The 455244-nt window shown below is 60.7% G+C and carries 445 protein-coding genes, 8 tRNA genes, 1 other RNA gene and 2 pseudogenes (2 of these 456 only partly in view); 226 read left to right on the top strand and 230 right to left on the bottom strand.

Features of this window, described 5'->3' with window-relative positions:
* Positions 1-416, bottom strand: the 5' portion of a protein-coding gene (locus ACR0NY_RS02560) for a phosphotransferase (RefSeq protein ID WP_170368438.1). Its footprint begins 610 nt before the window's first position; only the first 416 of its 1026 coding nucleotides appear in the window; the start codon lies at positions 414-416; the stop codon falls past the left edge of the window.
* A gap of 32 nt (positions 417-448) precedes the next feature.
* Complete coding sequence (locus tag ACR0NY_RS02555) at positions 449-1267, bottom strand: SDR family NAD(P)-dependent oxidoreductase (protein WP_170338621.1); 819 nt, start codon at positions 1265-1267, stop codon at positions 449-451.
* 154 nt (positions 1268-1421) lie between these two features.
* On the opposite strand from ACR0NY_RS02555, the gene ACR0NY_RS02550 reads away from it, so the two are divergent.
* From ACR0NY_RS02550 to ACR0NY_RS02540, 3 genes are all read left to right on the top strand, one after another.
* Positions 1422-2417, top strand: coding sequence for an NADPH:quinone oxidoreductase family protein (locus ACR0NY_RS02550; protein ID WP_170338623.1), 996 nt, complete (start codon positions 1422-1424; stop codon positions 2415-2417).
* A 130-nt stretch (positions 2418-2547) separates the two neighbouring features.
* Entirely contained in the window at positions 2548-2997 is a 450-nt protein-coding gene (gene aroQ / locus ACR0NY_RS02545) for a type II 3-dehydroquinate dehydratase (RefSeq protein WP_170338624.1), read from the top strand.
* Entirely contained in the window at positions 2997-3749 is a 753-nt protein-coding gene (locus ACR0NY_RS02540) for a LuxR family transcriptional regulator (protein ID WP_170368529.1), read from the top strand. The genes aroQ and ACR0NY_RS02540 overlap by 1 nt, the downstream gene beginning before the upstream one ends.
* A 346-nt stretch (positions 3750-4095) precedes the next feature.
* On the opposite strand, the gene tsf is transcribed toward ACR0NY_RS02540, so the two are convergent.
* The 5 genes from tsf to ACR0NY_RS02515 form a co-directional block, all read right to left on the bottom strand.
* The gene (gene tsf, locus ACR0NY_RS02535; protein WP_170338626.1) at positions 4096-4971 is read right to left on the bottom strand and encodes a translation elongation factor Ts; all 876 of its coding nucleotides are present in this window, start codon (positions 4969-4971) and stop codon (positions 4096-4098) included.
* Positions 4972-5047: 76 nt separating this feature from the next.
* Entirely contained in the window at positions 5048-5827 is a 780-nt protein-coding gene (gene rpsB / locus ACR0NY_RS02530; RefSeq protein WP_093962056.1) for a 30S ribosomal protein S2, read from the bottom strand.
* Between the two features lie 168 nt (positions 5828-5995).
* Positions 5996-6850 carry a lyso-ornithine lipid O-acyltransferase gene (gene olsA / locus ACR0NY_RS02525; protein ID WP_170338628.1) on the bottom strand — a complete coding sequence of 285 codons (855 nt, stop codon included), beginning with the start codon at positions 6848-6850 and terminating at the stop codon, positions 5996-5998.
* Positions 6837-7592, bottom strand: a complete 756-nt coding sequence (gene olsB, locus ACR0NY_RS02520) for an L-ornithine N(alpha)-acyltransferase (protein ID WP_170338630.1) — start codon at positions 7590-7592, stop codon at positions 6837-6839. The genes olsA and olsB overlap by 14 nt, the downstream gene beginning before the upstream one ends.
* A 108-nt stretch (positions 7593-7700) precedes the next feature.
* Entirely contained in the window at positions 7701-7883 is a 183-nt protein-coding gene (locus ACR0NY_RS02515; protein ID WP_093962053.1) for a DUF3553 domain-containing protein, read from the bottom strand.
* A gap of 46 nt (positions 7884-7929) precedes the next feature.
* Here ACR0NY_RS02515 and ACR0NY_RS02510 point away from each other — a divergent pair, with 46 nt between their 5' ends.
* Positions 7930-8526, top strand: a complete 597-nt coding sequence (locus ACR0NY_RS02510; protein ID WP_093962052.1) for a histidine phosphotransferase family protein — start codon at positions 7930-7932, stop codon at positions 8524-8526.
* A gap of 9 nt (positions 8527-8535) precedes the next feature.
* Here the strand turns inward: ACR0NY_RS02510 and ACR0NY_RS02505 are convergent, their stop codons facing one another.
* The 9 genes from ACR0NY_RS02505 to ACR0NY_RS02465 form a co-directional block, all read right to left on the bottom strand.
* The gene (locus ACR0NY_RS02505; protein ID WP_170368437.1) at positions 8536-9798 is read right to left on the bottom strand and encodes a glutamate-5-semialdehyde dehydrogenase; all 1263 of its coding nucleotides are present in this window, start codon (positions 9796-9798) and stop codon (positions 8536-8538) included.
* 51 nt (positions 9799-9849) lie between these two features.
* On the bottom strand, positions 9850-10956 hold the full coding sequence (proB, locus tag ACR0NY_RS02500) for a glutamate 5-kinase (protein WP_170368436.1): 1107 nt from the start codon (positions 10954-10956) through the stop codon (positions 9850-9852).
* Positions 10944-11978 (bottom strand): GTPase ObgE, encoded by a 1035-nt coding sequence (obgE, locus tag ACR0NY_RS02495; protein WP_005983058.1) that lies wholly within the window; start codon positions 11976-11978, stop codon positions 10944-10946. Before obgE ends, proB begins: the two co-directional genes overlap by 13 nt.
* Before the next feature lie 37 nt (positions 11979-12015).
* Positions 12016-12552, bottom strand: coding sequence for a GNAT family N-acetyltransferase (locus ACR0NY_RS02490; protein WP_170338635.1), 537 nt, complete (start codon positions 12550-12552; stop codon positions 12016-12018).
* Positions 12549-13157, bottom strand: a complete 609-nt coding sequence (locus ACR0NY_RS02485) for a LysE family translocator (RefSeq protein ID WP_170368435.1) — start codon at positions 13155-13157, stop codon at positions 12549-12551. The genes ACR0NY_RS02490 and ACR0NY_RS02485 overlap by 4 nt, the downstream gene beginning before the upstream one ends.
* 96 nt (positions 13158-13253) lie before the next feature.
* Positions 13254-13523, bottom strand: a complete 270-nt coding sequence (rpmA, locus tag ACR0NY_RS02480; RefSeq protein ID WP_005983052.1) for a 50S ribosomal protein L27 — start codon at positions 13521-13523, stop codon at positions 13254-13256.
* An 11-nt stretch (positions 13524-13534) separates the two neighbouring features.
* Positions 13535-14149, bottom strand: a complete 615-nt coding sequence (locus ACR0NY_RS02475) for a 50S ribosomal protein L21 (protein ID WP_170338638.1) — start codon at positions 14147-14149, stop codon at positions 13535-13537.
* A gap of 208 nt (positions 14150-14357) precedes the next feature.
* Complete coding sequence (locus ACR0NY_RS02470; protein WP_170338639.1) at positions 14358-15164, bottom strand: DUF2059 domain-containing protein; 807 nt, start codon at positions 15162-15164, stop codon at positions 14358-14360.
* Positions 15164-16006 (bottom strand): DUF2059 domain-containing protein, encoded by an 843-nt coding sequence (locus tag ACR0NY_RS02465; RefSeq protein ID WP_170338641.1) that lies wholly within the window; start codon positions 16004-16006, stop codon positions 15164-15166. The genes ACR0NY_RS02470 and ACR0NY_RS02465 overlap by 1 nt, the downstream gene beginning before the upstream one ends.
* Positions 16007-16129: 123 nt before the next feature.
* Between ACR0NY_RS02465 and ACR0NY_RS02460 the strand changes: the two genes are divergently transcribed.
* From ACR0NY_RS02460 to ACR0NY_RS02420, 9 genes are all read left to right on the top strand, one after another.
* Positions 16130-16219 (top strand) — tRNA-Ser (locus tag ACR0NY_RS02460).
* A gap of 208 nt (positions 16220-16427) precedes the next feature.
* Positions 16428-16979 (top strand): hypothetical protein, encoded by a 552-nt coding sequence (locus ACR0NY_RS02455; RefSeq protein ID WP_170338643.1) that lies wholly within the window; start codon positions 16428-16430, stop codon positions 16977-16979.
* Between the two features lie 231 nt (positions 16980-17210).
* Positions 17211-18239, top strand: coding sequence for a zinc-binding dehydrogenase (locus ACR0NY_RS02450; protein ID WP_170368434.1), 1029 nt, complete (start codon positions 17211-17213; stop codon positions 18237-18239).
* Positions 18240-18315: 76 nt separating this feature from the next.
* Entirely contained in the window at positions 18316-19191 is an 876-nt protein-coding gene (locus tag ACR0NY_RS02445) for a branched-chain amino acid ABC transporter permease (RefSeq protein WP_170368433.1), read from the top strand.
* 4 nt (positions 19192-19195) lie between these two features.
* Positions 19196-20293: a branched-chain amino acid ABC transporter permease gene (locus tag ACR0NY_RS02440; protein WP_170368432.1), complete on the top strand. Its 1098-nt coding sequence runs from the start codon at positions 19196-19198 to the stop codon at positions 20291-20293.
* Entirely contained in the window at positions 20290-21054 is a 765-nt protein-coding gene (locus tag ACR0NY_RS02435) for an ABC transporter ATP-binding protein (protein ID WP_170368431.1), read from the top strand. Before ACR0NY_RS02440 ends, ACR0NY_RS02435 begins: the two co-directional genes overlap by 4 nt.
* Complete coding sequence (locus ACR0NY_RS02430; RefSeq protein ID WP_170357796.1) at positions 21051-21824, top strand: ABC transporter ATP-binding protein; 774 nt, start codon at positions 21051-21053, stop codon at positions 21822-21824. The genes ACR0NY_RS02435 and ACR0NY_RS02430 overlap by 4 nt, the downstream gene beginning before the upstream one ends.
* 5 nt (positions 21825-21829) lie before the next feature.
* A complete protein-coding gene (locus ACR0NY_RS02425) occupies positions 21830-23716 on the top strand; it encodes an AMP-dependent synthetase/ligase (protein WP_170338653.1) in 1887 nt (628 codons plus the stop codon).
* A gap of 31 nt (positions 23717-23747) precedes the next feature.
* On the top strand, positions 23748-24908 hold the full coding sequence (locus tag ACR0NY_RS02420; RefSeq protein ID WP_170338655.1) for an ABC transporter substrate-binding protein: 1161 nt from the start codon (positions 23748-23750) through the stop codon (positions 24906-24908).
* A 70-nt stretch (positions 24909-24978) separates the two neighbouring features.
* Here ACR0NY_RS02420 and rpsI read toward each other — a convergent pair whose 3' ends face one another.
* The 3 genes from rpsI to ACR0NY_RS02405 form a co-directional block, all read right to left on the bottom strand.
* Positions 24979-25464 carry a 30S ribosomal protein S9 gene (gene rpsI, locus ACR0NY_RS02415; protein ID WP_005983014.1) on the bottom strand — a complete coding sequence of 162 codons (486 nt, stop codon included), beginning with the start codon at positions 25462-25464 and terminating at the stop codon, positions 24979-24981.
* 6 nt (positions 25465-25470) lie between these two features.
* Entirely contained in the window at positions 25471-25929 is a 459-nt protein-coding gene (gene rplM / locus ACR0NY_RS02410) for a 50S ribosomal protein L13 (RefSeq protein ID WP_093962031.1), read from the bottom strand.
* Between the two features lie 164 nt (positions 25930-26093).
* Positions 26094-27497 carry an aminotransferase-like domain-containing protein gene (locus ACR0NY_RS02405; RefSeq protein WP_170338657.1) on the bottom strand — a complete coding sequence of 468 codons (1404 nt, stop codon included), beginning with the start codon at positions 27495-27497 and terminating at the stop codon, positions 26094-26096.
* A gap of 99 nt (positions 27498-27596) precedes the next feature.
* On the opposite strand from ACR0NY_RS02405, the gene ACR0NY_RS02400 reads away from it, so the two are divergent.
* The gene (locus tag ACR0NY_RS02400; RefSeq protein ID WP_093962029.1) at positions 27597-27824 is read left to right on the top strand and encodes a DUF1127 domain-containing protein; all 228 of its coding nucleotides are present in this window, start codon (positions 27597-27599) and stop codon (positions 27822-27824) included.
* Positions 27825-27885: 61 nt separating this feature from the next.
* On the opposite strand, the gene ACR0NY_RS02395 is transcribed toward ACR0NY_RS02400, so the two are convergent.
* A complete protein-coding gene (locus tag ACR0NY_RS02395; RefSeq protein ID WP_093962028.1) occupies positions 27886-28329 on the bottom strand; it encodes a PaaI family thioesterase in 444 nt (147 codons plus the stop codon).
* Positions 28330-28387: 58 nt separating this feature from the next.
* Between ACR0NY_RS02395 and ACR0NY_RS02390 the strand changes: the two genes are divergently transcribed.
* The 4 genes from ACR0NY_RS02390 to gluQRS all read left to right on the top strand — a co-directional run bounded on the left by ACR0NY_RS02390 (position 28388) and on the right by gluQRS (position 32315).
* On the top strand, positions 28388-29173 hold the full coding sequence (locus ACR0NY_RS02390) for an enoyl-CoA hydratase (protein ID WP_170338659.1): 786 nt from the start codon (positions 28388-28390) through the stop codon (positions 29171-29173).
* 274 nt (positions 29174-29447) lie between these two features.
* Positions 29448-30788: a methylenetetrahydrofolate--tRNA-(uracil(54)-C(5))-methyltransferase (FADH(2)-oxidizing) TrmFO gene (gene trmFO, locus ACR0NY_RS02385; protein WP_170368430.1), complete on the top strand. Its 1341-nt coding sequence runs from the start codon at positions 29448-29450 to the stop codon at positions 30786-30788.
* A gap of 37 nt (positions 30789-30825) precedes the next feature.
* Complete coding sequence (locus ACR0NY_RS02380) at positions 30826-31440, top strand: class I SAM-dependent DNA methyltransferase (RefSeq protein WP_170368429.1); 615 nt, start codon at positions 30826-30828, stop codon at positions 31438-31440.
* Complete coding sequence (gene gluQRS, locus ACR0NY_RS02375; RefSeq protein WP_170368428.1) at positions 31437-32315, top strand: tRNA glutamyl-Q(34) synthetase GluQRS; 879 nt, start codon at positions 31437-31439, stop codon at positions 32313-32315. Before ACR0NY_RS02380 ends, gluQRS begins: the two co-directional genes overlap by 4 nt.
* A gap of 15 nt (positions 32316-32330) precedes the next feature.
* Here the strand turns inward: gluQRS and hisI are convergent, their stop codons facing one another.
* Positions 32331-32720, bottom strand: coding sequence for a phosphoribosyl-AMP cyclohydrolase (hisI, locus tag ACR0NY_RS02370; protein WP_093962023.1), 390 nt, complete (start codon positions 32718-32720; stop codon positions 32331-32333).
* Between the two features lie 48 nt (positions 32721-32768).
* Here hisI and ACR0NY_RS02365 point away from each other — a divergent pair, with 48 nt between their 5' ends.
* Together ACR0NY_RS02365 and ACR0NY_RS02360 are read left to right on the top strand one after the other, a co-directional pair.
* Positions 32769-33221: an iron-sulfur cluster assembly scaffold protein gene (locus ACR0NY_RS02365; protein ID WP_170368427.1), complete on the top strand. Its 453-nt coding sequence runs from the start codon at positions 32769-32771 to the stop codon at positions 33219-33221.
* A gap of 58 nt (positions 33222-33279) precedes the next feature.
* The gene (locus ACR0NY_RS02360; protein ID WP_093962021.1) at positions 33280-33918 is read left to right on the top strand and encodes a MarC family protein; all 639 of its coding nucleotides are present in this window, start codon (positions 33280-33282) and stop codon (positions 33916-33918) included.
* A 187-nt stretch (positions 33919-34105) separates the two neighbouring features.
* Here ACR0NY_RS02360 and ACR0NY_RS02355 read toward each other — a convergent pair whose 3' ends face one another.
* The 5 genes from ACR0NY_RS02355 to sciP form a co-directional block, all read right to left on the bottom strand.
* Positions 34106-34228 carry a hypothetical protein gene (locus ACR0NY_RS02355; RefSeq protein WP_254920125.1) on the bottom strand — a complete coding sequence of 41 codons (123 nt, stop codon included), beginning with the start codon at positions 34226-34228 and terminating at the stop codon, positions 34106-34108.
* A gap of 110 nt (positions 34229-34338) precedes the next feature.
* Entirely contained in the window at positions 34339-36429 is a 2091-nt protein-coding gene (gene recG, locus ACR0NY_RS02350) for an ATP-dependent DNA helicase RecG (RefSeq protein ID WP_170368426.1), read from the bottom strand.
* Positions 36426-38552 (bottom strand): NAD-dependent DNA ligase LigA, encoded by a 2127-nt coding sequence (gene ligA / locus ACR0NY_RS02345; RefSeq protein WP_170368425.1) that lies wholly within the window; start codon positions 38550-38552, stop codon positions 36426-36428. The genes recG and ligA overlap by 4 nt, the downstream gene beginning before the upstream one ends.
* A gap of 122 nt (positions 38553-38674) precedes the next feature.
* Entirely contained in the window at positions 38675-39391 is a 717-nt protein-coding gene (gene ctrA / locus ACR0NY_RS02340; protein ID WP_170368424.1) for a response regulator transcription factor CtrA, read from the bottom strand.
* An 84-nt stretch (positions 39392-39475) separates the two neighbouring features.
* Positions 39476-39769, bottom strand: coding sequence for a CtrA inhibitor SciP (gene sciP / locus ACR0NY_RS02335; protein ID WP_170368423.1), 294 nt, complete (start codon positions 39767-39769; stop codon positions 39476-39478).
* Positions 39770-39899: 130 nt separating this feature from the next.
* Here sciP and mnmA point away from each other — a divergent pair, with 130 nt between their 5' ends.
* Positions 39900-41045, top strand: a complete 1146-nt coding sequence (gene mnmA, locus ACR0NY_RS02330; protein ID WP_170368422.1) for a tRNA 2-thiouridine(34) synthase MnmA — start codon at positions 39900-39902, stop codon at positions 41043-41045.
* Here mnmA and ACR0NY_RS02325 read toward each other — a convergent pair.
* The 18 genes from ACR0NY_RS02325 to ACR0NY_RS02240 form a co-directional block, all read right to left on the bottom strand.
* The gene (locus ACR0NY_RS02325) at positions 41039-41623 is read right to left on the bottom strand and encodes a hypothetical protein (RefSeq protein ID WP_217354843.1); all 585 of its coding nucleotides are present in this window, start codon (positions 41621-41623) and stop codon (positions 41039-41041) included. The genes mnmA and ACR0NY_RS02325 overlap by 7 nt on opposite strands.
* The gene (gene lpxB, locus ACR0NY_RS02320; RefSeq protein ID WP_170368420.1) at positions 41623-42780 is read right to left on the bottom strand and encodes a lipid-A-disaccharide synthase; all 1158 of its coding nucleotides are present in this window, start codon (positions 42778-42780) and stop codon (positions 41623-41625) included. The genes ACR0NY_RS02325 and lpxB overlap by 1 nt, the downstream gene beginning before the upstream one ends.
* A complete protein-coding gene (locus ACR0NY_RS02315; protein WP_170368419.1) occupies positions 42780-43574 on the bottom strand; it encodes an LpxI family protein in 795 nt (264 codons plus the stop codon). Before ACR0NY_RS02315 ends, lpxB begins: the two co-directional genes overlap by 1 nt.
* A 4-nt stretch (positions 43575-43578) precedes the next feature.
* Complete coding sequence (gene lpxA / locus ACR0NY_RS02310; RefSeq protein WP_170363500.1) at positions 43579-44364, bottom strand: acyl-ACP--UDP-N-acetylglucosamine O-acyltransferase; 786 nt, start codon at positions 44362-44364, stop codon at positions 43579-43581.
* Positions 44361-44834: a 3-hydroxyacyl-ACP dehydratase FabZ gene (fabZ, locus tag ACR0NY_RS02305; RefSeq protein ID WP_170339263.1), complete on the bottom strand. Its 474-nt coding sequence runs from the start codon at positions 44832-44834 to the stop codon at positions 44361-44363. The genes lpxA and fabZ overlap by 4 nt, the downstream gene beginning before the upstream one ends.
* A gap of 72 nt (positions 44835-44906) precedes the next feature.
* Positions 44907-45491 (bottom strand): OmpH/Skp family outer membrane protein, encoded by a 585-nt coding sequence (locus ACR0NY_RS02300; RefSeq protein ID WP_170338686.1) that lies wholly within the window; start codon positions 45489-45491, stop codon positions 44907-44909.
* Between the two features lie 5 nt (positions 45492-45496).
* Positions 45497-47857: an outer membrane protein assembly factor BamA gene (gene bamA, locus ACR0NY_RS02295; protein ID WP_170338688.1), complete on the bottom strand. Its 2361-nt coding sequence runs from the start codon at positions 47855-47857 to the stop codon at positions 45497-45499.
* Between the two features lie 127 nt (positions 47858-47984).
* Positions 47985-48113 (bottom strand): hypothetical protein, encoded by a 129-nt coding sequence (locus ACR0NY_RS02290; RefSeq protein ID WP_254920122.1) that lies wholly within the window; start codon positions 48111-48113, stop codon positions 47985-47987.
* A gap of 103 nt (positions 48114-48216) precedes the next feature.
* Positions 48217-49569, bottom strand: a complete 1353-nt coding sequence (gene rseP, locus ACR0NY_RS02285; RefSeq protein ID WP_093962009.1) for an RIP metalloprotease RseP — start codon at positions 49567-49569, stop codon at positions 48217-48219.
* A 4-nt stretch (positions 49570-49573) separates the two neighbouring features.
* Positions 49574-50746 (bottom strand): 1-deoxy-D-xylulose-5-phosphate reductoisomerase, encoded by a 1173-nt coding sequence (gene dxr / locus ACR0NY_RS02280; protein WP_170368418.1) that lies wholly within the window; start codon positions 50744-50746, stop codon positions 49574-49576.
* Positions 50746-51528: a phosphatidate cytidylyltransferase gene (locus tag ACR0NY_RS02275; protein WP_170338692.1), complete on the bottom strand. Its 783-nt coding sequence runs from the start codon at positions 51526-51528 to the stop codon at positions 50746-50748. Before ACR0NY_RS02275 ends, dxr begins: the two co-directional genes overlap by 1 nt.
* Entirely contained in the window at positions 51525-52256 is a 732-nt protein-coding gene (locus ACR0NY_RS02270; RefSeq protein ID WP_170368417.1) for an isoprenyl transferase, read from the bottom strand. The genes ACR0NY_RS02275 and ACR0NY_RS02270 overlap by 4 nt, the downstream gene beginning before the upstream one ends.
* Positions 52257-52265: 9 nt before the next feature.
* The gene (gene frr, locus ACR0NY_RS02265; protein WP_093962005.1) at positions 52266-52829 is read right to left on the bottom strand and encodes a ribosome recycling factor; all 564 of its coding nucleotides are present in this window, start codon (positions 52827-52829) and stop codon (positions 52266-52268) included.
* A 183-nt stretch (positions 52830-53012) separates the two neighbouring features.
* Positions 53013-54008, bottom strand: coding sequence for an acryloyl-CoA reductase (gene acuI, locus ACR0NY_RS02260; RefSeq protein ID WP_170338698.1), 996 nt, complete (start codon positions 54006-54008; stop codon positions 53013-53015).
* 88 nt (positions 54009-54096) lie between these two features.
* On the bottom strand, positions 54097-55200 hold the full coding sequence (locus ACR0NY_RS02255; RefSeq protein WP_170368416.1) for a dimethylsulfoniopropionate demethylase: 1104 nt from the start codon (positions 55198-55200) through the stop codon (positions 54097-54099).
* Positions 55201-55728, bottom strand: a complete 528-nt coding sequence (locus ACR0NY_RS02250; protein WP_170339281.1) for a DinB family protein — start codon at positions 55726-55728, stop codon at positions 55201-55203.
* On the bottom strand, positions 55728-56432 hold the full coding sequence (locus tag ACR0NY_RS02245; RefSeq protein WP_093962001.1) for a DUF1326 domain-containing protein: 705 nt from the start codon (positions 56430-56432) through the stop codon (positions 55728-55730). Before ACR0NY_RS02245 ends, ACR0NY_RS02250 begins: the two co-directional genes overlap by 1 nt.
* Before the next feature lie 4 nt (positions 56433-56436).
* Positions 56437-57228, bottom strand: a complete 792-nt coding sequence (locus tag ACR0NY_RS02240; RefSeq protein ID WP_170338706.1) for a DUF2182 domain-containing protein — start codon at positions 57226-57228, stop codon at positions 56437-56439.
* A gap of 85 nt (positions 57229-57313) precedes the next feature.
* On the opposite strand from ACR0NY_RS02240, the gene ACR0NY_RS02235 reads away from it, so the two are divergent.
* The 8 genes from ACR0NY_RS02235 to ACR0NY_RS02200 all read left to right on the top strand — a co-directional run bounded on the left by ACR0NY_RS02235 (position 57314) and on the right by ACR0NY_RS02200 (position 63611).
* The gene (locus ACR0NY_RS02235) at positions 57314-58045 is read left to right on the top strand and encodes a FadR/GntR family transcriptional regulator (protein ID WP_170368415.1); all 732 of its coding nucleotides are present in this window, start codon (positions 57314-57316) and stop codon (positions 58043-58045) included.
* Between the two features lie 127 nt (positions 58046-58172).
* A complete protein-coding gene (locus ACR0NY_RS02230) occupies positions 58173-59573 on the top strand; it encodes a selenium-binding protein SBP56-related protein (RefSeq protein WP_170338710.1) in 1401 nt (466 codons plus the stop codon).
* Positions 59574-59586: 13 nt separating this feature from the next.
* Entirely contained in the window at positions 59587-60237 is a 651-nt protein-coding gene (locus ACR0NY_RS02225; protein WP_170338712.1) for a hypothetical protein, read from the top strand.
* 63 nt (positions 60238-60300) lie between these two features.
* Positions 60301-60663: a DUF4345 family protein gene (locus tag ACR0NY_RS02220; protein ID WP_093961997.1), complete on the top strand. Its 363-nt coding sequence runs from the start codon at positions 60301-60303 to the stop codon at positions 60661-60663.
* A gap of 34 nt (positions 60664-60697) precedes the next feature.
* Positions 60698-61045: a transfer-messenger RNA gene (ssrA, locus tag ACR0NY_RS02215) on the top strand.
* Positions 61046-61146: 101 nt separating this feature from the next.
* Entirely contained in the window at positions 61147-61578 is a 432-nt protein-coding gene (locus tag ACR0NY_RS02210) for an ester cyclase (protein WP_093961996.1), read from the top strand.
* A gap of 217 nt (positions 61579-61795) precedes the next feature.
* Positions 61796-63070 carry a chromate efflux transporter gene (gene chrA / locus ACR0NY_RS02205; protein WP_170368528.1) on the top strand — a complete coding sequence of 425 codons (1275 nt, stop codon included), beginning with the start codon at positions 61796-61798 and terminating at the stop codon, positions 63068-63070.
* A gap of 76 nt (positions 63071-63146) precedes the next feature.
* Positions 63147-63611, top strand: a complete 465-nt coding sequence (locus ACR0NY_RS02200) for an SspB family protein (RefSeq protein WP_170368414.1) — start codon at positions 63147-63149, stop codon at positions 63609-63611.
* A 40-nt stretch (positions 63612-63651) separates the two neighbouring features.
* Here ACR0NY_RS02200 and ACR0NY_RS02195 read toward each other — a convergent pair whose 3' ends face one another.
* Positions 63652-64215 carry a hypothetical protein gene (locus tag ACR0NY_RS02195; protein ID WP_170368413.1) on the bottom strand — a complete coding sequence of 188 codons (564 nt, stop codon included), beginning with the start codon at positions 64213-64215 and terminating at the stop codon, positions 63652-63654.
* Positions 64216-64423: 208 nt separating this feature from the next.
* Between ACR0NY_RS02195 and fumC the strand changes: the two genes are divergently transcribed.
* The 4 genes from fumC to ACR0NY_RS02175 are packed head-to-tail and all read left to right on the top strand — an operon-like array spanning position 64424 to position 66875.
* Entirely contained in the window at positions 64424-65818 is a 1395-nt protein-coding gene (gene fumC / locus ACR0NY_RS02190; RefSeq protein WP_170368412.1) for a class II fumarate hydratase, read from the top strand.
* Positions 65818-65994 (top strand): DUF4169 family protein, encoded by a 177-nt coding sequence (locus tag ACR0NY_RS02185; RefSeq protein WP_170368411.1) that lies wholly within the window; start codon positions 65818-65820, stop codon positions 65992-65994. Before fumC ends, ACR0NY_RS02185 begins: the two co-directional genes overlap by 1 nt.
* Positions 65991-66221, top strand: a complete 231-nt coding sequence (locus ACR0NY_RS02180) for a ribbon-helix-helix domain-containing protein (protein WP_170338719.1) — start codon at positions 65991-65993, stop codon at positions 66219-66221. The genes ACR0NY_RS02185 and ACR0NY_RS02180 overlap by 4 nt, the downstream gene beginning before the upstream one ends.
* Before the next feature lie 51 nt (positions 66222-66272).
* Entirely contained in the window at positions 66273-66875 is a 603-nt protein-coding gene (locus ACR0NY_RS02175) for a DNA-3-methyladenine glycosylase I (RefSeq protein WP_170368410.1), read from the top strand.
* A 2-nt stretch (positions 66876-66877) separates the two neighbouring features.
* On the opposite strand, the gene ACR0NY_RS02170 is transcribed toward ACR0NY_RS02175, so the two are convergent.
* From ACR0NY_RS02170 to ACR0NY_RS02155, 4 genes are all read right to left on the bottom strand, one after another.
* Complete coding sequence (locus tag ACR0NY_RS02170) at positions 66878-67759, bottom strand: fructose bisphosphate aldolase (RefSeq protein ID WP_170368409.1); 882 nt, start codon at positions 67757-67759, stop codon at positions 66878-66880.
* A gap of 72 nt (positions 67760-67831) precedes the next feature.
* The gene (locus tag ACR0NY_RS02165; RefSeq protein ID WP_170338726.1) at positions 67832-69181 is read right to left on the bottom strand and encodes a cytochrome P450; all 1350 of its coding nucleotides are present in this window, start codon (positions 69179-69181) and stop codon (positions 67832-67834) included.
* The gene (locus ACR0NY_RS02160; RefSeq protein ID WP_170338727.1) at positions 69178-70452 is read right to left on the bottom strand and encodes a hypothetical protein; all 1275 of its coding nucleotides are present in this window, start codon (positions 70450-70452) and stop codon (positions 69178-69180) included. The genes ACR0NY_RS02165 and ACR0NY_RS02160 overlap by 4 nt, the downstream gene beginning before the upstream one ends.
* Before the next feature lie 78 nt (positions 70453-70530).
* Positions 70531-71283, bottom strand: a complete 753-nt coding sequence (locus tag ACR0NY_RS02155; protein ID WP_170338729.1) for a cytochrome c biogenesis CcdA family protein — start codon at positions 71281-71283, stop codon at positions 70531-70533.
* A 105-nt stretch (positions 71284-71388) separates the two neighbouring features.
* On the opposite strand from ACR0NY_RS02155, the gene ACR0NY_RS02150 reads away from it, so the two are divergent.
* Positions 71389-71628, top strand: a complete 240-nt coding sequence (locus ACR0NY_RS02150; RefSeq protein ID WP_170338731.1) for a sulfurtransferase TusA family protein — start codon at positions 71389-71391, stop codon at positions 71626-71628.
* 38 nt (positions 71629-71666) lie between these two features.
* Here ACR0NY_RS02150 and ACR0NY_RS02145 read toward each other — a convergent pair whose 3' ends face one another.
* The 7 genes from ACR0NY_RS02145 to purC form a co-directional block, all read right to left on the bottom strand.
* Positions 71667-74369: a ribonuclease E/G gene (locus tag ACR0NY_RS02145; RefSeq protein WP_170368408.1), complete on the bottom strand. Its 2703-nt coding sequence runs from the start codon at positions 74367-74369 to the stop codon at positions 71667-71669.
* Positions 74370-74872: 503 nt separating this feature from the next.
* Positions 74873-76207, bottom strand: coding sequence for a sigma-54-dependent transcriptional regulator (locus tag ACR0NY_RS02140; protein WP_093961984.1), 1335 nt, complete (start codon positions 76205-76207; stop codon positions 74873-74875).
* 13 nt (positions 76208-76220) lie between these two features.
* Complete coding sequence (locus ACR0NY_RS02135) at positions 76221-77993, bottom strand: sensor histidine kinase (RefSeq protein ID WP_093961983.1); 1773 nt, start codon at positions 77991-77993, stop codon at positions 76221-76223.
* Positions 77994-78029: 36 nt separating this feature from the next.
* Positions 78030-78698, bottom strand: coding sequence for a phosphoribosylformylglycinamidine synthase subunit PurQ (gene purQ, locus ACR0NY_RS02130; protein ID WP_170368407.1), 669 nt, complete (start codon positions 78696-78698; stop codon positions 78030-78032).
* Between the two features lie 34 nt (positions 78699-78732).
* Entirely contained in the window at positions 78733-78963 is a 231-nt protein-coding gene (gene purS, locus ACR0NY_RS02125) for a phosphoribosylformylglycinamidine synthase subunit PurS (protein ID WP_093961981.1), read from the bottom strand.
* A 127-nt stretch (positions 78964-79090) separates the two neighbouring features.
* The gene (locus tag ACR0NY_RS02120; RefSeq protein WP_170338737.1) at positions 79091-79759 is read right to left on the bottom strand and encodes a MarC family protein; all 669 of its coding nucleotides are present in this window, start codon (positions 79757-79759) and stop codon (positions 79091-79093) included.
* Between the two features lie 147 nt (positions 79760-79906).
* Complete coding sequence (purC, locus tag ACR0NY_RS02115) at positions 79907-80662, bottom strand: phosphoribosylaminoimidazolesuccinocarboxamide synthase (protein WP_170338739.1); 756 nt, start codon at positions 80660-80662, stop codon at positions 79907-79909.
* Positions 80663-80850: 188 nt separating this feature from the next.
* On the opposite strand from purC, the gene ACR0NY_RS02110 reads away from it, so the two are divergent.
* Entirely contained in the window at positions 80851-81168 is a 318-nt protein-coding gene (locus ACR0NY_RS02110; RefSeq protein ID WP_170368406.1) for a DUF1476 domain-containing protein, read from the top strand.
* A gap of 118 nt (positions 81169-81286) precedes the next feature.
* Entirely contained in the window at positions 81287-82300 is a 1014-nt protein-coding gene (gene bmt / locus ACR0NY_RS02105) for a betaine--homocysteine S-methyltransferase (protein ID WP_170368405.1), read from the top strand.
* A 3-nt stretch (positions 82301-82303) separates the two neighbouring features.
* On the opposite strand, the gene ACR0NY_RS02100 is transcribed toward bmt, so the two are convergent.
* The 10 genes from ACR0NY_RS02100 to ACR0NY_RS02055 form a co-directional block, all read right to left on the bottom strand.
* Positions 82304-83080, bottom strand: coding sequence for an enoyl-CoA hydratase-related protein (locus ACR0NY_RS02100; RefSeq protein WP_170368404.1), 777 nt, complete (start codon positions 83078-83080; stop codon positions 82304-82306).
* Positions 83081-83151: 71 nt separating this feature from the next.
* Positions 83152-83607: a cytochrome c-type biogenesis protein gene (locus ACR0NY_RS02095; RefSeq protein WP_170368403.1), complete on the bottom strand. Its 456-nt coding sequence runs from the start codon at positions 83605-83607 to the stop codon at positions 83152-83154.
* Positions 83604-85568 (bottom strand): heme lyase CcmF/NrfE family subunit, encoded by a 1965-nt coding sequence (locus ACR0NY_RS02090; RefSeq protein WP_170368527.1) that lies wholly within the window; start codon positions 85566-85568, stop codon positions 83604-83606. Before ACR0NY_RS02090 ends, ACR0NY_RS02095 begins: the two co-directional genes overlap by 4 nt.
* Before the next feature lie 75 nt (positions 85569-85643).
* Positions 85644-86222 (bottom strand): holin family protein, encoded by a 579-nt coding sequence (locus ACR0NY_RS02085; protein ID WP_170338747.1) that lies wholly within the window; start codon positions 86220-86222, stop codon positions 85644-85646.
* Positions 86213-86824 (bottom strand): holin-associated N-acetylmuramidase, encoded by a 612-nt coding sequence (locus ACR0NY_RS02080; protein ID WP_170368402.1) that lies wholly within the window; start codon positions 86822-86824, stop codon positions 86213-86215. The genes ACR0NY_RS02085 and ACR0NY_RS02080 overlap by 10 nt, the downstream gene beginning before the upstream one ends.
* 138 nt (positions 86825-86962) lie before the next feature.
* Positions 86963-87409 carry a cytochrome c maturation protein CcmE gene (gene ccmE / locus ACR0NY_RS02075; protein WP_170368401.1) on the bottom strand — a complete coding sequence of 149 codons (447 nt, stop codon included), beginning with the start codon at positions 87407-87409 and terminating at the stop codon, positions 86963-86965.
* A gap of 7 nt (positions 87410-87416) precedes the next feature.
* Positions 87417-88445 carry an N-acetyl-gamma-glutamyl-phosphate reductase gene (argC, locus tag ACR0NY_RS02070; RefSeq protein WP_170338753.1) on the bottom strand — a complete coding sequence of 343 codons (1029 nt, stop codon included), beginning with the start codon at positions 88443-88445 and terminating at the stop codon, positions 87417-87419.
* Between the two features lie 93 nt (positions 88446-88538).
* A complete protein-coding gene (locus ACR0NY_RS02065; protein ID WP_170338755.1) occupies positions 88539-89348 on the bottom strand; it encodes a glutamate racemase in 810 nt (269 codons plus the stop codon).
* Positions 89349-89356: 8 nt separating this feature from the next.
* Positions 89357-90235 carry a lysophospholipid acyltransferase family protein gene (locus tag ACR0NY_RS02060; RefSeq protein ID WP_093961968.1) on the bottom strand — a complete coding sequence of 293 codons (879 nt, stop codon included), beginning with the start codon at positions 90233-90235 and terminating at the stop codon, positions 89357-89359.
* Positions 90236-90311: 76 nt separating this feature from the next.
* On the bottom strand, positions 90312-93731 hold the full coding sequence (locus ACR0NY_RS02055; RefSeq protein WP_170368400.1) for an indolepyruvate ferredoxin oxidoreductase family protein: 3420 nt from the start codon (positions 93729-93731) through the stop codon (positions 90312-90314).
* 169 nt (positions 93732-93900) lie between these two features.
* Here ACR0NY_RS02055 and ACR0NY_RS02050 point away from each other — a divergent pair, with 169 nt between their 5' ends.
* From ACR0NY_RS02050 to grxD, 5 genes are all read left to right on the top strand, one after another.
* A complete protein-coding gene (locus tag ACR0NY_RS02050) occupies positions 93901-94809 on the top strand; it encodes a LysR family transcriptional regulator (protein WP_170368399.1) in 909 nt (302 codons plus the stop codon).
* Positions 94810-95078: 269 nt separating this feature from the next.
* Positions 95079-97331, top strand: a complete 2253-nt coding sequence (locus ACR0NY_RS02045; RefSeq protein WP_170368398.1) for a mechanosensitive ion channel family protein — start codon at positions 95079-95081, stop codon at positions 97329-97331.
* 197 nt (positions 97332-97528) lie between these two features.
* A complete protein-coding gene (purL, locus tag ACR0NY_RS02040) occupies positions 97529-99688 on the top strand; it encodes a phosphoribosylformylglycinamidine synthase subunit PurL (protein WP_170368397.1) in 2160 nt (719 codons plus the stop codon).
* A 139-nt stretch (positions 99689-99827) separates the two neighbouring features.
* Entirely contained in the window at positions 99828-100064 is a 237-nt protein-coding gene (locus tag ACR0NY_RS02035) for a BolA/IbaG family iron-sulfur metabolism protein (protein WP_170338764.1), read from the top strand.
* A gap of 382 nt (positions 100065-100446) precedes the next feature.
* Complete coding sequence (gene grxD / locus ACR0NY_RS02030; RefSeq protein ID WP_170338767.1) at positions 100447-100809, top strand: Grx4 family monothiol glutaredoxin; 363 nt, start codon at positions 100447-100449, stop codon at positions 100807-100809.
* 8 nt (positions 100810-100817) lie between these two features.
* On the opposite strand, the gene ACR0NY_RS02025 is transcribed toward grxD, so the two are convergent.
* The 3 genes from ACR0NY_RS02025 to ACR0NY_RS02015 are packed head-to-tail and all read right to left on the bottom strand — an operon-like array spanning position 100818 to position 102243.
* Entirely contained in the window at positions 100818-101165 is a 348-nt protein-coding gene (locus tag ACR0NY_RS02025; RefSeq protein WP_170338769.1) for an MliC family protein, read from the bottom strand.
* Positions 101162-101557 carry a cell division protein ZapA gene (locus tag ACR0NY_RS02020; RefSeq protein WP_170339348.1) on the bottom strand — a complete coding sequence of 132 codons (396 nt, stop codon included), beginning with the start codon at positions 101555-101557 and terminating at the stop codon, positions 101162-101164. The genes ACR0NY_RS02025 and ACR0NY_RS02020 overlap by 4 nt, the downstream gene beginning before the upstream one ends.
* Positions 101557-102243 (bottom strand): hypothetical protein, encoded by a 687-nt coding sequence (locus tag ACR0NY_RS02015; RefSeq protein ID WP_170368396.1) that lies wholly within the window; start codon positions 102241-102243, stop codon positions 101557-101559. Before ACR0NY_RS02015 ends, ACR0NY_RS02020 begins: the two co-directional genes overlap by 1 nt.
* A gap of 235 nt (positions 102244-102478) precedes the next feature.
* On the opposite strand from ACR0NY_RS02015, the gene tkt reads away from it, so the two are divergent.
* Positions 102479-104500, top strand: coding sequence for a transketolase (gene tkt, locus ACR0NY_RS02010; protein WP_170368395.1), 2022 nt, complete (start codon positions 102479-102481; stop codon positions 104498-104500).
* 57 nt (positions 104501-104557) lie between these two features.
* On the opposite strand, the gene ACR0NY_RS02005 is transcribed toward tkt, so the two are convergent.
* Positions 104558-105529 (bottom strand): DUF808 domain-containing protein, encoded by a 972-nt coding sequence (locus ACR0NY_RS02005; RefSeq protein WP_170357679.1) that lies wholly within the window; start codon positions 105527-105529, stop codon positions 104558-104560.
* Positions 105530-105711: 182 nt separating this feature from the next.
* On the opposite strand from ACR0NY_RS02005, the gene gap (ACR0NY_RS02000) reads away from it, so the two are divergent.
* The 3 genes from gap (ACR0NY_RS02000) to gap (ACR0NY_RS01990) all read left to right on the top strand — a co-directional run bounded on the left by gap (ACR0NY_RS02000) (position 105712) and on the right by gap (ACR0NY_RS01990) (position 108025).
* Positions 105712-106713 carry a type I glyceraldehyde-3-phosphate dehydrogenase gene (gap, locus tag ACR0NY_RS02000; protein ID WP_170339356.1) on the top strand — a complete coding sequence of 334 codons (1002 nt, stop codon included), beginning with the start codon at positions 105712-105714 and terminating at the stop codon, positions 106711-106713.
* A 71-nt stretch (positions 106714-106784) separates the two neighbouring features.
* Complete coding sequence (locus ACR0NY_RS01995) at positions 106785-106928, top strand: hypothetical protein (RefSeq protein ID WP_170338780.1); 144 nt, start codon at positions 106785-106787, stop codon at positions 106926-106928.
* 92 nt (positions 106929-107020) lie between these two features.
* A complete protein-coding gene (gap, locus tag ACR0NY_RS01990; protein WP_170368394.1) occupies positions 107021-108025 on the top strand; it encodes a type I glyceraldehyde-3-phosphate dehydrogenase in 1005 nt (334 codons plus the stop codon).
* On the opposite strand, the gene coaD is transcribed toward gap (ACR0NY_RS01990), so the two are convergent.
* The 3 genes from coaD to ACR0NY_RS01975 form a co-directional block, all read right to left on the bottom strand.
* Entirely contained in the window at positions 108017-108508 is a 492-nt protein-coding gene (gene coaD / locus ACR0NY_RS01985; RefSeq protein ID WP_093961954.1) for a pantetheine-phosphate adenylyltransferase, read from the bottom strand. The two genes, gap (ACR0NY_RS01990) and coaD, sit on opposite strands and share 9 nt — an antisense overlap.
* A gap of 85 nt (positions 108509-108593) precedes the next feature.
* A complete protein-coding gene (locus tag ACR0NY_RS01980) occupies positions 108594-109031 on the bottom strand; it encodes a CBS domain-containing protein (protein WP_093961953.1) in 438 nt (145 codons plus the stop codon).
* 61 nt (positions 109032-109092) lie between these two features.
* A complete protein-coding gene (locus ACR0NY_RS01975; protein WP_170368393.1) occupies positions 109093-109995 on the bottom strand; it encodes a LysR family transcriptional regulator in 903 nt (300 codons plus the stop codon).
* A gap of 101 nt (positions 109996-110096) precedes the next feature.
* Here ACR0NY_RS01975 and ACR0NY_RS01970 point away from each other — a divergent pair, with 101 nt between their 5' ends.
* Both ACR0NY_RS01970 and ACR0NY_RS01965 read left to right on the top strand, forming a co-directional pair.
* Positions 110097-111596: a CoA-acylating methylmalonate-semialdehyde dehydrogenase gene (locus ACR0NY_RS01970; protein ID WP_170368392.1), complete on the top strand. Its 1500-nt coding sequence runs from the start codon at positions 110097-110099 to the stop codon at positions 111594-111596.
* A 220-nt stretch (positions 111597-111816) separates the two neighbouring features.
* Positions 111817-112413 (top strand): L,D-transpeptidase, encoded by a 597-nt coding sequence (locus tag ACR0NY_RS01965; RefSeq protein WP_437342527.1) that lies wholly within the window; start codon positions 111817-111819, stop codon positions 112411-112413.
* A gap of 56 nt (positions 112414-112469) precedes the next feature.
* Here ACR0NY_RS01965 and ACR0NY_RS01960 read toward each other — a convergent pair whose 3' ends face one another.
* Positions 112470-112946 carry a fasciclin domain-containing protein gene (locus tag ACR0NY_RS01960; protein WP_170338788.1) on the bottom strand — a complete coding sequence of 159 codons (477 nt, stop codon included), beginning with the start codon at positions 112944-112946 and terminating at the stop codon, positions 112470-112472.
* A 75-nt stretch (positions 112947-113021) separates the two neighbouring features.
* A complete protein-coding gene (locus ACR0NY_RS01955; protein ID WP_170368391.1) occupies positions 113022-113867 on the bottom strand; it encodes a class I SAM-dependent methyltransferase in 846 nt (281 codons plus the stop codon).
* A 144-nt stretch (positions 113868-114011) separates the two neighbouring features.
* Between ACR0NY_RS01955 and ACR0NY_RS01950 the strand changes: the two genes are divergently transcribed.
* Complete coding sequence (locus ACR0NY_RS01950; RefSeq protein WP_093961949.1) at positions 114012-115127, top strand: carboxylate-amine ligase; 1116 nt, start codon at positions 114012-114014, stop codon at positions 115125-115127.
* A gap of 3 nt (positions 115128-115130) precedes the next feature.
* On the opposite strand, the gene ACR0NY_RS01945 is transcribed toward ACR0NY_RS01950, so the two are convergent.
* Positions 115131-115988, bottom strand: coding sequence for a hypothetical protein (locus ACR0NY_RS01945; protein WP_170368390.1), 858 nt, complete (start codon positions 115986-115988; stop codon positions 115131-115133).
* 174 nt (positions 115989-116162) lie between these two features.
* On the opposite strand from ACR0NY_RS01945, the gene ACR0NY_RS01940 reads away from it, so the two are divergent.
* The 4 genes from ACR0NY_RS01940 (at position 116163) to ACR0NY_RS01925 (ending at position 119715) form a co-directional block, all read left to right on the top strand.
* On the top strand, positions 116163-117305 hold the full coding sequence (locus ACR0NY_RS01940; RefSeq protein WP_170368389.1) for an acyl-CoA dehydrogenase family protein: 1143 nt from the start codon (positions 116163-116165) through the stop codon (positions 117303-117305).
* Positions 117306-117312: 7 nt separating this feature from the next.
* The gene (locus ACR0NY_RS01935; RefSeq protein ID WP_254432873.1) at positions 117313-118347 is read left to right on the top strand and encodes an enoyl-CoA hydratase/isomerase family protein; all 1035 of its coding nucleotides are present in this window, start codon (positions 117313-117315) and stop codon (positions 118345-118347) included.
* A gap of 3 nt (positions 118348-118350) precedes the next feature.
* Positions 118351-119223: a 3-hydroxyisobutyrate dehydrogenase gene (gene mmsB, locus ACR0NY_RS01930; RefSeq protein WP_170338801.1), complete on the top strand. Its 873-nt coding sequence runs from the start codon at positions 118351-118353 to the stop codon at positions 119221-119223.
* Between the two features lie 102 nt (positions 119224-119325).
* Positions 119326-119715 (top strand): hypothetical protein, encoded by a 390-nt coding sequence (locus ACR0NY_RS01925; protein WP_170338803.1) that lies wholly within the window; start codon positions 119326-119328, stop codon positions 119713-119715.
* Between the two features lie 12 nt (positions 119716-119727).
* Here the strand turns inward: ACR0NY_RS01925 and uvrA are convergent, their stop codons facing one another.
* The 5 genes from uvrA to ACR0NY_RS01900 all read right to left on the bottom strand — a co-directional run bounded on the left by uvrA (position 119728) and on the right by ACR0NY_RS01900 (position 123901).
* Complete coding sequence (gene uvrA, locus ACR0NY_RS01920) at positions 119728-122586, bottom strand: excinuclease ABC subunit UvrA (protein ID WP_170368388.1); 2859 nt, start codon at positions 122584-122586, stop codon at positions 119728-119730.
* A gap of 104 nt (positions 122587-122690) precedes the next feature.
* Positions 122691-123260: a methyltransferase domain-containing protein gene (locus ACR0NY_RS01915; protein WP_170368387.1), complete on the bottom strand. Its 570-nt coding sequence runs from the start codon at positions 123258-123260 to the stop codon at positions 122691-122693.
* Between the two features lie 92 nt (positions 123261-123352).
* Positions 123353-123429 (bottom strand) — tRNA-Asp (locus ACR0NY_RS01910).
* A 50-nt stretch (positions 123430-123479) separates the two neighbouring features.
* Positions 123480-123556: transfer RNA gene (locus ACR0NY_RS01905), tRNA-Asp, on the bottom strand.
* Between the two features lie 210 nt (positions 123557-123766).
* Complete coding sequence (locus tag ACR0NY_RS01900) at positions 123767-123901, bottom strand: hypothetical protein (RefSeq protein ID WP_260065949.1); 135 nt, start codon at positions 123899-123901, stop codon at positions 123767-123769.
* Positions 123902-124112: 211 nt separating this feature from the next.
* Between ACR0NY_RS01900 and ACR0NY_RS01895 the strand changes: the two genes are divergently transcribed.
* Together ACR0NY_RS01895 and ACR0NY_RS01890 are read left to right on the top strand one after the other, a co-directional pair.
* Positions 124113-124187 (top strand) — tRNA-Val (locus ACR0NY_RS01895).
* 93 nt (positions 124188-124280) lie between these two features.
* Complete coding sequence (locus ACR0NY_RS01890; protein ID WP_170368386.1) at positions 124281-125864, top strand: APC family permease; 1584 nt, start codon at positions 124281-124283, stop codon at positions 125862-125864.
* A 47-nt stretch (positions 125865-125911) separates the two neighbouring features.
* Here the strand turns inward: ACR0NY_RS01890 and lon are convergent, their stop codons facing one another.
* From lon to ACR0NY_RS01875, 3 genes are all read right to left on the bottom strand, one after another.
* Positions 125912-128320 carry an endopeptidase La gene (gene lon, locus ACR0NY_RS01885; RefSeq protein WP_170368385.1) on the bottom strand — a complete coding sequence of 803 codons (2409 nt, stop codon included), beginning with the start codon at positions 128318-128320 and terminating at the stop codon, positions 125912-125914.
* A 214-nt stretch (positions 128321-128534) separates the two neighbouring features.
* Positions 128535-129665, bottom strand: coding sequence for a tRNA guanosine(34) transglycosylase Tgt (gene tgt / locus ACR0NY_RS01880; protein ID WP_170363557.1), 1131 nt, complete (start codon positions 129663-129665; stop codon positions 128535-128537).
* A gap of 63 nt (positions 129666-129728) precedes the next feature.
* The gene (locus tag ACR0NY_RS01875; RefSeq protein ID WP_170338814.1) at positions 129729-130640 is read right to left on the bottom strand and encodes a nucleoside hydrolase; all 912 of its coding nucleotides are present in this window, start codon (positions 130638-130640) and stop codon (positions 129729-129731) included.
* Positions 130641-130815: 175 nt separating this feature from the next.
* On the opposite strand from ACR0NY_RS01875, the gene ACR0NY_RS01870 reads away from it, so the two are divergent.
* From ACR0NY_RS01870 to ACR0NY_RS01860, 3 genes are all read left to right on the top strand, one after another.
* Positions 130816-131706: an SPFH domain-containing protein gene (locus tag ACR0NY_RS01870; protein WP_170338815.1), complete on the top strand. Its 891-nt coding sequence runs from the start codon at positions 130816-130818 to the stop codon at positions 131704-131706.
* The gene (locus ACR0NY_RS01865; protein ID WP_093962948.1) at positions 131706-131984 is read left to right on the top strand and encodes an NfeD family protein; all 279 of its coding nucleotides are present in this window, start codon (positions 131706-131708) and stop codon (positions 131982-131984) included. Before ACR0NY_RS01870 ends, ACR0NY_RS01865 begins: the two co-directional genes overlap by 1 nt.
* Before the next feature lie 95 nt (positions 131985-132079).
* On the top strand, positions 132080-132442 hold the full coding sequence (locus ACR0NY_RS01860) for an SUF system Fe-S cluster assembly protein (RefSeq protein WP_093961939.1): 363 nt from the start codon (positions 132080-132082) through the stop codon (positions 132440-132442).
* Between the two features lie 263 nt (positions 132443-132705).
* On the opposite strand, the gene ACR0NY_RS01855 is transcribed toward ACR0NY_RS01860, so the two are convergent.
* Positions 132706-133038, bottom strand: a complete 333-nt coding sequence (locus tag ACR0NY_RS01855; RefSeq protein ID WP_254432872.1) for a hypothetical protein — start codon at positions 133036-133038, stop codon at positions 132706-132708.
* 171 nt (positions 133039-133209) lie between these two features.
* On the opposite strand from ACR0NY_RS01855, the gene ACR0NY_RS01850 reads away from it, so the two are divergent.
* Positions 133210-133575: a HesB/IscA family protein gene (locus tag ACR0NY_RS01850; RefSeq protein WP_170338817.1), complete on the top strand. Its 366-nt coding sequence runs from the start codon at positions 133210-133212 to the stop codon at positions 133573-133575.
* 180 nt (positions 133576-133755) lie between these two features.
* Entirely contained in the window at positions 133756-134505 is a 750-nt protein-coding gene (tpiA, locus tag ACR0NY_RS01845) for a triose-phosphate isomerase (protein WP_170368384.1), read from the top strand.
* 15 nt (positions 134506-134520) lie between these two features.
* Here the strand turns inward: tpiA and ACR0NY_RS01840 are convergent, their stop codons facing one another.
* The 7 genes from ACR0NY_RS01840 to ACR0NY_RS01810 form a co-directional block, all read right to left on the bottom strand.
* Entirely contained in the window at positions 134521-135054 is a 534-nt protein-coding gene (locus ACR0NY_RS01840) for a nucleoside deaminase (RefSeq protein WP_254432871.1), read from the bottom strand.
* Positions 135047-135358: a DMT family transporter gene (locus tag ACR0NY_RS01835; RefSeq protein ID WP_170338823.1), complete on the bottom strand. Its 312-nt coding sequence runs from the start codon at positions 135356-135358 to the stop codon at positions 135047-135049. The genes ACR0NY_RS01840 and ACR0NY_RS01835 overlap by 8 nt, the downstream gene beginning before the upstream one ends.
* Before the next feature lie 192 nt (positions 135359-135550).
* Positions 135551-136927: a TRAP transporter large permease gene (locus tag ACR0NY_RS01830; protein ID WP_170338824.1), complete on the bottom strand. Its 1377-nt coding sequence runs from the start codon at positions 136925-136927 to the stop codon at positions 135551-135553.
* A complete protein-coding gene (locus tag ACR0NY_RS01825; protein WP_170338826.1) occupies positions 136927-137604 on the bottom strand; it encodes a TRAP transporter small permease in 678 nt (225 codons plus the stop codon). Before ACR0NY_RS01825 ends, ACR0NY_RS01830 begins: the two co-directional genes overlap by 1 nt.
* Positions 137605-137712: 108 nt before the next feature.
* Complete coding sequence (locus tag ACR0NY_RS01820; RefSeq protein WP_170368383.1) at positions 137713-138714, bottom strand: DctP family TRAP transporter solute-binding subunit; 1002 nt, start codon at positions 138712-138714, stop codon at positions 137713-137715.
* A gap of 273 nt (positions 138715-138987) precedes the next feature.
* Positions 138988-140217, bottom strand: coding sequence for a sigma-54-dependent transcriptional regulator (locus tag ACR0NY_RS01815; RefSeq protein WP_170368382.1), 1230 nt, complete (start codon positions 140215-140217; stop codon positions 138988-138990).
* Positions 140214-141947: a sensor histidine kinase gene (locus ACR0NY_RS01810; protein ID WP_170368381.1), complete on the bottom strand. Its 1734-nt coding sequence runs from the start codon at positions 141945-141947 to the stop codon at positions 140214-140216. Before ACR0NY_RS01810 ends, ACR0NY_RS01815 begins: the two co-directional genes overlap by 4 nt.
* 47 nt (positions 141948-141994) lie before the next feature.
* Here ACR0NY_RS01810 and ACR0NY_RS01805 point away from each other — a divergent pair, with 47 nt between their 5' ends.
* Entirely contained in the window at positions 141995-143176 is a 1182-nt protein-coding gene (locus ACR0NY_RS01805) for a cytochrome P450 (RefSeq protein WP_170368525.1), read from the top strand.
* A gap of 7 nt (positions 143177-143183) precedes the next feature.
* Here ACR0NY_RS01805 and ACR0NY_RS01800 read toward each other — a convergent pair whose 3' ends face one another.
* Positions 143184-143663 (bottom strand): Lrp/AsnC family transcriptional regulator, encoded by a 480-nt coding sequence (locus tag ACR0NY_RS01800; protein WP_093961931.1) that lies wholly within the window; start codon positions 143661-143663, stop codon positions 143184-143186.
* A gap of 144 nt (positions 143664-143807) precedes the next feature.
* Here ACR0NY_RS01800 and cobA point away from each other — a divergent pair, with 144 nt between their 5' ends.
* The 7 genes from cobA to infC all read left to right on the top strand — a co-directional run bounded on the left by cobA (position 143808) and on the right by infC (position 149412).
* Positions 143808-144584 (top strand): uroporphyrinogen-III C-methyltransferase, encoded by a 777-nt coding sequence (gene cobA, locus ACR0NY_RS01795; protein WP_170368380.1) that lies wholly within the window; start codon positions 143808-143810, stop codon positions 144582-144584.
* Positions 144584-144898: a DUF2849 domain-containing protein gene (locus tag ACR0NY_RS01790; RefSeq protein WP_170368379.1), complete on the top strand. Its 315-nt coding sequence runs from the start codon at positions 144584-144586 to the stop codon at positions 144896-144898. Before cobA ends, ACR0NY_RS01790 begins: the two co-directional genes overlap by 1 nt.
* A 65-nt stretch (positions 144899-144963) precedes the next feature.
* Entirely contained in the window at positions 144964-146628 is a 1665-nt protein-coding gene (locus tag ACR0NY_RS01785) for a nitrite/sulfite reductase (protein WP_170368378.1), read from the top strand.
* Positions 146618-147379 carry a phosphoadenylyl-sulfate reductase gene (locus ACR0NY_RS01780; protein WP_093961927.1) on the top strand — a complete coding sequence of 254 codons (762 nt, stop codon included), beginning with the start codon at positions 146618-146620 and terminating at the stop codon, positions 147377-147379. Before ACR0NY_RS01785 ends, ACR0NY_RS01780 begins: the two co-directional genes overlap by 11 nt.
* On the top strand, positions 147376-147783 hold the full coding sequence (locus ACR0NY_RS01775) for a DUF934 domain-containing protein (protein WP_170339405.1): 408 nt from the start codon (positions 147376-147378) through the stop codon (positions 147781-147783). The genes ACR0NY_RS01780 and ACR0NY_RS01775 overlap by 4 nt, the downstream gene beginning before the upstream one ends.
* A gap of 88 nt (positions 147784-147871) precedes the next feature.
* A complete protein-coding gene (locus ACR0NY_RS01770) occupies positions 147872-148705 on the top strand; it encodes a ferredoxin--NADP reductase (protein WP_170339407.1) in 834 nt (277 codons plus the stop codon).
* A 131-nt stretch (positions 148706-148836) separates the two neighbouring features.
* On the top strand, positions 148837-149412 hold the full coding sequence (infC, locus tag ACR0NY_RS01765; protein WP_311201685.1) for a translation initiation factor IF-3: 576 nt from the start codon (positions 148837-148839) through the stop codon (positions 149410-149412).
* A gap of 79 nt (positions 149413-149491) precedes the next feature.
* Here infC and ACR0NY_RS01760 read toward each other — a convergent pair whose 3' ends face one another.
* Both ACR0NY_RS01760 and ACR0NY_RS01755 read right to left on the bottom strand, forming a co-directional pair.
* Positions 149492-150808 carry an aspartate aminotransferase family protein gene (locus ACR0NY_RS01760; RefSeq protein WP_170368377.1) on the bottom strand — a complete coding sequence of 439 codons (1317 nt, stop codon included), beginning with the start codon at positions 150806-150808 and terminating at the stop codon, positions 149492-149494.
* Position 150809: 1 nt separating this feature from the next.
* Positions 150810-151571 carry a beta-keto acid cleavage family enzyme gene (locus ACR0NY_RS01755; RefSeq protein WP_170368376.1) on the bottom strand — a complete coding sequence of 254 codons (762 nt, stop codon included), beginning with the start codon at positions 151569-151571 and terminating at the stop codon, positions 150810-150812.
* Positions 151572-151659: 88 nt separating this feature from the next.
* Between ACR0NY_RS01755 and ACR0NY_RS01750 the strand changes: the two genes are divergently transcribed.
* Positions 151660-152562, top strand: coding sequence for a MurR/RpiR family transcriptional regulator (locus ACR0NY_RS01750; protein ID WP_170368375.1), 903 nt, complete (start codon positions 151660-151662; stop codon positions 152560-152562).
* Between the two features lie 45 nt (positions 152563-152607).
* Here the strand turns inward: ACR0NY_RS01750 and ACR0NY_RS01745 are convergent, their stop codons facing one another.
* The 5 genes from ACR0NY_RS01745 to ACR0NY_RS01725 all read right to left on the bottom strand — a co-directional run bounded on the left by ACR0NY_RS01745 (position 152608) and on the right by ACR0NY_RS01725 (position 158545).
* Entirely contained in the window at positions 152608-153399 is a 792-nt protein-coding gene (locus ACR0NY_RS01745; protein ID WP_170368374.1) for an FAD binding domain-containing protein, read from the bottom strand.
* A gap of 100 nt (positions 153400-153499) precedes the next feature.
* Positions 153500-155860: a xanthine dehydrogenase family protein molybdopterin-binding subunit gene (locus ACR0NY_RS01740; RefSeq protein ID WP_170368373.1), complete on the bottom strand. Its 2361-nt coding sequence runs from the start codon at positions 155858-155860 to the stop codon at positions 153500-153502.
* An 81-nt stretch (positions 155861-155941) separates the two neighbouring features.
* On the bottom strand, positions 155942-156427 hold the full coding sequence (locus tag ACR0NY_RS01735; protein ID WP_170338854.1) for a (2Fe-2S)-binding protein: 486 nt from the start codon (positions 156425-156427) through the stop codon (positions 155942-155944).
* A 148-nt stretch (positions 156428-156575) separates the two neighbouring features.
* On the bottom strand, positions 156576-157580 hold the full coding sequence (locus ACR0NY_RS01730; RefSeq protein ID WP_170338855.1) for a molybdopterin-binding protein: 1005 nt from the start codon (positions 157578-157580) through the stop codon (positions 156576-156578).
* The gene (locus ACR0NY_RS01725) at positions 157577-158545 is read right to left on the bottom strand and encodes an XdhC family protein (protein WP_170368372.1); all 969 of its coding nucleotides are present in this window, start codon (positions 158543-158545) and stop codon (positions 157577-157579) included. The genes ACR0NY_RS01730 and ACR0NY_RS01725 overlap by 4 nt, the downstream gene beginning before the upstream one ends.
* A 256-nt stretch (positions 158546-158801) precedes the next feature.
* On the opposite strand from ACR0NY_RS01725, the gene ACR0NY_RS01720 reads away from it, so the two are divergent.
* Positions 158802-159302, top strand: a complete 501-nt coding sequence (locus ACR0NY_RS01720; RefSeq protein WP_093961916.1) for a hypothetical protein — start codon at positions 158802-158804, stop codon at positions 159300-159302.
* A 2-nt stretch (positions 159303-159304) separates the two neighbouring features.
* Here ACR0NY_RS01720 and ACR0NY_RS01715 read toward each other — a convergent pair whose 3' ends face one another.
* Together ACR0NY_RS01715 and ACR0NY_RS01710 are read right to left on the bottom strand one after the other, a co-directional pair.
* Positions 159305-160561, bottom strand: a complete 1257-nt coding sequence (locus ACR0NY_RS01715; protein ID WP_170368371.1) for a vWA domain-containing protein — start codon at positions 160559-160561, stop codon at positions 159305-159307.
* 37 nt (positions 160562-160598) lie between these two features.
* Positions 160599-161507 (bottom strand): AAA family ATPase, encoded by a 909-nt coding sequence (locus ACR0NY_RS01710; RefSeq protein ID WP_170363577.1) that lies wholly within the window; start codon positions 161505-161507, stop codon positions 160599-160601.
* A gap of 144 nt (positions 161508-161651) precedes the next feature.
* Between ACR0NY_RS01710 and pyrC the strand changes: the two genes are divergently transcribed.
* Positions 161652-162689 (top strand): dihydroorotase, encoded by a 1038-nt coding sequence (pyrC, locus tag ACR0NY_RS01705; RefSeq protein WP_170338865.1) that lies wholly within the window; start codon positions 161652-161654, stop codon positions 162687-162689.
* On the opposite strand, the gene ACR0NY_RS01700 is transcribed toward pyrC, so the two are convergent.
* Both ACR0NY_RS01700 and ACR0NY_RS01695 read right to left on the bottom strand, forming a co-directional pair.
* Complete coding sequence (locus ACR0NY_RS01700) at positions 162686-163981, bottom strand: MmgE/PrpD family protein (protein ID WP_170368370.1); 1296 nt, start codon at positions 163979-163981, stop codon at positions 162686-162688. The genes pyrC and ACR0NY_RS01700 overlap by 4 nt on opposite strands.
* Positions 163982-164019: 38 nt before the next feature.
* The gene (locus tag ACR0NY_RS01695; RefSeq protein WP_170368369.1) at positions 164020-164466 is read right to left on the bottom strand and encodes a type II toxin-antitoxin system RatA family toxin; all 447 of its coding nucleotides are present in this window, start codon (positions 164464-164466) and stop codon (positions 164020-164022) included.
* Positions 164467-164541: 75 nt separating this feature from the next.
* Here ACR0NY_RS01695 and hpt point away from each other — a divergent pair, with 75 nt between their 5' ends.
* Both hpt and ACR0NY_RS01685 read left to right on the top strand, forming a co-directional pair.
* Entirely contained in the window at positions 164542-165084 is a 543-nt protein-coding gene (gene hpt / locus ACR0NY_RS01690) for a hypoxanthine phosphoribosyltransferase (protein ID WP_093962943.1), read from the top strand.
* Between the two features lie 23 nt (positions 165085-165107).
* The gene (locus ACR0NY_RS01685; protein ID WP_005983545.1) at positions 165108-165281 is read left to right on the top strand and encodes a hypothetical protein; all 174 of its coding nucleotides are present in this window, start codon (positions 165108-165110) and stop codon (positions 165279-165281) included.
* On the opposite strand, the gene ACR0NY_RS01680 is transcribed toward ACR0NY_RS01685, so the two are convergent.
* Both ACR0NY_RS01680 and lipA read right to left on the bottom strand, forming a co-directional pair.
* Positions 165271-166425 (bottom strand): amidohydrolase, encoded by a 1155-nt coding sequence (locus ACR0NY_RS01680; protein WP_170338869.1) that lies wholly within the window; start codon positions 166423-166425, stop codon positions 165271-165273. The genes ACR0NY_RS01685 and ACR0NY_RS01680 overlap by 11 nt on opposite strands.
* The gene (lipA, locus tag ACR0NY_RS01675; RefSeq protein ID WP_170338871.1) at positions 166422-167372 is read right to left on the bottom strand and encodes a lipoyl synthase; all 951 of its coding nucleotides are present in this window, start codon (positions 167370-167372) and stop codon (positions 166422-166424) included. The genes ACR0NY_RS01680 and lipA overlap by 4 nt, the downstream gene beginning before the upstream one ends.
* Positions 167373-167637: 265 nt before the next feature.
* Between lipA and ACR0NY_RS01670 the strand changes: the two genes are divergently transcribed.
* A complete protein-coding gene (locus ACR0NY_RS01670) occupies positions 167638-168186 on the top strand; it encodes a peroxiredoxin (protein WP_170338873.1) in 549 nt (182 codons plus the stop codon).
* Positions 168187-168234: 48 nt separating this feature from the next.
* Here ACR0NY_RS01670 and ACR0NY_RS01665 read toward each other — a convergent pair whose 3' ends face one another.
* Entirely contained in the window at positions 168235-169158 is a 924-nt protein-coding gene (locus ACR0NY_RS01665; RefSeq protein ID WP_170368368.1) for a LysR substrate-binding domain-containing protein, read from the bottom strand.
* A 60-nt stretch (positions 169159-169218) separates the two neighbouring features.
* Positions 169219-170322, bottom strand: a complete 1104-nt coding sequence (locus ACR0NY_RS01660) for a DUF6456 domain-containing protein (RefSeq protein ID WP_170368367.1) — start codon at positions 170320-170322, stop codon at positions 169219-169221.
* A gap of 238 nt (positions 170323-170560) precedes the next feature.
* Between ACR0NY_RS01660 and ACR0NY_RS01655 the strand changes: the two genes are divergently transcribed.
* Positions 170561-170869, top strand: coding sequence for a DUF6477 family protein (locus tag ACR0NY_RS01655; protein WP_093961906.1), 309 nt, complete (start codon positions 170561-170563; stop codon positions 170867-170869).
* Here the strand turns inward: ACR0NY_RS01655 and ACR0NY_RS01650 are convergent.
* The gene (locus ACR0NY_RS01650) at positions 170862-172406 is read right to left on the bottom strand and encodes a trimethylamine methyltransferase family protein (RefSeq protein WP_170338881.1); all 1545 of its coding nucleotides are present in this window, start codon (positions 172404-172406) and stop codon (positions 170862-170864) included. The genes ACR0NY_RS01655 and ACR0NY_RS01650 overlap by 8 nt on opposite strands.
* A gap of 140 nt (positions 172407-172546) precedes the next feature.
* A complete protein-coding gene (locus ACR0NY_RS01645; protein WP_170338883.1) occupies positions 172547-172984 on the bottom strand; it encodes a GNAT family N-acetyltransferase in 438 nt (145 codons plus the stop codon).
* 82 nt (positions 172985-173066) lie between these two features.
* Between ACR0NY_RS01645 and guaA the strand changes: the two genes are divergently transcribed.
* The 9 genes from guaA to ACR0NY_RS01600 all read left to right on the top strand — a co-directional run bounded on the left by guaA (position 173067) and on the right by ACR0NY_RS01600 (position 182417).
* Positions 173067-174626, top strand: a complete 1560-nt coding sequence (gene guaA / locus ACR0NY_RS01640) for a glutamine-hydrolyzing GMP synthase (RefSeq protein ID WP_170338885.1) — start codon at positions 173067-173069, stop codon at positions 174624-174626.
* Between the two features lie 98 nt (positions 174627-174724).
* Positions 174725-175630: a DMT family transporter gene (locus tag ACR0NY_RS01635; protein ID WP_170338887.1), complete on the top strand. Its 906-nt coding sequence runs from the start codon at positions 174725-174727 to the stop codon at positions 175628-175630.
* Between the two features lie 146 nt (positions 175631-175776).
* Positions 175777-176913: an OmpP1/FadL family transporter gene (locus ACR0NY_RS01630; RefSeq protein ID WP_170338889.1), complete on the top strand. Its 1137-nt coding sequence runs from the start codon at positions 175777-175779 to the stop codon at positions 176911-176913.
* A gap of 130 nt (positions 176914-177043) precedes the next feature.
* On the top strand, positions 177044-177940 hold the full coding sequence (locus ACR0NY_RS01625) for a DMT family transporter (protein WP_170338891.1): 897 nt from the start codon (positions 177044-177046) through the stop codon (positions 177938-177940).
* A 49-nt stretch (positions 177941-177989) separates the two neighbouring features.
* Positions 177990-178862: an ATPase gene (locus tag ACR0NY_RS01620; RefSeq protein ID WP_170368366.1), complete on the top strand. Its 873-nt coding sequence runs from the start codon at positions 177990-177992 to the stop codon at positions 178860-178862.
* Between the two features lie 37 nt (positions 178863-178899).
* The gene (gene metA / locus ACR0NY_RS01615) at positions 178900-179817 is read left to right on the top strand and encodes a homoserine O-acetyltransferase MetA (RefSeq protein ID WP_170338894.1); all 918 of its coding nucleotides are present in this window, start codon (positions 178900-178902) and stop codon (positions 179815-179817) included.
* Positions 179813-180760, top strand: coding sequence for an alpha/beta fold hydrolase (locus ACR0NY_RS01610; RefSeq protein WP_437342581.1), 948 nt, complete (start codon positions 179813-179815; stop codon positions 180758-180760). Before metA ends, ACR0NY_RS01610 begins: the two co-directional genes overlap by 5 nt.
* 49 nt (positions 180761-180809) lie before the next feature.
* Positions 180810-181679 (top strand): polyphosphate kinase 2, encoded by an 870-nt coding sequence (ppk2, locus tag ACR0NY_RS01605; RefSeq protein WP_170338898.1) that lies wholly within the window; start codon positions 180810-180812, stop codon positions 181677-181679.
* A gap of 123 nt (positions 181680-181802) precedes the next feature.
* Positions 181803-182417 (top strand): TetR/AcrR family transcriptional regulator, encoded by a 615-nt coding sequence (locus tag ACR0NY_RS01600; protein ID WP_093961897.1) that lies wholly within the window; start codon positions 181803-181805, stop codon positions 182415-182417.
* A gap of 3 nt (positions 182418-182420) precedes the next feature.
* On the opposite strand, the gene ACR0NY_RS01595 is transcribed toward ACR0NY_RS01600, so the two are convergent.
* The 6 genes from ACR0NY_RS01595 to ACR0NY_RS01570 form a co-directional block, all read right to left on the bottom strand.
* A complete protein-coding gene (locus tag ACR0NY_RS01595; RefSeq protein ID WP_093961896.1) occupies positions 182421-183479 on the bottom strand; it encodes an adenylate/guanylate cyclase domain-containing protein in 1059 nt (352 codons plus the stop codon).
* Complete coding sequence (locus ACR0NY_RS01590) at positions 183476-183844, bottom strand: group I truncated hemoglobin (protein WP_170338900.1); 369 nt, start codon at positions 183842-183844, stop codon at positions 183476-183478. The genes ACR0NY_RS01595 and ACR0NY_RS01590 overlap by 4 nt, the downstream gene beginning before the upstream one ends.
* Before the next feature lie 133 nt (positions 183845-183977).
* Positions 183978-184832 carry a glycosyltransferase family 25 protein gene (locus ACR0NY_RS01585; protein WP_170368365.1) on the bottom strand — a complete coding sequence of 285 codons (855 nt, stop codon included), beginning with the start codon at positions 184830-184832 and terminating at the stop codon, positions 183978-183980.
* Between the two features lie 112 nt (positions 184833-184944).
* Positions 184945-185622 (bottom strand): GntR family transcriptional regulator, encoded by a 678-nt coding sequence (locus ACR0NY_RS01580; RefSeq protein WP_170338904.1) that lies wholly within the window; start codon positions 185620-185622, stop codon positions 184945-184947.
* Positions 185619-186650, bottom strand: a complete 1032-nt coding sequence (locus tag ACR0NY_RS01575) for a Gfo/Idh/MocA family protein (protein WP_170338906.1) — start codon at positions 186648-186650, stop codon at positions 185619-185621. The genes ACR0NY_RS01580 and ACR0NY_RS01575 overlap by 4 nt, the downstream gene beginning before the upstream one ends.
* Positions 186647-187738 (bottom strand): isocitrate/isopropylmalate dehydrogenase family protein, encoded by a 1092-nt coding sequence (locus ACR0NY_RS01570; protein ID WP_170368364.1) that lies wholly within the window; start codon positions 187736-187738, stop codon positions 186647-186649. The genes ACR0NY_RS01575 and ACR0NY_RS01570 overlap by 4 nt, the downstream gene beginning before the upstream one ends.
* 131 nt (positions 187739-187869) lie before the next feature.
* On the opposite strand from ACR0NY_RS01570, the gene ACR0NY_RS01565 reads away from it, so the two are divergent.
* The 13 genes from ACR0NY_RS01565 (at position 187870) to ACR0NY_RS01505 (ending at position 199247) form a co-directional block, all read left to right on the top strand.
* A complete protein-coding gene (locus tag ACR0NY_RS01565) occupies positions 187870-188877 on the top strand; it encodes a Bug family tripartite tricarboxylate transporter substrate binding protein (RefSeq protein ID WP_093962939.1) in 1008 nt (335 codons plus the stop codon).
* Positions 188878-188938: 61 nt separating this feature from the next.
* Complete coding sequence (locus tag ACR0NY_RS01560) at positions 188939-189688, top strand: hypothetical protein (protein ID WP_170368363.1); 750 nt, start codon at positions 188939-188941, stop codon at positions 189686-189688.
* Between the two features lie 4 nt (positions 189689-189692).
* On the top strand, positions 189693-191204 hold the full coding sequence (locus ACR0NY_RS01555) for a tripartite tricarboxylate transporter permease (protein WP_170339470.1): 1512 nt from the start codon (positions 189693-189695) through the stop codon (positions 191202-191204).
* Positions 191204-191491 carry a putative quinol monooxygenase gene (locus ACR0NY_RS01550; protein ID WP_170368362.1) on the top strand — a complete coding sequence of 96 codons (288 nt, stop codon included), beginning with the start codon at positions 191204-191206 and terminating at the stop codon, positions 191489-191491. The genes ACR0NY_RS01555 and ACR0NY_RS01550 overlap by 1 nt, the downstream gene beginning before the upstream one ends.
* A complete protein-coding gene (locus ACR0NY_RS01545) occupies positions 191488-192285 on the top strand; it encodes an N-acyl homoserine lactonase family protein (RefSeq protein ID WP_170368361.1) in 798 nt (265 codons plus the stop codon). The genes ACR0NY_RS01550 and ACR0NY_RS01545 overlap by 4 nt, the downstream gene beginning before the upstream one ends.
* Positions 192282-193511, top strand: a complete 1230-nt coding sequence (gene otnK / locus ACR0NY_RS01540) for a 3-oxo-tetronate kinase (protein WP_170368360.1) — start codon at positions 192282-192284, stop codon at positions 193509-193511. The genes ACR0NY_RS01545 and otnK overlap by 4 nt, the downstream gene beginning before the upstream one ends.
* Positions 193508-194152: a 3-oxo-tetronate 4-phosphate decarboxylase gene (gene otnC, locus ACR0NY_RS01535; protein WP_170368359.1), complete on the top strand. Its 645-nt coding sequence runs from the start codon at positions 193508-193510 to the stop codon at positions 194150-194152. Before otnK ends, otnC begins: the two co-directional genes overlap by 4 nt.
* Positions 194153-194311: 159 nt before the next feature.
* Positions 194312-195400, top strand: coding sequence for a glycosyltransferase family 4 protein (locus ACR0NY_RS01530; RefSeq protein ID WP_170338924.1), 1089 nt, complete (start codon positions 194312-194314; stop codon positions 195398-195400).
* Between the two features lie 152 nt (positions 195401-195552).
* The gene (locus ACR0NY_RS01525; protein WP_170366994.1) at positions 195553-196143 is read left to right on the top strand and encodes a TetR/AcrR family transcriptional regulator; all 591 of its coding nucleotides are present in this window, start codon (positions 195553-195555) and stop codon (positions 196141-196143) included.
* Positions 196140-196400, top strand: a complete 261-nt coding sequence (locus tag ACR0NY_RS01520; protein ID WP_170368358.1) for a hypothetical protein — start codon at positions 196140-196142, stop codon at positions 196398-196400. The genes ACR0NY_RS01525 and ACR0NY_RS01520 overlap by 4 nt, the downstream gene beginning before the upstream one ends.
* An 18-nt stretch (positions 196401-196418) precedes the next feature.
* Positions 196419-197582 (top strand): aromatic ring-hydroxylating oxygenase subunit alpha, encoded by a 1164-nt coding sequence (locus ACR0NY_RS01515; protein ID WP_170368357.1) that lies wholly within the window; start codon positions 196419-196421, stop codon positions 197580-197582.
* A gap of 112 nt (positions 197583-197694) precedes the next feature.
* Positions 197695-198147 carry a hypothetical protein gene (locus ACR0NY_RS01510; protein WP_217354840.1) on the top strand — a complete coding sequence of 151 codons (453 nt, stop codon included), beginning with the start codon at positions 197695-197697 and terminating at the stop codon, positions 198145-198147.
* 38 nt (positions 198148-198185) lie between these two features.
* Positions 198186-199247 (top strand): 2Fe-2S iron-sulfur cluster-binding protein, encoded by a 1062-nt coding sequence (locus ACR0NY_RS01505; protein ID WP_170368355.1) that lies wholly within the window; start codon positions 198186-198188, stop codon positions 199245-199247.
* A gap of 131 nt (positions 199248-199378) precedes the next feature.
* Here the strand turns inward: ACR0NY_RS01505 and ACR0NY_RS01500 are convergent.
* The 8 genes from ACR0NY_RS01500 to ACR0NY_RS01465 form a co-directional block, all read right to left on the bottom strand.
* Positions 199379-199468, bottom strand: a tRNA-Ser gene (locus ACR0NY_RS01500).
* Between the two features lie 159 nt (positions 199469-199627).
* Positions 199628-202072 (bottom strand): DUF3772 domain-containing protein, encoded by a 2445-nt coding sequence (locus ACR0NY_RS01495; RefSeq protein WP_170338933.1) that lies wholly within the window; start codon positions 202070-202072, stop codon positions 199628-199630.
* Positions 202072-203106 (bottom strand): cysteine synthase A, encoded by a 1035-nt coding sequence (locus tag ACR0NY_RS01490; RefSeq protein WP_170338935.1) that lies wholly within the window; start codon positions 203104-203106, stop codon positions 202072-202074. The genes ACR0NY_RS01495 and ACR0NY_RS01490 overlap by 1 nt, the downstream gene beginning before the upstream one ends.
* Positions 203107-203175: 69 nt before the next feature.
* Positions 203176-204291 (bottom strand): NUDIX domain-containing protein, encoded by a 1116-nt coding sequence (locus tag ACR0NY_RS01485; RefSeq protein ID WP_170338937.1) that lies wholly within the window; start codon positions 204289-204291, stop codon positions 203176-203178.
* A gap of 21 nt (positions 204292-204312) precedes the next feature.
* Entirely contained in the window at positions 204313-204753 is a 441-nt protein-coding gene (locus ACR0NY_RS01480; protein WP_093961876.1) for a TrgA family protein, read from the bottom strand.
* 17 nt (positions 204754-204770) lie between these two features.
* Positions 204771-205979 (bottom strand): SAM-dependent methyltransferase, encoded by a 1209-nt coding sequence (locus tag ACR0NY_RS01475; RefSeq protein WP_170368354.1) that lies wholly within the window; start codon positions 205977-205979, stop codon positions 204771-204773.
* A gap of 69 nt (positions 205980-206048) precedes the next feature.
* The gene (locus ACR0NY_RS01470; RefSeq protein ID WP_170368353.1) at positions 206049-207473 is read right to left on the bottom strand and encodes a cryptochrome/photolyase family protein; all 1425 of its coding nucleotides are present in this window, start codon (positions 207471-207473) and stop codon (positions 206049-206051) included.
* 45 nt (positions 207474-207518) lie between these two features.
* Positions 207519-208745, bottom strand: coding sequence for an aminotransferase class V-fold PLP-dependent enzyme (locus tag ACR0NY_RS01465; protein ID WP_170368352.1), 1227 nt, complete (start codon positions 208743-208745; stop codon positions 207519-207521).
* Between the two features lie 257 nt (positions 208746-209002).
* On the opposite strand from ACR0NY_RS01465, the gene ACR0NY_RS01460 reads away from it, so the two are divergent.
* A complete protein-coding gene (locus ACR0NY_RS01460; RefSeq protein WP_170368351.1) occupies positions 209003-209386 on the top strand; it encodes a VOC family protein in 384 nt (127 codons plus the stop codon).
* A gap of 51 nt (positions 209387-209437) precedes the next feature.
* Here the strand turns inward: ACR0NY_RS01460 and ACR0NY_RS01455 are convergent, their stop codons facing one another.
* Entirely contained in the window at positions 209438-211024 is a 1587-nt protein-coding gene (locus tag ACR0NY_RS01455; protein ID WP_170368350.1) for a BCCT family transporter, read from the bottom strand.
* Between the two features lie 206 nt (positions 211025-211230).
* Positions 211231-211983, bottom strand: coding sequence for a UMP kinase (gene pyrH / locus ACR0NY_RS01450; RefSeq protein ID WP_170368349.1), 753 nt, complete (start codon positions 211981-211983; stop codon positions 211231-211233).
* Between the two features lie 98 nt (positions 211984-212081).
* Here pyrH and miaA point away from each other — a divergent pair, with 98 nt between their 5' ends.
* From miaA to ACR0NY_RS01425, 5 genes are all read left to right on the top strand, one after another.
* On the top strand, positions 212082-212978 hold the full coding sequence (gene miaA, locus ACR0NY_RS01445) for a tRNA (adenosine(37)-N6)-dimethylallyltransferase MiaA (protein WP_254432868.1): 897 nt from the start codon (positions 212082-212084) through the stop codon (positions 212976-212978).
* 340 nt (positions 212979-213318) lie between these two features.
* Positions 213319-214989: an ABC transporter substrate-binding protein gene (locus ACR0NY_RS01440; RefSeq protein WP_170338949.1), complete on the top strand. Its 1671-nt coding sequence runs from the start codon at positions 213319-213321 to the stop codon at positions 214987-214989.
* A gap of 137 nt (positions 214990-215126) precedes the next feature.
* Positions 215127-216173: an ABC transporter permease gene (locus ACR0NY_RS01435; protein WP_170338951.1), complete on the top strand. Its 1047-nt coding sequence runs from the start codon at positions 215127-215129 to the stop codon at positions 216171-216173.
* 13 nt (positions 216174-216186) lie between these two features.
* Entirely contained in the window at positions 216187-217650 is a 1464-nt protein-coding gene (locus ACR0NY_RS01430) for an ABC transporter permease (RefSeq protein WP_170363621.1), read from the top strand.
* Positions 217651-217744: 94 nt separating this feature from the next.
* Positions 217745-219832 carry a dipeptide ABC transporter ATP-binding protein gene (locus tag ACR0NY_RS01425; protein WP_170368347.1) on the top strand — a complete coding sequence of 696 codons (2088 nt, stop codon included), beginning with the start codon at positions 217745-217747 and terminating at the stop codon, positions 219830-219832.
* 50 nt (positions 219833-219882) lie between these two features.
* On the opposite strand, the gene ACR0NY_RS01420 is transcribed toward ACR0NY_RS01425, so the two are convergent.
* Positions 219883-220461, bottom strand: coding sequence for a lytic transglycosylase domain-containing protein (locus ACR0NY_RS01420; protein WP_093961864.1), 579 nt, complete (start codon positions 220459-220461; stop codon positions 219883-219885).
* A gap of 204 nt (positions 220462-220665) precedes the next feature.
* Here ACR0NY_RS01420 and ssb point away from each other — a divergent pair, with 204 nt between their 5' ends.
* Together ssb and ACR0NY_RS01410 are read left to right on the top strand one after the other, a co-directional pair.
* Complete coding sequence (ssb, locus tag ACR0NY_RS01415; RefSeq protein ID WP_170338954.1) at positions 220666-221163, top strand: single-stranded DNA-binding protein; 498 nt, start codon at positions 220666-220668, stop codon at positions 221161-221163.
* Between the two features lie 18 nt (positions 221164-221181).
* Positions 221182-222252, top strand: coding sequence for a site-2 protease family protein (locus tag ACR0NY_RS01410; protein ID WP_170368346.1), 1071 nt, complete (start codon positions 221182-221184; stop codon positions 222250-222252).
* A gap of 9 nt (positions 222253-222261) precedes the next feature.
* Here ACR0NY_RS01410 and aroB read toward each other — a convergent pair whose 3' ends face one another.
* Together aroB and ACR0NY_RS01400 are read right to left on the bottom strand one after the other, a co-directional pair.
* A complete protein-coding gene (gene aroB / locus ACR0NY_RS01405; RefSeq protein ID WP_170368345.1) occupies positions 222262-223374 on the bottom strand; it encodes a 3-dehydroquinate synthase in 1113 nt (370 codons plus the stop codon).
* Entirely contained in the window at positions 223375-223962 is a 588-nt protein-coding gene (locus ACR0NY_RS01400) for a shikimate kinase (protein WP_170368344.1), read from the bottom strand.
* A gap of 79 nt (positions 223963-224041) precedes the next feature.
* Between ACR0NY_RS01400 and ACR0NY_RS01395 the strand changes: the two genes are divergently transcribed.
* From ACR0NY_RS01395 to ACR0NY_RS01355, 9 genes are all read left to right on the top strand, one after another.
* On the top strand, positions 224042-224191 hold the full coding sequence (locus ACR0NY_RS01395; RefSeq protein ID WP_170338962.1) for a hypothetical protein: 150 nt from the start codon (positions 224042-224044) through the stop codon (positions 224189-224191).
* Entirely contained in the window at positions 224181-225707 is a 1527-nt protein-coding gene (locus ACR0NY_RS01390; RefSeq protein WP_170368343.1) for a hypothetical protein, read from the top strand. Before ACR0NY_RS01395 ends, ACR0NY_RS01390 begins: the two co-directional genes overlap by 11 nt.
* A 2-nt stretch (positions 225708-225709) precedes the next feature.
* Complete coding sequence (locus ACR0NY_RS01385) at positions 225710-226660, top strand: site-specific tyrosine recombinase XerD (RefSeq protein ID WP_170338966.1); 951 nt, start codon at positions 225710-225712, stop codon at positions 226658-226660.
* Positions 226661-226729: 69 nt separating this feature from the next.
* On the top strand, positions 226730-228037 hold the full coding sequence (locus tag ACR0NY_RS01380; protein WP_170338968.1) for an HlyC/CorC family transporter: 1308 nt from the start codon (positions 226730-226732) through the stop codon (positions 228035-228037).
* A 94-nt stretch (positions 228038-228131) separates the two neighbouring features.
* The gene (locus ACR0NY_RS01375) at positions 228132-230549 is read left to right on the top strand and encodes a GcvT family protein (RefSeq protein ID WP_170338970.1); all 2418 of its coding nucleotides are present in this window, start codon (positions 228132-228134) and stop codon (positions 230547-230549) included.
* 32 nt (positions 230550-230581) lie between these two features.
* Positions 230582-231187 (top strand): nucleotidyltransferase family protein, encoded by a 606-nt coding sequence (locus tag ACR0NY_RS01370; RefSeq protein WP_170368342.1) that lies wholly within the window; start codon positions 230582-230584, stop codon positions 231185-231187.
* Between the two features lie 744 nt (positions 231188-231931).
* Complete coding sequence (locus ACR0NY_RS01365) at positions 231932-233368, top strand: DegQ family serine endoprotease (RefSeq protein ID WP_170368341.1); 1437 nt, start codon at positions 231932-231934, stop codon at positions 233366-233368.
* Between the two features lie 165 nt (positions 233369-233533).
* Positions 233534-234214, top strand: a complete 681-nt coding sequence (locus ACR0NY_RS01360; RefSeq protein WP_093961855.1) for a response regulator transcription factor — start codon at positions 233534-233536, stop codon at positions 234212-234214.
* Positions 234207-235577 (top strand): sensor histidine kinase, encoded by a 1371-nt coding sequence (locus ACR0NY_RS01355; RefSeq protein ID WP_170338977.1) that lies wholly within the window; start codon positions 234207-234209, stop codon positions 235575-235577. The genes ACR0NY_RS01360 and ACR0NY_RS01355 overlap by 8 nt, the downstream gene beginning before the upstream one ends.
* 25 nt (positions 235578-235602) lie before the next feature.
* On the opposite strand, the gene ACR0NY_RS01350 is transcribed toward ACR0NY_RS01355, so the two are convergent.
* A complete protein-coding gene (locus ACR0NY_RS01350; protein ID WP_170368524.1) occupies positions 235603-236781 on the bottom strand; it encodes a cytochrome P450 in 1179 nt (392 codons plus the stop codon).
* Positions 236782-236923: 142 nt separating this feature from the next.
* Between ACR0NY_RS01350 and ACR0NY_RS01345 the strand changes: the two genes are divergently transcribed.
* Positions 236924-237271 carry a TfoX/Sxy family protein gene (locus ACR0NY_RS01345; RefSeq protein WP_170339541.1) on the top strand — a complete coding sequence of 116 codons (348 nt, stop codon included), beginning with the start codon at positions 236924-236926 and terminating at the stop codon, positions 237269-237271.
* Between the two features lie 60 nt (positions 237272-237331).
* Here the strand turns inward: ACR0NY_RS01345 and ndk are convergent, their stop codons facing one another.
* Together ndk and ACR0NY_RS01335 are read right to left on the bottom strand one after the other, a co-directional pair.
* A complete protein-coding gene (gene ndk / locus ACR0NY_RS01340; protein WP_027237357.1) occupies positions 237332-237754 on the bottom strand; it encodes a nucleoside-diphosphate kinase in 423 nt (140 codons plus the stop codon).
* Between the two features lie 119 nt (positions 237755-237873).
* Positions 237874-239076, bottom strand: coding sequence for a multidrug effflux MFS transporter (locus ACR0NY_RS01335; protein WP_170368340.1), 1203 nt, complete (start codon positions 239074-239076; stop codon positions 237874-237876).
* 55 nt (positions 239077-239131) lie between these two features.
* On the opposite strand from ACR0NY_RS01335, the gene ACR0NY_RS01330 reads away from it, so the two are divergent.
* The 11 genes from ACR0NY_RS01330 to ACR0NY_RS01280 all read left to right on the top strand — a co-directional run bounded on the left by ACR0NY_RS01330 (position 239132) and on the right by ACR0NY_RS01280 (position 252895).
* On the top strand, positions 239132-239545 hold the full coding sequence (locus ACR0NY_RS01330; protein ID WP_254432867.1) for a hypothetical protein: 414 nt from the start codon (positions 239132-239134) through the stop codon (positions 239543-239545).
* A gap of 60 nt (positions 239546-239605) precedes the next feature.
* Complete coding sequence (locus ACR0NY_RS01325) at positions 239606-241459, top strand: ABC-F family ATP-binding cassette domain-containing protein (RefSeq protein ID WP_170338982.1); 1854 nt, start codon at positions 239606-239608, stop codon at positions 241457-241459.
* Positions 241456-242076: a MarC family protein gene (locus ACR0NY_RS01320; RefSeq protein WP_093961850.1), complete on the top strand. Its 621-nt coding sequence runs from the start codon at positions 241456-241458 to the stop codon at positions 242074-242076. Before ACR0NY_RS01325 ends, ACR0NY_RS01320 begins: the two co-directional genes overlap by 4 nt.
* A gap of 42 nt (positions 242077-242118) precedes the next feature.
* Entirely contained in the window at positions 242119-242700 is a 582-nt protein-coding gene (locus ACR0NY_RS01315; RefSeq protein ID WP_170338984.1) for a retropepsin-like aspartic protease family protein, read from the top strand.
* Between the two features lie 51 nt (positions 242701-242751).
* Positions 242752-243372 carry an ImuA family protein gene (locus ACR0NY_RS01310; protein ID WP_170338986.1) on the top strand — a complete coding sequence of 207 codons (621 nt, stop codon included), beginning with the start codon at positions 242752-242754 and terminating at the stop codon, positions 243370-243372.
* A gap of 66 nt (positions 243373-243438) precedes the next feature.
* The gene (locus ACR0NY_RS01305; protein ID WP_170338988.1) at positions 243439-244653 is read left to right on the top strand and encodes an MFS transporter; all 1215 of its coding nucleotides are present in this window, start codon (positions 243439-243441) and stop codon (positions 244651-244653) included.
* Positions 244650-245249: a YceI family protein gene (locus tag ACR0NY_RS01300; protein WP_170338990.1), complete on the top strand. Its 600-nt coding sequence runs from the start codon at positions 244650-244652 to the stop codon at positions 245247-245249. The genes ACR0NY_RS01305 and ACR0NY_RS01300 overlap by 4 nt, the downstream gene beginning before the upstream one ends.
* Before the next feature lie 76 nt (positions 245250-245325).
* A complete protein-coding gene (locus ACR0NY_RS01295; protein ID WP_170368339.1) occupies positions 245326-246549 on the top strand; it encodes an MFS transporter in 1224 nt (407 codons plus the stop codon).
* Between the two features lie 69 nt (positions 246550-246618).
* Positions 246619-248337, top strand: a complete 1719-nt coding sequence (metG, locus tag ACR0NY_RS01290; RefSeq protein ID WP_170368338.1) for a methionine--tRNA ligase — start codon at positions 246619-246621, stop codon at positions 248335-248337.
* A 238-nt stretch (positions 248338-248575) separates the two neighbouring features.
* Complete coding sequence (locus ACR0NY_RS01285) at positions 248576-249754, top strand: efflux RND transporter periplasmic adaptor subunit (protein WP_170368337.1); 1179 nt, start codon at positions 248576-248578, stop codon at positions 249752-249754.
* A 3-nt stretch (positions 249755-249757) separates the two neighbouring features.
* Positions 249758-252895 carry an efflux RND transporter permease subunit gene (locus tag ACR0NY_RS01280; RefSeq protein ID WP_170368336.1) on the top strand — a complete coding sequence of 1046 codons (3138 nt, stop codon included), beginning with the start codon at positions 249758-249760 and terminating at the stop codon, positions 252893-252895.
* A 58-nt stretch (positions 252896-252953) separates the two neighbouring features.
* Here the strand turns inward: ACR0NY_RS01280 and glpD are convergent, their stop codons facing one another.
* The gene (gene glpD, locus ACR0NY_RS01275) at positions 252954-254546 is read right to left on the bottom strand and encodes a glycerol-3-phosphate dehydrogenase (protein ID WP_170368335.1); all 1593 of its coding nucleotides are present in this window, start codon (positions 254544-254546) and stop codon (positions 252954-252956) included.
* A gap of 218 nt (positions 254547-254764) precedes the next feature.
* Between glpD and ACR0NY_RS01270 the strand changes: the two genes are divergently transcribed.
* The 6 genes from ACR0NY_RS01270 to ACR0NY_RS01245 all read left to right on the top strand — a co-directional run bounded on the left by ACR0NY_RS01270 (position 254765) and on the right by ACR0NY_RS01245 (position 259530).
* The gene (locus tag ACR0NY_RS01270) at positions 254765-255526 is read left to right on the top strand and encodes a DeoR/GlpR family DNA-binding transcription regulator (RefSeq protein WP_170368334.1); all 762 of its coding nucleotides are present in this window, start codon (positions 254765-254767) and stop codon (positions 255524-255526) included.
* Positions 255527-255636: 110 nt separating this feature from the next.
* Positions 255637-255792: a DUF5993 family protein gene (locus ACR0NY_RS01265; RefSeq protein ID WP_170339565.1), complete on the top strand. Its 156-nt coding sequence runs from the start codon at positions 255637-255639 to the stop codon at positions 255790-255792.
* 12 nt (positions 255793-255804) lie between these two features.
* Positions 255805-256374 carry a disulfide bond formation protein B gene (locus ACR0NY_RS01260; RefSeq protein WP_170363640.1) on the top strand — a complete coding sequence of 190 codons (570 nt, stop codon included), beginning with the start codon at positions 255805-255807 and terminating at the stop codon, positions 256372-256374.
* 34 nt (positions 256375-256408) lie between these two features.
* Complete coding sequence (locus tag ACR0NY_RS01255) at positions 256409-256768, top strand: DUF3302 domain-containing protein (RefSeq protein WP_093961840.1); 360 nt, start codon at positions 256409-256411, stop codon at positions 256766-256768.
* Between the two features lie 21 nt (positions 256769-256789).
* Positions 256790-257935, top strand: coding sequence for an HlyD family secretion protein (locus tag ACR0NY_RS01250; protein WP_170339005.1), 1146 nt, complete (start codon positions 256790-256792; stop codon positions 257933-257935).
* Positions 257936-257937: 2 nt separating this feature from the next.
* Entirely contained in the window at positions 257938-259530 is a 1593-nt protein-coding gene (locus ACR0NY_RS01245; RefSeq protein ID WP_170368333.1) for an efflux transporter outer membrane subunit, read from the top strand.
* 3 nt (positions 259531-259533) lie between these two features.
* On the opposite strand, the gene mprF is transcribed toward ACR0NY_RS01245, so the two are convergent.
* Entirely contained in the window at positions 259534-262143 is a 2610-nt protein-coding gene (gene mprF / locus ACR0NY_RS01240) for a bifunctional lysylphosphatidylglycerol flippase/synthetase MprF (RefSeq protein WP_170368332.1), read from the bottom strand.
* Between the two features lie 101 nt (positions 262144-262244).
* Positions 262245-262673, bottom strand: a complete 429-nt coding sequence (locus tag ACR0NY_RS01235; RefSeq protein ID WP_093961837.1) for an Lrp/AsnC family transcriptional regulator — start codon at positions 262671-262673, stop codon at positions 262245-262247.
* 86 nt (positions 262674-262759) lie between these two features.
* Here ACR0NY_RS01235 and rocF point away from each other — a divergent pair, with 86 nt between their 5' ends.
* From rocF to ACR0NY_RS01220, 3 genes are read left to right on the top strand one after another with little or no spacing between them, the layout of a single operon-like run.
* Complete coding sequence (rocF, locus tag ACR0NY_RS01230; protein ID WP_170339011.1) at positions 262760-263680, top strand: arginase; 921 nt, start codon at positions 262760-262762, stop codon at positions 263678-263680.
* Positions 263680-264600, top strand: a complete 921-nt coding sequence (gene ctlX / locus ACR0NY_RS01225; protein WP_170339013.1) for a citrulline utilization hydrolase CtlX — start codon at positions 263680-263682, stop codon at positions 264598-264600. The genes rocF and ctlX overlap by 1 nt, the downstream gene beginning before the upstream one ends.
* A 10-nt stretch (positions 264601-264610) precedes the next feature.
* On the top strand, positions 264611-265651 hold the full coding sequence (locus tag ACR0NY_RS01220; RefSeq protein WP_170339014.1) for an ornithine cyclodeaminase: 1041 nt from the start codon (positions 264611-264613) through the stop codon (positions 265649-265651).
* Between the two features lie 170 nt (positions 265652-265821).
* Here ACR0NY_RS01220 and ACR0NY_RS01215 read toward each other — a convergent pair whose 3' ends face one another.
* The 3 genes from ACR0NY_RS01215 to ACR0NY_RS01205 are packed head-to-tail and all read right to left on the bottom strand — an operon-like array spanning position 265822 to position 268932.
* Positions 265822-267225, bottom strand: a complete 1404-nt coding sequence (locus ACR0NY_RS01215; RefSeq protein ID WP_170339016.1) for a TRAP transporter large permease — start codon at positions 267223-267225, stop codon at positions 265822-265824.
* A 3-nt stretch (positions 267226-267228) separates the two neighbouring features.
* The gene (locus tag ACR0NY_RS01210) at positions 267229-267858 is read right to left on the bottom strand and encodes a TRAP transporter small permease subunit (protein WP_093961832.1); all 630 of its coding nucleotides are present in this window, start codon (positions 267856-267858) and stop codon (positions 267229-267231) included.
* A 57-nt stretch (positions 267859-267915) separates the two neighbouring features.
* Complete coding sequence (locus ACR0NY_RS01205; RefSeq protein ID WP_170339465.1) at positions 267916-268932, bottom strand: C4-dicarboxylate TRAP transporter substrate-binding protein; 1017 nt, start codon at positions 268930-268932, stop codon at positions 267916-267918.
* 429 nt (positions 268933-269361) lie between these two features.
* Here ACR0NY_RS01205 and acs point away from each other — a divergent pair, with 429 nt between their 5' ends.
* The 8 genes from acs (at position 269362) to ACR0NY_RS01165 (ending at position 278767) form a co-directional block, all read left to right on the top strand.
* The gene (acs, locus tag ACR0NY_RS01200; protein WP_170368331.1) at positions 269362-271326 is read left to right on the top strand and encodes an acetate--CoA ligase; all 1965 of its coding nucleotides are present in this window, start codon (positions 269362-269364) and stop codon (positions 271324-271326) included.
* A 7-nt stretch (positions 271327-271333) separates the two neighbouring features.
* Complete coding sequence (locus ACR0NY_RS01195) at positions 271334-272017, top strand: adenylate kinase (protein ID WP_170368330.1); 684 nt, start codon at positions 271334-271336, stop codon at positions 272015-272017.
* A 182-nt stretch (positions 272018-272199) separates the two neighbouring features.
* Entirely contained in the window at positions 272200-272484 is a 285-nt protein-coding gene (locus tag ACR0NY_RS01190; protein ID WP_093962930.1) for a DUF4212 domain-containing protein, read from the top strand.
* Between the two features lie 15 nt (positions 272485-272499).
* A complete protein-coding gene (locus ACR0NY_RS01185; protein ID WP_170339025.1) occupies positions 272500-274284 on the top strand; it encodes a sodium:solute symporter family protein in 1785 nt (594 codons plus the stop codon).
* Positions 274285-274392: 108 nt separating this feature from the next.
* Positions 274393-276216 (top strand): DUF294 nucleotidyltransferase-like domain-containing protein, encoded by a 1824-nt coding sequence (locus ACR0NY_RS01180; protein ID WP_170339028.1) that lies wholly within the window; start codon positions 274393-274395, stop codon positions 276214-276216.
* 30 nt (positions 276217-276246) lie between these two features.
* The gene (locus ACR0NY_RS01175) at positions 276247-276765 is read left to right on the top strand and encodes a hypothetical protein (protein ID WP_170339029.1); all 519 of its coding nucleotides are present in this window, start codon (positions 276247-276249) and stop codon (positions 276763-276765) included.
* 2 nt (positions 276766-276767) lie between these two features.
* Entirely contained in the window at positions 276768-278180 is a 1413-nt protein-coding gene (locus tag ACR0NY_RS01170; RefSeq protein ID WP_170368329.1) for a 3'-5' exonuclease, read from the top strand.
* Between the two features lie 86 nt (positions 278181-278266).
* Entirely contained in the window at positions 278267-278767 is a 501-nt protein-coding gene (locus ACR0NY_RS01165; protein WP_093961825.1) for a flavin reductase family protein, read from the top strand.
* On the opposite strand, the gene ACR0NY_RS01160 is transcribed toward ACR0NY_RS01165, so the two are convergent.
* The 4 genes from ACR0NY_RS01160 to ACR0NY_RS01145 are packed head-to-tail and all read right to left on the bottom strand — an operon-like array spanning position 278768 to position 281194.
* Positions 278768-279247, bottom strand: coding sequence for a DUF6505 family protein (locus ACR0NY_RS01160; RefSeq protein WP_170339033.1), 480 nt, complete (start codon positions 279245-279247; stop codon positions 278768-278770).
* A complete protein-coding gene (locus ACR0NY_RS01155; protein WP_170368328.1) occupies positions 279244-279942 on the bottom strand; it encodes a biotin/lipoate--protein ligase family protein in 699 nt (232 codons plus the stop codon). The genes ACR0NY_RS01160 and ACR0NY_RS01155 overlap by 4 nt, the downstream gene beginning before the upstream one ends.
* On the bottom strand, positions 279939-281000 hold the full coding sequence (locus ACR0NY_RS01150) for an Mrp/NBP35 family ATP-binding protein (RefSeq protein ID WP_170368327.1): 1062 nt from the start codon (positions 280998-281000) through the stop codon (positions 279939-279941). Before ACR0NY_RS01150 ends, ACR0NY_RS01155 begins: the two co-directional genes overlap by 4 nt.
* Positions 280997-281194 (bottom strand): DUF6494 family protein, encoded by a 198-nt coding sequence (locus tag ACR0NY_RS01145; protein WP_170368326.1) that lies wholly within the window; start codon positions 281192-281194, stop codon positions 280997-280999. The genes ACR0NY_RS01150 and ACR0NY_RS01145 overlap by 4 nt, the downstream gene beginning before the upstream one ends.
* A gap of 63 nt (positions 281195-281257) precedes the next feature.
* On the opposite strand from ACR0NY_RS01145, the gene ACR0NY_RS01140 reads away from it, so the two are divergent.
* On the top strand, positions 281258-281986 hold the full coding sequence (locus tag ACR0NY_RS01140; protein ID WP_170368325.1) for a c-type cytochrome: 729 nt from the start codon (positions 281258-281260) through the stop codon (positions 281984-281986).
* On the opposite strand, the gene ACR0NY_RS01135 is transcribed toward ACR0NY_RS01140, so the two are convergent.
* Positions 281980-283935, bottom strand: a complete 1956-nt coding sequence (locus ACR0NY_RS01135; protein WP_170368324.1) for a 4Fe-4S binding protein — start codon at positions 283933-283935, stop codon at positions 281980-281982. The genes ACR0NY_RS01140 and ACR0NY_RS01135 overlap by 7 nt on opposite strands.
* 252 nt (positions 283936-284187) lie before the next feature.
* Here ACR0NY_RS01135 and ACR0NY_RS01130 point away from each other — a divergent pair, with 252 nt between their 5' ends.
* The 10 genes from ACR0NY_RS01130 (at position 284188) to ACR0NY_RS01085 (ending at position 293358) form a co-directional block, all read left to right on the top strand.
* Positions 284188-284742, top strand: a complete 555-nt coding sequence (locus ACR0NY_RS01130; protein ID WP_170368323.1) for a DUF3305 domain-containing protein — start codon at positions 284188-284190, stop codon at positions 284740-284742.
* Positions 284739-285308 (top strand): DUF3306 domain-containing protein, encoded by a 570-nt coding sequence (locus ACR0NY_RS01125; protein ID WP_170368322.1) that lies wholly within the window; start codon positions 284739-284741, stop codon positions 285306-285308. Before ACR0NY_RS01130 ends, ACR0NY_RS01125 begins: the two co-directional genes overlap by 4 nt.
* A gap of 4 nt (positions 285309-285312) precedes the next feature.
* On the top strand, positions 285313-285924 hold the full coding sequence (locus ACR0NY_RS01120) for a TorD/DmsD family molecular chaperone (protein WP_170339048.1): 612 nt from the start codon (positions 285313-285315) through the stop codon (positions 285922-285924).
* 61 nt (positions 285925-285985) lie between these two features.
* Positions 285986-286174: a twin-arginine translocation signal domain-containing protein gene (locus ACR0NY_RS01115; RefSeq protein WP_005983760.1), complete on the top strand. Its 189-nt coding sequence runs from the start codon at positions 285986-285988 to the stop codon at positions 286172-286174.
* A gap of 129 nt (positions 286175-286303) precedes the next feature.
* Positions 286304-289198 carry a formate dehydrogenase subunit alpha gene (locus ACR0NY_RS01110; RefSeq protein ID WP_170339050.1) on the top strand — a complete coding sequence of 965 codons (2895 nt, stop codon included), beginning with the start codon at positions 286304-286306 and terminating at the stop codon, positions 289196-289198.
* An 11-nt stretch (positions 289199-289209) separates the two neighbouring features.
* The gene (gene fdh3B, locus ACR0NY_RS01105; RefSeq protein ID WP_005983764.1) at positions 289210-289803 is read left to right on the top strand and encodes a formate dehydrogenase FDH3 subunit beta; all 594 of its coding nucleotides are present in this window, start codon (positions 289210-289212) and stop codon (positions 289801-289803) included.
* Positions 289804-289874: 71 nt separating this feature from the next.
* On the top strand, positions 289875-291083 hold the full coding sequence (locus ACR0NY_RS01100; RefSeq protein ID WP_170368321.1) for a formate dehydrogenase subunit gamma: 1209 nt from the start codon (positions 289875-289877) through the stop codon (positions 291081-291083).
* Positions 291084-292346, top strand: a complete 1263-nt coding sequence (locus tag ACR0NY_RS01095; RefSeq protein ID WP_170339055.1) for a c-type cytochrome — start codon at positions 291084-291086, stop codon at positions 292344-292346. It abuts the gene before it with no gap.
* Between the two features lie 13 nt (positions 292347-292359).
* Positions 292360-292485: a hypothetical protein gene (locus tag ACR0NY_RS01090; RefSeq protein ID WP_302476838.1), complete on the top strand. Its 126-nt coding sequence runs from the start codon at positions 292360-292362 to the stop codon at positions 292483-292485.
* Complete coding sequence (locus tag ACR0NY_RS01085; RefSeq protein ID WP_170339057.1) at positions 292486-293358, top strand: helix-turn-helix transcriptional regulator; 873 nt, start codon at positions 292486-292488, stop codon at positions 293356-293358.
* A 6-nt stretch (positions 293359-293364) separates the two neighbouring features.
* Here the strand turns inward: ACR0NY_RS01085 and ACR0NY_RS01080 are convergent, their stop codons facing one another.
* From ACR0NY_RS01080 to ACR0NY_RS01035, 10 genes are all read right to left on the bottom strand, one after another.
* Positions 293365-294183 carry an ABC transporter substrate-binding protein gene (locus tag ACR0NY_RS01080; RefSeq protein WP_170368320.1) on the bottom strand — a complete coding sequence of 273 codons (819 nt, stop codon included), beginning with the start codon at positions 294181-294183 and terminating at the stop codon, positions 293365-293367.
* A 19-nt stretch (positions 294184-294202) separates the two neighbouring features.
* Positions 294203-294937, bottom strand: a complete 735-nt coding sequence (locus ACR0NY_RS01075) for an ATP-binding cassette domain-containing protein (protein ID WP_170368319.1) — start codon at positions 294935-294937, stop codon at positions 294203-294205.
* Positions 294930-295643, bottom strand: a complete 714-nt coding sequence (locus ACR0NY_RS01070) for an ABC transporter permease (protein ID WP_093961810.1) — start codon at positions 295641-295643, stop codon at positions 294930-294932. The genes ACR0NY_RS01075 and ACR0NY_RS01070 overlap by 8 nt, the downstream gene beginning before the upstream one ends.
* A gap of 153 nt (positions 295644-295796) precedes the next feature.
* Entirely contained in the window at positions 295797-296786 is a 990-nt protein-coding gene (locus ACR0NY_RS01065) for an ABC transporter substrate-binding protein (protein WP_170368318.1), read from the bottom strand.
* A gap of 63 nt (positions 296787-296849) precedes the next feature.
* Positions 296850-297695, bottom strand: a complete 846-nt coding sequence (locus tag ACR0NY_RS01060) for an ABC transporter permease (RefSeq protein WP_170339063.1) — start codon at positions 297693-297695, stop codon at positions 296850-296852.
* Entirely contained in the window at positions 297692-298609 is a 918-nt protein-coding gene (locus tag ACR0NY_RS01055; RefSeq protein WP_170339065.1) for an ABC transporter permease, read from the bottom strand. Before ACR0NY_RS01055 ends, ACR0NY_RS01060 begins: the two co-directional genes overlap by 4 nt.
* Positions 298606-299037, bottom strand: coding sequence for a GNAT family N-acetyltransferase (locus ACR0NY_RS01050; RefSeq protein WP_170339067.1), 432 nt, complete (start codon positions 299035-299037; stop codon positions 298606-298608). The genes ACR0NY_RS01055 and ACR0NY_RS01050 overlap by 4 nt, the downstream gene beginning before the upstream one ends.
* On the bottom strand, positions 299037-299834 hold the full coding sequence (locus ACR0NY_RS01045) for an ABC transporter ATP-binding protein (protein WP_170339068.1): 798 nt from the start codon (positions 299832-299834) through the stop codon (positions 299037-299039). Before ACR0NY_RS01045 ends, ACR0NY_RS01050 begins: the two co-directional genes overlap by 1 nt.
* 51 nt (positions 299835-299885) lie before the next feature.
* Positions 299886-301340 (bottom strand): dihydropyrimidinase, encoded by a 1455-nt coding sequence (hydA, locus tag ACR0NY_RS01040; RefSeq protein ID WP_170339070.1) that lies wholly within the window; start codon positions 301338-301340, stop codon positions 299886-299888.
* A gap of 72 nt (positions 301341-301412) precedes the next feature.
* On the bottom strand, positions 301413-302663 hold the full coding sequence (locus tag ACR0NY_RS01035) for a Zn-dependent hydrolase (protein ID WP_170339071.1): 1251 nt from the start codon (positions 302661-302663) through the stop codon (positions 301413-301415).
* Positions 302664-302834: 171 nt separating this feature from the next.
* On the opposite strand from ACR0NY_RS01035, the gene ACR0NY_RS01030 reads away from it, so the two are divergent.
* Complete coding sequence (locus tag ACR0NY_RS01030; RefSeq protein WP_093961802.1) at positions 302835-303443, top strand: TetR family transcriptional regulator C-terminal domain-containing protein; 609 nt, start codon at positions 302835-302837, stop codon at positions 303441-303443.
* Between the two features lie 44 nt (positions 303444-303487).
* On the opposite strand, the gene preA is transcribed toward ACR0NY_RS01030, so the two are convergent.
* From preA to ACR0NY_RS01015, 3 genes are all read right to left on the bottom strand, one after another.
* Positions 303488-304792, bottom strand: a complete 1305-nt coding sequence (gene preA / locus ACR0NY_RS01025; RefSeq protein ID WP_170368317.1) for an NAD-dependent dihydropyrimidine dehydrogenase subunit PreA — start codon at positions 304790-304792, stop codon at positions 303488-303490.
* A 69-nt stretch (positions 304793-304861) separates the two neighbouring features.
* Positions 304862-306196, bottom strand: coding sequence for an NAD(P)-dependent oxidoreductase (locus tag ACR0NY_RS01020; RefSeq protein ID WP_170357545.1), 1335 nt, complete (start codon positions 306194-306196; stop codon positions 304862-304864).
* Between the two features lie 160 nt (positions 306197-306356).
* Positions 306357-306989: a cupin domain-containing protein gene (locus ACR0NY_RS01015; RefSeq protein WP_170368316.1), complete on the bottom strand. Its 633-nt coding sequence runs from the start codon at positions 306987-306989 to the stop codon at positions 306357-306359.
* Positions 306990-307140: 151 nt separating this feature from the next.
* Here ACR0NY_RS01015 and ACR0NY_RS01010 point away from each other — a divergent pair, with 151 nt between their 5' ends.
* The 3 genes from ACR0NY_RS01010 to ACR0NY_RS01000 all read left to right on the top strand — a co-directional run bounded on the left by ACR0NY_RS01010 (position 307141) and on the right by ACR0NY_RS01000 (position 310212).
* On the top strand, positions 307141-308136 hold the full coding sequence (locus tag ACR0NY_RS01010; protein ID WP_170368315.1) for a hypothetical protein: 996 nt from the start codon (positions 307141-307143) through the stop codon (positions 308134-308136).
* A 72-nt stretch (positions 308137-308208) separates the two neighbouring features.
* Positions 308209-309501, top strand: a complete 1293-nt coding sequence (locus tag ACR0NY_RS01005; RefSeq protein WP_170368314.1) for an O-acetylhomoserine aminocarboxypropyltransferase/cysteine synthase family protein — start codon at positions 308209-308211, stop codon at positions 309499-309501.
* A 6-nt stretch (positions 309502-309507) separates the two neighbouring features.
* Positions 309508-310212: a GNAT family N-acetyltransferase gene (locus ACR0NY_RS01000; protein WP_170368313.1), complete on the top strand. Its 705-nt coding sequence runs from the start codon at positions 309508-309510 to the stop codon at positions 310210-310212.
* Between the two features lie 8 nt (positions 310213-310220).
* On the opposite strand, the gene ACR0NY_RS00995 is transcribed toward ACR0NY_RS01000, so the two are convergent.
* Positions 310221-310916 carry an SIMPL domain-containing protein gene (locus ACR0NY_RS00995; RefSeq protein ID WP_170368312.1) on the bottom strand — a complete coding sequence of 232 codons (696 nt, stop codon included), beginning with the start codon at positions 310914-310916 and terminating at the stop codon, positions 310221-310223.
* A 164-nt stretch (positions 310917-311080) separates the two neighbouring features.
* Here ACR0NY_RS00995 and ACR0NY_RS00990 point away from each other — a divergent pair, with 164 nt between their 5' ends.
* Positions 311081-313111 carry a hypothetical protein gene (locus ACR0NY_RS00990; protein ID WP_170339084.1) on the top strand — a complete coding sequence of 677 codons (2031 nt, stop codon included), beginning with the start codon at positions 311081-311083 and terminating at the stop codon, positions 313109-313111.
* Between the two features lie 60 nt (positions 313112-313171).
* Here ACR0NY_RS00990 and hppD read toward each other — a convergent pair whose 3' ends face one another.
* Positions 313172-314269, bottom strand: a complete 1098-nt coding sequence (gene hppD, locus ACR0NY_RS00985) for a 4-hydroxyphenylpyruvate dioxygenase (protein ID WP_170368311.1) — start codon at positions 314267-314269, stop codon at positions 313172-313174.
* A gap of 145 nt (positions 314270-314414) precedes the next feature.
* Here hppD and ACR0NY_RS00980 point away from each other — a divergent pair, with 145 nt between their 5' ends.
* The gene (locus tag ACR0NY_RS00980) at positions 314415-314870 is read left to right on the top strand and encodes an Lrp/AsnC family transcriptional regulator (RefSeq protein ID WP_170368310.1); all 456 of its coding nucleotides are present in this window, start codon (positions 314415-314417) and stop codon (positions 314868-314870) included.
* A gap of 19 nt (positions 314871-314889) precedes the next feature.
* Positions 314890-316767: a cation:proton antiporter domain-containing protein gene (locus ACR0NY_RS00975; protein ID WP_170368309.1), complete on the top strand. Its 1878-nt coding sequence runs from the start codon at positions 314890-314892 to the stop codon at positions 316765-316767.
* Positions 316768-316794: 27 nt separating this feature from the next.
* On the opposite strand, the gene cobT is transcribed toward ACR0NY_RS00975, so the two are convergent.
* Positions 316795-317808, bottom strand: a complete 1014-nt coding sequence (cobT, locus tag ACR0NY_RS00970; RefSeq protein ID WP_170368308.1) for a nicotinate-nucleotide--dimethylbenzimidazole phosphoribosyltransferase — start codon at positions 317806-317808, stop codon at positions 316795-316797.
* A 79-nt stretch (positions 317809-317887) separates the two neighbouring features.
* Between cobT and cobS the strand changes: the two genes are divergently transcribed.
* Positions 317888-318652, top strand: a complete 765-nt coding sequence (gene cobS, locus ACR0NY_RS00965) for an adenosylcobinamide-GDP ribazoletransferase (RefSeq protein WP_170368307.1) — start codon at positions 317888-317890, stop codon at positions 318650-318652.
* On the opposite strand, the gene ACR0NY_RS00960 is transcribed toward cobS, so the two are convergent.
* The 6 genes from ACR0NY_RS00960 to ACR0NY_RS00935 form a co-directional block, all read right to left on the bottom strand.
* Complete coding sequence (locus ACR0NY_RS00960) at positions 318649-319410, bottom strand: ion channel (protein WP_170357534.1); 762 nt, start codon at positions 319408-319410, stop codon at positions 318649-318651. The two genes, cobS and ACR0NY_RS00960, sit on opposite strands and share 4 nt — an antisense overlap.
* Positions 319411-319536: 126 nt before the next feature.
* Entirely contained in the window at positions 319537-320046 is a 510-nt protein-coding gene (locus tag ACR0NY_RS00955; protein ID WP_093961789.1) for a CarD family transcriptional regulator, read from the bottom strand.
* A 282-nt stretch (positions 320047-320328) separates the two neighbouring features.
* A complete protein-coding gene (gene fdxA, locus ACR0NY_RS00950) occupies positions 320329-320667 on the bottom strand; it encodes a ferredoxin FdxA (protein ID WP_093961788.1) in 339 nt (112 codons plus the stop codon).
* 66 nt (positions 320668-320733) lie between these two features.
* The gene (locus ACR0NY_RS00945; RefSeq protein ID WP_170339096.1) at positions 320734-321105 is read right to left on the bottom strand and encodes an RNA-binding S4 domain-containing protein; all 372 of its coding nucleotides are present in this window, start codon (positions 321103-321105) and stop codon (positions 320734-320736) included.
* Positions 321106-321111: 6 nt separating this feature from the next.
* Positions 321112-323892 (bottom strand): helicase-related protein, encoded by a 2781-nt coding sequence (locus tag ACR0NY_RS00940; RefSeq protein ID WP_170368306.1) that lies wholly within the window; start codon positions 323890-323892, stop codon positions 321112-321114.
* Between the two features lie 20 nt (positions 323893-323912).
* Positions 323913-324482, bottom strand: coding sequence for a tetratricopeptide repeat protein (locus ACR0NY_RS00935; protein WP_254432866.1), 570 nt, complete (start codon positions 324480-324482; stop codon positions 323913-323915).
* A 68-nt stretch (positions 324483-324550) separates the two neighbouring features.
* Here ACR0NY_RS00935 and ACR0NY_RS00930 point away from each other — a divergent pair, with 68 nt between their 5' ends.
* The 4 genes from ACR0NY_RS00930 (at position 324551) to ACR0NY_RS00915 (ending at position 327942) form a co-directional block, all read left to right on the top strand.
* Positions 324551-324841: an SCP2 sterol-binding domain-containing protein gene (locus ACR0NY_RS00930; protein ID WP_093961784.1), complete on the top strand. Its 291-nt coding sequence runs from the start codon at positions 324551-324553 to the stop codon at positions 324839-324841.
* Positions 324841-325818 (top strand): alpha/beta hydrolase, encoded by a 978-nt coding sequence (locus ACR0NY_RS00925; RefSeq protein WP_170368304.1) that lies wholly within the window; start codon positions 324841-324843, stop codon positions 325816-325818. The genes ACR0NY_RS00930 and ACR0NY_RS00925 overlap by 1 nt, the downstream gene beginning before the upstream one ends.
* Positions 325819-325888: 70 nt before the next feature.
* Positions 325889-327709, top strand: a complete 1821-nt coding sequence (locus tag ACR0NY_RS00920; protein ID WP_170368303.1) for a M3 family oligoendopeptidase — start codon at positions 325889-325891, stop codon at positions 327707-327709.
* The gene (locus ACR0NY_RS00915) at positions 327706-327942 is read left to right on the top strand and encodes a hypothetical protein (protein WP_170368302.1); all 237 of its coding nucleotides are present in this window, start codon (positions 327706-327708) and stop codon (positions 327940-327942) included. Before ACR0NY_RS00920 ends, ACR0NY_RS00915 begins: the two co-directional genes overlap by 4 nt.
* Positions 327943-327960: 18 nt before the next feature.
* On the opposite strand, the gene ACR0NY_RS00910 is transcribed toward ACR0NY_RS00915, so the two are convergent.
* From ACR0NY_RS00910 to ACR0NY_RS00900, 3 genes are read right to left on the bottom strand one after another with little or no spacing between them, the layout of a single operon-like run.
* Positions 327961-328848, bottom strand: coding sequence for a DMT family transporter (locus tag ACR0NY_RS00910; protein ID WP_170368301.1), 888 nt, complete (start codon positions 328846-328848; stop codon positions 327961-327963).
* Positions 328845-329114 carry a DksA/TraR family C4-type zinc finger protein gene (locus tag ACR0NY_RS00905; protein WP_170368300.1) on the bottom strand — a complete coding sequence of 90 codons (270 nt, stop codon included), beginning with the start codon at positions 329112-329114 and terminating at the stop codon, positions 328845-328847. The genes ACR0NY_RS00910 and ACR0NY_RS00905 overlap by 4 nt, the downstream gene beginning before the upstream one ends.
* Positions 329115-329171: 57 nt before the next feature.
* Positions 329172-330146, bottom strand: a complete 975-nt coding sequence (locus ACR0NY_RS00900) for a Gfo/Idh/MocA family protein (RefSeq protein ID WP_170368299.1) — start codon at positions 330144-330146, stop codon at positions 329172-329174.
* 147 nt (positions 330147-330293) lie between these two features.
* Here ACR0NY_RS00900 and ACR0NY_RS00895 point away from each other — a divergent pair, with 147 nt between their 5' ends.
* Entirely contained in the window at positions 330294-331472 is a 1179-nt protein-coding gene (locus ACR0NY_RS00895) for a dipeptidase (protein ID WP_170368298.1), read from the top strand.
* A gap of 60 nt (positions 331473-331532) precedes the next feature.
* Here ACR0NY_RS00895 and rpoH read toward each other — a convergent pair whose 3' ends face one another.
* Both rpoH and ACR0NY_RS00885 read right to left on the bottom strand, forming a co-directional pair.
* Positions 331533-332429, bottom strand: coding sequence for an RNA polymerase sigma factor RpoH (gene rpoH / locus ACR0NY_RS00890; RefSeq protein WP_170339116.1), 897 nt, complete (start codon positions 332427-332429; stop codon positions 331533-331535).
* Between the two features lie 124 nt (positions 332430-332553).
* Entirely contained in the window at positions 332554-333597 is a 1044-nt protein-coding gene (locus tag ACR0NY_RS00885) for an RluA family pseudouridine synthase (RefSeq protein ID WP_170368297.1), read from the bottom strand.
* Here ACR0NY_RS00885 and ACR0NY_RS00880 point away from each other — a divergent pair.
* On the top strand, positions 333596-333898 hold the full coding sequence (locus ACR0NY_RS00880; RefSeq protein WP_170368296.1) for a DUF6476 family protein: 303 nt from the start codon (positions 333596-333598) through the stop codon (positions 333896-333898). The genes ACR0NY_RS00885 and ACR0NY_RS00880 overlap by 2 nt on opposite strands.
* 18 nt (positions 333899-333916) lie before the next feature.
* On the opposite strand, the gene ACR0NY_RS00875 is transcribed toward ACR0NY_RS00880, so the two are convergent.
* From ACR0NY_RS00875 to ACR0NY_RS00845, 7 genes are all read right to left on the bottom strand, one after another.
* Positions 333917-334900 (bottom strand): hypothetical protein, encoded by a 984-nt coding sequence (locus tag ACR0NY_RS00875; RefSeq protein ID WP_170368295.1) that lies wholly within the window; start codon positions 334898-334900, stop codon positions 333917-333919.
* The gene (locus tag ACR0NY_RS00870) at positions 334900-335904 is read right to left on the bottom strand and encodes a glycosyltransferase family 2 protein (protein WP_170368294.1); all 1005 of its coding nucleotides are present in this window, start codon (positions 335902-335904) and stop codon (positions 334900-334902) included. The genes ACR0NY_RS00875 and ACR0NY_RS00870 overlap by 1 nt, the downstream gene beginning before the upstream one ends.
* 164 nt (positions 335905-336068) lie before the next feature.
* Positions 336069-338063 (bottom strand): hypothetical protein, encoded by a 1995-nt coding sequence (locus ACR0NY_RS00865; protein WP_170368293.1) that lies wholly within the window; start codon positions 338061-338063, stop codon positions 336069-336071.
* Positions 338060-338995 (bottom strand): hypothetical protein, encoded by a 936-nt coding sequence (locus tag ACR0NY_RS00860; protein ID WP_170368292.1) that lies wholly within the window; start codon positions 338993-338995, stop codon positions 338060-338062. The genes ACR0NY_RS00865 and ACR0NY_RS00860 overlap by 4 nt, the downstream gene beginning before the upstream one ends.
* A gap of 5 nt (positions 338996-339000) precedes the next feature.
* Complete coding sequence (locus ACR0NY_RS00855) at positions 339001-339984, bottom strand: glycosyltransferase family 2 protein (RefSeq protein WP_170368291.1); 984 nt, start codon at positions 339982-339984, stop codon at positions 339001-339003.
* A 365-nt stretch (positions 339985-340349) separates the two neighbouring features.
* A tRNA-His gene (locus tag ACR0NY_RS00850) sits at positions 340350-340426 on the bottom strand.
* Between the two features lie 47 nt (positions 340427-340473).
* A complete protein-coding gene (locus ACR0NY_RS00845; RefSeq protein ID WP_170368290.1) occupies positions 340474-340965 on the bottom strand; it encodes a GNAT family N-acetyltransferase in 492 nt (163 codons plus the stop codon).
* Positions 340966-341035: 70 nt separating this feature from the next.
* Between ACR0NY_RS00845 and ACR0NY_RS00840 the strand changes: the two genes are divergently transcribed.
* Positions 341036-341224, top strand: coding sequence for a DUF6324 family protein (locus ACR0NY_RS00840; RefSeq protein WP_170368289.1), 189 nt, complete (start codon positions 341036-341038; stop codon positions 341222-341224).
* A 2-nt stretch (positions 341225-341226) separates the two neighbouring features.
* Here ACR0NY_RS00840 and ACR0NY_RS00835 read toward each other — a convergent pair whose 3' ends face one another.
* From ACR0NY_RS00835 to ACR0NY_RS00805, 7 genes are all read right to left on the bottom strand, one after another.
* The gene (locus tag ACR0NY_RS00835; protein WP_170368288.1) at positions 341227-341658 is read right to left on the bottom strand and encodes an MmcB family DNA repair protein; all 432 of its coding nucleotides are present in this window, start codon (positions 341656-341658) and stop codon (positions 341227-341229) included.
* Positions 341659-342007: 349 nt separating this feature from the next.
* Positions 342008-343120, bottom strand: coding sequence for a PIG-L deacetylase family protein (locus tag ACR0NY_RS00830; RefSeq protein ID WP_170368287.1), 1113 nt, complete (start codon positions 343118-343120; stop codon positions 342008-342010).
* Between the two features lie 354 nt (positions 343121-343474).
* On the bottom strand, positions 343475-343771 hold the full coding sequence (locus ACR0NY_RS00825) for a hypothetical protein (RefSeq protein ID WP_170339134.1): 297 nt from the start codon (positions 343769-343771) through the stop codon (positions 343475-343477).
* A gap of 67 nt (positions 343772-343838) precedes the next feature.
* Entirely contained in the window at positions 343839-344321 is a 483-nt protein-coding gene (gene nusB / locus ACR0NY_RS00820; RefSeq protein WP_093961764.1) for a transcription antitermination factor NusB, read from the bottom strand.
* Positions 344318-344869, bottom strand: a complete 552-nt coding sequence (locus ACR0NY_RS00815) for a 6,7-dimethyl-8-ribityllumazine synthase (protein ID WP_093961763.1) — start codon at positions 344867-344869, stop codon at positions 344318-344320. The genes nusB and ACR0NY_RS00815 overlap by 4 nt, the downstream gene beginning before the upstream one ends.
* Before the next feature lie 2 nt (positions 344870-344871).
* Entirely contained in the window at positions 344872-345993 is a 1122-nt protein-coding gene (gene ribB, locus ACR0NY_RS00810; protein WP_170339136.1) for a 3,4-dihydroxy-2-butanone-4-phosphate synthase, read from the bottom strand.
* Between the two features lie 116 nt (positions 345994-346109).
* Positions 346110-346697, bottom strand: a complete 588-nt coding sequence (locus tag ACR0NY_RS00805) for a riboflavin synthase (protein WP_170339138.1) — start codon at positions 346695-346697, stop codon at positions 346110-346112.
* A gap of 152 nt (positions 346698-346849) precedes the next feature.
* On the opposite strand from ACR0NY_RS00805, the gene ACR0NY_RS00800 reads away from it, so the two are divergent.
* The 3 genes from ACR0NY_RS00800 (at position 346850) to ACR0NY_RS00790 (ending at position 351378) form a co-directional block, all read left to right on the top strand.
* A complete protein-coding gene (locus ACR0NY_RS00800) occupies positions 346850-348148 on the top strand; it encodes a capsule biosynthesis protein (RefSeq protein WP_170339140.1) in 1299 nt (432 codons plus the stop codon).
* 92 nt (positions 348149-348240) lie between these two features.
* Positions 348241-349374 (top strand): polysaccharide biosynthesis/export family protein, encoded by a 1134-nt coding sequence (locus tag ACR0NY_RS00795; RefSeq protein WP_367646340.1) that lies wholly within the window; start codon positions 348241-348243, stop codon positions 349372-349374.
* Positions 349375-349377: 3 nt separating this feature from the next.
* Complete coding sequence (locus tag ACR0NY_RS00790; RefSeq protein WP_170368286.1) at positions 349378-351378, top strand: capsular polysaccharide biosynthesis protein; 2001 nt, start codon at positions 349378-349380, stop codon at positions 351376-351378.
* Positions 351379-351387: 9 nt separating this feature from the next.
* Here ACR0NY_RS00790 and ribD read toward each other — a convergent pair whose 3' ends face one another.
* From ribD to ACR0NY_RS00770, 4 genes are all read right to left on the bottom strand, one after another.
* Positions 351388-352488, bottom strand: a complete 1101-nt coding sequence (gene ribD / locus ACR0NY_RS00785) for a bifunctional diaminohydroxyphosphoribosylaminopyrimidine deaminase/5-amino-6-(5-phosphoribosylamino)uracil reductase RibD (protein ID WP_170339145.1) — start codon at positions 352486-352488, stop codon at positions 351388-351390.
* Positions 352485-352955 carry a transcriptional regulator NrdR gene (gene nrdR, locus ACR0NY_RS00780; RefSeq protein WP_039534475.1) on the bottom strand — a complete coding sequence of 157 codons (471 nt, stop codon included), beginning with the start codon at positions 352953-352955 and terminating at the stop codon, positions 352485-352487. The genes ribD and nrdR overlap by 4 nt, the downstream gene beginning before the upstream one ends.
* A gap of 120 nt (positions 352956-353075) precedes the next feature.
* On the bottom strand, positions 353076-353489 hold the full coding sequence (locus ACR0NY_RS00775; RefSeq protein WP_170368285.1) for a secondary thiamine-phosphate synthase enzyme YjbQ: 414 nt from the start codon (positions 353487-353489) through the stop codon (positions 353076-353078).
* Positions 353490-353511: 22 nt separating this feature from the next.
* Positions 353512-353913 carry a hypothetical protein gene (locus tag ACR0NY_RS00770; protein ID WP_093961755.1) on the bottom strand — a complete coding sequence of 134 codons (402 nt, stop codon included), beginning with the start codon at positions 353911-353913 and terminating at the stop codon, positions 353512-353514.
* Between the two features lie 412 nt (positions 353914-354325).
* Between ACR0NY_RS00770 and ACR0NY_RS00765 the strand changes: the two genes are divergently transcribed.
* Positions 354326-355345 carry a helix-turn-helix domain-containing protein gene (locus tag ACR0NY_RS00765; protein WP_170339149.1) on the top strand — a complete coding sequence of 340 codons (1020 nt, stop codon included), beginning with the start codon at positions 354326-354328 and terminating at the stop codon, positions 355343-355345.
* A gap of 187 nt (positions 355346-355532) precedes the next feature.
* On the opposite strand, the gene rpoD is transcribed toward ACR0NY_RS00765, so the two are convergent.
* The 9 genes from rpoD to ACR0NY_RS00720 form a co-directional block, all read right to left on the bottom strand.
* The gene (gene rpoD, locus ACR0NY_RS00760) at positions 355533-357521 is read right to left on the bottom strand and encodes an RNA polymerase sigma factor RpoD (protein WP_170339150.1); all 1989 of its coding nucleotides are present in this window, start codon (positions 357519-357521) and stop codon (positions 355533-355535) included.
* Positions 357522-357635: 114 nt separating this feature from the next.
* Positions 357636-359588 (bottom strand): DNA primase, encoded by a 1953-nt coding sequence (dnaG, locus tag ACR0NY_RS00755; RefSeq protein ID WP_170339152.1) that lies wholly within the window; start codon positions 359586-359588, stop codon positions 357636-357638.
* Between the two features lie 80 nt (positions 359589-359668).
* A complete protein-coding gene (locus ACR0NY_RS00750) occupies positions 359669-359965 on the bottom strand; it encodes a hypothetical protein (protein ID WP_170357503.1) in 297 nt (98 codons plus the stop codon).
* A 33-nt stretch (positions 359966-359998) separates the two neighbouring features.
* Entirely contained in the window at positions 359999-360544 is a 546-nt protein-coding gene (locus tag ACR0NY_RS00745; protein ID WP_170339156.1) for a sarcosine oxidase subunit gamma, read from the bottom strand.
* A complete protein-coding gene (locus ACR0NY_RS00740; protein WP_170368284.1) occupies positions 360537-363470 on the bottom strand; it encodes a sarcosine oxidase subunit alpha family protein in 2934 nt (977 codons plus the stop codon). The genes ACR0NY_RS00745 and ACR0NY_RS00740 overlap by 8 nt, the downstream gene beginning before the upstream one ends.
* Positions 363467-363730 (bottom strand): sarcosine oxidase subunit delta, encoded by a 264-nt coding sequence (locus tag ACR0NY_RS00735; RefSeq protein ID WP_170363714.1) that lies wholly within the window; start codon positions 363728-363730, stop codon positions 363467-363469. Before ACR0NY_RS00735 ends, ACR0NY_RS00740 begins: the two co-directional genes overlap by 4 nt.
* A 52-nt stretch (positions 363731-363782) precedes the next feature.
* Entirely contained in the window at positions 363783-365036 is a 1254-nt protein-coding gene (locus ACR0NY_RS00730; protein WP_170363715.1) for a sarcosine oxidase subunit beta family protein, read from the bottom strand.
* A gap of 134 nt (positions 365037-365170) precedes the next feature.
* Complete coding sequence (locus tag ACR0NY_RS00725; RefSeq protein ID WP_254432864.1) at positions 365171-366076, bottom strand: hypothetical protein; 906 nt, start codon at positions 366074-366076, stop codon at positions 365171-365173.
* A gap of 93 nt (positions 366077-366169) precedes the next feature.
* Entirely contained in the window at positions 366170-367600 is a 1431-nt protein-coding gene (locus ACR0NY_RS00720) for a Glu/Leu/Phe/Val family dehydrogenase (RefSeq protein ID WP_170368283.1), read from the bottom strand.
* A gap of 430 nt (positions 367601-368030) precedes the next feature.
* Here ACR0NY_RS00720 and ACR0NY_RS00715 point away from each other — a divergent pair, with 430 nt between their 5' ends.
* Genes ACR0NY_RS00715 through ACR0NY_RS00705 form a run of 3 tightly spaced genes read left to right on the top strand, consistent with a single transcriptional unit; the run spans position 368031 to position 370826 of the window.
* Positions 368031-369698 (top strand): pilus assembly protein TadG-related protein, encoded by a 1668-nt coding sequence (locus ACR0NY_RS00715; protein WP_254429305.1) that lies wholly within the window; start codon positions 368031-368033, stop codon positions 369696-369698.
* 50 nt (positions 369699-369748) lie between these two features.
* Positions 369749-370255 carry a TadE/TadG family type IV pilus assembly protein gene (locus ACR0NY_RS00710; protein ID WP_254429306.1) on the top strand — a complete coding sequence of 169 codons (507 nt, stop codon included), beginning with the start codon at positions 369749-369751 and terminating at the stop codon, positions 370253-370255.
* Entirely contained in the window at positions 370242-370826 is a 585-nt protein-coding gene (locus ACR0NY_RS00705) for a TadE/TadG family type IV pilus assembly protein (protein WP_170357497.1), read from the top strand. Before ACR0NY_RS00710 ends, ACR0NY_RS00705 begins: the two co-directional genes overlap by 14 nt.
* Positions 370827-370829: 3 nt before the next feature.
* On the opposite strand, the gene ACR0NY_RS00700 is transcribed toward ACR0NY_RS00705, so the two are convergent.
* The gene (locus tag ACR0NY_RS00700) at positions 370830-371300 is read right to left on the bottom strand and encodes a hypothetical protein (protein WP_170339740.1); all 471 of its coding nucleotides are present in this window, start codon (positions 371298-371300) and stop codon (positions 370830-370832) included.
* 158 nt (positions 371301-371458) lie between these two features.
* On the opposite strand from ACR0NY_RS00700, the gene ACR0NY_RS00695 reads away from it, so the two are divergent.
* A complete protein-coding gene (locus ACR0NY_RS00695; RefSeq protein ID WP_170368282.1) occupies positions 371459-372370 on the top strand; it encodes a pirin family protein in 912 nt (303 codons plus the stop codon).
* A gap of 31 nt (positions 372371-372401) precedes the next feature.
* Here ACR0NY_RS00695 and ACR0NY_RS00690 read toward each other — a convergent pair whose 3' ends face one another.
* A complete protein-coding gene (locus tag ACR0NY_RS00690; RefSeq protein WP_170339745.1) occupies positions 372402-372989 on the bottom strand; it encodes a TetR/AcrR family transcriptional regulator in 588 nt (195 codons plus the stop codon).
* A gap of 100 nt (positions 372990-373089) precedes the next feature.
* On the opposite strand from ACR0NY_RS00690, the gene ACR0NY_RS00685 reads away from it, so the two are divergent.
* The 14 genes from ACR0NY_RS00685 to ACR0NY_RS00620 all read left to right on the top strand — a co-directional run bounded on the left by ACR0NY_RS00685 (position 373090) and on the right by ACR0NY_RS00620 (position 385814).
* On the top strand, positions 373090-373338 hold the full coding sequence (locus ACR0NY_RS00685) for a hypothetical protein (protein ID WP_170368281.1): 249 nt from the start codon (positions 373090-373092) through the stop codon (positions 373336-373338).
* Between the two features lie 131 nt (positions 373339-373469).
* Positions 373470-374756: a homoserine dehydrogenase gene (locus ACR0NY_RS00680; RefSeq protein ID WP_170368280.1), complete on the top strand. Its 1287-nt coding sequence runs from the start codon at positions 373470-373472 to the stop codon at positions 374754-374756.
* A gap of 72 nt (positions 374757-374828) precedes the next feature.
* The gene (gene glpX, locus ACR0NY_RS00675) at positions 374829-375812 is read left to right on the top strand and encodes a class II fructose-bisphosphatase (protein WP_170339170.1); all 984 of its coding nucleotides are present in this window, start codon (positions 374829-374831) and stop codon (positions 375810-375812) included.
* A gap of 69 nt (positions 375813-375881) precedes the next feature.
* Positions 375882-377624 (top strand): single-stranded-DNA-specific exonuclease RecJ, encoded by a 1743-nt coding sequence (recJ, locus tag ACR0NY_RS00670; RefSeq protein ID WP_170368279.1) that lies wholly within the window; start codon positions 375882-375884, stop codon positions 377622-377624.
* A gap of 109 nt (positions 377625-377733) precedes the next feature.
* Positions 377734-377808, top strand: a tRNA-Glu gene (locus ACR0NY_RS00665).
* 24 nt (positions 377809-377832) lie between these two features.
* Positions 377833-377907: transfer RNA gene (locus ACR0NY_RS00660), tRNA-Glu, on the top strand.
* Between the two features lie 319 nt (positions 377908-378226).
* Positions 378227-379966, top strand: coding sequence for an ABC transporter substrate-binding protein (locus tag ACR0NY_RS00655; protein WP_170368278.1), 1740 nt, complete (start codon positions 378227-378229; stop codon positions 379964-379966).
* A 93-nt stretch (positions 379967-380059) separates the two neighbouring features.
* Complete coding sequence (locus tag ACR0NY_RS00650; RefSeq protein ID WP_170368277.1) at positions 380060-381118, top strand: ABC transporter ATP-binding protein; 1059 nt, start codon at positions 380060-380062, stop codon at positions 381116-381118.
* A gap of 1 nt (position 381119) precedes the next feature.
* The gene (locus ACR0NY_RS00645) at positions 381120-382196 is read left to right on the top strand and encodes an ABC transporter ATP-binding protein (RefSeq protein ID WP_170368276.1); all 1077 of its coding nucleotides are present in this window, start codon (positions 381120-381122) and stop codon (positions 382194-382196) included.
* Positions 382193-383056 carry a carbohydrate ABC transporter permease gene (locus ACR0NY_RS00640; RefSeq protein ID WP_005983941.1) on the top strand — a complete coding sequence of 288 codons (864 nt, stop codon included), beginning with the start codon at positions 382193-382195 and terminating at the stop codon, positions 383054-383056. The genes ACR0NY_RS00645 and ACR0NY_RS00640 overlap by 4 nt, the downstream gene beginning before the upstream one ends.
* Positions 383053-383850: a carbohydrate ABC transporter permease gene (locus ACR0NY_RS00635; RefSeq protein WP_170339760.1), complete on the top strand. Its 798-nt coding sequence runs from the start codon at positions 383053-383055 to the stop codon at positions 383848-383850. Before ACR0NY_RS00640 ends, ACR0NY_RS00635 begins: the two co-directional genes overlap by 4 nt.
* Before the next feature lie 146 nt (positions 383851-383996).
* Positions 383997-384266, top strand: a complete 270-nt coding sequence (locus ACR0NY_RS00630; protein ID WP_370797609.1) for a DUF2160 domain-containing protein — start codon at positions 383997-383999, stop codon at positions 384264-384266.
* Positions 384267-384334: 68 nt separating this feature from the next.
* Positions 384335-384730, top strand: coding sequence for a BlaI/MecI/CopY family transcriptional regulator (locus ACR0NY_RS00625; RefSeq protein ID WP_005983946.1), 396 nt, complete (start codon positions 384335-384337; stop codon positions 384728-384730).
* Positions 384717-385814, top strand: coding sequence for a M56 family metallopeptidase (locus ACR0NY_RS00620; protein WP_170368275.1), 1098 nt, complete (start codon positions 384717-384719; stop codon positions 385812-385814). The genes ACR0NY_RS00625 and ACR0NY_RS00620 overlap by 14 nt, the downstream gene beginning before the upstream one ends.
* Here ACR0NY_RS00620 and ACR0NY_RS00615 read toward each other — a convergent pair.
* Genes ACR0NY_RS00615 through ACR0NY_RS00590 form a run of 6 tightly spaced genes read right to left on the bottom strand, consistent with a single transcriptional unit; the run spans position 385802 to position 390484 of the window.
* Positions 385802-386962 (bottom strand): NnrS family protein, encoded by a 1161-nt coding sequence (locus ACR0NY_RS00615; RefSeq protein ID WP_170368274.1) that lies wholly within the window; start codon positions 386960-386962, stop codon positions 385802-385804. The genes ACR0NY_RS00620 and ACR0NY_RS00615 overlap by 13 nt on opposite strands.
* Before the next feature lie 9 nt (positions 386963-386971).
* The gene (gene ubiV / locus ACR0NY_RS00610; RefSeq protein ID WP_170368273.1) at positions 386972-387883 is read right to left on the bottom strand and encodes a ubiquinone anaerobic biosynthesis protein UbiV; all 912 of its coding nucleotides are present in this window, start codon (positions 387881-387883) and stop codon (positions 386972-386974) included.
* 4 nt (positions 387884-387887) lie between these two features.
* On the bottom strand, positions 387888-388886 hold the full coding sequence (gene ubiU, locus ACR0NY_RS00605) for a ubiquinone anaerobic biosynthesis protein UbiU (RefSeq protein WP_170339771.1): 999 nt from the start codon (positions 388884-388886) through the stop codon (positions 387888-387890).
* Positions 388883-389419 carry a ubiquinone anaerobic biosynthesis accessory factor UbiT gene (ubiT, locus tag ACR0NY_RS00600; RefSeq protein ID WP_254432863.1) on the bottom strand — a complete coding sequence of 179 codons (537 nt, stop codon included), beginning with the start codon at positions 389417-389419 and terminating at the stop codon, positions 388883-388885. Before ubiT ends, ubiU begins: the two co-directional genes overlap by 4 nt.
* Before the next feature lie 39 nt (positions 389420-389458).
* Complete coding sequence (locus ACR0NY_RS00595) at positions 389459-389992, bottom strand: DUF2478 domain-containing protein (RefSeq protein ID WP_170368272.1); 534 nt, start codon at positions 389990-389992, stop codon at positions 389459-389461.
* Between the two features lie 12 nt (positions 389993-390004).
* A complete protein-coding gene (locus tag ACR0NY_RS00590; RefSeq protein ID WP_254432862.1) occupies positions 390005-390484 on the bottom strand; it encodes a hemerythrin domain-containing protein in 480 nt (159 codons plus the stop codon).
* A 105-nt stretch (positions 390485-390589) separates the two neighbouring features.
* Here ACR0NY_RS00590 and ACR0NY_RS00585 point away from each other — a divergent pair, with 105 nt between their 5' ends.
* From ACR0NY_RS00585 to ACR0NY_RS00570, 4 genes and pseudogenes are all read left to right on the top strand, one after another.
* Positions 390590-391018 carry an RrF2 family transcriptional regulator gene (locus tag ACR0NY_RS00585; protein WP_170368271.1) on the top strand — a complete coding sequence of 143 codons (429 nt, stop codon included), beginning with the start codon at positions 390590-390592 and terminating at the stop codon, positions 391016-391018.
* 256 nt (positions 391019-391274) lie between these two features.
* The gene (locus ACR0NY_RS00580) at positions 391275-392027 is read left to right on the top strand and encodes an AraC family transcriptional regulator (protein WP_170368270.1); all 753 of its coding nucleotides are present in this window, start codon (positions 391275-391277) and stop codon (positions 392025-392027) included.
* Positions 392028-392039: 12 nt separating this feature from the next.
* A pseudogene (locus ACR0NY_RS00575) lies at positions 392040-392156 on the top strand (hypothetical protein); the annotation flags it as partial.
* Between the two features lie 139 nt (positions 392157-392295).
* Positions 392296-393273 (top strand): oxidoreductase, encoded by a 978-nt coding sequence (locus tag ACR0NY_RS00570; protein ID WP_170368269.1) that lies wholly within the window; start codon positions 392296-392298, stop codon positions 393271-393273.
* A 138-nt stretch (positions 393274-393411) separates the two neighbouring features.
* On the opposite strand, the gene ACR0NY_RS00565 is transcribed toward ACR0NY_RS00570, so the two are convergent.
* On the bottom strand, positions 393412-394245 hold the full coding sequence (locus ACR0NY_RS00565; RefSeq protein ID WP_093961727.1) for a DeoR/GlpR family DNA-binding transcription regulator: 834 nt from the start codon (positions 394243-394245) through the stop codon (positions 393412-393414).
* Between the two features lie 169 nt (positions 394246-394414).
* Between ACR0NY_RS00565 and ACR0NY_RS00560 the strand changes: the two genes are divergently transcribed.
* From ACR0NY_RS00560 to ACR0NY_RS00545, 4 genes are all read left to right on the top strand, one after another.
* Positions 394415-396076 carry a Na/Pi cotransporter family protein gene (locus ACR0NY_RS00560; protein ID WP_170368268.1) on the top strand — a complete coding sequence of 554 codons (1662 nt, stop codon included), beginning with the start codon at positions 394415-394417 and terminating at the stop codon, positions 396074-396076.
* 194 nt (positions 396077-396270) lie between these two features.
* Positions 396271-398196: a DUF3604 domain-containing protein gene (locus ACR0NY_RS00555; RefSeq protein WP_170368267.1), complete on the top strand. Its 1926-nt coding sequence runs from the start codon at positions 396271-396273 to the stop codon at positions 398194-398196.
* 150 nt (positions 398197-398346) lie between these two features.
* On the top strand, positions 398347-399177 hold the full coding sequence (locus ACR0NY_RS00550) for a peptidyl-prolyl cis-trans isomerase (protein WP_170368266.1): 831 nt from the start codon (positions 398347-398349) through the stop codon (positions 399175-399177).
* A complete protein-coding gene (locus tag ACR0NY_RS00545; RefSeq protein ID WP_367646339.1) occupies positions 399174-400175 on the top strand; it encodes a HupE/UreJ family protein in 1002 nt (333 codons plus the stop codon). Before ACR0NY_RS00550 ends, ACR0NY_RS00545 begins: the two co-directional genes overlap by 4 nt.
* 17 nt (positions 400176-400192) lie before the next feature.
* Here ACR0NY_RS00545 and ACR0NY_RS00540 read toward each other — a convergent pair whose 3' ends face one another.
* Genes ACR0NY_RS00540 through ACR0NY_RS00525 form a run of 4 tightly spaced genes read right to left on the bottom strand, consistent with a single transcriptional unit; the run spans position 400193 to position 404520 of the window.
* Positions 400193-401116: a 2-hydroxyacid dehydrogenase gene (locus ACR0NY_RS00540; RefSeq protein WP_170368265.1), complete on the bottom strand. Its 924-nt coding sequence runs from the start codon at positions 401114-401116 to the stop codon at positions 400193-400195.
* On the bottom strand, positions 401109-401957 hold the full coding sequence (locus ACR0NY_RS00535; RefSeq protein WP_093961722.1) for a fumarylacetoacetate hydrolase family protein: 849 nt from the start codon (positions 401955-401957) through the stop codon (positions 401109-401111). The genes ACR0NY_RS00540 and ACR0NY_RS00535 overlap by 8 nt, the downstream gene beginning before the upstream one ends.
* An 11-nt stretch (positions 401958-401968) precedes the next feature.
* The gene (locus tag ACR0NY_RS00530; protein ID WP_170368264.1) at positions 401969-403765 is read right to left on the bottom strand and encodes an IlvD/Edd family dehydratase; all 1797 of its coding nucleotides are present in this window, start codon (positions 403763-403765) and stop codon (positions 401969-401971) included.
* Entirely contained in the window at positions 403762-404520 is a 759-nt protein-coding gene (locus ACR0NY_RS00525; protein ID WP_093961720.1) for an SDR family oxidoreductase, read from the bottom strand. The genes ACR0NY_RS00530 and ACR0NY_RS00525 overlap by 4 nt, the downstream gene beginning before the upstream one ends.
* Positions 404521-404714: 194 nt before the next feature.
* Between ACR0NY_RS00525 and ACR0NY_RS00520 the strand changes: the two genes are divergently transcribed.
* Together ACR0NY_RS00520 and denD are read left to right on the top strand one after the other, a co-directional pair.
* Positions 404715-405596 carry an NAD(P)-dependent oxidoreductase gene (locus ACR0NY_RS00520; protein ID WP_093961719.1) on the top strand — a complete coding sequence of 294 codons (882 nt, stop codon included), beginning with the start codon at positions 404715-404717 and terminating at the stop codon, positions 405594-405596.
* A complete protein-coding gene (gene denD, locus ACR0NY_RS00515; protein ID WP_170368263.1) occupies positions 405596-406564 on the top strand; it encodes a D-erythronate dehydrogenase in 969 nt (322 codons plus the stop codon). Before ACR0NY_RS00520 ends, denD begins: the two co-directional genes overlap by 1 nt.
* Here denD and ACR0NY_RS00510 read toward each other — a convergent pair.
* Positions 406561-407211 carry a GntR family transcriptional regulator gene (locus ACR0NY_RS00510; protein ID WP_170368262.1) on the bottom strand — a complete coding sequence of 217 codons (651 nt, stop codon included), beginning with the start codon at positions 407209-407211 and terminating at the stop codon, positions 406561-406563. The genes denD and ACR0NY_RS00510 overlap by 4 nt on opposite strands.
* A 198-nt stretch (positions 407212-407409) precedes the next feature.
* On the opposite strand from ACR0NY_RS00510, the gene ACR0NY_RS00505 reads away from it, so the two are divergent.
* From ACR0NY_RS00505 to ACR0NY_RS00460, 10 genes and pseudogenes are all read left to right on the top strand, one after another.
* Positions 407410-408423 carry a TRAP transporter substrate-binding protein gene (locus ACR0NY_RS00505; protein WP_093961716.1) on the top strand — a complete coding sequence of 338 codons (1014 nt, stop codon included), beginning with the start codon at positions 407410-407412 and terminating at the stop codon, positions 408421-408423.
* Between the two features lie 78 nt (positions 408424-408501).
* Positions 408502-409671 (top strand): mandelate racemase/muconate lactonizing enzyme family protein, encoded by a 1170-nt coding sequence (locus ACR0NY_RS00500; RefSeq protein WP_170368261.1) that lies wholly within the window; start codon positions 408502-408504, stop codon positions 409669-409671.
* Between the two features lie 16 nt (positions 409672-409687).
* Positions 409688-410530 (top strand): TRAP transporter small permease subunit, encoded by an 843-nt coding sequence (locus tag ACR0NY_RS00495; protein ID WP_254432860.1) that lies wholly within the window; start codon positions 409688-409690, stop codon positions 410528-410530.
* Positions 410530-412152: a TRAP transporter large permease gene (locus ACR0NY_RS00490; protein WP_170368260.1), complete on the top strand. Its 1623-nt coding sequence runs from the start codon at positions 410530-410532 to the stop codon at positions 412150-412152. The genes ACR0NY_RS00495 and ACR0NY_RS00490 overlap by 1 nt, the downstream gene beginning before the upstream one ends.
* A 10-nt stretch (positions 412153-412162) precedes the next feature.
* Positions 412163-413113 (top strand): phytanoyl-CoA dioxygenase family protein, encoded by a 951-nt coding sequence (locus ACR0NY_RS00485; RefSeq protein WP_170368259.1) that lies wholly within the window; start codon positions 412163-412165, stop codon positions 413111-413113.
* Between the two features lie 24 nt (positions 413114-413137).
* Positions 413138-414640, top strand: a complete 1503-nt coding sequence (locus ACR0NY_RS00480; protein ID WP_170368258.1) for a UxaA family hydrolase — start codon at positions 413138-413140, stop codon at positions 414638-414640.
* Positions 414637-415641, top strand: coding sequence for a Gfo/Idh/MocA family protein (locus ACR0NY_RS00475; protein WP_170368257.1), 1005 nt, complete (start codon positions 414637-414639; stop codon positions 415639-415641). Before ACR0NY_RS00480 ends, ACR0NY_RS00475 begins: the two co-directional genes overlap by 4 nt.
* A 125-nt stretch (positions 415642-415766) precedes the next feature.
* A pseudogene (locus ACR0NY_RS00470) lies at positions 415767-416669 on the top strand (NAD(P)-dependent oxidoreductase); the annotation flags it as partial.
* 3 nt (positions 416670-416672) lie between these two features.
* Positions 416673-417554 carry a DMT family transporter gene (locus tag ACR0NY_RS00465; RefSeq protein WP_170368255.1) on the top strand — a complete coding sequence of 294 codons (882 nt, stop codon included), beginning with the start codon at positions 416673-416675 and terminating at the stop codon, positions 417552-417554.
* Positions 417551-418414: a sugar kinase gene (locus ACR0NY_RS00460; protein WP_170368254.1), complete on the top strand. Its 864-nt coding sequence runs from the start codon at positions 417551-417553 to the stop codon at positions 418412-418414. The genes ACR0NY_RS00465 and ACR0NY_RS00460 overlap by 4 nt, the downstream gene beginning before the upstream one ends.
* On the opposite strand, the gene ACR0NY_RS00455 is transcribed toward ACR0NY_RS00460, so the two are convergent.
* Entirely contained in the window at positions 418401-419597 is a 1197-nt protein-coding gene (locus ACR0NY_RS00455; RefSeq protein WP_170368253.1) for a mannitol dehydrogenase family protein, read from the bottom strand. The two genes, ACR0NY_RS00460 and ACR0NY_RS00455, sit on opposite strands and share 14 nt — an antisense overlap.
* Positions 419598-420941 (bottom strand): glucuronate isomerase, encoded by a 1344-nt coding sequence (gene uxaC, locus ACR0NY_RS00450; protein WP_170368519.1) that lies wholly within the window; start codon positions 420939-420941, stop codon positions 419598-419600. It abuts the gene before it with no gap.
* A 123-nt stretch (positions 420942-421064) separates the two neighbouring features.
* Between uxaC and ACR0NY_RS00445 the strand changes: the two genes are divergently transcribed.
* The 7 genes from ACR0NY_RS00445 (at position 421065) to ACR0NY_RS00415 (ending at position 427828) form a co-directional block, all read left to right on the top strand.
* The gene (locus tag ACR0NY_RS00445; RefSeq protein WP_170368252.1) at positions 421065-422081 is read left to right on the top strand and encodes a Gfo/Idh/MocA family protein; all 1017 of its coding nucleotides are present in this window, start codon (positions 421065-421067) and stop codon (positions 422079-422081) included.
* A complete protein-coding gene (locus ACR0NY_RS00440; RefSeq protein ID WP_170368251.1) occupies positions 422078-423079 on the top strand; it encodes a Gfo/Idh/MocA family protein in 1002 nt (333 codons plus the stop codon). Before ACR0NY_RS00445 ends, ACR0NY_RS00440 begins: the two co-directional genes overlap by 4 nt.
* Positions 423076-424128 (top strand): Gfo/Idh/MocA family protein, encoded by a 1053-nt coding sequence (locus tag ACR0NY_RS00435; protein WP_170368250.1) that lies wholly within the window; start codon positions 423076-423078, stop codon positions 424126-424128. Before ACR0NY_RS00440 ends, ACR0NY_RS00435 begins: the two co-directional genes overlap by 4 nt.
* Positions 424125-425306 (top strand): mannonate dehydratase, encoded by a 1182-nt coding sequence (gene uxuA, locus ACR0NY_RS00430; RefSeq protein ID WP_170339239.1) that lies wholly within the window; start codon positions 424125-424127, stop codon positions 425304-425306. Before ACR0NY_RS00435 ends, uxuA begins: the two co-directional genes overlap by 4 nt.
* A 224-nt stretch (positions 425307-425530) precedes the next feature.
* Positions 425531-426421: an NAD(P)-dependent oxidoreductase gene (locus tag ACR0NY_RS00425; protein WP_170339241.1), complete on the top strand. Its 891-nt coding sequence runs from the start codon at positions 425531-425533 to the stop codon at positions 426419-426421.
* Between the two features lie 11 nt (positions 426422-426432).
* On the top strand, positions 426433-427296 hold the full coding sequence (locus ACR0NY_RS00420) for a sugar phosphate isomerase/epimerase family protein (RefSeq protein WP_170339243.1): 864 nt from the start codon (positions 426433-426435) through the stop codon (positions 427294-427296).
* Between the two features lie 112 nt (positions 427297-427408).
* On the top strand, positions 427409-427828 hold the full coding sequence (locus tag ACR0NY_RS00415) for a secondary thiamine-phosphate synthase enzyme YjbQ (protein ID WP_058277404.1): 420 nt from the start codon (positions 427409-427411) through the stop codon (positions 427826-427828).
* Positions 427829-427858: 30 nt separating this feature from the next.
* Here the strand turns inward: ACR0NY_RS00415 and ACR0NY_RS00410 are convergent, their stop codons facing one another.
* From ACR0NY_RS00410 to ACR0NY_RS00375, 8 genes are all read right to left on the bottom strand, one after another.
* Positions 427859-428629: an SDR family oxidoreductase gene (locus tag ACR0NY_RS00410; RefSeq protein ID WP_170368249.1), complete on the bottom strand. Its 771-nt coding sequence runs from the start codon at positions 428627-428629 to the stop codon at positions 427859-427861.
* A complete protein-coding gene (locus ACR0NY_RS00405; protein ID WP_170368248.1) occupies positions 428626-429666 on the bottom strand; it encodes a zinc-dependent alcohol dehydrogenase in 1041 nt (346 codons plus the stop codon). Before ACR0NY_RS00405 ends, ACR0NY_RS00410 begins: the two co-directional genes overlap by 4 nt.
* Entirely contained in the window at positions 429663-430763 is a 1101-nt protein-coding gene (locus ACR0NY_RS00400) for a mandelate racemase/muconate lactonizing enzyme family protein (protein WP_170368247.1), read from the bottom strand. Before ACR0NY_RS00400 ends, ACR0NY_RS00405 begins: the two co-directional genes overlap by 4 nt.
* Positions 430760-431758 carry an ABC transporter permease gene (locus ACR0NY_RS00395; protein ID WP_142634806.1) on the bottom strand — a complete coding sequence of 333 codons (999 nt, stop codon included), beginning with the start codon at positions 431756-431758 and terminating at the stop codon, positions 430760-430762. The genes ACR0NY_RS00400 and ACR0NY_RS00395 overlap by 4 nt, the downstream gene beginning before the upstream one ends.
* A 3-nt stretch (positions 431759-431761) precedes the next feature.
* Positions 431762-432739 (bottom strand): ABC transporter permease, encoded by a 978-nt coding sequence (locus ACR0NY_RS00390; RefSeq protein ID WP_170339251.1) that lies wholly within the window; start codon positions 432737-432739, stop codon positions 431762-431764.
* Positions 432724-434259, bottom strand: coding sequence for a sugar ABC transporter ATP-binding protein (locus ACR0NY_RS00385; protein ID WP_254432858.1), 1536 nt, complete (start codon positions 434257-434259; stop codon positions 432724-432726). Before ACR0NY_RS00385 ends, ACR0NY_RS00390 begins: the two co-directional genes overlap by 16 nt.
* 67 nt (positions 434260-434326) lie before the next feature.
* Positions 434327-435301 carry an ABC transporter substrate-binding protein gene (locus ACR0NY_RS00380; protein ID WP_170363761.1) on the bottom strand — a complete coding sequence of 325 codons (975 nt, stop codon included), beginning with the start codon at positions 435299-435301 and terminating at the stop codon, positions 434327-434329.
* Between the two features lie 55 nt (positions 435302-435356).
* The gene (locus ACR0NY_RS00375; RefSeq protein WP_217354837.1) at positions 435357-436823 is read right to left on the bottom strand and encodes an aldehyde dehydrogenase family protein; all 1467 of its coding nucleotides are present in this window, start codon (positions 436821-436823) and stop codon (positions 435357-435359) included.
* Positions 436824-436989: 166 nt separating this feature from the next.
* Here ACR0NY_RS00375 and ACR0NY_RS00370 point away from each other — a divergent pair, with 166 nt between their 5' ends.
* Together ACR0NY_RS00370 and ACR0NY_RS00365 are read left to right on the top strand one after the other, a co-directional pair.
* Complete coding sequence (locus ACR0NY_RS00370; RefSeq protein WP_254432857.1) at positions 436990-438090, top strand: LacI family DNA-binding transcriptional regulator; 1101 nt, start codon at positions 436990-436992, stop codon at positions 438088-438090.
* 10 nt (positions 438091-438100) lie between these two features.
* The gene (locus ACR0NY_RS00365) at positions 438101-439738 is read left to right on the top strand and encodes a GMC family oxidoreductase (RefSeq protein ID WP_170368246.1); all 1638 of its coding nucleotides are present in this window, start codon (positions 438101-438103) and stop codon (positions 439736-439738) included.
* A 148-nt stretch (positions 439739-439886) separates the two neighbouring features.
* Here ACR0NY_RS00365 and ACR0NY_RS00360 read toward each other — a convergent pair whose 3' ends face one another.
* Positions 439887-440198, bottom strand: coding sequence for a cupin domain-containing protein (locus ACR0NY_RS00360; protein ID WP_170368245.1), 312 nt, complete (start codon positions 440196-440198; stop codon positions 439887-439889).
* A 35-nt stretch (positions 440199-440233) separates the two neighbouring features.
* Positions 440234-440914 carry a GntR family transcriptional regulator gene (locus ACR0NY_RS00355; RefSeq protein WP_170368244.1) on the bottom strand — a complete coding sequence of 227 codons (681 nt, stop codon included), beginning with the start codon at positions 440912-440914 and terminating at the stop codon, positions 440234-440236.
* Between the two features lie 259 nt (positions 440915-441173).
* Between ACR0NY_RS00355 and ACR0NY_RS00350 the strand changes: the two genes are divergently transcribed.
* The 4 genes from ACR0NY_RS00350 (at position 441174) to ACR0NY_RS00335 (ending at position 444887) form a co-directional block, all read left to right on the top strand.
* Complete coding sequence (locus ACR0NY_RS00350) at positions 441174-441959, top strand: SDR family NAD(P)-dependent oxidoreductase (protein WP_170368243.1); 786 nt, start codon at positions 441174-441176, stop codon at positions 441957-441959.
* A gap of 51 nt (positions 441960-442010) precedes the next feature.
* Complete coding sequence (locus ACR0NY_RS00345; protein ID WP_170339260.1) at positions 442011-442994, top strand: TRAP transporter substrate-binding protein; 984 nt, start codon at positions 442011-442013, stop codon at positions 442992-442994.
* A 75-nt stretch (positions 442995-443069) separates the two neighbouring features.
* Positions 443070-443597, top strand: coding sequence for a TRAP transporter small permease (locus ACR0NY_RS00340; protein ID WP_170339262.1), 528 nt, complete (start codon positions 443070-443072; stop codon positions 443595-443597).
* A gap of 9 nt (positions 443598-443606) precedes the next feature.
* Entirely contained in the window at positions 443607-444887 is a 1281-nt protein-coding gene (locus ACR0NY_RS00335; protein WP_170339264.1) for a TRAP transporter large permease, read from the top strand.
* Positions 444888-445067: 180 nt separating this feature from the next.
* Here ACR0NY_RS00335 and ACR0NY_RS00330 read toward each other — a convergent pair whose 3' ends face one another.
* Entirely contained in the window at positions 445068-446324 is a 1257-nt protein-coding gene (locus ACR0NY_RS00330) for an NADH:flavin oxidoreductase/NADH oxidase family protein (protein WP_170368242.1), read from the bottom strand.
* 66 nt (positions 446325-446390) lie between these two features.
* Here ACR0NY_RS00330 and ACR0NY_RS00325 point away from each other — a divergent pair, with 66 nt between their 5' ends.
* Positions 446391-446753 carry a MerR family transcriptional regulator gene (locus tag ACR0NY_RS00325; protein ID WP_170368241.1) on the top strand — a complete coding sequence of 121 codons (363 nt, stop codon included), beginning with the start codon at positions 446391-446393 and terminating at the stop codon, positions 446751-446753.
* 51 nt (positions 446754-446804) lie between these two features.
* On the opposite strand, the gene ACR0NY_RS00320 is transcribed toward ACR0NY_RS00325, so the two are convergent.
* The 5 genes from ACR0NY_RS00320 to ACR0NY_RS00300 form a co-directional block, all read right to left on the bottom strand.
* Positions 446805-447536: a proteasome-type protease gene (locus tag ACR0NY_RS00320; RefSeq protein WP_170339269.1), complete on the bottom strand. Its 732-nt coding sequence runs from the start codon at positions 447534-447536 to the stop codon at positions 446805-446807.
* Between the two features lie 11 nt (positions 447537-447547).
* Positions 447548-448345 carry a transglutaminase family protein gene (locus ACR0NY_RS00315; RefSeq protein WP_170363772.1) on the bottom strand — a complete coding sequence of 266 codons (798 nt, stop codon included), beginning with the start codon at positions 448343-448345 and terminating at the stop codon, positions 447548-447550.
* A gap of 3 nt (positions 448346-448348) precedes the next feature.
* A complete protein-coding gene (locus ACR0NY_RS00310) occupies positions 448349-449290 on the bottom strand; it encodes an alpha-E domain-containing protein (RefSeq protein ID WP_170363773.1) in 942 nt (313 codons plus the stop codon).
* 2 nt (positions 449291-449292) lie between these two features.
* Positions 449293-450711, bottom strand: a complete 1419-nt coding sequence (locus tag ACR0NY_RS00305) for a circularly permuted type 2 ATP-grasp protein (protein WP_170339274.1) — start codon at positions 450709-450711, stop codon at positions 449293-449295.
* Between the two features lie 238 nt (positions 450712-450949).
* Positions 450950-451822: a LysR family transcriptional regulator gene (locus tag ACR0NY_RS00300; RefSeq protein WP_170368239.1), complete on the bottom strand. Its 873-nt coding sequence runs from the start codon at positions 451820-451822 to the stop codon at positions 450950-450952.
* Between the two features lie 120 nt (positions 451823-451942).
* On the opposite strand from ACR0NY_RS00300, the gene ACR0NY_RS00295 reads away from it, so the two are divergent.
* Together ACR0NY_RS00295 and ACR0NY_RS00290 are read left to right on the top strand one after the other, a co-directional pair.
* On the top strand, positions 451943-452815 hold the full coding sequence (locus tag ACR0NY_RS00295) for a TauD/TfdA dioxygenase family protein (protein ID WP_217354836.1): 873 nt from the start codon (positions 451943-451945) through the stop codon (positions 452813-452815).
* A 51-nt stretch (positions 452816-452866) separates the two neighbouring features.
* The gene (locus ACR0NY_RS00290) at positions 452867-453901 is read left to right on the top strand and encodes a zinc-binding dehydrogenase (protein WP_170368238.1); all 1035 of its coding nucleotides are present in this window, start codon (positions 452867-452869) and stop codon (positions 453899-453901) included.
* A 201-nt stretch (positions 453902-454102) separates the two neighbouring features.
* On the opposite strand, the gene ACR0NY_RS00285 is transcribed toward ACR0NY_RS00290, so the two are convergent.
* A protein-coding gene (locus ACR0NY_RS00285; protein ID WP_170368237.1) for a fasciclin domain-containing protein crosses the window boundary here: on the bottom strand, positions 454103-455244 show its 3' portion. It continues 418 nt past the right edge of the window; the window shows 1142 of its 1560 coding nt (coding positions 419-1560); its start codon lies beyond the right edge, outside the window — the gene reads right to left on this strand; the stop codon is at positions 454103-454105.

Genomic DNA, 455244 nt, shown 5'->3' with positions numbered 1-455244 from the left:
TCGGCCAGAACCTGGTTCATCTCATCCAGAACGGCTCTGCGGGTTTCGTTGGTTTCGGCCTTCATGGTCGGTTCCAGAAAATTCCGACCGTCGAGACGCTCCATGACATAGAAGGCAGAGCCGATGATGCTGTCATCCTCGCACAGCACGTACATGCGCGGCACCGGTACATTGCTGTGCGCCAACGCGGTCTGAACACGGAATTCGCGGTCGACCGCGTGGGCGGATTTCAGCAGAACTCCGGGCGGTTTACGCCGCAGAACATAGGATTTGCCCGGCGTGCACAGTTCGTAGGTCGGATTGGACTGACCAACCGTGAACTTCGTCGCCTCAAGCGGACCGGCATAGCCTTGCAGGTTGGCGCGCAGATAGGAATCTACGGCGACAAGGTCGAGGGTGTTCGGGTCATCGCTCATGCGATCGGCCTCGCTTGATACTGGACCGGGTTTCACAGGGCATCGGCAAAGATGTTTCCTCCGGTCAGAACGTTGATTCCACCCGAAACCGGGATCACGGCGCCGGTCACGTAACTGCCACCGCGCCCGCTGAGGAACAGCATACAGCCCGCGATGTCCTCGTCGCGCCCGACACGACCCAGCGGGACCGACTTGCCCACTTTCTCGCGTTTTTCCTCGTCAGCCGTGGCAAAGGCGGTCATGCGCGAAACGAACGGTCCCGGCGCCAAGGCATTCACGGTTACGCGGTAGGGCGACAGCTCTTTTGCCATGATCTTGGTCAGATGGATGACGGCCGCCTTGGACGCGGAATAGCTGTAGGCGCCATCTCCCATGGGAACCTCTCCCATCACCGATGCGACGTTGATCACCCGTGCAGGATCATCGTCCGAGCCTGATTGCATCAGCAGGGGCAGCAGCTTCTGGGTCAGGTGAAAGATGCCGGCGACATTCACGGACATGACTTTGTCCCAGGCGTCATAGGGAAACTGTCCCATAGGCGCACCCCATGACACGCCGGCATTGTTCATAAGAATATCAAGCCTTTGGGTGCGGGTGTTCACCTCTTCGACCAGCGCATCAATACCGGCCTCGCTGCTGACGTCACCGGCAAACCCTTCGGCGGTTCCGGGAGCATCCAGCGCGTTCAGTTCGGCGGCTACAGCTTCGCAAGCTTCGCCCTTGCGCGAGGCGATCAGCACCCTCGCACCCGCGCGCAGCAAAGCCTCGGCTGCCATGCGGCCAATGCCGGTCGCACCGCCCGTGACCAAAGCAGTCTTGCCCGCTAGCGAAAATAATTTCTCCGGTGTCATCGGCCTCTCCCCATAATTCGTTTTTGTTGCGTCCTGAGTTCTATTTCAGGTCGGGTCAGTTTCACTGTGCAGAATTGCATTTCACATCTGCCTTGACAACATGGTGTCAGGACCCGACCTTCGGGCCGACAAATGGCGAGGATCGGAATACGAAATGCAAGCATTACTCAGCGTCGCCCCGGGTGGTCCGGAAACACTGGAACTTACCACCCTGCCCGATCCAACGCCCAAAAAGGGTCAGGTGCTGATCCGGGTACGTGCGGCAGGTGTGAATTTTCCTGACACGCTGATCATCCGCGATTTGTACCAGATGAAACCACCGCGCCCGTTCGCGCCCGGAGGGGAAGTGTCAGGCGATGTGATCGCCGTCGGAGATGGTGTTTCCGATCTGAAGATCGGTGACCGCGTTCTGGCCCTGACAGGCTACGGAGGTTTCGCCGAGCAGCTGTGCATTCCGGCCGCCAGCGCCGTTCCGATCCCGGAGTCCATGCCGTACGAGGATGCGGCTTGTTTCATCTTCACCTACGGAACGTCCTACCATGCGCTGAAGGATCGCGCCGGGCTCAAGGGCGGTGAGACCTTGTTGGTTCTTGGGGCCGCCGGTGGTGTCGGCTCGGCCGCGGTTGAGTTGGGCAAAGCGATGGGCGCGCGTGTAATTGCCGCGGTGTCCACGGAAGACAAAGCTCAGTTCTGCAAGGATTTGGGCGCTGATGAGGCGATCGTCTACTCCAAAGAGATGACGCGAGAGGCGCAAAAGGCGTTTTCTGCCGAAATCAAGAAGTTGGCGGGCGGTGATGGCGTTGACGTGGTCTATGATGCGGTTGGCGGCGACTATGCCGAACCGGCATTGCGCGCGATGGCCTGGAAGGGGCGGTTTCTGGTCGTTGGTTTTCCGGCCGGAATCCCCAATATCCCGTTGAATCTGCCTTTGCTTAAGGGCTGTGAGATCGTCGGCGTGTTCTGGGGCGCGTCCGTATTCCGCGATCCGGCCGGACATGCCGAAAACTTGCGGGAACTGTTTGCCATGTATCATGGCAGCAAGATCAAGCCGCGTATCAGCGCCCGCTTTTCCTTGCCCCGCGCCGCCGAAGCTTTGGAGATGTTGGGCGATCGGTCGGTTCTCGGCAAAGTTGTCGTGTCCATCGACTAGGAACGACATTCACGGTCGTTTCACAGCATGACCCCATGACCTGACCTGCACCCGCTCGCCTCATGAGAGCAAAGCCGGTAGACGCGTTTTCAATTCGCGGCTATGAAACAGGTATGGGGACAGAAAAATAATGCGTACTATTCTTGTATTGAACGGACCGAACCTGAACCTTTTGGGCACACGGCAGCCCGAGGTTTACGGTCATACCACCTTGAAGATGATCGAAGACTTGTGCGTTTCGCATGGCGCATCGATCGGGTTGCGTGTCGAGTGCGCTCAATCAAACCATGAAGGTGTGTTGATCGATGCCATCCACGGCGCGCGCGGGACCCATGACGGGATCGTCCTGAACGCCGGCGCGTATACCCACACGTCAATAGCGTTGATGGATGCCATTTCGTCGGCTGAACTGCCGGTAGTCGAGGTTCACCTGTCCAATATCCACGCCCGCGAGGCATTTCGGCACAAGTCCTACATCTCGGCCGTGGCCATCGGGCAGATCTGCGGCTTTGGCGCTCAAAGCTATGTTCTGGCGCTGGAAGCGCTGGCCGCGCATCTTCAGGAGGGTGGCGGCGCATGATGACGCTCAAGGAATACCTCAACTTTCTGAGCTATGTGAAAACCCTCGAGGAGCTTTGGGCCGCGCACACCGAACAGATGGCCAAGTATGGTTTTGACCGCCTGTTGTACGGACACACACAGTACCGCACCCAAACGTCTTTGGGCGACCCCGAAGATTTCGTGATCCTGACCAATCACTGCAAGGAATACATGGACGGTTTCCTTCGGGATGGTCTGTATTTCCATGCGCCCATGCTGAAATGGGCATTGGATCACGAAGGGGCCGCAAGCTGGAGCATGATCCGTGAGATGATGTCCAGCGGCACGATGACCAACGAAGAACGCAAGGTGTACGAGTTCAACCGCTCGAAAGGTATCACTGTCGGTTACACGATCAGTTTCACTTCGGTGTCCATGCGGTCGAAGGGGGCAATTTCGCTGGCCGCTCTGAACCGCAGCCAGGACGAGATGGACGAGATGTGGGCCAAGCATGGTGATGACATCCTGCTGATGAACAACATCGCCCATCTCAAGATCCTGACCCTGCCCTACAATCCCCCGAACCGCGCCTTGACCAAGCGGCAGCGTGAGGCTCTGGAATGGGTGGGTGACGGCAAAACGACCCAGGACATTGCCCTGCTGATGGGACTGACTTCGGCAACTGTTGAAAAACACCTCAGGCTGGCGCGCGAGGCTCTTTCCGTCGAAACGACCGCACAGGCGGTTTTGAAGGCTTCGCTGCAGAATCAGATGTTCGTAATGGAGGTCTGAAGCCGCTGTCGCACGACGGTTGACCTTAGGTAAGGAATACATGACTTCCTAAAACCGCGCAGAAATTGCACATTGATCCCGTTCCGTGAGTGGTGGCTTTAGCCAAGGAACATTTGGACGGATCTTTGTATTCCCAAGGCTCTCCGTTCGCTCTGACAAAGGGCGCTTATTCGTCCGCGTGCCGATGTCGGAAATTTTGGGGGGCCTCGACCATCCCCATCTTGCGGGGCCCTCCAATTACTACTCTGATCAATCGGAAAATTCGCCAAGAAAAAACCGGTCGCGCGTTGCGCAACCGGTTTCGGGTGTTTTTGGATCAGCCCGGAAAACCCGGGCTGAATAGGCGTCAGCCCTGAGCCGCTTTGGCGACTTCGGCAGCAAAGTCTTCTTTTTCGACCACGATGCCTTCGCCAACTTCCAGACGAACAAAACCGGTGATGGTTGCGCCGGCTTCCTTGGCCGCTGCTTCCACGGTCAGGTCGGGGTTCACAACGAACTGCTGGCTCAGCAGGGTCGATTCCGCAACGAATTTCTTCATGCGGCCCTCGATCATCTTTTCGATGACCTGCTCGGGCTTGCCAGACTCGCGCGCGATGTCCATCTGGACCTGCTTTTCTTTTTCGACAACGGCCGGATCCAGGTCGGCTTCGGACAGAGCGGCCGGGTTCACGGCTGCGATGTGCATCGCGACCTGCTTGCCGATGGCTTCATCGCCGCCCGAAAGAGCAACCAGAACACCGATCTTGCCCATGCCGTTGGTCGCGGCGTTGTGGACATACGAGACTAAGGTGTCGCCCGACAGTTTGGCCATGCGGCGGACCGACATGTTTTCGCCGATGGTGGCGATCTTGTCGGTCAGCGTGTCGGCAACCGACTTGCCGCCGAGATCAGCAGCCAGCAGTTCCTCAACCGAGTCAACGCCCTGGGCTGCATAGGTGATCTTGGCGACCATTTCCTGGAACTCGGCGTTCTTCGCGACAAAGTCGGTTTCCGAGTTCACTTCGACAGCAACACCGTTGCCGCCTTCGACGTGAACGGCAACCAAGCCTTCTGCTGCGGTACGGCCGGATTTCTTTGCGGCCTTTGCCAGACCTTTGGTGCGCAGCCAGTCAACGGCCTCGTCCATGTTGCCGCCGGTTTCGGTCAGCGCTTTTTTCGCGTCCATCATACCTGCGCCGGTCGAGTCGCGCAGTTCTTTCACCATTGCTGCAGTGATTGCCATCTCTTGGCTCTCCTCAATTCAAACGGAATTGGGGCAGGTCTACCCTGCCCCATATGTCATTTACGTGACGGGCAGCTTACGCTTCGGCCGACGCTTCGGCTTCTTCTGCAACGGCTTCTTCAACCGGTGCTTCTTCGAACTCGCCCAGGTCGACGCCGGCGGCGCCCAGCTGTGCGGTCATGCCGTCCAGCGCAGCACGTGCGGCCAGGTCGCAATACAGTGCGATTGCACGGGCAGCATCGTCGTTGCCGGGGATGATGTAGTCCACACCATCCGGCGAGCAGTTGGTGTCGACGACAGCCACAACCGGGATACCCAGCTTGTTGGCTTCGGCGATGGCCAGGGCTTCTTTCTTGACGTCGATGACGAACAGCAGGTCAGGAACGCCGCCCATCTCGCGGATGCCGCCCAGCGAAGCCTGCAGCTTGGCCTGGTCACGCTCCATGCCCAGACGCTCTTTCTTCGTCAGGCCTTCAGCGCCCGATTCCATGGCTTCGTCGATCTGGTTCAGACGGTTGATCGACTGGGAAACGGTTTTCCAGTTGGTCAGCGTGCCGCCCAGCCAGCGGTGGTTCATGTAATACTGAGCCGACTTTTCAGCGGCTTCGGCGATCGGCTGTGCTGCCTGACGCTTGGTGCCGACAAACAGAACGCGGCCACCTTTGGCGACGGTGTCACGCACCGCCTGCAGCGCCTGGTCCAGCATCGGAACGGTCTGGGTCAGGTCCATGATGTGGATGCCGTTGCGCGCGCCATAGATGAACGGCGCCATGCGGGGGTTCCAACGCTGTGTTTGGTGACCAAAGTGAACGCCAGCTTCCAGCAGCTGACGCATGGTGAACTCGGGAAGAGCCATGCTATTTTTTCCTTTTCCGGTTTTCGCCTCGGCGGGGGTGAAAGAAGCGTTTGCTCCAACCGGCGGCCTTGATGAGGATGTCTCCCTCAAAACGACCAAACCCCGCCTGCGGATTTGAATGCCGCGCGTATACGGCAGGTTGACTGATGGTGCAAGGGGCTTTTACCCCTATTTTTCTGGCCGCGCCAAGGCATGCCCGTGGCGAACGGCCTGCTCGCAATGCGCGGCCAAAGCCTTGCGGTTGTCGAAATCGCTGACCCGCGCCGGAGAATGATAAATCAATTCGACCCGCCCCTGCCGCCGCGCGCCCAGCGTCTTCAGAAGATGCGGGGCAAAATCCATGTCCCCCCACCAGCCATAGAACCGGTCCGGCTGCCCGTCGGGCGCGTGGTAGACAACCGAAACCGGCTGAACATACATGAAATCACGCAGCTCATCTGCAAAGAATGCCGCAAAAAGCGTTGTTTTGAATGGCAAAACCCGAAGGCCATCTGTCGATGTGCCCTCTGGAAAAAACAACAGCTTGTGCCCGGCCTTCAGACGGTCTTCGAACAATCTGGTCTGCTCGCGCGCTTTTTTGGGATTACGTTCGATGAACACGGTTCCGGTGGCCCGGGCCAGCCAACCGATGCCGGGCCAATTCGCCACCTCGGCCTTGGACACGAAGTATACACGCTTGCGGGCGTTGAGCGCGAAGATATCCAGCCAGGACGTGTGATTGGCCACAACTGCCCCGCGCTGCTGCATCAACTCACCCGAGCTGGAAAATCCGATCCCAAGAATTCGAAACGCATTGCGACATACGAATTGGGCAATGAACGGCGTTACCGGCCGACGCAGGCCAAAGATGGGTCTTTCGACCAGGCGCACAAGCAACAGAACGATCAGACCACCGAACACCAGCACAGCCAGAGGAAGCCCCCGCAGGATCACCAAAATCCAACCCGACACGCCCAACTCAACCGGGTCCGGGTCGTCCGAGCTGTGCCAGACAGCGCCGTTTGGCACGTCACGCTCCGCCATAGATGCGTCTCTGTCTTTCGTTCATCCGAGTGGTGTCGAGGATCAGGCAAACGTCGGTGGTGTTGAATGCATGATCGATGAATGCCCCCTCGCCCACAAACCCACCCAATCGAAGATAGGCCTTGATCAAGGCCGGAACTTGCAACATCGCACCCCGTCGATCCAGCGCATCTTTCGGAACCAGGTTCATGTTCTGAAAAACATCCGGCTGCGCCCGCACCCGCAGCTCGGGTGGCGCCAAGTGGTTGTGATGCAGCATCGACAGAGGCTGGGCAAGGTGCTTGACGTCTGTGCCGTGAAAACTGGCAACGCCGAACAGAACCTCGATCTCCCGTTCGGACACATATTTCGCGAGGCCATTCCACAAATGATACATTGCGGTTCCGCCGCGATAGTCCGGATGCAGGCAGGACCGGCCGAGTTCCAGCAATTTGCGGCCGCTGTTTTTCAGAACGGTAAGGTCGTATTCATCCTCAGAGTAGAACCGTCCGACTTCAGCTACGCGGTCACCCGGCAACAGGCGGTAGACTCCGACCACTTGTCCGTTGGCGTCGTCATAGGCCAGCATGTGATCAAAATACGGGTCGAACTGGTCGCGCTCCAGACCTTCGGCGTGATCGACCATCTCTCCCCCACCGCCCAGTTCACGCACGAAGACATCATAACGCAGCCGCTGCGCCGCGCGCAGTTCCTCGTCGGTTTCGGCAAGTTTGACAGTGAAAGAAGGGCCCGTATCCGGCATTTGGAATGGTCGTCGTCTTGTTGCGATCCCAGCGCTGATACCGCAGCTGCGCGGCGAATGGCAACACGAACCGGGTGGCGGACACCGTTAACCTTTCCTAAACCAGTTTCAGGGATCAAGAACCGGCATCAAGGCGATGCGTGTTCCGTCAATCACCACTTTGCCCTGGTCGCGAAAGTTCACGGTGATCTTGCCCGCGATGTTGGACTGGACCTGTCCGACGCCCCAGTCGGGGAAATCGGGATGGCGGACATACATGCCCGGTGCAAGAATGGCATTCAGATCTGTCATGCGGCGGCTCCGGGTCGGGCATGGGCGGATACCACAGGAGGTACGCATGGGCGACACCAACGTCAACCTGGCCGAGTTGATCGGCTCTCGGATCTGCCACGATCTGATCAGCCCGATCGGCGCGATCACGAACGGTCTGGAACTGTTGGAGATGGTTGGCGGCACCCAGGGCCCCGAGATGGAGCTGATTACCGGCAGCGTCGGCAGCGCCGGGGCGCGGATCCGGTTTTTCCGCGTGGCCTTTGGCGCGGCCAGCGATCAGCCGCTGGGCCGCAGCGAAGTGACGGATCTGCTGCGCGATGTCGAGCGTGCGGGCCGAGTCCGGGTGCATTGGAACGTCACCGAGGCGATGCCGCGCAATCAGATCAAACTGGCCTTTCTGGCCATCATGTGCTGCGAAAGCGCCATGCCCATGGGCGGCGAGGTCAAAATTGACAGCGTGGGCGACAAATGGACGGTCACCGGTACGGCCGACCGCATGAATGTCGATCCGGACCTGTGGAAAGGTCTCCCGACCGGCACATTCGCCAACAAGGTGACACCGGCGCAGGTCCAGTTCGCCCTGCTGCCGCAGACGGCGGCAGCGCAGGGCCGTCGAGTTTCGGCCGAGACGGGCGCGACCCGCGTGGTGCTGCGGTTCTGACCCGGCGCCTCAGGCGCGCGTCGTGCCGTTGCCGCGAACCAGATATTTGAAACTGGTCAGTTGCGCTGCCCCCACCGGGCCGCGCGCGTGCATTTTGCCCGTGGCGATCCCGATCTCGGCGCCCATGCCGAACTCACCACCGTCCGCAAATTGGGTCGAGGCGTTGTGCATCAGGATCGCACTGTCGAGCCGTTCAAAGAAACGGTCGGCGGCGGACTGATCCTCGGTCATGATGCAATCGGTGTGGTTCGATCCGTATTGGCGGATATGCGCGATTGCCTCGTCGATATCGGCCACCGGTTTTGCGGCGATGATGCTGTCCAGAAACTCCGTGCCCCAATCGACATCGCTGGCCGAAACGGTGCCGTCGATGGCCAGCGCACCTGCGGCATGAACCTCGACGCCCGCGGCCAGCAGCGCGGCGATCACGTCACGCCCCAGCGTTTCCGCGATATCCTGATGCACCAGCAGGCATTCGGCCGCCCCGCAGATGCCGGTGCGGCGGGTCTTGGCGTTCAACACCACGTCCAGCGTTTTCTGCGGATCCGCTGCCTTGTCGATGTAGATGTGCACGATCCCTTCAAGATGGGCAAAGACCGGAACCCGCGCCTCGCGCTGGACCAGCCCAACCAGTCCCTTGCCGCCGCGCGGCACGATGACGTCGACATAGTCGGTCATGGTCAGCAATTCCTGCACCGCCGCCCGGTCACGGGTCGGCACCAGCTGGATCGCATCCTCGGGCAGGTTGGCGGCCTTCAGACCATCGACCAGACAGGCGTGGATCGCGGTCGAAGAATGAAAGCTTTCCGACCCGCCGCGCAGGATCACGGCGTTGCCCGACTTCAGGCACAGCGCCCCGGCATCCGCGGTCACGTTCGGGCGGCTTTCATAGATCACGCCGATCACGCCCAGCGGGGTGCGCACCCGGCGGATGTTCAGCCCCGAAGGCATGTCCCATTCGGCCAGAACTTCACCCACCGGATCGGTCTGTTCGGCCACGGTGCGCAACCCGTCGACCATGCCCTGAATGCGCGCCTCGTCCAGCATCAGACGGTCCATCATGGCCGGGCTCAGACCCTTTTCGCGGCCATAGTCCAGGTCTTTCCTGTTGGCCTCGATGATCTGCGCGCGGTTCTTCCACACGGCTTCGGCGGCGGCGATCAACGCTGCGTGTTTGCGCTCGGCTGAGGCAAAGGTCAGATCCCGAGACGCATCCTTGGCGCGCTTGCCAAGATCGGCCATCAGGGCGGGAATGCTGTCAAAGTCCTTCATGTCATTTGCCTTTCCGGTCGTCGGACCAGCCAAATCTATCAGTTTTCGCGGCTACAAAGCCAGATCATCACGGTGGATCATCACCGCACGGCCGGGATAGCCGAGTGCGTCCTCGATCTCGGAGGATTTCCGCCCCTTGATGGCGTCTGCCTCATGCGCGGTATAGCGGCTGAGGCCCAATCCCAGACGCCGGCCCTCGTGATCCTTGATGGCCACCGGGTCGCCCCGTCCGAAATCGCCCGTCACTTCGACGATGCCGGCCGGCAGCAGGCTCTTGCCATTCTCCAGCGCCCGCACAGCCCCTGCATCGACCGTGATCTCGCCCCGCGGCTTCATCGCCGAGATCCAGCGTTTGCGCGCCGCATGCGGGTCCAGCTTGGCCTTGAACCAGGTGCTGTTCGCGCCATTATTCAGCAGTTTCAGCGGGTTCAATGGCGATCCTTCCGTAATCGCCATGTCACAGCCCGCCGCCGTCGCCATCTGCGCGGCCATCAGCTTGGTCTTCATGCCGCCCTTGGACAGCCCCGAACCGGCGTCACCGGCCATTGCCTCGATCTCGGGCGTGATCGCGTCGATCACATCAAACCGGGTGGCGGACGGGTCTTCGGCAGGGTTGCCAGTGTAGAACCCATCGACATCGGACAGCAGAATCAATTGGTCCGCACCGACGGTCACGGCGATCTGCGCGGCCAGGCGATCATTGTCGCCGTAACGGATTTCATCCGTGGCCACCGTATCGTTCTCGTTCACGATGGGCACCACTCCCAACGCCAACAGGGTTTCCAGCGTCGCGCGCGAGTTTAGGTACCGGCGGCGGTTCTCGCTGTCCTCAAGCGTCACCAGAACCTGCGCCGTGGTGATGTCGTGGGGGGCCAACGCCTCTTCATAGGCCCGCGCCAGCCTGATCTGCCCGACGGCGGCGGCGGCCTGGGACTGCTCCAACGAAAGGGTGGTTGCGGGCAGGCCCAGAACACCGCGCCCCAGGGCGATCGACCCGGAGGAGACCAGAACCACATCCGTCCCCTGCCCCTTGAGCCAGGCCACGTCCTGCGCGAGCGAATGCAACCAGTCCGACCGCAGCTTGCCGGTCGAACGATCGACCAGCAACGCCGAGCCAATCTTGACCACCAGGCGCTTTGCGTCGGTCAGGGCTGCCACGTCTCGCGCTCCTCGGTGGGTTTCTGGCGCAGACGGTTTTCGTCGATCTGGGCGCGCAGGGCCCGCAGAACCTCGGTCACGCCCTGTCGGGCGACGCCCGACATGGTCATGACAGGGCCGCCCACGGCCTCTTCCAATTCGGCCTTGGCCAGTTCGAGCTGTTCTTCGTCCAACGCGTCGATCTTGTTCAGCACGGTGATCCGGGGCTTGTCGGCCAGCGCGCCGCCATAGGCTTCAAGCTCGTGGATGATGGTGTGATAGTCCTGCGCGATGGTCTCAGACGTGCCATCGACCAGATGCAGCAACACCGCGCAGCGTTCGACATGGCCCAGAAAACGGTCGCCGATGCCGCGGCCTTCATGCGCGCCTTCGATCAGGCCGGGAATGTCGGCCACCACGAATTCCACGTTGTCCACGCCGACGACGCCCAGATTTGGGTGCAGCGTGGTAAAGGGATAGTCGGCGATCTTGGGCCGGGCATTCGAGGTGGCGGCCAGAAAGGTTGACTTGCCCGCATTCGGCAGGCCCAGCAGGCCCACATCGGCGATCAGCTTCAGGCGCAGCCAAATCGTACGGTCCACGCCCGGCTGCCCCGGATTGGCACGGCGCGGCGCCTGGTTGGTGGCCGATTTGAAATGCAGGTTGCCGAAACCGCCATTGCCGCCCCGCGCCAGAAGGACACGTTGCCCCACTTCGGTCAGGTCGGCGATCACCGTCTCCTGATCCTCGTCCAGGATCTCGGTTCCGACCGGCACGCGCAGGATAATGTCGTCGCCGTCCTTGCCAGTGCGCTGCTGGCCCCGGCCGGGCTGTCCGTTTTTGGCAAAGAAATGCTGCTGATAGCGGAAGTCGATCAGGGTGTTCAGCCCGTCCACGACCTCAGCCCAGACGGACCCGCCTTTGCCGCCGTCCCCGCCATCGGGGCCGCCGTATTCGATGTACTTTTCGCGTCGAAAGCTGACGCACCCGCTACCGCCGGCCCCGGACCGGATGTAGACCTTTGCAAGATCGAGAAATTTCATGTCAGTCCCCTACTGCAAAGGCCCCATCGGCCACAAGTCAGAGTTTTTTGCTGTACGTCCAGGTGGGCACATTTGCGTTGCGCGCCACCGAGAAGCTTTCGGCATCGCCAAGGTACTGGAACCCGCAATGAGTCAGGACCCGGGCCGAGGCGGGATTGTCCTGAAACACGCTGGCAAACATCGTGGCGTTTTCCAGCGGGTTCGAATGAACCAGCGTTTCCACCGCCAGCGAGGCGATGCCCGTGTTCCAGTACAGGGGCGCGACCCAATAGCCCACTTCGGACTGGTTGCGATCCAGCCGCTTGAGCGAGATCACTCCGATCAACTCGGGCCCGCCATCCTTGGTGGCGTCCATCGCCCAGACGTCCTCGTCCCGGTCCTCGGCCATGGCGCGGGTCACGAAAGCTTCGATCGAACCGGGCGGCAAAGGGTGCGGGATCGACGTGGTCATGCGCGCCACGCGCTCGTCCCCTGCGTAGTGCTCGATCAGGCCCATGTCCGACCGGCGCAGCGGGCGCAGGTCGAACCGCTCGGTTTCAATGACCGGCTGATTTATGATTGCCTCAAGTTTCATTGGTGTGTTCCTCCTCCGAACAACACGAAAAGTACGGATGCAACAGTCAGACCCGCGAGAGTCCACATCAGATATTTTTCCGCCGGCCGTCCCGCAACCACGCGGGCAATTCTATCGCCCGCAAAAGTCCAGATCGGGTGCAGGACCACCTGGCAGGTCAACAAAACGAGCGCGATCGTGAGCGTCGCACTCAGCACCGATGTTCCCGCCGCGACGAACCCGGTGAATCCCGCGATGATCATCGCCCAGGCCTTGGGGTTCAGCGGATGGACCACCAACCCGGCCCAGAATCCGGGAACCGCCTCGCCCGCGTCCTGATGCGACAGGCGCAGGTTGGCGATTTTCCACGCAAGCCAGCAAATATAGGCCGCCGAAGCATATTTCAGAACCGCGAACGCTGTCGGAGCCTGTTCTGCCAGTTGCAGAAGGCCAAAGCCCAGCGGCCAGATGATCAGCTGCTTGCCCAGAATCACGCCTGCCACGAAAGGCAGCGCCGCGCGGAACCCAAAGCGCGCACCCGTTCCCAACAGGACCATGTTGGCCGGTCCCGGCGTGCCGACCTGGCTGGCGGCAAAGATCAGGAAACTGGTGGTTGCAACGGGCATCGGGGCTTTCGATCAAATCTGTGTCAAAACGAGAAAGGGGACCGGCACTTTGTGCCGGTCCCCCATGAATTTTTCTTAAACCTTCTGGGTTTCGGCTTACTCTGCGGCCTCCGCCACTGGCAGGACCGAAATGAAGGTGCGGTTTTTCAGTCCCTTGTGGAACTTCACGGCGCCATCGACAGTTGCAAAGATGGTGTGATCCTTGCCCATGCCCACGCCTTCGCCCGGCCAGAACTTGGTGCCGCGCTGACGCACGATAATGTTGCCTGCAACGGCGGCCTGGCCACCATACAGTTTCACGCCAAGGCGACGACCCGCTGAGTCGCGGCCGTTACGGGAGGAACCGCCAGCTTTTTTATGTGCCATTCTCTCTCTCCTTAGCCTTTGGCCAGCTCTTTGGCCTGCTCAACCCATTCGGGTTTCACTTTGACCGTCTCGATAGCAGCAATCTGCTCGTCCGACAAGGCGGCCAGAGCGGCAAAGCTCTCGATACCGGCTTCGGCCAGTTTCTTGGCAGCTGCGGGACCAACACCGGTGATCTGGGTCAGATCGTCAGCGGCAGCAGCAGCGACCGGAGCCTCTGCCTTGGCAGCGGCTTTCTTGGCGGGTTTCGCTGCTTTCGCAACTTCACCTGCCGGAGCCGAACCGGTAGCGGCCTTGACGCCCGACTTGTCCGCGCCCGAGGGCAGGATGTCGGTGATCTTGACCAGGGTCAGCTTCTGACGGTGACCAACGGTGCGCTTCGAGCTGTGCTTGCGGCGGCGCTTGACGAATTTGATGACCTTGTCACCTTTGATCTGTTCGATCACTTCCGCCTGAACGCCCGCGCCATCGATGAACGGCGCACCGACAACAGGAGCATCGCCACCCAGCATCAGAACGTCGTTGAATTGGACTTTTTCACCTGCGTCGGCAGCCAGTTTTTCAACGCGGAGCACGTCGCCCGCCTGAACCTTGTACTGCTTGCCGCCAGTCTTGAGGACTGCAAACATGCGTCTTTCCTTTTTCTACCGCGTTCTGTGGTCCCCGTCAGACGGGTGTTTCGGCCAAGGCCACCTCGAACAGCGCGCCTTTTTAGGGCGGATGAACGACCGTCAGGGCGCACCCGTCAGGCCAGCAATAACGATACCCGGCGCGGAGGTTCCGGCCGGGATGCGCGCTTATCCACGGATCACAGGGCAAAGTCAACAGCAAACCGGCCTAAAGATCCGACGCTTGCAGAACCTGCGCCACCGTCACGCCCAGCTGGTATGACAACTCGTTGAACATGGTGTCCAGACCAGCGAACAAGGCGTTGTTCAAGGCCTGCCCGGCCTCGGTGCGTGAAAAGGCGATATTCTCGCGCAGCTGGGCCTCGCTGAGCGGTTGGTATGCAAACAGAAGGAACGAGTACAGCCACTCGCGGGTTTGTTGCTCGGACTGCGCACCCTGCGCCAGCAATTGGGCCAACATTTCCCCGTCGTCGCCCGTGATGCCCTGCCCATCCGCCAACCCACGGAAGAAATTGTAATCGGCCTGCAACGCTCCACGCACGTTCCGATCAACAAGGTCGTTGATCTCGACATACTCATCGATCAGGCGAAAATAGGCCGCATCACGATCGGCCTCCCGATAGGCGGTCATGGCCATCTCTTCGATGGCTTCGTCGGAAAACGTTCGGCGGGCCGAGTTTTCCAAAGACACAACGGCGCGGCCCAGGTCGCTTTCGAAAAACAGCGCGGCCTGCTCCAATTGCCCTTCGGACATACCGCCAGCCAGCGCATCATGAATCTTGGCCTGCATCCAGGCCTTGTCGTACAAATCTTCAACCTGGGCCTCGAAAAACGATCCGCCCTCACCGTCCAGCAGGCTTTTGTCCAGTTCGCGCCCCTGCGCGACACCCTCATCACGCAGAATCTGCATCACGTCGGACAAATGCATTGCCTTGGTCAGACGGTCGACCTGATCGGCCGTGACCGCACTGGCCCAACCGGCCAGAACCAGCCACAGAGCCAGTAGCAACCGCATTAGATGTCCTGAGCCGGACGCAGCTCGGCCATGCGCGCCGCCAGCACTTCAAACCGCATGGCCATGATCTCGTACTGGATGGCGTTCAACAGCTCATAGACTTCCTGCATCAGCGGCTGTTCCAGCGCTTTGGTATAGGCGTCGACATCCGCGTCAGAGAAATCCTGATAGGTATAGGCCGCGTTGGCCAAGGCGGACAGTTGCAATGACTGCCGCATCTCGGGTTCGTTCAGCTTCATCATCTGGCGCAGCCCGTCCGCGTCCAATTGCAGGTCGATCACTCCGGCGGCGCTGGCGGCCAGCAGGAACCGAAGCTGGATCTCCTGCAATGCCCGCAACGAGGTTTCGCTGGCATCGATGGCACTGTTCATCCGCTTCAGGCTTTCGATGCGGCTCGAACCGGACTTGACCAGATCGGATATGATCTCCTGCCCCTCAAGTTGCTTGGCTTCGTCATCCTCGACAAGGTGCGAGGCATTTTCCGCCTCGACAAGCCGTTGCCCCAGATCCGAAGCATAAAACTCGACCGCGTGGTTCAGGGCCTCGTCGCTCAGCGTCTGTTCGAGAATCGCAACCGCAGTTTCATGCATGTCATCGGTGTCGAACACCTCTTCCGTCAGACGCGTCCATTGCGAGCCAAAACCTTCGGGGTCGATCCCCAGCATCTGAGGCGCCGAGGCCGAGGCCAGTGCGATGCTTTCCAGCGCCACGTCAAAACCCGTCGTGGTCAGAAAAGCCTCGATCCGATCCCGACTGGCGGACAAGGCGGTCTGAGCCGTCAGAGCGAACGCGAACACGGGCAGGATGAGCAGAAGCGAAATGCGGTGCAGAAGATGTCTCATACATGTCAGCCTAGGAGATTTCGTCGGACTGGCAATGGAAAATCCTCGGTTTGGCGAATTCGGGAATTTTCTGCTTGCACCCCTCGGCGATCACAACTAAATCCCCCCCTCACAGACCCCCGCGGAGAGGTGCCGGAGTGGTCGAACGGGGCGGTCTCGAAAACCGTTGTGGGTGCAAGCCCACCCAGGGTTCGAATCCCTGTCTCTCCGCCATTACTTCCCAATGACGCCCCCCTTTCTTGTTCGCCTGATGGTTGCAACCGTGTATTTTCGCCGGTGGCGTGTTGCCGCCGCCGATCGTCTGATTGATCAGCGCCGAGTGGCCCAAACCCCGAACATGCGCCGAATTTTTGGGATTTCCCCTTTGATCTCAGGTAGTTTCTCCCCACATCAGCGGCACACATCCGAAAAGGAGACCCCAATGTCCCGCATTATCATCCTGATTATCATCGCCGGATTGGGTGCCGGCGCGTATTTCTACCTGAATCAGCCCGAGCCCACCCCGGCCGAGAAACTGCAATCTGCCGCCAAAGAAGCCGGCGAGGCCGTCGGCGAGGCCGCAACCGCAGCCCAGGAAGCCGCCAGCGAGGCGTTGTCGACGGCCGCGCAGCAAGCGGGTGACGCAGCCTCGGCCGCCGTCGAACAGGCCGGTGAAGCCGCCGAGCAAGCCGGTCAGACAGCCACGGATCTGGCAAACCAGGCCGGCGATGCAGCCACGGATCTGGCCAACCAGGCAGGCGATCAGGTTGCAGCACTCACTGCCCAAGGGCAGGAGTTGCTGAATACCTGGGTTGACGAAGGCATGCTGTCGGCCGAGCAGTTCGACTATGACGCGATGGTTGAATCCGTGAAGAACAGTCAGCTGAGCCAGGAGATTCAGGACCAGGTGATCAAGATCCTCGATGGCATCAAGGAAGCGCCGGAAACGGCTGCGCTCAAGATTCAGGAACTGCGCAACCTGTTGACGCAATAAGGCCTTCGACAAGGCCGGCATTTTTCCGGCCTTGTCACACCTGCACCGGCTTCCCAATTCCCCAACGTTAACCCTGTGGTCGATTGACCTGTCCGGTGCCATTTGTTTGGCTTGGCTTAACCAGTCGCATCAAGTCGGGACGACCTATTGTCGGCATCGGTGCGCCCTGCCCTGGGGCGTGCACTCGGATCGACCCGTTTGCTTGAAAATGTCGGAAACAAAGGAAAAAGAATGACTGAACTCCCCAAATCCATGTTTGCCGTGATCCAGAAATTTGACGGATACTCCGGTACGGCCACGGGCCCGGCGATCGATGACGCCGCCGACTGGGTTGAGAATGCCGAGATCCCGGTGCCCACGCCGGGCCCCGGCCAGGTGCTGATCAAATTGCGCACCGCATCGGTGAACCCCTCGGACCTTCATTTCATCAAGGGTGAGTACGGTCAGCCGCGGGTCAAAGGTGCACCGGCCGGTTTCGAAGGGTGCGGGGACGTCGTCGCCACCGGCGCGGGCGCCGAAGCGCTGAAGGGGCAAAGGGTCGCCTTCGTCGCCTCCGGGTCCGGCGCATGGGCCGAGTATGCCCTGACACAGGCCCAGATGTGCATTCCTTTGCGGCCCGAGATCTCGGACGATGACGGTGCTGCACAGATCGTCAATCCGCTGACCGCAATGGCAATGGTTGAGATCGCGCGTTCCGAAGGTGAGGCCTTTGTCGTTTCCGCGGCCACCAGCCAGTTGGGCAAGCTGATGTGCGGGCTGGGCCGAGACCTTGGCCTGAAGCCGATTGCCATGGTGCGGCGCCCTGAAACGGTCGAACTGCTCAAAAGCCACGGAGCGGCCGAGGTCATCGTAACCACCGAAGACGATGCCGTCTCCAAGTTTGCGGCCATCAGCGCACAGCTCAAGCCTCGGGTTTTTCTGGATGCGGTCTCGGATCAGCTGTCCGAGCAAGTATTCTGCGCCATGCCCAACGGCGGGCGCTGGGTGTCTTATGGCAAACTCAGCAGCGAGCCGCCGAAGCTGACCCAGATGGGCCAGTTGATCTTCATGAGCAAGCAGATCGAGGGCTTCTGGCTGACCAAATGGATGATGTCCACGCCACCCGAAGAGCAGATGCGCGCGGTTGCCGAGGTGCAGGCCCGCTTTGCGGACGAACGGTGGAAAACGGATGTCTCGGCGCATGTCCCGCTGAACAAAATCGTTTCCGATCTGGCAGTTGCACTGAAAAAGAGTGACGGTAAGGTAATAATCACGCCATAGTAGAACAGGCGCCCCGGTGATTGGAGGAGATCCGGGGCGTTAGGACGCCGGGCAAACCGGCAATTGGGAGGAGAATTTGGACAACGCACAGCTGCTGATCAGCGGGCTGGCGAATGGCTGTGTCTACGGCCTGATCGCACTCGGCTTCGTACTGATCTACAAGGCGACCGAGGCCGTGAACTTCGCCCAGGGCGATTTTATGATGCTGGGCGCCTTCGTCACCATCGGGCTGACCAATACCGAGTATATGGGCCTGCCCTTCTGGCTGGCCCTGCCCATCTCGCTGGGGATCATGGGCGCGCTGGGGTATCTGCTGGACCGGTTGATCATCCGCCGCCTGTTCGGGGAAAGCCAGACCGCCGTGGTCATCCTGACCATCGCCCTGGGTTTCGTGATCCGCTTTGTTGCCGGGCTGATCTGGGGGCACGAGCCGCAGACGCTGGAAAATCCGCTGGCCGGCAAGGAGGTCCGTTTTGGCGGGTTGGTTCTGGGGATGGAGGACGTGGCGGTCATCGTCGTGACGGTGCTGCTGACGTGGGGGCTGTATGTGTTTTTCAGCAAGACCAAGCTGGGTCTGGCGATGCAGGGCGCCTCGCAGAACCAGTTGGCGGCCTATTACATGGGCGTCCCGGTCAAGCGCGTGCAGGGTTTCATCTGGGGGCTGGCCGGTATCGTGGCCGGGATCGCGGGCATCCTGTTCGCCGCCAAGGGATCGGTCGATCCGACCACCGGGTTGCTGGGAATCAAGGCCTTTGCGGCCGCGGTCATCGGCGGGTTCGGCAGCCTTCCCGGGGCTTTGGCGGGCGGTCTGATCGTCGGCGTGATCGAACCCTTCGCCAGCCGCTACATCGCCGCGGGCTATAGCCAGATCGCGCCTTATGCGCTGTTGCTGGCGGTGCTGATCTTCCGCCCGCACGGCCTGTTCAGCCAGGTCCGGGTCAAGAAGGTCTGAGCGCATGAGGATCGTTTTCAAAACCGACTACATGCAAGACATCCGCCCCTGGAAGGACGGATACCAGTTATCGCTCTACCTGATCCTGCTGGCGGTGGTCTTTGCCGCGCCGTGGTGGCTGGACGCGTTCTATCTGGGAGAGCTGACGAACGTTCTGATCTGGGCCATCGCCGGGCTGGGTCTGATGATCCTGACCGGGCATACAGGCCAGGCCAGCCTGGGCCACGCGGCGTTTCTGGCCTTTGGCTGCTATGCCAACGTGATTCTGGTCGAGTCCGGCGTGCCGTTTCTGGTGGCCTTTCCTCTGGCCGGCATTCTGACCGGTATCGCCGGGGTCACGGTCGCCATCCCTGCCCTGCGGCTGCACGGCATCTATCTGGCGATCTTCACCCTGGCCCTGTCGATCCTGATGGACGACCTCATCGTTCTGGCGGAACCGATCACCGGCGGTGTCGCGGGCAAGTACATGGGCGGGGTCGAGATTTTCGGCCATCTGGTCGACCGCTGGGGCACGCCCGAGCAGTTCTACTGGCTGGTGTTGGCCGTCACGGTTCTGGTCACGCTGGGCTATATCAACCTTCTGCGCACGCCGCTGGGACGCAGCTTTATCGCCGTGCGCGACTCGGAAGTGTCTGCGCAGGCGATGGGCATCGACATCGCGCGCACCAAGACCGTGTCCTTTGCCCTTTCCTGCGCCGTGACCGGATGGGCGGGGGCGCTGATGGGCCTTTATGCCGGGGCCTTCAACAACGAAACCTTCAGCGTGGTGATCTCGATCCAGCTGCTGATGATGATCGTGATCGGCGGACTGGGCTCGATCCACGGCGCGTTTCTGGGCGCCATCGTCATCGGGTTTCTGCCGCAGTTCCTGTCGATCGCCAAGGAATACGCGGGCGCCCTTTTCGGTGGCGGAACCGTCGCCATTCCGGGGCTAGAATTCGGCATCTTCGGCATGATCCTGATCGGGTTCATCCTGTTCGAGCCGATGGGCATCTACGGCCGATGGCTGAAAATCCGCACCTGGTTCGAGCTGTTCCCCTTCTACCGCAAGGACATGTTCAAGCGGCAGAAATCCTATCTCAAGACGGAGCGCCTGAGATGAGCTTGCTGGAATTCGAGAACGTCACCCTGAAATTCGGTGGCCTGACGGCAGTGAACGATCTGTCCTTTTCGGTCGAGGAAGGCGAGGTCTTTGCCATCGTCGGCCCGAACGGGGCCGGCAAATCCACGGTGTTCAACTTGATTTCGCGCTTTTACGACCCGTTCGCGGGCCAGATCCGGTTCGACGGGCACGATTTGCTGCAGGTCAAGCCCTCGGGCGTGGCCGCCTATGGCGTCGCGCGCACCTTCCAAAACATCGAGCTGTTCGAACATGCAACCGTGTTGCAGAACCTGCTGGTCGGGCGGCACCGCCACCGGCGTACCAACCTGCTGTCCGAGGTGTTCTTTACCCCCTCGGCCCGCCTGCAAGAGCTGGAGAACCGCGAGAAGGTCGAAGAGATCATCGATTTCCTCGATCTGCAGGCCTATCGAGACAAGATGATCGCCGGGCTTCCCTACGGCGTGCGCAAGGTTGTCGAGGTCGCGCGTGCGCTGGCCACCGACCCCAAGCTGCTGCTGCTGGATGAACCGGCCTCGGGGCTGTCGGTCGAGGAAACAACAGACATGCGCTGGTGGATCGACGACATCCGGCGGCAAATGGGGATCACGGTGTTGATGGTCGAACATGACATGGGGCTGGTCTCGGGCGTGTCTGACCGGGTGCTGGCTATGGCCGATGGGGCGAAACTGGCCCTTGGGACACCGGCGCAGGTGCAATCGCACCCCGCCGTCGTCGAAGCCTATCTGGGGAAAGCCTCATGAGCGCACCGATCCTGAGCATCCGCAACATCGAAAGCTTCTATGGCCCGATCATGGCGATCCGCGGTGTGTCGCTGGACGTGCGCCCGGGCCAGATCGTCTCGATCCTGGGCGCCAACGGGGCGGGCAAGACGACGCTGATGAAGACCGTCTCGGGTGTTATGGACCCGGAAAAGGGCACGATCACCTTCGACGGCGAGGAAATCCAGGGGCTGGAGCCGCACAAGATCGTCCAAAAGGGCATCGTGCATGTGCCCGAGGGGCGCGAGGTGTTCCCGCTGCTGACGGTGAACGAAAACCTCAGCCTCGGGGCCTACACCCTGCATGACAAGGCCCAGATCGAGCGCGATCGCGAGTTGGTGTTTTCCTACTTCCCGGTCCTGAAGGAACGTCGCAACCAAGAGGCCGGCACACTGTCTGGTGGGCAGCAGCAGATGCTGGCCATCGGCCGCGGCCTGATGGCCAACCCGCGCATCATGCTGCTGGACGAACCCTCGCTGGGCCTGTCGCCGCTGCTGGTCCAAGAGATCTTCGGCATCCTCAGACGCCTGAATGACGAGCAGAACATGACCATGATGCTGGTCGAGCAGAACGCCAACGCCGCGCTGGAACTGGCCGATCATGGCTATGTCATGGAGGTCGGGCGCATCGTGATGGACGGCCCCGCCGACGTGTTGATGCGGTCCGAGGACATCCAGAACTTCTATCTGGGCGTGCAGGAGGAAGGCGCGCGGGAAAACCGCCGCTGGAAACGCAAGAAGACGTGGAGGTGAGCCGGATGAACATGACCACCCTGCCCCCGCAGACCACCATCAACGGCGTCCAGTTCAACGCCACCCCCGGCCAGCGCCCCGTGCGGGTCGATGGCTGCGTCACCATCCCCGAGCTGTTCCAGAAACGCTGTGCCGCCCTGGGCGACCGCACCGCGCATCGGGAAAAGGATCTGGGCATCTGGAAATCCTATTCCTGGGCCGTCTACTGGCAGCACGCCAAATGGATCGGGCTGGCGCTGCGCAAGCTGGGACTGCAACGCGGTGAGGTCGTCTCGATCCTGTCCGAGGACCGCAAGGAATGGGCCTGGTTCGATCTGGGCATCCAATGCGTCGGCGGCATCGCCTCGGGCGTCTACACCACCGACTCGGCCAGCCAGTTGAAGTACCTGATCAATGACAGCGACAGCCGCTTTCTGATCGTCGAAGACGAAGAGCAGCTGGACAAATTTCTGGACATAGAAGACGAGGTGCCCGGCCTGTTGAAGGTCATCATACTCGAAGACGAAGGCCTGCACGACTTGGCCCACCCCCGCTGCATGATGATCGAGGATCTCTATGCCCTCGGCCGCGCGGCCGAGCGCGAAGAACCGGGCCGGTTCGAAGCCGAAATCGCACTGGCCACGCCGCAGGACACGGCGCTGCTGATCTATACCTCGGGCACCACCGGCATGCCCAAGGGTGCGATGCTGAGCAACGAAAACATCATGGCCGCGATCGAATGCGGCGCACGCTGCCTGCCCGCGCTGGAAACGGACGAGCAGCTTTGCTTTTTGCCGCTGTGTCATATCCTTGAGCGCGACGTGTCGATCTATTTCCCGCTGGCCTCGAAATGTACGGTGAACTTCGCCGAAAGCCCCGAGACGGTCTTTGCCAACCTGCAGGAAGTGTCGCCCTCGACCTTTACCGCCGTCCCGCGCGTGTGGGAGAAGATCTATTCGCAGGTGCTGATCATGGCGCAAGAGGCCACCCCGGCCGGGCGCGCCGCCTTTGGCATGGCGCTGAAGGCCGGGATGAAACGGGCCGAGTACATCCTGCAGGGCAAACCGGTGCCGCCGGCGGTGGCCGCGAATTTCTGGCTGTGGGACCGGCTGGTGCTGCGCAACCTGCGCCGGATGCTAGGCATGGACCGGCTGCGGCGCGGCGGGTCCGGTGCGGCCCCGATCTCGCCCGAGCTGCTGAAATGGTACTGGGCCATCGGCGTGCCGCTGGTCGAGGGCTTCGGCATGACCGAGACCTCGGGCATCGCCACGCTGAACACGCCCGAGGCCAACCACATCGGTACCATCGGCAAGCCCGCACCGGGGATCGACCTGCGTATCTCGGACGAGGGCGAAATCCAGATCCGCGGCCTGAACGTGTTCCAGGGCTATTGGCGCAACAATGCCAAAACCGCCGAGACCTTCACCGCCGATGGCTGGCTGCGCACCGGCGATATGGGGCACGTGGACGCGGACGGCTATGTCACCATCACCGGCCGCCTCAAAGACATCATCATCACCGCCGGCGGAAAGAACATCACCCCGGCCGAGATCGAAAGCCGGCTGAAGTTCTCGCATTACATCTCGGACGCAGTGATCATCGGCGACCGCCGCAAGTACCTGACGGCGCTGGTGATGATCGATCAGGAAAACGTCGAGAAGTTCGCGCAGGACCGCAAGGTGCCGTTTTCGAACTTCGCCTCGCTCTGCGCTGCAGCCGAGGTGCGCGAACTGATCGGTGCCGAAGTGGCGGCGGTGAACAAGGAATTCGCGCGGGTCGAGCAGATCAAGGATTTCCGCCTGATCGACGTGCTGCTGACTGCCGAAGATGACGAACTGACCGCGACGATGAAACTGAAACGCAGCTTGGTGGAAAAGAAACACGCGCATCTCATTGAAGACATGTACAAATAGAACAGGGATCAATCCCAAGGGAGGAAGACACATGACCAAAGCAATCAGACGGCTGGCGGCAGCAACCGCCCTGTCCGCCCTGGCCTCGGTGGGCTGGGCCGAAACGCAAGGCGTGACTGACGACGAAATCGTCATCGGGTCGGTCAATGACCTCAGCGGCATTTTCGCCGCCGTCGGGGTTCCGGCCACCAAGGGCGCGAACGTGGTGTTCGACCGGGTCAATGCAAATGGCGGCGTGCATGGCCGCAAGATCCGCTATGTGGTCGAGGACAACGGATACCAGATGCCGCGCGCGATGCAGGGCTACAACAAGCTGCTGAACCGCGACAAGGTGTTTGCCATGCTGCAATCGCTGGGCACGCCGATGAACCTGGCCGGGTTCAAGCTGCTGGACCCCAAAGGCATTCCCAACGTCGCCCCCTTGTCGGCCGCGCGGCAGATGCTGCAGGAGCCGATGAAGAACAAGTTCACCTCGTTTTCCAGCTATTACGACCAAGCGCGCGTGGGCGTGAAATATCTGGCGCAGGAATTCGGCGGCGACAAGGTCTGCACGATGTATCTGCCCACCGATTTCGGCAAGGAAATCCTGGAAGGCAGCCAGGAAGGCGCCAGGGAATCCGGCACTACCTTTGCCGCGGAAACCACTCATAAACCTGACGAAACCGATTTCGTGGGCTCGCTGAGCAAGCTGAAGGAAGAAGGCTGCGACATCGTCACCATCGCCCTGGGCGTACGGCAGGCCATCACCGTGGTCGGCACCGCCAAGAAGATGGGCCTGACGGACATGAAGTTCCTGGGCACCTCGGCCAGTTTCCTGACCGTGGTGGCACAGGTGCCGGGTGGCGTGACCGATGGCTTCTACGCCGCCGCCTCGTGGCAGGACCTGTGGGCCCGCGCGGATGAACCGGCCCCCAAGGCCTTCATCGAGGAATACAAGGCTGCCACCGGCGAAGACCCGGTGGGCTTTTCAATGCTGGGATATGCCGCGGCCGAAATGATGGTCAAGGCGCTGGAGGCCGCCGGCCCCGACCTGACCCAGGAAAGCTTTATCGCTGCAATGGAGACGCTGGACTATCAGGATGAACTGGTCGGCAACCACATGACCTTTGGACCCGATGACCATCAGGGCGCCGATACTGTCTACGTCAACGTGGTGGAAAACGGCGCGTGGAAAATGGTCTACGAAGAGTAAAACCAAAGAAACACAACGAAAAAAGGGCTCGCGAATGCGAGCCCTTTGCATTTGAAAAACTCGGTAGCGATTAACGCTTCGAGAACTGGAACGAACGGCGGGCTTTGCGCTTGCCGTATTTCTTCCGTTCCACGACGCGGCTGTCGCGGGTCAGGAAGCCAGCGGCCTTCAGCGCACCGCGCAGGCTGGGATCGTACAGCTGCAGCGCTTTCGAGATGCCGTGCTTGACCGCACCGGCCTGACCGGTCAGGCCACCGCCCTTGACGGTTGCCACAACGTCGAATTCACCTTCGACACCAGCAACCTGGAACGGCTGACGCAGGATCAGCTGCAGAACGGGGCGTGCGAAATACACGTCCTGGTCCTTGCCGTTCACGGTGACCTTGCCGGAGCCCGGCTTGATCCAAACGCGGGCAACAGCGTCTTTACGCTTGCCGGTTGCATAGGAGCGACCCAGTTCGTCACGCACGGGCTCGCGCACAACAACTTCTTCGGCCACGGTTTCAACGCCTGCGACGGCGCTCAGCTCTTCGAGAGTATTGATCTGATCAGCCATCGGTCATTAGCTCCGGGTGTTTTTCTTGTTCATGGATTTGACATCCAGAACTTCGGGGGCCTGGGCTTCGTGCGGGTGCTCGGCACCGGCATAGATGCGCAGGTTGGTCATCTGCTTGCGCGACAGACGGTTGCCCGGCAGCATGCGCTTGACGGCCTGAAAGACCACACGCTCGGGGTGCGCGCCTTCCAGGATCTGCTGTTTGGTGCGCGATTTGATGCCGCCCGGGTGGCCAGTGTGCCAGTAGAAGTGCTCGTCGCGCTTCTTGCCGGTCATCTGGATCTTGTCGGCGTTGATGACGATGACGTTGTCGCCCATGTCCATGTTCGGGGTGAACGACGGCTTGTGCTTGCCACGCAGGCGCATGGCGACGATCGAGGCAAGACGGCCCAGAACAACGCCCTCGGCGTCGATCAGGATCCACTTCTTGTCGATGTCTGCAGGTGTTGCAGAGAAGGTTTTCATGTCAGGACAATCCTGTTTGATGTGAAAGACCGCCCCCAAGGCGGAGCGGCCCGAATTCGATGAATGGGTATTTAGATGGCTCGAAAGTGCACGTCAAGAACGGTAACGTCCAATTTAAGTTTAAAAAACAGCAGCTTAAAAAATAGGTATCTATTTACCCCAAATCAAACACTGATTTGTTCGGGCGGATTGTCCAGCAAGGCGCGCAGACGCAACATGGCGGATTCGAACTGCTTCAGCGAGACATGCCCGTTCATCGCAATGCGCACGGCATTTGGCGCCCTTCCATCCCTCAGCGCGAATTCATCTGCCGATCGGAGTTGAATGCCCTCACGCTCGGCAGCCCTGCTGAAGGCTGCGGCGCGCCAGCCGGACGGCAGGCTCAGCCAGACAAATGGAATATCGGGGTCCCAGTTCAGATTGAAGCCGCCCAGTGCATTGACGGCCACCCGTACATACTCACCCATCTTCGCGCGAACATCCCGCGCCATTTGCCTGGATTGAGGGTGACTGAGGAGCAAGCGGGTCAATTCGGCCAATGGCTGCGCCAATCCGAAATACCCGTATTCCGCCGATCGGCGCAGGTCTCCGCTGCGTTCCCGCGGAGCGATGGCGAACCCCACGCGCAACGCAGGCGTAAGGGTCTTGGAAATCGACGACACATGCCAGCCCCGTTCAGGCGCAAGTGCCCTGTAGCTGGGTGCGCGCGCCTCGCCCATACGATAGCAATCGTCTTCGATGATTTGCAGATCGTAGCGGCGGGCGATCTCGATCACCTCGTTGCGGCGTTCAAGAGGCGAATGCCCACCGGTCGGATTCTGAACCTCGGGCGACACGCAAATCGCTTGCGCCCGAGTTTGACGAAGGATGTGGTCCAACGCGTCGGGGCTGATACCCCATTTGTCCATTTTCACACCAATAACTTCGGCGCGCATCAACTCACCGGCTCGACGGAACCCAGCATAAGAAAGGTCCTCGACCAGAACAACGGGTTTCGGATCGCGCAGAACGGTCTGGAACACGACGCACAGTCCGCTTTGCCCGCCATGCGTAAGAACGATGTCATCGGCGTTCAAAGCACCCAGCGGCAAGTCGGAGAGCCAATCTACGACCGCCTGGCGCACAGGCAGGTAAGCGTCGCGGGTGGGATAGTTCATGAACATCTTCGGATCCCCCTGCGCCACCTTGGCAAGGCATGACCGTATCAGGGACACCTGCCCGACATCTGGCAGTCGCGGGCTGAACAGGCTGACATTGGCGTCATACTTGTCGTCCCGAAGGTGAAGCTGCCGTGACCAGACATCGTCTAGCAATGGCATTTTCGGTGGTGCCACGAATGTACCACGCCCGACCTCGGCCTGCAGCAACCCCTCCTCGGTCAGAATGGAATAAGCCCGGGCGACCGTTCCCGGTGTGATTTGCAATCGATACGCCAATTCCCGCACCGGAGGAAGTTTCACCCCGACTTCCAGCTGCTTGTTTTCGATGGCTTTTCGAATTGTATCTGCGACCAGTGTGTACTTTGGTCCCTTGGATTTTGGCAGGTCTGTCGGCCAAATTGTATCCATTACAATTCTTCCTTTGCGTTCAGTACAATCTTGAATGTACCACAGCAATGTACCGAACATTTATGCTTTGTGTCAATACAATTTGAAAGGATACTTACCATGACACGCGCAATGCACACCCCCGCCCTCTTGCTGCTGAACGACAGCCCCCGGCTGCCTCTGATCGCTGCGCTGGCCGTGCGTTTTGCGGCGACTGTCACCCAATGGGAACGCCGGCGCCGCAGCCGCGTCAACCTGAGCAGGCTGGATGACCGTCTGCTGAAGGATGTCGGGCTGACGCGCTTTGAGGCTGACCGCGAAGCACGCCGCCAATTCTGGCTTGGCTAGAATATCCCCAGTCCCAATTACGGGACCTCTTCCTGTGCCGGGGCTTGTCCCCGGCATTTTTTTATCCGAACGCAGCTGCGGCGGAGCCGGCAGGTGGCAGCGAGTAGGTCATGCTTGCGCGCGCCACCGGCGCCTCCTGCCCTTCCGAGTACATCAGGACGTCGCCAACAGCCAGCGTACGCCCCAGTTTCAGCAACCTGCACTCGGCAATCATGTCGGCTCCACCGGCAGGTTTGCGCAGAAAATCCATGGAACTGCTGGTGGTCACGGCCAGGGATTGACGACCCTTTCGCGCCAGAACCATTGAATAGACACAGACATCGGCCAGGGCGAACATCGAAGGTCCGGACACAGTTCCGCCCGGACGCAGATGCCGATCTTCGACAACGAGGCGCATGCGGATCGAGTCGTCGGTCAGATCCATGACGACGAAATCCTTGTGCACCTGCGGGAAGACCTGCGCCAGATATTCCGTCAGCTCTTCCTTGTTCATTGCCAATGACATGCTTCCCCTCCTCGATTTGCCGACCTAAAGTTGGCCCCACAGCCGGCAGGAGGGCAAGATGGCAATTTTGGAACGTAACGACACGGGCGCGATCGCTCATCTGAAAATGAATACGCCCGAGCGGCTGAATGCGCTGAGCGACGAAATGCTGGAGGCACTGCAATCTGAATTGGATACGCTGCGCGATGATCGCACGATCCGCGCTGTGATACTGTCAGGGGCAGGCAAGGCGTTTTGTGCCGGTCATGACCTCAAGCAGATGACCGCGGGCCGGCAGGCTGAAGATGGAGGCAAGGCCTACTTCACCGAACTGTTCAATCGCTGCGCCCGAATGATGATGTCGATCCAATCCCTGCCCCAACCGGTGATCGCGCAGGTCCATGGCATTGCAACGGCCGCCGGCTGCCAACTGGTGGCGACCTGCGATCTGGCCGTGGCGGCCGAAGGAACGCGATTCGGCGTCAATGGCGTGAACATCGGTCTCTTCTGCTCGACGCCGATGGTGGCGCTGAGCCGCAACATTCCGCGCAAACTAGCGTTTGAGATGCTGACCACCGGTGATTTCATACCAGCGGAGCGGGCCGCCGAGCTGGGCCTGGTCAATCGTGTCGTTCCGGAAACGCTGCTGGAGCATGAAACCCTGTCGTTGGCCGAGCAGTTGGCGTCCAAACTGGGCGCGGCGGTAAAGATCGGGAAACAGGCGTTTTATCAGCAACTTCAGATGCCTTTGGATCAGGCATATGCCTATACCGGCGGCGTAATGGCCGAAAATATGCTGCACCGGGATACCGAGGAAGGTATTTCCGCATTTATCGAAAAACGCTCACCAAATTGGACCCAATGACGCAATTGTTATGGCTAAAATTATCGACTGTTCGCATTTTTGCACTTTTCAAAAGGGCATCTCTGTGGCAAAGCTGGGAAAGGGCTGAGGCCTTCACTATCTTTTGGGTCGCCGTGGGCGGAAGGTCCCTCCAAGCTGGTTTCTCTCACCGGCGCAGACATTCCCGCAGCGGCGACCCCAAGACTTCCCAATAAAATCATAGCGTTGCTGCCTTGTTGGCAGCAGTTTTCGTTGGCCGTTGCACGCGCGGGCCACCTGCCCTATTTGGACGCACATGACACAGAAATTGCATATCGTTGGCGGCGGCATGGCCGGATCCGAGGCCGCATGGCAGGCCGCCGAAATGGGCGTGGACGTCGTGATTCACGAAATGCGCCCCAAAGTGGGCACTTTTGCGCATCAAACCGGCAACCTGGGCGAGATGGTCTGTTCCAATTCGTTCCGGTCTGATGATGACGAGCAGAATGCCGTTGGTTTGCTGCACTGGGAAATGCGCGCGGCCAATGGGTTGATCATGACCACCGCTGACGCCCACCGACTTCCTGCGGGCGGCGCTCTTGCCGTAGACCGTGAACCTTTTGCCGAAACGGTGACCGCCAAGCTGAAGACGCACCCACGCGTCACCGTCACCGGTGAGGAAGTCACCACGCTTCCGGACGATGGACTTTGGATTTTTGCCACCGGTCCGCTGACCTCGCCAGCGTTGGGCGCAGCGATCCAGCGCGAGACCGGGGCCGAAGCACTGGCCTTTTTCGACGCGATCGCCCCGATCGTCTACGCTGACACGATCGACATGAGCAAGGCGTGGATGCAGTCGCGCTATGACAAAGGTGAGACCGAGGAAGAGCGTACCGCCTATCTGAACTGCCCGATGGACCGTGACCAGTACGAGGCTTTCATCGACGCGCTGCTGGCCGCTGACAAGACCGAGTTCCACGAAGGTGAAACAGCTGGCTATTTCGATGGCTGCCTGCCGATCGAGGTGATGGCCGAGCGTGGGCGCGAGACTCTCCGTCACGGGCCGATGAAACCGGTGGGCCTGACCAATCCACATCAGCCGGACGTAAAACCTCATGCCGTGGTTCAACTGCGTCGCGACAACGCTTTGGGCACGCTGTTCAACATCGTTGGGTTCCAGACCAAGATGAAATATGGCGCCCAGACCGAGGTGTTCCGGATGATTCCGGGGCTCGAGAATGCCAGTTTTGCACGTCTGGGCGGCATCCATCGCAACACCTTCATCAACTCGCCCACCTTGCTGGATGCGCAGATGCGCCTGAAATCCAAGCCGAACATCCGATTTGCCGGGCAAATCACCGGGGTTGAAGGATATGTCGAGAGCGCCGCGATGGGCCTGCTGGCAGGTCGTCTCGCGGCGGCAGAGATCCTTGGCGACTCCCTGCCCCCGGTTCCGCAGGACAGCGCCATTGGCGCGCTGATCCACCACATCACCGGCGGCGCCGAAGCCAAGACGTTTCAGCCGATGAACGTGAATTTCGGTCTGTTCCGGCCGGTCGACGGGTTGAAGGGCGGGCGCCGTGGTCGCAAGGATCGCTACAAAGCCTATACCGATCGCGCCAAGGAGGCATGGCAGCAGTGGCTGACGCAAAGCTGACTGGACGCAGACCGGGCCACGCGCCTAAACTGACGGCATGAGCGAGAAGTTCCTCAAAAACACATATGATCTGAATACGCCGCAGGAAACCCAGGCGCATTACCAGAAATGGGCGGCCTCTTACGAAGATGAGGTGGCCGAGCACGGATATGCCACTCCGGGCCGCGTGGCCGAGGCGTTGTGGTCCAAATTGCCGCAACCGGACACACCTATCCTTGACTATGGCTGCGGGACCGGGTTGTCCGGTATCGCCTTGCACAAGGTCGGATATCGGGCAATCGACGGCGTCGATCCGACACCCGAGATGCTGAAAGGTGCTGCTGCCAAGGGCGTCTACCGCAATCTTGCTGCCATCGACATCACCGATCCCAACCCTTTGGAGACGGGGGCATACAAGGCTATCGCCGCGATCGGAGTGATCGGCGCCGGCGCCGCGCCGCCGCAGACATTCGACATGCTGATGAAAGTCTTGCCCAAAGGAGGCCTGCTGGCGTTTTCGTTCAACGACCATACATTGGACGACCCCGGCTATACCGGGCGCTTGAACGAATGGCTGGACATGGGAGCGGCGCGCCTTCTGTTTCGCGAACACGGACCGCACCTGCCAGGGCTGGACTTGAAGTCCGACGTATATATCGTTGAAAAGACGTGAAATTCACCACGAGATTTGCCCCATCTCCAACCGGGCCATTGCATCTTGGTCATGCGTATTCGGCTTTGCTGGCGTACGACCTTGCTGTCCGAAACTCCGGCACGTTCCTGCTGCGGATCGAGGATATCGATCAGTCCCGTTCGCGTCAGCATTGGGAGGATCAGATCTATGACGATTTGACGTGGTTGGGTTTGACGTGGCCTCGCCCTGTGTTGCGGCAATTCGATCGTATGCCGCTCTACCGGCAGGCCTTGAACCGGCTGTGGTCCCAAGGCCTGCTATATCCGTGCACCTGCAATCGCAAGGATATCGCGGCTGCCGCCAGTGCGCCGCAGGAAGGGTTTCCTCTGCACGGACCTGACGGCGTCATATATCCCGGAACATGCCGTGAAAAATGGACACATCAGGTGCAGTCCACGATCCCGGAGGATGTGGCCCTGCGTCTCAATATGTCCGAAGCGCTGCGCCGGATCGCGAAGGACGCCACCGGATTGAGGTTTCACGAGACCGGGGCCGGACCGGATGGCGCGACTGGCTGGATCGATTTGTCGGACGAACAGATGCTGCACGGCGTTGGCGATGTCGTCCTCGCCCGGCGGGGTATGGGCACGTCCTATCACCTGTCAGTCGTACTGGATGATGCGGCCCAGAACATCTCACATGTGGTTCGCGGTCAGGATCTGATTGACGCAACCGGGATTCACGTGGTGCTTCAGCGCTTGTTGGGGGGGGAGACGCCAACCTATCACCATCACCCACTGATCCGGGACGACACCGGCAAACGGCTGGCCAAGCGAGACGACGCCAGGGCGATTGCGAAATACCGGGCCGAAGGAGCGACGCCCGAAGACGTCCGCGCAATGGTCGGTCTTTAGGCCCGCTAGGCGCCGTCAAACCATCGGCAACATCAATTCGACCTCTTCCCCGTCCCGGACGGCGGTGTAGAAGCAGCTTCGGCGGTTTGTGTGGCAAGCGGGGCCGCTTTGTCGTACCAGAACCAACAGGCAATCCCGATCGCAATCGACGCGAAAATCCACCAACTCTTGTACGTGGCCCGAGCTTTCTCCCTTGACCCAGAAGGACTGGCGCGAGCGCGACCAATAGGTGACGCGCCCGGTTTCCAGCGTCTTTCGGATCGCCTCGGCGTTCATCCAGGCCATCATGAGAACCTCGCCGGTGCTCTCCTCCTGCGCAATGGCCGGGACCAACCCAGCCTCATTGAATTTGAGTGTAGACGGGTCGAACGTAGCAGAGCGCGACATCGCAAAAACCTTTTGCATCCCAGAACATGGCCACTATGTATGGGGAACAGCCACCGAGGGAAACCCATGTCCGGCGAAACCGACCTGATCAAGCTCTACTCCGGGCGCATTCTGGCGCTGGCGGCCGACATTCCGCACCTGCAGCGGTTGGAAGATCCGGATGCGACCGTCAAGAAACGGTCGCCCTTGTGCGGCTCGACGGTTGCCGTGGACATCAAAGTACGGGACGGCCGGATCACCGAGTTTGGTCAGGACGTGAAGGCCTGCGCACTGGGTCAGGCTGCAGCGGCAGTGGTCGGTGCATCGGTCATCGGAGCAACCCGCCCCCAAATCGAAATCGCGCGCGACCAGTTGGCGGCCATGCTGAAGAGTGACGGCCCCACCCCGGATGCGCCGTTTGGCGAGTTGGAAGTTCTGCGGCCCGCCCGCGATTACAAGAACCGGCACGCGTCGATCATGCTTGCGCTGGACGCGACCGCCGAGGCTTTCGAGAAGGCTGAACAAGCCAACTGCGCCTGAACATGGTCTTTTGATCCGAAGGCGGCTAACCTCCTGACCAATTTGACAGAGAAGCCAATTGAACAACCTTCTGGAACATTTTGTAACCTTGTGGGTCGTCATCGACCCGATCGGAACCATCCCGGTGTTCATTGCCGTCACCGCGGGTATCGAAGCCGCCGCGCGCCGGCGCACTGCCCTGCTGGCCGCACTGATCAGCGCCGGGATCCTTCTGTTCTTTCTGGTCTTTGGGCAATTGCTGATCGAGGCGCTGGATATCGGCCTCAACTCGTTTCAGGTCGCCGGCGGGATCATCCTGTTCCTGTTCGCGCTGACGATGATTTTTGGCGAAAGCAAACAGGAAATCGAACAGCGCCAGGCCGAAGAAGACATGGAAGACAAGCTGCACAGGCACAACCCGGCGATCTTCCCGTTGGCGGTCCCGTCATTGGCCTCACCCGGTGCGATGCTGGCCATCGTCATTCTGACCGACAACCACCGCTACAGCGTGGCGGACCAGGGCATTACTGCGCTGGTCATGCTGTCCGTACTGGCCTGCGCTTTTGTGTTGATGCTGCTGGCCGAGCCAATCATCCGGCTGATCGGTCATTCGGGGGCGGCAATCATCAGCCGGGTCATGGGAATGATTCTGGCCTCAGTGGCCGTCAACTCGGTCCTGTCAGCCCTGCTTGAGATCTTCAAAACCGGTCAACTGTAAAAAAAACCGCCGCTCCTTCCGGGCGGAAAGGGCGGCGGCAGTCGATGCGTTTCTCGCGTGGGGTCCGGATCACCGCGTGGGGCCGAGGCACGGCCCCTTCAAGGGGTTTGGGACAGGCAGGTCACCCTTGACTGAAATGGGGATGACATACGCGGGTTGATCGGCACGAGATCGCAGGCAGAAAGGCTTAGAACCCGACGGGCAGGTGAAGCGCCACCATCAGTATGACAACCAGCGAAGCCACGCCGGCTGCATCCTGCAAAAGCGTGGCTTGCGAACGGCTGAAAGCACTTTTGATCTGGGTCAGCATGTTTCACCTCCGGTCGGGAATTAATCCTTTGTTGACCTTTTGTTCTCATATTTCCGGAGATCAGTAAAGAACTTTAAGAGAACATTTGTGAACTTTTTGCGCGCAACCCGCTAACCCACTGAAATCAAACGGATGGCCTGATCCTGTTTCATCAACCAAAGAAGAACACGCGCGGCCTGACCTCGTTCCGAGGTCAATTTCGGATCCGAAGCCAGCAGCGCACGCGCGTCAGATTGGGCAACAGCCATAAGTCCAGCCTGTCGTTCCAGGTCGGCAATCTGGAACCGGGGAAGACCGGATTGAGCGGTCCCGATCAGGTCACCTGCCCCGCGCATCTCGAGGTCCGTTTCGGCAATTCTGAATCCATCTTCGGTTTCCCGCAAAACTTCCAGCCGTCTTCGGCCCCCTTCGCTGAGCGGCGCCTGATACATCAACAGACAGGTTGACGCGTCATGCCCGCGTCCGACCCGGCCGCGTAACTGGTGCAACTGGGCCAGCCCGAAGATTTCCGCCCGCTCAATGACCATGATCGTGGCGTTGGGAACGTTTACTCCCACCTCAATTACCGTCGTCGCAACCAAAACCTTGGTCCGCCCGTCCTGAAAAGCGGCCATAGCCGCGTCTTTTTCGGCCGGGGGCATCTGTCCGTGCACAAGGCCGACGATTCCGTCACCCAACTGGGCTCGCAAGTGTTTGAACCGTTCCTCGGCCGCGGTCAGGTCGGATACCTCGGATTCGTCGACCAGCGGACAGACCCAATAACACTGCTTGCCGTCTTCGATCGCGCGGCGCAGATGATCGACCACCTCCTCCATGCGCGAAGTGCTGACAATCGCCGTTTTGACCGGTTTGCGTCCCGGCGGTTTCTCATCCAGGACCGAGACGTCCATATCCCCATATTGTGCAAGCGCAAGGCTGCGTGGGATCGGTGTGGCCGTCATGACCAGAACATCGGCCCCCTGCCCCTTCTCAGAGAGTTCCATCCGCTGACGGACGCCGAACCTGTGCTGCTCGTCGACTATGGCCAGACGCAAGTCATGGAAGGCCACATCGTTCTGGAAAACCGCGTGAGTGCCCACCAGAATTTGGATGTCACCCGCCTTGAGCGCGGCCAGCTTCGCCCTGCGCTCGGACCCCTTGTCCCGTCCCGTCAGGATTTCGAGAACCACGCCGGCGTCTTCGGCCAGGGGGCGAAGGCCCTCCAGATGCTGGCGCGCAAGGATCTCGGTCGGAGCCATCATGACACCCTGACCACCGGCCTCTACCGCTACCAGAAGCGCCATGAACGCAACCAGTGTCTTGCCTGATCCGACGTCCCCCTGCAGCAGGCGGTTCATTCGGGTCGGAGCGCCCATGTCCTCGGTTATCTCTCGTATCGCACGCAACTGAGCCCCAGTGGGTTTGTACGGAAGCGCATCCATTACACGGGTCTGCAAAGCCCCGGTCGCGACACTTATGGTCCCACGTGTTTTGCGTTCCCGCAGGCGGGCCAGAGCCAGAGTCAGTTGATGGGCGAACAATTCGTCATAGGCCAGACGTTCGCGCGCGGGAGCAAAGGCCGCCACGTCATCGGCACCTTGCGGTGTGTGGGCCGCCCGGACGGCATTGGCCCAGGTCGGCCAGTTTTGGCGGGAAACCTGTGCAGGATCCGCCCATTCCGCCAAATCTGGCAGGCGTGCCAGCGCGCTTTGCGCCGCCTTGTAGGCCGTTTTCTGGGTGACACCTTGGGTCAGGTGGTAGACCGGTTCAAACTCGGGGATGCTGTTCGCCTGTTCGACCGGCAGAATGTGGTCCGGGTGAACCATTTGCGCTGTACGGTCAAACAGTTCGAGCTTGCCGGACACCACCCGTCTCGCCCCCTCGGGCAGGACCTTTTTCAGGTAGTCGGCCCGGGCGTGAAAGAAGACCAGCTGGAAATCGGTCTGACTGTCCTGCACGAAAATTCGATAGGCTCCGCCCCTGTTGTGCGCCGGACGGTGGGCGCCAACGGTGACTTCCACCGTAAGTGTTTTGGGCAAATCCACGCCCCGGATCGTATCACGCCGCCGCCGGTCAACCACCGCATATGGCAATGCAAACAGCAGATCACGCGGCGTTTCCAGCCCCGTCTGCGCCAGCAGGCGTGCGGTCTTGGGACCGATACCATCCAGCGTCTCGAGCCCTGAAAAAAGCGGGTACAGTTGCTCTGGACGGCCGCTCATGCGTCCCCGATCAACTGCAGCCAGCTGTCTTCATCCAAGGTTTCGATCCCCAGCTCTGCCGCCTTCGTGGCCTTGGAACCTGCGCCGGGGCCGGCCACCAGATAGTCCGTTTTTGTGCTGACTGAGCCAGCCACTTTGGCCCCTAGGGCTTCCGCGCGGGCCTTTGCTTCGGCCCGGGTCATTTTTTCGAGCGTACCCGTAAAGACAACCGTTTTTCCCGCGACGGGGCTGCCCGATGTATCCGGCCGTTTGGCCTCTTGCACGTTCAGTTGGGCGACCAGCGCATCGATGCTTTGGCGCTCCGCGTCCTGAGCAAATGTCGAAATCAGGGTCCGGGCCATGACTTCACCGACGCCGTCGATATTCAGCAGCTCATCCCATTCGGGTCCGCTGAATTGGCTGGCGGCCGTGACAGCCTGCTCGAACGCGTCCCACGTGCCGTAGTGATTGGCGATCAGGTTCGAGGCGGCTTCACCAAGGTGTCGAATACCGAGGGCAAACAGAAGGCGGCCCAGCGGAATTGTCCGTTTTTCCTCGATCGCGGCAAAGAGTTTGGCGGCGCTCTGACTGCCCCAGCCTTTTCGGTTGGCCAGCTTGTTCAGATTTGCAGCGTCCCGCTTTTGCAATGTGAAGATGTCTGCCGGCGTACGGATCGGCAGGTCCGGGTCGTTGTAGAACATTTCGATCTGCTTGGCCCCCAACCCATCGATGTCAAACGCCTTGCGGGAAACGAAGTGCTTCAGTTTCTCGACCGCTTGCGCCGGGCAGATCACCCCTCCGGTACAGCGCCGCACCGAGTCGCCTTCCTCGCGGATCGCGTCGCTGCCGCATTCCGGACATTTCGCCGGAAACTCAAATGGGACAGCTTGTTCCGGTCTTTTGCTCAGGTCGACGTCGGCTATTTTTGGGATTACATCGCCGGCGCGGTACACCTGCACCCAATCGCCAACACGTATATCTTTGCCGTCGCGGATCTGTTCGCCTTTCGAATCCCGACCGGCGATGTAGTCTTCGTTGTGCAAGGTTGCATTGGACACGACCACACCGCCAACCGTCACCGGGTGCAGCCGCGCAACCGGGCTAAGCGCGCCGGTGCGGCCAACTTGAATGTCAATCGCCTCAAGCCGGGTCCAGGCGAGTTCGGCAGGAAACTTATGAGCGATCGCCCATCTTGGTGTGGTCGAGCGAAACCCAAGACGGGCCTGCAACGACAAATCGTTCACTTTGTAGACGACGCCGTCGATGTCATAGCCAAGCGTAGAGCGCTGCTCTTCGATTGCGCGGTAGTGCTCCAGCATTTGCGCGGTCGAGCTGCAAACGGCAGTCAGGTCGTTGGTGGAAAAGCCAAAGGACTTCAATCGATCCAACGCAGATGACTGGGTGGTTCCCAACGGCTCGGACAGTTCGCCCCAGGCATAGGCGAAGAACCGCAGGGGCCTTGCGCGCGTAACTTCTGGGTCAAGCTGGCGTAGCGAACCGGCGGCCGCATTTCTCGGATTCGCAAACAACTTCGCGCCCGCCTCTGCCTGCTTGGCATTCAGCTTCTCGAAATCGTCATGAGACATATAGACTTCGCCGCGAACCTCCAGGATCCCTGGCGCGTCGGCGATCTGTTGAGGGATATCTGAAACGGTCAACGCATTGGCCGTGACGTTTTCGCCAACTTCCCCATCGCCCCGTGTTGCCGCCTGCACCAGTTCGCCGTCCACGTAACGCAACGACAGCGACAAACCGTCGATCTTTGGTTCGGCGGTGAATTCGAGGGGCGCCTCCTCGCTCAGCCCAAGATAGTTACGAACAGACCGAACGAAGTCTGCTACGTCCTCATCGTCGAATGCGTTGCCAAGCGACATCATGCGGACTGCATGGGTCACTTTGCCGAAACCGTCCACCGGCCGCGCACCAACCTGATCGCTGGGGCTGTCGGTGCGCTTTAGCTGCGGAAACCGCGACTCGATTTCGAGATTCCGTAGTTTCAGGGCATCGTATTCGGCATCCGAGATCTCGGGCGCGTCCTGACCGTGATAAAGGTCGTTGGCCCGCTGCAAGAGTTCCGCAAGACGTGCCAACTCCTCTCGAGCCTGGTCCTCGGTCAGATCTTCTACTGCAATCAAATTGCTCATAGCCTCGCCCTGTCACATCGTCTTGGACCCCAGTGATAGGGCGAGGTCATGGTCAGGTCCAGATGTGCCGAGCCGTGAGTGCGAATGCCACCCTGGACCGCGGTGGCAGATGGGTCAGGTTTTCAGGCGCCGACGGCCAAGCGAGTGTTTTCCGCCGTGTCCGTCTGGGGATCGCGCAATACATATCCTCGGCCCCACACCGTTTCGATGTAGTTCTCGCCGCCCGTGGCGTTGCTGAGCTTTTTGCGCAGCTTGCAGATGAAAACGTCGATGATCTTGAGTTCCGGCTCGTCCATGCCGCCGTAAAGGTGGTTGAGGAACATCTCCTTGGTCAGGGTCGAGCCCTTGCGCAGGCTCAGAAGCTCCAGCATCTGGTATTCTTTGCCGGTCAGATGCACCGCCTGATTGTCGACCTCGACCGTCTTGGCATCCAGATTGACCGCGATTCGTCCGGTTCGGATAATCGATTGCGAATGACCTTTGGATCGGCGGATGATCGCATGGATTCGCGCCACCAACTCCTCGCGGTGGAACGGTTTGGTCAGGTAGTCGTCGGCCCCGAAACCGAAGCCCTTGATCTTGCTTTCAGTGTCGTCGGCTCCGGACAGGATCAGGATCGGCGTTTCAACCCTTGCAATGCGCAACTGACGCAGGACTTCATGTCCGTTCATGTCCGGCAGGTTCAGGTCAAGAAGGATCAGATCGTAGTCATACAGCTTGGCCAGATCTATGCCTTCCTCGCCCAGGTCCGTCGCATACACGTTCAGGTTGGCATGCGTCAGCATCAGCTCGATGCTTTTGGACGTGGTCGGATCATCCTCGACAAGAAGAATTCGCATTGCACTGCTCCAATTCAGGTCAACTATTCCAGTTCTGGTTAACCCTGATCACAAATGGTTAATCTGACGTTACCGTTGAATCATTTATTCGCTTTCGCCTTTAGGTTGTCTATATTTTTTTAGCGCCGTCACTTTCAAGGCCTCGATTCCGTGTTCGGCGACCGCAGACACCCATGTGTTGAACTCTTCGTCACTCAGGCCGTATCGTTTCTTGGCATCCGACAAGGAAATCAATCCGTAAAGCACGCCTCGGACGACTACCGCTTTTCTTGATGCGACCCAGCGTTTCGTATCCGCAGGCGGCAAATCCGCTCGGGACAAAACAGACCCATCCGGCAGGGTAACTGACCTTGGTCCCTCAACTTTGTGCAAATACATCTTTTGACCCTTTTTCTGGTGCCACAAAGCTGACGGCAGTCTACTTAATGCGCGGTGAAACCGCCCCTTGAGAGTGCGTAGAATTTTCCTATATTCTGCCGGTCTTTCTTAACCCGGACTGGAACAGCCCATGGCCCTCGACACCGAGACCCCTCTGAACTCGCTTGGCTTTGCCAAACCCCCGTCGGAAACGCGGGTGGTCGTCGCCATGTCGGGTGGTGTCGACAGCTCGGTCGTGGCGGCGTATCTGGCGGATCAGGGCTATGACGTGGTGGGTGTGACGCTGCAGCTCTACGACCACGGAGCGGCGCTAGCCAAGAAGGGCGCGTGCTGTGCCGGGATCGACATCCACGACGCCCGCCGCGTGGCCGAGGAGCGCGGTTTTCCGCACTACGTTCTGGATTATGAAAACATCTTCAAGGACGCCGTGATCGACGAGTTTGCCGACAGCTATCTGGCCGGCGCGACTCCGGTGCCCTGCATCCGCTGCAATGAGCGCGTCAAGTTCAAGGACTTGCTGGAAACCGCCAAGGATCTGGAAGCCGACTGCATGGCGACCGGCCACTACATCCAGCGCAAGATGGGTCCCAATGGCCCTGAACTGCACTGCGCCGAGGATGCCAACCGAGACCAGTCCTATTTCCTGTTCTCGACCACGCCCGAGCAGCTGGAATTCCTGCGCTTCCCGTTGGGGCACCTGCCGTCCAAGGACGCGACCCGCGAGATGGCCGCGCAATACGGGCTGAGCGTGGCCGACAAGCCCGACAGTCAGGACATTTGCTTCGTGCCCAACGGCAACTATGCCAGTGTGATCGAGAAACTGCGCCCCGGCGCGGCCGAGCCCGGCGAGATCGTTCACGCCGACGGCCGTGTTCTAGGCCAGCACGACGGCGTGATCCACTACACGATCGGCCAGCGACGCGGCCTTGGTATCGGCGGGCTCAGTGAGCCGCTCTATGTCGTCAAGCTGGACGTGGACCGCAAACAGGTCGTCGTCGGCCCCAAGGAACTGTTGGCCACCCGCACCATCCCCGTACGCGAGATCAACTGGCTGGGCGACGAACCCTTCACCTCGCAAAAGGAATGGCATGTTTCGGTCAAGGTCCGCTCGACCCGCCCCCCGCGCGAGGCGATCATCCGTCCGCTGACCGACACCACCGCCGAGGTCGAATTGCTGACCCCCGAGGAAGGTGTCTCGCCTGGGCAGGCCTGCGTGCTCTATGAAACCGGGGGCAGCCGCATCTTTGGCGGTGGCTGGATCTGGCGCGGTTACTGAACCGCGTCGGTCCACGAATTGCTGAGGATATAAAGCCCGGCGCAGATCATGACGTAAGGCACGAGGTACTCCAACCGTTGCGCCAGGCGCCCCGTCATGATCTGGGCGCGCCCACCGATCAGCCCCACACCCGCAAGAGAGAGCGCGGCGAGACCTGCCCCTAGCACACCTGCCAGCCGGAAATCGGGGGTCGAGTCGGCCAGCAATGGGGCGAGGACCGCAAACGTGTCCATCGAAAGACTTGCGAACAAGAGCATGGCCACCAGCGCCGAGGCGCTGCCCGGCACCGCGGGCGCGTCCTGGGCATTTGCTCCGCGAAGCTGTCGAACGGCCCCGAAAAGCCCCAAGGCCAGAGGGATGCCACCGAGGGAGCCAGCCCAGTGCGGCACAACATCTTCGACCCCCAGCGCCAGCAGGAAAGCCGCGCCGATCACCAGCCCCTGTGCCAGCAGAAACCCGAGAACGGCGCGTTGCGGACCGGTGACGATCATCAGGGCGACCAGCGCCATGAGGTTGTCGAGATTGGTCAGCACCTGCGCCATGAAGGCCGAGGCCGCAAAGACCGCGTAGTCCAGCATCACGGCGTCATCCGCTCCAACACCGCACGCGCGGCCCGAAGACCGGGCGCTTCGCCACCCCGGCCGAGACGTTCCATCGTGACGGCCATGGCCTGCTCCTGCGCGCCCGGCGCGGCAGACACTGCGCTGAGCGCGGCCGAAATGGCTTCAGGCGTGCAGTCATCCAGCAGGCATTCCGGCACCGTTCGGGTCTCGGACACAAGGTTGACCAGCGTGACCGTATCCAGCTTGACCATGCGCTCGGCGATCTTCTGGGTCAGCCAGGTCAGCTTGTAGGCAATTACCATCGGCGTGGACTGGGCCGCCAGTTCCAGCGAGACCGTGCCGGACGCGGCTAGGGCGATCTCGGCGGCGGCAAAGGCCGCGCGCTTGCTGGCCACCGCCTGATCCGTGTCGATGTTGCGCGGGTCCACCACGACCGGCTGGCCCGGCCAGGACCGGACATGGGCAGCCACGGTATCGGCCACATGCGCGACCGCCGGAACTACCACCCGAATGTCGGGGCGGTCCTTCAGGTACAAGGCAAGCGCCGCGCCGAATACGGGCGCCAGCCGATCGACTTCGCCCCGGCGCGAGCCGGGCAAGGCCAGCAGGATCGGCGCGTCGCCAAGACCGTGATCGGCGCGGAACTGCGCGATCTGCGCTTCGGTTGCAACCGGCTCGCTGGCCACCGGATGGCCGACGAAGTCGCACTCCATTCCGGCGTTTTCCATATAGGGTGGCTCGAACGGCAGCAGGGCCAGAACATGGTCGATGACTTTGGCCATTTTGTCCGCCCTCTTGGGGCGCCAGGCCCAGACGCTAGGCGCAACATAATGTACGGTCCGTATTTTGCTGCGCGTCTTGACCTGCTTGGCCACGCGCAGCGAAAAGTCGGGACTGTCGATTGTGATCAGAACGTCGGGCTGGGTATCCAGAACGGCCTGAGCGGTTTCGGCGATGCGGCGCTTGAGGTGAAAGAACTTGGGCAGAACCTCGACCAGGCCCATCACGCTGAGCTCGGACATCGGAAAGCGGCTGACCAGACCCTGAGCCTGCATCAGCGGCCCGCCAACCCCGTCGAATTCGATATCCGGAACAAGGGACTTCAACCCCTCCATCAGCGCACCGCCCAGACGGTCGCCCGACGGTTCACCGGCGACCAGAAAAACGCGCATCAGACGGCCCGCTCATGTACGTGCAGGAACAGGCCCAGGCGGTCGCATTCCGCGATCACTTGGGGCCGGTCCAACACGATCACCCCACCCTTTTCGATGACGATGCCGGACAAACCGGCCGCAACGGCGCTGGATACGGTGTCGGGGCCGATGGCAGGCAGATCGGCACGTCGGTCTTGGCCCGGCTTGGGGCCCTTGAACAGAATACCACCGCCCGCATCAGGGCGAGCGGCCAGAGATTGCAGCATCCAGGTCGTGCCGAAGGCCCCTTCGACAACCAGAACTTGGCCTTTGTGAACAACGCAAGCCTGTCCGATATCCGCTGCCCCCATGGCACGCAGGACACCCACGGCCCGGTTCGCATCGCCCAGTTCCGCCTCGGTCGGCTGTGCCTGGGTCAGACACCCGAGAGGAGGCAACAGGTCCGGAGCGATCTCGTGTGCGGCCCGCACGCGCAGTCCGGCGCCCTCCAAAATGCCGATCACCGCCCGCAAGGCTCCGTCGTCACCCGACACCAGCGCCTGCTGGATGATCGGAACCAAGGGCATGGTCTGCGCGTCAATCCGGGCGGGGTTTATGTCTGGCCTGCGGACCGCACCTGCGAGGCATACATCTGTGACGCCGCGCGCTTTGAGCTCGGCGACAAAACTGCCCAACTGCTCCAGCGGGAAGGTCACGTCTGGCGTCAGAGTGTCGGGCTGAAATCCCTCCATCGCGCAAACCAAGGGGCGTTCCGGCAGGTGTGCAACCAGTTCGTCCGGCAAAACCCCTGTTCCCGCGATCAGAGCCAGCATGATCCTATTTCCTTGGTGTCAGGAACGAACGATCGCTTTCGCCCGTCACGAATTCCACGATCTGACGCACATAGTCGCTGTCTGTGCTGTCGCCCAGACGCTTGGCGCGGTCCATAAAGGTGCCCTCGCCTTCGGACAGCTCGCGAAAGGCCGCACGCAGCGCCGAAATGTCCGCGCGGGAAACGCCGCGGCGTTTCAGGCCAACAAGGTTCAGCCCCTCCAATTCGCCGCGCGAGGCCTGAACCAGGCCGTAAGGGATGACATCGTTGGGCACCATGGTCAGCGCACCGATGATGGCGCCGCGGCCCACGCGCACCCATTGATGCAATCCGGAAATGCCGCCGATGATCACGTCATCCTCGATGATGCAGTGGCCGGCGGCGCCGGAATGGTTCACCATGATCACCCGGTTGCCGATCTGCACGTCATGGGCCACATGAACACCGGCCATAAGCAGGCAATCATCGCCGATGCGGGTCACGCCGCCGCCACCCTCGGTGCCGGTATTGACCGTAACGTGTTCCCGGATGCGGTTTCGCTTGCCAATTTCCAGCCGCGTGTTTTCGCCCCCGAACTTGAGGTCCTGCGGGATTTCACCAATCACCGAAAAGTTGAAGATGACGCAGTCGTCACCGATCGAGGTATCTCCGGTGACAACCACATGCGACTTCAGCTCGACTCGGTCGCCCAAACGCACCTGTGGCCCCACATGGCAGAACGGGCCGATTACGCAGTCCTGGCCGATCTGAGCGCCGTCTTCGATGATCGCGCTGGGATGAATTCGGCTCATGCTGTTTTTTCCATATCCCAATCGACATAGGCCGAGAACTCGGCCTCGGCCGCCACTTCACCGTCCACGGTCGCACGGCCGCTGAACTTGAAGATCTTGCCGCCCTTCTTGCCGCGCACGGTTTCGACATGCATTTTCAGCACGTCACCCGGCACCACTTTGCGGCGGAATTTGCACTTGTCGATATTCATGAAATAGATAAGCAGCTCGCTGTCGATGACATCCATGCCGACGCCCAGCATAACACCTGCGGTTTGCGCCATCGCCTCGACGATGGTCACGCCGGGCATGATCGGCGTTCCGGGGAAATGGCCCTGGAAATGTGGCTCGTTCATGGTGACGTTCTTGATACCAACCGCCGACTGATAGCCGTCAATCTCTTCCACCTTGTCAACCAGCAGGAACGGATAGCGATGCGGCAGGATCCGCTGGATCAGCTGAATGTCGGCGCTCTTGGTTTCCGTGGTCATTTTCAGGATGTCCTGTTCTCGAGGTCTCGTTCACGCGTGGTTAGCAATACCCGTACCCAAGGGCAAGCCACGCTATGGCTTGTCGCCCTCTTCCAGCTGCGATCCGTCGCCGATGGCCGCGTCGATCTTGCGGATGGCGATGGCCGTAACATCCGAGGCGTCCGAGCTGAGAAATACGTTGGATCGTTCGATGATCAGCGACGCGCCAGTTTCACGCAGCAGGTCGATGAGCACGGGCTGGGCCAGCTCAAAGAACTGATTGCGCGCCTCGTCACTGCGGCGGGCCAGAGCATCCAGTTTCGCGCGTTGCCCCTCGCGGTGAGACTGGACCTTTCGGTCGAAGGCTTCCGCAAGCGGGCGGAACTCCTCAGGGCTCAGAACTTCGCGCTTTTGCGTCAGCTCTTTTTCCTCGCGGCTCAGCTCGGCAACGATGCGTTCATTTTCAGCGGCCAGCGCAGCACTTTCTGCTTCGATCTCATCAAAAATCCGTCGCCCGAATGCGGAGTCGGTGAAGATCCGGTCGCTGGAGATGGTCAGCACGCCGGATTGCGGCACACCCAACTGCTGGGCCGCCACTGGGAGCGACACTACCAGGAAGATCAAAACACACAGGGCCCGCAACGGGCCCTGTACAAACTTCGATATCGTCTTGACCATGGACGTCAGAACCGTGCCTGAATTGTAAAGTCGAAGTTCTGCTCTTTGTCGAAGTCTTCCTTCTTCACGGCCTGCGAGAAGTTGAACCGCAGCGGACCGAACGGCGTATCCCATAGCAGCGAGACGCCGATAACCTGACGGATCGAGCCATCTGCGCCGACGATATTGGCACCTGTCGTATCAACATTGTTAATGTTGTACAGGTTGCCGATGTCATAGAAGACACCGCCGCGCAGCCCCAGTTCTTCGGGCAGCCCCAACGGGAAGTCCGACTCGAACCGGGCGACCCAGTAGTAGTTGCCGCCGATCGCATCATCCTGCCCGTTCGACAGGTCACGAGGGCCGATACCGGCCGGCTCGAAGCCGCGGAACGTTGTCGGACCCAGAACATAACGGTCAATTGCCCGGCTGAAGTCGTCACCCTGCCAATGGAGCGCGCCGGCCTCGAAGGACGCGCGCAGCGTCATTTCCTCGTTAAGGACCTTTGTTTGGGCAATCGCCCGGGTCGAGGTCTTGAAGTACTTGTTGTCGCCACCAAGGCCAGCCGCGTCCACGCCGACCTCGAACAGAACACCTGCATTCGGGTTCAGGCCGCCCAGTCGGCTGTCATAGACATAGGCCAACCCCAGCGAGCTTGTCGAACGTTTGCCTTGCGCGATTTCCGACGCGATGACTGCCCCGTTTACCTCATCGTCCTGTTGCGACATTTCGGACTTGTTCCAGTTGTACCGCAGCCGCAACGAGGACAGTTCGCCAATTGCGTAACTGATCTGCGGATTGAAGAACACACTCTTGGTGTCATAGCTGGCAAAGCTGGAATTGGTTCTCGAAAGACCAAAGCCCAGATCAAAACGCAGTTTGCGGCCCAGCAGATACGGTTCGGCAAAGTTGATGACGTACTGCTCAGAGTCCTGCGCAGTCGACAGCGTCAGGCCAAATTCCTGTCCGCGCCCGAGGAAGTTCCGTTCCTCAAGCCGGATGGCGATCCCGAAACCGTCGGAAACCGAGTAGCTACCGCCCAACGCCAGTGAACCGGTCGGCTGCTCTTGGACATCCACGTCCACGATCACCTGGCTGGGGCTGGACCCTTCGCGGGTTTCCACATCCGCGACCGAGAAGAAACCCAAGGCCCGGATACGTTCGGCGCTCTGCCGGATTTCGCGCGGGTTGAAGGGGTCACCCTCTACCGTGTCGAACTGGCGCCGGATGACCCGGTCTAGAGTGGTCGTGTTGCCCTCGATGTCGATCCGTTCGACAAAGATGCGCGGGCCTCTGGTCAGCACGAACTGAACATCCAGCGTCAGGTCACGGTCGTTGCGGGTCACGCGCGGCTCAACACGTAGGAAGTCGACGCCCTGCTTCAGGCCAAGACGTTCCTGCCGAGCGATCGAATTCTCAATCAGAGTTGGCGAATACGTGACACCAGGTTTGATCTTGAGGGCCTTCTGATACTCGGCCGCATCAACGCCCGGGATTTCGCTGACTGTCGAGATGTTGCCGAACGAGAATTTCTGACCTTCGGTGATGTTCATCACCAGATAAAAGGCGTCGCGCTCCCGCGTGAACTCGACATTGGCGCTGTTGATCCGAAAATCGACATAGCCGCGCGACAGGTAGAAATCACGCAGAACCTGTTTGTCGAATTCGATGCGGTCGGCAATGAACGTGTCACCGCGCAGGAAGGTGCGCAGGATGTTGGCCTGCTTGGATTCAAGGACACGGCGCAGACGACGGTCGGAATAGGCGCGGTTTCCAACAAAGCTGACGCGCTCGATCTCAATCGTGGTGCCTTCCGCCACTTCAAAAACCAGGTCCACCCGGTTGTCGCTGCGGCGGATGATCCGCGGAATGACAGTGGCCGATACGCGGCCTTGCGCCGAGTAGATTTCGGCGATCTTGTCAGCGTCGGACTCCGCGACTTGCGGCGTAAACACGCGGCGCGGCTGCGACGAGATTGCCTGGATCAACACGTCATCCTTGACGCGGCGATTGCCCTCGATGCTGATCTTGTTGATCGTCGGATACTCGGCGACCTCGATCACCAGAGTGTTCCCTCGCGGGGTCAATTCGACTGTCTCAAAAACACCACTGTCAAGCAAACGCTGGTAGGCGTCATTCAACTGGCCCGCAGTGACTGTCTGACCGGGTGTGATTCCTGTCCGGGCGATGATGGTGGACGTCTCAATGCGACGGTTGCCCTGAACATCGAACGACGAAATCGTGTAGGTCTGGGCCTGGGCGGCTTGCGGAACCGCCGTAAAACTCATTGCCGCAAAGAGGAAAAAAATCGTTAGTGCCCGCCACAAAATGTTGCCGTGCGGTTGCGCAGTACCGCAGGATGTGCCCGCGCCTCTCCTGTAAGCCATTTTTGTCTCTACCTAGAATTTCGGACTTTAGAAGTTGAGTAGCCGCTCTGGTGGGCCTTGTCAAAAGCACAAACGAAAAACGCGACCGGATCGGTCGCGCTCGGGTCGTTCAGCTGGGTATGGGGAATCACATACCGGCCAGATATGCGGCGCCTGCCAGTGCCAAAGCGGTCAGCCCAAAGCTCAGCAACGCGTCCCAGTTCAATACGAACAGGAAGCTGAAGCCCCGATAGGAATTTCGCAATGCCTTGGTCATTGGTTACAGCCCGCTTAATTGCATGTCTCGGCAGAATTACCCCAAACAAACTAGGTTTGAATTGAGGCAATTTTGCGACCGCAACGCGTCAATGCCGCCACAATCAGCAGAACAGGTCGTTGCTTACCGAGAAGATCATGAGGCTGAGAATTAACGTGATGCCCACCGCCATCAACAGTTGCAAAGCTCGGTCGCTGGGCGGTTTCCCCGCGACTGCTTCGTAGGCGTAGAAAACAAGGTGCCCCCCGTCCAATGCCGGGATTGGGAACAGGTTCAGCAAGCCTACAGCAGTGGACAGAACCGCGATGAAGAAGATGAAGCTCTGCGCCCCTTGGCTCGCCATCGCGCCCGAGGTTTCCGCGATACCAATGGGTCCGGACATGTTGCAGGTGCTGATCGCACCGGTGACCATGTGCCATATGCCGGACAGCGACCCCTCGATGATGCGGCCGGTCTGGATGACACCGCCATGCAGCGAGTCGACTAGACCCGCAGGTTCGGTCGCCGGGACCAGCATCATGCCGCCGACGATTCCAATCCGCCATTCGGTTTTGAAGCCGCCGTCCGCCTGTGGTTCATCCGTGCGACGCGGCGCCAGTGCAAATTCCAACTCGGCGCCGTCGCGCCAGACGTCCAGCAGAAGCACCTTTCCGTCCGAGCTTTCGACCTTTTCCTTGAGCTGTTCGAAGGCAAAAATCGGGTCGCCATCAACCGAGGTGATGACGTCGCCCGCCTGCAACTGGATATCCATCGCAGCACTGCGCGGGGCGACCTGCTGGATCAAGGGCGGGAACAGCCACGGAGCCGACACGTCGAGGGTCTGGCCGTCGCGGATGACAGTGTATTCGAGAACCGGCTGCACCGGCAGCGCTTCGGTAAACTCGGTCCAGGCCCCCTCCTGATCGAAATCAGGCGTGGGGATGCCAGCGATCGCAACGATTTCGTCCCCCTCCTGAAGCTCCTGCACGGTGCCCGGCAGAGGTTTCAGCGATCCGACCGTCAGTGGCTCGCGGGTCACGCCTTGCGACCAGAAGATCAAACCGAAGACAAGGATCGACAGAACGAAATTGAAGACCGGCCCGGCCGCAACCGTGGCAGTCCGCGCCCAAAGCGGTGCGCCATGCATCGTCCGACGCAATTCTTCGGGGCTTTGCGTGGTGATTTCGGCCATCGTCTCAGTGTCCTTGCCCGAGGCCGCATTGGCATCGCCCAGGAATTTCACGTAGCCGCCAAAAGGCAGCAGAGCGATCTGCCATTTGGTGCCGCGTTTGTCCATTCGGCTCCATAGCACCGGACCAAACCCCAACGAGAACACCTCGGCATGGATCCCGGACCAGCGGCCAACGATGTAATGCCCATATTCATGCACCGCCACGATGACGGACAGCGCCACGACGAATGCGGCAATCGTATAGACCAGCCCACCAAATTGCGGGATCAGCGAGAGTATGTCCAAAATTCTATCCTGCTCTTCGTAGTACGGCGTCATCCACCCATTGACGTGCCAGATGGTCCGTTTTCAGGACGTTATCAAGGGTCAAAGGGGCATCAATAAGGCCGCCTGCATCGTCGAAACGGTCCAGAACGGCGGCCACGGCGTCGGTCATGTCCAGAAAGCCGATGCGTTGACCGATGAAATGATCCAACGCACGCTCCTTGGCGGCGTTGAAGATCGCGCCTGACAGGCCACCGCGTTCGATGACCTCGCGGGCCAGCCGCAGGGCCGGGTAACGCGCCGGGTCCGGATCACGAAAACGCAGCTGACCCAGCTTGGCCAGGTCCAGGCGCGGCACCGGCAGGTCGCGCCTTTCGGGCCAATGCAGAGCATAGCCGATCGCATGCCGCATATCAGGCGCGCCCAGATGCGCCATCACTGCGCCATCGCGAAACCCGACCAGAGCATGCACGATGGATTCCGGGTGAACCACAACTTCGATACGGTTAGGGTTGATCCCGAAAAACTCTTTGGTCTCGATTACTTCCAGCGCCTTGTTGAACATCGAGGCGCTGTCGATCGTTATCCGCTGACCCATGTCCCAATTGGGGTGGCTCGAAGCTTGCTCGACCGTAGCGCCGGCCAGCTTCTCGACCGGCCAGTCACGAAAGGCGCCGCCGCTGGCTGTGATGATGATGCGTTCGACCGCATCCATGTCTTCACCCACAAGCGCCTGAAAGACCGCCGAATGCTCGCTGTCGACAGGAAGCAGACGCGCGCCGTGGCGTTCCGCGGTTTCCAGAACAAGCGGGCCGGCACACACCAGCGTTTCCTTGTTTGCCAAGGCCAGGGTCGCGCCCTGCTTCAAAGCCTCAAGCCCCGGCGCCAAACCGGCCGAGCCAACAATGGCGGACATGACCCAGTCTGCCGGGCGAGCGGCCGCTTCGATCAGCGCGGTTGCGCCCGCAGCGGCTTCGATCCCGGTTCCGGACAATGCATCGCGAAGATCATCCAGATGCTGGTCAAAGGCGGTTACCGCCACTTCGGCGCCCAGCCGGCGGGCGTCCTGCGCCAGTTGCCGAACATTCGCCCCGCCGGTGACGGCGACCACCTTGTAATCCTCCGGGGCCCGAGCAATCAGATCGATCGTATTCTGGCCAATCGATCCGGTCGCGCCGAATATCGAAACCTTTCGCATCAGATTTCCCCGGGCGAATAGACCAGCGACGCGATCAGAACCATCAGCGATGCACCCATCATGCCGTCAAATCGATCCAGAAAACCGCCATGTCCTGGCACCAGGTTCGAGCTGTCTTTGACCCCGAACCGCCGCTTGACGGCGCTTTCCACAATATCACCGGCCTGGCTGGCCATCGAGGCCAGGACCGAAACCAAAACAAACCGGTAGCCAAACCCGGCATACGCGGCAACGGCTGCGCCCACCAGCGCGGCTGCCACCCAGCCGCCCGCCGTGCCCGACCAGGTCTTCTTGGGGCTGACGCGAGGCCAGAACTTCGGGCCACCGAACGTCTTTCCCACGAAGTACCCAGCTACGTCCGTGGCAACGACGACCAGGATCAACCAGACCATCCAGCCAAACCCCATCGTCTCGCGGATCTGGATAAACCCGTAACCCGCACAGGCAATCCACATGGCAAACAGCACGTAGATCCCGCGTGAGTGCGAGACCTGCCCTGCCCCGACCAGTGCGGGCGCGATCAGAAAGGGCAGTTTGTAGAGCGGCGGAACATGATAGCTGAGCATGACGGCAACGCCGGTCAGGATTCCCAACTGAACCGCGACGCCCATCCGATCGGAATCGATCATGCGAACCAGTTCCCAGGTCATCAGACCGCACGCTGCGGCAACAAATGTCTCGAACCATAGTCCGCCCAGCCAAACCTCGACCGCTCCAATAGCGACCAGCACCAGGGCAGACAACACCCGGGTGGTGAGGTCGGACCATCGGCCGTCCGTCATGCCGGAACTGCTCCGAACCGGCGTTCGCGCGACCCGAAGCTCTTGCACAGCCGTTCCAGCTCGGCCGCGGTGAAGTCGGGCCAGAGCGTGTCGATGAATTCGTATTCCGAGTAAGCGGATTGCCAGAGAAGGAAATTCGATATCCGCGCCTCGCCGCTGGTGCGAATGACCAGATCGGGGTCAGGCAGGACGCGCGTGTCCAGATATCTGGGCAGCGTTTCCTCGTCGACATCTTCTGGCCGCAGGTTGCCTGCGGCAACGTCCCGCGCCAGCCGCTTGGTTGCCCGGGCCACTTCGTCCCGACCACCATAGTTGAGAGCGACGGTCAGGTGGACAAGGTCATTGTTGGCCGTCTCGCGCTCCAACGTGTCCATCAACTCGATCAGTTTGGCATCCAGCCGCACCCTGTCGCCGATGAATCGGACACGGATACCGTTTTGGGTCAGTGTTCGGGTTTCCTTGATGATGTAGCGCTTGAACAGGCTCATCAAACCGGCAACCTCGACCTGGGTCCGTTTCCAGTTTTCCGTCGAGAAGGCAAAAATCGTCAGGTACTTGATCCCCAGCCCCGGACAGGCTTCGACCACTTCGCGCACCCGACGGGCACCGGCGTGATGCCCGTACAGCCGTGGCCGGCCGCGCGCCTGGGCCCACCTACCGTTGCCATCCATGATGATGGCCACGTGACGCGGACCACAGTGGGGCTCGTTTTGGGGATCAGCGGGCATGGCTTGCGCTCAAACCTGCATGATTTCGGCCTGCTTGGCCTCAAGGGCCGTATCGACGGCCTTGATCATCTGGTCGGTCAGTTCCTGAACCTCGGTTTCCCAGAACTTCTGATCGTCTTCCGACAGGCCGTCGGCCTTGGCTTTCTTGATCTGATCCATCCCATCGCGCCGCACGTTGCGAATAGCAACGCGGGCGTGTTCGGCGTATTGCCCGGCTACTTTGCCCAGCTCGCGGCGGCGCTCTTCGTTCAGCTCGGGGATCGGCAGCATGATGATCGTGCCATTCAGCTGCGGGTTGATGCCCAGTCCGCTTTCCCGGATCGCCTTTTCCACTTTGCCGACCAAAGCCTTGTCCCAAACATTCACGGTGACCATACGCGGCTCGGGAACGTTTACAGTGCCGACCTGGTTGATCGGTGTCATCGACCCATACGCATCCACCATAACCGGCTCGAGCATCGAAGCCGACGCACGTCCGGTGCGCAGCGACGCGAATTCGGTTCTGAGGTTGGCCATCGCGCCATCCATGCGGCGTTTCAGATCATCGGTGTCCAGTTCAAAATCGTCAGACATGCTGCTCACTCCCCGTCTTCAGGTTATGTTGGAATGGCTCTTACGCCATCGCACCTGGGATGTATAGCAATCATGATCAGGAAATGTGGCAATGACCAGAGTTGTTTCCGCGAAAAAACCGATCCCCCGGACAAAAAAGACCGGCCCTGTGGCGGGCCGGTCTGGCACAGAAAAAACCAAGCCTCAGGCGTTCAGGTCAACGACCACGCGCCCCTTGACCTGACCGTTGAGGATGTCGGCACCCAACTTCGGAAGATCATTCAGAGTGGCGGGTTGGATCATCGCTTCCAGCTTGTCCATCGGCAGATCCGAAGCTACCCGCTGCCAAGCCCGCAGTCGGTTGTCGAACGGCTGCATCACGCTGTCGATTCCCAACAGGTTGACCCCACGCAGCAGGAACGGAATGACGGTCGCCGGCAGGCCCGCGCCGCCGGCCAGACCGACCGCTGCCACCGAGGCGCCATACTTCATCTGACCCAGAACGCGCGCCAGCATTGCGCCCCCGACGGCATCAACGCAGCCAGCCCAGGTTTCGCTTTCCAGCGGACGTTTGGTGGTTTCGTTCAACTCGTCACGCGGCACGATTGACGTGGCGCCAAGCGCCTTCAGATAGCCTTCGGTTTCAGGCCGCCCGGTCACAGCCGCAACTTCATATCCCAGATTGGCCAGAATCGCCGTGGCAACCGAGCCGACGCCTCCGGCTGCACCGGTTACCAGAACCGGCCCGCGGTCGGGCGTCAGACCGTGATCTTCCAGCGCCATCACCGCCAGCATCGCGGTAAAACCGGCAGTTCCCACGGCCATGGCCTGGCGCGTGCTCAACCCCTCGGGCAGAGGTACCAGCCAATCGGCCAGTGCGCTGGCCTTCTGGGCATACCCGCCCCAATGCGCCTCACCCACGCGCCAACCGGTCAACACGACCTTGTCGCCGGGTTTGTACCGGTCGTCCGAGGATTCTTCGACAGTTCCAGCATAGTCGATCCCGGGCACATGCGGATAATTTCGGACCAGACCGCCGCCCTTGGGCGACATGCACAAACCATCCTTGTAGTTGACGGTCGAGAACTCGACGGCCACACGTACTTCACCATGCGGCAAGTCATCTTCCGAGATCTGCTTGATCACCGGGCTGGCCAGTCCGCTTTCCTCGTCCTTTTCCATCACCAAAGCGTTGAACATATTCCAATTCCTTTCATTGACCGTGGCCCGACCGATCTGTCATCTGGCCCAAATGCTTCCCGGGCGCGTCCCGCGCGCCCTTCCCGGCTCAAATCCAGAACTTGTCCTGCACGATTGCAGTCCGCATTCCAGACGGCGTTTCGACTTCGACCTGCGTTCCCGGATCCCAGTGGCTCAGCCGCAGCATACCGATCGACACGTTGGTTTGGAAATCCGGCGACCAGGTGGCCGAGGTCACCTGGCCCACACGCTTGCCGCCGCCATAGACCGGCCACGGCCGATCGCAGGGGGGCACCGCGTCGCCCTCGATCGCGATCGGACGGATTTGCTGAACCGGCCCCTCTTTGGCCACCCGCAACAGCGCATCCCGCCCAATGCAGCCAATGGCCGTATGCGTGTTGCAGAACTTGCCCAACCCGCATTCATGGGGCGTGTTGTCATCGGTCATGTCATTGCCGTAAGACAGCAACCCGCCCTCGATCCGCTCGATCAGGTTGGGGCAACCCGCCCGAATCTGCAGGTCTTCTCCGGCGGCAAACAGCGCATTCCACAAGGGCATGCCGACGTCGCCGCCTTCGACATAGATCTCGAACCCGCCCTGTTTGGAATAGCCCGACCGCGCAATCGCCAGATCACGCCCCTCGAACTGGAACATGTCGAACTTGAAGAAGCGGATATCACGCACCCGGTCGCCAAAGACCCGCGCCATCAGGTCATCCGAGTTGGGTCCCTGCACCGCCAAGGGCGACACGTCTGGTTCATCCACCAGAACATCCAGCCGATATCCGTTGGCCAAGCCTTTGACCCACAATAGCAAATCGCTGTCTGCGATCGAAATCCACCAGCGGTCATCCGCCAGTTTCACCGCCACGGGATCGTTCAGCATTCCCCCGGTTTCGTCCACGATCGGCACATAGTAGCACTGGCCCGGCAGCATGCCGCGCAGGTCGCGCGGGGTCAGCATCTGCATCAGCCGCGCCGCATCGGGACCGCGCAGTTCGACCTGCCGCTCGCATGATACGTCCCAGACCTGCACGTGGGTTTTGAGATGCCGATAGTCGGCCTCGACGCTTTCAAATACCGTGGGCAGCAACATCCGGTTGTACACGGTATAACCTTTGACACCGGCCGCCTCGACCCCGTCGGAGAACGGCGTGCGCCGCAGCCGGCGCGACAAAGAAATCTGTGGCACTTAGACCTCCTCGGGCAAGAAAACGAGATCACTGACCGGGGCCCCAGACCCGGCCTCGGTCAGCATTTTGTGGATTTGTCCCCGGTGATGCGTTTGATGATTGAAAAAATGCATCACACACACGGCGTAAGGTAATGTAATGTTTTCTTCTTTTGCTGCGGAATACCATGTGAACGGGCCCGAGATTGGCTCGTCGCCCAGAGTATCAACCCAAGCATCGATCCGGGCATCGATGGTCTCGCGCAGTGGAAGCCAGTGCGCCAGATCCGGGCACAGGTGGACGCTTTCGTGAATACCGCCGCCCTTGCGGTGCGGATTGCTTTCAGGCCCCGGACCTTTGTCGAACCGGGACATCCAGATCCAGTCGCCCCACAGCAGATGGTTGGCAGTCCCCAGGATCGACCCGAAAAACGCGCCGCGTTCCCGGGTCAACTCCTCGGGAGAAAGCTCTTGTAGAAAACCCGCCAACTGGCTGTTCTGCCAGCGGTTATAGCGGGCCATCTGCCGAGCATAGGCGCCGGTGATCATCACTTGGGTCCGTGCCAGTCGATCGGGCAGATTTCGGCCGATTTGCCGCCGAAATCCCAGACACGACCATAGTCGCGCACCTTCGACTTGGTGCCACGCGCCACGATGATGTCCGGACCCATCCAATACTTGGAATTCGAAACCATGACCGGATGCTCGGGATCTTTGCCTGCCAGCATCTCGATCTCACCCTGGATCTTGCGGCCGATGACGATGCGGCGTTTGTTGCCGTCGCGCTCGATCTGCACTGGAGCACGCTCGGCCCCGATGATTTCACTCACCAGCATCGTGAACAGCCCAGTGGTGCCACCGGCCTGCCCGCTGAAAATCTGCAACAGGCCGTTGTACGCCTTGCCACTTGCGCGCTCATCCACGTAAGCGGCAACCTTCCACTGGCCTTCGCCCATCCGGCCGGGAATATCGACCAGCAGACCGACGTTCAGACCCGACAAGTCCTCACCTTCATAGTGTCCCTCGTCGATGATCACACCCATCCACGCATGACAATGCCCTTCGGTCGGAGGATGCGCCCCAAGCGAAACCACGCAGGGGCAGAACACGTCGCAGGAGCAGTTCAGAATAAGCTCACCCTTGATGGCCCAGTCCGTCGGGCTCATCTCTCGGCGCTTGGGATTGGGCATCCGGCTGTCAATTCGCTGACTGACCGGCAGCTTGTCGGCATCGGGTTTTCTGTTTTTTGCCATCGGCTTATCCTCCGTATGCAATTGGGTAGATCAGCAGCCCAAAGCCACCTGCAATCAAAGCGAAACCCAGCGGCCGTGTCAGAACATGACCGATCTGGGGCAATTTCTCCAACACCATGAACAGGGTCGCCAAACCCATCCACAGCAGGCTCATCACGCCTCCGACAAAGCCAAGCGCCATGAACCCCCAGCAGCAGCCGACACAAAAGGCGCCAAGCCCCAGCCCCATGCGCAGACCGCCAGAGAAACCGGTGCGCCAGTGTCCAAGGAAATAGGTCATGGGTGCATGACACACCCCGTGGCACACCTCCTTGGCTCGGGTGAACTGAAAGGCGCCGACGGCGATCAGAAGGCCGGCAGCAAAGAGCGGAGATTTGGCAATGCCCAGCATGTCGATCACGCCTCCGAACAGCAACGCCAGCTGAACACCTGTGATCAACGCGGCGAACCCAGCCCAGACTACGAAATAACCCATCAGAACGCCGACCCACCCGAGCCTTGTTCCATTGGCGCTCTGGATCAAATCTTCATAGCTTCTCAGTGTTGGAACCAACGTCGGAAGCATCATCGCGGCCATCATGATCGCCCACATCACGAACAGCGGGCCGAACTCGGCCATCGGCATGTACATGTCCATGCGGGGATCCATTGCACGCATCGCTTCGGCCATCGGCCCGGGTCGGCCAATCCAATCGACGCCCATGTCGCGGCTCATGGTGTACATCACCCACCAGGCCCACAGGATCAGGACGAAAAAGCCCAGCCACAAACCGTTGCGTAGAAGTGCCCGACTCATGTTCCCTCCCGACTCGGTGCTTGCTTTTCAAATGTCAGACTTTTAAATGTCAGACAAATAAATTTTTCACGGCGGCCTGCAGAATATGAAAATCGATCCTCAGAAAAGCACCGACCTGTCTGCACAGATCGCCCAGGCCATCCGTGATGCTATCGTATCAGGAGAGCTGATCGTGGACGAGCGCCTGCCCTCGGAATCCGAGCTGGCGGACCAGTTCCAGGTGTCGCGCCCCACTGTGCGCGAAGCGCTGAAACGGCTGGCGGCGCAATCGCTGATCCGCACCCAGCGCGGCGCGACGGGAGGTGCCTTCGTCAATCGGCTGAGTTTCCAGGACGCCTATTCCCAGCAGATCACGACTTCGACGCTGCTGCTTTCGATGAACGAGGTCAGTTTCGACACCGCTTGCGAGGCCCGCTATGCGTTGGAGCGGGCCTGCGCGCCCTTGTCCGCCCAACGGCGCACCGCGGATCAATTGGCCACCATGCGCGCGGAGATCTTCCGGCAGGCGCAGCCCGGCCTGACGGATGAGGCCTTCTGTGCGTCGGACGTGGCCTTTCACCGGGCGCTGGTCGATGGTGCGGGCAACCCTGTCCTGTCCTATCAACTGGCCGGCGCGGTCGAAGCGATGCAGCCCCTGATGAACATGATCACCTTCACCGCACGCTCGCGCGAAGAGATCATCCGCCTGCACAGCAAGATCGCCGACGCGCTGGAGGCGCAGGACGCCGAAACAGTCGACGCAGCTCTGGTCGACTTGGAAACCTACACACGCCGCCTGGCTCATGACGTGGCCGAACGTCGGCGGAAACCGGCCTGAAGACACTCTGAATACTTCTTGACGCATCACATCAACGGAAAGGACACTCGAGCAGGCAGACCATCATCCGGCGGGAAGACCGGCACTCTCAATAAAATTGATTTTCAATGACTTACGGGAGGACGTTATGAATAAAAGACCGGATCCAACATTCTATCCATCCGCCAAGATGGCCATGGAGGCCCCGCCCGAGACCTTGGCCTTTACGCTGATGCTCAGCCCCGATTTTTCGCAGCCCGATGGCCTGGCGGTTGTGAATGTCGACCCAACTTCGGGCGATTATGGCAAGATCGTTCACAAGGTGATGATGCCCAACAAGGGCGACGAGTTTCACCATTTCGGATGGAACGCCTGTTCCTCGGCCCTGTCTCCGCTGACCGGCCATGCTTTTCTTGAGCGCCGGTACTTGATCATCCCCGGTATCCGTTCCAGCCGGATCTACGTGATTGACGTGAAAGAGCCGCTGAAGGCCAAAATCCACAAGATCATCGAACCCGAAGAAGTCTTTGCAAAGACGGGGTATTCCCGCCCCCACACGATCCATTGCGGACCCGAAGGTATCTATGTCAGCACCTTGGGCGGCGGCGGACCAGATGGCACCGATGGGCCTCCGGGCATCTTCATCATGGATTGCGAAACCTTCGACATCATCGGACGTTACGAGATCGAGCGCGGCGTGCAGGACAAGCACTATGATTTCTGGTGGAACCTGCCGCGTGACTACATGGTCAGTTCCGAATGGGGTCTGCCCCCGCAATTCGAAAACGGGATCGTGGCCGAAGATCTGCTGTCGAACAAATATGGCCACCGGATCCATTTCTGGAACCTGCGCGACCGCACCAACATCCAGACCATCGACCTGGGCGAGAACCACCAGATGGCGCTGGAAATCCGGCCGGCGCATGACCCGGTCAAACAATACGGGTTCTGCGGCGTGGTGGTCGACACCACCAATCTTCAGGGTGCGATCTTTACCTGGTGGCGCAACAAGGATGGCAGCTTCGAGGCCAAGAAGACCATCACGATCGATCCGCAACCCGCTGATCCGAATGATCTTCCCGATCTACTCAAAGGATTCTCGGCGGTGCCGCCGCTGGTGACCGACATCGACCTGAGTCTGGACGACAAATATCTGTACGTCGCGTGCTGGGGCACCGGTGAAATGCACCAATACGATGTCTCGGACCCGATGAAGCCCAAGCTGGCCGGCAAGGTCGAGATCGGCGGAATCGTCAAGAAAACCAAGCATCCCAACGGCAAGGACTTTGGTTATGGCCCGCAGATGGTCGAGATCAGCCGCGACGGCAAACGCGTCTACTGGACCAATTCGCTCTATTCCACGTGGGATGACCAATTCTATCCCGGCGATCGCGGCGCTGCGATGGTCAAGGCGGATGTGGGCGAAAAAGGCGGCCTGACACTGGACAAGGATTTCTGGGTGGATTTCCCGAAAGGGTATCGCAGCCACCAGATCCGGCTTGAGGGAGGAGACTGCTCCACCGACAGTTTCTGCTACCCTTCGGTCTGAATTGGACGTCTTGATGACATCGACGGCCGGCCTTTGGCTGGCCGTTGTTCTGAGCGGCGCCTATCACGGGTTGAACCCCGGTATGGGCTGGCCGCTGGCCGTGTCGGCGGCATTGATGGAGCAACGCCAATCCGCCCTCTGGCGCGCGTTGGCAGCGCTGGCGGGCGGGCATTTCCTGGCGATGCTGGGCGTGCTGCTGCCCTTTGCGCTGATGACCATCCTTGTAGACTATCAGCGCGAAATCCGGATCGGAGCGGCCCTGATCGTGATCGCCATGGGCCTTTACATTGCGATCACCCGTCGTCACCCACGGTTTCTGGCGCGCGTCCCGCCCAGTCGGCTGGCGCTGTGGTCGTTTCTGGTGGCGCTGGCGCATGGTGCGGCGCTGATGCTGGTCCCGATCTATCTGGGCCTGTGCGGGCTGGACGAGTTGGATACCGGCCACAGAGCCGTGTCCGAGATCATGGGCAGCAATGGCCTGCTGGTTCTGGCTGTGGCCGCGGTCCATACCGGCGCAATGATGCTGGGCGGCGGTGCGCTGGCCTTCGCGGTCTATCGCTGGCTGGGCCTGCAGTTTCTGTCGCGCAGCTGGTTCAACCTGGAAATGGTTTGGGCGCTCAGCTTGATCCTTGTGGGCGTGCTCGGCTTCTGGGCCGCAATCTGAGGTCTTCCCCCTGCCCCGAAACAGATTAGGTTCGACGTACAGGCATTTGAAACGCGAGGCCCCATGACCGGAACACTCAACATCATCGCAGCCCTTCTGACCATCGGCTTTGGCCTGTTCGGCTTTTTGGCCCCGGCCTGGACGGCGGCCTCGCTTGACCTTGCGCCCACCAACAGCACGATGGGCCTCAGCGAGATGCGGGCCTCGGTCGGCGGGCTGTTTGTCGTGACCGGCATCGCCGTATTGTGGCTGAACCACCCGATGGCCTACGCGATGCTGGGCGTGGTCTATGCGGGCGCGGCGCTGGGTCGGTTCGTGTCCGTTTTGCTGGACAATCCCCCCTTGGCCAAGGCGTTGACCTTCGGCGGAATCGAGCTGGTGCTGGCGATCTGGCTGATCGCCGCCAACCTTTCCAAGCCCGCGTGAACGGTTGAAAAATCGCGATCGTCTCGCGCTTTGGGGGTTTGCATCCGCAAAATTCCTCACCTATATAAATGCTGTCCTTCTGGACTATGGACATAAACGCGCTCGTAATAAGCGGATCGGACCCGGGGGCGGTACCCGGCGGCTCCACCATACATCCTTCATTTGGGGATCATGGGGCCGAAACAGGATCGACGAACGTCTAAAGGGGTTAGCTTTGTCCCGGCTGTCTGCCACCGTTACCGGCGAAAACAGTACAATTGCAAATGACAATCGTGCTCCGGTTGCCGTTGCTGCGTAAGCAGTAACCAGACCGAAACTTAAGTCCTTGCGCCTAGCCGCGTAAGGCGGGGTTCGCAGGTACCTGGCAACAGAAACCTGCATTTCCCTAGATTTTGTCTGAGTTTTTGCGCCGAATTTGGCCGCCATTCAGAAACTGTTCACTCCTGTCATTCAAAGTAGCGGAAGACAGACAGGAGAGTTGGGATGACTCATTCAGAGATACTCAGGGCCTGGTATTCCGAGGTCTGGGAAAAAGGCAATATTGACGCGATCGACCAGTATTTTGCCCCGGAAACGATGGCCGAAGGGCTGATACCCGAAATGCAGGTCGGCGCGGACGACTTTCGCGACCTGGTCATGGCCTTCCGGCACGTTCTGGGCGAAATTCAGGTGGATTTGCCCAAAATTATCGAAAACGGCGATTGGGCGTCGGCCGTTCTGCATGTGCGGACCTCGCGGGCGGACAACGGCGCGCCCTTGGAGGTCACAGGCCAAGTGATGGCGCGCTTCAAAGGTGACAAGATGGTCGAAGCCTACAACCAGTTCGACTTCGTTTCCCTGTTCGAACAGCTCGGCCAGTTCCCGCAGGATACCTTGCCCGTCTGCATGACAGGGCAACGGCTGGACTGGGCCTGAACCGGTTCTTGACCGCGTGTGCTGACCCCGAGTAGCAAGAGCACACGGGGTCAGCATGTGAACGCCCTGCCCGGCGGCAGCCCGGGTTCGCATGTCTCCAAATCCAAAGGGGCACATGGCATGGCTGCGCAGTTTCAATGATCGCTGGTGGTCGGATCAGTACCTATGCTCCGGACAGCGGATGGGGACAGCACCCGTGGACCGCCACAACCGACCCATGCGTGACGGAGCCCCGGTATTGAAACCCTCACTGTCAGAGCTGGTTAGGGTTTTCGGCCGCATCGGCCTCCTCTCATTTGGTGGCCCAGCGGCACAGATCTCATTGATGCACCAAGAATTGGTCGAACGGCGGCCATGGTTGGATGAGCAGACCTTTCTGCGCGCGCTGTCGTTGTGCATGTTGCTGCCCGGCCCCGAAGCCATGCAACTGGCCACCTATGCCGGCTGGCGGCTGCGGGGCGTGCCGGGCGGGCTGATTGCCGGCGGCCTGTTCGTTTTTCCCGGAGCGCTGGTCATAGCCGTGCTGGTCGGCCTGTATGCTGCCTACGGAGACCTTCCCCTGGTCCAGGCTGCATTTCTCGGGATCAAGGCCACGGTTATCGTGATCGTTCTCCAGGCGGTCCTCAATCTTTCCCGCAAAACTCTATCTGGGGCAGAGCCCGGGATTCTTGCGATACTGGCGTTCCTGGCGATCTTCGCTCTGAATCTACCTTTCCCTCTGATCATTCTGGCCGCGGCTATCTGGGGCTTTTCACGTAAGCCTTCAGAGCAGCCTTCGGTGTCACAGAATGTCGATCCCGCATTGGCTCGACCCGTGCGGACCGCAGCACTCTGGCTGTTTCTTTGGTTGGCTCCGCTCGTGTTATTGACCCTTTCCGGCCAGACGTTGCTAAGCGATCTAGGCTGGTTCTTTGCACGATTGGCCGTAGTTACTTTCGGCGGGGCCTATGCGGTTCTGGCCTACATGACCCAGACGGTCGTCGAGAACTATCAATGGATCTCTACCGATCAGATGATCGATGCACTGGGACTGGCAGAAACCACCCCCGGCCCATTGATACTGGTCACGCAATTCGTCGCCATGCTCGCCGGGCAGTTGGCGGGCGGGATGTCCCTTGCGCTGGCAGCCGGGATCGTTGCGCTGTGGGCGACCTTCGTTCCGTGCTTCCTCTGGATATTCGTTGCCGCGCCTTACCTTGACGTCATAGCGCAAAGACCGAGACTGTCGGAAGCATTGCGCGCAATTACCGCGGCGGTCGTCGGTGTGATTCTCAACCTGTCGGTGTGGTTCGGACTGCATGTCCTGTTTGGAACCATCGGAGAAGTCGAGTTTGGTCCGATCTCACTGCCCATTCCGGTTTTTTCGACCTTGGACATCGCAGCCGTTGGATTGACATGCCTTGCCGGAGTCTTGATTTTCATAAGAAAAACCGGTCTGGCAACGACGCTGGGCATCATGATAGGAGCAGGCGCAATCCTGCATCTGGTTTAAACAATCAGACGCAACCCGCTCTTTCGTTTCCGATCAAATCCCTTATGCTTGGGGTAACCACTTTCGAGGATGACACATGTCGCAAGGCATTGACTACGGCAACTTGATGCACACCGCTATGCGCGGGCTGATCAAGACTGTTCTGAAGCGCGTTTCCGAAACCGGATTGCCCGGCGCGCACCATTTCTTCATCACCTTCGATACCCGTGAGCCCGGCGTCGAAATCGCTGACTGGCTGCGCGAACGCTACCCTGATGAGATGACGATCGTGGTGCAGCACTGGTTCGAAAATCTCGAGGTTGGCGAGGACGGATTTGCCATCACGCTCAATTTTGGTGACGCTCCGGAGCCGCTGTATATCCCCTATTCGGCCATCCAGACCTTTGTCGATCCGTCGGTCGAATTCGGGCTGCGCTTCGAAAGCTCGGACGAAGACGATGAGGACCCGGCGGAAATCGATGCGGAGTCGATCGAGGTCGAACCCGAAGACGAGCCGCATCATGATGCGGATATCGTATCGCTGGACAGCTTCCGCAAGTAATTCGTATCCATTGGACAAGGCTTCGCTTTTTTGGCGGAGCCTATTGTTTTTTCAGGAATGTTTCGACCGAGCGCGACTTCTGTCCATCTCTAAACCGAGAAAAGGATAGGTTCAGCCCATCCTCGGCCAGCGTCCGGTCATATTGCTGCAATTCGTACCCACCGTCCTCATCTATGAACAGCGAGAAGACGGTCAGCGTTTCCCCTTCGATCCGCCCCCAGACAAAAGGCTCACCCTTCATTGGGTCCAGCGGAACCTCATGACCGAAGACATTCCGCTTCATGGCTGCGGAATAGATGTTGTTCCGATCAGAAGGTCGGAACTCGACCGAAAAGCTTTGTTCTTTCACCCGACCGTCGGCTTTGTAGGTGGTAGTCTTCCATTTGACCACGAACCCTTCGCCGGTCTCTGCGATCGAAACGCTCATGTCGCGCGGGGTCGACGACCCGTCCGCATCCACCACATCGGCAGATCCGACATAGTCGCCGACAAAGGGACCGATGTCCTGCGCCCATCCTGGAGACGCCAACAAAAGCCCAATCGCCAGTACCGACAGCCATCGGGCCATTAGCGCGAAAGATGAGGTCCGGTCTGAGCGATTCATGGTTCTTTCTCCGCGTTTGCCTTCTTTATCTTAGCTCAGCCGGGATCGGGCACAATGGTATGGCCCTTTGACCGACCAAGAAAAGTGACGCACACCGCATGGCTATACCTTTTTTGCCCTTCGGACTAAGGTGCGCGCAACTGGCCGATTGCGCTGCAGGCCGGCTGCGGCTAAACGGCATGCGACTGCATACCAGACGGAGTGACAGATGTCTCAGACCCGCACCGAATCCGACAGTTTTGGCCCGCTCGAGGTTCCTGCCGACAAGTATTGGGGGGCGCAGACGCAGCGCTCGATCATGAACTTCCCCATCGGATGGGAGAAGCAGCCCGTCGCCATCGTGCGCGCGCTGGGCGTGGTCAAGAAGGCCTGCGCCATGCAGAACAGGGCCACCGGCAAGCTGGACGCACGCATCGCCGACGCCATCATCCAGGCCGCCGGCGAGGTGATCGAGGGCAAGTTTGACGACAATTTCCCTCTGGTCGTCTGGCAGACCGGATCGGGCACCCAGTCGAACATGAACGCCAACGAGGTCATCGCGAACCGCGCGATCGAGATCCTGGGCGGCGTGATCGGCTCGAAGGATCCGGTGCACCCGAACGATCACTGCAACATGGGGCAATCGTCGAACGACACCTTCCCCACCGCAATGCATATCGCCACCGCGATGAGCGTGCGTGACGTGCTGCTGCCGGGGCTGGAAAAGCTGGCCGCCGGGCTCGAGCAAAAGTCGGCGGAATTCAAGGACATAATCAAGATCGGCCGCACCCACACGCAGGACGCGACCCCGCTGACCCTGGGCCAGGAATTCAGCGGCTATGCCCACCAGATCCGCCAGGGCATCGCCCGCGTGAGCGCCGCCATGCCCGGCATCTATGAGCTGGCACAGGGCGGCACCGCCGTCGGTACCGGGCTGAACACCCAGAAAGGCTGGGCAGAGGCCGTAGCCGCCAACATGGCCGAAATCACCGGCCTGCCCTTCGTCACCGCGCCAAACAAATTCGAGTCGCTGGCCGCTCATGACGCCATGGTGTTCCTCTCGGGCGCCTTGGCCACCGTCGCGGGCAGCTGCTACAAGATCGCCAACGACATACGCTTCCTCGGCTCGGGGCCGCGTTCGGGTCTGGGTGAACTGATCCTGCCGGAGAACGAGCCCGGATCGTCGATCATGCCAGGCAAGGTCAACCCGACCCAGGCCGAGGCGCTGACTCAGGTCGCCGCCCACGTCATGGGCAACGACGCTGCGATCAAATTCGCCGGCAGCCAAGGCCATTTCGAGCTGAACGTCTACAACCCGATGATGGCCTACAACCTGCTGCAGTCGATCCAGCTGCTGGGAGACGCGACCGACAGCTTTACCGAGCGTATGCTGCTGGGCACCAAGGCCAACGAGGCGCGCATCGACAAGCTGATGAAGGAATCGCTGATGCTGGTTACTGCCCTGGCCCCCACCATCGGCTATGACAACGCCACCACGGTCGCCAAGACTGCGCACAAGAACGGCACCACGCTGAAAGAAGAGGCCATCAAGCTGGGCTTCGTCGACGAGGCGACCTTTGATGCCGTCGTGCGCCCCGAGCAGATGATCGGGCCCAAGGACTGATGGGCAAGCCGGTCAATCTGAACCGGTATCGCAAGGAAAAGGCGCGGGCCGAGAAAAAGGCCCGCGCCGACCGGAACGCGGCGGCGTTCGGGCGTAGCAAAGCGGACAAACAGCTGGACCAGGCCCGTGCCAACAAAGCCCGCCGCGATCTGGACAATCACGAGCTGGATGAATGAGCGGCCCGCCCGTCAAACGCTCGCTGACCCTCAAGGGGCACCGCACTTCGGTCTCGCTTGAGGACGAGTTCTGGCAGGCGTTTCGGGACATCGCCAAGGCAAAAGGTCTACCTATCAATGTTTTGGCCTCGGAAATTGATGTCGCGCGCGACCCTGAGACTGGATTGGCGTCGGCCATTCGTGTCTTTGTTCTGAACTGGTACCGGTCACCCCATCGCAGCCCTTGATCTGATCCCCGTCGGTGTCTAGGCTGGTGGTGAACAAAAGGGGTACATTCGATGCGCGAACTCGTGACCGGGCCGGATGGCCAACCGCGATGCGGCTGGTGTCAGGCCGCGCCGGAGTTTTTTGACTATCACGACAATGAATGGGGTTATCCGGTAGGTGACGACCAGCGCCTGCTCGAGAAACTCTGCCTTGAGAGTTTTCAGTCTGGCCTCAGCTGGCGCACCATTCTGGCCAAGCGCGAGAACTTCCGGAAAGCCTTTTCCGATTTTGATTTCAACGTGATGGCCGGTTTTTCTGATGCAGACGTTGAACGCCTGCTGCAAGATTCCGGCATCATCCGCCATCGCGGCAAGATCGAGGCGGTGATCAACAACGCCCGCCGCGCACAGGAGCTGGTGGCCGAAACCGGCTCTCTGGCGGCCTATGTCTGGCGGTTCGAGCCCGAGACCCCTCCTGCGCCGCAGACGGCCTCGACTTCGCCCGAGTCGGTTGCCATGTCCAAGGATCTGAAAAAGCGCGGGTGGAAATTTGTCGGCCCCACCACGGTGTTTGCCTTCATGCAGGCGATGGGGCTGGTGAATGACCACGCCACCGGCTGCGCCATGCGCGAAAAAGCGGCGCAGATGCGCCGCTCGTTCATCAAACCGGTCTGACCTCAGACCGAGGCGCGATAGATCTTGTCGATATTGCTGCCCAGGGCCGCGTTGAACTCGGCATCCGACTGCTGTTTCGACAGCCCCTCGGTCAGCGCACGCGAGAAAGAGGCGATCATCTTGCCGTTCTGCGCCAGCAGGTCACAGGCCTCGTCGGTCGAATAACCGCCCGACAGCGCCACCACCCGCAGAACACGCGGATGATCGGCGGCCTCGTCATACAGATTGGCCTTGTTCGGCAGTGTCAGCTTCAGCATGACGTCCTGCCCCTCGCCCAACTCGTCGAGGTTCTTGAGGATTTCGGCTTGCAGGATCTCTTCGGCTTCGGCCTTGGTGTCCGACTTGATGTTCACCTCGGGCTCGATGATCGGGACCATGCCGGCCGCGATCACCTCGCGGGCCACGTCGAATTGCTGTTTCACCACGGCGGCGATGCCCTCGGCATTGGCCTCGTGGATGACCGAACGTTCCTTGGTGCCGAACACGCCTTCGGCCTTGGCCAGCGTCTCGGCCAGGCCCGGGATGGGCTTCATCAGTTGTACGCCGTTTGCGGTGTCTTCCAGCCCCTTGTCGATCTTGAGGAACGGCACGATGCCTTTGACCGACCACAGGTAATCGGCCACCTTGCGACCGTCGATTTCCTCGCCCAAGGTGCGTTCGAACAGGATCGCGCCGATCACCTTGTCGCGGGTGAAGTCGTCGGCCAGGATGATCCGGGCGCGCATCTTCTGGATCTCGGCAAACATCTCCTCGTCCGAGCCATAGTCGGACGGCTGCACGCCATACAGCGCCAGCGCCTTGGGCGTCGAGCCGCCGCTCTGATCCAGAGCCGCGATGAAGCCTGCACCGTTGATCATCTGTTCGCGCTGTTCAGCCTTGGACATAACACTTTCCCGTTCAGTAATGATTCCGCTTTTCCAATCGCATACAGCATGGCGCGGGCCGATGATAGTTTGTTAGCGCTCAACCACGCGCAGCCAGATTCCGTGGCGCGACCGGACCGTCAGATGCGCCACCGGGACCGGCGTGCGGGCCTCGACAGGTTCGAACCGGTACCGCCGCAGCAGGGTCGACAGGATCAACGGCCCCTCGACCATCGCAAACCCCGCCCCGGTGCAGACGCGCGGCCCGGCCGAAAACGGGATGAAGGCCGCCCGCTGACAGGCCTTGCCGTTTTCGGTCGCCCAACGGGACGGGTCAAAGCCGTCGGGGTCCTCCCACAGCCGTTCATGCCGGTGCAGGTGCCATGGGCTGAGCACGATCTGAGCGCCCTTGGGCACGTCGCGGTCGCGGAAGCGTTCGGGGCATGTGGCCTCGCGCACCATCATCGGGACCGGGGGATAGAGGCGCAGCGCCTCGCGGAACACATCGCGGCTGATGCGCAGTCTGGACATGCTGGCAAAACTGATTTCATCCTGCGCGCGGGCTTCCTCGGCCACGCGGTCCTGCCAGTCGGGATAGGCGGCCATCAGGTACAGCGTCCATGCCAGGGCCGAGGCGCTGGTCTCGTGCCCGGCCAGGAAAAAGATGGCGACCTGATCGATCATCTCATCGGTATCGAAACACTGACCGGTCAGAGGGTCGGGCGTGGTCATGATCTTGGTGGCCAGATCGTCGGGCGCGGTGCCGGCGGCGATCTGCGCGGCCCGCTCGCGGGTCAGGCGGGCGATCAAGGCGCGGATTTCGGCCGCCGCACGGCGGGTCTTGCGCGGGTGGAACCGAGGCACCCAGCCGGGCAGCGGCACGAAAGCCGCAAGGTTCAGCAGAGGTTGCTGCCGCTGATAGGCGCGGAATTTCTCGAACACCTGCGCGGCAATCTCGTGCTCGATCGGCACCGAGAACAAGGTGCGAAAGATCACGTCGGCGGCGGCATGGCTGGTGACCTCCTCGATCTCGATCGGCACACCCGTCCTGTCGCGCAGGCGATCGGCGCAAGCCTCGGCCGAGGCCAGCATCGCGGGAAAGGTCTGCTTCAGCCGTCCGCCTTCGAAGGCCGGGTCGATGATGCGGCGCTGCCGTTCCCAGGTCGCACCATTGGTCAGGAATACCGATTGGCCCAGCAAGGGCCGCAGGCCTTCGCTGATCCGGCCGGATTTCGGGAAATCCTGGGGGCGGTGTTTCAGGACCCGGTCGATCAGCTCGGGCTGGTTGATCAGGTAGGACCGGAAGAACGGGGTGCGGAACTCGGCCATCCAGGCGCGGTACAGGCGTTGCGGCTGAGCTGACAGGATATCACGCCGGAACAGGCGCAGGTATTGCCAAAGCGATACCTTGTCCGGTCTGGTGGACGGTTTGGGCGGGGTCATGCGCGCACCGTTCGGTACTTGGACACCGCCCGCTCGATCCGCGATTTCGACGGCGCCCGCCCGGCGAACCGCGCGCCCAGTGTCAGCGGCCCCGCGGTGATGCGGAAATAGTCATAGCCGCCCGGCCGATCAAAGGTGCAAAGATACTGGAAATGCAGGCGGAAGAACCGCCAGCGCAGCGCGGCCCAGCGTTCGGGCGACAGGGTTTGCGTGAAAGCGGCCGACAGGACCAGAGGCCAGCGTTTGCCCGGCCCGGCAACCCCGCTGACCGCAACCGGATCACATAGGGCAAAGGCGCAGCCATCCCCGGGTGCCGAGACATCGACCCATGTCAACTGCTCGGTCTGCGACAGCAATTGCAGGTCGGACCGCAACCGGCCGGCCCGCGGCAGGAATGACACCATCGGCACCACCTGCCCCAATGTCAGGAACGACAGGACCGGGCCATCCGGTGGCACCTCGCCCCGCCGCAGCAGGTCGGCCAGAACCGAAACCCCCAGATGGGCGCCGGAACTGTGGCCCACCACCAGAACCTCATCGACGGGCGACCGTAGCGCTGCCGCAATAGTGGCACGGAATTCGTCCAGCCGAGCCTGCAACTCGGGCGGCGTTTCTCCCCGCAGCCGCGCAGAATAGGCATAGTCGTGCATCAGGTAATAGGCGAACAGGCGGTTGTCGATCTTTCGGAACCAGCGCAAGACCCACCAGCCCGCCAACACGCCAATAGCCAGGCTGAGATACATCCGCGCCGCAAAATAGGGACCGAACAGCGCGGGTCCTTCCACAGCTTCAACCAACCAATGCATCGCGGACTCGGACAACATTGCCACACCGTAGAAGACCAATCCCGCCAGCGCCAACTGCCCCAGCAACATCGCCACCGGATAGAGTGCGGCGATCACCGGTCCTTTGCGCAGCCGCATCAGCCGCCACAGCGTGCCAGTCGAGATGTAGATCGAGGCCGTGCACAGCAGTTGCCAGTAGGTCGCCGGGATCGAGCTGTCCATGCTGTCGCGCACGATGTCGGACCAGACTAAAACCTCGACATCCGTATCTACTTCGGCCCCGTCCTGCTCCGACCGGACGTGCCAGCCATAGGGGCCATCGCCCGTCTTGGCCGAGACCTCCAACCGATACCCGGAAATCGCTGACTGCGCGCGCCCCTCTTTCCGATAGAGTTCGCGATAGCGGCGGGGATGGATCGGATCATAGCCGGGGATATAGAACACCCGGCGTCGTTGTACCCCAGATTGCGGAACCTGACTGCTCATGCCTTTGCCCTTGTTGCGGGCAGGTTAGCGCAGCGATGTGGCCAAGGTAAGGCCCGATCATCGCGGCCGGGCGCTGCGTCAGCCCAGAGTGGCCAATGCCGGGAACGTCTCAAGCAGCCACCAGCTGAACTCGGTGAACAGACCTGTCACGAGCATGATGCCGACGACCAGCAACAAGCCACCCATGACTTTTTCGATCGTTCCCATATGCGGTTTCAGCTTGTTCATCACCGCCATCGACCGGTTCAGGAACATCGCAGCCAGCAGGAACGGTATACCCAGACCCGCCGCGTAGACGCCCAGCAATAGCGTGCCCCGTGCCACCGAGGCCTCGGACGCGGCCAGCGACAGAATCGCGCCCAGTTGGGGACCGATGCACGGGGTCCAGCCGAATGCGAAAGCCAACCCCAGGATGTAAGCCCCAAAAACCGAGCCGCCTGAGTCCCCGGTTTCGAGCCGCGCTTCGCGGTCCAGGATCGGAATGCGGAACACGTTCAGGAAATGCAGGCCGAAGACGATCACCACCAGACCCGAGGCCTTGGCGAACAGCTCCTGGTTCTGCAGCACGAATGCGCCGAAGGCCGAGGCCGTGAAGCCCAGCAGCAGGAATACCGTCGACAGTCCAAGAACGAAGAACAGCGCCGACAGGGTCGCCTTGCGCCGGGCTTGCGCCTGATCTTGCATCTCGTGGATGGTCACGCCGCTCATATAGGCCAGATAGGGCGGCACGATCGGCAAAACGCAGGGCGACAGAAAGCTGATCAACCCGCCGACCAGCGCGATGAACATGGCGGGCAGCAGCCCCGCGTCGATGATATCGATTCCGAACATGCCACTGCACATATGATATCCAATGGGGCGCGTCACGGGGCCATTCGGTCACATCCTCGTGGTTGCCGGCTGGACAGCCGTGCACGGTGCAAATATCTGAGAGCCATGACACAAGAAGCCGAAACACTGGATGCATTGGGCCTGCTGTGCCCCCTGCCCGTCCTGAAAGCCCGCAAACGGCTCAAGGCCATGCCTGCGGGTTCCTTACTCCGGGTCCTTGCCGACGATCCGGCCGCAATCGTCGATGTGCCTCATTTCTGCTCGGAGTCCGGGCACGAGCTGATCGGGATGGAAGAAGCTGCGGATCACCACGTCTATCTCATTCGGAAAAACGGCGGGGCCTGAAAGAACAAAGGCGGACAATACTGTCCGCCTTTGTTGTCTTATTGGCCCAGAGACCACCAACCGCGCCGCTTGGGCTTGGCCGGGGACGGCTCGGGTTCTTCCGCTACCGTCTCAAGCACCGGCTCTGCTGTGTCCTCGGCTTTTTCTTCTGTTGCCGCTTCCGGCGCTTCCGCCACGGGCCCGGCATCGGGCGTTTCGACTTCTGCCGCTACCTCGGGCTCACTCGCTTCGACCGGCTCCTCAGCTTGCGCTTCGGGGGCATTGTCCTCAGCAGGGGACGCCTCTTCGGCAGGCGTTTCTGCAGCAACCTGAACCGCTTCCTCGGCCACCTCGGGTTCCGGCGCGGCGGCCTCTTCAACCTCGGCCGTCTTCTTGCGGCGCGGTGCCCGACGTTTTTTGGGCTTGGCCGGTTTTTCCTCGGCCTGCTCCGCTTCACCCTCGGTCACGTTTTCAGCACCAGCTTCTGCGGCCTCAGCCGGAGCGGATTCAGGCTCAGCGGTCTTTTCCGTCCCGAGGTCCTCAGGTTGCACCTCAGTGCTCGCCTTGTCTTCCACAGCTTCGTCAGAAGTGGTTGCCTCCGATTGCTCGCCGTTACCGCCGTTCTTCTTGCGGCGACGCCGGCGGCGCTTGCGCTTCGGCTTGGCTTCCTCTTCCGCCTGTTCCGGCTCGACGGCGCTGTCCTCAACCTCGTCCTCGGAATCCACCAGATCCATCAGCGATGCCGTCGCGGACACCACCGGCGCAGACGCTTCGGGAACAATTCGGCTGGCCGTCTTGAACTTTTCCATCGAGAAATCAGGGCTGACCAGATGAATGTCACCTTCGATCCGAACCGACAGGCCATAGCGGGCCTCGATCTGCGCGATATGCTCGCGCTTCTGGTTCATCAGGAAGTTGGCAATGCTGACCGGACACCGCACCAGCACCTCGCGCGAACGGCGGCGTGTTCCTTCCTCTTCAATCTGACGCAGGATCGACAACGCCATGTTGTCATCCGAGCGGATCAGACCGGTGCCATGGCAGGACGGGCAAGGCTGTGTGGTTGCCTCAAGCATTCCTGGGCGCAGGCGCTGGCGGCTCATCTCCAGCAGGCCAAAGCCCGAGATCCGTCCGACCTGAATACGGGCCCGATCGGTCTTCAGCTTGTCCTTCAGGCGCTTTTCGACCGCCAGGTTGTTCTTGCGCTCGTCCATGTCGATGAAGTCGATGACGATCAGACCGGCCAGGTCGCGCAGGCGCAGCTGGCGTGCAACCTCCTCGGCGGCTTCCAGGTTGGTCTTCAGCGCGGTTTCCTCGATCGAGCCTTCCTTGGTGGCCCGGCCCGAGTTCACGTCGATGGCAACCAACGCCTCGGTCACACCGATCACGATATATCCGCCCGATTTCAGCTGGACCGTCGGGTTGAACATCCCCGCCAGATAGCTTTCCACCTGATAGCGCGCGAACAGCGGCAACTGATCCTCGTACCGCTTCACGTTCTTGGCGTGCGACGGCATGATCATCTTCATGAAGTCTTTGGCGATGCGGTAGCCACCTTCGCCTTCGACCAGAACCTCGTCGATGTCCCGATTGTAAAGATCACGGATCGACCGCTTGATCAGGTCGCCTTCCTCGTAGATCTTTGCAGGAGCGATCGATTTGAGCGTCAGTTCGCGGATCTGCTCCCACAGGCGCTGCAGGTATTCGTAGTCGCGCTTGATCTCGGACTTGGTACGCTTGGCACCGGCTGTACGGATGATCAGACCAGCGCCCGTAGGCACGTCGATCTCGGATGCTATTTCCTTGAGCTTCTTGCGGTCCGCGGCGTTGGTGATCTTGCGGCTGATGCCACCCCCGCGCGCGGTGTTCGGCATCAACACACAATACCGGCCGGCCAGCGACAGGTAAGTGGTCAGCGCGGCACCCTTGTTGCCACGTTCTTCCTTGACGACCTGCACCAACAGAACCTGGCGCACCTTGATGACTTCCTGAATCTTGTAGCGGCGCGGGCGTGGTTTGCGCGGAGGACGGATGTCCTCGCTGTCATCATCATCCGCAACCGACTCGATGGTGTCATCCTTGGCAGCCGCATCCGGCTTGGCCTCATCAGCTTCGGCGTCTGTGTCGTCGGCTAGATCTGCGTCGGGCTCGTCTGCTTCGACGGGTTCCGCGGGTGCGGCGTCGACTTCGGCTTCGGCCGTTTCGTCCGCCGGTTCGTCACTCGCGTCTTCACTCGGCTCTTCGACCGGAGTTTCAGCGACCGTCTCCATCGGAGACGTGCCTTCGGGCACATCCTGATCAGCGGCCTCTTCCTCAAGCAGGTCGATGGTTTCCATGCCTGTCGGCTCGGCGGATACGTCCAGCGTTTCGACCGGATCGTCCGTCTTGACCTCTGCCGCTTTCGAGCGCGACCGCGAGCGGCGCTTCTTGGGCTTGGATTCTTCGGCCTCGTCCCGCGCCTTCATTGCCTCGGCATAGGCGCGCTCTTCCTCCATCAGGGCTTCGCGGTCTGCGACCGGAATCTGATAGTAGTCCGGATGGATTTCCGAGAACGCAAGGAAGCCATGCCGGTTCCCGCCATAGTCAACAAAGGCCGCCTGCAGCGAAGGTTCGACGCGCGTTACTTTTGCCAGGTAGATGTTGCCAGCAAGCTGGCGTTTGTTTTCGGATTCAAAATCGAACTCCTCGACCTTGTTTCCGTCCACCACCACGACGCGGGTCTCCTCCGCGTGGGTGGCATCGATAAGCATTTTCTTTGCCATGTGTCCTTGGTGCACCGCGCCAAACGCGTTGTCCTGACCTGTCCAGGCGGACAGGCGCATCTGGGGTGGTGTCTTGTCTGGGCGATTACGGACGGCGCACGGCAGGGATCGGCGCTGTGGCCCCCTGCCCGTATACTCAATCGTAGCGCGCGCGTCATCGCGGTTCTTCTCCGACAGGCGCGAACACGCCGCTGCCTGCCCATTATTCCTTTCGCCCGAAGTTCGGGCTCAGGTACTCTACTGCCCCGTAACGGGGCACAATCGGTCTGCTTGGCCGGGCGGGAAAGGTCACCACCTGCAGCAAAGCAGCGAAACTCAATGATTCGGGACATTCAGGCACAAAAATGCGCCTGACCCGTCCCGGTACAATAAAAGCAGTCCTGTGGAAAACACAATGGGCAAACTGCAAAGGAGCCCGATCTACAGACAGGTCGGGCATCCTCTGGCTTCAAATTTCCCGGGTGTACTTTGGCCAGAAGGCCAACTGGGATTGCCCCCCTCGCCTACAGATAGTCCGCCCGTTGCAACCCGTACTTGGCCATTTTTTCATTCAAAGTTCGGCGCGGCAGGCAAAGTTCCTCCATCACCGAGGCGATAGATCCCTTGTGGCGCCGCATTGTGTTGTCGATCAGCATCCGTTCGAACGCCTCAACGTATTCCTTCAGCGGCTTACCCTCGGTGGTCATCACCGGCTGCATCTCTTCGTGATCGGACATCAACAGTGACGCGATGGTGCCCGAACCGCGCCGCGACTGCAGAACCGCGCGTTCGGCGATGTTGATCAACTGGCGCACGTTGCCCGGCCACGGGGCCTGCAGCAGCTGCGCGGCCTCCTGGGCACTGACTTGCGGCGCCTCACAACCATATTCCTCGGCAAACTGCTCGCTCAGCCGGGTGAACAGCGTCAAGATATCCTCGCCTCTCTGCCGCAGCGGCGGCATGGTGATCCGCAGCGCCGCCAGCCGGTAAAACAGATCGGGCCGCAGCACGTCCTCGCTGGTCTTGCCAGCTTCCTGCAGGTTCGAGATCGCAACGATCCGGGTTTCTGCCGGCGTTCCCTGCTCGTTCATCACGCTCAGCAACCGCGCCTGCAGCGTGTCGCTCAGCGCCTCGATGTCCTCCAGCACCAGAGTGCCACCGCGGGCTTCCTCGATGGCGGGCAACTGCGTGTCCTCGGGCATCATGGGCCCGAACAGCCGCTTGGCCAGCGCCTCTTCTTCCAGCGCGGCACAGGAGACCAGAACGAATTTCTTGCCCGCCCGGCTGCCCACTGCATGCAGCGCGTGCGCCACCAGGGTCTTGCCGGTGCCGGTTTCGCCGTCGATCAGCACATGCCCGTCGGCCTGGCCCAGGTCCAGAATATCCTCACGCAGGCGCTCCATCACCGGGCTGGCGCCGATCAGCTTGTTCATGATCTGCGTGCCGCCCGACAGCTCGCGCCGCAGCGCACGGTTGTCCAGCGTCAGCCGCCGCGCGTTGCTGGCGCGTTTGGCCAATTCCGACATCCGATCGGGGTTGAATGGCTTTTCAAGAAAGTCGAACGCCCCCACCCGCATCGCCTCGACCGCCATCGGCACGTCTCCGTGACCGGTAATCATGATCACCGGCAAGGTGCTGTCGGCGCCCATCAGCTTCTTCAACAGCTGAATACCATCCATGCCGGGCATCTTGATGTCCGAGATCACGATCCCCGGGTAATCCGGCCCCAGAACCTTCAGCGCATCCTCGGCGCTGGCGAAGGTTTCGGTGTCATAGCCGGACAGCGCCAACCATTGGCTGATCGACTGGCGCATGTCCTGTTCATCATCCACGATGGCAATTTTCATGGCCTGTGCCATAGGTACGTCCTCGTTATTCTGCGGCCTCAAGGCCGTCATGTCCCAAAATGGGCAGTTGCATCTCGAATACCGCGCCGCCGTTCTGGCCGTTGCGCGCAGTCAGCCGTCCGCCATGGTCGTTCACGATCCCGGACGAGATGGCAAGACCCAAGCCGACCCCGTCTCCGGGCCGCTTGGTGGTGTAGAACGGCTCGAACAGGTTCTCGATATCCTCGATCCCGTGGCCATTGTCGCGCACCGCCAGCACGGCGGTCTCACCTGCGGCCAGAATGATCTCGACCTCTGGCTCTGCAACAGATTTGGTGGCGTCTAGCGCGTTTCGCAACAGGTTGACCATAACCTGTTCGATCCTCATCCGATCTCCCATCACGATCACCGGCTCTTCGGGCAGGATCTGGGTGATCTTGACCTGCCTCTGGCGCAGCTGCGGTTCCATCATCGACAGGGATGAGGCCAACGCCTCCCCAAGATTTACGGGTGAAAACGCGTCCGCGCCCTTTCGGGCATAAGACTTGAGCTGCCGCGTGATCGCGCCCATCCGCTCGATCAGACCGTCGATCCGACCAAAGCTGGCCAGCGCCTCTTCGGGGCGGTTTCGGCGCAGCAGTAGCCGCGCCCCCGCCAGATAGGTCTTCATCGCCGCCAACGGCTGGTTCAACTCGTGACTGACGGCCGCCGACATCTCGCCCAGGGCTGCCAGCTTCGAGCTTTGGGCCAGCGTCTGTTCCGCCACTTCCAGCGTTTTTTCAACCCGTTCGCGTTCGGCGATTTCGCGCTGCAACCTTGCGTTCAATGCGCGAAGCTCCGCCGACTCTCGTTGGAACAGCGCCATGCGGAACGTGGCCCTGCGGCTCAGTGCATAGAACGTCAGTGCAAGAAGAATCGCAAACCCCATGATCTCGAGCGCCAGCACGCTGTTCACCTTTTCGCGGATCGAGGAATAGGTCGTGAACGAAGTCATCTTCCAACCGCGGAACGGGATGCGGGTCTCCATGCGCATCACGGCCTCGCCCGCGACATAGGCATCCGGCGGCAAGGCCGTCCAATCGGTAGTCGCCCGAATTGCGCGCTGGATGGCACCCTGCGGATGCTGCCGTAACAAAGCCTCAGTCTCGTTCAGGCCGCGCCACTGGGGTTCGGTCGACAGAATGATCGTTCCGGTGCTGTCGGTCACCATGACCGCGTCCGAGATCCCGGCCCAGGCGTTCTCGAACTTGCGCAGATCAACCTCGACCACGATCACGCCCAGAATTTCCGACCCGGCCTCAATCCTGCGGGAATAGAGAAAGCCATAACTGCCGGTCTCGCGCGCAATCTCGGAAAAGATCGTCGCGTTCGATCTGACGGCATTCACGAAATACGGGTCACTTCGATGGGACTCGCCCAGTCGATTGCGGTCTGTTGCGGCAACGACCCGACCATCCCGATCCAGCAGCATCAGCGACGCAGCCCCGATTTCTTCAACAAAGGACAGAAGCCGCTGCGTCGACAGGGAAAAATCGGCTGACTGCAAGGCCGAAATCAAAGTCGGGTCCCGGGCCAGCAATTGTGGAACGATGGCGTTTCGACGCAATTCGCTCAGCAGGTTGCCGGAATAGAGCGCCAGACGCAGTTCAGCCCTGTTTCGGGTCGATTCCGTGAACCGATTGGTCAGCAGGCTGTTGGTGACCCAGACCGTCGCCGCAGCAGCAACCAGCAACACGAACACGGCCAGCCGCAAGCGCCACCCCAAAGGGGCACCGCGGCCAAATAGATTTGTCCAGCCTGATTGCGCGTCGGAACTCATGCACCGAAGCTACGCTTCCGCGCCCACGACCTCAAGTCACGCAGGTGTCAGTACACCCGACAATGCGCGGAAGAGCGCCACTCCGTCGGTACCGCCATGGGCCTCGTCCGCCGCCCGCTCGGGGTGGGGCATCATGCCCAGCACGCGCCGGTTGTGCGACAGGATCCCGGCAATATCCCCGCGCGAGCCGTTAGGGTTGTCGGTATAGCTGAAGGCGATCCGATCCTCGTCTCGCAGGCGGGCGATGGTTTCGTCATCAGCGAAGTAGTTGCCATCGTGATGCGCGATCGGAATCTGAATCACGTCTCCGGCGTTGTAGCCCTGAGTAAAGGCGCTTTCGCTGGTCGCAACCTTCAGCCCGACGGTTCTACAGATGTATTTAAGGCCAGCATTGCGCAGCAGCGCGCCCGGCAGGATGCCGGTCTCGGTCAGGATCTGGAACCCGTTGCAGATGCCGATGGCATAGCCGCCCCGTTCGGTGTGCTCGACCACCGCCTTGCAGATCGGAGACTGAGCAGCAATCGCACCGCAGCGCAGGTAATCGCCGTAGGAAAACCCACCCGGCACGCCCACGATGTCCACGCCCTGCGGCAGTTGGGCATCCTTGTGCCAGACCATGTCGACCTGAAAACCGGCCTGCTCAAAGGCGACGGCAAGATCCCGGTCACAGTTGGACCCCGGAAAAACGACAACCGCTGCGCGCATGGGAAACCCTCCTTGGGGATGACGGTCAGAGAACTCAGACCAGTTCGATCTCGTAACGCTCGATGACCGTGTTGGCCAACAGCTTCTCGCACATTTCGGCCACATCGGCCTCGGTTGCGCCATCGGCCAGTTCCAGGTCAATCACCTTGCCCTGCCGCACGCCCTGCACCTTGTCGAACCCCAGTGCGCCCAATGCGTGGCGCACAGCCTCGCCTTGAGGGTCCAGAACCCCGTTCTTGAGCATTACGTGCACCCGTGCCTTCATCGTCGCAACTCCACCTGTGGCCCGCCGCGCCGGGCCTGTTCCGTTGCGCGGGGGATAGCGCGACTGACCGCGCAGAACAAGCCTTGTGATGCGGTCGAATGATCGCAGGCGGTTCATCTTGAGGAAATCAATTGACCACGCTGCCGGTCAGACCGGGATAATGTGCATCAACCGCGTTGAAGATGCCGGTTAGAACCATTTCGACAGCCACGGCAACCAGCAGGATCGCCATGATCCGGGTCAGCACATTGATCATCGTCTCACCCACAAGACGCGAGATGCTGTCGGCAAACAACAGGCCGAGCCCGACGATGAAACAGGCGATCAGGATCGCCGAACCAAGGGTCACCAGTTCGGCCCCATCGGACAGTTGATGCGAGAACACGATCGTTACGGCAATCGTCCCCGGGCCGATTGTCAACGGGATCGCCAGCGGAACAACGGCAAAGTTCAATTTGCGCGCGTGACCATCGACCACCGCGGCCTGATCGCCCGGCGCCCTGTCTTGCGCGTTCAGCATCGACATGCCGATCCCGAAAATAATCAGCCCGCCAGCCACGCGAAACGATGGAACGTCGATCCCGAAGACAGCCAACACCTCTTCGCCGATTGCAACTGAGATCAGCGCGATCACCGTCACCGAGGCCATCACGATCATGGCTACCCTGCGCCGTTCGGCAGGTGTGCAGTCGCGCGTCATGCTCAGGAAGATCGGGATGTTGTAGAGCGGGTTGAATATGGCCAGCACGGCCGCCAGAAATTTCAGGAAAACCGCTTGATCGAACAACGCGCTCATTCAGTGTGCCACCTTGGTTAGCGGACCGGGTTGGTCGGTCAACCCGAAGATGCGTGACGGGGGCCTGACGTGTCAAACCCGCAATGAAAAATGCGCCGCTCCGAATAGGAGCAGCGCATCCTTGTTAGGCCCTGCCAGTCGGCGCGATCAGTTGATCAGGGTGGGCTTGCTCACGTTGCTTTTCGGCAGAACGCCCAGGCGGCGGGCGACCTCGGAATAGGCATCGGTCAAGCTGCCCAGATCGCGACGGAATACGTCCTTGTCCAGTTTCTGACCGGTCTCGATATCCCACAGTCGGCAGCTGTCCGGGCTGATCTCATCAGCGATGATCAGGCGCTGGAAGTCACCTTCGTAGACGCGCCCGATCTCGATCTTGAAGTCGACCAGACGAATACCCACGGCCAGCATCACGCCGCTCATGAAGTCGTTCACCCGCAGCGCCAGGCTGAGGACGTCGTCCATATCCTGCTGGCTGGCCCAGCCAAAGGCGGCGATGTGCTCTTCGGTCACAAGCGGATCACCCAGCGAGTCGTCCTTGTAGCAGTATTCCACGATCGGACGCGGCAGCTGCGTACCTTCGGCGATGCCCAGCCGTTTCGACAGCGACCCGGCGGCATAGTTGCGGACGATCACCTCCAGCGGGATGATCTCGCAGCTGCGGACCAGCTGTTCGCGCATATTCAGGCGGCGGATGAAATGGGTCGGCACGCCAATCTGATTCAGACCGGTCATGAAGAATTCGCTCAGGCGGTTGTTCAGAACACCCTTGCCGTCGATCACGTCTTTCTTTTCCGCATTGAACGCGGTGGCGTCATCTTTGAAATACTGCACGATCGTGCCCGGTTCCGGGCCTTCGTACAGGATCTTGGCCTTGCCTTCGTAAATCTTCTTGCGACGCGCCATGTGCGACCTTTCCAGGCTGGGGCGAGGGAATGAGTCCCATCGCGTTGGCGCTCTCATAGTGCAAGCCCCCCTTTCCCGCAAGTTCATGCATCCGAGAGGCTTTGACGCAGCGCAAATACCTTGCACCCAGCATCGCGTATGGTCATATCATCAGGAAACACACTTTTACTTGAAGAGGCCCAAAACCCATGACCACGTTCGACGAACGCGAAAACGCCTTTGAAGCAAAATTCGCCCATGACGAAGAGATGCAGTTCAAGGCACAAGCCCGTTGCAACAAGTTGCTGGGCCTGTGGGCTGCGGAAAAACTGGGCAAAAGTGGCGACGAGGCCGCCGAATACGCAAAATCCGTGGTAATCGCCGATTTCGAAGAGGCCGGCCACGAAGACGTGGTGCGCAAAGTCGCCGCCGATCTGGGTGATCTGTCCGGCCCCGAGGAAATCCGCGCCAAGATGGCGGAACTGCTGCCAGTGGCCAAAGCTCAGGTGATGAGCGAAGCCAACTGAGGCATGCCGCCCACCTCATGATCTTCATGAGTATTATGAATTTGATTTGACGTCCCGGTCATGCGACACGGGGCGTCTAAATTTTTGGCCCTTGGGGCCACAACTCCGGACATCTCCAATGACCAACGCGCTGACCAGACTGCTGGAAACGAAGGACGCCATTCTTGCCGACGGCGCCACCGGAACGAACCTGTTCAACATGGGGCTGCAATCGGGTGATGCGCCCGAGCTGTGGAACACCGACCAGCCCGACAAGATCCGCGCCCTGTATCGGGGGTCGGTGGATGCGGGCAGTGACCTGTTCCTGACCAATACATTCGGGGGAACGGCTGCACGTCTGAAGCTGCACGACGCCCATACCCGCGTGGCCGAACTGAACCGCATCGGCGCCGAACTGGCACGCGAGGTGGCGGATGCCGCCGGGCGCCCGGTGGTGGTTGCCGGGTCGGTCGGCCCGACCGGGGAAATCCTGGAACCTGTAGGCAGCCTGACCCATGCCGAGGCGGTCGAGATGTTCCACGAACAGGCCGAGGCGCTAAAAGAAGGCGGCGTCGACGTGCTGTGGCTGGAGACGATCAGCGCGCCGGAGGAATTCCGCGCCGCGGCCGAGGCCTTTGCCCTGGCCGACATGCCCTGGTGCGGCACCATGAGCTTTGACACCGCCGGTCGCACGATGATGGGCGTGACCTCGGCCGACCTGGCGCAGTTGGTCGAAACCCTGCCCAACCCGCCGATCGCCTTTGGCGCCAACTGCGGCACCGGCGCGTCTGACATCCTGCGCACGGTTCTGGGTTTTGTGGCTCAGGGAACCGAACGCCCCCTGATCTCCAAGGGCAATGCGGGTATTCCGAAATATGTCGATGGCCACATCCACTATGACGGCACACCCGAGCTGATGGGTCGCTACGCGGCCATGGCGCGGGATTCAGGTGCGACCATCATCGGCGGTTGCTGCGGAACGATGCCAGCGCACCTGCGTGAGATGCGCAAGGCACTGGACACTGAACCCTGTGGCGCCCGTCCGTCGCTCGAGCAAATCACAGCGGTACTGGGGCCTTTCTCGTCGGCCAGTGACGGAACCGGGGACGAGGCGATGCCCGAACGGCGCGCGCGTCGCCGCCGCCGGGCCTAATCCTCAGCGCCCCTCGAACCGGGGGGCGCGTTTTTCCAGAAATGCCACCACGCCTTCGGCGAAGTCACGGGTGCGCCCACATTCTCCCTGCAGGTGCGCCTCGGTCGCCAGTTGTTGCGGCAAGGTGTTTTCGTAGGTGCCTCTCATCGCCTTTTTGATCGCGGCAAAGCCCACAGTCGGCCCTTTGGCCAGGTATTCGGCGCGCTTGCGCCAATGCGCGGCGAATTCATCGTCAGCGACCGCCTCGTAGATCATGCCCCATTGATCGGCCTGACGCGCAGAAATCTTGTCGGCGAACAGGGCCGCACCCATGGCTTTGGCCAGACCCATCTGGCGCGGCATGAACCAAGTTCCGCCGGCGTCCGGCAAAAGACCGATCCGGGCAAAGGCCTGCAGGAAATAAGCGCTTTCGGTCGCAATGACCACATCGGCACACAGGGCCAGGTTGGCCCCTGCCCCCGCCGCGGGACCGTTCACGGCTGCGATCGTCGGCACCGGACAATCATGAACGGCTTCCAGCATCGGTTCATATTCGTCGCGCAGCGCGCGCTCCAGATCGATCTTGCCGGTGCTGGACGCATCGCCCAGATCCTGGCCGGAGCAAAACGCCGGGCCTGCGCCCGTCAGAACGATAGCGCGCGCGTCATGAGCGGCTTTTTTCATCGCATGGGTAATCTCGGCGCGCATTTTCGTCGTAAGCGCGTTCATCTTGTCCGGCCGGTTCAGCGTGACCACCGCCAGACCGTCCGTGATGTCCAAAAGCACCGTTTCGTATTCCATGAAGTCCTCACATGCGCAGAATTTCCCGAACCCTGACGCAAATGCCGCGCAAGGGAAAGGTAAACCGCACGTCAGTCTTCAAGAATTCGGCGCAGGCGCTCTTTCTCGTCGTCACTCAATCCGTCCACGGCGGAGGTCTCCTCAACCCGCGCACGACCGCGCAGGAAGTTCCACCCCAGACCGGCCGCTATCAACAGCATGGCCGGCCCTGCCAGCCACAACAGCAGGTTCGCCCCCGTGGTCGTGGGTTTGAGTAGCACGTATTCTCCGTAGCGGTCGACAATATAGGCAACCGCTTCTTCATCGGTGTCGCCCGCGACCAGCCGTTCGCGCAGCAAAATGCGCAGGTCACGGGCTAGTTCCGCGTTGCTTTCGTCGATGCTTTCGTTTCGACATACCAGACAACGCAGGCCCGTACTGATGTCTCGCGCTCGGGCTTCGAGCCCCGGATCGTCCAGGACTTCATCCGGCTGGACCGCCATCAGCGGCGATGCCAGCAACAACAGCAAAACGATCAGACGTTTCATTCTGCTGGCACTCCGCCTGCCGGAGCCTTGCGCGCGCCTGCGGCCACCCGGAAGCGGCGGTCGGACAAGCTGAACAATCCGCCAAGAGCCATCAGAATGCAGCCTCCCCAAATCCAATTCGCAAGAGGTTTTATGTAAGTACGCATGACCCAGCCGCCATCGTCCTGCTGGTCCCCGATGACCACGTAGACATCACGCAGAAAACGGTAGTCAATCGCGGCCTCGGTCGTGGGCATGGCGGCCACCGGATAGGTCCGTTTTTCCGGGTTCAGCGTAGCAATCTCTCGACCATCTTTTTGAACCTGCACATCGGCCATGGTGGAGAAATAGTTCGGCCCCTCAACTTCGCGCACGCCGTCCAAAGTGAACGAGAAACCGCCCACGTCGAAGGTTTCCCCGATACGCGCAACACGGATGTCCTCGACCTCCCAGGCGGTCAGGCCGGCAATCGCAAAGATCGTGACCCCCAGACCGGTATGGGCGATCGCCTTGCCCCAATCCGCACCCGGCAGACGCATCAGACGCCGGAAACCGCCGGTGCGGCCTGTACGGCTCCACAGATCGACCGCGGCGCCGAAGGTGATCCATGCGCCAAGGAACAAACCAACCGGCCCGAGCGCGCTGCGGCCCGTCTGCAGCACCCAAACCAGTACGGCCAGCGAAACGGCCAGCACAAACGCATAGCGCAACTGCCATGCGACGCGGCCCAGCCTGCCGCGCTTCCACGGCAGCATCGAGCCCAGCGGCAATGCGATGCCCAGCACCACCATGAACGGCGTAAAGGCCGCGTTGAAGAACGGTGCCCCGACCGAAAGCTTTCGGTCGAACATCATTTCGGCCACCATCGGCCACAGGGTCCCGAAGAACACGACAAAACTGCTGACAGCCAGCAGGATATTGTTCAGCACCAATGCGCTTTCACGGCTGACCATTCCGAACAGCCCCTTGGCCTCCATCGCCTGGGCCCTAGCGGCGAACAGGATCAACGCGCCGCCAATGAACGCCACCAGAATGAACAGGATGAACACACCGCGCTCAGGGTCGTTTGCAAATGCGTGAACCGACGTCAGAAGGCCTGAGCGCACGATGAAGGTTCCGATCAGCGAGAATCCAAAAGCGATGATCGCCAACAGAATGGTCCAGCTTTTCAAGGCTTCGCGCTTTTCGACCACGATGGCCGAATGCAATAGGGCGGCGGCCAGAAGCCACGGCATGAAAGACGCGTTTTCCACCGGATCCCAGAACCAGAATCCGCCCCAACCCAATTCGTAATAGGCCCACCACGACCCCAACGCGATGCCGATGGTCAGGAATATCCAGGCTGCCAGGGTCCACGGTCGAACCCAACGACCCCACGCCGCGTCCACCCGCCCCTCGATCAGGGCTGCGACGGCAAAGCTGAATGCCATGCTCAGGCCCACATATCCAAGGTACAGAAACGGCGGATGGAAAGCCAAGCCGGGGTCCTGCAGCAAGGGGTTCAGATCGCGGCCGTCAAAGGGCGCAACGGGAAGCCGGTCAAACGGGTTCGACGTAAAAAGTATGAAGGCGTAGAACGCGACCCCGATTGCGGCCTGCATCGCTAAGACACGGGCCTTGAGCGTGGGTGGCAAACCCTGGCCGAAAAGCGCGGCCGTCGCGCCAAAAAGCGCCACGATCAGTACCCACAACAGCATCGAGCCTTCGTGGTTTCCCCAGGTTCCGCTGATTTTATACAGCATCGGTTTCAGGGAATGGCTGTTCTCCACCACGATCCGCAGCGAGAAATCCGAGGTCGCAAAGGCCCACACCAGCGCAGCGAAGGCAAATCCTGTCAGAAGGCATTGCGCAATAGCCGCGGGTTCCGAGAACAGCATCCATGACGGCCAGCGTTTTGCGGCGCCGATCAATGGCACGACTGTCTGAACTATGGCCACCATGAAGGCCAGGATAAGGGCGAAATGTCCAAGCTCGGTAATCATGGGCACGGGTATAATCCCGCGCCCGGGCAAGCGCCAATCACTTTCGCCGCAATCAGGCGCACATAGTGTCGCGGGTCAGGCGCGCTGCAGACGCCGCCAGTCCTCCAGCGCCGGGTTGTGATCGGGGATGATCACCTGGGCCGTCAGTTCCGCATCCGGCCCCGGATCGGCGGCTCCCGGACTTTCCGCTCGCATCTCGTGAAGAGCTTGCAAGTTGGCCATGACCTGTGGCGCCCGCATCATCGTGACTGAGATATCACGCTGAAGGTCCTGAACCTTCGCTTGGTGCCGCGCTCCGAAATAGAACGACACGATGACGCCCAGTAGCCACCACAGCGGCTCGGGCACCAGCGCAATTCCCTGCATCCGCGCCGCAAACCACAGTGGATCGACCATCGCGGCCACGAACAAACCCAATGTCCCCAGCGCCAATGCAGGCCTTGGCAACCGATTCAAACCGTCCATGAAACGGTCAAACCCGCCTTTGCGAGGAACCTCGAATTCCGCGCCGAACTGGTTCATCGCTTGTCCACGCAGCGCAACAGCGCGTTCCGCACCGGCCTCCGAGTTCTCGCGAAACACCTCTGCAGTTTCGCGCACCACGTTGCGCCCACCCCCGAACAGAAGATCAAGAACACCTGCGATCAGTCCCATGCGGCTATCCTTTGCTGAAACTCGGCCATGCTCAGGTGATAGGGCGGAGATAGAAACTTCTCGGCCCGGCGGATCCAACCCCCTTTCCCACCGTTGCGGCTGCGCACGTATTTGCGCAAGGCCGGACGTCGGTCAGCCAGCCGGAAATAGTAGTTCCTTCGTGCCACCCCATACGCGTCGCGCAACACCACCGGATCGGGTTTTGCGGCCAGATCGCACGCCCCAGCCGTTCGCGGCCCCAAAACGCCATCCACGGCGAGCGAAAATCCCATCTGCACCAAAAGACGCTGCAGGATGCGCACCGCCTGTCCGCCCGCATTCACGTACATGTCGAAAAGCGTTGGCTGCAGCGCGTCGGGCACCCGTGCCAAACCAGGCTTTTGAAAGTAATGCGTGATGAAAATCGCGACAGCCTGATCCCGGCCAAGCGCCATCACGTCACGACGATCGACCGTGCCGTCACGCGTCAGGTCAAGGCCCAACCGTCGCATTGTGTGGATTGTGACACCGTATTTCGTGGCCCCTCCGGGGTCGTCCGGATCATCGACGAAGCCGCCCTCGCGGGCTACGATCTCGTTGGCAATCTGCTGAACCGACTGCATGCTGCACCTCTGTGTTCCATTGCGGCATACGGTCCGGTGAAATCCTTAAATCCATGAAATGAAGAAGGGCGCTGCACGACCAGATCACGCAACGCCCTTCAATACTCATTCAGCCAGCCTATTGATGACTGTACTGCCTCAGCTGTCTGCCGGCTCTTCGTAGACGCCCTGCTCCTTCAAGGCATCTATGACCTCTTTCGGCATATAGGTCTCATCGTGTTTTGCCAGAATTTCAGTGGCTTGGAACACACCATCAACGTAGCTTCCGGTGCCGACCATCCCCTGACCCTCGGAGAACAGATCAGGCAAGACACCGGTGAAGGCCACCTTCACGCTCTCACCTCCGTCGGTGACGGTGAACCGTACGGTTTCACCCTGCCCGCGTACGATCGAGCCTTCTTCGACCAAGCCACCGATGCGAAACACCTCGTTCGGCGCCGGCGGTTCGGCGATCACCTGGCTGGGCGAGCGGAAATAGTTGATCCCGTCTCGCATGGCATAGCCGATCAGGCCCGTCGCCAGGGCCAAAGCCACAAAAGCCAACAGAATGATCTGTACACGACGACGTTTCTTCAGCGCCTTCATCTCGCCCTCATGGGAACAGTGGGGCCATCATAAGCCCCGTCGTTTCGGGTTCACCTAACATCAGGTTTGCGTTCTGCAAGGCCTGCCCACTGCTACCTTTTGTCAGGTTATCCAGCGCCGCTATCACGATGGCACGCCGTTCGATCCTGTCAGCAACGACGCCGATATGGCAGAAGTTCGACCCGCGTACATGGTGGGTCGAAGGCGTCTCGCCGAAAGGCAGCATGTGGATGAAGGGCTCGTCTGCATAGGCTGCACACAGCGTTTCATAAACGCTCTGCGGATCACCCTTCACATACGAGGTCGCCAGAATGCCTCGGTTCGCGGGGATCAGGTGCGGCGTAAACTGGATGTGAACCGCGCGGCCCGCCAGTTTCGAGAACTCCTGATCGAACTCGCCCAGATGCCTGTGGGTACCACCGACGGCATAGGCGTTGGTGCCCTCGCTCAGTTCGGCGTGCAGAAGGTTCTCCTTCAGCGCACGCCCCGCCCCGGAGACGGCGCATTTCAGGTCAAGAATGATGTCATCCAGGTCGATAACACCGGCCGCAATTAACGGCCGCAGCACATACTGCCCCGTGGCAGCATTGCACCCGGTGCCAGCCACCAACCGCGCAGCGCGGATGCCCTCACGGTAGAACTCGGTCAGGCCGTAGACGGCCTCATCCTGATGCGGGAGTGCGGCATGCGGATTGCCATACCATTTCTCGTATTCGTCGGGGTCGGCCAGCCGGAAATCCGCCGACAAATCAACGATTTTGAGGTCGGAGGGCAAATCCCGGATGACCTCCTGACTGGTCTTGTGCGGCAGCGCGCAAAAGCACAGATCGATCTGGCCAAAGTCGATCTGCTCGATCTTGCACAGACGCGGCAAATCCAGATGGCGCAGATGCGGAAACACCTCGGCCATGGTCTGCCCGGCCTTACGCTCGGCCGCCAGGGCAGTGATTTCCATGTTCGGGTGCTCGGCAATCAGCCGCACCAGTTCGGCACCGGTATAGCCCGAAGCGCCCAGGATTGCGATTTTGTGGGTCATGTCAGACCTCGTAGATTTATGTGACACGTCTGGCACCCGCCGACATGACAGGTACCGAATAAATTCATGACAGGGGCCGGTCCTTGACCTAAGTCAGGCGGCCTTGAAGGTGATCTGTCGTCGGAGAAATTGCGTTGCCCGGTCACTGACCTTCTGCGGATTGCCTGTTGTCAGGTAACCCGCCTCACCCCCGCCAAGCATATCCGGATGCCGCTGGAGATAATCCGCAAGGCTTTCGGCCACCAGGTCGCCCTGGCTGAAGACTTGGACGTCTGGGCCCAACGCCGCCTGAAAGGCTTCGGCCATCAAGGGGTAATGGGTGCAGCCCAAGATCGCAGCCTGCGGGTGCGGCATCTTGCGCTTCAACGCGTCCACATGGCTCCGCACAAGGGCTTCGGCCAGGATCATATCACCATCCTCGATAGCATCGACCACGCCGCCGCAGGCCTGTGCCTCAACATCCACGCCGATGGCGCGGAACGCCAGTTCACGCTGGAACGCGCGGCTGGCCACCGTCGCCGGCGTGGCAAACAGGGCCACATGCTTGACCGCCACTTCGCGCGGGGGGCTGTTGTCGCCCCACTGGCGCTCGGTCAGTGCTTCGATCAGCGGGACGAACACACCCAGCACGCGCTTGCCCTGGGGCACGCCCTCTTCCTGCATCCGCCGCAGCGCAGCAGCGCTGGCCGTGTTGCAGGCCAGAATCACCAGATCGCAGCCGCGCGACCACAAGTCCTGCACCGCGTTTCGGGTCAGGTTGTAGATATCCTCGGCGTCGCGCACGCCATATGGCGCGTGCGCGCTGTCCGCATAATACAGGAAATCCACCTCCGGCAGACGTGTCTGCGCGGCGTTCAGGACGGTCAGCCCGCCCAATCCGGAATCAAAGATGCCTACTGCCATTTGCCCCTTCAGGCGCGATGCCGTTCCTCGAATTCATAGCCATAGTCATACGACTTCAGCGGCTTTGGAGACAGCTCATACGTGGCTTTGCGCAAGAAATCCATCATCTTGCGTGTATCGCCGGCCAATGGGTCCAGAACGTCGCGGCCGATGGGCTGCCCCACGACCACATCCACCGGGGTATCGACGCGCTTTTTGAACTCTTTGATCAGCAAACCCATGCGCAGCGTCACATGCAGATGGCTGGCGATCTGAAACAGGCGCGAGGTGTGGCCATCGAAGAACAAAGGCACCACGGTGGCGTTCGACTTGGCCACCATCCGCGCGGTGAAACCGCGCCAGCCCGGGTCCATCGGGTGCGCGAACGGCCGGGCCGCCGTGCTGACCGTACCGCCGGGAAAAATCCCGATTGCCCCACCCTGCCCCAGATAATCCAAGGCGGTTTTTCGGGTCTGCAGGTTCAGCCGCATCGCTTCTTTGGTCTGATCGAAGGAGATCGGCAGGATGATCCGGTTCAGATCCTCGGCCTTGTGGAACACATGATTGGCCAGAATCCGGAAATCTCCACGGGTCTGGGACAGCACATGCCCCATCATCAGCCCATCAAGAATTCCGTAGGGGTGGTTGGCGATCAGGATCAGCGGGCCGTCCTTGGGGATGTTTGACAGCGCCCCACCCACCACATTCAGGCTCAGCCCGTAACGTTCGACCATGACCGACCAGAAATCGCGGCCATTGGCGACCTCGCGCTCGTAGCCTTCGGCACGCCGGATCAAGCGCAGCCGACCGGTCGTGTTCTCCATAAGTTTGATAACCATGCGCCCACCCCGCGTCTCAGCAGAATGGGCGTAGGAAATGTCCCGAGCGACTTGGCGACGTGATTTCATCACGGGTCTCCGGCGTGGCCGTCATCGGACGGCGCGGACGGGAACACTACCGCGCCTCCATGACACCGATATGACGTTACTCGGCCGCGGCCCGCGTCTCGGTCCCTCCTTGCCGAATTACGGCCAGAAGTTCCTCGCGCCGCTTGGCGGCCTTGGCTTCGTTGGCGGCCAATACCGGACCGAAGCCGCGGATGTCCAGCGGCAACCGCGCCAGCGCGACAATCGCATCGCGGGTGTTGTCATCCAGCTTGGGCAGGACCTCTTTCATGTCCTTCTCGTATTGACGGATCAAGGCCCGCTCCATCCGGCGCTCGGCGGTATAGCCGAAGATGTCCAGCGGAGTGCCACGCAGCCCCTTCAGCTTGGCCAGAACCTTCATCGGCCCCAGCAGCCATTCGCCGAACTGCCGCTTGCGCGGACGCCCGTCCGGCCCTTTGCCCCCCAGGATCGGCGGAGCCAAGTGGAAGGTCATCTTGATGTCGCCGTCAAATTCGGCGGCGGCCTTGTCGCGGCTGTCCAACAACAAGCGGGCCACTTCGTATTCATCCTTGTAGGACAACAGCTTGTGATACCCGCGCGCGACGGCATCCCGGACCTTCGGGTCTTCGATCGACTCGACCAGCTTGAGATAGCGTTTTGACAATCGTTTTCCCTGATAGGCCACCAGATGATCGGCACGGAAGGCGATGGCCTGCTCGGGCGTCTTGGGCAACTCGGTCACCGAGGGGGTCACGATGCGCGCCACCTCATCGGGGTGCAGAACCGCCCAGCGGCCGACCTCGAAGGCGCGCTTGTTGCGCTCGACCGCGGCGCCGTTCAGCTCGATCGCGGTCATGATCGCCTCGTGGCTGACAGGCAGCAGACCGCGCTGCCACGCCGCCCCGAACACCATCATGTTGGAATAGATCGAATCGCCCATTACCGCGCGCGCCAGCTCGGTCGCGTCAAACAGGGCAAGCCCGTCCTTCAGCCGCGCCTCGAGCGCCAGTTCCAGCCGGTCGACCGGAATGTGGAACTCGGTGTTGCGGGTGAAATCGCCGGTGATGATCTCGTGGCTGTTGACCACCGCGCCGGTCTGACCAGTGCGCGTCAGACCCAGCGTCTTGGCCCCGGCCGACACCACGAGGTCGCCGCCTATCAGCGCATGCGCCTCGCCTGTAGCCACGCGGATGGCGCTGATGTCTTCGGGCTTGTTGGCCAGGCGACAGTGGATATGCACCGCGCCCCCCTTCTGCGCCAGCCCGGCCATTTCCATCATGCCCGCGCCTTTGCCGTCGATCTGCGCGGCCTGCGCCAGAACCGCCCCGATGGTCACGACGCCGGTGCCGCCGACGCCGGTGATGACCACGTTATGCGTGCCCTCGATCTGCGGCAGAACCGGCTGCGGCAGATGCGGGATGTCGATTTCGGTCGTGGCCTCCTTGCGGATCTTGGCGCCTTCCAGCGTGACGAAGGACGGGCATAACCCGTTGAGGCACGAGAAATCCTTGTTGCAGCTGGACTGGTCGATCGCCCGCTTGCGTCCCAGCTCGGTTTCCTTGGGCACGATCGAGACACAGTTCGATTGCACACCGCAATCGCCGCAGCCTTCGCAGATGTCCGAGTTGATGAAGACGCGCTTGTCCGGGTCCGGGAAGGTGCCGCGTTTGCGGCGGCGGCGTTTCTCGGCGGCGCAGGTCTGGACGTAGACGATGACCGACACGCCTTCGATCTCACGGAACTTGTTCTGAACCGCCATCAGCTCGGCCCGTTCGTGGGTTTCCACGTCGCCGGGCAGCGCCTTGAAGTTCACATCTTCCTTTTCGTCATAGACGACGGCCACATGCTGGACGCCCATGGCCTTGACCTCGCGCACGATGCGCTCGGCGGTCAGATGGCCTTCGTTCTCCTGCCCGCCGGTCATGGCGACCGCGTCGTTGAACAAGATCTTGAAGGTGATGTTGGTCTCGGCCGCCAGCGCCGCCCGGATGGCCTGAACGCCCGAGTGGTTGTAGGTGCCATCGCCCAGGTTCTGGAACACGTGTTTTGTGGTCGAGAACGGTGCCTCACCGATCCAGTTGGCGCCTTCGCCGCCCATCTGGGTAAAGCCGGTGGTCTCGCGATCCATCCACTGCACCATGTAGTGACAGCCGATGCCGGCATAGGCCCGGCTGCCCTCCGGCACCTTGGTGGAGGTGTTGTGCGGGCAGCCCGAGCAGAAATAGGGCAGCCGCGTCGCGATCTCTTGCGCGTTGTCGTTGCGCCGCGCTTCCTGCAGGCTGGCCAGCCCTGCGCGGATTCCGTCGGTTTCGCGGCCTTCCTCGATGAGGATCTCGCCCAGCTTTTCGGCGATCATGATCGGATCAAGCGCGCCGCGGGTCGGGAACAGCTCTTCGCGGTGCAGCGTGCCTGCCCCGCCCTTGTACCAGCCGTACACGCGACGTCCGCGACGGTCGTCAAAGATCGCTTCTTTGACCTGCACTTCGATCAGCTTGCGCTTTTCTTCGACGATGATGATCAGGTCCAGCCCCTCGGCCCAGTCATGGAACCCCTTCATGTCCAGCGGGAAGGTCTGACCGATCTTGTAGGTGGTGATCCCCAGCCGTTCGGCCTCGGCCTCATCGATGTTCAGCAGCGACATGGCATGCACCAGGTCCAGCCAGTTCTTGCCCGCCGCGGCAATGCCGATCTTGGCGCCGGGCTTGCCCCAGACCCGCCGGTCCATCCGGTTGGTGTGCGAGAACACCTCGGCCGCGAACCGCTTGTAGTCGATGATCCGCGCCTCCTGCAGGTGCGGCGTGTCGCCCAGCCGAATGTTCAGCCCGCCCTCGGGCATGTCGAATTCCGGCGTCACCAGTTGCATCCGATCGGGCCGGCCATCCACGACCGAGGTCACCTCGATCGTGTCCTTCATCGTCTTGAGCCCGACCCAGACCCCGGCAAACCGGCTGAGGGCAAAGCCGTAGATTCCATAGTCGAGGATTTCCTGCACTCCGGCCGGGCTGACCACGGGCATGTACATGTCGACCAGCGACCATTCCGATTGGTGCAGCACGGTCGAGCTTTCGCCCGTGTGATCGTCGCCCATCGCCATCAGCACGCCGCCATGCTTGGCGCTGCCGGCCATGTTGGCGTGGCGCATCACGTCACCGGACCGGTCCACGCCCGGACCCTTGCCGTACCACAGGCCAAAAACGCCGTCATATTTTCCATCGCCGCGCAGACCCGCCTGCTGGCTGCCCCACAGGGCTGTGGCGGCCAGGTCCTCGTTCAGACCGTATTGAAAAGTCACATCACACTCGGCCAGTTGCTTTTCGGCACGTGACATTTGCAGATCGACCGCACCCAGCGGAGACCCCCGATAACCTGTGACCAGACCGGCAGTATTCAGGCCCGCGGCGGTATCGCGGGCCTTCTGCATCATCATAAGACGCACAAGCGCCTGCGTACCATTCAAAAGCACCGGGCTTTTAGTCAGATCGAAACGGTCGTTGAGCGAAATCTTTGGCTGACTCATCAGACGCCTCCCCACGTCGGAATAGTGTGCTGCATTTGACGTCATTTTAGGTCATAATTTCTGACCTGTATACAAAATTCCCCCTGTTCTGTAACGATTTCCCCGTTTGAATATGGAATTTGTTACCTCTTTCATATAGGGCTGCCAAAGGATAACGAAAGTTGCGACGATGAATTGGGACAAGCTCAGAATATTTCACGCGGTAGCTGACGCCGGCAGCCTGACGCATGCCGGAGACAAGCTGAACCTGTCCCAATCCGCCGTCAGCCGTCAGGTCCGCGCGCTTGAGGAATCGCTGGGCGCCACGCTGTTCCACCGCCACGCCCGAGGCCTGATTCTGACGGAACAGGGCGAGCTTCTGTTCGATGCAACAACGGCCATGTCCAAACGTCTGGACGCAGCCGCGGCGCGAATCCGCGACAGCGAGGATGAGGTCTTTGGAGTCCTGCGGGTCACCACGACTTTTGGCTTCGGGACCCTGTGGCTGGCGCCGCGCCTGCCCAAGCTGTACGAGCAGTATCCGGACCTGAACATTGACCTGATGCTCGAAGAACGCGTGCTGGATCTTCCGATGCGGGAAGCAGATGTCGCGATCCGGATGAAAGAACCCAGTCAGGCCGATCTTGTCCGCAAGCGTCTGATGACCGTTCGAATGATGTTGTATGCGACCAAGACCTACTTAGATTCGCACGGCGGTGCGCCCCAGACGCTGGAGGGCATTTCGAAACACCGCCTGATCTGTCAGACCCCCGCCGCACCCCAGGTTGGCGTTGGCGCGTCGATGGTCAGTCACTTGATGACCTACGAACCCAGCTCACTGCTGACGGTGAACAACTACTTTGGTGTTCTGCAGGGTGTTCTGAATGACCTCGGAATTGGCGTCCTGCCCGACTACGTCACCGAGGATTTCCCTGACCTGGTCCCGATCCTGTCCGACATCGAGACGGCGAATGTGCCTGTATATTTGGCCTATCCTGAAGAACTGAGGCACTCAAAACGGGTCGCAGCGTTCCGAGATTTCGTTCAGGATGAAATCATTGCGCATCGCAAGCAACTGAAACATCTGGGAAAACTATAGCTATGCGTCCGCAGCATAGCGGACATGCCCTCAATGCGCCCAAAAAACCTTGATCGTTCACAGAGTGATCCCTAAATGAGCATTCGAAGGCGGTGATGCTGAAACGCTCATCATCTTCATACCTCCCTGTTGGACTACGGCCGAGCTTAGTGCTCGGCCTTTTTTTTGGCCTGCATCCGGGCGCGCGGTGCCAAATCGTTTGGAATTATTTTGCCAACGGGCCTATGATCGCGAAAAACCATAATATTTCGTGTTCGAGGACAAAGTTTATGACCAGCCTACTCCGCCTGTTTTTGATGGCGTTGGTATCCGTCACGTTCCTGGCCCGGCCAAGCATGGCCCAGAGCACCAGCGAACCCACCACCAGCAATGTGACCATCCCCGAAGATCTGACCCCCGAACAGGTCGACGATCTGGTGGCGAGAATGTCTGACGATCAAGTCCGGGCCATTTTGCTGGAACGGCTTGATGCGGTCGCGGCGAAACAGGCCGAAACGCAGACTTCCCGGAAGGGGCTGCTGCAAACGATCTCATCCTCGGCGGGCGACATGGCTGCGTCTTGGCTGGATGTCATCCGCAAGGTTCCGCTGCTGGTTTCGGCGCAGGTCGAAGCCTTCAGCAATTTCGGAAACAAGTTTGGCGCAAGCGGTCTGGCAACCCTGTTCGGGTTCACCTTCTTGGCGCTTGCAATCGGGTATGCCGCAGAAACGGCGGTTGGCCTTTGGACCCGCCGTTGGATCAAAGTCGTCGATGGGGATGCCTCGACCAACCTAAAAGGCGCCGTAGTCTTTCTGTTCAAGCGCTTCTGCGTCGAGTTTCTGGGGCTGCTTGTCTTTTATTACACGCTGGTCTTCGTCGGGCGTCGGTTGCTGGACGAACAACAGATTGCCCAGGCCGCACCGTTCGTGTTCTTCCTGATCTGGTTCCCCCGCCTGGGAGCCGCGATTTCCCGTTTCATTCTCGCCCCGAAGCAGAGCAACCTGCGCCTGGTCAACGTGAATGACAAATGGGCAAAATACCTGCATCGGAACCTGATCGGCCTGTTCCTACTGATCGGGTTCACCCTGTTCATCCTGGATTTCAATGCGATGAATGGCGTAATGCCGGGTGAATCGCGCCTTGGTTTCTGGCTGAACACCGCCATCCATATCTATGTCGGCGTCATTGCATGGACTGCCCGCAACGGTCTGACCGACATGATGCGTGGTTCCGATCCGGATCGCACCCATTTCGACGAAGAAGTCGCCCGCTACTATCCGTATTTTGCGATCGCCGTGTCGGCGGGTACCTGGCTTTTGGTCGAGTTCCTCGCCGCTCAGCGTAATCCGGCCGTGTTTGCCCTTCTGGCCGAAGGCGCGCATTTCGTCACGATGTTCTGGCTGTTGATCGCACCGGCACTCGACACGCTGATCCGAGGGCTGACCCGGCACCTGCTGCCGCCGATGATGGGCGATGGCCCGATCGCGGAGCGTGCCTACAAATCGACCAAACGCAGCTACATCCGCATCGGACGCGTTCTGGCCGGTATTCTGGTCATTTTGATGATTGCGAATGCCTGGAATCTGGACCTGCAGGATATTGCGGGCGGGGACTCGGAAACCGGCAGCAAGCTGGTTCAGTTCTTCATCATCATCGCAATCGGCTACATTTTGAACGAGGTCGTCTCTCTCTGGATCAACCGCCGGCTTGCCAAAGAGCAGACGGCTTCGGAGCAGAGCCCCGATGAGGAGGCCGGCGAAGGCGGCGGTGCCGGCGGCTCGCGTCTTGCCACGGTTCTGCCGTTGCTGCGCGTGACGGCTCAGGTGGCTATCGCGGTGATCTTCGCCTTGCTGGCGTTGGGCGCGCTGGGCCTGGACATCACACCGCTTCTGGCTGGCGCCGGGATCCTGGGTCTGGCCATCGGCTTTGGCGCGCAGAAACTGGTCTCGGACATCGTGGGCGGCATCTTCTTCCTGATCGACGATGCCTTCCGCGTGGGCGAATACGTCGATGTGGGCGGCACCACTGGCACGGTCGAGAAAATCTCGATCCGGTCCATGCAGTTGCGCCACCATCGCGGCCCGGTTCACACCATTCCCTATGGCGAAATCCAGAAGCTGACCAACTACAGCCGCGACTGGGTCATCATGAAGCTGAAATTCACCGTGCCCTTCGACACCGACCCGAACAAGGTCAAGAAGATCTTCAAGAAGATCGGCGCCGATATGATAGAGGACCCGGTCCACAAGGATGGCTTCCTGCAGCCGTTCAAATCGCAGGGCGTTTTCGACTTTGACGATGTCGGCATGATCATCCGCGGTAAGTTCATGGCCAAGCCCGGCAAGCAGTTCACCCTGCGCAAGGAGATCTTCAACCGGGTCAAGGCCGCATTCAAGGAGAACGGGATCGACTTTGCCCGCCGCGAGGTGCGCGTTGCCATCCCCGGTTTGGAAGAGGCCGAAAACCTGACGGAACAACAGAAAGCGGCGATCGGCGCGGCAGCGGCCGACGCCGTGAACAAGAAGGAAGAGCCGCCTCAATAACGGCCGCGGGACAGCGGCGCACGCGCTGCTGTCCCCGTCATTCCGGTGGTGCGACCGACGTTTTCCTCTCCGCAGACCGCTGCATTCTGCCAGCAAAGAGCGGGTTCCTGTTCGCTGCGCGCTCTTGACCCTTTCCCAAATCGCCCGGTTGCCCTAAAAGGCCCGCAATCCCGGCCACCTTGGAAACAGGACACACGATGCAAGAGCCCGCCATCACACCGGATCTGATTGCCGCACACGGGTTGAAACCCGAAGAATACGATATGATCCTCGAGATTATCGGGCGCGAGCCGACCTTTACCGAGCTTGGCATCTTCTCGGCTATGTGGAACGAGCACTGTTCCTACAAATCCTCGAAGAAATGGCTGCGCACCCTGCCCACCTCGGGCCCTCAGGTGATCTGCGGCCCCGGTGAAAACGCCGGTGTGGTCGATATCGGCGACGGGCAGGCCGTGGTCTTCAAGATGGAAAGCCACAACCACCCCTCGTACATCGAACCCTATCAAGGTGCGGCAACCGGCGTGGGCGGCATCTTGCGCGACGTGTTCACCATGGGCGCGCGGCCCATCGCGGCAATGAACGCGCTGTCCTTCGGCGAACCCGACCACCCCAAGACCCGCCAGTTGGTCAACGGCGTGGTCGAAGGCATCGGTGGCTACGGCAACTGTTTCGGCGTGCCGACCGTGGGCGGTGAAGTTCGGTTCCACCCGGCCTACAACGGCAACTGCCTCGTGAACGCCTTTGCCGCCGGGCTGGCCGATGCCGACAAGATCTTCTACTCGGCCGCGTCGGGCGTGGGCATGCCCGTCGTCTATCTGGGCGCCAAGACGGGCCGCGACGGCGTGGGCGGTGCCACCATGGCCTCGGCCGAATTCGACGACACGATCGAGGATAAGCGCCCAACCGTTCAGGTCGGTGACCCCTTCACCGAAAAACGCCTGATGGAGGCGACGCTGGAACTGATGCAGACCGGCGCCGTGATCTCGATTCAGGACATGGGCGCAGCGGGCCTGACCTGCTCGGCCGTCGAGATGGGCGACAAGGGCGGGCTGGGTGTCCGGCTGGACCTGGAAAACGTGCCCCAGCGCGAAGAAAGCATGACCGCCTACGAGATGATGCTGTCCGAGTCCCAGGAACGCATGCTGATGGTGCTGAAGCCCGAGCTTGAGGCCGAAGCCCGCGCCGTGTTCGAGAAATGGGATCTGGATTTCGCCATCGTCGGTGAAACCATCGCCGAAGACCGGTTCCTGATCATGCACAACGGCGAAATCAAGGCCGACCTTCCGCTGTCGAAGCTGGCCTCAACCGCACCGGAATACGACCGCCCCTGGGTTCCCACCCCGGCGGCCGAAGATCTGGGCGAGGTGCCGCAGATCGACCCGATCGACGGGCTGCGGGCGCTGATCTCGTCGCCCAACTACGCAAGCAAGCACTGGGTCTATGAGCAATATGACACGATGGTCATGGCTGACACGGCGCGTACGCCTGGCGTTGGTGCAGGCATGGTGCGCGTGCATGGCACCGACAAGGTGCTGGCCTTCACTTCGGACGTGACCCCTCGATACGTGCGCGCCAACCCCGAAGAAGGAGGCAAGCAGGCCGTGGCCGAAGCCTATCGCAACCTGACCGCCGTTGGGGCCAAACCGCTGGCCACCACTGACAACCTGAATTTCGGCAACCCCGAAAAGCCCGAGATCATGGGCCAGTTCGTCGGTGCCATCCAAGGCATCGGCGCCGCCGTGGCCGCGCTGGATATGCCGATCGTCTCGGGCAACGTGTCGCTGTACAACGAAACCGACGGTCAGGCGATCCTGCCCACACCGACCATCGGTGCCGTCGGCCTTTTGCAGCACGCCGACGAAATCATCGGCACCGAGGTGCGCGAAGGCCACGTTGCGCTGGTGATCGGCGAAACCAAGGGGCATCTGGGCCAATCCGCCCTGCTGGCCGAGGTCTTCAACCGCGAAGACGGCGACGCCCCGCATGTGGATCTGGATGCTGAAAAGCGCAACGGCGACTTCATCCGGGCCAATCGCGAGATGATCAAGGCCTGTACTGACCTGAGCGATGGCGGCCTTGCACTGGCTGCCTTCGAACTGGCCGAAGCCGCGGGCGTGGGTGTGCATCTTGATGACGCCCCGACCGAGTTCCTGTTCGGTGAGGATCAGGGCCGTTACCTGGTGGCCTGCAACTTCGATCAGGCCGAAGCGCTGATGATTGCGGCGGGCCAGGCGGGCGTGCCGCTGGTTTCGGTCGGGCGCTTTACCGGAGAAACCGTGCGGATCGGAGCGTCCGAAACTCCTCTGAGTGAACTCTCAGCGCTGTATCGCAGCAGTTTTGCCGAGGCCGTCGCCTGAGCGCGACGACGCTGAGCCATACTCGGATCCTGCGCTGTTCGATCGGCGCGGGATCTTACAATTCCAAGGGTGCTGCACACCCTTGCGCGGGCTTCGGCATCGCTCTACATCTTTGAAAAGACCTTCAGGAGTATCCTAAATGCCAATGAGCACCCACGAAATCGAACATCTGCTGCGCGAAGCCTTTCCGAATGCGGAAATCCAGGTCGGCGGCACCGATGGCGTACACATGTCCGCCATGGTGGTGGACGAAAGCTTTCGCGGGAAGAACAGGGTCCAGCAGCAGCGCGCGGTCTATGCTGCACTGAAGGGCAAAATGGACGGCCCGGATGGCGAGTTGCACGCGCTGGCGTTGACCACGAAAGTACCCGAGTGATGAGACCCACGGCGGTCAGTGCCATGCTCACACTGGTGATGGCAACTGCTGCCTTGTTCACCCCGATGGCATCCGACTATTCGGCCATATGACATGATTGGTTGGGTTGTCTGGATCGGAATATGTGTCGGTGGACTGGTGGTTGCCGCGGCAACCGTCGAAGCCTATCTGAAACGGAACAGAACAAGACAATTGTCGGATATGTGCCCCGACCCCAACGCTTTGAAACACAGACCGTGGGAAGCCGACGGCGTGACAAAAGTCAATGTAATCGACGAGGTTCATGCGATGAACCAGGGTACTGAACCAAGAAACTGGTGGCGCAGCCGCCGATCGAAATGACCGCCCGACAGACGGACGAACGTAAACAAGGAAACGCGAAATGACCGACGTTAAGACCCAGATCGACGAGACCGTCAAAAGCAACGATGTGGTGCTGTACATGAAGGGCACCAAAGAAATGCCGCAGTGCGGATTTTCATCTCGGGTGGCCGGTGTTCTGAACTATATGGGTGTCGAATACACCGACGTGAACGTTCTGGCCGACGAGGAAATCCGCCAGGGCATCAAGGACTATTCGGACTGGCCGACTGTGCCTCAACTCTACGTCAAGGGCGAATTTGTGGGTGGTTGTGATATCATCACGGAAATGACCCTGTCGGGGGAGCTGGACACGCTGTTCGACGAAAACGGTGTCGCCTACAACAAGGAAGCCGCCGACAAAATCCGCGAGGCAAACGCCTGATCAGCCGCTCAGCGGCTGACACAGTCTTTCAAAATATCGGTTTCGTCGGTGGCTCCGGCCGCCGCGAAACTGACCATCGCGTTCCAGCCCTTCGACCGCAGGGTATACGTCCCCTGCCCGTTCACTGACTCGTAACGGATACCCGAGCCGCTCTGGACCTGGCGCAACGCAATCAACTGGCCATCGACGATCATAGCCGCAGCCCCTACGCCGTCGGACGGATTGAAGTATGTCACGGGCAGCTCAACGCCATTCTCGCAGGTGAAGGTCACCGATAGGATGTCGATCTGTGCCATTGCCGGGCCCGAGACCGCCCCGACCAACGCCGCCAGGCACAAACTCCGCAAATGTGTCATCTCGCGTTCTTCTCTTCGATCACCGAGGCCAGCGCCTCGGCTCGTGCCGCCATCTCTGCAAGTGTGTCGGTAACCGAGGGCGGGACAACGGCCACTTCGATCCGTTCTGGTTCTGGCGCGGGCGCACTGCGCATACGCTCCAATTCGCCTTCAACTTCGGCCAGCTTCGCCTCGAGTGTCTTGATGCGATCCTCGGTGGCCGCCGCTTTGTCGGCCAGCATAAGCCCCGCCATCAACAGCATCCGCGACTCGGGCATACGGCCAATCTGGTCGGCCATCACCTGGGCCTCATCATCCAGCATCTTCGCGGCTGCGTGCAGAAACGGTTCCTCGCCGTCCTGGCAGGAAACCTCAAATCCGCGCCCGCCAATATGAATGGTAACCTCGGGCATTACTCTACCTCTCCTTCGGCCAGGTTGGCGTGGGTCAGCAAAGGCTCGAGCCGCGCCAGAACCGCATGAGCTTCGGCCGCGTCGGTGGCGCGGGCGGCCCGGGTGGCCTCCAGTTCGGCCACCGTTGCCTTGTTCAGAAGCTCGGCATCGGGAACGCCGTCCTCGGCAGCCTTTCGCAACTCGTCGACCGCTTCGCGCAATTGGTCATTTGCCTTTCGCAAGCGCTGCAGGTCGTCATCAAGCCGCGACATGGCGGCGCCGTGGCTGGTGCGTTCGGCCCGCAGCATTTCCAGTTCGGCATTCAATTCGGGGATACGCTCTGAATCCTCCAGTTGCCGCCGCAATTCGGAAATCTCGGCCTTCAGCGCTGCAACTTCGTCCTGATTTTCCAGCGCGGCCTTGGCTTCGGACAGTTCGGCACGCGCGGCCTCGACGGTGGCCAGTTTCGCAATGGACTCGCCCAACTGGGCGCGCAATGCGTCGATTTCCTGATCATGCCGCTCCCTCAGAGACTTCAGGCGCTCTTCCAATTGCGCATTGGCCAGCTTTTCCTCGTCCAGAGCGGCGCGCAATTGTCCATCTTCGCTGCCCGAGACCGGACCCGCCGATTGCAACGCCTCGATCCCGGTGCCAATCCGATCCATCGCAGCCATGATGCGTCGCTGTAAGTCTTCGATCTGGCTCATTGCCCCTGTCACCTATTTACCAAGGTTCGTTCTGTTTTTCCGATGGCCGAATCAATACGGCTCGTACCGGTACTTAGTCTAACGGAATGTTCGCCAAAATACCCACTCTTTGCTTTCAAAGGCTTGAGCAACACTCTTGAAGCGATGGCAATGCGCCGCGCCGGGTTCCGCTTGCACTTTGGGGGGTGGATGGTATTCAGCCCGCAATCTGCCGTAATCCAAAGGAACAACACCCGTGGACCTGACTGCGCTGCGCAATGCCAACCCTGAACACTGGGCGAAGGCTGCGGCCATTCGCACCCTGACCCTTGATGCTGTCGCCGCCGCCAATTCCGGCCATTCCGGAATGCCGATGGGCATGGCCGACGTCGCGACCGTGTTGTTTGAAAAACACCTGAAATTCGACGCCTCGGCCCCAAACTGGCCTGACCGCGACCGGTTCATCCTGTCGGCTGGTCATGGCTCGATGCTGATCTATTCCCTGCTCTACCTGACGGGCTACAGCGCAGTTACTCTGGCCGAGATCAAAAACTTCCGCCAACTGGGCGCGAAAACCGCCGGCCACCCGGAAAACTTCCTGATTGACGGTGTCGAAACCACCACTGGCCCTCTTGGGCAAGGAATTGCCAATGCCGTCGGTTTTGCGATGGCCGAAGAAATCCAGCGGGCTCATTACGGCAAAAAGGTTGTCGACCACTACACCTATGTGATCGCCGGTGACGGCTGCCTGATGGAGGGTGTCAGCCAGGAGGCCATCACCCTGGCCGGTCGGCACGAGCTCAGCAAGCTGATCGTGTTCTGGGACAACAACAACATCACCATCGACGGCACCGTGGACATTGCCGACCGCACTGATCAGGTGCGCCGGTTCGCCGCTTCGGGCTGGCATGTGATCGAGATTGACGGCCACGACCCCAAGGCCATCGATGCGGCGATTGTCCAGGCAAAAGCGTCGAAGAAACCGACCATGATCGCTTGCGAAAGCCATATCGCGCTGGGTCATGCCGCGCAGGATACCTCGAAAGGTCACGGCGCATTGACCGATGCCGAACAGCTGCAGGCCGCCAAGGATGCATATGGCTGGCCGCACGGACCGTTCGAAATTCCGACCGAGGTGAAATCCGCGTGGGAAGCGATCGGCGCGCGTGGCGCAATGGAACGGAAGGCCTGGGAAGAACGTTTTGCCCAACTGTCCGAGCGCAAGCAGGCCGAATTCAACCGCGCCTACGCGTTCGAGGCGCCGAAGAAGCTGGCTGGCGCCATCCGTGCCTTCAAAAAGCAGGTTTCCGAGGATCAACCCAAGCTGGCCACCCGCGCCTCGTCGGAAAAGGTGCTGAACGTCGTGAACCCGATCATGACCGAGACGGTCGGCGGATCGGCGGACCTGACCGGGTCGAACAACACCAAATCAGCCGATATGGGCGTGTTCTTGCCGGAAAACCGCAAGGGCCGCTATATCCACTACGGCATCCGTGAACACGGCATGGCCGCGGCGATGAACGGCATGGCGCTGCATGGTGGCATCCGCCCCTATGGCGGCACTTTCATGGCCTTCACCGACTATGCGCGCCCGTCGATGCGTTTGGCCGCGCTGATGAAGATCCCCAGCGTTTTCGTGATGACCCATGACTCGATCGGTCTGGGCGAAGACGGCCCGACGCACCAGCCGGTCGAGCATCTGGCGATCTCGCGCGCAACGCCGAATACCTATGTGTTCCGCCCTGCCGACACCGTCGAAACCGCCGAGGCCTGGGAACTGGCGCTGACCTTCAAGGACAGCCCCTCGGTCCTGTCGCTGACCCGCCAGGGCGTGCCGACCGTGCGCACCCAGCACAAGGCCAAGAACCTGACCGCCCAAGGCGCCTATGTTCTGGCCGAGGCCGAGGGCAAGCGTCAGGCGATCCTGATCGCCACCGGGTCCGAGGTGTCGCTGGCCATGGAGGCAAAAGCGATGCTCGAGGCCGAAGGGATCGGCACCCGGGTCGTTTCGATGCCCTGCATGGAGCTGTTCGCCAAGCAGGACGAAGCCTATCGCAAGAAGGTCCTGCCCGCCGGCCCCGTCCGCGTCGGCATCGAGGCCGCCGTCCGTGCCGGGGGCTGGGACCGCTGGCTGCTGGGCGAGCGCGGCCGCGAGGCCAAGGCCGGTTTCATCGGCATGTCGAGCTTTGGTGCGTCCGCTCCCGCAGGCGAACTGTACAAGCATTTCGGCATCACCGCCGAGGCGACGGTTGCCAAGGTCAAGGGATTGCTGGGCTGATCCAGCCGGTCCACGCAATCAAAGGGCGGCCATCGTGCCGCCCTTTTCCTTTGGGCCTCAATGGTCCGCTGTCTGCTCTGCCTTTTTGGGCCACAGCGGCGCGATGACCTTGGTCGCCAACGGGATCAGAACGAACCCCCAAGCCAGCCCGAACACACCGTCCATCGCAGCCTTGCTGATCCACTCCACCGCGCCGACCCATTGATCGGACACGGCATGACCGGCCGCATAGGCCCAATCGTGGATGTGGTGGCCGAGCCAGCCAAAGCCCAGCACCTCGAGCCCATGGATCATGATCGAGCCGCCGACCCACAACATCGCCGCCGTACCCACGACCGACAGCGTCTTCATGACCTTTGGCATCGCCTTGACCAGCCCGCGGCCCAACCCGCGGCCGATCGGTGTCGGCGCGTTCTTGGCCAGATAAAGCCCGACATCGTCCATTTTGACGATCAACGCGACCGAGCCATAGACGGCCACCGTGACACCGATCCCCACAACCGCCAGCGTCGCGGCCTGCATCCAGACATTCGGCGCCTCAATGGCAGAAAGAGCGATGGTCATGATTTCGGCCGACAGGATGAAATCGGTCTTGATCGCGCCCTTGATCTTCTGCTCCTCCAGATGACCCGGATCACGGACGTTCATGTCTTCTTCGATCACGTGGCTTCCATGCGGAAACAGCACGTGAAAAATCTTCTCGGCGCCCTCGAAACACAGGTATGACCCGCCGATCATCAGCAAGGGCGTTATCAGCCACGGCGCGAAGTTCGCCAGCAACAGCGCCACAGGCAGCAGCAGAATGACCTTGTTGAACATCGACCCGCGCGCGATGCGCCAGATGATCGGCAACTCGCGCGCCGGAGCAAACCCTTGGACGTATTTCGGCGTAACGGCCGCGTCATCGATGATCACACCGGCGGTCTTGGCCCCCGCCTTGCCGGCAGCCGCCGCAACATCGTCGACCGAGGCCGCCGCCACCTTGGCGATTCCCGCTACATCGTCCAACAGGGCCAGCAAACCGCTCATGCCGCATCCTTTCCGTTCATCTGTCGCACTTTGGACCCTAACCGATCCGACAGCTAGCGCAAGCGTTAGCGCAACCACACCAAGTTTGCGCTAACACATTGCAAATATGGTATTTTCCATCTTTTTAGATGGACCGATCATCGCTATATCGCCCGGAACACAAGCGGATTTGGAGACGTCACATGACCATCAAGGTCGGCATCAATGGTTTTGGCCGCATCGGCCGCTGTACCCTGTCGCACATCGCCGCGTCAGGCCGCAACGATATCGAAGTGATCAAGGTCAACGCCACGGGACCGCTTGAAACCTCGGCGCATCTGCTGAAATACGACAGCATCCACGGCCGCTTTCCACGCGATGTCTCGATCAGCGGCAACACGATGGACCTGGGTCGCGGGCCTATGCAGATGTTTTCGACCTACGACATGAACGAGCTGGACTGGGAAGGCTGTGACGTCGTTCTGGAATGCACCGGCAAGTTCAACGACGGGCTGAAGGCGAAAACACACCTTGAACGTGGCGCTCAAAAGGTTCTGCTGTCGGCTCCGGGCAAGAACGTGGACAAAACGATCGTGTTCGGCGTCAACCACAACAGCCTGACCGCCAACGACAGGATGGTGTCGAATGGCTCGTGCACCACGAATTGCCTTGCCCCGCTTGCCAAGGTTCTGGACGAAGGCATCGGCATCGAAAACGGCATCATGACCACGATCCACGCCTATACCGGCGACCAGCCCACGCTGGATCGCCGCCACAGCGACCTGTACCGCGCCCGCGCCGCCGCCATGTCGATGATCCCCACCAGCACCGGTGCCGCCAAGGCGCTAGGCGAGGTTCTGCCGAACCTCAAGGGGCGCCTGGACGGTTCGGCCATTCGCGTGCCCACGCCGAACGTGTCCGCCGTCGACCTGACCTTCCGCGCCGCGCGCGAAGTGACCGTCGACGAAGTCAACGCCATCGTCGCCGAGGCCGCCAAGGGGCCCATGCAGCGCGTTCTGGGCTATGAACCGGCGCCGCTGGTGTCGACCGATTTCAACCACACCGAGGAAAGCTCGATCTTCGCGCCCGACCAGACCCGTGTCGTCGATGGCCGCATGGTCCGCGTGCTTGCCTGGTACGACAACGAATGGGGCTTCTCGGTACGCATGGCCGATGTCGCCGTCGCCATGGGGCGCCTTAACTGATCTCATCAAGACCGCTTGAACCGCGTCGCCCGCTCAGGTTATCTGAGCGGGCTTTTTTGTTCGGAGCAGCAATGACAAACCAAATCGCGATCTGGCTGGGAGTCCTCATCCTTGGTGGTCTGATGCTGGATTTCGCGCTGTTTGGAACCGAGCACCTCCTGTTCCTCGGCAAGAAGTTCTACGACTTTCTCGACTGGGTCGCGTTCTGGCGCTGACAGAGGTTTTGCTTGACATTTTCGCCTGACTGCCTTTGTTAGCGCTAACTGATTTCAATCGCGGCTTAGCGGCCATTTAGACGGAGCGCGACATGACACTCAAACTTGCTATCAACGGATTTGGACGGATCGGGCGCGGTGTCCTGCGCGGCCTGATGGAAAGCGGTCGTACGGATGTGCAGATCGTCGCGATCAACGACCTCGCCAAACCGGAAATGAATGCGCATCTGTTCGAGTTCGACAGCGTGCATGGCCGCTACGCCAAACCGGTCACCCTGAGCGAGGCCGGGCTGGACGTAGGCGCAGGCCCGATCCGGCTGACCAGCGAGCGCGACCCAGAGGCGCTTGATTGGTCGGACGTCGACGTGGTTCTGGAATGCACCGGCGTGTTCCGCACGCGCGAAGCTGCGTCTCGCCATTTCAAGAACGGCGCGAAGAAGGTTCTGATTTCGGCGCCAGCACGTGGGGATGGCGAGGTAAAAACCGTGGTGTTCGGCGTGAACGACCACGAGCTGACCGCCGCCGACACCGTGGTTTCCAACGCATCCTGCACCACCAACTGCCTGTCGCCGGTCGCTGCCGCGCTGGATGCGGGCTTGGGTATCGTACACGGCAACATGACCACGGTGCACGCCTACACCGCCAGCCAGCCGGTGCATGACACTGCCGGAAAGGACCCGTACCTGTCGCGCGCGGCTGCCCTGTCGATGATCCCGACCACCACCGGCGCGGCCTCGGCCGTGGGGCTGGTTCTACCGCAACTGCAGGGCAAGCTGACCGGTCAGGCGATCCGGGTTCCCACTCCGAACGTCTCGGTCGTCGATCTGGTGGTCGAGGTATCGCGCCCCACCACCGAAGACGAGGTCAACGCCCTGTTCACCGAGGCAGCGGCCAAGATCCCGACCGTTCTGGCCGCGGAAATTCGCCCGTTGATCTCGATCGACTTCAACCACGATTCCCACAGCTCGACCGTGTCGCTGGCCGAAACCAAAGTGACCGACGGCACGCTGGTTCGCGTTCTGGCCTGGTACGACAACGAGTGGGGGTTCTCGAACCGGATGCTGGACACCGCTGCCGCGATGGGCGCCCTAGCCTAACCGCTCTTTCAGCGCGATATTGACTTGGGGCGTGACGAATTTCGACACGTCCCCACCCAGCCGGGCGATTTCCTTGACCAGTTTCGAGGCAATCGCCTGGTGTCGGGCTTCAGCCATCAGGAACACGGTCTCGATCGAATCGTCGAGCGCCCGGTTCATCCCAACCATCTGAAATTCATATTCGAAATCGGCAACAGCACGCAGACCGCGTACGATGATCTGCGCCCCTACGTCCCGGGCGCAGTCTATTAGCAGGTTTTCGAACGGATGCGCAACAATTTCAGTGCCGGTCTGTTCGGTCAGGTAGGCACATTCCGCCTCAATCATCGCCACCCGCTCTTCCAGCGAGAACAACGGACCCTTGTCGCGGTTGATCGCGACGCCAATCACCAGCTTGTCGACCAGCATGGCTGCCCGGCGGATGATATCGATATGACCCATGGTGATGGGGTCAAAGGTTCCCGGATATAATCCAACCCGCATCGCGCCCTCCTGAGCAAGAAAATTTCTGCGCAAGCAAACACAAGTTTTCCGCAGCTGCAAGAGGCCGCAATGTCGTCAGATGGGGCTAGTGCCCCATGATCATGCCCTGCAGGGCATCTTTTTCCATGGCCAGTTCTGACAATTGCGCTTTTACGACGTCGCCCAGAGTGACGATCCCAATCAGTTTGCCATCTTCGACAATCGGCATGTGCCGGAACCGACCTTCGGTCATACGAGCGAGAACGTCCTGCACCTTATCTTGTTGGGTGGCGGTCACCAGTTTCTTGGTCATGTAGGCGCTTACCGGCTGTGTCAGGCACCCGCTGCCACTGGCGGCCAATTCCCGCACGATATCGCGTTCCGAGAGGATGCCGGCTGCGGTTTCGCCATCGTCCTCCGATACGATCACCGTACCAATGCGCTTATCGGCCAGAATCTTTGCCGCGTCGGACACGGTCATCGAAGGCGCCACCGTCACAACCCCGTCCGTCGACTTGGACTTCAGAATGGCCTGTACAAGCATGGGCAATACCTCCGAAATAATTTTCCCGTTTTCCAAAGCGTTGCCCGATTAGATCAGCCTGTCAAGCTTGGGCTTCGGCTTCCAGCCGCGCAACTTCGTCGCGAATTCCCCGGCTGAGCGCATCTGCAAATCGGTTCAACCGTTCGTTGCGTTGATCACCCTGATGGCGAACCAGGTGAAAGCTGCGCGTCAGACTGACTTGATCCGTCAGAATTTTTTTCAACTGAGGATGGAATGGCAACGTGAAGTCATGCGCGATACACACCCCGGTACCCAACGAGGCTTGCCGCAGTTGCACCGAGACCGAGTTCGATGCAAGTGGGACACGATCAATACCGAGATCGTTGAGGTAATCGAGCTCGCGGTCGAAGATCATATCCGGGATGTAACCGATCATGCGGTGACCCTTCAGGTCATTGACCGAGCGAATGGGACCATGTCGCGAAAGATAGTCGGCGGTTGCCACCATATGCAGCTTGTAGTCGCTGATCTTTTGCACCAGCAGCTTGCCGGCCGTTGGGGCGCTGACGGTGATGGCCATATCCGCCTCGCGGCGCGATAGGTTGATGATCCGCGGCAAGGCCAGGATCTGTATGTCCAGGTCCGGATTCGAGTCGCTGATTTTGGCGCAGACTTGCGGCAGCAGATAGTTGGCGCTTCCGTCCGGAGCACCAATCCGGATTTGACCGCTCAGCGACTTGGTCGCGCCCTCCATCGCGCCAGCCGCTGCGCGCATCGCCTCTTCAGCGCCTTGAGCGTGCTCGAACAGTCGCTCTCCGGCCGAGGTCAGTACGTAGCCCTGTGGTGACTTCGTAAAAAGCGGCGCTTTCAGTGCCAATTCCAACCGGGAAACCCGCCGCCCAACTGTCGCCGGGTCGATCTTGAGCAACCGCCCGGCCGAAGACAGGCTTTCCTCGCGCGCAACCGCCAGGAATACGCGCATGTCATCCCAGTTCGGATCCATCCCTACCCTTGCATTTTTGCAAAACTCTTTTGGGATATTGCCTCTGTTCATGAGATTTATGCAAGCCTATGCTGCGCGCAAATTCAGCGGAGGAGTTTGCGATGCAAGACCTGACCCATTTCATCAACGGTGAATACACGCCCGGCACATCCGGTCGATTTGACGACGTCTACAACCCCGCCACGGGCGAGGTTCAGTACAAATGCCCGATGGCCAGCGCCGCCGAGACGACAGCAGCAATCGAACACGCCGCTGCAGCCCAGCCCGCATGGGGCGCGACCAACCCGCAAAAGCGCGCCCGCGTGATGATGCAGATGGTCCACCTGATGCATCGCGACATGGAAAAGCTGGCCGAAGCGCTGAGCCGCGAGCACGGCAAGACCCTGCCCGACGCCAAAGGCGACCTGCAGCGCGGGCTAGAAGTGATCGAATACTGCATCGGCGCCCCGCAGATGCTGAAGGGTGAATTCACCGACAGCGCCGGCCCCGGCATTGACATGTATTCCATGCGTCAGCCGCTGGGTGTTGTCGCCGCCATTATGCCGTTCAACTTCCCGGCCATGATGCCTTTGTGGCATGTCGGCCCTGCACTGGCCTGCGGCAACGCGGTGGTGCTGAAGCCCTCGGAACGTGACCCCTCGGTACCGCTGATGCTGGCCGAACTGTTCGTCGAAGCCGGTCTGCCCAAAGGTGTGTTCCAAGTCGTCAACGGCGACAGGGAAGCCGTGGATACACTGCTGGACAGCGAGATCATTCAGGGTGTGTCCTTCGTCGGCTCGACCCCCATCGCGCAGTACATCTATTCGCGCGCCACGGCGAACGGCAAACGCGCCCAGTGTTTTGGCGGGGCTAAGAACCACATGATCGTCATGCCCGACGCCGACCTGGATCAGGCCGCCGACGCGCTGGTGGGCGCCGGTTTCGGCGCTGCCGGCGAACGCTGCATGGCCGTTTCGGTGGCCGTTCCGGTGGGCGAGGAAACCGCTGACGCGCTGATCGAGAAGTTGGTGCCGCGCATCGAAAAGCTGAAGGTCGGCCCCTATACCGCGGGCGACGACGTCGATATGGGGCCAGTCGTGACCGCCGCCGCCAAGGAACGCATCTTGGGCCTGATCAACTCGGGCGTGGAACAGGGCGCGAAACTGGTGGTCGATAACCGCGACTTCAAGCTGCAGGGCTATGAAGACGGTTTCTTTGTCGGCCCCCACCTGTTCGACCATGTCACCCCCGACATGGATATCTACAAGCAGGAGATCTTCGGCCCCGTTCTGTCCACCGTCCGCGCCGGATCTTACGAAGAGGCGCTGAAGCTGGCGATGGACCATGAATACGGCAACGGCACCGCGATCTTCACCCGCGACGGCGACACAGCCCGTGATTTCGCCAGCCGGGTCAATATTGGCATGGTTGGTATCAACGTCCCGATCCCGGTGCCGCTGGCCTATCACACCTTCGGCGGCTGGAAGAAATCGATGTTCGGAGACCTGAACCAGCACGGCCCCGACAGCTTCAAGTTCTACACTCGCACCAAAACCGTGACGTCGCGCTGGCCGTCGGGCATCAAAGAAGGTGGCGAGTTCAACTTCAAAGCGATGGACTAACAGACTGATTTAAGAACAAAGGCCGCCCTAAATTGGGGCGGCCTTTTTGTCCGCAGGCAAACCCAATTCGCCAACCGTTACCTTGTGCACCTTCTGCTTGGCAAAAAACTGCGCAATCCGGCACGCGTTCACGAGAATTTCAGCACCGACCTCTGGCTTCACCTCTCTGCCCGGCATAAATTGGCCAAAAATTCGAGCAGTCAGTCGCCAGGAGGCCATCGTGACAACCAGAATTTCCCGCCGCTCTGCCCTTTTGGGGGTAGCATCCGTATTGGCGTCGCCGACTTTGTTGCGGGCGCAGAGCCAGGACGCCTTCCCTCAAACCGAAGAGGCGATCAGTACTCAGCTTCCCGTTCGCCGCAACGTATCGTCCTTTTCCAAGCAGGACTGGCAGGATCACTTCGATGAACTGGGCGTGGGCTGCTTGCTGGCTGACATAACCAGCCGCGCGGTGCATTACTGGGGTCCTGACGGTACCTACAAACTGTACCCCAGCTCGGTTCCCATGAGCGAAGAGCTGACCAAACGCGGCTACACCGAAGTCGTGCGCAAAGCGGAAAATCCCAGCTGGACGCCGACCGCATCGATGCGCGAGCGCGATCCCAACCTGCCGGTCCGCATGGAAGGTGGGGATCCGGGCAACCCACTTGGCACCCGCGCCATGTACCTTTCCTGGCCGGCTTACCTGGTGCATGGCACACATGACACCCGCAAGATCGGACGCCAAAGTTCATCCGGGTGCATCGGGTTGTACAACCAGCATGTCGAGGAACTGTATCCTCTGGTCCAGATCGGAACAAAAGTCAGACTGCTGTGAAACGACAAAGCCCCGGCTGATCGACCGGGGCTTCGATTTTGTGGCGAGTGGCTTGATTACTCGGGGATCAGAACCGTGTCGACAACGTGGATGACACCGTTGCTGGCTTCGATGTCGGCCTGAACGACATTCGCTCCGTCGACCTTGACGCCGTTCTTGGCATTGACGCTCAGACGTTCGCCCTGAACGGTCAGAACCTTGGCCCGTTTACCCGCGATGTCACCCGACATCACTTTGGCCGGCACAACGTGATAGGTCAGGATGGCGACCAACTGATCCTTGTTTTCGGGCATCAGCAGCGTCTCGACGGTGCCCTCAGGCAGGGCGGCGAACGCTTCATCGGTGGGCGCGAACACCGTGTAAGGGCCTTTGCCCTTCAGCGTGTCCACCAGACCGGCGGCCTGAACTGCGGCAACCAGCGTGTTGAACGACCCGGCCGAAACGGCGGTGTCCACGATGTCTGCGGCTTGGGCTTTCATCGGCAGTGCGAGTGCGACGGCGGCTGCGGCACCCATGAATGTACGACGGAACATGTTTAGTCTCCTCTCCAGCGTGATATGGAAAGGGGTACGCGCGCTTTCGAAAAGCGGATCACGAAAAAATCTGCTTTACCGCTTCTGAACCCAGATACTCTGCGCTCGGCCTTCTGTCAGAAAGGGCAAGGCTTCGACGGCATCGGGACGCGCCTGCTGAAGGTAGTATCCGGGCCAAAGCATTGAAAAAGAACCAGATTGCAGCAAAGCGTGCAGCATGTACTGCTCGCCCCAACCCGGGCAGTCATAGAAAAACCGCTTGGGGTATTCATAGGGCAAAAAAACATCGTGGACATGGATCACGACGCCGGGTTTCAGGTTCGGGATGATGCGGCAGAACAGATGCGCTACGTCATTGCTCATGCGCACGACATGGCTCGAATCGATGAACAGAACGTCTCCGGCCTCGAGCTGATCGAACACGGATGCGTCGACCTCTTCCAGTCGTTTCTGTTCGAATTGATCAATAACATGCGCGATGTCTGCGCGCGGATACGGGTCAACCGCGGTGATCCGGGTTTCCAGGCCACCATCAAGAACGGCCTGCCGGGTCACTCGGGTGGAGTTTCCACATCCGACCTCGACGACGCGTTTCGGCTTGAACCGTCGGATCATCAAGTACAGAGCATCGGCATCGGGACTGTCGTAGTACCCGTTGCCGATCCGGTAGCCGGTCTGGTTCCGCTCAGGATCCTTTAAAGCAGCCAGTGCTTCGGCATGGACCGTATATTCGGCGACCAGTTCGGCAATATCGAACCCTTCCATCCCGGGTGACAGGGCATAGGCCGGTCGGGTCAGGCCGCCTGCCCGCTCGAATGCTTCAAGCCGTGCCCGCTCATCCCGCTCGGGGGCCTTGTCGATCAACCGTGTGCCGAACCTGTCCAAGAATGCATTGAGCTTCGGGAATTTCCTTGGTTTCACGACACACGGCTCCAATTATCTGTCTGGCTTCTGCGGTGCTTACCGTCGGCACACGGGTCAGCGCAAGGTCGATGGCGCCAAAGCCTTGGCAAAAGAGCAGATTCCGTATTCACTGAATCTGAAGAGGGAACGGGAGGCCCGCACATGCAGCAGGATTTCACGATCGGCATCGAAGAGGAATACCTGCTTGTCGATCGCGACAGCTTGCAACTGGCTCAGGCGCCCGAGGCATTGATGAAGTCCTGCCAGGCGGACTTTGAGGGCCAGGTCAGCCCGGAATTCCTGCAATGCCAGATCGAGGTTGGAACCCGCCCGCATACCACGGTCAAATCCGCACGAGAGGACCTCAGGCGGCTGCGGTCCGGTGTCGCCAAGCGCGCCGCCGAGCACAACATGGCACCGATCGCCGTGTCCTGCCACCCGTTTGCAGATTGGAAAGACCAGCATCATACGCGCAAGGAACGCTATGACAACCTGCAACATGCCCTCGGCGGCGTGGCCCGCCGGATGCTGATCTGCGGCATGCACGTGCATGTGGGCGTCGAGGATGAGGCGCTGCGAGCCGACCTGATGCCACAGCTCAGCTATTTCCTGCCGCATCTGCTGGCGCTTTCAACCTCCTCACCATTCTGGAACGGACAGGATACCGGGCTGTCTTCCTATCGCCTGACGGTGTTCGACAACCTGCCCCGCACCGGCCTGCCCCCCATTTTTGGCAGTTGGTCCGAATACGAGCGCACCACCGGTGTCCTGGTCGAATTGGGTGTAATCGAGGATACCTCGAAAATCTGGTGGGACCTCCGACCGTCGCACAGCTATCCGACTCTCGAGACGCGGATCATGGATGTGCAGCCTCGCATGGAACACGCGCTGTCGCTGGCGGCCATGGTACAGGCATTGACCCGAATGCTCTGCCGTCTGAAAGACCGCAACCTGCGCTGGCGGCAATATGATCGGTTCCTGATCGGCGAAAACCGTTGGCGAGCGCAGCGCTACGGTGTGGGTGAAGGGCTTATCGACTTCGGAGACCGCTCGATCAAGCCGATGCCCGACCTGATGGGCGAGTTGATGGGCATGTTGGCCGAAGATGCCGAAGCATTGGGCACCATGGCCGAGTTGGCCCGTTTGCGTCAGATCGCCGAGAGCGGCACCTCAGCCACGCGACAGCGTCGCGTTCACGCCGAAGCGCTGGCCAATGGCGACGATCCGGGCCAGGCGGTGGTCCGGCACCTGATTGACGAATTCCACGCTGATCTCTGACTCTCACACCGCATTGAGGATCTGTCTGATCCGGTCGGCCACGGGCTCGTACAGGCTGCGGGCTTTCCAATACCCATTGTGCGAAAACGGATTCCATCCGGTGAAGATATTCCCGACCCGGATTGCCTGGTCGGTGATCTCCCCCGTTCCGACAAGCTGCCCATAGCTGGGCGCGATCGGTCCAAGGGGGAAGCCAAGAACGTCGTGCTTGTCATAATAGTTCTGCCACCAGTTATGGAATTGCAGGGTCAATGGCAATTCCTGGTTGGGGCGTTGGATCGGCGTGATGTCCTGTTCGGGATAGGCGAACAGAAAGATCGGGATGTTGCAGCCAAACGTGACCAGCCCGGCCACTGTCTGCATGTCTTCCACCGGAACACCGTGCTGCGGCAATCCACCGTGGCGCAGATGGCGCTGAAGGTCATAGATGTAATTCGACATGATATGCCCACCCAAGGAATGGGCGACGATCAGGATGGGGGCACGCTCGCCGATCTGAAACCGGACGATGCGTATCACCTGCGCAACTCGTTCATGGATTGCGGCATAGGTTTTGTCGCTGCCGTCGGAGGTCGGGCGATAGGATGCCGCGTCAGACAGGTTGCATACAACGAAACGGCGCGTGCGGTCATAGCCCGTATAGGGGCTTATGCTGTTCAGATAGTCCATCTGCCGGCCCTGCAGGATTTGCGCCCAGATCACCTCGTGCCAGGCAACTTTACTCATGTCCTGCCCCAACTGCCGCCCCACCCGGTCGTGCAAGTCGCTCGAAAACGCCGGCACCGAGGACGGCTGGTTCGGCCCGACCGACTGGCTGCCCATTCCGTGTATCGCTACCACGGCCATCTTGTAATTCGACATCCACAACTCCGATCAATCACTAAAACGAATAGCTCAGCATAACCGCCTTTTGGCAATCACCCAAATCCACCGCACATGCATCACGGGGTTTGCTCCGCGTGAAAAATTTCTGTAAGGATTGCGCAATAAATAAACAGTCGTTCAATTCACGTCGCCACAAGGGGGAGACCGGCCATGGATTTCGCGCTGACCGAGGAACAGACGGCCATTTTCGATATGGCCTACGCGTTCGGGCAAGAACAGATCGCACCTTTCGCCCGTCAGTGGGAGGCCGAGGGCACCATACCCAAGGATCTGTGGCCCAAGGTCGGCGAACTGGGCTTTGGAGGGCTCTACGTGTCCGAAGAATGCGGCGGCTCGGGCCTGACCCGTCTTGACGCCACGTTGGTGTTCGAGGCGCTGTCGATGGCCTGCCCCTCGGTCGCGGCCTTTCTGTCGATCCACAACATGTGCGCCAAGATGCTGGACAGCTTTGCCAGCGATGAATTGAAATCGCGCATCATGCCCGACGTTCTCAGCCTGAACACGGTGCTCAGCTATTGCCTGACCGAACCGGGCTCGGGCTCGGATGCGGCGGCGCTCAAGACACGGGCCGAGCGCACCAACGACGGCTATACGCTGAACGGCACCAAGGCCTTCATCTCGGGCGGCGGCTATTCCGATGCCTATGTCTGCATGGTGCGCACAGGCGGCGACGGACCCAAGGGGATCTCGACGGTCTATGTCGAGGACGGCACACCGGGCCTCAGCTTTGGCGCACTGGAACAGAAGATGGGCTGGAAAAGCCAGCCCACCGCGCAGGTCCAGTTCGACGACTGCAAGATTCCGGCCGAAAACCTTGTCGGGACCGAGAGCGACGGGTTCAAATACGCGATGATGGGCTTGGACGGTGGGCGCCTGAACATCGCCTCATGCTCGCTGGGCGCGGCGCAGGCGGGGCTGGATATGACGCTGCAATACATGTCCGAACGCAAGGCCTTCGGCCAGACAATCGATCAGTTCCAGGCCCTGCAATTCCGGCTGGCCGACATGGAGATCGAACTGCAGGCCGCCCGCACTTTCCTGCGTCAGGCCGCATGGAAGCTGGATCAGGGCGCGCCCGACGCCACCAAATTCTGCGCGATGGCCAAGAAATTCGTGACCGAGACCGGATCGAAAGTGGTCGATCAGTGCCTGCAGTTGCATGGCGGCTACGGCTATCTGGCCGACTACGGCATCGAAAAGCTTGTGCGCGATCTGCGGGTGCATCAAATTCTGGAAGGCACGAACGAGATCATGCGCGTGATCGTCGCCCGCCAACTGCTCGCCCATCGCTGAGGTTTCCATGTCCGATATCGACATCCGCACCACGGGCCGCGCCGGCCGGATCACCCTGACCCGGCCCAAGGCCCTGAATGCGCTGAGCTATGAGATGTGCATGGCCATCGACACCGCCCTGCGCAATTGGCGCGAGGATGACGAGGTCGATCTGGTCATCCTTGATGCCGAGGGCGAAAAGGCCTTTTGCGCGGGCGGAGACATCGCCGAGTTGTACACAACGGGCACCAAGGGCGACTATGCCTATGGGCAGAAGTTCTGGCGGGATGAATACCGCCTGAACGCGATGATCTTCGAGTATCCCAAGCCGGTGGTCAGCTTCCTGCAGGGCTTTACGATGGGCGGCGGCGTAGGCATCGGCTGCCATGGGACACACCGGATCGTCGGCGAAAGCTCGAAGATCGCGATGCCCGAATGCTCGATCGGGCTGGTGCCGGATGTGGGTGGGTCGCTGCTGCTGGCGCTGGCGCCGGGGCGGCTGGGCGAATATCTGGGCGTCACCGGCGCGCGCATGGGTCCGGGCGACGCGATCTATGCCGGGTTCGCAGACCACTTCATCCCGCAGAAGCAATGGCCCGACATGATCGAGATGCTCGAGGCCTCGGGCCAGGCCGACCTGCTGGCCGAACACGCCGCCCCTGCCCCGGACCGCACCTTGCCGCAGGACGACATCGACCGTTTCTTCGGTGGTGAAACCCTGGGCGACGTACTGACCGACCTGCGCAATGGCGACACCGAATTCACGCGCGGCGCGCTCGAGGCGATGGGCCGCAATTCGCCGCTGTCCATGGCCTGCGCGATTGAGATGCTGCACCGCCTGCGCGGCCCCGCCCTGACCATGCGCAAGGCGCTGGAGCTGGAATACCGCTTTACCTTCCGGTCGATGGAGCATGGCGACTTTCTCGAAGGTATCCGGGCGCAGATCATCGACAAGGACCGCAACCCGGAATGGCAGTTTGCGGACATGAACGTACCGGCCGCGGCGGTATCACGGATGCTGATGCCGCTGGGCGCGGACACGCTGACATTCGAGGAGGAGTGAAACATGAAGATCGGATTCATTGGCCTGGGCAACATGGGCGCGCCGATGGCGGCCAATCTGGCCAAGGCCGGTCACGACGTGACCGGATTCGACACCGCGGGCGTGTCGGTCGAGGGCGTGACCAAGGCTGAAACGGCCATTGATGCTGTCCGCGGGGCCGAGGCGGTCATCACCATGCTGCCCAATGGCGACATCCTGCGCGCGGTGGCCGATCAGATCATTCCGCACATGGAGAAAGGCGCGGTGTTCATCGACTGCTCGACCGTCGATGTGGACAGCGCCCGCGCCGTGGCGAACCAGGCCGAACAGGCCGGGCTTCTGGCCGTGGACGCGCCCGTTTCGGGCGGAATCGGTGGCGCGGCCGCAGGCACGCTGACCTTCATGGCCGGTGGCTCGGACGCGGCCTTTGCCAAGGCGGCCCCGCTGTTCGAGATCATGGGCCAGAAGGCGGTGCATTGCGGCGCGGCGGGCGCCGGTCAGGCCGCCAAGATCTGCAACAACATGATCTTGGGCGTCACCATGATCGCCACTTGCGAGGCCTTTGCCTTGGCCGACAAGCTGGGCCTGGACCGGCAGAAGATGTTCGACGTGGTCAGCACTTCGTCTGGCTACAGCTGGAGCATGAATGCCTATTGCCCCGCCCCCGGTGTCGGGCCGCAGTCACCTGCCGACAACGGCTACAAGCCCGGTTTCGCTGCCGAGCTGATGCTCAAGGATCTGCGGCTCAGCCAGCAGGCCGCCGAAAGCGCCGATGCGGACACACCGATGGGCCAGATCGCCACTGCACTGTACGAACAGTTCGTCGAATCCGAAGACGGCAAGGGCATGGATTTCTCGGCCATGCTGCCCCGGTTCGAAAAGCGCGGCCGCAGCTGAGCTTGGGCGGCATTTCGCCGCCCAGGGCTTGCACTTCTGGCGGGCATTCCAAAATACTGGGAAAAGCGGCATGACGGCGCGACGAACCGAGGGGAACCGCCCATGAAGACACTGTTGAATATTGCACTGCTTGCCGGCCTGTCACTGACCCCGGTTTCGACGCTGGCTGACAACGGCAAAGGCAAGGGAAAGAACAAGGACACGTTCTCGGTCGAGCGCGTGGCCCCGCAGAAAGGCGCAAAATCCGTTGCCAACTGCCCGCCCGGGTTGGCCAAGAAGGCCGTGCCCTGCGTCCCGCCCGGCCAGGTCAAGAACTGGTACAAGGTCGGCGACCGGATTGATCGCGACTATGTCTGGATCGACGATCCGTACCGCTATGGTCTGAAACGCGGCGGCAACTACGTTCGCGCGGGCGACTACGTTTACAGCATTGACCCCGATACGCGCAAAGTGCTGAACCTGATCGGCGCGGTGGCCGATATTCTGTACTGACGCGCAGGCAGCCTACTCGGCCGCCACGCGTTCGGGGTTCAGCATCGGCTTGAGGTATCGCCCGGTGTGGCTGCGCTCACATTCGGCGACCTCTTCCGGGGTGCCCACGGCCACGATCTCGCCGCCGCCATCGCCACCCTCGGGGCCGATGTCGATGATCCAGTCGGCGGTTTTCACCACGTCCAGATTGTGCTCGATCACGACGACAGTATTGCCCTGATCGACCAGTTCATGCAGCACTTCCAACAGCTTGCGCACGTCTTCAAAATGCAGGCCGGTTGTGGGTTCGTCCAGAATGTACAAGGTCCGGCCCGTCGAACGTTTTGCCAGCTCTTTCGACAGCTTGACCCGCTGCGCCTCGCCGCCCGACAGAGTCGTAGCCTGCTGGCCGACCTTGATGTAGCCTAGCCCGACCCGTGCCAGCGCATCCATCTTGTCGCGGATCGAAGGTACGGCCTTGAAGAACTCCTGCGCGTCCTCAACCGTCATGTCCAGAACGTCGGCGATGGACTTTCCCTTGAACTTGATCTCGAGCGTCTCGCGGTTGTAGCGCGCACCCTTGCAGGTCTCGCAAGTAACATAGACGTCGGGCAAGAAATGCATCTCAATCTTGATGACCCCGTCGCCCTGGCAGGCCTCGCAGCGCCCGCCCTTGACGTTGAAGCTGAACCGCCCGGGCTTGTAGCCCCGCGCCTTCGCTTCGGGCAGCCCTGCGAACCAGTCGCGGATCGGGGTGAAGGCGCCGGTATAGGTGGCCGGGTTCGACCGTGGCGTGCGCCCGATGGGCCGCTGGTCGATGTCGATCACCTTGTCCAGATGTTCGAGCCCTTTGATCGTTTCGCAGGGCGCAGGCGTCTGACGCGCGCCGTTCAGACGCATCGAGGCGGTCTTGAACAGCGTCTCGATCGTCAAGGTCGACTTGCCGCCGCCGGACACTCCGGTCACGCAGACGAACTTGCCCAGCGGAAACTCGGCCGTCACGTCTTTGAGGTTGTTGCCCGAAGCCTTTGCAACCGTTACCTTTTTCTTGTTCCCCTTGCGCCGCTCTGCGGGCACCGGAATTTCCCGCGCCCCCGACAGATACTGCCCCGTGATCGAGGCCGCATCGGCCGCGATCTGCTCGGGTGTGCCGTGACTGACCACCTGCCCGCCATGCACGCCGGCACCGGGGCCGATGTCGAACACATAGTCGGCCTCGCGGATGGCTTCCTCGTCGTGTTCGACGACGATCACGGTATTGCCCTGATCGCGCAGGTTCTTCAACGTACCCAAAAGGCGGTCATTGTCGCGCTGATGCAGCCCGATCGAGGGTTCGTCCAGCACGTAAAGCACCCCGGTCAGGCCCGAGCCGATCTGGCTGGCCAGCCGGATGCGCTGGCTTTCGCCACCTGACAGGGTGCCACTTGAACGAGATAGCGTAAGGTACTCCAAACCTACGTTATTCAGAAATCCCAGCCGCTCGCGGATCTCTTTGAGAATCGCGCGGGCGATCTCGTTCTTCTGGGCGCTCAGGTGGTTCGGCGCGTCCTCTACCCAGGCCAGAGCCTCTTTGATCGACATCTCGACCACCTGGCCAACATGCAGCCCTGCGATCTTGACGGCCAACGCCTCGGGTCGCAGTCGATAACCCTCGCAGGTGTGGCAGGGACGGTTGTTCTGATACCGCTCGAATTCCTCGCGGATCCACGCGCTGTCGGTTTCGCGATAGCGGCGCTCCATGTTCGGGATCACGCCTTCAAAGCTGCGGGTCACCTGATAGACCCGTCCGCCTTCGTCATAGCGGAACTGGATTTCATCATCGCCCGAGCCATGCAGAAACACCTGCTGCACATGCGCCGGAAGGTCCTTCCACGGCGTGTTCTTGTCGAACTCATAGTGGCGCGCGATCGCCTCGATCGTCTGCAGGAAATAGGGCGACTTACCCTTGCGCCACGGGGCCAGCGCACCGTCATACAGTTTCAGCGTTTGATCGGGCACCACAAGCCGTTCGTCGAAAAACAGCTCGACCCCCAGCCCGTCGCAATCCGGGCAAGCCCCAAAAGGCGCGTTGAACGAAAACAGGCGCGGTTCGATCTCGGGGATGGTGAACCCACTGACCGGACAGGCAAAGTTCTCGGAGAACGTGATGCGCTCGGGCTCGCCCTCGCGCGGGGCGGTCTCCAGTATCGCGATGCCATCGGCCAGGTCCAGCGCGGTGCGCAGGCTGTCGGCCAGGCGGGTCTCCATCCCCTCGCGCACGACGATCCTGTCAACGACCACGTCGATGTCATGGCGGAACTTCTTGTCCAGCGTCGGCGGCTCGTCCAGTTCGTAGAACTGGCCATCGACCTTGACGCGCTGGAACCCCTGCTTGCGCAGTTCCAGAAACTCTTTCTTGTATTCACCCTTGCGGTCACGAACGATGGGCGCCAGCAGATAGCCTCGGGTGCCCTCCTCCATCGCAATGGTCCGGTCGACCATGTCCTGCACCTGCTGGGCTTCGATCGGCAAACCGGTGGCAGGGCTGTAGGGCGTGCCTGCGCGCGCGAACAGCAGGCGCAGATAATCATAGATCTCGGTCACCGTTCCCACGGTCGACCGCGGGTTCTTCGACGTGGTCTTCTGCTCGATCGAGATCGCTGGGGACAGGCCGCTGATGTGATCCACATCGGGCTTTTCCATCATGTCCAGAAACTGGCGCGCATAGGCTGACAGGCTTTCGACATAGCGGCGCTGGCCCTCGGCATAGATCGTGTCGAACGCCAAGGACGACTTGCCCGATCCGGACAGGCCCGTGACGACAACCAGCTGATCGCGCGGAATGTCCACGTCGATGTTTTTCAGGTTGTGCTCGCGCGCGCCGCGCACCTCGATATTCTTCAGCTCAGCCATCCAGGCCCCCAACACACAAGTGTCCTAGAGATAGGCGAGCGACGCTGAGTCTCCAACCGAAAAGTTAGAACAAAGTGTGAACGAGCAGATTTTCTCCGCTTGGGTCACCCGTCTTCGGGCTTTCGCGCCATGGCCCAGGCACAGATCGGAAAATCCGGGTCGTTTTCCAGACTGTCGGTTTCAGGGTCATAGACGGGCGGCCAGACCGGTTCGAGGTTGCGCAAAGCCGCCTGACGGTTGCCCCATTGTGCGGCCTGAATACTTTCCGGATCAAAGCCACATTCGGTCAGCAGGTTGCGCAATCCCCGCGCCGACCAGCGCGAACAGTCGTGCGGTGCGGCATGGAATGGGATGAAGAACGGCACGGCCAACCAAAACCACCCTCCCGGCCGCAGCATTTCGAGCACGTTCAGAGTGGCTTCATAGGGCCGGTCAAGATGTTCCCAGACCTGGTTGGCCAAGATCAGATCGAATTGTCGAACCTCAGCACGCTCATCCATCAGCGGGCCTTTGCAGATATCGTGCTGACGATGCCAGATCTGGGTATGGCTGCGAAACCCGAACTGCGTTCCCCATTTTCCCGAAATTTCGGCGCAATCCAGCGCCTCGGGCCCCAGACTCCCTATCCATTTCTTGCTTTGACGAACCATGACGACGCGGTTCAAGCTGACCATCGAAAACCCCGACTGCGTGCTACCTGCCGGGACCGATTGTCCAGAAAAGCAAAACTGTGTCCACAGGGAACGCAACGACTTTTGAGGAGAAGTGGCGCGGTTGACGGGGCTCGAACCCGCGACCCCCGGCGTGACAGGCCGGTACTCTAACCAACTGAGCTACAACCGCGCATTAGGGTCTATGTCGATCCGTTTGCCTGGATCAAAGGCTGGCAGCGATGGCGCGGTTGACGGGGCTCGAACCCGCGACCCCCGGCGTGACAGGCCGGTACTCTAACCAACTGAGCTACAACCGCCCGCTGCCCGTTCATTGCTGAACGTTGGGGTGTATTATGGCTACGCCCGGGCATCGTCAAGCGGCGTTTTCAAGTTTTTTGCACGAACCGGAAAATTTGTTCCCGAGCGCGTTTGGCATGCTCCTTTGGGATAGCGCCGGCGCGGAGACACCCTAACCCTTGGTTGCCATCGCCGAGCCGCAACAAAACGGCGAACTTGCCAACGAATAGTCAGACGGCAGATTCTACTGCTAACAATTGCCCTGCAAAATCCCCCTCGACACAAATCGCTTGGCTTTCATAGCCGTCCACGTTGCAGTCGTTTCCTAGTTCCGGGACGAATTCAGCGATCAGTGTCTGGTTCATACCAAGGCTTCATTTGTTTCGGTTTCAATCTGGCGCAGCTGGCTCGCTGCATTAACCGCATTTGGGCTGCGCCACTTGTTAGACGCTCAAAACTATCGGACAGGGAAAAAGCCCAGTCACAGGACCCAAACGGTCTTGTCCGGATATGGAAAAAAACCGCATGCCTCCCCTCTTGCAGCCGGATAGAAAGCACTGTAATACGCCGCCCTACGGGTGATTAGCTCAGTGGTAGAGCGCTTCGTTCACATCGAAGATGTCAGGAGTTCAAATCTCTTATCACCCACCATTCCCTCTTTTTCAACGCTTGATACGGATGAGACTCGGCGTCTATCCTTGAGTTCGGGCCGGTGCAGCACCGGCATGGCAATCAGGGACATGCATGGCCGAACTAAAGCGCGACATCGGCCTGGTGGGTCTGACATTCATATCTGTCGGAGGAATCATTGGCTCAGGCTGGCTGTTCGGGCCGCTTCTGGCCGTTCAGCACGCTGGCCCCGCGGCCGTTTTGTCCTGGATAATCGGGGCTGTGGCAATGTTCATTCTGGCCATCACATTCGCCGAAATCTCGGCCATGTTGCCGATCCCCGGAGGGATCGCCCGGGTTCCGCAGTTTTCACACGGCAATATCGTCGCCATGACGATGGGTTGGACTGCCTGGATCGGGTACAACACGACCGCTCCGATCGAGGTCGAGGCGATGCTGTCCTACCTCGCACCCTATGCACGCTGGCTGCATGCGCCATCTGGTGACCTGACCGCGCCCGGACAGGCTGTGGCCTTGGCATTCATGGTGTTCTTCGTCCTGATCAACATGCTTGGCGTAAAGTTCTTTGCGCGGGTCAACACAATGATAACAAGCGCAAAAGTGGCCATTCCAATCCTGTTGTCCGTGGTGCTGATCCTTTCACGTTTCAATGCCGAGAACTTCACGCAGCCCGAGGGGTTCGCACCGTATGGGCTCAAGGGAATAATGGCCGCCGTTTCGACCGGTGGTGTAATCTTCTCGTTCATCGGGTTCAGGCATGTGGTCGACATGGCAGGCGAGGTGCGAAACCCGAAATTCGACATTCCGGCGGCGCTTGTATTGTCGATCATCATGTGTGCGGCGATCTATCTGGGCCTGCAGATCGCTTTCATCGGCTCGCTCGACCCTCAGATGCTGGCGCAGGGCTGGGCCAAGCTGAGTTTTGCCGGAGAAGGCCCTTTGGACGGGGTCATAATGTCCGTTGGGATATTGTGGTTCATCAGCATCCTAAACGTCGGCTCGGTGATCGGACCGTTCGGAAACGCCCTCGTGGCCACCGGCTCGAACGCTCGGATCGCGATGGCCCTGTCGCAGAACGGGTTTCTGCCCGCGCGCATCCAACACCTGTCGGCATTTGGCGTGCCCATCTGGGCGCTGGTGCTCAACTTCCTGATTGGCACTCTTTTCCTTTTGACCATTCCCTTTGAGACGGTGATCGCCCTGAACGGGGCAGCGATCGTCCTGTCCTTCGCCGTCGGCCCCATCGCCGTTGTATGCCTGCGCAGCCTATTGCCAGACAGGCCCCGCTCGATCCGCGTTCCAGCGGTTGGTTTTGTCGGAATGCTGGCCTTTGCGATTGCAACTCTGATCGTCTACTGGAGCGGCTGGGATACGGTCTGGCGCCTGGGCATCACCCTTCTGATCGGACTGCTCCTGCTTTTGGCGCGGTTTCGGGGACGCCTGGAACAGATGGATCTCAAACAGGCCTTGTGGCTCGCGCCCTATCTGGCTGGACTGGGGTTGATCTCGTTTCTTGGTCAATTCGGAGACGGTGCGCTGCACCTGATCCCGTTCGGGTGGGACATCTTGTTGTGCACCCTGCTGTCATCGACCATTTTTTGGATCGCAGTCCGGTCCGCCCTGCCCCCTGAGAAATTCCAGCGCTACATAGACGAGGAAGAAGTTCTGGATCCATCAAAACCTGTAATCGGGCTTTGAATCAGAAAGAGCGGGGATTATTCCCCGCCCTTCTCGTTGTTTTCAGATCAGTGCGCCGTGGCTGAAGGTCCACTGTTATCCGAAGCCTTGGCCGCTGCGGCCGCGGCTTCTTCGGCGGCCTCGTCCCATTCGATCGGCTCAGGTTTGCGCACCAGTGCGCGCTCCAGAACTTCGGACACGTGCTTGACCGGGATGATCTCCAGCCCTTCCTTCACGTTGTCGGGGATGTCGGCCAGATCCTTCTCGTTCTCTTCCGGAATAAGCACCGTCTTGATGCCACCCCGCAAAGCTGCGAGCAGTTTCTCCTTCAACCCGCCGATCGGCATGGCGTTGCCACGCAGCGAAACTTCGCCCGTCATGGCGATGTCCTTGCGGACCGGGATACCGGTCAGAACCGACACGATCGAAGTCACCATCGCCAGGCCGGCGCTGGGTCCATCCTTGGGAGTCGCGCCGTCAGGCACGTGTACATGGATGTCGATCTTGTCGAACTGCGGCGGTTTGACCCCGATCTGAGGCGAAATCGACCGCACATAGGACGAAGCCGCGTCGATGGATTCCTTCATCACATCGCCCAGCTTGCCTGTGGTCTTCATCCGACCCTTGCCTGGCAGCTTCAACGCCTCGATATGCAGCAGGTCGCCACCGACCGAAGTCCAGGCCAGACCGGTCACAACGCCGACCTGATCATCCTGTTCAGCCAAACCGTAACGGAACTTGGGTACACCCAGGAACTCGTGCAGGTTCTCAGCCGTCACGACAACCCGGTCGGTCTCGTTCTTGATGATCCGGGTCAACGATTTGCGCGCCACCTTGGCAATCTCGCGCTCAAGATTCCGCACACCGGCCTCGCGGGTATAGGTGCGAATGATCGCGGTCAGCGCCTCATCGGTCAGCTCGAACTCTTTAGCCTTCAGCCCGTGGTTCTTCACCTGCTTCGAGATCAGGTGCTGCTTCGCGATTTCGCGCTTTTCGTCCTCGGTGTAGCCGGCCAGAGGAATGATCTCCATCCGGTCCAGAAGCGGCCCTGGCATGTTGTAGCTGTTCGACGTGGTCAGGAACATCACGTTCGACAGGTCGTATTCGACCTCAAGGTAGTGGTCCATGAACGTGCTGTTCTGTTCCGGGTCCAGCACCTCGAGCATGGCCGAAGCTGGATCACCACGGAAATCCTGCCCCATCTTGTCGATTTCATCGAGCAAGATCAGCGGGTTCGTGGTTTTCGCCTTTTTCAGCGCCTGAATGATCTTGCCGGGCATCGAGCCGATATAGGTCCGGCGGTGACCGCGGATCTCGGATTCATCGCGCACCCCACCCAACGAGATGCGGATGAACTCGCGCCCCGTGGCCTTGGCGACCGACTTCCCAAGCGAGGTCTTGCCCACGCCCGGAGGGCCGACAAGGCACATGATCGGGCCTTTCAGCTTCTTCGAGCGCTGCTGAACCGCCAGATACTCGACGATCCGCTCCTTGACCTTTTCGAGGCCATAGTGATCGGCATCGAGGATCTGCTGCGCCCGGCCAAGGTCTTTCTTGACCCGAGACTTGGTGCCCCAAGGCAGCGACAGGATCCAATCCAGATAGTTGCGCACCACGGTCGCTTCGGCCGACATCGGCGACATATTCTTGAGCTTTTTCAGCTCGCCTTCCGCCTTTTCGCGGGCTTCTTTCGAAAGCTTGGTCTCGGCGATCTTGGCTTCCAGTTCGGCGATCTCGTTCGCGCCGTCCTCGCCGTCGCCCAGCTCCTTCTGAATGGCCTTCATCTGCTCATTCAGATAGTATTCGCGCTGGGTCTTCTCCATCTGCGACTTGACGCGGGTCTTGATCTTCTTCTCGACCTGAAGAACCGACATCTCGCCCTGCATCAAGCCATAGACCTTTTCCAGACGCTCGCTGATGCTGAGCGTTTCCAGCAGGTCCTGCTTCTGTTCGACCTCGATGCCAAGGTGACCCGAAACCAAATCGGCCAGTTTCGCCGGATCGGTTGTCTCACTGACAGCGGTCAGGGCTTCTTCCGGGATGTTCTTGCGAACCTTGGCGTACCGCTCGAACTCATCGGCGACAGTGCGCAAAAGCGCCTGCGTCGTCGTAACGTCGCCGGGAATTTCGGTCAGGTATTCGGCGCGAGCCTCAAAGAATTCTTCATTCTCAATGAATTCAGAAATCTTGACGCGTGCCTGCCCTTCGACCAGCACTTTGACAGTGCCATCGGGCAGCTTGAGCAGCTGCAGGACATTTGCCAGAACGCCGCTGCGGTAGATACCGTCCTGGGTCGGGTCGTCGACGGAAGGGTCAACTTGACTGGACAGCAGAATTTGCTTGTCATCCTGCATCACCTCTTCCAGCGCGCGCACCGACTTTTCACGCCCCACGAACAGCGGGACGATCATGTGCGGAAACACGACAATGTCGCGCAGCGGCAGAACGGGGTATGAGGAATTAAGAGGCTCTTGCATGCTCTATCCTTATCATTGGCAAGATGGCACTGACCCCTGTTTCAGGCAGCCGTCGGCCATCTCCTTTCTCGGACGATAAAGGTGGGGCGCGGACCGCCCCATTTCAACCTCGTCGCCTTACCTGTACAAATCAGAATGGCCCGAGGTTTCCCCGACTGCAAGGCATCGCGGCAACATATCCACTGATTTTGACTTGGGTCGCCCAACACGCCCGTTAGAGCGGCTCGATATCACCCAGCGCCCGCTGCGCATGGAACTCGGCCTGCCAGACCTCGAATGCACCGGCGGCGATGGCGTCCCGCATACCCTGCATGATCTCTTGGAAATAATGCAGATTGTGCCAGGTCAGCAGCATGCCCGAAATCATTTCGTTGGCCCGGAATACATGGTGCAGGTAGGCGCGCGAGTAATTCGAGCAGGCTGGGCACGTGCACTGTTCGTCCAGCGGACGCGGATCGTCGGCGTGGCGGGCGTTCTTGATGTTCACGACCCCGCGGCGGGTGAACACCTGCCCCGTCCGTCCCGAGCGCGACGGCAGCACGCAATCCATCATGTCGATCCCGCGCGCCACGGCGCCCACGATGTCGTCGGGCTTGCCCACGCCCATCAGATAGCGCGGCTTATCGGTCGGCAGGAAATCAGGCGCATAGTCCAAACAGTCGAACATGGCCTCCTGCCCCTCGCCCACCGCGAGGCCACCAACGGCATATCCCTCGAACCCGATGGCCTTCAGCGCCTCGGCGCTTTCCTCGCGCAGGTCGCGCTCCAACCCGCCCTGCATGATCCCGAACAGCGCATGGCCGGGCCGATCGCCAAAGGCCTCGCGGGACCGTTCGGCCCACCGCATCGACAGGCGCATCGACTCGGCGATCCGATCGCGATCGGCGGGCAAGGCGGGGCATTCGTCGAAACACATCACGATGTCCGACCCCAGCAGGCGCTGGATCTCCATCGACCGCTCGGGTGTCAGCTCGTGCTTCGATCCGTCGATATGCGATTTGAAGGTCACGCCCTTCTCGGTCAGCTTGCGCAGACCCGCCAGCGACATCACCTGGAACCCGCCCGAGTCGGTCAGGATCGGGCGCTCCCAGTTCATGAACTTGTGCAGACCGCCCAAGCGGTCGATCCGTTCGGCCGTGGGCCGCAGCATCAGGTGATAGGTGTTGCCCAGCAGGATGTCGGCACCGGTGGCGCGCACGCTTTCGGGCATCATCGCCTTGACCGTCGCGGCCGTGCCAACGGGCATGAAGGCCGGCGTCCGCACTTCGCCCCGCGGCGTGTGGATTACGCCGGTGCGGGCCTTGCCGTCGGTGGCCTTCAATTCGAATGAGAAACGCTGGGTCATGTCATCGCCTCGGGTCGCTGAACCGGGCAGGCTTTGCCCGATCTGCCCGGCCAATGCAACCCGTCAGGGCAAGCTGGCAACCCTTTGCGTGAACAGGTCCACCACCTGCTGACCGACGACGTCACAGCACACCTGCAGCGGTGGGCGAGACGGGTCCGGCCGGGTTGCCCCAACCTCGGGCCCTTCGGTTACCACTTTCAAACCTGTTTCTTGAATTTCGAACATCGCACGGTGCGAACAGGCGATGACTGCGGTCGAGTCATGCAGACCGCAGCCATCCAATCCGGCAACATCGCGGTAGAAATTCAGATAGAACTGAGAGATATCGTTCAGAAATCCACCGATTTCAGGCGCGCGTCGCGCCAGTTCCCCGAAATCAGCCGCGCGATAGAGCGTTTTCAAGGTCACATCCAGGCCGACCAGAACCGTCGGAGCGGGCTGAGCGAACACCTCGTCTGCGGCTTTCGCATCGTGATAGATATTCGCCTCGGCGTGATCGGTGATGTTGCCGGAACAGAAGACTGCACCGCCCATAATGACCAACTGGCCGATGTTCTGAGCGAAATCCGGATCCAGACGCATCGCATTGGCAATGTTGGTCAGCGGCCCAACCGCGCACACCGTTAGGTCCTTCTTGTAGCGCCGGGCCATCTCGACCAGAAACTCGGCTGCACTCAGGTCGTGGTTCGCGCCGATCTCGGGCACATCGATTACATCGCCAAAACCCTCATCCCCATGCACGTGCCGAGAGGGCGTGTGTGCATCTGCTTCCCATGGAAACGCTGCGCCCTCCGCTACAGGTATGTCCAGCCCAAGCTTGTGAGCCAGAAACCGCGCGTTCCGGCTGGACTGCTGGACATGCGTATTGCCAAAGACCGTAGTCAGGCCAATAAGGTCAATTTCCGGAGCGGCGGCGGCGTAGGCGATCGCCATGGCATCGTCGATGCCGGGGTCTGTGTCTATAATCAGTTTCATTTCGCCCCGATAGCGCAATCAACGGCGGATGCAAAGCAGCCACAACCCGAAATCTCCGTGCTTTGTCCCAATTACCTTGCATGGATATCCTGTTCGGTTCATTTCATAGCTGAGTTGAAATTCAGCCCTTCAATCCCCAAGTGTATACCATTGTACACAAAAAATGAGGACAGAAATGACCGAAGACCAGATCATCGGACTGCTATCATCGAACATCATCTACCTGCTTGGGGCGGCCTTGGTCGTCGTCATCATCCTCAAGGGTATCAAGATCGTTCCACAATCCGAGAAATATGTGGTCGAACGGTTTGGACGCCTGCACTCTGTGCTGGGCCCCGGGATCAACTTTATCGTTCCTTTTCTGGACGTTGCCCGCCACAAGATATCCATCTTGGAACGTCAGCTGCCCAATGCGACGCAGGACGCAATCACCAAGGATAACGTCTTGGTGCAGATCGATACATCGGTCTTCTACCGTATCCTCGAGCCGGAAAAGACCGTTTACCGCATTCGCGACGTCGACGGCGCCATCGCAACGACCGTTGCTGGTATCGTGCGGGCCGAAATCGGCAAAATGGACCTGGACGAGGTTCAGTCAAATCGCGCGCAACTGATTGAACGCATTCAAGAAAGCGTCGAAACCGCGGTTGACGACTGGGGGATCGAGGTAACCCGCGCCGAAATTCTGGACGTGAACCTGGACCAGGCGACCCGCGACGCCATGCTTCAGCAGTTGAATGCCGAACGCGCCCGTCGCGCTCAGGTAACCGAAGCCGAGGGCCAGAAACGCGCGGTCGAACTGCAGGCCGACGCCGAGCTGTATGCGGCGGAACAAGCCGCCAAGGCACGTCGCGTGCAGGCGGACGCGGAAGCCTATGCAACCGGCGTCGTCGCAAAGGCCATCCAGGACAACGGGATCGAAGCCGCCCAGTATCAGGTCGCGCTGAAGCAAGTTGAGGCATTGAATGCGATGGGCAAAAGCGGAGGCAGCCAGACGATCGTCGTGCCCGCAAATGCGCTCGAAGCGTTTGGCGACGCCTTCAAAATGCTCAAAGGAGGCAAATGATGGCGGATCCGTTCTGGCTGACGTGGTGGGTATGGCTGGCAGCCGCACTGGCGCTGGGCATTCTGGAAGTGGCTTTGCCAGGTTTCATCTTCCTTGGCTTCGCTATCGGGGCGGCTATCACCGGCATCCTTCTGGTCATCCCCGGCTTGGCACCGAACCTGCCTGTCCTGCTTTTGATCTTCGCCACCTTGTCGTTGATCGCATGGCTCGTTCTGCGGCGCATGTTCGCGCTGCCACATGGGCAAGTCAGGACGTTTGACCACGACATCAACGACTGACCGGTGCGGCGCCCTGTAGCGGGGCGCCCTCCCCCCTCTGGACGCTGCCTTCAGCTTTCCCTATATAATTGCTCAGGTAACAACCCGAGGCATTCATGACCCACCCCAGCGAACAGCTTGAAGGCACGCCCCTGATTGCGCCTTCGACCGTTGAGCACCCTCTGTACGAATCCGTGGTCGAGGCCTGCAGGACTGTCTATGACCCTGAAATTCCGGTCAATATCTATGACCTTGGACTGATCTACACGATCGACATCAGCAGCGACAACGCCGTCAAGATCATCATGACCCTGACCGCTCCGGGTTGCCCGGTGGCCGGTGACATGCCCGGCTGGATCGTCGAGGCCATCGAGCCCGTTGCCGGGGTCAAGGAGGTGGATGTCGAACTGACCTGGGAACCACCCTGGGGCATGGAGATGATGTCCGACGAAGCCCGGCTGGAACTTGGCTTTATGTAAGGGCCTGCCGCGCTGAGCGCGTGGGAATTGTCACAAACCTGAAACCCAGTTGTCACGGATCGGTCGTCGAACCGTTACGTTGCTGCGCAACAAGTACAACGCGGGCTTCGCAGTCGGACCCGTCACAGGAACTCGGCAACTCAAATATCGCCCCAGGAGTCAATGGCGACCACGTTTGAGCGTCTACCGCCCCCCTGCCGAGGCTCTGCAATACTGGGCCGTTCTTGCCCGAGAGCGGCCCTATTTTACTCTCTGAGGTACACTCAGTTCACGTTGCACTGTGCTTTGATCTCGGCGGCGCGGTCGTCCAGTTTCTTGACATAGTCACCCGACAGCATCTGCAACCGCTTCTGTTCCGTTCCAGAGATCAATCCAAGCAACGCCCCGGCCGGCGTGATCGCGACCACACTTTCCGCCTGCTGATCCTCGGCATGTTTCTTTTCCGCCGCAATTGCGCGCAGGTCACCTTCGGCGGTCGAGCAATTCACCGGGTGCCGCTTGTGATCGCCCGCTGCATGAACGGCACTACCGGCCACCAGAAGAGCCAGAAACGCAACCTGCCGGCAAAAGCCAATCTTATTTGAAATCCGCAACATCATCGAAACCCACCTTGTTCTGCTGTCAATTCGATCTCATCGGCAAACCCTGCCCTCTGCCCGTACGGTACGGTCAAAACCGGCGATGAGCAAACTTGTGGCTCTGCGCTCTCTTGAGCCCGGGCCCTCGGGGCCTTAGATTAGGTATAACGCGCGAAAATGGAGACGACGATGTTCGGCATTCCCGGCAAACAGGCCGTGACGATGACGCCCAAAGCTGCAGAGCAGATCCTCCGCCTGATGACGTCGGGCGGCCATGCCGGTCTGCGGATTGGCGTCAAGAAAGGTGGCTGCGCCGGTATGGAATATACCATGGAGTATGTCGATCAGCCGGATCCGCATGACGAAGTGGTCGAACAGGATGGGGCGCGGGTCATGATCGCTCCGATGGCTCAGATGTTTCTGTTCGGAACCGAGATCGACTACGAGGTCTCGCTGCTGGAATCCGGGTTCAAGTTCAAGAATCCCAATGTCGTCGATGCCTGTGGCTGCGGCGAGTCGATCAAGTTCGACGAAAACCTGGCCGAACAGCGCTGAGTCACCTAAAGCCTGCAACGTTTGTGGGCGGGTGAACTGCCGCCTGCACCGTCTGGTTGAGTCCACCCAGATCGATCCGTCGCGCGACTCGCCCGCGCGCAGCCACCCAAGCGCAATTGTCAGACCTTGATCCGGGTGCTAACTGGATAGAAACGCACGAAAGATCACGGAGACCCCGCTATGCGACGCAGACTGGCAGCCGGAAACTGGAAAATGAACGGAACCGGGGCTGCTCTTTCCGAGTTGGACACGCTGACTGCGACGCACCCTTCTCCGACAGTCGATATTCTGATCTGCCCTCCGGCAACTTTGATCCACCGAGCCGCACAAGCCGTGCAAGGCTCGGGCGTCGCCATCGGCGGACAGGATTGCCACGCCGAAGTTTCGGGCGCCCATACGGGTGATCTGAGCGCCGAGATGCTGAAAGACGCCGGCGCGACCAGCGTAATCGTCGGGCATTCGGAACGGCGAGAAGACCACGGCGAGAAAGACGACGATATCCGCGCCAAGGCCCGGGCGGCCATGAACGCGGGCCTGACCACAATCATCTGCGTCGGCGAAAGTCTTGAACAGCGCGAAGCGGCCAATACGCTCGACATCATTGGCGGACAGTTGTCTGGATCGATCCCGGACCTTGCCACCGGAGAGAACCTCGTCGTGGCTTATGAACCGATCTGGGCCATCGGCACCGGCAAGGTTCCCACCCTGGAAGAAATCGGCGAAGTCCACGATTTCATTCGCGCCAGACTTGAACGGCGATTTGGCGAAGGTGTCGGCCGGTCGGTTCGTTTGCTCTATGGCGGTTCGGTCAAGCCGGATAACGCGGCGGAGATTTTCGGAGTGTCCAACGTGGACGGCGCGCTGGTCGGCGGTGCAAGCCTGAAGGCACGCGATTTCTCGGGCATCATTTCCGCGCTGGAACAGGCCTGACCAGTCGACTCACGCTCAGTCCGCGATGTCCTCGGCCCAAAGCTCGGGCTGTTCGGTCACGAACCTGCGCATCAGGGCGATGCAGTCCGGGTCTTCGGCCAAAACAACCTCGACCCCGCGGTCGCGCAGGAAATCTTCGTTGCCGCCGAAGTTTTTCGTGTCACCAATGACCACGCGTGGGATGCCGAACTGAACGATCGTTCCGGCGCACATCATGCAGGGAGACAGGGTGGTATACAGAACTGTATCTCTGTACGTCTTCTGCCGCCCGGCCTTGCGCAGCGCATCCATCTCGCCATGGGCGATCGGATCCCCCTGCTGAACCCTTTGGTTTCGGCCCTGCGAGATGATCGTGCCATTCCGAGCCAGTACAGATCCGATCGGGCAACCGCCCTCATCGAAACCGGCTTTGGCTTCTTGGTAAGCCACGCGCATCAGGCGCTTGTCGTCATCGGTCAGCATGTTGCGGCACTCGTTGGTTGCGGTGGTCAGGATGGTACCAGCCTGCCCACCGCGGGTGCCTGCGTCAACAACGGGCCAGTCACGCAAGTTTCATTGCGACCATGCCGGACACGATCAGCGTCGCCGCGATGACACGCAGCGGGGTCAGTGCCTCGCCCAGAAACATCACGCCAACCAGGAACGCACCGACCGCGCCGATACCCGTCCACAGCACGTAGGCGGTTCCCAGTGGCAAGGAGCGCATGGCAAGGGCCAGCAAACCGAACGAACCGAGCATCGCGCCCCCCATGACAACGGTTGGCCAAAGCCGCGTGAATCCAGCAGACTGCTTCATGGCAACTGCCCAGACGATTTCCAGCAAACCGGCAAAAAGAAGAAAGATCCAGGACATCAGGGACACCTCTATAAACTTCGGGTCGTCCCGAATGATCACCCATGGTGGGGAGGTCGTCCTCGGTCACTATGTGGTAAGAACCGGTGGTGAGTTCAAGCCCGGCCATTCAGCGAGGCGGCCCTTCAGATGCCGGCCGGCCGCGCAAAAGTGATCCGAACCGGCTGCCCGGTTCGGATCGATTGCAATGGTCTAGTTCGTAATGATCTCGGGGCCCATGAAGGTGTTTGGCAACACCGTCGACAGCCACGGGATATACGTGATCATGATCAGGAAGACGAACAGAACGGCCAGAAACGGCAGTGCTGCGCGCACGACGGCCATCATCGGCATTCCCGCGACGCCTGACGTGACGAACAGGTTCAGACCCACGGGCGGCGTGATCATCCCGATTTCCATGTTCACCACCATGATGATGCCCAGATGGATCGGGTCGATGCCCAGTTCGATGGCAATCGGAAACACCAGCGGCGCCACGATAACCAGCAGGCCCGAGGGCTCCATGAACTGACCGCCGATCAGAAGGATCACGTTGACCACGATCAGGAAAGTGATCGGTCCCAGACCCGCCGACAGCATTGCGCCGGCAATGTGTTGCGGCACCTGCTCATCGGTCAGAACATGCTTGAGGATCAGCGCGTTGGCGATGACGAAAAGCAGGGTGACCGTCAGCTTGCCGGCCTCAAACAGCGTATGTTTGGTGTCGGGGTGGAAAAAGGCCGTGATCAGCGCCAGCGGCTTTTTCACAAGCGAGAGGTTTTGCTCACCATCCTGGGTGCTGAGTGGCCCCATGTCCTTGTAGACGAAGCTGGCAATGAAGAAGGCGTATACAGCCGCGACCGCCGCTGCTTCGGTCGGTGTGAAGATACCGCCATAGATGCCGCCAAGGATGATGACGATCAGGAACAGACCCCAACCGGCCTCGCGTGCCGACGCAAATATCTCGCCCCAGCCTTTCCAATCACCTTTCGGCAGGTTCTTGACCTTGGCCATCACATAGATTGTGACCATCAGCATGAACCCGGCCATGAGTCCCGGAATGACACCGGCAAGGAACATCCTGCCGACCGAGACTTCGACCGCGGCCGCGTAGACAACCATAACGATCGACGGCGGGATCAGGATACCCAGCGTACCGGCGTTACAGATGACGCCAGCTGCGAATTCCTTGGAATAGCCGACCTGACGCATACCGGCGATCACGATCGAACCGATCGCAACAACGGTGGCCGGGGACGATCCTGACAGCGCGGCGAACAGCATACATGCGAACACGCCCGCAATTGCCAGACCGCCAGGCAGGTGACCAACGCAGGCGATCGAGAACCGAATGATCCGGCGCGCCACCCCTCCGGTCGTCATGAAGGACGATGCGAGGATGAAGAACGGGATGGCCAGCAGGGTAAAGTGGCCCTCGAACGCCTCGAACAGGGTCCCGGCAACCGAAGCCAGCGAGCTGTCCGAGTAGATCAGAAGAAACAGGGTCGAGCTCAGCCCTAGGGCAACTGCGATCGGAACGCCGATCAGCAGCAGGCCCACGACCATGGCAAAAAGTAGTACTACATCCATCAGTCGTGTTCTCCCTGAAGGGCCCGGACTTCTTCGATCTCGTCCTCAACCTCGTGGCTTGCGACAATACGGTCGGCCTCACCGCGCAGGATCTGCAGCCCGGCCTGGGCAAAGCGGATCACCAGCAGCAGCATCGACAGCGGCAGGACGAAATACGGCACGACCTTGGGCAGCTTCTCGTAGTACTCGCCATAGTTGATGAGGTCTTCGAGGAACCGTAGCGGCGCGACCATGGGGATGTCGTCCACCTCGTAGAAGCTCTGACTACGAGCGTCGAAATCAAAGCCCGTGGGGAACCAGCGTCCAGAGGTCGGAGGCAGGTCGGCAAAAACCGCCCAGTAGTCGTAGGACCCCTTCAGCAGCAGCAGCGAGAATACGAGGCAGCACCCCACCGCGATCAGTGCCAATACCCTGCGCGGTGCTGGTGGCAGCATGTTCAGGATGGCATCCACCCCCAGATGCGCGTGCTTCTTGACGGCGTAGGACGCCCCCAGCAATACCAGCCATCCGAAGGTGAATACGGTCAGCTCTAGCGCCCAAAGGATGTTGGAGTTGAAGACGAAACGCGCGATTACGTTGGCAAAGGTCACGGCCGTCATCAGGCCAAGAAGCAACGCGATCAGGGTTTCTTCGATTCGGTCGACCAGCCCACCGGGGCCGGTTTTCGCACCAGACATCTTTCTGTCCCCATTTTTGTTGATTTATCGAGGTGGCGGGCGTGGTCAGGCCCGCCTGGTATGTGCTCCGGCGGGCTTGCGACCGTCGGAGCACTCCTGCGTGTCGGATCAGAACCCGGCGTTGATCGCCTGAGCGGCGTCGATCTTGTCCTGACCGACGTCACCGGAGAACTTGTCCCAAACCGGCTTCATCGCATCAACCCAGGCCTGACGCTGCTCGGGTGTCAGCTCGCGGATCGTGCCGCCCGCGTCGACGATTGCCTGCTTGGCCTTTTCGTTGACCGCAAACGCCTCTTGGTTACGCTCTTCGGTCACCTCGGCCAGGATCGTCAAGAACTGCTCGCGCACTTCTGGATCCAGGCTGTCCAGCCAGTCGACCGAAGTCACGACCAGATAGTCGATGATGCCGTGGTTGGTTTCGGTGATGCCATCCTGCACTTCGAAGAACTTTTTGCCGTAAATGTTCGACCAGGTGTTCTCCTGACCGTCCACAACGCCCTGTTGCAGAGCACCATAAACTTCCGAGAATGCCATTTTCTGCGGGCTGCCGCCGATGGCTTCCATCTGCGCAACCAGCACGTCCGAAGACTGAACGCGGAATTTCAGGCCGTTGGCGTCCGAAGGATCGATCAGCGGCTTGTTGGCCGACATCTGCTTCATGCCGTTGTGCCAGAACGCCAGACCCTGCAGGCCCCGGCGCTGCATGCTGTCTTTCATGGCCTGGCCATCCGCCGAGGCCTGGAACGCATCAACGGCGTCGATGTTCTTGAACATGAACGGCAGGTCGAACAGGCGGAACTGCTTGGTGAACTTCTCGAACTTCGAAAGCGACGGGGCGGCCAGTTGCACGTCCCCCTGCAGCATCGCCTCAAGCACCTTGTCGTCGTTGTACAAGGTCGAGTTCGGATAGACCTCCATGCACATGACGCCGTTCATCTCGTCATTGACGCGCTGCTCGAGCAGCGATGCGGCGATACCCTTGGGGTGTTTGTCGGTGTTCGTCACATGCGCGAACTTGACGACGATCTCGCCATCGTCACAGGCAGCGAAGCCCGCTGTTGCGGTAACGGAAAGCGCAAGCGCGGTGGCGGCTGTTGCCAGGAATTTCATCTGTCTTTTCCTCCCAGACTTCCAAAGAAACTTCCTTTGACATCCATGGGGATGTCGGATGCGCAAGAGTGAAACGAATCGAAGGACACCGTTCAACAATTCGAGAACGGCTGGTAGCAGACAGATTTTCTAATTACTTTTCCGTAGTTTAAATAGAACATCCGCAATGAGTATTTTGTTATCGCAGACATTTGTGCGGGAAACCGCACACCCAAATGCGCGAGTGTGCGAAAATCCGCACACACATCGAATCACCGGGCGAATCGTTCCGCGTCAGCGCCGATAGTCTTCAGGGCGTATGCCGTAGCGGGCCAATTTGTCGTAGAAGGTCTTGCGCGGCAGTTTCAGGGATTTGGCCGCGTCCGACGCCCTCCCGTTGTGACGACCCAAGGCCGCGATCAGCAACGAGCGCTCAACGCGCGCCATCTGCTCGTTCAGCCCAAGGTCGGCCGCTGCGGCGACGTCCTCGGGCATCCCCAGAACAAAACGCATCGCCGCTGACATCAGCGAACGCGCGTTGCCGGGCCAGTCTCGCGCCATCAATGAAGCCAAGTGTTCGGACGAGACATCAGGTATCGCGATCCCGGCCTGCTCGGCCGCTTGGGCGACGTAGTGGCGAAAGATCACCGGGATGTCCTCGGGGCGCTCGGCCAGAGATGGTACACGCACCCGCATCACGTCCAACCGATAGAACAAATCGGCATTGAACCGACCCTCGGCCGCCATCTCGGCCAGGTCCGCGGTTGTACCGGCGATGATGCGTACTCCGGGCCCATTTTCGATCATCTCCAGGGCCGCATATTGCGTCGCCTCGGGCATGGCCGAGACTTCATCCAGAAACAACGATCCGGCTGCAGCATCCTTGCAGATATCCTGCAAGGCATCCGCCCCCAAACCTGACGCCGGGCGCTTGACGAACGGCCCCTGCGCCCGGGGTGACATCAAATGGATGACTTCGGCGACTTTCGAAATGCCGCTGCCGGGTGGTCCGGTTACCAGAACTTCGGCCTGAGTTGGGGCAACGCTGCGCACCCTGTTTCGCAATGCATCAGCCTGCGGTGATAAACCGAACAACAAGCGGGCCGCAGGATCACCCTTCTCCAGTTCGCGCTTGGCTGCCCGGTGGTCCAATACCTGACTGCGCGCAGCAAATGCGCGGCTCAGAACCGCAAGCAGATCGGCGGCAGCGCAGGGCTTCTCAAGAAAGTCGAACGCGCCCTGCCCCATGGCCTGCACCGCCATCGGTATGTCGCCCTCGCCGGTCAGCAGAACGACCGGCAACTCCGAGTCGACCTCGCGGGCATAGGACAGAAGATGAAACCCATCCCGTCCCGGCATCCGAATATCCGAGACAATCACACCTGGGAAATCGTCCCGGATATGGTCTTTGGCAGCCACAAACGATCCAGCGGGAACTACGGAATAGTCCGCAAGCTCCAGAGTCTGGGCCAGTGCCTCACGCACGGCAGCGTCATCATCGACCAATAGAACCGTTCGGATCATGCCGCGGCTTCCTTTTCAAAAGGTTCCAACTCGACGGTGAATTCTGCTCCGTCGGGCATGTTCGCGCCGCGTATCTCTCCTCCGAAACTCTGGACCAGACCGTATGAGATCGAAAGGCCAAGGCCCATTCCCTCGGATGAGCCAACGGTTTTGGTCGTGTAGAACGGCTCAAAAACGCGATCGGGATCCTGAATGCCCGGGCCGGTATCGCGCACCGCGACCATCAACCGCTCGCCACGGGTCAGCGTGATCGTCAGGCTTCGGGTTTCGCGGCCGGTCATCGCGTCGGCGGCATTGGTAATCAGATTGACGAAGACCTGCACCAGCCGCACCTCTCCGCCCCAGGCAAAGACAGGTGCATTGGGCGGTTGCCAGATCAACTTGACCCCGTCCGAGCGCAACCGGCCGTCGGTCAGTTCGACGGCGGTGTTGAGCACCTGAACCAGATCGACCTTGCCCATAGGCTCGCTCTCATTGCGGGCAAAAGCTCGCAAGTTCTTGATAATGCGCGCCATACGGGCAGCCATGTCCGAGATTCGCCCCAGGTTTTCGCGGGCCTTTTCGGGCTTGCCCTGCAACAGAAAGGCCGTGCCGTTGTCGGCGTATTGCCGGATGGCCATCAGCGGCTGATTCAATTCGTGGCTGATGCCCGCCGACATTTTCCCCAGAGCGCTCAGCTTGCCGGCCTGAACCAGATCGTCCTGCGCGCGTTTCAACGCCGCTTCGGTCTCTTGCCGCTCGGCCACCTCGCGGCGCAGCGCCACGTTTGCGGCCGTCAAAGCGCGGGTCCGCTGTGCCACCCGGCTCTCCAGCACCGCATTGGCTTCGGCCAGAGTGCGCCGCCGTTCGGTGGCCAGAAACAGCAACGCGCCAAAGGCAAGGCAGATCGCTGCGACCGCGGCGGCCTGCAATCCGGCCAGACGTCGTGCCGGCGTCACATCCATCAAGACTTCGCCTGTCATTCCGATCACCGGCAGATCGCGGGTCAGGTGCAGGGCGCGATCCGGCAGGTACGGGCTCCAGCCGATCGACCATAGTTCGTGCGGGCCCATGCGTGTAGACGAAAACGCGCCCGGCTTGCCATCAGCCGGCTGCAAGCCGATCTGCCCCGGCGGACGTTGCCAAAACAGCAGTTCGGACCGGTTGGAAATGAAGACCGAGCCAGCACGATCCACGAAGAACACCGCCTCGGTACTGCCGCGCCACGTGTTTTCAACGTCTTCGACATCCGCGATGACCATCAGGGCTCCGGTTACCTGACCATCTTCGGAAAACGCAGGCGCCGCATAGGAATAGATCCGGTTTCCAGTGTCGCGCAAAACCCCGTGCGAGCTGCCAAGAGCGCCGTGCAGCGCGCGTTGAAACGCGGGCTGATCGGCCATGTTGCCGTTCACCACGTCCCGCGCAGCGGCCAGAACGCGCCCGGTCTCGTCTGCATAAAGAACATCCACCGCCGAAGTCTTGTCCGCGACCTCCAGCAGAAGCGCCTGCGCCGTCCGCCGCCGGTCGCTGGTGTCCAACGCCCGCAATGCGGGATGCTCGGCCATCAGCACCGCAAGTTCCTGATAGACCTGCAACTGAGTGCTCAGACGATCCGACGCCAACTCCAGATCGGCCTCGGCCTTCTCGCTAAGCTGAGAGAGCGCCTGCCGGTACCCATAAGACCAGACGGCCGCCGACAACAGCGCGACCGCGAACAGGAAACCAATCGTGACCCAAACTCTTTGCATGAAACAGGGTCTTGCATTCACAGCGCCGCATGGCAAGTCTGCGCCGCATGAAGACCGTGCACCAATCTCCGACCGAGCCCGAATTTGTTCAAAACCCCTACCCTTTCTATCGGGCAGCGCGCGACTACGGTGACTTGGTGTACTGGCGGGACTACGACATGCCCGCGGCGATGTCTCACGCGGCGGTCCAGACCCTCTTGCGCGATCGGCGTTTCGGACGTGAAGTACCGCCAGAGATGGCCACAAAGGGCCCAGATCACCTTGCGCCGTGGCTGACGGTCGAAGCGCATTCGCTGCTCGAAGCGGAACCTCCGCGCCATACCCGCCTTCGCCCTCTGGTTCTGCGCGCCTTTACCTCGCGGGCTATCGGAGCGCTCGCACCGGACATCGAAAGGCTGTGTCACAACCTGATCGACGCGTTCCCCGATGCTCCATTCGACATTCTGGATGCCTATTGCACGCAGGTTCCTGTGATCACGATCTGCCGGTTGCTGGGCGTACCTGAAAGCATGGCACCGCAGTTGTTGCAGTGGTCCCACGCCATGGTCGCCATGTATCAGGCCAGTCGCACCCGCGAGACCGAAGATCAGGCAGCACAGGCCGCCGCCGAGTTCTCGGCATTTCTGAACGACTACGTCTCTCACCGCCGATCCGAACCGAAAGATGATCTGATCACCCGTTTGATCACGGCAGAGGAAGACGGCGAGAAACTGTCACGCGACGAGTTGATCGCTACCTGCATCCTATTGTTGAACGCCGGCCATGAGGCAACCGTTCATTCGCTGGGCAACGGCGTCAAAACGCTTTTGGAGTCCGAAACCAGCCCTGATGCCCTGGGCCCGGACACAATCGATACGACGGTCGAGGAGATCCTGCGCTTCGACCCGCCGCTACATATGTTCACGCGCTATGCCTATGAAGACGTCGAGGTTTATGGCCATCGGTTTGCCCGCGGCGATCAGGTGGCGTTGATGCTTGGGGCCGCCAACCGTGACCCGGACGTCTGGACCGACTCGGACAAATTCGACCCGACCCGCAGCATTCAGGCCAACACGAGCTTTGGCGGTGGTTTGCATTTCTGCGTCGGCGCTCCGCTGGCCCGGCTGGAAATGCGGATCGCTCTGCCGGTTCTTTTTGACCGCTGTCCGGGCCTGCGACCGGCCGAATCTCCGGAATATGCGAACACCTACCATTTCCACGGGCTGACCCGACTAATGGTCCAAGCCTGAGCGCCGATCAGGTGTCTGCCAGGGCGTTCAGGGGCAGCATGGTGGTCGACTTGATTTCTTCCATCGACAACAGCGCGGTAACGTTGTGCACGCGCACTTCCGAGATCAGTGCCTGATAAAATGCATCGTAGGCCCGTGCGTTCCTGACCCGAACTTTCAGAATGTAGTCGATGTCGCCAGCCAGGCGGTGCGCCTCTTGAACTTCGGGACGATCACGCAGGGCCTGCAGGAACTTGCGTTGCCAATCCGCCTCATGCTCGGAGGTTCGGATCAGAACAAAAAACGTCGCCTCGAAACCCAGCGCCTCTGCGTCCAGCAGAACGGTCTGCTGACCGATGATTCCGGCCCCTTTCATCTTGCGGATCCGATTCCAAACGGGTGTCTTTGAACTACCCACCTTGGCCGCGATTTCGTCCAGCGATTGACTGGCGTCTCGCTGCAGCTCGGCCAGAATTTTCCGATCCGTGTCGTCTATTCGAACCGACATTCCAATTTTCCTTCCGAATGAAAACCCATGTTCCGCCTACCGCGCAATTCAGAACGCTTGTCCTTATTTGATCGGCAATATGGCATCTAGGCGGGAATATTTCCTATATTGAGGACCAAGTCAAACAACAGCCAGGGCTACCCAATGAAGGCCACGCAGACAAAAGGACAAACGGGACAGGTCGACTTCGTCGGCGCAGGACCCGGTGATCCTGAATTGCTGACTCTCAAGGCCCTGTCCGCATTCCAGCGGGCCGAGGTTGTTTTGCATGATCGCCTGATCAGCCCAGAGGTTTTGCAACTGGCCGGCCAGAACGCCCGGCTGGTCGACGTGGGCAAGGCCGGCTTTGGTCCGTCCTGGAAGCAGGATGACATCAACGCATTGCTGGTTGACTACGCGCTCAAGGGACAACGGGTCGTTCGCCTCAAATCCGGTGACGCGACCCTCTTCGGCCGGCTGGACGAAGAGATCGATGCGCTGGACGCCGCAGGTATCTCGTGGACGATCGTTCCGGGCATTACGGCTGCCTCGGCGGCGGTGGCCGGAATTGGTCAAAGCCTGACCCGACGCGGCCGAAACTCTTCGGTCCGGTTTCTGACCGGGCACGACATGGAGGGCTTTGCCGATCACGACTGGGCTGCGCTGGCCCGTCCGGGGTCAGTTGCAGCCATCTACATGGGCAAGAAATCCGCCCGCTTCATTCAAGGACGCTTGATCATGCACGGCGCCGATCGCACCACGCCGGTCACGTTGGTCGAAAATGCCTCGCGACCTGATCAGCGCGTTGTCGCCACGACGCTGGATCAACTGCCTGCAGTCCTCGCCGCTGCCGGCCTCGACGGTCCTGCACTCACATTCTATGGCCTGGCCCCGCGCGACGCGGCCAAAGCCGTCACCGAATTCAACAAGGAGCTTGCCTGATGGCCCGCGCTTTCACCCCCAAAGTCGTTACCGCAAATGACCTGCTGGAAGGCGACGTGATCTATCTGACCGCCGATGACCGTTGGTCGCGCGATCTGCGCGAGGCCGAGCTGATCACCGACGAAGCGCACGCTCAGCTGCGTCTTCTGGATGCACAGAAGCAAGTCGACAAGATCGTAGGTGCCTATCTCGCCGACGTCGTTGCAGGCGAAAACGGTCCTGAACCCACCCATTTTCGGGAAGACTTCCGCCGGACTGGTCCGTCCAACTATGCCCACGGCAAACAGGAATCTCCCCCGCAGCCCCGGGTCTGATCTCAGGCCCCTCTCTCCCCGTAAAAAGGCCCCGGATCCGGGGCTGCAAAAAAGGACAGCCAAAGATGTACCGCTACTCCGAGTTTGACAAAGCATTCCTGGCCGAGCGCAACGCACAGTTCCGCGCCCAGGTCGAACGCCGCATCGACGGCTCGCTGACCGAGGACGAGTTCAAGCCCCTGCGCCTGATGAACGGCCTGTATCTGCAACTGCACGCTTACATGCTGCGGGTGGCCATCCCCTATGGCACGCTCAACAGCGCCCAGATGCGCCAACTGGCCCTGCTGGCCGAGAAGTGGGACAAAGGTTACGGCCACTTCACCACGCGCCAGAACATCCAGTACAACTGGCCGAAACTGCGCGACGTGCCTGACATGCTGGACGCGCTGGCCGAGGTCGGCCTGCATGCGATCCAAACCAGCGGCAACACCATCCGCAACGTGACCGCCGACCATTTCGCCGGTGCCGCCGCGGATGAAATCGCCGATCCGCGCCCCTATGCCGAGCTGCTGCGCCAGTGGTCGACCGATCACCCGGAATTCCAGTTCATGCCGCGCAAGTTCAAGATCGCCATCACCGGGTCCGAGCATGACCGCGCCGTGATCAAGGCCCATGACATCGGTCTGCAACTGGTCGAGCGCGACGGCGTTCTGGGCGCCCGCGTTCTGGTGGGCGGCGGCTTGGGCCGCACGCCGATGATCGGCAAGGAGCTGTCTGATTTCGTGGCCTTCGACGACCTGCTGGCCTATCTGGAGGCCACCGTTTCGGTCTGGAACCAGATCGGCCGGCGCGACAACAAGTACAAGGCGCGCATCAAGATCACCGTGCATGAACACGGCATCGACGCGATCCGCGCCAAGGTCAACGAACGCTTCCTGCAGGTCCGTCCGCAATTCAAGGGCGCCGACATGGCGCTGCTGGATCAGATCAAGGCGCATTTTGCTCCGCCCGCCTTCCGTACAGGCTCGGTCGCGGCGTTCGAGAGCGCTCATTCGAACGACCCGGTATTCCGGTCGTGGATCGACACCAACATCGCGCCGCACAAGCAGGCGGATCACGCGATCGTCACGATCTCGATCAAGAAGCACGGCCAGACGCCGGGTGACGCGACCGCCGAGCAGATGCGCGTGATGGCCGATCTGGCCGAGCAATACGCCTATGACGAACTGCGCATCAGCCACGAGCAGAACGTGATCCTGCCGCATGTCCACAAATCGGACCTGCCCGCGATCCACGCCAAGCTGAAAGAGCACGGTCTGGCCACCGCGAATATCGGCCTGATCAGCGACATCATCGCCTGCCCCGGCATGGACTATTGCGCGCTGGCAACGGCCCGCTCGATCCCAGTGGCGCAGCAGATCGCGACCCGGTTCGACGAGCTGAAGCTGGAGCACGACATCGGCCACCTGAAGATCAAGATCTCGGGCTGCATCAACGCCTGCGGGCATCATCACGTGGGTCACATCGGCATCCTGGGCTTGGATCGCGCGGGCGTCGAGAACTACCAGATCACGCTGGGCGGAGACGCCACCGAAACGGCTGCCATCGGCGACCGCACCGGTCCGGGCTTTGCCTATGACGAGATCGTGCCCGCGGTCGAACGTATCGTGGAAACCTATCTGGAACAGCGCACAAGCGCCGAGGAGACCTTTTTGGAAACCTACCGCCGTGTTGGAATGGCCCCGTTCAAGGCGGCCCTCTACCCCGAGGCGCGGGCCAATGCCGCTTGACCTGATCCAGACGGAATTGGGCCGGGAACGACGCGAACTGACCGAAAAGGTCGAGGCGCTGAACGCCCGGTTCCGCCACCACAGCGCACATGACGTCATGCATGGTGCGCTTGAGGAAGCAGGCAACCTAGCGCTTGTCTCAAGCTTCGGCGCCGAGTCGGTGGTGTTGCTGCACATGGCTGCCGTGGTCGACAAGGCCACGCCTGTCCTGTTCATCGACACGATGATGCTGTTTACCGAGACGCTGGAATACCAGCACGAAGTCAGCGAGCGTCTGGGTTTGAAGAACGTCCAGATCATCCGCGCGGATGACGAGGATATTCAGCGCGAAGACCCCTATGGCGCACTGCGGCTGCGCGACATGGATGCCTGCTGCAACCTGCGCAAGACCTTCCCCTTGCAGCGGGCCTTGGCGGGCTATGAAGGCTGGATTACCGGGCGCAAGCGGTTCCAATCCGGCACCCGCGCCACGCTCGAGTTCTTCGAGGTCGAGGACGGCACCGGCCGGATCAAGGTGAACCCTCTGGCGCATTGGGCGCCTCAGGACGTGCGCGCCTACATGGAAGAAAACCGCCTGCCCCGGCATCCGTTGGTGGCAAAGGGCTATCCCTCGATCGGCTGTGCGCCCTGCACCTCGCCGGTGAAGGATGGCGAAGATCCCCGCGCCGGACGCTGGCGCGATCAGAACAAGGAAGAATGCGGCATCCATTTCGTCGACGGCAAAATGGTACGCAGCGGAGAGAAAACATGAACGTAATCGTGAATGACGAGGGCTTTGCCCCTGATGACTGGACCGACGGCTTTGTCACCCTTGAGGATGCCGCAAACGATGTGATCGCACTGGACGTCACCTCGGATACGGACCCCGACGAATTGTTCGAACGGCTTGGAAACACGCGCATGGTGCGCGTCGACTTTCCGTCCTTTGCCGATGGCCGAGGCTTTACCATTGCCCGTACGCTGCGCCTGAAGGGCTATGAAGGCCGCCTGCGCGCGAAGGGACACGTGTTGGCCGACCAATACGCGATGGCCCGGCGCAGCGGCTTCGACGAGGTCGAGATTGACGCAGACCTTGCCGCCCGCCAGCCCGAGGACCAATGGCTGGCCCGCGCCAACTGGCAGGACCACGATTATCAGGCCCGCCTGCGCGGCTGACGCAACGATCGGGGCAATCTGCCCCCTTTTCCTGACCTGGATCAAAGCTTAAACGGAGATGCCGGTTTACCAGACCGGTAGTGAAACGATGACAGAGATGAAGCCCGTGACCGAAGCAACCGCCGTGAAGGCCCCCGTCCTGCCGGACGCCCAGACCGTTCTGGAAGTGAAACACTGGACCGACCGCCTGTTTTCGTTCAAGGTCACGCGTCCGCAATCGCTGCGCTTCCGCTCGGGCGAATTCGTTATGATCGGCCTTTTGGGCGACAACGGAAAACCGTTGCTGCGCGCCTATTCGATCGCGTCGCCGTCGTGGGACGAGGAACTGGAATTCTATTCGATCAAGGTGCAGGACGGCCCGCTGACCTCGAAACTGCAGCACATCCAGCCCGGCGACCAGATTATCCTTCGGCCCAAACCGGTGGGGACGCTGGTGCATGATGCACTGCTGCCGGGCAAGCGCCTGTGGTTCTTTGCCACCGGAACCGGGTTTGCCCCCTTTGCCTCGCTGCTGCGCGAGCCTCAGACCTATGAGGACTACGACGAGGTCATCATCACCCACACCTGCCGCGAAGTGGCGGAACTGGAATATGGCCGCCAGCTGATCGAGAACATCCGCAAGGACGAGTTGCTGGCCGAACTGATCGGCGAAGGTTTCGCCGACAAGATCCGCTATTACCCGACCACCACCCGCGAACAGAGCCCCAAGATGGGCCGGATCACCGACCTGCTGAAGGACGGAACCGTCTTCAAGGACCTGGGCATCGAAGGCGGCATCAAGCCCGAGACCGATCGAGCGATGGTCTGCGGCAGCCTGGCCTTCAACCACGACATCAAGGCCATTCTCGAAGAGTTCGGCTTGCGCGAAGGCGCGAACTCGGACCCCAAGGAATTCGTGATCGAAAAAGCCTTTGTCGGCTGAGCCGAGATCCGGGCCGGCGAACGCCCGTTCCGCCGGCCCGAGCACCGCGTCGACACGTGCGAATTTCGTGTCATAGCACCTATATGGCGCTTGAAAGAACCTTCGTCTCAGTTTAAGTTCCCGGCTCGGAAATCGGCAATTATCAAAGGAATGAACCCATAGCCCGCAGACCTCACAACGCGCCGCCTCAACGTGATACCGGCCCGCGCGTCAATGAAAAGATCCGTGCCCCCGAAATTCGCCTGATCGGCGCCGAAGGTGAGAATGTCGGGGTGGTTCATCCCGCCAAGGCCATGCAGATGGCAGCCGATGCCGGTCTTGATCTGGTCGAGATCTCGCCCAACGCGAATCCGCCGGTCTGCAAGATCATGGACTTTGGCAAGTTCAAGTACGAGCAGCAGAAACGCGAAAGCGAAGCCCGCAAGAAACAGAAGATCATCGAGGTGAAAGAGGTCAAGTTCCGGCCCAACACCGATACGCATGATTACGACGTCAAGATGCGGAACGTTTTCAAGTTTCTCGAGAATGGCGACAAGGTCAAAGTGACCCTGCGCTTCCGCGGCCGGGAAATGGCGCACCAGAACCTGGGACGTGAACTGCTTGAGCGCGTGGCGGAAGACGTCAAGGAAATCGGCAAGATCGAAAACATGCCGAAGATGGAAGGCCGCCAGATGATCATGATGATCGGACCGCTTCCCCAGAAGTGACGGCACATGGATCCGAGTGACCAAAGCTCCCTTGTTCGAGGGAGCTTTTTTATTTGTGGGTCAAAGTCAGGGCGGCGTGTCAGATTGCTTTGGAAATCGCAACCGACAACTTGTCCACCAGTTCGTCCAACTGCGGCTCTTCGATGATGAATGGCGGGGCCAGAAGCACATGGTCGCCTCTCCTGCCGTCGCGTGTTCCGGACATCGGATAGCAGATCAACCCCGCTTCGACGGCGGCTTTTTTGATATTGGCCGCCACTCCCCGGGTCGGGTCAAACGGTTCGCGCGTATCTCTGTCAGCCACCAGTTCGATGCCTCGGAACAGGCCCCGACCACGGATGTCCCCGACATTGGGATGCTGGCCAAAGGCCGCTTCGAGTTTGGCTTGCAGTTTGTCACCCATGTTGCGGGCACGGGCCGGCAAATCGCGCGAGGTAAGTTCTGTCACAACAGCGAGGGCTGCAGCCGTGGCCACCGGGTGTCCGACATAGGTATGGCCGTGCTGGAAGAAGCCCGAGCCATTTCGGATGGCGTCATAAATCCGATCCGTGCACAGCGTGGCACCGATGGGTTGATAGCCAGCCCCCAAGCCTTTGGCGATGCAAAGAATATCCGGCGTCACCCCATCGTGGTCGCAGGCAAACAGATGGCCGGTTCGGCCCATGCCGCACATGACCTCGTCCAGGATCAACAACACGCCGTATTGATCACAGATTTCGCGGATCCGCTTGAAATACCCCTCGACCGCGGGGACGGCGCCCAACGTGGCCCCGACCACCGGTTCCGCCATAAACGCCATCACGGTTTCGGGCCCCAGCCGCTGGATCTCCACCTCAAGCTCGTTCGCCACGCGTTGGCCATAGCCATAGCTGCTCTCGCCTTCGGGCTTTTCGGCGTATTCGTAGCAGGGCGCGATATGGCTCATCTCGATCAGCATTGGTGCGAATTGGACTCGTCGCCATGCATTTCCGCCCGCTGAAAGCGCGCCCAGCGTATTGCCATGATAGCTCTGCCGCCGTGCGATAACCCGAGACCGCTCGGGCTGCCCGATTTCAAGGAAGTACTGGCGCGCCAGCTTGATCGCGGCCTCGGTCGCCTCGGACCCGCCGGACACGAAATAGACCCGGTCCAACGATCCGGGCGCGTGCTGGATCAGCAGATCTGCCAGGGCTTCGGCTGGTTCCGAGGTCATGAAACCAGTATGGGCAAAAGCGATCTTCTGAACCTGCTCCTGTACCGCGTGGATCACTGCCGGGTTTGAATGTCCCAGGCACGACACGGCCGCATCCCCACAGTCGAGATACCGTTTGCCCTGCGCGTCGATCAAATAACACCCATCACCGCCGACAGCGACCGGCAATTCCGCCTTGGTGTGGCGCGGAAAAACATGGCTCATATCATTGTCCTTTCAGCAAAGCGATCAAAACCGCAACCGAGGCCGCGTTGTCCGTCCATCGGGTTCCATCCGAGTTCGTCAGGCTGTTCTCAAAACCGACCCTGACATCGCCGCCACGAGCGGCCGCAGCGGCCAGACAGGCGTGTTCCAGACGCCCGAACGCACAAACCATCCAAGGCGTACGAGCAGCGGGAAAGGCCTCGAGGTCCGCCGGTTGGGATTCCTGCCCGGTGGCATAGCGTCCCAGCACCAGCAAGCGGTCTTCCTGCTCGCGCCGGACGATCCCATCCGACTGCCATCGCTCCAACAGATCCGCATCCGTCGAATCGTAGAGGATATGCTGCACCCGAGTTCCCTGTTCCGCACACAGCGCATAGACCCGCGGGGCCAGATCGGGCGCGCGCGCAATTTCGCGAACCGAGATCGAGGCCCATTTCGGGGCCACCTGCTGCAGGCACTCCAACTGCGCAGAAACGTCAAAGATACCGGTGGCCTCGGTCGTGATCTGAACATCCATCGTTGGCACGGTTCGGGCAAGCTCGGCCATAGCCTCCCGATAGCGCCCTGCATCCAGAGAATGCGCGCCCTGCCCATCCCTGACATGCAGGTGCAACCCGTTTGCCCCGGCCGCATGGCAGGCAATGGCCGTCTCCACAATCTCACCGGTCGAAACCGGCAAGGCGGGGTGATCCGCATGACTGCGTCGCGCACCGTTCGGTGCGACCAAAACATACGGAAGCGACGAAGCCTGTGTGTCAGACATTGAATCATCCTATCGGTTTCTTGCGTGCTTAGCTCGTGTGAGGTTGTTTTTCTCTTGCATTTTTCAAAACATTTGTTTTTTTCCCATCATGACACCCCCTACTCACCACCTGATGGATCGGCTGCGCCGAGAGATCGACCATTTGCCGGCCCAATTGCAGGCGGCAACAAAATACATCATCGACCATCCGGGCGATTTCGGAATCGACTCCATCCGCGTGTCTGCCGAAAAGATCGGCGTCAGCACAAACGTGATCGTTCGGCTGGCACAGCATCTTGGTTTTGATGGCTTCGAAGCCTTCCGCCGCCCTTTCCGGAGGGATCTTGTCACAGATAGCGAAGATCGCCTCAGCCGGGATTGGCTGACCCAGTTGAATGCCGGCGATGCCTTTGCGTCGGCACAGGCCAACTATGCCCGCAACGAGATGAACGTTGTGTCACGTTCGTTGCGCCAGCTGGACCCGGGCAAGGTCAGATCCGCAGTCACACTGATGTCCGATGCTCCCCAGTGCTTGGTCACTGCAACCCGCGCAAGCTATGCCTTGGCCTATTACTTCCACTACGCCGGACGCATGGCCCACCCGGGAATGCAGTTGATCCCCAGACATATGGGGTCGGCCATCGACGACCTTCTGAGCGCGGGCGAAACCGACTGCCTGTTCGCGATCACCGTTCATCCTTATTCTGCTGACACGATACGTGCCATCCGGTTTGCCCGGGAAAGGGGTATGCGCGTTGTTCTGCTGGCCGACAGCGATGTCATCGCCCCAGGCGTCGAAGCGGACGTAACGCTGACCATCAGCACCCGATCTCAGCATCAGTTCTCCAGCTTCTCCGGAGCGATGGCCGTTCTCGAAGTTCTTCTGGGCCACCTTTTCGCAATCAAGGGCGACGCGGCTTATCACCGGGTTCAGGACTATCAGAAAGCGCGCGAGGATGCCGGAGCCTACTGGCAGCCCAAAAGGCTTCCGCGTGTGGCGAAAAAGAAATAGGCCCCGGAAACACGTCCGGGGCCCAAAGCAGTCACTGCGACCGCGTCACATACAGGCCTGAACCGCCCGCCGGGTCATGACACCAACCAGATGGGCGCGGTAGTCTTTGCTGCCGTGCAGATCTCCGATCATGTTCATCGGGTTGACCCGAAGATCCATAAGGGCATCGGGCCGGAACTCCTTGCTCAACGCCTGCTCGGCTTCGCTCCAACGGAACACGCCGTCTTCGCTGGCTCCGGTCACGGCAACGCGCACCCCGTCCGCAAAGCGGGCAAGGAAAACACCCACCAGCGCAAAGCGCGAGGCAGGCTGCAGGAACTTCTGGTAGCTCGCTGCCTGCGGTACCGGGAACCGGACCGTCGTTATCAGTTCGCCCTCGTCCAGTGCTGTCGTGAACATGCCCTGAAAGAAGTCATCCGCAGCGATTTCGCGCGCATTCGTACGAATGGTCGCGCCTGACCCCAATGCAGCTGCGGGGTAGCACGCCGCCGGATCGTTGTTGGCCAAGGACCCGCCTATCGTGCCCCTGTTGCGAACAGCGGGATCACCGATATGCCCCGCCAAATCAGCCAGTGCGGGATACTTGCCCGCAACTTCTGCCGCCACCGTGGCATGCGTGGTTGCCGCTCCAATCGAAATCGACCCATCATCTTCGATGCAGACGCCTTTCAACTCGGGAATGGCACCCAGGCTCACCAGCGTCGCGGGTGAGGCCAGTCTTTGCTTCATCGTCGGGATCAGGGTCTGACCGCCCCCCAACGCCTGTGCATCCTCTCCCGCCAACGCGGCAACCGCATCAGCAATGGTCGAGGGGTTCTTGAACTCGAAACTGTACATTTCGCTTTTCCTTTCCGAAAGGCGCGGAACCGCCCTTCATCTGGCATTTGATTGACCAGGGAGCGCGAGGGGCTGACCCCTCGCGGTCCAACCTCTCCACTCAGCGGTTCATCGCTGCCCAAACGCGCGACGGGCTGACCGGCATGTCGATGTGGTCCACCGCCTTGCCACCCGAGTTCAGCGCATCGATCACGGCATTGACCACCGCAGGCGGCGATCCAATCGCCCCGGCCTCGCCGCAGCCCTTAACGCCCAACGGATTGTGCGTGCACGGCGTCTGGCTGGAATGATCGACGGTATAGAACGGCACGTCATCGGCCCGCGGCATGGCATAGTCCATGAAGGACGCGCTCAGCAGCTGGCCATTCTCGTCATAGACGCAGTTCTCCAACAAGGCCTGACCGATCCCCTGTCCGATGCCACCATGCACCTGGCCGTCGACGATCATCGGGTTGATGATGTTGCCGAAATCATCCGCCGCGGTGAACCGTTCGATGGTCACCTGCCCGGTCTCGGGGTCAACCTCGACCTCGCAGGCATAGGCACCGGCCGGGAAGGTGAAGTTGGCCGGATCATAGAACGCGGTTTCCTCCAGCCCCGGCTCGACCTCAAGCGGGAAGTTGTGCGGCACATAGGCAGTCAGGGTCACATCCCCCCAGGCCACCGACTTGTCGGTGCCGGCCACGGTGAACTGGCCATCCTTCAGCTCGATATCGGCCTCGGACGCCTCCAGCAGGTGCGCCGCGATCTTCTTGGCCTTGTCGATCACCTTCTCGGTCGCCTTGACCATCGCCGATCCACAAACCGCCAGCGAGCGCGACCCATAGGTGCCCATGCCGAACGGGATCTTCGAGGTATCGCCGTGCACGATTTCAACCATCGACTCGTCGATGCCGATCATGTCGGCCACGACCTGCGGAAAGGCCGTCTCGTGCCCCTGCCCGTGGCTGTGCGCCCCGACCATGACGCTGATCGAGCCGGTGGCGTTCACCCGCACGGTTGCGGCGTCATACAGGCCCGCACGCGCACCCAGCATCCCCACGATGTTCGAGGGCGCGATGCCGCAGGCCTCGATATAGCAGTTCACGCCCAGGCCGCGCAGCTTGCCCCGTGCCTCGCTTTCGGCGCGACGTGCCGGGAACCCTGCGAAATCGGCGGCCTGTTCCAGCTTGTCCATGGTGCCGTTGTAGTCGCCGGTGTCATAGGTCAGCGCCACAGGCGTGTCATAGGGGAACTGCGTGATGAAGTTCTGCCGGCGCAGCGCCACCGGATCGACACCCAGCTCGCGCGCGGCTTTGTCGATCACGCGCTCCAGCTGATAGGTCGCCTCGGGGCGGCCTGCACCGCGATAGGCATCCACCGGCACGGTGTTGGTGAACATCGCCCGCACATTCACCTGAATGACCGGCGTCTTGTAGTTGCCCGCCATCAGCGTCCCGTGCAGCCAGGTCGGCACCGAGCTGGAAAACGTCGACAGATACGCGCCCAGATTGGCAAAAGTATTTGTCCGCAGCCCGACAAAATTGTTGTCGGCATCCAGCGCCAGCTCGATCTTGCTGACATGGTCGCGTCCCTGTGCATCCGACATGAACGCCTCGGACCTGCTGGCCGTCCACTTGACCGGGCGGTTGCAGGCCTTGGCGGCGAAGGTGCAGAACGCCTCTTCTGCGTAGTGGAAGATCTTGGTGCCAAAACCGCCACCCACATCCGGAGCCACGACGCGGACCTTGTGCTCGGGCAAGCCCAGCACGAAGGCACACATCAGCAGTCGGATCACATGCGGGTTCTGCGAGGTGGTATAGAGCGTGTATTCATCCGTGCCCCGGCTGTATTCCGCCACGGCCACGCGCGGCTCCATCGGGTTGGCGACCAGACGGTTGTTCACCAGTTCCAAGGTGGTGACATGCGCCGCATTGGCGAACACCTCGTTCACCTTGGCATCGTCGGCCTCGCCCAGCTGCCAGTCATAGCAGATGTTGTTTTTCAGATCGTCATGGACTAGCGGCGCGCCCTCTTCGGCGGCGGCTTTCATGTCCAGAACGGCGGGCAGTTCCTCGATGTCGACGTCGATCGCCTCGGCCGCGTCGCGGGCCAGTTCCAGGCTGTCGGCCACGACGGCCGCGATCGGGTCGCCCACATGGCGCACCTTGCCTTGCGCAAGGATCGGGTGCGGCGGTTCCTGCATGGGCGCGCCGTGCTTGTCGGTCACCTCCCAGCCGCAGGGCATGCCGCCCACGCCTTCGAAATCCTTGCCGGTAAACACCCGGACTACGCCGGGCATGGACTCGGCGACGGACGTGTCGATGCTTTTGATCCGGCCATGCGCGATGTCGGATCGCAGAAAATACACATAGGCCTGACCACGTACGTTGATGTCGTCGGTGTAATTGCCCGCTCCGGTCAAAAAGCGCACGTCCTCGCGGCGCTTGGAACTGGCTCCGATGCCACTGTCTTTGGGCATTGCTTGTTCTCCTCCCATAAACGGATGCTTGGGCGCATCCCTGTCAACCCACGGGCGCTTTCAGTCACGCCCGCAGCGGCATCATTCGGCGGCGATGTGGCTGACGTCCTGGCCGGACGCGGCCATGATCGCCTTGACGATGTTGTGGTACCCGGTGCAGCGGCACAGGTTGCCTTCCAGGTATTTGCGGATTTCGGCCTCGGTCGGGCGCGGGTTTTCCTTCAGCAGGGCCGCTGCCGACATCACCATGCCGGGCGTGCAGAAACCGCATTGCAGGCCGTGATGATCCTGGAACGCCTGCTGGATCACGTTCAGCGATCCGTCCGGGTCGGCCTGCCCCTCGATGGTGCCGACATCGGCCCCGTCGGCTTCAAGCGCCAGCATGTTGCAGGACTTGACCGCCTCGCCGTTCACATGAACCACGCAGGCGCCGCATTGGGCCGTGTCACAGCCCACATGGGTACCGGTCAGCGACAGGTTATCGCGCAAAAAACTGGACAGCAGCGTCCGGCCTTCGACATCACCGCTCACGGTCTTTCCGTTCACGGTCATTGAGACCTGTGTCATTAGTTCCTCCCATTTTCGTATTTATCCTTGGCCCGAGTTAAACACGGGAAAAGTCGTTTGAGAACAAAAATCTTGGCCGTTTCCAACCCGTCTCTTGGGAGCAAAGAGCTAACACATATCGCAGGTCGCCAGCGGTGCGAAACTGCCGTTACGTCACTTTGGGTTTCGCCCGGGGTTGCGGACGGGTCGGGATTTCCTTGAGCAGACCACCGACGCCCATCGCCGCGATATCGGCACCCGCCGTCGGGATGCCGCAAGCCACCCGCGACAGCACCCAGTCGGCCCCGTTCAACGCGGGCGAGCGTGCGCATCCCGGCAAACCGATGACCGGCCGCTTGCCCAAAGCCCCGAGAAACAACAGGTTGCCCGGATCAACCGGCATGCCGAAACGGTCCACCTGCCCACCCGCACGCCGAACGGCCTTCGGCGCCACGTCCTCGACATCGGATGTGGCCGAGCCGGTCAGGATCATGACGATATCGGTATTCATCCGGGTCAATGCCTGCGCCAGAGCATCGACCGCATGCGGAACGATCTGCACGACGTCCAGGCTCAGACCCAGGGCCTCGACCCGGCCGCGCATCGCGGCGATGCCCTTGTCATTGGGCGGCCCGCCGGGGATGTCGGTCACCACCAACCCGGCGCTGCCAAATATCGGCGTGGCCAGGCGAATGGCCCCGCTGGCCAGCTCCGCCGCGCGCTGAACGTCCGCCAGCGGCACCGCGTAGGAAATGACCTTGATCGTGGCAACCATGCCACCCGCACCCATCTGCTGATGCTGAGGAACGGTGGCCACCGTGATCATCGGGTTGACCTGATTGAACGCCAGAAGAGCCTCAACGCCCAGAAAAGCTACGCCCGCGTGATCCGCAATCAGGTTGACACGCCCCGTGAACGGCTCGGTCACGCGCAAGTTGGCCCGCTTCGGATCCGGGGTCAGTGCCGCAGCCAAATGGCGCGCGGCCTCGTCCTCGTGACAGTCGCCGGGTTCCAGCCGCGCGACCACCACCTCGGACACGCCCGCCTCGGCCAACAGGGCGACATGCGTATCGTCCAGCATCATTCCCTTGCGCAGCTTTTTCGTGCCAGCCATGACCGAATGCGCAAGGATCGCGCCCTTCGCGTCCGCAACCGGTATAGGGCCGAACCTCATGCCTTGCCCCGCAGCACGGCTGTTATCTGCGCGATGATCGCAACGGCAATCTCGGCCGGTCCGGCCGCGCCGATATCCAGACCGATCGGCCCGTGGATGCGCTGCAGCTGCTCCGCCGAGAAGCCTGCCTCGGTCATCCGCTGCACCCGTTTGGCATGGGTGCGCGACGACCCAAGCGCGCCGATGTAGAACACGTCCGAGTCCAGCGCAGCCTGCAGGGCCGGATCATCCAGCTTGGGGTCGTGGGTCAGCAGAACCATCGCCGTGCGCGAATCCAGACCGATGCTAGCCACGGCCTCGTCCGGCCAGTCGGTCAGCAGCTTTTCACCGGGAAAACGGGATTTGGACGCAAACGCCTCGCGCGGATCGATGATGATCGGGTCATAGCCCGCGATCCGCGCCATCGGGACCAGCGCCTGCGCGATATGGACCGCGCCCACCACGATCAACCGCAGCGGCGGGTTGTGCACGGCCACGAAGGTCCGACCATCTTCTTCGAACCCCGAGCGATCCATGCGCAGCCGGTCCGCATAGGCGTTGCGCCGCAGCGCGCGGTGGCCGGTTTCGACATTGACCTCATAGGCCACGGGCTCGCGCCGCGCCCGCGCCGCCACCAGTTCGGCCAGCATCGGTTCGGGCAGGACCGCGCCCACCGGCTCGACCAGAACTCGGATCGTGCCGCCGCAGGCCAGCCCGACGGAAAAGGCGTCCTCGTCGGTGACGCCGAATTCCAGCAGGCGCGCTTCGCCTTCTTCGATGGCTTCAAGCGCCTCGACGATCACCGCGCCTTCGACACAGCCGCCCGAGACCGACCCTTCGATTCGACCATCACCGGCAATGACCAACTGGGCCCCCACCCGCCGAGGTGCGCTGCCCCAGGTTTCAACGACCGTCGCCAGAACCGCGCCGCGACCCTCGCGAAACCACGCCAATGCCGTTTCCGGACTGTTGTCAAATCTGTCCATCGGACCCTCCCGCGGTGGTTCGCATCAACATAAGCAGGATTGACGCGATGAAAAGCAAGGAGCGCATTCTCAGGTGGATTATCTCGGACACCGACCCCGCCAACTTGGTTCTTCATGTGACGCAGAAGGCAGGTTTCGGCCGAAGTCCGCGACAGACAATCAAACATTTGATTGTTTTTCGCCCGCCGACTAGCCTGCGGGCAGGCCCGACTTGCGGCCGAATTGACGCAAGAGATTTCGTAAAGGAGACAATGTCTTGAAACAGATATTTACACTAACCATCGGCGCAGCGGCATTGATTGCAGGCAGCGCCTGGGCCGACACTTTCGAACGCTACGGAGAGGTCGAGGGCTGGAAGGTCTTTGTCGACAAGGAAAAGAAGTCATGCCTGATCGAAGCGGTCGATGATGCCGAGAACGTGGTGCAGATGGGTCTGACCGAAGACCGCAGCGTGGGATATGTCGGTGTCTTCACCAAGGCGGAAACCGACATCAAGCGCGGAGACAAGGAGGCCGTCGCGATCCTACTGGGCGACAACCTGTATGTCGGCGAGGCAACCGGAATGAAGGGCAACATCACCAAGGGGTATTCCGGCGGCTATGTCCTGTCGGACGACCCGCAATTCGCCGACGACCTGGCCAAGCAAAAGGTAATGGCGGTGTTTCCCGAGAAATCCTTTGGCTTCACCGTCGATCTGACCGGCACCTACAAAGCCATGGAAATGGCGCGCGAGTGCAACGAAAAGCAACTGCAGTGACGTCAGCTTGTAAGCGCGGCCAACAACCGCGCTTTCTCTCCCTGGTCGTCGGGTCGTGAAATCACGGCGGCCAGATCCTCGAGCGATGCAATCGAATGACCGGCGCGGAAGCTGTCCACATGCGGCAGCATCGCGGCGACGCCCTGCGCCTTGGGCGCGAACCCGTCCCAGCGCAGCAGCGGGTTCAACCAGATCAGCCGCCGGGCCGACAGGTGCAGGCGTTCGATCTCTTTTTCCAGCAGATCGGGATCACCCCGTTCCAGCCCGTCGGTGATCAGCAGCACGACAGCCCCCTGCCCCATAACCCGGCGCGACCAGTCTCGGTTGAACTGGTGCAGGCATTCGCCGATGCGTGTGCCGCCCTCCCAATCCTGCGCCTCGGCCCCGGCGGCGGCCAGCGCTGCATCGACATCGCGTTGATGCAGGTGCCGCGTGATGTTCGTCAGCCGCGTGCCGAAGGTGAACGCATGCACCTTCGCCCAGCCGGCCCCCTTGGCGTTCGAAACCGTGTGCAGGAAGTGCAGGATAATCCGGCTGTACTGGCTCATCGACCCCGAGATGTCACACAGCGCGATCAGATTGGGCCAGCGCGGTTTCGGTTTGACCAGTGCGATCTGGTGCATCTCGCCGCCCTGACGCATGGCCGCGCGCAAGGTGCGCGCCCGGTCGATCCGCTGGCCCAGATGGCTGGCCTGCCCCCGGCGCGAGGCGATCGGGTCCACAGGCAATTTCAGCCGCGCCAGAATCCGCTTGGCCTGCGCGGTTTCCGCGGTGCTCATCTGTTCGAAATCCAGCGACCGCAGCCGTTCCTCGGACGAGGCGGTCTGCGTGGCGTCAATCTCGATTTCGCTTTCGCCATCTTGCTCGACGCCCTTGGGCTCGTCCCGTTCGACACCATCCAGCAGGGCCTCGGCCGCGCGTTTTTCGCCCGCTTCGGCCATGCGTTCCTCCTGAACTCCGCGAATGGCCGGCAGCATCATCGACATCATGTGCTCAAGATACCGCGGGTCGCGCCAGTACAGGCGGAAGATCTGGGAAAACACGGTGCGATGCTCGGGCCGGTTCACGAAACAGGCGTGCAGGGTCCAATAGAAATCCTGCTTGCGGGTAAAGCCCGCCGCCTGCACCGCTCGGATGGCGTCGACCACGCGGCCGGGGCCGATCGGCAGCCCGGCCTTGCGCAAGGCGCGCGCGAAATGGGTGATGTTCTGCGCCAGTTTCGGATCGGTCGGAATTTCCAGCGGAAGCTGTTCGGCCATCCCTAGGCCCCCGGAGTGTTTTGGCGCCGCAAGGACATCAGACTGGTTCGAGCGTGGCTTTGGCCTGATCCAGAATGCGCTTGGCCTCGGAGCCCTGTAGTTTCTGGATGTCGTCCTGGTATTTCAGGATCGCGCCCAGCGTGTCGCCGATCACCTCGGGGCTGAGGTTGATCACGTCCAGCGCCAGCAGGCACTTCGCCCAGTCGATGGTCTCGGCCACGCCGGGTTTCTTGAACAGGTCCTCGGTGCGCAGATGCTGGACAAAGGCCACAACCTCGCGGCTCAGCGCCTCGGCGGCCTCGGGCGCGCGGGCGTGCAGGATCTCCAGCTCGCGGTCGAAATCGGGGTAGTCGACCCAGTGGTACAGGCAGCGGCGCTTGAGCGCGTCATGCACCTCGCGCGTGCGGTTCGAGGTGACGATGACGATGGGCGGTTCGGGCGCCTTGATCGTGCCGATCTCGGGGATGGTTACCTGAAAGTCGCTCAGTGCCTCCAGCAGGAAGGCCTCGAACGGTTCGTCGGTGCGGTCCAACTCGTCGATCAGCAGCACCGGCGGACCGGCCGGGTCGGGCTCCATCGCTTCAAGCAGCGGGCGGCGGATCAGATAGTCGCCGCTGAACAGTTCTTCCTGCAGACCCTTCCGGTCAGACCCGCCGACCGCCTCGGCGGTGCGGATGGCCACCATCTGCGCAGGAAAGTTCCATTCATAGACGGCCGAGGACGCATCGAGCCCTTCATAGCATTGCAGCCGGATCAGGCGGCGACCCAGTCCAGCGGCCAGGGCCTTGGCGATCTCGGTCTTTCCGACGCCCGCTTCACCTTCCAGAAACAGCGGCCGGCCCAGTCTCAGCGACAGGAACACCACGGTGGCCAGCGCGCGGCCACAGACATAGCCCTGTTCGCCCAGCATCTTCTGAACGGCGTCGATGGAATCTGGCTGGCTCATGTGTCTCATTCTCCCTTGGCACAACAGGTCATGGCAGCCGCTGCGCGTCAAGACCGTGATCTTTCCGGGACTTGCGGCAATCTGGTCGCCTGGCAAGGTTTGTTGTCACTTTCCCGTACGGCCTGCCTGTGCTAGCCCGGCGCCATGACCGATACTCTGACGCTCCGCCGCCCCGATGACTGGCACCTGCATCTGCGCGATGGCGCCATGCTGCAGGCCGTCCTGCCCGAAACCGCCCGCCATTTCGCGCGGGCCATCATCATGCCCAACCTGGTGCCCCCAGTGGTCACCGGCGCTCAGGCCGCGTCCTACCGCGACCGTATCCTGGCTGCCCTGCCCGAAGGCATGAGCTTTGAGCCGTTGATGACCCTGTACCTGACCGAGGATACCGACCCAGACGACATGGCCGCGGCCCATGCCAGCGGTCTGGTCAAGGCGGTAAAGCTGTACCCGGCAGGGGCCACGACCAACTCGGCCTCGGGCGTGCGGGATTTCGACAAGGTGCGCCCCGTGCTGGAACGGATGGCCGAGATCGGCCTGCCGCTCTGCGTGCATGGCGAGGTCACCGATGCCGAGATCGACATCTTCGACCGCGAGGCGGTGTTCATCGACCGCGTTCTGGACCCGATCCGCAAGGCCACGCCGGGCCTGCGCGTGGTGATGGAGCATATCACCACCCGCGACGGCGTGGAATATGTGCGCGCGAACGAGATCGACCTGGGCGCCACGATCACCGCGCATCACCTGATCATCAACCGCAACCACATCCTTGTGGGCGGGATCAAGCCGCACTACTACTGCCTGCCCGTCGCCAAGCGCGAAGATCACCGCAAGGCGCTGGTCGATGCAGCAACCTCGGGCGACGAACGGTTCTTTCTGGGGACTGACAGCGCCCCGCATACGGACGCCAACAAGGAAATGGCCTGCGGCTGCGCGGGATGTTTCACCGCCACGAACACCATGTCGCTGGTGGCCGAGGTCTTTGACCGCGCGGGTGCTCTGGACAAGCTGGAAGGGTTCACGTCGGTCAACGGGCCAAGGTTCTACCGGCTGCCCGTCAACGATCAGACCATCACCCTGCAGAAGGGCGAACCGGTCACCTACCCTGACAAGATCGAAACGCGCGATGGCCCGGTCACCGTGTTCGACCCCGGCTTCCCGCTGCACTGGCGCGTGGTCTAGTCAACCAGTCGTTTTGCTAGATCCGCTGCGCGCCCGCCGGTGCGCAGCATCGACCAGATCGCATCCGCGTCGTCCGCGCCGATCAGTTTGGCGGTCTTGTCGCGGACCCGGTCCTCGCGTTCGGAAATCGAGATCGGCGCGGCCAGATCGCGGGTCGCCTCGCGCCGTACCCCGTCCCGCCGCAAAAGCGCCAAGCGGGCCTCGGTCTCGGACAGGGTTTCATCCGCTTCAACCGTAATCCGGTCGCGCAGAGATTGCAGGCGCGGATCGGCGCAGACCTTGTCCGTGTAGCTTGCAGGCAGAGCGGTATCGTATCCCAATGCCTGCATCGCGATCACCGTCCGATAGGAAAACTTGGCGCCCAGCCCGGTTGTCGGCGCGGTCTTATTGCAGACGCTCATCCATCGGGGATGGGTGAGGATCTTGATCTCGGCCACCTCGGGTTCGGCGATGTCCAGATCGCGCGCCGCCTCGAGCGCGGCGTGCAGCCCGTGGCAGCAGGCGTGGAACTTGTGGCTGACGCTTTCGAACAGCCACTCATCCCCAAGTCCCGACAGAGCCGTGGCAGTATCATCGGCACCGTGATGGGTCGCGCCAAATCCGAACGGGCCGGTCAGGGCATCGGGATTGGGCGCGAACCCCCGCTGAACCAACAGCGCGGCCTCGACCCCGACCGACGCCGCCTGCCCCGCATTGTAAGGCTTGCCCATGGTGCCAAACTGCGCCTTGAGACCCGCCGCCCGGGTCGCGGTCAACCCCAGAACCCGGCGCATGGCCGCCGCATCGCATCCCAGTAGGCGGGCGGCCGCCGCGGCCGCTCCGAACGCGCCCGCCGTCGCGGTCTGGTGGAACCCGACCTGATAATGCCCCCGCCCCAGCCACAGGCCAATGCGGATGGACAGTTCCATCCCCACCAAGGCCGCCTCGAGCAAATCAACGATGGGCTGATCCTGCCATTCGGCCACGGCCAGCGCGGCGGGAAACACCGCCACGGAGGGGTGGCCGATATGGGCGAAATGCGTGTCGTCATAGTCCAGCGCATGCGACACCGTGCCGTTGACCAAAGCCGCCGCGCGCATTGGCGCGGCCCCGCCGCCGAACAGGGTGGCCTGTCCGGCCCCGCCTTCGTCCAGCACCATCCCTCGCAGGATGCGAGAGACCGGTTCGTTGACGCCTGCGCGCCCGACCGCCAGCCAGTCGAGCGCGGACAAAGACGTGACGATCCGCGCCTGCGCGGTTGTCTTGACCGGGCCTGCGGCGAATTCGGAAAGAGTGCGTGTGAATTCAGTCATGCGGCGCAGTCTAACGTGCACCCGCGCCGGGTAAACCCTCAGCCGTAGAGGCTGACCGCGCGCTGCTCGAAGGCGCGCACGATCCGGTGCATCGCCTCGTTGAAGACCACGCCGATGATGCCCTGCAACACGGCGTTCTTGAACTCGAAATCCACGTGGAAGGATACGTTGCAGCCGCCCTCGGGCGCGTCCTCGAAATGCCAGTCCGATTTCATGTATTTGAACGGGCCGTCCAGATATTCGGTGTCGATCTTCCTTTGATCGGGGTACAGCGTCACCCGGCTGCCGAACCGTTCGCGGAACACCTTGAACGAGATCACCAGATCGGCCTCCATCACCTGCGCCTCGCCCGCCGCATAGGTTCGCCGGATCCGCGCGGCCGCGCACCAAGGCAGAAACTCGGGGTATTTCGCCACATCTGCAACCAGATCATACATCTGCTGCGCGCTGTATGGGAGGTGGCGGGTTTCCGAATGAGTGGGCATGGCAACCTGGGCATTTGAAACGTGACAATGGCGCGTCATGTCGTATGTTGCGCGCCAAAGATCAAGGGGGCAGCCATGAGCCAGCGCGCATATGTGATAGATGAGATGATCTCGGCCAAGGCCATCGCGGCGCGGATCGAGGAATTGTGCCGCGAAATCACCCGCGAATTCGGCGACACCGACAAGCTGGTGGTCGTGGGCCTGCTGCGCGGCAGCTTCGTGTTCATCGCCGATCTGGTGCGCGAACTGGACCTGCCGATCGAGGTCGATTTCCTCGAGGCGTCCTCGTATGGCGATTCAATGGAAAGCAGCCGGGAAGTGCGCATTCTCAAAGACTTGCGTGGGGCAATTGAAGGGCGCGACGTGCTGGTGGTCGAAGATATCGTCGACACGGGACACACGCTGAACCACGTCACCCACCTGCTGCGCAGCCGCCAGCCGAAACGGCTCAAGTCGATTGCACTGTTGGACAAACCCAGCCGCCGCGAGGTCGATTTCCGCGCCGACTGGATCGGCTTTGAAATCCCTGACGAATTCGTCGTGGGCTATGGCATCGACTATGCCCAACGCAACCGCAACCTGCCCTTCATCGGCAAGGTCCGCTTTACCGAAGACTGATCCCGCCGCGGATTCGAGGCCCCATGATCCTGCGCCACCTTCTGCGAATGTCCCGATGGGCGCGCAATCCGCCCTCGGACCAGCGGGTCAAACTGGTGCTGGGCCTGATCGTTCTGTGTCTGGTGATTGCCGGCGTTGAATACATGGGCTGGTGGCCCGAATGGGCAACCAGCCAGCCACGCAAGCTCAGGCCGTGACCGGCGCGTCCAGCACCTGACGAATTGCCGCCAGAAAGATACCCGCACCGACAGGAATCAGCGCATCGGGGAAATCATAGTCGGGGTTGTGCAGTTGCGGATGGTCGACCCCGGACCCCAGCCAGAACATGGCGGTTTTCGACCCCTTGGCGAATTGCCCGAAATCCTCCGAGAACCGTTGCGGCGCGGTGGTCAGGCGCGGTTGCACCCCGGCCTGCGCGCAGGCTTGAGCCAGGATCTGCACGGCCTCTGGGTGGTTGACGCAGGCCTCGAACACGTCGTCATAGGTGATCTCGACACCCAGTCCCTCGTCGGCCGCAGCCTTGCGCACCAGCGCCTCGGCCTGATCGACCAGTTGCGCCATGCGCGCGTCCGAGACGGTGCGCAGCGTGACCCATATCTCGGCCTCACCGGGCGCCACGCCGAATGTCGGGGCCCCCAGTTGGGCGTGGGTGACGGTGGTCAGCGCGTAATCCTCAGTCAGTTCGCCGCCCGGCCCCAAGGCCGCCAAGGCCGGCATCAACTCGGCCATGGCCGAGGCCGGCGACAGCCCGTTCTGCGGGGCCGCGGCGTGCGAGGTCTTGCCCGTCAGCCGCACCCGCATCCCGCGTGAGGCGCAATTGGCCGGGCCAGAGCACAGCTCGACCGCGCCCAGCTGCAAGCCCGACAAGTTGTGCAGCGAGAACAGAAAATCCGGCTGTATCTCAGCATATTGCGGATCGTTCCGAAAGTCGCGTGCGCCCTGTCCGGTCTCTTCGGCGGGCTGAAAGATCAGCACGACCCGACCGCGTGACATGGGCGCTTGCGCCAGGTCCTGCGCCACGCCCAGCACAATGGCCATATGGCCGTCATGCCCGCACAGATGACCCTTACCCGGAACCTGCGAGCAATAGGGTTTGCCCGGCATCTCCAATATCGGCAGCGCGTCGAGTTCGCAGCGGATACCAACGGTCGGCCCCGGCTGGCCCGAGTCGAACACGGCCGCCACCCCATGCCCACCGATCCCGGTCAGAAGCCGACTGGCCAAACCGCGCAATTGCTCGGCGATGAAAACGGCCGTTTCGGCCTCTTCACCCGAGACCTCGGGCCGTTGGTGCAACGCGTGGCGCAGCGCAGTCAGTTGCGCGAGCCGTTCGGGCGTCACGCCTGCCCCAGCTTTTTCTGCCGCGCTGCCCGCAGGCGCGCGAAATCATCGCCCGCATGGTACGAGGACCGGGTCAGGGGCGTGGCTGAAACCATCAGGAACCCCTTGCCATAGGCGGCTTTTTCATAGGCCGCGAACTCTTCGGGCGTGACAAAGCGGTCCACGCGGTGGTGTTTCGGCGTGGGCTGCAGATACTGACCGATGGTCAGGAAATCGATGTCGGCGGCGCGCATGTCGTCCATGACCTGGCGCACCTGCTGTTCGTTCTCGCCCAGTCCGACCATGATGCCCGACTTGGTGAAGATCGACGGGTCCAGTTCCTTGATCCTCTGCAACAGACGCAGCGAGTGGAAATAGCGCGCGCCCGGGCGCACCTCGGGGTACAGGCCCGGCACGGTTTCAAGGTTGTGGTTGAACACATCCGGCTTGGCCGCGACCACGGTTTCCAAAACCGACGGATCGCATTTCAGAAAATCCGGGGTCAGGATCTCGATCGTTGTCTTGGGCGAGCGGTGACGCACCGCGCGGATGGTCTGAGCGAAATGCTCGGCCCCGCCATCGGCCAGGTCGTCGCGGTCGACCGAGGTGATCACGACATGATTCAGACCCAGCTTTTCCACCGCATGTGCCACCCGGCCCGGTTCGAACGCGTCCAGCGCATCGGGGCGACCGGTGGCGATGTTGCAGAAGGTGCAGCCGCGGGTGCAGATCTCGCCCATGATCATCATTGTCGCGTGGCCCTGGCTCCAGCATTCGCCCACATTCGGGCAGCCGGCCTCTTCGCAGACGGTGACCAGGTTGTTGTCGCGCATGATCCGGCGCGTGTCGGCATAGCCCTTGCCGCCGGGTGCTTTCACTCGGATCCAGTTGGGCTTTTTCGGCTGCGCATTGTCGGGCTTATGCGCCTTTTCCGGGTGACGTTGTTCAGGGATTTTCAGATCGCGCACGGGGCCGGTTTCCTGACTTTGGGTCAATTTGGTTGGTGCATAACATAAACCGGTCGGATGTATTACGCCAGCCATGCATAGCTGTCATGCGTCAGCGTTTCGCACACGCAGAATGCAATCGTGATTTTCCGGGAGACCGTCGCAAATTTCGACATGATTTCTGAGGACAAGAGGATATTCGCAAACGCAGCACATCCCGTGTTGAAGCCGGTTTGGAATCGTTTTAACCCACGGGCCGAACAAATGTGAATCACAGGAGATGCCCATGAAAACCGGCGCCAAGCTGCCCGACGTGACATTCCACACCCGCGTGCGCGACGACTCGATCGAAGGGCCCAACCCGTTCCGCTGGGAAGACAAGACCACGGCCGACTACTTCGCAGGCAAGCGGGTCATCCTGTTCTCGCTGCCCGGTGCGTTTACCCCCACCTGCTCGACCTACCAACTGCCGGGGTTTGAAAACAACTACGAGGCGTTCAAGGCCAAGGGCATCGACGAGATCTACTGCATGTCGGTCAATGACAGCTTTGTCATGAACAAGTGGGCGCAGGATCAGGGGCTGAAGAACGTCAAGGTCATTCCTGACGGGTCGGGCGAGTTCACCCGCAAGATGGGCATGCTGGTCGACAAGGCAAATCTGGGCTTTGGCATGCGGTCGTGGCGCTATGCCGCCATCATCAACGACGGTGTGGTCGAGGCGTGGTTCGAAGAGCCTGGCCTTATGGACAACTGCCCCGAGGACCCCTATGGCGTTTCGTCGCCCGAAAACCTGATGAAGCACCTGGAAGAAGCGCAGCAGCCCGAAATGGCCTGAGCCTTCAACCAGCCTCCACTCGAAGGGCTCGCCAAGTGCGGGCCCTTTTCAGTTCCGGGTTTCTGACACGATGTTTTCGCCGACCTGCCGGATCACCTGGGCCAGTTGATCGAACCACACCGCCCCATCCGACGAATCGCGCCGCACGAGGCCGATCTGCCGCGCGGGCTCCGGGGCGCCGAACCGCAGCAGTTTCAGCCTCGGCACGGCATCGGCCTCGGAACGCGCCGCCAATTCCGGAATCAAGGTCAGGCCGAACCCCTCGGCCACCAAACGCGACAGCGTGGCCAAAGACGACGCGCCCATGTTGATATGGGCGCTGGTCCGGTCCTGCCCGCACACCTCAAGCGCCTGATCCGTCAGGCAATGCCCGTCTTCCAGCAGCATCAGCTGGGCTGCATTCAGGTCGATCGGGCGCAGAGCGTCGGGGCTGACGGTCAAGCTCTTCAGGCGTGTCTCGCTGCCGGCCAGCAGAAAACGATCCTCGAACAAGGGCACCTCGTCCAGGCCGCGCGCGCCCACCGGCAGGGCCAGCACGGCGGCGTCAATCTCGCCCGCTTTCAGCATCGACAGCAACCGCTCGGTGCGCGCCTCGCGTACCTGTACGCGCAGGGACACATCCGCTGACCGCAGACCAGCCAATACACCCGGCAACAGATATGGCGCGACCGTCGGGATCAAGCCGACCGACAGACTGCGATGCCCGGTGGAGTTGTCACGCGCGAACCGATCCAACCGTTCGGCCGCGCCCAAAATGCGCCGTGCGTGCTCCAGCGCATCACGCCCCAACGGTGTCAGCAGAACATCGCGAGCGCGCCTTTCAAATAGCGGCCCGCCCATGATATCTTCCAAAGCCCGGATCTGCACCGACAGTGCCGGTTGAGACACATGACACACCTGAGCGGCCCGGCCAAAGTTGCGTTGCTCGGCCACGGCGCGGAAGTATTGCAGCTGCCTGAGGGTAAAATTCATAACCCCTGATTATCACCTGCTGCGTTTTCCGCAACTGCAGCCAATCGGATTCAACGTGAATCAGCCGATCAACCGGTCACACTCTGCTTGCTTCTCGTAATGTCGCTTGAGGCGCTGCAGTGCAATGCGCAGCACGATCTTCCCCGAACGCGCTGACCAGCCCATCCGTTTCTCGGCCAGTTCCAGACCTTCCAGATAGCAGCAACACCGCAGCGCAACGTCGCTCAGACCCGGACCCAGATCCGACAAGGCCCGGGCCACGCGATCACGCGCCTCGGACGACCCGCGCGCAACCGGCGCATCGCCCTCGAAACCCGCACGACCGCCAGCGGTGAGGAACCGGTCCCAGTTTTGCGTGACCCGCGGTCCGATCTGGGCCAGCTCGAAATCCTCACGTAGTCGCTCTCCGGCGCGCACCAGGCTTTCGTCCAGAAACGGCTTTCCGTCCCGGTCGCGTCGGCGCGACAAGGCAATCAAGGGGCTCTCCGCTGCGCAATAGCGGATGCGCCGTGGGCGCTTCTCGTCGGCTTGACTGTGCGTTTTGAACTTCGCCGGTGCCTCGGCCATCCCATATTCTGTCTGTGTCCGCGCCCGGTTTTCGGCATCGGCAATCAACTGGCTTAGTGCGGTTCGGCCCGTTTGCGTGATCCGGTAGCGCGACACACGCCCCGGATTGTCACAAACGATCCAGTCCTTCAGAGCCAAAGCCTGAGCGGTCTTGCAGTCAACAACGGCGGTCCGAGTTGTACCGCCCTCGCCGCTGTCGCGGACAACGACCGCCTTTTCCATGTCCTCGGCCACGGCCAGAACCGCACCCGTTTCGCAAAGGCGCCGCAGCACCCGCAAAGCCTCGCGCTCGAACGCCTCGTCTTCGGCATTGGGAATGCGATGAGGATCATCGCCGACGCCGAAGAAGGGACCAGAGGCCGCTTCATTCCCCGCACCGGGAAAGTGTGTTTCGGCTAGAGATTGCAGTGCTTTATCCACCAAGGGGTCGTCGCGCCGCATTTCGATCCTTCGGATCTGTCGCAGAATGGTTGACGCGTGACACCCTGCCGACCGCGCCAGATCCCGGATCGACCGTCCCGCCTCGGTGTGGGCCAGGTATCGCTGCGCCCCTTCGGGAACCCAAGCTGGAACGGTGAATGCGGTGCTGTTTTCCATCGTTATTCGCCCTCGTCGACAATCAAACTGCCACTGTCCGCCGTCGGATAAAGTGTTAACCAAATCTACCTAGAGTTGCTTTCGTTACTCGTTCGTTAACCTCCAACGGCTCTGACCAGAATTGATTCAAAAAGATAAACAGTCGTGAAACCATCGTTCGGCGCGAACTCGGTCACGGCAACACCCGCTTGGGTTGTGTCAAATTGCTGCAGGAAAAATTGAACAGAGGAACGCCGAAATGCAGGACCTGATGACTATGATCACCGCCCTCCGCCGCCCGCGGCTGCTGTCTCGAGCAGCCAAGGTCGGAGCACAGGAATACGACCGTGACCGCCACTTGCAGCGCCTGTTCGGCTATGGCGCGCTACCTGGAACCGGAGCGGCCTTGATGCGACTGTTGGAGATGGAGCGGAGCGTCGACGACCAACGACGCTCGGGCGACGCCGCGTATTCGCTCGTGCGCCACCTGGACCTATTGATCGCACTGATTGGTGAGGCGCGACTGCATCAAGCCAGCCGCGCCCCGGAACTTCATGTCGTCAAGTGAAGGCGTCGGGCATGGACGCTTTCTTTTCCTCGACATAGGCGGTTAGCGCCGCCAGTTTTTCCGGGTCGAGTTGCGGTTGCTGGTAGTTGGCCAGCAGATGCTCGACCCGGACGGAGGCAAGCATGCGCGTGTCCCGCGCACCCTCTTCTTCCCATGTTTCAAAGGGTTTGTAGTCCAGCAGGTCGGTCTTCCAGAAGGCGCTTTGGAAATTGGCCTGGGTGTGCGCACAGCCAAGATAGTGACCACCCGGCCCCACCTCACGAATCGCGTCCATGGCCTGCGCGTTTTCATCATAGGCCACCCCTTTGGCCAACGCATGAAGCGCTCCCAACTGATCGGCATCCATGACGAATTTTTCGAAATCGGCGACCAGACCGCCTTCGAGCCACCCACATGCGTGCAACATGAAGTTGACGCCTGAAAGCAGCCCCATGTTCAGCGAGTTCGCAGTCTCGTAGGCCGCCTGCGCGTCCGGAAGCTTGGATCCACAGAACGACCCGGCCGAGCGGTAGGGAACACCCAAACGGCGCGCCAACTGACCGGCCCCATAGGTGATATGCGCGGCTTCGGGCGTGCCGAAGGTCGGTGCGCCAGAGTTCATGTCGATCGACGACACGAATGCGCCAAAAATGGCCGGTGCTCCCGGACGGATGATCTGACTGTAGGCGATGCCGGCCAGCACCTCGGCCAGCACTTGCGTCAGAGTTCCGGCAACCGAAACCGGGGCCATTGCGCCGCCCACGATGAAGGGCGAAATGATGCAGGCCTGATTGTTGCGCGCATAGACTTCCAGCGACCCCATCATCACGTCGTCGAACGTCATCGGCGAGTTGATGTTGGTAAGCGAGGTCATCACGGTGTTTTCCTGAACGAACTCCTTGCCGAACAGAATCTCGCACATCTCGACCGAATCCTGCGCCCGGCTGGGATCGGTCACCGAACCCATAAAGGGTTTGTCGGACAGCGTCATGTGCGCCATCAGCATGTCCAGATGACGTTTGTTCACCGGAACGTCCGTCGGTTCGCAGACCGTGCCGCCTGAATGATGCAGCCACTTGGACATGTAGGCCAGTTTCACGAACTTGTTGAAATCGTCCATCGTGGCATAGCGGCGGCCACCCTGCGCGTCCCGCACGAAAGGCGGTCCGTAGACCGGCGCCAGCACCAGGTTGCGCCCGCCGATTACCACCGATTTTTCGGGGTTGCGCGCGTGCTGCGTGAATTCCTTGGGCGCGGTCTTGATCAGTTCGCGGGCCAGACCTCGCGGAATGCGAACGCGCTCACCATCGATGTCGGCTCCGGCATCCCGCCAGCGTTCCAGCGCCGCGGGGTTGTCGACGAAATTGACGCCGACTTCCTCCAGCACGGTTTCCGCATTGGCCTCGATGATCTCCAACGCTTCGTCATTGAGGATCTCGAAGTTCGGAATGTTGCGTTCGATATACTTCGCCGTTTCGATCCGAACCGCGGTACGCTCGGCCCGGCGGGCGGCGCCTCCGCCACCACGCACTCTGCGTCGGGTGCTTGCCTCTGTCATGAGATGATCCCGTGTGAAAGTTTAGATTGGATTGCTTGTTACAAGATGCCGCGACTTCATCAGATGTGGATTCCGGCGCAATAGGGGGAAAAGCGACATATTCCGCGCTGTCCAGCACCAGCAACAGGCCTTACGGCGCGTCAGGTTGGCTTGCTGAAATAAACCTTGTTCCCCTCGTGCCCGGTCTCCTGCCACCCAAGATGACAGTACATCGCGCGGGTGTCCGCCATCAGGCGGTGGGTTGTCAGGCGCATGCTCCAAACCCCGTTTTCGCGAGCCTCTGTCGCGACGAAATCGAGCAACTGCCGAGCAATGCCCCGCCCTTGCGCATCCGGTGAAACGGCCAGATTGAAGATCATCGCGGTTTCTCTTTCGAAACCAAAAACCACGACACCCTGCAGGGATGTTTCATCCGCGGCGACAACGACGTTCCGGTCGCGAATGTCCTCCTCGACCCCCTCGGTCACATCCGGCAAGTCGGGGATGGACTGGCGCGCTGCGGCATAGGCCGCTTCGATACATCGGCGGATGGGCTCCGCATCGGTTGCCACAGCCCTTCTGAGCGAAATTCCGGTCATTCAATGCGCTCCGCGTCACTCTTTCCCGCCAAATGACGTCAAGGCGCTTGCACATGCAAGGCTTCCGACCTAAAGGCCGGGTATGACCGAGACATCCCATGACCGCCTTCTGATCATCGACTTCGGCAGCCAGGTAACGCAGCTGATCGCCCGCCGCCTGCGCGAGTTGAACGTCTATTGCGAAATCCACCCCTACCAGAACGTCACGACGGATTTTGTGCGTGACATGGCCCCGCGCGCCATCATCTTTTCGGGCGGGCCGGACAGCGTGACCCGCGAGGGATCACCGCGCGTCCCGCAAGAGATATTCGAGTATGGCGTTCCGATCCTGGGCATCTGCTATGGCCAGCAGGTCATGATGCACCAGCTGGGCGGCAAGGTTGAAAGCGGCCACGGCACCGCCGAGTTCGGACGGGCATTCGTGACGCCGCGCGGCAAGCTCGACCTGCTCGAGGGCTGGTTCACCGATGGCAACGAACAGGTCTGGATGAGCCACGGCGACCATGTCAGCCAAGTCGCACCGGGGTTCGAGGTGTTCGGCACCTCGCCCAACGCGCCCTTCGCGATCACCGCCGATACCGACCGCCATTTCTATGCCGTTCAGTTCCACCCCGAGGTGCACCACACCCCCAAGGGCGCAAAACTGTACGAGAATTTCGTGAAGCTGGCCGGGTTCAAGGGCGACTGGACCATGGGCGCCTATCGCGACGAGATGATCCGCAAGATCCGCGAACAGGTCGGCGACAAGAAGGTGATCTGCGGTCTGTCGGGCGGTGTCGACAGCTCGGTCGCCGCTATCCTGATCCACGAGGCGATCGGCGACCAGCTGACCTGCGTTTTCGTCGATCACGGCCTGCTGCGCAAGAACGAAGCGCAGGAAGTCGTCTCGATGTTCCGCGACAACTACAACATCCAACTGATCCACGCGGATGAAAGCGAGCTGTTCCTGGGAGAGCTCGACGGCGTCTCGGACCCCGAAACCAAGCGCAAGATCATCGGCAAGCTGTTCATCGACGTATTCCAGAAACACGCCGACACGATCGAGGGCGCCGAGTTCCTGGCCCAGGGCACGCTGTACCCCGATGTCATTGAATCGGTGTCGTTTTCCGGCGGCCCGTCAGTCACGATCAAATCGCATCACAACGTCGGCGGCCTGCCCGAAAAGATGGGCCTGAAACTGGTCGAGCCGCTGCGTGAACTGTTCAAGGACGAAGTGCGCGCGCTGGGCCGTGAACTGGGCCTGCCGCCCAGCTTTATCGGCCGCCACCCCTTCCCCGGACCGGGTCTGGCCATCCGCTGCCCGGGCGAGATCACCCGCGAAAAGCTGGAAATCCTGCGCGAGGCCGACGCGATCTATATCGACCAGATCCGCAAGCACGGCCTGTATGACGAGATCTGGCAGGCCTTCGTCGCGATCCTTCCGGTGCGCACAGTCGGCGTGATGGGCGACGGGCGCACCTATGACTATGCCTGCGCCCTGCGGGCGGTGACCTCGGTTGATGGAATGACGGCCGATTACTACCCGTTCACCCACGAATTCCTGGGCGAAACCGCCACCCGGATCATCAACGAGGTCAAGGGCATCAACCGTTGCACCTATGACATCACCTCCAAGCCTCCGGGCACGATCGAATGGGAATGACACCAAAAGCCGGGCGCTGACCCGGCTTTTTTGTTGTTGTGAACCGGCGTCGGTTTTGGTTCGGTGGCCAAACGCACGCTCAGCCCAAGGATCGAAACATGCGCGATAGCAAATCGATGATTGCCAAAACCGCGCTGTGGATGACCGGGGCGATCGCTTCTTTCTCGTCAATGGCCGTTGCCGGGCGCGAGCTTAGCCTGACGCACGACACGTTTGAAATCATGATGTACCGCAGCATTGTCGGCGTCATCGTCGTTTCGGCCGTTTTGACGGCAACCGGCAAATGGCACCAGGTATCGACACAACGTCTGGGTCTGCACGCGGTTCGAAACTCGTTGCATTTTGCGGGCCAAAACCTGTGGTTCTACGCTGTCAGCGTCATCCCGCTGGCGCAGGTTTTTGCGTTGGAATTTACGCAACCGATATGGGTCGTACTCCTGTCTCCGCTTCTGCTGGGCGAACGCCTGACACCCACGCGGGTCATGTCGGCAATCATAGGTTTCGCAGGCATATTGATCGTCGCCCGACCCGGAGCCACACCGCTCACGCCCGGTGTTCTTGCAGCGGCCTCCTCGGCTGTTTTCTTTGCGCTTACAACGATTTCGACGAAGAAACTGACAGGGTTCGCCAGCATCGGATGCATCGTTTTCTGGCTGACTACGATGCAGGCCGCAATGGGTCTTGCTGTTGCCGGAGCGGACGGGCAGATCGTCCTGCCAACCGCTCAAAGCGCGCCCCTGTTGTTGCTGGTCGGGCTGGCCGGCCTGCTGGCCCATTTCTGCATTACAAACGCGCTTGCCATCGCTCCGGCCACGGTCGTTATTCCCTTTGATTTCGCGCGCCTGCCGACGATCGCCATTGTTGGGATGCTGCTGTATCACGAACCCCTGGATCAGTGGACCATGCTGGGCGCCGTCGTGATTTTCTCGGGCATCTTCCTGAATGTCTGGTCCGAAGGCCGCGCGGGATCGGGCACTCTGGCAAAAACCACACACAAAAACTGACGTTCGGTCACTGGCAGAAACTAACGTATGGTCAGTGGTTGACGTTTTTTTAAACTCCCCGTGAATAATGGCCACAGAAATCACCGCCACTGACACTCACAAGACAATCAATACTGTGGCGCCGGATAGTGAAAAGGGAGGAATACATGAAGAAAGCGCTGTTACAGGCGTGCGTGCTCTGTGCAGGGGCGACCGCCGCTCATGCCGGCGGTATCGACCGTAGTGGGCAAGGCATCAACATTATCTTTGAGGAAGGTTCCGTCGTACAGTTTCGCCTGGGCTACACCAACCCAAGCGTAAGCGGCACGATGCTGGGCGTGGACTCGGGCAACGTTGCAAACGACTTCTTCTCGCCTCATCTCGCGTACAAGCACGCCTTCACCGACCAACTCGACTTTGCGCTGATCTATGACGAACCGTTCGGTGCCGATATCGCCTACGGTTCGAACTACCCGCTCTCGCAGAACCCGATCCCGGGCGGTCGCACTGACGTTCTGCGCGCGAAAGCCGACACAGAGGCAATTACTGCCCTGTTGCGCTACAAGTTCGACGGCGGCTTCAGCGCCATCGGTGGTCTGCGTATTCAGCGGCTCAGCGCTGACGTTGCCGTGCCGGCGGCGGCCGGTTACGAGGTGAATGCCGACAAGGATACCGCGCTGGGTTACGTCGTAGGTGTGGCTTGGGAAAAGCCCGAGATCGCAGCGCGCGTGGCGCTGACCTACAACTCGAAAATTTCCCATGACCTGTCGCAAACGGAGTCGGTGAACCCAATCCCAATCCCGCCGATCCCGCCTGGAACCGTGGCGACATTCGACACTTCCAGCGAGGTCGTTTCTCCGCAATCGGTGAACCTGGACTTCCAGACCGGCGTTGCCCCCAGGACACTGCTGTTCGGATCGATCCGCTGGGTCGATTGGCCGCAAACGGTTTACGATCCCCCGAACTATCCGCCGACCAGCGCGCTTGTGGACTATGACGATCCGACCTGGACCTATTCGCTGGGTCTTGGCTACCAGTTCTCCGAACAGTTCTCGGGCGCAGTGACCCTTGGCTATGAATCGGCAACCAATGAGCCCGTTTCCAACCTGGGTCCGACCGACGGGTTCTGGAGCATCGGCCTTGGCGGCACCTACTCGATGGAACGCGCCAAGATTTCGGGCGGCGTTCGCTATACCGACCTGGGCGACGCAACCGCTGACGGTGCTGGCCCCGCGGCGCGGGCGAACTTCTCTGGAAACAGCGCGTGGAGCGTTGGTATTCAGGTGACCTACGCCCTGAACTAAGGGATACGCTCATACAGAATTGGAAAACCCCGCCCTTGTGGCGGGGTTTTTCGCATGATCCGGGTCGCTTACCGAATTGTCGAATGCAAGTATTCCGCGTGAGGCAAACAGAAACATGCAAGAAATAGCCATGACGCAACAAAAATCCCTCTCCGCCCTTGCTTGGTTCGAGCTCATTCTTCTTGGACTGATCTGGGGCGCGTCCTTCCTGGCGATCCGCGTCGCACTGGACACGATACCTGTGATGACGGCCGTGTTTCATCGCGTTTTCTGGGCCGCGCTTGCACTTTGGGCCGTCGTTCTCCTCCGCCGAGAAACGATACCGAGGGACCCGCGTATTTGGGGCGCTTTTCTGGTCATGGGTCTGCTGAACAACGTATTGCCCTTCTCGCTGATGGCCTGGGGCCAATTGTATGTCGACACCGGTCTGACCTCGATCTTGAACGCTGCCACGGCAATCTTCGGTGTTCTGGTTGCGGCTGCATTCTTTCCCGACGAGCGACTGACCAAACGTCGAGCCGTGGGTGTTGCGCTTGGCTTTGGCGGAGTTTCCACCGCAATCGGATTGCACAATTTCCTTGGGTTCAGCCTGCAAAGCGCTGCTCAGTTGGCCATTCTGGCGGGGACCGTATCCTATGCGCTGGCGGCTGTATGGGCCCGTCTGCGCTTGTCAGGCCTGGCGCCGCAGGTTGCGGCGGCGGGAATGCTGAGCGGGTCAACCATCGTCATGCTGCCGGTAATGCTGTTCGTCGACGGTGTGCCATCGTTCGACCTGCCTATGACAACTTGGCTCGCCGTAGCTTATTACGCACTCGTCGCTACGGCTGGTGCCTACTTGCTGTACTACAGGGTTCTGGCCGCAGCCGGCAGCGGCAACTTGCTGCTGGTCACCCTGATCATCCCTCCGGTCGCCATTCTGCTCGGCGCCTATGTCCGGCACGAAACCCTTGCCCCGAACGCCTTCATCGGCTTTGCGATCCTTGCATTGGGGCTATTGATCCTAAGCCGATCCCGCAGCCGAGATTGACGCCATCGCCGGGCCGATTTAGCTAGGACAAAACAAGGGACGGTTGCACATGATCTACAGCTCGGCGAAGGACTGGCGCGAAGCGGCGCGCAAAAAGGTGCTGTTTTTCGGCATGTCCGGCTTGGGCAAGACTTACGTTTCGAACATCCTTCGCGACTCGGGCGACTGGTTCCACTACTCGATCGATTATCGAATTGGCACGCGTTACATGGGTGAGTACATCACCGACAACGCCAAGGCTGAAGCCATGAAAGTTCCCTTTCTGCGGGACCTGCTGCTCTCTGACTCGATCTATATCGGTTCCAACATTTCGTTCGAAAACCTGACGCCGGTCGCCGCCTATCTGGGCAAGCCCGGAAACCCGGCCGTGGGTGGGCTGGCGATGCCGGAATATCGGCGTAGACAAGAGCAGTTCCGGCAGGCCGAAATCCACGCTCTGCTGGACACCGAATATTTCATTGACCGCGCTCAGCGTCTGTACGGGTACCCGCATTTCATCTGTGACACCGGCGGGTCAATCTGCGAATGGGTGGACCCTGACAATCCTTCCGACCACGTCTTGTCGGAACTCTCGCGCCAGACCCTGATGGTCTGGATCAAGGGCGACGACGACCACACCGCCGAACTGATCCGACGGTTCGACAAGGCCCCCAAACCGATGTCTTATCAGGCCGATTTCCTGACGCGCACCTGGCAGGAATACCTTGATCAGCACGGCTGCGCCGAGGCAGAGGTCAATCCCGACGACTTCATCCGCTGGACCTATGCCCGCGCCCTGGCCCACCGTCAGCCCAGATACCAATCCATGGCTGAGAATTGGGGGGTCACTGTTACCGCCGACGCAATCGGAAAGGTGCGGGATGCGCGTGATTTCGATGAGTTGATCGAGAGCACACTTGAGACCCGCGCCGCGGCGTCCTAACTAGAACGCTTCAGAAGAAACTGGAAAAACCCGCCTCATGCCTATCAAGATTCCGTCCGACCTCCCGGCCTTTGACGTTCTGACGAAAGAGGGCGTCATGGTCATGGCCGAGGATCAGGCTGCACGGCAGGACATCCGGCCCCTGAAGATCGGGTTGCTGAACCTGATGCCGAAGAAAATCCAGACCGAAAACCAGTTTGCCCGGTTGATCGGCGCGACGCCGCTGCAGATCGAGTTGTCTCTGATCCGCATGACCGAGCATCAGACGAAAAACACCGCGGCCGAACACATGGAAGAGTTCTACCGCCCTTTTCAGGACGTGAAGGACCAGAAATTTGACGGCCTGATCATCACCGGCGCCCCCATCGAGCATCTGGAATTTCAGGACGTCACCTATTGGGACGAACTGACCGAGGTGTTTGAATGGACCCGAACCAATGTGCATTCGACCTTCGGCGTGTGCTGGGGTGGCATGGCGATGATCTATCATTTTCATGGCGTAAAAAAGCATATGCTGGACGCCAAGGCGTTTGGGTGTTTCCGGCATCGGAACCTGTCGCCGGCCTCGCCTTTCCTGCGAGGTTTCTCGGATGACTGCGTGATCCCGGTCAGTCGCTGGACCGAAGTCCGGCAGGATGAAATCGACGCTGCCAAAGGGCTTGTGACCCTTCTGGGCAGCGACGAGGTCGGTCCGTGTCTGGTTGAAGATCGGCAGAACCGGGCGCTGTATATCTTCAATCACTTCGAATACGACAGTGACACGCTGAAACAGGAATACGATCGGGACGTGGCCAATGGCACTCCGATCAACGTACCCATCAACTATTATCCCGACGATGACCCGTCCCGCACGCCTCAGAATCGGTGGCGTAGCCATGCGCATCTGCTGTATGGGAACTGGATCAACGAAATCTACCAGACCACTCCTTTCGACATGACGAAAATTGGTCATTAAGTCGTTGATATACCTAGGCCTGTTTGCGGCCCTTTTTGCGGCTTTGACGGCTTGGCTTGCCGCACGCCATGAGGCCCGGGCCGAGGCCGCGTTTCCGCCAGAGGGTCAGATATTGGATGTCGACGGCGTTGCTGTACATGCCGTCGTCATGGGCGAAGGCCCGGATGTCGTCCTGATCCACGGGTCCAGCGGCAATACCCGGGACATGACGTTTGCTCTTGCGCCGTTGCTGGCAAAATCCTTTCGGGTCATTGTATTTGACCGACCGGGGCTGGGCTATTCTCAGAGCTTCTCGGCGGAGGGCGAAACCATCGTTGAGCAGGCAGAAATCCTGCAGAAAGCTGCCGCGATGCTGGGGGCCGACAAACCCATCGTAGCCGGTCAAAGCTATGGCGGGTCGGTATCGCTGGCCTGGGCTGTGACGCGACCTGACAACATCTCGGCTCTGGTCCTGATCGCCCCGGCCGCGGTGCCATGGGAAACTCCGCTCGATTCCTTCAACCGGATTACCTCGACAGCCTGGGGAAATGCTCTCGTCCTGCCGTTGATCACCGCCTACGTTCCGGACTGGTACGTCAACAAGGCCCTGGATACGGTCTTTGCCCCCCAGGCGGCACCCGAAGGCTATGCCGAGCACTTTGGCCCGCCCCTGACGCTCCGCCGGTCGTCGATGCATGCCAACGCAAAACAACGGGCCAACCTCCTGAACGAAGTTGCCGAGCTGCAACCGCGCTACCCCGAGATTTCGGTGCCCACCGAAATTGTGCATGGTACGGCAGACACCACAGTTGGGCTGGGCTGGCATTCCGAGCGGTTGATCGAACAAATCCCCGGCGCTGAGCTGATCGAACTTGAAGGTATGGGTCACATGCCTCAAGTGGTGGCCGCTCCAGAAGTTGCTGCTGCGATCGAACGCGCCGCGGAACGAGCGGATTTGCGTTAACCCCGCCCGTAATCCATAGTAGAAACTGGATTTTATGGCGAGGCAACTCATGACCCGTGCAGCGGACCGAGCAATCAACAGCTACTTTCGGAACGACGCTCCCGAGAGCGTGCGAAAGGCCATCGAAGACGCTGAAAAAGGCGACATCCTCAACCCCAGCTACCCATATCAGGAGAGGATGAAGCGCAAGGACTATGACAATCAGATGGAGGCCCTGCAGATCGAACTGGTCAAGATGCAGGCATGGGTCAAGGAAACCGGACAACGCATCGCGATCGTGTTCGAGGGCCGGGATGCAGCAGGCAAAGGCGGTACGATCAAGCGATTCCGGGAAAACCTGAACCCGCGTGGCGCCCGCAATGTCGCCCTCAGCAAACCCTCCGACGCCGAGCGCAGCCAATGGTATTTCCAGCGGTACATCCAGCACCTGCCATCAGCCGGCGAGATCGTTTTCTTCGATCGCAGCTGGTACAACCGGGGGGTCGTCGAAAACGTCTTTGGATTCTGTACCGCAGACCAGCGGGAACGCTTCTTCAGGCAAGTCATGCCGCTGGAGATCGGGCTTGTGCATGACGGCATTCACCTTTTCAAGTTCTGGCTCAACGTCGGACGCGCAGAACAGCTCAATCGGTTTCTCGCGCGCGAGAATGACCCGCTGAAACAATGGAAACTGAGCCCTATCGACATCGCCGGTCTGGGCAAATGGGATGAATACACGCAGTCGATTTCCGAATCTCTGACACGCTCCCATTCCGATCTGTGCCCTTGGACGATCATCCGTTCAGACGACAAGAAGCGCGCGCGGCTTGCGGCAATCCGGGCGGTATTGTCGAATGTGGACTATGACGAAAAGGACGTCGAAGCCGTTGGCGAGCCCGACCCGATGATTTGTGGCGGACCGGAAATCTGGGATGCGTAGTCTAGGGCGTCTTTGGTCAAGCATTAGTCCCTTTGATCATGTCTCAAGGATTGGACCTGCTGCCCCGCGTGCATTATGTCTGGTTGGTAAAAGAGCACGCAAACACAGGCAGGTGCCGTCGGAATGACCAAACGCGGCTATCACCATGGGAATCTTAAACAGGCGCTGATCGACGCCGCCCTCTCGCTGATCGAGGAAAAAGGTCCGACCGGCTTCACCCTGTCTGAAGCCGCAAAACGGGCCGGTGTCACCCCAGCCGCGGTTTACCGACACTATCAGGGTCGCGAGGATCTGATCGCCGAGGCGGCCCGTCAGGGGTTCGAGATGTTCGCGGACCTCATGCAGTATGCCTATGACAAGGGGCAGCCCTCGGCGCTGGCCGCTTTCGAAGCGACCGGGCGTGCATATCTGGCGTTTGCGCGCAAGCATCCCGGCCATTACATCTCGATGTTCGAAAGCGGAATCTCGGTCAACCGGACGCCCGAGCTGGCGTTGGCCGCCAACCGGGCAAAAGAGGTTCTGGAAATGGCTGCGGCCGATCTTTCAGAACACATCCCGCCGGAAAAGCGCCCACCGGCGTCTATGTTCAGCGCGCATATCTGGGCGATGAGTCATGGTGTCGTAGAGCTTTATGCCCGCAATGCAGGTGCCAGCTCGCCTTTCCCACCCGAAGACCTTTTGGAATCCGGGATCGGCATATACCTCAGAGGGTTGGGGCTGGTGCCGCCCGACGAATGATCGTCAGAACATCCTGCTGGCATGTGGTGCGTTCAGCCGTGAGGTGACATTGATCAGATCCATCATGCCCATCCCCTTGATGTCGACCGGACCCAGGTCCGAGACCTGAAATTCATCGATCAGGGCGTATTTCATCTCTTCCGGGGCAACGATGTTCATGGGGTTCGCAAAGACCTGCAACCGCGATGCGATATTCACGGCCGGTCCAAAAACGTCATAGACGTATTTCTGGATCCCTACCACGGACCCAACGGCCGGCCCCATGCCAAGCCCGATCCGGGCCTGCCATTTGTGCGGATGACTTTCGTTGCGCCGTTCCAGATACCGCAGAAATCGGACCGCACAATGCGCAACCGCCGTGGCATGGTCGGGCGTGGCGTCGGGCATGCCTGACACCGCAAGATAAGCGTCGCCGATCGTCTTGATCCGTTCACAGCCGAACTGTTCGACGATCCGGTCGAAGGCGGTGAAGATGTCATTCAACTCACTGAGAGTGACCGTAGGGTCGGTTTTTGCCGCAAAATCCGTAAAGCCGACGAAATCCAGCATGACCACGGAAACCTGATCATACAGCTGAGGCGTTACTACGCCGAAGGTTTTGAACTCTTCATAAACCGCGCGCGGCATCAGATTCAGCAAAAGCCGTTCGACCCGTTCCTTTTCTCTTTCCAACTCGCGGGTGTTGCGCTCGACCATGGTCGAATAGCTGTCGATCATGCTCTCCAGTTCACGAATTTTCGTGATGTTCTGACATTCGACAACCAGAACCTGCTCATCCATCCCATTGGCCAAGGAAATCGTTACAGCAAAGATCAGCGTGCGGCGTTTCGGTTTCATCTGCAGCTCTGCCGAATACCGCAGGCCCGATTGCTTGACGTCATCCAGCTCGCGCTGGTCCAGATCCGGCAAAATATCCAAAAGTGTCTGACCGGGCTCGGGCTTGCCGAACCATTCGGCGAATGGGCCATTGTGGAACACGAAGGTCAGGTCCGAGGCCCGCAATACTGCAACACCGACCCCGATGGCACGCAGCAGATGCTCGTTGATGGCCAGAATGCTCATGCCGCATCCCGGGCAACGATGATCGCCCTCTTGCCCTCGATCGCAGCCAGCGCGACCTGCACGTCATCTTCGGTCATTCCATGAATTGAAAGTGCTTCACCGAACAGCGTAGCCATCTCGTCGAAATCATCATGGCTGATGTTGAGGTGCCGATGCACGGCCTCGATCCGATCATCACTGAAAGACGCTGGTCCACCCACCAGAGACGAAACGAACTTGGTTTGATGATCGATCAACCGAGGCATGTCGATGTCTTCGAAGTAGCCTCCGATCTCATCCGATTCCAATGCCATTTCGTAAAATGTCATCACGATCCGGCTGATGGTTTTGAACCCGCCGTATTTCTCGTAAATCGTTTGACCCACACCAAAACCCCAAAAAATCGCGCAATAACACTGTGAGGTTATATCAAATCGAGAGTTTTGTTAACGTTTATGCGCTTTGCGACCGGCGCGGATGGTTGGAACCGCTCGGTTTTTCACCATCGGCTCAAAGACTTCAGGACCAAGGGCGCACGATCAGATCGTCGGCACAGGGAATGAAGTCCACCATGCCGCCGCGCTGGACAAGCCGCGCCTGACCGCCCAGCTTCCATTTCAGTTTGCGGCCGGCCGACTGAAGCTCGCGCCGCAGCCGAAACCATGTGGGGCCCTTGTCCAATCCGCTGTTCGTGGCTGCGTTTTGGGTTCGCTCACTGCTTTTGACCGGTTCGTCGATCTGCTCCTGCCGTCCCGACCAGATCATTTGAACACCAACGGCCGGAAAGCATTGAAACATGTTCCAATCCCTGCGCGGCAACGACAGAAAGTCATCGAGATGGTCAGAATATCTCTGCGACCAGGCCAACAGTTTGCGGCAGCCAGCCTGTGACAGAACATAGGCCGCCGCACTTGGCGCCATTTCCAACATTGGGCGCACGCGGACATTTCCGATCCCGGTTTCCGGCCCAAAGCGCAGTGACCGGGGCGAGTAATCCAATTTGACGCAATCATAGGCTTCCGGGTGGTTCAGCACTTCGGTGATCACCCGGCCAGCGTCAGAGGACATTTCCACATCATCCTCAAAGACGACAGCGGCCGGAAGGTTCCGATCGACGATCCGCTGCCAAACCGATCTATGGCTTTCGAAACAGGCGATTTCGCTGGTCGTCAGACCCCAGCGCGTTCCCGTTCCCGCAACATATCCGTTTTGCTCCAACGCACCCGGCTGACTGGCATCCGTCGCACTGATCCTATGTGCCCCCACAAGGCCCGCCTTCAGAAACTGCGCCTCCATGAACGCCCGGCGCTCGGGCACACGGTCCAGATTGATGTAATAGACGCTGTCGCCTGCCATCTGCTGGGTTATCTGCACCGGAAGTCCTTTCGCATCGCGCCGCTTTATTGGCCATATCCCCTGTTGGGACTGGAAGTCCAGATTGCACCACTGGCAGAAGTACGGCCAGCGGGGTGACCGAACTGACTGGCTACAGCTTGTTCAGCCGATGCTTTTCCAAGATGTCGATGATGACGGATTTGGCATGCAGCCGGTGCTGGCGATGCCGGTCGCGCGCCACATCAGGTTTGCCGTCACGGATTGCGGTGTAGACCGCACGGTGATCTTCATTCGATTTGACCGGTAACGGGCGAATGAACAGGGTCGAGGCCCGCGCTCTGCGGACCTGGTCGCTCATCATGGAAACGATGCTTTCCACCCGTCGGTTGCCACCCAACCGGACAAGCTCGCGGTGGAACAGGTCATCGGCCTTGGCCCACGCCTCCAGGTCTTCCTCACCGATGGCGCGATCCATTTGGGCGATCGAGTCCGCCAACGGCTGAAGGTCCTGTTCAGAAAATCCGGCCTCGGCCGCGCGTTCGGCTGCAAGGCTCTCCAACTCGGTCAAAATGTCATAGATCTCGCGCATATCATCCGGAGATACCGGCAGGATCCGCACCCCTTTGCGCGGCCGCATTTCCAACAGGCCCTTGCTTTCCAGCATCAGCGCTGCTTCGCGAACCGGCGTGCGCGACATCCCCAACTGCTCGGCCAGTTCGGTTTCCAGATGGTCGGTGCCCGCGGCCAACTCTCCGGTCAGGATCATCCGCCGCAAGTCCCGCACCGCGCGCTGAGTATTCGAGAGAGCCTTGCCGGTCTCGTTTTTCATTCGGCCTCCAAAACGATTTTCCTGCCCTCCGCATCAGATCTGTAGATCGCCTGCTCAATGCGGATAACGTCCAGATAGTCCGGGCCAGTATTTTCCAAATGCGTTCCATTTAGAAGACCGGATATGACATGCTGCTGCAATGCGTGCACGCAATCGCCACCAAAGCCCTCCCATTTATCGGGCGCAAGCAACTGCACGCTGCTCTGGCTGCCGAATTCCCGCAGCCCAACGGCGCCAAAGCCATCCATCGTCAGTGTTCCGCCGGTGCCTTCGATCAGGGCCTCCCCCATGGTGCGGCGCAGATTGTCCGAGGCATGATCCAGGTTCCGGTTGCCATCGAACACGGCCCTCAACCCGTTTTCGAACTCAAAGATGACATAGCCTGCGTCCTCTCCGGCAATGACAGGGTTGATCCGCCGCAGATCGGCGTAAACCGAGACCGGATTGCCGAACAAGAACCGAAACGTATCGACCCAATGCACCGCCGTTTCGTGGATCAGAAAACGCGGCATCTTCTGAAAATAGGGTTGCCGATCAAGATAAGCGCGAGGCCCCTGCCCGTCGCCCGGGCGCAGCCGGAACGTGGCCTGCAGCGGTGTCCCGATATCCCCGCGTGTCAGGGCGTCCTTCATCACCCGATACCACGGCTGAAAGCGAAAATTCTCGTGGACAACGACGGTGGCTCCGGCATCCCGAGCGTCCTTCAGTACATCCTCCGCTTCTGCCAGAGATCGACAAAACGGTTTTTGGCACAGGATCCAACCCACACCCGCGTCCAGCGCGACGCGAATTGCGTCGGCATGACCGTCAGGCGGCAGGATTATGTCCAACAGCTGGGGCGTTTCCTGGGTCAGCATCGACGGCAGATCATCATAGGCAGGCAACCCAGTGGCGGCCGCCTTCTCGAGATCGCGATCACATGCGGCCACCAGTTGAACCTGCGGTATGCGGCGCCAGCTGCCATAGTGGAACTGGCTGAAATAGCCGGCGCCGACACAGGCGACACGAATGAACTGCTGGCTGCTCACACCGAGAACACCCTGTCCGCTACCGCCCGCGCTGAGGCCAGCGTGTCGGCTTCTCCGCCCAGATCACGGGTCAGAACTCGGCCCTCGGACACGACGCTGTCGACTGCGGCGTGCAGCCGTTGCCCATCGCGCGACAACGCCGGGATCTGATGCCGCAACCCAAGCCACTCCAGCATCATCGCCGCCGACTGGAACATGGCAAACGGATTGGCGATGCCCTCCCCGGCAATGTCGGGGGCGGAACCGTGACACGGCTGGAACACCGCATGATCCAGACCAATGTCAGCCGAGGGTGCCAGACCCAGCCCTCCCATCAGCCCGGCCCCAAGGTCAGACAAAATGTCTCCAAACATGTTTTCCGTGACCAGAACATCGAATTCCCAAGGCTTCTGAACCATCCACAAGGCCGTTGCATCCACATAGGCATGATCCGCAACCAGGTCCGGGTGACGCTCAGCCTCGGCATCGAACAGATCTCGGAAGAATGCAAAGGCCCGGAAGACGTTGGCCTTGTCCACACAGGTGACTCGACCCAGACCCTGCCCGGATGCCCTTCGGTCATGCGCCAACTGGAAGGTAAACCGAAACAGCTTTTCGCAGACCTCTCGGGTGATCAGCAGCGTCTCGCGCGCCTCATCCTCGGTCACTTCTCCGCACCCCTGGGTGTGAAACAACCCCTCAGTACTTTCGCGGATCAGAACGAAGTCAATTTCCTTGCCCGGTGGCAGGGCCAATGGTGTCGCCTGCCCGGCCCTCACCCGCACAGGGCGCACACCGGCAAACAGCCCCAGCGCCTTGCGGAGGTCGATCTGCGGGGAAATCTCAGTCCCATCCGGGTACCGAACGTCCGGCAAACCCATCGCGGACAATAGAATGGCATCCGCCTGCCGCGCCGCATCCATTGAAGTTTTCGGAAATGATTCTCCGGTTTGCGCATAGTGGGCTGCCCCGGCCGAAACCTCCCGAAACTCAAGTGTATAGTCCTCGGTCTGCTCAGACAGCTGCGCAAGGATGCTTAGCGTCGGAGCCATGATTTCCGGGCCGATCCCGTCCCCGTGGAACACTGCAATCTGTAGTTTCTCGGCCATATGCGCCCTGCGTCCTTTTCCTGTGTTCTTGCGTTCGACCTTAAATCAATTCCGGTCGTTGACAACGCATTGTGTAACGTATACGCAAATAAATGCAATAACAAACACATCACTGCATCTGGGAGGAAAAGATGAAGTCGAAAATCGCAAGGTTGGCCGCGGCCGCCCTAATGACGGCAGGTGCCGCAGGGCTCGCCAGCGCGCAGGAGTATCCTTACCGGGACATTACCACCGCCGTCGTCTGGGGCGCCGGAGGCGGCACCGACACCATCAACCGGATGATCATGGCCGAGATGGAGAAACACCTGCCGGTGTCGATCAACGTGATCAACCAGACCGGAGGCGTGGCGGGTTCAAACGGAATGGTCTACGTCATGAACCAGCCTGATGACGGCTATACGTTGGTCGGACTTTCCGAATCAAACGTGACCGCCGCCGTCCAGGGCGGCTGGGACAAAAAGTTCGACTACTGGTTTCCATTCATCGTTGGCGGCTCGCCTGATTTGATCTCGGTTCCCGCAGACAGCCCCTACAACAGCCTTGAAGAGTTGGTGGACGCGGCGAAGGCCGCGCCCGGAACCATCCCCGCGGCAGCCTCGGGTGCGGGATCCATCCACCACCTGAACCTGCTGGCCATCGAAAAGGGCTCGGGCGCCGAGTTCAAATTCGTCCCCTACAAAGGCTCAGCTCCGGGGCAAGAGGCCGCCATCGCCGGTGAAGTTGCGCTGGTCGTGACCTCGCTGGCGGAACAGGCCCCGCTGATCGAAGGCGGACAGTTGCGCCCTCTGGCGATGCTGACGCCTGAAAACGCGGAAATCGCGGGAATGACCGTTCCTTCGGCCTTTGGCATCTATGACGGGCTCGACCAATATTTGCCGCTGAAACAGGCAATCGGCTTTGCGGTCCACAATTCGGCAAGCGACGATGTAAAGGCAAAACTGGCGGATGCGTTCCAGAAAGCCATGGCCTCGCAGGCCGTGGCCGATTGGGCCGCAGCAAACAATTATGACATCGGCGGACAGTACGGACCCGAGGCGCAGAAGCTGTTCTCGACGTTGGAATCCACCTTTGCGTACACCCTGCAAGACTTGGGTGCGACGACCGTCGATCCGGCCTCTCTGGGCATCGAGAAGCCCTGAGCGACAAACGATCTTGGGGGCGCGGTTCCGCGCCCCTTTTTTTTTGCACGGGAGGGCAAAGTTGGAAAAGGCTGAGGACATTCTGGTCCTGCGCGCACGGGATTTCTGGGCGTCGCTGGTTTTGGGGGCAACATCGGTGTTCTTCCTGTGGAAGACCATGGACATCCCCCTGTGGGGAAAAAACAAGGCGGGGGTCAGCGGTACCCAATGGTACGACTCAGCAGCCATTGTTCCGTTGTTCATCTTTGTGGGCCTGTTGTGCCTCTCGATCGCGCTGTTCGTGATCTCGGTCCGGTCTGGCGGGGCGCGGCACGCCCTTGGTGCGGCTGGCATCGGCTGGAACCCTGACGAAGCATTTCGCTTTTCCACCATTGGCCTGATCCTTCTGGCTTATGTGGGCGGGCTGGTGCCGCGCGTCGATTTCATCCTGTGTTCCGGCCTTCTGATCACCGCTCTCATATTTGGGTATTACGGTGGGCACCCGCGGCGCGCGATGATCGCCTGCGGCTCCGTTTGCCTGGCTGGGTTCACGTCCTGGTTGCTCTACCCTGCTCAAGCCGACTGGAACGCACATGCGGACGACTGGGTCACGTTGGGCATTTGGGTCGCCTTGACGATCCCGGTTTTGGTCAAGGCCCGGTCCGAGCGGCTTTTGCGGGTTGTTCCCTACATAGCCATCCTCGCGCCGTTTACCCTGGTTTGCGCCATGGCCTTCGGATTTCGCCAGAACGTTCCGGCGCGCGGTGGCCTGCTGTTTCAACAAATCGAGTACCACTACTACGTGACGCTCCGCCCGATCTGGAAAGGCTAAGACCATGGAGTTCGTCTTGTCTCAGCTGGCGGGATTCGGCCATGCCTTCGCTGCGCTGGTCGCCGATCCGCTGACCTACCTCTATCTGGTTTTCTCGGTCTTTCTGGGTATTACATTCGGTGCATTGCCCGGCCTGACCGCAACCCTTGCCGTGACCATTCTGACCGGTTTCTTCGGCAACAAGATCCCGCTGGATTACTCTTTGATCGCGCTGCTGGGCGCTTATGTCGGGGCGATTTACGGCGGGTCCTACCCCTCGATCCTGCTGAACATCCCCGGCACCGCCGCCAGCGCCGCCACCGCAATGGACGGTCACCCACTTGCCAAGGCCGGACGCGGCGGTGAGGCCCTTGGATTGACGACGACGGCCAGTTTCATCGGGACCATCATCGGCACACTCACGCTCCTGATCTTCGTCTGGGCGCTGCTGCTTGTTTCAAAGAACATCGCCAGCCCCGAAAAGGCGTTACTAGCCCTGTTCGGCATCCTTCTGTCTGGCACCCTCATGAGCGAGGACCTCGTGCTCAAAGGGTGGATTTCTGGTCTGATCGGGCTTGCCATGGCCATGGTCGGACTTGACCCCTTGCTTTCCGAGCCCCGCTACACCTTTGGCTGGTCCTACATGCTGAGCGGGTTCCAGGTGGTGCCCGTTCTCATGGGGGCCTTCGCGATCCCTCAGATCATCGAAGGCCTGCGACATGTCGAAGCCGGCAAGGTTATGGCTCTGAAAGGCTCGATCCTGCCAAATCTCTCGACGGTCCGCCGTCACCTGCCCACCATCGGCAGGTCCGGCGTGATCGGCACCGGCGTTGGTGCCCTGCCGGGCGTCGGCGAGGATGTTGCCGGATGGGTCAGCTACGGTGTCGGCAAAACCGTTTCGAAGGATGGGAAAAACTTCGGCAAAGGTTCACTGGACGGGCTTTTGTGTTCAGAGACCGCCAACAACGCCTGTATCGGCGGCGCACTGATCCCCCTTTTGGTGCTGGGCATCCCCGGCTCGCCACCCGCGGCCGCGCTGCTGGGGGCCTTCAAAATCAACAACGTCATCCCCGGCCCTACGATCGACCCCGAAATCATCTTGCGGGTCGTGGCCATCTTGGTGCTGGCATCGTTGACGATGTTCCTGATGGGCCTTTTCACCGCGCGGGTCTTCATCAAGATTCTCAAAATCCCGCAAACCGTTTTCTTGCCCGTCGTGATGGTTCTGACCACGATTGGGTCATTCAGTGTGGGGGGCGGGGTCAATGACCTTTACCTTATGCTGGGGGTCGGCTTCGTGGCGTATTTCATGAACCTGATGAAGTATCCGATTGCGCCGCTGGTCATTGGCGTCATCCTTGGTGGGTTGTTCGACGAGACATTCCGCCGGTCACTGTTCCTGTCGGATGGCGATCTGTCGGTATTTGTTTCTCGACCCGGAGCAGCAATTCTGCTGGTGTTGAACGTGGCGCTGATCCTCAGCCAATTGCCTCCGGTCAAACGCCTGTTCGCCCGTCTGAAAGGAGCGCCCGCCTGATGTATGCCGTCACCGTAACCTTCGAGTTGAAGCCCGGGACACGCGATCGTTTCCTGCCTCTGATGCTGGACAACGCGCGCATGTCGTTGAGCTACGAGCCCGGGTGCCTCCAATTCGACGTCTGCGCAGGGGACGATCCGGCCATCGTTTTTTTGTATGAGATCTACTCGAACGCCGAAGCGTTCAGGATCCACTTGGACAGTCCGCATTTCAAGACATTCAATCTGGCAGTTTCGGATATGGTGGTCCGAAAGCAGGTCAACACGTTCTCCGAGGTCATGCGATGAACGACTGGGAAGTCTATGCCATCAAATATGCGGACAGAAATGCCCGCACCCGCGCCGACAGTTTCATACTGGATGACGATCACGCTGCCCCTCATGCCATGGACTACTACTTGTGGCTGCTCAAGCGCGGCACGCAGGTCATTCTGGTGGATACCGGATATGACACCGACGAAGGGCTGAGCCGCGGACGGCCTATTGCCATGGATCCACGTGATGCCTTGCGGCCATTCGGGATCGCGCCAGAGGCCATTCAGCAAGTGATCGTCACGCACCTGCACTATGACCACGCAGGGGGTCTGCACCTGTTTCCAAACGCCACGTTGCATATGCAGGCGGCCGAGATGGCCTTTGCCACGGGTCCCTGCATGTGCCACGACACTCTGCGCGCGCCATTTTCGGCCGGTCATATCTGCGAGGCGATCAAGCGGCTTTATTCCGGCAAAGTGGTTTTCCATGACGGCGATGCCGAGTTGGCTGACGGAGTCACGGTCCATTGCATCGGCGGCCACTCCCGCGGGCTGCAATGCGTACGTGTCCGGACTGCCAGCGGCTGGATGGTTTTGGCCTCGGACGCATCGCATTACTACGAGAACTTCATGGCCCGAAAACCATTTCCCATTGTGGTCGACCTGCAGGACATGCTGGAGGGCTTTGACAAGCTGCAAAGCCTCGCGTCCGCCCCTGGCCTGATCATCCCAGGCCACGATCCACTGGTCCGGTCCGTTTTTCCCCCGGGACCAGCCGACCACATCAACCGTCTAGACACGGGGCCAATCAGAGAGATCAAACTATGAAGATCGGAGTCATTGCCGATGATTTCACCGGTGCATCCGACATTGGTCTGACCCTCGCCGAGGGCGGCATGCGCGTCAGCCAGTTTGTTGGCATCCCAAAGGCCCACACGGACCAAGATCTGGATGCGGCCGTGGTTGCGCTCAAGTCGCGCACGGCCCCGGTTGACGAGGCGGTGCGCGACAGTCTGGCAGCCTGTGACTGGCTGCTGTCCCAGGGTGCGCAGCAAATCGTCTTCAAGGTCTGTTCGACCTTCGACAGCACCGCAAATGGCAATATCGGTCCGGTTCTGGATGCGCTTGCGGAAAGGCTGAACGCTCAGACCACGATCGTCTGTCCGGCTTTTCCCGAAAATGGGCGCAGCGTTTACCAAGGGCACCTGTTCGTGCAGGACAAGCTGTTGAGTGAAAGCGGCATGCAGAACCATCCACTGACTCCGATGACCGACCCTGATCTCCGGCGTCTGCTGGCCGCTCAGTCCGCCCGTCCGATCCATCATGTGGCCGCCTTGGTGGTCATGCAGGGGGCTGCGGCCATTCGGTCTGCCCTGCCTCCCAAAGGTCATACGATCGTCGACGCAATCCGCGACGCAGACCTGCTGGAAATCGGCAAGGCTGCCCGCGATACCTTGCTCCTTTGCGGCGGGTCCGGGATCGCGCTTGGGTTGCCAGAAAATTTTGGCTTCAAACCGCGACACCCACAGTGGGACGGCGTGTCCGGACCCGGCATTGTGCTGTCAGGATCCTGCAGTCGCGCCACCCGAGAGCAAGTCGCGCGCTACCGGGACATCGCCCCACACCGCGAGGTCACCGCGCGGGACGCGGTCAGCGGCTCGATCTCGGTGGAAGAATTGGTCAACTGGGCGCTCGAGCAGAAACAACCGCCGCTGATCTACTCTTCGGCCGATCCACAAGTCGTGAGGCAAGCACAGGGCTCCTTCGGCAAGGAAAAGGCATCTGCCGCGATCGAAAACCTGTTCTCTGATCTCTCCCGCAGCCTGCGGACCGCGGGCTTCCGACGGATGGTCATTGCAGGGGGTGAGACTTCGGGCGCGGTTGTCCAGGGCCTGCGCGCACAGCAGTTGCAGATCGGCCCCCGCTTGGCAGCCGGCGTTCCCATGGTACTCCTGGCCGGCACCCCGTCCGTTGCACTGGCGCTGAAATCGGGCAATTTCGGCGGCCCCGATTTCTTTGCGGACGCCTTGAACAGAATGGAGCAACAACAATGAGCGAGGCGGCGAAGCTGCGGGAAGAAATCTGTCTGCTTGCAAAGTCGATGTTCGACCGGGGACTGACCTGCGGCGCGTCGGGCAACATCTCGGCCCGGCTGTCCGACGGAACGATCCTGGTAACGCCGACCGGCAGTTCGATGGGGTTTCTCGACCCGGCACGGATCAGCCATCTGGATGCCCGGTTTCAGCACATTGATGGCGACTTGCCGACCAAGGAAGTCCCTCTGCACTCGGCCTTCTACGACACAAGGCAGCAGACCGGGGCTGTGGTCCACCTCCACTCGACGCATTCGGTGGCCTGGTCCATGCTTCCCGAAGTTGACCCCGAAGACGTTCTGCCGCCTTTGACCCCGTATTCAATCATGCGGGTCGGTCGGGTGAAATTACTGTCATTCTTCCTGCCCGGCGACCCTGAAATGGGAAATGCGGTCCGGGGACTGGCCGGACAGCGCAGCGCGGTGCTGCTGGCCAATCATGGCCCTGTGGTTGCCGGCAAAGACATCTGGGCGGCCAGTTTCGCAATGGAAGAACTGGAGGAAACCGCAAAACTCGCCCTGCTGACCCGAGGCCTGAACCCTCGCCAGCTGAGCGCCGAACAGATTTCAGCCCTGTACGACATGACAGGCCACAGCAAGTAACCGGTTCGAACACCTGCTGCTCTGACAACACGCTTTGCGATCCAATCGGCCGGATTTCGGCAATTGCCGCCAGCTTTTACGCACATTTCTGGCAAAGATCATCTCAAGCTTGCTCAATTACCCTGCGTAAATTACCATTTTCGGCGGGGGACTGTGTCGTTGAATGGTTTAAAGCTGCTTTTTGTGCAGGCAGGGTTCGGTCCGGGTGGTGCGGAAAAAGTCATCGCCATGTTGTCGAACCATTTCGTGGAACGCGGTTGCGAGGTTCACGCAACGGCGTTCAGCATGCCGGAAAACGGTCCCTATTTCTCGATGAATGAAAAAGTGCGGACCAGTGCGCTATCAGGCAGGCGCGGACAGTTGAACAGGATCACGCACGTACGTTCGGTCATTCGCGACCTACGCCCCGATGTCGTGATTTCGTTTCTGACCAAAGTGAATGTAGTTACCCTGATCGCCACATTGGACTCCAAGCTGCCGGTCATCATTTCGGAACGGAACAACCCACGTCTACAGGACGCACACCCCGGATGGGCGCGATTGCAATCCGTTCTGGGCCGAAGGTCGAAGGCTGTCGTTGCATTGACACAAAAAGGTCTGGAGGATCTGCCTGGCCCGCTCCGCCGTCGCGGTCGGGTCATACCGAACCCGATCGAGCCCTTCACACGGGCGCAGGTGTCGAACTCCGAAAAAGCGCGTCACCTGGTCTCGGTTGGTCGCCTGGTGCCGCAGAAAGGTTTTCACCTTCTTCTGGAGACCATGGCCAAGATCCATGCCGAGTGCCCATGGACCACCCTGACGATCTATGGTGAAGGCCCCGAGCGTCCCCCACTCGAGCGGTTGCGCAAGTCTCTCGGTCTTGAGGGTTGCGTTCATTTGCCCGGCAATACGGCCCGGGTCGGAGAATGGGCAAACGACGCCGATATCGTGGTTGGGTCTTCGCTGTATGAAGGGTTTCACAATGTTGTCGCCGAAGCTGTCGTCAGCGGGATCCCGGTCGTCTCATTCGATTGTGACTATGGTCCGTCCGAATTCATCCGCCACGGGCGAAATGGCTATCTGGTACCGACCGGCGACGTAACTGGACTGGCAGAAGCCGCCATTCGTCTGATCAATGACCCGACGGCCCGCGCGGGAATGGCAAACGAATCCGATGAGTTAAGGGCGCTTCTTTCTCCAGAGAGGGTCTACTCCGCGTGGGAGAACGTCGTCGCGGACGCAGTTGCGCGAAACGGTCGTATGATCTGACGAGACCCGACACGGACGACCATCCCATCATGCCAAATCCTGAGCAGGGACAGGCTAATTTTGGCCTGTCTTCAACCCTGCTTTGTTAATTTTCATTATTGACAACTCTCACGCTGTAGTTATTTGTCAAATTTGACAATAAAGGAGCCCCAATGCCCCGACCCACGCTCAAAGACCAACGATCCGCTGAAATACTCGATGCCTATCTGACCTGTGTGGCCCGTTTCGGATTGGAAGGCGCAACACAAGAACGCATCGCGGCAGAGGCTGGTGTCAAACGGCCCTTGTTGCGCCACTACTTGGGAAACCGGGATGACATGACGGCGGCATTGGCAGACCACGTGATCAACGCTTTTGCCGAAGTTACAGAGGCGGTCTCGGTTCACTTCGGGTCGCAGGGTGAGCCATCTGAGTTGATTGATGCCCTGTTTGACGACGGGCACGGCCATGATCCCCGGCTGATGCTGGCTTGGCAGGCTTTGGCAACGGCCGCAGAACGCATTCCTGACCTGGGCCCCAAACTGACCCAAAGCTACGCCGACTTTCTGGCCGTCATCGAAGGCAATCTGGCCCGCGCCTATCCATCGGCACCTCCCGAACGCATTCGGGCCGTCGCCCATGGAGTAACCGCTTGCGCTCAGAACATCGACGCGCTTGTCCCGATTTCACCGCCAGCTCAGTGGCGCGACGATCTGAAAGCGGCGGCGCTGGCGTTGCTTGCAAGCTTGGAGAGTGACGCATGATCAATCTCCCCAGACTGATCAACTACGCAGCCCTACCCGTTTTTTTGGTGGCCACATGGCTGGGGCTCCAATGGCCCTGGGGGCTGGTATTCCTCTGGTGGGCCATACCGTCGATCCGCAGCGGCCAAGCTTTCCTGATCAATACCGTCAACCGCGAAACCGATCCACTCCTGTTCTGGACCGTTACTGTTCTTTGGATGGTCTTCGGCGGCCTGATGGTTACCGCCGACATCGCACCGGCCGACTATCCGGCCTGACTGGTCTGAGAGGTTTTCATGACACGAATGTATCACCGGCTTTCCGCCTCTGCCTATACAGCGCAGGACTGGTACGGCCGCGAGCAAGAACTGATCTTCTCTCGCACCTGGAGATATGCCGGGTTTGCCGAGGATGTACCCGAGCCCGGACATTACATCTCGGTACAGGCGGGTTTGAACAACATCTTCGTCGTAATGGGGCGCGACCGTCGGCTGCGGGCGTTCCACAACATCTGCCGTCACCGCGGAACCCAATTGATCCGTGCAGTGGGCAAAACACAGAAGGCACTGACCTGCCCCTATCACGATTGGACCTACGATCTGGAAGGCAACCTGATCTCGGTCCCGGATGAAGACCGCGAATATCCTGGCGGCATCGACAAATCTTGCCTCGGGTTGAAACCCGCAAGCGTCGATCTCTGGCGCGGGATGATCTTCGTACACCCTAACCCGCAGGCGCCGAGCCTTGCGGAGTGGTTCGGGCCCGTGGATCCGTTGCTGGGCCCGCACAAGCCCGAAGAATTGGTCGAATACGGCGAAGCCCGCCAAAGCTATGAGATCCGCGCCAACTGGAAGATCGTGGTTGAGAACTACATCGACGTCTTCCACCTGAGCCACCTGCATTCGAACACGCTTCACATGTATGACCACGGTCGCGCAGAATACGGCTGGAAAGGTCCACACTATCATTTTTGGGAGCCGCCCGCGTCAGACTATGCCCGCGCGCTCGAGAAAAACCTGCCCACTCCGCGAGTAATCCCGAAACCGCACGTTGGCGCCTGGGTGCCGATGCTGTTTCCGGGCATTGGCTTGGCTGGCAGTGAAGACAGCTGGAACATCTTCATCATCACGCCACTCGCGCCCGACCGAACGCGAGTGGAAAACCGCACCCGATGCGCCAGCGCGTCGGCGTGGGAGTACCCGCGGCAGCAATGGTCATCTTACGCGTTCTGGCGTGACTTCGGTGGCACGAAATACAAAGGCGACCACGCGTTGGGCAAAGATGATCCGATGGCCTCGGGCGATTTCACGACCGAAGATGTCTATGCCTGCGAACAGCAACAGAAATCCTTGGCAAGCCCGTTGTTTGAAGTCGGCCCCGCCTCTGTCGGAGAAGGCCCGGTTTTGCAGCATCAGCAAGTTGTTATGGACTTCATGACGAAAGCTGAGGCCGAGACATGACCAGGCCCAAAACACTCTCCCCAAACGCCATCCCTGGGCCGGCACCAATCATCCCGCGCCCAACTGCCCAGAACCCAAAGGTCATCCTGTGAGACTTCGCATTCTTGCCAGCTTGGTTGGGATCGCCCTGGCAGGCGGACTGGCTCTCGCCGCGCCCGGCAGCGACCCGAAGGCGGTTGCCGAACGTCAGCTATCTGTCCCCAACTCTCAGATCGCGTGGAGCGACTGGGATCCCGAAGCGATCCACACGATCACCGTAAAATATGGTCAGGGCCAGCCGGATAATCACTTTAGCTATTCGGTGGCCGATTGGGCCCAGCGAAAGGGCGACCCCGGCTTTGAAACTGTCCTAGCGCTGCAGGGATATGTGGAAACAGACCGCTCACCCCCGCGGATCGTGACTACAGAAGAGCCGGGCAGCGCCACAGCAACAGCGGTCACCACAGTCAACTACGACTGGCAGGGTCACGCAGGTGCGATGAGGCAAACCGACCGCTTTTCGCTGAAACGAAAAGGCGGAAAATGGGTGATCCGCGCGCTGGACACCACCAAGGATTATCGCTGACTGAAGATGGCCGTCTTTTGCTCAGGAAAGGACCACTCGTGACCCGTAAATTCTTTCCCTTGTCCGTGGCTGAAATCCGGCCTGAAATCGGTGGCGAAGCAACCACCGTCGTGCTGGACGTACCACCAGCCCTGACCGAGCTGTTTCGCTGGTCCCCCGGCCAACATCTGACACTGCGCTTCGGCCTGAGCGGGAAAGAGCAGCGACGCTGCTACACCATCTCCAACCCGCCAAACGAAGCGCTGAGGATCACCGTGAAACGCCTTTCAGGAGGGTTGGTGTCAAACCATATCGGCGACGCCCTGCGCGCCGGAGATACGGTCGAGGCGATGCCACCCTTTGGCCGCTTCACGCTGGAACCCAACGCAACTGCACGACGCACCCACTACTTTTTTGGCGCGGGCAGCGGGCTGACTCCGCTTTATGCGATGATCCGAGCCGTGCTTGATCACGAGCCACATTCCGTCGCCCATCTGATCTACGGCAACCGGTCCGAGAATGAGATTCTGTTTCGGGAAACGCTGGATACCCTCGTCGAGGCCAACCCATACCGGTTCACCCTGCGCCATGTCTTGTCTGCCCGATCGATGTTGAGCTGGTTCAGCCCGTGGCGAACCGGCCGTGTTGACGCGGATGCGATCAAGGCGGCAATCGACGAGACGCCCCCCATCGCGCAGGACGTCCAGTATTGGATCTGCGGCCCTGGCAGCATGAACGCAGACGTCCGGGCAGCGCTGAACGTGCTGGATGTGCCCGATGCACGCATCCACATGGAAAGCTTCGGCGCCAACCCAGCTCAGGACACGAACCAATCCGGCATGGCGGCCACAGCAAGAGTAACGCTTGATGGGGAAACTCGCGATGTGCCTATTGAGGCCGGGCAAACGATCCTGGAGGCCGCCATTGCAGCGGGACTGGCGCCGCCCTTCAGCTGCCAGTCAGGCGTCTGCGGCGCATGCCGCGCAAATCGGACAGAGGGTCAGGTTCAAATGCGGGCGCACATGGCCCTCGATCAGAACGACATCGCACGCGGTGAAGTTCTGACCTGCCAAGCCGTCCCTAAAAGCACAGAACTGGCCGTGCAGTTCCCCGATACGTAACAATCCCGGTACACCGCCTCACCGCCCGGCAGTATGGATCCCAGCGCACAACACATGTTCGCCCAAGGTGTCCGGGCCAAAGCACTGCCGATCCCGCGCGGTGCGCAAAAACTGTGGGTATTCAAGGTGAATGGCGGAGAGACAGGGATTCGAACCCTGGAGACGGTTTCCCGCCTACACACTTTCCAGGCGTGCGCCTTCGACCACTCGGCCACCTCTCCGTGCCGGCGATATTTGGACCAACGAACAGGGATTTGCAAGGGCCGATTGCGCGGAAATCCAAGGGATACGCAAGTTGCCTGAAGCGCCCCCACCCCAAACGATTGAGCGGGGTCGCTTCGGTCTCGGCCAGCCGGGGAGATGGTGCTGTAGTCCTATGACTACAGCTCTTCGCCGTTGTCTCCGTCCATGTCGGCCTCGGTCAGGTCCATCGGCGCCGCGCTTGAGTCGTCGGTCTTCACAGGTTCCTGTTGATCCGGCTGTTGGGGCTTCGCTGCCTTGTTGGCCGGTTGCACCAAAACCTCGGGGTTCCGCAGCCAGAGATCGCGCTGTGCGAATGGAATCTCGATCCCTTCTTCGGTGAAGCGCCGGTTGATTTCGTGATTCATGTCCGACTTTACGGACAGGACCCAATTCACGTCACGCAGGATCGCTCTGATTTCGAAATCCAGCGAGTCCGCGCCAAACCCCTGGAACACGACGTTGGGTGCCGGGTTGGCCAACACCATCGGATGCGCATTCGCGATTTCGCCCAGGATCTTCTCGACCTTTCGGGTGTCGGTCCCATAGGCGACGCCAACCGGAACGATGACCCGTCCGATGGTATTGCCGCGGGTATAGTTGGTCACCACACCGCTGATCAGGTCCGAGTTCGGAACGATCACATCGGTCCGGTCAAAGGTTTCCACCCGCGTCGAGCGTACCGAGATGTCGCGCACATAACCCATCATCCCGTTGACATCGATCCAGTCCCCTTTGGCAATCGGCCGTTCGACCAACAGGATGATGCCCGAAACAAAATTCGACACGATTGTCTGCAATCCGAAACCGATGCCCACAGACAACGCACCCGCGACGATCGCAAGTGACGACAGATCAAAGCCCGCGACAATGATCGCGGCCAGTGCTGCAAGGAAAATTCCCACATAGCCCGTGCCAGCGACGATCGCGTTCTGCCCACCCGGATCGATGCTGGTTTTGGGAAGTAACGAGTTGCGCAAACCGCTCTGCAGCAGTCTGGTCAGCATGTAACCGATCGCAAATACGGCCACGAAAGTCAGGAAGTTGCTGGGCGAGATCGTCACGCCGCCGATGTCAAAACCCATCAGAAGGCGGGACCACGCCTCGCGCAGATCCGAGTCGCGCGCGCCCCAATACAGCGCTAGAATCGGCAACGACAGAATGGCCAGAGCGAACCCGACGAGCACCGAGAACAACGAGTCGCTGGCCGCGTCGCCCTGCCCCGTCAGCCAGCCATAGATCGAGCTGATGAACCGCTGGAAGATGACGATGGCCGTTATCAGGACCAGCGTTTTGACCGATGGGAACACGATCGCCTCGGCGGCATTTGTATAGCCGATGGCAGCCAGAACAACGCTTGCGATGCCCAGGAAAAACAGCGCACGGCGGAGCAGTTCGACCAGCTGACTGAACCCGGCAGCCCGTGCTGACTGGCCCTGCTCAGGCTCGTCCTCAGATCCTTCGGGGCGGCGGATTTGGCGGATCCGCAGCAGCAACAGGGCTGTCACGAGTATCACCGGGAAGCTGACGACGGCGCGAGTAGCCTCAGAGGTGTTTTCGATCCGTTCGAACAATTGGCCAAGTTCATGCAGAATCAGCATCAGCGCGAGCAGATCCAGATAAACCCGCAGTTCCTTGATCGTATTTGCCGACAGGACTTTGAAACCCCGTTCTTCGCCCATCAAATAGACCTGACGGCCAATCCAGTCGTAAAACAGGATGATCGCGGCCCAATACGGAATTTCCTGGATCAGCAATGTGCCGCGCAACCCCGGAATTCCGGTCATGACCACCGCCTGAACGATGATGGCAACCCCGAACCATGGCAGGATGATCCGGAACAGCGACACGACGAATGTCCATACGCCACGCCCGGAGCCTCCGAACCGCCGCAGATAGTCCCCAGCTTTCTCTGACCATGATCGCCCGAACAGCAGCAGGATCGCGGCCACCGCGAGCAGAATACCGATGGCAAGTCCGCTCTCTTTCAGCTTTTCGCGGACAAGGGCCGAACGCATGTTGGCCTTCGTCTCGTTGATCAACGCACGGCCCGCTTCGGTCACGTCCACCCAGGCAGGTGCCCAATGCGCCGGGTTGAGCGGCGATGGCCCGCGCTCAAGAAACTCTTTCCGCTGCCGTTCACGGATGATCTTATCAATTTCGCTGATCAGGCCGTTGGCGCGGCTGTAGGCCTCTTCCGAGATGATCCGCGGTACCTTCAGGCTGTTGAGTTGCTGCTCGAGGTTCTCTCGCAAGCTGGCGATATCTTCGGATTCCGAAGATCCGTCATCGGGTTTGGGCCCCAATGCCTTGAGCTGGCTTTCCAGCGTTTGAATGCGGTCTGTATTCGCACTTCGCGCGCGATTGAAGTCGTCCCGATAACCACTTATTTCAGAACGCAATTTCTCCATCGAAGCATTGGATGCCCGATTGGCTTCGATCACCTTCTCAGCACGCTCGGCGGTGCTGAGCCATCCCTGGTAGTACTCGCTCTGACGGTCGGTCAGCTGCGCCGAGGCTCCGCCTGCGACCCCAATGGCGACCACAAACGCAAATGCCAGTAAAACCAGAAACTGCCGCAGCATCATACGTCCTCAAAAACACCCGGAATACTGCGCGGGGCCTCGGTCATCCACTCTGGAACCGGCAATTCCTTTTCACGCAGGAAGTCGGGGTTGAACAGTTTCGACTGGTAGCGCGTGCCATAGTCGCACAACACGGTGACGATGGTGTGACCCGGACCCATTTCCTTGGCCAGTCTCACAGCGCCGGCAATGTTGATTGCGGTGGACCCACCCATGACCAACCCCTCTTCGCGCAGAAGGTCGAAGATATAGGGCAACGCTTCGTTGTCCGTAATCTGGTAGGCGTGGTCGGGCTTGAACCCTTCAAGGTTTTTGGTGATGCGGACCTGGCCGATCCCCTCGGCGATTGAGCCACCCTCCATCGCGATTTCACCCGTCGTGTAATAGGAATAGAGACCGGCACCCATCGGATCGGCGATACCGATCTTGACGCCCTTGGGCTGCAAAGCCTCGGCCACTCCGGCCAGCGTTCCGCCCGATCCGACCGCGCAGATGAATCCGTCGACCTTGCCGTCGGTCTGCTCCCAGATTTCCGGCCCAGTGGTCTCGACATGCGCCTGACGGTTCGCGACGTTGTCGAACTGGTTTGCCCAAATCGCGCCATTGGGTTCGGTCTTGGCCAACTGCTCGGCCAGCCGCCGCGAGTAATGCACAAAATTGTTGGGATTCCGGTAAGGTGCGGCGGGAACCTGAACCAGTTGAGCCCCGGCGAGGCGCAGCATGTCCTTCTTCTCTTCCGATTGGGTTTCCGGGATGACGATCACGGTTTTGAACCCCATCGACGCGCCGACCAGCGCCAGACCAATACCCGTGTTGCCCGCGGTCCCCTCGACAATCGTCCCGCCGGGCTTGAGATCGCCGCGCGCAATGGCGTCGCGAATGATGAACAGCGCCGCGCGATCCTTGACCGACTGACCGGGGTTCATGAACTCGGCCTTCCCAAGGATTTCGCACCCGGTTTCTTCGCTGACACGGCGCAGCCGGATCAACGGAGTTTTTCCTACGGCGTCAGCAAGGTCTCGTGCAATGCGCATGGCACCCTCTTGTAAATTGGCGTTTTCGCAGATGTACAGGTGCCCTGCGCCGACCACAAGGCGGGATAGTCATCCCCGCAACCGATCGCGGTTGCGTGCCAACCAATGCGCTAGGGACAAAAGTGGAAGGTCCTTGAAGACATGCCGGTCAACCATATCCATGAATTCGGCATACGGCAGAATCCTGCTGCGAATGTCCTCCCCCTCGGTTGCTAAGCCACCATTGTTGATCGAGGCGGTCAAGTCTCCAATCCCAACATACAGTTGGATGAATTCGGTGGACGATCCGCTCGAAGAATAGGCGCCGCCTGCATATTCGAGCCGCGAGAACGACACCTGCGCCTCCTCCATGGCTTCCCGGTGGGCCGCCTGTTCAGGGGTTTCTCCGGGATCGATCATGCCGGCGACCGGCTCCCACATCCACGGCTCGGGGTCGTCGATCAGGAATACCGGGGTTCGGAACTGCTCAACCAAAAGGACCGTATCGCGCAGGGGATCATACGGCAGCACTACGACCGCAGCACCCTGCATCAAACCATTCCGATTGAGAACCGGCCCCATCGATCCATCGTATCGGCGGTGCTGCAGTTCGATTTCTTCCATCCCGAAATAGTCGATGTATGCGCGCGTGTGGCGGTGCACGATCACATCATCGCCGGCGCTGCGTCCATCCCCGGTTTTTCGTTGCTGCGCCGCAAGCTTGGCCCAGGCCCGGGTACGAATGGCGGGAAAGCTGCGCGCGATCCGAGAGGCATCGACCTTGCCGAAATACCCCATGACCTCATCCGCAGCCAAAAGGGTCATCGCACCCCACTCGGACACCCACTGTTCCAACGACCAGGGATCGGCCGGCGTCCATAACCCGGGGGCGGGAAAGAAGACTTGGGCGGAAACGGGCGATCCGCCCTCAAGGACGACCTCTTTGACGTGCAGGTCATAGTCGAACCCACCTTCGTAGAAGGCCAACCGTTCGATGTCTTGCGTAGATAGGTTCTGCACCAAGATACCCTGTGCCGCTGCGCCGGGCGCCTCAAGGATCATCGGAAAGGCCTGGTCCCGCACCGCGTGAACCGCGTGGTCCGGCAGCATCGCCGGCTCGGCCGCAAGATCCTGTCCCGAGCGACCCAAAACAAGTTCAAGCAGCGGCAAATACCGCAATGTGCCGTAGAAAAACAGATTGGTCATCGTAGGCTCGTGACTAGGGCGTCAGTTCCAGCGCCGCGAGGCGCCTTCGGTAAACAGGCCGGACAGCAGCGCACCAATCGCCAAGGTCGCGATGATCTCGGGCGAGATCAGTTGCTTGCCGAAATCCACTCCGATCTGGAAGATGGCCAGCAATGCCTCGAATGGCCCGTCATAGCGGTGACGCATCGCAAGCCGGAACATCTCGTACGTGCCCTGGACGAACAGGCCCCAAAACACCAGAGAAACCACTCCGGTCAGGCCATTGTTCACGGCTGCAGTCCAGCCTCGGCCCGCCCGTTTGCCCATGATGACCCAACCACACAAAAAACCAAGGACCAGGTTCACATAGGTGAAGTAGCCGTAGTCCTTTCCCTCTTCGCCGTTGTCGATGATCATGCCGGACACAAGGAAAGCCACCACCATGAGACTGAGCGCGGCAACAAGACGTGAGGCTGTCGGCATTCCGGTATTTCCGTGTGTTAGTTGGGTTTTGCTACGGTGATCTGTGTCACATCGCAATTGCCCGTGTCAAAGGCTGCGCCGCAGGCGGTCAAATAATAATTCCACATGCGGCGGAAACGCTCATCAAAGCCCATTGCAGCCACTTGGTCCCATTTATGGTTGAACGTGTCGTACCAGCGCCGCAAGGTCAGGTCATAGCTTGGGCCGAACTCCTTCGACTTGACCACATCCAGACCGGCCTGCTGGATTTCCTGCCTCAGCACCGTCGGGGCTGGCAACATGCCGCCCGGAAAGATGTATTTCTGAATAAAATCAACACCGTTCTTGTAAACGTCCCAGCGGCGGTCGGCCACAGTGATGATCTGAAGCGTGGCCCGTGCGCCGGGCTTCAACCGGTCGCGGACCGTTTGAAAATAAACCGGCCAGTACTTTTGCCCAACAGCTTCGAACATCTCGATCGACGCAATGCCGTCATACTGCCCACGCTCGTCGCGATAGTCCTGCAGCTTGAAGGTTACTCTGTCCGAAAGTCCAGCTTTTTCTATACGTTGCGTCGCATACTTCAACTGTTCCTGACTGATGGTCAGGCCTGTGACCCTGAGGTCTCTTTCCTTGGCGGCGTATTCGGCAAAGCCACCCCAACCGCAGCCAATTTCAAGGATGTGGTCGCCCGGCTTTGCTCCCATCTCGTCGACCAGGCTGGCATATTTGGCCGTCTGAGCCTTTTCCAAACTTTCCTGACCGGTTTCGAACAGCGCGCTGGAGTAGGTCATCGTCTCGTCCAGCCAAAGGCTGTAGAAATCATTGCCCAGATCATAGTGGTACGAAATGTTCTTTTTGGCCTGCTTTCGGTTGTTCCGGTGCAGCCAGAACCGCAGGCGCTCATAGGCCTGAACCAAAAACTTGCCAGTGAAATCATCATAGACCGTCTCGGTGCCCAGATGGACAAGATCCATGAAGGCGCGCAGGTCAGGTGTGCTCCACCCACCCTCAAGGTAGGCGTCGGAAAAGCCGAGCTCGCCTTCACGGATCAGCCGCGCGAATACATCCGGGTCGTGAATATCAACGCGGGCGACAGGTCCGGGCTTGGCGCCTTCGTTGCGAAAAATGCGCCCGTCCGGCAGCGCGATGTCCAGCCGTCCGGACTCCATTCGCTGCAGCATCTTGAAGACCTGCGAAAAATATCTGGGCAGGCTTTTCTGCCCCTCTGTCGTCGTCAGGATCATCCGCTCTCCCCTGTGCGGTGGTCGGAGCAGGCTAGGACGGGATTCCGTTTCTGGCAAGTTTTCAATTCCTTACTGGTGTTTTCGGCCTTCGTAGGCGGCAAGCGCCCGCTGTCGCCCAACCTTCAGATCAACGACCGGATCAGGATAGGCATCCGTCGGAGACAGTCCCCATGACACCGGCACCGCATCGAAATAGGCAAGCGCCGTCTCGGGTGGGTTCTTTTGTCCTTCGGCCAGCCACCGGCGGACATAGGCGCCCGTGGGGTCAAACTTCTCGGCTTGGGTCTGCGGGTTGAAGATACGAAAGAACGGCGAGGCATCCGGCCCCGACCCCGCAACCCACTGCCACCCCATGGCATTCGCTGCCGGATCCCAATCGACCAGACAGTCCGCAAACCAATCCATGCCGATCTTCCAGTGCGTCATCAGGTGCTTGGTCAGGTAGCTGGCGACGATCATTCGGACGCGGTTGTGCATCCGCCCGGTGACATACATCTGCCGTAGGCCCGCATCTATCACCGGTATCCCTGTTCGCGCCATTGTCCAGGCTCGAACCTCGGGGGTCTCGGAGTCGGTGTTCCACGGAAACGCATCCCATTCCGGCTTCCAGTTCGCGCTCAGTAGATGCGGTGTGTGGTACATCAGGTGATATGCGAACTCGCGCCAGACGAGTTGGCGCAAGAAGCCCTCGGCCCCGGATGAACCGGAAAACCCTGCGCTCTGGACCCGGTGCCAGATGGTTGCCGGGCTGATCTCGCCCAACGAAAGGTACTCGGACAGTCCCGATGTGCCGTCATCGCCCAGATCGTCGCGTTTTGCTGGATACGCGTCGAGCCGTTCGGTGAATTCGTCCAGCTGCGCAAATGCGGCGGCCTCGCCCGGTTCGACATGAGCCCGAACGACCACCGTGCCACGACGCATATCCGCGCCAAGGTTCCAGGCCTCAAGCACGTCCGACTGCGGCCATGATCGGGGTGCCGCGATCCGCGACGGTGCAGGCTTGGGAGCGTCGACCTCTCTCCCGCGCACAGCCCGCCACATGGGCGTAAAAACACGAAAGGGCTGACCCGCCTGTGTGGCGACCGTCCATGGCTCGAACAAAAGATGCCCGGCAAAAGACTTGGCGGATACGTCCTGCGCGGACAACGCAGCCTTTATCTGAGTGTCACGCCCGATGGATTCGGGATCATAGGCCCGCGACCAATAAACATCAGTTGCCCCCGTTTCCCGTATCAGGTCTTCAAGCGCGGCCAGCGACGGGCCGCTTCGCAGGATCAGCTTGCTGCCCTTGCGCTCGAGGCCGTCAGACAATGCGGCAAGGCCGAGGCCCAGCCGCCATTTCGGAGCCGCGCCCAAGTCATCGACCAGCTGATCGCGCAGGAAAACAGGAATCACAGGTCGCCCTGTCTGCGCGGCCGCAGCCAAAGCCGGATGGTCACTCAGGCGCAGATCACGCCGGAACCACAAAATGATTGGTGACTGCTCTTTGTCCATTTCCGCCCCGTTTTCATATGTCTACGGGGCGGAACTGTTACCGGATCACAAAACCCGGTCAAATGCTTCGAGCAATTGGTCGATCTCGTTTCGCGAGGTGTAGTGGGTGAAACTTACCCGTAGAACACCTTGCTCCAGATCGACACCCATGGCGGTCAGCGGGCGAACCGCATAGAAATCACCACCGCCGGCCATGATGCCGTGTTTGGACAGATCAGCCGCCACGCTTTCCGCGTTGCGGTTGACGGCCAAGGCCACGGTCGGAGCCCGGCGTTCGGCATCGGACGGGCCGATCAGGCGCACCGCGTTGCGATCCTTGAGCGCGTCCAGAACCGGCTGCAGAAGCTCAACTTCGTGCCCACGCATCAGGTCGTGGACAAAAGCACCACGCGCGGAAGCCCCCGAAGATGGGCCGCCGTGGTGGTCGCAGAGTTGTTCGACATAGTCGGCCATGCCGGCGCTGGCGGCAATCTGAGCGTGGTCCGGGCCGGCCGGTGTGAACCGCTTGTACAGCACGTCTCCGTTGAAGAAATGCCCCTGATTGGGCAGCAGCTCGCCCAGCGTGCGCCGGAGCACCATGCAGCCCTGATGCGGTCCGTAGGTCTTGTAGGCAGAGAACAGGTAGATATCCGGCCCAAGGTCCCCCACGTTCGGGAAGCCGTGCGGTGCGTAGGAAACACCATCCACGCAGACAAATGCCCCGGCCGCATGCGCGATCGCAGTGATTTCGGTGACCGGGTTGATCTCGGCGATAACGTTCGAACAGTGGGGAAAGCAGACCAGCCGCACCTTGTCGTCCAGCAGGTTTTCCAGATCGGACGGATTCAGCGAACCGGTTTCCGGGTCGATTTCCCATTCGCGAACCTCGATGCCGTCCTCGGCAAGGCGCCGCCAGGGGCCCGAGTTGGCTTCATGGTCCTGGTTGGTCACTACGATCGCTTCACCCGGCTTCATCCACTGCCGAAATGCCTGCGCCAGTACGTAGGTGTTCTGCGTGGTCGAAGGGCCAAAGCTCAGTTCGTCGGTGTCCACGCCCAGCAGAGCCGCCATCCGGGCACGTGCCTCGTCCATCTCTTCGCCCGCCAGACGGCTGGCCTCGTAGGGCGCATATGGCTGAACCTTGCGCTGGGTATAGAAGCGGGTCAGCCGATCCAGAACGGGTTTGCAGGTATAGGAGCCGCCCGCGTTCTCAAAGAATGCCTGCCCTTTCAGGCTGGGTTCGGAAAAAGCCGGAAACTGCGCCCGAACGAAATCGATATCCAGAGTGCCCATCGCACAATCCTTCTATTGTCATGCCCAATGTTCCGAAGTTCCGCCCGCGCATGACACCGGACAATTCCGATACATGGCAGGTCTTCCAGCCAGCCGCGGGTATCGCCGTGGCAGTTCGGCAGCCCGCACGGGGATGACGGGACCAAACGCCGTCAGTTAGCCCGGCCAACCCCGCGCGGTCAAGCCGGGCGTCTGATGCCAGCTTCTGTCATCAGCGCATGCCAAACTCGCGGCACTCAAGACAAGAGAGGTCAAAGATGAGTTATCTTCCAAAGGATTTTCTGGTGTGGGGCGAACTGCCCGTTTCCGACTTGGACAAGGCGGTAGAATTCTATGCCCACGCCACGGGGGCAGAACTTGCGGTCGACACATCCGGCCCGAACCCCATGGCCATGTTCCGCCCCGCTGACCCGGCAACGGGCGTTGCCTTGCATCTGTATCCGGGTAAGCCAGCAACAGATGGTACCGGTCCGACCCTTCATCTGGCGGCAGAGGGCACGGCTGAAGAGATCATGGCCAGAGTCAAGGTTGCCGGGGGTCAGGTTGTCTCGGATCCGATCCAGATCCCGGCCGGTCGGTTCTTCTATGCGGTCGATCCCGACGGCAATTCGGTCGGCTTTTTCGAAGGCAGTCAGAAATGAAAAGAAAGGCCCCGGTGACGTCACCGGGGCCCTCTGTCAGTGGCGGTACGCTCAGTTGCGTCGACGTTCGTTCATCAGACCGATGAAGATGGACACGCACATCAAAACCAACACGATCGCAAAGGGAAAGCCGGTGGCAATGGCCGCGGCCTGCAATGCGCCGAGCCCACCGCCCAGCAGCAGTACGACCGCGATGGCCCCTTCCAGCACGCACCAAAATACGCGCTGAGCCGTCGGAGCATCGGTCTTGCCGCCAGCCGTGATGGTGTCGATCACCAGCGAACCCGAGTCCGAGCTTGTGACGAAGAACACAACCACCAGAACGATACCGACGAACGACAGCAGACCTGCCATCGGGAAGGCCTCGAACATCTTGAACATCTTCAGTTCCAGCGCCGCATCGGTCAAAGCCTGCCCATTGCCGGACATGACCTGATCCAGAGCAGCTCCGCCGAAAACGCTCATCCAAAGGGCGCCGACCAGCGTCGGGATCAGGATGACACAGGTCACGAACTCGCGGATCGTGCGCCCGCGCGATATACGTGCGATGAACATGCCGACGAACGGTGACCAAGAAATCCACCACGCCCAGTAGAAGGTGGTCCAGCCCTGCATGAAGTTCGTGTCTTCGCGACCGATCCAATTGGACAGGCCCGGCAGCGCGACGACATATTCGATCATGCTGTCGAAGAAGCCGGTCAGGATCGCCATGGTCGGCCCCACGATCAAGACCAGCAACAAAAGCAGCGCCGCCAGCACCATGTTGGCCTCGGACAGGCGTTTGACCCCTTTGTCCAGTCCGGCGATCACAGAAATCAGGGCGAAGACCGTGATCAAGCCGATCAACAGCACTTTCATCCCGTCCGTCACCGGAACATCAAACAGATAATTCAAACCGGCCAGCGCCTGTGTCGCCCCCAAGCCGAGCGAGGTCGCCAGGCCGAAGATGGTCGCAAAGACCGCAAGCACATCGATGACATGCCCCAGCGGGCCCCAAGTGGCCTCGCCGAACAGCGGGTAAAAGACCGAACGCATCGTCAAGGGCAGCCCGCGATTGAAGCTGAAGAATGCCAAGGCCAGCGCAACAACCGCATAGATCGCCCAAGGGTGCATGCCCCAATGAAAGATCGTGGCTGCCATCGCCAGCTTCCGCGATGCGTCGGGATCCTCCAGCCCGGCGCCCAACGGTGCCCAGTCGGTGCGCAGGCCGTCCTCGCCCACGGCGACACCACCAAGTGATGCGCCATAGTGCGAGATCGGCTCGGCCACACCCCAGAAAACAAGCCCGATCCCCATGCCAGCGGCGAACAGCATCGAGAACCAACCCGCATAGCTGTAGTCCGGTTTCGCATCGTCGCCGCCCAACCTGATCTTGCCCAGCGGCGTCACGATCAGCAGCAACGAAAACACGACGAAGATGTTGGCCGAAAGCATGAATACCCAGTCGAACCGGTTGGTCAGCGCGGGGCGCAACCAGCCGAAGAAATCGGCAGCCTGCTCGCGGAAAACCAACGAAAAGAAGACGAAGGCGATGATGGTCAGGCCAGACACGGCAAAAACCGGATTGTGAATATCCAGCCCCATGACCTGGATATTGTCCTGGCCGACCTCGTAGTCGGCATCTGAATTGTCGGACATTCTCTCTCCTCTCACTTTAATGCGCTTTTGATCAGGGAAAGATCGCTTTTTCGGTCAGCCGCCAGAGACTTTCCGGCGGGCAAAAGCGACACGCATACCGGTCACACCGAGCATTTTCAGCGGACCGGAAGGCGTTGGGTTACCTAACGTCCGAACCGAGTCGGGCGCCAGGCAAACTAATGTGGGCTGTTCGGTCGGACCTTTGGCTAGCCTTGAACCTTGGTATAGGTCCCCTCGCCTGCCAGAATTCCGCGGAACCCGCCGGGCTCGTCCAACCCGAATACGATCAGCGGCAGATTGTTGTCGCGCGCCAGAGCGATGGCCGAAGCATCCATGACCTTCAAACGCTTGGCGAGAACGTCGTCATAGGTCACCGAGTCATAGCGGACAGCGTCCGAATGTGCCTTGGGGTCCTTGTCGTAGACGCCGTCGACACCGTTCTTGCCCATGAAAATCGCCTCGCAGGCCATTTCGTTGGCGCGCAGCGTCGCGGCGGTATCTGTGGTGAAGTACGGGTTGCCGGTTCCAGCCGCAAAGATGCACACCCGTTTCTTTTCCAAGTGGCGCACAGCGCGGCGGCGAATATAGGGCTCGCACACCTCGTCCATGCGGATGGCCGAGATCACCCGGGTGAAGACACCCAGGCCCTCAAGCGCGGATTGCACGGCCAGCGCGTTCATCACGGTCGCCAACATGCCCATGTAGTCGGCCGTGGTCCGTTCCATCCCCTGGGCCGAGCCCGACAGGCCACGAAAGATGTTGCCGCCGCCGATGACCATGCAGATCTCGACGCCCAGATCATGAACCGACTTCACCTCTTGCGCGATGCGCTGGACAGTCGGCGGATGCAGCCCGAATCCCTGATCCCCCATCAGCGCCTCGCCCGAGATTTTCAACATGACGCGTTTGTATGTCGTCTTGGGGGTTTCATCGGTTGTGTTGGTGGCAGAAAGGGTCATGTTGCGCTCCGGGCTGGCACGAGTTTGTTTTCCGGCGCAAAATGAAGCAAAACCACCGCGGGTTCAATGCGGATGGTCAAGGAACAGGGCAAACACTCATGGCTGAAAACACAGCGCGCAATTTGCTGAACAGTCTGCCGCCCATACCCGCCGATCTGCCGGTCCTTATCATGGGGCCAACCGCATCGGGCAAATCGGCTCTTGCACTGGAGATCGCCGAACACTCGGGCGGGATCATCGTCAATGCGGATGCCAGCCAGATTTACGACTGCTGGCGCATCATTTCCGCGCGACCCTCGATCGACGAAGAAGCTCGGGCTCCACACGCTCTCTATGGCCATGTCGCTTTTGATCAAGACTATTCGGCCGGCCACTGGCTGCGCGAGGTGCGGACTTTTTTGTCAGGGCCGCAGCGTCCGATCATCGTGGGCGGAACAGGTCTCTACTTTTCGACCTTGACGGAAGGTATGGCAGACATCCCGGCAACGCCGCCCGAGTTGCGCAAAACTGCGGACACAATTCCCCTGCCCGAGCTTCTGGCCGGGATTGATCCAAGGACACGGGACCGGATCGACACGCGCAACCGCGCCCGTGTGCAACGGGCCTGGGAGGTCGAGCAAGCCACGGGCCGGACCCTAGCGGATTGGCAGGACGACACGCCGCCACCGCTGCTGCCATTGGATCAAGCGTTTCCGATCGTCGTGACTCCTGAGCGAGACTGGCTGATCACGCGCATCAATTCGCGCTTTGACCAGATGTTGCGGGCGGGTGCCCTGGACGAAGTTGCGGCGATGCGCGACAGGTACGACCCGAACCTGCCTTCGTGCAAGGCCATCGGGGTACCTGAATTGATGGCCCACATCGAGGGGCGAATGACCTTGGCCGATGCCCGCGAAAGAGCAACGATTGCGACACGCCAATACGCCAAACGCCAGCGCACGTGGTGCCGTGCCCGGATGAAGCAATGGCATAACGTCGATCCGAGCCAAGGCTGAGTGAATCACTGACATCTCACCAAAACCTCGTCCGAAGTCATTTATTTTCAGCCACATAAGGGGTTTTCGGCCGAAACCCTTCGGAAAAGGGAATCACAAGTTCCAGAATCAGACTTGCCGATAGCAGCCCCGGCGGCCACGGCTCAGGTTTCTCTGCAAATGTCGTTTTTGTGCACTTGATGACGATTTCGAACATTGACCTAAATTGGAATCTGGTGCCGAATGAACCCATGGGGATGCACAGAATTCAAATAACCACATCCAAAATGACCTTGCTCGGCGCTGTCTGGCTTCGACGGGGACCAACAAATACCCATAATAATCTCACAGGGAGACATCCATGAAAACCAAGACTTTGACCGGAGCACCGATGCACTGGGCTGCCGAAATGCACGCCCAGGAATATCGGGACGGCAAGCTGAGCCGCCGCGAGTTTCTGACGCGCACGACCAGCCTTGGTGTCACTGCAGCGGCCGCCTACGGCATGGTCGGCCTGACCGCACCCGCCAAGGCGGCGGGCGAAGACGCCAAGAAAGAAGGTGGCACCCTGCGCGTTCAGCAGGAAGTTCGCGCGCTGAAGGATCCGCGCACCTATGACTGGTCGCAGATCGCCAACGTCACCCGTGGCACGCTGGAATACCTGGTCGAGTACAACTCGGACGGCACATTCCGCGGCATGCTGCTGGAGGGCTGGGAAGTCAACGACGATGCGACCGTCTACACGCTGAAGGTCCGTCAGGGCGTCAAGTGGAACAACGGCGACGATTTCACTGCCGAAGACGTGGCACGCAACATCGCGCGCTGGTGCGACAAGAGCTCGGAAACGAACTCGATGGCGGGCCGTTTCGCTACGCTGGTCGACGCAGACACCGGCCAGGCAATCGAAGGCGCGATCGAGGTTGTGGACTCGCACACCGTCAAGCTGAACCTGCCGAACTCGGACATCTCGTTGATCCCGGGCATGGCAGACTATCCGGCCGCGATCATCCACAGCTCGTTCAGCGAAACGGACCTGACAAACAATGTCGGCACGGGCCCCTACCTGATCGAAGAGCTGGAAGTGGGTGTGAAAGCCGCGCTTGTGCGCAACGAAAACCACACCTGGTGGGGCGAAGCCGTATTCGGTCGTCCGGCGCTGGACCGCATTGAGTACATCGACTACGGCACCGATCCGTCGGCATGGCTGGCGGCTCTGGAATCGGACGAAGTCGACATGCTGTATGAATCGGTTGGTGAATTCATCGACGTGATGGACAGCCTGGGCTACGTGAAGTCCGAGGTTGTCACGATGAACACGATCGTGGTCCGCCCGAACCAGCTTGCGGAAGTGGACGGCAAGAAGGTCTATGCCGACAAACGTGTGCGTCAGGCGCTGCAGATGGCCGTGGACAACTCGGTCTGCCTCGAACTTGGCTACGGTGGTCGCGGCTCTCCTGCGGAAAACCACCACGTTGGTCCGATCCACCCGGATTACTACGAACTGCCGCCGCAGAAAGTTGACCCGGAAGGCGCTCGCAAGCTGATGGAAGAGGCCGGTATGGCCGATTTCGAGCACGAGCTGATCTCGATCGACGATGACTGGCGCCGCAACACCACCGATGCCGTGGCAGCCCAGCTGCGCGACGCGGGCATCAAGGTCAAGCGGACGGTTCTGCCAGGCAACACGTTCTGGAACGACTGGGCGAAATACCCCTACAGCTCGACCAACTGGAACCATCGTCCGCTGGGCGTTCAGATCTGGGCACTGGCCTACCGCACCGGCGAGGCCTGGAACGAATTCGGCTGGTCCAATGCCGAGTTTGACGCCCTTCTGACCGAAGCTCTGGCCATTGCCGATGCCGACAAGCGCCGCGAAATCGTGGCCAAGGGCGAAGCAATGATCCAGGAAGAAGGCGTCACCATCCAGCCCTATTGGCGGTCGCTGTACCGTCACATGAAGGACGGTCTGGTCGGAACCGACATGCATGTGTCGTTCGAACACCATCACTACAAATGGGGTTGGGCGGCCTGATCCCGACCTGAACCTTTCAAGGGGCGCCCGAATGCGGGCGCCCCTTTCCAGCCGCAGACACACCGACGCGGGGTCGGACGTCCGAGGCCAGAAAATGGTCCACTGATCTGCGGAGAACCCGAACAACAGGGGCCAACATGGGACTCTTCATCCTTCGACGATTGGGCGTGATGCTGTTGACGGCACTCTGCCTGACCTTCGTTGTCTTCTTCCTGACCAACCTCTATCCAAACCTGGAAAAACTGGCCAAGACGCAGGGCAACCAGCGTATGTCCGATGAACAGGTCGTCACCTGGCTTGAGAACCGCGGATACATGCAGCCCACGCTGGTCAAGTACGGCCAATGGCTTGGGGTGGTGCCCGGTTTCACCAACACGCTACCGGATGGTCAGTTCGTGGGAAGTTGCACCCGTCCCGGCTCTACTTCGGAAACGACACCGCGCTACTGCGGCGTTCTTCAGGGCGACTGGGGCTATTCAACCGTCTTCAAGGACGAAGTCGGAACGATCGTCAGCAAGCGTCTGGGCAACACCGGCTACCTGATGTTCTGGGTGCTGGTGCTAATGATCCCGACCGCCCTATTGGTTGGTGTGCTAGCCGGCATGCGCGAGGGGTCTGCCCTGGACCGGTCCCTGTCCACGTTTTCGATCATCACGACAGCCACGCCGGAATACGTGTCGGGCGTGATCTTCATCGCCATCTTCACCTCGTCAACCGTGGGTCTGAAATGGTTCAAGGGCACCGCCACACAGGCCATGGAGAACCCGACCTTCGAGAATTTCTTCCTGCCGGTCCTGACCATTGCCCTTTACGGCATGGGCTACATTGCACGGATGACCCGAGCCTCGATGACCGAAGTGATGACCGCGCAATACATCCGGACTGCGCGCCTGAAGGGTGTGTCCTTCGGGAATATCGTTCTGAAGCACGCCCTGCGCAACGCGCTGATCGCGCCCTTCACCGTTATCATGCTGCAGTTTCCCTGGTTGCTGAACGGCGTCGTGATCGTCGAGACCCTGTTCAACTACAAGGGTTTCGGTTGGGCACTGGTGCAGGCCGCGGGGAACAACGACATCCAGCTTCTGCTGGCGATCTCGGTCGTGTCGGTCTTTGTGGTGCTCGTGACGCAGCTGATCTCGGATATCGGCTATGTCTACCTCAACCCGCGCATCCGCATTTCATAAGTGAGGATAGACCATGGAACCTCTGAGCTGGACTGGCTCTATCGCCTTTCTGAACCCGATCATGATGATCGCCCTGGCTGCGCTGGTCGTATCCGTCGTTGCCTGGATCCTGGCAAGCATTCTGCTGCCCGAGACGCAGGTCAGCGTGAATGCGGATGGCACCGTCAGTTCGGGCGGCGGCCTCAGAAACCTGACGCAATCCGCGCTGTGGTATTCTTTCCTAGCCAGCATCGCGACGGTGGTCGCTTACCTGCTGCTGGGAATATTCCTGGGCACAGGGGCCGGGATTATCGGCGCGATCTCGCAGCAATTTCTGCCGGTCTGGCTTTCGCTGATCATTCTGTTCGCGATGTCGGTTGCCTTCAAACGGCGCCTTGGCCTGTACGGCAAGCTGTTCGACAGCCCGATCGGCATGATCGGTTTTGGACTGGTCATGTTCTGGGTTTTCACCGGCATCTTCGGGGCTTTGGACCTGATCGTGACACACGATCCATTGGTCCAGGTTTCCGGCATGAAGAACAAGGTGCCCGGCACCCCCCTGCCCAATGCCGAGGACGGTGAGTTCGCCTGGTATCTGCTGGGCGGCGACAACCTTGCCCGCGACGTATTCAGTCGCATGGTCAAGGGTGCGTGGATCGTCGTGCAGATTGCTCCGCTGGCCACAATGTTTGCCTTCATGGTCGGGATCACGCTGGGCTTGCCCGCCGGATACTATGGCGGACGGCTGGACACGTTTCTGTCGTTCCTCGCCAATCTGATCCTGGCGTTCCCGGTAATCCTGCTGTTCTACCTGCTGGTCACACCGGAAATCGTCGCGACCGGCGTGCCGAACTATATGGCCGCAGTCCTGTTCGTGTTCCCGATCCTTTTCATCGGCGTCCTTTTGAATTCGCGCTACTACACTCGGCCGAAATTCCGCACGCCGCTGCTGACCGGCGTCTTGGGTATCGCGATCTGGCTGTACCTGTCGCTGATCTCGACCGGGGGATACGTCATCCGCACGGACGATTACAGCATCTGGGGTCTGCCGACCTATCTGGATCTATTCGACATTCCGGGCGGAATCCTGGTCGTGTTCGTATCGGTTGTCTTCGTCAACTCGCCCACGGTGTTCCGCATCGTGCGCGGCCTGGCCATGGACATCAAGACACGCGACTACGTAGCCGCGGCGCAGACGCGCGGCGAAGGCCCGTGGTATATCATGCTTTGGGAAATCCTGCCCAATGCGCGCGGGCCGCTGATCGTCGATTTCTGCCTGCGCATCGGCTACACAACCATCCTCTTGGGGACCTTGGGGTTCTTTGGACTGGGCCTGCCGCCGGAAAGCCCGGATTGGGGATCCACGATCAACGAAGGGCGCAAGCTGCTGTCGATCTACCTGCACCCTGCACTGCCGCCGGCACTGGCGCTGTTGTCACTGGTTCTGGGATTGAACCTGCTGGCGGATGGCCTGCGAGAAGAAAGCCTGAAGGACTGATGTGAAAGCGGCCGGGGGACAGCCCCCGGCCCCCACCAGGAAATTTTTAGCCAGATGAAGGGGATCCCCTGAATGCTGGCGAGGAGCAAGCAAGATGAACAAACTGGCGGATTATGACGGGCCGATCCTCGAAATCGACAAGCTCTCGATTTCGTTCTTTACGCGCTTGCGGGAAATACCGGCCGTGATGGATTTTTCGGTCAGTGTGCAGCCCGGCGAGGCTGTCGGGCTGGTCGGTGAATCCGGCTGCGGCAAGTCGACGGTCGCCTTGGGTGTCATGCAGGACCTTGGCAAGAATGGTCGGATCGTCGGCGGTTCGATCAAATTCAAGGGCCGCGACCTTAGCGAGATGAGCAAGGAAGAACTTCGGGACATTCGCGGCAATGAGATCGCGATGATCTATCAAGAGCCGATGGCTTCGTTGAACCCTGCGATGAAGATCGGCAAACAGCTGATGGAAGTGCCGATGATCCACGAAGGGGTCAGCAGAGAAGAGGCCTATGCCCGTGCCCTGGAAGTGGTGACGGATGTGCGCCTGCCGGATCCCGAGCGGATGCTGAACAGCTTTCCGCATCAGCTCTCCGGTGGCCAGCAGCAGCGCATCGTGATCGCGATGGCGCTGATGTCCAAGCCGTCGCTTCTGATCCTGGACGAACCGACAACCGCGCTGGACGTGACCGTCGAGGCCGCCGTGGTGGAATTGGTCAAGGATCTGGGCAAGAAATACGGCACATCGATGCTGTTCATTTCGCACAACCTCGGTCTGGTTCTAGAGACCTGTGACCGGTTGTGCGTCATGTATTCCGGCGAGGCGGTCGAACGTGGCTCGATCCACGATGTCTTTGACGAGATGCAGCACCCCTATACCCAGGCGCTGTTCCGCTCGATCCCTCTGCCCGGCGCGGACAAGAATTCGCGCCCGCTGGTGGCAATCCCCGGCAACTTCCCGTTGCCGCACGAACGCCCACCGGGCTGCAATTTCGGCCCGCGATGCGACTATTTCGAGGAAGGGCGCTGTGATGCGCAGGACATTCAGATGTTCCCGGTCCACGGTAATGACCGCCACCATACGCGCTGCTTGAAGTTCCAGGAAATCGACTGGAACGCGCCCATCACGGTTGCGGAGCAAAAAGAAAAAGCGCCGATCGGCAAGACCGTTCTGAAGATGGACAACCTCAAGAAATATTACGAGGTGGCCGCAAACGCCCTGTTCGGTGGGGGCGAGAAGAAAGTGGTCAAGGCCAACGAAACCCTCAGCTTCGACGCACATGAATCGGAAACGCTGGCCATCGTTGGCGAGTCCGGCTGCGGCAAATCCACGTTTGCCAAGGTCCTCATGGGATTGGAGACGGCGACCGACGGGCAGATCCTGCTGGACAACCGCAATATCGAGCATTTGCCGATCGAAGAACGGGATGCCAAGACCGTCGGCGAAGTCCAGATGGTGTTCCAGAACCCGTTCGATACGCTGAACCCGTCGATGACGGTCGGACGTCAGATCATCCGCGCGCTGGAGATCTTCGGCGTCGGAAACTCGGAGGCCGAACGCAAGCAACGGATGCTCGAGTTGCTGGACCTGGTGAAGCTGCCGCGCGCGTTTGCCGACCGTATGCCGCGCCAACTGTCAGGCGGCCAGAAACAGCGCGTCGGGATAGCCCGTGCCTTTGCCGGGGACGCCCGGATCGTCGTCGCGGACGAGCCGGTCTCGGCATTGGATGTGTCGGTGCAGGCAGCCGTGACCGATCTGTTGATGGAGATCCAGCGCGAACACAAGACGACACTGCTTTTCATCAGCCACGACCTGTCGATCGTACGCTACCTCAGCGACCGCGTCATGGTTATGTATCTGGGCCACGTGGTCGAGTTGGGCACGACCGATCAAGTCTTCTCGCCGCCCTATCACCCCTATACCGAGGCACTGCTGAGCGCGGTTCCAATCGCCGATACCTCGGTCGAAAAGAAACACATTGTCCTTGAAGGCGACATTCCTTCGGCGATGAACCCGCCGCCCGGATGTCCGTTCCAAACCCGGTGTCGTTGGAAGTCCGAAGTTGCGGGCGGATTGTGCGAAAAAGAGGTTCCGCCGGTCCAGACGCTGGCTGACGGACACCAGGTCAAGTGTCATCTGTCCACGGAGACACTGGCCAAGATGGAGCCTGTCATCAAAATAGCAGCCGAGTAAGCGCCCAAAGAAAAACCGGCCCTGGGCCGGTTTTTTGTGCGGCTTTGGTATCAGCCGCCCCAGATGACTTTGACGTAATTCTGTGTCTCGGCATAGGGCGGCACGCCGCCATGTTTTTCCACCGCTTGCGGACCCGCGTTGTAGGCTGCCAGCGCCAGGCGCCAGGACTTGAATTTACGGTATTGCCACGAAAGATACCGCGCACCGCCTTCAAGGTTTTGCTTCGGGTCATGCGGGTTCACGTTCAGCAGTCTGGCGGTTTGCGGCATCAGCTGCGCGAGGCCCAAAGCGCCCTTATGCGACTTGGCGTGAGGGTTCCAACCGCTTTCCTGTTGCACCAGACGCAGGAACAGTTCTTCCGGGACATTGTGCTTGCGCGCTGCTTGGCGCGCCATGGCAAGGTACTCACCACGGTACTTGCCGGAATAGCGCTTTTTGAAACTGCCGTCCGGTGTCTTCGGTTTCAGCCGTTCAGAGTCGCGATACTGGCTGGCGGCCCGCGTGTCCAGAATCTTGGCCTGCTTCAAAAAGATATCTTTGCGATTCTTGGTCGACAGGACATCCGCGCTCAGCGGCGTCGACGCCAGAACGAGGCATGCAATTGAAAAACCACTTAACAGACAACGCATTCAAGCAATCCCGCTCGTTCAGCAATCATTCGGATTATAGGTATTTCAGGCAGAAATGAAAGCTTGGTTAAGGAAACACTGATTTTCCGGGTGGCATTCCGGGCATCAACCGTGTTCCAACCCGGGCGCAGGACGTATAGGGTTTCAGGTGAACTCAGCGTCAGATTCGGGCGCCATCAAGCTAGTCAAAAAACGGGGAAATCCATGGCAGGTTCAGTCAACAAAGTCATTCTGGTCGGCAATCTCGGGCGCGATCCCGAAGTGCGGTCGTTTCAGAACGGTGGCAAGGTCTGCAACCTACGGATCGCGACCTCGGAGAACTGGAAAGACCGCAATACCGGTGAACGCCGCGAACGGACCGAGTGGCACACAGTCGCTATTTTTTCCGAACCGCTCGTCCGCATCGCCGAGCAGTATTTGCGCAAAGGGTCAAAGGTCTACATCGAAGGCCAACTGGAAACGCGCAAGTGGCAGGATCAGTCCGGACAGGATCGCTATTCCACCGAAGTCGTTCTGCGCCCTTACCGCGGTGAACTGACCCTGTTGGACAGTCGCAACGAGGGCGGCGGATACGGTGGCGGCCAAAGCAGCGGTTACGGAGGCGGACAGGACAGCGGCGGATACTCCGAGCCCTACGCCGCGCAGTCCAGCGCACCGGCACCGGCATCAGGCGGCATCGACGACGACGAAATCCCGTTCTAAGCTACAGCGAGGCACGTCATGACATGGTCCTTCGCCGTCGGCCGATTGCTCGGATCGGAACTGAGGGTCCATGTCACCTTCTTTCTGCTGCTGGCCTGGGTCGGCTTTGCCGCCTACTCTGACGGTGGGTGGCCAGCAGCCATCGACAACATCGTTTTTGTTCTGGCGTTGTTTGCCTGCGTGGTTGCCCATGAGTTCGGTCATGCGCTGATGGCCCGCAGGTATGGCATTCGCACTCCTGACATCACTCTGCTGCCCATCGGCGGCTTGGCCCGCCTGGAGAGGATGCCGGAAAAGCCGATGCAAGAAGTTGCCGTCGCATTAGCTGGTCCAGCGGTCAACGTCGTCCTCTGGGGCATTCTGGTCCTTCTGGGCGCGGGAATGCAGGTTGAAACGCTGGCGCAAATCGACTCGACCCGCGTCGACCTGCTGAGCCGGCTGGCCTACGTCAATCTGTTCCTCGCGGTGTTCAACCTGATCCCAGCGTTTCCGATGGACGGCGGCCGCGTGTTCCGCGCCCTGCTCTGCCTGAAGATGGACAGGGTCAGGGCCACACGGGCCGCTGCCTTTGCGGGCCAGGCCGTGGCCGTCGGTTTCGGTTTTCTGGGGCTTAGCACCGGTAACCCGATCCTGGTTCTGATCGCAGTTTTCGTCTTCATCGCGGCCAATGCAGAAAGTCAGGATGTAGCAATGCGCTCGGTGGCGCGCCGCGTGCTGGCCCGGGACGCGATGATTACCGAATTCCACGCACTGACCCCCCAAGACACCTTGGCAACGGCGGCCCAGGCCGTGATCCAGACAACGCAGCACGAGTTTCCGGTTTTGGGCGCAGACGGGCAGCTGTTGGGCTTTGTGACCCGCAATCGGCTGTTTGCCGCGCTAGCCGGCGATCACCCCCGGTCGGAACCCGCGACCTCGGTCATGGAAGAGCAAATCCCCCGGGTGGCCTTGACCAGTGGGCTCGAGGCCGTTCTGGATGGTCTTCATGGTGGCGCACCGGCCGTGGCGGTCTGCACCAAGACCGGTCAGATGGTCGGATACATCACCCGCGAAAACATTGGCGAATTGATGGTGATACGGGGCCGCTGACTCCGCTTATCAGCACGTTGCCAAGGCATCCTGCAGCACGGACAGAACGGCATCGCGTGGCACGTCCGACGTGACGAAGGCCTGCCCGATCCCGCGCGCCAGGATAAAGCGCAGCTGGCCGTCAACGACCTTCTTGTCCTGAGCCATAAGGTCGACCAGATCTTCGGCGCCCGGCAGATCTCCGGGAATGTCAGACAGATCGGTCTTCATGCCCATCGCCTTCAGGTGCGCGCGGACGCGGCTCGGGTCTTCCTGAGAACACAAGCCCAAGCGAGCCGACAGCTCGAACGCCAAGGCACAGCCAATGGCAACACCCTCGCCATGCAGCAGCCGGTCGGAATAGCCCGTCGCCGCCTCAAGCGCGTGGCAGAACGTATGCCCGAGGTTCAACAGCGCCCGGTCGCCTTGTTCGGTCTCGTCACGGGCCACGATATCGGCCTTCATCTGAACCGAACGGGTGACTGCCTGAACCCGGGTCACCATGTCCCCGGCCGACAGCGCGGGGCCGTTGCGCTCCAACCATTCGAAGAAATCGGCATCCCCCAAAAGGCCATATTTTACGACTTCACCATATCCCGCCAGAAAATCACGCGCCGTCAGCGTGCCAAGCACTGAGGTATCAGCCAGAACCAACGAAGGTTGATGAAACGCACCGATCAGGTTTTTACCTTGCGGAGCATTGATACCGGTTTTGCCCCCCACGGAACTGTCGACCTGCGCCAATAGCGAGGTTGGGATTTGCACAAAGCGCACACCGCGACGCAGCACCGCGGCGGCAAAGCCCCCCAGATCTCCGATCACTCCACCGCCGAAGGCTACGACGATATCGCGCCGTTCGATCTTTTCGGCCAGCATCCATTCGACGGCGCGCTCGAAATGCGGCCAGCTTTTGGTCGCCTCACCTGCGGGCAGAGCCAATGCGGTCATTTCCACCCCGGCGGACGCCAAACCGCTGCGCAAAGCATCCAGATGCAAACCGGCCACGGTTTCATCGGTCAGAACCGCGACACGCGGACGGTGCAGCATGGGTTTGATCCGCGCACCGGCCTGAGCCAACAGGTCCGGTCCGATTTCCACGTCATAGGACCGCTCGGCCAGATCAACGTTAACTGTCTGATGCATCTATTTGACTTCCAATACATCCGGGCGCGTCATCAGCTTTTCCAGAACCCGGTCAACCATATCCTCGATGGCGGTGTCGCCGTCCGAATTCACCACCAGATCAGCCTGTGCGTACAACGGCACGCGGGCCTCGTACAGGTCACGCAGCGTTGCATACGGATCAGACGTGCGCAGTAAGGGTCGCGTGTCTTTGTGGCGCACCCGGTTCCACAACACTTCCAGATCGGCGCACAGCCATACGGAAACCCCACGGTCCGAAATCATCGTCCGGTTTTCTTCGCTCAGAAAAGCGCCACCGCCGGTCGACAGGATACCCTTTTTCTCGTCCAGCAGACGGCCGATGACCTGGCTTTCCTTGGCGCGGAAGAACGGCTCGCCGTCCCGTTCAAATATCTCGGGGATGGTCATGTTGGCGGCCGATTCGATCTCGCTGTCACTGTCGAGGAAAGGAACGCCAAGGCGCGCGGCCAGAGCGCGCCCCACGGCCGTCTTGCCAGCGCCCATCATGCCGACCAAAACCACCGTTTTGTGCAGGTCAAAGACCTGCCGTTGTCCGGCCGGCGCCACGTTATGCTTAATTTCGCTCATTTCCCTGTGAATGACGTGATCTTGGGAAAAATGCCAGTTATAACTTGGCCAAAATCGAAAATTGAGGCAGCGTTTAGCCATGGGCCGTCTGATCAAATTCCTGTTGTACCTAATTTGCCTGCTTTTCATTGGCTTGGTGGCCTATGCGTATCTTGGCCCGTTCTTCGGCGCCGACTTCTCGGCCCCGCAAAGCGAAATCAGCGAACCGGTAATTCTGGATGTCAACTAGGGCCGTCGTGCTGGCGCTTGCACTGACCGGCCAAGCCGCCGCGCAAACCGAACAACCGCTATCCGCGATCGATTGGCTGGAGACGGCCCCTGACCTGTTGCCGGGGACCGTATTGCTCGAGCCGCCGGTTACCGATACCGGCCTGCAGCCCGACATCCAGGTGTCCCCGCTCGAAGCGCTGTCGCCACCGTTGGGATTGGTGGATGGGTCGGCGACGGGGCTGCCGGTTGATCTGTGGCTGCCCAGCGATCCGGCCCGGCTGGCCGATCTTATCGCGCGCGTGCCGGTCAAATCGAACCCAGCCATGCAGCGGCTGTTGTTCACACTTTTGCTGACCGAGGCCCGAGCGCCGGCAAATTCCAATGAGCCAGACGAGCTCCTTCTGGCGCGGCTGGATCGCCTGATGCAGCTGGGTGCCGCCGATCCGACGCAATCCTTGGTGCAGCTTGCCGGCCCCACCGATACGCCTGAGCGGTTCAAACGATGGTTTGACGCAACTCTGCTGACCGGCGACGAAGACCGCAGCTGCACTGCGCTGATCGCGCAACCGCATTTGTCGCGGGATTACTCCGCGCAGGTCTTCTGCAAGGCCCGCAGAGGTGACTGGGCTTCGGCCGCATTGACACTCGAAGCGGCGCACGCGCTCGAATTACTGCCGCCCGAGCAACTCGATCTGCTGGATCGCTTCCTAAGCCCCGAGATGTTCGAAGGCGCCGCATATCTGCCGCAGCCCGAAGACCCTGACCCGCTGACGTTTCGCCTGTTCGAAGCGATCGGCGAGCGACTTCCGACCGCCTCGTTGCCGCGGGCCTTTGCCAATGCCGACCTGCGCGATGTTGCCGGTTGGAAGGCCCAGATCGAAGCGGCCGAGCGCCTGACCCGTATAGGCGCGCTTACGCCGAACCATCTGCTGGGCCTTTATACCGAGCGCACGCCTGCGGCTTCGGGCGCGGTCTGGGATCGCGTCTCGGCGGTTCAGCGTTTCGAAACGGCGCTGGAGACCGGAAGCCCCGAAGCGATTTCCAAGACCCTGCCGAAAGTCTGGGCAGAAATGGGTTCGGTCGGGCTCGAAGTGCCCTTTGCCGAACTGTTCGCCGAGCGCCTGATGTCGATCAAGCTGTCCGACCCGACCACCGAGAACCTGCGCTGGCGCATCCTGCTGTTGTCCGAGCTGTACGAGGATGCCGCACGATCTGTCCCCGACGGACCCGAGGCCAATGCCTTTCTGGCTGCTTTGGCATCGGGCCAACCCGAGCGTTCGAACTCGCTCTCACCGATGGCTGACGCCATCGCCGAAGGGTTTGCATGGTCGGCACCGATCCCGTCCGATATCCGCGCGATGTTGGAAGCAAACCGTCTGGGTGAGGCAATTCTTGAGGCCATGCAGATGTTCGCGCATGGCGCGCGCGGCAATCTGGTTGACTTGACTGCGGCCATCGCGGTGTTCCGACACGTCGGCCTGGAAGACACGGCGCGCCGCGCCGCCTTGCAGTTGCTTGTTTTGAAGGGGGCCTGACAGTGTCCGCTCCGGCGACACAAGACTTGTGGATTTCCGCGTTTCTCGAGGCGCAGGCCGCAGAACTTGGGGCCGCAACCAACACTTTGCTGGCCTATGGGCGAGACTTGAAGGACTTTGCCGCGTGGCTCGACCGGCGACATGCCGGGTTCGAAGCCGCCGACCAAGATATGATCGAGGCCTACCTGATTGACTGTGACGCACAAGGCCTTTCGCGCGCGACCCGCGCCCGCCGCCTCTCCGCCATCAAGCAATTGTATCGTTTCGCGTTTGAAGAAGGCTGGCGCTCGACCAATCCGGCCATCCAGATCAAAGGCCCGGGACGCCAGAAAAGGCTGCCCAAAACGCTGGACGTGGCCGAAGTCGACCGCCTGCTTGAGGCGGCCAGGCAAACAGGGCGCAGTACGGCAGACAAGGTGCGCAACACTTGCCTGATGGAAATTCTGTATGCGACCGGGATGCGTGTGACCGAGCTTGTTTCCCTACCGGTATCATCCGCCCGCGGCGACCCACGTATGCTGCTGGTTCTCGGCAAAGGTGGAAAGGAGCGCATGGTGCCCTTGTCACCGCCTGCGCGCGATGCTTTGGCGGCATGGCTGACCATCCGGGACGAAGCCGAAGATGCAGCCGCCGCCAATGGAGGCCAGCGGTCCCGGTTCCTGTTTCCTTCGCGTGGAAAATCAGGGCACCTGACCCGGCATCGGTTCTTTGCACTGATAAAGGAACTGGCCGTGCAAGGTGGTGTTTCTCCCGACAAAGTCACGCCACACACGCTGCGCCATGCCTTTGCGACGCATCTTTTGGCCAATGGGGCCGATTTGCGTTCGATCCAGACCCTGCTTGGTCACGCCGACGTCGCGACGACCGAAATCTATACGCATGTCCTGGACGAGCGCCTGTCGGAGCTGGTGTTGCAGCATCACCCGCTTGCCAAGGATGACGGTCGAGACTAGGGCCAAACCCTTGATCGCGCGCATCTGCGCCCCCATAACCATTGCATCAACAATACCTGAAATGGACCGATGGACTCTGACCCTTCTCTTCTCGATGGCGCCTTCTGGCTGACTACGGCCTCAATTCTGCTTCTGCTGGTTCTCTCCGGCTTCTTCTCGGGGTCTGAAACAGCGCTGACGGCGTCTTCGCGGGGTAAACTGCGGGCGCAAGCCGACAAAGGATCGCGCGGCGCGCAAAAGGCGCTGGAGATCACTGATGACAACGAACGTCTGATCGGCTCGGTTCTGCTTGGCAACAACCTCGTCAACATCCTTGCGGCCTCGCTGGCCACGGCTTTGTTCACCCGACTTTTCGGAGAAAGCGGCGTGGCACTGGCCACCTTGGTCATGACCCTGCTTGTTCTGGTCTTTGCCGAAGTTTTGCCCAAGACCTACGCGATTACCAATGCCGAAAAGGCCGCCGCGGCCGTCGCCCCGGTGATCGGTGTTGTCGTTACGGTGTTTTCGCCGGTGGTGGCCGCCGTGCGCCTGCTGGTGCGCGGGGTCCTGCGCCTGTTCGGGGTTCAGATCGACCCCGACAGCAACATCCTTGCCGTGCGTGAAGAGATCGCCGGCGCCCTGCAACTGGGCCATTCCGAAGGCGTCGTGGAAAAAGAGGACCGCGACCGCATCCTGGGTGCGCTTGATCTCGGCGACCGCACGGTCGAGGAAATCATGCTGCATCGCTCGAATATCGAGATGATCGACGCGGACGCAGACCCTGAATCGATCCTGAAACAATGCCTCGAAAGCCGTCACACGCGCCTGCCGGTGTTCCGTGGCCAGCCCGAGAACATCGTGGGCGTCGTGCACGCCAAGGATCTGTTCCGCGCCATGTACGCGCAGGCCGGCGGCGGCGAGGGCAGTGCCGACCGGCTGAAGTCGTTCGACATCCTCAAAGTGGCCAACGCCCCCTATTTCGTACCGGAGACCACCACGCTGGATGATCAGATGCGGGAGTTCCTGCGCATGCACAGCCATTTTGCGCTGGTGGTTGATGAATACGGCTCGCTGCGCGGATTGATCACGCTCGAGGACATCCTCGAAGAAATCGTGGGCGAGATCGCGGACGAGTTCGACGTGGACGAAGATGTGACGATTACGCGCACCGAAGACGGTCAGTACCTGGTCGAAGGCTCGATGACCATCCGCGACCTGAACCGTGCGATGGACTGGAACCTGCCCGATGACGAGGCCAACACAATTGCCGGGCTGGTGATCCATGAGGCGCAGATGATCCCGACCGTTGGTCAGGTGTTCTCGTTCCACGGCTTCCGGTTCGAGGTCGTCGAACGCGAGGGCAACCGGATCACCTGGTTGAAGGTGCGGCCGCTCTGACGGACGGCCGGCGGAAACGACAAACTCGGTCGTTTTCGTGACAGATACCGTCGCGGCACCCCTGCACCTTCGGGCCAGACGCAAGGAGGTGCGGATGAAATCGACGTGTCAGGTTGCCGTGATCGGCGGTGGAGTTGTCGGGTGTTCGGTGCTGTATCACCTGACCAAGCTGGGCTGGTCGGATGTGATGCTGCTGGAACGGTCGGAACTGACCAGCGGATCGACCTGGCACGCGGCGGGCGGGTTCCACACGCTGAACGGCGACACCAACATGGCCGCGCTTCAGGGCTATACCATCCGGCTTTACACGGAACTGGAAGAGATCACCGGCATGTCCTGCGGGCTGCACCATGTGGGCGGCATCACGCTGGCCGACAACCAGGACCGGTTCGACATGCTGCTGGCCGAACGCGCCAAGCATCGCTTCATGGGGCTGGAGACCGAGATCGTCGGCCCCGACGAGATCAAGAAGATTGCCCCGATCACCAACACCGACGGCATCATCGGCGCGCTGTATGATCCGCTGGACGGGCACCTCGACCCCTCGGGCACGACCCACGCCTATGCCAAGGCCGCGCGGATGGGCGGAGCGACGATCGAAACCCACTGCATGGTACGCGAAACCAACCAGCGCCCCGACGGTACATGGGACGTGGTCACCGACAAGGGCACCATCCACGCCGAGCATATCGTCAACGCCGGCGGCCTCTGGGCGCGCGAAGTGGGCGCGATGGCGGGCATCTATTTCCCGCTGCACCCGATGGAGCATCAGTATCTCGTCACCGACACCATCCCCGAAATCGAGGCAATCATCGACGCGGGCGGCGAGCATCCGCATGTGATGGACCCGGCCGGCGAAAGCTATCTGCGGCAGGAAGGGCGCGGATTGTGCATCGGGTTCTACGAGCAGCCCTGCAAGCCCTGGGCCGTGGATAGCACGCCGTGGGAGTTCGGCCACGAGCTGTTGCCGAATGATTTCGACAAGATCACCGACAGCATCGAGTTCGCCTATCGCCGTTTCCCGGTTCTGGCCGAGGCCGGGGTGAAATCGGTGATCCACGGCCCGTTCACCTTTGCCCCCGACGGCAACCCGCTGGTCGGGCCGGTGCCGGGCGTGCGCAACTACTGGTCGGCCTGCGGCGTGATGGCCGGGTTCAGCCAGGGGGGCGGCGTCGGCCTGACGCTGGCGCAATGGATGATCGAGGGCGAGCCCGAACGCGACGTCTTTGCCATGGACGTGGCCCGGTTCGGCGACTGGATCACCCCCGGCTATACCCGCCCCAAGGTGATCGAGAACTATCAGAAGCGTTTCTCGGTCTCCTACCCGAACGAGGAACTACCCGCTGCCCGCCCCAACCGCACCACGCCGATGTATGACATCTTCAGCGATCTGGGCGCGGTTTGGGGCCAGCAATACGGGCTCGAGGTCGCCAATTACTTCGCGCAGGATGGCGAGCCCGGCTATGAAACCCCCTCCTTCCGCCGCTCGGACGCCTTCGGGGCAACGGGCCGCGAGGTGCGGGCCGTGCGTGAGGGCGTCGGCATCAACGAGGTGCACAATTTCGGCAAATACATGGTCACCGGTCCCCGCGCCCGCGACTGGCTGGATCGGATCATGGCGGGCCGCATCCCCGCTCCGGGCCGCCTGTCGCTGACGCCCATGCTGTCACCCAAGGGCAAGCTGATCGGGGATTTCACCGTGTCGTGCCTGGGTGAGGAAGAGTTCCAACTCACCGCCTCCTACGGCGCACAAAGCTTCCACATGCGCTGGTTCCGGCAGCATCAGGAAGACGGCGTAACCGTCGAGAATATCAGCGACAAACGCAACGGCTTCCAGATTGCAGGCCCTAAGGCCCGCGAGGTTCTGGCCGCCTGCACCCGCGCCGATATCAGCGACATGCGCTTCATGGACGTACGCCGAACGGTCGTCGGCATGACCGACTGCGTCGTGCAGCGGGTCAGCTATACCGGCGATCTGGGGTTCGAGATCTACTGCGATCCGATGGCACAACGCCAGCTCTGGTGGACCCTGTGGCAGGCCGGCCAGCCGCACGGTATCACCCCCTTCGGGATGCGCGCGATGATGAGCCTGCGGCTCGACAAGTTCTTCGGCTCGTGGATGCGCGAGTTCTCGCCCGACTACACGGCCGCGGAAACCGGGCTGGACCGCTTCATCTCGTTTGCAAAGAACGTCGATTTCATCGGGCGCGCTGTCGCCGAAGCCGAGCGGGCTGAAGGGCCGGCCCGCAAGCTTGTGGCCTTTGAGGTCGAGGCCGAGGACGCGGATGTGAACGCCTACGAACCCATCTGGCATGACGGCGCAGTGGTTGGGTTTTGCACATCCGGCGGGTATTCGCATTTCGCACAGAAATCAGTCGCCATGGGCTTCCTGCCAACGGGCCTGGCGGCCGACGGCTTGGCGGTCGAAATTGAAATCCTGGGCCAGATGCGCAAGGCCCGTGTGCTGACGAGCCCACTATTTGACCCCGACGGTGCTCGAATGCGGGGGTGACAGCCGTTCCGGTTGGCGGCAAGGTGGCCGGCATGAAGGATATCCCTGTCATCTTGCTGGCGGCCGGTAGCTCTCGCCGTATGGGCGGAGCGGACAAGTTGATGCAAATTATCGATGGTCAACCACTGATCCGACGCTCGGCTGAAATCGCAGGAGCTGTCGGGCCGGTCATCGTCGCCCTGCCGCCGGCGCCTCACCCGCGATACACCGCGCTGAGCGGGATGGACTTGCAGGTCGTTTCTGTTCCCGATGCGGATGAAGGCATGAATGCCAGTTTGCGCAGAGCCGTCGCACAGGTGCCGGTATCAGCCCGGGCAGCGATGATCCTGCTGGCCGATCTGCCAGAGCTGACATCAGACGATCTGCGCGCGGTCCTCCGGTCGGTCACCGAACATCCTGACAAGCTGATCTGGCGCGGAGCGTCCTCGGACGGAGTTCCAGGCCATCCTGTGATCTTCGACCGAAGTCTCTTTGCTGATCTGGCGCATTTGACCGGAGATGGCGGCGCACAAGCCATCGTACGCGCGCATCTGGACCAAGTGCACCTACAGCCTTTGCCGGGTCAGAACGCTATTCTGGATCTGGATACGCCCCAAGCGTGGGCCGAATGGCGCAAAAACCAAAAATCCCAAAAGTAACGCGGCCCGGTCGAGAACGACCGGGCCGGTTGCCCAAAACAGGACTACCACTTTCACCAATCCCGAAAACGCGGCCCGGACGTCGTCAAGACATCAGACCAATGTGCTGCCGAACCGAAACAAGACCCCCTCGTTAACATGCCGCTCAGCGCTTCCGGTGACTGAGATCTGCCTTCAAGCACCCCCTTGATGCCGTCAGGCCCCCCTTTCACTTGGGCACGTTTATCGTCACCGATAAGTTCATTGCAAACAACGTAAAATTGGTTGAATTGGTTAATTTTGCCGAATTCGTGATGGTATTTCCGCAACAACGCGTGTCGCGGAAATCTACCCAAGGTTGTTCGTGCGCTTTGCCATAGCCGACCCAAGGCATGAAATATTTAGCGCCAAACGATCAAAATGACATTTTTGCAAATACCTATTAGACAAATACCAACTTCTGAAAAGGCGGTGGCGCAACCTGTGAGTGTCCCTGAAAATTCGGTCAAAAACCGCCGCTGGACTGTTAACAAATTTGATTCAATTCAATGCTTTTGCGAATTTGACCCTCATTTCGGCAACAATCCACCGATTCGACCGGCAACTCCCACGGCCGATTCCCGGGTTTGCGAGCGCTACCAGACGCCCCCAATGTGGCAAAATTAAGATTTATTAATTGATCAGTCAGAAAACGCAAAGACTGGTGGCTCATGTTCCCTGCAAAGCGCACATCAACAAGCGCCGAACCAAGGAGACCTAGTCAACATGAGCATCCGCAAATCCCCCCTTATTCTTCCTCGCACCTCAGGGCTGTTTGGCGCCACCGCGCTGAGCGCGGCGTTGCTGGCCGCGACCGCCATTCCGTCGCAGGCCGACGAAGCCCTGGCGGATCTGGTCGAAACCGTTTCACCGTCCGTGGTAACCGTCATTGCCTCGATCGACGCGGCCCCGTCGCCGGCGAGCGGCCAGGAGTTTGATTTCGAAGGCCAGCCTTTTGGTGAGTTCTTCAAACGTTTCGGGATTCCCGAAGGCTTTGACGCCCCGCGCCGTGGTCCCAGTCAGGGCCTCGGGTCCGGGTTCGTACTGGATGAAGATGGCTATATCATCACAAACCACCACGTCGTCGACAAAGCCAGCAAGATCACCGTGCGCCTGAACGATGATCGCTCGTACGAGGCTGAAGTCGTGGGGACCGATCCCCTGACCGATATCGCGCTGCTCAAGATCGACGCGGATGAGGCGCTGCAGCCGGTCCCGCTGGGGGATAGCGACGACATCCGCGTGGGCGAAGACGTGGTCGCCATCGGCAACCCGTTCGGCCTGAGTTCGACCGTCACGACCGGCATCGTGTCCGCCAAGGGACGCAATATCTCGGAAGGCCCCTACGCTGAATTCATTCAGACCGATGCAGCCATCAACAAAGGCAACTCGGGCGGCCCCCTGTTCAACATGGACGGCGAAGTCGTCGGGGTGAACTCGGCCATCTATTCGCCCAGTGGTGGTTCGGTCGGACTGGGTTTTGCCGTGACTTCGAACATCGTCGAGCACATCGCTGCGGACCTGCGTGACGATGGCCAGGTCAGCCGCGGTTGGCTGGGTGTCTCGATCCAGAACATCAGCCCCGAGCTGGCAGCAGCAATGGGTGTCGATGGCACTGTCGGCGCACTGGTGTCCGAGGTTCTGCCGGACAGCCCCGCTCAGGGCGTGCTGCAACAGGGCGACGTAATCATCGCCTTCAATGGCGAGAAGGTCGACTCAAGCAGTGAACTGCCGGTGCTTGTTGGCACCACGGCCGTCGGAACCGACAGCAAGGTCACCGTTCTGCGCAATGGCAAGGAAGAGACCCTGAGCGTCACGATCGGACAGCATTCGGCCCAGATGGCCGCAAACGCGGAACCGACCGATGACGCGGCGGCGGGCAAGACGCTGGGTGTCACCGTAGCACCGCTGTCCGAAGCGACTCGTGCGCAGATCGGAATTCCCGAGAACGTGCATGGCGTGATCGTCACTTCGCTCAAGCCGGACAGCCCGGCGGCCAAGGCCGGTCTGCGGCAGGGCGACGTGATCGTGAAGCTGGGCAACCAGGATGTGGAAACACCCGAGGCGCTCAAATCCGCGCTCGAAGATCAGAAGACCGATCCGGCGCTGATGCTGATCAACCGCGGCGGCAATCAGATCTTCGTCGCCGTCGAGATCGCCTGACCTGCGTCCCGCGCGCACCGCATGATGGGGATATCCGGTGCGCGCATCTCCTGACGGACACGATTTGTCCACGTGCTGTCGGGATTGCCGGGTGCGGATTTCGCACCCGGCAGTTTTTTTACCTGTCCATACGTGATTATATCCTGAGTGAAAGGAAATCCGACCATGAGCAGACGTCTGTTGATCGTTGAGGATGATGAAGACACGCGGGACTTCATCGCCAAGGGATTTGGCGAAGAAGGTTATGTCGTCGAATGCGCCGAAGACGGCCGCGAAGGTTTGTACCACGCGACCGACGGCGGATTTGACGCGGTCGTTCTGGACAGGATGCTGCCCGGGCTGGACGGTCTGGCCCTGATCAAGTCAATGCGCGCCGCTGGGGTCAAGACACCGGTTCTGATGCTGACAGCCATGAGCGCCGTGGACGAGCGGGTGAAAGGGCTGCATGCGGGTGCCGACGACTATCTGGTCAAACCCTTCTCATTTCAGGAACTTCATGCCCGGATCGAAGCCCTGTTGCGCCGACCTCAGGAATCCGAGGAAACCCCAACCCTCAAATGCCGCGACCTTGAAATGGATCTGCTGACCCGAAAGGTCACGCGCAACGGTCGCGAGATCACCCTGACGCCCAGAGAGTTCCAGATTCTGGAATTCTTCCTTCGCCGGAAAAACCGGGTGGTGTCGAGGACGATGCTTCTCGAAGGTGTCTGGGACTATCATTTCGACCCGAACACAAACGTCGTCGACGTTCATATCTCCAAACTGCGTCGGCAATTGGACGAAGGTGGTGAACCACCGCTGATCGAAACCGTGCGCGGGGCCGGTTACATGGTTTCTGATGGTTAAGTCGCCCTTGTCGTTCAAGGATTCCCGGACGCGGCTGGTGCTGGCGAGCATGGTGCTCAGCACATTGCTGACCGCGGCCGTATTGTTGCTGGTCTATATCACCGCCAACCGCACGATCGAAGGCGAAACCCGATCTGTCGTGTCCGCCGAACTGACCGGGCTGGCGGATGAGTACGAACGCCTCGGGCTGGTCGGCCTGATGGTGGCCATCGAACGCCGGCTTCCGACCGCGTCCGAGCGTGATGCACTTTATCTGTTGGCTGACCGCTCGGGAAAAACCTTGGCCGGCAACCTCAAGCGATGGCCCGAAGGCATCGCCGCTGGCAGTGGGTGGGTGGATCTGGAACTGCGCAGAACCGAGACGGATCAGCTGGTCCCGATCTCCGCCGCATCAATCCTGTTGCCCGGCGGTGAAAGGCTGTTGGTTGGCCGCGACGCCCTCGCCCGTCAGCAGTTCGACCGGGTGCTGTTTCATTCGGTGGCGCTGGCCCTGGGCGCGGCCCTTGCGCTGAGCATTCTGACCGGTTGGCTTTTGACCCGTCTGGTGTTTTCGCGGCTGAAGGATATCGCCGACACCGCAGAAACCATCGTGTCCGGCGACCTGTCCCAACGAATGCCACAGCGTGGCACCGGCGATGAGTTCGACCAGATGGCAGGCACATTGAACAACATGCTGGACCGGATCGAAGAGTTAGTCAGCAACTTGCGCACCACGTCGAATTCGATCGCGCATGATCTGCGGTCACCTCTGTCCCGGTTGAAGCAGCGGGTGGTCGCCTTGGCCGAGCCGGGCAAAAGCGACCTGGATCGTGAGGTCGACATCGCCCGGGCAACGGCCGAAATCGATCACGTGTTGCGGGTTCTCGGGCAGCTGACCGAAATCTCACGCGCCGAGGCGGGGTTGGGGCGGGAGCAGTTTGAACCTGTGGATCTTGAGCGCTTGGTCAACGATGCCGTGGAGTTGTACGAACCGGTCGCGGCCGACAAGGATGTGCGCCTCGAGGTCACGGGTCGGGCGGCTCCGATCATGGGGCACCGCCCTTTGCTGTCGCAGGCCCTGTCGAACCTTCTGGAAAACGCCATGCGCTATGCCCCTCAAGGAACTGCAATTTCCATCGAACTGCGCGAAGACGGCCCGTTTGCCCTGCTGAGTGTCCGCGACCGCGGCCCGGGCGTGCCGGCCGAGATGCTGTCGCAGCTTCAACTGCCCTTCGTCACGCTCGATCCCGCGCGATCGGACCGAAACTCAGGCCTCGGACTGGCTTTGGTGGCGGCCATCACCCGCATGCATGGCGGGGGCTTCAGTGCCCAGAATGCGGATCCCGGGCTGAAGGCAGTTCTGAAGCTGGCGCAAAAACCCTAGGTTAACGCCCCACCCCTTTTGTCGATCAAAGGGACGCGGGCAAGGAAGCATATCCGCGGAACCGCATACGCCCACCTCTGACACGTTCATCGGACAGTTGGAAATCTGGGAACCGTGTCACGAACCGCGACAGGGCGACCCGCCCTTCAAGGCGCGCAAGTGTAAGACCTGCGCAAACGTGCGGCCCACCGGCAAAGGCAAGGTGACGGTTCGGTTTGCGCGAAATGTCGAACAAACCCGGGTCTGGGAACACGGCCGGATCCCTGTTTGCAGCGCCGATACACAGATGAAGGTTGGTGCCCTTGGCAATCGAACGCCCGTCAATCACGACGTCAGCCGTCGTTTCCCGGTTGCCGAACTGGTTGGGTGAACGGAACCGCAAAACCTCTTCGACCGCCGAATTGATCAGGCTTGGATCATCCATAAGCCGCTGACGCTGCTCCGGGTGGTCATGCAGCAGGGCCAACCCGTTTCCGATCAGGTTCGTCGTGGTTTCATGACCCGCATTCAGAATGAAGATGCAATTCTGAAGCAACTCGATTTCACTCAACTTTTCGTCGGCCCCTTCACCGCGGATCAACCGCGTCAGGACGTCGGTTTCGGGGTCGCCGGGCGCGGCCCTGCGCCGTGCCACCAGATCGGCCAGATACTCCTTGAAGTCCCGAACGGCCGCATGGCCGTCCTCGAGTTGCTTGGCGCTCAGTGCCGGTTCGAGCGCCCCAAGAATGGCCAGGGACCAGTCGCGCAGCGGTTCGCGCTCGCCCACCGGTACGTCCAGAAGGTTTCCGATGATCTGGATCGGGATGGTGGCGGCATAGTCTTCGATCAGATCCACTTGCCGCTTGTCTTCCAGGCGATCCAGCAAACGATCGACGGTCTGGATCAAACCGGGCTCCATCCGGGCGATGGCGCGCGGGGTCAGGGCCGAAGTCATGATTTTGCGAACCCGCGTGTGCAATGGCGGATCCGAGAACACCAGCGAGGTGGTGTGATGCTCGAACAATGGTGATCCCGGACCAAACTTTGGTCCGAACACGGCCTTTTTGTCGGACGAGTACAGGGTCGTGTCCCGATAGATCCGGTCCAGATCAGCGTGCCGCGACAATAGAACCGAGCCATCGGGCTGCGCCAGAACCGGCGCCGAAGACAGCAGCGCATCATAAAACGGGAAGGGATTGTCGATGAAGCCCTCAGGCGGGTTCATCAGGTCCAGATTGCTGATGTCGCTTGTCAATTCCTTCCCCCTCCTGCATGGACCCGTCGCTCAATGCCTAGCGCAACGGAATTCTTCGCACAACGTTCCGGCGGGCAGTGACAGCACGCCCTGGCAAAGCTAAGAAAGAAACATGCCCGAACCTGTGTCTTCCATCCGCAATCTTGGACCTGCTTTCGAGCAGGCCTGTGCCCGTGCGGGCATCCACTCGGCCGAAGAGCTACGCGAACTTGGTGCCGATGCGGCTTATGCCCGGCTGATACAGGCCGGAACCCGGCCTCATTTCATCGGCTATTACGTGTTGGTCATGGGCTTGCAGGGCCGCCCCTGGAACGATTGCAAGGGCGAAGAAAAGAAAGCCCTGCGCGCAAGGTTCGATGCTTTGAAATCGTCAACGAACCAGGCTCCGGCGTCCCGGATCGTCGCGGATCTGGATGCCATCGGTGTACGTGTCGGCCCTGACGATCTGAAATCCGTCTGACCAACAAAAAACCGCGCCCGAAATCGGACGCGGCAATCTCGACAGGTATCGTGGTGCGGCTTAGCCGACCAGTTCGATGCCCGAGAAGAAATATGCGATCTCAACCGCTGCGGTTTCCGGCGCGTCCGAGCCGTGAACCGAGTTCTCACCGACGGACTCGGCGAATTCGGCGCGGATGGTGCCCGGTGCCGCATCGGCGGGGTTGGTTGCACCCATGACTTCACGGTTCTTGGCGATGGCGTTTTCGCCTTCCAGAACCTGAACGACAACCGGTGCCGACGACATGAACTCGCACAGTTCGTCATAGAACGGACGCTCGGCATGAACTTCGTAGAACTTGCCGGCTTGTTCCTTGGTCATGTGGATGCGCTTCTGCGCGACGATGCGCAGGCCGGCTTCCTCGAACTTGGCGTTGATCTTGCCGGTCAGGTTGCGGCGGGTTGCATCGGGCTTGATGATCGAAAAAGTGCGTTCCAGTGCCATATCGGGCCTCTCCTTGGTCTGACGGCGCGGGCTGGGCCGCGCGAAATTCATCGCGCGCCGCCTAACACGGTATTTCGCCCGTGAAAAGTGGAATGATGGCGCGATCGCGCCTTTGGGCGTCAGATTGCGTCGGGAAGCGGGTCCCGTGCATCCACCCAACGGACATACAGAACGGCCAAAAGGCCCAGAAAGCTGCTGCCTGCCATCATCGACAGCACCAGATACGGGCCGTTTTCGGGGCTGACCGCAGCTCCGGTGATCGAAGTGATGACCGCACCGAGCGCGACGATCAGAGCGCCCGACAGGCCCGCCGCGCTGCCGGCCAGTTGCGGTCGAACCGACATGACGCCCGCAGACGCGTTGGCGTTCGTCAAACCGTTTCCAAAACCAACAAAGATCGCTGATCCAAAAAACACCCAGACCGACCCCATCCCCCCTAAAAACAGCAACAGCCCGCAGAACGGCCCGACCGAGGCGATGATGCGCCCGGCCAGAATCATCTTCGTCAGCCGAGTACGCGCGGCGATCCGACCCGTTACGAAATTGCCGACCATGAAACCGCCGGTGATGATGCCGATCCCCAGGCCCAGTGTGGCGGGGCTCAGATCGAACCAGGCGGCGGCCACCAGGGGCGCTCCGGTGATGAAACTGTAGAACCCCCCGATCGAGAATGCCGCGCACAACGCGTAGCCCCAGAACCGCCGGGCACGGAACAGGTGCGGGTATTCGCGCATCTGCGCGGCAAAAGTGGCGGACCGGTTGTGGTTGGTCTCGCCCATATCCGCCCAGAGCAGCGTCAGCAGCGCCGCCCCTGCAACCGTGTAAAAGACGAACCCGGCCCGCCACCCGAACAGCATGTCCAAAGTGCCACCCAGCATCGGGCCCAGCATCGGCGCCAAAGCCATTGCCATGGCGACATATCCCAGCTTGCTTGCGGCCTCGTTGGGCGGAAACTGGTCGCGGATCGACGCGGCAGACAGCACCGAGCCCCCGACCACGGCGGCCTGCATCAGACGGAACCCCAGAAAGGTCCAGATCGACTCCGCCAGAACACAGCCAAGTGACGCCGCCACAAAGACCGCCATGCAGGTCAAAAGAACCGGCCTGCGCCCGAACCGGTCGGACATTGGTCCAAGGATCAGTTGCAGTACGGCGGACACGGCCAGATAGGCTGCGATCGACAGGTTCACCAGCGCATAATCCGCCCGAAAATCGACCGCCATGTTCGTAAGCGAGGGCAGGAACATGTTCAGCGACAGCACGGACAGCCCCGTCGCCAGAACAAGGGTCACCAAAGAGGGTGGAGTTTGTGCCGCGCGCATACCAACTACCGTTTTGTGTTCCCGAGACGGCTACCACATGCGGGTCTGCAAGCCCATGCCCAATGCCCCGGCCATCGGATGGCGCGTTCCGAAGCGGTGGAATGTCGCACACGGAGATTTCGGATTCCAAATTCAGACTATTTTTGTAAGTTTTTTCCGCGAACAGATTCCGCAACCTGTGAAAGACACGACCATGACATACAAAATCGTTATCCCCGCCTGTCTTCTTGCCTCATCCGCGCTGGCAGATCAGACCGCCTTGCCGATGGAATATGAACTGTTCGAAACCGCGGTTCCGCATGTCGATCTCGTGGAGTGTCCCGTGGCGTTGCAGAGCCCGGGAACTTTCTGCCGCGCGACCGTCCATCATGACGAGATACACGTTTTCGCCTTCAGCGCGGACGGCGATCAGCCTCTGGTCGGGTTCAAATCCTACCCATTTGAAAAGACTGCCAGCGTGTTGGATTGACGGCCAATTGGCCCATTGCCCCCATTGACAAGCCGTGGACCGTGCCTCAGTGCTCGGCTCATGCTACGGATCGAGAACATCACCTATTCGGTTGAGGGCCGCCCCCTGTTCGAGGGCGCCAGCGCCACCATTCCCGAAGGCCACAAGGTGGGTCTGGTCGGCCGCAACGGCACCGGCAAGACTACTCTGTTCCGCCTGATCCGGGGCGAGCTGGCGCTGGAATCGGGCAGCATCACCCTGCCCCGCCGCGCGCGGATCGGCGGTGTGTCACAAGAGGTGCCCTCGTCCAACGTGTCGCTGATCGACACGGTCCTGGCCGCCGACACCGAGCGCAGCGCCCTGATGGCCGAAGCGCAGGAGGCCGCCGACCCCGACCGGATTGCCGAGATTCAGACCCGGCTGGCCGATATCGATGCCTGGTCGGCCGAGGCCCGCGCGGCCACGATCCTCAAGGGGTTGGGCTTTGACGATGCAGATCAGCAGCGGCCCTGTTCCGATTTCTCGGGCGGCTGGCGGATGCGGGTCGCTCTGGCGGCGGTTCTTTTCTCGCAGCCCGACCTGCTGCTTCTGGACGAACCGACCAACTATCTGGACCTTGAAGGCGCGCTGTGGCTGGAAAGCTATCTGGCGAAATATCCGCATACGGTCATCGTCATCAGCCACGACCGGGGCCTGCTGAACCGGGCGGTCGGCTCGATCCTGCATCTGGAAGACCGCCAGCTGACCTATTACGCGGTGCCCTACGACAAGTTCGCCGAACGCCGCGCCGAACGTCTGGCTCAGGCCGAGGCCGAAAACGCCAAGGCCAAGGCCCGCATCGCCCATCTGCAAAGCTTCGTTGACCGGTTCCGCTACAAGGCGTCCAAGGCCGTTCAGGCACAATCGCGGCTGAAGATGATCGAACGGATCCAGTTGATCTCGACCCCGCAGGAGGCCGCCTTGCGCGCCTTCTCGTTCCCCGAGCCCGAGGAACTGTCGCCGCCGATCATTCAGATTGAGGGCGGCGTCACCGGCTATGGCGACACCGAGGTGCTGCGCCGGCTGAACCTGCGCATTGATCAGGACGACCGGATCGCGCTGTTGGGGAAGAACGGTCAGGGAAAATCGACACTTTCCAAGCTGCTGTCGGACCGGTTGCCCCTGATGGCTGGCAAGATGACTCGCAGCAGCAAGCTGCGCATCGGGTATTTCGCCCAGCATCAGGTGGATGAGCTGCATGTGGACGAAACACCGCTGGATCACCTGCGGCGCCTGCGCCCGACCGAGACCCCGGCCCAACTGCGCGCGCGTCTGGCCGGGTTCGGGCTGGGCGCGGATCAGGCCGAAACCGAGGTGGGCCGGCTGTCGGGCGGCCAGAAAGCGCGCCTGTCGCTGCTGATCGCGACGATCGACGCGCCGCACATGCTGATCCTCGACGAGCCGACCAATCATCTGGACATCGAAAGCCGCGAGGCCCTGGTCGAGGCGCTGACTGCCTATTCCGGTGCTGTGGTTCTGGTCAGCCACGACATGCACCTGCTGGGGCTGGTGGCCGATCGGCTGTGGTTGGTCTCGGACGGCACGGTCAAAACCTTTGACGGCGACCTGGAAGCCTATCGCCAGATGCTGCTGGCGCGCGACAAACCACCGGCCCGGGAAAAACCGGCCGCCAAACCCAAACGCGCCTCTCGCGATACCATTCTCGCGCTACGGGCCGACCTGCGGAAATGCGAGGAACGGCTGGAGAAATTGACGGACATGCACGAAAAGCTCTCGGCCAAATTGTCCGACCCGGCCTTGTACGAAGATGACCGGATCGCTGATCTGGAAACCTGGAACCGAAAATTCGCCGAGGTGGTCGAGGCCATGTCCCGCGCCGAGGCGCTGTGGGTCGCCGCCGCCGAGCGGCTGGAAAGCGCAGAGGCCGCCGCATGATCGAAATGGCATTCTTCATAACCGCGTTCACAACCCTGTTCGTTGTGATCGATCCCTTTGGCACCGCACCGATCTTCGTCGCGCTGACACAAGGAATGGACCCGGCCACCCGTCGCCGCGTCGCCTACCGCACGTGCCTGACCGCTTCGGGCATCCTTATCGCCTTCGCCGCTTTCGGAGAGGCGGTTCTCGGCTTTGTCGGCATCTCGATGGAGGCTTTCAAGGTCGCTGGCGGCGCATTGCTGTTTCTGACCGCGCTCGACATGCTGTTCGAGCGGCGCAACAAGCGGCGCGAGGACCGAGCGGAAGAAGAAGAGCACCCTGACCCCTCGGTCTTTCCGCTGGCCATTCCGCTGGTGGCCGGGCCCGGATCGATCGCAACGATCATCCTTCTGGCCGGTGAGCACCCCGGCATTCAGGGCATCGCTGCCGCTGTCGGCGTGATGCTTGCCGTGATGGCGGTTGTATTGCTGTTCTTCTTGTCCAGCGGCCTGATCGCGCGCATTCTGGGCAAGACCGGCCTGACCGTGCTGACCCGCCTTCTGGGCATGTTGCTGGCCGCGCTGTCGGTTCAGTTCATTCTTGACGGGCTCAAGGCCTTTGGGTTCGCGTCCTGAAACCCCATATTGACCTTATGAAAGAAGGTTTCGGGTGCCCGCATGGATGGTAACGATTTTGGACGGTTGGCCTATCTGGTTCTGCTGGGAGCCGCACTGCTGATGTGGTTCTTCACTCACAATCGGCAGTCGTTGGGGAAGACCCTGCAGATGGCTATGGCCTGGGTCTTCATCTTCATCGGGATCATTGCCGTTGTCGGCCTTTGGGGCGACATCCGCTCGACCGTTGGCGTATCTCCGCAGATGTCCGTGACCGGAGATGTGATCGAAGTACCCCGCTCGTTCGACGGGCACTACTACTTGCCGATGCTGGTGAATGGCAAACCGGTGACATTCCTGGTGGATACCGGGGCCAGCCAGATCGTGCTGAGCCCGCAGGACGCGGAGCGCGTCGGATTCGATACCGGTCAGCTGACCTTTCACGGGCGTGCCTCGACCGCAAATGGGGTGGTCCAGACTGCGCCTGTGCGCCTCGACAGCCTGGCGTTGGGGCCCATCACGGACCGAAATGTTGCGGCATGGATCAACGGAGGAGATCTGGACCAGTCCCTGCTTGGCATGGATTATTTGCACCGTTTTTCCAACATCCAATTTTCTGATGGCCGGATGATCCTGTCGCGCTGAACGGTGGCTTTCGGGATTGAGAACAAAGTGCGAACATGCTAGCATTCGGCCATGTCCACGCATCTTCTTGGCCGCAAACCGGCGCGCGCGGCGCCGGGGCTGACCCTGCATGATGAGATTTCGCTGCAACTGGCCCGCGTGCACGAGGCCTGCGGCCCCGCGCGGCGCAGCTTTGCCATGTGGCTGGCCGGTCAGGCGCAGGGGCCGGTTCTGTGGATCTCGCCCGCGTGGGAGGCCGATCAGCTGAACCCCGACGGCATGATGCCCTTTGCCGATCCCGCCCGTTTCCTGTTCGTCCGCCCCACCCGGGCCGAGGACCTGCTGTGGTGCATCGAAGAGGCGCTGCGCAGCGGGGCGGTGCCGCTGGTGGTCGGCGATCTGCCGGGGGCACCGGGTCTGACGCCGGTGCGCCGGATGCATCTGGCCGCCGAACAGGGGGGCACGATGGGTCAGGCCCCGCTGGGCCTGCTGCTGACCCCGGGCGACGGCGGTGCGCAGGGGATCGAGACGCGCTGGCACATGGCCCCGGCGCACACGGGCCAGACTCGCCGCTGGACCCTGACCCGCCGCCGCGCCCGCGCCCTGCCCCCGGTCAGCTGGCACGCCACCCAGACCGCGCCGCGCACCGGGCTGCACCTGCAACGGATCGGCGTCGAGGAAACCTGCGCCTGACCGACCGGCCCCGGATCACGCAAGTTGTGACTGGTCAAACTGCATCCCGCCCCCTAGCGTGCCGAAATGACCCATCCGATCCACGACAGCCGCTATTCCTGGCTTCGCCTTCTGGTCACGCTGGCCATTGCGGCGGTGGCCAATGTGGGCATGTGGGCGGTGATCGTGGTGATGCCCGCGATCGAGACCCAGTTCGGCGCCAGCCGGGCCGAGGCCTCGATGCCCTACACGCTGGCCATGATCGGATTTGCGCTTGGCAACATGTGGCTGGGTCAGGTGGTGGACCGGCTGGGCGTGACCAAGGCGCTGATCGGTGCCGCAGGCCTCAGCGCGCTCAGCTATCTGCTGGCGACATGGGCGCCGACGATCACGATGCTGTCGGTGGCGCATCTGCTGCTGGGCTTGGGCACCGCCGTCGGGTTCGGCCCGCTGATCGCCGACATCTCGCACTGGTTCCTGCGCCGACGCGGGATCGCCGTGGCGCTGGTGGCCAGCGGAAACTACCTGTCCGGAGCGATCTGGCCCACGCTCCTGTCCGGTATCCTTGCCCGCGACGGGTGGCAGCAGGTCTATCTGACATTGGCGGTCATCACCCTGATCGTGGTTATCCCGCTGTCGCTGCTGCTGCGCCGGCAGGTCCCGGCCGAGGCGCATGGCACCGCCGCAGCCGCCGCGCAGATCAACGCGCGCAGCGTCGGCCTGTCGCCGCGGACCCTGCAATATGTGCTGGGCCTCGCCGGAATTGGCTGCTGCGTCGCCATGTCGATGCCGCAGGTCCACATCGTCTCCTACTGCGTAGGGTTGGGCTATGGCCCGGCGGTCGGGGCCGAGATGCTGTCGCTCATGCTGATGGGCGGTGTCGTCAGCCGGATCATCTCGGGACTGGTGGCAGACAAGTTGGGCGGCGTTCACACGTTGCTGATCGGGTCGATCCTGCAATGCATCGCCCTGTTCCTGTTCCTGCCTTATGACGGGATGGTGTCGCTCTATGTCATCAGCCTGTTGTTCGGACTGGCGCAGGGCGGCATCGTGCCCAGCTATGCGCTGGTCGTCCGCGAATACATGCCCCCGCAAGAAGCCGGGGCACGGGTCGGTTTCGTGATGATGATGACGATCATGGGCATGGCGCTGGGTGGCTGGATGTCCGGCTGGATCTATGACGTGACCGGGCAGTATGAACTGGCCTTCGTGAACGGGATCCTGTGGAACGGGCTGAACATCGCCATTATTGCGACACTGCTGATACGCTCGCGGCCGCGCCAGGGGCGGGTTCCGGCATGAGCCGCCTGACCCGCCGAACTCTGGTACTGGCGGGGCTGGCATCGCTGCCCTTGGTGCGGCACGCCGTGGCCGCCCCGGTTCCGTATATACTTGAAACACAAGGGACATTGATCGAATTCACATTCGGTCTGGCTGGCTCGGCCCAGACCGGCACCATGCCGATCCAGACCGCTGATGTTCTGGTGGACACGAAAAACCTGCGCAACAGCATGGTCGACGTCGTCCTGAACGTCGCCGAGGCACGCACGAAACTGCCGTTTGCACGCGGCCCGATGCTAAGCCGATCCGTGTTGGATGCCGCGCGGTTTCCATCTATCCACTTCGTCTCGACGGCCGTCAGCCTTGGCCCCGGCGGACGCATTTCCGACGGAGCGACCGTCACCGGCGATTTGACGGTGCGCGACGTGACTCGTCCGATCACTCTCGATGCCGCGCTTTATCGCCCGCCGGGTTCCGCAAAGGACGATCTGGACCGGCTGTTCATCCATTTGACCGGCGCGTTGAACCGGAACGATTTCGGCGCCACCGGCTATGCGGACCTGGTCGACGAAACTGTGGGATTGAACATACGAACCGAAATTCGCAGAAAACCCTGAAACTGGCGGAAAACGACACCACAAAGTCGAATAGCCGCGCGCATCGTCATGCGCCATTCGGACATCTACTGGACCCATGCGTACCATCATCTCATTCGCCGCCCTTTTTCTTTCGGTCATTCTATTGCAGCTTTCCACGGGCGGCGTGGGTCCGCTGGACGCGATATCCGGCCTGACGCTGGGGTTTTCGACCGAACAGATCGGCCTTTTAGGCTCGGCTCACTTCTTGGGCTTTTTCGCGGGATGCTGGTGGGCGCCAAGGTTGATGGGATCCATCGGGCACTCGCGCGCCTTTGCGGTCTGCACGGCTCTGGGCGCGATGGGTCTGATTGGCCACACGCTGACCGAGAACCCCTATGCATGGGCCGCGCTGCGCATTGCCTCGGGCACCTGCGTGGCGGGTTGTTATACGGTTATCGAGGCCTGGCTGAACGCCAAAGTCACCAACGAAACCCGCGGCCGCGCCATGGGCACATATCGGTTGGCCGATATGGGAGCCTCTCTCAGCGCGCAGTTGATCATCGCCGTTCTGCCACCTGCCTCATATGTCTCTTACAACCTGCTGGCCATCCTGTGCTGTGCCTCGTTGCTGCCGCTGACCCTGACGCGCGCCAGCCAGCCCGAAACCCCGGACGCACCGCGTTTGCGGCCCAAGCTGGCCTGGCATTGCTCGCCCTTGGCGGTGGCTGGAGTGATCGTCTCGGCCATCAGCTCTGCTTCGTTTCGGATGGTTGGTCCCGTCTACGGACAAGAGGTTGGGCTGGGCGTCGATCAGATCGCATTCTTTCTGGCCGCCTTTGTACTGGGCGGCGCGCTGGCGCAGTATCCGGTCGGGTGGCTGGCCGACAAATACGACCGGCGCTGGGTGCTGATCTGGATGTCGATTGCCGCCGTTATCAGTTGCAGCATCACCATGGCCGCCAGCGGCACGGGCACCGTGGGCGTCATGCTGGCCGCCGGATTGTTCGGCATAACGACCTTTCCGATATTCTCGATCTCATCCGCGCATGCCAACGACTTCGCCACCACCGAGCAGCGGGTGGAACTGTCGGCGGCGCTGATGTTCTGGTATGCGCTGGGGGCTATCGCCTCGCCCTATGTTTCCTCGACGCTGATCGAGCAATTCGGCCCCGGCGCGCTGTTTGCCTTCGTGGCATTGGGTCACGCGGTCCTGATCGTCTTTGGACTGGCCCGGATGCGCTCGCGCCCGACACCCGAGGAACGCACGAACTATGTCTACGCACCGCGCACCTCCTTCACCATCGGCCGCCTGCTGAAACGCTCGCGCGAAGGGCGATAGCATTCTGGGGCTGGGATTTCCCGATCCGGTTTGATAGAGCGCGCGCAGACAGTTAGGCGGAAACCAAACATGGCTCGGATTCTCATTACCTCGGCAATTCCCTACATCAACGGGATCAAGCACCTTGGCAACCTGATCGGCTCGCAGCTGCCGGCGGATCTGTTCGCGCGCTACCAGCGCGGCCGCGGCAACGAGGTCATGTTCCTGTGCGCCACCGACGAACACGGCACCCCGGCCGAACTGGCAGCGGCCAAGGCCGGCAAACCGGTGGCCGAATACTGCGCCGAGATGCACGAGGTACAGGCCGACATCGCCAAGCGCTTTGGCCTCAGCTTCGATCACTTCGGCCGGTCGTCCAGCCCGCAGAACCACAAGCTGACACAGCATTTCGCCGGCAAGCTGGCCAAGGCCGGGCTGATCCGCGAAGTGACCGAAAAGCAGGTCTATTCCAACGCTGACGGCCGGTTCCTGCCCGACCGCTACATCGAGGGCACCTGCCCCAACTGCGGTTACGAAAAGGCCCGCGGCGACCAGTGCGAGAACTGCACCAAGCAGCTGGACCCGACCGATCTGATCGACCCGCGCAGCGCGATTTCCGGCTCGACCGACCTTGAGGTGCGCGAGACCAAGCACTTGTACCTGCGCCAGTCGGCGATGAAGGATCAGTTGGACGCCTGGATCGACAGCAAGACCGACTGGCCGGTGCTGACCACTTCGATCGCCAAGAAATGGCTGCATGACGGCGACGGACTGCAGGACCGCGGCATCACCCGCGATCTGGACTGGGGCATCCCGGTCAAGAAGGGCGACGAAGACTGGCCCGGCATGGAAGGCAAGGTCTTCTACGTCTGGTTCGACGCGCCGATCGAATACATCGCCTGCGCCAAGGAATGGGCTGACGCGCACGGCAAGCCGGATGCGGAATGGGAACGCTGGTGGCGCACCGACAAAGGCGCCGACGACGTGCGCTATGTGCAGTTCATGGGCAAGGACAACGTGCCCTTCCACACCCTCTCCTTCCCGGCTACGATCCTGGGCTCGGGCGAGCCATGGAAGCTGGTCGATCACCTGAAGTCGTTCAACTATCTGAACTATGACGGCGGACAGTTCTCGACCAGCCAAGGCCGCGGCGTCTTCATGGACCAGGCGCTGGACATCCTGCCCGCCGACTACTGGCGCTGGTGGCTGCTGAGCCACGCGCCTGAAAGCAGCGACAGCGAATTCACCTGGGAGAACTTCCAGCAATCGGTCAACAAGGACCTGGCGGACGTGTTGGGCAATTTCGTCAGCCGGATCACCAAGTTCTGCCGCTCGAAATTCGGCGAAGAGGTTCCGTCCGGTGGCGCATACGGTGAACGCGAACAGGCGCTGATCGAGGAACTGACCAAGCGCATTCGCGCCTACGAGGCGCATATGGAGGCGATGGAGGTCCGCAAATCGGCGCAGGAACTGCGTGCGATCTGGGTTGCGGGCAACGAATACCTGCAAGCTGCCGCGCCCTGGTCCACCTTCAAGGAAGACCCCGAAAAGGCCGCCGCGCAGGTGCGGCTGGGCCTGAACCTGATCCGGCTCTACGCGGTACTCAGCGCGCCGTTCATCCCTGAAACTTCGGCCAGAATGCTGAGCGCGATGAACACGCTCGACACCAACTGGCCCGAGGACGTTGAGGCTGCGCTGAGCGCCCTGCCCGCCGGGCATGAGTTTGCTGTACCGGATGTGCTGTTCGCCAAGATCACCGACGAACAGCGCGAAGATTGGCAAACACGCTTTGCCGGGGTGCGAAGCTGAGTACATCAAGGGGGCCGGCGGCCCCCTTTTTTCAGCCAACTGACCCGACCGATCCGATGAAATCGTCGGACGAAATTGGTTCGACGGCCGAGACATCCCCGGACAGGGTTCGAGCGTTTAAAACTCAAATACTTGAGAATTTTCAACAATGCCTCCATCCTGACTTGGAGTTTAGTCGACTCGGGCTTCAGGAACGGTCCGGCTCGACCCAAATCCCGGTTTGAATGAGGCACTCGCAATGACCGTTGAAAAGACGCTTACCCACACGACCAGCAATCGAACGCTCTCGCGTCTCGGCCTTTGCGCGACACTGCTGGCATGCCTTGCGTTTACATCGGTCGCATTTGCCCAGGATCAGTCGGATGCACCGCCGCCCAAGGTTTCGATTGCGGCCGCATACACACAGGAAATCACCGAGGAGGCTGTTTTTATCGGGCGGGCCGAAGCCACGGACAACGTGGACATCATCGCACGAGTCAGCGGCTTCCTGGAAAGCCGGAATGTCGAAGAAGGCTCGTTGGTCAACGAGGGTGATCTGCTGTTTACCATTGAGCCCGACCTGTACCAGGCCACGCTGGACGCCCGAAAAGCGGATCTTGATCGGGCCGAAGCCAATCTGGAACTGGCCAAGGTCGACCTGGCCCGCAAGGAAGAACTGTACAGGCGCGACGCAACGCCGGAATCCGAGCGCGACATTGCCCGCGCGAACGAGTTGGTCGCCGAAGCCGAAGTCAAAGCGGCCAACGCAGCCATTCAACAGGCGCAGCTTGATCTGGACTACACGCAGATCCACGCGCCGTTTTCCGGCCGGATCGGTCGGATCAGCACCAGCGTCGGCGACGTGGTCGGCCCCAACACGGAACCGCTGGTCAACCTGATCAGCGAAGCGCCGATCTACGTTAATTTCTCGTTGAATGAAAAGCAGTTCACCTCCGTTCTTCAGACCGTTGGTGAGACCGCCTCCACCCTTGCTGAAAGCAACAAGAGCCCGGTTGTCCGGCTTACGCTGCCCAATGGTACTGAGCTGGAGGAAACCGGCAAGATCGTGTTCGTGGACAACCGGATCGACCCGTTGACCGGCGCGATCACCCTGCGCGCCGAGTTTGCAAACGACAAACGTCTGATCGTGGATGGCGCCTTTCTGAACGTTCACATCGAAGCGCTTGAACCCACGCTTGAAGTGCTGATCCCTCAAGCTGCCCTGCAGCGAGATCAACGCGGAGAGTTTGTGCTGGTCGTCAACGACAAGCAGATGGTCGAACAGCGCTACATCACGACCGGCGACACGGTCGGTTCTGCCGTGATCGTCAAGGAAGGTCTGCGCGAGGGCGAAAGCGTCATCGTGGAAGGGCTGCAAAGGGTGCGCCCGGGTGTTGCCGTTGACGCCGTTGTCGCCTCTGAACAGCCGGGAGAATAACTGATGTTCTCCGCCCTGTTCATCAGCCGGCCCAAGCTGGCACTTGTGATCTCGCTTGTGCTGACAATCATGGGTGCGATCGGCTACATGGTCCTGCCGGTTGCCCAGTTCCCAGACATTACGCCGCCGGTGGTCAGCGTCACGACGACCTACACCGGCGCCAACGCCGAAACCGTTGAAAACACGGTTGCCGCGCCGATCGAAGCGCAAGTCAACGGCGTGGATGACATGATCTACATGACGTCCACATCCTCGGACAACGGCTCGTATTCGCTGAACATCACCTTCGAGGTGGGCACCGACCCCGACATCGCGTCGGTCAACGTGCAGAACCGTGTGGCACAGGCCATGTCCTCGCTGCCGACCGAAGTTACCTCGTCGGGGGTGGTGACGCAGAAAGCGTCGACCAACATGCTGTTGCTGGTCACGCTGACCTCGCCCAACGGCACCTATGACAGCGTGTTCCTGTCGAACTACGCGTCGATCAACCTCAAGGATGCGCTGGCGCGGGTGCAGGGCGTGGGCAAGGCCGACGTTCTGACCAACCTGGAATACGCGATGCGGATCTGGATGGACCCCGACAAGATGGCCGCCCTGTCCATCACGCCGGGTGACGTGATCTCGGCCATTCGCGAACAGAACATCGAGGTTTCCGCTGGCTCGATCGGTGCCCCGCCGGTGCCCGAAGGCCAGACGTTCCAATACACGATCAAGACCAAGGGACGCCTCACGTCTGCCAAGGAATTCGGCGATATCGTGATCCGCACCGGCGACGCCGGCTCTATCGTACGGGTCCGTGACATTGCGCGCGTCGAACTGGGGGCTCAGTACTATGCCGCCTCCGGTTTATATCAAGCCGTACCTGCCACCGTCATCGGCATCTATCAAGCGCCGGGCGCCAATGCGCTGGCGGTGTCCGATCGGGTTCAGACAGAACTGGAGCGCCTGTCGCGCGCCTTTCCGACGGATGTCGAATACGACGTTCCGTTCAACACCACCGATTTCGTCGAACAATCCCTCAACGACGTGGTATCGACGCTGGTTCTGACCTTCATCCTGGTAATTTCGGTCGTGTTCATCTTCTTGGGCAGTTGGCGGGCGACCATCATTCCGGCGGTGGCGATTCCGGTCTCATTGATCGGGACATTTGCGTTCCTGCTGCTGTTCGGGATGTCGCTCAACACAATCTCGCTTTTCGCACTCGTGCTGGCCATCGGGATCGTGGTAGACGACGCTATTGTGGTCGTCGAAAACGTGGAGCGGATCATCGCCGAGGAAGGCCTGCCGCCGGCCGAAGCGACCCGCAAAGCCATGGGTCAGATTACTGGCCCCGTCATCGCGACAACTCTGGTTCTTCTGGCCGTGTTCGTGCCCGTGACCTTCATGCCCGGTATCTCGGGGCGGCTGTACTCACAGTTCGCGGTAACGATCTCGACCGCCGTCGTCATCTCGTCCATCAATGCGCTGACCTTGTCGCCGGCGCTGTGCGGTTTGGTCCTTCAGGCGCGCTCGGGTCCGCCCAAAGGTCTGCTGGCGGTGTTCGAGAATTTCATCGGGACGATGCGCGCAGGCTATGTGTCCATCGTGCGCAAGCTGCTGATCATCCCCGTGGTCTCGCTTGGGATCATCGCGGGGTTTGCCTTTGGCGGCGTAACGATCATGTCGAATACCTCCAGCGGGTTTCTGCCGCTTGAGGACAACGGCTATCTTTTCGTCGACATCCAATTGCCCGACGCGGCGACACTGGAGAGAACCGAGGCGGTATCCAAACGTGTCGATGACCAGATCCGCGAGATTCCGGGCGTGGCGAATACCGTTCTGATCAACGGTTTCTCACTGCTGAACGGAACCATCACCAACGGCGCGGCTGTGTTCGTCAACCTCGACAACTGGGACGAACGGCAAGACGAGGATCTGACGGCGGACGCCATCCTGCAGAAAGTACTGGCCATCGCAAACGGCGAATCCGCCGCCTCGATCGTCGCGTTCAACCCGCCGCCGATCCAAGGTCTTGGCATGTCGGCGGGCGTCGAAATGGAGGTTCAGCAAACCGGTGGCGGCTCGCCGCAGGATCTGGCCTCGGCCGTGGGATCCTTTGTCTACGCGGCCAACCAGCGGCCTGAAATCGGCCAAGCCTACACGACCTTCCGGGCCAACGTCCCGCAGCTGTTCGTGGATCTGGATCGGGAAAAGGCAAAGACGCTGAACGTATCGGTCGCCGAAATCTTCCAGACGATGCAGGCTCAGCTTGGCTCGTACTATGTGAACGACTTCAACTTGTTCGGCCGCGTCTATCGCGTGATGATACAGGCCGAAGGGTCGTATCGCGACAACGTCGAGGACATCTCGAACCTGTATGTCCGCTCGAACACTGGTGAGATGGTCCCGCTGGGAACGCTGATCGACGTCGAAAACGTGCTTGGCCCGGTTCTGTTGAAGCGCCACAACCTGTTCCGTTCGGCGACGGTGACGGCAGTTCCGGCAGTAGGTCTGTCAACGGGTGATGCGATCACCGTGATGACTGAAGAGTCGGCGACCGCCCTACCCCCGGGGTATGCCTTTGAATGGACCGGTACCGCCCAGCAACAGCTGGCATCTGGCGGGCTGGTCGTGGTGATCCTGGGGCTGGCGATCATGTTCGGGTATTTGTTCCTGGTCGGACAATACGAAAGCTGGACGATGCCGGTCTCAATCCTGCTGTCGGTGATCGTGGCCCTGTTCGGCGCGGTTGCGGCGGTGGCGATCGTGGGCAGTGACATCAACCTGTACACGCAGATCGGGATGATCATGCTGGTGGGGCTTGCGTCAAAGAATGGCATCCTGATCGTCGAGTTCGCGATGGAGCAGCGGGCCAAAGGCCTGTCTGTAAAAGACGCCGCCGCCGAGGCTGCTCATCAGCGTTTCCGGGCCGTCATGATGACCGCGCTGTCTTTCCTGTTGGGCGTTGTGCCCCTGCTGGCAGCCAGCGGCGCTGGCGCCGCCAGCCAGAAGGCCATTGGTGTGGCTGTGTTTGGCGGGATGCTCGCCGCGACCCTGTTCGGGGTGATCCTGGTGCCGGTCCTATATGCGGTGATGCAGAGCATGCGAGAGTGGATCAAGGGCACGAACAAGGATCCCGACCCTTCGGAAAAGGCGGCCTGACCGACAGAAAAAAGACACGCCCCGCGAAAACTGCGGGGCGTTTTTCTTTGGTGGGTTATTAAGCGGTTTTCAGTTGTTCCTGACGACGCTTCTGCATCCAGGTCTCGATCTGATCGACCTGCTCGGGCTTCAGGCGCAGTCCCAGTTTGTTTCGACGCCAGATCACATCCTGCGCTGTACGGGCATACTCCTTGTCCATCAGCCATTCGAGCTCACGCTCGGTCAGGGTCGCGCCAAAATCGACCCCCAGATCATCGGCCTGGACCGCGTCCCCGAGGATGATGCGTGCTTCGGTGCCGTACGCATGTACCAGACGGTGCGCCCATTTGTCGGTGAGGAATCCGTAATCGTCCTTCAACCCGGCAACCAATGCCTCTACCCCGTCGACCGGGAAATCCCCGCCCGGCAGAGCAACTCCCGCAGTCCAAGGGCCAGACAGGTCTGGGAAGTGCTCGGCCACCTTCTCCATCGCGCTTTCGGCAAGGCGGCGATAGGTTGTGATCTTGCCACCAAACACGTTGAGGACCGGCACGCCGCCCTCGGCGTCCACTTTCAATGTGTAGTCCCGCGTGGCGGCCGTGGCGCTTTGCGCGCCATCATCATACAGCGGGCGCACGCCGGAGTAGGTCCAGACAATGTCATCACGCGAGACCGGCTTCTTGAAGTATTTGGACGCAAAGGCGCACAGATAGTCCTGCTCGGCCTCGGTGCAGACGGGCGGCTCGGACGGATCGGGGTGGTCCTGATCGGTGGTCCCGATCAGAGTGAAGTCCTGCTCATAGGGAATGGCGAAGATGATGCGCCCGTCCTCACCTTGGAAGAAGTAGCATTTGTCATGGTCGTAGAGACGCGGCGTCACGATATGGCTGCCACGCACCAGCCGCACGCCCTCGCGTGAGTTCGAACGGATCTTGGTCCGGATGATGTCTCCAACCCACGGCCCGCCCGCATTGATCAGCATCCGCGCGCGCAGTTCACGGGTTTCACCGCTTTCGCAATCCTGCACGGTGATCCGCCAGACATCTTCGCTGCGTTCGGCCGACAGAACCTTGGTGCCCACCAATATCTGCGCGCCGCGTGCCTCTGCATCGCGTGCGTTCAAGATCACCAGCCTTGAATCCTCGACCCAGCAATCGGAATACTCATACGCGGTTTCGAACTTGTCCTGCAGTGGCGCACCCTCGGGCGCCGTGCGCAGGTTCAATGAACTTGTTCCCGGCAGGATCTTGCGGCCGCCCAGGTTGTCATACATGAACAGCCCCAAACGGATCAGCCAGGCAGGCCTGCGCCCCTTCATCCACGGCATGACCGTCCCCAACAGGCGCGAAGTGGGCGTTTCAGAGTCAAACCGCATGTCCGGGTGATAAGGCAGAACGAACCGCATCGGCCAACTGATATGCGGCATGGCACGCAAAAGCGTTTCACGTTCGATCAGGGCCTCGCGGACCAGGCGGAACTCGAAATACTCCAGATAGCGCAGCCCTCCGTGAAACAGCTTGGTCGAAGCTGACGAGGTGGCCGAGGCCAGATCGTTCATCTCGGTGAGCGTGACGCTCAACCCGCGCCCTGCGGCGTCGCGCGCGATGCCGCAGCCATTGATGCCGCCACCGATGATGAAAAGATCGGTGATTTGGGTGTCCGACTGTTCCATGTCTGATGATTCCAATTGCAAAAGGGTCGCGCGCATTAACGCGACAGGCACTCGTTTAGTCAATTTTGTTTTTCGTTTTTCTTCGCTTTGTCGCATCTCGCACAACTTGATCGTCGTTCACCTCTAATTTCTTGGATGCCAAAGCAAGAAAACATCAGGCTTGCGCCCGATGCTAAAAAAGAACAAAAACGAACAGAATCACACCCGCGGAGCCGAATATGTCCCTGTCCTTTCGCCAATCCGACATCCTGAGCCTTGCCAAGCAAAACGGGCGCGTCGCGGTCGAGGATCTGGCCGAGCGGTTCAATGTCACTGTCCAGACCATTCGTCGGGACCTGTCGGAACTGTCCGATGCCGGAATGCTGGACCGCGTTCACGGCGGCGCGGTTCTGAGGTCGGGCGTTTCGAATATCGGTTACGAAGACCGCCGCGGATTGAACGACGAAGCCAAGACCCGCATTGCCAAACGGTGTGCCGCCGACATAACGGACGGAGCATCAGTGTTCATGAACATCGGCACCTCGACTGAGGCCGTGGCGCGGCAACTTCTGACCCACAAGAACCTGATGGTCGTGACCAACAACATGAACGTGGCCAACATTCTGGTCGAAAACCCCGAATGCGAGATCGTGGTCGCTGGTGGTGTGCTGCGCCGCTCCGATGGGGGCCTGATCGGAAATCTGACCGTCTCGACCATTCGCCAGTTCAAGTTTGACTACGCGGTCATAGGGTGTTCTGCGTTGGATGACGAAGGCGATCTGCTGGATTTCGATTTTCAGGAAGTGAATGTCAGCCAGACGATCATCGCGCAGGCGCGGCATACCAGCCTTGTTGCAGACCACTCGAAATTCCAGCGCTCGGCTCCGGCCCGCATCACGTCATTGTCCGAAATCGACACCTTCTACACAGACGCTCCCGTCACATCCGAACTGGCGGCGCGCTGCCAAGAATGGCAGACCCAATTGGTGGTGTGCGGCTAGGGTTCGCTCGCACATAAGGCGAACGGCCGATACCGAAACTTGCCAGATGGCAGCGGGCCTGACAGTATCACCACTACTGCAATCGTTGCACGGGAGGGGAGGACCGAGCCATGATCGCGCTTTTATTTGCGTTACTTACAGCCGTTATGGCGCTGAATTACTTTGGACGGACAAAGGCCGGGAACGTGGTTTTCTTTCTCACGCTGGCGTTGAGCGTCTATTGGCTCAAGTTTCACGCCACCAGCCAGCTGACAATACAGTTGTAGAAAGGGACGATCATGACACCTGAACTGTCCCGTACTCTGAATGCCCTTGGAATGCTGGCCGTCAGCCTTGTTCTGCTGCTGGCCTATGTCTACCAGCTCCGGTTGTACGAACTACCCTGCCCGCTCTGCCTGTTGCAGCGAGTTGGCTTCGTTGCGGTTGGTGTCGGTCTGGGCCTGAACCTGCTTTATGGCCCGCGGCCCCAACACTATGCGATCATGCTGATTGCAGCCCTCTACGGCGGCAGCGTGTCGGTGCGGCAGATCCTTCTGCACATCGTGCCGGGAACCGGGCACTATGGCTCTCCGGTGTTGGGCCTGCACTACTATACCTGGGCGGCCATCTGCTTTTTCCTGATCCTGTTGGGCACAGCGATCATGCTGATGTTCGAGAAACAGTATGTCTCGGACACGCGCGCGGAACCACGCTTTGGCGGCAGCACATTGGCAAAGGTCGCGTTCTTCATCATGCTGGGTCTTGCGGTGCTGAACGCTGGTTCGACGCTGTTGGAATGCGGTCCGGGCATCTGCGCCGACCCGCCGACCAGCTACAAATTGATTGACGAACTGGACACCAACAACTGAGGATGGGGCAACCGTCCAGACAGGAGGCGCGACGATGGGACTACTGGGGCAGCCGCTGGGCTATTATGACTACCTGACATTCGTCGCGCTGATCCTGCTGCTGGCGGCGGTCATGGCCTTGTTTCTGTTCATCATGGGCCTGCCCGGCCGCATCGCAATCAAACGGAACCACCCCCATGCCGAAGCCGTCAAACTGATGGGATGGATGGGGTTTCTGGCGATCATCCCCTGGGTGCACGCCTTCATCTGGGCCTATCATGATGGCATGACCGTGGACATCCGCCGCCTGCCCGAGGGCGAGCGCGAAGCGATCCGCAAGGAAATCGAGCGCCTTGGCGGACAGGTCAAGGACGAATACCGGGCCCCTGCTGCCGACGACCCACAGAAAACCTGACGCCGAAGGAAATCCACCACTATGTTCGTCGCCCTCGGCATCACGCTTTTCTACATCATTTTTGTCTGGTTCATTTTCTTCAAAGCACAATGGCTCAAGTTCAACATTGTCTGGGGGATCGTGTCGTTCTGGGTTGGCGCCCATCTGCTGCTGATCTTTCTGGTCGCGCTGCGGTTCTTCCAACCCTTCTCGATCGACAGCCACGTGGTGCGGTCCACCATCCAGATCGTCCCGAAACTGACCCAACCGACCATCCTGACCGAGGTCTTGGTCGAACCCAACACGCCCATCACCAAGGGCGATCCGCTGTACCGGTTCGATGACACGGTGTTCAAGCTGGCCGTCGAGAACGCGCAAGCGCAACTGGTGGCTGCCGAGCAAAACGCCAAGATCCTTGAACAGGACGTGATCGCCTCGACCGAGGCGGTGGAGCGTGCCAATGCCCAGCTGGCCTACGCGATGACGCAGAAGGCGCGCTATGAAAACCTGGTGCCTGCCGGGGGCGCGCGTCAGGACGAACTGGACCGCTGGAACGAACAAGTGACCGAAGATCAGGCTGCGGTCAAACAGGCTGAGGCCAATCTTAGAAAAGCGCAACTTGCGCAGGAGTCACAGATCGACGGAGTGAACACCGGTATCCTTCAGGCCAAGGCGCAGCTGGCCGAAGCGCAGTATTTCCTCGACAATACAACGATCTACGCTCCTGAAAACGGTATGATCGTCTCGCAACAGGCCCGTCCCGGCCTTGTGGTGGGTGATATCCGACTTGGGGCCATCGCCAGCTTCGTGACCGAGGATTCTCCCTATATCCTGGCCACATACCGTCAGCAGAACCTGAAATTCGTCGAACCCGGTCAGCCCGTCGAAGTCGCGCTGGATCTTTATCCGGGTGAAATTCTGACCGGCAAGGTCGAGGCCATCTGGTGGGCCACACGGCAAGGGCAATACCTGCCCTCTGGCCGCCTGCCCGGGTTCGAGCTGCCCAAAATTCCCGGGCGCATCGCGGTGCAGATTTCGGTCGACGTACCCGAAGGGCATACCTTCCCCGCTGGCGGGCACGCGGCAGTGGCCATCTACACGGGACAAGGCAAAAGCTTCGAGTTTTTGCGCCGCATCAACATCCGCCTCTATTCCTTCGCCAACTTCATCCGACCGTTGGATATCTGAGCATGACACACATGAACCCGGACCGTCCGCGCAGGCCACGAAACCGCCGCCGCATGTTGATCGGCACCGCGCTGAGCGCCGCATTGCTGTTTGCCTGCACCCCGGTCGGGCCGGATTTCGTGCGGCCCAACTCGCCGGTCGTGAAACAGTGGATGGAGGCCAACAGCCCCAGCGCCAGCCAGGCCAGCGGGCTGACATCGCGCAGCGCCCCTGTGGTCAAATGGTGGCAGAGCTTCAATGATCCGACCCTGAACAAGCTGGTGGCCGAGGCCTATGCCCAGAACCTGACCCTTCAAGTCGCAGGCGCGCGCGTGTTGCAGGCCCGCGCGCAACTGGGCATCGCCTTCGGCGAGCTCTATCCGCAATCGCAGGCCGTGGGCGGCGCGTTGGAGCGGCGCCGAATCAGCGACAATCTCGGTCCCATTGCCGATATCAACCGGATCATTCCGCTGGATACCGAGTTTTCGACGTCGCAGGTGGGATTTGACGCCCAGTGGGAACTGGACGTCTGGGGCGCGCAGCGGCGCGGCGTGCAGGCGGCGCGATCGAACCTGGCGCTACAGGTCGCCAACTATGACGACGCGCTGGTGACGCTGACGGGCGATGTGGCCGCGCTGTACATCAACATCCGCGCGCTGCAGGAGTCGCTGGCCGTCGCACGCGAGAACATCAAGCTGCAGCAGGAAGCCAATGATCTGACCCAGTTGCGGTTCAACAATGGTGTGACGACGGAATTGGATGTGCAGGAATCCACCGCCCTGCTGAACAACACCAAGGCGCTGGTGCCGACGCTGGAAAGCGATCTGCAGCAGGCCAAGAACGCGCTGGCGGTTCTGCTGGGCACGACACCGTCGCGCATGACCGGTCTGCTGGGAACGTCCGGGCGGATTCCGTCAGCAAGATCGAACGTCGCAGTCGGCGTTCCGGCCGAACTGCTGCGCCGCCGCCCCGACGTTCGCGCCGCAGAACTGGCCGCAGCCACGCAATCGGCGCAGGTGGGCATTGCCATGGCGGACCTGTATCCGCAGTTCATCCTGTCGGGCTCGATCGGCCTGCAGGCGTCGGGCGGGCGCGACCTGTTCAGCTCGAACAGTACCACGGGTCTGGCCAGCGCCGGCGTGGTCTGGAACGTTCTGAACTATGGGCGGATCAAGAACAACGTGCGCGCACAGGACGCCGCCTATCAGGCGCTGATCGCCAACTATCAGAACACCGTGCTGACCGCCTATTCCGAAGTCGAAAGCGCCATGGTCGCCTATGCCCAGGCGCGCAAGCAGGTGACGTTCTACCAACGCAGCGTCGACGCAGCGCGCAAGGCCGCCGACATCGCCGTCAGCCAGTATCGCGACGGCATCGCTGACTATTCCCGCGTCCTGAACACGCAGACCGCGCTTCTGCGCTCGCAAGCCAACCTGATCGAGGCGCGCCAGCAGGTGTCGTCGAACCTGGTCGCGGTCTACAAGGGGCTGGGCGGGGGCTGGCAGATCCGTCAGAACCAGGAGTTCCTGCCGGAAACCGTACTGGCCGAGATGTCCTATCGCACCGATTGGGGTGACCTGCTGCAGCAGGATCCGACACGGGCAAGTCTGAACTAGGCGCTATTTCGTCAGGCCCGTCAGGCCGCCAGAGATCAGGATGTTCACCTCGTACAGGATGCGCGGCGCGGCCAGACCGCCTGGGCTGGCCAGATAGTTGGGGCTCCACTCTGGGTCGAATTTCTGTTTGAAGGCGCGCAGCCCCTCGAAGTGGTAGAACTGCTCGCCGTGCTCGTAGACGAAGCCGCCGATCCGGTTCCACAGCGAGGCGAGTTGCCGGTTCTCGATCCCGGAAAACGGCGCGGCCCCCAATGAGAACCAATGAAACCCTTGGCCGGCGCCCCAGTTCATCATCTCGGCGAACAGAGCGTCCATGACAAAGCTGGGGCAGTCGGGCTCGTACCGCATCAGATCCAGCGACAATTCCGACTTGTTGCCACCCTGAAACAGGTTGGCAAAAGCCACGATATTGCCTGTCTCGCCGTTCTTCAGAACCGCATGATCGAAATAGGACAAATACTGCTCGTCGAACCCGCCTAGGGCAAAACCCTTTTCCGCGCCCGCCTTGCCTTCCAGCCAGTGATCCGAGATCTGGCGCAGTTCGGGCAGGACCGGTGCAAGCTGTTCTTTGGGAATGATCTCGAAGACATACCCTTCACGCTCGGCCCGGTTCCGGGCCTGACGGAACCGCTTGCGGGATTTGCCGTCCAGCGTGAAGTCCTTCAGCGGAACACGGGCGACTTCACCGATCTTGAGGATCGACAGCCCGAGGTCCAGAAACGTAGGCAGATACTTGGTGGACACACTGTAGAAAGCGCAGAGCTTGCCTTCGGCGTCGGCCATTTCGCGCAACTGCCAAATCAGTTGCTGGCCGGCGGCCTCATCGCCGACAGGCTCGCCCTTGCTGATCAACGCGTTGCCGGAATCGGCATAGGCCAGAAAGGCGCTTTCATCTGGCGCGATCAGAAACTGCTTGTCGCCGGTCAGGCTGATTTGCGCTTCGGTGTCTTCGCTGGCCAACGCCAGACGTTCGACCGCCGCGGGGATCTCGGTTCGTTGACGTGCGGGGATCGTGCGTCCGAACAGCGAGTTCACGGCCACCACCCCGACGATCACCGCCACCACCATGCTGGAGCGCAGGAACCGCGAGGCATCGCCATTCCATGCAAACTCCCACCACAACGCGTTTTCGTATTCGACATGGGAATAGGCGAACAACCCGATCCAGAAGATCACCGCCAGCAACGTGAGCAGGCTGACCAGCCAGGGAATGTTCAGTCGGAAGATGGATGCCCCGCTGACCCGGTAGAACGCCCCGCGAAACAGGGCCAACAAACCGATGGCTGCAAGCATTCCGACGGCCTCATGCGTATCCAGCCCCTTGGCCAGTGATGCGAAGAACCCGGCCAGCATCAGGATCATGGCAACGATCCATGCCCGGTACAGCTTGCGGTACAGCCCCCGCGCCACAAGCAGCAGCAGAACGCCAATGGCGCTTCCGGCCAGATGCGATGCCTCGACGAAGGACAAGGGCAGAAACTCGCGCAGGATCCCCAGTTTCGTCGAGCTGGCAGGCAAGGTGCCGGACACCAGAAGAACCACACCGGCCACTGCTGCAATACCGGCAGCCACCATCGGCACGATTGGCCGGACGGCCCGGTAAAACCAGGTGGCCGCGCCGCTGATGTGATGCCGGTGTGCCAGCGCGGAGGCGATAGCGATCGACAGGCTTGCGATGGCAAATGGCAAAAACGTGTAGACAACCCGGTAGAGCAGCAAGGCGGCAATCACGTCCGACCGGCCCGAGGCCCCCAGCCCTGCGATCAACGTGGCCTCGAACACACCGATTCCGCCCGGCGCATGGCTGAGAATCCCAACTGCGATTGCGCAGATATAGATGGTGAAGAAATAGGGATAACCGACGCCCAGATCGTCGGGCATCAGAACATAAAGAGCCATCGACGCGCCGAACAGATCCCCGATTGCGGCCAGTGTCAAAAAGCTGGCCAACTTGCCTCCGGGCAGGTCAAATCCCACCCCGCCAAAGGACAGCCGACGCCCGCCTTTGGCCAGCCATACAAACAGCACCAGCAGACCGGCCAGCAGGGCGACCCCGATGACCGTTTCAAGCGTTCCGCTGATCGGCAACGCTTGGGCGATCCCGTCCGGATGAAGCGTCATCATTCCGCCGAGGATCAGGATGAGGCCCATCCAGAAGGCCACCCATGATGTGGCGATCACGCCCGCGACCCGTCCCAGATCCAACCCCAGCGACGCATAGATCCGATAGCGGATCGCCGTACCCGTGATGTACGAAAATCCTAGGCAATTCGACACCGCATAGCCGCTGGCCCCGGCCATGGCCGCAATGCGAAGGGGGACCGTTCCCCCCGCCACGCTCTGCACGGCGAAGACGTCATAGAAGGACAGAGACAGAAAACTGAAAGCCGTCCAGAACACGGCAAGGAACATCACCCGCCAGGACGTTCCGGCAATGTCAGCTTGCACGTCCGACCATTTCACATGGCTCGACAGGTCGTGCAGCACCGTCAACGCGATCAGCGTTATCACCACAGGTATCGCCAACCTGACGATCGGCTGCTCCAACAGACCGGTCACCCGGGCAATCAGGATCTCCGCCCGCGAGTTTTCGCCTGGGTCTGCTGTGCTCATATTGATTTCCCTGCCCATGGGCTTGATCAAGCCTGCGGGAAAACTCTTGCACAAATCGTTTGGTATTCAAAGCTATGCCGCGCCGGTGAATGGCGGGCGGTTCAAAAGCGGCCTTTTCGAGTGGACAGAAGCAGATTGGTCTCGGAGCGGGTCACGCCTTCGATGCGGCGGATCTGGAACAGAACCTCGTCCAGTTCGGCCAGCGTCTCGGTCCCGATCTCGGCGATCAGGTCCCATCCGCCATTGGTGGAATGCACCGCCCGCACTTGCCGCATGGCTGCGATCCGGGCCATGATGCGCTCGGTCCCGCGCCCTTCGATTTCCAGCATCATCAGCCCGCGCACCGGGCTTTGCGCGACGTCCCGACGGGTCAGGACGGTAAAGCCCACAATCTCACCCGATTGCTTGAGCCGCTGCAGCCGGCTGCGCACGGTCGTCCGCGTTACACCCAGCACCTCTGCAAGCTCTGACAGGGACGCGCGAGCGTCTCGGTGAAGGGCGCTGAGCAAGCGGCTGTCCAGATCGTCCATTTCGTGTTTCCAATTTGGATTTTCAGATTTCATTTTGAGCATTTTGCCTCCTTCACGCAACCCGCTTTGCACCGCTAAATGAACGTATGGATACCAAATCAGTCATTCTCGTTGGTGCCGGCATGGACGTCGGCAAGCGGCGCCAGGGTTGCCGGATGGGACCCGACGCGTACCGCGTGGCCGGAATCGCCGAGGCTCTGTCCGACCTCGGGCACACGGTCACAGACTTTGGCGACACCCGCCCGGACACTGTCGACATGCCGCAACATGATCACCTCTTTGCCCTACCCGAATGCGTAGGGTGGACGCGGGCTTTGAAACGGGTCGCGCAACAGGCGGCCCAACAAGGTCTGCCGATCTTCATGGGCGGGGACCACGCCCTGTCGATGGGCACGGTCTCGGGCATGGCCGCCCATGCGCAGCAGATCGGGCGCCCGCTGTTCGTTCTTTGGCTGGACGCGCACAGCGATTTCCACACGCCCAACAGCACCGGCAGCGGCAACCTGCATGGCACACCGGTCGCCTATTTCACCGGTCAGCCCGGGTTCGACGCTTTCCCCGCTTTGGATGCTCCGATACCCACGGACCGCGTCGGTATGATCGGCCTGCGCTCGGTCGATCCGGCCGAGCGCGCCGCGCTGGAGAAAGACCGCGCCATGCTGGCCGACATGCGCAGCATCGACGAACACGGCATCAAGGCCCCGCTGATGGCCTTTCTGGACCGCGTCCGCGCCGCGAACGGCATCCTGCATGTCTCGCTGGACGTGGATTTCCTTGACCCCGCCATCGCGCCGGCCGTCGGCACCACGGTTCCCGGCGGCGCCACCGAACGCGAGGCGCATCTGGCCATGGAACTGCTGCACGAAAGCGGGCTGGTCTGCTCGCTGGACCTGGTCGAGCTGAACCCCTTTCTTGATGAACGCGGCCGAACCGCGAAACTGATGGTCGACCTGGCCGCCTCGCTGCTGGGCCGCCGCATCTTCGACCGCATTACCCGGAGCTTCTGATGCATTCCCTTCAGGCCCCTTCGGCGGTGGTCATGATCCGGCCACACGCCTTTGCCTCGAACCCCGAGACCCGCGACGACAATGCGTTCCAGACGCTGGCCAACCGCTCGGCCGAGGCAACCTCGGCCGCCGCCCGCGACGAGCATGACCGCGCGGTCGAGCAACTGCGCAACGCCGGCGTGACCGTGCATGTGTTCGACGATTTCGGTGACAGCGACACGCCCGACAGCGTGTTTCCGAACAACTGGTTCTCGACCCATCCGGGCGGGCACGTGGCGATCTATCCGATGTTCGTTCCCTCGCGCCGGCGCGAACGTCGGATGGATGTGATCGAGATGCTGAAACGCGATTATCGCGTACAGGACGTGATCGACTATTCCGGCCTCGAGCAGGACAACCTCGCGCTGGAGGGTACCGGTGCGATGGTGCTCGATCACGTCGGGCGCATTGCCTATACCGTCAAATCCAACCGTGCCGACCCGGTGCTGTTGGAACGGTTCTGCACCCATTTCAACTACGAGCCCATCGCCTTCGAGGCCCGCGACGCGCAAGGCCGCGATGTCTATCACACCAATGTGCTGATGGGGATCGGCACGCATTACGCCCTGATCTGTCTGGACATGATCACCGACCCCGAGCGGCGCGCGACCGTGAAGGCGCGGCTCGAGGAGTCCGGCCGCACGGTGATCGACCTGACCCATGACCAGATCGCCGAATTTGCCGGAAACGCCATCGAACTGACGGGCCGTGACGGGCTGGTTCTGGCGCTGTCCAGCCGGGCTTTGGCCGCGCTGCGCCCGGATCAGATCGACATCATCCACGACAGCGCGACGCCCCTGCCGCTGTCCGTACCCACCATCGAAACCGCCGGCGGGTCGGTGCGCTGCATGATCGCAGGCATCCACCTGTCACGCCGCTAGGAGAGACCCCATGCAACCTTCCGACAAGGCGCTTGTTCCCTTCGTATCCGTCGACAACATGATGCGGCTGATCCACCACATCGGTGTCGAAAGAATGATTATCGAGATCGCCACCCAGATCGAGGACGATTTCAAACGGTGGGAGAGCTTTGACAAGACCCCGCGCATCCCGGCCCATTCCCCGCATGGCGTGATCGAACTGATGCCGACCTCGGATGGCGAGGCCTATGGGTTCAAATATGTGAACGGCCACCCCAAGAACACGTCCGAGGGCTTGCAGACCGTCACCGCGTTCGGCCTGCTTGCGGACGTGTACACCGGGTATCCGACCCTGTTGACCGAGATGACGATGTTGACGGCGCTGCGCACCGCGGCCACTTCGGCGCTTGTCGGCAAGTACCTGGCCCCCAAGAATGCGTCCACGATGGCGATGATCGGCAATGGCGCGCAGTCCGAATTCCAGTGCCTGGCCTTCAAGGCCATGTGCGGGATTGATACCGTTCGCCTTTTTGACATCGATCCCGCCGCCACCGCGAAATGCGCGGCCAACTTGCAGGGGACCGGGTTGAACGTGGTTTCGTGCCGCTCGGCTGAAGAGGCGATCGAGGGCGCGCAGATCATCACCACCTGCACCGCCGACAAGAAATATGCCACCATCCTGACTGACAACATGGTCGGTCCGGGCGTGCATATCAACGCGATCGGAGGCGACTGCCCCGGCAAGACCGAATTGCATCGCGACATACTTCTGCGGTCCGACATCTTCGTGGAATACCCCGAGCAGACCCGGATCGAAGGTGAAATTCAGGCCCTGGACCCTGACCACCCGGTCACCGAGATGTGGCAGGTCATCACCGGTCAGGCCGAAGGTCGCCGTGACGACCGGCAGATCACTCTGTTCGACAGCGTCGGTTTCGCGATCGAGGACTTCTCGGCCCTGCGCTACGTCAAGCGCGCGATCGAGGGAACCGAGTTCTTCGAACCCCTGGACATGCTGGCCGACCCGGACGATCCGCGCGACCTGTTTGGCATGCTCATGCGGGCAAAGTGAGCCGTTTCGCCCGATTTAGACGTTAGGCCGGATGGGGGCGCTGCCCCCGTTCAGTCTTTGCGACACCGAGGTATTGGGTCCACTGCGGCACCGAGACTTCGTGCCGCCCGAATTTTCTATGCGCGCGGCAGAGCCATGCATCACAGCCCGTGCCTGGATTGCCCAAAACCTCAGCCGGCAAGCGATGGCAGATACAGAACGATCGCCGGAAACGCGACCAGCAGCGCAATCGTCACCGCATCAGCGACAAAGAACGGGGCCACGCCCTTGAACACGTCCTGAACGCTCAGGTCCGGGCGCACGCCAGCGACCACGAAGCAGTTCAGGCCGATTGGCGGCGTGATCAGACAGAACTCGGCCATCTTGACCACCAGAATGCCAAACCAGATCGCGCACATGGGGCCCGACATGCCAAATGTGCTGTCGGCCGCGCTTACCGCCTCGCCCCCGTTCAGGGCCATGACGGCAGGATAGACCACCGGCAGAGTCAGCAGCAGCATCCCGATTGCATCCATGAACATGCCAAGCACGGCATAGGCCAACAGGATACAGATCAGGATCAGCATGGGTGACATATGGAGGGAAGTAATCCAATCCGAGAACGCTCCGGGCAGGTCGGCGAAACCCAGAAAGCGCACGTAGATCAAGACACCCCAGATGATCGAGAAGATCATCGCCGTCAGCTTGGCGGTTTCCAACAGCGCCGACTTCAGCTCGGTCCAGCGCATGCCGTGGAACAGCGCAAAGCAGAACACGATGAATGCACCGATTGCGCCGCCCTCGGTCGGCGTTCCCCACGCCTTGTCACCAAATGGGTTGTAGACAAAACAGATGATGATCAGGATTACCGCGAAGATCGGCAGCGCACCGGGCAACGCGGCAAAGCGCTGTTTCCAGGTAAAGCCCCGCACCGGCGGACCCACGTTTTTGAAGAAAACCGCTATACCGATGATCAGCAGTCCGTAGATCACCGCCGAAAACGCACCTGGGATGAACCCGGCGAGCAGCAGTTTGCCCACGTCCTGCTCGACGATGATCGCGTAGATCACGAGGATCGCGGAAGGTGGGATCAGCGACGCCAAAGTACCGCCTGCGGCCACGACGCCTGCGGCAAACCTTTTGTTGTAGCCGACGTCCAGCATCTCGGGGATGGCAATGCGGGCAAAGACGGCCGACGTAGCCACCGACGCGCCTGACACGGCTGCAAAACCGGCGGTCGCGAAAACCGTGGACACCGCCAAACCGCCCGGCACCCAGGCGACCCAGCGCTTGGCCGCTTCGAACAACGCCCGGGTCAAACCTGCGTAATAGGCCAGGTATCCGATCAGGATGAAAGTTGGGATCAGGCTGAGCGTGTGCGAAGCCACTTTGGAATGCGGCACCTGCCCCGCCGTCTTGACGGCAACGGTCAAAGCCTTGCCAAACCGATCCGGGTCGTATCCGAATTTGGCCCAGAATATCCAGACCAGCCCTACCAGCCCTGCGAGGCCTGCGGCAAACGCAACGCGCATGCCCGCGACGACAAGAACCAGCAGGCCGCCCGTGACCCACAGGCCGATTTCAATCGTGTCCATTTGTCAGTCCTGCCTCTCAAACTGCTCGGCTTCGGCCGCGGCCTGCGCGGCGGCGTCCTGAATCAGCGGCACCGCAACCGGAGACTCCAGACCCAACAGGAACGCCCGACCATACCCCCAGATCTGGAGACACAACCGCAGACACAAAACGGAGAAGGCAACTGGCGCCAACAGCTTGGCGGGCCAGATCGGAATACCGATGTCGATCGAGCTGTCACGGCTCCACATCGGTGCGCCGAAATCAAACGATCGATCGAAATGGGACCAGCTGCCCCAGACCAACGCCAACATCAGGACAAGGATCAACACGACCGAAATCAGCTCGAACAACCACATTGCGCGCCCGTGCAGACGTGCAATCACAATGTCCATGCGGATGTGCCCGCCGTCCCGCTGAACGTAGGAAATGCCAAGAAACGCGATCAGAGGCATGGCCTGCTCGATCCAGTCGACATAGCCCGGCAATGGGGCGTTGATCGCGTTGCGGCCGCTGACGGACACAACAGCCAACACCATCAAACCGAAAACGGCGATGCCACTGAGAAGGGCCAGAAATCGTTCAAGTCGCAGCAATTGCCGGTCGAGACGGCTCAGGAGGCTGCCGTCCTCCAATACCGTGGCGTGTCCTGCCATCCGGTTGTCCCCTGTTCCAGATGATTCCGGGGGCATTTCAGCCCCCGGCTGTTTTTATCAGTTGCCGCCGCGCTGCTGCTTCAGCGTTGCCTGCACCAGATCATACAGATCCTGCGCCGGCAGGCCTTGCGCGGACATGTCGGCAATCCACTGGTCGCGGATCGGGTCGGCCGCCTTGGCACGGAACTCGTCCAGAACGGAGTCATCGATCATGACTTTCTGAACGCCCTTTTCTTCGAGCACGCCATCCCACTTTTTCAGCAGCTCACCGTAGTTGGTCAGGTAGTGGTCAATCGCCTCGTCGATCGAGCTGTCCAGCGCCTCACGGTGCTCCGGCGGCAATGCTTCATAGGCGTCGATGTTCACGACCACCGGGCAGTTCACCGTGCCGGGGTTCAGGTTCGCGGTCCACCAGTCGGCCTCATTGATGGTGCCGAACGACAGGTGTGCGTGCTGAGCAAATGCGACGGTGTCCACGACACCGGACTGCATCGCATTATAGGCTTCGGTCGCCGGAACCGATGTCGGAACGGCACCAACGGCCTCGAACGCCTGACCAAGGCCCCCGGTCGCACGAACGCGCATACCTTCAAACTCTGCCAGTTCGTCACGCGGCTCGCCTGTCCCGACCAGATTGTACTGCGGCATCGGAGAGGTCATGAGGATCCGAGCGTTCCACTTGGCCATCTCTTCCTTGACCGCAGGATGATCGTAGACCGCGTGGCTGACGGCCACTTCCTCATCCAGTGTGTTCACGCCCAGAAACGGCAGTTCCAGAACGGTGATCGCGCGGTTCTTGTCGCGATGATAACCAGCGCAGAACTGGGCCATCTCGAAGGCGCCGATTTCGATGCCGTCCAGGTTTTCCTTGGGCTTGGAAAGGCCGCCATAGCTGACGTTGATGGTGAACGCGCCATCGGTTTTCTCGCTGACCAGTTCGGCCAGTTTCTCAACATGTTCGGTGAAGGCGCGGCGCTTGCCCCAGACCGAGGCATTCCACTCGGTCGCAGCCGCCTCGGTGACAAAAGCAACGCCAAGGGCGGCGATGGCCGCTCCGCTCAACATCTTGTTCATAATGATCTCTCCCATTGGTGCACCCCCTCCCGGGGCGCTTGCGAGTCAAGCTAGCGCCAACATCGACACGTGCCAAGCCCCGCTGCCCGAATGGTACACTCGCGCAAGCGGTGATTTCTGCACGGCCCAGAAAGCCGGGCCGACACGTTCGACCCACAGGAGAAAAGACGTCGTCCTGGACCGTTAACAGTTCTTGGATCTTTAAATTATTGTTTTTTATCATGTTATCGCAAACTCAACTCGGTCGAATTTACAAAAAGCCCCGAGAAACGGAAAGTTGTTTACAAACAAATCCAAGGATTACGGCAATTTATTTCTTTCTTTTCTCGAAGGCGTATTATCCCGACCGGGGAGGAAACGGATCGACAATGCCAATCAATTGGGCAAACTCGGTCCACCTGAAGTCCAGTCAGAGGGAGGAGCCTCAGAATGACCACCGCTGCCCAGGCAGAAGCCAAGGTATTTCCGCCATCCGCAGAAACCGTCGCTCGCGCTCATGTCGATGCCGAAAAATACACCCAGATGTACGAGGCATCTGTCAATGACCCCGTGAAATTCTGGGGTGAGCATGGCAAGCGGATCGACTGGATCAAGCCCTACACCCAGGTCAAGGACGTCAACTACGACTTCGGCTCGGTCAAGATCAACTGGTATGCTGACGGCACGCTGAACGTCTCGGCCAACTGCCTGGACCGTCACCTGAAGACCCGCGGCGATCAGACCGCGATCATCTGGGAACCGGATGATCCGAACGACGAAGCCCAGCACATCACCTATGCCGAGCTGCACCGCCGCACCTGCCGTATGGCCAACATCCTCGAATCGATGGGCGTGCGCAAAGGCGACCGGGTCGTCATCTATCTGCCGATGATCCCCGAGGCCGCCTATGCCATGCTGGCCTGCGCCCGCATCGGCGCGATCCACTCGATCGTGTTTGCCGGCTTCTCGCCTGACGCACTGGCCGCTCGGGTCAACGGTTGTGACGCCAAGGTCATCATCACCGCCGACGAAGCCCCGCGCGGCGGCCGCAAGACTCCGCTGAAATCGAACGCCGACGCCGCGCTGCTGCATTGCAAGGACACGGTAAAGTGTCTGGTGGTCAAGCGCACCGGTGGCCAGACCACCTGGATCGACGGGCGCGACTACGACTACAACGAAATGGCGCTGGAGGCCGACGACTATTGCGCCCCGGCCGAGATGAACGCCGAAGACCCGCTGTTCATCCTCTACACCTCGGGCTCGACCGGACAGCCGAAAGGTGTGGTGCACACCACGGGTGGGTATCTGGTTTACGCCGCGATGACCCACGAAATCACCTTCGACTATCATGACGGCGACATCTACTGGTGCACCGCCGATGTGGGCTGGGTCACTGGCCACAGCTATATCGTCTATGGCCCGTTGGCCAATGGCGGCACCACACTGATGTTCGAAGGCGTGCCGACCTACCCCGACGCCGCGCGGTTCTGGCAGGTTTGCGAGAAGCACAAGGTCAACCAGTTCTACACGGCACCGACCGCGATCCGCGCACTTATGGGTCAGGGCAACGAGTTCGTAGAAAAATGCGACCTGAGTTCCCTGAAAACACTCGGCACGGTGGGCGAACCCATCAACCCCGAAGCCTGGAACTGGTACAATGACGTGGTCGGCAAGGGCAAATGCCCGATCGTTGACACCTGGTGGCAGACCGAGACCGGTGGCCACATGATGACCCCCCTGCCCGGCGCGCATGCGACCAAGCCCGGCTCGGCGATGAAGCCCTTCTTTGGCGTTCAACCCGTCGTGCTGGATCCGCAGTCGGGTGTCGAAATCACCGGAAACGGAGTCGAAGGCGTGCTGTGCATCAAGGACAGCTGGCCGGGCCAAATGCGTACCGTCTGGGGCGACCATGAGCGGTTCGAGAAGACCTATTTCTCGGACTACAAGGGGTATTACTTCACCGGTGACGGCTGCCGCCGCGACGAAGATGGCGATTACTGGATCACGGGCCGCGTCGATGACGTGATCAACGTTTCGGGCCACCGCATGGGCACCGCAGAAGTCGAAAGCGCGCTGGTGGCTCACGCCGCGGTCGCCGAAGCGGCCGTCGTTGGTTATCCCCATGAAATCAAGGGCCAAGGCATCTATTGCTACGTCACCCTGATGAATGACCGAGAGCCCTCGGATGAATTGCTGAAAGAGCTCCGCACATGGGTTCGGACAGAAATCGGCCCGATCGCCAGCCCCGACGTGATCCAATGGGCCCCGGGCCTGCCCAAGACGCGTTCGGGCAAAATCATGCGCCGCATTCTGCGCAAGATCGCCGAGAACGACTTCGGCTCGCTGGGCGACACCTCGACCCTGGCCGACCCGTCCGTCGTCGAAGATCTGATCGCCAACCGGGCCAACAAGTGAGGGCGTGATGCAGGTTGAAACAATCACAAAGCCCGCTGTCCTGATCCTTCTCGGCCCTCCGGGCGCCGGGAAGGGCACACAGGCGCGAATGCTGGAACAGAAATTTGGCCTGGTGCAGCTTAGCACCGGCGACCTGCTGCGCGCCGCGGTTGCTGCCGGGACCGAGGCCGGAAAGGCCGCAAAAGCGGTGATGGAAGCCGGCGACCTAGTCAGCGATGATATCGTCATCGCGATCCTGCGCGATCGCATTGCCGAGCCCGATTGCGCGCGCGGTGTCATCCTGGATGGGTTTCCCCGCACCACGGTTCAGGCCGAAGCGTTGGACAGGCTGCTGGCCGAAAACGGACAGAAGGTTAATGCGGCCATCAGCCTCGAGGTCGAGGACGCCGAGATGGTCACCCGGATCGCCGGACGCTACACCTGTGCAATGTGCGGTGAAGGCTATCACGATCAATACAAGCAGCCGAAGTTGGACGGTGTATGTGACAAGTGCGGCAGCACCGAATTCAGCCGCCGCGCCGATGACAATGCCGAAACTGTGGCGTCCCGGCTGGAGGCCTATCACGAACAAACCGCTCCACTGATCGACTACTACAAGGATCGCGGCGTACTCAGAAAACTGGATGCCATGGGGCAGATCGATCAGATCGCCCATGGCCTGGAAAGCATCGTGGGCGACGCGATGCGGTAAGGGGAAGAGGACTCCCCAAAGCGGGCACTGACCCCGACACGAGTTTCTTCAACGGAACCGCTCTGGCGGACCGGAGAAGCTTTGCCTGGCGCCATCGCGGCGCTCGGCGCAATCGAATGGCGGCCCTTCGCCGGAGGACAAATGCACCGGGCCGCCTTGGAGGAACCAAGGAGGAAACCGCAATGGCGGATAATTCAACAAACTCCGCGCAGACTGCCGAGTCCGACAAGGGCTATTGGCAGGCAAACCTGCGTCTCATCTACATCAGCCTCATCATCTGGGCGCTGGTATCTTTCGGGTTCGGCATTCTGCTGCGCCCGTTGCTGTCGGGCATCGCCGTCGGCGGCACCGACCTGGGCTTCTGGTTCGCGCAGCAAGGCTCGATCCTGGTCTTTCTGGCGCTGATCTTCTTCTACGCCTGGCGCATGAACAAGCTGGATGCCGAATACGGCGTCGAAGAAGAATAAGGGAGCGACGGAACAATGGATCAGTTTACCATCAACCTGCTGTTCGTGGGCGCGTCGTTCGCGCTCTACATCGGCATCGCGATCTGGGCCCGCGCGGGGTCCACGTCGGAATTCTACGCCGCCGGGCGCGGCATTCACCCGGTCACCAACGGCATGGCCACGGCGGCCGACTGGATGTCGGCGGCCTCGTTCATCTCGATGGCGGGCCTGATTGCCTTTACCGGCTATGACAACAGCTCGTTTCTGATGGGCTGGACCGGCGGCTACGTGCTGCTGGCGCTGCTGCTGGCGCCCTATCTGCGCAAATTCGGCAAGTACACGGTTTCGGAATTCATCGGCGACCGTTTCTACAGCCAAACCGCACGTGTCGTGGCCGTGATCTGTCTGATCGTGGCCTCGGTCACCTATGTGATCGGCCAGATGACCGGCGTCGGCGTGGCCTTTGGCCGCTTTCTGGAGGTGTCGAACACCACCGGTCTGCTGATCGGCGCAGGCGTCGTGTTCGCCTACGCGGTGTTCGGCGGCATGAAGGGCGTGACCTATACTCAGGTCGCGCAGTACTGTGTGCTGATCACCGCCTACACGATCCCGGCGATCTTCATCTCGCTGCAGCTGACCGGCAACCCGATCCCGGCCCTGGGCCTGTTCGGCGACACCGCCGGCGGCGAGCCGCTGCTGACCAAGCTGGATGCCATCGTGGCCGAGCTGGGCTTTGCGGAATACACCGCTCATCATTCGAACACGCTGAACATGGTTCTGTTCACCCTGTCGCTGATGATCGGCACCGCCGGCCTGCCCCACGTCATCATGCGGTTCTTCACCGTTCCCAAAGTGTCTGACGCACGTTGGTCGGCCGGTTGGGCGCTGGTGTTCATCGCGCTGCTGTACCTGACCGCCCCCGCGGTCGGCGCCATGGCCCGCCTGAACATCACCGACATGATGTGGCCCAATGGCGGTATCGAAGGTGGCGCGGTTTCGGTCGAGCAGATCGACAACGATGCCCGCTATGACTGGATGGCCACCTGGCAGAAAACCGGCCTTCTGGACTGGGAAGACAAGAACGGCGACGGCAAGATCCAGTACTACAACGATCAGAACGCCGACATGCAGGCGCTTGCCGAAGAAAAGGGCTGGGTCGGCAACGAGTTGACCAAGTTCAACCGCGACATCCTGGTTCTGGCCAACCCCGAAATCGCCAACCTGCCGGGTTGGGTGATTGGTCTGGTCGCGGCCGGTGGTCTTGCGGCTGCGCTTTCGACCGCTGCGGGCCTGCTGCTGGCAATCTCGTCGGCGGTGTCGCACGACCTGATCAAGGGCTCGATCAACCCGAGCATCTCGGAAAAGGGCGAGCTTCTGGCGGCGCGGATCGCAATGGCCGTAGCCATCGTGGTCGCCACCTATCTGGGCCTCAACCCTCCGGGCTTTGCGGCGCAAACCGTGGCGTTGGCCTTCGGTCTGGCGGCGGCCTCGATCTTCCCGGCGCTGATGATGGGGATCTTCTCGACCCGCATCAACAACACCGGCGCGGTCGCAGGCATGCTGGCTGGTCTGACCGTGACCCTGGTCTACATCTTCCTGCACAAGGGCTGGCTGTTCATTCCGGGCACCAACTCGTTCACCGATGCGGACCCGCTGCTGGGTCCGATCAAATCGACCTCGTTCGGTGCGATCGGTGCCATGGTCAACTTCGGCGTCGCCTATGTGGTGGCCGGCATGACCAAGGAAACCCCGCAGGAGATCAAAGATCTGGTCGAAAGCGTGCGCATTCCCCGTGGTGCGGGCGCGGCTCAGGACCACTGAGCCGGATGCGGTCCGCGATGATCCATCACGGGCCGTTTCCCTCGACCAACTTTTCCCGCCCGGCTAACCCCCGGGCGGGGCTTTTCATTCAAGCGGACGGGCGAACCCATGGCACTTTCACCTGATCAGATCACCCGGTTCCTGAAATCCGTGCACCCCTATGACGCGCTGCCTGTCGAGGAACTGGCCGACATCGCCGCCCGGATCGAAGCGCGCGAAATCCCCAAAGGCACCGTCATCTATCGCCGCGGCGCGCAGTTGCCCGGCCTGTTCATCATCTACGAAGGCCAGGTCGAGATCACCGACGAAAACGGCGCGGTCGTATCCCATCTGGGCCTGCGCAACTCGTTCGGCGAGCGTGGTCTGATGCGCGACGGGCGCGCGGTGACCACGGCAACGGCTGACGCCCCCTCGGTGCTGATGATCATCCCCACCGACCTGTTTTCCGATCTGCTCAAGCGCCACGTCGTCTTCGCCAAATTCTTCAACCGGGCCCGCCCCGCGCGGCCGGAACAGCAATCGCTGGCCACCACCCGTGTCGAAACTCTGATGGCGCGCAAGCCGGCCACCTGCACCCCGGACACGACCGTTCAGGAAGCCGCGCGCCTGATGCGCGACCGGGGCATTTCGTCGGTCTGCATCACCGAGCGCGGTGCGTTGCGCGGCATTGCCACAGTTCGGGACCTGTCGGGCAAGGTCGTGGCGGGCGCCCTGCCCCCGACGACCCCGGTGTCGCAGATCATGACCCCGGACCCGCTGACCCTGTCGCCCGGTGATATCGGCTCGGACGTTCTGCACGCGATGCTGGAACGCGGTATCGGCCATATCCCGATCACCGAGGGCGGTCGTCTGGTCGGGATCGTCACCCAAACCGACCTGACCCGGTTCCAGGCCGTCAGCTCGGCCGAGTTGGTTAGCCGCATCGCCCGGGCCGGATCGGCGACTGAGATGGCCGCGGTCACGGCCGAGATCCCGAACCTGCTGGTGCAACTGGTGGCGGGCGGCAACCGGCACGAGATCGTCACCCGCCTGATCACCGACATCGCCGACGCCGCGACGCGCCGGCTGCTGGCGCTGGCTGAACGCGACCTCGGCCCGGCGCCCGTCCCCTATCTGTGGCTGGCCTGCGGCTCGCAAGGCCGGCAGGAGCAGACAGGCGTATCCGATCAGGACAATTGCCTGATGCTGGATGACAGCGTCACCGATGCCGACCTGCCCTATTTCGAGGCGCTGGCCAAATTCGTGTCCGACGGGCTGGATGCTTGCGGGTATTTCTATTGCCCCGGCGACATGATGGCGACCAATCCGCGCTGGCGGCAGCCGGTCCGGGTCTGGCGCGACTATTTCAACGGCTGGATCGCCAAGCCCAACCCCGAGGCGCAGATGCTGGCCTCGGTCATGTTCGACCTGCGCCCCATCGGTGGCCGGTTCGAGCTGTTTTCCGACCTGCAGGCCGAAACTCTGCGCGCGGCCCGGGCGAACTCGATTTTCGTGGCGCACATGATCTCGAATTCTCTGAAGCACACGCCGCCGCTGGGCCTGCTGCGCGGGATCGCCACGATCCGCTCGGGCGAGCATCGCAACACGCTGGACCTCAAACACAACGGCGTGGTCCCGGTGGTCGATCTGGGCCGCGTCTACAGCCTGCAGGGTGAATTGACCGAGGTGAACACCCGCGCGCGCCTCAAGGCCGCCGAGGCCGCCGGGGTGCTCAGCCCGTCGGGCGCGCGGGACCTGCTGGATGCCTATGACCTGATCGCGGAAACCCGGTTGAACCATCAGGTCAAACAGATCAGGAATGGCGACAGGCCCGACAACTATCTTGCGCCCTCGGAATTGTCGGACTTTGAGCGAAGTCATCTTCGGGACGCGTTTGTCGTGGTAAAGACGATGCAATCCGCGGTCGGGCACGGCAAGGGGATGCTGGGGTAAAAACCCCGGCGGAAAGAACGGAGGAGGAAGATGTTTCTTGAGCTGATCGGCACGATCTTTGCGGGCTTTGCCATCGCGGGCCTCGTGATGGGCCTGAACCGGCTGACCGGTGGCCGTCTGCCGAAATGGTCGGCTCCGGTTGCGGCCGGTTTGGGCATGATCGCGGTCACGATCATCAGCGAGTATTCCTGGTACGACCGCACCCGGGACGCCCTGCCCGACGGCCTGACCGTCGTGCAAGAGGTCGAAAGCCGCGCGCTCTATCGCCCCTGGACCTATGCGGTGCCCTATGTCGACCGTTTCGCGGCCGTCGATACGGCCTCGTTGCGGACCAATGCGCAGGTGCCGGATCAGCGCCTGATCGACCTGTACTTCTTTGGCCGCTGGGCGCCAGTGTCCAAGATGCCGATCGCGGTGAATTGCGCCGAGCACAGCCGGGCAAGTCTGGCGGATGGGGCCGAGTTCTCGGATGACGGGCGTCTGGTCGGTGCCGATTGGGTAACGGTTGGCGCGGACGATCCGGTGGTCTCAGCTACTTGTGAGGCCTGACCATGCTGACCCGCCTGAGCCTGCGCCTGAGAATATTTCTGTTCTTCTGCTTGCTTGCGGCGGGTGGCATCGCCATCACCGTGATCGCCCTTTGGCTTGGCCTGCAACGCGCGGATCCGAATGATCTAACCAGCGCCTTCGTGTTCAGCGGCCTGGTGATCTCGTTTGGCTTGCTGGGGCTGGTTGTCGGTGTCTGGCTGCTGTTCGACGACAACGTGGCCAAACCGATCGAACGCCTGTCGGCGCAGTTGCGTGCGCGTGCACATGCGGGGGTGGATACTGATCTCGACCTGCAAGCGGCACGCTATCTGGGTGACCTCGCCCCCGCCGCCGCCAGCCTGGCCGAACGACTGGCCACCACCGCCCTGTCCACGGCCGAGGCTGTCGCTGCCGAAACCGCGCATCTGGCGTCAGAGAAGGAACGCCTGACCGCGCTTCTGTCCGAGATCCCGGTCGCGATGCTGCTGGCGGGGCCAAACCACCAGATCGTTCTGTATGACGCGCAGGCCGCCGAGGTTCTGGCGCAGATCGCCCATCCTCGCCTGAACGCCTCACTGTTCGACTATCTCGAACGCAAACCCTTGCTGGACGCTTACGAGAAGCTGGCGAAAACCGGCATGGATGTCTATTGCACCCTGGCCAGCGTGGACGGTCGGCAGACCTACACGGCACGCATGAAACCGCTGGGCGATGCGCCGGGCTATATGCTGATCTTCGAAGACAGCGTCGCCCGTATTCCGCCCGAGGCCGCGCGCCCTCTGGTCTATGATTTCGATCTTCTGGACACCCCCGGCGACGATGCGTTCGAAAACCGCCCCCTGTCGCAGCTGTGTTTCGTGGTTTTCGACACCGAAACCACCGGTTTGCTGCCGCACAAGGACGAAATCGTGCAGATCGGCGCCGTCCGTGTCGTCAAGGGGCGCATCGTCGAAGGCGAGCGGCTGGACACGCTGGTCAATCCGGGCATTCCGATCCCACCCGCTTCGACCAAGGTTCACAAGGTCAGTGACCGTATGGTGCAGGACGCACCCGACATCGCACAAGCCGGGCGCATGTTCCACCACTTCGCCCGTGATGCAGTGATCGTGGCGCACAATGCACCTTTCGACATGGCGTTTCTGCGCCGTCACGCCAAGCGCATGGAAGTCACGTGGGATCATCCCATCCTGGACACGGTTCTGCTGTCGGCCGTTCTGTTCGGAGCCAGCGAAACCCATACGCTGGACGCTTTGTGCGAAAGACTGGGCGTGGAAATTCCCGAGACGCTCCGTCATACGGCCTTGGGGGATGCGGTTGCGACGGCTGAAGCGTTGGTGCGAATGTTACCGATGTTGGCTGCGCGCGGAATGCAGACCTTCGGCGACGTAATCGTAGAAACCCGCAAGCACGGTCGGCTGCTGGAAGACCTGAACTGACTCAGCCTATTGATCGCGATACAGCTTTTCGTGGACAATTCTGCTGCGGCATGGCACCCCGTGCCCGTCCACCACACGAGCGCGCGATGACCGAAAGAACATTCAAACCCGGACACGATCAAAGCATGGCCTTCCGCGAGGCCTTGGGGTGCTTTGGCACTGGTGTAACGGTCGTGACGACCAGCACCTCGGATGGGCCGTCGGCCATCACCGTCAACTCGTTTGCATCGGTGTCGCTGGATCCACCATTGGTCCTGTGGTGTCTGGCAAAAGAGTCGAACCGTTACGGGGCCTTTCAAGCGGCGCAGCATTACTCGATCCATGTCGTGGCCGAGGATCAGCAGGACCTGGCCCTTCGTTTTGCGCGCAATGGCCTCGATTTCTCGCATGCAGACTGGTCCCCGGATCACAAAGGTCGGCCGCAGCTGAGCCAGTGCCTGGCCCGATTTGACTGCACATTGTCTGCCCGCCACGAGGCCGGGGATCATCTGATTCTCGTGGGAGAGGTCGAACAGGTCATGTACCGCACCGGCAAGGGCTTGATCTTCAAGCGCGGACAGTTCGGCGGTTTTGCCGACCTTTTGTAATCACTCGTCCAATGACCCGTGCACGGCAAAGGCCTCCAACTCGGCCTCTTGCGGCGTGATCACCCGAAAAGCCTCGTGAACGCCGGACTCGGTCAGGCTGCGGGCAACGGTCAGCAGGGTGTTGGGGGCATGATCGTCACACAACTCGGACATGTGAGCCAGCTCGGCCCGGGCCACGTCCAGCGCCGCCTCGACCGACGGCGCGCCGTAAAGGCGCACGAAATGCTCGGCCAGATTGGTGGCCAGCCGCTCCATCTCGACCGGCTCGATCTGCGTCACCGCTACGAAGGTCACGCGCCCGAAGGTCTCGAGCCCCAGCCACCCATTGGCAAAGGCCTGGCGCGCCTTGCCGGCCAGGTCGGCCTCGCCCCAGTTCGAAAACTCGAACCCGCCCGAGATGCACCACTCGCCCGTTCGGGCAGGCGAGTGAAAGACGTTCAGGTCGCTTTCGTCGAAATGAATGGCGCGGGCCAGATTCAATGGGCGTCCTCCAACAGATGGGTCAAGGGAACAATCTGCGTATCCGCCCCGTTCCGCAACAGCATGCCGAACCGCTCATCGGCCCCGAGAAACACGCCGCGATCACCATACGGCTCTCCGACGCCCTGCAGCAAGCCCATCCATTCCCCGTGCAATGGTGCGTTGCCGTCCTCGGACCAACGGTTCAGCCAGATCAGCATGTGGCGCGACCAGCTTTCGACCAGCTGCACCGGGGACACATCCGCGCAGCCTTCGTCATACAGGGCCGTCACATCGGGCGACTTGCCGGGCTCGTCCCCGGTTTGCAGCAAGGCCAGTTCCCAGCCGACGACCAGCCAGTCGGGCACGGCTTCCGGATCCGAGGTCGACGCGGTCACACGAAATCGGCCACACCGGGCCCCGTTGACGAAAATCGGACCATCCCAGCCCAGATGCACCGCCACCTCGGGCGGAGCCAGCGCGCCCAGCGCGTTCTGGAACCCGACGGCGCACAGCGGCAGCATGGCCATTGCGTCCTGCAAGGGCACCTCGGGTGCAAAGACGATGGCCGCGCGCAGGCGATCCGCCTGAATGTTGTAGACGACGCTGCCCGCGTCGCAGCCCAGCGCCGCCATGGCCTGTGCGTGGTCGAACGGGTCTTCCCCACCCTGTACCGGGTGCCCGGACAGCAACGGGGGAAAGACCGGCTGTGTCATGCCTTGCCCGCGGCGATCAGGTCGCGGGCGATCTTGCGGAAGGCCTCGGCCTGCGGGCTGTCAGGTTTGCTGACCACGATCGGTGCCCCGCCATCAGCGGCCACGCGGATATCCAGATGCAGCGGGATTTCCCCAAGCAACGGCACACCCAGTTCGGCGGCTTCGGCGGCCACCCCTCCATGACCGAACACGTGCTCCTCGTGCCCGCATTTCGAGCAGATATGCGTGGACATGTTTTCGATCATGCCGACGATCGGCGTCTTCAGCTGGCGGAACATGTCGATGCCCTTGCGCGCGTCGATCAGGGCCACGTCCTGCGGGGTCGACACGACGATGGCGCCATCCACCTTGAACTTCTGGCTCAGCGTCAGCTGCACGTCACCGGTGCCGGGCGGCAAGTCGACGATCAGCACGTCCAGCGCGCCCCACTGCACCTGGCTCATCATCTGCTGCAACGCGCCCATCAGCATCGGACCGCGCCAGACCACCGCCTGACCTTCGTTGGTCATCAACCCCATCGACATCATGGTGACCCCGTGGTTGCGCAGCGGCAGGATGGTCTTTCCGTCGGGGCTCGCCGGCCGTCCGGACACGCCCAGCATGCGCGGCTGCGAGGGCCCATAGACATCTGCATCTAGCAGACCGACCCGCCGCCCCTCAGCCGCTAGCGCACAGGCCAGGTTGGCCGAAACGGTCGACTTTCCGACCCCGCCCTTGCCCGAGGCCACGGCGATGATCCGGTCAACCCCCGGCACCGCCTGCGGCCCGGTCTGCGAGGGTTTGGGCTTGGGTTTCAAATCCGGCGGCGCCTTGTCGGAATGCGCGGTCAGCATGGCCGAGACCTTGGAAACCCCGTCGACCATCTGCGCCGCCTTTTCGGCGGTGGCGCGCACCGGTTCCATCTTGTCGGCATTCTTAGGATCGATTTCGAGAACGAAGCGCACGGTATCGCCCTCGACATTCAGCGCGCGGACCACGCCCGCGCTGACGATGTCCTGCCCCGAAACCGGGTCGGTGATCTTCTTCAGGTTCGCCAGAACAGCGTCGCGGATGCTCATGCGTCGCCGTCCTTGATCTGGCCGGTCACGACATGTTCGACGTCTAGGCTGTCAATCGTCAGGACCATCTTGGCCTCAAAGCTTTTGCCTGCCGGATCGCCCGCCTTGCGCAGCGCGTCTTCGATGGCCTGCTGGCTGGTCACGCCAACCTGTTTGAGGAATTTGCGCATCGACATGTTGTAATCGCCGCTCATCGCCGTTGTCTCCGTCTTGTTCGTTCATTTGACGCATTCGCCCTGTCACCGTTAGGCTGGGCCATGCGCTTTGTTCTTTTGTGCCTGAGCCTGACGCTCTTCGCCAGCCCCTCTTGGTCGCAGGAGGAGATTGGTCTGGCCGCGCCGGAAGATGTCGCACGCTCGGGTCTTTTGAAACATATTCTTCCGCGCTTCTCGCTCAAGACCGGAATCCGCGTTGTCGCGGATGATGCGGGCGCGATGGTTCTCTCGGTCGGGCCACCGGGACAGCCGGTGTTTCAGCGCGGCAACGACGTCTATCACTTGCGCATTCAAGACGAACCGCGGCAGGCCCGTTTTCAGGATTGGCTGTTGTCCGACGTGGGCAAGCGTACCGTCGAAAGCTTTGCACCGGCCGAGGGCGGCCCGTTCTCGGCCAGTTTCGAAACGGTCGCTGCGCCTGTGTCCGACGCAATCGAAGGCGACGCCTTGCTGGGCGAAAAGCTGTCGCTGACCCATTGCGGGCGCTGTCACGTGATTGGTCCGCAGAACCGAATGAACGGGTTGGGCTCTACTCCGTCCTTCGCCGTACTGCGCGCGATGCCGGACTGGTCGAACCGGTTCCAGGCGTTCTTCGCCTTGAACCCACATCCGTCCTTTACCCAGATCGAAGGGATCACTGCGCCTTTCGACCCCGAACGCCCCCCGCCCATTCACCCGCTGATGCTGACGCAAGACGAGCTTGAGGCGATCCTGGCGTATGTCTCGGTCATCCGCGCGGCCGATCTGGGGGCGCCGCTCAAGCTTCAGTGATCTTTGCGCTTGCTGAAGTAGTCATCGGTGGTAACGACCTTGGGCTTGGGCTTTGAGGTAAACGGATTATCCTCGCTGTGGAACTGCGCCTGCACACGGCAATCGTCACACATCTGGATCATCTTCGCCTGCTCGGACGTGGCAAACATCGGGTGGCTGCCGGCCAGCTTCTCCATGATCCGTTCGACCGTCGATTTCACCCCGAACAGAGCACCGCATTCGATGCAGGCAAAGGGCTCTTCTTCCTTCAGGACACGCGGCGACAGCGCGCGGTCGCTCAGGTCCAGTTCTGGCACTAGGGTGATCGCGCTTTCGGGACAAATGGTCTTGCACAGCCCGCATTGCAGGCAGGCATCCTGCTGAAAGTTCAGCTGAGGCAAATCGGGATTGTCGATCAATGCGCCCGACGGGCACAGCGACACGCAACTCAGGCACAGGGTGCAGGCCTCGGTGTCCACCTCCACCGCGCCATAGGGCGCGTGTTCCGGCAGAGGCAGCGGCTGAGACGCATCGGGGCGCAGCGCCTGCGCCGCCAGCCGCGTAATCTGGCGCCGGTTGCCCAGCGGCAGCACCGGTTGGGCCAGAGGCTGCGGCACGTCCTGCGCATAGAGCAGATCGGCCAGCGCATCGGGATCGGATTCGTCGATCACTCCAACGACGTCCGCTCCGGCGATGGCCAGCGCCAGCGGCAGTTCGCGCCCCAACGCATCCCGCTCGGTCGTCGGGGCCAGCAGGATATCGACCCGGGCAAAGCCATGAGCCAAGGCAGCCATCATCTCGGCATGTCCAAAGCCGGACACCACCCCCAGTTCCAGCGGGATCACATCGGTAGGCAGCCCGCGCCCGAACCGCGCGGCCAGCCGGATCATCTCGGCCCCGTGGGCATCATGTACCAACAGGCGCGGAGCACGCCCCCCGGCCCGACGGTAGGTCGCCGCCAGGGTCTGCATCCGAGCCAGCAGGGCCGCCACCGGCGGATCCTCGTAGCTGATCGCGGTCGAGGGGCACAGGGCCGCGCATTCACCGCAGCCCGCGCAGACCATCGGGTCGATGGCCACGTGATCTCCGGCCGGGGTGATGGCCCCGGTGGGGCAGATGTCCAGACAGTTGGAACAGCCCACCTGCCCGGCCCGCGAATGAGCGCACAGGGTTGCTTCGAGCCGGACATACAGCGGCTTTTCAAATGTCCCGACCAGCTGCGCCGCGTCAAAGGCCAACCGGGCAACCGCCACAGCATCGCGGGGATCGGCGCGCAGGTAGCCTTCGCGCTTGTCCGGGGCCGTCACGAAAGGCGTCCCCCCCGCCAGGTCGATCAGTACATCGCAACCCGACACCGCACCGTCGCGCGGCGGGGTCCAGGCAAACGCACCGCGCCCCGCCGGATCAATCTGCTGCAACGCATCCAACCGCAGGGTGAACCCGCCCAGCGCCCCCGAGACCGACCGGACCCGCGCGCGCACCACGTCATAGGCCCGGCTGTCAGGCTGCGCATCATCGGTGACGACCACCGTCACCGCCATCGTGTCCGACAGTCGCTGGGCCAGGTCAAAGGCAACCTCACCCGGCCCGATGATGCAGGCGGTGCCTTCGCTGATGACATCCACGCTGGGCGTGATCGGCTGCTGCAACAGAGCCTCGGCGGCCAAGGCGGCCATCTTGGGCATCGCCGCCCGCCCCTGCTCGGACCAGCCGGCCCGGTCGCGCAGATCGACAAAGCCGGGGTGATCCACGCCCAGTTCCTCGGCCAGTTCTTGAAACACTTGAGCCTCTTGCCCGCAGGCGATGACGATCTGGTCATCCGACTGCATCAGCTTGGCCGCAGCGGTCAATTCGGTGGTGCACAGCGCCGTGTGGACCTTGCTGCATTCAGCACCGCAGGCAGCCGATATCCCCTGCCCGTCCAAGGCCTGACTTCCGGCGCAATCGCACAAGACCAATTTGGTGACCATGTTCCCCCCGCATCTTTCCCTTGCCCCTAACCTTAGACCCAAAAGCCGCCCATGCAACGTGTGGCGGCCGGTTCTGGTCAGAAACTCTGCATCGCACGCCAAAGCCAGTTGATCGTCGCCGCGACCCATTTGCGACGACTTTTTTCCAAATCACGACCATTTCAGGCCGCTGCGGACTTGGCACGTGGCCCATTTGTGTACCATAGTGAACCTAAGGGAAAGCAGGGGAGAGCTTTTCCGGGGAGGATCAAAGTGGCCGAGGCCGCAAAACAGATCGAAATGCCGGTTGGCGTCGTCGTGCGCAAGACACCGGGGGTCACACGCTGGGCCCGGTGGAATTGGCGCGCGGTAGCGGTGCTGCCCGGCGCCCCGCCCGCTGATTGGGTCGAACTGCGCCGCGAGAGCGATGCGGTCGAATACCACGCCGCCACCCTGCCCTTGAAACTCTGGTCCGATGAGACCGAGGCCTATATGGCCAATCTCTCGGACAGCCAGCCCTCCCTTTACCTTGTCCTGCGTGACGATGCCGAAGGTGATCGCCCGCTGAACGCGTTTCTGATCACCGCCTCACCTTATGAAGGGCAGGACTATGCCGATACCGGTGAAGAGATCGTGGAAAAGATCCCGATGACCGAAGGCCTGATTGCCTGGGTGCGCGATTTCACTCTGGCCCATCACCACGATGAGGTGTTCGTCAAACGCCGCCGCGACAAGAAACGGGTGGATCTTGTGGAAAACGGCAAGGGCGATGCGCGCATCCGGCAGGCCTCGGATGTCTACCGCGCCCCGCGGAGGGCCGTGCAATGAGCGCTCGTCAGGATTTCTGGTCTCGCCGCAAGGCCGCCGTGCAGGCCGAAGCGTATTCCGAACAAGAGGCCCTGACCGCGCAGGAGATCGCCGCGCGGCAGGCCGAACTGGAAGAAAAGACCGACGCCGAGATTTTGGCCAATCTTGACCTGCCCGACCCTGACCTTCTGCAGGCGGGCGACGATGTTTCGGGCTTCATGGCCAAGACCGTGCCGGACCGTCTGCGCCGTCGCGCCTTGCGGCGCTTGTGGCGGTTGAACCCGGTGCTGGCGAATGTGGACGGGCTGGTCGATTACGGCGAGGACTACACCGACGCCGCCTGCGTGGTCGAAAACCTGCAGACGGCTTATCAGGTGGGCAAAGGCATGTTGCGCCATATCGAGGCGCTGGCCGAGCAGACGGAGGCCGAGGAACAACCGGTCAAGGCCGAAGCCGAGCCGGCAACCGAAACGCCTGAGCCTGAAGCCGAGCCCGCGCCCCATGTCGAAGTGGCAGACTCCATCCAACCGGATGAGGACGAACGCCCCCCGGCCCCGCGGCGCATGAAATTCGAATTCGAAGGATGACCCGATGAACATTCGCGACCCGCAGACGTTCGAGATTTCCGCCGAGGACCGTCTGCGCGCGGATTTCTACAACTTTCTGGGCCTGCTGCTGGCCACACCACCCGACCAGACCCTGTTGAGCCAGATCGCTGCGCTGTCGGGGGACGAGACTGATCTGGGTCAGGCCATTCAGGCCATGGCCCGCGTGGCCAAGGTGACCAAGCCCGAAGCGGCCGAGCGCGAGTTCAACGCGCTGTTCATTGGGCTGGGGCGCGGAGAACTGCTGCCCTATGCCAGCTTCTACCTGACCGGGTTCCTGAACGAGAAACCGCTGGCGCAGCTACGCAACGACATGGCGGCGCGGGGCATCACCCGGGCGGCAAACGTGTTCGAACCCGAAGACAACATCGCCTCGCTGATGGAGATGATGGGCGGCATGATCGTCGGCCGTTTCGGCGGCCCGGCCGCGTTGGAAGATCAAAAGACGTTCTGGAACAAGCATATCGGCCCCTGGGCCGAGCACTTTTTCTCGGACCTGGAAGCAGCCGAGCATTCGGTTCTCTATGCCTCGGTCGGCACCGCCGGCCGGGTCTTCATGGAGATCGAACGCGAGGCCTTCCGCATGACGACGCACTAGGCGGCCGTCATTCGCTGGCGCCCCGGCGGGCGCTGAACCGCAAATGGGAAAGGAGGATCCCATGAGCAAGACCAAGGAGACCGGCGCCAGCCGCCGCGACTTCCTGAAACTGGCGGGCACCGCGGCCCCGGCAGCCGTTGCAGCGGCCAGCCTGGGAACGGAGGCCGAAGCGGCCGAGCAACCCTCGGACGAGACCCGCATTCAGGACACGGCGCATACCCGCGCCTATTTCGACAGCGCGCGCTTCTAGGCCGCCCCGGCGACGCCCGGCGCAGGTCCGGACGTGGTCACACTCGGCTGACGGTTGCGATTGGCCCTGACGTCGATTTCGAAACACCAAGCCAGCCATGGTCAACATGGCCAGCAAGGGAGGAAGGAAATGCTTAGGAAAAAGACCAACGGGGTTGCGAGACGCCCCCAGCGGACAAGTATCCTGTCCCAAATCGGCGAAAAGAGCGTCGATCGCCGCGCGTTCCTGCGTGGCTCGGGCCTGACGATCGGCGGCCTGGCCGCGATCAGCGCCACGGGTGGAACCGTGTCGCCCGCCAGCGCCCAGACCGCAGCCAACACGGCTGTCGAGAACATCAAATCCGTCTGCACGCATTGCTCGGTCGGCTGTACCGTGGTTGCCGAGGTGCAGAACGGCGTCTGGATCGGGCAGGAACCCGGTTGGGACAGCCCATTCAACCTGGGCGCTCACTGTGCAAAGGGGGCCGCTGTCCGTGAACACGCCCATGGCGAGCGCCGCCTGAAATACCCGATGAAGAAAGAGGGTGGCGAGTGGAAGCGCATCAGCTGGGAAGAGGCGATCAACGAGATCGGCGACGGCATGATGAGCATCCGCGAGGAAAGCGGGCCTGACAGCGTCTATTGGCTGGGTTCGGCCAAGCACAACAACGAACAGGCCTACTTGTTCCGCAAGTTCGCGGCCTACTGGGGCACCAACAACGTGGATCACCAGGCGCGGATCTGCCACTCGACCACCGTTGCGGGTGTTGCGAATACATGGGGCTACGGCGCCATGACCAACAGCTACAACGACATCCACAATTCCAAGGCGATCTTCATCATCGGCGGCAACCCGGCCGAGGCGCACCCGGTCTCGCTGCTGCACGTCCTGCGCGCGAAAGAGCAGAACAACGCCCCGCTGATCGTCTGCGATCCGCGCTTTACGCGCACCGCGGCCCATGCCGACGAATATGTCCGCTTCCGCCCCGGCACCGACGTGGCGCTGATCTGGGGCATCCTGTGGCACATCTTCGACAACAGCTGGGAAGACAAAGAGTTCATCCGCACCCGTGTCTGGGGCATGGACCAGATCCGCGAAGAGGTCGCCAACTGGACCCCCGAAGAGACCGAGCGCGTCACCGGCGTGCCGGGATCGCAGCTCAAGCGCGTGGCGCGGACGCTGGCCAACAACCGTCCCGGCACCGTGATCTGGTGCATGGGCGGCACCCAGCACACCAACGGCAACAACAACACGCGCGCCTATTGCGTGCTGCAGTTGGCGTTGGGCAACATGGGCACCTCTGGCGGCGGTACGAACATCTTCCGCGGCCATGACAACGTGCAAGGCGCAACCGATCTGGGCGTTCTGTCCCACACCCTGCCCGGCTATTACGGCCTGTCCGCAGGCGCATGGGGTCATTGGGCCCGCGTCTGGGGCGAGGAACCGGAGTGGCTGGCTGGCCAGTTCGCAATGGTCAAGGACAAGGACGGCAAGGACAAGTCGCTGCAGAACGAACGGGGCATCCCGGTTTCGCGCTGGATCGACGGTGTTCTGGAAGATCCCGAGAACATGGATCAGCCCAACAACGTCCGCGCCATGGTACTGTGGGGTCACGCGCCCAACTCGCAGACCCGGATGGTCGAAATGAAGACGGCGATGGAAAAGCTGGACATGCTGGTCGTGATCGACCCGTATCCCACCGTTTCCGCCGTGCTGCATGACCGGACCGATGGCGTCTATCTGCTGCCGGCCTGTACGCAGTTCGAAACCCGTGGCTCGGTCACGGCCTCGAACCGCTCGCTTCAGTGGCGCGACAAGGTGGTCGATCCGCTGTTCGAAAGCCTGCCGGACGAGGTCATCATGGCCAAGTTCGCCAACAAGTTCGGCTGGGCCGACCGGCTCTTCCGCAATATCGAGATGGAGGACCCCGAAACCCCGAATGTCGAAAGCATCACGCGCGAGTTCAACGCGGGGCTGTGGACGATCGGCTATACCGGTCAGTCGCCAGAGCGGATCAAAAGCCATATGGCCAACCAGCACACGTTCGACAGAACCACGCTGCAGGCGGTGGGCGGTCCGAATGACGGCGAATATTACGGTCTGCCGTGGCCGTGCTGGGGCACCGCCGAGATGGGGCATCCGGGGACGCCAAACCTCTATGACATGTCCAAACCGGTGGCCGAGGGCGGCCTGACCTTCCGCGCACGTTTCGGCGTCGAGCGTGACGGTCAGAACCTGCTGGCCGAAGGGGTCTACAGCGTCGGCTCGGAAATCCAGGACGGATACCCCGAGTTCACGATGCAGATGCTGATGGATTTGGGCTGGGATGGCGACCTGACGGCCGAGGAACGCGCGGCCATCGACGCAGTGGCCGGGCCCAAGACCAACTGGAAGACCGACCTGTCGGGCGGCATCCAGCGGGTGGCCATCAAGCATGGCTGTGCGCCCTTCGGCAACGCCAAGGCCCGCACCGTGGTCTGGACCTTCCCGGATCCGATCCCGCTGCACCGCGAGCCGCTGTACACGCCGCGGCGCGATCTGGTGGCTGACTATCCCACCTACGAGGACCGCCAGGCCTATCGCCTTCCGACCTTGTATGCTTCGATCCAGAAGAACGACTTTTCAAAGGATTACCCGATAATCCTAACGTCAGGTCGTCTGGTCGAATATGAAGGTGGCGGCGACGAGACACGGTCGAACCCGTGGCTGGCCGAGCTGCAGCAGGACATGTTCGTCGAGATCAATCCGCGTGACGCCAACAACCTTGGCATTCGCGACGGATCGCAGGTCTGGGTCGAAGGTCCCGAGGGTGGCAAGGTCAAGGTGATGGCGATGCTGACCGAAAGGGTCGGTGCCGGCGTGGCCTTCATGCCCTTCCACTTTGGCGGCCATTTCCAGGGCGCGGACCTGAGGGAGAAATACCCGAAAGGCGCCGACCCGTACGTGCTGGGTGAAAGCACCAACACCGCCCAGACCTATGGCTATGATTCAGTGACCCAGATGCAGGAGACCAAAGCGACTCTCTGCAAGATCTGGGCAGCGTAAGGAGGACGACAATGGCTAGAGCAAAGTTTCTCTGCGACGCTGAACGCTGCATCGAGTGCAACGCCTGCGTGACTGCGTGCAAGAACGAACACGAGGTTCCGTGGGGCATCAACCGCCGCCGGGTGGTGACGATCAATGACGGCAAACCGGGTGAACGTTCGATCTCGGTTGCCTGCATGCATTGTTCGGATGCGCCTTGCATGGCGGTGTGCCCGGTCGACTGCTTCTATCAGAACGAAGAAGGCGTCGTCCTGCACTCCAAGGACCTGTGCATCGGCTGCGGCTATTGCTTCTATGCGTGCCCGTTCGGCGCGCCGCAATACCCGCAGGCCGGCAACTTCGGATCGCGCGGCAAGATGGACAAATGTACCTTCTGCGCCGGCGGCCCCGAGGAAACGCACTCGACCGCAGAGTTCGCCAAATACGGCCGCAACCGGATCGCCGAGGGCAAACTGCCCATCTGCGCCGAGATGTGTTCGACCAAGGCCCTGCTTGCCGGTGACGGCGACGTGGTCTCGGCCATCTACCGCGAACGCGTCGTGGCGCGCGGGTTCGGCTCGGGCGCCTGGGGTTGGGGCACGGCCTACGACCAGAAGGACGGCTGAGACCTCAGCCTGACAACACGGGTGACCCGCGCAGGTGGGTCACCCGATTTTGGATTGATACCGAGGTTCCGATGCTGCGCATTTTTCTGGCTTTGACGTTGACACTTGGGATCGCGCACGGCGCGCTTGCACAGGACACGACCGGCACAGACGAACCAACCGATGCCCCGCGCGCGCAGACCGGTGGCGCCACGACGCTCGAGGATATTCTGGCCCGGCAACGCGGCGAGAAGGTCGACAACAGCTATCGCGCACAGAATACCGGGCAAGGCAATGCCGAAGGGTTGCTGGGTCAGTTGGGTACACGCGGTGTGGCTTCGGACAGTGATGTGTATCGCGCCATCCGCTATGGCTCAGCCGATGTCACCGTTTCGACCAAGGGGCCTGCTGCCGGCGTGTTGATCCAGGATGGCGGCATGTGGTGGTGGACTTTCCGCACCGGTCCGCTGCGTGAATACGGAACCTACATTCTGGGCGGGATGCTGGTCGTTCTGCTTCTGTTTTTCCTGATCCGCGGCCGCATCCGCATCGATGGTGAGAAAACAGGCCGCACGGTCACCCGGTTTTCAGGATTTGAAAGGTTCGGGCACTGGCTGTTTGCCGGCTCGTTCCTGATACTTGGATTGACCGGTCTGCTGACGCTCTATGGCCGGGATTTCCTGATCCCACTGTTCGGCAAGGAAGGGTTCGCCACCATCGCGCAAGGCTGCAAGTGGTTGCACAACAATCTGGCCTGGGCCTTCATGCTGGGATTGGTCATCATCACCGTGAACTGGATCGCCCACAACATCCCCAACCGGACCGACCTGAAATGGTTGGCGGCGGGCGGCGGATTGTTCACCAAAGGCAGCCACCCCCCGGCCAAGAAATTCAACGCTGGTCAAAAGATCATTTTCTGGCTGTGCATCCTGCTTGGCGTCTCGATCAGCCTGTCGGGTCTGTCGCTGCTGTTCCCGTTCGAGCTTCCGATGTTCGCCAAGACGTTTTCGATCGCCAACTCGACCGGGTTGCCCCAACTGATAGGGTTGGACCTGCCCACGCAGATGTCTCCGCAGGAAGAGATGCAATATGCCCAGATCTGGCACGTTATGGTCGCCTATGCCTTCATCGCCATCATTCTGGCGCATATCTACCTCGGCTCGGTCGGCATGGAGGGCGCGTTTGACGCCATGGGTACCGGCGAGGTCGAAGAGCAATGGGCGCGCGAGCACCATTCGCTGTGGCTGGAAGAGGTAAAGGCGCAGGAGGCCAGCGACGGCGCGGCCTCGCCTGCCGAATAGATGCGCGGGCTGGCTTTGGCGCTGGCCCTGCTGCCGCTGCCGCTGGCGGCGGATTTCTACACGCTCAAGGGCCATGGCGGACCGATCATGGACATCGCCGCAGCCCCGGACGGACGCATTGCCACCGCCAGTTTCGACAATTCCGTGGGCCTGTGGTCCGGGCAGCAGCCGGACTGGCTGGAAGGTCACGAGGCTGCCGTGAACGCGGTGGTTTTCAACGGCACCGCGATCTATTCGGCCGGCGACGACTTTACCCTGCGCCGTTGGCCCGGTGGACAGGTCGTTGGTCAGCACAAGGGCAAGGTCGTCGGGCTTGCTGCCTCAAAGACCCTTGTGGCGACTGCCAGTTGGGATGGGACCATCGGCCTGTGGCCCACCGAGGGCGGAGCGGCCAAGGTGCTGGGCCCTACAGGCAGCGGCGTCAACGCGGTGGCCTTCGCGCCGGACGGGCAGTCGCTGTATTCCGCTGGGGTCGACGGCAGCCTGCGGGTCTGGGACGTCACGACAGGAACCGAGACCGCGCGGCTGGTCGAGCATGGTTTCGGCATCAACGAATTGGTCCTGAACGCGCAAGACGGTTGGATCGCCTATGGCGCGGTCGATGGCGTGACCCGCATTCTTGACCTTACCACCGGGGCCGAGCGTGATTTCACGCTGGACCGCCGCCCGATCCTTGCGCTCGCCCTCAGCCCGGATCGGTCGCTGCTGGCGGTGGGCGATGGTGAGGGCTACATCATGGTCATCGACACGCAGGACTGGCGGATCGCGCAGGACTTCCGGGCAACGCTGCGCGGCCCGGTCTGGGCACTGGCCTTTTCGCCCGATGGTGAAAACCTGCACGCGGGCGGGCTGGATCAGGCCATGTACAGCTGGCCGGTGGCCGCGCTGGGGTCACAGGAACGGATGGCCAGCCAAGAGCCGAGTTTCCTGAAGGACCCCGAAGAAATGCAAAACGGAGAACGGCAGTTCGCCCGGAAATGCTCGATCTGCCACAGCCTGACGCCGGACGATCAGCGCCGGGCCGGACCGACCCTGCATGGCGTATTCGGGCGTCAGGCCGGGACACTGCCCGGCTACGTCTACTCGGAAACGCTGCAAGGGTCTGATATCATTTGGAACGAACAGACGATAAACGCTCTTTTCGATCAGGGACCGGACCACTACATTCCGGGATCGAAGATGCCGATGCAGCGGATCGCGCAGGCGCAGGACCGCACCGACCTGATTGAATTTCTGCGCAGCGCGACAGCGCCCGCAGACTAAGCCGGAGGATAAGATGAAAGCCTTTCTTGCAGCTGCCGCCGCAATGGTCGTCATTACTGCCGCCGCACCGATGGTTTTGAAGCAACTCGGACACTCAGCGGCCGAGGCACAGACCGGCTCCTCGGTGCGACTAGACTGAATGTCCGAATTCCTGACCACACGAGAGTTGGCGGACCTGCTGCGCATTGGCGAACGCAAGGCTTATGATCTGGCGTCTTCGGGCGAAGTGCCCTGCGTGAAAGCGATGGGCAAACTTCTCTTTCCCCGGGCTGAAGTACTGGCCTGGCTCAATGCGTCGCGTACCGGGCCGCACACGGTCAAACCGCCCCTGCCCGACATCGTGGCTGGCAGCCATGACCCCCTTTTGGATTGGGCGCTCCGCGAAAGCGGCTCGGGGTTGGCCACCTATTACGACGGCTCATTCGACGGGCTGAACCGCCTTGCGCGACGTGACGCACAAGCCGCGGTACTGCACATCCATGAACCGGGCGGGTTCAACGTCAATTCCGTCCGCGATGCGCTGGGAGAGGCGCCCGTGGTACTGTACGAGGTCGCAAGCCGCCAGCGCGGCCTGTTGCTGGCCCCCGGGGTTCAGGGAATTTCCGATTTTGGTGATCTGAAAGGCCGCCGTGTCGTGCTGCGCCAGGACAGTGCCGCCAGTCAGCACTTGTTCGATGCCCAGTTGCGAAGCTGCGGTCTGAGCCGCGCCGATCTTGACGCCCTGCCGACTTGCGCCCGCACCGAAGAGGAACTGGCAATCGCTCTGCATGACCGGAAGGCCGAGGCAGGATTCGGCATCGGAGCCTTGGCGCGCCTCTACGGGTTGGGCTTCATTCCAACCCATTCCGAACGTCTCGACCTCGCCATCTGGCGGCGGTCCTGTTTCGATCCGCCGATGCAGAAACTGCTGACTTTTTTGGGAACGGACAAATTCAGGCGTCGCGCAGATGAATTGGGCGGATACGATCTGTCCGGCTTGGGACAGATCCATCACAACGGCGCAAGTGACTGACCGGCCCTATTGCTGCGCGTTCGGAAAAAAGAGCTGCTCACCGTTCAATTTGTACGCCGCGATCGCTTCCTGACCGTCGGGGCCAGTGAGCCAGTCGATGAACCTTCTTCCCGCGGCCGCCCGGACCCGCGGATGCTTTTCGGGGTTCACGAGGATCACTCCGTATTGATTGAACAACCGAGGATCGCCTTCGACCAGAACCTCAAGGTTTCCCTTGTTGCCGAACGACAGCCATGTGGCCCTATCGGTCAGAGCATAGGCATCCATGCCCGCAGCCAGGTTGAGCGTCGCACCCATGCCCGACCCGGTCTCGCGGTACCACTCGCCCGAAGACAAGGTCGGGTCCGTTCCGGACAGGCTCCAAAGAGCCTTCTCCGCCTTGTGGGTCCCGCTGTCATCCGCGCGCGACGCGAACGGAGCTTTGGCCTGCGCGATCGCTGCCAACGCGGCCACTGCGTCGTCGCCGCCTTTGATCTTGGCCGGGTCCGATTTCGGCCCCACCAAGACAAAATCGTTGTACATCACGTCCCGCCGCTCGACACCCCAGCCGTCGGCCACGAATTGCTCTTCCGCTGGCTTGGCATGCACCAGCAGAACGTCACCGTCGCCGTTGATCGCGTTTCGGATCGCCTGCCCTGTCCCCACGGCCACAACACGGACATCGATCCCGCTTTCCGCCTCGAACCCCGGGAGGATAAAGTCCAGAAGGCCGGAATTCTGCGTCGATGTCGTGGACTGCACGACAATGAATGGTTCTTCGGCCGCTGCCGGACCGGCCAACAGCCCGAACAGGATCATTGCGCTTTTGATTGCTGCGCGAAACATGGATTGCCTCCGGTTGTTGTTATGTGACCAGCCAGCCCGCCAGATACTGGCGCGATGCCTGACATTGTGGCGCTTCCAGCACCTGTTTGGCGGTGCCATGCTCGACCACGCGCCCGCCCTGCATCATCACGATATCCGCCGCCAGCCGACGGGCTTGCCCGACGTCGTGGGTGACCATCACGATCCGCACCCCCCGGGCCGAGGCGCGCAGGATCATCGCCTCGATCATTTGGGTCGCCGCGGGATCGAGGGCGCTGGTGGGTTCGTCCAGGAACAGGGTCTCGGGGCCAAGCGCAAGCGCGCGAAGGATGGCCAGACGCTGTGCCTCGCCACCCGACAGCGAGCGCGCCGACTGCCGGGCCTTGGTCTCAAGCCCTCCTTCGGCCAGAAGCTCCTGGATCCGGTTTTTCCGAGCAGCCCTGCCGAGCCCCAGCCGTTTCAAAACAAAGTCCAGATTGGCAGACACCGATCGGCGCAGCAGAACCGGTTGCTGGAACACCATCGCCTGCCGGGCCTTGTGGGCCGCATTCAGAATTCCGCCATCCTGCAGAACCTGCCCCGCATCGGCCTTGATCAAACCATGCAGGCAACGCAGCAGCAGGCTTTTGCCAGCACCGTTCGGCCCAAGGATCAAAGTCGGGCCCGGACCATCCATCATCAGCTGCGGGACATCCAGCAACAGCTTGCCATTGCGTTCCACTCGTAGCCCATCGGCCTGCAGACAATTGGGCATGTCCGGCATCAGATCACGCATGGCGCAACCCTTCCTGCTCGGTCCGAAGCGTCAGGGCGCTGACTGCAGCATTCACGGCCACCGCGATTCCGATCAGGATCGTCCCCAAGGCCAGCGCCAAGGCCAAGTTGCCCTTCGAGGTTTCCAACGCAATCGTCGTCGTCATGACCCGTGTCACGTGGTTGATGTTGCCGCCGACGATAATCACCGCGCCGACTTCGGCGATGGCTCGTCCGAACCCGGCCAGCAAGGCAGTCACCAACGCCAGACGCGCGTCCCACAAAAGCACCGGCACCGAGGCCAACCGCGACACTCCCAACGAACGCAACTGTTCCGAATATTCCTCGGCCAGCATCTCGATCACCTGCCGCGTCAACGCCGCGACGATCGGGGTCACCAGCACTGTTTGGGCGATGATCATGGCGGTTGGGGTGTACAAAAGCTCCAGCACGCCCAGCGGGCCCGAACGGGACAGCATCAGGTAGACGAGCAGGCCGACGACAACCGGAGGAAAGCCCATCAGAGCGTTCATCAGAATGATCAACGCGCGCCGTCCGGGAAAGCGGGCCACCGCCAAGGCCGCGCCAACCGGCATCCCGATCACGGCTGAAATCAACACAGCCAGCACCGAAACTTGCAGCGACAGCATCACGATCGCCCAAAGGTCCGGATCCCCGGTCAGGATCAGGTGGCCTGCTTGGCTGAATTGTGATGCAAAATCCTGCATTTTATTCCCAAATCCACCAATTTTCGTAGGGATCGCAAAATCTTACAGGAATAATAGAGGAAACTGCCTCTGAAGACAGTTAAATTCCGACATCCGCAAAAACAAACGCGGCCCACAGGGGGCCGCGCTGAATTGTTGCCATGGTACAGCCAATCAGTTCAGGGCTGCATCCGTGATCTGGCTGGTCCACGCGCCTTCGGGCTTTTTAGTGATCACCGGGTCCGAGCCGCCGGCCAGCAGCGTGTTCACCGTGCGCTCGAAATCAGCCGGATCCAACGCGCCATTCGAACCGGCGGTCAGCTTGGCGATTTCGCCCATCATGCGCTTCTGGTGTTCCTCGGTCTGAGCACCGGTCGCATCGTTCTCCAACACGAATTCGGCGGCTTCGTCCGGGTTCTCCTCGGCGTATTTCCAGCCTTTCATCGAAGCGCGCACAAAGCGTTCCATCTTGTCGACGAAGGCCGGATCGCTGAGGTTTTCTTCAAGCACGTACAGGCCATCTTCCAGCGTGGCAACGCCCTGGTCTTCATACTTGAAGGTCACCAGTTCGTCGGGGCTGACGCCGGCGTCGATCACCTGCCAGTATTCATTGTAGGTCATGGTGCTGATGCAATCGGCCTGACGCTGCAGCAGCGGGTCGACGTTGAAGCCCTGCTTCAGAACCTCGACGCCGTTCTCGCTCTTGCCGCCGGTGTCGATGCCCAGCTGGCTCATCCAGCTCATGAACGGGAATTCATTGCCGAAGAACCAGACGCCCAGCGTGCGGTTCTTGAGGTCCTCGGGCGAGGAAATGCCCGCGTCCTTCCAGCAGGTCAGCATCATGCCCGAGCTCTTGAAGGGCTGCGCAATGTTGACCAGCGGCAGGCCCTTTTCGCGTGCGGCCAGCGCGGCGGGCATCCATTCCACGGTGACATCAGCGCCACCGCCCGCGATCACCTGCGTGGGCGCGATGTCGGGGCCGCCGGGCAGGATGGTGACATCCAGCCCCTCTTCTTCGTAAAACCCCTTGTCCTTTGCGACGTAGTAGCCCGCGAACTGGGCCTGGGTGACCCATTTCAATTGCAGCGTCACCTCGTCTGCGGCAAAGGCCGAACTTGCGGCGAATCCTAGGGCGGCTATGGCCCCGGTCAGTAGCTTGTTCATCTTCATCTTCTCCTAGTTGCTAGTGCTGCCCCGTTATCGGGGTCTGTTGAATTGTTGTTCCGCTTAACTGCGTTGTGACGGGTGCCAGAAGGTCACCAATTTCTCGATCATGGCGACCAGACCGTAGAAGGCGGTCCCGGCCAGTGCCGCGACCACGATTTCCGCCCAGACCATGTCCAGCGACAATTGCCCGACACTGGTCGAGATCCGGAACCCCATGCCCAAGGTGGGCGAGCCGAAGAACTCTGCCACGATAGCGCCGATCAGGGCCAGCGTGGTGGAAATTTTCAACCCGTTGAAAATAAACGGCATGGCCGCGGGCAGCCGCAGCTTCAGAAAGCTCTGCCAATAGGTTGCGGCATAGGTCTCCATCAGGTCGCGCTGCATTGCGGTGGCCTCGCGCAGGCCGGCCACCGTGTTCACCAGCATCGGGAAAAAGACCATCACCACGACCACAGCAGCCTTCGAATGCCAGTCGAACCCGAACCACATTACAAGGATCGGCGCGGTACCCACGATCGGCAGCGCGGCCACGAAATTGCCCACCGGCAGCAGGCCCAGGCGCAGGAAATCCCACCGGTCCACGGCGATTGCCATCAGGAAGGCGGCGCCGCATCCGATGATATAGCCGCTGAGCGCGCCCTTGATGATGGTCTGCACGAAATCGGCCCACAGGATCGGCAAGCTGTCCCAGAACCGGTCCCAGATCACCGAAGGCGCCGGCAGGATCACCAGAGGCACATCGAGCCCGCGCACCAGCATTTCCCAAACCCCGATGACGGTCAGGCCGAAGATCAGCGGAGCAAGAATGCGCACCGTCCGCGTGTCGGCATAAGGTCCGCTGGCCAGGCGGGTGTTCAGCCACCAACCGGCCAACCACAAAAGGATTGCAAGACCGACCATCATCATTGCGTCATCCCCATGCGTTTCAACACCGCGCGCTCGATCAGGCCCAACAGGCCCACAAGACAGGCCGCCAGAATGGCCGCGGCAAACAGCGCCGACCAGATCTGCACCGTTTGGCCATAGTAGCTGCCGGCCAGCAGACGCGCGCCCAGCCCCGCCACGGCGCCGGTCGGCAGTTCGCCGACGATGGCCCCCACCAGCGACGCGGCGATCCCGATCTTGAGAGAGGCGAACAGATAGGGCATCGAGGCCGGCAGGCGCAGTTTCCAGAACGCCTGCCCGTTGCTTGCATTGTAGGTGCGCAGCAGGTCCAACTGCATCGCATCGGGGCTGCGCAGGCCCTTGACCATGCCGACGACCACCGGGAAAAAGCTCAGATAGGCCGAGATCACCGCCTTGGGGATGATCCCCTGAATGCCGATCGAATACAGCACCACGATGATCATCGGCGCCAATGCGATGATGGGGATGGTCTGGCTGACGATGGCCCAGGGCATGACCGACAGGTCCATCACCCGACTGTGCACGATCCCCACCGCCAGCAGGATGCCCAGCCCCGTGCCGATGGCAAAGCCCAAGATCGTCGCGCTGAGCGTCACCCAGCCGTGATAGACCAATGACCGTTTCGAGGTGATCTTCTTCTGAACCGTGGTCTCCCACAGTTCGATGCCCACCTGATGCGGTGCGGGCAGACGCGGCCGATCCTGCGCCCAGGTCGCCGGAACGGCAAAGCTGTTGCGCAGCGCCAGACCGATTTCCCCCATGTCGCGGCGGTCTTTGGCCGAGGGCGGAACCACTTCGGCCCCGGCCCGTTCCTGTTCAGTTAGAACGCCCTTGATGTTCATCGGAATGCAGGCCGCGTACCAGATGACGATGATGGCCAGCAGAACGGTCAGAACGGCAACAAGCTGCTTCATGCGTGCCACTCCATCCGCACGACGGGGACGGTCTCGGGCGGCGTTGCGGCCTCGGTCCCGGTCTCGACAAAGCCCTCGCGGCGATAGAACCGTTGCGCGGCGGCATTCGGTTGATGGGCCGTCAGCCACAGAAAGCTGCGCCCCTGTTTTGCCCGGTCCAGCAGGCGCTTGCCGATGCCCTGCCCGGTCCGCAGGCAATACAGCGCGCCGACCTTCTGCGCCGCAGGATCGACCGACATGTAGCAATCGACGGGGTCGCCCACGACCCACATCTCGCGGTCCGGGAAGGCCTGCGCGATCAGCGCCTCCAACTCCTGTTGGGGCAGTTCATCCGTCATCCACTCGGTCTGGCAGACCCAGGTCGAAACCACCGCCGCGCAGGCCGGCACATCCGCCTCGGTCGCGCGTCTGATGTCATCCCTGCCCATCACACATCGTCCCCATGCCCGGCGCGCAGCCCTTCGCGCACCCGATGCGCGACGTCGATGAATTCGGGCGTGTCGCGGATGTCCAGCGGCCGTTCCCTAGGCAGCGGGCTGTCGATCACATCGGTAATCCGCCCGGGGCGCGGGCTCATCACCACGATCTTGGTGCTCAGATACACCGCCTCGGGGATCGAGTGGGTGACAAACCCAATCGTCTTGCCGGTGCGCGCCCACAGCGCCAGAAGCTGTTCGTTGAGGTGATCGCGCACGATCTCGTCCAGTGCGCCGAAAGGCTCATCCATCAACAGAATATCGGCGTCGAAGGCCAGTGCCCGGGCGATGCTGGCCCGTTGCTGCATCCCACCCGAAAGCTGCCAGGGGAATTTTCCACCAAAACCTGCAAGATCAACAAGTTCCAGAACGTTATTCACCCGTTCTTCCTGCTCCTGCGCCGAGTATCCCATGATCTCGAGCGGCAGTTTGATGTTCTTGGCGATGGTCCTCCATGGGTACAGGCCCGCCGCCTGAAACACATAGCCGTAGGCCCGGTTCCGGCGGGCCTCGTCCGGGGGCATGCCGTTGACGGTCAGCGTGCCGCTCGTCGGCGTTTCCAGCGCAGCGACACAGCGCAGAAAGGTCGTCTTGCCACAGCCCGAAGGGCCAATGAAACTGACGAATTCGCCCTTGTCGACCGCCAGGTTCACGTCCTTGAGGGCGTGCACGGGTCCGTCATTGGTCTGGAAGGTCAGGTCGAGGTTCTTTGCCTCGATCACGGGCTGGGTATTGCTTTCCGATGTCATCCTACTGCCTTGAAGTTTTGGCTTTTTTGCCCGTTCGGTAACCTTTGTGCATCATACCCCCGTCGCCGGGATGCCCGACCTCTCAACCGGGCGCGGGGCGGTCAGCTCTTTCCAGGTGCTCAGCGCCTTGTTCACGGTGGTGTTGGCCTCGCGCGCGACGAATTTGCCATGGCCTTCCTGCGTTCGGATCTCGCCATCATGCACCGCCACCTGTCCACGGGTCAGGGTAAAGCGCGGCAGGCCCTTGACCGCGTGCCCCTCGAACACGTTGTAGTCGATCGCCGACTGCTGCGTCGCCGCACTTATGGTCTTGGTCTTGTCCGGGTCCCACACCACCAGATCGGCATCTGCGCCCACCAGAACGGCGCCCTTTTTCGGATAGCAATTCAATATCTTGGCGATATTTGTTGAAGTCACGGCCACGAATTCGTTCGGCGTCAGCCGCCCGGTCGCCACGCCATGGGTCCACAGCATCGGCATCCGATCCTCAAGGCCGCCCGTGCCGTTGGGTATCTTGGTGAAATCGCCCACGCCGAACCGTTTCTGCTCGGTCGTGAAGGCGCAGTGATCGGTGGCCACCACGCTCAGCGAGCCTGACTGCAGCCCCGCCCACAGGCTGTCCTGGTGCTGCTTGTTGCGGAACGGCGGGCTCATCACCCGGCGCGCGGCGTGATCCCAATCGGGATGCGCATATTCGCTGTCGTCCAGCGTCAGGTGCTGGATCAGAGGCTCGCCCCAGACGCGCTTGCCCTGCATCCGAGCCCGGCGGATGGCCTCATGCGCCTCTTCGCACGAGGTGTGCACCACATAGAGCGGCACACCGGCCATGTCGGCGATCATGATGGCGCGGTTGGTGGCCTCGCCCTCGACCTGCGGCGGGCGCGAATAGGCATGGGCCTCGGGGCCGGTATTGCCTTCGGCCAGCAGCTTGGCCTGCAACTCGGCCACCACGTCGCCGTTTTCGGCATGGACCATCGCGATCCCGCCCAGCTCGGCCAGCCGCTTGAACGAGGCAAACAGCTCGTCGTCATTGACCATCAGTGCGCCTTTGTAGGCCATGAAATGCTTGAACGTGTTGATGCCCCGCTGTTCGATCACGGTTTTCAGATCGTCGAACACCTGTTCGCCCCACCACGTCACGGCCATGTGGAAGGAATAGTCGCAATTGGCGCGGGTCGATTTGTTGTCCCAGCGTTTGAGCGCATCCAGCAGGCTTTCGCCCGGGTTCGGCAGCGCGAAGTCCACCACCATGGTCGTGCCGCCGGCCAGCGCCGCGCGGGTGCCGCTTTCGAAATCATCGCTGGAATAGGTTCCCATGAATGGCATTTCCAGATGCGTGTGCGGGTCGATCCCGCCGGGCATGACATAACAGCCGGTCGCATCCAGTTGCTCATCCCCCTTCAGATCCGGCCCGATTTCGGTGATCACGCCACCTTCGATCTTGACGTCGGCCTTGTAGGTCAGATCCGCGGTAACGACGGTTCCGTTCTTGATGACTGTGCTCATGTTCAACTCCCTGCGGGCGCGTCTGTTGCGCCTCTATTGGTTTTCCAGCGGATTGGGGGCGCGCGGCCCCGGCTACTCCACGATCTCGGCGGTTTCGACGACCGCGTGGAACAGGACATCCGCCCCGGCGGTTGCCCATTCCTTGCTGATTTCCTCGGCCTCGTTGTGGCTCAGGCCATCCACGCAGGGGCACATCACCATCGCGGTCGGCGCCACGCGGTTGATCCAGCAGGCATCGTGCCCCGCGCCCGAAATGATGTTGGTATGCGAATAGCCCAGCCGCTCGGCCGCATTGCGCACGGCGGCGACGCAGGTCTCGTCGAATTTCACCGGGTCGAACCCGCCGACCTTCTCGAACGCGACCTGCAGGCCCATCTCATCCACGATGTCCTCGGCTGCGACGCGCAGCCGGTTCTCCATGTCCTTGATGACGTCCAACTCGGGCGAGCGGAAATCGACCGTGAACACCACCTTGCCCGGGATCACGTTGCGCGAGTTCGGATAGACGTCGATATGCCCGGCAGCCCCCACGGCATGGGGCGCGTGCGACCAGGCGATCTCGTCCACCTTTTCAAGAATGCGCGCCATCGCCAGCCCGGCATTCTTGCGCATCGGCATCGGGGTTGATCCGGTATGCGCGTCCTTGCCGGTCACGGTCACCTGGGTCCAGCTCAGGCCCTGCCCATGGGTGACGACGCCGATATCCTTGCCCTCGGCCTCGAGGATCGGGCCTTGTTCGATATGCAGTTCAAAGAAGGCATGCATCTTGCGGGCCCCGACTTCTTCGTCGCCGCGCCAGCCGATGCGCTGCAATTCGTCGCCGAACTTCTTCCCCTCGGCGTCCTCGCGGTCATAAGCCCAGTCCTGCGTGTGCATCCCCGCGAACACGCCCGAGGCCAGCATGGCCGGGGCAAAGCGCGTGCCCTCTTCGTTGGTCCAGTTGGTGGCCACGATCGGGTGTTTGGTCTTGATGCCCAGATCGTTCAGGGTGCGGATGATCTCAAGCCCGCCCAGAACCCCCAGCACCCCGTCATACTTGCCGCCCGTCGGCTGCGTATCGAGGTGCGAGCCGACATAGACCGGCAGCGCATCGGGGTCGGTGCCGGGGCGCATGGCGAACATGTTGCCCATCTGGTCAAGACCCATGATGCAGCCGGCCTCTTCGCACCATTTCTGGAACAGCGCGCGGCCCTCGGCATCTTCGTCGGTCAGGGTCTGGCGGTTGTTGCCGCCGGCAACGCCCGGGCCAATCTTGGCCATCTCCATCAGGCTGTCCCACAACCTGTCGCCATTGATCCTGAGATTCTGCGCCGGAGCTGCCATGTTCGTCTTCCCTGTTGCTTGCGATTTGGCTCGCTTTTGGTGTCTTGATTTGACCATCTGGTCAAACTCACGCTATCACGGGTTCGACATCAGTCAAGAAATTGCATCGCACCGATGCAAAAATCGGCATATTCAACACCTGCTTGTTCGAAAAAGAGACGCCCTGCATACATGCCCAAAGACCGCGCCCCGACTCGAATTCAGAAAAAGAACCGCGCCGCGATTCTCGAGGCCGCGCTGAACGTGTTTTCGGCCCACGGCTTTCGCGGGGCGACCGTCGATCAGATCGCGGCCGAGGCCGGGCTGAGCAAGCCGAACCTTCTATATTATTTCCCGTCCAAAGAGGCGATCCATACCGCGCTTCTGTCCGGCCTGCTGGACACCTGGCTGGCGCCGTTGCACGACCTTGACGAAAACGGCGAGCCGATGGAGGAGATCCTCTCGTACATCAAGCGCAAGCTGCAGATGAGCCGCGAGTTGCCGCGCGAAAGCCGCTTGTTCGCGAATGAACTGGTGCAGGGCGCGCCCCGTATCCATGACGCCCTGTCGAACGATCTGAAGGCGCTGGTCGATCAGAAGGCGGCCGTTCTGACGCACTGGATGGACCAGGGCAAAATCGCACGCCTGCACCCGCATCACCTGATCTTTTCGATCTGGGCGCTGACCCAGCACTATGCGGATTTCGATGTTCAGGTGCGCGCGATCCTTGGCGACGAAGACCCGTTCGAAGGGGCCGCGCCCTTCATCGACACCCTGTACCGAAAACTGCTGACCCCATGAAAAAAGGGCCGCAGCGCGGCCCCTTTTGCGTGATCTGACGCCGGTCACTCGGCGGCCTTGGCCATCGGGTTGTTCGGGTGGGTCGTCCAGTTGGCATAGTCCGGCTGCACCACCTTGCCGGTGCGCGGATCGACCTCACCCGCCGCCATCGGCACCATCGAAATACAGCCCTCGACCGGACAGACATCCACGCACAGGTTGCAGGCCACGCATTCTTCGTCGATCACCTCGAACACGCGGTCGGACGACATGGAGATGGCTTGGTGGCTGGTGTCCTCGCAGGCCGCATAGCAGCGGCCGCACTTGATGCACTGATCCTGATCGATCTTGGCCTTGGCGACGTAATTCAGGTTCAGATACTGCCAGTCGGTCACGTTCGGGACGGCGCGCCCGACGATTTCGGAGACGTCGGAGTAGCCCTTCTCGTCCATCCACTGCGACAGGCCCGCCGTCAGTTCGTCGATGATCTTGAACCCATAGGTCATCGCCGCGGTGCATACCTGCACCGTACCGCAGCCCAGCGCCATGAACTCGGCCGCGTCGCGCCATGTGGTCACCCCGCCGATGCCCGAGATCGGCAGGCCTTGGGTCGCCTCGGCGCGGGCGATCTCGGAGACCATCGACAGGGCGATGGGCTTGACCGCCGGGCCGCAATAGCCGCCGTGGCTGCCCTTGCCGTCGATCGAGGGCTCTGGGCTGAACGTGTCCAGATTGACGCTGGTGATCGAGTTGATCGTGTTGATCAGCGACACCGCATCGGCCCCGCCATTCTTGGCCGCAGCCGCCGGCTTGCGAATGTCGGTGATGTTGGGCGTCAGCTTCACGATCACCGGGCGGTCATAGTATTTCTTGCACCAGCGGGTGACCATTTCGATGTATTCGGGCACCTGCCCCACGGCCGAGCCCATGCCGCGCTCGCTCATCCCGTGCGGGCAGCCGAAGTTCAGCTCGATCCCGTCGGCGCCGGTTTCAGCGACGCGCGGCAGGATGGCTTTCCAGGCCTCCTCCTCGCATGGCACCATGATCGAGGCGATCAGGGCGCGGTCCGGGTAATCCGCCTTGACGCGGGCCATCTCCTCGAGGTTCACCTCGAGCGGCCGGTCGGTGATCAGTTCGATGTTGTTGAGGCCCAGCAGACGCCGGTCGGCCCCGTAGATCGCCCCGTACCGGGGGCCATTCACGTTGACCACCGGCGGCCCTTCGGACCCCAGCGTTTTCCACACGACGCCACCCCATCCGGCCTCGAAGGCACGCCGGACGTTGTATTCCTTGTCGGTCGGCGGCGCCGAGGCCAGCCAATAGGGGTTGGGGCTTTCGATACCCAGAAAGTTCGTTTTCAAATCAGCCATTTATCCGGCCTCCCTGATGCGAAGATGCATCTTCGTCTTGTCACACATATTCACGCGCCGACGCCCTGCTCAGGCACTCAGGCTGGCGTGAATGTCCATCGCGGCATCGCGGCCCTCGGCCACGGCGGTCACGGTCAGATCCTCGCCGCCCGCGGCACAGTCTCCGCCGGCCCAGACCCCGGGAACCGAGGTGCGCCCGGTTGCGTCAACGGCGATCTTGTTGCCGTCGAGTTCCAACCCTTCCGGAGCACCATCCAAGGTCTGACCGATCGCCTTCAGAACCTGATCCGCAGGCAGTCGAATGGTTTCGCCCGTGCCGGTCAACGTGCCATCTACGGTGGCAGTATACTCCAATTCGATCTCGGCCGCCGCTCCGTTTCCGTGAATTGCCACCGGCTGAACGTTGCACAGAATTCGGACACCGTGGGATGCCGCCAGATCCTGTTCGTAGCGGCTGGCGCCCATTGCGTCTCGACCGCGGCGATAGGCGATGGTCACATGTTCGGCCCCCAGCAGCTTGGATTTCACCGCGGCATCCACGGCCGTCATTCCACCGCCGATAATCACCACGTTTCGGCCTACCGGCAGTTTTGCCAAATCGGATGCTTGCCGAACATCTGCGATGAAGTCGACAGCATTCCTGACGCCGTCCTTGTCCGACCCTTGCGCGCGCAAGGCGTTGACGCCTGCAAGGCCGATTGACAGGAAGACCGCGTCGTAGGCCTCCAACAATCCGTCCAACGAGATCGTGTCGCCCAGGACCGATCCGGTTTCGATCGCGATGCCGCCGATCTTTAGCAGCCAGTCCACCTCGGCCTGGGCAAAGTCATTGGTCGCCTTGTAGGCGGCGATCCCGTATTCGTTCAGCCCGCCGGGTTTGGGTTTCGCCTCATGGATAACCACGTCATGGCCCAACATCGCCAGCCGATGCGCACAGGCCAGCCCTGCCGGCCCTGCCCCAATCACGGCGACGGTCTTGCCGGTGGGGGCCGCGCGCGTGAACGGATGCACACCGGCCTGCATCAGCGTGTCGGTCGCATACCGCTGCAAGCGCCCGATCTCGACCGGCTTGCCCTCGGCCGTTTCGCGCACGCAGGCTTCCTCGCACAGCGTTTCGGTCGGACACACACGGGCGCACATACCGCCCAGGATGTTCTGATCGAGGATCGTTTTCGCCGCCGATTCCGGTTGCCCGGCCTGAATCTGCCGGATAAACAGCGGAATATCGATATCGGTCGGACAGGCCGTCACGCACGGCGCGTCATAGCAGAAATAACACCGATCGGCGGCCACAGCGGCCTCGTGCGGCGCCAGAGGCGGATGCAGATCGGTGAAATTCGAGGTCAGCTCATCGCTGGAAAGCCGCCCGGCGACGATGCCGGGTGCCATCTGGCCCTGTGCCATCACTCTACTCCCTGTAGATATGTTTGTTATTGAGACCAGCTTGCCACAAACAAAAATTTTATCAATTGGTAAAATTTGCCAAATGGTCAAAAAAGCGAAAACCGGGCCGAAAGACCCGGTTTTTTGGTGGCATTTGCCCTTTTTTCAGGCGAAACCGGCCTCAGACCATGCCGGACAGGTGGCCTGACTTTATCCAGACGCGGGCGCCATCTGGCCCTGCCCGCAATTCAGTGCGCGTTCCGGGCGGCAGCCGCAGCCAGTCCCATCGCGCGAATTCCTCGCCTTGTTCGGTGAAGCCGCCGTCGATCACGAAGACCTCGGCGCCTCCAGGTACGTCAATCGGCACGACCTGGCCGGGCGGCCAACTGCGCACTTCGACCGTTTCATGGTCGTCCTTGAACAGCGGCACGTGGTCCGCACCGTTGATCGAGCGGCGCACGGTGGTTCGGTCGTTCGGGTCGAATTGGTGCAGTTTGACAAGGATCGTCGCGCCCTGGCTGGCCGATGGCGTATGCGACGAGGTCGGCGGGTTGCGGACATAGCTCCCCACCGGGAAACCTCCGGTCTCGTCCTGAAACACGCCGTCCAGCACCAGGTATTCCTCGCCCCCGTCATGGGTGTGGGCGGCAAAGGCGCTGCCGGGGGCAAAGCGCACGATGGTGGTGGCGCGCGCCACCTCGTCGCCGATCCGGTCCAGCATCTTGCGCTCGACCCCTGCGGCGGGCGAGGCCACCCACTCGGTCTGGTCGAAGTGAACCGCCACCCGTTGGGTGAAATCCGCATTGATCCGCATGTCGCGCTCCTGTCTGGTCTTCTCCATCAACATGGGCGTGCCGGGCCGGATTTCAAACACGCGGCGTTAACGGTTTTGACGCAGGTTCAGCGATGCTGTAGGTCGAAACCAACGGCAAGGGGCGGGCAAGCGCCTCGAACGGAAGGCGCAGATGCAGGCAGACCGGCAGAAATTCAACATCCTGATCATCGGGCAGAACAACCGCCTGCAATACGAAGCCGTCCTGTTTGCCGCCTCGCTGCGCCATTCCGCGCCCGGATTCTCGGGCCGCCTGTTCGTGGGCGTTCCGCAACCCGGCCCGCGCTGGAACCAGGACCCGAGCATCCGCAACGAGGACGTTCTGAAGGCGCTGAAACAGCTCGATTCCGAGATCCTACCCTTTTCGTCCGAGTTGTTCGGCGAAAGCTATCCCTACGGCAACAAGATCGAGGCGCTGGCCGCCCTGCCCGAGGGTGAGCCGTTCGTGTTCTTCGACACCGACACGCTGATCACCGGCGACTTGGCCGCGGTGCCGTTCGATTTCGACCGGCCCGGCGCATCGCAGAAGGTCGAGGGCACCTGGCCCAAGCCAACCCTGTACGGGCCCGGGTTCGACGGCATCTGGCGGGCGCTCTATGACCGGTTCGGGCTGGATTTCCAAAGCTCGATCGACCCTTCCCAACCGGCGGAATACTGGCGGCGGTATCTGTATTTCAATGCGGGCTATTTCTTCTACAAATGCCCCCGGCAATTCGGCACGCGGTTTCTGGACTATGCGCGCACCATCCGGGATGACGAGATCCCCGCCCTGACCGGCCAGAACCTGGACCCGTGGCTGGACCAAGCGGCGCTGCCGCTGGTCATCCACGCGCTTGGCGGCGGGCGCGAAGTTCTGCCCGCGGGCCTGCTGGATGGCTCGGTCAGCTGCCACTATCGCCTGTTCCCGCTGCTTTACGCACGCGAAAGCGACCGGGTGGTCGAGGTGCTGGAAACTGTTGCCGCGCCCAATAAGGTCAAGAAGGTGCTCAAGAACTACGATCCGCTGAAACGGCTGGTGTATCAGGGCAAGGGCGCCAAGATCCGCGCCATGTTCGACCGGGACAACCTGCCCCAGCGCGAGCAGGCCATCCGCAAGGTCATCAAGAACAAGGGGCTGTGGCTGCGCTGACGCGGACATTGTGCCGGGCCCGGCAATCGCCTAGAGATTCTGCAACGCATATACCCAACAGGAGAGTGACGTATGTCCGACGGCCCCACCTATGGTTTTGATACGCTGCAAATTCACGCAGGCGCCCGCCCCGATCCGGCGACTGGCGCGCGCCAGACCCCGATCTATCAGACCACTGCGTATGTGTTCCGCGATGCCGATCACGCGGCCGCTTTGTTCAACCTGCAAGAGGTCGGCTATATCTATTCGCGCCTGACCAACCCCACGGTGGCAGTTCTGCAGGAACGGGTGGCGACGCTGGAAGGTGGCGTTGGCGCGGTGTGCTGCTCTTCGGGGCACGCGGCGCAGATCATGGCGCTGTTCCCGCTGATGGGGCCGGGCTGCAACGTGGTCGCCTCGACCCGGCTGTATGGCGGGACGGTCACGCAGTTCAGCCAGACCATCAAGCGCTTTGGCTGGACAGCCAAGTTCGTCGATACCGATGATCTGGATGCGGTGAAGGCCGCCATCGACGACGATACCCGCGCGGTGTTCTGCGAATCCATCGCCAATCCGGGCGGCTATGTCACCGATATCCGCGCACTGGCCGATGTGGCCGATGCCGCCGGTATTCCGCTGATCGTCGACAACACCTCGGCCACGCCCTATCTGTGCCGCCCGATCGAGCGTGGCGCCACGCTGGTCGTGCATTCGACCACCAAGTACCTGACCGGCAATGGCACGGTGACCGGCGGCTGCATCGTGGATTCGGGCAAGTTCGACTGGTCCGCCAACGACAAGTTTCCCTCGCTCAGCGCGCCGGAGCCTGCCTATCACGGCCTCAAGTTCCACGAAACCTTCGGCCCGCTGGCCTTCACCTTCCACGGTATCGCCGTGGGCCTGCGCGATCTGGGCATGACGATGAACCCGCAGGCGGCGCATTACACGCTGATGGGGATCGAGACGCTGAGCCTGCGCATGCAGCGCCATGTCGAAAACGCCGAGAAGATCGCCGCCTGGCTCGAGAAAGACGACCGCGTGGACTATGTGACCTATGCAGGCCTGCCCTCGTCGCCCTATCACGACCGGGTCAAGAAGCATTACCGCAAAGGCGCAGGGGCCCTGTTCACCTTTGCGGTCAAGGGCGGCTATGACGCCTGCGTCAAGCTGGTGAACGCGCTGGAAATCTTCAGCCACGTCGCCAACCTGGGCGATGCGCGGTCGCTGATCATCCATTCGGCCTCGACCACGCACCGGCAACTGACCCCCGAACAGCAAGAGGCCGCCGGCGCCGGGCCGAACGTAGTACGGGTCTCGATCGGGATCGAGGATGCCGAAGATCTGATCGCCGATCTCGATCAGGCGCTGTCCAAGGCCTGCGCCTAGTCCAAAATGCCGGGGCACAGGATCAACGCATTGGGCCAGCTGGTGGGCCTGCCGATTGCGGGGGAGTTCCCGCGCCCGGCCCCACCGCGCGCGCCCATGAAGGGGCGGTTTTGCCGCGTGGTGCCCTTGGATGTGAATGCGGATGCGCCCGGCCTGTTCCGGGCGTTTGCCGCCGATACCGACGGGCGCAACTGGACCTACCTGCCCTACGGCCCGTTCGAATCGCAAGCTGGTTTCGCCGCCTGGCTGGCCCAAACCTGCACAGGGGACGATCCGCTGTTCCACACGGTTCTGGACCAAGACGGACAGCCCGTCGGGATGGCGTCCTACCTGCGTATCGACCGCAATGCCGGCGCAATCGAGGTGGGACACATCCACTTTTCGCCGCTGATGCAGCGCACTCCGGTCGCGACCGAAACGATGTTTCTGATGATGCGCCGCGTGTTCGATGAGTTGGGCTATCGCCGCTACGAATGGAAATGCGATGCGCTGAATGCCCCGTCGCGCCGGGCCGCCGAACGGCTGGGTTTTGTCTTCGAAGGCGAATTTCGGCAAGCCACCCATTACAAGGGGCGCAACCGCGACACGGCGTGGTTTTCGATCGTCGACACGGACTGGCCACGCATCCGGCAGGCGTTCGAAACCTGGCTGTCACCCGAGAATTTCGATGCCGCAGGCCAACAACATAAACCGCTGATGGCCCGCAGCTAAAGCTGACATCACTCGGAAATGTCGAACTCCATCGACACGGTGACCGAAACCGAAACCTCGCCACCGGCGACCGGGACTCCGCCCGACTCGGCCATGGCCATCTCGCGCATCTGGGGCATTGGGCGAATGCCCCCGTCCTGTTCGTTGATCGACACGACTGAACCCAAGGTTACACCTGCGGCCTGAGCCAATTGTTCGGCCTTGGCCCCAGCATCGGCGACGGCTTGAGCGCGCGCCTTCGCTTCAAGTGGCTTTGGATCCTGAATCGTGAAGGTCAAACCACCAAAATCATTCGCGCCATCCTGAATGACCGCATCCATGATCTGCCCCAGATCATCCAGATTTCTGACCCGCACGAACACACGGTTCGACGCAACGAAGCCCGTGATTCTCGGTGCTTCGCCATCCGCGTTGCCCCGTCCGGACCAGACCGGGGACAGGGACAGATCGCGGGTCTGCAGGTCGCGCGATTCGATCCCCATCTCACTCAGGCGGCTCAGGACGGTGGCAACCGCGTCCGAGGTCGCCTGCATTGCTGCCGAAGCCTGCGCGTCTTGATTTGTCACCCCCACCGTGATGGTTGCCATATCCGGCGCGGCCTCGGCCGTGCCGGTTCCGTAAACCTGGATGCGACGTTCTTCCGCATGGGCGGCCACAGCAACTGTCGCCGCCAATACCGCCGCCAAAAAAGAAAATGTCTTCAATGTGATCTCTCCTGTTTTCTGAGATCAAAGATGGGTTGGCAAGCCTTCGCCGGACAAGGGGAGATTTTGCCTTTTCCTTTCCCTCGGCGGGTTCCTGCTTTAATCTCGGTGCGCGGACGCAAGGGCGTTTGCTTTGGTTCAGACAATTACGGCACCCTTGAATAATGAAACCCGCTTTTGCGCTGTCTCTTTCTGATAACGGGATCACTCTGCTGCACTATTCGGATAACGAATGGTTTGGCATCGGGACCGTATCACTAGACGCGCCGGACTTTTCCGAACAGCTGAACGAGCTTCGCGGTCGAGGTTTCGCCCTGGCGAATGACCTGAGCTGTACGGTCGTGATTCCTCCGGACCACGTGCGCTACCTCACGGTCACCAGCCCAGACGACTCCGACGTGACGCAGGTGGTCGAGGCGGAATTGGCTCAGGCCACGGGCTGCGAGATTGCCGAGTTGATGTATGACCTCCGTGCGAACGGGTCGGATCTTCTGGTAGCTGCCGTGGCGAAAGAGACGATAGAAGAGGCCCGAGCTTTTGCCAGTCGCTACGGTTTCGTGCCCGTTCGGTTCGCTGCAACACTTGGCCCCGATGCGCCCTGGACCGGCACCGGAGAGTTCGAGTTCGCCGAGCGCGCGACATGCGTCACACCGCCGCCCGAGCCCCAGGCCGAGGAGATAGCTGTTGTCCCGCCGGCCCAAGACGCAGAACCCGTGCCTCAGGCTTCGCAGGCATCGGACCCCGATCCGGCCCCCTCGCCTCAGGCGCATCCGATTGCTGAACCGGCTCAGCCGGACGTATTCGTTTCGCTCATTGAAGCGACTGAAACCGCCTCACAGAATCCTGCGGCATCAGATTCCGGCATACCGGTTCGCTACATTGGTGCCGCTGCGGCGGGCGCTGTCGTGCTGGCCGTTGTCGCATTGATCTGGTCGGGTTCAGACGAAACCGGCAGCCCGGTGGCGACTGCGCCGATCGTCGAAACGGCACCTGCGCCAGTTTCTATCGCCGCCCCGCCGCTGACCGAGACCGACGCTGAAGGACTTGCAGAAGTCGCTCCTGAGCCCGAGGGCACGCCCGACCCCGAGGCATTGGCCGACGAAGACCTGACGTTTGAAGCCAGCACACCCCTGGTCGAGCCGGAGACACCCACACCCCCCGAATTGACGCCGACGGATCAGGCAATTCTGGAAGCATTGAATGTTGCGCCCTCGCCCGTTGAGCACGTCGAACGCGATCCGGAAAGTGTCGAGGATTTCGAAGAAGCCTCTGGCCTGGCGATCACCGCGCCCGATCCGCTGCCGCTGCCAGATCCCGAGGTGCCCGAGGACGTATACCTGTCGTCCGTTGATCACGCGGCGCTGTCGCAGGATGCTGTGGCGCTTCCTGCCGAAGAGAGCTTTGATACCGACGAGCCGGTGGCTACGGTTGGTCTGCCCAATGCCGCGGGCAGCCGTTTCGAGCTGGATGACCGCGGCCTTGTCACTCCGACACCTGAGGGGACATTGAACCCCGACGGCATCCTTGTGTTCCTCGGCCGCCCGTCGTCGGTTCCCCCCCAGGTGCCGGTCAGGTTCGAAACCGACCCAACCGCCACAGACGACGACACACGGCTGGCCGGCCTTCGCCCACGCCTGCGCCCGGAAACGCTGGTAGAGAACTTTGAGCGTGGGCAGTTGGGCGGCCGGACGGTGGACGAGCTGGCGGTCATTCGCCCGAAATCCAGGCCGGCGTCTATCCAAGAACGCGCGGCGGTGGACCGCACGCCCACCGCATTGGCCGTGGTGCGCGTCCCTCGCCCCCGCGTTCGTCCGTCGACCGTGGCCGCTCTGGCGGCCCGAAAAGCAACAACCGGCTCGGCCACTCTGGGGTCGACAGCGGCAGTAGCAAAGGCGGATGACGATGAAGCGGGATCGTTCAAACCCACAACCGTCGCCCCCAAGATACCCAGCCGGGCCTCGGTGGCGCGCCAGGCCACGATTGACAATGCATTGAACCTGCGGCGTCTGAACCTGATCGGCGTTTACGGTACTCCCGCCAATCGGCGTGCCTTGGTCCGACTACCGAGCGGTCGTTACAAGAAGCTGAAGGTAGGAGATCGGATTGACGGCGGCAAAGTCGTCGCGATCGGCGACAGCGAGCTTCGTTATCAGAAAGGCGGCCGCAACGTCACGTTGAAGATGCCGCGCGGATAAAATTCGCCGCGTTTCGGAAAATGGAACCCGGCAGGCCGGGCTCCAAATTCTGGGTCTTCATCAGGCGGCAGAAATCTCTCCGGATTCAATTTGCTCACGCTCGATCGACTCGAACAGAGCCTTGAAATTGCCCTCGCCAAAGCCGTCATCACCCTTGCGCTGGATGAACTCGAAGAAAATCGGACCTATCACGGTTTTCGAGAAGATCTGCAGCAGGATCTTGGTCTCGCCGCCGTCCACCACGCCTTCACCGTCGATCAGGATGCCGTGCTTTTTCATGCGGTCCACCGGCTCGTCATGGCCCTTCACACGGTCGAAGGACATATCATAATAGGCATCGTTGGGACCGGGCATGAACTTCAGACCGCGTTCGGCGATTGCATCGGTCGAGTCATAGATGTTCTCGCTGCCGACGGCGATGTGCTGGATGCCTTCGCCTTTGTACTTCTTCAGGTAGGATACGATTTGACCGGTCTCACCTCGGTCTTCGTTGATCGGAATCCGGATACGGCCGCAGGGCGAAGTCAATGCACGGCTGAGCAAGCCGGTATATTTGCCCTGGATGTCAAAGAAGCGGATTTCGCGGAAGTTGAACAGATCGCCGTAGAACTTGAACCACTTGTCCATGTTGCCCTTGAAGACATTGTGTGTCAGGTGATCGAGGTAGTAGAAGCCGACGCCGCGCGGCTTGGACTGCTTCAGCCACTCGAATTCCTGATTGTAGGGCGAGGTTTCGTAATACTGGTCGATGAAATAGATCAGCGACCCGCCGATGCCCTTGATCGCGGGCACGTTCATGGTCTTGTCGGCCGCATCATAGGGTTCGGCCCCCTTCGACACCGCATGGTCATAGGCCTTTTGCGCATCCACGACACGCCAGCCCATCGACGGGGCACAGGGCCCGTGTTCTTCCACGAATTTCGCGGCAAAGCTGTCGGGGTCCGCGTTCAGGATGTAGGTCACATCGCCCTGCTGCCACAGCTCGATTAGCGGTTTGCTCTTGTGATGAGCGAGCTTTTCGAAACCCATCTTGGCGAACAGGTCGCGCAGTTCCTGCGGTTCGGGATGCGCGAATTCGACAAATTCAAACCCATCGGTGCCGGCGGGGTTCTCGGCGCTGATCACGGATTTCGGGGCGTTGTGCGGGAAAGGGCCCATGGCTTGTCCTCTTGAAACAGGAAATTCTTTGCTGATTCAAGAATACGCCTTTTTCAGCGCTGTTTTTGCGCATTCTTTTCATGTAAACTACACAAGTCTGCGAAATTTCCGCACCAGAACCCGAAAAACGTGAGAATCTCCGCACATGCTGGACGCAACCGATACTCGCCTTCTGGCCGCGCTGCAAAAAGACGCGCACCTGACCGCGCATCAGTTGGGCGAGATGCTGAACCTGTCACCCAGTCAGGCCGGGCGCCGCCGTCAGCGGCTGGAGGCCGAGGGCTATATCACCGGCTACGCGGCGCGGCTTGACCCGCGCAAACTTGGGCTGCAGGTTCAGGGATTCGTTCAGGTTCACCTCGGCACCCACGGCCCCGAACAATCATCCAGTTTTGCGCGCATGGTGGAAACCCGCCCGGAAATCACCAGCGCCTGGACGATGACTGGCGAGGCAGACTATCTGCTCCATGTCTATTGCGAGGATCTTTCCGCGCTCAACACCTTGCTTCACGAGGTGATACTGCCCCATCCTGCGGTGGCACGGGTGCAAAGCCAGGTCGTGATGGACCAGCTGAAACGCGACGCTCCGCTGCCGACCTGACGGCAAGGAAAGGAAGAAGATGAACGAGTTCCTGTACCAGGCTTCGATCTATCTGGCAGCCGCCGTGATCGCCGTCCCCCTGTCGGCGCGACTTGGGCTAGGGTCTGTCCTCGGATATCTTGCCGCCGGCATCGCCATCGGTCCGATCCTTGGGCTCGTGGGCGCGGAAACCAAAGACTTGCAGCATGTCGCGGAATTTGGCGTCGTCATGATGCTGTTCCTGATCGGGCTCGAGCTGGAAGCCCGCGCACTTTGGGATATGCGGCACCGGTTGTTGGGGCTTGGTGGACTGCAGATCTCGCTCTCTACGGTCGTGATTGCAGCAGTTACCTTCTACACGGGTCAACCATGGTCAGTTGCCTTGGCCGTGGGGCTGACACTGTCCCTGTCATCAACCGCCATCGTGCTGCAGACGCTGTCGGAAAAGGGCTTGATGCGCACAAACGGCGGGCGATCCACGTTCTCGGTCCTTCTGACTCAGGATATCGCCGTGATTCCGATCCTGGCGTTTCTGCCACTGCTGGCCATGCCGGCCAGCATCTTCATCGAGGATGACGGATCAATCACGCGCGGCGGCGACGGGCACGGCGACGCGCACCATACGTTGTCATTGGTCGATGGCCTGCCCGGATGGGCGGTGACGCTGGTGACATTGGGTGCGATCGCATTCGTGATCGTGGTAGGCGTCTACCTGACCCGTCCCTTGTTCCGGTTCATCCACACCACCCGCCTGCGCGAGATGTACACGGCGTTGGCCCTGATGATCGTAGTAGGGATCTCGTTCCTGATGACGCTGGTGGGCCTGTCCCCGGCGTTGGGCGCCTTCCTCGCTGGCGTCGTCCTGGCCAGTTCCGAGTTCCGGCACGAGATGGAAAGCGACCTTGAGCCGTTCAAGGGATTGCTGCTGGGCCTGTTCTTCATCACGGTCGGGGCCGGGATCGACGTCGGGTACTTTTTCAACGACCCGTTCGACCTGATCGGACTGGCCCTGCTGGTGATCCTGGTCAAGGGCCTGATCCTGTATGCCGTTGGTCGTGCATTCAAGTTGCGCGGCCGCGACCATTGGCTGTTCACGCTGGGTTTGGCTCAGGCGGGTGAGTTCGGCTTCGTGCTGCTGGCCTTTTCGACCAAGCAGAATGTCATTCCCCCGGCCCTGTCGCAGAAGCTGTTGATGATCATTGCCCTGACCATGCTGATCACACCGCTTCTGTTCATCATCTATGACTACCTTTCGCGCCACATCCGCGACAACTCACCCGAGGTTGAACCCGAGGAAATAGACGAAAAAGGTCCCGTCATCATTGCGGGAATTGGGCGGTTCGGACAGATCGTCAACCGGCTCGTGCGCGCCAGCGGGTTCAAGACGGTGGTGTTGGACCACAATATCGAAACGATCCAACTGATGCGTCGGTTCGGCGTCAAAGGCTTCTTGGGGGATCCGACGCGTCCCGAATTGCTGCGGGCTGCGGGCCTTGAAAAGGCTTCCGTTTTGGTGGCCGCGATGGACAACCGCAAGGAAGTGACCCGATTGGTCGGCTACGCCCGCCGGCAGCGCCCCGACCTTCACATCGTCGCCCGCGCGCATGACCGGACCCATGTGTACGAGCTGTATCAGGCCGGCGCTGATGACATCGTGCGTGAGCTGTTCGACAGCTCTCTGCGGGCCGGGCGTTATGTGCTGGAGAACATTGGTTTGAGCGAATACGAGGCCGCGCAAGCACAGCAGACCTTCTATCACCACGATCGGCAGGCAATTCGCGAATTGGCTGAACTCTGGGTTCCCGGCATGCCGACGGCCGAGAACAAAAAGTACATCGAACGCGCGCGCGAGTTGGAGAAGGACCTCGAGACCGCCCTGCTGGAACTGGCCGAAAAGAACGAAAAGAAGTCAGCCTGACCCGGGGATATCCCGGGTCAGCCGAGCTCAACCGTCCGACACACCGGCTTCGGCAAAGGTGGCCATACCCGAATGGCAAGCGACGGCGCTTTTCAGGATATTGATGGCCAGCGCGGCCCCCGACCCTTCGCCCAGCCGCAGCCCGAGGCTCAGCAAGGGCGCTTTGTCCAGCTTGGTCAGCATTGCCGCGTGCGCACCTTCCGCACTCTGGTGGCCAGCAACGGCATGGTCCAGCGCTCCCGGCGCCAGACGATCGAGGCAAGCCGCAGCCGAGGTGCAGATGAACCCATCCAGAATGACCGGGATGCGCAGAATTCGGGCGGCTGCAATGGCCCCTGCCATGGCCGCGATCTCGCGCCCTCCCAAACACCGCAGGATCTCAAGCCCGTCGTCAGATGCTCCGTGCAGAGCAACACCTTCGGCAACGACGCGCGTCTTGTTGGCAAGGCCCGCATCGTCCACACCGGTTCCACGCCCGGTCCAATCAGCGGCTTCTCCGCCGAATAACGCGCAGGCGATGGCCGCTGCAGGGGTGGTGTTGCCAATACCCATTTCGCCAACGACAAGAAGGTCTGCGGTGGGGTCAACGGCGTTCCAGCCGGTCTGCAGAGCGGTCAGAAGCTCGTCCTCGGACATTGCCGGGGCCTTTGTGAAGTCGGCCGTCGGCCGATCCAGGTCCAGCGCGTGTACCGTCATCTTGGCCCCAGCCGCTTTGGCCAATTGGTTGATGGCCGCGCCTCCGTGCTCGAAGTTCATGACCATCTGAAACGTAACTTCGGGCGGAAAGGCCGAAACACCCTGCGCCGTCACGCCGTGATTGCCGGCAAATACAATCACCTGAGGTGCCTCAATCTGCGGTCGGGCATCCCCGCGCCAACCGGCATACCAGATCGCCAGATCTTCGAGCCGGCCCAACGCACCCGGCGGCTTGGTCAGCTGTCCGTTGCGGTCGGCAGCCCCTTGCTTTGCAGCCTCATCCGGGCCCGGGACATTGCGCAAGGCGTCGCGGAAGGTATTCAGATCATTGAGTTCAGGCAGCATTCAAAGCCTCGTTGCATCGGAGTGGTCCTGCGTGTTTAACCGAAGCAGGCAAAGCAACAACCCCTCGAAAGGCGCGCAAGTGCACAAAAACGACACTCGAACCTTTTCGCCATGGGACGTGCCGCTGGTTCTGGTTCTTCTGACGCGGCTGCCTTTGCCCGTGCTGCCCAAATGGCTCTTCGAGCGGCAGTCCAAAGCCGCTTGGGCCTATCCTGCGGCCGGGCTGGTCGTTGGCGGCTTGGGCTGCGTCGTAGGCTGGTCTGCGATGGCCGTGGGCCTTTCCGGGACAGTCGGCGCTATCCTTGCTGTCGCCGTTCTGATCGCTGCGACCGGAGCCATGCACGAGGACGGGCTGGCCGACACCGCGGATGGGCTGTGGGGCGGATATACACCCGAACGCAGACTCGAGATCATGAAGGACAGCCATATCGGCACCTATGGGGTGTTGGCCTTGTTGGTCATTCAACTGCTCAGGATCTCGGCGGTCGCAACACTACTGGCGGCAGGAAGTCCGGCCGGAATTCTAGCGGCGGCTGTGTTTTCCCGTGCCCTAATGCCACCAATGATGGCGGGCCTGCCGAACGCCCGCGGCAGCGGGCTGAGCCATAGCGTCGGCGCCCCTCCGACTTTGTCGGTTGCAGCCGGTCTTGGGCTGGCTTTCGTTTTCTCTCTGGCCCTTCTGGGCTGGACCGCCCTTCTGCCCGTCGCCTGTGCGGCAGCCGCAACCGTGGTTCTGGCAATCATAGCCAAAACCAAGATTGGCGGTCAGACCGGTGATATCCTGGGGGCTTCTCAACAGCTGTCCGAGGTTGCTTTCCTGCTGGCCGTTGCAGCCCTGCTCTAGCCGACACCGCCGGTTTTGATCCGCAGTGTCTCACCGCAATGTTTGCAGTGTACGGCATCCGGGTCGTGCCGAAACAGGCCGCAGTTGGGACATTTGTGGCGTACTTTCTGTGGCATGAAAATGGCCTGAGCCAGCCGCACGAAAAGCGCCACACCGACCACCATTATGAACACGGAAAACAGCTTGCCGCCCGGAGAGTTCAGTGTGATGTCGCCGAAACCTGTCGTAGTCAGAGTCGCCATCGTGAAGTACAGCGCATCGATATACGGGGTCTGGCTGTCCTCGGGGATATAGAAAACCAGTACGGCGGTGGATGTTGCGAAAATGAACACCAACAGGTTCACGGCCGCGATGACCGCATCCTCGTGGGTTCGGAAAAACTCACTGTCGCGACGCAAATCATGCAACAGGTGATAGGAATGGATCAGTCTCAGCGCGCGCAGAATCCGCAGGAACGCAAGGCTGCCGGTCAGGAAAGGGTCAAGGATCAGCGAGGCGATCACGACCAGATCCGCAAGCGTGTAGATTTTGAACAGCAGCTTCTTGCGGTCTTTCGCAATCCACATCCGAGCCGAGAAGTCCAGGAGTATGATCAGCCCCACCGCCCAGCTGACTGCAATCAATCCTGGGCCGTGCGGAATGTTCGCTGTCGCCACGAAAAACACGATCGAGGCAAGGTCGAACAGGATCAGACAGTACCGGAACCAGACCGAAACCGCCCCTCTGCCGATATAGAGTGCCTTGACCGTCTGCTTCATGACTGACCCGTACACGGTTCCAATGACTGGGAAATTAGCTGGAAAGGCGGCGCGAACCAAGCGATCGGGCATGAAAAAGGCCGCTCTGAAACCAGAGCGGCCCTTTGGTGTTGCTTCAAAGCCCGATCAGGCCGCGCGCGAGGTCAGGACTTCGTCCACTTGCTTGGCCGCTGCGATTTCGTCCGAACCGGACACGGCCGCAACTTCGCGCGTCAGACGCTCAAGCGCGGCTTCATAGAGCTGACGCTCGGAATAGCTCTGCTCACGCTGGTCGTCGGTGCGGTGCAGGTCACGCACCACCTCAGCGATCGAGATCAGGTCACCCGAGTTGATCTTCTGTTCGTATTCCTGCGCCCGGCGCGACCACATGGCACGTTTTACCTTGGCTTTGCCCTTCAGAGTCTTCATCGCCTGGCTGATCACATCGGGCGAGCTGAGCGAGCGCAGACCGGATTCAGTGATCTTGTTGGTCGGCACCCGCAGGGTCATCTTGTCTTTCTCGAATGAGATGACGAACAGCTCGAGCGAGTATCCAGCGACTTCCTGTTCTTCAATCGATATGATTTGCCCGACCCCATGTGCAGGGTAGACAACATAGTCGTTCGGACGGAACTCAAGCTTCTTCGACTTTGTCATGCACGTGTTTCCTTGGTTGCAGAGCGGGAAAAAAGCGACAAAAAACCTAACCGGGGTCACCCGCGACCCCTGTCAGGCTGATTACATGTCAAAAACTCAGAACTCCAAAGTGAGCATACTTACGGAGTCGTCCCCATCTCGATCATCATTTGCCACATGAGTATATCACAAAATTAAGACACCTGAAAGCGGACGGGGCCTTCGGCTCGGAATTTGTGACTTTTTTCAGCGCATTAAGGCAAAAACTTACAGCTGTCTTACGGGCTTTGCGACCCGAATCGCTCAGCCGCCCTCGCCCGGTGCCTCGGAGAAGTATTTCTCCATCTTGCCCTCTTCACCGTCGCGCTCCTCGGCGCCCGGAAGCGGGTCTTTCTTGGTTACGATAACCGGCCATTGTTCCGCGTATTTGCGGTTGAATTCGACCCACTGCTCCATTCCCGGTTCGGTATCCGGGCGAATGGCGTCCGCCGGGCATTCCGGCTCGCACACGCCGCAATCGATGCATTCATCCGGATGGATGACCAGGGTATTTTCACCTTCATAGAAGCAATCCACCGGGCATACCTCGACGCAGTCGGTGTATTTGCAGGCGATACAGTTCTCGGTGACAACGTAGGTCATGGTCCAATTCCCGTCAGAGGTTTGGGCGACTAGCTAATTCAGTCTGCCCCCATCTTCAAGAGAAGATCAGCCCTTGGGGGTGCGAGAAAGATCAAGCGCGCGCCGATCCTTCTTGGTCGGACGACCTTTTCCTTCGAAACCCGGATTTTGTGGCGGATTATCCTTCTCTTCAGTCAAATCCGTGTACAGCGTCCGCGCCTCGGTCGCCGGGCCGCGTCGCGCGCCCAGGATTTCGACCTGAACAACGCGAATAACGCGCCCCTGAGCGAAAGTCAGAACGTCACCGGGCCCGACGGTTTGCGCCGGCTTCTGGGCCCGGTCGCCGTTGATGCGCACATGCCCGCCGCTGACCTGTTTGGCGGCCAGGCTGCGGGTCTTGAAAAACCGCGCATGCCACAGCCACTTGTCGATCCGCAGCTTGGCCGGTGCGTCGGCCATCAGCGATCAGTTGCCGTCCTTCAGACCCATCAGCGCAGCGGCAAACGGGTTGTCAGGATCAATCGCCTTTTCCTTTTTGGGCGGCCGGGACGAGAAGGTCTTGGCCCCTTGCGGCTTGCCACCTTTCTTGCCCTGCGGCTTGCCGCGACCATCCCGAGGCTTTCCGCCCGGTTTGCCCCGACCCTGCCTTTGGTCTCCACGTGGCCCCCGGTTGGCCTGACGACCCCAGGTAAAGGTGTAGAACACCTCGACTTCGGGTTCGTCCGATGCCGGGTCTGCGGCCGTGGCCTCGGCTTCAGCCTCGGTGCTGTCGGTAGCCTCGGCTTCGGCGGTCTCTGCCGGAGCTTCGGCGGTCTCGGCCTGTGCTTCGGCGGTTGCCGCCGGTGGTTGCTCGGTCGGCTGAGCCGGTTTGATCTTGGTCCGTTCACCACGCTCGGCCTTGTAGCCCAGCCCCTGCATCAGGTCGGCGAACTGTTCCAGCGTCATGCCGGTGATCGACAACATGTCCGCCTTGGCTTCGAAACCGCCCCGGCTGTCTTCGGCGCGCAGCATGTCGGCCAGACGCTCCAACATGTCGATACGGATCGAACGCTCGCCCGCATTGCGGTAGCCGCACATGGTGTCATAGCCCTCGGGCGCGCCCTTGGCGACGGGCACCGTCACCAAGCCCGGCGGCGGCGCTTCGGGAAACTCCTGAAGTCCATTTGCCAGGGCCCACAACACCAGACGCAGGCGCGTCGGGGCAGGCTTCAGCAGCAGCGGCATGAAGATGGTGAACTGGCCGAACCGGATGCCGTGCTTGCGCAGCGCGCCACGGGCGTCCTGGTCCAGATCCTTGACCTCTTGTGCGACTCCGGCACGCGGCAGGATGCCCAACGCCTCGACCATGCGGAAGGCAAATCCCTTGGCCAGCCCGGTCAGTTCTTCGTCGCGCGACAGGTTCAGCAGGGGCTCGAACAGCGCCGCGATCTTGCGGTCGATGAAGTGTTGCAGGCGGCGCTGCACCTTCTGCACAACTTCCGGCCCTGCGGCCTCGTCCACGAACACTTCGACCATCGGTTTGAGCGGTTCGGCCCCGGCAACCAGCTTGCCGACGGCATATTCGCCCCACATCAGGCCACCCTGATCGGTAAAATCAATTTCGGTATCGGGCGCATTGTAGAAGCGATCAGCACGCAGATGGAATTGCGGCGCGAGTGCTTGCAGTGAGGCCGATTTGAGCGCTTTCGCCTCGGTTCCCTGCGCGCTTTTGTCCGGGATGAACCGGAACCCTTCCAAACGACCGACGAATTCGCCTTCGACGGTCACTTCACCCTTGTCATTCACTTCGGCCAAAAGGGCCTCCTTCTGTTTGAGCCGGCGCAGCAGAACAGATGTACGCCGGTCCACAAATCTTTGCGTCAGACGTTCATGCAAAGCGTCTGACACCCTGTCTTCTACAGCGCGGGTTTCCGCGCGCCAATGGGATTCGTCGCGCACCCAGCCGTTTCGTTGCGCAACATATGTCCACGTGCGAATATATGCCAACCTTTTGGACAGTGCATCAATATCGCCGTCGGTTCTGTCGATCCGGCGGATCTGGCGCGCCAGAAAATCCTCGGGGATCGTGCCGCGTTCGTGCAGATGTCCGAAGATCGATTCGAGCAGGCTGGCATGCTCCGAATGGCTGATGCCCCGAAAATCGGGGATTCGACAGACATCCCACAACAGGCGGATCGACGGACCATCGCTGGCACGGGCCGCAACCTCGGGCACCTGGGCCAGCGACTTCAGCGCGTTCAGGTCGTCGGCGGGCCGGGCTTTGACCAAATGCTCGTTGTCCGGGCTGGCCTCGAGCGAGTCGATCAGCGCATCGACCGAGCCGAACCGCAAGGCGGCATTCCGCCAGTTCAGCTTTTTCATCGGCGTGAACCGGCTGTCCATGATGGCCTGCGCCACGCCTTCGTCCAGCGGCGGTGCTTCACCCGTCACGCCGAAGGTACCATCCGACATGCCGCGCCCGGCGCGGCCGGCGATCTGGGCCAGTTCGTTCGGGGCCAGCGGCCGCATGCGCCGGCCATCGAATTTGGACAGGGACGAAAACGCCACGTGGTTCACATCCAGGTTCAGACCCATACCGATGGCATCGGTGGCGACCAGATAGTCGACCTCGCCATTCTGGTACAGCTCGACCTGCGCATTCCGCGTGCGCGGGCTGAGCGCGCCCATGACCACGGCCGCCCCACCCTTTTGCCGCCGCAGAAGCTCGGCAATGGCATAGACGTTCTCGACCGAGAACCCGACGATCGCGCTGCGCGGCGGCATACGGCTGATCTTCCTGGATCCGGTGTAGACCAGTTGCGACATCCGCTCGCGCCGAGCAAACTGCGCCTGCGGCACCAGCGCCGCGATCGGGCCGCGCATCGTGTCGGCACCCAGAAAAAGTGTCTCGTGCGTCCCACGCATCCGCAGCAGCCGGTCGGTAAACACATGACCGCGCTCGGGGTCGGCGCACAGCTGGATTTCGTCGATGGCCACGAAATCGGTGCCCATTCCCTCGGGCATCGCCTCGACCGTGCAGACCCAGTATTTCGTGCGCGGCGGAACGATGCGTTCCTCGCCCGTCACCAGGGCCACCACCGAGGGGCCGCGGATGGCGACGATCTTGTCATAGACCTCGCGCGCAAGCAGCCGCAGCGGAAGGCCGATGACACCGGTCCGGTGCCCCAGCATGCGTTCGATGGCATAGTGGGTTTTGCCTGTGTTGGTCGGGCCAAGTACGGCCACGATTCCGGATGCCCCGTTCACCTTTGCCCCCTGCCCGGACCTTAAAGCGCCTTGCCCGCAATCTGCGGTTTCAGCCGATTCACGGCATTGGTTACTTCTTCGTGATGGGGATGTATAGCCAGCGCACGGGAATAGGCGACATAGGCCTGTTCGGGCTGACCCAGCACCTCAAAGATCAGGCCAAGCCCGTAAATGGCTTCGTAATTATTCGGGTTCAACGCAAGCGCGTGCTCAAGATCGGCAGCCGCCATGCCGAACCGCTCCAGCCCAAAAAACACGGAGGCGCGCACATGCCAACCTTCTGCGAAATCGGGCGCATGGTCCGTCAGTGCCGTCAGATGGTCCAACGCGGCTTCGACATTGCCCTCGTCCAGTGCTTCGCGTCCGCGCTCAAGCAGCAGATCAGCCGAGGCAGACCCTGATTGCGACCACAGCGACTGAAGTTGCCGATCCAGACCGGCTGCCTGCTCGGGCGACGCTTCGGCAAGCTGCCGCAGCAGCTCGGCTTCGTCCCGCAAATCGGCCTGTTGCGCAATCCCAGTGGTGGAATACATGACTACGAGGGCAAATGCCGCAACGGTACCTTTGAGATTGTTGATTGCAATGCTCATAACAATGATCAGTGTAGCGTTGCGACCGCGGATGTCCATTCACGGCGCACTAACAAATGAGGAAGACCATGAGCGACACTCTTGAAAAAGCGGCAGCCGCGCTGAACGAAAAACTGTCGGGTGGCGATTTCGATTCGTCGGCGAAATTCGCCATCGCCGACCTCGGCTCGATCGTGTTGGATGAAAACGGTGCGCGGGTCAGCGACGAGGACGCCGAAGTCACCCTGAGCGCCGACGCGGAAACGTTCGAGCAGATCCTCAGCGGTGAGCTGAACCCCACGGGTGCGTTCATGGCCGGCAAGCTGAGCGTCGACGGCGACATGGGTGTTGCCATGAAGCTTGCCTCGGTGCTGGCCTGATGGATTTGTCGCCGGCCCCGTTCTTTGAAGATGTGGCCGGCGGTCCCGCCGGCGGCGCCGCGCACTGGTTGACCACAAGCGACGGCACACGCATTCGCGTGGGCCACTGGCGCCCCGAAGGTGAGGCGACCGGGACGGTGATGATCTTTCCCGGCCGCACGGAATATATTGAAAAATATGGCAATACAGCGGGTGAGTTCGTACAACGCGGCTTTGCCGTAGTTGCCGTGGATTGGCGCGGACAGGGTCTGGCTGACAGGTTGCTGGAAGATCCGCGCGTCGGCCATGTGGACAAGTTTACCGACTATCAGCAGGACGTGCGCGAAACGCTGAAACTGGCCGAGCAGCTTGGCCTGCCGAAACCCTGGCACGTGATCGGCCATTCGATGGGCGGCGCGATCGGGATGCGCGCGGTTCTGGAAACCGGCCTGTTTGCCTCTTGTGCCTTCACGGGTCCGATGTGGGGCATTTTCTTCACCCCACTGATGAAACCGCTCAGCCGTCTGACCGCCTATTGGGGGCCTCGGATCGGGCTGGGCGAAAAGACGCCCCCGACCACGTCACTGGAAAGCTATGTTCTGATCCAGCCTTTCGCGGGCAACGCACTGACCCGCGATCCCGGGATGTACCGGATGATGCAGGATCAGTTGAAAGCGCATCCCGAACTGGCCCTGGGCGCGCCGTCGACCATCTGGCTACGCGAGGCACTGGACGAGTGCGCCTGGCTGATGGCGCAGACCGCCCCCGACATTCCCTGTCTGACCTATCTTGGCAGCCACGAGCAGATCGTGGACCGCAAGGCGATCCGGGCGCGCATGGCGAACTGGCCCAGCGGACGACTGGTCGAGATCCCCGACGGCGAACACGAGGTGATGATGGAACCGCCCGAGGTCCGCGGCCCCGTATTCGAGGAGATGGCCGCGCATTTCTCGGCCGCCGCCAACGGTCAGACACCCGAACTTGCGATGACGCGCTGACACCTCGGCTGCTTGTGATCCGCGCGCCCTGCGCCTAGATGTGATCCGACGCAGACAATAGAGGTGTTCCATGCACGAGCTTCCCTTCCCCGTCCGAGACGCAAATGCCGGTGGCGGCGCCGACAACCTTGGCAACCTGCCGGAATGGAACCTGGACGATCTGTACAAGGGGCAGGACGCGCCGGAACTGACCCGCGACCTTGAGTGGTTGGAGCAGGAATGCGCGGCTTTTGCCGCCGATTACGAAGGCAAGCTGGCCGATCTTGACGCTCAGGGTCTGCTGAACTGTGTCCAGCGCAACGAAAAGATCAACGCCATCGCCGGGCGCATCATGTCTTTTGCCGGACTGCGATATTACCAGCTGACCACGGATGCCGAGCGCGCCAAGTTCCTGTCGGACATGCAGGAAAAGGTCACGCTGTTCACCACGCCGCTGGTGTTCTTCACGCTCGAGATCAACCGCATCGACGATGACGTGCTGGCCACCCATTTCAAGGCCAACGCGGACCTGGCCCGGTACGAGCCCGTCTTCCGCCGCATCCGCGCGATGAAGCCCTATCAACTGTCGGACGAACTGGAGAAATTCCTGCATGATCTGGGGGTGGTCGGCGACGCGTGGGAACGGCTGTTCGACGAAACCATCGCCGGGCTGACCTTTACCGTAAACGGCGACGAGCTGAACATCGAAGGCACCCTGAACCTGCTGACCGAACAGGACCGGTCCAAACGCGAGGCCGCGGCCCGCGAACTGGCCCGCGTGTTCCAAGACAACGTCAAAACCTTTGCCCGCGTCCACAACACGCAGGCCAAGGAAAAAGAAATCATCGATCGCTGGCGCAAGATGCCGACCCCGCAGACCGCGCGGCACCTGGCGAACGATGTCGAACCCGAGGTGGTCGAAGCCCTACGCGAGGCGGTCGTGGCCGCCTACCCCAAGCTCAGCCACCGGTACTACGAGCTCAAGCGCAAATGGTTGGGTCTGGATGTGATGCAGGTCTGGGACCGCAACGCGCCGCTGCCGATGGAAGACACCCGCACCGTGTCGTGGGAAGACGCCGAGAAGACGGTGATGGAGGCTTATGCCGCATTCGATCCCCGCATGGCCGACATCGCAGCGCCGTTCTTTTCGAAAGGCTGGATCGACGCGGCAGTGAAACCGGGCAAGGCCCCGGGTGCCTTCGCGCACCCCACCGTGACCGATGTGCACCCCTATGTGATGCTCAACTATTTGGGCAAACCGCGCGACGTGATGACGCTTGCGCATGAGTTGGGCCACGGGGTGCATCAGGTGCTGGCCGCCGATCAAGGCGAGATGCTGTCCTCGACCCCGCTGACCCTGGCCGAAACCGCCAGTGTCTTCGGCGAGATGCTGACCTTCCGCAAGATGCTGGATCAGGCCGAAACGCCCGAGCAGCGCAGGGTTCTGCTGGCCGGCAAGGTCGAGGACATGATCAACACGGTGATCCGCCAGATCGCCTTCTACGACTTTGAATGCAAGCTGCATACCGCCCGCCGCGAGGGGGAACTGACGCCGGACGACATCAACGCCCTGTGGATGAGCGTTCAGGCCGAAAGCCTTGGCCCGGCGTTTGAATTCATGGACGGGTACGAGACCTTCTGGGCCTATATCCCGCACTTTGTTCATTCGCCCTTCTACGTCTACGCCTATGCATTCGGCGACGGGTTGGTGAACGCGCTGTACTCGGTCTATGAAAGCGGCGCGGACGGGTTCGAGGAAAAGTACCTCGAGATGCTCCGCGCTGGCGGCTCCAAGCACCACAAAGAGCTGCTGGCCCCGTTCGGGTTGGATGCCAGCGACCCGAAATTCTGGGACAAGGGCCTGTCGATGATCTCGGGGATGATCGACGAGTTGGAGGCCCTGGAGGGGTGAAAGACCCAACGGACAAGGGGCGTTGGCGGGCCATCAAGGACCGCCTGCGCCCTGTCCTCGCCCAGATCCGCCGCAGTGTCCCGCGGGGGCTGCGGTTTGTCGTGGGACTTTTGTTGATCGTAGCCGGCGTCTTCGGTTTCCTTCCTGTTCTGGGGTTTTGGATGATCCCGTTGGGCATCATGGTGGCCGCCATGGACGTCAACCTGCTGCGGCGCTGGTGGCGCCGCCGGTAACCCCGTTCCGGCTGTCGCCTAGTTTATTCTGGTCGTCAGGAACACCGCGAATACGATCAATCCCGCCCCAATTGCAGCCATTGGGGTGATCGGTGCCCCCAGAAAAATTGCCGAATTGACGAAGGTGAACACCACCGAGGTGGCGAACAAAAGGGTCGCGGTCAATGTCGATACCCGCGCGGCCGCCTCGTACCAGAGGTAGTAGGCCAGCGCAGTCGGGAAAACGCCCAGCAAAACCAAAAACACCAAATCGTTGCCGGACGGCATCCGCAGGGAAAATACGGACAGCGGAAGCAGAATTACAGCCGAGCACAGGAACACACCAAACAGGAAATTCAGACGCTCGGCCGTCGATTTCGACGCGCGCATGGCCCGGCTGCTGGCGATCAGGAACACAGCCCAGCTGACCCCGGCCCCAATTTCCATCATATCCCCCAGAACCGGGTCCCCGCCGCCTTCGAAATCGCGGAAAACCGTAAGAAAGACCCCGAAGATGGCCAGAAGGGTCGCCAGAACATCGGTTCTTCCAACAGGGGTGTCGGCGAAGAAATACAAGAAAACCAAAACAAAGAACGGTGCGGTATTTTCCAACACCATCGCGCTGCCTGCACCGGTGTGTTCAAGCCCAATATGGAACAGAATGTAGTTTATGACCGTCGCCAAAACCGCAAGACGGAAGTTCCAATCCCGGAACTGAACGGAAACCCGCGCATTCATCGCACGCAACATGACGTATATGGCCAAAGCAGCTATTAACAGCCTGCTTGTGGCAATTTGCATGCCACCCAGATCTCCGGTCAAGTAGCGCACGATGACGCTGTGCGTGCCCCAAAGAAATGCGGCCAAGAACCCAAGAAACAGGCCATCCTGAAAAAGGGAACCGCCGTCTTTGCCGGGCCCCTTCACTTGAGCTGGCTGTCCTTGGAGCCGCGCCGATTGATACCGCCGCGGGCCTTGAAGGCACCATCACGCTCTTGCTGGCAATCCAGGCACAGCTTGACCCCGGGGATGGCCATTCGGCGCTTTTCGGGGATCGGTTCTTCGCACTCTGCACAATGGGTCAGGCTTTCGCCGACCGGACGCTTTATCGCCTGCATCCGTGCCAGCTCGTCTGAAATCGAAGCCTCGATCTGTTCACTTACAGCGCCGTCGCGCGCCCAGCCTCCGGCCATGGCCCCCTCCTGTTCAGGTGCTCTCCAGTTTAGGCGCGGGGCGGCTGATCACGCAAGTCAGAGCGGCGTTGCGCCGTCGAATACCCGGTCGATCATCGCCTGCGTCCCGCGCGAGAATTCGAGCGTACACGGGTATTCGTCGCCAGCGCGAATGGTTCGGCAAAACGCCTCGACCTGCAGCTTGTAGTGATCGTCGGCCGGGAAACGCGTCACAAGAACTTCCAAACCCGGGCGATGCAGTTCGACCCGAGCCTCGCCGAACACCCGCGCGTTGAACGGCGCGGTCAGGCGGATCAGGCCGCGCTCTCCGTGAAAGACCATTTCCTGATGCGGATGCATGCGGATCGAGACATAGGCCGAATAGGTAAAGCCCGGAAACTGCGCGCGGATTTCCGTGAACGCGTCGATGCCGTCCTCCCAGCGGATGGCCGATTGCACGGTGTCCGGTTCCTGCCCCGTCGCAAAACGGGCCGACCCGATAACATAGACGCCGATGTCGCGCAGCCCGCCGCCGCCGGTTTCGGCGCGGTTGCGGATATTGCCGGTGTCCGCGCGGTTGTCGAAGCTGAACGCACCCGTGACATGCACCAGATCACCGATGGTGCCATCGGCGATCAGGTTGCGCACATGCTGCCACTGCGGGTGGTGCACGATCATATAGGCCTCGGCCGCCACCAGCCCGGTCTGGTCGCGCTTCTGGATCAGGGCGTCGAACTCCTCGGCGCGCATGGTCATCGGCTTTTCACACAGAACGTGCTTGCCAGCCTCCAGCGCCTTAAGGCTCCATTCGACATGCAGGTGGTTCGGAAGCGGAATGTAGACCGCCTCAACTTCGGGCGAAGCCAGCAACGCGTCATAGTCATCAAACACCTTCAGGTCCGGGCAGAAGTCCTGAAACGGCTCGGCTTTCGCCGGATCCGAAGTCGCCAAGGCAGACAAACACGCGCCCGAAGCCGAATGAATCGCCGGCCCCATGAATTGGCGTGCGAATTTCGCGGCCCCCAGAATGCCCCATTGAACCGGCTTGTGCATCGTGTCCTCCGTATTTGACCATGTTCGGCGCCAAAGTGTTTGCGCCAACATCCGTTGCGCCCTCTGTACCAGCCAAGCGACGCCAAGTCAGGCTTTTCTGTTCGCGGGACACCCGTAATCTGCGCATGACAAACGGGAGGGACTAACGTGAGAAGATTTCTGAAATGGCTGGCAAGCCTCACGGCGGCTGTGATCGTCATCGGGGCCGCGATATTTTTCGTGGTTGTGCCGCCGTATGTCGAAAACGCGCGCAACAACGTGATCGACCACGACCCATATCCGGTGTCCGACACCGCCGCTGCTCTGCACGAAACCCTGATCGTGGGCGACCTGCATGCCGATCCGCTGTTGTGGAGCCGCGACCTGACCGAGCGTGGAACCCGCGGCCAGGTGGATATTCCCCGACTGATCGAAGGCAACGTGGCCCTGCAGGTGTTCACCGCCGTGACCAAATCACCGGCCGGGCAGAATTACGAGGCAAACTCGGCTGAGGCATTCGACAACATCACCCTTCTGGCCATTGGTCAGCTGTGGCCGCTGCGGACTTGGGACAGCCTTAAGGAACGCGCGATTTATCAGGCCGAGAAACTGCACCGGTTCGAGGCGGCCTCAAGCGGACATCTCAAGGTCATCAAGACACGCGCGGATCTGGACGCAGTGCTCGAGGCCCGCGCGCGCGGCGAAAAGGTCGTGGGCGGCATTCTGGGGATCGAAGGCGCCCATCCGCTGGAGGGCGATCTGGCCAATCTCGACCCGATATTCGATGCAGGCCACAGGGTGTTCGGGCTGCAGCATTTCTTCGACAACGAACTGGGCGGCTCGCTGCACGGCACCGGGAACACGGGCCTGACCGAATTCGGACGGCAGGTGGTGGCCGAACTGGCCAAACGCCCGGTGGTGATCGACCTGGCCCATTCCAGCCCGCAAGTGGCGCGCGACGTGCTGGACATGACCGACGAGCCGCTGATCGTCAGCCACGGCGGACTGCACGGGTTCTGCCCGGTCAAGCGCAACTATCCCGATGACCTGATGAAGGAAATCGCGGCGACCGGCGGTGTCATCGGCATGGGATACTGGGCAGACGTCACCTGCGGCGACATCGCCCCGTCGGGAATTGCCAAAATGATCAAGGCAGCCATCGAGACGGTCGGGGAAGACCATGTCGCGCTGGGGTCCGACTATGACGGCTCGGTCGAGACCGCATTCGACACGTCGGAACTGGCGGCGCTGACCTCGGCCTTGCTGGACAAAGGCCTGACCGAAGCTCAGATCCGCAAGGTCATGGGCGAAAACATGGTACGGGTATTCCGCCAGCAACTGCAGTAGGACATGGCGCAAAAAACGGCCCGGGTTTCCCCGGGCCGCTTGTTCATCTGATTGCCGTGATCAGGCGCTGGCCAGCATGCCCTTTTCACGCGCCAACTCACGCATTTTTTTCTGCAGCTTTTCAAAGGCGCGCACCTCGATCTGACGGATGCGTTCGCGGCTGACATTGTACTGCGTACTCAGTTCCTCGAGCGTCACGGGCTGATCCATCAACCGGCGCTGGGTCAGGATGTCTTTTTCGCGGTCGTTCAGAACGTCCAGCGCCTCGGTCAGCAACTCGCGACGCACCTCAAGCTCTTCGCGGGCTTCATAGTCGCCGGCTTGGTCTGCATCTTCGTCTTCCAGCCAGTCCTGCCACTGCATGGTGCCTTCGCCGTCGGAACCGACCGTGGCGTTCAGCGACGCATCCCCGCCCGACATGCGGCGGTTCATGCTGATGACCTCTTCTTCGGTCACGCCCAGATCGTTGGCGATCTGCTTGACATTGTCCGGGTGCAGGTCGCCCTCCTCCAACGCGCCAATCCGGGCCTTCGCCTTGCGCAGGTTGAAGAACAGCTTTTTCTGCGCCGAGGTGGTGCCCAGTTTCACCAGTGACCAGGATCGCAGGATGTACTCCTGGATCGAGGCGCGGATCCACCACATCGCATAGGTCGCCAGACGGAAGCCTTTTTCCGGATCGAACCGCTTGACGGCTTGCATCAGGCCCACATTGGCCTCGGAAATCACCTCGGCCTGCGGCAAACCATAGCCGCGATAGCCCATGGCGATCTTGGCGGCCAGTCGCAGATGCGATGTCACCATCTTGTGCGCCGCTTCGGTGTCCTGCTCTTCGACCCAACGTTTGGCCAGCATGTACTCCTCTTCCGGCTCCAGCAGGGGAAATTTGCGGATTTCCTGCAGATACCGGTTCAGCCCACCTTCTGGCGTAGGCACGGGGAGATTTTTGTAATTTGCCATGTATCACGTCCCTTGGACAAATGTTTACGCCCTTAACATGGATATGGGGCCACGTTCAGGACCATTCAAGAGCAGGTATTAACAGTCTGGGATTAAGGAACGATAAAGGAAAGCTAAGAAAGTCTTAGTCACGAGACTTTGCAGGTTGTTTCAGAACCGAGATGAGTGCCTCGATATCTTGCGGCAATGCTGCTTCAAAACGCATTTCCTCGCCGGAGACGGGATGTACAAAGCCCAGGACAGCCGCGTGCAGGGCTTGGCGCGGAAACGCACGCACCGCCTCCGCAGCGTCTGCATCAAACGACCGGGCCGACAGTTTACGCTTGCCGCCATAGACCGGGTCGCCCACCAAGCCGTGGCCCGCATGTGCCATGTGCACCCGAATCTGGTGGGTGCGTCCGGTTTCCAGCCAGCACTCGATCAATGATACCGCGCCGGGTTGTCCGAACACGTCAACGACGCGCGCACGCGTCACGGCATGACGCCCGCCATGAAAAAGCACCGCCTGTTTCTGCCGATCATGTTTGTGCCGGGCCAGTTGCGTTGTGATGCGCATCACGTTGCCGGGCTCAAAACTCACGCCTTTGACACCGCGCAGCCGCGGGTCATTGGCATCCGGAACGCCATAGCAGACCGCGCGATAGTAGCGCTCGACGCTGTGCGCCTCGAACTGGGCCGCCAGCCCCTGGTGGGCGGCGTCCGATTTGGCAACCACCAGCAACCCGCTGGTATCTTTGTCGATCCGGTGCACGATGCCCGGCCGCTTGACCCCGCCTACCCCCGACAATTCCTCGCCACAGTGGTGCAGCAGGGCGTTCACCAAAGTGCCGTTGGGCGATCCCGGTGCCGGGTGGACGACCATGCCCGCAGGCTTGTTGATCACGATCAGGTCAGCGTCTTCATGCACGATGTCCAGCGGAATGTCCTCGGCCCCGATGTGACTCTCGTCCGCTTCGGAGACGGTTATGGACACAACGGCGCCTTCCGGCACTTTGGCTTTGGCGTCGAGCACGACCTTGCCGTCGACCAGAACCGCGCCCTCTTCGATCAGCCGGGCCAGCCGGGTACGCGACAGGTTTTCATCTGCTGGAACATCCCGCGAAAGCGCCTTATCAAGGCGGGGCGGCGGAGCGTCCGCGATAACGAAGTCTATTTGCCGGGTGCCCATGACTGTCCCTTCAGATCCCCAAGAACCGCAGGAAACGCCTCAACTGCGCCTTCTGCGCCGCATGGTCATGCTGCTGACCGCGGTGATGATTGGCGGGGTTCTAGTGACATTCGCTTTGATTGTCATCCGTCTATCCGACCGGACCCCCACCCTGCCCGATCAGATCGGACTGCCGGACGGTGCAAAGGCCCAAGCCGTGACCATCGGAAACAACTGGTTCGCCGTGGTGACCGATGACAACCGCATCCTGATCTTCGACAAGACCACCGGGAAGCAACGACAGCAGATCTCGCTTGATTGAGCCTTTGGCGCCGCCAGCCTATTCACCCAAGGCCATTCTGAACACGATTTCTGCAGCCTGCTTGAACGCAACGATCTCGTCCGGCGTATCACGACGAAACCTGACTTCGTCCGGGCTCAGCCAGACCGGTTTGAACAGAGTGTCCCGGTCGGGAAAGAATTCAGCCCGAAATCCTTCGTCGGCTTCGGTCAAATAGGTATCAAGCCATGCCCGTTCCTCGGGTTCCAGAACGTCGTGGCGCCGGAACATGATGGGTTCTTTGGGCACCTGACGACGCAGTTGGCGGCTGCGCTTGCGCCCGATGGCTCGCGTGACGACGCCAAAGGCTTCACTGGCGGCGCGGGACAGTGTTGGATTGGCAGGCTCACTGGCAACCTCCCCTCCGGGTCGCGACACGCCCAGTTTGTTCAGGAAGTCATCGACGATATTGCCATTCAACATTTCCTCGCGGTCATAGAGTGCCGGCACAACCGTTACACCCGGGAACGCGTTGCGGATTCGGGAAACCGCGCCGGAAAAAGAAACCGAGTGAGGCTCGGCCTTGATCTTCGCCAGCTGGTCCCGAATCAAGGCTGAACCGTTGGCTGGCAAACGGCCATTTTTGGCCCGCTGCTTGTAATCCGCCTCAAAGAAATCTGAGTAGCGGCGGCAATAGAATACCACACGCATTTCGCGAGCGGGTATCTCGGTGAAGATCTGCGCAAGCCGTTCCAGATCGGCCGAATAGAACATTTCCGACGACATCAGGCAGGCTTTGCTGCCATGTGCCTCGTACTCGCGCGCAACGGCCTCACGGTACTTGTCCATTGGTTCTGCGGACTGGTTCATGTGGAACGCCAACAGATTATGGCTGACCTTGGGGCGATCGTCCCCTTCCGGTCTGCGACGTCCGGCCTCCATGTATCTGAGCCCGGAATCCGACAAGGCCGACACATTGTTGCGCAGATAGGACTGCAATGCCGTCGTCCCTGTCTTCGGCATCCCCAAATGCAACCACAGCATCAGGTTGCGCCTCGTGTAACGGTGTCGGCCTGCGCGGTCATCTGATGCATCAACTCCTGCATCTCGGACGTGCCCAGCAGTTCCGATATCTGTTTGCGGTGCAATTCGCAGGACTGGCGGTGCAGCCGGGCCGTTTCGGGGTCCGACATCAGGTCGTCGAAACAGTCCCGCTTGCGCGCGGCAATCGCATCGACCGATGTCTCGACCACCGCATTCTGGTTCATGATGTTCCAGTACTCCAAGCCCAGGCTGTCGCCCGTGTGATGAGCCCGTCCCCGCACTTTCTTGACCAAGTAGCTCTCGCAGGACTTCAGAGCGTAGTGGTTGAGCTGCACAAGGTCATATCCGACCGAGTCCCGCGCCGACCGCCAACTGCTTGTAAAATACCGCTCGGGCATTGGCTGGCCCGAACCATTGTACCAGTGGCAGTCTTCCATGCGGTCGACCGTCGGACGTTTGGGGCGGTGAACACCGATCACATCCCACAAGTGCCGCTGGAACATCGTCTTCAATCCCCATGCCTGCGCCGGTCTGGGTTTGCGCTCGGGGGCAGCACGGCGGAATTGGTCGGACAGGAACCTGTCTTCGTATTGAACCACTCCGGCATTGCCGAACAACCGCCAGGTCATTGAAATCATCTTGGCATCCGGCACGGCATCAACCAATGATTTCAGCGTGTTGTCACCCGTCTTTACATTGATCTGCTCGTCGGCGTCGATCACGATCACCCAGTCTTCAGGCCCCGCGATGTCCATCTGAAAAAAGCGTTTGTACGCGCGTTTCTGAGGGCTTGTTGCGCGGCGGGAATTGTTGTCCACATGGATCAGAACCCCGCGCTGGTCGAGCCGGTCGAGCAGCGCATCCGACCCGTCCGTGCAGTCATTCGTCATCACGACCATCTGGTCGATGCCAATAGCCTGATTGTGCGCGACCCATTCCAGAACGAACGGGCCTTCGTTCTTCATCGGGGTAACGCTGACAAAGCGGGGGGACTGATCGACCATTTTTGCCTCAGTTTTTGGTGCCATGCAGGCCGGACGCGGGCACGCAAGACCAGTGTTTGCCCGCCAGAATAATTCCATTGCAGGCGATGACCAAGCCGAAACCTTGGGCGTGTTTGCACACAGATGACCCTGAATGGTGCTGGATATCGTGAAAGGCCCGCATGTTACCCCTCTGCCCTTTTGAGCTGGTTGGAAAAACGTTTGTAGGTTGGACACAACGCCTTGGCCCGTTGCAGAAACACCTGCGCCCGCTGTTTTTCGCCGCGCTTCAGGCAAATCTGACCCGCGGCCCCTTGAATGGCGGCGGTGATGTTGTCCAGCTCGGCCGCGTGCAGGATCTGCGCCTCGGCCTGCTCTTCGGCGCCGATGCGCACCAAGAGTTGCCCCATCGCGAAAACCAGAAACGCGCTGTCAGGGTCACAAGCCAGCGCCTCGGCCATAGTCAATCGCGCCTGACGTCGGTCACCTGCATCCGCATAGAGCTCGGCAAGACGTTTGTAGTACAGGGGGTTGTCGGGGCACCGCAGAACCACGTCCCGGGCGGCATCAATTGCCGTCTCGACGGCAACCTCGCCCATGCGCCATTGCAGCAACGATGACAGGCTTTCCACAGCGGGGTCCTGTTCCGGCACGTCGTCGATCGCAGTCAGCCCGGCCCACAAAGCTTGCAGGCGCGGACCGCTGTCCTGCAGCCGCCTGGCGCGCTGGTCCAGGGAAAGATCGGACCAATCAAGCAGGATCATGTCGAAATTGCAGGGCGCCCTCACGATCACCTTGTGCTGGACAAGGTACAGGTTGTTGAACGGCGGAAACCGACGTTGGCGCAGCCTGCGCTGCAGGGCCCAATCCACGGGCGGAAACAGTCGAACCGGCAGTTGGTCGCGGTACAGCATGCGCGAACCCAAAACCACAACATCGGGTCGCAACGGCTTGGCCCAAAACGCTTTTGCAAAGTGACGCCCGGCAGCCCAGCGTTTCTTTCTGGCGCCAAGAATGGCCCCCCGCAATGCGGTCAGAACCGCGTGATCTTCGGGCCAAAGATGCGGGTTTTCCAACCCGTCCCGGGCCAGTTGCTCGCTTTCCTTCCACTTGCCCAGATAGAACGCGTTCAACGCCTGCAGCAGGGGCAGAAAAGCGTTGTCCGCCCCGGCATCGAGGATCGGCTGGCCCAGATCAAAAGCCTCTTGGCACCGATCTTGGGCGCACAGATATTGCGCTGCCTTGGCATAGACATGGGCGGCCTCGGATGGGTTCAGAAAAGTCTCGGGGCCTTGCGCCACGCGCCGGATGACGGTTTCGTTCGCCTCGTCCAATTCGGCCTCGGTCAGGACATCGCGGAATACCAGTCTTTGCTGCCCCGATATCCGTGCAGCCGCCATGGAAAAGGCCGAGATGAACGGAGCGATCACCTGTTCGGCCCGGGACATGGCAAAAAGCTCGAGAAAGTCGCGCTGTGCTCGGGTCATTCCCGACAGGTTCGCAATGTCGGACATCTGCATCAGGTTCGGATAACGCTTTTGAAACCGCGCAATCAGTTCGGGCTGGTCCGAGAACATGATCGCGGGCCGGTCCAGCCTCTTGGAAAGATGCATATCGTAGAGTTCTTCCGGCTCGACCTTTGCCGGCCAAGTGGTGTGCTTCCAGGGCAGCGCGTTCAGGATGTCACCGCGCCGGATATGGTAGGCAGAAACGCCCTGCCCCGAGAGCCTGGCATCGGCAAGCCCCATGATGTGCCGGATATGCAGAGTGAACCCGATACGGTGAATGAACTCGCGGTAGCGCGGGCGGATCGCCTCAATATCCTCCCAAGGAAAGGCAAGAACCTCAAACCCCTCTTCGACCAAGACCGAACGGCCGGCGGCCAGATGCGCCATCAGCCGATCGGGCGTCGCGTCGCCCAAAAAGCTCCAGACCGGCAGCGCATCCTTCGCCAGCCGATCGTGGGTTTTCTGATCCAGAAAGTGAGACTTGATCCATTCGGGATCGAACAGCTCTTCCGGGTTGTCCAGTTCGGGGGCATCTGCCCCGGGTGGAAACCAGTTGACCCGATAATCCGCGTCGAAATCCTCGGCCAGGCGTATGCAGGTCAGCATCATCAGCAGTCGGGCACCCATGCGGTCCTTGCGCTGGCCGATGAACACGCCCCGTTTGGGCGTCATGACGCGTCCCCTGCCGCCATAGCCCGGCGCATGGCCCGGAACCGCTGGCGGGCGGCCATTACCAGCTTTGGGTGACGTTCTTCGCCCACAGCTTCAATACCGCGCATGTAGATTGGCAATCTTCGGCGCGCACGCATCATCTTGTAGTACTCGGATGGCTCCAGGGTCCCGCGCATCGCCTGCTGCATCACCGGCTTCAAAAGATTGAGTTTCCGCAGCATTGGTGCGGCGAAGTGGTTGGCGAACCAGGTTTTGAGAAGAACGACATTGCCGCCCTGCAGCCGTGTGACCTGTTGCCTGTCCAAGTCAAAAAACGGGTCGTAAAACACATAGGCCCGGGCGGCGGCCTGAACGGTTTCGACAGCGTCACTCAGCGGCAGATCCCAGTCCTGGACACGACCGAACCGATAGCGAGTTTCCCAAGGGACCCTCCGCTCGTCCAATGTGGTCTGAGGATTGAAAGCAATGACGATCGCACCCGGCACCAGCGCCGAGAAGGTCAACGCGGCGAACCCTCCCATGGACGCTCCGGCAAACACGACCTGATCGAACTGGTCAAAAAACCCCTCGCGCGCCTTGTCCTCGAAATAACCGATGATTTCGGGGTCGCGATACCATGCCTTTGTGCGGGCGATCACGCCCAGATGGGACCATCCCTCGTCCCGGAAAAACTTCCAGCCCCACGGCTCGCGGGCAAAGGACAGGTCATTGGCATTTGCAATATTGTCAAAACTAATGACCAGCCGCGCCGAGTCACGCTGGTGGAAGAGAACCGAGTGACGGTCGAGCTTTTGCAGAAACCCCTTCCCGTCCCCGCCGGGGTAAATCTCGACAAACCAAGGCGGAGGCGGATCGGTCAGAATGCGTTCATAGCCGGTCTTACGATCCGGGTGGTCAGGTTGCAGCTGCGCTTTGGTTAGATCGTCCGCCATGGCCGTCACACCAGATTGTCGGCCAGCCAAGACCGGAACTCCACCCAATCGGGGCGCATCTTGATCTCGGCGATTTTGGCGCGGTGCCAGTCGCAGGCCCGTTCGTGCAATTCGCGCAGTTCGGGGTCCGATTTGAGTTCGTCGAGCAACGGTGCTGCACGCTGGGCGATCGGCTGGATTGAGGTGTCCTGAACCTTGTTTGCATTCATGTCCGACCAGTAGGATTGCCCCTGATCCACCTTTACGTGGTTGGTCCGCCCCCGGTCCCGCTTGATAAGAAAGCCATCCAGAGATCGAACGGAATAATGATGGAGCCGTCCGAAGGAATGGTCAAAATTCCTCCACGCGCGCCAACCGACATTCTGGGCCGGAAATAGATTTCCGCCGGCGTCCGACCATGCGACCTCGGCCTCTTTGCCCTCTTCAATGCCCTTGGGTCTATGCGGACCGAACCGCGTGAACTTGCCATTGTTCCGAAACAGCGTTTTCAGACCATATGCGCGACCCGAATGATAGGGAAACTCCTGATCGGCCATGCAAAAAGACCGTGTCACGGGCGTGTCGTCAAAACTGATATTGCCCGACGTCCCAAACAACCGCCATGCGAACGAAATGGCGTCCACCGATTGTCCCGCCTTCTGTTCGACGGCATCAATCAAGGCCGCGAAACTGTTGTCGCAGCATCGAATGTTCCAAAACTCATCGACATCAAGGCACATCAGCCAGTCGGCTTCTTTGACCTTGGGATGCCGCCGTGCCCGCCGGAGCATCTGGTGCTGGGGATTTCCACCCTCAGGCACAGCATTTGGGACGTGGGATGCCAAACCCATCTGCTCAAGGCGTTGTGCAATACTGTCGGTACCGTCCTCACAGTCATTGGTGAAGATCACAAAGTGATCGACGCCCAAAGTCCGATGAAATGCGACCCACTCCAACATGTAGGGGCCTTCGTTCTTCATCGTCGTGAATACGGTAATGGTCTGAGACATTTACGCCTGTTCCCGAACTGCCTTTGACCTTCTTCTTACACAAAGCGCACCAATGCTGCGAGGGTCGAATTCCGTGCAAGGGAATGTCTGCTCCAACTGGTGCACCGCTACACGCGCACCCGACCTTCAGACGCAAGTGGACATAGCACCACTGAAGCAGGCGACAGGTTCCATCCGGGGTCCATTGCCCTCTCGCACAATCCCAAACCTACGGCTTCCGGCGTAAAGGGGAACAGTAAAAACCGATTTAATTCCGCCGGTTGCACCGAAAATATCGTGCGGCCGGCATCTGTAATCCTCACCGGACTGACGAAAAAACGGCGCGAAGTCAAAAGCGGCGGACGAGCAGTTTTGTCGAGGGGAGATGGTACCGCCTCCCTGGCTTGAACAGGGGACCTCTGGATCCACAATCCAGCGCTCTAACCAACTGAGCTAAGGCGGCACTCGTGAGGGGCGATTTAACGAACGCGTTCGGGGATTGCAAGAGCCTTAAAGTCGAATTGACCAGCTTTGTTCGATGAGATCGACGCCGAAGGAATGAACCGGTTTGCTGTCGGTCAGGCGCCATCCATGGGCCCGGTACAGCTTGCAGGCAGCCCTGTGGCTTTCGTGGGTCCACAAGACCATCGACGTGTACCCTGCGGATCGTGCAAAACCCATGCATGTCATCAAAAGCCGCGCCCCAAGCCCCTTGCCCCGCGCGTCGGGTTCCAGCAGAAAAAGGCGCAGTTTGGCGGTGGTTTCATCCAGCGCGACACAGAAAATACTACCAAGGCGCCTTCCGTCACTTTCAACGATCCATCCCCTCTCGCGTTGGGGATCATGCCTGGCGACAAATTCGTCCAGAATACGGGCCACCAGCGGGGCGAAACTCTCGTCAAACCCTTCATCCCGCGCGTAAAGCGTTCCGTGGCGCTCGACCAGCCAATCGCGGTCATCGTCGCGAAACGGCCGGATCACAGCATAGTCCCCTTGCGACATCGGCCACACACTCCGCTTGATTCCCATTGCGTTGCAGGCTAGCAGAAACGCTCAGTCCCCGGAGGCGAGAATGGGCATCAATACCGAACGTGACATCGAAGCGAACCTTCAGATCGGTCCGACCGACCAAGGAATGGTGCGCCTGTTCATCGAGGCGGGCGAGCTTGAAATCCCCATGGATTTCGACCCGGAAGAAGCCGAGGAAATCGCCGACGAGATCCGCGCCGCAGCACAAGCCGCACGCGCCGTCAAAGGCTGAAGTCAAAGCCGAGGGTCACGCAGGCCATGCAACCGCCGCGCGGCGTCCATGGCAAATTTCTGGATCATCTTTTTGCGTCTTGGCCCGGCCAACTTGGCCTCGGGGGACATGCGTACGATCTCGGCGTCATAAGCATCCGCAATGATAAGTCCGGTTTCAGCGGGCAGCAGCTCGGTGGGAAAGTCCGTGTCCACCGCCCAGAAGAAGCGGTCGCACCAATCCAGATAACCCTGCCACTTCGAATCGGACATGTAGTCCGTCCGGCTGGACTTGCACTCGATCACCCATAGCTCGCCCTTTGGCCCCAACCCCATGACGTCAACGCGCAACCCGCGGGTCGGGACGAATTCCTCAATCGAAACAAAGCCGTGCGTCACAAGGTGTCGAGAGACACCCCTGGCCAGTCTTTGTCCGGGCTGAAGTTCAACTGTCATACGCAGAGTGTGAACAATTAGTGAACAAATTGTCAAGTTGGCAGGTGTTGATCATCATCCCGGATTTGATCCGGCCCGCATGCCCAAGATTTGCCCCCACAATCAACTTCCGCACGACCCAGACCAAAAACTGTTGTGCAAGCCCCTTGTGCAACTCAGTGTTGCGCCCTACTTACGTCCTTGGCGGGTTCTGCCCTTCTCGTGACTGGTAGCATTCCGGTGGCCTTAAGCAATTCCGAGGGAGCTGGCTCTGTTCGGGTCCTGGCCCGTTTACCTGGCGCCCACCTGTACATACAGGTCCTCGGGAATCAAAACCGCACGGTTGCCTGGTGGTCCCGCCGCTTTCCGATCAGGGGATTTCTTGCGGATCGACCCGTGCGAAGGTTTCGTCATCCAGAGCAAAATCATAAAGCCTGCGCCCGTTCCATTGCGGCATATAGCCGTCAAACATCCTATTTTTTTGCTCCGGCAGGCTTGGCACGGTCAAATCTGCCGCTGGCAGGTTCAATCCAAACGTCAACATCTGGACGTCCGTGTAACGTGCAGATGCCTGCTTGACCGCATGATGCAGCAGCACGTGTTCGACATGCCCGTATTCGCCAACTCGGTTGTGAGTGATGACGGTTGTCGGCGCGAACTGCTTCATCAACGCATAGGCAGATCCAGATAACAGTCCAAACAACGGATGGCGGCGCAATGGCCGGACGATTTCGGGTTCTGGCAAGCCATCGCCGGTTGGCATGCGAATAAAACGGCGCAGCCTCGGGTAATCACTTTCGACCGCAAAAGGCAGTTGCACCCGGGTGGCACCAATCATTTCGCACACCTTTTGCATCGCTGCCTCGCGCGTGTCGGTGTCTCTACGGTTGGATGCAGGCCGGAAGAAGCTTGCGACGACAACTTCGGCACGCCCCTTGAGGTGCGCCAGAAGTGAGCCGGCAAACAGCGTTTCATCATCCTGATGGCACACGCACACAAGAATGCGCTGATGGGCAAGCCCGTCCAGGCTGAGTGCGTTGCGCACAACGCCCGGGCCGGTCTCCAAAAGGCCGAAATTCGCGCTGTGCAGGGTTTCCTGCCCAATCAGGTTGACCGGCCGCGCGCGCCCTTGCTGGACCAAACGGGCCGAGCTTGCCTGCACATGGCCGTTTCGGTTGTCTCCCTGAATCAAGTAGCATCTGTCAGCCAGGCCAGACCAGACCGCATCCAGCTCGGCGACCCTGCTGTTCTTCTGCGCATCCAAGTGCAACAGGTTGATCGGGCCGAACGGCCGATCCTGAACCGCCTGCTCAAGCCCTTCGGTCGCCGGCCTGAGGTAGAACTTCACGCGATCAGGGAAGCGGTTTTCGAACCATCGGAATGCAATCGGCACATAGATGTCGACCGGCGGCCACGAGGCGCGCAAACGCTGTCCAAGGTCGATGCCGATATATTTCAAACCGGGGTTCGAGTGCAGCGCCAACAGACCCGCGTGACCGCCCGCCACTCCGACCTCGGCAAAACAATTGCTTTCCTGTGCCAGCCGGTGAAGAGCACGCCGTTTCGGCTCCATCGATGGCGCCAGATCGGATGTGTGAAAGTCCTCCTGCATGTGTGCGTAGCACACGTTTCCATTGATCGCGACCGGCTCGCCTGCTTGTTTCAGCCCGTCCGCAATCGCCTGATTCAAACTTGACAGATCATCCAGAAACGCCGGCGAATTTCTGACGTCTTCATAACTTGGCTTGGTCAAGGAATCGGTCTTTCATGGACAATTCGATACGCTTGCGCATCAAATGTCAGGGGCAGACCAATTGCAAGCGTCAGCAACCACCCATCACGACCGGCGCGCTTCGACGCGCACAGGTTCCAGCTTGACCGCAACCGGGGTTCCTCCGCGAGGGCCTTTGGGCTTTTCGGCCATGCTCATGATCGCATAGGCGAATTGGACGCCCGCAAAAACGATCCCGTTCATGAACCAGATCATGATCAGAGCGATAAAGCCTATGTCGGACCCGGTGATGAGGTGGCGCAGGTTGGCCACGTTCAACATCAGCAGCACGGCGACAAACACAGCCGAGACTACAAAGCCCAGTGCAACCTGGGTGATGTAAAGACGGATCAGTTTCGGCATGACGCACCTCCTTCACACGACAGGAGTCTAGCGCAATTTCATGCCGGGTAAAATCGCCCGTGGCGCGTCAGAACGCCTCGGGCTTGGCCTCGCGGGCCATGTGGTCCAGAACCGCGTTGACGAATTTCGGTTCCTTGCCTTCGGGGAAGAAGGCGCGCGCCACGTCGACGAATTCGGTGATGACCACCTTGGGCGGCGTGTCGCTCTGGCTCAGCTCGGCGCCGGCCGCGCGGAACAGCGCCCGCAAGGTCGGGTCGATGCGCGAGATCGGCCACTTGGCCACCAGCGCCCGGTCGGTCATCTGGTCGATCGGCGCCTGATAGTTCACCGCGTCATCCACCAGCTTGCGGAAGACCGAGCTGTCGCCTTCCAGCATCTCGTCGCCCTCGTAGACCGCGCCGAACCGGTGATCCAGAAACTCGTTGACCACCTGCTCGGTCGTCTGGCCCGACTGCTCCATCTGGAACAGCGCCTGCACGGCATACAGCCGCGCGGCGGATTTCATCAGGCGTTTCCGGCTTGCCGGTTTCGGCGTGTCTGTCTGGGTCATGCTGTCGTTGATCCGTTGCTGTCGCCCGCCACGAGGATGGACTCGGACGGCGGCTTGAATCCGACGCCCTTTTTCGAAGCGCCCCACTTACGTCTGAGTGCGATCAGATGCAAGGCCGCAGCCGCCGCGCCGCCGCCTTTGTTCATTTTTTCCGGATTTGCACGCACTTCGGCCTGCGCGTCATTTTCAACCGTCAGGATGCCGTTGCCGATGCACAGGCCCTGCAGGCCCAGCAGTTGGATTGCGCGGCTGGAATCGTTGCAGACGGTTTCGTAATGCGTGGTCTCGCCCCGGATCACGCAGCCCAGTGCGACGTAGCCGTCAAAGTTGCACTGGCGGTCGGCCATGGCAATCGCCGTCGGGATCTCGAGCGCACCGGGCACCTCGACCACCTCGCAGCTGCCGCCGGCGGCCTCGATTTCGGCCTTGGCGCCGCGAACCAGGTCGTCGGCGATGGCGCGATAGAACGGGGCCACGACGATCAGCAGCTTGACCGGGTCCTCGAATTTCGGGGTCGGCAGAACGCCGTGTTTGTCTTGCTCAGCCATGCTCAGTCATCCTTGAAAATCGAGCGGGTCCCGACGATGGACAGACCAAAGGCGTCCAGACCTAGGTATTTCGTCTGCGGCGAGTCGGTCAGCAGCACCAGTTCCTTTATGCCCATCTTGGACAGGATCTGCGCGCCCAGACCGGTTTGCTTGATGGTGCGCGGGCCTTCGTCCTCGGCCGCGTACAGCGAGTTGCGCGGGTTGCGGAACAGGCAGACCACGCCCCGCCCCTCGGCGGCTATCTTTTCCATCGCGCGCGGCAGTTCCTGCGGCGATTTCGGGCCAAGACCCAGAATGTCCGAGGCCTCGTGCAGCGCATGGGTGCGGGTCAGGACGGGCTCGGGCGTGCTGATGTCGCCCTTGATCATCACCAAATGCTCAATCCCGTGGGTCTGATCGGTGAAGATCCGCATCTCCCACTCACCGCCATATTCAGACGTGACCATCCGGCGCGCGGTCTCGACCACCAGATTGTCGTGGCGCGCGCGGTACGAGATCAGGTCGCTGATGGTGCCGATCTTCAGACCGTGCTCCTTAGCGAATTCGACCAGATCGGGCAGCCTGGCCATGGTGCCGTCGGGCTTCATGATCTCGCAGATCACGCCCGAGGGGTTCAACCCGGCGAGGCGCGAAATGTCCACGGCGGCCTCGGTGTGGCCGGCGCGTACAAGCACCCCGCCCCGCTTGGCGCGCAGCGGAAAGACATGGCCGGGCGTGGCCAGATGCGCCATGGTGTTCTGCTCGTTGATCGCGGTGGCGATGGTCAGCGCCCGATCGGCGGCGGAAATGCCGGTGCTAACGCCTTCGCGTGCTTCGATCGAGACGGTAAAGGCGGTTTCGTGCCGCGACGAGTTGTTCACGGCCATCATCGGCAGGCCCAGCCGGTCGATCCGCTCGGCCGTCATCGGCAGGCAGATCAGGCCGCGGCCATGGGTGGCCATGAAATTGATCGCCTCGGCATCGGCGAATTCCGCCGGGATCACCAGGTCGCCTTCGTTTTCGCGGTCCTCGTGGTCGACCAGGATGTACATCCGGCCCTGGCGCGCCTCTTCGATGATCTCTTCGATCGCGCTGATCGCTTCGCGCAGCTGGGCCTCGACCGGTCCGGGTGTTTCAAAGCTCATGGGGCAGCCTTTCACAGAGCAGGTGTTGCATCGCGGGATAGACCAGCGCGCGCACAAAGGCCAGTCCGCAAACGAAGTGGGCCATACCTAACGCGACGCAATTTCCTCGCTGGCGATCACGAAACCTCGGCCAGACGGGCCACGTACCGGGCGAGCGTGTCGATTTCCAGATTGACCCGATCTCCTACCTTCGCCGCGCCCCAGGTCGTCACCTCTTTGGTATGAGGAATGAAGTTGATCCCGAAATCGCAACCGTCGACGTCGTTGACCGTAAGCGAAGTGCCGTTCAGAGCAACCGAGCCCTTGGGCGCGATGAAGCGCGCCAAATCCTTGGGCGCGCGCAGGGTTACGCGGGTGCTGTCTCCTTCTTCGGCCATCGCGACGATCTCGGCGACGCCATCGACGTGCCCGGAAACGATATGGCCACCCAATTCGTCACCCACCTTCAAGGCCCGTTCAAGGTTGACCCTTGAGCCCACATTCCAGCCGTCCAGATTGGTTTTGGAAACGGTCTCGGCGCTGATCTGAACATCGTACCAGTCATCACCCAGCGCGATGACGGTCAGGCAAACCCCGTCGCTGGCGATCGACGCACCAATATCTATGCCGGATGTATCATAGCCTGTCCGGATGCGCGCCCGCAGATCGCCCTGCTGCTCCAACTCGATGATTGTGCCGATATCGGTGACGATCCCAGTGAACATTCCGTTAACCCTCTGCGCCTAAGCTGTGCCATGCAATCCACGCCGAGGTAAGGCCAAGTGGCGGGCGGAGCAAGCCCTGCCTTGCCCGGCTGGCTGCAAAAAGGCATAGTTTGTTCAACAAAACACGGGCAACCAGAATTCGAGCATCTGGCATGAGGCAACCGAAGGACACCTCCGACAGTCGCGTATTCCTGTTTCTGCAGGGGCCGCATGGGCCGTTCTTCAGCGGCCTTGGTCGCATGTTGCGCGCGGCTGGCGCGCGGGTGTGGCGTGTGGGGTTCAATGCCGGGGACCAGGCGTTTTGGTTCGATCGCGCCAGCTATATCCCCTATCGGGGCCGGCTCGACGACTGGCCGGAAAGCCTGACGAACATCATCCTGTCGCGCGGTGTTACCGACATCGTGCTTTATGGCGATGTTCGCCCGGTGCACGCCGACGCGATCCGTACGGCGCGAATCCACGGCATCCGTGTTCACGTGTTCGAGGAAGGGTACCTTCGACCTTGGTGGGTCACCTATGAGCGCAATGGGTCCAACGGACATTCTCGCCTGATGGATCTGGAAATCGCCCAGATGCAGCAAGCGTTGCAAAGCTCGGGCGCCAAAACGCCCCCACCCCCGTCACATTGGGGGGATATGCGGCAACACATTTTCTACGGCGCACTGTACCACTGGTTCGTTCTGTGTGCGAACCGTGGGTACCGGAATTTCCACCCGCACCGAGAAGTGCCTGTCTCAAAGGAATTCAAACTGTATTTCAAACGTTTGGCGCTCATGCCAATCCATCGACTGCAGCGCGTTCTCGCCACTTGGCACGTAAGGCGCGGCGGGTTCCCGTATCATCTGGTGCTGCTGCAACTGGGGCACGACAGCTCAGTCCAGGCGCATTCAGACTTTTCATGCATGGCCGATTTCATCACCCCGGTGATGGAGGGGTTCGCCAAGGGCGCTCCGCCTCACCACCGCCTGGTCATCAAGGAACACCCGCTGGAAAACCAGCGCGAGCCGCTAAGAAGACGCGTCCAAGCACTTGCGCACGAATTGGGCATCTCGGATCGCGTGCATTACGTGCCCGGGGGAAAGCTGGCGCGCCTTCTGGATCACGCGAGCTCGGCCCTGACCATCAACTCCACCGCCGGACAGCAGGCTCTGTGGCGCGGCATCCCTCTGCGTGTCTTCGGCAAGTCGGTCTACGACAAGCCTGAACTGGTCTCGCATCAACCGATTGACGAATTTTTTAGGCACCCGCAAAAACCGGACACGGAAGCCTATAGGGCATACCGCCAATTTCTGTTGGAAACCAGCCAGGTGCCGGGCGGCTATTACTCACGCGGCGGACGGCGCCAGTTGCTGCGGCGGGTTGCTGACATGATGTTGCAGGCTCGCGACCCTTATCAGGCCGCGCTGACCGGAATCGCGACCATCACGCCACAGTTGAAAATCGTTGAATGACACGGTGCTTGGCTGGCTGGAACTTGAAGTGTGAAACCGCTAGTTTGACCGCAATCCAAAAGACTACATACGAAACTCGAGGTATTTCGGCAGTGCAGCGTTTCCCTACTCGATGGATACGAGGGTTGTCCCTCGTAGCAGCCATTGGCCTTCTGACAGCGTGCCAACTGCCCAAGGCCGGGCCGAACAAAACCGAAATTCTTGCGGGCTCGACAGTCAATGGCGGCAACGCCCACGTGGTCGAAGTTGATGACCGGGTGGCCCACGTCACCTCTGCGGTTCCACAGTTTGGCTTTCCGCCCGCCTTCCGGTCAGCACAAAGCGTAACATCCGACACCATTCGTCCCGGCGACGTGCTTGGCCTGACCATCTGGGAAAACGTCGACGACGGTCTGCTGGCTGGTGAAACCGGCCCATCGACCAATCTCGATGAGGTTCAGGTCGACAGCGAAGGCTTTATTTTCGTGCCCTATGCCGGCCGCTTGCGCGCCTCGGGCAACACGCCCGAGCAGCTACGCTCGCTGATTGCGGAAAAGCTGCGCGAGCAGACACCTGACCCGCAGGTTCAGATCCGCCGCGTGGCGGGTGACGGTGCGACGGTCTCGGTAACCGGTACGATCGGTGCCTCTGGCATCTACCCGATCGAGCGCCCGACCCGCACGCTTTCCACCATGCTGGCAAGGGCCGGTGGCGTGGCGGTCGCCCCGGATATTGCGCTGGTCACGGTGATCCGCGGCAATCAGCGTGGTACCGTTTGGTATGACGATTTGTTCCGCAATCCTGAAACCGACATCGCACTGCGCGGTGGTGATCGCATCCTGGTCGAACAGGACACCCGGTCGTATGTCGCGCTGGGGGCCACGGGTGGGCAATCCCGGGTCGCTTTCGACAGTCAGGATCTGTCCGCGCTGGAAGCGCTGGCGCAGGTCGGCGGCTTGCAGTCGCTGTCCTCAGATCCCACCGGTATTTTCGTTCTGAGGGACGAGCGCGAAGATATCGCACGCAAAGTGCTGGGCCAGCCGAACCTTCAGGGCGAACAACGCGTGATCTACCTGCTGAACCTCACGGCGCCCAACGGTCTGTTTGTGGCACGTGATTTCGTGATCCGCGACGACGACACGATTTACGTGACCGAAGCCCCGTATGCACAGTGGACCAAGTCGATTTCGCTGATTGCCGGCGGTCTGACACCCGTTGCAAACGTCGCCACGCTGACCGGAAACTGAGGCATGAAACCCGGCGCCGACACTGCGGACGCCGAGGATCGAACGCGCCTGTATGTCTACAACGGCGGGTTTCTGACCCAACGTAGGATCCGCCGCATCCTGTCGCTGACGGGATTCGACATTCGCGTTGGGCTTCCGCGTTCGGGCGACATGGTGGGCATCTGGGGCGAAAGCCCGACTGCGCACCGCGGAACCCGAGTTGCGAAAGACCGGAATATCCCGCTGTTGCGGGTCGAGGATGCATTCCTGCGATCCCTGCTGCCGGGGCGCGATCACGAGCCGCCGCTGGGCCTGCTTCTGGAACGACGTGCGATGCATTTCGATCCGTCACAGCCGTCGGACCTCGAAACTCTGCTGGCCACGCACCCGCTGGATGACACCGCCCTGCTGGATCGGGCGCGCGGCGCGATCGCACGGCTGAAGGAATCGCATCTGAGCAAGTATTCGGCATGCGACCCGGATATCGCACCCCCGGATCCGGGCTATGTACTGGTTGTCGATCAGATACAGGGCGATGCGGCGGTTACGGCAAGCCGGGGCGACCCTGCGCGGTTTCTGGAAATGCTGATCATGGCCCAAGAGGAAAACCCCGGGGCGCGTGTGATCATCAAGACCCACCCGGAAACACTGCAGGGTCACCGGCGCGGTTTCTTCTCGGAGGATGACGAAACTGACCGTGTTTCCCTGTTGGCGGATCAGATCAGCCCCTGGTCGTTGCTGGAAGGCGCGATTGGGGTCTATACCCTGTCCTCGCAACTGGGGTTTGAGGCCATTCTGGCCGGTCACAAACCTAGGGTTTTTGGGCAACCCTTCTACGCCGGGTGGGGTCTGACGCAGGACGAGATGCCTCTGCCGCGCCGGCAGCGCAATCTGACTCGCGCCCAACTATTCGCTGCCGCCATGATACTGTACCCGACGTGGTACGATCCCTATCGCGACCAGCTGTGTGAGCTTGAAACGGTGCTGGATACGCTTGAAGCCCAGAGCCGCGCCTGGCGACAGGACAGGCACGGCTGGACAGCGTCTGGAATGCGCCTGTGGAAACGCAGGCATATTCAGCAAACCTTCGGGAAGTGGAAAAAAGTCCGTTTCGTGCCGGAACGGCCCTCGGCGACCGATCGGTCCCATATGGTCTGGGCCAATCGTGATCTGGAAGCCGAAGATGTGGTCCGCGTCGAAGACGGTTTTCTGCGCTCGCGCGGGTTGGGGGCCAACCTTGTGCCCCCGCTTTCACTTGTGACCGACGACCTTGGAATTTACTACGACCCCACCCGACCCAGCCGTCTGGAAGAACTGATCACCGCTCGCGAAGAGTTGCGACCCGATCAGGAGATACGGATACGCCGCCTGGTGACGCAACTCACCGCGGCGGGGCTAAGCAAATACAATACGGGCGGCGGTTGCCCGCCCTTGCCGGACGGGCACCGGATTCTTGTACCTGGCCAGGTAGAGGACGACGCCTCGATCCGGTTGGGCACCAGCACGGTCCGCACAAATCTCGAGTTGCTGAGCACCGTTCGCGCGGCCAATCCCGCCGCAGTTCTGATCTACAAGCCGCATCCGGATGTTGAGGCCGGGCTTCGGGACGGTCGAATAGACGCCGAGGGTCTGGCGGATGTCGTCCTCCACGATGTGGATCCGGCACTGGTTCTGCCGGAGGTTCATGAGGTCTGGACAATGACCTCACTGCTTGGGTTCGAAGCTTTGCTGCGCGGGATAAAGGTCACTACGCTTGGGGCTCCGTTCTACGCCGGCTGGGGTCTGACGACCGACCTTGGATCGGTCCCGGCGCGACGAGGCGCGCGACCGACAGTGCTGGGCCTGGCCTACGCCACGCTCATCGACTATCCACGGTATTTCGATCCAGTCACGCGCGACGCATGCCCGGCGGAGGTTGTCGCAGACCGTTTGACGAATGGCCCGATTGCACCAGCTGGGCCGGCAATTCGGCTGCTGGCTAAGCTTCAGGGGGCTTTTGCAACACATGCGAACCTGTGGCGCTAGGGCTCGCCGCTAGCGGACCGGCCTGCGCCAGACATGCAGGACATCGCCACCCAAGTCCCGGGTTTCGACCAGCGAAAAGCGGGGCGCGTCCCCCAATTCCTCAAGCCCCATGGCGCCAATGGCGGGCAAGCCCTCGGCTCCGATGGCCAAGCCCGCGCTGAAACCGACCAGCTCGTCGACCAGATCATTTGCCAGCAGGGACGCAGCCAGAGCCGAGCCCCCCTCGCAGAATACCCGGGTCAGACCGGCCTGCCCCAATTGGTGCAGCATGTCTGCGGCGTCGATCCGGTGATCCTGCAAAGCGCAGGATATCAGCCGCGCGCCCAGTCCCTGCCACGCCGCGGCACGCTCGGGATCGGGCGACGGGCCATGGCACAGCCAAACGGGAATATCAGAGGCGGTTCGGGCCAATTGGCTGAGCAAAGGCAATTCAAGGTGACGTGAAACCACGACACGCACGGGCTGCCGGTCGATACCCAGATCACGAACCGTCAGCGAAGGATCGTCGGCCCGCGCGGTGCCCGCGCCGACCATCACCGCATCGTGCTGCGCCCGCATGGCATGCACCGCCCGGCGGGCCTCGGGGCCGGTGATCCACTTGCTCTGCCCGGTCTCGGTTGCGATTCGTCCATCAAAGCTGCTGGCAAGTTTCAGCGTCACAAACGGTCGGCCTTGCTCGGTCTTCATGAAAAAGCCCGCGTGGTCCATTGCCGCCAGATCGCTCAGAACCCCGGTCGTGACCTCAATCCCGGCATCGCGCAACATGGCAAAACCCTGCCCCGCGACGCGCGGATCGCTGTCCTCGATCGCCGAAACCACACGGGCCACTCCGGCGTCGATCAACGCCTGAGCACAAGGTGGCGTCTTGCCGTGATGCGAACATGGCTCCAGCGAAACATAAGCCGTCGCGCCACGCGCTTGTTCGCTGGCCTCGGCCAGAGCCTCGGTTTCCGCATGAGGGCGACCGCCGGGCTGCGTCCACCCGCGCCCGACGATCCGGCCGTTTTTCACCAGAACACATCCGACCGCGGGGTTGGGCCAGCAAGATCCTTGTCCGCGCCGCCCCAAGGACAGGGCCAGCGCCATGTATCGCTTGTCTGTTTCGGTCACTCGTCAGTCGATGGCTGCGGCGGGCGCAGTTCGTGGACGAACTCCTCGAAATCATCGGCCGCCTGGAAATTCTTGTATACGCTCGCAAAGCGAACATAGGCGACGGTGTCGATCCGCGCCAGAGCTTCCATGACGATCTCGCCGATCTTGTTGGAGGGAATGTCGGTCTCACCCATGCTTTCCAGGCGCCGCACGATGCCGGATATCATCTGGTCGATGCGGTCCGGATCAATCGGGCGCTTCTGCATCGAAATACGGATTGACCGTTCCAGTTTGTCCCGGTCGAAATCCTCGCGTTTGCCATTTGTCTTGATGACCACAAGGTCGCGCAACTGGACCCGCTCATAGGTGGTGAAACGGCCCCCGCATGCGGGGCAGAACCGACGCCTGCGGATGGCTACGTGATCTTCTGCCGGACGCGAGTCCTTGACCTGAGTATCGATATTTCCGCAAAACGGGCAGCGCATCCGCCGTCTCCTCGTCCCTTGTTCCGCCTCTTTTTGTCAGCGCTGTGGCCGACTTATCCACAACTATAGGGCAGCCGCTAGAGTTTGGGTAGTCGGAAATTTCAACCGCTATATGCAGGGTCACCCAAAATGCGCCGCAACTCGGCGAACCTGGGGCGCGGTCCGGTGTTCGAACAGGTAGATACCCTGCCATGTTCCCAAGGCAGGGCGCCCACTTAAGACCGGGACCGAAAGAGAGACCGGCATCATCGCCGCCTTGATATGGGCCGGCATGTCATCGGGCCCCTCATACGTATGTTTCAGATAAGACATCGATGGATGATCTGAGGGCGGAACCAGCCGCGAGAAAAATGCCTGCAGGTCCGTCTGAACTTCGGGATCCGCGTTTTCCTGTATCAACAGTGAACAGGATGTGTGGCGGACGAACAGCGTCAGCAATCCGTCGGCCACACTTGCGGACAGCCAGTCACAGATGTCGGAGGTGAACTCGTACAGCCCCTGCCCTCGGGTTTCGATGGTGAATTCGGCCTGCATCAACCGGGTGGCCCTGTTCGCGTCAGTTGAAGAAGGGGCGCACGTTGCATCGGGCGTTCGCACCTTGGACCGACATGCTGTAGCCCGGTTGAAATCCCGAAACCACTACGCTGGGTTGCTGTGGCACGCCGCCTGTCGGCGGTTTTATGGAAAACTGCACAGCGGTCCGACGCCCGGTTGTCACACTGGGCCCATAGCCGCGCAAAACGTAAATCCGCTGCTGCCAGCCGGCCCCCAGTTTGCGCCGAGCAAAATCCGCCGCTGCGCACCAATACCCATCAACGTCCTGCCGGGCACGAGGGATGACCTCAAAATCGGTGCTGTTCATCGGCTCGGTCCGGTACCCGTTCGGGGCGGCATCAGTCTCGACCGGAGCGGCTGCAACCATTGCCGCAACCGCGGCGCATGTCAGAATATGTTTCATTGCAAATATCTTCCCTGATTTCGACACGCATCATAGCCTAGTTTTCCACCAAGCCCAGAACAGCGCCGTTCACGATGATTTCAGGAACGGTGCGCATGCGAATGGTGCCTTGCGTCTTTGGAATCGGGACATGCGTTCAATGTGTGCCGGGGAGCCACAGATCGGTTGGTGTGACCAAATCCTTCGGCTCTGCCCGATCCCCACGGGACTGACCCGGCACGCGGCTGATCTATGACGGCCGTACCACGGAGTCTTTCTTTGCCCGGCCACGTCTTTGTGATCTGAAGCCATTTCCGGCGTAAATACTTGCGCCGTGTCTGAACCTGTGTGGGAACTGTCACCTCACAAAAACTATGCAAATGACAAAATTCGCTACATAATCCGGCCAATTCAGTGGGTTCCGGAGCGTGGCATGCAAGTCGATATCGCCAGAATTCAGTTGCTGGCGTCCGCGTTGCAGGCGCAGGCAGGGAATACTGATACGGTCGTTCGTGTCCTCGCCAAAAGCGGGCTGAGTGCGCAAGACCTCGCGCCGCCTGCAAAGCTGTACAGCGCCCACAGCGAGGCATTGTTCGCCCGCCACGCTTGCGATGAACTCAACGACATCCTGTTCGGCGCGCGAACGGGTTTGCAGTTCAGTGCAACCTCCAGCCTGACGGCATATATCAGCAAGTATTCCCGGGATCTGCGGCAGGTTCTGGAGAACGCCAACCACTTCCACCGGCTGATTGATCCTGCCATCGCCGTGAGGCTGCACGAGTCCGGCAATTCGGCAACCATCGAGGCCAGGTGGAAGGACCCAAGCTTTTCGCGGTACCACCGGCGAACCGAGTTCCTCATGTTTGCCTGCATTGCCCGCCTGCGTGCTCTCACGGGGATCCCGATCCAACCGATCGAACTGCGGTTTCAGCACAAGGTCGGCGCGCTAGAGGAAGACTATTCGAAACTCGGCAAGTTCCCGGTGGTGTTTGGCGCGGAAAAGCTGGAGATCATTTTGCCGCAATCAACACTCGACGTGCCCGTCCCGACCTACGACCCCAGCTTGCGACAGCACCTGATGGAATATGGTGACCGTCTGCTGCATGAAAACAGTGACGAAAAACAGACTCTACGGTCGCGGGTCGAAGGGCGGATCACCCAATCGCTTCCCGGGGCCATCGCCCGCGCCGAACAGGTTGCCAAGGATCTGGGCATGAGCCCGCGGACATTCGGTCGACGCCTGACCGAGGAAGGCACCAGCTTTCGCGAAATTGTCGACGACCTGCGCTGCGACCTCGCCAGAACGTTTCTGAAGAACGACATGGGCCTTTCTGAGATCTCGTACAGCCTTGGCTACGCCGACCAGGCGGCGTTTTCGACTGCCTTCAAACGCTGGACCGGGCAATCTCCCAGCGCATTCAAGGATCAGTCCCGGCGCAGAAAGCTTGCCTGACAAGCGGCCGGGGGTCATCAGCGTTGCCGCCTCGCCCCGACCTGTCCCATGAGTGGACACAAGCGATATGGTCCGCGAAGGCCCTGACCACTTGCGAATTCCCGCCAAATTGAATTCAAGTTTGGCCTTCGTGAACCAAACCGCCGTGCAAATGAAAAAAGGCGCCTCGGTCGAGGCGCCTTTTTGATCACTGATCCAGGAAGGACCGCAGCTTTCGGCTTCGGCTGGGATGTTTCAGCTTGCGCAGCGCCTTGGCTTCGATCTGCCGGATACGTTCGCGCGTCACGCTGAACTGCTGACCAACCTCTTCCAGCGTGTGGTCGGTGTTCATGCCGATGCCGAAACGCATCCGCAGAACCCGCTCCTCGCGCGGGGTGAGCGAGGCCAGTACACGCGTGGTGGTTTCCTTGAGGTTTTCCTGAATGGCGCTGTCCAGCGGCAGCACGGCATTCTTGTCCTCGATGAAATCGCCCAGCTGGCTGTCTTCCTCGTCCCCGATCGGGGTTTCCAGAGAAATCGGCTCCTTGGCGATCTTCATCACCTTGCGGACCTTTTCCAGCGGCATCTGCAGCTTTTCGGCCAGTTCCTCGGGGGTCGGCTCGCGGCCGATCTCGTGCAGCATCTGGCGGCCGGTCCGCACCAGCTTGTTGATCGTCTCGATCATGTGCACCGGAATACGGATCGTGCGCGCCTGATCCGCGATCGAGCGCGTGATCGCCTGACGGATCCACCAGGTCGCATAGGTCGAGAACTTGTAGCCACGACGGTATTCGAACTTGTCCACCGCCTTCATCAGGCCGATGTTTCCTTCCTGAATAAGATCAAGGAATTGCAGGCCACGGTTCGTGTATTTCTTGGCGATCGAAATCACCAGGCGCAGGTTGGCCTCGACCATTTCCTTCTTGGCCTGACGCGCCTCTTTCTCGCCCTTCTGGACCTGCTGCACGATGCGGCGGAATTCGCTGATGTCCAGACCGACATACTGGCCGATCTGCGCCATGTCGTTGCGAAGTTCCTCGACCTTGTCCGACGAGCGTTCGATGAACATCTGCCAGCCGCGACCCGGCTTTTGGGCCATGTCGGACAGCCAGTTGGGATCAAGTTCACGACCGCGATACTCGTCAATGAACTCACGGCGGTTGATGCGGGCCTGGTCGGCCAGCTTCACCATGGCACTGTCCAGCGACATCACCCTTTTGTTGATGCCGTACAACTGATCGATCAGGGCTTCGATCCGGTTGTTGTGCAGATGCAGGCCATTCACCAGTTCAACGATCTCGGCGCGCAGCTTTTGATAGGTCTGCTCATCCTTGTCGCTGAACGACCCATCCTCGTTCAGAGTTGCCGAGATCCGGCTGTCCTGCATTTCCGACAGCTTTGCGAAATCCGTCGAGATCCGCTCAAGCTGAGTCAGAACCTGATCTTTCAGCGCCGCTTCCATCGCAGCCAACGACATGTTCGCCTGATCGTCTTCGTCATCGTCATCGTCGTTGGCAATCGGGTTGCCGTCGGCATCCAGTTCGGGACCTGTGTCCTTGGCGGGCTTGGCGGCCGCGACAGCCGAAGTATCCACCACCGGCTCCTCTACGTCGCCATCCTCGTCCATCTGATTGCCGAATGTCGCTTCCAGATCGATGACATCGCGCAGCAGGATATCCTCGGACAACAATTCGTCATGCCAGATCGAGATCGCCTGGAAGGTCAGCGGGCTTTCGCAGAGCCCGAGGATCATGGTGTTGCGACCGGCTTCGATCCGTTTCGCGATGGCGATTTCGCCCTCGCGGCTCAGCAGTTCGACCGACCCCATCTCGCGCAGATACATGCGCACCGGGTCATCGGTCCGGTCCAGCTTTTCGGTTTGTGCACCGGCCAGCGCAACCTCACGGTTGCTGTCGGTGGTGACCAGATCGGTCGAGCCCTTCTGCTCTTCCTCTTCGGCCTCTTCGTCTTCGATGATGTTGATGCCCATCTCGGACAGCATCGACATGACGTCCTCGATCTGTTCCGAACTGACCTGATCCGGCGGCAGGACCTGGTTGAGCTGATCGTAAGTGATGTAGCCTTTCTCGCGAGCCTCGGCGATCATCTTCTTGACCTGGGCCTGGCTCATGTCCAGCGAGATTTCCTGTTCCTGGTCGTCGGACTTCCGTTCCTCGTTGGTATCCTTGGCGGCCATTCAGTGCTCCTGCAGGGATGGGTGATTCGATGGAACCGAATCATTAGCGCGTAGAAGTGATTCGGCCACCCGTTTACCCGTTTTTCTTTTCCAGTGCTTTATGAAAACACCACTTCAGCGGCGTTTCCGCTCGAACTTGATGCCGGACATGATCGCCTGAAACGCGTCTTTCTCGTCACGATTGATTCGCGCCCCGTTGTCAGCAATGTCGAAAACGGCCCTGTCCTCGTTCTGGCTGCGGCTTGCGCGGTTGCGTTCTTCGGCGGCCTGGGCCAACCGGAACGTTAACGCTTCATCCGCCAGATCGGACAACTCCTCTTCGGCTTCGGCAATCTCGGCATCCAGCCCCCGGAGCGCTTTGATTTTTGCGAGTTCCTCGGCCAGAGTCATCTGTGCCTTTTCGACGTCGCCCGGTTTGTGCACACAGGGGATTACAGCGACATGGCGAAGGGCTAGCAGGTTTTCAAGAGGGGCCGGCCCCAAAGACTGAACAATATGCTCTTTCAGGTTGTCGGGATCGTCGATCGCGTGCCGCAGGATTGCATCGCGCAGGGCCGCGTGATCGGTGTTCAGGCATTCCATCTCTTCCAGTTGGTGCTCGAATTGAATGACGACCTCGGGGTTCAGGATTGCAATCGCAAGGATTGCCGCTTCACGCAGCTGGATATCCGCATTCTCCGAGGACGCAAGGAACGAGGCCCGCGCATCCGGAGTTGCCGACGGTTTTGGCGGTTGCCATTTGCCTTTCGGCTGCCAGTTTCGAGCCCCTGCCCCTTGCCGCTGCGGGCGGAAAAGTTGCCAGCGAAGATCCTTGATTTCCTGTCCGTAGTGCGACCGGATCGAAGGATCGCGGATCAACTGGATCTTTTCGCGCAGCGCCTTGTCCAGGGCCGCCTTGCGCTCGGGGCTGTCGAACACTTTGCCCTCGGTCTCGCGCCGCCACAAAAGCCGCACCATCGGAATGGCCGCGTCCAGCACCGCCTGAACCGCCTCCGGGCCTTCGGCGCGCAGCAGATCGTCGGGATCCTTGCTCTCGGGCATCAGGGCGAACCGCAGAGACTTGCCGGCCACCAGCAGGGGCAGCGCCAGGTCGATGGCCCGCATCGCCGCGCGCAGGCCGGCAGTGTCGCCATCCAGCGCGATGATCGGCTCATCGGCGATGCGCCACAGCATGTGCAACTGGTGTTCGGTGATCGCGGTGCCCAGCGGCGCGACGGCGGCGCCGAAGCCTGCCTCGGACAGGGCGATCACATCCATATAGCCCTCGGCCACGATCAGCGGTTGCCCCTTGCCCGCCGCCTGACGGGCCGGTCCGTGGTTGTACAGGCTTCGCCCCTTGTCGAACAGCGCGGTCTCGGGCGAGTTCAGATATTTGGCGTTGTCGTTGGGGTCCATCGCCCGCCCGCCGAACGCGATGCACCGGCCGCGCGGATCGCGGATCGGGAACATGATGCGGTTGCGGAAGGTGTCATAGGGCTTTTTGCCCTTGTTCGACGGCTTGGCCAGACCGGCGCCCAGGATCAGGTCCTCGGTCACGTTCTTGCCGCGCAGATGGTCCCACAACGCCTGCCAGCCGTCGGGTGCAAACCCGATTTCCCAGCGTTCCAACGCCTGAGCGTCCAGACCGCGGCGGTCCAGATAGGCGCGCGCCTCGGCCCCTGCCCCGGTCTTGAGTTGCAGGCGGAAGAACTGCACCGCCTGCTCCATGACATCGGCCAATTGCGCCCGATGGTCCTGCTTTTCCTGCGCCTTGGGATCGCGCGCGGGCATCGGCAATCCGGCCTCGCGCGCCAGAATTTCGACAGCTTCCATGAACGAGACGTTCTCGGTTTCCTTCACGAAGCTGATCGCGTCGCCCTTGGCATGGCACCCGAAGCAGTAATAGAACCCCTTTTGGTCATCCACATGGAACGAGGCCGTCTTTTCGTGATGGAACGGGCATGGCGCCCACATGTCGCCCTTGCCCGGATTGGACTTGCGGTTGTCCCACATGACCTTGCGCCCGACGACCTGAGACAGGCTCAGACGGGTGCGCAGCTCATCCAGAAATCCAGGGGGCAATGACATGCTTCATACATGGCAGAAACCAGGCCGCCCGCCAAGGGCACGGCAGGCCTTTGTCCACAGCCAATTCGCGGCCCTGTGGATTACTGCTGCAGGCACAGCTCCATCCAGGCGGCACCGAGGTCTTTTTTGCGGATATCGCGCATCTTCTGCTCATAGACCCACGGGGTGATCAACGGGATTGCGGCGTTGTAGTTCTCGGGCCAGGTCGGGCCGGCCTCGGCCACCGCTTCAGGAACGTCCCGTTCTTTCACGCGATCAAGACGGGCTTTTTGAACCGCCGCCACAACGTCTGCTTGATAGCGGCAGCTTTGTTCCTTGGTTTCAGCGGCAGCCAGCGGTGTGGCAAGCAGAGTGGCGGCAAGTGCGATGCGCAGCATAAGGTCCCCTTGGAATCAGTTCTTTGCAACAGTCTAACCGCGTGCTGCCACACCTTCCATTGCCCTCTGCAGATCATGAACCAACGATGTGGCCATCGACCGGAACACCATGATCTGAAAGGCTTTCTCGCTAACCCGAGTGATCGACGCGGTCATGTGGAACAGGAGCGTGCGCGCCGTATGTCCGCGCTTGAAGTTCTGCGGGCGCAGATCAACGGGAACCAGACGGGCCAGAACATCCTCGGCCCCGTCGCCCTCAAGCCGCACCACGGCCCAGGCATCAGACTGGTCGACGACCGCGGCATAGGCGGACAGCGAAGGATCTGGTGCGGGGCCGATCAGCATGACCTGACCCGGGCCGAACCAGATGGCCCGCGCGCCCGACTTCCCGGTGGCGCGGTTTGGGGCCGGCAGCGCCATGCCATGCGCCGCCTTCATCGCCTCGGACAGTGCTTTGGTCTGCCCTTGAAAGGCCGAAACCGCATGTATCGCGCCCGGGTCGACCTCGGTGACCGAGACCGTTCCGATGATCAGCGGCAGCAGCCCGTCACACGGGGTCTGAGCAATCAGCTTATCCACGCAAACGCTCTCCCTCTGAATCAAAGAACACCGGGTCCGTCACCTCACACAGCGTGGTCACGCCGCGCAGGTGATCGACCATCTTGACGATCTCGCCATGACGGTCGGGGCCATCGGCCAGAAACGCCAGCCCCAGCATGCTGCCCAGCGTTGGCGAATAGCAGACCGAGGTCACATAGCCCTGATCGTTGGTGCGTACCGGCGCGTCCTCTTCGTTGTACAGATGCGCACCTGCCAGCAACTGGCGGCTTTCCCCGATGGGTTTGAGCCCGACCAACCGCTCGCGCCCCGGCGCCTCAAGCCCTGGGCGTTCGGACATAGTTTTGCCGATGCAGTCCTTTTTCTGCGACACCATCCGCCCCATCCCGATGTCATAGGCCGTGGTCCGCCCGTGGATTTCGGCATGGGTGATGAACCCCTTCTCGATCCGGAGGACGTTCAGCGCCTCCATCCCATACAGGCCGCCGCCCAGCGCCTCGGCTCGTTGGGTCAGAATGTCGAACAAACTGGCCCCATACCGCGCAGGCACGGCGATTTCATAGGCGTGTTCACCCGAGAACGAGATCCGGAACAGACGCCCCGGCACTCCCAGAACCGAAACCGGCCCGCAGGCCATGAACGGCCACGCAGCATCATCCAGCGGGGTGTCGAGCACGCCGTTCAGCACCTCGCGCGATTTGGGGCCGGCCACGGCGAATTGCGCCCATTGTTCCGTCACTGAAACCAGCGTCACGTCCCAATCGGGCCTCAGACCCTGACGCACGAATTCCAGATGCTTCATCACGTCACCGGCGGCGGCGGTCGTGGTGGTCATCAGGAAATGACTGTCACCCAACCGCGCGGTGGTGCCGTCATCCATGACGAACCCGTCCTCGCGCAGCATCAGCCCATAGCGCACGCGCCCGACCTTCAGCGTCGAAAACGTGTTGGAATAAACGAAATCCAGAAACTGCGCGGCGTCGCGCCCCTGAATGTCGATCTTGCCTAGGGTCGACACCTCGCACACGCCGACCGCCGTGCGCACCATCTGCACCTCGCGGTCGCAGGACTGGCGCCACGTGGTTTCGCCCGGCTGCGGGAAATAGCTGGGCCGATACCACAGCCCGGCCTCGACCATCGGCGCCCCGCGCGCCACCGACGCCTTGTGCGAGGTGGTGAAGCGCTGCGGCTTGAACCCCGCCCCCTCGGCCCCCGCGCCCAGCGCGGCAATGGCAATCGGCGCGTAAGGCGGGCGGAAGGTGGTGGTTCCGGTCTCGGGGATCGCCCGCCCGGTGGCATCCGCAAGAATGGCCAGCGCCGCGACATTCGAGTTCTTGCCCTGATCGGTGGCCATGCCCTGCGTGGTATAGCGCTTCATGTGCTCGACCGAGCGGAAGTTCTCGGTCGCGGCCTGTTTGACATCCTTGACGGTCACGTCGTTCTGGAAATCCAGCCACGCACGCCCCTTGCCCGGCACCGCCCACAGCTGCGCGATTTCATAGGGCTGATCCTCGGTCTGCGGTGGCTCTGGCTCGGGCGCCTTGAGGCCCAGATCACCCAGCGCCTCGGTCGCAGCCGAAATGCCCTCGCGCAGACAGGCGCAGGTGGAGAACGCGCCGTTGCAGGCCCCGGCCGTGCGCATCCCGGGCACGGCGCCCGGCGTGGGCACGAAGGCGGCAATGTCACGCCGCCAAGTCGGTCGACCGTTCATGTGGCAGGTCAGGTGGACCGAGGGGTTCCAGCCGCCAGTCATCGCCAGGCAATCGGTCTGAATGCGCTCTTCTCCGCTGGCGCGGCGCACGGTGATCGACTCCAGCCCCTTGCGCCCCGAGCTGCCACAGACCTGCGCCCCGCGCAGCACCGGATAGTCCGTCGACACCGGCCCGTCATGGCGGCTGTCGATCACGGCGGCCACGTGGACACCTGCGGCGAGCAGGTCGCGGGCCGTCCGGTGAATGTCATCGGTGTTGCCGAAGACTGTGACACTCCGGCCGGCCGCGACGCCCCAGCGGTTCAGATAGGCCCGCACGGCCCCGGCGGTCATGATGCCGGGCCGGTCATTGTCGCGAAACGCCACCGGGCGCTCCAGCGCCCCGGCCGCCAGAACCGAGCGCCGGGCGGCGATCCTCCAATATGTTTCCAGCGGCGCACCGGCGGGGCGGTCGCCCGTATGGTGCAAGACCCGTTCGAGCGCGGCAAAGGTGCCCTGATCGTAGGCCCCGGCAATCGTCGTGCGGGTCATCAGCCGCACATTCTCCATCGCCCGCAGTTCAGCCAGAACCTCGTCTACCCAAACGTGACCCGGCTTGCCATCCACCTCGAGCGTCTCGGCCAGCAGCCGCCCGCCCATCTGGTTGCTTTCGTCGGCCAGAATGACATCCGCCCCGGCTCGGCCGGCCGTCAAGGCGGCCATCAAACCCGCCGGACCAGCCCCGATCACCAGCAGGTCGCAGAAGGCATAGGCGCTTTCATACCTGTCGGCGTTGGCCTGCCCGGACAGCGCGCCCAACCCCGCGGCGCGGCGGATCATCGGTTCGTACAGCTTCTCCCAGAAGCTGCGGGGCCACATGAAAGTCTTGTAGTAGAAACCCGCCCCCAGGAAGGGCGCGGCCAGATCGTTCACCGCCATCACGTCGAAGCTCAGACTGGGCCAGCGGTTCTGGCTGCGCGCCTCGAGGCCCGGATAGATCTCTTGCACCGTGGCCCGCACATTGGGGTCCTGCACGGCGCCTCGGCCGATGGTGACCAAAGCGTTCGACTCTTCGCTGCCGGCGGTCAGGACGCCGCGCGGGCGATGATATTTGAACGACCGCCCCATCAGGCGCACGCCATTGGCCAGCAGCGCCGAGGCCAGCGTGTCACCCTGAAAACCCGAATACCGGATTCCGTCGAAGGAAAACTCGACCGGTGAGCCGCGGTCGATCAGCCCCCTGCCCGCGACCCTCATCGTTTGCCCCCGGAGGCAGGCTCGGTCGCCGCTATTTCGTGGGTCAGCGTGTTGCGTGTCACGACGATCCATGCGCCGCAGCCGCCCTCGTGATACCACAGGTCCCGCGTCTCGCCGGCCGGGTTGTCGCGCAGATAGACGAAATCGTCCCAAACGTCAGGCCCGGCATCCGGGGCGGGCCGGTCCAGATCGACGGCGGCCCCGCGATAGTAGAACTCGCGGCGGTCGCGCTCACCGCAATACGGGCAGGTGATCCTCATGGCCGCGCCTCCTGGCTTTCACAAATTTTCGAAAGAAACATCCCGGCCGCCCCTAATGCAGATTGTGCTGAGAGCCCTTGCCCTCTTCATCGATGATCCCGCGCCCGGTGCGGAAGCGATCCAGCCGGAACCCCGTCGCGTTCTCGTGGTACCGGTCGGTGGCCATCAGGTGGGCGAACACGTTGCCCGAGCCCGGAACCGCCTTGAACCCGCCGTAGTTCCAGCCGCAGTTCAGATACAGCCCGTCGATATGGGTGCGGTCGATGATCGGCGACCCGTCCGGCGACATGTCCATGATCCCGCCCCAGGACCGCAGCACCCGGGCCTTGCCGATCATCGGCATCAGGGCCACTCCGGCCTCCATCACGCTTTCGACCGTCGGCAGATTGCCCCGCGCAGCGTAGGAGGCATAGAAATCCAGGTCGCCGCCGAACACCAGCCCGCCCTTGTCGGATTGGCTGATGTAGAAATGCCCCATGCCGAAGGTCACGACGTGGTCGATGCAAGGCTTCAGCCCTTCGGTCACGAAGGCCTGCAGCACGTGGCTTTCGATCGGCAAGCGCATCCCGCCCATGCCGGCAACTAGCCCCGAACGACCCGCAACCACGATCCCTACCTTCCTGGCCCGGATCGCCCCGCGCGTCGTCTGCACCCCGCGCACGGCGCCGTTTTCGATGTCGATGCCGGTGACCTCGCAATTCTGGATCAGATCCACCCCGCGCTGGTCCGCCCCGCGGGCATAGCCCCAGGCCACGGCATCATGCCGGGCCGTGCCGCCACGCGGATGGTACAGACCGCCATAGATGGGAAAGCGCAGATCGTCATAGTTCAGATAGGGCAGCATCTCGCGCAGTGCATCGCGGTCCAGCAGGATGGCATCGTCGCCCTGGCTGATCATCATGTTGCCCCGGCGCGCGGCCGCGTCCCGCTGCCCGTCCGAATGGAACAGGTTGATGATGCCCCGCTGCGAATGCATCACGTTGTAGTTCAGGTCCTCTTCCAACCCCTCCCACAGCTTGAGGGAATGTGAATAGAACTCGGAATTTCCTTGCAGAAAATAGTTGGCGCGCACGATCGTCGTGTTGCGTCCCACATTGCCGCCGCCGATATAACCCTTTTCCAGCACGGCGACATTTGTCAGGCCGTGTTCTTTCGCCAGATAGTACGCGGTGCTGAGACCATGCCCCCCACCGCCGATGATGACGATGTCGTACTCGGCTTTGGGCTCGGGATCACGCCAATGCGCCGTCCAACCCTTGTTGCCCGTCAGTCCTTCCTTCAGGACGCGAAAGCCGGAAAAGCGCATTCAGATCTCCCTGCGGGTTTGCTGGCATCAAACCAACTTCCAACAGGAGTAGCAATCCGGGCTCGGGGCTCCGCATCCGTTTTCGACAAGAACTTGTCAACGCGCGACCAAACCGGTCGCAAACGAATTCGCCTTCAGAACCGCAGACGGAAGGCAACGCCCACGATCGGAGCGGTATCATAGCCCTGCCGGCTGACCTCTTGCCCTGCTGCGTTGTCCAGGCGCAACTCGCCGTCAAACTCGGCGCCCGCAAATGCCGACAGCGAAAGTCCGGGGTTTGGCGCGTATTCAACCGACAGAACAACCGGGATGCTGCTGTCCTCGCCTACGCCGCCCGGTGCCAACCCGTTATCGTTCAACTGAAAGCGGACCCTCTCGGACCGAACGGCAAGCCCCACGCTGACACTTTCCGAAGCCTTGTATTCCAGCGTGACCCCGGGGCCTTGAGTGGCCCCCAACGCGCGCCCGGTGCTCAGACGCCAGCGCTCGGCAAAGGTCCAGTCGACCAGAAGCGCGGGAAAGACTTCGAGATCATTGGTTCCAACCTCGGAGAACACGCCAAATGCCGGGCCGATGCGCAGATTGGGGTTCACCGCCCATGAAATACCGGCGAAGGCACCATAGGTGAAGCCGTCCGAGGCACTGGCGCCGGTCTCATAGTCCCATCTCAATTGGGGCGAGACGATCACCGCAGCCCCGTTGTCCAGAGCGAAGCGCAATGGAACGCTCAGGCGAATGTCGCGGATGTCGTCCCAAGGCTGGTTTCCGGGCAGCCCGAAATCGTAGGAAAACTGACCGAAACTCGCCAGCAACCCCACAAAGGACCCGTCACCATAGCTGTAAATGCCGCCCGCCCGCAGAAACGCGCGCGATGCGCTGAAATCACCACCGTCCTCAAGATCGGCGCTGCTCTGATAGACAGCCAACCCTTCCACAGTCGGCGTCCAGCCCTGTCGGGGCTGGGCGATGGCGGCAGTCGCAAGGGCCAAGGTCGCGGACCCAATCGCCGCGACCCATGCTAATGAACGGGTAATTTGCATGAGATCCTCGCTGGTTTCACTGCCTGAACTCCAGCGCAGGATGTGCGGCAACCGGACTTTTTGTCAAAGCCCGATTGCCTGGTTTCCGAGACGTCAGAGGCCCTTGGCCCGATAGCTCTTGGCCACTCGGTCGATGGACACGATGTAAGCCGCGGTGCGGAGGTCATCGACGTCGTCGCGATCGTGCCAGACCTCGCTCATGGCCTGGTAGGCGATGCGCATCGTGTCATCCAGGCCCGAGCGCACCAACTCAAGCTCATCCGCGCCTTTGAGGTATTTGGCCTTGAAGTCCGGAGACATCGACCATGCATCGCCAAGATAGCGGTCCAACCGCTCCAGCTCTTTCACGATCAACTCGTGCCGCGCCTCTTCCTGACGGCGCTGCATCCGGCCAAAACGGATGTGGCTGAGGTTCTTGACCCACTCGAAATACGATACCGTCACACCGCCAGCGTTCGCATACATGTCTGGAATGATCACGGTGCCTTTCTTGCGCAGCACTTCGTCGGCCCCGGCGGTCACCGGACCGTTCGCGGCCTCGATGATCAACGGCGCCTTGATGCGCTCGGCATTGGACAGGTTGATCACGCCCTCCAGCGCGGCCGGGATCAGAATGTCACATTCCTCTTCCAGCACAGCAGTGCCCTCGGCGGTGTGCGTTGCATCCGGGTAGCCGTTCACACCGCCATGTTTGACGATCCACTGGTGAACCGCTTCGACGTCGATCCCCTCGGGGTTATAGATCGCACCGTCACGTTCGATGATGCCCACAACCAGAGAGCCGTCTTCCTCACTCAGGAACTTGGCCGCGTGATAACCCACGTTGCCGAGGCCTTGAACGATGACCCGCTTGCCGTCCAGCGAGCCTGACATGCCAGCCTTTTTGACGTCGTCCGGATGCCGGAAGAATTCTCGCAGCGCGTATTGGATGCCACGCCCCGTCGCCTCGACCCGGCCCGAGATACCGCCGGCATTCAACGGCTTGCCGGTCACACAGGCCCGCGCGTTGATGTCTGTGGTGTTCATCCGCGCATACTGGTCAGCCATCCAAGCCATTTCACGCTCGCCGGTGCCCATGTCGGGGGCCGGGACGTTCTGCGACGGGTTGATCAGGTCGCGCTTGGCCAACTCATAGGCGAAACGGCGGGTGATCTGCTCCAGCTCATGCTCTTCGTATTTGCGCGGGTCGATGCGTAGGCCACCCTTGGACCCGCCGAAAGGCGCCTCGACCAGAGCACACTTGTAGGTCATCAGCGCAGCAAGCGCCTCGACCTCGTCCTGGTTCACGGCCATCGCATAGCGGATACCGCCCTTTACCGGCTCCATATGCTCGGAATGAACCGAGCGATAGCCGGTGAAAGTATGGATCTGCCCCCGCAGACGCACGCCAAACCGAACGGTGTAGGTCGCATTGCAGACCCGGATCTTTTCCTCAAGTCCGGGTGGAAGATCCATCAGGGCAGCCGCCCTGTTGAACATCAGATCTACACTCTCCCGAAAGCTGGGTTCCTTGATGGCCGTCATAAAATCCTCCATGCCGGTTGACGTCGAGCGTCATGACGTTTTGTCGCACCCTTGGCAAGCGGCTGCAATCGAGATTTGCACTTTTTTTCATCAATTTATGAACAGCGTGTTTCGACCAACCGAGCCGAGTCGCGGACATTTACGATTTCCAGAAATTGTCCCGAGCAACGAAACAAAGATGCCCCTCCCAGCCAGACTGCCGCCGATTTTCATTCAAAAAGAGCACCATAGTGACGATCACGCCCAATTCTCGCCACGATCCACATCTAAATTATTAAAGTTCCGAAGAACTGGCTTCGCTGCTTTTGGCCGGCAAAAGGATTTCGTTATGCGCAATTTTGAATGGACATCGACACGGTCGGGGAAACCGCGCCACGCAGACCGCTGCCGGGGCGCCGTCGAGTCTTTCGCGACCTCGGAAAGCGGGACGATGACCATCTTCGCCCTCTTCCTTCTGATGATCATCTTCACCGCGGCGGGCTTCGCCGTGGACGTTATGCGGTACGATCGCGAACGTGCGCGCCTGCAATATGCTCTGGACCGCGCCGTATTGGCGGCGGCCGACCTGGACCAGGACCTTTGCCCCAAGGACGTAGTCGTCGACTACCTCGCGAAGGAAGGCTTGGACCAGTACCTGGTTGGTGACCCGATCGTGGAACCCAATGTCTGCGGCGCGACCGCCGTTACGATCGAAGGCTACCGCAAGGTCCAAGCGAGCGCCCAGATGGATGTCGGCATGCACTTCATGCAGTGGTGGGATGTTGACTCGATCGTGAGCGCGGCAACCAGCGTTGCCGAAGAAGCCATTGATGATGTTGAGATTTCTTTGGTCCTCGACGTCTCTGGCTCGATGAACAGCTACAATCGCCTGGCCAACCTGAAAGTGGCGGCCAAAAACTTCGTGCAAGAGATGGCGGACAAGACCGAGGACGGGAAGCTGTCGATCTCGATCATCCCATACGCAACTCAGGTGTCGCTGCCCGACTATCTGATGGACGAATTCAGCACGACCGGCACCAATAACCGGGCAAACTGCATCAACTTCACCAGCAGCGAGTTCAACACCACCGCGCTGGACCCCGATACGATCCGCCAACGCACACTGCACTTCACGCCGTGGAGCACCTATGACCGGCGCCCCAGCAACGGCTACGTCTACAGCGAAGTCTGTGACGAACTCGCCAACCGTGAGGTCTCGGTCCTGCAGAAGGACCCGCAGGTTCTCAAAGATCACATCGAAAGTTTTACGGCCGGCGGAAACACGTCGATCGACGTCGGTCTGAAATGGGGTCTTGCCCTGCTTGACGAAAGCATTCAGCCGGTGATCGCACGCCTGGCGGGTGACGAAGTGCCTGCAGAGTTCGCCACCCGTCCCAACAGCTACTCCAGCAACGACTCGATGAAGGTTCTGGTGCTGATGACGGACGGCGCGAACACCACACAATACATGGTAAACGACCCCTACCGTGAGGGTACGTCCATTCTGTGGTGGAATGCCAAAAAGTCCACCTATTCGACCTATGACTACGAGACCGAGAAGTACTTCTGGCACGATGTCGACTATACCGAATGGGACAGCAGCAAAGGTTGGTACTGGGGTCGCGAGATCTGGCAGGACGATCCCTATGGCAACGACGAGTATACTGTCTATCGGTGCACCTACCGGTCCGGCGGCGTCTGCTACAACTTTGACTACAGCAGAAGCGAGACTCGCACTGTTCTGGACAACAATGGCGACCCCGCGACATCGGTCAACCTGACCTGGGTTCAGGTCTGGGAACGCACGACCCGTCGCGCGATCCGCGACCTGTTCCGCGAAGCGCTGGGGAGCACGAAAGGCAACACCTGGTACAACAACGCGGTCACTTCGATCGGGTCGGGCACCAAGGACCCGCGCGCGCGCGCAATGTGTGCCGCCGCTCGCGCCAATGGCATCGTAGTCTTCACTATCGCTTTCGAAGCTCCCGATCAGGGCAAGGCCCTTCTGAAAGACTGCAAAAGCGATGATGGCGCCTACTACGAGGCGACCGGTGACGAAATCGTCGACGTATTTGCATCGATCGGATCGACCATCCGCAATCTGAGGCTGACCCAATGATCAAGCGTTTGCTTCATCAATTCCGCACGTTCCGGCGGAAAGAAGATGGGATGGCGACGATCGAGTTCGTCTTCTGGTTCCCCATCTTCATCATGACGACCTATTCGGCCGTCGAAGTCGGAATCGGGGCCTTCAACCACGCCAATCTCGAGCGTGGTCTGGACGAAACGATCCGCGACGTTCGCCTGAACAACCTCGACAAGTATACCACCAACGTTCAGGATGGCTGGACCCACACTCTGTTGAAGGACATCGTCTGCGACAAGGCAGGCTACATTCCTGAGTGCAAGGAAAACCTGATCCTGGAAATGACCCGCGTCGATCCGTTTATTGGGACCACGCTGGATCCCAACCCCTACTGCATCGATACCCCGGCAACGATCCGCAACAGCCAGATCTTCGAGCCCGGCACGTCGGACGAACTGATGATCGTCCGCGCCTGCGTCGAGGTAAAGCCGCTGTGGTGGGGTACCATTCTGGGCGCCATCGCGCGAAAAAAGCCCAACGGTATGTACGAACTGCACGCAACAACGGTGTTTGTCTATGAACCGACCTGATCGCTCAATCTTCCCGCTGGCTGTCCGGTATCTGAAACGGTTTTCGCGCAAGGAATCCGGCGTGATCAGTGTCGAGGCCGTGATGATCTATCCCTTGCTCTTCTGGGGCATGTGTGCGTCCTATACGTTCTTCGACGGGTACAAGCAGAGCTCGCGGAATCTCAAGGCGTCTTATGCGATCGCCGACGTCATTTCCCGCGAACGCAATGACATCAACGCGACCTATATGGATACGCTGTATGACCTGCTGCAGCAGATGATGTCGGACCGCTCCGACGTATCGATGCGCATCTCGTTCCTTCGCTTCGACCTGCCGGATGACCGGCACTATGTGCAGTGGTCCTGTATTCGCGGCGAAAGCTTTGAGGCGTGGACCGATGGCACCATCAGCGAAATCCGGGACAAGCTGCCCATCATGCCGGACAACGGCAAGATGATCCTGGTCGAAGTGAAGGACTTCTATCGCCGTCCCTTCCGCATCGGATACGGCGAAAACGAATTTGCCATGGACAATTTCGTATTCACCCACCCGCGCGTCTACGACAAGATCGACGCACCGGGCGGGTGCTGAGAGCTATTCGGCCTCGGCCAGCATCGCGGAAAGCATTTCTGACAGGAACTTGGTCTCAGCGGCGGACGTCATGCCGCCGACGCCAATACGTCGCCCGACGCGCCACCAAAGGCCCGGGGCCCAAGCCCTGCCCCGTTTGCTACGGGTCGTCAGCAGAAAGCCGTTTGACGGTTTGAAGGCGAACACACCCCGATCCACCCCTTCGATTTCACCAACCTCGGCAATCAGCTTGCCGCTGCCTGTCCGCAATTCCGTGCGCGTCAGCTCGATCCGGTCCGCGGTCGCATGCCAGACGCGATGCGCAAGCCAAAGCGCGCCACCTCCGACCACGAACAGGAACAGCTGCCATTCCGGCGCGGGCGGTGCGGCCAGGGCGACATAAGTCACGAACGCGCCCACGGTGACGAGCATTCCCACGCCCATCCACCGCCGTGCCGATGAAGCCTGAATCGTTGCCAGTACGTCTTCTTGCATTTCCAACTCCGCCTTTGCCTGCCCCCCATACCCGCTTTCAGCGTCAAGCAACAGGCCAAGACTCACCCGGCGCAATTTTGCACAGAGGCAGTGCTTTCTCGCGAATTGACCGTACTTCAGCGAAAATTAGATAACGGGTCCAGAGACAGGAGATCCAAATGTCGCTCAGACCAACACTCGAAACCCGCAAGGCCGTTCCGACGATGGAAGGCGCTGGTGTAAAGCTTCACCGCGCTTTTGGATTTCAGGATCCGTCCGAACTGGATCCTTTCCTTTTGTTTGATGACTTCCGCAACGAGCACCCGCAGGACTACCAGGCCGGCTTTCCCTGGCATCCCCACCGCGGCATTGAAACCATCACATACGTGCTGTCGGGAACCGTCGATCACAGCGACTCGCTGGGCAACAGCGGCCAACTGGGTGCCGGAGACGTCCAGTGGATGACGGCGGGGTCCGGAATTCTGCATCAGGAAATGCCCAAGGGAAATGCATCCGGGCAGATGCATGGGTTTCAGCTGTGGGGCAACTTGCCCTCGGCTCAAAAGATGACGGCTCCTCGGTACCAGGACGTTCAGGGCAAGGACATTCCTGAAGTGATCGATGATGATGGCACCACGGTGCGGGTCATCGTCGGCAAGTTCTGGGGTAAGACCGGGCCGGTGGACGGTATCGCCGCGGACCCGCAATACTTGGACGTATCGATTCCTGCAGGGGTGAAAAAGACATTCAAGATAGACACTTATCGCCGTGCTTTCGCCTATGTTTTCGATGGGCAGGCCGCTTTCGCCGACGCCTCGCAGCCGACCGGCGTTCTGCTTGAGAAGGAAGTCGCCGGGCAAGAGCTGAACATTCGCGACATGTCGGGCAACCGGACGCTGGTGCGGTTTGGCACCGGAGACGAAATAACCGTTCAGGCCGGGCCTGAAGGTGTACGATTCCTGTTGATCTCGGGTGCGCCGATCAATGAACCGGTAGCGTGGCATGGCCCGATCGTGATGAACACGCGCGCCGAACTCGAGCAGGCGTTTCGGGAGTTGCGCAACGGTACTTTCATCAAGCCGGCGCACTGACTCCAGACAGGCAGCAACGTGGCGCGGCCAGTCAGGCCGCGACCGCCTTGCGTACCATATCCCAATAAATCTGCTCGACCTCGTCCAGCGAAAGCCGTCCACCGGCCCGGTACCACGTCATGACACCATTCAGCATGGCAATCACCGCCAGAGTCGCGATTTTGGCATCCTGAACCGAGAACAGACCGTCCTTCTGGCCGGCGAGAAGGATGCTCTGCAACGCATCTTCATACCGCCGGCGTAGCTTTTCGATTTCGGCGAAGTTTTCAGGCGTCAGGTTTCGCAGCTCCATGTACGCGATGAACACTTCGTCCGGTCGCTGCATGTGAAACCGGATGTGGAAACCCACGAATTGCCGCAGGGCGCCCAATGCATCCGCCTGTGGTTCCAACGCTTCATAGGCCGCCAGCAGCTCTTGCATGTGGTCCTGCATCAGGCGGAACAGAAGGCTTTGCTTGTCCGGAGTGTAATTGTAGAGCGCGCCGGCCTGCACTCCGACCTCCCCCGCGATTTGACGCATGGAAACAGCGGCATAGCCATGCCGTGCAAACAATCCCAGGGCGGCCTCGCGAATGCGGGGCCCGGTGATATCGGAATGAGAGCCTTGAGTACGTGCCATGGATCCATCGTATATGAACGTACGTTCATATAGAACCCCGCTTGAACCGTTCATGCAAAAAGTGCATCACGTTCAGGTTCCTCACTGTTCGGGTCGCGAAATGAAAGCTGTTTCCGTCATCCTGCCGCTGCTTCTCTTGGCCGCGTGCGCAGATATTCCCGAGTTGGAGGGAAGCGAAGCGGCCTCGGTAAAGGCCGCGCCCTACCCCAAGCTGATCCCGTTGACCCAGGTCATCGTGCCGCCCGTCGACCCGGTGAACGAGGCAGCCGCCGTGGAAGAAGAATTGGAACAACGGGCCGAGCGGCTGTCGCAAAAGGCACAGGCACTCCAGAACGCCGAGACCCAGTAAGCCCCGCACGCTCGCCCACTGCGCAACAACTCTGTCCCTGACGGATTGCACCGCCGCGTTGAACCAGCTATGGCAGCCGACAAAGGACTTGCGTCCAACAGGCTGACTACGAGCGGAAAGGAACCCACGGAATGACACAGGCGCTGCGGCTTGGAATTGCTGGCTTGGGAACCGTGGGTGTTGGCGTCGTCAAGATCGTGCGCCGTCATGCCGAATTGCTCCAAGCGCGCACTGGTCGACCGATCGAGATCGTTGCCGTTTCGGCGCGCGACGCCGCCAAAGATCGCGGGGTGAACCTGTCCGGCTTCGCGTGGGAAACCGATCCGGTGGCCTTGGCCAAACGAGACGATATCGATGTGTTCGTCGAGCTGATGGGCGGTGAAAACGGCCCGGCAAAGGCCTCGGTCGAGGCAGCATTGGCCAGCGGCAAGGATGTGGTCACCGCAAACAAGGCGCTGCTGGCCATTCACGGCCAGGCATTGGCGGAACAGGCCGAGGCCGCAGGCCGCGTGATCCGGTTCGAGGCTGCCGTGGCCGGTGGAATTCCGGTCATAAAATCCCTGACCGAAGGGTTGGCCGGAAATGACATCAAACGCGTCATGGGCGTGATGAATGGCACCTGCAACTATATCCTGACCCGAATGCAATCGCAGGGATTGGGCTACAATGCCTTGTTCGAGGAGTGCGCTCAGTTGGGCTATCTCGAAGCGGATCCGAACTTGGACGTAGGCGGCATCGACGCGGCGCACAAGTTGGCGCTGTTGGCCTCGATCGCATTTGGAACAAAGCCGAATTTCGACGGGATCGAGATCGAGGGTATTCAGCATATCAGCCTGGATGACATCCATCAGGCCGACGATATGGGCTACCGCATCAAACTGCTGGGCGTTGCGCAGCGCACGCCGCGCGGGCTTGAACAGCGGATGCAGCCCTGCCTGGTACCCAGTGACTCGCCTTTGGGGCAGCTGGAAGGCGGCACCAACATGGTGGTCATCGAGGGCGACGCCGTCGAACAGATCGTTTTGCGGGGACCGGGCGCGGGCGAAGGCCCGACGGCCAGTGCGGTGATGGGGGATGTATGTGACCTGACGCGGGGCCTGCGGATTTCCACCTTTGGTCAACCCGCCACGTCGCTGGTCGACTCCAAGCCCGCAATCACCGGCCTGCCCGCCCCATACTATCTGCGCCTTGCATTGCTGGACAAACCAGGTGCGCTGGCCAAGGTGGCCGCCATTCTGGGCAATGCCGGCGTGTCGATCGACCGGATGCGCCAATACGCACACGCCGAGGATACGGCCCCGGTACTGATCGTTACGCACAAGACCACACGCGCCACGCTGGACGTTGCGTTGGAGGACTTGCGCACCACGGATGTGGTTGCGGGCGAGCCCGTAGCTCTGCGTATCGAGCAGGTTTGAACCCTTGCGGCCTGCGCCACGAGCAGGCTATGCCAGTCAGGACGTCTTCGCTTTACCAAAGGATTACATCGCATGAGCGCTGCCAAAATCGATTTCAACGACCGCCTTCTGTCCCTTGGACTTGCGCGCGTGGCTGAGCAGGCCGCTCTGGCCTCGGCCTCGCTGGTCGGACGCGGAGACGAGAAAGCCGCCGACCAGGCCGCGGTCAATGCGATGCGTGAACAGCTGAACCTGCTGGATATCGCTGGCGTGGTGGTCATCGGTGAAGGCGAACGCGACGAAGCGCCGATGCTGTATATCGGCGAAGAGGTCGGCACCGGCAACGGCCCCGGTGTGGACATCGCTCTGGACCCGCTCGAGGGTACGACGCTGACCGCAAAGGATATGCCCAACGCGTTGACCGTCATCGCGATGGGTCCGCGCGGTTCGATGCTGCACGCACCGGACGTCTACATGGACAAGCTGGCGATCGGCCCCGGCTTCCCCGAGAACGTGGTGACACTGGACATGTCCCCGCGGGAAAGGGTTGAGGCGCTGGCCAAAGCCAAAGGCTGCACTCCCGAGGACATTACAGTTTGCATACTGGAACGTCCGCGTCATGAGGCGATGATCGCCGAGGTGCGCGAAACCGGCGCTGCGATCCGCCTGATCACCGACGGGGACGTTGCTGGCGTCATGCACTGTGCCGAGTCCGAGACGACCGGCATCGACATGTATATGGGCCAGGGTGGCGCGCCCGAAGGCGTTCTGGCGGCCGCCGCGCTGAAATGCATGGGTGGCCAGATCTTTGGCCGTCTGATGTTCCGCAATGATGACGAACGCGGTCGGGCGGCCAAAGCCGGTATTGCCGATCTGGATCGTGTCTATGCCCGCGACGAGATGGTCACCGCAGATGTGATCTTTGCGGCGACCGGTGTCACCGGCGGGTCGCTGCTGCCGCGGATCAAGCGGGAACCGGGTTGGGTCGAGACGACGACCCTGCTGATGCGCTCGAAAACCGGATCGGTGCGGCGCATGTCCTACCGCACCCCCATTTGGCCGCATGTCGAAGGCTGAGGGGGCCCGCAGACACAACCGTTCAAGGGCCGGGTCCGACAGGATTCGGCCCTTTTCAGGAGAAGTGGATTGAGCTTTCTGGGTGTTGAACAGTCTTTGACGGGCCGCCGGTGGATTGGTCCATCGCCTGAATTGGACCGGGCCGCCGAGATGCTGGCCCAGCAGACCGACCTGCCCCGCCCCCTGTGCCAGGTGCTGGCACGGCGAGGTGTCCCGCCGATGGAGGCCGAGAGCTTTCTGTCTCCAAAACTGCGCGACCTTCTTCCCGATCCTCGCAGCCTGCGCGACATGGAGATCGCCGCAACGCGGATCCTGAAAGCGGTGCGGGACAACCAGCGCATCGCCGTTTTCGCCGACTATGATGTCGACGGCGGCAGCTCGGCAGCCCTGTTGCTGGTTTGGCTCAGGCAGATGGGGCGTCAGGCGACCTTATATGTGCCCGATCGTATCGACGAGGGCTATGGCCCCAACGCCCCCGCCATGAGCCAGCTTGCTGAAACGCATGATCTGATCATCTGCGTTGACTGCGGCACGCTAAGCCACGAAGCAATTGCCGCAGCCAAGGGGGCCGATGTGATCGTTCTCGATCACCACCTGGGCGCCGAAACGCTGCCGGATTGCGTGGCCGTGGTGAACCCCAACCGCCAGGATGAGAGCGGTGATCTGGCCCATCTGTGCGCTGCAACCGTTGTCTTTCTGATGTTGGTTGAGGCCGGGCGCCAACTGCGCGAGGCCAACGCCCAAGGCCCGGATCTGATGGCGATGCTGGATTTGGTCGCGCTGGCGACCGTGGCAGATGTGGCACCCCTGATCGGGGTCAACAGGGCGTTGGTTCAGCAGGGTTTGAAAGTGATGGGGCAGCGGCAACGCCCCGGCCTGGTTGCGCTGTCCGAAGTGGCGCGCATGGATTCGGCGCCCAACAGCTACCATCTGGGTTTTCTGCTTGGGCCGCGCATCAATGCCGGCGGCCGGGTTGGGCAGGCAGACCTGGGCGCGCGGCTGCTCAGCACCGACTCGGGGACCGAGGCCGAGGCGTTGTCCCGGCGCCTTGATGACCTGAATACCGAACGGCGCGACATCGAAAATGCGGTCCGCGCAGCGGCGCTGGCGCAGGCCGAAGAACGTGGACTAGATGCGCCGCTGGTGTGGGCCGCAGGTGACGGCTGGCATCCCGGCGTCGTTGGGATCGTGGCGGCCCGCCTGAAAGAGGCGTCGAACCGTCCCGCCGTCGTGATTGGTTTCGACGGTGACGAGGGCAAAGGCTCAGGCCGTTCGGTCTCGGGTGTCGATCTTGGCGCATCAATCCACCGGCTGGCCGCCGAGGGTTTGTTGGTCAAGGGCGGCGGTCACAAGATGGCCGCAGGTCTGACCGTGATGCGCGACCAGTTGGAACCGGCGATGGAGCGGCTCTCGGAGTTGCTGGCGAAACAGGGTGCGGGCCAAGCCGGTCCGGCCGACCTCAAGCTGGATGGCGCGTTGATGCCCGGGGCGGCCTCGGTTGATCTGATCGAAAAGATCGAGCAGGCCGGCCCATTTGGCGCCGGGGCCCCTGCCCCTCGATTTGCAATGCCCGACCTGCAGGTCCGCTTTGCCAAGCGGGTCGGAGAAACCCATTTGAAGCTGTCGCTCTCGGACGGAATGGGCGGTGGGCTGGACGCGATTGCATTTGGTGCCTTTGACGGACCGATGGGCGAAAGGCTGTCAAATCACGGTGGTGCGCGGTTCCATTTTGCCGGTCGGCTCGAGGTCAATACATGGGGTGGCAGGCAAAGCGTGCAGTTGCGCCTGGAAGACGCGGCCGAAGCAAATTGACCGCTGACGCCACTGCCTTTTTTGACCCGCAAAAAAGTTTCCTGGCCGTGCGTTTTTCGTCTTGCGGGTGGGGGGCGTAATCCGTAAAAGGCCCCCCACAAGCCAGCGTGGCCCGTTCGTCTATCGGTTAGGACGCCAGGTTTTCAACCTGGAAAGAGGGGTTCGATTCCCCTACGGGCTGCCACTTGTGCTTGGGCAATGCTGACGTGGCCCGTTCGTCTATCGGTTAGGACGCCAGGTTTTCAACCTGGAAAGAGGGGTTCGATTCCCCTACGGGCTGCCATTTTCACCCCCGAGAAACGCTAATCCCGCGCTACCACTGCGGCGACTTTCTGCATCGAAATTTGCAAATCGACGGAGCGGTGTCGCTGAAAAACCCATAGTGAAGGGTCATTGGCATGCTCTTTTCGCCCAGCAGATGACGCCACGTCGATTGGGTTAAAAACCATATATTTTCAAGGCTATAGTCGATGAAATCGTTGGATCGAACAGGCCAATTTCGCCATTTACTAATTTTTTAGTTTGACAGACTCGCGAAAAATCGCTGATGCTGTTCGTCATCCGGTTCGCGCCGGAGAACCATAAATTTTGGGAGGAGAAAGATGCGGAAACATCTTTTGTCCGCAGTGGCGGCGGCTGCCGTCATTGCGGGGCACGGTCCTGTTTGGGCCGACGAAGCCGCAGCACAGCGCTGGGTCGACGATGAATTCCAGCCATCCACCTTGTCGAAAGACGAGCAGATGGCGGAAATGCAGTGGTTCATCAAGGCTGCCGAACCGTATGCCGGGATGGAGATCAACGTTCTGTCCGAAGGTATCCCGACCCACTCGTATGAATCCGAAGTTCTGACGAAGGCGTTCGAGGAAATCACCGGCATCAAGGTCAACCACCAGATCCTGGGTGAAGGTGAGGTCGTTCAGGCCGTTCAGACGCAAATGCAGACCGGACGGAACCTGTATGACGGCTATGTCAACGACAGTGACTTGATCGGTACGCACTCGCGCCTGCAGTTGGCCTATCCCCTGTCGGACATGATGGCGGGTGATTGGGCGGCGACAACCTCGCCGACGCTGGACCTGGATGACTTCATGGGCATCCAGTTCACCACCGGTCCCGACGGCAAGCTGTACCAGCTGCCCGACCAGCAATTCGCCAACCTGTACTGGTTCCGCAAGGACTGGTTCGATGACGAAGCCAACAAGGCCGCATTCAAGGAAAAATACGGCTATGATCTGGGCGTTCCGGTCAACTGGTCTGCCTACGAGGATATCGCCGAGTTCTTCACCAATGACGTGAAGGAAGTCGACGGTGTCGCGATCTATGGCCACATGGACTACGGCAAGCGCGCGCCTGATCTTGGCTGGCGGATGACCGACGCCTGGCTGTCGATGGCCGGTGCCGGCGACAAGGGCGAGCCGAACGGTGTGCCGGTCGACGAATGGGGCATCCGCATGGAAGCGGGCACCTGTAACCCGGTCGGCGCCTCGGTGTCGCGGGGTGGTGCCGCAAACGGCCCGGCGGCCGTTTACGCGATCCGCAAATGGGACGAGTGGCTGCGGGCCTATGCGCCTCCGGGTGCGGCGTCCTATGACTTCTACCAGTCGCTGCCCGCCCTGTCGCAAGGCAACGTGGCCCAGCAGATCTTCTGGTACACAGCCTTTACCGCCGACATGGTCAAGCCCAAGTCCGAAGGCAACAACACTGTCGATGATGAGGGCAACCCACTGTGGCGGATGGCGCCCAGCCCGCATGGCCCCTATTGGGAAGAAGGCCAGAAGGTTGGCTATCAGGATGTGGGATCGTGGACTTTCCTGAAGTCCACCCCGTCGGATCGGGCGCAGGCCGCGTGGCTGTATGCTCAGTTCGTGACGTCCAAGACTGTCGACGTGAAGAAGTCCCACGTGGGTCTGACCTTCATCCGCGACAGCTCGGTCAACCACGAGTCCTTCAGCGAACGCGCACCCAAGCTGGGTGGCCTGGTCGAGTTCTACCGCTCGCCCGACCGCGTGGCATGGTCGCCGACCGGCATCAACGTTCCCGACTATCCGAAGCTGGCCCAAATCTGGTGGCAGCAGATCGGTGACGTGAACTCGGGCGCCTTCACCCCGCAAGAGGCGATGGACCGTCTGGCTGAAGAGATGGACATCACCATGGCCCGCATGCAGGCCGCGGATGAAAGCGCCGGCGTCTATGGCGGCTGTGGTCCGCGCCTGAACGAACCGCAGGATCCGGCCTTCTGGCTGGAGAAGCCGGGCGCGCCGAAAGCCAAGCTGGAGAACGAGAAGCCGCAAGGCCAGACCGTCAACTACGACGAACTGGTGGCACGCTGGCAGTCCCAGTAAGCCACTACTCCCCGGGGGGCGCCGGTACCGGCGCCCCTTACCAACCAAGACCAAACAGCGTTGCCACGCGCTGCGGGATCGGAACCCACGGACATGATCGAACTACAAAACGCAACCAAGCGGGTCGGCACCGTTACCCATATCAAACCCACGTCCCTGACGCTGCAGACCGGCCATTTCAACGTGCTGCTGGGCGCGACCGGGTCGGGCAAGACCTCTCTGATCAAGATGATGGCCGGCCTGGATCCGATTGCCTCGGGCAAGGTCCTGATGGATGGGCAGGATGTGACCCGGCTGAGCACACAAAGACGCAAGATCAGCCTCGTGCACCAGTTTTTCGTGAACTACCCGCATATGACTGTATTCGACAACATTGCATCGCCCCTGCGCGTTGCCGGAATGGCGCAATCCGAGATCGAAGGCCGCGTGGAAGAGGCCGCCGACCTGCTGCAACTGCGCCCGATGCTGCACCGTCGTCCGCATGAACTGTCAGGCGGCCAACAGCAACGCACCGCACTGGCCCGCGCCATCGCCAAGGACAGCCGCGCCGTGTTCCTGGACGAGCCGCTGGCCAACCTGGACTACAAGCTGCGCGAGGAACTGCGCGAGCAACTGCCCGAGCTGTTCGCCGGGCGCGGCGCCGTGGTGGTCTATGCCACGTCCGAACCCGAAGAGGCGCTGCTGCTGGGCGGCTACACCGCCTTGATGGAAGACGGCCGCGTGACCCAGTTCGGCCCGACGGCGGACATCTATCGCAATCCCGAAAACCTCGCCGCCGCGCGGGTGTTTTCCGACCCGCCCATCAACGTGGCCCGCGTCACGATCACCGGCGGCCAGGTTCAGTTGGCCGGCGGCGGAACATGGCGGCTGAGCCAGGGCATCAGCCTGTCCGACGGGGAATACAAGGTCGCCGTGCGCCCGCACCGCGTCACCCCCGTGCGCGCCTCGGCCGATGATGTCGAGCTGACCGGCCGCGTGATCGTGACCGAGCTCTCCGGGTCCGACTCCAGCGCGCATTTCCAACATGGCGAGGACGCCTGGGTGTCTCTGGCCGCAGGGGTCCACCCCTATCAGGTGGGCGAGGACCACACATTCTACATGAACCCGGCCCATTGTCGGTATTTCGGCCAAGACGGCAAAAGGGTGGCCTGACATGGCACAGATCAAGCTTGCAAACCTCAAACACAGCTACATGCCATCGCCGCAAGGCCCACAGGACTATGCGCTGAAGGAAATCGACGTAACCTGGCGTGATGGCGGGGCCTATGCTCTGCTTGGGCCGTCGGGTTGCGGCAAGTCCACGCTGCTGAACATCATCTCGGGGCTGCTGACCCCATCCGAGGGGCAGATCCTGTTCGACGACCGCGACGTGACCGCCCTGCCCCCGGATCAGCGCAACATCGCGCAGGTGTTCCAGTTCCCGGTGATCTACGACACGATGACCGTGGGCGAAAACCTGGCCTTTCCGCTCAAGAACCGCGGCGTCGATCCCGCGACGATCAAGCGCCGCGTCGACGAGATCGCCGAGATGCTGGATGTCACCGACATGCTGAACACCCGCGCGAGCGGCCTCAGCCCGGACAACAAGCAGAAGATCTCGATGGGGCGCGGTCTGGTCCGCGACGACGTGAACGCGGTGATGTTCGACGAGCCATTGACCGTGATCGACCCGCATCTGAAATGGAAGCTGCGGTCCAAGCTGAAAGAGCTGCACCAGCGCGTCAAGGCGACGATGATCTATGTCACCCACGACCAGACCGAAGCGCTGACCTTCGCCGACGAGGTCGTGGTGATGCAGGAAGGCGAAGTGGTCCAGATCGGCACCCCGGTCGAGCTGTTCGAACGCCCGCAGCACACGTTCGTGGGCCATTTCATCGGCTCGCCCGGCATGAACGTTCTGCCCTGCGAAGCCCGCGGCGATCGTGCCCTGTTCGAAGGGCACGAGGTGGCGCTGGAAGGTCCGGTCAGCGGCAGTGGCGGCCGCACAGATCTGGGCATCCGGCCCGAATATGTGGGTTTCGGCCCCGAGGGCATTCCGGCCCATGTCACCAAGGTGGCCGATATCGGCCGGCATTTTGTGGTCAGTGCCATGGTCGGCAACACCGCGTTGAAGGCGGTGACCGAACACGCGCCCCCCGAGCCCGGATCGCAAGTCTTTCTGAAATTCAAACCTGAACAGACGCGCGTGTATCGCGACGGCTGGATCGCAACCGAGGAGCGCGCCCGATGAGAACGGAAAACCAGAAAGCGTGGTTCTTTGTCCTGCCGGTGCTGGCGCTGGTGGCGTTCAACGCGCTGGTGCCGATGATGACGGTGGTCAACTACTCGGTGCAGGAAACCTTTGGCAACAACCAGTTCTTCTGGGAAGGGCTGGGCTGGTTCGAACAGATCCTGCGGTCTGACCGGTTCCAGGCGGCGCTGGGGCGGCAGTTCCTGTTCACCGCGCTGATCCTGATGATCGAGGTGCCGCTGGGCATCATCGTGGCCCTGTCGATGCCGCGCAAGGGCTTCTGGGTGCCGGTCTGCCTGGTCCTGATGGCCCTGCCGATGCTGATCCCGTGGAACGTGGTCGGCTCGATGTGGAACATCTTCACCCTGCCCAAGATCGGCCTGCTGGGGTATTTCCTGAACGACGTGCTGGGCATTAACTATGACATGACCCAACAGCCGCTGTCGGCCTGGATCACCATCGTGGTGATGGATGTCTGGCACTGGACCTCGTTGGTGGTGTTGCTGTGTTATGCCGGTCTGGTGTCGATCCCCGACGCCTACTACCAGGCGGCCAAGATCGATGGCGCAAGCCCCTGGTCGGTGTTCCGCTATATCCAGCTGCCCAAAATGAAGACGGTTCTGACCATCGCGGTACTGCTGCGGTTCATGGACAGTTTCAACATCTACACCGAACCCTTCGTTCTGACCGGGGGCGGCCCCGGCAACTCGACCACCCTGCTGTCGATCGACCTGGTGAAGATCGCGCTGGGACAGTTCGACCTTGGCCCCGCGGCCGCGATGAGCCTGATCTATTTCGCCATCACGCTGCTGGTCAGTTGGGTCTTCTACACCCTCATGACAAAGGATGACGCGCAATGAAGAAGCGGTCTCTCATCCCGATCCTGTATATCGCGTTCCTGATGCTGCCGATCTATTGGCTGGTGGCGATGTCCTTCAAGACCACGAACGAGATCCTTTCAGGCTTTTCCCTGTTTCCCCAGACCTTTACGCTGGAGAATTACATCACCATCTTCACCGATCCGACGTGGTATTGGGGCTATATCAACTCGATCACCTACGTGACGATCAACACGGTGCTTTCGGTCTGCGTGGCCTTGCCTGCGGCCTACGCGTTCTCGCGCTATCGGTTCCTGGGCGACAAACAGCTGTTCTTCTGGCTGCTGACCAACCGCATGGCCCCGGCGGCCGTGTTCGCCCTGCCCTTCTTCCAGCTGTATTCGTCGATCCATCTGTTCGACACCTACTTGGCTGTGGCACTGGCGCACACGCTGTTCAACGTGCCGCTGGCAGTGTGGATCCTCGAAGGTTTCATGCGCGGCATCCCGAAAGAGCTGGATGAAACCGCCTATGTCGACGGCTATTCCTTCCCCCGGTTCTTTGTCACGATCTTCCTGCCCAACATCAAGGCGGGCGTGGGCGTGGCGGCGTTCTTCTGCTTCATGTTCTCGTGGGTGGAAATGCTGCTGGCCAAGACCCTGACAGCGGTCGAGGCCAAACCCATCGCCGCCGTGATGACCCGCACCGCGTCCAGCGCCGGCTACGAGCTGGGCCTGCTGGCCGCCGCCGGCACCCTGACCATCATCCCCGGCGCCATCGTCATCTGGTTTGTCCGCAACTACATCGCGCGCGGCTTCGCGATGGGACGTGTATGAGGTTCGACATGCGCAAACTCCTTCTCTCCCTCTCCCTGCTCGCCCCGTCATCGGCGCTGGCGCAAGCCAAGGCCGGCTGGGGCAATGTCGGTCAGGAAGAACCCAAGGGCTTTTCCTGGACCGACCCGCTGTGGCCCGACTTCTGGATGGCCTGGACCCCGGCAACGCTGGCGGTTTTCGTGGGCATCTTCTCGGCCATCGCCCTGATCGGCGTGCTCGAGGTGGTCAAGTTCCGTGACGGGATCGAACGCCGGGGCGTTCTGGGCCTGACCACCACGTTGGGCGACCGGCTGTTCATCACCCTGCTGGGCTCAGCCTACATCTTTCTGGCCTGGCTGGGGCTGGTCGGCCAACCGGTCTGGACCCCGCTTTTCCTGTCGATCGGCTGGGGCATTTTCGTTTTCTGGAAAGTTTAGGCTTTGCGTAACCGCGAAAGGATGCTTGTCTGGCAAGCATAACAGGCAAAATGGTGACACCGAGACCGATGCGAAAGAGAAAGACAGGAAATCTGCTGACCGAGGTTGAACTGGAGTTCATGAACGAGCTCTGGGCACTTGGCGAAGGCTCGGTACGCGACGTGCTGGACCGGCTGCCGCCCGAGCGGAACCTGGCCTACACCTCGGGCGCGACGATCCTGCGTATCCTGGATGAAAAGGGATTTGTCCAAAGCCGCAAGGACGGCAAAACCCTGATCTACCGCCCGCTGCTTGAAAAGGACACCTATCAGGCGCGGTCGCTGCAGAACCTGTCCCGCACGTTGTTCGATGACACCCCGGCCTCGCTGGTGGCACGTCTTGTCGATGACGCCGGCCTGACCGAAGCTGATCTGGAGGAAATTCGAGCACTGGTAGAGAGGAGACTGCAAAATGACAGCGGTTAAACCGGTTCTCGATGTATTTCTCGACCTGAACGTGGTGCTGGTTCTTTCGGCACTCATCTGGTTGGGCGCCCGCATGGCCGTAGCCCGAACGCGCCTGCGGCACGACTACATGACACAGCTGCGCGTGCTGAAGGTTCTTTGCGTCTGCGTCATGCTCAGCCCTGTTCTGGCCCTTGGGGTCACGGCAGCCGCCGGTTTTTTCTGGCCGGGTCAGGCCGTTTCCATCGGAGATATTGCAGTAGCGGCCTATTTGCGCGGTGAAATCGCGATGCCGGCTACACAATTCGAAGCTCTGCTAAACACGCGCGAACGTTGGGTCGACACGGTTCTGTCCGGACAAAGCGCCCTTGTGACGGCCGTGCTCGTGCTGCTGGCCTTGGCCGCCCTCCGGATGCTGGTCCGCACCGTCCGGGATGCGCTGGCAATCCGCGACACGCTGGTTTCAAGCTTCCTGTGGCGGCGTTCGGCCAACGTGGACATTCGCTTGTCCGATCGGATCACGGTTCCATTTGCCGTGCGCGGGGCGCGTCGTCGCCACGTTGTTCTGCCCAGCCATCTGTTGGACACCCCCCGTGAACTTCGATTTGCCCTGGCGCATGAATTGCAGCACGTTCGCGCCCGGGATGTCGAATGGGAGATTGCGTTTGAGGCCGTGCGACCGCTGCTGTTCTGGAACCCTGCCTACTGGGTTTTGAAATACCAGTTCAGCCGATTGCGCGAACTGGCCTGCGACCAGTCCGTCGTCACCCGGCGTGGGATCGACGCGCGCGACTATACCGACTGCCTGCTGGACTATTGCGCCCGCACCGTCGCACAAGGCCGGCCACTGGTTTTGAACGTGGCGCTGGTCTCGGGTGGCAAGGCCAAACGGGTCCTGAAACAGCGTGTGATCGCGCTGGCCGATGCGCCCTCGTTCTCGGCACCGTTGCCGGCAATCTTCATGGGTTCGGCCCTGCTGTTCGCTGTTCTGCTGGCCTTGGGTGCCGCCACGATCCGCCAGACTCAGGATTGGAGCCATGACCGGCTGATGCTGTCGACCGTCGTGAACCTTGAACGGCTCGAAGCACGCAATCAGGGCAACTGATCGGCGACGCTCGGATCCATCCTGTTGCTGGCCCGACCGCTGAAAACGGGTCGCTCGAGCGGGCGGCCCAACGCTTGGACGTGCCGGCAGAGGAACACGGCCCAACATGCTCCCCAAGCCAGGGCCGCGGGCACGTCTGCAGAGGCTGTCCGCAAAACAGCGGCAAGGCACAAAAAGGCAAATCCGATACCATCGATCGCGCTTGGGCGCAGTCGGTCGCGACGTCGCGCGACCGCACGGGCAGCTACGGCATAGATCGCGCAGCTGACCGCTCCGACCGTCAGAACGTGCAACGCATCATGCGCCGCCAGCAAATCGGGGAAGTACAGCGAAGCCGCCAACAGGGACAGACCAGCGGGCACCCACGCAAAGGCCATATGAAGCATCGCCAGCAATCCATCCTGAAGAACTGCCGCTGAATGCCAGAGCCACAGACGCCCGCCCTCGCACCCCGCGCAGATCACAAGAAGGACGCCGATAAGCGGACCATCAGCGACGGAAACAAGCCCAAGAAGCGCTGCAGTCAAAGCCAGAGCTGCCGCCGAAGCGTCCCCCAATGCCCTCGCGCACCGAAACCGATGCGCGGCGGTTGGGCTTTGGTGCGTCCAATTCCATGTAAATGCAGCGATCATGCGCCCGCCGACAACCGACACCAAAAGTGCCACAAGCAAAACTGTGAAGAAGGACGGCGCAGACCCAGTTAGAAAGGCAAGCTGGCAGATGGCCAGGAAAAGGGCAAAAAGCGCCTGCAGCCCTCCGGCAACCGCCTGCGCGCGCAGTGCAGCCCAAGCGAGACGACCGGCGAGAATGAGCAAGAACGCCGTGCCCATTGGGACGATGAACATGGGTTCGCCCCCAAGCGCACCGATCGCGGCCAATCGGGACATCGCCCAAAGCGCGAACAGCAACAAACTGCCGGGCGGCGAGACAGAACCGCCCCCCGACCAGCTGCGCATCGCTGTCAGCGAATAGCCCGCAAATGCCGCGCCGACGAAGCCGAACAGCATCTCATGCGCATGCCAGGCGTACAGCCCCGGCAACGGCGACCAATGGGTGATGAAATCCTGCCCCAGAAACAGGCCGCTAACCCCCAAAAGGGCAGCCGCCCCCGCCGCAGGAAACATGATCCGATGAGGCGAGGACAGCATGCTTTCCGATCATGCAAGGGACGCCTGGGCTATCCTGCGGTAGCCGGCCTGACCGTGGTAGAACCCGTTGCTGAACGGCGTATCCGCACAAACCTGCCGCAACCGGGCCTCGGCCGCCTCGGTCGACATGCTTTGATCCAGCACCGCCCGGTAAACCTCGGCGACGGTGACCATGTCGACGGCCTGCGGCATCAACCGCAAATGGCTCACACCATCGGCAACCAGTTGCGGCAGCTCCTGCAGCAGGATCAGATACCCTTCGGATTGGGTCTGGATCCCGTTGATGCGCAGGATCGGCTGCTCATCCCTCGTACGCAGTGGCATCCCGTCGGGGTCTTCTTCGCAGACGAATTGGCAATTGTCCTTGGTTCGCCCGTGCGAGCGCGCATGATAGCACCGCGCCGAAACGGCCAGCGACGCCCGCCCAAAGACCTGCACTTCAACCCCAAGGCCCATGTCGCACGCCATTCGCGCCGCGACGGCGATCGAGGGCGCTGGCAACTCGGTGGGCAGGCAGACATGCGTCGCCCCCTTTGACGCCATCCAGCGGATTGTGGCCTCGTTATAGGCATTCATGAATGGGCCGATGCGATGCGGTCGCGTACCGCGTGCATACAGTCCCGCAGCGTTGTTGATTTCGATCTCGTGCGACTCCATCTCAGACAGATCTTCGGTGGCCTTGCGCTCTCGCTTCAGCATCACTTCGGCCAAGGAGGACAAAACCACCTTTTTGCCAGCCCGTTCGAGCCTTTCGATGATGGACGGCAGGTCAGCCTCTTGGAACGGGGCGCGTTTTGAACAGATGACCTCGCCCAGATAGACCTCATCCACCGGAGCTTCGTCGGCGACACGCGCATAGAAATCCCAGCGTTGGTCGGCCGACCAGTGATAGGCGATCGGGCCCAATGTAAGTTTCGTCATCGTTTCACCGCCATTTCTTCGTGGCAAAAGCGCCTTGCGTCTGTTTCTGACCCTCGGTCAGTGCGACGAGGTTCCCGATATCCGCTTCGCGACCCGCCCGGATATCGTCGACAGCGTTTCGAAATGCAGACACCACGGACCGGACATAACTCTTGGACCTTTGCCGCCCTTCGATCTTGAACGCATGCACCCCGGCATCGATCAACTCAGGCAGAAGGCGGGCCAGGTTCAGGCTGATCGGTTCCTCGAACGCATAGTACCCGTCCGGACGATGTGCGACCTGATAGCGGCCTTTGCAAATCGTCGGATAACCGGCCTTCTCATCTGGCCCGAACCGGTCGATGGTAAAGCCAGCCAACCTCGATGACATCGAACCATCGGCATCGCGCACGTACTCCACGTCGGACGCCGGCGAACAGACGCCATCGAGGTTCGTGGACTGCCCGGTCAAATAGTTCGTCAGGCTGCAGCGCCCTTCGACCATCAGACCGTGATTTCCGAAGATGAAGGTTTCGATCTCACAGGGGATTTCTTTTCGGATCTGCTGGATTTCGGGGATGGTCAAAATACGGGGCAGGACCACGCGTTTGACACCGAAATTCTCGCAATAGTAGCGGATCGCCTCGGGTGACGACGCTGCAGCCTGTACCGACAGGTGCAAGCGCATCTGTGGATGGGTTCGGGCGATGTAGTCGGCCACGCCCATATCAGCCACGATGAAGGCATCAACGCCGATCCGCGCACCGGTGTCGGCAGCGTGCCGCCAAAGGTCGACCTTGCCCGCCGGGGGATAAGTGTTGAGTGCCAGAAGGACCTTGGCACCCTTGGCATGGGCATAAGCGACCGCCTCCTCCAATTCCTGCGGCGTGAAATTCAGCCCCGGAAAATTTCGGGCGTTGGTGGCGTCCTGAAAGCCGCAATAGACGGCGTCGGCCCCGGCATCGACCGCTGTGCGCAGGGCAGCGGGAGTTCCGGCGGGGCATATCAATTCGGCGAGGCTCATGAAGCAGTCGCTCCTTCTACTTCTTGGTAATTTCGGCGCAACCGGGACAGGATCGCGCGGCCAGGCGGGCCGAACATGTCCGCAGCCTCCTGAGCGATGGATCCATCCATGTCGTCCAATGCATTGCGCAAACGGACGACGGCCTCGGTATCTCCTGTGATCTCCAGATCGCGCGAGAAAAAGGCCGCGTCGCCGTCCTGTTCCGCATCAACCAGCTCCAACAGCAGCAGGAACCGCCCTCGAATAATGGCTGTGGCGTCAGGCAGCATCGACCGCGGCACGGCGCGAAAGCTCAGGTTCTGAGGATCCGGACGCAGATGCAGCGCGAACGGCAGCTCGATCGGGTCGATCAGGAAATCGGCGCTTTGATACGGGCCAAGTCGGGCAAACAGCGCAGGGTGTTCCTGCGCGACCCTACGGACCACCCGCGCGAGAATGGGCTGAACCGCCAAACTGGCCAAACGCGAAACGATTGCCTGTCCCGGCGGTCTTGGCCTGTTCGATGTCTGTGTTGGGCTCACCATATGCTGCATGTACTGCCTCATCCGTTTGGCTGTTGTATTTGTGCGGGTTCAACCCGGTGCCGCCGTGTTTCGGCCTTGCGCGATGGACCATCGGCACCATTCGACCACAACGTCCTCAAGGGGCGGCAGGAGTTTGGCGGTTCCTCCGGCAAACTGATCGAAGGCGGCGCGATGGGTGTTGCTCACGCCGATCAGGACCGGAATATCCCGCGCCAAGGCCTCGGCTATGAGGGTGCGAAATCCGCGGCCCTCGGCCTCGCTGAGTCCGAATTTGTTCAGCAGAACGATGTCGCAACTGTCATCTCGCAACCGAGCGGTCGCGATGCCGACCACGTCTTCGATCGCACCGGCGTCCATGCGACACGCGCCTGAGCCCGAACCCAGAACCTGCGTGATCCGGATGTCGGGACCATGCGGCAGCAGTCCAAGCGTTGTCTCACAAAACTGGGTGCCAGTGTCCGGAATGTTCACACGCAGCGCTCCGAGCAAGCTCAAACCTTCTTCCTGCAATCGCGCGGCAACTGCCGCCAGCAAATGATCCGTTCCGCCTGCCCCACTTGCGTCGACACCTGCAAGCAGCATGATTGAACCCCTCTACCGTTCGAACCGTGGAAACAGGATCTGGTTTTCAAGCAACATGTGCCGGTCAAGATCCGCCAGAAGGTTCCGCAGCCCGTCATAAAGCCGTCGCCAAGACCCGCAGGCATGTGCGGGCGGTGTCAGGTCATGGGTGATATGCCGGATCAGAGCGATACTCTCGGCGTGACCATCGTGATCGGCGCGCATAACTCGGATCGGGTTTTCGATTCCTTCCATGCCGCCCATACGCATGGCGGGAAACAGGACGATCTCCTCTTTTACCATGTGCGTTTCCATTTCGGCCGCCAGTTCGGTCAGCGCACGAACCAACCCTCGGGGGGCTTGGGGATCGTCTCGGTGAACCGAGGCCACGCGTTCAGCAAGATGTTGAAGCTGCTGAAGCTCGGTCCGGTGTGTTTCGTGATACCGTGTGAGGATGTGATCAATCAGGGCGCCTGTCTCAAGATCAGCTTCGTGCATATCGAAGTTCGTCATGGTCCGTGCTTTCAGGTTCACGACCCGAGCATCTCGAATCGGAGTTTGATTTGCGCATTCTGTTTTGCTAATACGCATAGAAAATACCGATTGGAAAACGCGACCATGCGCCTCACCTCATTCACTGACTATGGTCTCCGCATTCTGATGCGGCTGGCTGGCAGCCCGGACCGCCCGTTTTCAACTGGCGAACTTGCGGATGAATTCAAGGTGTCACGCGCCCATCTCGCCAAGGTCATTTCAGCACTGGCCAATGCCGGATACCTCAAAACGCGGCGGGGCGGTGGCGGCGGGGCCGTCCTGTCTCGCCCGGCGTCGGACATCCGCTTGGGCGACGTAGTGAGCGCTCTGGAGACCGGGCAACCAATCGTTGAGTGTTTCTCGGCCGATGGCAGTGCGTGCACTCTGACTCCAAGCTGCCTTTTGAAAGACCGGCTGAAGCAAGCCGAGCAGGCGTTTTTTGACGACTTGAACCAGGCAACACTGGCTGATTGCATCTATCGTCCGCCGTGGGAGGTTTCGGCGGCAGAATAGCAGCTGGCCTGCCCCTTCCGACAATTCGCCCGGGCTCTCTCAGAACCAATCAGGCTGCGAACACGGTTACGTTGGTGCTTAGATCGGTCAGATCAGATGCCCCCCCAATCTCGGCAGCGACGGTCAACTGCACGCCTCTGGAAATTCAGCTAGCCGTTTCTCCGGCGGACTTGCCTGATCCTCCGAATAACAACCCGAAACTCTTGTGCGGATAAATGCAGGTTGTAGTCTTGGCGGACTGGCCGGAGAGATCCCATTGGAACTGCAGAGACTCCTTGACGACGCCAAGGCACTGATTACCGAGGCCCAGCTGGATGACGGCTTCTGGCCCTGTGGTGTGCGGAACATGGTATTGGCGCAGACGCGCCATTCCAAACGCCCGTCATGCTCGGTCGTTGAGCCCATGATCGGGCTTGTGCTTCAGGGCAGCAAGTCGGTGCAGTACGGAACCGAGCATGTCCGCTATGACGCAGGGGACGTCATTGTCGTGGGAAGCGCCCTGCCAATGGTCTCGGGCCTTGTGGATGCCTCGCCCGAAAACCCCTACATCGCCCTGTATCTCGGCATCGACATGCGCGTATTGCGGGGCGTCTACACCGACATGGGCGGCACCTCGCTGGACGATGCTGGTCCGGCCCTGGAAAGCGGTCAGGCCGATGTGGAAGTCATTGATTCATTTGCACGTCTATTCCGTCTGCGCCGAGATCCGATCGCAGAGCAAACGCTGGGGGCCGCCGCCGTCCGCGAGGTTTATTTCCGGGTTCTGCGCAGCGACAAAGGGCGCGCGCTGCGCCGTATCATCCGCGCGGACAGCAAGGCCAACCAGGTCGCCAAGGCAATCGCGCATATCCGCAAAGAGTACCGCTCGACGATCAAAGCCTCGGACCTTGCCGCGATCTCGGGCATGAGCGCGTCGGTATTCTATGACGCCTTCAAACGGGTGACGGCCAACAGTCCGCTGCAGTTCCAGAAAGACCTACGCCTGACCGAGGCCTTCCAACTGCTTTAGCAGACGGGAACGCCTGTATCGAGTGTTGCACATGCAGTTGGGTATGAAAGCCCGGCCCAATTCAGCCGTGAGTTCGCCAAGAAATTTGGCTTTCCGCCCCGAGAACTGACCCGGGATCACGTGACCTGAGCTGCACGCTTTGCTCTTGGATTTCGGAGAATCGAGCAAGAGTTGAGGAGGAAGCCCTGTGTCCCACCCGAGGCGGACAGGTTAGGTTCATCCATGATGCAACCGGGCGATGTTGCCCCCGAAATCGCAAGGATACCTGATGGCAGTTCCCGACCAAGTTCCTACAAATTCAGGATTTCACGCAAAAAGCACGGCGGCCGAAGTGCTGGCCGATATCGACCTGACCGGAAAGACCGCAATCGTAACCGGTGGCTACAGCGGTATTGGCCTCGAAACCGTCCGCGCCCTTGCCGACAAGGGGGCCGCGGTGATCGTTCCCGTACGCTCGGAAGCCAAAGCGCAAGAGAGCCTGGCGAGCGTGGATGGCAATGTCAGAACCGCACCGATGGACCTGGCGGATCTGGGATCAGTCCGACGGTTTGCCGAAACGGTATCCAGCGACCTGCAAAACCTGGATCTGCTGATCAACAACGCCGGGATCATGGCGTGCCCCGAGGCCCGTGTTGGACCCGGTTGGGAATCCCAATTCGGTATCTGCCACATGGGCCACTTTGCCCTGACCAAGTTACTGCTGCCGCTTTTGGAGCAAACACCGGGCGCGCGGGTCGTGGCTCTCTCCTCAACCGCGCACAAGATTTGTGACGTGCATTGGGATGATATCCAGTTCGAAAAGACGGACTACGACAAATGGCAGGCCTATGGGCAAGCAAAGACCGCAAATGCGTTGTTTGCCAACGCCCTGTCCCGCCGTTTGGCAGAGACCGGAGGGTTGGCGTTTTCGGTACATCCCGGTGGGATCTTCACCCCTCTGCAACGGCACCTGCCGAAGGAAGAGATGATCGCACTGGGTTGGCTGAACGAGGATGGCGAGCCGTCCGAATTGGCCAAGGAGGGTTTCAAGACGCCCGAACAGGGCGCGTCAACAACGGTTTGGGCGGCGACGTCGCCAAAGCTGGTTGGCAAACCCGGGGTTTATTGCGAGGACGCTGACATTGCAGCCCCAACCGACCCCAACAGCCCGACGGCCCGATATTTCGGGATCAACGCACATGCCTGCGATGACGCATCGGCTGAAAAGCTGTGGGAGATCAGCGAACGGCTACTGCAAAACGCCTGATAGCCACGCAATCCGGTCGGGATGATCCCGGCCGGACTGCGCTTTTCAGGGATTAAGACAGCGCCAGGGTTTCAGACCACAATTTCGCCCCCTAGCCCTCTGCGCTGCGGGTCTTGGCTTGGGCTGTAACCCAACGGTTCAGGCCAGAGCCTGCTCGGGCGCTGGATCGGCGATCAACAGTTCGACATCTGACACGCCCAGCGCCACGGCCAACTGGCTTGGCGGGACCGTGTCGACGATCAACGTGTCCAAATCCGACAGTTCGCACACTTTGTGCAACTGCTTGTGATTGAACTTCTGGGCATCAAGCAGAAGATGGTGTTCCGCAGAACGGCCCAGCATCGCACGTTTGACGGCGGCGATATCACCGATCGGTTCGCTGGGTCCATCCTCGGACAACCCCGAAGCGCCGATCATGCATCGATCGACATTGAACCGGCCCAGAAACTCCAGCGTTTCGTAACCAACGACGGCAGCCTCGGCGGCAAGATAAGCACCGGGGCAAACAATAACCTCGGCCGCGCTGCCGCCCAGTGTCACGGCCACCGGAATCGAATTCGTGATGACAGTGCAACGTATGTCGCGAAATGCCAATGAGCGCGCCAGTTGAGCGGTTGTCGAGCCCGAGTCGATCATGACCGTCTCACCTTCACGCACAAGGCCAGCGGCGGCGTTTCCGATCCGCTCGCGTTCGGCAACCCTGGCCGCATTGCGCTCGTCCAGACTGAGATAATGCCCTTGCACCGGCGCCGACGCTCCACCGTGCGCACGCGCAATCAGGCCGTCTTCGGCCAGCGCGTCAAAATCCCTGCGGACGGTCTCGGTGGATACGTCGAAACTGCGGGCCAGATCACTGATGCGCACGTGTGGGCGCAGCTTGAGCTCAAGCAGGATACGTTGGCGACGATCGGACTTTTTCAGCCGATCCCGCCCTTTCTTGCTGTGTTTCTGACGTGTTTTGGCCTTTGACATCTTATTGACCCGGCTAGGCGATAATCAACTTTTGTGGCGTTTACCTCATTTTTGCAAATATTTTGTTGCATTGCCCTCAAACTGGTGATGAAAATCGTCGGACTCACCCCATTGTGGAAGGCGGAATGTTGGCCATGCAACGGCGCAGCGCAAACAAGAAATCGAACGCATGATCGTGCTGGCCACCCATCTGGCGGCCGGGGTCGCCCTGCTTTTGTGGTCTGTCCGGTTGATCCGGACCGGAGTGGAACGAGCGTTCCTGCCCGAGTTGAAACGCGGCCTGAAAATTCTGTCTGAAAATCGAGTGTCCGCTGCATTGGGCGGCGGTATGGCAGCGATGCTGATGCAAAGCTCGACTGCGGTTGCATTGATCGGAGCCGGATTCGCGGTATCGGGCATGCTGGCCCCACCCTCAGCCCTTGCGCTGCTGCTGGGGGCAGAGGTGGGATCCGCCCTGATGGCAAAGGTACTGACCTTGCCCGTCCAGGCGGTGATGCCATTCGCATTGCTGGTCGGGGTCGTGGTGTTTTTGAAAGCCGGACGACGGCGGACGAAACAAATCGGGCGCATCACCATTGGTTTTGCCCTGGTACTGTTGTCACTTGGAATGATCCGCGAAGCCACAGTGCCAATCGGGGCCAGCCCAATCGTTCAAAGCATTGCAGCGTATTTTCAAAGCGACTTGATCAGCGCCTATGTGGTCGGCGCAATTCTGGCGTGGCTCATGCATTCCAGCCTTGCCGCAGTGCTGACCTTTGCAACATTCGCGGCGTCAGCGCTGGTCGGCGGCACGGTGGCCGCCGCACTGGTCATCGGTGCCAATCTCGGTGGAGCCGTGATCTCATTCGCCCTGCTCTGGTCGCAGGAGCGCCCGGCCAAGTTGGTCGTCCTGGCCAACCTGGTGGCTCGGACCTGTGTCACTTTGGTGGCGCTGGCCCTGCTGCTGACCGGCGTGCTGAACATATCCGCGTTCGGCACGGCGCCCGGTCAACAGGTAGTGATGCTGCACATTGCGATGAATGTCGCGCTTCTGGTCGTTGCGCTGCCGTTCACCAACCTGTTGATCCGATTGGCCGACGCGTTCGTTCCCCGCCATTCCAGCATCACCGCCGACAACGTGACTGCATTGGACCCCAGTGCTTTGGACCACGTGCCTCTGGCGCTGGCCTGCGCACAGCGCGAACTGCTGCGCATGGCGGAAACGGTTCAGGCGATGCTGGTGCCGACCATTCACCTGTTCCGGAACTGGGACCCCGAACTTGCCCGCACCATCGAACTGCGGGAGAACGATGTCGACCGCATGCATTTTGACATCAAAATCTACGTCTCGCGCCTGCGGGAAGGCGATCTGACACCTCAGCAGAAGAAAAAGACACTCGAGCTGGTGTCGATGGCCAACAACCTTGAAGAGGCCGCCGACCGGATCGCAGTCAACCTTGTGGCGCTGGCGAAGAAAATGGCTGACGAGGGCATCACCTTTTCCAAGGAAGGTCTGACCGACATTGAACAATTCCACGATCAGATCACAACGAACGGCCAGTTGGCTCTGAGCATCCTGACCACCGGCGACGCTGAGGCGGCCCGCCAATTGGTGGCCGAAAAGGATCGCATCCGGATCGAGGAACAATACCTGCAGGAGCGACACCTGAAGCGCCTGCAAAGTCGGGGTCCGGCCAGCATCGAGACAACCAATATCCACCAGGAGACGTTGCGCCTATTGAAGCAAATCAACGCGGCGCTGGCCTTTGTCGCCTACCCGATCGCCGAGGAGACGGGCGATCTTCTGGAAAGCCGCCTGGCCAAACCGCGCATAATCTCGGACGCACCTTAGTCACAGCACTCTTCGGATCGTACTTCTAAGGACCGGCGGCGAAGGCTCCCGCCCTTCTGTGAGTACAAGGCTTTCTGGCTTCCCGAACCCGGCAGAATTGACAGTCGGCCCCACTCGCATGTTATCGTCATATCAGAATGTTATGACATAAAGCCGTTTCTTTGAATTCGAAGCTGTTGAATTGGGAGGTTCTCATGCTGCGACTCTACGTCTGCTCAATGCTACTGACACTCGGCCCGGCAGGCGTTCTCGCCGACGCTGTGCCGACCAAGGAAGCCGCAGAGGGAACCTTTGCCGAGCGTCCGTTCTCGCCCTATGCCAACCGAACATTCCCGGAGCGCCCTTTTTGGGGGGACACGCACCTGCACACTGGGTTGTCACTGGATGCCGGAACGTTTGGGAACACGCTGCTGCCGGATGACGCCTGGCGATTTGCGAAAGGCCAACAGGTCATCTCGTCGACCGGACAGCCGGTTCGGCTTGCGCGCCCACTGGATTGGATGGTTCTTACGGATCACACGGACCTGATGGGGTTTGCCCCGGACCTGCAGGCCGGAAATCCAGGGGTCTTGGCACATCCCAAGGGTCTGGAATGGTACGAAGGATACTCTGCGGGCGGGGACGAAGCTGCCAAAGCGGCGTTCGACATCATTTCCAATTTCTCGCAGATGACCCTGCCGGAAGACCTGCTTGAATCATACAGCCCCGGAGCGGACGCCTTTGCGTTTACCTGGGAACATATCGTGATGGCCGCAGAACGGCACAACGACCCGGGCAATTTCACAGCGTTCATCGGTTTCGAGTGGACCTCGGTGCCCAAGGGATTCAACCTGCATCGAAACGTCATGCTGCGCGATGGCCCGATCCGTGCGCTGCAGATGGTTCCGCCGGTCACGCAGCCGCCCTATGGGAACACGGATCCGAAGGCACTCTATGCGTGGCTCGAGGAGTACCAGGCCAAGACCGGAGGCCGTGCCGTTGCCTTCGCGCATAATGGCAATCTGTCGAACGGCTGGATGTTCCCGACCGAAGACACCTATCACGGCGGTAAGGTGGATGAGGAATACGTACAGAACCGCGCCAAGTGGGAACCGCATTACGAGGTCACCCAGATCAAGGGTGACGGCGAAGCCCATCCCTATCTCAGCCCTGACGACCCATTTGCCGACTATGAAAACTGGGATGTCGGGAACCTCGATATCTCCGAGCTGAAAACTGATGACATGCTGGCCGGCGAATATGCGCGCGAGGCGCTGAAGCGCGGGCTGATGCTTGAAGAAAAATTCGGCGTGAACCCCTACAAGTTCGGGATGGGCGGCGCGACGGACAGCCATACGTCGCTGGCCACGGCCGAGGAAGACAACTATTTCGGCAAATCCGTAAGTGCCGAGCCGTCGGCCACACGCGTTTTGCACCCCTTTGTCGAAAGCGATCTGGGCGCCTTTGAGGGGCATACGCTGGTCGCATCGGGCTATACCGCAGTCTGGGCGTCCGAGAATACGCGCTCGGCCATTTTCGACGCGTTCAAGCGACGCGAGACTTACGCCACGACCGGGCCTCGCATCGGGCTTCGTTTCTTCGGCGGATGGGATTTCGATGAGACCGACCTGCTGACGCGTCTTGTGGCTGATGTGGGATACACCAAAGGCGTGCCGATGGGCGGTGACCTGCGTCCGCCCGAGGGTGAAGGCGCACCGACTTTCCTGATCGGCGCGCTGCGCGACCCCGTCGGTGCAAACCTCGATCGAGTTCAGGTCGTCAAGGGCTGGCTGGATGCCGACGGCGCGCTTCAGGAAAAGGTCTATAACGTAGCCTGGTCCGACGATCGCGCGCTGGATGCCAATGGCAACCTTCCCGAAGTCGGCAATACCGTCGATCTGGACACCGCCAGCTGGAGCAACTCGATCGGCGCGTCGGAATTGGTGACCGTTTGGACGGATCCCGACTTCGATCTCGACGCACGGGCATTCTACTATGTGCGGGTTCTGGAGATCCCGACCCCGCGCTGGGTGCTGTACGACAAGCTTCGTTTTGGAATCGATCTGCCCGCCGAGGCCCAGTTGATCCATCAGGAACGGGCGTATTCGTCACCAATCTGGTACACGCCTGCCAGCGAATGAACCAAGACCGAAACCGGGGGCGCGGGATCGCGCCCTTGGGCCGGGGTCGTTGCAGCAACATCTTCACCCCAAGTTGAAATCGGCGATTTGACATGACGGGCCGTTGGGATCAACGATCGGGTATCGAATTGCCAGCAGGTCAGATCTTTCATGCGCTTTTACAAAGAACCGCTGTTCCACTTCATTCTGATCGGGCTGGCCATTTTCAGCTGGTTCTATCTTGTATCCGACGAGGCCGAGCCCCCGGAAGAGGCCGAAACGATCACAATTGACGGCGACGACATCGCGCTTTTGAAAACACGGTTCGAGGCCAGCTGGAAACGTCAACCCACCGACGCCGAGTTGCAGGCCCTGATCGATTCCTGGACCCGCGAAGAAATTCTTGTGCGCGAGGCCCGAAAGCTGGGTTTGGACCGTGGTGATCAGGTGATCCGGGCCCGCCTTGCCCAAAAAATGGAGTTTCTGACCACCGCAATTGCGTCCTCGGTCGCCCCCGAAGACGCTGTTCTGCAAGAGCATCTGGCCCAGAACGCAGACCGCTTCACGACCCCCCCTATGATCGCGTTTGATCAGATCTATCTGGGTGATGCCCCAGACCCGGACGTTGTCGATGACACTCTGCAAGCTTTGAACGGTGGCGCGGATTGGTCCAGCCTTGGTGTTTCGTCCTTGCTGGCGCGGTCGATGCCACTGACAGCCGCGGGCGCAATCGACACAACCTTTGGGCGCGGGATCGCGTCTCAGCTTGACGGGAGCGAGCCGATGATCTGGATCGGCCCGATCAACTCGGGATACGGACAGCATCTTGTCCGCGTGACCGAGGCAAAGCCCGGCTACCTCCCACCGCTCGCGGAGATCTACGATTCCGTTCTGAACGATTGGCGTAGGGCGACGGCTCAGGATCTGGCGCAAGCTCAATACGAAAGCCTGGCCGCCCGGTACCGGGTCGAGACACCCGAATCCGCTGAGGGCGGCTCGTGAAGACGGTCTTCTTTGTTCTGCTGGCTTTCTGGCTGGGCATGGTTCCACAATCCAGCCGAGCACACGCGCTTGACCCCGGCTATCTGGACCTGAACGAACTGGCGCCGGGCACCTGGAGAATCCTTTGGCGTGTTCCCGATGTGAACGGACAACCCATGGAGATCGATGCGGTTCTGCCCGACCATTGCGCGCCGGCACATGGCCCGGCGCCAACAGCGGAAAACCAGGCCTGGGTGTCTTCTTGGATTGCAGAATGTGATGCCGAAATCGCGGGCCATGTTGTGGCCATAGACGGGCTGGAGCGCCAGCAGAACGATGTCTTGCTGCGCGTTCGACCGCTGAATGCTGAACCCGTGACGCTCAGATTTACGCCTGATGAGGCCGAATTGACGGTCCCTGCGGAGCCTACGATCTGGTCGGTTTTTGGCAGCTACTTCCTGCTTGGTTTCGAACACATTCTGGGAGGCTGGGACCACCTGTTGTTCGTCTTTGCGCTTTTTGTTCTGGTGCGGAACCCATGGCGGTTGGTCGGTGCGATCACCGCCTTCACAGTCGCGCATTCGCTGACGCTGGCAATGGCGACGCTTGGGTTTCTCAACGTGCCCGCCGGCCCCGTCGAAGCCGTCATTGCATTGTCCATCGTATTCCTTGCTTTGGAAATCCTGAGGCACAAAGAGGGCGAACTGCGGTTATCCGAGCAATACCCGTGGATCGTTTGCTTCAGTTTCGGCCTTCTGCACGGGCTCGGCTTTGCCGGTGCTCTGGCTGAAATCGGCCTGCCCTCGCAAGAGATCCCCGCAGCACTGCTGGCTTTCAACATCGGCGTCGAGGCTGGTCAGCTTGCCTTTATCGCAGTGCTCGCACTTCTGATTGCGATGTGGCGCCTTATCGCGCCACGGAACGCCGATTGGGTGACCCACTTGGCCACCCCGGTGACAGGCTATGCCATCGGGTGCATATCGCTCTATTGGCTGATCGAGCGGGTCAACGGGTTCTGAGCGCCTAAGCGGTCAATTCACAGATCTTTGCATTCCGGCACGGCGGTCAGAACCGATCCGTCCTTGAGATGCTGCAACAGATTGTCCACCGTCAGATCACCCATGGCGGCACGCGTTTCGACAGTAGCACTGCCCGCATGCGGCAACAGAACCACGTTTGGCAACTCGCGCAACGCCTGTGAAACGCGGGGCTCGTCCTCGAAAACATCCAGCCCTGCCCAGCCAAGCTCACCGCTTTGCAGCGCCTCAATCAGAGCCGCCTCGTCAACAACGGATCCTCGGCTGACATTGATCAGCGTGCCCCCGGCCCCCAACGCCCGCATCACTTCGGCATTGACCAGCTTGTTGGTCGACGGCCCGCCCGGTGTTATGCAAATCAGCATATCCACGTGTTTGGCCATGTCGACCAGATTGTCGAAATACCGGTATGGCACATCCTTGGGACTGCGGGTGTGATAGGAGATTTCGGGCGACCACGGCGTCAGTTTGTCAGCAATCGCCTGGCCGATACGGCCAAGGCCCAGAATTCCAACCTTTTGATTGTCGGCTGATCGGGTCAAAGGGGCATTGCCTTCTGTTTCCCATCGTCCCGATCGGACGTATTCATGGTCGCGCACAAGTTCTCGGTAGCAGGCCAGCATAAGCAGAACGGCGGTGGTTGCGACCTCGTTGTTCAGCACATTCGGGGTGTGCGTTACGACAACTCCACGGGCTGCAGCAGCCGTTGCATCGACTGCATCATATCCCACCCCATAGACGCTGATCATCTTCAGATTTGTCAGTTGGGCCATCAGGTCGGGCGGCACGCCGTCATGTCCGTTCGTGACCACATGTGTGATGCGCGCGGCATCAAAATCGTCCAACTGGCGAATATCAAATGCAGTGGACAGCCGATCTTTCATCCGGTCGGTAATCCCGCCGATCTGCAACAGCTCAGTCATCCTGACTGACCTTCTGCCGCTGCGTGCCCAGCCCGTCGATCCTCAGTTCCATCACGTCGCCCTTCTTCAAATAGACCGGATCGGGCTTGATACCCATGCCGACCCCGGGCGGTGTGCCCGTCGAAATCACGTCACCGGGATGAAGGGTGAACAACTGGCTCAGATGCTCGATGATCTCGGCAACGGTAAAGATCATCGTCGCCGTGTTTCCAGTCTGCATCCGCTGACCGTTCACATCCAGGGACATGCCCAGCGCCTGAGGATCGGGAACCTCGTCGCGGGTGACCAACCACGGACCGGTCGGACCGAACGTGTCGCAGGACTTGCCCTTGGTCCATTGTCCGGTCAGTTGCGTCTGGAAATGCCGCTCGGACACATCATTGACGATGCAATAACCGGCGACATAGTCCAAAGCATCAGCCTTGGAGACGTATTTCGCCGTTTTGCCGATCACCACACCCAACTCGCATTCCCAATCGGTATGGGTGGACCCGCGCGGCATCACAACGTCATCATAAGGCCCCACGATGGCGGAATTTGCCTTGAAGAACAGGATCGGATGCTTGGGAATATCCGCGCCCGTTTCGGCAGCATGGTCCGAGTAGTTCAGTCCGATGCACAGAAATTTGCCGATCTTGCCGACGCAAGCTCCGATCCGCGGATCCCCTTCAACAATCGGCAGGCTTTCGGGATCAATTGCGCGCAGCCTGTCCAGCACGGCGTCGCCCAGCGTTTCACCGGTGATATCGGTGACATGGGCGGACAAATCCCGCAATTGACCCGCTGAGTCGACCAACGCAGGCTTTTCCGACCCTGCGGCTCCGTAGCGAACAAGTTTCATTTCGGTTCCTTTTAGTGATTGTCCCGCGGCAGGAATTGCCGCGCGATGTCCCTGAATTTGTCGGCGCCCTTCAGCGTCATGCCGCGATCCAGACGATCGACCTTCTCGCGGAAGATCTCCTGCCAGGGTGACTGGTCGGGTGGGACCGAGTAGCCACCTGCGGCTTCCAGTTCGCGGGCACGTTCATGCAGCTCCTCCAGCGGAACAAGCATATCCGCCGTCCCTTTGCCCAGATCGATGCGCAACCGGTCGCCGTTTCGCACCAGCGCCAGCCCGCCGCCTTCGGCCGCCTCGGGCGAGGCGTTCAGGATCGACGGGCTTCCGGAAGTGCCGGACTGGCGCCCATCACCGATGCAGGGCAGCGCTTCGATCCCCTGTTTCAACAGGTATGAGGGCGGCCGCATGTTCACTACCTCGGCCGCGCCCGGGTAACCTTTGGGCCCTGCGCCGCGCATGATCAGGATACAGTCTGCGTCGATGTTTTCTGCCGGATCATCGATGCGGTGATGAAAGTCTTCAGGCCCGTCAAACACGACCGCTCGGCCCTCGAATGCATTGGGGTCATCCGGGTTCGACAGGTAGGCATCGCGGAAAGCGGACGAGATCACCGATGTCTTCATGATCGCGCTTTCGAACAGGTTGCCCGAAAGATTGATGAACCCGGCCTGATGCTTGACCGGATTCCTAACCGGCTTGATCACGTCGTCGTTCAGCGACCGGCGTGTCCCGCAGTTCTCGCCCATCGACTGGCCGTTGACCGTCAGTGCATCGGGGTTGGGCAGCAATCCGGCATCAATCAACTCACCGACCACGGCAGGGACACCGCCGGCGCGCTGGTAGTCCTCTCCTAGGTATTTCCCGGCCGGCTGCATGTTGACCAGCAGCGGCACGTCGTGACCCAGGCTTTGCCAGTCATCGTTGTTGAGAGGAACGCCAAGGTGCCGGGCGATCGCGTTCAAATGGATCGGCGCGTTCGTCGATCCACCGATCGCCGAGTTGATGACGATCGCATTTTCGAATGCCGCCCGCGTCATGACATCGCTTGGGCGCAGATCCTCCCACACCATCTCGACGATGCGCTTTCCGGTTTCATAGCTGATCTGCCCGCGCTCCCGGTACGGGGCCGGTATCGCGGCGGCCCCGGGCAGTTGCATTCCCAAGGCTTCGGCCAGCGAATTCATCGTGGTCGCCGTTCCCATCGTGTTGCAATAGCCAACCGAAGGCGCGGAAGCCGCTGCAATCTCCATGAACTCATCAGTGTCGATTTCACCGGCAGCAAGGTCTTCCCGAGCCTTCCAGATCACGGTTCCCGACCCTGCGCGCTCGCCCTTCCACCAGCCGTTCAACATCGGGCCGACGGACAGAGCGATTGCCGGGATATTGACGGTGGCGGCCGCCATCAACAGCGCCGGCGTGGTCTTGTCGCAACCGATGTTCAGCACCACGCCGTCGATCGGGTAACCAAACAAGCTCTCGACCAGCGAAAGATAGGCCAGATTGCGATCCAGCGAGGCAGTCGGCCGCTTACCCGTTTCCTGAATCGGGTGCACCGGAATTTCGATGCACGTGCCACCGGCCGCGATGATCCCGTCACGCACACGTTTGGACAATTCCAGGTGGTGGCGGTTGCACGGGCTGAGATCGCTACCCGTTTGCGCAATGCCGATGATTGGCTTGCCGGACTGAAGCTCGGCGCGCGTCAGGCCGTAGTTGAGATACCGTTCCAGATACAGCGCGGTCATCTCGAGGTTCTCCGAGTTCATGAACCATTTCCGCGACCGCAGATCGTCCTTTGTTATCTTCGTCATTGGCCTGACCACCCCCCATCGATTATGTGTGTATGTCCTGTGGTGAAAGCACTCTCATCGCTTGCCAGGTAGACGACCAGTGCCGCTATTTCTTCCGCCTTGGCGACGCGGCCCATGGGTTGGCGAGCCACGAACTGCGCCATGGCCTCTTCCCTGCTGCCCAGCTCTTGGGCCAAGGCCTCGACCCGATCGCGCCAACTGGGGCTGTCGACCGTTCCGGGGCAAATGCAGTTGCAACGAATGCCCTTTGTGATGAAATCAACAGCAACCGATTTCGTCAGCCCGACGACCGCTGCTTTAGTCACACCATAGACAAAGCGGTTGGGCGCGCCGATGATCGACCCCAGAGCGGAAGACATGTTGATGATCGAGCCGCCGCCCCGTTCGACCATCCCCGGCAGCACAGCCTTCGTTGTGCGCATCATGGACCGCACGTTGAGGTCCATCGCAAAATCCCACTCTTCATCGGTGGCGTCCAGGATGGTCCCGTGATGCACGAAGCCCGCACAGTTGAACAACACGTCCGGATTTGCCCGCTCAACCCCCTGAGCGACGCTGGTGTCATCGGTGACGTTCATCTCGAAAATTTCGATATTTTCGAGATTCTCGGACCGAATCGAAGAAAGGTTTTCGAGGTTGATATCCGTCGCAAACACCTGCGCCCCTTCGCGCGCCATTGCGATTGCGCTGGCACGCCCGATACCCTGTCCGGCGGCCGTCACAAGGACGCGCTTCCCCACAAGTCTTTCTGACATATGTAAAATTTACCTTTCACTACTTGCGACCAAACACAACGACCCCGGGCCCGAGTGCGACCGGGCAGCACCAAAAAATTCTGCGTGGAAACGCAACAGGCTTTGGCGCAGGAACTTGATGCCGTTAGCGTATGACAGAGATTTTGGTTTGGCTATAACCATGCGTGGTGCGGCCCGAAGGAGGATAAGCAAGTATGAGCGAACAGCGCAAAGTGACCCTTTTGGGCACCGGCCTAATGGGGGCGCCGATGGCACGAAACCTGCTTGCGGCAGGCTTTCCCCTGACCGTTTGGAACCGCAGCGCCGAAAAGGCACGACCATTGGCGGACCAAGGTGCCACGGTTGCGGACACCCCGGCCCACGCGGTTGCCCAAGCCGATGTGATCGTGACCATGCTGGCCGACGGATACGCAACCGGCGCGCTGCTGGAAGACCCTTCCTTTTACGACCAGCTGAAACCTGGTGCCGTCTGGATCGACATGTCCAGCGCCAAGCCTGAACATGCCCGCGCGCAGTCGGCCCAACTCGAAACCCTCGGCCTGCGGCATCTGGATGCCCCGGTCTCCGGTGGCACCAAGGGGGCCGAGGCGGGCTCGCTGGCGATCATGGTGGGCGGCGACGAGAAGGTCATGCTGGAGGTACTGCCAATCCTCTCCGCCATGGGGCGGCCTGTGCATGTCGGCCCCAGCGGCGCCGGTCAATTGTGCAAACTGGCCAATCAGACGATCGTTGCCGTCACGATTTCCGCCGTTGCCGAGGCAACCCTGCTGGCCGAACAAGGTGGCGCAGACCCGGCTGCTTTGCGCGCCGCGCTGCGCGGTGGGTTTGCCGACAGCGTGATCCTGCAACAGCACGGAGAACGCATGTCCAACCGGGATTTCGTTCCCGGCGGGCTCTCGAAGTTTCAGCTGAAGGATCTGGACAACACCTTGGATGAGGCACGCGGTCTCGGCCTGGAACTGCCCAATACGCAAGCCGTACGCGACCGGTTCGAATACCTGATAAACGAAATGGATGGGGCCGAGCTGGATCACTCTGCGCTCTACCTCGAGCTCAGAAAACGGAATGGCATGTAGTGACGCATATCCTCATCATCGGCGGCGGTGGAATGCTGGGTCAGAAGCTGGCGCATCACATTTCGGCCGAGCAGACCTTTAGCCCGGACGCCCGTGTATCATTGTTCGACCTTTCATTTCCGGTCGAGGGTGCACCCGGCGAAATTACCGTTGGCGACATCGCGGCCCCGAACTCGGCCAAGCTTCTGGCCGCTCAGCGCCCTGACGTGATCTTTCATCTGGCCGCGATTGTCTCAGGTCAGGCAGAAGCTGACTTTGACCTCGGTTGGGACGTCAACCTGATGACGACCTGGGCGCTGCTGAACGCATTGAGGGACGAGCATAACGCCACCAGCGGCGCCTACCGCCCGCGGCTGGTCTTCGCTTCGTCCATAGCCGTCTTTGGCGCTCCTTTCCCCGAACGGATCGACGATGAATTCCTCTGCGCCCCTCTGACCAGCTACGGGGCGCAGAAGGCTGCGTCCGAGTTGATGATTTCCGACTTCAGTCGAAAAGGATACATCGACGGCATCTCCCTGCGGCTGCCGACGCTGTGCGTGCGGCCCGGCAAGGCAAATGCCGCCGCTTCCTCCTTCTTTTCGGGTATCATTCGAGAGCCCCTGAACGGGCTCGAGGCGGTTCTGCCGGTTGACGACACCGTTCGCCACTGGCACGCCAGCCCTCGGGCAGCGGCACGATTTCTGACCCACGCGGCCGATCTTGATACGAAACTGCTGAACGACCGGCGCGCCCTGAACATGCCAGGCATCAGTTGTACGGTCGCCGAACAGATCGAAGCTTTGCGGACCATCGCCGGTCAAGACGCGGTCAACCTGATCAAGCATGTTCCCGACCCGGACATAGAGCGCATTGTCAAAGGCTGGCCACGCGATTTTCAAACCGACCGCGCGTTTGAGCTGGGCTTCCGCGCAGAGTCGAGCTTTGAAGACATCATCCGCGTTTATCTTGAGGATGACTTCCGCGCTTAGTCGCCCATCGTCTTGCCTGTCAGATGGCGCTTGAGGTGGTCATGAATCTTCTGCTTGGTCTGTTGCTCATCGCCGGACAATGCGGCCTCGAGGATGTCGGCGTGATGCCGGATGTTCTCGGAGATGAACTCGAACCGCCGGTCTGCCACCATCAATTGCTGCCGGAACTGCGCGTAAATTCGGCCGTGCATCTGCTTCAACGTGTCCGACCCACAGGCCGAGATCAGCGTTTGATGGAATTCCTTTTCCGACGCAAACCAGATCTCGATCAGCTCGCTGGGGTCGTCGGTGGCATGAATGCGCTTTTCGATATGGCTCAGCTTGTGATGCGCCGCGGTCAACCTGGCTTCCCAATCCACCCCGCCGTTGCGGATCGACATTGCGGTGCCTTCTCCCTCCAGCAAAACGCGGATGTGGGTCAGCTCGATCAGTTTTTGCGGCGAACGCTTCGGGACGCGAAAGCCCTTCTGCTCCTGAAAGTCCACCAACCCCACAGATGACAAACGAAAAAGAACTTCGCGAACCGTGCTGGCCGAGCACCCATAGTCCTTGCGCAACTCTTCGGCCCGAACCTTGGCACCATGATCGAATCCGTTCGAGATTAGACGCATTTTAAGGTGCTGATAAATATCTACTTCTTCATTCATTCCGGTTTGAACCTTTCAGGTCTGGCCCCTTAGTGTCCTAGTCATATTTTCGACTTATTGCAAGAATCTCGAAATTTTTGGAAATTTCATATTTTTCTTGTTGCAGTCGATTCGACCGCTTAACGTCTAGCAGCGTGTCGACAAGGGAGGCGGCAAGATCTCCTACCCGGCGCACTGCTCAACGTCTGGGAGGACAATATGAAAATAGTCAAGACAGCGGCTGTTGCCGCCGTAGCAACGACGATGGCGGCCGGTTTCGCGGTGGCCGAAACGACCAAACTGAGAATTCAAACCCATTTCTCGCCCGAGACGCTGTCCGGGCAGATGGCGGCAAAATACGTCGAAGACATCCAGGAAATGTCGAACGGCGAGATCGAAGTCGAGATGTTCTACTCGTCCTCGGTGGTCAAATCGGTCGAAACCTTCGATGCCGCGGCAACGGGCATCCTCGACTGCGACATGACCGGCGGCGGCTATCAGACCGGTAAGAACCCGGCCTTCCAGTTCGCGGGCGATCTGCTGGGCGGTTACCAGAACCCCTATCAGCAAATGGCATGGCTGCTGCACGGTGGCGGCAGAGATGCGGTCAATGACCTGTACAACGGCTACGACATGGAATTCATCGGCTGGTGGATCCCAGGACCGGAATCTCTGGCCTCGACCAAGCCGATCGCCAAGGTCGATGACTTCAAAGACTGGAAATTCCGTTCGCCCCCGGGCCTGGCCACCAAGGTCTTTGCCGAACTGGGCGCATCGCCGATCGTTATGGACTTTAACGAAATCTTCACCGCTCTGGAAACCGGCATCATCGACGGCGCGGATGCTGCGAACCTGACCAACAACGTGGGTCTGGGTCTGTACGAAATCGCCGGTCACACGAACTATCCTGGCTTCCACTCGATGCCCGCAGACCACCTGGCCTGCCGCAAGGACGTTTGGGACGCGATGCCTGCACATCACAAAAAGATCATGGAAGTCGCGATGGACAGCCTGGCGCTGCACAATGCGACGATCAACGAAGTGCAGAACGCTCAGACCGCCAAGGACCTGAAGGCCAAAGGCGTTCAGCTGTATGAATGGTCGCCGGAAGATCTGGCCGCCTACCGCGCAGCCGTTCAGGTCGGGTGGACCGAGTTCGCCACGACCCCAGAGGCCAAGGCGCTGTTGGAAAGCCACATCAACTTCCTGCGCGATCTGGGCGCAATGCAATAATCGGGCTTCGGCCACTCAACGACAATCGGAAAGGCCGTGCTGACGGCCTCTCCGAATGTGCCCGGGACCCTGCATTTCATGAAAATCACCAAGATCACCAGCCATGTACTGCAGTACGAGATGCCCGAAGTCCTGGGGTATTCGCAGCAGTATTATGACAAGCGCACAACCCATCTGGTCGAGGTTCAAACCGACGAGGGCGTGACCGGCTGGGGAGAGTGTTTTGGCCCCGGCAACGTAGCAAGAGCCAACAAATCCATCGTTGAACAGGTCATTCAGCCGATGGTTCTGGGGCTGGACCCTTTGGACAAGGACGTGATCTGGCACAAGGTGTACAACCTTCTGCGAGATCATGGGCAAGGCGGAATGCCGATACAGGCGCTGTCCGGCGTGGACATCGCCCTGTGGGACATCGTCGGCAAGGTGGCCGGTTTGCCGCTGCACAAACTCATTGGCGGCGCACATCGGACAAGCGTTCCCTGCTACGGCTACGGAATGATGCTGCGGGATGAGCCGATTGCCGACCTTGCCGCCCGGTTCGAGGACGAAGCCGTAACGATCAAGGACATAGGGTTTGTCGCCACCAAGATGAAAACCGGGTTCGGACCCAAACCGGACGTACAGCTCTGCGAGGCGGTGCGTCGCGGGGTTGGCGAAGACTTCCCCTTCATGGTCGACGCGAATCATGCCTACACGACCTCGGACGCGTTTTATGTGGGCCGTGCCTTGGAAGAGCTTGGCGCCTATTGGTTTGAAGAACCGGTGGCCCCTGAGGATCTTGACGGCTATCGCGAACTGCGCGCGGGGCTGAAGATCAATATCTCCGGCGGCGAGGCTGTCTTCAATCGCTGGGCGTGGCGCGCGCTTCTCGAAAACCGCAGTGTCGATATCGCTCAGCCCGAAGTATGCGCGTTGGGCGGAATCTCGGAGTATCTGCGGGTACTTGCGCTGTGCCACGCGCATTTCACCCCGGTCGTCAATCACGTCTGGGGAAGTGCGGTTGCTGTGGCCACCAACCTGCATCTGCTGGCGTCAATGCCGGCAATGCCGGGCGGGCTGCACCCGTGGGAACCGATGTTGGAATTCGACACCACGGACAACAAATTCCGCGACGATCTGCTGACCGTTCCGCTGGAGATTCAGAAACAAGTCAAGGCCAACAACGGCCGCGTGACGATCCCGACCGGCCCCGGATTGGGCGTCGAGCCGGACCTGGAATTTATCGATCACCACCGGATCGACGGATAAGGACGAGGGCTACGTGATGCAAAAAAACTCAGGCGGAATACTGGAGTGGCTCATCCCGCTCGCCTTCGTCGCAACGGCCAGTTGGCTCGTCTGGCATTTGCCGGCCTTCCTGTTGGACTGGCTGCCGTACACGTCCGAATCTCTGAAAAGCCAGGTAACGGAAATCTATCTGCGCAGCGACGTGACGCCCGAAATGGCCGGGGTTTTCGGCGGATTTGTCGACATTGTCGATATCGGCGCGCTGATACTGCTGCCGATCCTTGCGGTGATCGGAACCAAGACCGTCCAGCCGGCCGCGATGGAATACGAGGGCACGACTGCGATGGACCGCTTCGCCCTGTTCATCGGTCGGGTCACGATGATGATGATCGCCATCATGACGGTGGTGATGCTGTACGAAGTCTTCATGCGCTATATCCTCGAGAAGCCGACTGAGTGGGCCAACGAGATGACCCTGTGGTTCGCCAGCTTCGTGTTCCTGATGTCCGGCTACTATGCCATGCAGCAACGCAGCCATATCCGGATCTTTCTGCTGTATGATGCGGTTCCTCGCTGGTTGCAGCGCGTGTTCGACACGATCTCGACCATCCTGATCGTGATGTTCGCGTTCTTTCTGGTCTACGGCAGCTATCAGCAGGTCTTCGTCAACAAACTCTATAAATGGGAGCTTTACGGCTCGGCCTTCAACCCGCCGATCCCGGCGACGTTGCAACCCATGGTCCTGATCGTGATCACTCTGGTCGCCATGCAGGCCGTTCTGAACCTGATCGCGGATTGGAACAAAGAACCGGAAATCCACACGGATGAACCGGACGAAGACGAAATTGAAATGATCAAACGAGCGGTGGGACAAGACTGATGGATATTGGAACGATCTCACTCATCCTGATGGTCGCCCTGATCGTGCTTCTGGCGATCGGGATGCCCCTGGGTCTGGCCTCGGCCTCGCTTGCGGTTCTGGTTCTTGTTCTGAAGTTCGAGCCGACACTTCTTTTGAACCCGTTTTCATTCGGCGATGGCATTCTGACCGGACGCCCGGGGACTGGGCCACTCTACATTCTGGCGCAGAAGATATATGGGCTCTTAACGGACTACGTGCTCATATCCGTGCCATTGTTCATCTTCATGGCATCGCTGCTGGAGCGGTCCGGGATCGCGCGCGACATGTATTCGTCGCTGAATGTCTGGCTGTCCAGAACGCGCGGCGGCATCGCGATCGTGACCTCGATCATGGCGGTGATCATGGCAGCCATGTCCGGCATCATCGGTGGTGAGGTTGTCTTGCTGGGCCTGATCGCCCTGCCCCAGATGCTGCGCCTCGGCTACGATCAGAATCTCGCGATCGGCGTGATCTGCGCCTCGGGGTCGCTGGGGACCATGATCCCGCCCTCGATCGTTCTGATCATCTATGGGCTGATCACCGAAACCTCGATCAAGTCGCTGTTCACCGCGTCCTTCATCCCGGGTTTCATGCTGGCCTCGATGATCATCCTATACATTATCATCCGCACGCGGCTGAATCCCCACCACGCTCCGCTGCCGGAACCGGACCCGAACGACCCCGAGCCAACCGAAAAGCGCAAACTGTTTGCCGCCTTCATGAGCATCGTCGTCGCCGGATTTTCCACCGTTCTGTTTATCCGCGCCGCGTTTTTCGAGCTTTCCGGCTCGAACGCTGCCAGCCAGGGCGAGCCCGCACGGCTGGGTACCGCTGACTACCTGCCCTGGTTTGCTGGCACCACCATCGTCGCCCTTCTGCTGATCTTCTTTGTCTTTGGGAGACAGCGCGCAAAAATCGGCTGGGAAATGGGCAAAGGCCTCGTCGCGCCGCTGGTCGTCATCGGCGTGGTTCTTGGCTCGATCTATGGCGGGATCACCGGCATCACCGAGGCTGCAGGCATGGGCGCCTTCGCCGTTCTGATCATCGCCATCCTACGCGGCGAAGGATCCTTCGAGCTGGTTTGGGACAGCCTGATGCGGACGCTTAAATCCACAGGCACCATCATCTGGGTCACCATCGGCGCCGCCGCGCTGGCGGGTGCCTACACCATTGCCGGCGGGCCTCAATACGTGGCCGACCTGATCGTCGGGCAGGACCTGCCGACGATGCTGGTCATTCTGGTTATGATGCTGATCCTGCTGTTCATGGGCGCGTTTATGGATTGGGTCGGCATCGTGCTTTTGATCATCCCGGTCTTTCTGCCGATCGTTCTGCGCCTTCCCATCGAGGAAATCGGACTCATCGGCCAATTGCAGCCCAGCCATGTCGCGATCTGGTTTGGCGTCGTGTTCTGTATGAACATGCAGGTCAGCTTCCTGTCGCCCCCGTTCGGCCCGGCGGCGTTCTACCTGAAATCGGTCGCCCCGCCGCATATCAGCCTGACGGATATCTTCCGCGGCTTCCTGCCATTCATCGGGATCCAGCTGCTGGCGCTTTCCGTTCTTCTGATCTGGCCGGGCATCATCGCGCTGTTGTTGTGAGGTTTCACCCATGCTGACACAAGATCAGATTGGCAAGTTCCAGACGGACGGATACCTCGTGGTCGAGGATGTAATTCCCGGTGACGTCCTTGATCGGGTGCAAGCCGAATACTCGGATGTCCTGAACCGGCTCTATGAGGGTTGGTACGAAAAAGGGCTGGTCAAGGACGAACCTTCACGAATGACTTTCTGGGACAAACTGCTGTCCGCCTATCAGGCCGGTTGCGACTATTTCCAGCCGCTGGACATCTCATTGCCCGGCGACCGGATCATGGCTGACACACCGTTCCATATTGGACCCGCAGTGTTCGACTTGCTGACGGCCCAGCCCATGCTTGACATCGTCGAGCAGTTGATCGGGCCAGAGTTGGTCAGCAATCCGATCCAGCACGTTCGGCTGAAGCCCCCCGCCCTCAAGCTGTCCAAGGATGAGGTGCGCGCGCATATCACCGCAACAGACTGGCATCAGGACCGGGCAGTTGCGTTGGAGGATGCGGACCAAACCGACATGGTCACTGTCTGGATTGCCGTCAACGATGCAACGATCGAGAACGGCTGCCTGCAAGTGCTGCCAAAGGCACAGGACCAATCCATCCTGCCGCATTGCGCGCGCACGCAGACAGGCATTGCCGACGGGTTTATTGACGAAGACCGAGCCGTGCCCTTGCCCGTCAAGGCGGGCGGGGTCATCCTGTTTCACCCGCTGACGCCACATGCGTCGCTGGTCAACGAAACGGACCGGTTCCGCTGGTCGTTCGACATCCGCTTCAGTGCGGCAGGCCAACCCACCGGTCGAGACCATTTCCCCAGCTTCATCGCAAGATCCAGATCGCGCCCCGAAACCGAGCTGCGGGATTGGCGTGTCTGCAAATCCAATTGGGAGGCGGCGCGAGCAAAGCTGTCTGGACAGCCGCATATAGATATTCACCGGTGGACATCGGACTCGCCGTTCTGCGCCTAGCTGCAGCCGCCAGGAAAGCTGATTATGACTTTTGTACGTTTAGATCGAACGGATAGCGTGGTGGTTGCAACTCGGCTGCTGGAGGCCGGCAGTGTGGTCGAAGGCGTCACGACCAATGCGCGCATCCCATCGGGCCACAAGGTCGCCACGGCGACCCTTGCACCCGGCGATCCGGTCAGAAAATACGCCCAGATCATTGGTTACGCCACCCAACCGATCCACCCCGGCGATCATCTACACACCCATAATGTCGAGTTCCGAAACACCAGCGTGGACTATGAGTTTGCGACGGATCACAGGCCTATGAGACCCGCCACCTCGGTCGATACGTTCATGGGCTACCATCGGGACAGCGGTCGGGTCGGCACGCGCAATTACATTGCGGTTCTGACCACCGTGAACTGTTCTGCTACCGCGGCCCGCATGATCGCTAACCACTTCACGCCGGACAAGCTTGCCGCGTATCCGAATGTCGACGGCGTGGTGGCCTTTGTCCACGGAACGGGCTGCGGAATGGCAGATTCCGGCGACGGTTTCGAAGCTCTTCAACGGGTCATGTGGGGGTTTGCAAAACATCCCAACCACGCTGCCGTTCTGATGGTCGGTCTGGGCTGCGAAATGAACCAGATCGACTGGCTGCTGGACGCATATGGGTTGAAGCAGAGTCCAACCTTCCAGACGATGAACATCCAAAACGTTGCCGGGTTGCGTCGGACCGTGGAAATGGGCATCAGCAAGATCAACCAGATGCTGCCCATTGCCAATGAGGCAAAGCGCAGAGAAGCCCCGGCGTCTGAACTGATGGTTGCGCTGCAATGTGGTGGATCGGACGCTTGGTCCGGTGTGACGGCGAACCCGGCGCTCGGACATGCCTGCGACCTGTTGGTCGCTCAAGATGGCACGGGTGTCCTCGCGGAGACGCCCGAAATCTACGGAGCCGAACATCTTTTGACCCGCCGCGCCCTTGACCGCGCAACTGGGGAAAAACTGATCGGACTGATCGATTGGTGGCAGGACTACACCGCCCGCAATCACGGTTCGATGGACAACAACCCAAGCCCCGGCAACAAGCAAGGGGGTCTGACGACCATCCTCGAGAAATCGCTGGGGGCTGCGGCGAAGGGCGGAACCACCCCTTTGACCGGTGTATTCAAATACGCCGAACCCATCACCGCCAAAGGCTTCACCTTCATGGACAGCCCCGGATACGACCCGGCCTCGGTGACCGGCCAGATCGCGGCCGGGTGCAACCTTGTGTGTTTTACCACGGGGCGCGGGTCGGCCTTTGGGTCCAAACCGGCACCAACACTGAAAATCGCCACCAATTCCGAATTGGCTGCGCGTATGCCCGAAGACATGGACGTGGACGCGGGCGACATTCTGACCAAAGGCGTCAGCGTCGAAGAAAAAGGACAGGAGATATACCGACGGCTGCTCCAAGTCGCCTCCGGCGCGCGAACCAAGTCCGAGGCGCAGGGCTTGGGTGATTACGAATTCGTTCCCTGGCAAATCGGAGCGGTGATGTGAAACAGATCCTCGTAGCCGGCGGCGGATTGATCGGTATCCGCCACGTCCGCGCCGTCATTGAGCATCCCGGCTGCACGTTGGTCGGGTTGGCCGATCCGGATGGCTCGATCCAGATCGACGCGCCGCGTTTTGCCAGTATGGACGAGGTGCAGGACACAGTGGATGGCGTCATCATCGCGACGCCGACCCGCCTGCATGCCGAACATGGCATTCTGGCCGCGTCCCGTGGTTGGCACATGCTGATCGAAAAGCCGGTTGCCGCGTCGGTCGATGATGCCCTGCGCCTTAAGACGGCCGTTAGCGAGGCCAATGTCCGCAGCCTGGTTGGCCATCATAGGCGGTACCACACAAATTTGCAGCACCTGAAGGAGGTGATCGCGCAAGGTACGATCGGACAAGTCATCAACGTCTCGTTGCTGTGGGCCATGCGTAAACCTGACAGCTATTTTGAACAAAACTGGCGGACTTCCGACGGCAGCCCGGTGATGATCAATCTGGTGCACGACATCGATGTCCTGCGCTTTGTGATCGGAGAAATCTCGGATGTCGTCGCCCTGCCCGGCGCGCCGATCCGCGGATCGGATCGGATCGAAAGCGGCGCTGTCGCGATCGCATTCGAAAACGGCGCGACGGGTACCATCAGCTTTGCCGACACCGCGCCCAGCCCTTGGGGGTTTGAAGCCGGAACCGGAGAAAACCCGAACATCGGCACGACCCATCAGGACATGATGTGGATCACGGGAACCAGGGGCGCCGTCAGTTTTCCATCCATGACCCTGTGGCGCGGACAGGATTGGGGCACTGCGGCGCAAAAAGACCAACTTCCAAGACCGGACCAGAAACGCACACCGCTGGAGGCGCAACTGGATCACTTCCTTGACGTGATCAATGGCGCCCCACCTTTGATCGACGTCGAGGATGCAGCCCGAACGCTCGAAGTCACATCACGCATCGAACAGGAGCTGAAGGCGCGAACGGCCCGAGCGCGGGCGCCGGCCTGACGGAGACGCGGCAGGTCAAAATATCGGACCATTCAAAAGACCAATGACTATTCCCCGGGCAATATGAGCAATCAGACTGCAAATCCGCCCGCGACAGACACAAGAATGAAAACCAGACATATTCACAGAAAGGGAAACCAATGAGCAAACCATCAATCGGGTTTATCGGCCTGGGACTTATGGGCGGAGCCATGGTGAGCCGGCTGTTGGACCAAGGATACTCGGTCACGGTGTTGGGAAACCGCGACCGCACACATCTGGACGCCGCGATTGACCGGGGCGCCCGCGAGTCGCAAAACGCCCGGGAACTGGCTCAGGCCAGCGACATCGTGATGCTGTGCATGGGAACGTCCGAACAGGTCGAGGGCCGTATGCGCGGTGCTGATGGAGTGATCGCGGGACTGAAGCCCGGGGCGATCGTCATCGACTTTGGCACCTCGCTTCCGGGCAGTACACGCGCCCTGGCCGAGGAGGTTGCCGCAGCCGGCGGAAGCTATCTCGACGCGCCACTTGGTCGGACGCCGTCGCATGCACTGGAAGGCAAGCTCAACATCATGACGTCCGGTGACAAGGCTGCCTTTGACAAGGTCGAGCCGACACTGAAGGATCTGGGTGAAAACGTCTTTTACCTGGGCCCTGTCGGATCGGGACATACGATCAAGCTGATCAACAACTTCTTCGGCATGACGGTCGCGAACGCGATGGCTGAAGCCTTTGCAATGGCTGACATCACCGGCGTTGACCGCAAGCAGCTGTATGACGTTATGGCCGCAGGGCCGCTGCATTCCGGCATGATGGATTTCGTCAAAGCCTACGGTGTCGAGAATGATCCAAACCAGCTGGCCTTTGCCATCAAGAACGCGGCAAAAGACCTTGGGTATTATGATCGAATGGCGCGCGAGGCCGGTGTTACCAGCGTGATGTCGCAGGGCGCGCTTTCCGCGCTGAACGACGCGCGCGACCACGGTCAGGCGGATGACATGGTCAGCCAGATGGTTGACTACTACACCAAGCGTTTCAACACCTGATCGATGGCCGTCACCGCCAACCCAACTGCGGACCTGCCGCGCCTTGGCATCGTGCTGATGCTGACGGCGTGGCTGTTCTTTTCGCTGGTGGACCTTGGGGCCAAATGGTTGGCGTTGGCCGGCGTGCCGGCATTTCAGTTGGCGTTCATGCGCTATGCAGGGCACTTCGTGATCTCAGTGGGCGTGATCGCCAAGGGCGGGATCGAGGCTGGCCGGTTCAAGACCGACCATCCATGGCAGGTCATTAGCCGGGCATTACTGCTGATCTCGGCGACCGTTTTCAACTTCTATGCCCTGCGGTTTTTGCCTCTGACCGTCGTGTCGGCAATCATGTTCTCAAGCCCGGTCATCGTGTGCTTCCTGTCCGTTTTCGTGTTGAAGGAGAGAGTGGGACCATGGCGTTGGGCGGCTATCATCCTGGGCTTCCTAGGGGTGTTGGTTGTCGTGCGGCCGTTTGGCTCGGCCTTTCATCTGACCATGCTGCTGATCGTCTACAATGCCACCGCTTTGGCCTTGTACTCGATCATGACGCGCAGGCTGTCGGGGGTTGTTGCCGTGGACACCATGCAATTCTACCTCGGACTTACCGGTACAGTGGTCCTGCTGCCCTTCGCCATCTGGTTTTGGATCCAACCGGAAAACACCTGGAGCCTGATCGTCCTGATCAGTCTTGGCGTCTTTGGATGGTGCGGGCATCAACTGCTGACGAACGCGCATCGGTTCGGAACAGCGAACCAGTTGATGCCATTCACCTATTCGTTCCTGATCTATGTTGCGATCTGGGGTTATCTGTTCTTTGACACGGTACCGGACGCATTCACGTTGGCAGGGGCTGCGCTGATCATGGCTGCCGGTCTCATCATCTGGAAAAGAGAAAAGAAATGACGCGAATTGCCTGCATCGGCGAAGCAATGATCGAACTGTCCATGCTGGAAACCGGTGCGAAGGTGGGCGTCGCGGGGGATACGCTGAACACGGCCATCTACATGCACCGCGCAGCGCCTGATCTGCAGGTGGAGTATGTGACATGTTTGGGCGACGACCCGTTCTCGGGGCGCATCGCGGACTTCATCGCCAGCCATGGCATCGGGACATCCGGCATCCGCATCATTCCGAACGCCTCTCCGGGCCTGTACGCGATCACGACCTCTGCGGACGGTGAACGCAGCTTTACCTATTGGCGCAGCGAAGCGGCCGCCCGTCAGCTTTTTGCCAATCACGATTTCAGCTCGTTGAACGGCTATGACGTGCTGTACTTGTCGGGGATTTCCGTGGCCATTCTTCCGCATTCGGTAAGGCTTGCGCTTCTGGACTGGCTCGAAGGCGCTTCAGTCCGGTTGGTCTATGACAGCAACTTTCGTCCGCGTCTTTGGGATAGCGTTGAACACGCCCGGCAGATCAACCAACGGCTTTGGCGGCGTGCGGACATTGCCCTGCCATCCATCGACGACGAGATGGCACTGTTCGGGGAAAGCGCCGACCAGGTGGCGGCACGCTTTGCGGGTCATCACGGAATCGGCGCGTTGAAGCGCGGAGAGAATGGCCCCTTGTCCATTGGTCAGAGCATTGACCAAACCTATGAGCCTGCCAAAAACGTGCTGGATACGACCGCGGCGGGCGACAGTTTCAACGGTGGGTACCTTGCGGCGTTGCTGACTGGGAAATCACAGGCCGAGGCCTTGATGGCTGGACACAATCTGGCATCCACCGTTGTTCAGTTCCGCGGCGCGATCATTCCCGGATAAGCGGCGCGAGATCCTCGGCTCCAACAAGACGCAAAAGCGGCACTAGCGGATCTGGCTGCTTGGCAGCCAAAGCGATTTCCGACGCGCAAGGATCGTTCAGCACCCGACCCTTGGCGGTCTCGGACAGGCAATAGGAGACCCAGGCCCGCATCCCCGCGATCACCGCCTGAGAGCCGGTCTCACGAAGTGTGGAAACAAATCGATAAGGCAGCTTCTGGCTTCCATCCATCGCGATTTGGTCCAGACGGTGCGCCAACTCGGGGTTTTCAAAGCGGCGCAACAGAGCCTCGGCATAGTCCGGAACCTGTGCTTGCACCGCAGCGGGCAGCGTTGCGCCCGCATCCTTCATCAACTCGGAAACCAGCGGGCGCAGAACCGGGTCTCGGACCGCTTCGTGGACGTAGGTCAGGCCCCGCTCCAACCCGGCATAAGCCAACAGGGAATGGGCCCCGTTCAACATGCGCAGCTTTCGAATCTCGTGCGGGGCCACGTCATCGACCAATTGCACGCCCGGCCAATCCGGATGCGGTCCGGCAAAATTGTCTTCGATCACCCACTCAGAGAACGCCTCGGTCGGAACGGCCATGGGATCGCCGCAGATTGCGCGTACAGCGTCCGTTGTGGCCGGGGTGATCCGGTCGACCATCGCGTTGGGAAAGCGAACGGTGTCCCAATTGACGTCCAGACCGGCTGCTTTCGCGAAATCGGAAACGGCCGTCTCGAGCGTTTTGCCATTTTCCATACGATTGTCGCAGCTTAGCACCGTCACAGGTTTGCGCCGTTCCGCAAGGCCAAAAGCCAAAAAACCGATCAGAGTCGCGGGCCCCTGCCCTGCCAGATCGGCGGCAATCGCCGGGTCCTGGAGGTTCAGCTTGCCCGCGGCATCAAGATGATAACCTTTCTCGGTCACGGTCGCCGAGATGATCTCGGCATCCGTCATCGCATCGAAAATCGCTGCACGACCCTCGGGCGCGACCAGAACGTCGCGAAGAGCTTTAATGCGCCGGACGCCCTGCCCCTGCACGCACAGATCGTACTCGAAACCCTGCCGGGCCAATCCATCCCGAACCGAGGATGAACGCAGGCTGACGCCGACAACGTCCCATCCACCCGCTTGATCGGTGTAGTCCAGCAAATGCGCCCGGGCAAAGTTGCCGAGGCCGAAGTGAAGAATTGTACCCATCTAGCTTTGCAATCCATAAACCTGTTTCGCCAGATCGACCGCCAGCAACCGAGCAAGATGCTCGGCACTGTCCCGACCGAAGTAACCGCGCGCAACCTGCTCGGCCAAATGAATCGCCACGCCCCGCCGCCAGAGGTCGTGTCGTGCAGGAATGGACAGAAAAGCCCGTGTGTCGTCATTGAACCCGGCCAGATTGTAATACCCGGCCGTTTCAACGACCTGATCAAAATACCGCGCAATCCCGGCCGGGCTGTCGTGGAACCACCAAGGCGGCCCGATCCGAAGGCACGGCCAATGTCCCGCCATTGGTGCCAGTTCACGGGCGTAGGTGCCTTCGTCCAGTGTGAACAAAATGATGCGCAGTTCCGCCGAGTTTCCGACCCGGTTCAACAGCGCCTCAAGGCCCGTGACCCAATCCATCGCGATTGGAATGTCGGCCCCCTTGTCCCGTCCGAAGTCCCGCATTACCGCGTTGTTCGTGTTGCGTTTGCTGCCCGCATGTATCTGCATGGTCAGACCATCATCGACAGACATCTGCGCCATTTCGATCAGCATATGCCCGTAGAAACGGCGGGCGTCCTGTTCGGTCCCCTCCCGCCGTCTCAGCCGCTGGTACAGCGCATCCGGGTCCTCAAGCCACTCGGTCTGTACACGTTCGATACCGTGGTCGGTGGCGGTACAGCCCAGTTGGATGAAATAAGCTCGCCGCATCCGCAGTGCGTTGAGATAGCCATCATAGCTGTCCAGATCGCAGCCTGTCAGCTCGGCCAACTTGTCCAGGTTCTGTACGAACTCCGGGTCCACCCCATCCAAGACCCCGTCTGGGCGGAAAGTCGGAACAACCCGCCCGCCCCAACCGCTTGCACGGATCTCCTGATGCTGTGTGAGAGTGTCGAGAGCCGAATCCGTAGTGGCCAGAACCTCGATCCCGAACCTGTCGAACAATGCCCTCGGGCGAAAATCGGGTTGCGCCAACTTTTCCGCGATCTTGTCGTAGATCAGATCTGCGGTGCGAGAAGACAACTCCTCGGACACGCCCAGCGTTTCATGCAGTACGTAGTTCATCCAGATCCGGGAAGGCGTTCCAAGAAACAGATGCCAGTGCTCGGCAAAGGTGCGGAAAACGGCGCGAGGATCCTTCTTTCGCCCCTCTTCCCCAACGCCGAGTTCCGACAAGGGAACGCCCTGCGAATAGAGCATACGGAACACGTAATGGTCGGGAACCACCAACAGCTCTGCCGGGTTGGGAAACGGCGCGTCGGTTGCAAACCACCCCGGATCGCAGTGACCATGCGGAGATACGATCGGCAGGTCCTTGATGCCCAGGTACAGGTCTTCTGCCATCCCATTCAAATTGCCAGTCAATTCTGCCTCCGATACTGCTACCGTCAATTGTTAACACAGTTTTTAATGGTTGCATCTTTCCCGTTCGAACCCGCAGACTGACCGGGTGATCCGGGGGATTAAATGAATATTGCGCTGATTGGTTTGGGGATGGTTTCCCGCACGCATGTCGCCGCCATTCGGGCATCGGATCAAGGCCTCAGTCTTGCCGGAGTCCTCGGGCGCAATCCCGAGAAGGCCGCTGCGTTCGCGCGGCGAAACGAGACCCGCGCATTCGTCTCGGTCGAGGAAATCGCAAACGACCCACAGGTTGACTTTGCGATCATCGCAACCCCACCCGATCAGCGCACAGCGTTGGTACGGATTCTTTCGACCGCGTCGAAACCGATCCTGATGGAAAAGCCTATCGAAAGAACACTGGGCGCCGCGAAAGCCATTGTCGAGCAGTGCGAGGTGTCGGGCGTGCCGCTGGGCATCGTTTTTCAGCACCGCGCCCGCGCCGCCTCGCATGCGCTGAAATCGGCCATCGAACAGGGGGAACTGGGCGCGATCGCCACGGTGGAAGTCCGTGTCCCCTGGTGGCGCGATCAGAGCTACTATGACGAACCGGGTCGCGGCACTTATGCACGTGACGGAGGCGGCGTCATGATCTCGCAGGCGATCCACACGCTTGACCTTGCGATGTGGCTACTGGGGCCGATCTCGGACATTCAGGCCGTGATGAGAAAAACTCCACTACACGATCTCGAGGCCGAGGATTGGGCAGGTGCAATCTTTGAAATGGACAACGGCGCGGTGGGAACGTTGATGGCAACTACCGCCGAATATCCCGGGGCCGCTGAGTCCATCACGATCCAGGGCACGCGCGCCAAAGCGCATCTGGAGTCAGGTGTCCTGACCGTGACCACTTTCGACGGCCGGGAATCCACGGTCGGCGAAACCGCCGCCACAGGCGGAGGGGCCGATCCCATGGCGTTCACGCATGCGTGGCACCAGGCGGTCATCGAGGACTTCGCCAGGGCCGTTTCCAGTGGAACGCAACCTATGGCCACCGGACGCAGTGCCCTTTTGACCCACGCCGTCATCGACGCGATGCAGATCGCCAATCGAACCGGCCAGAAAACACGAGTCATCTCATGAGCCTGACCTGCGTCGCCCTTGGCCTCGACCACCGCCATATCTACGGCATGACGGAAAACATGCGCAAAATCGGCGTAGACTGCATTGGCTATTGGACACAGGGCGATCCGGAGACGCTGGCGGGATACGTAAAAAGGTTTCCCGATATTCCGCGGCTGGCCCGACTGGAAGACGCCCTGACCTGCGGCGCGGATCTGGCACTGATTTCAGCGATACCGGCAGATAGGGCCGCGTTGACGATCCGCGCGATGCAGAATGGCATGGATGTCATGAGCGACAAGCCGGGCTGCACGACGTTCGAACAACTCGACCAGATCAAAAGAGCGGTCGCAGACACCGGTCAGATCTGGTCGGTGAACTTCTCGGAGCGGTTCGAAACGCCCGTCAGCACCCGGGCCACCGAGCTGGTCGAGGCCGGTGCCATCGGGCGCGTGGTCCAGACGGTCGGACTTGGCCCGCACCGATTGAACCAGGCAACCCGGCCGGAGTGGTTTTTTCAGCGTGACCGCTATGGCGGCATTCTGAGCGACATCGCCTCACATCAGATCGATCAGTTCCTGCATTACACAGGTTCAAAAAGCGCAGAAATCACGAACGCCTATGTGGCGAACTACGCAAACCCGAAGGATCCCGGATTGCAGGATTTCGGCGAGATCAATCTGCGCAGCGAGAATGGAACCGGGTACATCCGGGTTGACTGGTTTACGCCGGATGCCTTGCCAAACTGGGGGGATGGTCGTCTGACGATCCTGGGCACCGAAGGATACATCGAATTGCGGAAATACGTCGACGTGGGGGGAGCCCCGGGGACAGATCATCTGATCCTCGTCAATGGTGAAACCTGCCAAAAAATCGACGCATCCGACGCCGGCCTTCCCTACTTTGCGCGCCTGGCTGATGACATTCGCAACCGGACTGAAACCGCAATGACGCAGGCCCACTGCTTTACGGTCATGGAACTGGCACTGCGCGCGCAGGAAATGGCGGAACGCGGATGATCAACGTTGCGATCCTCGGCGCAGGTATCGGTGCGCAACATGTGGACGCTTTGGAACGACTTCACGGCATCTTTCGCGTAGCCGCCGTGGTCGACCAGAATACGGACCGGATCGAACAGATACGGCAGAACTCGGGTTTTCGAGCTCTGGCGAACATTCAGGACGCTCTGGATGATCCGACGATTGAAGTCATCGACATCTGCCTGCCGCCCCATCTGCATGTACCGACCACGCTTGCGGCACTGGCCGCAGGAAAACACGTTGTCTGCGAAAAGCCTCTTGCGACTTCGATGCGGGATGTGGATCGGATCACGGCAGCCGCACGCGACGCGGGCAAGGAGGTGTTTCCGGTTTTTCAATACCGGTGGGGGCCGTCACTGGCCCAACTGCGCCACCTGCAACGCGCAGGCCTGACCGGAGCGGTCCAAACTGCAGCGCTTGAAACCCATTGGTCCCGAGGGGCGGACTATTACGCGGTGCCGTGGCGGGGAACTTGGGCCGGCGAACGCGGCGGCGCAGTGCTGGGCCATGCCATCCACAACCATGATCTGCTGACACATATCGCGGGCGATATCGCCTGGGTGTCTGCAATGACCACAACGCGGGTCAACCCGATCGAGACCGAAGACTGTGCCGCAATCTGCTTTGGCATGGCTTCCGGAGCCTTGTGCACAAGCAACATCACCTTGGGCGCTGCCACGGATGAAACCCGCCTGCGGTTCGTCTTTGAAAAATTGACCGCCACCTCTGGCACCGAACCCTATGCCCCGGGTCAAACGCCCTGGTCATTCGTCGCGCGGGACCCGGCGGATCAAGCCGCTATCGACGCGGCTCTCGCCGCTGCCGCTGCCGAGCCAACGGGGTTCGAAGGGTTTTTTGCCGAAGTCGGCAAAGCGCTGCGGTCCGAGGCAAATTCGGCCGTTACGCTGAAAGATGGCGCTGCGTCCATCGGCCTTGTGACGGCGATTTATCACGCGGCGCGCACCGGGCAGCGCGTTGCCCTTCCCATCATGCCCGATCACCCGCTGTATGAAGGATGGCTGCCATGAAACAATGCTGGCGTTGGTTCGGACCCGAGGATCCGATCGCCCTGGCCGATCTCCATCAAGTCGGGGTTCAGGGCATCGTCACCGCGCTGCATCACATCCCGCCGGGACAGCCTTGGGATGAACAGAGCATCGCCGACCGGCAGGCCGTTATGGCCGCGGCCGGGTACAGTTGGGACGTTGTCGAAAGCCTGCCAGTCTCCGAGGCGATCAAGACGCAGTCGGCAGACATGGCCGAGCATCTGCAGGCGTACAAGTCCAGCCTCAGGGCCCTCTCCGTCCGTGGCGTCAAAGTTGTTTGCTACAACTTCATGCCGATCCTGGATTGGACGCGCACCGCCCTTCGTGCCCCACAGCCGCATGGCGGAACGGCCATGCTGTTCGATCTGACCGATTTTGCAGTTTTCGACATACATATTCTCGAACGTCCGGGCGCGTCCGAAGACTATTCCGGCGACGTCCGCCAAGCGGCCAAGGATCGCTTCATGCGCATGTCGGATGTCTCCAAGGCCCAGTTGCAGCACAATGTCACCGCGGGGCTGCCCGGCGCCAACGATCAGTGGAGCGTAGAGGACGTGCGCGGCTTGCTGCAGACATATGCTGAGATAGACCGTGACCGGCTGCGCGCAAACCTCATCGACTTCCTGTCTGAGGTCGCCCCGATAGCCCAAGAATTGGGGGTGCGCTTGTGCTGTCATCCCGATGATCCGCCCTTCTCGTTGCTCGGTCTGCCGCGGATCATGTCCAGTTCCGAGGACTACGGCACCGTACTGGATGCGGTTGATATGCCCGCGAACGGTGCAACCTTGTGTACCGGATCGCTGGGTGTTTCCTCCGAATTCGATGGGCCGGAGTTCGTGCGCCGGCATGGCGACCGGATTCACTTTGTTCACTTGCGAAATACCCGACGCATCGCGGGGTCGGACAGACAGAAGCCGGATTTCTATGAGGCTCCGCATCTGGAGGGCGACACCGACATGGTCGGCACCATTCGCGAGCTGATGAACGAACAACGCCGCCGCAAATCTCAAGGACGTAGAGACTGGCAAATTCCGATGCGACCCGATCACGGACAAGAGCTGCTGAGCGATCTGGGCGGACACAGCACTCCCGGCTATCCGCTGATCGGACGCATGCGCGGGTTGGCGGAACTGCGCGGCATCATGGCGGCGTTTTCCTGACACGTCAGATCAGGCAGTTTCTTTCCGCCAGTAACACTTCTTTGCTTGCCTGTGTGCCGCAATCTTCGTTTACTTACGGTACGTAAACGGGCAGCGGGGTGTCTTCCGGACTCGCCCGACGTCTGTTCAAGACGCGTGAAACTCCCGCGAAAACCGATGCCTTGAGGCATCATTTTTCGAAACGTCTGCCAGACGGCAAAGACGGAAGAACGGGAGGAGTCCAAATGAAAACAGCAGGTGTAATCGGTCTTGGCGACATGGGCAGCGGCCTTGCCAAGAACCTGATCAAGAATGGCTTTGAAACATCCGGTTTCGACCTGAGCGAGACACGCATGACCGCATTTTCCGACATGGGCGGCCTGGTCAAGGACAGCGTGGGACAGGTCGGCCGTCACGCCGCCAGCGTGTTTGTCATGGTGATGAACGGAGATCAGGCCCGCGATGTCATTCTGGGTGAAGACGGACTGGTTGCGAACATGGCCAAAGGCGGAACGGTCATCCTGTCGGCGACCATTACTCCGGCTGAAGCGAGCGCTATCGGACAAGACATGGAGGGTTCGGGCATCCACCTGATCGACACCCCGGTCTCGGGTGGGTTTCCCGGCGCGCAGAACGGCACTTTGACAATGATGGCTGCCGGTGCTGCGGATGTGCTGAACCAAAACGCCGAAGTCATGCAGGCAGTGTCGGCAACCATTCACCGGGTCGGAGAAAACGCCGGTGACGGGCAAACCGTGAAAGCCTGCCTGCAATCCCTGATCGGATCGATCTTTTCCGCCACATTCGAGGCTGCGGCCCTGGCGGCCAAAGCCGGTGTCAGCGGTCAAGCATTGCTTGACGTGTTCTCATCGTCTAGCGCGGGATGTGGTGTTGTGAATACCGCCCTTGAAAACATCATTGATCGCAAGTTCGAGGCTACTGGCAGCCATATCGCAACGATGCACAAGGACCTGACGATCTCTCTGGCACTGGCCGGTGCGTTGGGCGTTCCCATGCACACAGCATCATCCGCTATGCAGATCTTTCACGCCGGAAAAACCAAGTACCCGAATGGCGACAACTGGGTGTGTACTCGCGTCATCGAAGAGATCGTTGGCGCAGAATTGCATCGCTGAGGGGACCGGACATGAAATTAGGTGTAATTTGCGACGGCATTTCCCGCGATCTGCGGCATGCCGTGGACGTAATGGACGAATTCGGTCTGGACTATGCAGAGCTTCAATTCGTTGGCGATTCAGAGGTCGGAGACCATTCCCCGCAGGAAATTGCCGAGATCGACGCGCTTTTGCGCGACCGGGGCAAGCCTGTGTCGTGTCTGTCGCGCCATATCTTTGCGGGGATGACAGCTGCCAACAGGCCCGGCGACGACCTGCACACTCGGCATATGGACGCCTTGAAACGCGTGATCGACATGGCGCATGTCGTGGGGTCTCCGCTGGTTCGGATCATGACCCAACGAAAAGAGCAGATACTCTGGGGAAAAAACGGCGCCGAGAAGTGGAACGTGGCGCATGGGGTATGGGACTCGATGCCGCCGCTGATCGCGCCGGCGGTTGAACTGGCCAGGGCTGAGGGCGTGACGCTTGTCGTGGAAACCGGAAACGGCACGCTGGTCAATTCCAACTATACCGCCCGCAAGCTGATTGACGAGTTGGATGCAAAGGATGCGTTGAAGGTACTTTGGGACCCCGGAAACAACTGCTGGTGCCATGAACTGGCATACCCGGACGGTTACGAAGAACTGCGCGGCGGCTATCTGGGGCACATTCACATCAAGGACGTAAAGGTCGACACGCCGAGGGCAACGCTGGAAGTGCGCCGCATGGGGGAAGGTCAGCTTGCGCCTTTGTTCCAACCCATCGCGGACGCGCTCAGATCCGACGGCTATGATGGCGTCATTTCTTTCGAAAGCGTTTATCAACCCGGCAACGGGAACTTCGAAGATGGTTTTCGTCTGTGTGTGGACCAGTTTAAAAGCCTGTTTGCATGAAAATGCAGTCAATATGCGTTCAAAATCAAAAGTTTGACCCCCATTGCTGAATGCCAAGTGAGATGTAGAAAGCTGGGCGCGTTCGCGTGAAATCAAGGAAAGGGCCTGCTGGATGAAACAACAGTTTTTTGACCTGTCCATTGAAACGCCGGGCAAATCCCTCATCGACATCAGCGGGATCGTTCAGCGTGCGGTGTTCGAACACGAATTTGTCTCGGGCTTGCTGACCCTTTGGTGCGCCCACACCGGTGCCGCGCTGTTGGTGCAGGCCAATGCCGATCCCGAAGTGCTCAAGGATATCGAGACGTTCTTCGAGAAACTCGTACCCAAGTCACCAGGCAAGTATCACCACCGCCCGACCGAGGACGACAACGCTCCATCGCATCTGCGGGCGCTGTTGACGCAAACTCAGGTATCGATCCCGGTCGAACAGGGGCAGCTTCCGCTGGGTCGCGTACAAAGCCTGTACCTGTTCGAACATCGGGAAGCACCCAATGCACGCCGATTGAAGGTGCACTACATCGGGACGTGATGCCTTGGATGACATGGAGCGTTGGCAGTGCTAACGCCCCATCCAGCCCCCGTCGACTACAAGGATTTCACCGTTGACGAAGTCCGACGCTGCAGAAGCCAGAAAGACTACAGGTCCAGCAAAATCACCTGGCGTACCCCAACGGCCCTGGGGTGTTCGTTCCAGGATCGACTTCGACCGAACCGGATCGTCCTGCAGGGCTTGGGTGTTGTCGGTCGCGATGTAGCCGGGGGCGATTGCATTCACGTTCACACCCTGCCCGGCCCACTCATTGGCCAGGGCCTTCGTCAGCTGTCCGATACCACCTTTCGAGGCCGCATATCCGGGAACGGTGATGCCGCCCTGAAACGTCAGCAGCGATGCGGTGAAGATGATCTTCCCCGAGCCGCGCGCCAGCATGTCCTTGCCGATCTCGCGGGACAGAACAAACTGCGAGGACAGGTTGACCTCAATCACTTCGTCCCACCAGTCATCCGGATGTTCGGCAGCAGGTTTGCGTTTGATCGTACCGGCATTGTTGACAAGGATATCAGGAGTTTGTCCGTCGGCTCTCAACTGATCAATGAACCCATGCAACGCGGAGCGGTCCGAGAAGTCGCATTGGTAAGCCCGGAAACTGCGCACCATCGCCGTGACGGCTTTTTCGACCTCTGACCCGGACAGTTCAAGCGAGGCCGACACTCCGATGATATCAGCTCCGGCCGATGCCAATGCCTCGGCCATGCCGCGCCCGATGCCGCGTTTGCACCCGGTCACAAGTGCCGTTTTTCCCGTCAGGTCGAAACTTTGCAAAACACTCATGAACGCGGTCCTACTTCGATCAGGCTTTTCATTGCGGTTGGGCTGCGATCCAGTGCTTCGAACGCGGCCTGAATGTCTGCCAGAGGGCTGACATCAGTGATCACGACATCCGCGTCCACTCCGCCCGAGGCGACAACTGCGATCGCCTTTTCGTAATCCTCCGGCTCATAAACCCGAGCACCGATCAGTTGCAGCTCTCGCCAGAAGAATTGGAACAGGTCGATCTGGGGTTTTTGAGCATGGATCGCGACCATCACGATCCGGGCCCGCGTCGCGGCAACGGCAGTCATCGCATCAACACCGGGCTGCGTTCCCGATACCTCGAAAACTACATCCCCCCCTTTGTCGCCCGTGCGCGCGTTGATTGTGGACACCAGATCGGTCTCGGTTGGGTTGATCGTGTCGAAACCAAGCTTTTCGGCAATGGCCAAGCGGTTTGGGTTCACTTCGGAAATCACGACGTTTCCGCCCGCGTCCCGCGCAACCATGGCAACCAGGATGCCGATCGGGCCGCCGCCGATGACGACGACGTCCTCGCCAGGTTGCAGGCCAGACAAGCGCACATCGTGGCAGGCAACGGCGACCGGCTCGATCAGCGCCGCGTGATCCATGCGCAGGTCATCCGGCAGAACGTGCAACGTATGGGCCGGAACGGTCCAGATCTCTTGCATGGCACCATCGGTATCGAGGCCGAGAAACTTGAGGTTCTGACAGATATGCTGATGCCCCCGTTTGCAGGCCGGGCACTCGCCGCAGTGATCAAGCGGTCGGACGACGACCTTTTGGCCGGGTTTTATCGTATCGACACCCTCGCCCACCGCTTCTACGACACCGGACATCTCATGCCCAATTACCCGGTTCATGCCGACACGGGCATCCATGTTGCCGTGGTAGACGTGCATATCCGTCCCGCAAATCCCGCAATAGGCAACGCGAATGGCGGCCTCGCCGGGGCCCGGTGCCGTCGCCTGAGCCTGTTCCACGGCAAAGCTCTTGTTGCCCCTGTAATACGCCGCAGAGATCGTCTGGGTCGTCATGTATGCATCTCCCTGTGTTCCGCATTCAGTTTGTCCCAGTCGAATTCCACTCCGGTCCCCGGCGTATCCGGGGCCACTGCCAGGCAGTCTTCCACGACCAGCGGACGGGTCGTGTACTGGTCTATCGGGAATGAGTGTACTTCCAGCCAACCCGCATTGGGTTGCGCAGAAACAAGGCTGACGTGCAGCTCCTGCATGCCATGGCTACAAACCGGAATGCCGCGCTGGGCGCTCAGCGCGGCCACGCGCAACCAGCCGGTAATCCCGCCACAGTTTGAGGCATCGGGCTGGATGAAACTCAGCTTCGCATCATCGAAGGCGTACTCGAATTCGTGAATCGTGTGCAGGTTTTCACCCATGGCAAGGGGAACGCCCGTGGCTTCGGCAATTCGGCCATAGCCTTTGTAGTCGTCTGGAATTGTCGGTTCCTCGAACCACAGGATATCGCAGTCGGCGAACCCTCGGGCTGCCACGATGGCCTGCTCGACGCTCATGGAGTAATTCGCGTCGACCATGAAGAACCGGTCCGGCCCCAACATTTCGCGCACCGCCCGGGCCCGCGCCAGATCATCGGCCAGATCCGGTTGACCGACCTTGATCTTGACCGCGTTGAACCCACGCGCAAGGTAGCCTTCGGTCTGGCGCAACAATTTCTCCAACGAGAAATTCAGGTCGATCCCGCCGGCGTAGGCCTTGCACCGTTTGGACGCTCCACCAGCCATTTGCCATAGTGGTGCATTCTGCGTTCGGCCGCGAATGTCCCAAAGGGCAATATCCACGGCCGAGATGGCGAACGATGCGATCCCGCCCCGTGCGACGTAGTGGACATGCCACTGCATGGCATCGTACAGGCTTTCGATCTGTTCGGCGTCTTGTCCAACCAGGAAAGGCGCTAGATCATGCTGGATCATCGCCAAGATGGCATGACCGCCCTTGCCGCCCGTATAGGTATACCCAACCCCCTCAACCCCATCCGACGTTTGGATGGTGACAGTGATCAATTGAAAGAACGTGTGATCCCCATGTTTGGCATCGACCAGGACTTCGGCGAGCGGGACGTTGAACAGCCGCGCTGAAACACTTTCTATGCGATTCACGAACCCAAGACCTTCTGCTGCCTGGCAATAACCCGAGACTGTAAAAGGATGACCACAAAAAGAAAGCCTCCACGTATGACCATCTGCCAATAGGCGCTGAAACTGATGGTCCCCTGACCGTTTTCAAAGTTCAGAACGTTGAAGACCAGCCCCAGCAGCAGCGCGCCGGCCACCGTCGCGGGGATCGACCCCATTCCACCCGTCAACAGAGTGCCGCCCACAACGACGGATGCGATGGCCGACAATTCCCATCCGATGCCCTCAAGGGGTTGTCCGGCTCCAAAGCCCGAGGCCAGAAAGACGCCAGCCAGCCCTGCGCAGCCGCCCGAAAGCAGGTAGACGAAAGCCTTGGCGCGATTCACCTTCAGACCCATGAGGTTCGAGGCATCCTCGCTGCCACCGATCGCCAAGACGGTCCGCCCGATGGTTGTTCTTTCCAGCACCAGCCACAGGACCAGCGTCAGTCCGGCCACTATGACGATTGCCCATGGAAACAGACCAAACGCCTGCCCCATGCCAAGCTTGGTAAAGTTCGACCCCCAATCAACCGAAATTGTCTGGGCGCCCGAAATCACCAATGCGCCGCCTTTTGCGGCAAGCATGGTCGCCAGTGTGGCGATGAAGGGCGGAATCCGAAGGATGATGATGCAAAAGGCGTTGATCGCTCCGAAGCCCACCCCGGCAAGCACGGCCCCCGGCAGCGCAACCTGAATCCCGTATGGGCTGAGATAGGCCGCAACAACCGACGTAAAGGCCGCAACGGATCCAACCGACAGATCAATCCCGCCGGTCATGATCACGAAACACATGCCCAGCGCGATCGCGATGAACATCGCGTTGTAATTCAGGAAAGACGAGAAATTGTAGGCGCTGCCAAAGTTGTCATAGCGCATCAACCCAAACAGGATCAAAGCCAGCAGTGCGATCCACACCGTCACCGAGGCCGAATTGCGCCGCAGGTACTTTCGCAGGTCAAAAGCCGTTTCATCCAACATCGATCAAGCCCTCCGGAACTGCTGGACCCAGACGGCCAGGATAATAATGACCGCTTTGGCGATCAGTGCAACTTCGTCCTCTACCCCGTTGGCCAGCAATGTATATTTGACCAGCTGGATGATCACGGCTCCCAGTATGGCACCAAAGATCGGCGCCCGTCCGCCTTGTAAAAGAGCCCCGCCAACGACAGCGGCCGCGATGGCGTCAAGCTCCATCAGATTGCCGTTGCGCGCGGCGTCCGAGGCCGAGTTGATCGCAACCACGATCAGACCTGCCAAGCCCGCAAGCACCGCGCAGATGACATAGGCCCCGATCTTGACCCGCCGAACGGGACCACCCGCCAGATAGGCCGCGCGTTCATTGCCGCCGATCGCCAGCAGGTAGCGGCCCCAAGTGGTTCTGGTGATAACCCAGAACAGCACACAGGCAATGGCCAGCGCCAGCCAACCCTGGAACGGCAAGCCAAGCACCTTGCCGGTTCCAAGATAACTGAATGAAGGGTTTGAAAATGTCTGCAGGTTGCCATTCGTCAAAACCTGGGCAATACCGCGACCCGAGATAAATAGAATGAGCGTCGCAATAATGGGCTGCACGTTCAACACGGCAACCATCACGCCGTTGAATACCCCGCATAATCCCGCGACGAACAGTGGCAGGACAATGGCCAAAATGACGCCAAGCACCGGATTGGCGGCGCCCAGATCCGACAGAAAGATCAGCGGGGCCAACGCCCCCGCCAGAGCCATGACAGCGCCAACCGACAGATCAATTCCACCCGTGGCGATGACCAGCGTCATACCCATGGCCACGATGGCGATCGTGGCAACCTGGCTGATATTCACGAACAGGGTCTGCAGCTGCAGGAAATTGGGGGTGAAAAACGCGTTGAACACCAGCAGGGCGACCAACGCGGCGATGCCGCCATGAAAGCGGAAGGGCATCGATGCGACCCGTTGCGGCAATTTCATTGCGCGGTCCATGAACCAGTTCCTTCTTCATGATGCGCAAGCGCGCGCACCAGTATATTCTCGGTAATCCCGGGGTTGGTCAGTTCCTTGACCGAGCGCCCCTCGTGCATGACCACGATGCGGTCAGCGCCTTCCACCAGTTCTTCGAATTCCGAACTGATGAGGACAACGCCGAACCCCTTTTCGACATAAGACCGAATGAAAGATTGGATCTCTCGCTTGGCGCCGACATCCACGCCTCGGGTCGGCTCGTCGAGTATCAGGATGTCGGGCTGTGTCGCCAGCCAACGGGCAAGAAGCACCTTCTGCTGGTTGCCGCCGGACAACTCGCGAATGGGTTGGTCCATATGCGCCGCCTTGATGCCCAGGTCGTCGATGAAGGCCTGAACGATCTCGCGCTCGCGGGCAAAGTCGATCTGACCACGGCTGGCCAGTTTCGGCAGCAGGGCCAGCGTCATGTTCTCGCGCACGGACATGTCAGGAATGATCCCTTCGGCCTTGCGATCTTCGGTCAGAAAGCCGACCCCGTTTGCGATCGCGTCACCCGGTCCGGACGGTTGCCCGACCGCACCGTGCAGCTCGATTGCGCCGCTGCGGGCCCCGTCCACACCGAACAACGCGCGCGCAGCCTCTGTCCGGCCAGAGCCCAGAAGCCCGCCCAGCCCAACGATCTCCCCGCGGTGGAGCGTGAGGTCGAAATGCGTCAGTCGCGGGCCTGTCGAGACAGAGACAGCCCGCAAAACGATATCGCCTTTCTTGGCCTTGGCGCCGGCGAAGTCCGTGAGCCCGTCTGCCGCGATCTCGTCCTTGTTGCGGCCCAGCATGTCCGCGATCATTTCCAGTTTGGTCGTGTCCTGCACGTTGCGCGTGCTGACTGTGCGGCCGTCTCGCATCGTTGTGACCCGGTCGCAGATCTGGAACAGCTCATCGAGAAAATGCGAGACATACAGGACGGAAACGCCCTGTTTCTTTAACTCGCGCACCACACCGAACAGAACCTTGACCTCGCTGGCATCCAATGACGAGGTGGGTTCGTCCATGATGACCAGCTTTGCGTCCAATGACACAGCCCGCGCAATCGCAACCAACTGCTGGATCGCCGTCGAGAAATTTCCCAGCGGCTCGGTCACGTCGATATCTATGCCAAAGCGCGCAAGAACCTCGCGTGCGCGCCTGTTGCCTTCGCGCCAGTCGACCAGAAAGCCAAGACGTTTGGGCTCGTACCCCATGATGATGTTCTCGGTCACTGACCGCAGCGGCACCAGGTTGAGCTCTTGATAGATCGTGGCAATTCCGGATTCCTGCGCTTCGCGCGGAGTGGAGATGCGGCTCGGCACACCCGCCAGATGCACGTCGCCGGCATCCCGGTCGTAAACTCCGGTCAGGACCTTGATCATCGTCGATTTGCCGGCACCGTTCTGACCGATCAGCGCATGAACCTCGCCCGGTGCGATCTCCAGGCTGGCCTGGCTGAGTGCCGGTACGCCGGCAAAGGACTTTTCAATTCCCGACATCGAGACGAGCGCATTCATGAGATGTCTTCCTCCGATTGCTTGCAGGCGGCGCCGACCACAGGCCAGCACCACCCACCAGGGAGAATCAATAGGCTTCGTCGATGTGATCGGCCGCGTTGTCCTTGGTAAAGATGCGATCTTCGACTTTCACCCATTCCGGGATCGCCTCGCCAGCCGCGTATTTCTTCATGACTTCACAGGCCAGTGGGCCGAAGAAAGGCGAGCTTTCGACGGTGACGCCCATCTTGCCGTCGATGATGGCTTGAAGCGCATCGCGTGTCCCGTCGATCGAAACGATAGTCACGTCCTCGCCGGGTTTGCGGCCGGCCAGCTCCAGAGCCTGGATCGCGCCAATCGCCATCTCGTCATTGTGGGCGTAGACCACGTTCACGTCAGGATGCGCCTGCAGCAGGGTTTCCATCACCTGACGACCCAGGTCGCGTGCAAAGTCCCCGGTCTGAGAGGCCACGATCTCAAAGCGGTCATCCGCTGCGATCGCGTCGTCGAAGCCCTTTTTGCGGTCATTTGCAGGCGAGGACCCTGTCGTGCCTTCCAACTGGACGATGATGCCTTTGTCGCCCTCGAAATTCTCCATCAGCCATTGCGCGGCCCGGTTGCCCTGATCAATGAAGTCCGATCCCAGGAAGGCCACGAAATGTTCGCCCGGCTTGGCGACGGCTGGATCAACCGAGCGGTCCACCAGAAAGGTCGGAATGCCGGCGGCACGGGCCTTCATAACGGCCGGGATCAGCGGCTTTTCTTCCCGCGGTGGCAGGAACAGGACGTCGATGCCTTGGGCGATCATGCTGTCCACATCCGCAACCTGCTTGGCCGCAGATCCCGCCGCATCCGTCGCGATAAGATCCCAGCCGCAGGCCTCGGCCGTGTCATGGAACGATTTCGTCTCGGCAATACGCCAGGGATTGTTCGACTCCATCTGTGCAAAGCCGACCTTGTAGCGATCTTTCTGCTCAAGCGGCGGCAGATCCTGCGCCATCGCCGTGGTGCCCAACAGCGCACCTGCGACAACCGTCGAGATCAAAAGGGTTCTGCGTTTCATGGTTATTCCTCCTCCATTGGTGCGGTCGCCTCCGTTTTGACCGCGAGTTTTCAGGTCATGCCCAATTCATGTAAGTCGTCTGTTTCCTCAGATAGCCATCGAAGCCATAGGCGCCGTCTTCGCCCCCAACCCCGGACAGCCCCCAACCAGTGTGAAACCCCTGCACGGCCTCGCCATTCGAACGGTTCAGGTACAGTTCGCCGAACTTCAAACGGCTCGGGGCCTCCATCAATCGACGGTGCGATGCCGTAAAGAGATAGGCGGACAGCCCGAAAGACGTGTCATTCGCAAAGGCTATCGCCTGATCAAAATCATCGACTCGCATGGCTGTCGCCACGGGACCAAAGACCTCCTCCTGCATCGCGGCATTGCCGTTGTCGGAGACCTCGAGAACGGTCGGGGACATCCAGTGCCCTTTGCCGTGCGCGCCGTCCGTCAAAGGCCCACCTTCGAGATGCACCGTAGCACCCTCTACGATGCTGCGTTGGATGATTTCGGCGACCTTGGTCACTTCGACCTTGCTGACTTTGGGCCCCAGGTCGCAGTCCTCCATCGGATCCCCGATCGACAATGCGCGGGCTGCTGACACGAATTTTTCCAAGAACTGGTCCGCTATATCGCGATGCAGATACATACGCTCGTTGCAGGTGCAAATCTGACCGCAATTGGCAAACCGGGCGGCAATGGCGGCCGAAACGGCGGCGTCAACATCCGCATCCTCCATCACGATGAACGGAGCCTTGCCCCCAAGCTCGAGTCGGACAACCTTGATCCGGTCGGCCGCTGTGCGAAAAATCTCTTTCCCGGCGCGCGTGCTGCCGGTCATCGTGATCAGCGACGTATCGGGGTGTTCAACCAACCGCTGCCCGACCACCGGCCCTTTCCCCGTCAGAACATTCAGAACGCCGGGCGGAAAGCCGACCTTGTCCGCAAGCTCGGCGACCGCGAGACCGGACAGCGGCGTGATTTCATGCCCCAACAAAACAACGGTGTTGCCCGCGACCAGCGCTGGCCCGATTTTTCTGGCGGCCAATGCCAAGGGATAGTTCCAGGCCGTCAGCGCAACGACAACACCATAGGGATGGCGCCGAATCTGGATTTCTTCGGACCTGTTGTCCGAGGCCACTATGTCACCCGAAATCCGTCGGGCCTCTTCTGCTGCATGGCAAAGAAAGGTGACGGCGGCATCCACTTCACCTCGAGCTTGCGAGATCGGCTTGCCCTGCTCGGCTGTGATCAAAGCAGCCAGACGCGCGGCGTCGGCCCGGATGGCCTCGGCGAGCCCTCGGACCATTTGCGCCCGCTCGATCGCCGGGCGCGCAGACCACGCGCAAAAAGCCCGGCGGGCCGCCTCGACCGCCGCATCGGCATGCATGGCACCACCATCTGGAACCTGCGCTACGATCTCTTCATTTGCAGGGTTTTCGACATCTACCGTGTCCGCGTCAAAGTCGGCAAAGCGGCCATCGATGAACATCGAATGACGAACGACTTGACCCAACTCCCCCACTACAGACCGCAATTTCGCCTCCCGCGCTTGCTCGGCCAGACCACAATGGCGACCGCACCGCCGATCAAAACACTAATAATATTATTTCGTCAACACTAATATTAATTATCATCCACTAATATTAGTTGCACGCCCTCCGCATAGTCGATAAAAAGGATGCGAACAAAAAGGTTGAGCGATGAACGATCAAGCGAACAAAGCCGGGCAGCACAGGGGCGTAGGACGAGTCGCGGGCCGGCAGCGCGTAACGATGCACGACATTGCGCGGGTCGCCGGGTGTTCGCAGACGACAGTATCGCTGGTTCTCAACAAGAATGATTCCGTCAAGATCTCCGAGGATACCAAGCAACGGGTCCTGGATGCCGCCAACACGCTTGGATACGCCATGCCCTCTCAACTCAGGACACCCCAGGACAGCGCGCGCCGGCCCGCCGCGCTGGACGGAACCATCGCTTTCGTCGTGGATGATCTGGCGTCGAGCCCCGAAATGGTGAACGCGTTCAACGGCGTGAAACAGGCCGTTCGGGACACCGGAAATCTTGTGTTGCTGGCCGAAACCCAAAACGACCCCGAGGTCGAGCCCAGAACGCTGAGGTATTTCCTCGACCAACAGGTTGCAGGCGTCATCTACGCGACCGTTTTCACGCGGCGGGTGGTCGTGCCGGAAATCCTCAGGCAGACGGCCACCCCGGTTCTGCTGTTGAACTGCTTCTGCGACGACCTCTCTTTTCCTGCGGTGATCCCCGGCGAAGTCGCTGCGGGACATACGGCGACCAACGCCCTGATCAAGGCCGGGCACAAACGAATTGCCACCATCACCGGCGAGCCGTTTATGGAATGCGCCGCCGGGCGTACGACCGGGTACAGAAACGCTCTGGCTTCCGCCGACATCCCATTTGACGAGGATTTGGTCATCGAAGGCAACTGGCTGCCCAGCGCAGGCTACGCCGCCACGCGGGAATTGATGGACCTGCCCTCACCGCCAACCGCCATTTTCTGCCAGAATGACCGCATGGCGATCGGGTGCTATGAGGCGCTCAAGGAACTTGGCCTGTCCATCCCCGAGGACATTTCGGTCATTGGATTTGACGATGACGAAACCGCGCGACACCTGTCGCCGCCCCTGACGTCGATGATCCTTCCTACCCGGGCGATGGGACGCTGGGTCGTCGAACAGCTGTTCCATGGACCGACGGACGGTCAGCGGCATCCACTCGTGAAGCTTGAATGTGAACTGGTCGAGCGTGACTCGATCAGCGAGCCCAAACGCCGGACCTGAAGGCGAAATCATGACGGAAACCTTCGATCACATCGTCATCGGCGGCGGCTCGGCCGGCGCCGCGGCAGCAGCGCGGCTGGTCAACAAAGGCAAGTGCAGGGTTCTGGTGCTGGAGGCGGGGCATTCCCATCGCCATCCGCTGCTGGACATGCCGCCGGGTATCTTCAAGATGATCAACGGGTCCAAGTTCATGACCTACCACCAGACCGAACCGCAGGACCATCTGGACGGTCGGGTGCATGACATTCCGCAGGCCAACGTGCTGGGCGGCGGGTCGTCCGTAAATGCGCAGGTCTATATGCGTGGCCGGCCTTCTGACTATGATTCGTGGGACGACCTGCTGCGACAGACCAACGACGGGGTCGGCTGGGGGTGGGACGATGTGCTGCCTTATTTCCGCAGGATGGAAGGCAACAACAGGCTTCACAACGACCTGCATGGCAGCGACGGTCCGGTGCAGGTCTCGGATCCGGGGCATATCGATGACATGTCCCGTTGGTTCGTTCAGTCGGTGCAGGCCCTTGGCGAACCATTCAACACGGACTTCAACGGCGCAACGCAGCGCGGTGTCGGGTTCTATCAATTCACCAATCGCGCCGGAAAGCGCAGCTCGTCAGCTTACGCCTTCCTCGCCCCACTCGAGACGAACCGGAACTTGACCATCCGGCTTGGCGCAAAAGTCAGCAAAATCATCATCGAAAACGACCGGGCCGTCGGCGTGCAGTATCGCGACAAACGCGGGTCCCACACCGTCCGGTGTGATGGTGAGGTTGTGCTTGCGGCTGGCGCCCTGGTCACACCGAAAATTCTAATGCTGTCGGGAATCGGACCGGATGCGCATCTTGCCGAACACGATATTCCCGTGGTCTGCCCATTGCCCGGGGTTGGCCAAAACCTGGTCGACCACCCCGAGGTTCCGATCACCGCCTTTGCCAACGGCCCTTACGGATATTTCAAGCAAGGTGAGGGCTGGCGGATGCTGCGCAACGGCATCCAGTTCAAGCTGTTCGGCAGCGGCCCGGTGACTTCGGCCGGGGTAGAAGCCGGCGCGTTCGTCAATCCGTCGAACCCAGATGGAGAACCGACCATCCAGGCCTTTTGCGTTCCCATCGTCTACCTGGATCGCGACGCGCTTGACGAGGTGCAGGATGACTTTGGCCTGACCGTCACGACCGTCGTGGTCAAACCGAAATCACGCGGAGAGGTTCGGCTTCGCTCGGCAGAACCCGACGCCATGCCAGTGGTTTCGCCGAACCTCCTAAAACATGAAGACGATATGCAGGAGATGATCCGGGGGCAGCGGTTCTTTCGTCGAGCATTCACCTCGGGCCCGCTTGCGCAAAGGATCCGCGAAATCGTCATTCCGTCCGCGGACGACGACCAGACGCTGCGAGCACATTGCAAACGGTTCGTGAAAACCAACTATCACCCGGTGGGAACTGCCAGAATGGGCCGGGACGGTGATGAAATGGCCGTGCTGGACCCCAGAATGCGCGTGCGCGGAATCGAGGGCTTGCGGGTGTGCGACATGTCCGCCGTGCCGGACATCAACGCAGGCAACACAAACGCACCCGCCATGATGCTGGGCGAACGATGCGCTGACCTGATCCTTGGCATTGGATCAGCACGCGAGGGCCGCAATTCCTAGCCCAAGCTGCGGAGCCACTGTCGGTTGATCCGATTTCCGGCGCAATTATATGCCCCCTGCCCGGCCCGTCTCGCCAAAAAACAGATTACGTGGCCTCAAGGCGTCAAGATAATCGCAGCCCGAGGCAAGGGCGCTCGCGGAAAGCGCCTTACAGAAAGTCGTCCCGCCTGGGCGTGAAACAATCGATCAACTCTCCGGCCGCCAGGCAAACACAACCATGGCTTACGCCGGACGGAATGATCAGGCTGTCGCCAGGCCCCAGCTCTCGCTCCTGATCTCCGATGACGAAATTGAACCGCCCGGACCGCACAAATGTCGACTGCACATGCGGGTGGTCGTGCAGCGCGCCTTCGGCACCTTCTTCAAACCGAAAGGACACCATCATGAGGTCTTCGTGAGCTGCCAAAACCTGGCGCGAGACGCCGGGCGCGGGCGACACAATCGGATAGCTTTTTGTCATGATGCAGTGTCCTCGGTCAGGCGGCGGCGTTCATTTCACTCGAAATACTCGGCATGTTTCGCATGAACCTCTTCGATGGTCTTGTCGATACGGCCCAGATGACGGCGAATGGTTTCGCTCGCCTTCGCCTCGTCGCGGTCTGCAAGCGCCTTGGCCAGTGCCACATGATCCCGAACCAGAGTCTCGGCCTCGCTCTCGCGTCCAAGGCTCAGAACGCACAGGCGGTCGATCTTTCTTTTGCATTCCTGAATCGTGTCGAAGGCCAGCGGGTTGCCGCTCAACTCGCAAATCAACCGGTGAAAGTCGTAATCGAGTTGATGAAACTCTTCGGCATCGTTCCTTGAAACCACGTCTTTCTGCCGCTTGAGATTGTCTTCCAGCAGCTTCGAGTATTCGGGCTTCCAAACCTGGCACGCAGCGCGCACCACCTCCAACTCGACGGCCAGGCGAACAAAGCGTGCATGACCGATCCGTTCCATTGAAAAGCTACGGACCCGGGTGGCTTTCTGAGGACGGATCAGCAGCAAATCCTGCGCCTCGAGCCTGTTGAAAGCATCGCGGACCGGCTGCCTGGACACCTCAAACTTCTTTGCGATGTCTGCTTCGGACAGTTTCGTCCCCGGCAGGATTTCAAGCGAAACGATCGCCTCGTACAGGCTCTCATAAACGATGTCGGTGGTTGTGCGCCGCTCGATCTTGTCCGTAATACTTTGCATTTCCTGCCTTTTTCTGCGCGTGACCAACTCGGGTGGTTTTCCGTGGCTCGAGACCCCTCCCTCGATACTCCTCAATGTAACTCCAGCCAATTGATTTGGCACGCGCCGTGCGATGCCCTTTGCGATCCTCAAACAAAGTTGTTGACAATACTAGTATCCTAGTCGACTAAAATATGCAACACTGCTTCACGCCCGTTCGAACTCAAAAATTGGAACGGGCGCGCCAACAGGCTGACCGGGGATCCAAAGGGACAAGAGAATGACCGAATTGAACGCTGAACAGATTGGCCGGAACCGGGACCTTGCAGGGAAGGTTGCGATCGTGACCGGCGGCGGACGGGACATCGGCCGTGCCTGCGTTCTGAAACTGGCCGAGGCCGGAGCATCGGTCGCAATCAACTATCACAGCTCATCCACGGGTGCAGAGTCTGCGGTCCAGGAGATTACGGCTGCCGGCGGTCAGGCGATTGCCGTACAGGGCGACATGACCTCTGGCGCAGATGTGGACAGGCTGGTCTCAGAAACGATTGCCGCCTTCGGGCCCCGGATCGACATTCTTGTCCACGTGACCGGAGGGTTGGTGGCCCGAAAGACCCTGTCCGAGATGGACATGGACCATTGGCGTTACGTTATGGACCTGAACACCACTTCTTTTGCCCGTGCCGTTCAGTCGGTGTTGCCGCACATGAAAAAAGGTGGTGCGATCGTCGGGTTTGCCAGTCAGGCGGGTCGTGACGGGGGTGGTCCCGGCGCGGTTGCCTATGCGGCCTCGAAGGGGGCGGTCATGACGATGACACGTGGGCTGGCCAAGGAACTGGGCCCCGACATCCGGGTCAATTCGGTTTGCCCGGGCATGATCGACACAGATTTCCACAATGTCTTCACCAAAACCGAAGTCCGAACCAACGTGGCCAGCGCCACACCGCTGAAACGCGAAGGAACGTCAGAGGATGTGGCAAACCTCGTCGCGTTTCTGGCCTCGGACGCCGCCGCATTCATTTCGGGCGCGAACATCGACATCAACGGAGGCCTGCTCTTTTCATAGCCGGCTTCGACCGATCACCAAAAACATCTGTCTGCTTCTAGGGAGGAAAGCATGAACACCAAACTTACAAAAACACTGATTGGCGCCGCAGCCATGATCGTCATGACCGGCAGCGCATCTTTGGCCGAGGATTGGCGCGGGTGGAACATCCACGCGGACGGCTACCCGAATACTGTCGCGATGGACAAATTCGCCGAACTGGTCACCGAAAAGACCGGCGGTGAAATCAACCTGCAAATGTTCCACGGCGGCACATTGGGCAGCCAGCCCGATGCGGTCGAACAGGTCCGCGCTGGCGCTCTGGAGGTCGGAAATTTCAACCTGGGTCCGATCGGACCGATTGTGGCCGAGGCAAATGTCGTTTCATTGCCCTTCATCTTCAAGGACGTCCCTCACATGTTCCGCGTTCTGGACAGCGAGGGCGGTGCCGCGATCGCGGCCGGTATGGCAGCCAAGGGTTTGACCCCGCTTGCCTGGTATGACGCCGGCGCCCGATCCTTCTACAACGGGACCAAGCCGATCAATACCCCGGCCGATGTCCAGGGCATGAAAGTGCGGGTCATGAACAACGATCTGTTCACCGGCATGATTGCCGAACTTGGCGGCAACCCGTCGCCCATGGCTTTCGCCGAGGTCTATCAGGCCCTGAAGACCGGGGTCGTCGATGGCGCCGAGAACAACTGGCCGTCCTACGAGTCGACCGGCCATTTCGAGGTTGCCGGCTATTACTCGCTGTCCCAGCACCTGATCATCCCTGAATGCGTGTGCGTCAACACCGACAAATTCAACGCCTTGTCGCCTGAACTGCAGGCCGCAGTCAGAGAGGCGGCGCAAGAGTCCGCCGAGTTGCAGCGGCAATTGTGGGCTGAGCGTGAAGCGGCCAGCCGCGCGGCGGTCGAGGCTGCGGGTGTGGTAGTGAACGAAGTGGCCGACAAAGCGCCGTTCCAGGCCGCGATGGCCCCGGTCTACGAGGCCTATTTCGCAACCAACCCTGACCTCCGCCCGTTGGTTGAAACCATCCAGGCGACCGAGTGATCGGACCGTATCGGATCTGATACCGTCCGGCCCTGCCAATGCGGGGCCGGACATCTGATCAAGAGTTTCAGGCTTATGAGCAATACATCTACGCCCCCGTCCTCAGTGCGCACTATGGTCAGGATCCTCGACCGCATCGCCGATGCATGCCGGATCGTGACCGGTGTCGCGCTGGTCGTGGTCACCATCATATTCGGCTGGCTCGTCTTCGGCCGCTACGTCCTGAACGCAACGCCAACGTGGGTCGAGCAGGTCGCCCTGTTGCTGGTCATGACGATCGCGTTCATCGGCGCGGCGGTTGGTGTGCACGACAACACGCATTTGTCCGTGTCCCTCGTGCGCTCGGCCGTTCCGCGGCGAGTCAGGACGGCTCTGGTCGTTTGCACGGATGTGATCATGGCCGGATTCGGTGCTCTGATGCTGGTGTTCGGGGCGCGGCTTACGATGTTCAAATGGGGGTCGCTCATTCCCTTGATCCAGGTTCCCGAAGGCTTGCGGTCATTGCCCCTGACCATTGGCGGGGGCCTTATCCTTGTGTTTTCCGTTGGTCACCTGATCCGCCTCTGCGTCGGTTTTGACGAGCGAAAAGACAGCATCGAATAGAGGCGGATCATGGGAATTCTTCTTTTGCTTGGCGTCTTCGCCCTGTGTGTACTGATCGGAACACCCGTGGCCTTCGCCTTGGGCATTGCCGCCATCTCGGCCTTCTGGTTCGAAGGTTTGCCGCTGATGATCGGGTTCCAGCGGATCATCTCGGGCATCAACGTTTTCTCGTTGATGGCAATCCCGTTTTTCATCTTCGCCGGTGAACTGATGTTCCACGGCGGGATCGCCATGCGTCTGGTGCGGTTCGCGTCAGCCGCGGTCGGCGCCGTTCGTGGGGGCTTGGGCATCGTGAATGTGTTTTCGTCGATGTTGTTTGGTGGGATTTCCGGATCGGCCATTGCTGATATCTCTGCACTGGGTTCCATCCTGGTTCCCGTGATGAAAGAAAAAGGCTACGACGCGGACTATGCGGTCAATGTGACGGTCACGTCGTCGATCGCAGGGATCATCATCCCTCCCAGCCACAACATGATCATCTTCGCCATTGCAGCGGGGGGCGGCATTTCGATCTCGAAGCTTTTCCTTGCGGGCGTAGTTCCGGGCGTGTTGATGTGCCTCTGCCTAGCCGTCGCCGCGTATCTTGTTGCGGTGCGCCGAGGGTATCAGGCCGAAACCTTTCCGGGCTGGAAGGCTCTGGTCATCAGCTTTCTCAGCGCGATCCCCGGGCTGCTGACTGCCGTGATCATCGTCGGAGGTGTCCTGTCAGGCATCTTCACGGTCACTGAATCCGGGGCGTTCGGCGCAATCTATGCCTTTGTCGTCACGCTCGTGGTCTACCGGAGTATCACTTGGGACAAGTTCTGCATCGCGGTTGCGTCGGCCGTACGCACGACGGCCATGGTCATGATCCTGATCGCCTGCGCGGGTGCCTTTGCCTATATGCTGACCTTCTACAGAGTGCCGGACAAAACGGTGGATCTTCTGACAGGCCTGACGGAAAACCCGATCCTTATCCTGCTGATGATCAATGCGGTCTTGTTGCTTCTGGGCATGATCATGGACATGGCGGCCCTGATCCTGATCTGCACGCCGATCTTCCTGCCGGTTGCCAACAGCCTTGGCATTGATCCCCTGCAGTTCGGAATGATCTTGCTGGTGAATCTGGGCCTGGGACTGTGCACCCCTCCGGTTGGCTCCTGCCTGTTTGTCGGCTGCGCCGTTGGCAAACTGCCGATGGAAAAGGCGGTTCGGACGATATGGCCCTTTTACCTGGCAATTCTGGTCGCTCTGATGCTGATCACCTTTGTGCCCGCGATCTCGCTGACCCTGCCAGGGTTGCTTGGTTAGAAGCGGCGAGCAGGCAAAAATTCGGGCGCAACCTGTGTAAGGTTGCGCCCATTTCCAACTCTGGCGGCAACGGCAGAAACACCTGCGGTCGGTGCCGGAAGCCAAGCGTCAAAGGCGCCGCCACACGGTGATACCAGTACAAACGCCGTTGGATCCCTGCTTTAGGCGTCCCTGACCACATTATGCTCGGACATCGCGCCAGGAACGGTAACGTTTCGTCCATCGCTTCGCCCGCATCTGATTTCGCATCAGCGCGAGAAATGCCGAGTGAGGTACTTTCGGTGGCTTGCCATTTGCCAGTCGTTCAAGCTGGAAATACGCCAGCACCATCGAGGCGAACCCCGCCAGCCTTTTGTTTTTCCAAGACACTTCCGGGATATTGACCGACTCTGATTTGCCATTCCGCCAGTTTTCGACAAGATCAGGTTCAAACGCCATCGCGCGAGCCACTCCCAGAACCGAGACGCCAATCCCGCCCCGGTTGTTGGCCAATGCATCCTCGGCAACAGCCCGAGAGCGAATGCCGCCGGTCACCATGATCGGCATTTTCGCGTCAGCAGCGATCTCCCGCGCGAAGTCTACAAAATAGGCTTCGCGCCGGGCCGTGCTGGAGCCATCCTCCTGCCTGCCCTGCATGGCCGGACTCTCATAGGAACCGCCGGACAATTCGACCAGATCAATAGCCATATCGCCAAGTTGGTTGACCACCCATTTGGCATCATCCTGCCCAAACCCACCTTTCTGAAAATCAGCCGAGTTCAGCTTCACCGAAACGGTGAAACTCTTGGACACGCTGGCACGGATCGCGCGAACGACCTCAAACAGAAAACGCGCCCTATTCTCCAAAGTGCCGCCCCAATGGTCGGTACGGCGATTGGTCAAGGGCGATAGAAACTGGCTGATAAGATAGCCGTGGGCGGCATGTATCTGAACGCCGTCAAATCCTGCTTCTTCGGGTAACGCGGCTGTTCGAGCAAAACGGGCAACCAGGTCTTGAATTTCGGCCTCGGTCAGGGCCCGCGGCGGGTTGAAGTTTTTGGACATGCCGGGGATCTCGACCGGAACGTCGGAGGCCGACACCGTTTCCTCTCCGAGGCTCGCCAGGACCTGACGACCGGGATGATTGATCTGCATCCAGATTGCTCCGCCGCGCATCTGCCCTGCCTCGGCCCATTCCCGGAAAGGCGCAAGATCAGTTCCGTCTTCCAGAACCACGCTGGCGGGGCCGGACAGCGCATCAGCCGAGACCATTACATTTCCAGTGATCAACAGGCCCGCGCCGCCCGCGGCCCAGCGGCGGTAAAGCCGGTGAATTTTCTCGTCTGGCACCTGCCCGAAAGCCGCCAGACTTTCTTCCATTGCAGCTTTTGCCAGACGGTTTCTGAGAACCGCGCCATTTGGCAATGTGAGCGGTTCGAACAGCGGTGAAACAGTCATCTTGGGATCCTTTTCTTCTCGATCCCAGGTGATATAAACCTTCGACAATGGTTGAAGGTCAAGGGCATGAAGATCGGAAAATTGGCAGAAGCCACGGGCGTGTCAGCGTCAAGCATTCGGTTCTACGAAAAACACGGCCTGATCCCACCGCCCGAGCGTCTGGAGAACGGTTATCGCGACTATCCCGACGCAATGATTTCTCGTATCAAAACCATCGCAATGAGCAAGTCGCTTGGCTTTTCTCTGTCGGAAATCAAGCGCTTCCTTCCGGAAGACCCGGAAAACACTATCCCGCGGCCCGAGGTGATCGCGAACCTAAAAAGCAAGTTGGCCGATGTGGATCAAAAGATCAAAGACCTGCACGGGATTCGCCGCGACCTGGACCAGATGATCGCCTATCTGAGTGACCCTGAGTCAAATGGCTGCTGAGGGTCTGGCAGCCTGAAACCTGCGCCCTGCGGGAGCACAAGACTTCGCTCCTCAGGCTTCGTATGCCGGAAGCTTTGACAGGGCGACCTTCAGCGCATCGCCCCACCCTTCGGATATGGTCCGAAAGTACTGATCGTCAGGCTCGAACCTTGAACGCGTGCCGGCCGTAAGGCTGTCTTCCTCATAAAGCAGCAGATCAAGCGGTGCACCGACGGACAAATTGGCCTTGATCGTTGAATCGAAACTGACCAGCAACAGCTTTACCGTTTCGGAAAAGCTCATGTCCGGATCAAACGCACGTACCAGTATGGGGCGGCCGTACTTCGTCTCACCGATCTGAAAGAACGGGGTATCCTCACCGGCCTCGATGAAATTGCCCTCGGGATAGATCAGAAACAGGCGCGACGGGCCGCCTTTGATCTGCCCCCCCAGGATCAGGGTCGCGTGAAAGGCGCTGTCTGCCTGTTGGCCCGCTCGGGAATGCCCCTCGATGACGTCGTTCAGCGTCGCCGCAACCAATTGGGCGACCTGAAACATCGTCGGCGCTTCAAGGATCGACGGCGACCGGTCTTCCGGTGCTTTTGTACGTTCTTCCAGCAGGCTTATGGTGGCTTGGGTGGTCGCCAAATTGCCAGCCGTCAACAAGGTGATCGAACGGTCGCCTTCGACGGTCCAATTGAACATCTTGTTGAAGGTGGACACGTTGTCGACACCTGCATTCGTGCGCGTGTCCGACATGAAAACCAGTCCGCGGTTCAGCCGCATGCCCACAGCATAGGTCATCAGGTTCTCCGTTACTGCTGTGCGACCTGCAATTGAACCGTCAACTGCTCGCCCGCTGCCCCAATTCTGTTTCCTATTACCGGGGCCGCCTGGGCATAGTCCAGACCGGTTGCGACACGCACGTATCTGTCATCGGGTGAAATCCCGTTGGACACGTCGAATCCAACCCAGCCAAGCCCGTCCAAATGAACCTCGGCCCACGCGTGAGTGGCATCCTGCAATTCGGTTTCGTTCATCATCAGGTAACCCGAGACGTAGCGGGCCGGCACACCGATCTTCCGCGCACAGGTGATGAACACATGCGCATGGTCCTGGCACACGCCGCGCCCGGCCTTGAGAGCGTCTTCTGCCCTCCAGTCCGGGTGCGAGCCTCCCACTTCGTAGGAGACCTGAGCCCGAACGCTTTCGGACAGGGCATGCATCCGCTCAAGCGGCTCACCATCCGGCAAAGCGGCAATCACGTCTGCAACACCCTTGCCCGGCGTTGTCAAAGGCGTGCTCCGCTGAAAAAGCCACAACGGCGTCGAGCCCTCGTGACGTCCCAACACACCATGCGTGTCTTCAACCTCGACAACACCTTCGGAGATTAATGAGATGCTTTGGGTATTCGCTTCGAAACTGATCAGTTCCACCGTGTTGCGATGGTAGTCCTCAAAGCTCAGCTCCTTGCGCCCCCCGGTCACTTCGGTGCTCCAAGAGAGGATATTCTGATTGCGGAAGGATTTGGGAGTTTTTCTCAGCTGCTGCAGGCCAAAGGGAACCGGCGCGTCGAAATCGTATCGTGTCTCGTGGCGAATATGCAGTTTCATTGGTCACTCATAGAACCGGTAGTCAACTTCAATCTGGCGGCTCAAGTCTCCGAGATCCTTCAAAAAATCCTGAATGTACTCGTGTAGCCCAAGGTCAAAGATATCGGAAATCTGCCGGTCGAGGTACTTCTCGGACAGCGCATTGGCCGCCGTAACCGACGGCCCCGCAAAGCCATAGTCTTTGCTGAGATAAGAAAGGTTCTCTTGGATTTTCCTGCAGCAGAAATGCAGGCTGCGTGGCATCCGCTGATCGAGGATCAGAAACTGAGCGATTTCCGACGGCCGGGTATTCTGGCCGTGGGTCATGCGATAGCCACCACCCGCACCCACGGACCGCAGGATGCTCTCCCATTGGATGTTGTCCAGTGACGAACCGACCGAAAAGGCCGTGGGTAGAAGAACATAGTACTTAACGTCCAGGATGCGCCCGGTATTGTCGGCCCGCTCGACAAACGTGCCGATCCGGGTGAAGTCGAAAATATCGTTGCGCAGCATGGTCCCTAGCGTCGCACCACGAACCAGAGCCGCCTGTTGACGAATAAGCTCCAGCGTCCCCGGCAGGTCTCTCTCGTTCACGCGGCGCTTCATGGCTTGATCAATCTGCATCCACGTGGCGTTCACTGCGCTCCAGACATCATGGGTCAATGCAGTTCGAACAAGGCGCGCGTTATCTCGCGCTTGCTTGATGACCGACTTGATCGAGGATGGATTGTCGGCATCACGCAACATCCAATCCACGGCATTGTCTTTTGAAATCTCATCATATTTGGCGCTGTATCCACCGAAAACGCCGGCTGTTTTCAGAACCGAGCCCCATTCCGCATCGGAATTCTTGGTCCGGGTCAGCGCCATCCTCTGACCTGTTTCAAGCAATCTGGCCGTGTTTTCCGCCCTCTCAAGATACCGGGACATCCAGAACAACCCGCCAGCAGTTTTTCCCAGCATGGTCAGTCCTCCAGAACCCAGGTGTCTTTGGTCCCGCCGCCTTGGCTTGAATTCACGACCAGGGACCCTTTTTTCAGCGCAACGCGCGTCAGGCCGCCGGGGGTGATCTCGATCCCATCCGGGGACACCAGAACAAACGGCCGCAGATCGACATGCCGGGGGGCAAGTCCCGAACGGGCGAAGATCGGTACTGTCGAGAGAGACAATGTGGGCTGCGCGATATAGTTCGACGGCCGCGACTTGAGCTTGTCACGGAAGGCCGCAATCTCTTTCTTGCTGGCGGTCGGACCGATCAGCATCCCATAGCCGCCCGACCCGTGCACCTCTTTGACGACAAGATCGGACAGGTTGTCCAATACGTAGGAAAGCGACTCGGGGTCGCTGCAGCGCCACGTCGGAACGTTTTTGAGCAGGGGTTTCTCGCCCGTGTAGAACTCAACGATTTCAGGCATGTAGGAATAGATCGCCTTGTCATCGGCAATGCCCGTGCCCGGCGCGTTGGCGATCGTGATGCCCCCGGCCCGATAGACGTCCAGAATGCCAGGAACGCCCAGCGCGCTGTCCGGGTTGAAATTCAGCGGGTCCAGGAAATCGTCGTCAACCCGGCGGTAAAGAACGTCGATTGGTTTGTAACCACGCGTGGTGCGCATGCAGACGCGCCCATCGACAACCCGCAGGTCGTGGCCCTCGACCAGTTCCACGGCCATCTGATCGGCCAGAAACGCATGTTCAAAATAGGCTGAATTGTAGATCCCCGGAGTCAATACCGCGACGGTCGGCTCGCCGTCCGCGCAGGCCGGCGCACTGGCCGCAAGCGAGCGTCTCAGATTGCGGGGGTAATCGGATACATTGCGCACATTCGTGGCGCTGAAAAGCTCGGGGAACATCTTCAGCATCGTTTCCCGGTTTTCGAGCATGTAGCTGACCCCGGACGGCGTGCGGGCGTTGTCTTCCAACACGAAGAACTCATCCGGCCCGGTACGCACCAGATCAACGCCAACCACATGGGTGTAGACCTGCCCCGGCGGTGAGACACCCAGCATCTGCGGCAGGAAGGCTTCGTTGCTGGCAATCATCTCTGCCGGCACGCGACCGGCACGCACGATTTCCTGACGGTGATAGATGTCGTGAAGAAACGCATTGATCGCCCGAACCCGTTGTTCGATACCGCGCTCCAGACGTTGCCATTCGCGCCCTGAAATCACGCGCGGAACGATATCAAATGGGATCAAGCGTTCTTCGGCCTCGGTCTTGCCGTAGACGTTGAAAGTGATCCCCGTCAGCCTGAATACTTCCTCGGCTTCGCGCTGTTTGGCCCTCAGCCGTGAGACATCTTCCGCATTGAACCAACGTCCAATCTCTTCGTAAGGACCTCTGAGAGATCCGTCGCCGTTGAACATCTCATCAAAATACTCGCTCATACGAGAAGTGTGACGATCAATTCAAACTTTGCAAGTTGTACGGGCTTTTCCAGTTGGCGGCCTACCAAGAAATGCACAGTTTTCGAGCGAACAGCAGCCCGGCCGTCGATGACGAAACTTGTTTTGGGTGCAGCAAAAATCATCGCCGCCACTCTACCGGCTTCTGGCTTCAATGACGTGCAGCCACCAAAGCAATCCTCGAAAGCAATCAGGGGCTACGGCTCCGCCTGAGAACCGACTAGGTGCCCACCGCATCCAGCAGCGCGCCCCGGACTGCGTCTACCATTCTGGCACGGGGTGACATTGCCACACTCGCAAGACCGACGATGCGTCGGGGTCCGAACTGCTCCAGAGGAATTTTTCTGAGCCGCAAATGGTCATAAGACGCCAGACGATTGTCAGGTATGATCGAGACTCCGAGTTCAGCGGCGACCATGCTTGATATTGCCTCGAGGCCTTCAAGCTCCATGGCGTCTTTGACTTCTATGCCCATCCTTTGCAACCAGGTCTCGATCTGCCTCCCCACAACCGCGTCGCGAGTGAACCGAATAAACGGCAACGCGCCGAGCAGTTCTTCGGGAGAAAGGTCCGGAGTATTTTCCGAGACGAGCAGGACCAGTTTCTCGGTCACGATTTCCGAGAACTCCAGCGACTTCGGCAGGATATCCGGGCGTGAGATGATTGCTGCGTGAACCTGCTTGCGGTCCAGCTGCAACAGCAGTTGATTGGTCAAGCCCGGAACAAGTCTGACACGCACGTCAGGATGTTCTGACTTCAGCCTTGATAACGCAGCAGGCACCAAACCCGTCAAAGTCGTTGGAACTGCACCCAAGATTATCTCGCCGGCAAGTTCCTTGTCTGATCTCACCTTGTCGGTCAGGCCGTCATAGGCGGCGACGACCGCCGCCGCTTCTTCAACAAGCATGAGCCCCGCACTGGTCAGTTTGGGTGTCTTCGCCGACCGGTCAAACAAGTCGAGCCCCCACATGACTTCAAGGTTCCGCATCTGATGGCTTACCGCCGACGGCGTCAGATGCTCGGCCTCCGATGCGGCTCGAAAGCTTCCATGCCGATGTATTGCGATCAGAGTTCGCAACGCTCGAATGCTCATCTCAAAGACCTCGCCACCTTTGTCCGGGTCCACAATAGGTGAGAGATTTTCACCGATGGATCAAATCATTTTCGTTTTTGTTCACATTTTTTGATCTGTACCCTGCGCGAAACATGCTCAATGAAACAGCGCCCCGAGGTCCCCATGGTTGCCCCAAAGTCCAACACCTACACGTCCATCGTTGCCAAGCCTTTCGCCCCGAACCTCGGGGCCGAGATCTATGGGGTCGATTTGAGCCAGCCTGTGCCCGACGAACAGTTCGCCGAAATCCGCGATGCCTTTCACACCTATCAGGTTCTGTTCTTCAAAGAGCAGAAAGAGATACCGCCTGCGCAGCACATCGAGTTTGGGAAACGCTTCGGGCCGCTCCACGCACACCCCGCAGCCCCAACGATGGAAGGGTATCCGGAGATATTCGAGATCCATGCCACCAAGAATTCAAAGGTGGCCAACGGTGAGTTCTGGCACTCGGACGTGTCATGTGATGAAACGCCCCCATTGGGTACAATGCTTCAAATCCACATTGCCCCGCCTTGCGGCGGGGACACCATGTTCAGCGATATGTATGCGGCTTACGACGATCTGTCCGAACCGATCAAAAGCATGCTCGACGGCCTGTCCGCCCTCCACAGGTCCGAGCACATATACAAGGGCCGGTACAGCGACCGGGGCCAAAAGGACGCCGATATTGATTGCCCCGAAGCAATTCATCCGATCATCAGAACTCACCCCGAGACAGGACGAAAATCGCTGTTCGTCAACCGAACGTTCACAACGAAGATTATCGGCTTGTCGGACAAGGAAAGTGAGGCGATCCTCAACATGCTTTTCGAGCATGCCGAACAGATCAACTATCAAATCAGGTTCCGGTGGTCGCTCAACGATATGGCGTTTTGGGACAATCGTTGCTGTATGCATCGCGCCATCTGGGACTATTGGCCCGCGGAACGAAAGGGGCGGCGTGTAACCGTGAAAGGCGACCGACCCGTCTAGTTCTGACGGGACGGGATTTCTGGGTCGAAGAAACCATTTTGGGAGCGCGAAGTGCGAGCTGCAGTCGTCAGAGAGTTCAACGAGGACCTTTCGATTGAAACGGTCCCGGACCCAACCTGCCCCGACAACGGAGTGGTCTTGGAGGTCGCCGCCTGCGGCGTGTGCCGCTCGGACTACCACGGCTGGTCCGGTGCCCACCCGAAAGTTCAAAACGGCTCCATCCTAGGGCACGAATACTGTGGCACCGTGGTCGAGGCCGGGTCCAATGCGAAACACAAAGTGGGTGATCGCCTCATCGCCCCATTCATCCTGGGCTGCGGCAGTTGCCATGCCTGTCAAACCGGAGTGTCGAATACCTGCGCCAACCAGATCGTTCCCGGATTTGGCGCACCGGGCGCCTATGCGGAATATGTTGCGGTGCCCTTCGACCATAACTTGGTTCACCTGCCAGACACACTCTCCCCTGCCCTCGCCGCCGGCCTGGGCTGCCGCGTCACCACCGCATGGCATGCTTTGACGGACCGAGCAGATGTTGCTGCGGGCGAATGGGTTGCCGTCCATGGAACCGGTGGAATTGGTCTTTCCGTTCTCTTGCTTGCGAAAATGTTGGGATGCCGGGTTGTCGTGGTGGATGTGGTCGATGAGAAACTCGAGCACGCAAAACTCCACGGCGCGGACGCGACGGTCAATGCATCCAAAGAGGATGCGGCGACCGCGATCCTGGATATCACCGGTGGAGGAGCGCAGGTTTCCATCGAAGCTCTGGGCATCGAAACAACGACGAACGCTTCGCTGGAGTGCCTCGCGATCTTGGGCCGTCATGTACAGATTGGGATGCCGTCGGGTGAAGGTTGGATGCGCATGAACATGCGCGCGATATATTCCAAACAGCTCTCGGTTTTTGGCACCCGGGGCATGCCGTCCTGGAAGTACCCGCGTCTGCTTGGACTGATCGAGCGGGGTAACGTTGACATACAGCCGATGGTGGCCCGAGAGGTCCGCCTTGAGGATGCCAGCGGTGAGCTTCGCGCGATGCGTGGCCCGACCTCGCCCGGCACCGCCGTAATCACAAGTTTTCGACCTTGATTGGGTGTCTGTGCCTTGCAGGATGCACGCGGACCCAAATAGTTAAAGTATTTAAAAATAATAACTTAAGGCGAGTAACGTCGTTTGCCCGGGCTGTCGCCACACACACGCCAAAACACTGTTCCCGAAAAATATTGTGAAGCCGTTTCAACAAGAAAAGCCCGCCCAAACAGTTTTGGTCGGTCCAGGCGGGCTTGCCTATCAGAGAATGAAATCACCTTCGTCTAGGCTGCTGGCGCGGACGCCGAACAACGAGATTTCCGTGTCTCCCAAATCGATCTTGGTCTTGAAGAAACGGCCGCTGATCGCATCCTCGACTTCCTCGTAATCTGTGAAGCCATATGCGCTGAGGTCGATCTTGTCGCGACCTGCGCGAAAGCCGAACACAGTGTCATGACCGCCGCCTTGTTCGAAGACGAAGCTGTCGGAGCCCGAGCCGCCGATGAGTTTGTCGTTTCCGCCACCGCCAGAAATTTCGTCATTTCCACGGCCGCCGAAGATGATGTCGTTTCCACCCTCGCCGTTCAGGGTGTCGTCACCCTTACCGCCGAAAACTTTGTCCCGACCGTCACCGGCGAGAACCAGATCGTCACCACTTCCTGCGAAAACGATATCGTTGCCGCCTTTGGCATCGATCAGGTCATTGTCCCGACCTGTTCGGATAACTTCGCGACCGTCGTCTCCGATGACGAAATCGACTGCCCCTGAACCGTCAGATTGCAGCAGATCGGCGGGCAGCAGAACGCCGTTCAATACATGGATCACACCGTTCGACGCCTGAATGTCGGTCGCGATGAGGCTTGGATCCTGAACGTCCGGATCGGCATCGACCAGGGTAAGGGTCTCGGCATCCACACCAATCGTTCCACCCTGGAGCGTTTCGATTTCCTCAGACGCCAGAACCTGGCTGGCCTGCAGGCTTTCACCCGAGACATGGTAGGTCAGCACCGTCGTCAACAGCTCGATGGGATCGTTTCCGCCGTTGAGCAAACGCAGTGCGTCAACAAGGTATGCAAATGCCCCGCCCTCATCACTGCCTTCGTATCCCAGCGAGTTCGAGAGCGCGATAAACGCGTCATCGGTCGGCGCGAAGGCGGTAAGGTCGGCATTCGGGTCATTCAGGGCGCCCGCCAGATCAGCCGCGATAAGAGCTTCTCGAAGAATGTCGAAATCACCCCCGTTTTCGTCAAAACCGGATGCGCCGCTTACCGCAAGAACGGTTTCCGTAATCGTCGGGGCGTCATTGCCTGGCAGATCGATCGGCAGCAGAACGCGATCAATCACGTGGACCACGCCATTGTCCGCCAAGATGTCTGTCTGCACCAGCGACGGATTGATGAGGT

Source organism: Ruegeria sp. BJ5 (genome assembly GCF_056537865.1).
Note: the sequence above shows the minus strand (reverse complement) of the source record. Positions and strands in the feature narration are given on the sequence as shown.

Excerpts from the sequence above, each read along its gene's own strand:
- ACR0NY_RS01835 (WP_170338823.1), bottom strand. The coding sequence starts at position 135,358 with ATGTCCTGGATCTTTCTTCTTTTTGCCGGTTTGCTGGAAATCGTCTGG.
- ACR0NY_RS01625 (WP_170338891.1), top strand. The coding sequence starts at position 177,044 with ATGACGCAACAAAAATCCCTCTCCGCCCTTGCTTGGTTCGAGCTCATT.
- ACR0NY_RS02090 (WP_170368527.1), bottom strand. The coding sequence starts at position 85,568 with ATGATTACCGAGCTTGGACATTTCGCCCTTATCCTGGCCTTCATGGTG.
- metG (WP_170368338.1), top strand. The coding sequence starts at position 246,619 with ATGGCTCGGATTCTCATTACCTCGGCAATTCCCTACATCAACGGGATC.
- ACR0NY_RS01760 (WP_170368377.1), bottom strand. The coding sequence starts at position 150,808 with ATGAGCCATGTTTTTCCGCGCCACACCAAGGCGGAATTGCCGGTCGCT.
- uvrA (WP_170368388.1), bottom strand. The coding sequence starts at position 122,586 with ATGGCTGAGCTGAAGAATATCGAGGTGCGCGGCGCGCGCGAGCACAAC.
- ACR0NY_RS02220 (WP_093961997.1), top strand. The coding sequence starts at position 60,301 with ATGACCGGAACACTCAACATCATCGCAGCCCTTCTGACCATCGGCTTT.
- tgt (WP_170363557.1), bottom strand. The coding sequence starts at position 129,665 with ATGACCCAGCGTTTCTCATTCGAATTGAAGGCCACCGACGGCAAGGCC.
- ACR0NY_RS01645 (WP_170338883.1), bottom strand. The coding sequence starts at position 172,984 with ATGACCGGAATTTCGCTCAGAAGGGCTGTGGCAACCGATGCGGAGCCC.
- ACR0NY_RS00595 (WP_170368272.1), bottom strand. The coding sequence starts at position 389,992 with ATGCTGCTTGCAGGTGTCGACGCAAGTGGGGCAGGCGGAACGGATCAT.
- ACR0NY_RS01695 (WP_170368369.1), bottom strand. The coding sequence starts at position 164,466 with ATGCCCACTCATTCGGAAACCCGCCACCTCCCATACAGCGCGCAGCAG.
- ACR0NY_RS00465 (WP_170368255.1), top strand. The coding sequence starts at position 416,673 with ATGGCCGTCACCGCCAACCCAACTGCGGACCTGCCGCGCCTTGGCATC.
- ACR0NY_RS00690 (WP_170339745.1), bottom strand. The coding sequence starts at position 372,989 with ATGGCACGTACTCAAGGCTCTCATTCCGATATCACCGGGCCCCGCATT.
- ACR0NY_RS02185 (WP_170368411.1), top strand. The coding sequence starts at position 65,818 with ATGGGCAAGCCGGTCAATCTGAACCGGTATCGCAAGGAAAAGGCGCGG.
- ACR0NY_RS00420 (WP_170339243.1), top strand. The coding sequence starts at position 426,433 with ATGAAATTAGGTGTAATTTGCGACGGCATTTCCCGCGATCTGCGGCAT.
- ACR0NY_RS00845 (WP_170368290.1), bottom strand. The coding sequence starts at position 340,965 with ATGTCGCAAGGGGACTATGCTGTGATCCGGCCGTTTCGCGACGATGAC.
- ACR0NY_RS01010 (WP_170368315.1), top strand. The coding sequence starts at position 307,141 with ATGCAGGCAGACCGGCAGAAATTCAACATCCTGATCATCGGGCAGAAC.
- rplM (WP_093962031.1), bottom strand. The coding sequence starts at position 25,929 with ATGAAAACCTTCTCTGCAACACCTGCAGACATCGACAAGAAGTGGATC.
- ACR0NY_RS02155 (WP_170338729.1), bottom strand. The coding sequence starts at position 71,283 with ATGTTCGGAATCGATATCATCGACGCGGGGCTGCTGCCCGCCATGTTC.
- ACR0NY_RS02515 (WP_093962053.1), bottom strand. The coding sequence starts at position 7,883 with ATGACAGATCTGAATGCCATTCTTGCACCGGGCATGTATGTCCGCCAT.
- ACR0NY_RS01855 (WP_254432872.1), bottom strand. The coding sequence starts at position 133,038 with ATGTTGCGGATTTCAAATAAGATTGGCTTTTGCCGGCAGGTTGCGTTT.
- ACR0NY_RS02550 (WP_170338623.1), top strand. The coding sequence starts at position 1,422 with ATGCAAGCATTACTCAGCGTCGCCCCGGGTGGTCCGGAAACACTGGAA.
- hisI (WP_093962023.1), bottom strand. The coding sequence starts at position 32,720 with ATGCAAAAGGTTTTTGCGATGTCGCGCTCTGCTACGTTCGACCCGTCT.
- ACR0NY_RS02015 (WP_170368396.1), bottom strand. The coding sequence starts at position 102,243 with ATGAGCCAGATCGAAGACTTACAGCGACGCATCATGGCTGCGATGGAT.
- ubiT (WP_254432863.1), bottom strand. The coding sequence starts at position 389,419 with ATGCAGCATATGGTGAGCCCAACACAGACATCGAACAGGCCAAGACCG.
- ACR0NY_RS01800 (WP_093961931.1), bottom strand. The coding sequence starts at position 143,663 with ATGTCGGTTCGAATAGACGACACGGATCGGAAAATTCTGGCCGAGCTG.
- ACR0NY_RS01335 (WP_170368340.1), bottom strand. The coding sequence starts at position 239,076 with ATGCGCGCGGCACAAACTCCACCCTCTTTGGTGACCCTTGTTCTGGCG.
- ACR0NY_RS00345 (WP_170339260.1), top strand. The coding sequence starts at position 442,011 with ATGAACACCAAACTTACAAAAACACTGATTGGCGCCGCAGCCATGATC.
- ACR0NY_RS00620 (WP_170368275.1), top strand. The coding sequence starts at position 384,717 with ATGACAGCGGTTAAACCGGTTCTCGATGTATTTCTCGACCTGAACGTG.
- ACR0NY_RS02450 (WP_170368434.1), top strand. The coding sequence starts at position 17,211 with ATGACTGAACTCCCCAAATCCATGTTTGCCGTGATCCAGAAATTTGAC.
- cobT (WP_170368308.1), bottom strand. The coding sequence starts at position 317,808 with ATGCTGCCTGAACTCAATGATCTGAATACCTTCCGCGACGCCTTGCGC.
- chrA (WP_170368528.1), top strand. The coding sequence starts at position 61,796 with ATGCGTGACGGAGCCCCGGTATTGAAACCCTCACTGTCAGAGCTGGTT.
- ACR0NY_RS01620 (WP_170368366.1), top strand. The coding sequence starts at position 177,990 with ATGATCTACAGCTCGGCGAAGGACTGGCGCGAAGCGGCGCGCAAAAAG.
- ACR0NY_RS00460 (WP_170368254.1), top strand. The coding sequence starts at position 417,551 with ATGACGCGAATTGCCTGCATCGGCGAAGCAATGATCGAACTGTCCATG.
- aroQ (WP_170338624.1), top strand. The coding sequence starts at position 2,548 with ATGCGTACTATTCTTGTATTGAACGGACCGAACCTGAACCTTTTGGGC.
- ACR0NY_RS00875 (WP_170368295.1), bottom strand. The coding sequence starts at position 334,900 with ATGCTGTGGTTGCATTTGGGGATGCCGAAGACAGGGACGACGGCATTG.
- ACR0NY_RS00900 (WP_170368299.1), bottom strand. The coding sequence starts at position 330,146 with ATGCACAAGCCGGTTCAATGGGGCATTCTGGGGGCCGCGAAATTCGCA.
- ACR0NY_RS01945 (WP_170368390.1), bottom strand. The coding sequence starts at position 115,988 with ATGTCGAATTACAAGATGGCCGTGGTAGCGATACACGGAATGGGCAGC.
- ACR0NY_RS00425 (WP_170339241.1), top strand. The coding sequence starts at position 425,531 with ATGAAAACAGCAGGTGTAATCGGTCTTGGCGACATGGGCAGCGGCCTT.
- ACR0NY_RS01580 (WP_170338904.1), bottom strand. The coding sequence starts at position 185,622 with ATGAAAAACGAGACCGGCAAGGCTCTCTCGAATACTCAGCGCGCGGTG.
- ACR0NY_RS01155 (WP_170368328.1), bottom strand. The coding sequence starts at position 279,942 with ATGACACAGCCGGTCTTTCCCCCGTTGCTGTCCGGGCACCCGGTACAG.
- ACR0NY_RS02245 (WP_093962001.1), bottom strand. The coding sequence starts at position 56,432 with ATGGCAAAAAACAGAAAACCCGATGCCGACAAGCTGCCGGTCAGTCAG.
- preA (WP_170368317.1), bottom strand. The coding sequence starts at position 304,792 with ATGGCTGATTTGAAAACGAACTTTCTGGGTATCGAAAGCCCCAACCCC.
- ACR0NY_RS01145 (WP_170368326.1), bottom strand. The coding sequence starts at position 281,194 with ATGAGCGGCGATTACAACATGTCGATGCGCAAATTCCTCAAACAGGTT.
- ACR0NY_RS01460 (WP_170368351.1), top strand. The coding sequence starts at position 209,003 with ATGAGTTATCTTCCAAAGGATTTTCTGGTGTGGGGCGAACTGCCCGTT.
- ACR0NY_RS01320 (WP_093961850.1), top strand. The coding sequence starts at position 241,456 with ATGATCGAAATGGCATTCTTCATAACCGCGTTCACAACCCTGTTCGTT.
- ctlX (WP_170339013.1), top strand. The coding sequence starts at position 263,680 with ATGCATTCCCTTCAGGCCCCTTCGGCGGTGGTCATGATCCGGCCACAC.
- ACR0NY_RS00935 (WP_254432866.1), bottom strand. The coding sequence starts at position 324,482 with ATGAGCATTGCAATCAACAATCTCAAAGGTACCGTTGCGGCATTTGCC.
- ACR0NY_RS01685 (WP_005983545.1), top strand. The coding sequence starts at position 165,108 with ATGATCCTGCGCCACCTTCTGCGAATGTCCCGATGGGCGCGCAATCCG.
- ACR0NY_RS01565 (WP_093962939.1), top strand. The coding sequence starts at position 187,870 with ATGAAGTCGAAAATCGCAAGGTTGGCCGCGGCCGCCCTAATGACGGCA.
- purQ (WP_170368407.1), bottom strand. The coding sequence starts at position 78,698 with ATGCGCGCAGCGGTTGTCGTTTTTCCGGGGTCCAACTGTGACCGGGAT.
- ACR0NY_RS02110 (WP_170368406.1), top strand. The coding sequence starts at position 80,851 with ATGACCACGTTCGACGAACGCGAAAACGCCTTTGAAGCAAAATTCGCC.
- mmsB (WP_170338801.1), top strand. The coding sequence starts at position 118,351 with ATGAAGATCGGATTCATTGGCCTGGGCAACATGGGCGCGCCGATGGCG.
- ACR0NY_RS01255 (WP_093961840.1), top strand. The coding sequence starts at position 256,409 with ATGGGACTACTGGGGCAGCCGCTGGGCTATTATGACTACCTGACATTC.
- ACR0NY_RS01810 (WP_170368381.1), bottom strand. The coding sequence starts at position 141,947 with ATGCAAAGAGTTTGGGTCACGATTGGTTTCCTGTTCGCGGTCGCGCTG.
- ACR0NY_RS00865 (WP_170368293.1), bottom strand. The coding sequence starts at position 338,063 with ATGACGCCCAAACGGGGCGTGTTCATCGGCCAGCGCAAGGACCGCATG.
- ACR0NY_RS00340 (WP_170339262.1), top strand. The coding sequence starts at position 443,070 with ATGAGCAATACATCTACGCCCCCGTCCTCAGTGCGCACTATGGTCAGG.
- ACR0NY_RS00835 (WP_170368288.1), bottom strand. The coding sequence starts at position 341,658 with ATGACAGTTGAACTTCAGCCCGGACAAAGACTGGCCAGGGGTGTCTCT.
- ACR0NY_RS01785 (WP_170368378.1), top strand. The coding sequence starts at position 144,964 with ATGTACCGCTACTCCGAGTTTGACAAAGCATTCCTGGCCGAGCGCAAC.
- ACR0NY_RS02390 (WP_170338659.1), top strand. The coding sequence starts at position 28,388 with ATGGCAATTTTGGAACGTAACGACACGGGCGCGATCGCTCATCTGAAA.
- ACR0NY_RS00770 (WP_093961755.1), bottom strand. The coding sequence starts at position 353,913 with ATGAAACATATTCTGACATGCGCCGCGGTTGCGGCAATGGTTGCAGCC.
- ACR0NY_RS00410 (WP_170368249.1), bottom strand. The coding sequence starts at position 428,629 with ATGAGTGTTTTGCAAAGTTTCGACCTGACGGGAAAAACGGCACTTGTG.
- ACR0NY_RS02250 (WP_170339281.1), bottom strand. The coding sequence starts at position 55,728 with ATGATCACCGGCGCCTATGCTCGGCAGATGGCCCGCTATAACCGCTGG.
- ACR0NY_RS00300 (WP_170368239.1), bottom strand. The coding sequence starts at position 451,822 with ATGAGCATTCGAGCGTTGCGAACTCTGATCGCAATACATCGGCATGGA.
- ACR0NY_RS00790 (WP_170368286.1), top strand. The coding sequence starts at position 349,378 with ATGAAACCCGGCGCCGACACTGCGGACGCCGAGGATCGAACGCGCCTG.
- ACR0NY_RS01490 (WP_170338935.1), bottom strand. The coding sequence starts at position 203,106 with ATGCGCATTGCACGAGACCTTGCTGACGCCGTAGGAAAAACTCCGTTG.
- ACR0NY_RS01900 (WP_260065949.1), bottom strand. The coding sequence starts at position 123,901 with ATGAACCAGACACTGATCGCTGAATTCGTCCCGGAACTAGGAAACGAC.
- ACR0NY_RS00960 (WP_170357534.1), bottom strand. The coding sequence starts at position 319,410 with ATGAAGCAGACGGTCAAGGCACTCTATATCGGCAGAGGGGCGGTTTCG.
- hpt (WP_093962943.1), top strand. The coding sequence starts at position 164,542 with ATGAGCCAGCGCGCATATGTGATAGATGAGATGATCTCGGCCAAGGCC.
- ACR0NY_RS00905 (WP_170368300.1), bottom strand. The coding sequence starts at position 329,114 with ATGGCCGGAGGCTGGGCGCGCGACGGCGCTGTAAGTGAACAGATCGAG.
- ACR0NY_RS02225 (WP_170338712.1), top strand. The coding sequence starts at position 59,587 with ATGACATCGACGGCCGGCCTTTGGCTGGCCGTTGTTCTGAGCGGCGCC.
- purL (WP_170368397.1), top strand. The coding sequence starts at position 97,529 with ATGCAAGAGCCCGCCATCACACCGGATCTGATTGCCGCACACGGGTTG.
- ACR0NY_RS01175 (WP_170339029.1), top strand. The coding sequence starts at position 276,247 with ATGTTTCTTGAGCTGATCGGCACGATCTTTGCGGGCTTTGCCATCGCG.
- ACR0NY_RS02195 (WP_170368413.1), bottom strand. The coding sequence starts at position 64,215 with ATGAATCGCTCAGACCGGACCTCATCTTTCGCGCTAATGGCCCGATGG.
- ACR0NY_RS00625 (WP_005983946.1), top strand. The coding sequence starts at position 384,335 with ATGCGAAAGAGAAAGACAGGAAATCTGCTGACCGAGGTTGAACTGGAG.
- ACR0NY_RS02490 (WP_170338635.1), bottom strand. The coding sequence starts at position 12,552 with ATGAAACTTGAGGCAATCATAAATCAGCCGGTCATTGAAACCGAGCGG.
- ACR0NY_RS02120 (WP_170338737.1), bottom strand. The coding sequence starts at position 79,759 with ATGAGCGCGTTGTTCGATCAAGCGGTTTTCCTGAAATTTCTGGCGGCC.
- ACR0NY_RS01185 (WP_170339025.1), top strand. The coding sequence starts at position 272,500 with ATGGATCAGTTTACCATCAACCTGCTGTTCGTGGGCGCGTCGTTCGCG.
- ACR0NY_RS00370 (WP_254432857.1), top strand. The coding sequence starts at position 436,990 with ATGAACGATCAAGCGAACAAAGCCGGGCAGCACAGGGGCGTAGGACGA.
- ACR0NY_RS02400 (WP_093962029.1), top strand. The coding sequence starts at position 27,597 with ATGACACGCGCAATGCACACCCCCGCCCTCTTGCTGCTGAACGACAGC.
- pyrH (WP_170368349.1), bottom strand. The coding sequence starts at position 211,983 with ATGACCCTTTCTGCCACCAACACAACCGATGAAACCCCCAAGACGACA.
- ACR0NY_RS01725 (WP_170368372.1), bottom strand. The coding sequence starts at position 158,545 with ATGGACAGATTTGACAACAGTCCGGAAACGGCATTGGCGTGGTTTCGC.
- tpiA (WP_170368384.1), top strand. The coding sequence starts at position 133,756 with ATGCGACGCAGACTGGCAGCCGGAAACTGGAAAATGAACGGAACCGGG.
- ACR0NY_RS01860 (WP_093961939.1), top strand. The coding sequence starts at position 132,080 with ATGACCCACCCCAGCGAACAGCTTGAAGGCACGCCCCTGATTGCGCCT.
- acuI (WP_170338698.1), bottom strand. The coding sequence starts at position 54,008 with ATGTTCAACGCTTTGGTGATGGAAAAGGACGAGGAAAGCGGACTGGCC.
- ACR0NY_RS00505 (WP_093961716.1), top strand. The coding sequence starts at position 407,410 with ATGAAAATAGTCAAGACAGCGGCTGTTGCCGCCGTAGCAACGACGATG.
- ACR0NY_RS00800 (WP_170339140.1), top strand. The coding sequence starts at position 346,850 with ATGAGGCAACCGAAGGACACCTCCGACAGTCGCGTATTCCTGTTTCTG.
- ACR0NY_RS01260 (WP_170363640.1), top strand. The coding sequence starts at position 255,805 with ATGACACCTGAACTGTCCCGTACTCTGAATGCCCTTGGAATGCTGGCC.
- ACR0NY_RS01310 (WP_170338986.1), top strand. The coding sequence starts at position 242,752 with ATGTCCACGCATCTTCTTGGCCGCAAACCGGCGCGCGCGGCGCCGGGG.
- ACR0NY_RS01235 (WP_093961837.1), bottom strand. The coding sequence starts at position 262,673 with ATGGACGATCTGGACAGCCGCTTGCTCAGCGCCCTTCACCGAGACGCT.
- ACR0NY_RS02485 (WP_170368435.1), bottom strand. The coding sequence starts at position 13,157 with ATGCCCGTTGCAACCACCAGTTTCCTGATCTTTGCCGCCAGCCAGGTC.
- ACR0NY_RS00990 (WP_170339084.1), top strand. The coding sequence starts at position 311,081 with ATGAAACCCGCTTTTGCGCTGTCTCTTTCTGATAACGGGATCACTCTG.
- ACR0NY_RS00525 (WP_093961720.1), bottom strand. The coding sequence starts at position 404,520 with ATGTCAGAAAGACTTGTGGGGAAGCGCGTCCTTGTGACGGCCGCCGGA.
- ACR0NY_RS00655 (WP_170368278.1), top strand. The coding sequence starts at position 378,227 with ATGCGGAAACATCTTTTGTCCGCAGTGGCGGCGGCTGCCGTCATTGCG.
- ACR0NY_RS01715 (WP_170368371.1), bottom strand. The coding sequence starts at position 160,561 with ATGGCCGAACAGCTTCCGCTGGAAATTCCGACCGATCCGAAACTGGCG.
- ACR0NY_RS01925 (WP_170338803.1), top strand. The coding sequence starts at position 119,326 with ATGAAGACACTGTTGAATATTGCACTGCTTGCCGGCCTGTCACTGACC.
- ACR0NY_RS02475 (WP_170338638.1), bottom strand. The coding sequence starts at position 14,149 with ATGTTTGCAGTCCTCAAGACTGGCGGCAAGCAGTACAAGGTTCAGGCG.
- ACR0NY_RS02315 (WP_170368419.1), bottom strand. The coding sequence starts at position 43,574 with ATGCTGGCTCTGATCGCGGGAACAGGGGTTTTGCCGGACGAACTGGTT.
- ACR0NY_RS00555 (WP_170368267.1), top strand. The coding sequence starts at position 396,271 with ATGCTGCGACTCTACGTCTGCTCAATGCTACTGACACTCGGCCCGGCA.
- ACR0NY_RS00335 (WP_170339264.1), top strand. The coding sequence starts at position 443,607 with ATGGGAATTCTTCTTTTGCTTGGCGTCTTCGCCCTGTGTGTACTGATC.
- ACR0NY_RS01060 (WP_170339063.1), bottom strand. The coding sequence starts at position 297,695 with ATGATGATGGTCGGTCTTGCAATCCTTTTGTGGTTGGCCGGTTGGTGG.
- ACR0NY_RS01975 (WP_170368393.1), bottom strand. The coding sequence starts at position 109,995 with ATGGATCCGAACTGGGATGACATGCGCGTATTCCTGGCGGTTGCGCGC.
- ACR0NY_RS00510 (WP_170368262.1), bottom strand. The coding sequence starts at position 407,211 with ATGAATGAAGAAGTAGATATTTATCAGCACCTTAAAATGCGTCTAATC.
- ACR0NY_RS00860 (WP_170368292.1), bottom strand. The coding sequence starts at position 338,995 with ATGGCGGACGATCTAACCAAAGCGCAGCTGCAACCTGACCACCCGGAT.
- ACR0NY_RS01890 (WP_170368386.1), top strand. The coding sequence starts at position 124,281 with ATGGCCGAACTAAAGCGCGACATCGGCCTGGTGGGTCTGACATTCATA.
- ACR0NY_RS00635 (WP_170339760.1), top strand. The coding sequence starts at position 383,053 with ATGAAGAAGCGGTCTCTCATCCCGATCCTGTATATCGCGTTCCTGATG.
- ACR0NY_RS01455 (WP_170368350.1), bottom strand. The coding sequence starts at position 211,024 with ATGTCCGACAATTCAGATGCCGACTACGAGGTCGGCCAGGACAATATC.
- ACR0NY_RS01790 (WP_170368379.1), top strand. The coding sequence starts at position 144,584 with ATGGCCCGCGCTTTCACCCCCAAAGTCGTTACCGCAAATGACCTGCTG.
- ACR0NY_RS02240 (WP_170338706.1), bottom strand. The coding sequence starts at position 57,228 with ATGAGTCGGGCACTTCTACGCAACGGTTTGTGGCTGGGCTTTTTCGTC.
- ACR0NY_RS01030 (WP_093961802.1), top strand. The coding sequence starts at position 302,835 with ATGCCCAAAGACCGCGCCCCGACTCGAATTCAGAAAAAGAACCGCGCC.
- ACR0NY_RS00350 (WP_170368243.1), top strand. The coding sequence starts at position 441,174 with ATGACCGAATTGAACGCTGAACAGATTGGCCGGAACCGGGACCTTGCA.
- ACR0NY_RS00295 (WP_217354836.1), top strand. The coding sequence starts at position 451,943 with ATGAAACAGCGCCCCGAGGTCCCCATGGTTGCCCCAAAGTCCAACACC.
- ACR0NY_RS01210 (WP_093961832.1), bottom strand. The coding sequence starts at position 267,858 with ATGGCAGGACACGCCACGGTATTGGAGGACGGCAGCCTCCTGAGCCGT.
- ACR0NY_RS00365 (WP_170368246.1), top strand. The coding sequence starts at position 438,101 with ATGACGGAAACCTTCGATCACATCGTCATCGGCGGCGGCTCGGCCGGC.
- ACR0NY_RS01305 (WP_170338988.1), top strand. The coding sequence starts at position 243,439 with ATGACCCATCCGATCCACGACAGCCGCTATTCCTGGCTTCGCCTTCTG.
- ACR0NY_RS00685 (WP_170368281.1), top strand. The coding sequence starts at position 373,090 with ATGAAAGCTGTTTCCGTCATCCTGCCGCTGCTTCTCTTGGCCGCGTGC.
- ACR0NY_RS02100 (WP_170368404.1), bottom strand. The coding sequence starts at position 83,080 with ATGGAATACGAAACGGTGCTTTTGGACATCACGGACGGTCTGGCGGTG.
- ACR0NY_RS01995 (WP_170338780.1), top strand. The coding sequence starts at position 106,785 with ATGACAAACCAAATCGCGATCTGGCTGGGAGTCCTCATCCTTGGTGGT.
- ACR0NY_RS01475 (WP_170368354.1), bottom strand. The coding sequence starts at position 205,979 with ATGATCCTGACGACGACAGAGGGGCAGAAAAGCCTGCCCAGATATTTT.
- ubiU (WP_170339771.1), bottom strand. The coding sequence starts at position 388,886 with ATGAGCCTCGCCGAATTGATATGCCCCGCCGGAACTCCCGCTGCCCTG.
- ACR0NY_RS01805 (WP_170368525.1), top strand. The coding sequence starts at position 141,995 with ATGAAGACCGTGCACCAATCTCCGACCGAGCCCGAATTTGTTCAAAAC.
- tsf (WP_170338626.1), bottom strand. The coding sequence starts at position 4,971 with ATGGCAATCACTGCAGCAATGGTGAAAGAACTGCGCGACTCGACCGGC.
- ACR0NY_RS02145 (WP_170368408.1), bottom strand. The coding sequence starts at position 74,369 with ATGGCAAAGAAAATGCTTATCGATGCCACCCACGCGGAGGAGACCCGC.
- ACR0NY_RS01100 (WP_170368321.1), top strand. The coding sequence starts at position 289,875 with ATGCTGCGCATTTTTCTGGCTTTGACGTTGACACTTGGGATCGCGCAC.
- rpoH (WP_170339116.1), bottom strand. The coding sequence starts at position 332,429 with ATGGCAAATTACAAAAATCTCCCCGTGCCTACGCCAGAAGGTGGGCTG.
- ACR0NY_RS02150 (WP_170338731.1), top strand. The coding sequence starts at position 71,389 with ATGACACAAGAAGCCGAAACACTGGATGCATTGGGCCTGCTGTGCCCC.
- ACR0NY_RS01090 (WP_302476838.1), top strand. The coding sequence starts at position 292,360 with ATGAAAGCCTTTCTTGCAGCTGCCGCCGCAATGGTCGTCATTACTGCC.
- trmFO (WP_170368430.1), top strand. The coding sequence starts at position 29,448 with ATGACACAGAAATTGCATATCGTTGGCGGCGGCATGGCCGGATCCGAG.
- ACR0NY_RS01250 (WP_170339005.1), top strand. The coding sequence starts at position 256,790 with ATGTTCGTCGCCCTCGGCATCACGCTTTTCTACATCATTTTTGTCTGG.
- ACR0NY_RS02135 (WP_093961983.1), bottom strand. The coding sequence starts at position 77,993 with ATGAGTTCCGACGCGCAATCAGGCTGGACAAATCTATTTGGCCGCGGT.
- ACR0NY_RS00775 (WP_170368285.1), bottom strand. The coding sequence starts at position 353,489 with ATGCAGGCCGAATTCACCATCGAAACCCGAGGGCAGGGGCTGTACGAG.
- ACR0NY_RS00930 (WP_093961784.1), top strand. The coding sequence starts at position 324,551 with ATGAGCGACACTCTTGAAAAAGCGGCAGCCGCGCTGAACGAAAAACTG.
- guaA (WP_170338885.1), top strand. The coding sequence starts at position 173,067 with ATGACCGAGACATCCCATGACCGCCTTCTGATCATCGACTTCGGCAGC.
- ACR0NY_RS01380 (WP_170338968.1), top strand. The coding sequence starts at position 226,730 with ATGGACTCTGACCCTTCTCTTCTCGATGGCGCCTTCTGGCTGACTACG.
- ACR0NY_RS00485 (WP_170368259.1), top strand. The coding sequence starts at position 412,163 with ATGCTGACACAAGATCAGATTGGCAAGTTCCAGACGGACGGATACCTC.
- ACR0NY_RS01140 (WP_170368325.1), top strand. The coding sequence starts at position 281,258 with ATGCGCTTTGTTCTTTTGTGCCTGAGCCTGACGCTCTTCGCCAGCCCC.
- ACR0NY_RS01120 (WP_170339048.1), top strand. The coding sequence starts at position 285,313 with ATGAACATTCGCGACCCGCAGACGTTCGAGATTTCCGCCGAGGACCGT.
- ACR0NY_RS00395 (WP_142634806.1), bottom strand. The coding sequence starts at position 431,758 with ATGTTGGATGAAACGGCTTTTGACCTGCGAAAGTACCTGCGGCGCAAT.
- ACR0NY_RS01750 (WP_170368375.1), top strand. The coding sequence starts at position 151,660 with ATGACACCCCCTACTCACCACCTGATGGATCGGCTGCGCCGAGAGATC.
- ACR0NY_RS00385 (WP_254432858.1), bottom strand. The coding sequence starts at position 434,259 with ATGAATGCGCTCGTCTCGATGTCGGGAATTGAAAAGTCCTTTGCCGGC.
- ACR0NY_RS01775 (WP_170339405.1), top strand. The coding sequence starts at position 147,376 with ATGAACGTAATCGTGAATGACGAGGGCTTTGCCCCTGATGACTGGACC.
- ACR0NY_RS01220 (WP_170339014.1), top strand. The coding sequence starts at position 264,611 with ATGCAACCTTCCGACAAGGCGCTTGTTCCCTTCGTATCCGTCGACAAC.
- ACR0NY_RS02355 (WP_254920125.1), bottom strand. The coding sequence starts at position 34,228 with ATGCTGACCCAGATCAAAAGTGCTTTCAGCCGTTCGCAAGCCACGCTT.
- ACR0NY_RS00765 (WP_170339149.1), top strand. The coding sequence starts at position 354,326 with ATGCAAGTCGATATCGCCAGAATTCAGTTGCTGGCGTCCGCGTTGCAG.
- ACR0NY_RS00615 (WP_170368274.1), bottom strand. The coding sequence starts at position 386,962 with ATGCTGTCCTCGCCTCATCGGATCATGTTTCCTGCGGCGGGGGCGGCT.
- ACR0NY_RS02160 (WP_170338727.1), bottom strand. The coding sequence starts at position 70,452 with ATGAGCAGTCAGGTTCCGCAATCTGGGGTACAACGACGCCGGGTGTTC.
- ACR0NY_RS01755 (WP_170368376.1), bottom strand. The coding sequence starts at position 151,571 with ATGTCTGACACACAGGCTTCGTCGCTTCCGTATGTTTTGGTCGCACCG.
- lpxA (WP_170363500.1), bottom strand. The coding sequence starts at position 44,364 with ATGAGCCGAATTCATCCCAGCGCGATCATCGAAGACGGCGCTCAGATC.
- gap (WP_170368394.1), top strand. The coding sequence starts at position 107,021 with ATGACACTCAAACTTGCTATCAACGGATTTGGACGGATCGGGCGCGGT.
- ACR0NY_RS01050 (WP_170339067.1), bottom strand. The coding sequence starts at position 299,037 with ATGGGCAGGGATGACATCAGACGCGCGACCGAGGCGGATGTGCCGGCC.
- aroB (WP_170368345.1), bottom strand. The coding sequence starts at position 223,374 with ATGCATCAGACAGTTAACGTTGATCTGGCCGAGCGGTCCTATGACGTG.
- ACR0NY_RS01655 (WP_093961906.1), top strand. The coding sequence starts at position 170,561 with ATGCAGGACCTGATGACTATGATCACCGCCCTCCGCCGCCCGCGGCTG.
- ACR0NY_RS01485 (WP_170338937.1), bottom strand. The coding sequence starts at position 204,291 with ATGACCAATCTGTTTTTCTACGGCACATTGCGGTATTTGCCGCTGCTT.
- ACR0NY_RS02065 (WP_170338755.1), bottom strand. The coding sequence starts at position 89,348 with ATGGCAGTAGGCATCTTTGATTCCGGATTGGGCGGGCTGACCGTCCTG.
- miaA (WP_254432868.1), top strand. The coding sequence starts at position 212,082 with ATGGCTGAAAACACAGCGCGCAATTTGCTGAACAGTCTGCCGCCCATA.
- ACR0NY_RS02210 (WP_093961996.1), top strand. The coding sequence starts at position 61,147 with ATGACTCATTCAGAGATACTCAGGGCCTGGTATTCCGAGGTCTGGGAA.
- ACR0NY_RS01205 (WP_170339465.1), bottom strand. The coding sequence starts at position 268,932 with ATGAACAAGATGTTGAGCGGAGCGGCCATCGCCGCCCTTGGCGTTGCT.
- ACR0NY_RS02005 (WP_170357679.1), bottom strand. The coding sequence starts at position 105,529 with ATGAGCGGTTTGCTGGCCCTGTTGGACGATGTAGCGGGAATCGCCAAG.
- recG (WP_170368426.1), bottom strand. The coding sequence starts at position 36,429 with ATGAGCGGCCGTCCAGAGCAACTGTACCCGCTTTTTTCAGGGCTCGAG.
- ACR0NY_RS01770 (WP_170339407.1), top strand. The coding sequence starts at position 147,872 with ATGACAGAGATGAAGCCCGTGACCGAAGCAACCGCCGTGAAGGCCCCC.
- ACR0NY_RS01265 (WP_170339565.1), top strand. The coding sequence starts at position 255,637 with ATGATCGCGCTTTTATTTGCGTTACTTACAGCCGTTATGGCGCTGAAT.
- ACR0NY_RS02380 (WP_170368429.1), top strand. The coding sequence starts at position 30,826 with ATGAGCGAGAAGTTCCTCAAAAACACATATGATCTGAATACGCCGCAG.
- ACR0NY_RS00490 (WP_170368260.1), top strand. The coding sequence starts at position 410,530 with ATGGATATTGGAACGATCTCACTCATCCTGATGGTCGCCCTGATCGTG.
- ACR0NY_RS01465 (WP_170368352.1), bottom strand. The coding sequence starts at position 208,745 with ATGGGCACTCTGGATATCGATTTCGTTCGGGCGCAGTTTCCGGCTTTT.
- olsB (WP_170338630.1), bottom strand. The coding sequence starts at position 7,592 with ATGCCGGATACGGGCCCTTCTTTCACTGTCAAACTTGCCGAAACCGAC.
- ACR0NY_RS01670 (WP_170338873.1), top strand. The coding sequence starts at position 167,638 with ATGAAAACCGGCGCCAAGCTGCCCGACGTGACATTCCACACCCGCGTG.
- ACR0NY_RS01435 (WP_170338951.1), top strand. The coding sequence starts at position 215,127 with ATGGGACTCTTCATCCTTCGACGATTGGGCGTGATGCTGTTGACGGCA.
- ACR0NY_RS00585 (WP_170368271.1), top strand. The coding sequence starts at position 390,590 with ATGCGCCTCACCTCATTCACTGACTATGGTCTCCGCATTCTGATGCGG.
- ACR0NY_RS01410 (WP_170368346.1), top strand. The coding sequence starts at position 221,182 with ATGACATGGTCCTTCGCCGTCGGCCGATTGCTCGGATCGGAACTGAGG.
- ACR0NY_RS01115 (WP_005983760.1), top strand. The coding sequence starts at position 285,986 with ATGAGCAAGACCAAGGAGACCGGCGCCAGCCGCCGCGACTTCCTGAAA.
- ACR0NY_RS00435 (WP_170368250.1), top strand. The coding sequence starts at position 423,076 with ATGATCAACGTTGCGATCCTCGGCGCAGGTATCGGTGCGCAACATGTG.
- ACR0NY_RS01825 (WP_170338826.1), bottom strand. The coding sequence starts at position 137,604 with ATGTCTGGTGCGAAAACCGGCCCCGGTGGGCTGGTCGACCGAATCGAA.
- ACR0NY_RS01525 (WP_170366994.1), top strand. The coding sequence starts at position 195,553 with ATGCCCCGACCCACGCTCAAAGACCAACGATCCGCTGAAATACTCGAT.
- ACR0NY_RS00330 (WP_170368242.1), bottom strand. The coding sequence starts at position 446,324 with ATGACTGTTTCACCGCTGTTCGAACCGCTCACATTGCCAAATGGCGCG.
- ACR0NY_RS00700 (WP_170339740.1), bottom strand. The coding sequence starts at position 371,300 with ATGCAAGAAGACGTACTGGCAACGATTCAGGCTTCATCGGCACGGCGG.
- ACR0NY_RS01355 (WP_170338977.1), top strand. The coding sequence starts at position 234,207 with ATGGTTAAGTCGCCCTTGTCGTTCAAGGATTCCCGGACGCGGCTGGTG.
- ribB (WP_170339136.1), bottom strand. The coding sequence starts at position 345,993 with ATGAGCTTTGAAACACCCGGACCGGTCGAGGCCCAGCTGCGCGAAGCG.
- ACR0NY_RS01940 (WP_170368389.1), top strand. The coding sequence starts at position 116,163 with ATGGATTTCGCGCTGACCGAGGAACAGACGGCCATTTTCGATATGGCC.
- frr (WP_093962005.1), bottom strand. The coding sequence starts at position 52,829 with ATGTCTGACGATTTTGAACTGGACACCGATGATCTGAAACGCCGCATG.
- ACR0NY_RS01650 (WP_170338881.1), bottom strand. The coding sequence starts at position 172,406 with ATGACAGAGGCAAGCACCCGACGCAGAGTGCGTGGTGGCGGAGGCGCC.
- ACR0NY_RS00955 (WP_093961789.1), bottom strand. The coding sequence starts at position 320,046 with ATGACAAAGTCGAAGAAGCTTGAGTTCCGTCCGAACGACTATGTTGTC.
- ACR0NY_RS01600 (WP_093961897.1), top strand. The coding sequence starts at position 181,803 with ATGACCAAACGCGGCTATCACCATGGGAATCTTAAACAGGCGCTGATC.
- ACR0NY_RS02055 (WP_170368400.1), bottom strand. The coding sequence starts at position 93,731 with ATGAGTCAGCCAAAGATTTCGCTCAACGACCGTTTCGATCTGACTAAA.
- ACR0NY_RS02020 (WP_170339348.1), bottom strand. The coding sequence starts at position 101,557 with ATGCCCGAGGTTACCATTCATATTGGCGGGCGCGGATTTGAGGTTTCC.
- ACR0NY_RS02290 (WP_254920122.1), bottom strand. The coding sequence starts at position 48,113 with ATGACCAAGGCATTGCGAAATTCCTATCGGGGCTTCAGCTTCCTGTTC.
- ACR0NY_RS01110 (WP_170339050.1), top strand. The coding sequence starts at position 286,304 with ATGCTTAGGAAAAAGACCAACGGGGTTGCGAGACGCCCCCAGCGGACA.
- bamA (WP_170338688.1), bottom strand. The coding sequence starts at position 47,857 with ATGGCTTACAGGAGAGGCGCGGGCACATCCTGCGGTACTGCGCAACCG.
- ACR0NY_RS01295 (WP_170368339.1), top strand. The coding sequence starts at position 245,326 with ATGCGTACCATCATCTCATTCGCCGCCCTTTTTCTTTCGGTCATTCTA.
- ACR0NY_RS00645 (WP_170368276.1), top strand. The coding sequence starts at position 381,120 with ATGGCACAGATCAAGCTTGCAAACCTCAAACACAGCTACATGCCATCG.
- hppD (WP_170368311.1), bottom strand. The coding sequence starts at position 314,269 with ATGGGCCCTTTCCCGCACAACGCCCCGAAATCCGTGATCAGCGCCGAG.
- ACR0NY_RS01570 (WP_170368364.1), bottom strand. The coding sequence starts at position 187,738 with ATGGCCGAGAAACTACAGATTGCAGTGTTCCACGGGGACGGGATCGGC.
- ACR0NY_RS01330 (WP_254432867.1), top strand. The coding sequence starts at position 239,132 with ATGCCCAATGCCCCGGCCATCGGATGGCGCGTTCCGAAGCGGTGGAAT.
- ACR0NY_RS00535 (WP_093961722.1), bottom strand. The coding sequence starts at position 401,957 with ATGAAACTTGTTCGCTACGGAGCCGCAGGGTCGGAAAAGCCTGCGTTG.
- ACR0NY_RS02365 (WP_170368427.1), top strand. The coding sequence starts at position 32,769 with ATGTCCGGCGAAACCGACCTGATCAAGCTCTACTCCGGGCGCATTCTG.
- ACR0NY_RS00495 (WP_254432860.1), top strand. The coding sequence starts at position 409,688 with ATGCAAAAAAACTCAGGCGGAATACTGGAGTGGCTCATCCCGCTCGCC.
- ACR0NY_RS02140 (WP_093961984.1), bottom strand. The coding sequence starts at position 76,207 with ATGGCACAGGCCATGAAAATTGCCATCGTGGATGATGAACAGGACATG.
- ACR0NY_RS00405 (WP_170368248.1), bottom strand. The coding sequence starts at position 429,666 with ATGACGACCCAGACGATCTCTGCGGCGTATTACAGGGGCAACAAGAGC.
- argC (WP_170338753.1), bottom strand. The coding sequence starts at position 88,445 with ATGACCCACAAAATCGCAATCCTGGGCGCTTCGGGCTATACCGGTGCC.
- ACR0NY_RS01095 (WP_170339055.1), top strand. The coding sequence starts at position 291,084 with ATGCGCGGGCTGGCTTTGGCGCTGGCCCTGCTGCCGCTGCCGCTGGCG.
- otnK (WP_170368360.1), top strand. The coding sequence starts at position 192,282 with ATGAAGATCGGAGTCATTGCCGATGATTTCACCGGTGCATCCGACATT.
- ACR0NY_RS00640 (WP_005983941.1), top strand. The coding sequence starts at position 382,193 with ATGAGAACGGAAAACCAGAAAGCGTGGTTCTTTGTCCTGCCGGTGCTG.
- ACR0NY_RS00710 (WP_254429306.1), top strand. The coding sequence starts at position 369,749 with ATGGCGACGATCGAGTTCGTCTTCTGGTTCCCCATCTTCATCATGACG.
- ACR0NY_RS01045 (WP_170339068.1), bottom strand. The coding sequence starts at position 299,834 with ATGACATCGGAAAGCAATACCCAGCCCGTGATCGAGGCAAAGAACCTC.
- ACR0NY_RS01285 (WP_170368337.1), top strand. The coding sequence starts at position 248,576 with ATGACCGTTGAAAAGACGCTTACCCACACGACCAGCAATCGAACGCTC.
- ACR0NY_RS00565 (WP_093961727.1), bottom strand. The coding sequence starts at position 394,245 with ATGTCAAAGGCCAAAACACGTCAGAAACACAGCAAGAAAGGGCGGGAT.
- ACR0NY_RS01020 (WP_170357545.1), bottom strand. The coding sequence starts at position 306,196 with ATGGCACAGGGCCAGATGGCACCCGGCATCGTCGCCGGGCGGCTTTCC.
- ACR0NY_RS01980 (WP_093961953.1), bottom strand. The coding sequence starts at position 109,031 with ATGCTTGTACAGGCCATTCTGAAGTCCAAGTCGACGGACGGGGTTGTG.
- ACR0NY_RS00815 (WP_093961763.1), bottom strand. The coding sequence starts at position 344,869 with ATGGCTGAGCAAGACAAACACGGCGTTCTGCCGACCCCGAAATTCGAG.
- ACR0NY_RS02425 (WP_170338653.1), top strand. The coding sequence starts at position 21,830 with ATGAACATGACCACCCTGCCCCCGCAGACCACCATCAACGGCGTCCAG.
- ppk2 (WP_170338898.1), top strand. The coding sequence starts at position 180,810 with ATGACCCGTGCAGCGGACCGAGCAATCAACAGCTACTTTCGGAACGAC.
- ACR0NY_RS01865 (WP_093962948.1), top strand. The coding sequence starts at position 131,706 with ATGGCGGATCCGTTCTGGCTGACGTGGTGGGTATGGCTGGCAGCCGCA.
- ACR0NY_RS00570 (WP_170368269.1), top strand. The coding sequence starts at position 392,296 with ATGGCAGTTCCCGACCAAGTTCCTACAAATTCAGGATTTCACGCAAAA.
- ACR0NY_RS01125 (WP_170368322.1), top strand. The coding sequence starts at position 284,739 with ATGAGCGCTCGTCAGGATTTCTGGTCTCGCCGCAAGGCCGCCGTGCAG.
- ACR0NY_RS01635 (WP_170338887.1), top strand. The coding sequence starts at position 174,725 with ATGCGCGATAGCAAATCGATGATTGCCAAAACCGCGCTGTGGATGACC.
- ACR0NY_RS00885 (WP_170368297.1), bottom strand. The coding sequence starts at position 333,597 with ATGGGCACCCGGCAAATAGACTTCGTTATCGCGGACGCTCCGCCGCCC.
- ACR0NY_RS02395 (WP_093962028.1), bottom strand. The coding sequence starts at position 28,329 with ATGTCATTGGCAATGAACAAGGAAGAGCTGACGGAATATCTGGCGCAG.
- rpsB (WP_093962056.1), bottom strand. The coding sequence starts at position 5,827 with ATGGCTCTTCCCGAGTTCACCATGCGTCAGCTGCTGGAAGCTGGCGTT.
- ACR0NY_RS01935 (WP_254432873.1), top strand. The coding sequence starts at position 117,313 with ATGTCCGATATCGACATCCGCACCACGGGCCGCGCCGGCCGGATCACC.
- ACR0NY_RS01850 (WP_170338817.1), top strand. The coding sequence starts at position 133,210 with ATGTTCGGCATTCCCGGCAAACAGGCCGTGACGATGACGCCCAAAGCT.
- purC (WP_170338739.1), bottom strand. The coding sequence starts at position 80,662 with ATGGCGCGTCGCAAGAAGATTTACGAAGGCAAGGCCAAGATCCTGTAC.
- ACR0NY_RS02405 (WP_170338657.1), bottom strand. The coding sequence starts at position 27,497 with ATGGATACAATTTGGCCGACAGACCTGCCAAAATCCAAGGGACCAAAG.
- ACR0NY_RS01005 (WP_170368314.1), top strand. The coding sequence starts at position 308,209 with ATGTCCGACGGCCCCACCTATGGTTTTGATACGCTGCAAATTCACGCA.
- ACR0NY_RS02510 (WP_093962052.1), top strand. The coding sequence starts at position 7,930 with ATGGGCGACACCAACGTCAACCTGGCCGAGTTGATCGGCTCTCGGATC.
- obgE (WP_005983058.1), bottom strand. The coding sequence starts at position 11,978 with ATGAAATTTCTCGATCTTGCAAAGGTCTACATCCGGTCCGGGGCCGGC.
- rpmA (WP_005983052.1), bottom strand. The coding sequence starts at position 13,523 with ATGGCACATAAAAAAGCTGGCGGTTCCTCCCGTAACGGCCGCGACTCA.
- ACR0NY_RS00360 (WP_170368245.1), bottom strand. The coding sequence starts at position 440,198 with ATGACAAAAAGCTATCCGATTGTGTCGCCCGCGCCCGGCGTCTCGCGC.
- ACR0NY_RS00825 (WP_170339134.1), bottom strand. The coding sequence starts at position 343,771 with ATGCCGAAACTGATCCGTCTTTACATCACCCAGGTTGCACTGGGCTTT.
- ACR0NY_RS01815 (WP_170368382.1), bottom strand. The coding sequence starts at position 140,217 with ATGATCCGAACGGTTCTATTGGTCGATGATGACGCTGCCGTGCGTGAG.
- ACR0NY_RS02470 (WP_170338639.1), bottom strand. The coding sequence starts at position 15,164 with ATGCGGTTGCTACTGGCTCTGTGGCTGGTTCTGGCCGGTTGGGCCAGT.
- ACR0NY_RS00805 (WP_170339138.1), bottom strand. The coding sequence starts at position 346,697 with ATGTTCACTGGGATCGTCACCGATATCGGCACAATCATCGAGTTGGAG.
- bmt (WP_170368405.1), top strand. The coding sequence starts at position 81,287 with ATGACCAACGCGCTGACCAGACTGCTGGAAACGAAGGACGCCATTCTT.
- ACR0NY_RS00315 (WP_170363772.1), bottom strand. The coding sequence starts at position 448,345 with ATGAAACTGCATATTCGCCACGAGACACGATACGATTTCGACGCGCCG.
- fdxA (WP_093961788.1), bottom strand. The coding sequence starts at position 320,667 with ATGACCTACGTTGTCACCGAGAACTGTATCGCCTGCAAATACACCGAC.
- ACR0NY_RS00840 (WP_170368289.1), top strand. The coding sequence starts at position 341,036 with ATGGGCATCAATACCGAACGTGACATCGAAGCGAACCTTCAGATCGGT.
- gap (WP_170339356.1), top strand. The coding sequence starts at position 105,712 with ATGACCATCAAGGTCGGCATCAATGGTTTTGGCCGCATCGGCCGCTGT.
- ACR0NY_RS01345 (WP_170339541.1), top strand. The coding sequence starts at position 236,924 with ATGCCCGAACCTGTGTCTTCCATCCGCAATCTTGGACCTGCTTTCGAG.
- ACR0NY_RS01280 (WP_170368336.1), top strand. The coding sequence starts at position 249,758 with ATGTTCTCCGCCCTGTTCATCAGCCGGCCCAAGCTGGCACTTGTGATC.
- ACR0NY_RS01660 (WP_170368367.1), bottom strand. The coding sequence starts at position 170,322 with ATGGAAAACAGCACCGCATTCACCGTTCCAGCTTGGGTTCCCGAAGGG.
- ACR0NY_RS01400 (WP_170368344.1), bottom strand. The coding sequence starts at position 223,962 with ATGAGCGAAATTAAGCATAACGTGGCGCCGGCCGGACAACGGCAGGTC.
- uxuA (WP_170339239.1), top strand. The coding sequence starts at position 424,125 with ATGAAACAATGCTGGCGTTGGTTCGGACCCGAGGATCCGATCGCCCTG.
- ACR0NY_RS01520 (WP_170368358.1), top strand. The coding sequence starts at position 196,140 with ATGATCAATCTCCCCAGACTGATCAACTACGCAGCCCTACCCGTTTTT.
- ACR0NY_RS01395 (WP_170338962.1), top strand. The coding sequence starts at position 224,042 with ATGGGCCGTCTGATCAAATTCCTGTTGTACCTAATTTGCCTGCTTTTC.
- ACR0NY_RS01420 (WP_093961864.1), bottom strand. The coding sequence starts at position 220,461 with ATGCGTTGTCTGTTAAGTGGTTTTTCAATTGCATGCCTCGTTCTGGCG.
- ACR0NY_RS01195 (WP_170368330.1), top strand. The coding sequence starts at position 271,334 with ATGCAGGTTGAAACAATCACAAAGCCCGCTGTCCTGATCCTTCTCGGC.
- ACR0NY_RS02060 (WP_093961968.1), bottom strand. The coding sequence starts at position 90,235 with ATGAAATCACGTCGCCAAGTCGCTCGGGACATTTCCTACGCCCATTCT.
- ACR0NY_RS00540 (WP_170368265.1), bottom strand. The coding sequence starts at position 401,116 with ATGACTGAGCTGTTGCAGATCGGCGGGATTACCGACCGGATGAAAGAT.
- ACR0NY_RS00320 (WP_170339269.1), bottom strand. The coding sequence starts at position 447,536 with ATGACCTATGCTGTGGGCATGCGGCTGAACCGCGGACTGGTTTTCATG.
- ACR0NY_RS01055 (WP_170339065.1), bottom strand. The coding sequence starts at position 298,609 with ATGAAGCAGCTTGTTGCCGTTCTGACCGTTCTGCTGGCCATCATCGTC.
- ACR0NY_RS00520 (WP_093961719.1), top strand. The coding sequence starts at position 404,715 with ATGAGCGAACAGCGCAAAGTGACCCTTTTGGGCACCGGCCTAATGGGG.
- ACR0NY_RS00720 (WP_170368283.1), bottom strand. The coding sequence starts at position 367,600 with ATGACGGCCATCAAGGAACCCAGCTTTCGGGAGAGTGTAGATCTGATG.
- ACR0NY_RS00735 (WP_170363714.1), bottom strand. The coding sequence starts at position 363,730 with ATGAGGATCACCTGCCCGTATTGCGGTGAGCGCGACCGCCGCGAGTTC.
- ACR0NY_RS02430 (WP_170357796.1), top strand. The coding sequence starts at position 21,051 with ATGAGCGCACCGATCCTGAGCATCCGCAACATCGAAAGCTTCTATGGC.
- ACR0NY_RS00325 (WP_170368241.1), top strand. The coding sequence starts at position 446,391 with ATGAAGATCGGAAAATTGGCAGAAGCCACGGGCGTGTCAGCGTCAAGC.
- ndk (WP_027237357.1), bottom strand. The coding sequence starts at position 237,754 with ATGGCACTGGAACGCACTTTTTCGATCATCAAGCCCGATGCAACCCGC.
- ACR0NY_RS00680 (WP_170368280.1), top strand. The coding sequence starts at position 373,470 with ATGACACAGGCGCTGCGGCTTGGAATTGCTGGCTTGGGAACCGTGGGT.
- ACR0NY_RS00920 (WP_170368303.1), top strand. The coding sequence starts at position 325,889 with ATGCACGAGCTTCCCTTCCCCGTCCGAGACGCAAATGCCGGTGGCGGC.
- ACR0NY_RS01350 (WP_170368524.1), bottom strand. The coding sequence starts at position 236,781 with ATGAACCCGCCTGAGGGCTTCATCGACAATCCCTTCCCGTTTTATGAT.
- ACR0NY_RS00500 (WP_170368261.1), top strand. The coding sequence starts at position 408,502 with ATGAAAATCACCAAGATCACCAGCCATGTACTGCAGTACGAGATGCCC.
- nrdR (WP_039534475.1), bottom strand. The coding sequence starts at position 352,955 with ATGCGCTGCCCGTTTTGCGGAAATATCGATACTCAGGTCAAGGACTCG.
- ACR0NY_RS01740 (WP_170368373.1), bottom strand. The coding sequence starts at position 155,860 with ATGCCCAAAGACAGTGGCATCGGAGCCAGTTCCAAGCGCCGCGAGGAC.
- ACR0NY_RS00530 (WP_170368264.1), bottom strand. The coding sequence starts at position 403,765 with ATGACGAAGATAACAAAGGACGATCTGCGGTCGCGGAAATGGTTCATG.
- ACR0NY_RS02325 (WP_217354843.1), bottom strand. The coding sequence starts at position 41,623 with ATGCTGGACTACGCGGTCTTTGCGGCCTCGGCCTTCATGGCGCAGGTG.
- ACR0NY_RS01440 (WP_170338949.1), top strand. The coding sequence starts at position 213,319 with ATGAAAACCAAGACTTTGACCGGAGCACCGATGCACTGGGCTGCCGAA.
- ACR0NY_RS00705 (WP_170357497.1), top strand. The coding sequence starts at position 370,242 with ATGAACCGACCTGATCGCTCAATCTTCCCGCTGGCTGTCCGGTATCTG.
- ACR0NY_RS01180 (WP_170339028.1), top strand. The coding sequence starts at position 274,393 with ATGGCACTTTCACCTGATCAGATCACCCGGTTCCTGAAATCCGTGCAC.
- ACR0NY_RS00390 (WP_170339251.1), bottom strand. The coding sequence starts at position 432,739 with ATGGACCGCGCAATGAAATTGCCGCAACGGGTCGCATCGATGCCCTTC.
- ACR0NY_RS02175 (WP_170368410.1), top strand. The coding sequence starts at position 66,273 with ATGCGCGAACTCGTGACCGGGCCGGATGGCCAACCGCGATGCGGCTGG.
- ACR0NY_RS02200 (WP_170368414.1), top strand. The coding sequence starts at position 63,147 with ATGTCGCAAGGCATTGACTACGGCAACTTGATGCACACCGCTATGCGC.
- otnC (WP_170368359.1), top strand. The coding sequence starts at position 193,508 with ATGAGCGAGGCGGCGAAGCTGCGGGAAGAAATCTGTCTGCTTGCAAAG.
- ACR0NY_RS02420 (WP_170338655.1), top strand. The coding sequence starts at position 23,748 with ATGACCAAAGCAATCAGACGGCTGGCGGCAGCAACCGCCCTGTCCGCC.
- ACR0NY_RS01730 (WP_170338855.1), bottom strand. The coding sequence starts at position 157,580 with ATGAGGTTCGGCCCTATACCGGTTGCGGACGCGAAGGGCGCGATCCTT.
- dnaG (WP_170339152.1), bottom strand. The coding sequence starts at position 359,588 with ATGTCATTGCCCCCTGGATTTCTGGATGAGCTGCGCACCCGTCTGAGC.
- ACR0NY_RS02540 (WP_170368529.1), top strand. The coding sequence starts at position 2,997 with ATGACGCTCAAGGAATACCTCAACTTTCTGAGCTATGTGAAAACCCTC.
- mnmA (WP_170368422.1), top strand. The coding sequence starts at position 39,900 with ATGGCCCTCGACACCGAGACCCCTCTGAACTCGCTTGGCTTTGCCAAA.
- ACR0NY_RS02085 (WP_170338747.1), bottom strand. The coding sequence starts at position 86,222 with ATGGGACTGATCGCAGGTGTTCTTGATCTTCTGTTCGGGGGTGGGCGC.
- ACR0NY_RS02045 (WP_170368398.1), top strand. The coding sequence starts at position 95,079 with ATGACCAGCCTACTCCGCCTGTTTTTGATGGCGTTGGTATCCGTCACG.
- ACR0NY_RS01375 (WP_170338970.1), top strand. The coding sequence starts at position 228,132 with ATGAAATCGACGTGTCAGGTTGCCGTGATCGGCGGTGGAGTTGTCGGG.
- ACR0NY_RS00740 (WP_170368284.1), bottom strand. The coding sequence starts at position 363,470 with ATGAGGGTCGCGGGCAGGGGGCTGATCGACCGCGGCTCACCGGTCGAG.
- ACR0NY_RS00730 (WP_170363715.1), bottom strand. The coding sequence starts at position 365,036 with ATGCGCTTTTCCGGCTTTCGCGTCCTGAAGGAAGGACTGACGGGCAAC.
- cobA (WP_170368380.1), top strand. The coding sequence starts at position 143,808 with ATGAAGGCCACGCAGACAAAAGGACAAACGGGACAGGTCGACTTCGTC.
- coaD (WP_093961954.1), bottom strand. The coding sequence starts at position 108,508 with ATGCGGGTTGGATTATATCCGGGAACCTTTGACCCCATCACCATGGGT.
- ACR0NY_RS01555 (WP_170339470.1), top strand. The coding sequence starts at position 189,693 with ATGGAGTTCGTCTTGTCTCAGCTGGCGGGATTCGGCCATGCCTTCGCT.
- olsA (WP_170338628.1), bottom strand. The coding sequence starts at position 6,850 with ATGGCGGAGCGTGACGTGCCAAACGGCGCTGTCTGGCACAGCTCGGAC.
- pyrC (WP_170338865.1), top strand. The coding sequence starts at position 161,652 with ATGACCGATACTCTGACGCTCCGCCGCCCCGATGACTGGCACCTGCAT.
- fabZ (WP_170339263.1), bottom strand. The coding sequence starts at position 44,834 with ATGACCACGGAAACCAAGAGCGCCGACATTCAGCTGATCCAGCGGATC.
- ACR0NY_RS02270 (WP_170368417.1), bottom strand. The coding sequence starts at position 52,256 with ATGCCCGCTGATCCCCAAAACGAGCCCCACTGTGGTCCGCGTCACGTG.
- ACR0NY_RS01875 (WP_170338814.1), bottom strand. The coding sequence starts at position 130,640 with ATGAAACTGATTATAGACACAGACCCCGGCATCGACGATGCCATGGCG.
- ACR0NY_RS01370 (WP_170368342.1), top strand. The coding sequence starts at position 230,582 with ATGAAGGATATCCCTGTCATCTTGCTGGCGGCCGGTAGCTCTCGCCGT.
- ACR0NY_RS02025 (WP_170338769.1), bottom strand. The coding sequence starts at position 101,165 with ATGACACATTTGCGGAGTTTGTGCCTGGCGGCGTTGGTCGGGGCGGTC.
- ACR0NY_RS01150 (WP_170368327.1), bottom strand. The coding sequence starts at position 281,000 with ATGAGCATCCGCGACGCTGTTCTGGCGAACCTGAAGAAGATCACCGAC.
- ACR0NY_RS00445 (WP_170368252.1), top strand. The coding sequence starts at position 421,065 with ATGAATATTGCGCTGATTGGTTTGGGGATGGTTTCCCGCACGCATGTC.
- ACR0NY_RS02435 (WP_170368431.1), top strand. The coding sequence starts at position 20,290 with ATGAGCTTGCTGGAATTCGAGAACGTCACCCTGAAATTCGGTGGCCTG.
- ACR0NY_RS00945 (WP_170339096.1), bottom strand. The coding sequence starts at position 321,105 with ATGGCCGACGCACCGGCCAAGCTGCGGATCGACAAGTGGCTGTGGCAT.
- hydA (WP_170339070.1), bottom strand. The coding sequence starts at position 301,340 with ATGAGCACAGTCATCAAGAACGGAACCGTCGTTACCGCGGATCTGACC.
- ACR0NY_RS01325 (WP_170338982.1), top strand. The coding sequence starts at position 239,606 with ATGCTACGGATCGAGAACATCACCTATTCGGTTGAGGGCCGCCCCCTG.
- ACR0NY_RS00305 (WP_170339274.1), bottom strand. The coding sequence starts at position 450,711 with ATGAGCGAGTATTTTGATGAGATGTTCAACGGCGACGGATCTCTCAGA.
- ACR0NY_RS00630 (WP_370797609.1), top strand. The coding sequence starts at position 383,997 with ATGGCCTGGACCCCGGCAACGCTGGCGGTTTTCGTGGGCATCTTCTCG.
- ACR0NY_RS01700 (WP_170368370.1), bottom strand. The coding sequence starts at position 163,981 with ATGACTGAATTCACACGCACTCTTTCCGAATTCGCCGCAGGCCCGGTC.
- ACR0NY_RS01630 (WP_170338889.1), top strand. The coding sequence starts at position 175,777 with ATGAAGAAAGCGCTGTTACAGGCGTGCGTGCTCTGTGCAGGGGCGACC.
- ACR0NY_RS01430 (WP_170363621.1), top strand. The coding sequence starts at position 216,187 with ATGGAACCTCTGAGCTGGACTGGCTCTATCGCCTTTCTGAACCCGATC.
- ssb (WP_170338954.1), top strand. The coding sequence starts at position 220,666 with ATGGCAGGTTCAGTCAACAAAGTCATTCTGGTCGGCAATCTCGGGCGC.
- rpoD (WP_170339150.1), bottom strand. The coding sequence starts at position 357,521 with ATGGCCGCCAAGGATACCAACGAGGAACGGAAGTCCGACGACCAGGAA.
- ACR0NY_RS01170 (WP_170368329.1), top strand. The coding sequence starts at position 276,768 with ATGCTGACCCGCCTGAGCCTGCGCCTGAGAATATTTCTGTTCTTCTGC.
- ACR0NY_RS01035 (WP_170339071.1), bottom strand. The coding sequence starts at position 302,663 with ATGGCAGCTCCGGCGCAGAATCTCAGGATCAATGGCGACAGGTTGTGG.
- ACR0NY_RS01495 (WP_170338933.1), bottom strand. The coding sequence starts at position 202,072 with ATGCTGCGGCAGTTTCTGGTTTTACTGGCATTTGCGTTTGTGGTCGCC.
- glpD (WP_170368335.1), bottom strand. The coding sequence starts at position 254,546 with ATGGAACAGTCGGACACCCAAATCACCGATCTTTTCATCATCGGTGGC.
- ACR0NY_RS00560 (WP_170368268.1), top strand. The coding sequence starts at position 394,415 with ATGATCGTGCTGGCCACCCATCTGGCGGCCGGGGTCGCCCTGCTTTTG.
- lon (WP_170368385.1), bottom strand. The coding sequence starts at position 128,320 with ATGCAAGAGCCTCTTAATTCCTCATACCCCGTTCTGCCGCTGCGCGAC.
- ACR0NY_RS00750 (WP_170357503.1), bottom strand. The coding sequence starts at position 359,965 with ATGCTGCGCATCGCACTTGCCGCCACTCTGCTTGCCACACCGCTGGCT.
- ACR0NY_RS00440 (WP_170368251.1), top strand. The coding sequence starts at position 422,078 with ATGAGCCTGACCTGCGTCGCCCTTGGCCTCGACCACCGCCATATCTAC.
- ACR0NY_RS02505 (WP_170368437.1), bottom strand. The coding sequence starts at position 9,798 with ATGAAGGACTTTGACAGCATTCCCGCCCTGATGGCCGATCTTGGCAAG.
- ACR0NY_RS00715 (WP_254429305.1), top strand. The coding sequence starts at position 368,031 with ATGACCATCTTCGCCCTCTTCCTTCTGATGATCATCTTCACCGCGGCG.
- ACR0NY_RS01245 (WP_170368333.1), top strand. The coding sequence starts at position 257,938 with ATGACACACATGAACCCGGACCGTCCGCGCAGGCCACGAAACCGCCGC.
- ACR0NY_RS01665 (WP_170368368.1), bottom strand. The coding sequence starts at position 169,158 with ATGAATTTTACCCTCAGGCAGCTGCAATACTTCCGCGCCGTGGCCGAG.
- ACR0NY_RS01470 (WP_170368353.1), bottom strand. The coding sequence starts at position 207,473 with ATGGACAAAGAGCAGTCACCAATCATTTTGTGGTTCCGGCGTGATCTG.
- grxD (WP_170338767.1), top strand. The coding sequence starts at position 100,447 with ATGACCGACGTTAAGACCCAGATCGACGAGACCGTCAAAAGCAACGAT.
- ACR0NY_RS01390 (WP_170368343.1), top strand. The coding sequence starts at position 224,181 with ATGTCAACTAGGGCCGTCGTGCTGGCGCTTGCACTGACCGGCCAAGCC.
- ACR0NY_RS00355 (WP_170368244.1), bottom strand. The coding sequence starts at position 440,914 with ATGCAAAGTATTACGGACAAGATCGAGCGGCGCACAACCACCGACATC.
- acs (WP_170368331.1), top strand. The coding sequence starts at position 269,362 with ATGACCACCGCTGCCCAGGCAGAAGCCAAGGTATTTCCGCCATCCGCA.
- ACR0NY_RS01315 (WP_170338984.1), top strand. The coding sequence starts at position 242,119 with ATGGATGGTAACGATTTTGGACGGTTGGCCTATCTGGTTCTGCTGGGA.
- ACR0NY_RS02165 (WP_170338726.1), bottom strand. The coding sequence starts at position 69,181 with ATGACCCCGCCCAAACCGTCCACCAGACCGGACAAGGTATCGCTTTGG.
- ACR0NY_RS02180 (WP_170338719.1), top strand. The coding sequence starts at position 65,991 with ATGAGCGGCCCGCCCGTCAAACGCTCGCTGACCCTCAAGGGGCACCGC.
- ACR0NY_RS00880 (WP_170368296.1), top strand. The coding sequence starts at position 333,596 with ATGACTGTCCCTTCAGATCCCCAAGAACCGCAGGAAACGCCTCAACTG.
- metA (WP_170338894.1), top strand. The coding sequence starts at position 178,900 with ATGCCTATCAAGATTCCGTCCGACCTCCCGGCCTTTGACGTTCTGACG.
- ACR0NY_RS02275 (WP_170338692.1), bottom strand. The coding sequence starts at position 51,528 with ATGACGGACGGCCGATGGTCCGACCTCACCACCCGGGTGTTGTCTGCC.
- ACR0NY_RS02455 (WP_170338643.1), top strand. The coding sequence starts at position 16,428 with ATGTCCCGCATTATCATCCTGATTATCATCGCCGGATTGGGTGCCGGC.
- ACR0NY_RS02235 (WP_170368415.1), top strand. The coding sequence starts at position 57,314 with ATGAAAATCGATCCTCAGAAAAGCACCGACCTGTCTGCACAGATCGCC.
- ACR0NY_RS02080 (WP_170368402.1), bottom strand. The coding sequence starts at position 86,824 with ATGCAGTCGGTTCAGCAGATTGCCAACGAGATCGTAGCCCGCGAGGGC.
- sciP (WP_170368423.1), bottom strand. The coding sequence starts at position 39,769 with ATGTATTTGCACAAAGTTGAGGGACCAAGGTCAGTTACCCTGCCGGAT.
- purS (WP_093961981.1), bottom strand. The coding sequence starts at position 78,963 with ATGAAGGCACGGGTGCACGTAATGCTCAAGAACGGGGTTCTGGACCCT.
- ACR0NY_RS02440 (WP_170368432.1), top strand. The coding sequence starts at position 19,196 with ATGAGGATCGTTTTCAAAACCGACTACATGCAAGACATCCGCCCCTGG.
- ACR0NY_RS02050 (WP_170368399.1), top strand. The coding sequence starts at position 93,901 with ATGAATTGGGACAAGCTCAGAATATTTCACGCGGTAGCTGACGCCGGC.
- ACR0NY_RS01000 (WP_170368313.1), top strand. The coding sequence starts at position 309,508 with ATGCCGGGGCACAGGATCAACGCATTGGGCCAGCTGGTGGGCCTGCCG.
- ACR0NY_RS01015 (WP_170368316.1), bottom strand. The coding sequence starts at position 306,989 with ATGCGGATCAATGCGGATTTCACCCAACGGGTGGCGGTTCACTTCGAC.
- nusB (WP_093961764.1), bottom strand. The coding sequence starts at position 344,321 with ATGACCCAGACAGACACGCCGAAACCGGCAAGCCGGAAACGCCTGATG.
- dxr (WP_170368418.1), bottom strand. The coding sequence starts at position 50,746 with ATGCGAAAGGTTTCGATATTCGGCGCGACCGGATCGATTGGCCAGAAT.
- ACR0NY_RS00550 (WP_170368266.1), top strand. The coding sequence starts at position 398,347 with ATGCGCTTTTACAAAGAACCGCTGTTCCACTTCATTCTGATCGGGCTG.
- ACR0NY_RS01515 (WP_170368357.1), top strand. The coding sequence starts at position 196,419 with ATGACACGAATGTATCACCGGCTTTCCGCCTCTGCCTATACAGCGCAG.
- ACR0NY_RS01270 (WP_170368334.1), top strand. The coding sequence starts at position 254,765 with ATGTCCCTGTCCTTTCGCCAATCCGACATCCTGAGCCTTGCCAAGCAA.
- ACR0NY_RS00415 (WP_058277404.1), top strand. The coding sequence starts at position 427,409 with ATGAAACAACAGTTTTTTGACCTGTCCATTGAAACGCCGGGCAAATCC.
- ACR0NY_RS00380 (WP_170363761.1), bottom strand. The coding sequence starts at position 435,301 with ATGAAACGCAGAACCCTTTTGATCTCGACGGTTGTCGCAGGTGCGCTG.
- ACR0NY_RS01070 (WP_093961810.1), bottom strand. The coding sequence starts at position 295,643 with ATGCAGGATTTTGCATCACAATTCAGCCAAGCAGGCCACCTGATCCTG.
- ACR0NY_RS01215 (WP_170339016.1), bottom strand. The coding sequence starts at position 267,225 with ATGGACACGATTGAAATCGGCCTGTGGGTCACGGGCGGCCTGCTGGTT.
- ccmE (WP_170368401.1), bottom strand. The coding sequence starts at position 87,409 with ATGAAGGCGCTGAAGAAACGTCGTCGTGTACAGATCATTCTGTTGGCT.
- ACR0NY_RS01300 (WP_170338990.1), top strand. The coding sequence starts at position 244,650 with ATGAGCCGCCTGACCCGCCGAACTCTGGTACTGGCGGGGCTGGCATCG.
- ACR0NY_RS01135 (WP_170368324.1), bottom strand. The coding sequence starts at position 283,935 with ATGGTCACCAAATTGGTCTTGTGCGATTGCGCCGGAAGTCAGGCCTTG.
- ACR0NY_RS01970 (WP_170368392.1), top strand. The coding sequence starts at position 110,097 with ATGCAAGACCTGACCCATTTCATCAACGGTGAATACACGCCCGGCACA.
- ACR0NY_RS01365 (WP_170368341.1), top strand. The coding sequence starts at position 231,932 with ATGAGCATCCGCAAATCCCCCCTTATTCTTCCTCGCACCTCAGGGCTG.
- ACR0NY_RS01550 (WP_170368362.1), top strand. The coding sequence starts at position 191,204 with ATGTATGCCGTCACCGTAACCTTCGAGTTGAAGCCCGGGACACGCGAT.
- ACR0NY_RS01950 (WP_093961949.1), top strand. The coding sequence starts at position 114,012 with ATGCAGCAGGATTTCACGATCGGCATCGAAGAGGAATACCTGCTTGTC.
- ACR0NY_RS01780 (WP_093961927.1), top strand. The coding sequence starts at position 146,618 with ATGCCGCTTGACCTGATCCAGACGGAATTGGGCCGGGAACGACGCGAA.
- ACR0NY_RS00855 (WP_170368291.1), bottom strand. The coding sequence starts at position 339,984 with ATGTCTCAGACCATTACCGTATTCACGACGATGAAGAACGAAGGCCCC.
- ACR0NY_RS01710 (WP_170363577.1), bottom strand. The coding sequence starts at position 161,507 with ATGAGCCAGCCAGATTCCATCGACGCCGTTCAGAAGATGCTGGGCGAA.
- ACR0NY_RS01545 (WP_170368361.1), top strand. The coding sequence starts at position 191,488 with ATGAACGACTGGGAAGTCTATGCCATCAAATATGCGGACAGAAATGCC.
- ACR0NY_RS01745 (WP_170368374.1), bottom strand. The coding sequence starts at position 153,399 with ATGTACAGTTTCGAGTTCAAGAACCCCTCGACCATTGCTGATGCGGTT.
- ACR0NY_RS00650 (WP_170368277.1), top strand. The coding sequence starts at position 380,060 with ATGATCGAACTACAAAACGCAACCAAGCGGGTCGGCACCGTTACCCAT.
- rocF (WP_170339011.1), top strand. The coding sequence starts at position 262,760 with ATGGATACCAAATCAGTCATTCTCGTTGGTGCCGGCATGGACGTCGGC.
- ACR0NY_RS00870 (WP_170368294.1), bottom strand. The coding sequence starts at position 335,904 with ATGGTCGATCAGTCCCCCCGCTTTGTCAGCGTTACCCCGATGAAGAAC.
- ACR0NY_RS02170 (WP_170368409.1), bottom strand. The coding sequence starts at position 67,759 with ATGTCCAAGGCTGAACAGCGCGAACAGATGATCAACGGTGCAGGCTTC.
- ACR0NY_RS01165 (WP_093961825.1), top strand. The coding sequence starts at position 278,267 with ATGACCGAAAGAACATTCAAACCCGGACACGATCAAAGCATGGCCTTC.
- ACR0NY_RS00310 (WP_170363773.1), bottom strand. The coding sequence starts at position 449,290 with ATGCTGGGAAAAACTGCTGGCGGGTTGTTCTGGATGTCCCGGTATCTT.
- ctrA (WP_170368424.1), bottom strand. The coding sequence starts at position 39,391 with ATGCGAATTCTTCTTGTCGAGGATGATCCGACCACGTCCAAAAGCATC.
- ACR0NY_RS02465 (WP_170338641.1), bottom strand. The coding sequence starts at position 16,006 with ATGAGACATCTTCTGCACCGCATTTCGCTTCTGCTCATCCTGCCCGTG.
- ACR0NY_RS01830 (WP_170338824.1), bottom strand. The coding sequence starts at position 136,927 with ATGGATGTAGTACTACTTTTTGCCATGGTCGTGGGCCTGCTGCTGATC.
- uxaC (WP_170368519.1), bottom strand. The coding sequence starts at position 420,941 with ATGGCAGAAGACCTGTACCTGGGCATCAAGGACCTGCCGATCGTATCT.
- ACR0NY_RS02300 (WP_170338686.1), bottom strand. The coding sequence starts at position 45,491 with ATGGTCAAGACGATATCGAAGTTTGTACAGGGCCCGTTGCGGGCCCTG.
- ACR0NY_RS01480 (WP_093961876.1), bottom strand. The coding sequence starts at position 204,753 with ATGCCGACAGCCTCACGTCTTGTTGCCGCGCTCAGTCTCATGGTGGTG.
- ACR0NY_RS02230 (WP_170338710.1), top strand. The coding sequence starts at position 58,173 with ATGAATAAAAGACCGGATCCAACATTCTATCCATCCGCCAAGATGGCC.
- ACR0NY_RS00975 (WP_170368309.1), top strand. The coding sequence starts at position 314,890 with ATGAACGAGTTCCTGTACCAGGCTTCGATCTATCTGGCAGCCGCCGTG.
- ACR0NY_RS02555 (WP_170338621.1), bottom strand. The coding sequence starts at position 1,267 with ATGACACCGGAGAAATTATTTTCGCTAGCGGGCAAGACTGCTTTGGTC.
- ACR0NY_RS00590 (WP_254432862.1), bottom strand. The coding sequence starts at position 390,484 with ATGACGAACTTCGATATGCACGAAGCTGATCTTGAGACAGGCGCCCTG.
- ACR0NY_RS01870 (WP_170338815.1), top strand. The coding sequence starts at position 130,816 with ATGACCGAAGACCAGATCATCGGACTGCTATCATCGAACATCATCTAC.
- ACR0NY_RS01190 (WP_093962930.1), top strand. The coding sequence starts at position 272,200 with ATGGCGGATAATTCAACAAACTCCGCGCAGACTGCCGAGTCCGACAAG.
- ACR0NY_RS01595 (WP_093961896.1), bottom strand. The coding sequence starts at position 183,479 with ATGAGCATTCTGGCCATCAACGAGCATCTGCTGCGTGCCATCGGGGTC.
- ACR0NY_RS02035 (WP_170338764.1), top strand. The coding sequence starts at position 99,828 with ATGCCAATGAGCACCCACGAAATCGAACATCTGCTGCGCGAAGCCTTT.
- ACR0NY_RS01080 (WP_170368320.1), bottom strand. The coding sequence starts at position 294,183 with ATGTTTCGCGCAGCAATCAAAAGCGCAATGATCCTGTTCGGGCTGTTG.
- ACR0NY_RS01960 (WP_170338788.1), bottom strand. The coding sequence starts at position 112,946 with ATGTTCCGTCGTACATTCATGGGTGCCGCAGCCGCCGTCGCACTCGCA.
- ubiV (WP_170368273.1), bottom strand. The coding sequence starts at position 387,883 with ATGACGAAACTTACATTGGGCCCGATCGCCTATCACTGGTCGGCCGAC.
- ACR0NY_RS00455 (WP_170368253.1), bottom strand. The coding sequence starts at position 419,597 with ATGGGTACAATTCTTCACTTCGGCCTCGGCAACTTTGCCCGGGCGCAT.
- ACR0NY_RS01075 (WP_170368319.1), bottom strand. The coding sequence starts at position 294,937 with ATGCGTGATCTGATGCCGGACATGCCCAATTGTCTGCAGGCCGATGGG.
- ACR0NY_RS00695 (WP_170368282.1), top strand. The coding sequence starts at position 371,459 with ATGTCGCTCAGACCAACACTCGAAACCCGCAAGGCCGTTCCGACGATG.
- ACR0NY_RS00980 (WP_170368310.1), top strand. The coding sequence starts at position 314,415 with ATGCTGGACGCAACCGATACTCGCCTTCTGGCCGCGCTGCAAAAAGAC.
- ACR0NY_RS01425 (WP_170368347.1), top strand. The coding sequence starts at position 217,745 with ATGAACAAACTGGCGGATTATGACGGGCCGATCCTCGAAATCGACAAG.
- ACR0NY_RS01065 (WP_170368318.1), bottom strand. The coding sequence starts at position 296,786 with ATGAACAAGCTACTGACCGGGGCCATAGCCGCCCTAGGATTCGCCGCA.
- ACR0NY_RS02095 (WP_170368403.1), bottom strand. The coding sequence starts at position 83,607 with ATGAAACGTCTGATCGTTTTGCTGTTGTTGCTGGCATCGCCGCTGATG.
- glpX (WP_170339170.1), top strand. The coding sequence starts at position 374,829 with ATGAGCGCTGCCAAAATCGATTTCAACGACCGCCTTCTGTCCCTTGGA.
- ACR0NY_RS01820 (WP_170368383.1), bottom strand. The coding sequence starts at position 138,714 with ATGAAATTCCTGGCAACAGCCGCCACCGCGCTTGCGCTTTCCGTTACC.
- fdh3B (WP_005983764.1), top strand. The coding sequence starts at position 289,210 with ATGGCTAGAGCAAAGTTTCTCTGCGACGCTGAACGCTGCATCGAGTGC.
- ACR0NY_RS00725 (WP_254432864.1), bottom strand. The coding sequence starts at position 366,076 with ATGCAAATTACCCGTTCATTAGCATGGGTCGCGGCGATTGGGTCCGCG.
- ACR0NY_RS00480 (WP_170368258.1), top strand. The coding sequence starts at position 413,138 with ATGACTTTTGTACGTTTAGATCGAACGGATAGCGTGGTGGTTGCAACT.
- ACR0NY_RS00925 (WP_170368304.1), top strand. The coding sequence starts at position 324,841 with ATGGATTTGTCGCCGGCCCCGTTCTTTGAAGATGTGGCCGGCGGTCCC.
- fumC (WP_170368412.1), top strand. The coding sequence starts at position 64,424 with ATGTCTCAGACCCGCACCGAATCCGACAGTTTTGGCCCGCTCGAGGTT.
- ACR0NY_RS01735 (WP_170338854.1), bottom strand. The coding sequence starts at position 156,427 with ATGACACAGGTCTCAATGACCGTGAACGGAAAGACCGTGAGCGGTGAT.
- rpsI (WP_005983014.1), bottom strand. The coding sequence starts at position 25,464 with ATGGCTGATCAGATCAATACTCTCGAAGAGCTGAGCGCCGTCGCAGGC.
- ACR0NY_RS01360 (WP_093961855.1), top strand. The coding sequence starts at position 233,534 with ATGAGCAGACGTCTGTTGATCGTTGAGGATGATGAAGACACGCGGGAC.
- mprF (WP_170368332.1), bottom strand. The coding sequence starts at position 262,143 with ATGAGCACAGCAGACCCAGGCGAAAACTCGCGGGCGGAGATCCTGATT.
- ACR0NY_RS01085 (WP_170339057.1), top strand. The coding sequence starts at position 292,486 with ATGTCCGAATTCCTGACCACACGAGAGTTGGCGGACCTGCTGCGCATT.
- ligA (WP_170368425.1), bottom strand. The coding sequence starts at position 38,552 with ATGAGCAATTTGATTGCAGTAGAAGATCTGACCGAGGACCAGGCTCGA.
- ACR0NY_RS01915 (WP_170368387.1), bottom strand. The coding sequence starts at position 123,260 with ATGGTCAGCTTGAACCGCGTCGTCATGGTTCGTCAAAGCAAGAAATGG.
- lpxB (WP_170368420.1), bottom strand. The coding sequence starts at position 42,780 with ATGCGCGTTTTTCTGGTCGCCGGTGAACCGTCGGGCGACCGTCTGGGC.